Source organism: Streptomyces sp. NBC_01446 (genome assembly GCF_026340095.1).
GTDB lineage: Bacteria > Actinomycetota > Actinomycetes > Streptomycetales > Streptomycetaceae > Streptomyces > Streptomyces aureus.
Genome location: NZ_JAPEPO010000001.1, coordinates 1,835,819 through 2,257,500, shown reverse-complemented (window position 1 = coordinate 2,257,500; position 421,682 = coordinate 1,835,819). Strand labels below are relative to the sequence as shown.

346 protein-coding genes, 1 tRNA gene, 2 rRNA genes, 8 pseudogenes and 1 riboswitch (2 of these 358 running past the window's edge) are annotated in these 421,682 nt (G+C 71.0%); of the genes and pseudogenes, 236 read left to right on the top strand and 121 right to left on the bottom strand.

Annotated elements, in window-relative coordinates; genetic code table 11:
• From OG456_RS09990 to OG456_RS09975, 4 genes are all read left to right on the top strand, one after another.
• Positions 1-1,206: ribosomal RNA gene (locus OG456_RS09990) — 23S ribosomal RNA — on the top strand; it begins 1,917 nt to the left of the window's first position.
• A gap of 89 nt (positions 1,207-1,295) precedes the next feature.
• Positions 1,296-1,412 (top strand): 5S ribosomal RNA (gene rrf / locus OG456_RS09985).
• Positions 1,413-1,526: 114 nt separating this feature from the next.
• A complete protein-coding gene (locus OG456_RS09980; protein WP_266569136.1) occupies positions 1,527-2,189 on the top strand; it encodes a DegT/DnrJ/EryC1/StrS family aminotransferase in 663 nt (220 codons plus the stop codon).
• An 85-nt stretch (positions 2,190-2,274) separates the two neighbouring features.
• Positions 2,275-2,347 (top strand) — tRNA-Thr (locus OG456_RS09975).
• Between the two features lie 52 nt (positions 2,348-2,399).
• Here OG456_RS09975 and OG456_RS09970 read toward each other — a convergent pair.
• Positions 2,400-5,078: a SpoIIE family protein phosphatase gene (locus OG456_RS09970; RefSeq protein ID WP_266559336.1), complete on the bottom strand. Its 2,679-nt coding sequence runs from the start codon at positions 5,076-5,078 to the stop codon at positions 2,400-2,402.
• 271 nt (positions 5,079-5,349) lie between these two features.
• On the opposite strand from OG456_RS09970, the gene OG456_RS09965 reads away from it, so the two are divergent.
• The 9 genes from OG456_RS09965 to OG456_RS09925 all read left to right on the top strand — a co-directional run bounded on the left by OG456_RS09965 (position 5,350) and on the right by OG456_RS09925 (position 20,000).
• The gene (locus tag OG456_RS09965) at positions 5,350-10,860 is read left to right on the top strand and encodes a HAMP domain-containing protein (protein ID WP_266559334.1); all 5,511 of its coding nucleotides are present in this window, start codon (positions 5,350-5,352) and stop codon (positions 10,858-10,860) included.
• 274 nt (positions 10,861-11,134) lie between these two features.
• A complete protein-coding gene (locus tag OG456_RS09960) occupies positions 11,135-11,818 on the top strand; it encodes a two-component system response regulator (RefSeq protein ID WP_266559332.1) in 684 nt (227 codons plus the stop codon).
• Between the two features lie 124 nt (positions 11,819-11,942).
• Positions 11,943-14,705, top strand: a complete 2,763-nt coding sequence (locus OG456_RS09955) for a DNA translocase FtsK (RefSeq protein WP_266559330.1) — start codon at positions 11,943-11,945, stop codon at positions 14,703-14,705.
• 278 nt (positions 14,706-14,983) lie between these two features.
• The gene (locus OG456_RS09950) at positions 14,984-15,877 is read left to right on the top strand and encodes a helix-turn-helix domain-containing protein (RefSeq protein ID WP_266559328.1); all 894 of its coding nucleotides are present in this window, start codon (positions 14,984-14,986) and stop codon (positions 15,875-15,877) included.
• Positions 15,878-15,955: 78 nt separating this feature from the next.
• A complete protein-coding gene (gene rimO, locus OG456_RS09945; RefSeq protein WP_266559326.1) occupies positions 15,956-17,416 on the top strand; it encodes a 30S ribosomal protein S12 methylthiotransferase RimO in 1,461 nt (486 codons plus the stop codon).
• Complete coding sequence (pgsA, locus tag OG456_RS09940) at positions 17,413-18,093, top strand: CDP-diacylglycerol--glycerol-3-phosphate 3-phosphatidyltransferase (protein ID WP_266559324.1); 681 nt, start codon at positions 17,413-17,415, stop codon at positions 18,091-18,093. The genes rimO and pgsA overlap by 4 nt, the downstream gene beginning before the upstream one ends.
• A 53-nt stretch (positions 18,094-18,146) precedes the next feature.
• On the top strand, positions 18,147-18,743 hold the full coding sequence (locus OG456_RS09935; RefSeq protein WP_323136398.1) for a CinA family protein: 597 nt from the start codon (positions 18,147-18,149) through the stop codon (positions 18,741-18,743).
• A 109-nt stretch (positions 18,744-18,852) separates the two neighbouring features.
• Complete coding sequence (locus OG456_RS09930) at positions 18,853-19,227, top strand: helix-turn-helix domain-containing protein (RefSeq protein ID WP_100591071.1); 375 nt, start codon at positions 18,853-18,855, stop codon at positions 19,225-19,227.
• 380 nt (positions 19,228-19,607) lie between these two features.
• The gene (locus OG456_RS09925) at positions 19,608-20,000 is read left to right on the top strand and encodes a hypothetical protein (protein ID WP_323136397.1); all 393 of its coding nucleotides are present in this window, start codon (positions 19,608-19,610) and stop codon (positions 19,998-20,000) included.
• On the opposite strand, the gene OG456_RS09920 is transcribed toward OG456_RS09925, so the two are convergent.
• From OG456_RS09920 to OG456_RS09910, 3 genes are all read right to left on the bottom strand, one after another.
• Positions 19,948-20,724 (bottom strand): SDR family NAD(P)-dependent oxidoreductase, encoded by a 777-nt coding sequence (locus tag OG456_RS09920; RefSeq protein ID WP_266559320.1) that lies wholly within the window; start codon positions 20,722-20,724, stop codon positions 19,948-19,950. The two genes, OG456_RS09925 and OG456_RS09920, sit on opposite strands and share 53 nt — an antisense overlap.
• Positions 20,725-20,792: 68 nt before the next feature.
• Positions 20,793-21,626, bottom strand: coding sequence for an Fpg/Nei family DNA glycosylase (locus OG456_RS09915; RefSeq protein WP_266559318.1), 834 nt, complete (start codon positions 21,624-21,626; stop codon positions 20,793-20,795).
• A gap of 169 nt (positions 21,627-21,795) precedes the next feature.
• The gene (locus OG456_RS09910; protein ID WP_266559316.1) at positions 21,796-26,703 is read right to left on the bottom strand and encodes an ATP-dependent helicase; all 4,908 of its coding nucleotides are present in this window, start codon (positions 26,701-26,703) and stop codon (positions 21,796-21,798) included.
• Positions 26,704-26,804: 101 nt separating this feature from the next.
• Between OG456_RS09910 and OG456_RS09905 the strand changes: the two are divergent.
• From OG456_RS09905 to OG456_RS09895, 3 genes and pseudogenes are all read left to right on the top strand, one after another.
• A pseudogene (locus OG456_RS09905) lies at positions 26,805-27,569 on the top strand (AraC family ligand binding domain-containing protein); the annotation flags it as partial.
• 140 nt (positions 27,570-27,709) lie between these two features.
• Positions 27,710-28,504 (top strand): AzlC family ABC transporter permease, encoded by a 795-nt coding sequence (locus OG456_RS09900; RefSeq protein WP_266569133.1) that lies wholly within the window; start codon positions 27,710-27,712, stop codon positions 28,502-28,504.
• Positions 28,501-28,809: an AzlD domain-containing protein gene (locus tag OG456_RS09895; protein ID WP_227297675.1), complete on the top strand. Its 309-nt coding sequence runs from the start codon at positions 28,501-28,503 to the stop codon at positions 28,807-28,809. The genes OG456_RS09900 and OG456_RS09895 overlap by 4 nt, the downstream gene beginning before the upstream one ends.
• Positions 28,810-28,853: 44 nt before the next feature.
• Here OG456_RS09895 and OG456_RS09890 read toward each other — a convergent pair whose 3' ends face one another.
• Positions 28,854-30,155 carry an MFS transporter gene (locus OG456_RS09890; protein WP_266559312.1) on the bottom strand — a complete coding sequence of 434 codons (1,302 nt, stop codon included), beginning with the start codon at positions 30,153-30,155 and terminating at the stop codon, positions 28,854-28,856.
• Positions 30,155-31,558 (bottom strand): alkyl sulfatase dimerization domain-containing protein, encoded by a 1,404-nt coding sequence (locus OG456_RS09885; RefSeq protein ID WP_266559310.1) that lies wholly within the window; start codon positions 31,556-31,558, stop codon positions 30,155-30,157. The genes OG456_RS09890 and OG456_RS09885 overlap by 1 nt, the downstream gene beginning before the upstream one ends.
• 164 nt (positions 31,559-31,722) lie before the next feature.
• Here OG456_RS09885 and OG456_RS09880 point away from each other — a divergent pair, with 164 nt between their 5' ends.
• Positions 31,723-32,907 carry a CdaR family transcriptional regulator gene (locus OG456_RS09880; protein WP_266559308.1) on the top strand — a complete coding sequence of 395 codons (1,185 nt, stop codon included), beginning with the start codon at positions 31,723-31,725 and terminating at the stop codon, positions 32,905-32,907.
• A gap of 19 nt (positions 32,908-32,926) precedes the next feature.
• Here the strand turns inward: OG456_RS09880 and OG456_RS09875 are convergent, their stop codons facing one another.
• Positions 32,927-33,880: a hypothetical protein gene (locus OG456_RS09875; RefSeq protein ID WP_266559306.1), complete on the bottom strand. Its 954-nt coding sequence runs from the start codon at positions 33,878-33,880 to the stop codon at positions 32,927-32,929.
• A gap of 79 nt (positions 33,881-33,959) precedes the next feature.
• Between OG456_RS09875 and OG456_RS09870 the strand changes: the two genes are divergently transcribed.
• Together OG456_RS09870 and OG456_RS09865 are read left to right on the top strand one after the other, a co-directional pair.
• Positions 33,960-34,154 carry a DUF3046 domain-containing protein gene (locus OG456_RS09870; protein ID WP_116509123.1) on the top strand — a complete coding sequence of 65 codons (195 nt, stop codon included), beginning with the start codon at positions 33,960-33,962 and terminating at the stop codon, positions 34,152-34,154.
• 59 nt (positions 34,155-34,213) lie between these two features.
• Positions 34,214-35,488 carry an AI-2E family transporter gene (locus OG456_RS09865; RefSeq protein ID WP_266559303.1) on the top strand — a complete coding sequence of 425 codons (1,275 nt, stop codon included), beginning with the start codon at positions 34,214-34,216 and terminating at the stop codon, positions 35,486-35,488.
• Between the two features lie 21 nt (positions 35,489-35,509).
• On the opposite strand, the gene OG456_RS09860 is transcribed toward OG456_RS09865, so the two are convergent.
• On the bottom strand, positions 35,510-36,352 hold the full coding sequence (locus tag OG456_RS09860) for a hypothetical protein (RefSeq protein ID WP_266559302.1): 843 nt from the start codon (positions 36,350-36,352) through the stop codon (positions 35,510-35,512).
• Positions 36,353-37,315: 963 nt separating this feature from the next.
• Here OG456_RS09860 and recA point away from each other — a divergent pair.
• The 4 genes from recA (at position 37,316) to OG456_RS09840 (ending at position 43,073) form a co-directional block, all read left to right on the top strand.
• Positions 37,316-38,440, top strand: a complete 1,125-nt coding sequence (recA, locus tag OG456_RS09855) for a recombinase RecA (protein WP_266559301.1) — start codon at positions 37,316-37,318, stop codon at positions 38,438-38,440.
• 3 nt (positions 38,441-38,443) lie between these two features.
• The gene (recX, locus tag OG456_RS09850) at positions 38,444-39,208 is read left to right on the top strand and encodes a recombination regulator RecX (protein ID WP_266559272.1); all 765 of its coding nucleotides are present in this window, start codon (positions 38,444-38,446) and stop codon (positions 39,206-39,208) included.
• A gap of 365 nt (positions 39,209-39,573) precedes the next feature.
• Positions 39,574-40,536: a helix-turn-helix transcriptional regulator gene (locus OG456_RS09845; RefSeq protein ID WP_266559270.1), complete on the top strand. Its 963-nt coding sequence runs from the start codon at positions 39,574-39,576 to the stop codon at positions 40,534-40,536.
• Entirely contained in the window at positions 40,533-43,073 is a 2,541-nt protein-coding gene (locus OG456_RS09840) for an ABC transporter permease (RefSeq protein ID WP_266559268.1), read from the top strand. Before OG456_RS09845 ends, OG456_RS09840 begins: the two co-directional genes overlap by 4 nt.
• 89 nt (positions 43,074-43,162) lie before the next feature.
• On the opposite strand, the gene OG456_RS09835 is transcribed toward OG456_RS09840, so the two are convergent.
• The 7 genes from OG456_RS09835 to OG456_RS09805 all read right to left on the bottom strand — a co-directional run bounded on the left by OG456_RS09835 (position 43,163) and on the right by OG456_RS09805 (position 49,584).
• Positions 43,163-43,567: a rhodanese-like domain-containing protein gene (locus OG456_RS09835; protein ID WP_266559266.1), complete on the bottom strand. Its 405-nt coding sequence runs from the start codon at positions 43,565-43,567 to the stop codon at positions 43,163-43,165.
• 44 nt (positions 43,568-43,611) lie between these two features.
• Positions 43,612-44,139 carry a cysteine dioxygenase gene (locus OG456_RS09830; RefSeq protein ID WP_266559264.1) on the bottom strand — a complete coding sequence of 176 codons (528 nt, stop codon included), beginning with the start codon at positions 44,137-44,139 and terminating at the stop codon, positions 43,612-43,614.
• 214 nt (positions 44,140-44,353) lie between these two features.
• A complete protein-coding gene (locus OG456_RS09825) occupies positions 44,354-45,961 on the bottom strand; it encodes an FAD-dependent monooxygenase (protein ID WP_266559262.1) in 1,608 nt (535 codons plus the stop codon).
• 185 nt (positions 45,962-46,146) lie between these two features.
• Entirely contained in the window at positions 46,147-47,034 is an 888-nt protein-coding gene (locus OG456_RS09820) for an amino acid ABC transporter permease (RefSeq protein ID WP_266559260.1), read from the bottom strand.
• Entirely contained in the window at positions 47,031-47,678 is a 648-nt protein-coding gene (locus OG456_RS09815; protein ID WP_116509108.1) for an amino acid ABC transporter permease, read from the bottom strand. Before OG456_RS09815 ends, OG456_RS09820 begins: the two co-directional genes overlap by 4 nt.
• Positions 47,679-47,813: 135 nt before the next feature.
• Positions 47,814-48,734, bottom strand: a complete 921-nt coding sequence (locus tag OG456_RS09810; RefSeq protein ID WP_266559257.1) for a glutamate ABC transporter substrate-binding protein — start codon at positions 48,732-48,734, stop codon at positions 47,814-47,816.
• 73 nt (positions 48,735-48,807) lie between these two features.
• Positions 48,808-49,584, bottom strand: coding sequence for an amino acid ABC transporter ATP-binding protein (locus OG456_RS09805; RefSeq protein ID WP_266559255.1), 777 nt, complete (start codon positions 49,582-49,584; stop codon positions 48,808-48,810).
• A gap of 293 nt (positions 49,585-49,877) precedes the next feature.
• On the opposite strand from OG456_RS09805, the gene OG456_RS09800 reads away from it, so the two are divergent.
• Together OG456_RS09800 and OG456_RS09795 are read left to right on the top strand one after the other, a co-directional pair.
• Complete coding sequence (locus tag OG456_RS09800; protein ID WP_266559253.1) at positions 49,878-50,564, top strand: response regulator transcription factor; 687 nt, start codon at positions 49,878-49,880, stop codon at positions 50,562-50,564.
• Between the two features lie 9 nt (positions 50,565-50,573).
• Positions 50,574-51,980: a HAMP domain-containing sensor histidine kinase gene (locus OG456_RS09795; protein ID WP_266559251.1), complete on the top strand. Its 1,407-nt coding sequence runs from the start codon at positions 50,574-50,576 to the stop codon at positions 51,978-51,980.
• Positions 51,981-51,997: 17 nt separating this feature from the next.
• Here the strand turns inward: OG456_RS09795 and OG456_RS09790 are convergent, their stop codons facing one another.
• A complete protein-coding gene (locus tag OG456_RS09790; protein ID WP_266559249.1) occupies positions 51,998-52,993 on the bottom strand; it encodes a TAXI family TRAP transporter solute-binding subunit in 996 nt (331 codons plus the stop codon).
• Between the two features lie 147 nt (positions 52,994-53,140).
• Between OG456_RS09790 and OG456_RS09785 the strand changes: the two genes are divergently transcribed.
• On the top strand, positions 53,141-53,599 hold the full coding sequence (locus OG456_RS09785) for a nuclear transport factor 2 family protein (protein WP_266559247.1): 459 nt from the start codon (positions 53,141-53,143) through the stop codon (positions 53,597-53,599).
• 113 nt (positions 53,600-53,712) lie between these two features.
• Here the strand turns inward: OG456_RS09785 and OG456_RS09780 are convergent, their stop codons facing one another.
• The 4 genes from OG456_RS09780 to OG456_RS09765 all read right to left on the bottom strand — a co-directional run bounded on the left by OG456_RS09780 (position 53,713) and on the right by OG456_RS09765 (position 56,341).
• The gene (locus OG456_RS09780; RefSeq protein ID WP_266559245.1) at positions 53,713-53,862 is read right to left on the bottom strand and encodes a hypothetical protein; all 150 of its coding nucleotides are present in this window, start codon (positions 53,860-53,862) and stop codon (positions 53,713-53,715) included.
• Positions 53,863-53,982: 120 nt separating this feature from the next.
• Positions 53,983-54,915 (bottom strand): MBL fold metallo-hydrolase, encoded by a 933-nt coding sequence (locus OG456_RS09775; RefSeq protein ID WP_266559243.1) that lies wholly within the window; start codon positions 54,913-54,915, stop codon positions 53,983-53,985.
• A complete protein-coding gene (locus tag OG456_RS09770; protein ID WP_266559241.1) occupies positions 54,912-55,484 on the bottom strand; it encodes a flavin reductase family protein in 573 nt (190 codons plus the stop codon). Before OG456_RS09770 ends, OG456_RS09775 begins: the two co-directional genes overlap by 4 nt.
• Positions 55,485-55,555: 71 nt before the next feature.
• Positions 55,556-56,341, bottom strand: a complete 786-nt coding sequence (locus OG456_RS09765) for an SDR family NAD(P)-dependent oxidoreductase (RefSeq protein ID WP_266559239.1) — start codon at positions 56,339-56,341, stop codon at positions 55,556-55,558.
• Between the two features lie 206 nt (positions 56,342-56,547).
• Here OG456_RS09765 and OG456_RS09760 point away from each other — a divergent pair, with 206 nt between their 5' ends.
• From OG456_RS09760 to OG456_RS09750, 3 genes are all read left to right on the top strand, one after another.
• Entirely contained in the window at positions 56,548-57,039 is a 492-nt protein-coding gene (locus OG456_RS09760; RefSeq protein ID WP_266559237.1) for an SRPBCC family protein, read from the top strand.
• Positions 57,036-58,184: a hydrolase gene (locus tag OG456_RS09755; protein WP_266559235.1), complete on the top strand. Its 1,149-nt coding sequence runs from the start codon at positions 57,036-57,038 to the stop codon at positions 58,182-58,184. The genes OG456_RS09760 and OG456_RS09755 overlap by 4 nt, the downstream gene beginning before the upstream one ends.
• Positions 58,185-58,342: 158 nt before the next feature.
• Complete coding sequence (locus OG456_RS09750) at positions 58,343-59,608, top strand: cytochrome P450 (RefSeq protein WP_266559233.1); 1,266 nt, start codon at positions 58,343-58,345, stop codon at positions 59,606-59,608.
• Positions 59,609-59,698: 90 nt separating this feature from the next.
• Here OG456_RS09750 and OG456_RS09745 read toward each other — a convergent pair whose 3' ends face one another.
• Genes OG456_RS09745 through OG456_RS09735 form a run of 3 tightly spaced genes read right to left on the bottom strand, consistent with a single transcriptional unit; the run spans position 59,699 to position 61,906 of the window.
• Complete coding sequence (locus OG456_RS09745) at positions 59,699-60,274, bottom strand: hypothetical protein (RefSeq protein ID WP_266559232.1); 576 nt, start codon at positions 60,272-60,274, stop codon at positions 59,699-59,701.
• A complete protein-coding gene (locus OG456_RS09740) occupies positions 60,267-61,583 on the bottom strand; it encodes an NAD(P)/FAD-dependent oxidoreductase (RefSeq protein WP_266559230.1) in 1,317 nt (438 codons plus the stop codon). The genes OG456_RS09745 and OG456_RS09740 overlap by 8 nt, the downstream gene beginning before the upstream one ends.
• Complete coding sequence (locus tag OG456_RS09735) at positions 61,583-61,906, bottom strand: 2Fe-2S iron-sulfur cluster-binding protein (protein ID WP_266559229.1); 324 nt, start codon at positions 61,904-61,906, stop codon at positions 61,583-61,585. The genes OG456_RS09740 and OG456_RS09735 overlap by 1 nt, the downstream gene beginning before the upstream one ends.
• A gap of 158 nt (positions 61,907-62,064) precedes the next feature.
• Here OG456_RS09735 and OG456_RS09730 point away from each other — a divergent pair, with 158 nt between their 5' ends.
• Genes OG456_RS09730 through OG456_RS09720 form a run of 3 tightly spaced genes read left to right on the top strand, consistent with a single transcriptional unit; the run spans position 62,065 to position 66,285 of the window.
• Positions 62,065-63,558 carry an MFS transporter gene (locus tag OG456_RS09730; protein ID WP_266559228.1) on the top strand — a complete coding sequence of 498 codons (1,494 nt, stop codon included), beginning with the start codon at positions 62,065-62,067 and terminating at the stop codon, positions 63,556-63,558.
• 22 nt (positions 63,559-63,580) lie between these two features.
• Positions 63,581-65,008 carry an alpha/beta fold hydrolase gene (locus OG456_RS09725; protein WP_266559226.1) on the top strand — a complete coding sequence of 476 codons (1,428 nt, stop codon included), beginning with the start codon at positions 63,581-63,583 and terminating at the stop codon, positions 65,006-65,008.
• 47 nt (positions 65,009-65,055) lie between these two features.
• Positions 65,056-66,285: a cytochrome P450 gene (locus tag OG456_RS09720; RefSeq protein ID WP_266569132.1), complete on the top strand. Its 1,230-nt coding sequence runs from the start codon at positions 65,056-65,058 to the stop codon at positions 66,283-66,285.
• A gap of 68 nt (positions 66,286-66,353) precedes the next feature.
• Here OG456_RS09720 and OG456_RS09715 read toward each other — a convergent pair whose 3' ends face one another.
• Genes OG456_RS09715 through OG456_RS09705 form a run of 3 tightly spaced genes read right to left on the bottom strand, consistent with a single transcriptional unit; the run spans position 66,354 to position 69,272 of the window.
• Entirely contained in the window at positions 66,354-66,899 is a 546-nt protein-coding gene (locus OG456_RS09715; RefSeq protein ID WP_266559224.1) for a VOC family protein, read from the bottom strand.
• Positions 66,900-66,937: 38 nt separating this feature from the next.
• Positions 66,938-67,711, bottom strand: a complete 774-nt coding sequence (locus OG456_RS09710; RefSeq protein ID WP_266559222.1) for an SDR family NAD(P)-dependent oxidoreductase — start codon at positions 67,709-67,711, stop codon at positions 66,938-66,940.
• Between the two features lie 46 nt (positions 67,712-67,757).
• Positions 67,758-69,272 (bottom strand): amino acid adenylation domain-containing protein, encoded by a 1,515-nt coding sequence (locus OG456_RS09705; protein WP_266559220.1) that lies wholly within the window; start codon positions 69,270-69,272, stop codon positions 67,758-67,760.
• 205 nt (positions 69,273-69,477) lie between these two features.
• On the opposite strand from OG456_RS09705, the gene OG456_RS09700 reads away from it, so the two are divergent.
• From OG456_RS09700 to OG456_RS09685, 4 genes are all read left to right on the top strand, one after another.
• Complete coding sequence (locus tag OG456_RS09700; RefSeq protein ID WP_266559218.1) at positions 69,478-70,326, top strand: SDR family oxidoreductase; 849 nt, start codon at positions 69,478-69,480, stop codon at positions 70,324-70,326.
• Positions 70,327-70,477: 151 nt separating this feature from the next.
• Positions 70,478-71,680 carry an NAD(P)/FAD-dependent oxidoreductase gene (locus OG456_RS09695; protein WP_266559216.1) on the top strand — a complete coding sequence of 401 codons (1,203 nt, stop codon included), beginning with the start codon at positions 70,478-70,480 and terminating at the stop codon, positions 71,678-71,680.
• 65 nt (positions 71,681-71,745) lie between these two features.
• Entirely contained in the window at positions 71,746-71,973 is a 228-nt protein-coding gene (locus OG456_RS09690) for an acyl carrier protein (RefSeq protein ID WP_266559214.1), read from the top strand.
• 13 nt (positions 71,974-71,986) lie between these two features.
• Positions 71,987-73,030 carry a ketoacyl-ACP synthase III family protein gene (locus tag OG456_RS09685; protein ID WP_266559212.1) on the top strand — a complete coding sequence of 348 codons (1,044 nt, stop codon included), beginning with the start codon at positions 71,987-71,989 and terminating at the stop codon, positions 73,028-73,030.
• A gap of 80 nt (positions 73,031-73,110) precedes the next feature.
• On the opposite strand, the gene OG456_RS09680 is transcribed toward OG456_RS09685, so the two are convergent.
• From OG456_RS09680 to OG456_RS09660, 5 genes are all read right to left on the bottom strand, one after another.
• Positions 73,111-74,217: a winged helix DNA-binding domain-containing protein gene (locus tag OG456_RS09680; protein ID WP_266559210.1), complete on the bottom strand. Its 1,107-nt coding sequence runs from the start codon at positions 74,215-74,217 to the stop codon at positions 73,111-73,113.
• Positions 74,218-74,323: 106 nt separating this feature from the next.
• Positions 74,324-75,346: an NADP-dependent oxidoreductase gene (locus OG456_RS09675; protein WP_266559208.1), complete on the bottom strand. Its 1,023-nt coding sequence runs from the start codon at positions 75,344-75,346 to the stop codon at positions 74,324-74,326.
• On the bottom strand, positions 75,343-76,602 hold the full coding sequence (locus OG456_RS09670; RefSeq protein WP_266559206.1) for a cytochrome P450: 1,260 nt from the start codon (positions 76,600-76,602) through the stop codon (positions 75,343-75,345). The genes OG456_RS09675 and OG456_RS09670 overlap by 4 nt, the downstream gene beginning before the upstream one ends.
• An 89-nt stretch (positions 76,603-76,691) precedes the next feature.
• The gene (locus tag OG456_RS09665; protein ID WP_266559204.1) at positions 76,692-77,813 is read right to left on the bottom strand and encodes an epoxide hydrolase family protein; all 1,122 of its coding nucleotides are present in this window, start codon (positions 77,811-77,813) and stop codon (positions 76,692-76,694) included.
• Between the two features lie 82 nt (positions 77,814-77,895).
• Positions 77,896-79,125, bottom strand: a complete 1,230-nt coding sequence (locus tag OG456_RS09660) for a cytochrome P450 (protein WP_266559202.1) — start codon at positions 79,123-79,125, stop codon at positions 77,896-77,898.
• 240 nt (positions 79,126-79,365) lie between these two features.
• On the opposite strand from OG456_RS09660, the gene OG456_RS09655 reads away from it, so the two are divergent.
• The 11 genes and pseudogenes from OG456_RS09655 to OG456_RS50455 all read left to right on the top strand — a co-directional run.
• Positions 79,366-80,367: a CaiB/BaiF CoA-transferase family protein gene (locus OG456_RS09655; protein ID WP_266559200.1), complete on the top strand. Its 1,002-nt coding sequence runs from the start codon at positions 79,366-79,368 to the stop codon at positions 80,365-80,367.
• Positions 80,368-80,464: 97 nt separating this feature from the next.
• A complete protein-coding gene (locus OG456_RS09650) occupies positions 80,465-82,270 on the top strand; it encodes an MFS transporter (protein WP_266559198.1) in 1,806 nt (601 codons plus the stop codon).
• Between the two features lie 223 nt (positions 82,271-82,493).
• On the top strand, positions 82,494-84,140 hold the full coding sequence (gene cimA / locus OG456_RS09645) for a citramalate synthase (protein ID WP_266559196.1): 1,647 nt from the start codon (positions 82,494-82,496) through the stop codon (positions 84,138-84,140).
• A 43-nt stretch (positions 84,141-84,183) separates the two neighbouring features.
• Positions 84,184-85,215, top strand: coding sequence for a ketoacyl-ACP synthase III family protein (locus tag OG456_RS09640; protein WP_266559194.1), 1,032 nt, complete (start codon positions 84,184-84,186; stop codon positions 85,213-85,215).
• A gap of 125 nt (positions 85,216-85,340) precedes the next feature.
• Positions 85,341-86,330 carry an aromatase/cyclase gene (locus tag OG456_RS09635; protein WP_266559192.1) on the top strand — a complete coding sequence of 330 codons (990 nt, stop codon included), beginning with the start codon at positions 85,341-85,343 and terminating at the stop codon, positions 86,328-86,330.
• Complete coding sequence (locus tag OG456_RS09630; protein ID WP_266559190.1) at positions 86,317-86,949, top strand: antibiotic biosynthesis monooxygenase; 633 nt, start codon at positions 86,317-86,319, stop codon at positions 86,947-86,949. The genes OG456_RS09635 and OG456_RS09630 overlap by 14 nt, the downstream gene beginning before the upstream one ends.
• Before the next feature lie 120 nt (positions 86,950-87,069).
• The gene (locus OG456_RS09625; RefSeq protein WP_266559188.1) at positions 87,070-87,249 is read left to right on the top strand and encodes an acyl-CoA carboxylase subunit epsilon; all 180 of its coding nucleotides are present in this window, start codon (positions 87,070-87,072) and stop codon (positions 87,247-87,249) included.
• A 127-nt stretch (positions 87,250-87,376) separates the two neighbouring features.
• A complete protein-coding gene (locus tag OG456_RS09620) occupies positions 87,377-89,122 on the top strand; it encodes a fatty acyl-AMP ligase (protein WP_266559186.1) in 1,746 nt (581 codons plus the stop codon).
• Positions 89,119-90,855 carry an acyl-CoA dehydrogenase family protein gene (locus tag OG456_RS09615; RefSeq protein ID WP_266559184.1) on the top strand — a complete coding sequence of 579 codons (1,737 nt, stop codon included), beginning with the start codon at positions 89,119-89,121 and terminating at the stop codon, positions 90,853-90,855. Before OG456_RS09620 ends, OG456_RS09615 begins: the two co-directional genes overlap by 4 nt.
• Positions 90,856-90,901: 46 nt before the next feature.
• The gene (locus tag OG456_RS09610) at positions 90,902-92,152 is read left to right on the top strand and encodes an acyltransferase domain-containing protein (protein ID WP_266559182.1); all 1,251 of its coding nucleotides are present in this window, start codon (positions 90,902-90,904) and stop codon (positions 92,150-92,152) included.
• 109 nt (positions 92,153-92,261) lie between these two features.
• Positions 92,262-92,861: pseudogene (locus tag OG456_RS50455) on the top strand (4'-phosphopantetheinyl transferase superfamily protein); the annotation flags it as partial.
• A gap of 126 nt (positions 92,862-92,987) precedes the next feature.
• Here the strand turns inward: OG456_RS50455 and OG456_RS09600 are convergent.
• The 4 genes from OG456_RS09600 to OG456_RS09585 all read right to left on the bottom strand — a co-directional run bounded on the left by OG456_RS09600 (position 92,988) and on the right by OG456_RS09585 (position 97,609).
• Positions 92,988-93,602, bottom strand: coding sequence for a DNA-binding response regulator (locus tag OG456_RS09600; RefSeq protein WP_266559180.1), 615 nt, complete (start codon positions 93,600-93,602; stop codon positions 92,988-92,990).
• 21 nt (positions 93,603-93,623) lie between these two features.
• Entirely contained in the window at positions 93,624-94,838 is a 1,215-nt protein-coding gene (locus tag OG456_RS09595) for a sensor histidine kinase (RefSeq protein WP_266559178.1), read from the bottom strand.
• A gap of 90 nt (positions 94,839-94,928) precedes the next feature.
• Positions 94,929-97,205: a TOMM precursor leader peptide-binding protein gene (locus OG456_RS09590; RefSeq protein WP_266559176.1), complete on the bottom strand. Its 2,277-nt coding sequence runs from the start codon at positions 97,203-97,205 to the stop codon at positions 94,929-94,931.
• Entirely contained in the window at positions 97,202-97,609 is a 408-nt protein-coding gene (locus OG456_RS09585) for a hypothetical protein (RefSeq protein WP_266559174.1), read from the bottom strand. The genes OG456_RS09590 and OG456_RS09585 overlap by 4 nt, the downstream gene beginning before the upstream one ends.
• Before the next feature lie 250 nt (positions 97,610-97,859).
• Between OG456_RS09585 and OG456_RS09580 the strand changes: the two genes are divergently transcribed.
• The 11 genes and pseudogenes from OG456_RS09580 (at position 97,860) to OG456_RS09530 (ending at position 110,814) form a co-directional block, all read left to right on the top strand.
• A complete protein-coding gene (locus OG456_RS09580) occupies positions 97,860-98,654 on the top strand; it encodes an AfsR/SARP family transcriptional regulator (protein WP_266559172.1) in 795 nt (264 codons plus the stop codon).
• A gap of 63 nt (positions 98,655-98,717) precedes the next feature.
• Entirely contained in the window at positions 98,718-100,343 is a 1,626-nt protein-coding gene (locus tag OG456_RS09575; protein WP_266559170.1) for an acyl-CoA carboxylase subunit beta, read from the top strand.
• A gap of 261 nt (positions 100,344-100,604) precedes the next feature.
• Positions 100,605-101,870 (top strand): beta-ketoacyl synthase, encoded by a 1,266-nt coding sequence (locus tag OG456_RS09570; protein ID WP_266559169.1) that lies wholly within the window; start codon positions 100,605-100,607, stop codon positions 101,868-101,870.
• The gene (locus OG456_RS09565; protein ID WP_266559167.1) at positions 101,867-103,081 is read left to right on the top strand and encodes a ketosynthase chain-length factor; all 1,215 of its coding nucleotides are present in this window, start codon (positions 101,867-101,869) and stop codon (positions 103,079-103,081) included. The genes OG456_RS09570 and OG456_RS09565 overlap by 4 nt, the downstream gene beginning before the upstream one ends.
• A 99-nt stretch (positions 103,082-103,180) precedes the next feature.
• Positions 103,181-103,450, top strand: coding sequence for an acyl carrier protein (locus tag OG456_RS09560; protein ID WP_266559164.1), 270 nt, complete (start codon positions 103,181-103,183; stop codon positions 103,448-103,450).
• A gap of 123 nt (positions 103,451-103,573) precedes the next feature.
• Complete coding sequence (locus OG456_RS09555; RefSeq protein ID WP_266559159.1) at positions 103,574-105,352, top strand: acyltransferase domain-containing protein; 1,779 nt, start codon at positions 103,574-103,576, stop codon at positions 105,350-105,352.
• Entirely contained in the window at positions 105,349-105,576 is a 228-nt protein-coding gene (locus OG456_RS09550; RefSeq protein ID WP_266559157.1) for a DUF6059 family protein, read from the top strand. The genes OG456_RS09555 and OG456_RS09550 overlap by 4 nt, the downstream gene beginning before the upstream one ends.
• 5 nt (positions 105,577-105,581) lie before the next feature.
• Positions 105,582-107,435: pseudogene (locus tag OG456_RS09545) on the top strand (2-oxoacid:acceptor oxidoreductase subunit alpha); the annotation flags it as partial.
• Positions 107,428-108,477: a 2-oxoacid:ferredoxin oxidoreductase subunit beta gene (locus OG456_RS09540; RefSeq protein WP_266559155.1), complete on the top strand. Its 1,050-nt coding sequence runs from the start codon at positions 107,428-107,430 to the stop codon at positions 108,475-108,477. The pseudogene OG456_RS09545 and the gene OG456_RS09540, both read left to right, overlap by 8 nt.
• Before the next feature lie 58 nt (positions 108,478-108,535).
• Complete coding sequence (gene miaB, locus OG456_RS09535) at positions 108,536-110,056, top strand: tRNA (N6-isopentenyl adenosine(37)-C2)-methylthiotransferase MiaB (RefSeq protein WP_266559153.1); 1,521 nt, start codon at positions 108,536-108,538, stop codon at positions 110,054-110,056.
• Between the two features lie 47 nt (positions 110,057-110,103).
• Positions 110,104-110,814 carry a class III extradiol dioxygenase subunit B-like domain-containing protein gene (locus OG456_RS09530; protein WP_266559151.1) on the top strand — a complete coding sequence of 237 codons (711 nt, stop codon included), beginning with the start codon at positions 110,104-110,106 and terminating at the stop codon, positions 110,812-110,814.
• An 83-nt stretch (positions 110,815-110,897) separates the two neighbouring features.
• On the opposite strand, the gene OG456_RS09525 is transcribed toward OG456_RS09530, so the two are convergent.
• Complete coding sequence (locus OG456_RS09525) at positions 110,898-111,152, bottom strand: antitoxin (RefSeq protein WP_266559150.1); 255 nt, start codon at positions 111,150-111,152, stop codon at positions 110,898-110,900.
• Between the two features lie 23 nt (positions 111,153-111,175).
• Entirely contained in the window at positions 111,176-111,481 is a 306-nt protein-coding gene (locus OG456_RS09520; protein WP_266559149.1) for a hypothetical protein, read from the bottom strand.
• A gap of 182 nt (positions 111,482-111,663) precedes the next feature.
• Here OG456_RS09520 and miaA point away from each other — a divergent pair, with 182 nt between their 5' ends.
• From miaA to hflX, 6 genes are all read left to right on the top strand, one after another.
• Entirely contained in the window at positions 111,664-112,602 is a 939-nt protein-coding gene (miaA, locus tag OG456_RS09515; protein ID WP_266559145.1) for a tRNA (adenosine(37)-N6)-dimethylallyltransferase MiaA, read from the top strand.
• A 107-nt stretch (positions 112,603-112,709) separates the two neighbouring features.
• The gene (locus OG456_RS09510; protein ID WP_266569131.1) at positions 112,710-113,177 is read left to right on the top strand and encodes a hypothetical protein; all 468 of its coding nucleotides are present in this window, start codon (positions 112,710-112,712) and stop codon (positions 113,175-113,177) included.
• A gap of 55 nt (positions 113,178-113,232) precedes the next feature.
• The gene (dapF, locus tag OG456_RS09505) at positions 113,233-114,111 is read left to right on the top strand and encodes a diaminopimelate epimerase (protein ID WP_266559143.1); all 879 of its coding nucleotides are present in this window, start codon (positions 113,233-113,235) and stop codon (positions 114,109-114,111) included.
• Between the two features lie 137 nt (positions 114,112-114,248).
• A complete protein-coding gene (locus tag OG456_RS09500; RefSeq protein WP_266559141.1) occupies positions 114,249-116,384 on the top strand; it encodes a bifunctional (p)ppGpp synthetase/guanosine-3',5'-bis(diphosphate) 3'-pyrophosphohydrolase in 2,136 nt (711 codons plus the stop codon).
• A gap of 66 nt (positions 116,385-116,450) precedes the next feature.
• Positions 116,451-117,929: a M1 family metallopeptidase gene (locus OG456_RS09495; RefSeq protein WP_266559139.1), complete on the top strand. Its 1,479-nt coding sequence runs from the start codon at positions 116,451-116,453 to the stop codon at positions 117,927-117,929.
• Positions 117,930-118,153: 224 nt separating this feature from the next.
• Positions 118,154-119,650 (top strand): GTPase HflX, encoded by a 1,497-nt coding sequence (gene hflX, locus OG456_RS09490; RefSeq protein ID WP_266559137.1) that lies wholly within the window; start codon positions 118,154-118,156, stop codon positions 119,648-119,650.
• A gap of 94 nt (positions 119,651-119,744) precedes the next feature.
• Here the strand turns inward: hflX and OG456_RS09485 are convergent, their stop codons facing one another.
• The gene (locus tag OG456_RS09485; RefSeq protein ID WP_266559135.1) at positions 119,745-120,947 is read right to left on the bottom strand and encodes a serine protease; all 1,203 of its coding nucleotides are present in this window, start codon (positions 120,945-120,947) and stop codon (positions 119,745-119,747) included.
• A gap of 182 nt (positions 120,948-121,129) precedes the next feature.
• On the bottom strand, positions 121,130-122,356 hold the full coding sequence (locus OG456_RS09480) for a serine protease (protein ID WP_266559133.1): 1,227 nt from the start codon (positions 122,354-122,356) through the stop codon (positions 121,130-121,132).
• 414 nt (positions 122,357-122,770) lie between these two features.
• On the opposite strand from OG456_RS09480, the gene OG456_RS09475 reads away from it, so the two are divergent.
• The 5 genes from OG456_RS09475 to OG456_RS09455 all read left to right on the top strand — a co-directional run bounded on the left by OG456_RS09475 (position 122,771) and on the right by OG456_RS09455 (position 131,832).
• The gene (locus tag OG456_RS09475) at positions 122,771-124,147 is read left to right on the top strand and encodes a diaminobutyrate--2-oxoglutarate transaminase family protein (protein WP_266569130.1); all 1,377 of its coding nucleotides are present in this window, start codon (positions 122,771-122,773) and stop codon (positions 124,145-124,147) included.
• Between the two features lie 304 nt (positions 124,148-124,451).
• Entirely contained in the window at positions 124,452-126,746 is a 2,295-nt protein-coding gene (locus tag OG456_RS09470) for an IucA/IucC family siderophore biosynthesis protein (RefSeq protein WP_266569129.1), read from the top strand.
• A gap of 39 nt (positions 126,747-126,785) precedes the next feature.
• Positions 126,786-127,685 (top strand): GNAT family N-acetyltransferase, encoded by a 900-nt coding sequence (locus OG456_RS09465; RefSeq protein WP_266559131.1) that lies wholly within the window; start codon positions 126,786-126,788, stop codon positions 127,683-127,685.
• 57 nt (positions 127,686-127,742) lie between these two features.
• Positions 127,743-129,809: an IucA/IucC family siderophore biosynthesis protein gene (locus OG456_RS09460; protein ID WP_266559129.1), complete on the top strand. Its 2,067-nt coding sequence runs from the start codon at positions 127,743-127,745 to the stop codon at positions 129,807-129,809.
• A gap of 40 nt (positions 129,810-129,849) precedes the next feature.
• Positions 129,850-131,832, top strand: coding sequence for an ATP-dependent DNA helicase (locus OG456_RS09455; protein WP_266559127.1), 1,983 nt, complete (start codon positions 129,850-129,852; stop codon positions 131,830-131,832).
• Between the two features lie 180 nt (positions 131,833-132,012).
• Here the strand turns inward: OG456_RS09455 and lexA are convergent, their stop codons facing one another.
• On the bottom strand, positions 132,013-132,798 hold the full coding sequence (gene lexA / locus OG456_RS09450) for a transcriptional repressor LexA (protein WP_100591111.1): 786 nt from the start codon (positions 132,796-132,798) through the stop codon (positions 132,013-132,015).
• 516 nt (positions 132,799-133,314) lie between these two features.
• On the opposite strand from lexA, the gene nrdR reads away from it, so the two are divergent.
• Together nrdR and OG456_RS09440 are read left to right on the top strand one after the other, a co-directional pair.
• Positions 133,315-133,860, top strand: coding sequence for a transcriptional regulator NrdR (gene nrdR, locus OG456_RS09445; RefSeq protein WP_227297763.1), 546 nt, complete (start codon positions 133,315-133,317; stop codon positions 133,858-133,860).
• Between the two features lie 136 nt (positions 133,861-133,996).
• The gene (locus OG456_RS09440; protein ID WP_266559122.1) at positions 133,997-136,897 is read left to right on the top strand and encodes a vitamin B12-dependent ribonucleotide reductase; all 2,901 of its coding nucleotides are present in this window, start codon (positions 133,997-133,999) and stop codon (positions 136,895-136,897) included.
• Between the two features lie 76 nt (positions 136,898-136,973).
• On the opposite strand, the gene OG456_RS09435 is transcribed toward OG456_RS09440, so the two are convergent.
• Positions 136,974-137,501 carry a TerD family protein gene (locus OG456_RS09435; protein WP_266559120.1) on the bottom strand — a complete coding sequence of 176 codons (528 nt, stop codon included), beginning with the start codon at positions 137,499-137,501 and terminating at the stop codon, positions 136,974-136,976.
• A gap of 100 nt (positions 137,502-137,601) precedes the next feature.
• Between OG456_RS09435 and OG456_RS09430 the strand changes: the two genes are divergently transcribed.
• The 4 genes from OG456_RS09430 to OG456_RS09415 all read left to right on the top strand — a co-directional run bounded on the left by OG456_RS09430 (position 137,602) and on the right by OG456_RS09415 (position 140,749).
• Positions 137,602-138,426 (top strand): arylamine N-acetyltransferase, encoded by an 825-nt coding sequence (locus OG456_RS09430; RefSeq protein WP_266559118.1) that lies wholly within the window; start codon positions 137,602-137,604, stop codon positions 138,424-138,426.
• Positions 138,427-138,459: 33 nt separating this feature from the next.
• Complete coding sequence (locus tag OG456_RS09425) at positions 138,460-139,065, top strand: YdbC family protein (RefSeq protein WP_266559116.1); 606 nt, start codon at positions 138,460-138,462, stop codon at positions 139,063-139,065.
• Between the two features lie 103 nt (positions 139,066-139,168).
• Positions 139,169-139,828 carry a histidine phosphatase family protein gene (locus OG456_RS09420; RefSeq protein WP_266559114.1) on the top strand — a complete coding sequence of 220 codons (660 nt, stop codon included), beginning with the start codon at positions 139,169-139,171 and terminating at the stop codon, positions 139,826-139,828.
• A gap of 12 nt (positions 139,829-139,840) precedes the next feature.
• On the top strand, positions 139,841-140,749 hold the full coding sequence (locus OG456_RS09415; RefSeq protein ID WP_266559112.1) for an ADP-ribosylglycohydrolase family protein: 909 nt from the start codon (positions 139,841-139,843) through the stop codon (positions 140,747-140,749).
• Between the two features lie 122 nt (positions 140,750-140,871).
• Here the strand turns inward: OG456_RS09415 and OG456_RS09410 are convergent, their stop codons facing one another.
• Positions 140,872-142,446 carry an MFS transporter gene (locus tag OG456_RS09410; RefSeq protein WP_266559110.1) on the bottom strand — a complete coding sequence of 525 codons (1,575 nt, stop codon included), beginning with the start codon at positions 142,444-142,446 and terminating at the stop codon, positions 140,872-140,874.
• 137 nt (positions 142,447-142,583) lie between these two features.
• Here OG456_RS09410 and OG456_RS09405 point away from each other — a divergent pair, with 137 nt between their 5' ends.
• From OG456_RS09405 to OG456_RS09395, 3 genes are all read left to right on the top strand, one after another.
• Complete coding sequence (locus OG456_RS09405; protein ID WP_266559108.1) at positions 142,584-143,207, top strand: TetR/AcrR family transcriptional regulator; 624 nt, start codon at positions 142,584-142,586, stop codon at positions 143,205-143,207.
• A gap of 176 nt (positions 143,208-143,383) precedes the next feature.
• On the top strand, positions 143,384-144,085 hold the full coding sequence (locus tag OG456_RS09400; RefSeq protein WP_266559106.1) for a ribonuclease HII: 702 nt from the start codon (positions 143,384-143,386) through the stop codon (positions 144,083-144,085).
• A gap of 67 nt (positions 144,086-144,152) precedes the next feature.
• The gene (locus OG456_RS09395; protein ID WP_266559104.1) at positions 144,153-144,818 is read left to right on the top strand and encodes a hypothetical protein; all 666 of its coding nucleotides are present in this window, start codon (positions 144,153-144,155) and stop codon (positions 144,816-144,818) included.
• 121 nt (positions 144,819-144,939) lie between these two features.
• Here the strand turns inward: OG456_RS09395 and OG456_RS09390 are convergent, their stop codons facing one another.
• The gene (locus tag OG456_RS09390) at positions 144,940-145,581 is read right to left on the bottom strand and encodes a hypothetical protein (RefSeq protein WP_266559102.1); all 642 of its coding nucleotides are present in this window, start codon (positions 145,579-145,581) and stop codon (positions 144,940-144,942) included.
• Positions 145,582-145,987: 406 nt separating this feature from the next.
• On the opposite strand from OG456_RS09390, the gene OG456_RS09385 reads away from it, so the two are divergent.
• From OG456_RS09385 to OG456_RS09345, 9 genes are all read left to right on the top strand, one after another.
• Positions 145,988-148,147, top strand: coding sequence for a RecQ family ATP-dependent DNA helicase (locus tag OG456_RS09385; protein WP_266559100.1), 2,160 nt, complete (start codon positions 145,988-145,990; stop codon positions 148,145-148,147).
• Positions 148,148-148,537: 390 nt separating this feature from the next.
• Positions 148,538-149,992 carry a DUF4192 domain-containing protein gene (locus OG456_RS09380; RefSeq protein WP_266559098.1) on the top strand — a complete coding sequence of 485 codons (1,455 nt, stop codon included), beginning with the start codon at positions 148,538-148,540 and terminating at the stop codon, positions 149,990-149,992.
• Between the two features lie 250 nt (positions 149,993-150,242).
• Positions 150,243-150,392 (top strand): hypothetical protein, encoded by a 150-nt coding sequence (locus OG456_RS09375; RefSeq protein ID WP_266559096.1) that lies wholly within the window; start codon positions 150,243-150,245, stop codon positions 150,390-150,392.
• A gap of 452 nt (positions 150,393-150,844) precedes the next feature.
• Positions 150,845-152,755 carry a glycogen debranching N-terminal domain-containing protein gene (locus tag OG456_RS09370; RefSeq protein ID WP_266559094.1) on the top strand — a complete coding sequence of 637 codons (1,911 nt, stop codon included), beginning with the start codon at positions 150,845-150,847 and terminating at the stop codon, positions 152,753-152,755.
• A gap of 118 nt (positions 152,756-152,873) precedes the next feature.
• Positions 152,874-153,635: an NUDIX domain-containing protein gene (locus tag OG456_RS09365; protein ID WP_116508987.1), complete on the top strand. Its 762-nt coding sequence runs from the start codon at positions 152,874-152,876 to the stop codon at positions 153,633-153,635.
• 191 nt (positions 153,636-153,826) lie between these two features.
• On the top strand, positions 153,827-155,851 hold the full coding sequence (locus tag OG456_RS09360) for an ATP-binding cassette domain-containing protein (RefSeq protein ID WP_266559090.1): 2,025 nt from the start codon (positions 153,827-153,829) through the stop codon (positions 155,849-155,851).
• Between the two features lie 162 nt (positions 155,852-156,013).
• On the top strand, positions 156,014-156,901 hold the full coding sequence (locus OG456_RS09355) for a FadR/GntR family transcriptional regulator (protein WP_266559088.1): 888 nt from the start codon (positions 156,014-156,016) through the stop codon (positions 156,899-156,901).
• A 455-nt stretch (positions 156,902-157,356) separates the two neighbouring features.
• Positions 157,357-158,892, top strand: coding sequence for an RNA polymerase sigma factor (locus tag OG456_RS09350; RefSeq protein ID WP_266559086.1), 1,536 nt, complete (start codon positions 157,357-157,359; stop codon positions 158,890-158,892).
• Between the two features lie 155 nt (positions 158,893-159,047).
• Entirely contained in the window at positions 159,048-159,878 is an 831-nt protein-coding gene (locus tag OG456_RS09345; RefSeq protein ID WP_266559084.1) for a serine protease, read from the top strand.
• Between the two features lie 124 nt (positions 159,879-160,002).
• On the opposite strand, the gene OG456_RS09340 is transcribed toward OG456_RS09345, so the two are convergent.
• On the bottom strand, positions 160,003-160,233 hold the full coding sequence (locus OG456_RS09340; protein WP_100591128.1) for a hypothetical protein: 231 nt from the start codon (positions 160,231-160,233) through the stop codon (positions 160,003-160,005).
• 441 nt (positions 160,234-160,674) lie between these two features.
• On the opposite strand from OG456_RS09340, the gene OG456_RS09335 reads away from it, so the two are divergent.
• The 6 genes from OG456_RS09335 (at position 160,675) to OG456_RS09310 (ending at position 167,667) form a co-directional block, all read left to right on the top strand.
• Positions 160,675-162,810, top strand: a complete 2,136-nt coding sequence (locus tag OG456_RS09335) for a type IIA DNA topoisomerase subunit B (protein WP_266559081.1) — start codon at positions 160,675-160,677, stop codon at positions 162,808-162,810.
• 190 nt (positions 162,811-163,000) lie between these two features.
• Positions 163,001-163,525 carry a CcdC protein domain-containing protein gene (locus OG456_RS09330; protein ID WP_266559079.1) on the top strand — a complete coding sequence of 175 codons (525 nt, stop codon included), beginning with the start codon at positions 163,001-163,003 and terminating at the stop codon, positions 163,523-163,525.
• Positions 163,522-164,676 carry a sensor histidine kinase gene (locus OG456_RS09325; protein WP_266559077.1) on the top strand — a complete coding sequence of 385 codons (1,155 nt, stop codon included), beginning with the start codon at positions 163,522-163,524 and terminating at the stop codon, positions 164,674-164,676. The genes OG456_RS09330 and OG456_RS09325 overlap by 4 nt, the downstream gene beginning before the upstream one ends.
• A 197-nt stretch (positions 164,677-164,873) precedes the next feature.
• The gene (locus tag OG456_RS09320; RefSeq protein WP_266569128.1) at positions 164,874-165,485 is read left to right on the top strand and encodes a response regulator transcription factor; all 612 of its coding nucleotides are present in this window, start codon (positions 164,874-164,876) and stop codon (positions 165,483-165,485) included.
• Between the two features lie 95 nt (positions 165,486-165,580).
• Complete coding sequence (locus OG456_RS09315) at positions 165,581-166,078, top strand: DUF485 domain-containing protein (RefSeq protein WP_266559075.1); 498 nt, start codon at positions 165,581-165,583, stop codon at positions 166,076-166,078.
• A complete protein-coding gene (locus OG456_RS09310; RefSeq protein WP_266559073.1) occupies positions 166,075-167,667 on the top strand; it encodes a cation acetate symporter in 1,593 nt (530 codons plus the stop codon). The genes OG456_RS09315 and OG456_RS09310 overlap by 4 nt, the downstream gene beginning before the upstream one ends.
• A gap of 81 nt (positions 167,668-167,748) precedes the next feature.
• On the opposite strand, the gene OG456_RS09305 is transcribed toward OG456_RS09310, so the two are convergent.
• Positions 167,749-168,441, bottom strand: a complete 693-nt coding sequence (locus OG456_RS09305) for a response regulator (protein ID WP_266559072.1) — start codon at positions 168,439-168,441, stop codon at positions 167,749-167,751.
• Positions 168,442-168,601: 160 nt separating this feature from the next.
• On the opposite strand from OG456_RS09305, the gene OG456_RS09300 reads away from it, so the two are divergent.
• The 3 genes from OG456_RS09300 (at position 168,602) to OG456_RS09290 (ending at position 171,422) form a co-directional block, all read left to right on the top strand.
• Positions 168,602-169,417 carry an ABC transporter ATP-binding protein gene (locus OG456_RS09300; RefSeq protein WP_266559070.1) on the top strand — a complete coding sequence of 272 codons (816 nt, stop codon included), beginning with the start codon at positions 168,602-168,604 and terminating at the stop codon, positions 169,415-169,417.
• Positions 169,407-170,270, top strand: coding sequence for an ABC transporter permease (locus tag OG456_RS09295; protein WP_266559068.1), 864 nt, complete (start codon positions 169,407-169,409; stop codon positions 170,268-170,270). The genes OG456_RS09300 and OG456_RS09295 overlap by 11 nt, the downstream gene beginning before the upstream one ends.
• A gap of 93 nt (positions 170,271-170,363) precedes the next feature.
• Entirely contained in the window at positions 170,364-171,422 is a 1,059-nt protein-coding gene (locus OG456_RS09290) for an ABC transporter substrate-binding protein (RefSeq protein ID WP_266559066.1), read from the top strand.
• 24 nt (positions 171,423-171,446) lie between these two features.
• On the opposite strand, the gene OG456_RS09285 is transcribed toward OG456_RS09290, so the two are convergent.
• The 4 genes from OG456_RS09285 to OG456_RS09270 all read right to left on the bottom strand — a co-directional run bounded on the left by OG456_RS09285 (position 171,447) and on the right by OG456_RS09270 (position 176,212).
• Positions 171,447-172,127 carry a response regulator gene (locus OG456_RS09285; RefSeq protein ID WP_266559064.1) on the bottom strand — a complete coding sequence of 227 codons (681 nt, stop codon included), beginning with the start codon at positions 172,125-172,127 and terminating at the stop codon, positions 171,447-171,449.
• The gene (locus OG456_RS09280) at positions 172,124-173,833 is read right to left on the bottom strand and encodes a sensor histidine kinase (RefSeq protein WP_266559062.1); all 1,710 of its coding nucleotides are present in this window, start codon (positions 173,831-173,833) and stop codon (positions 172,124-172,126) included. The genes OG456_RS09285 and OG456_RS09280 overlap by 4 nt, the downstream gene beginning before the upstream one ends.
• A gap of 131 nt (positions 173,834-173,964) precedes the next feature.
• Positions 173,965-174,915, bottom strand: coding sequence for a sucrase ferredoxin (locus OG456_RS09275; protein ID WP_266559060.1), 951 nt, complete (start codon positions 174,913-174,915; stop codon positions 173,965-173,967).
• Positions 174,916-174,931: 16 nt separating this feature from the next.
• Entirely contained in the window at positions 174,932-176,212 is a 1,281-nt protein-coding gene (locus OG456_RS09270) for a citrate synthase (protein ID WP_266559058.1), read from the bottom strand.
• A gap of 98 nt (positions 176,213-176,310) precedes the next feature.
• Between OG456_RS09270 and OG456_RS09265 the strand changes: the two genes are divergently transcribed.
• Complete coding sequence (locus OG456_RS09265; protein WP_266559056.1) at positions 176,311-177,477, top strand: citrate synthase/methylcitrate synthase; 1,167 nt, start codon at positions 176,311-176,313, stop codon at positions 177,475-177,477.
• A 51-nt stretch (positions 177,478-177,528) separates the two neighbouring features.
• Here OG456_RS09265 and OG456_RS09260 read toward each other — a convergent pair whose 3' ends face one another.
• Complete coding sequence (locus OG456_RS09260; RefSeq protein WP_266559054.1) at positions 177,529-177,765, bottom strand: hypothetical protein; 237 nt, start codon at positions 177,763-177,765, stop codon at positions 177,529-177,531.
• Positions 177,766-177,934: 169 nt separating this feature from the next.
• Positions 177,935-178,489 (bottom strand): DUF6082 family protein, encoded by a 555-nt coding sequence (locus OG456_RS09255; RefSeq protein WP_266559052.1) that lies wholly within the window; start codon positions 178,487-178,489, stop codon positions 177,935-177,937.
• A gap of 323 nt (positions 178,490-178,812) precedes the next feature.
• Between OG456_RS09255 and OG456_RS09250 the strand changes: the two genes are divergently transcribed.
• Positions 178,813-179,913, top strand: a complete 1,101-nt coding sequence (locus OG456_RS09250; protein WP_266559050.1) for a GTP-binding protein — start codon at positions 178,813-178,815, stop codon at positions 179,911-179,913.
• On the opposite strand, the gene OG456_RS09245 is transcribed toward OG456_RS09250, so the two are convergent.
• Positions 179,910-182,366, bottom strand: a complete 2,457-nt coding sequence (locus OG456_RS09245; protein ID WP_266559048.1) for a DNA topoisomerase (ATP-hydrolyzing) subunit A — start codon at positions 182,364-182,366, stop codon at positions 179,910-179,912. The two genes, OG456_RS09250 and OG456_RS09245, sit on opposite strands and share 4 nt — an antisense overlap.
• A 241-nt stretch (positions 182,367-182,607) precedes the next feature.
• Between OG456_RS09245 and OG456_RS09240 the strand changes: the two genes are divergently transcribed.
• The 4 genes from OG456_RS09240 to OG456_RS09225 all read left to right on the top strand — a co-directional run bounded on the left by OG456_RS09240 (position 182,608) and on the right by OG456_RS09225 (position 187,472).
• Positions 182,608-183,984 carry a pitrilysin family protein gene (locus tag OG456_RS09240; protein ID WP_266559046.1) on the top strand — a complete coding sequence of 459 codons (1,377 nt, stop codon included), beginning with the start codon at positions 182,608-182,610 and terminating at the stop codon, positions 183,982-183,984.
• Positions 183,981-185,366 carry a pitrilysin family protein gene (locus tag OG456_RS09235; protein ID WP_266559044.1) on the top strand — a complete coding sequence of 462 codons (1,386 nt, stop codon included), beginning with the start codon at positions 183,981-183,983 and terminating at the stop codon, positions 185,364-185,366. The genes OG456_RS09240 and OG456_RS09235 overlap by 4 nt, the downstream gene beginning before the upstream one ends.
• A gap of 196 nt (positions 185,367-185,562) precedes the next feature.
• Positions 185,563-185,719, top strand: a riboswitch (cyclic di-AMP (ydaO/yuaA leader).
• Between the two features lie 12 nt (positions 185,720-185,731).
• Positions 185,732-186,520 (top strand): M23 family metallopeptidase, encoded by a 789-nt coding sequence (locus tag OG456_RS09230; RefSeq protein WP_266559042.1) that lies wholly within the window; start codon positions 185,732-185,734, stop codon positions 186,518-186,520.
• Between the two features lie 265 nt (positions 186,521-186,785).
• The gene (locus OG456_RS09225; RefSeq protein ID WP_266559040.1) at positions 186,786-187,472 is read left to right on the top strand and encodes a GntR family transcriptional regulator; all 687 of its coding nucleotides are present in this window, start codon (positions 186,786-186,788) and stop codon (positions 187,470-187,472) included.
• Between the two features lie 216 nt (positions 187,473-187,688).
• On the opposite strand, the gene OG456_RS09220 is transcribed toward OG456_RS09225, so the two are convergent.
• The gene (locus OG456_RS09220; protein WP_266559038.1) at positions 187,689-187,970 is read right to left on the bottom strand and encodes an HPr family phosphocarrier protein; all 282 of its coding nucleotides are present in this window, start codon (positions 187,968-187,970) and stop codon (positions 187,689-187,691) included.
• A gap of 177 nt (positions 187,971-188,147) precedes the next feature.
• Between OG456_RS09220 and OG456_RS09215 the strand changes: the two genes are divergently transcribed.
• From OG456_RS09215 to OG456_RS09200, 4 genes are all read left to right on the top strand, one after another.
• Complete coding sequence (locus OG456_RS09215) at positions 188,148-190,970, top strand: bifunctional GNAT family N-acetyltransferase/acetate--CoA ligase family protein (protein WP_266559036.1); 2,823 nt, start codon at positions 188,148-188,150, stop codon at positions 190,968-190,970.
• A 94-nt stretch (positions 190,971-191,064) separates the two neighbouring features.
• Positions 191,065-191,652: a DUF5998 family protein gene (locus OG456_RS09210; RefSeq protein WP_116513360.1), complete on the top strand. Its 588-nt coding sequence runs from the start codon at positions 191,065-191,067 to the stop codon at positions 191,650-191,652.
• Positions 191,652-192,839, top strand: a complete 1,188-nt coding sequence (locus OG456_RS09205; protein WP_266559033.1) for an alkaline phosphatase family protein — start codon at positions 191,652-191,654, stop codon at positions 192,837-192,839. Before OG456_RS09210 ends, OG456_RS09205 begins: the two co-directional genes overlap by 1 nt.
• 36 nt (positions 192,840-192,875) lie before the next feature.
• Positions 192,876-193,526: a thymidine kinase gene (locus OG456_RS09200; protein WP_227297807.1), complete on the top strand. Its 651-nt coding sequence runs from the start codon at positions 192,876-192,878 to the stop codon at positions 193,524-193,526.
• A gap of 27 nt (positions 193,527-193,553) precedes the next feature.
• On the opposite strand, the gene OG456_RS09195 is transcribed toward OG456_RS09200, so the two are convergent.
• Positions 193,554-194,348 carry a VOC family protein gene (locus tag OG456_RS09195; protein WP_266559029.1) on the bottom strand — a complete coding sequence of 265 codons (795 nt, stop codon included), beginning with the start codon at positions 194,346-194,348 and terminating at the stop codon, positions 193,554-193,556.
• Between the two features lie 252 nt (positions 194,349-194,600).
• Here OG456_RS09195 and OG456_RS09190 point away from each other — a divergent pair, with 252 nt between their 5' ends.
• Complete coding sequence (locus tag OG456_RS09190) at positions 194,601-195,455, top strand: sulfurtransferase (protein WP_266559027.1); 855 nt, start codon at positions 194,601-194,603, stop codon at positions 195,453-195,455.
• 110 nt (positions 195,456-195,565) lie between these two features.
• Here OG456_RS09190 and sepH read toward each other — a convergent pair whose 3' ends face one another.
• The gene (gene sepH, locus OG456_RS09185; protein WP_266559025.1) at positions 195,566-196,636 is read right to left on the bottom strand and encodes a septation protein SepH; all 1,071 of its coding nucleotides are present in this window, start codon (positions 196,634-196,636) and stop codon (positions 195,566-195,568) included.
• Between the two features lie 462 nt (positions 196,637-197,098).
• Between sepH and OG456_RS09180 the strand changes: the two genes are divergently transcribed.
• A complete protein-coding gene (locus OG456_RS09180) occupies positions 197,099-198,301 on the top strand; it encodes a hypothetical protein (protein ID WP_266559023.1) in 1,203 nt (400 codons plus the stop codon).
• 6 nt (positions 198,302-198,307) lie between these two features.
• Here the strand turns inward: OG456_RS09180 and OG456_RS09175 are convergent, their stop codons facing one another.
• Entirely contained in the window at positions 198,308-199,669 is a 1,362-nt protein-coding gene (locus OG456_RS09175) for a D-arabinono-1,4-lactone oxidase (RefSeq protein WP_266559022.1), read from the bottom strand.
• Positions 199,596-200,867 carry an MFS transporter gene (locus tag OG456_RS09170; protein ID WP_266559020.1) on the bottom strand — a complete coding sequence of 424 codons (1,272 nt, stop codon included), beginning with the start codon at positions 200,865-200,867 and terminating at the stop codon, positions 199,596-199,598. The genes OG456_RS09175 and OG456_RS09170 overlap by 74 nt, the downstream gene beginning before the upstream one ends.
• Before the next feature lie 106 nt (positions 200,868-200,973).
• On the opposite strand from OG456_RS09170, the gene OG456_RS09165 reads away from it, so the two are divergent.
• Together OG456_RS09165 and OG456_RS09160 are read left to right on the top strand one after the other, a co-directional pair.
• Positions 200,974-202,110, top strand: a complete 1,137-nt coding sequence (locus OG456_RS09165) for a ferrochelatase (protein WP_266559018.1) — start codon at positions 200,974-200,976, stop codon at positions 202,108-202,110.
• Positions 202,111-202,120: 10 nt separating this feature from the next.
• Positions 202,121-202,918 carry an inositol monophosphatase family protein gene (locus tag OG456_RS09160; protein WP_266559016.1) on the top strand — a complete coding sequence of 266 codons (798 nt, stop codon included), beginning with the start codon at positions 202,121-202,123 and terminating at the stop codon, positions 202,916-202,918.
• A gap of 103 nt (positions 202,919-203,021) precedes the next feature.
• Here the strand turns inward: OG456_RS09160 and OG456_RS09155 are convergent, their stop codons facing one another.
• A complete protein-coding gene (locus OG456_RS09155; RefSeq protein ID WP_165914605.1) occupies positions 203,022-203,195 on the bottom strand; it encodes a hypothetical protein in 174 nt (57 codons plus the stop codon).
• Positions 203,196-203,517: 322 nt separating this feature from the next.
• Between OG456_RS09155 and OG456_RS09150 the strand changes: the two genes are divergently transcribed.
• The 4 genes from OG456_RS09150 (at position 203,518) to OG456_RS09135 (ending at position 207,159) form a co-directional block, all read left to right on the top strand.
• Positions 203,518-204,171 (top strand): response regulator transcription factor, encoded by a 654-nt coding sequence (locus tag OG456_RS09150; RefSeq protein WP_055544891.1) that lies wholly within the window; start codon positions 203,518-203,520, stop codon positions 204,169-204,171.
• A 6-nt stretch (positions 204,172-204,177) separates the two neighbouring features.
• Complete coding sequence (locus OG456_RS09145) at positions 204,178-205,422, top strand: HAMP domain-containing sensor histidine kinase (RefSeq protein WP_266559009.1); 1,245 nt, start codon at positions 204,178-204,180, stop codon at positions 205,420-205,422.
• A gap of 461 nt (positions 205,423-205,883) precedes the next feature.
• Positions 205,884-206,180, top strand: a complete 297-nt coding sequence (locus tag OG456_RS09140) for a DUF4193 domain-containing protein (protein WP_030357326.1) — start codon at positions 205,884-205,886, stop codon at positions 206,178-206,180.
• Between the two features lie 13 nt (positions 206,181-206,193).
• Positions 206,194-207,159, top strand: a complete 966-nt coding sequence (locus tag OG456_RS09135; RefSeq protein WP_266559005.1) for a hypothetical protein — start codon at positions 206,194-206,196, stop codon at positions 207,157-207,159.
• 6 nt (positions 207,160-207,165) lie between these two features.
• On the opposite strand, the gene OG456_RS09130 is transcribed toward OG456_RS09135, so the two are convergent.
• On the bottom strand, positions 207,166-207,612 hold the full coding sequence (locus OG456_RS09130) for a DUF3093 domain-containing protein (protein WP_266559003.1): 447 nt from the start codon (positions 207,610-207,612) through the stop codon (positions 207,166-207,168).
• 58 nt (positions 207,613-207,670) lie between these two features.
• Here OG456_RS09130 and OG456_RS09125 point away from each other — a divergent pair, with 58 nt between their 5' ends.
• The 10 genes from OG456_RS09125 to OG456_RS09080 all read left to right on the top strand — a co-directional run bounded on the left by OG456_RS09125 (position 207,671) and on the right by OG456_RS09080 (position 216,857).
• Positions 207,671-208,255 (top strand): PaaI family thioesterase, encoded by a 585-nt coding sequence (locus OG456_RS09125; RefSeq protein ID WP_266559001.1) that lies wholly within the window; start codon positions 207,671-207,673, stop codon positions 208,253-208,255.
• Positions 208,252-208,779: a dUTP diphosphatase gene (gene dut, locus OG456_RS09120; protein WP_266558999.1), complete on the top strand. Its 528-nt coding sequence runs from the start codon at positions 208,252-208,254 to the stop codon at positions 208,777-208,779. The genes OG456_RS09125 and dut overlap by 4 nt, the downstream gene beginning before the upstream one ends.
• A gap of 1 nt (position 208,780) precedes the next feature.
• Entirely contained in the window at positions 208,781-209,548 is a 768-nt protein-coding gene (locus OG456_RS09115) for a DUF3710 domain-containing protein (RefSeq protein ID WP_266558997.1), read from the top strand.
• Between the two features lie 388 nt (positions 209,549-209,936).
• Positions 209,937-210,110 carry a hypothetical protein gene (locus tag OG456_RS09110; RefSeq protein WP_266558995.1) on the top strand — a complete coding sequence of 58 codons (174 nt, stop codon included), beginning with the start codon at positions 209,937-209,939 and terminating at the stop codon, positions 210,108-210,110.
• 117 nt (positions 210,111-210,227) lie between these two features.
• On the top strand, positions 210,228-211,454 hold the full coding sequence (locus OG456_RS09105; RefSeq protein ID WP_266558993.1) for an alginate lyase family protein: 1,227 nt from the start codon (positions 210,228-210,230) through the stop codon (positions 211,452-211,454).
• Between the two features lie 72 nt (positions 211,455-211,526).
• Positions 211,527-212,282: an ABC transporter ATP-binding protein gene (locus OG456_RS09100; protein WP_266558991.1), complete on the top strand. Its 756-nt coding sequence runs from the start codon at positions 211,527-211,529 to the stop codon at positions 212,280-212,282.
• A 143-nt stretch (positions 212,283-212,425) separates the two neighbouring features.
• On the top strand, positions 212,426-214,981 hold the full coding sequence (locus OG456_RS09095) for a sensor histidine kinase KdpD (RefSeq protein WP_266558989.1): 2,556 nt from the start codon (positions 212,426-212,428) through the stop codon (positions 214,979-214,981).
• Complete coding sequence (locus OG456_RS09090; protein ID WP_266558987.1) at positions 214,978-215,661, top strand: response regulator; 684 nt, start codon at positions 214,978-214,980, stop codon at positions 215,659-215,661. The genes OG456_RS09095 and OG456_RS09090 overlap by 4 nt, the downstream gene beginning before the upstream one ends.
• Positions 215,662-215,702: 41 nt before the next feature.
• Complete coding sequence (locus tag OG456_RS09085) at positions 215,703-216,113, top strand: OB-fold nucleic acid binding domain-containing protein (RefSeq protein WP_266558985.1); 411 nt, start codon at positions 215,703-215,705, stop codon at positions 216,111-216,113.
• Positions 216,114-216,116: 3 nt separating this feature from the next.
• Positions 216,117-216,857 carry a DUF3159 domain-containing protein gene (locus OG456_RS09080; RefSeq protein WP_266558983.1) on the top strand — a complete coding sequence of 247 codons (741 nt, stop codon included), beginning with the start codon at positions 216,117-216,119 and terminating at the stop codon, positions 216,855-216,857.
• 119 nt (positions 216,858-216,976) lie between these two features.
• On the opposite strand, the gene OG456_RS09075 is transcribed toward OG456_RS09080, so the two are convergent.
• The 3 genes and pseudogenes from OG456_RS09075 to OG456_RS09065 all read right to left on the bottom strand — a co-directional run bounded on the left by OG456_RS09075 (position 216,977) and on the right by OG456_RS09065 (position 219,586).
• The gene (locus OG456_RS09075; protein ID WP_116508876.1) at positions 216,977-217,654 is read right to left on the bottom strand and encodes a TrkA family potassium uptake protein; all 678 of its coding nucleotides are present in this window, start codon (positions 217,652-217,654) and stop codon (positions 216,977-216,979) included.
• Complete coding sequence (locus OG456_RS09070) at positions 217,654-218,325, bottom strand: TrkA family potassium uptake protein (protein WP_116508874.1); 672 nt, start codon at positions 218,323-218,325, stop codon at positions 217,654-217,656. Before OG456_RS09070 ends, OG456_RS09075 begins: the two co-directional genes overlap by 1 nt.
• 169 nt (positions 218,326-218,494) lie before the next feature.
• Positions 218,495-219,586: pseudogene (locus tag OG456_RS09065) on the bottom strand (acyltransferase family protein).
• Between the two features lie 301 nt (positions 219,587-219,887).
• On the opposite strand from OG456_RS09065, the gene OG456_RS09060 reads away from it, so the two are divergent.
• The 4 genes from OG456_RS09060 to OG456_RS09045 all read left to right on the top strand — a co-directional run bounded on the left by OG456_RS09060 (position 219,888) and on the right by OG456_RS09045 (position 224,636).
• Complete coding sequence (locus OG456_RS09060) at positions 219,888-220,259, top strand: metalloregulator ArsR/SmtB family transcription factor (protein ID WP_227300612.1); 372 nt, start codon at positions 219,888-219,890, stop codon at positions 220,257-220,259.
• Positions 220,260-220,285: 26 nt separating this feature from the next.
• A complete protein-coding gene (locus OG456_RS09055) occupies positions 220,286-221,020 on the top strand; it encodes a transglycosylase SLT domain-containing protein (RefSeq protein ID WP_266558979.1) in 735 nt (244 codons plus the stop codon).
• Positions 221,021-221,143: 123 nt separating this feature from the next.
• Positions 221,144-223,192: an APC family permease gene (locus OG456_RS09050; protein WP_266558977.1), complete on the top strand. Its 2,049-nt coding sequence runs from the start codon at positions 221,144-221,146 to the stop codon at positions 223,190-223,192.
• Between the two features lie 112 nt (positions 223,193-223,304).
• On the top strand, positions 223,305-224,636 hold the full coding sequence (locus OG456_RS09045; RefSeq protein WP_266558975.1) for a class I SAM-dependent RNA methyltransferase: 1,332 nt from the start codon (positions 223,305-223,307) through the stop codon (positions 224,634-224,636).
• Between the two features lie 65 nt (positions 224,637-224,701).
• On the opposite strand, the gene OG456_RS09040 is transcribed toward OG456_RS09045, so the two are convergent.
• Both OG456_RS09040 and OG456_RS09035 read right to left on the bottom strand, forming a co-directional pair.
• The gene (locus OG456_RS09040; RefSeq protein WP_266558973.1) at positions 224,702-224,911 is read right to left on the bottom strand and encodes a DUF397 domain-containing protein; all 210 of its coding nucleotides are present in this window, start codon (positions 224,909-224,911) and stop codon (positions 224,702-224,704) included.
• Positions 224,893-225,735 carry a helix-turn-helix transcriptional regulator gene (locus OG456_RS09035; protein ID WP_266558971.1) on the bottom strand — a complete coding sequence of 281 codons (843 nt, stop codon included), beginning with the start codon at positions 225,733-225,735 and terminating at the stop codon, positions 224,893-224,895. The genes OG456_RS09040 and OG456_RS09035 overlap by 19 nt, the downstream gene beginning before the upstream one ends.
• 225 nt (positions 225,736-225,960) lie before the next feature.
• Between OG456_RS09035 and OG456_RS09030 the strand changes: the two genes are divergently transcribed.
• The 5 genes from OG456_RS09030 to OG456_RS09010 all read left to right on the top strand — a co-directional run bounded on the left by OG456_RS09030 (position 225,961) and on the right by OG456_RS09010 (position 230,688).
• Complete coding sequence (locus tag OG456_RS09030; protein WP_266558969.1) at positions 225,961-226,260, top strand: hypothetical protein; 300 nt, start codon at positions 225,961-225,963, stop codon at positions 226,258-226,260.
• 74 nt (positions 226,261-226,334) lie between these two features.
• The gene (locus OG456_RS09025) at positions 226,335-226,562 is read left to right on the top strand and encodes a hypothetical protein (RefSeq protein ID WP_266569127.1); all 228 of its coding nucleotides are present in this window, start codon (positions 226,335-226,337) and stop codon (positions 226,560-226,562) included.
• Between the two features lie 221 nt (positions 226,563-226,783).
• Positions 226,784-229,471 carry a LuxR C-terminal-related transcriptional regulator gene (locus OG456_RS09020; RefSeq protein ID WP_266569126.1) on the top strand — a complete coding sequence of 896 codons (2,688 nt, stop codon included), beginning with the start codon at positions 226,784-226,786 and terminating at the stop codon, positions 229,469-229,471.
• 355 nt (positions 229,472-229,826) lie between these two features.
• The gene (locus OG456_RS09015) at positions 229,827-230,351 is read left to right on the top strand and encodes a hypothetical protein (RefSeq protein ID WP_266558967.1); all 525 of its coding nucleotides are present in this window, start codon (positions 229,827-229,829) and stop codon (positions 230,349-230,351) included.
• Positions 230,352-230,478: 127 nt separating this feature from the next.
• Positions 230,479-230,688 (top strand): hypothetical protein, encoded by a 210-nt coding sequence (locus OG456_RS09010; RefSeq protein ID WP_266558965.1) that lies wholly within the window; start codon positions 230,479-230,481, stop codon positions 230,686-230,688.
• On the opposite strand, the pseudogene OG456_RS09005 reads toward OG456_RS09010, so the two are convergent.
• Positions 230,689-230,862, bottom strand: a pseudogene (locus tag OG456_RS09005) (DUF2252 family protein); the annotation flags it as partial.
• A gap of 166 nt (positions 230,863-231,028) precedes the next feature.
• Between OG456_RS09005 and OG456_RS09000 the strand changes: the two are divergent.
• The 13 genes and pseudogenes from OG456_RS09000 to OG456_RS08940 all read left to right on the top strand — a co-directional run bounded on the left by OG456_RS09000 (position 231,029) and on the right by OG456_RS08940 (position 238,207).
• Entirely contained in the window at positions 231,029-231,691 is a 663-nt protein-coding gene (locus OG456_RS09000; protein ID WP_266558963.1) for an HdeD family acid-resistance protein, read from the top strand.
• A gap of 112 nt (positions 231,692-231,803) precedes the next feature.
• Positions 231,804-232,283, top strand: a complete 480-nt coding sequence (locus OG456_RS08995) for an SHOCT domain-containing protein (RefSeq protein ID WP_266558961.1) — start codon at positions 231,804-231,806, stop codon at positions 232,281-232,283.
• A gap of 35 nt (positions 232,284-232,318) precedes the next feature.
• Positions 232,319-232,741, top strand: a complete 423-nt coding sequence (locus tag OG456_RS08990; protein WP_266558959.1) for a hypothetical protein — start codon at positions 232,319-232,321, stop codon at positions 232,739-232,741.
• A 169-nt stretch (positions 232,742-232,910) separates the two neighbouring features.
• Positions 232,911-233,179: pseudogene (locus tag OG456_RS08985) on the top strand (hypothetical protein); the annotation flags it as partial.
• Positions 233,180-233,281: pseudogene (locus OG456_RS08980) on the top strand (aminopeptidase); the annotation flags it as partial. It lies immediately after the preceding pseudogene.
• A gap of 169 nt (positions 233,282-233,450) precedes the next feature.
• On the top strand, positions 233,451-233,876 hold the full coding sequence (locus OG456_RS08975) for a cupredoxin family copper-binding protein (protein WP_266558957.1): 426 nt from the start codon (positions 233,451-233,453) through the stop codon (positions 233,874-233,876).
• 44 nt (positions 233,877-233,920) lie between these two features.
• On the top strand, positions 233,921-234,388 hold the full coding sequence (locus OG456_RS08970; protein WP_266558955.1) for a hypothetical protein: 468 nt from the start codon (positions 233,921-233,923) through the stop codon (positions 234,386-234,388).
• 284 nt (positions 234,389-234,672) lie between these two features.
• Positions 234,673-234,876 (top strand): cold-shock protein, encoded by a 204-nt coding sequence (locus OG456_RS08965; RefSeq protein WP_266558953.1) that lies wholly within the window; start codon positions 234,673-234,675, stop codon positions 234,874-234,876.
• Positions 234,877-235,081: 205 nt separating this feature from the next.
• Entirely contained in the window at positions 235,082-236,545 is a 1,464-nt protein-coding gene (locus tag OG456_RS08960; protein ID WP_266558951.1) for a DEAD/DEAH box helicase, read from the top strand.
• Positions 236,546-236,694: 149 nt separating this feature from the next.
• Positions 236,695-236,889 carry a hypothetical protein gene (locus OG456_RS08955; RefSeq protein WP_266558949.1) on the top strand — a complete coding sequence of 65 codons (195 nt, stop codon included), beginning with the start codon at positions 236,695-236,697 and terminating at the stop codon, positions 236,887-236,889.
• Between the two features lie 7 nt (positions 236,890-236,896).
• Positions 236,897-237,208, top strand: a complete 312-nt coding sequence (locus OG456_RS08950) for an SCO5918 family protein (protein WP_266558947.1) — start codon at positions 236,897-236,899, stop codon at positions 237,206-237,208.
• Between the two features lie 187 nt (positions 237,209-237,395).
• A complete protein-coding gene (locus OG456_RS08945; protein WP_266558945.1) occupies positions 237,396-237,737 on the top strand; it encodes a MerR family transcriptional regulator in 342 nt (113 codons plus the stop codon).
• A 191-nt stretch (positions 237,738-237,928) separates the two neighbouring features.
• The gene (locus tag OG456_RS08940; protein ID WP_266558943.1) at positions 237,929-238,207 is read left to right on the top strand and encodes a hypothetical protein; all 279 of its coding nucleotides are present in this window, start codon (positions 237,929-237,931) and stop codon (positions 238,205-238,207) included.
• 25 nt (positions 238,208-238,232) lie between these two features.
• Here the strand turns inward: OG456_RS08940 and OG456_RS08935 are convergent, their stop codons facing one another.
• The gene (locus tag OG456_RS08935) at positions 238,233-239,216 is read right to left on the bottom strand and encodes a helix-turn-helix transcriptional regulator (protein WP_266558941.1); all 984 of its coding nucleotides are present in this window, start codon (positions 239,214-239,216) and stop codon (positions 238,233-238,235) included.
• 169 nt (positions 239,217-239,385) lie between these two features.
• Here OG456_RS08935 and OG456_RS08930 point away from each other — a divergent pair, with 169 nt between their 5' ends.
• Positions 239,386-239,907 carry a hypothetical protein gene (locus OG456_RS08930; RefSeq protein ID WP_266558939.1) on the top strand — a complete coding sequence of 174 codons (522 nt, stop codon included), beginning with the start codon at positions 239,386-239,388 and terminating at the stop codon, positions 239,905-239,907.
• Between the two features lie 4 nt (positions 239,908-239,911).
• Positions 239,912-240,517 carry a response regulator transcription factor gene (locus tag OG456_RS08925; RefSeq protein WP_266558937.1) on the top strand — a complete coding sequence of 202 codons (606 nt, stop codon included), beginning with the start codon at positions 239,912-239,914 and terminating at the stop codon, positions 240,515-240,517.
• Between the two features lie 110 nt (positions 240,518-240,627).
• On the opposite strand, the gene OG456_RS08920 is transcribed toward OG456_RS08925, so the two are convergent.
• Genes OG456_RS08920 through OG456_RS08905 form a run of 4 tightly spaced genes read right to left on the bottom strand, consistent with a single transcriptional unit; the run spans position 240,628 to position 245,811 of the window.
• Positions 240,628-241,743, bottom strand: coding sequence for a 3-dehydroquinate synthase II (locus OG456_RS08920; protein ID WP_100591197.1), 1,116 nt, complete (start codon positions 241,741-241,743; stop codon positions 240,628-240,630).
• The gene (locus OG456_RS08915) at positions 241,715-242,650 is read right to left on the bottom strand and encodes a 2-amino-3,7-dideoxy-D-threo-hept-6-ulosonate synthase (protein WP_266558933.1); all 936 of its coding nucleotides are present in this window, start codon (positions 242,648-242,650) and stop codon (positions 241,715-241,717) included. The genes OG456_RS08920 and OG456_RS08915 overlap by 29 nt, the downstream gene beginning before the upstream one ends.
• A complete protein-coding gene (locus OG456_RS08910) occupies positions 242,647-244,311 on the bottom strand; it encodes a class I adenylate-forming enzyme family protein (RefSeq protein ID WP_266558931.1) in 1,665 nt (554 codons plus the stop codon). Before OG456_RS08910 ends, OG456_RS08915 begins: the two co-directional genes overlap by 4 nt.
• A 42-nt stretch (positions 244,312-244,353) precedes the next feature.
• Positions 244,354-245,811, bottom strand: coding sequence for a multicopper oxidase family protein (locus OG456_RS08905; RefSeq protein ID WP_266558929.1), 1,458 nt, complete (start codon positions 245,809-245,811; stop codon positions 244,354-244,356).
• 263 nt (positions 245,812-246,074) lie between these two features.
• On the opposite strand from OG456_RS08905, the gene OG456_RS08900 reads away from it, so the two are divergent.
• The 3 genes from OG456_RS08900 (at position 246,075) to OG456_RS08890 (ending at position 248,171) form a co-directional block, all read left to right on the top strand.
• Positions 246,075-247,631 (top strand): SagB family peptide dehydrogenase, encoded by a 1,557-nt coding sequence (locus tag OG456_RS08900; RefSeq protein WP_266558927.1) that lies wholly within the window; start codon positions 246,075-246,077, stop codon positions 247,629-247,631.
• A gap of 119 nt (positions 247,632-247,750) precedes the next feature.
• Entirely contained in the window at positions 247,751-247,927 is a 177-nt protein-coding gene (locus OG456_RS08895) for a thiazolylpeptide-type bacteriocin (RefSeq protein ID WP_100591202.1), read from the top strand.
• A 67-nt stretch (positions 247,928-247,994) separates the two neighbouring features.
• Positions 247,995-248,171 (top strand): thiazolylpeptide-type bacteriocin, encoded by a 177-nt coding sequence (locus OG456_RS08890; protein WP_100591202.1) that lies wholly within the window; start codon positions 247,995-247,997, stop codon positions 248,169-248,171.
• A 104-nt stretch (positions 248,172-248,275) separates the two neighbouring features.
• On the opposite strand, the gene OG456_RS08885 is transcribed toward OG456_RS08890, so the two are convergent.
• On the bottom strand, positions 248,276-248,830 hold the full coding sequence (locus OG456_RS08885; protein WP_266558924.1) for a hypothetical protein: 555 nt from the start codon (positions 248,828-248,830) through the stop codon (positions 248,276-248,278).
• A 205-nt stretch (positions 248,831-249,035) separates the two neighbouring features.
• Here OG456_RS08885 and OG456_RS08880 point away from each other — a divergent pair, with 205 nt between their 5' ends.
• The 6 genes from OG456_RS08880 to OG456_RS08855 are packed head-to-tail and all read left to right on the top strand — an operon-like array spanning position 249,036 to position 258,752.
• A complete protein-coding gene (locus tag OG456_RS08880) occupies positions 249,036-250,199 on the top strand; it encodes a hypothetical protein (protein ID WP_266558922.1) in 1,164 nt (387 codons plus the stop codon).
• Positions 250,196-252,757: a hypothetical protein gene (locus OG456_RS08875; RefSeq protein WP_266558920.1), complete on the top strand. Its 2,562-nt coding sequence runs from the start codon at positions 250,196-250,198 to the stop codon at positions 252,755-252,757. Before OG456_RS08880 ends, OG456_RS08875 begins: the two co-directional genes overlap by 4 nt.
• On the top strand, positions 252,754-254,403 hold the full coding sequence (locus OG456_RS08870) for a hypothetical protein (RefSeq protein ID WP_266558918.1): 1,650 nt from the start codon (positions 252,754-252,756) through the stop codon (positions 254,401-254,403). Before OG456_RS08875 ends, OG456_RS08870 begins: the two co-directional genes overlap by 4 nt.
• Positions 254,393-256,330, top strand: coding sequence for a TOMM precursor leader peptide-binding protein (locus OG456_RS08865; protein WP_266558916.1), 1,938 nt, complete (start codon positions 254,393-254,395; stop codon positions 256,328-256,330). The genes OG456_RS08870 and OG456_RS08865 overlap by 11 nt, the downstream gene beginning before the upstream one ends.
• Positions 256,327-257,829: a nitroreductase family protein gene (locus OG456_RS08860; protein ID WP_266558914.1), complete on the top strand. Its 1,503-nt coding sequence runs from the start codon at positions 256,327-256,329 to the stop codon at positions 257,827-257,829. Before OG456_RS08865 ends, OG456_RS08860 begins: the two co-directional genes overlap by 4 nt.
• 32 nt (positions 257,830-257,861) lie before the next feature.
• Positions 257,862-258,752 (top strand): thiopeptide-type bacteriocin biosynthesis protein, encoded by an 891-nt coding sequence (locus tag OG456_RS08855; protein WP_266558912.1) that lies wholly within the window; start codon positions 257,862-257,864, stop codon positions 258,750-258,752.
• Between the two features lie 71 nt (positions 258,753-258,823).
• Here the strand turns inward: OG456_RS08855 and OG456_RS08850 are convergent, their stop codons facing one another.
• The 3 genes from OG456_RS08850 to OG456_RS08840 form a co-directional block, all read right to left on the bottom strand.
• Positions 258,824-259,351, bottom strand: coding sequence for a YceI family protein (locus OG456_RS08850; RefSeq protein ID WP_266558910.1), 528 nt, complete (start codon positions 259,349-259,351; stop codon positions 258,824-258,826).
• Between the two features lie 96 nt (positions 259,352-259,447).
• Complete coding sequence (locus OG456_RS08845) at positions 259,448-260,260, bottom strand: ABC transporter permease (protein ID WP_266558908.1); 813 nt, start codon at positions 260,258-260,260, stop codon at positions 259,448-259,450.
• On the bottom strand, positions 260,257-261,243 hold the full coding sequence (locus OG456_RS08840) for an ABC transporter ATP-binding protein (RefSeq protein ID WP_266558906.1): 987 nt from the start codon (positions 261,241-261,243) through the stop codon (positions 260,257-260,259). The genes OG456_RS08845 and OG456_RS08840 overlap by 4 nt, the downstream gene beginning before the upstream one ends.
• 287 nt (positions 261,244-261,530) lie before the next feature.
• Here OG456_RS08840 and OG456_RS08835 point away from each other — a divergent pair, with 287 nt between their 5' ends.
• The 8 genes from OG456_RS08835 to OG456_RS08800 all read left to right on the top strand — a co-directional run bounded on the left by OG456_RS08835 (position 261,531) and on the right by OG456_RS08800 (position 268,363).
• Positions 261,531-262,742 (top strand): FAD-dependent monooxygenase, encoded by a 1,212-nt coding sequence (locus OG456_RS08835; RefSeq protein WP_266558904.1) that lies wholly within the window; start codon positions 261,531-261,533, stop codon positions 262,740-262,742.
• 124 nt (positions 262,743-262,866) lie between these two features.
• The gene (locus tag OG456_RS08830) at positions 262,867-263,262 is read left to right on the top strand and encodes a molybdopterin-binding protein (RefSeq protein ID WP_266558902.1); all 396 of its coding nucleotides are present in this window, start codon (positions 262,867-262,869) and stop codon (positions 263,260-263,262) included.
• 151 nt (positions 263,263-263,413) lie between these two features.
• Positions 263,414-264,214, top strand: coding sequence for an ABC transporter ATP-binding protein (locus OG456_RS08825; RefSeq protein WP_266558895.1), 801 nt, complete (start codon positions 263,414-263,416; stop codon positions 264,212-264,214).
• A gap of 3 nt (positions 264,215-264,217) precedes the next feature.
• Positions 264,218-265,555, top strand: a complete 1,338-nt coding sequence (locus tag OG456_RS08820) for an ABC transporter permease (RefSeq protein ID WP_266558893.1) — start codon at positions 264,218-264,220, stop codon at positions 265,553-265,555.
• A 139-nt stretch (positions 265,556-265,694) separates the two neighbouring features.
• The gene (locus OG456_RS08815) at positions 265,695-266,081 is read left to right on the top strand and encodes a cell division protein SepF (RefSeq protein ID WP_266558891.1); all 387 of its coding nucleotides are present in this window, start codon (positions 265,695-265,697) and stop codon (positions 266,079-266,081) included.
• A gap of 159 nt (positions 266,082-266,240) precedes the next feature.
• Complete coding sequence (locus OG456_RS08810) at positions 266,241-267,392, top strand: AAA family ATPase (RefSeq protein ID WP_266558889.1); 1,152 nt, start codon at positions 266,241-266,243, stop codon at positions 267,390-267,392.
• Positions 267,389-267,712 carry a nucleotide pyrophosphohydrolase gene (locus tag OG456_RS08805; RefSeq protein WP_266558887.1) on the top strand — a complete coding sequence of 108 codons (324 nt, stop codon included), beginning with the start codon at positions 267,389-267,391 and terminating at the stop codon, positions 267,710-267,712. Before OG456_RS08810 ends, OG456_RS08805 begins: the two co-directional genes overlap by 4 nt.
• A gap of 171 nt (positions 267,713-267,883) precedes the next feature.
• Positions 267,884-268,363 carry a DUF6099 family protein gene (locus tag OG456_RS08800; RefSeq protein WP_266558885.1) on the top strand — a complete coding sequence of 160 codons (480 nt, stop codon included), beginning with the start codon at positions 267,884-267,886 and terminating at the stop codon, positions 268,361-268,363.
• 76 nt (positions 268,364-268,439) lie between these two features.
• On the opposite strand, the gene OG456_RS08795 is transcribed toward OG456_RS08800, so the two are convergent.
• Both OG456_RS08795 and OG456_RS08790 read right to left on the bottom strand, forming a co-directional pair.
• Positions 268,440-268,637, bottom strand: coding sequence for a hypothetical protein (locus tag OG456_RS08795; protein ID WP_266558883.1), 198 nt, complete (start codon positions 268,635-268,637; stop codon positions 268,440-268,442).
• A 285-nt stretch (positions 268,638-268,922) separates the two neighbouring features.
• Positions 268,923-269,846 (bottom strand): LLM class F420-dependent oxidoreductase, encoded by a 924-nt coding sequence (locus OG456_RS08790; protein ID WP_266558881.1) that lies wholly within the window; start codon positions 269,844-269,846, stop codon positions 268,923-268,925.
• Between the two features lie 104 nt (positions 269,847-269,950).
• Here OG456_RS08790 and OG456_RS08785 point away from each other — a divergent pair, with 104 nt between their 5' ends.
• The 4 genes from OG456_RS08785 (at position 269,951) to argF (ending at position 276,454) form a co-directional block, all read left to right on the top strand.
• Positions 269,951-271,435, top strand: coding sequence for a 3' terminal RNA ribose 2'-O-methyltransferase Hen1 (locus tag OG456_RS08785; protein WP_266558879.1), 1,485 nt, complete (start codon positions 269,951-269,953; stop codon positions 271,433-271,435).
• The gene (locus OG456_RS08780; protein ID WP_266558877.1) at positions 271,432-274,002 is read left to right on the top strand and encodes a polynucleotide kinase-phosphatase; all 2,571 of its coding nucleotides are present in this window, start codon (positions 271,432-271,434) and stop codon (positions 274,000-274,002) included. The genes OG456_RS08785 and OG456_RS08780 overlap by 4 nt, the downstream gene beginning before the upstream one ends.
• A gap of 75 nt (positions 274,003-274,077) precedes the next feature.
• Complete coding sequence (locus tag OG456_RS08775) at positions 274,078-275,301, top strand: arginine deiminase (RefSeq protein WP_266558875.1); 1,224 nt, start codon at positions 274,078-274,080, stop codon at positions 275,299-275,301.
• A gap of 145 nt (positions 275,302-275,446) precedes the next feature.
• Positions 275,447-276,454, top strand: a complete 1,008-nt coding sequence (gene argF, locus OG456_RS08770; protein WP_266558873.1) for an ornithine carbamoyltransferase — start codon at positions 275,447-275,449, stop codon at positions 276,452-276,454.
• A 22-nt stretch (positions 276,455-276,476) separates the two neighbouring features.
• On the opposite strand, the gene OG456_RS08765 is transcribed toward argF, so the two are convergent.
• Positions 276,477-277,001, bottom strand: coding sequence for an ATP-binding protein (locus OG456_RS08765; protein ID WP_266558871.1), 525 nt, complete (start codon positions 276,999-277,001; stop codon positions 276,477-276,479).
• Between the two features lie 226 nt (positions 277,002-277,227).
• Between OG456_RS08765 and OG456_RS08760 the strand changes: the two genes are divergently transcribed.
• Both OG456_RS08760 and OG456_RS08755 read left to right on the top strand, forming a co-directional pair.
• A complete protein-coding gene (locus tag OG456_RS08760; RefSeq protein WP_266558869.1) occupies positions 277,228-278,055 on the top strand; it encodes an enoyl-CoA hydratase family protein in 828 nt (275 codons plus the stop codon).
• A gap of 2 nt (positions 278,056-278,057) precedes the next feature.
• Positions 278,058-280,334, top strand: a complete 2,277-nt coding sequence (locus OG456_RS08755) for a bifunctional salicylyl-CoA 5-hydroxylase/oxidoreductase (RefSeq protein ID WP_266558867.1) — start codon at positions 278,058-278,060, stop codon at positions 280,332-280,334.
• Here OG456_RS08755 and OG456_RS08750 read toward each other — a convergent pair.
• Together OG456_RS08750 and OG456_RS08745 are read right to left on the bottom strand one after the other, a co-directional pair.
• Entirely contained in the window at positions 280,318-281,139 is an 822-nt protein-coding gene (locus tag OG456_RS08750) for a PaaX family transcriptional regulator C-terminal domain-containing protein (RefSeq protein WP_266558865.1), read from the bottom strand. The two genes, OG456_RS08755 and OG456_RS08750, sit on opposite strands and share 17 nt — an antisense overlap.
• Before the next feature lie 4 nt (positions 281,140-281,143).
• On the bottom strand, positions 281,144-282,772 hold the full coding sequence (locus tag OG456_RS08745; protein ID WP_323136310.1) for an AMP-binding protein: 1,629 nt from the start codon (positions 282,770-282,772) through the stop codon (positions 281,144-281,146).
• 143 nt (positions 282,773-282,915) lie between these two features.
• Between OG456_RS08745 and OG456_RS08740 the strand changes: the two genes are divergently transcribed.
• Together OG456_RS08740 and OG456_RS08735 are read left to right on the top strand one after the other, a co-directional pair.
• Positions 282,916-284,046 carry an acyl-CoA dehydrogenase family protein gene (locus tag OG456_RS08740; protein ID WP_266558863.1) on the top strand — a complete coding sequence of 377 codons (1,131 nt, stop codon included), beginning with the start codon at positions 282,916-282,918 and terminating at the stop codon, positions 284,044-284,046.
• On the top strand, positions 284,043-284,447 hold the full coding sequence (locus tag OG456_RS08735; RefSeq protein ID WP_266558861.1) for a RidA family protein: 405 nt from the start codon (positions 284,043-284,045) through the stop codon (positions 284,445-284,447). Before OG456_RS08740 ends, OG456_RS08735 begins: the two co-directional genes overlap by 4 nt.
• 83 nt (positions 284,448-284,530) lie before the next feature.
• Here the strand turns inward: OG456_RS08735 and OG456_RS08730 are convergent, their stop codons facing one another.
• The 3 genes from OG456_RS08730 to OG456_RS08720 all read right to left on the bottom strand — a co-directional run bounded on the left by OG456_RS08730 (position 284,531) and on the right by OG456_RS08720 (position 287,822).
• On the bottom strand, positions 284,531-285,571 hold the full coding sequence (locus OG456_RS08730) for an NAD(P)-dependent alcohol dehydrogenase (protein WP_266569124.1): 1,041 nt from the start codon (positions 285,569-285,571) through the stop codon (positions 284,531-284,533).
• A gap of 106 nt (positions 285,572-285,677) precedes the next feature.
• Entirely contained in the window at positions 285,678-286,439 is a 762-nt protein-coding gene (locus OG456_RS08725; protein ID WP_266558858.1) for an IclR family transcriptional regulator, read from the bottom strand.
• Between the two features lie 54 nt (positions 286,440-286,493).
• Entirely contained in the window at positions 286,494-287,822 is a 1,329-nt protein-coding gene (locus tag OG456_RS08720) for an MFS transporter (RefSeq protein WP_266558856.1), read from the bottom strand.
• A gap of 130 nt (positions 287,823-287,952) precedes the next feature.
• On the opposite strand from OG456_RS08720, the gene OG456_RS08715 reads away from it, so the two are divergent.
• Complete coding sequence (locus OG456_RS08715) at positions 287,953-288,885, top strand: 2-hydroxyacid dehydrogenase (protein WP_266558854.1); 933 nt, start codon at positions 287,953-287,955, stop codon at positions 288,883-288,885.
• A gap of 15 nt (positions 288,886-288,900) precedes the next feature.
• Here OG456_RS08715 and OG456_RS08710 read toward each other — a convergent pair whose 3' ends face one another.
• Complete coding sequence (locus tag OG456_RS08710) at positions 288,901-290,430, bottom strand: UDP-N-acetylglucosamine 1-carboxyvinyltransferase (RefSeq protein ID WP_266558852.1); 1,530 nt, start codon at positions 290,428-290,430, stop codon at positions 288,901-288,903.
• A 333-nt stretch (positions 290,431-290,763) separates the two neighbouring features.
• On the opposite strand from OG456_RS08710, the gene acnA reads away from it, so the two are divergent.
• Together acnA and OG456_RS08700 are read left to right on the top strand one after the other, a co-directional pair.
• The gene (acnA, locus tag OG456_RS08705) at positions 290,764-293,481 is read left to right on the top strand and encodes an aconitate hydratase AcnA (RefSeq protein ID WP_323136309.1); all 2,718 of its coding nucleotides are present in this window, start codon (positions 290,764-290,766) and stop codon (positions 293,479-293,481) included.
• Positions 293,482-293,623: 142 nt separating this feature from the next.
• Positions 293,624-294,271 (top strand): dihydrofolate reductase family protein, encoded by a 648-nt coding sequence (locus tag OG456_RS08700; RefSeq protein ID WP_266558848.1) that lies wholly within the window; start codon positions 293,624-293,626, stop codon positions 294,269-294,271.
• Positions 294,272-294,347: 76 nt separating this feature from the next.
• Here the strand turns inward: OG456_RS08700 and infA are convergent, their stop codons facing one another.
• The 3 genes from infA to OG456_RS08685 all read right to left on the bottom strand — a co-directional run bounded on the left by infA (position 294,348) and on the right by OG456_RS08685 (position 299,389).
• Positions 294,348-294,572 (bottom strand): translation initiation factor IF-1, encoded by a 225-nt coding sequence (gene infA / locus OG456_RS08695; RefSeq protein WP_116508753.1) that lies wholly within the window; start codon positions 294,570-294,572, stop codon positions 294,348-294,350.
• Positions 294,569-295,342: an N-acetyltransferase gene (locus OG456_RS08690; RefSeq protein WP_266558844.1), complete on the bottom strand. Its 774-nt coding sequence runs from the start codon at positions 295,340-295,342 to the stop codon at positions 294,569-294,571. Before OG456_RS08690 ends, infA begins: the two co-directional genes overlap by 4 nt.
• 237 nt (positions 295,343-295,579) lie before the next feature.
• Entirely contained in the window at positions 295,580-299,389 is a 3,810-nt protein-coding gene (locus OG456_RS08685; protein WP_266558842.1) for a GH92 family glycosyl hydrolase, read from the bottom strand.
• A 788-nt stretch (positions 299,390-300,177) separates the two neighbouring features.
• Between OG456_RS08685 and ngcE the strand changes: the two genes are divergently transcribed.
• The 10 genes from ngcE (at position 300,178) to OG456_RS08635 (ending at position 313,642) form a co-directional block, all read left to right on the top strand.
• Positions 300,178-301,584 (top strand): N-acetylglucosamine/diacetylchitobiose ABC transporter substrate-binding protein, encoded by a 1,407-nt coding sequence (gene ngcE / locus OG456_RS08680; protein WP_266558840.1) that lies wholly within the window; start codon positions 300,178-300,180, stop codon positions 301,582-301,584.
• A 7-nt stretch (positions 301,585-301,591) separates the two neighbouring features.
• The gene (locus tag OG456_RS08675) at positions 301,592-302,650 is read left to right on the top strand and encodes a carbohydrate ABC transporter permease (protein ID WP_266558838.1); all 1,059 of its coding nucleotides are present in this window, start codon (positions 301,592-301,594) and stop codon (positions 302,648-302,650) included.
• Complete coding sequence (locus OG456_RS08670) at positions 302,647-303,555, top strand: carbohydrate ABC transporter permease (RefSeq protein WP_266558836.1); 909 nt, start codon at positions 302,647-302,649, stop codon at positions 303,553-303,555. The genes OG456_RS08675 and OG456_RS08670 overlap by 4 nt, the downstream gene beginning before the upstream one ends.
• 270 nt (positions 303,556-303,825) lie before the next feature.
• The gene (locus tag OG456_RS08665; RefSeq protein ID WP_116508740.1) at positions 303,826-305,025 is read left to right on the top strand and encodes an ROK family transcriptional regulator; all 1,200 of its coding nucleotides are present in this window, start codon (positions 303,826-303,828) and stop codon (positions 305,023-305,025) included.
• Positions 305,026-305,146: 121 nt separating this feature from the next.
• The gene (locus OG456_RS08660; protein ID WP_116508738.1) at positions 305,147-306,271 is read left to right on the top strand and encodes a substrate-binding domain-containing protein; all 1,125 of its coding nucleotides are present in this window, start codon (positions 305,147-305,149) and stop codon (positions 306,269-306,271) included.
• A gap of 234 nt (positions 306,272-306,505) precedes the next feature.
• The gene (locus OG456_RS08655) at positions 306,506-307,297 is read left to right on the top strand and encodes an ATP-binding cassette domain-containing protein (RefSeq protein WP_266558831.1); all 792 of its coding nucleotides are present in this window, start codon (positions 306,506-306,508) and stop codon (positions 307,295-307,297) included.
• Positions 307,294-308,580 carry a sugar ABC transporter permease gene (locus tag OG456_RS08650; protein WP_266558829.1) on the top strand — a complete coding sequence of 429 codons (1,287 nt, stop codon included), beginning with the start codon at positions 307,294-307,296 and terminating at the stop codon, positions 308,578-308,580. The genes OG456_RS08655 and OG456_RS08650 overlap by 4 nt, the downstream gene beginning before the upstream one ends.
• Before the next feature lie 225 nt (positions 308,581-308,805).
• Positions 308,806-310,731, top strand: coding sequence for a 1-deoxy-D-xylulose-5-phosphate synthase (gene dxs, locus OG456_RS08645; RefSeq protein WP_266558827.1), 1,926 nt, complete (start codon positions 308,806-308,808; stop codon positions 310,729-310,731).
• Between the two features lie 147 nt (positions 310,732-310,878).
• Entirely contained in the window at positions 310,879-312,378 is a 1,500-nt protein-coding gene (locus OG456_RS08640; RefSeq protein ID WP_266558825.1) for an amino acid permease, read from the top strand.
• A gap of 160 nt (positions 312,379-312,538) precedes the next feature.
• Complete coding sequence (locus OG456_RS08635; RefSeq protein ID WP_266558824.1) at positions 312,539-313,642, top strand: hypothetical protein; 1,104 nt, start codon at positions 312,539-312,541, stop codon at positions 313,640-313,642.
• An 89-nt stretch (positions 313,643-313,731) separates the two neighbouring features.
• Here the strand turns inward: OG456_RS08635 and OG456_RS08630 are convergent, their stop codons facing one another.
• On the bottom strand, positions 313,732-314,823 hold the full coding sequence (locus OG456_RS08630) for an LCP family protein (protein ID WP_266558823.1): 1,092 nt from the start codon (positions 314,821-314,823) through the stop codon (positions 313,732-313,734).
• Between the two features lie 484 nt (positions 314,824-315,307).
• Here OG456_RS08630 and OG456_RS08625 point away from each other — a divergent pair, with 484 nt between their 5' ends.
• The 7 genes from OG456_RS08625 (at position 315,308) to OG456_RS08595 (ending at position 326,470) form a co-directional block, all read left to right on the top strand.
• Positions 315,308-316,936 carry a stealth family protein gene (locus OG456_RS08625; protein ID WP_266558821.1) on the top strand — a complete coding sequence of 543 codons (1,629 nt, stop codon included), beginning with the start codon at positions 315,308-315,310 and terminating at the stop codon, positions 316,934-316,936.
• Positions 316,937-316,951: 15 nt separating this feature from the next.
• Positions 316,952-318,568, top strand: coding sequence for a sugar phosphotransferase (locus tag OG456_RS08620; RefSeq protein WP_266558819.1), 1,617 nt, complete (start codon positions 316,952-316,954; stop codon positions 318,566-318,568).
• On the top strand, positions 318,565-320,373 hold the full coding sequence (locus OG456_RS08615; RefSeq protein WP_266558817.1) for a stealth family protein: 1,809 nt from the start codon (positions 318,565-318,567) through the stop codon (positions 320,371-320,373). Before OG456_RS08620 ends, OG456_RS08615 begins: the two co-directional genes overlap by 4 nt.
• A complete protein-coding gene (locus OG456_RS08610; protein WP_266558815.1) occupies positions 320,370-322,466 on the top strand; it encodes a glycosyltransferase family 4 protein in 2,097 nt (698 codons plus the stop codon). The genes OG456_RS08615 and OG456_RS08610 overlap by 4 nt, the downstream gene beginning before the upstream one ends.
• Positions 322,467-322,506: 40 nt before the next feature.
• Positions 322,507-323,901, top strand: a complete 1,395-nt coding sequence (locus OG456_RS08605; protein WP_266558813.1) for a GDSL-type esterase/lipase family protein — start codon at positions 322,507-322,509, stop codon at positions 323,899-323,901.
• A 26-nt stretch (positions 323,902-323,927) separates the two neighbouring features.
• Positions 323,928-324,785 carry an endonuclease/exonuclease/phosphatase family protein gene (locus OG456_RS08600; RefSeq protein WP_266558807.1) on the top strand — a complete coding sequence of 286 codons (858 nt, stop codon included), beginning with the start codon at positions 323,928-323,930 and terminating at the stop codon, positions 324,783-324,785.
• A gap of 116 nt (positions 324,786-324,901) precedes the next feature.
• Positions 324,902-326,470, top strand: coding sequence for a hypothetical protein (locus OG456_RS08595; protein WP_266558805.1), 1,569 nt, complete (start codon positions 324,902-324,904; stop codon positions 326,468-326,470).
• A gap of 66 nt (positions 326,471-326,536) precedes the next feature.
• Here the strand turns inward: OG456_RS08595 and OG456_RS08590 are convergent, their stop codons facing one another.
• Both OG456_RS08590 and OG456_RS08585 read right to left on the bottom strand, forming a co-directional pair.
• Positions 326,537-326,893, bottom strand: a complete 357-nt coding sequence (locus OG456_RS08590) for an NYN domain-containing protein (RefSeq protein ID WP_266558803.1) — start codon at positions 326,891-326,893, stop codon at positions 326,537-326,539.
• A complete protein-coding gene (locus OG456_RS08585) occupies positions 326,890-327,843 on the bottom strand; it encodes a hypothetical protein (protein WP_266558801.1) in 954 nt (317 codons plus the stop codon). Before OG456_RS08585 ends, OG456_RS08590 begins: the two co-directional genes overlap by 4 nt.
• Positions 327,844-327,884: 41 nt before the next feature.
• Here OG456_RS08585 and OG456_RS08580 point away from each other — a divergent pair, with 41 nt between their 5' ends.
• The 5 genes from OG456_RS08580 (at position 327,885) to OG456_RS08560 (ending at position 334,723) form a co-directional block, all read left to right on the top strand.
• On the top strand, positions 327,885-329,099 hold the full coding sequence (locus OG456_RS08580) for a CapA family protein (protein ID WP_266558799.1): 1,215 nt from the start codon (positions 327,885-327,887) through the stop codon (positions 329,097-329,099).
• A gap of 232 nt (positions 329,100-329,331) precedes the next feature.
• Positions 329,332-331,566 (top strand): HAMP domain-containing protein, encoded by a 2,235-nt coding sequence (locus tag OG456_RS08575; protein ID WP_266558797.1) that lies wholly within the window; start codon positions 329,332-329,334, stop codon positions 331,564-331,566.
• Positions 331,567-331,573: 7 nt separating this feature from the next.
• Positions 331,574-333,151, top strand: coding sequence for a poly-gamma-glutamate synthase PgsB (gene pgsB / locus OG456_RS08570; protein ID WP_266558795.1), 1,578 nt, complete (start codon positions 331,574-331,576; stop codon positions 333,149-333,151).
• Positions 333,148-333,630, top strand: coding sequence for a poly-gamma-glutamate biosynthesis protein PgsC/CapC (locus OG456_RS08565; RefSeq protein ID WP_100591255.1), 483 nt, complete (start codon positions 333,148-333,150; stop codon positions 333,628-333,630). Before pgsB ends, OG456_RS08565 begins: the two co-directional genes overlap by 4 nt.
• 22 nt (positions 333,631-333,652) lie before the next feature.
• Positions 333,653-334,723, top strand: coding sequence for a C40 family peptidase (locus tag OG456_RS08560; protein WP_266558792.1), 1,071 nt, complete (start codon positions 333,653-333,655; stop codon positions 334,721-334,723).
• 67 nt (positions 334,724-334,790) lie between these two features.
• Here the strand turns inward: OG456_RS08560 and OG456_RS08555 are convergent, their stop codons facing one another.
• The 6 genes from OG456_RS08555 to OG456_RS08530 form a co-directional block, all read right to left on the bottom strand.
• A complete protein-coding gene (locus tag OG456_RS08555; protein WP_266558790.1) occupies positions 334,791-336,923 on the bottom strand; it encodes a 3-hydroxyacyl-CoA dehydrogenase NAD-binding domain-containing protein in 2,133 nt (710 codons plus the stop codon).
• Positions 336,920-338,146, bottom strand: a complete 1,227-nt coding sequence (locus OG456_RS08550) for an acetyl-CoA C-acyltransferase (RefSeq protein ID WP_266558788.1) — start codon at positions 338,144-338,146, stop codon at positions 336,920-336,922. The genes OG456_RS08555 and OG456_RS08550 overlap by 4 nt, the downstream gene beginning before the upstream one ends.
• Positions 338,147-338,280: 134 nt before the next feature.
• Positions 338,281-338,991 (bottom strand): ferritin-like domain-containing protein, encoded by a 711-nt coding sequence (locus OG456_RS08545; RefSeq protein ID WP_266558786.1) that lies wholly within the window; start codon positions 338,989-338,991, stop codon positions 338,281-338,283.
• A gap of 99 nt (positions 338,992-339,090) precedes the next feature.
• Positions 339,091-340,374 (bottom strand): ribonuclease D, encoded by a 1,284-nt coding sequence (locus OG456_RS08540; RefSeq protein WP_266558784.1) that lies wholly within the window; start codon positions 340,372-340,374, stop codon positions 339,091-339,093.
• 274 nt (positions 340,375-340,648) lie between these two features.
• Complete coding sequence (locus OG456_RS08535) at positions 340,649-341,677, bottom strand: hypothetical protein (RefSeq protein WP_266558782.1); 1,029 nt, start codon at positions 341,675-341,677, stop codon at positions 340,649-340,651.
• A gap of 111 nt (positions 341,678-341,788) precedes the next feature.
• Positions 341,789-343,156: a hypothetical protein gene (locus OG456_RS08530; RefSeq protein WP_266558780.1), complete on the bottom strand. Its 1,368-nt coding sequence runs from the start codon at positions 343,154-343,156 to the stop codon at positions 341,789-341,791.
• A 227-nt stretch (positions 343,157-343,383) separates the two neighbouring features.
• Here OG456_RS08530 and OG456_RS08525 point away from each other — a divergent pair, with 227 nt between their 5' ends.
• The gene (locus OG456_RS08525; RefSeq protein ID WP_266558778.1) at positions 343,384-343,509 is read left to right on the top strand and encodes a hypothetical protein; all 126 of its coding nucleotides are present in this window, start codon (positions 343,384-343,386) and stop codon (positions 343,507-343,509) included.
• Between the two features lie 472 nt (positions 343,510-343,981).
• Here the strand turns inward: OG456_RS08525 and OG456_RS08520 are convergent, their stop codons facing one another.
• On the bottom strand, positions 343,982-344,644 hold the full coding sequence (locus OG456_RS08520; RefSeq protein ID WP_100591261.1) for a response regulator transcription factor: 663 nt from the start codon (positions 344,642-344,644) through the stop codon (positions 343,982-343,984).
• 357 nt (positions 344,645-345,001) lie between these two features.
• Positions 345,002-345,637 (bottom strand): DUF3000 domain-containing protein, encoded by a 636-nt coding sequence (locus tag OG456_RS08515; RefSeq protein WP_266558776.1) that lies wholly within the window; start codon positions 345,635-345,637, stop codon positions 345,002-345,004.
• 152 nt (positions 345,638-345,789) lie between these two features.
• Here OG456_RS08515 and hemE point away from each other — a divergent pair, with 152 nt between their 5' ends.
• Both hemE and OG456_RS08505 read left to right on the top strand, forming a co-directional pair.
• Positions 345,790-346,857: a uroporphyrinogen decarboxylase gene (gene hemE, locus OG456_RS08510; RefSeq protein ID WP_266558774.1), complete on the top strand. Its 1,068-nt coding sequence runs from the start codon at positions 345,790-345,792 to the stop codon at positions 346,855-346,857.
• Positions 346,858-346,986: 129 nt separating this feature from the next.
• The gene (locus tag OG456_RS08505) at positions 346,987-347,340 is read left to right on the top strand and encodes a hypothetical protein (RefSeq protein ID WP_266558772.1); all 354 of its coding nucleotides are present in this window, start codon (positions 346,987-346,989) and stop codon (positions 347,338-347,340) included.
• A gap of 12 nt (positions 347,341-347,352) precedes the next feature.
• Here OG456_RS08505 and OG456_RS08500 read toward each other — a convergent pair whose 3' ends face one another.
• Complete coding sequence (locus tag OG456_RS08500) at positions 347,353-348,732, bottom strand: FAD-dependent oxidoreductase (RefSeq protein WP_266558770.1); 1,380 nt, start codon at positions 348,730-348,732, stop codon at positions 347,353-347,355.
• A gap of 27 nt (positions 348,733-348,759) precedes the next feature.
• Positions 348,760-349,746, bottom strand: coding sequence for a DUF4349 domain-containing protein (locus OG456_RS08495; protein WP_266558768.1), 987 nt, complete (start codon positions 349,744-349,746; stop codon positions 348,760-348,762).
• Positions 349,747-349,900: 154 nt separating this feature from the next.
• Here OG456_RS08495 and hemG point away from each other — a divergent pair, with 154 nt between their 5' ends.
• Positions 349,901-351,367, top strand: coding sequence for a protoporphyrinogen oxidase (gene hemG / locus OG456_RS08490; protein WP_266558766.1), 1,467 nt, complete (start codon positions 349,901-349,903; stop codon positions 351,365-351,367).
• A 4-nt stretch (positions 351,368-351,371) separates the two neighbouring features.
• A complete protein-coding gene (hemQ, locus tag OG456_RS08485) occupies positions 351,372-352,091 on the top strand; it encodes a hydrogen peroxide-dependent heme synthase (RefSeq protein ID WP_116508688.1) in 720 nt (239 codons plus the stop codon).
• Positions 352,092-352,172: 81 nt separating this feature from the next.
• Here hemQ and OG456_RS08480 read toward each other — a convergent pair whose 3' ends face one another.
• From OG456_RS08480 to OG456_RS08465, 4 genes are all read right to left on the bottom strand, one after another.
• Positions 352,173-353,765, bottom strand: coding sequence for an alpha/beta hydrolase (locus OG456_RS08480; protein WP_266558765.1), 1,593 nt, complete (start codon positions 353,763-353,765; stop codon positions 352,173-352,175).
• Between the two features lie 150 nt (positions 353,766-353,915).
• Positions 353,916-354,686 carry a TIGR04222 domain-containing membrane protein gene (locus tag OG456_RS08475; RefSeq protein WP_266558763.1) on the bottom strand — a complete coding sequence of 257 codons (771 nt, stop codon included), beginning with the start codon at positions 354,684-354,686 and terminating at the stop codon, positions 353,916-353,918.
• Between the two features lie 112 nt (positions 354,687-354,798).
• Positions 354,799-355,542: a DUF4142 domain-containing protein gene (locus OG456_RS08470; RefSeq protein ID WP_266558761.1), complete on the bottom strand. Its 744-nt coding sequence runs from the start codon at positions 355,540-355,542 to the stop codon at positions 354,799-354,801.
• A 103-nt stretch (positions 355,543-355,645) separates the two neighbouring features.
• Positions 355,646-356,989: a DUF692 domain-containing protein gene (locus OG456_RS08465; protein WP_266558759.1), complete on the bottom strand. Its 1,344-nt coding sequence runs from the start codon at positions 356,987-356,989 to the stop codon at positions 355,646-355,648.
• 644 nt (positions 356,990-357,633) lie between these two features.
• On the opposite strand from OG456_RS08465, the gene OG456_RS08460 reads away from it, so the two are divergent.
• The 20 genes from OG456_RS08460 (at position 357,634) to OG456_RS08365 (ending at position 387,282) form a co-directional block, all read left to right on the top strand.
• The gene (locus OG456_RS08460; RefSeq protein WP_266558757.1) at positions 357,634-359,499 is read left to right on the top strand and encodes a phage tail sheath subtilisin-like domain-containing protein; all 1,866 of its coding nucleotides are present in this window, start codon (positions 357,634-357,636) and stop codon (positions 359,497-359,499) included.
• Positions 359,500-359,533: 34 nt separating this feature from the next.
• Complete coding sequence (locus OG456_RS08455; RefSeq protein ID WP_100591276.1) at positions 359,534-360,058, top strand: phage tail protein; 525 nt, start codon at positions 359,534-359,536, stop codon at positions 360,056-360,058.
• Positions 360,059-360,191: 133 nt separating this feature from the next.
• A complete protein-coding gene (locus OG456_RS08450; RefSeq protein ID WP_266558754.1) occupies positions 360,192-360,920 on the top strand; it encodes a hypothetical protein in 729 nt (242 codons plus the stop codon).
• Positions 360,913-361,635 (top strand): hypothetical protein, encoded by a 723-nt coding sequence (locus OG456_RS08445; protein ID WP_266558750.1) that lies wholly within the window; start codon positions 360,913-360,915, stop codon positions 361,633-361,635. Before OG456_RS08450 ends, OG456_RS08445 begins: the two co-directional genes overlap by 8 nt.
• A gap of 60 nt (positions 361,636-361,695) precedes the next feature.
• Complete coding sequence (locus tag OG456_RS08440) at positions 361,696-362,526, top strand: DUF4255 domain-containing protein (RefSeq protein WP_266558747.1); 831 nt, start codon at positions 361,696-361,698, stop codon at positions 362,524-362,526.
• A gap of 33 nt (positions 362,527-362,559) precedes the next feature.
• Entirely contained in the window at positions 362,560-364,521 is a 1,962-nt protein-coding gene (locus tag OG456_RS08435) for an ATP-binding protein (protein ID WP_266569123.1), read from the top strand.
• Positions 364,512-364,832: a hypothetical protein gene (locus OG456_RS08430; protein ID WP_266558745.1), complete on the top strand. Its 321-nt coding sequence runs from the start codon at positions 364,512-364,514 to the stop codon at positions 364,830-364,832. Before OG456_RS08435 ends, OG456_RS08430 begins: the two co-directional genes overlap by 10 nt.
• A complete protein-coding gene (locus OG456_RS08425; protein ID WP_266558743.1) occupies positions 364,829-371,470 on the top strand; it encodes a DUF4157 domain-containing protein in 6,642 nt (2,213 codons plus the stop codon). Before OG456_RS08430 ends, OG456_RS08425 begins: the two co-directional genes overlap by 4 nt.
• A gap of 88 nt (positions 371,471-371,558) precedes the next feature.
• Positions 371,559-372,113 (top strand): HEAT repeat domain-containing protein, encoded by a 555-nt coding sequence (locus OG456_RS08420; RefSeq protein ID WP_266558741.1) that lies wholly within the window; start codon positions 371,559-371,561, stop codon positions 372,111-372,113.
• On the top strand, positions 372,110-372,796 hold the full coding sequence (locus tag OG456_RS08415) for a hypothetical protein (protein WP_266558739.1): 687 nt from the start codon (positions 372,110-372,112) through the stop codon (positions 372,794-372,796). The genes OG456_RS08420 and OG456_RS08415 overlap by 4 nt, the downstream gene beginning before the upstream one ends.
• Before the next feature lie 12 nt (positions 372,797-372,808).
• Positions 372,809-373,168 carry a hypothetical protein gene (locus OG456_RS08410; RefSeq protein WP_266558737.1) on the top strand — a complete coding sequence of 120 codons (360 nt, stop codon included), beginning with the start codon at positions 372,809-372,811 and terminating at the stop codon, positions 373,166-373,168.
• On the top strand, positions 373,161-374,300 hold the full coding sequence (locus tag OG456_RS08405) for a hypothetical protein (protein WP_266558735.1): 1,140 nt from the start codon (positions 373,161-373,163) through the stop codon (positions 374,298-374,300). The genes OG456_RS08410 and OG456_RS08405 overlap by 8 nt, the downstream gene beginning before the upstream one ends.
• Before the next feature lie 36 nt (positions 374,301-374,336).
• Positions 374,337-374,873: a phage baseplate assembly protein V gene (locus tag OG456_RS08400; protein ID WP_266558733.1), complete on the top strand. Its 537-nt coding sequence runs from the start codon at positions 374,337-374,339 to the stop codon at positions 374,871-374,873.
• 19 nt (positions 374,874-374,892) lie between these two features.
• Complete coding sequence (locus OG456_RS08395) at positions 374,893-375,228, top strand: hypothetical protein (RefSeq protein WP_266558731.1); 336 nt, start codon at positions 374,893-374,895, stop codon at positions 375,226-375,228.
• On the top strand, positions 375,225-375,617 hold the full coding sequence (locus OG456_RS08390) for a GPW/gp25 family protein (protein ID WP_116508651.1): 393 nt from the start codon (positions 375,225-375,227) through the stop codon (positions 375,615-375,617). Before OG456_RS08395 ends, OG456_RS08390 begins: the two co-directional genes overlap by 4 nt.
• Positions 375,614-378,778, top strand: coding sequence for a putative baseplate assembly protein (locus OG456_RS08385; RefSeq protein WP_266558728.1), 3,165 nt, complete (start codon positions 375,614-375,616; stop codon positions 378,776-378,778). Before OG456_RS08390 ends, OG456_RS08385 begins: the two co-directional genes overlap by 4 nt.
• Positions 378,765-382,607, top strand: coding sequence for a putative baseplate assembly protein (locus OG456_RS08380; protein ID WP_266558726.1), 3,843 nt, complete (start codon positions 378,765-378,767; stop codon positions 382,605-382,607). Before OG456_RS08385 ends, OG456_RS08380 begins: the two co-directional genes overlap by 14 nt.
• A complete protein-coding gene (locus OG456_RS08375) occupies positions 382,607-384,775 on the top strand; it encodes a hypothetical protein (RefSeq protein WP_266558724.1) in 2,169 nt (722 codons plus the stop codon). The genes OG456_RS08380 and OG456_RS08375 overlap by 1 nt, the downstream gene beginning before the upstream one ends.
• Positions 384,776-384,829: 54 nt before the next feature.
• Complete coding sequence (locus OG456_RS08370) at positions 384,830-386,389, top strand: DUF6519 domain-containing protein (RefSeq protein WP_266558722.1); 1,560 nt, start codon at positions 384,830-384,832, stop codon at positions 386,387-386,389.
• A complete protein-coding gene (locus tag OG456_RS08365) occupies positions 386,389-387,282 on the top strand; it encodes a peptidoglycan-binding protein (protein ID WP_266558720.1) in 894 nt (297 codons plus the stop codon). The genes OG456_RS08370 and OG456_RS08365 overlap by 1 nt, the downstream gene beginning before the upstream one ends.
• A 49-nt stretch (positions 387,283-387,331) precedes the next feature.
• Here the strand turns inward: OG456_RS08365 and OG456_RS08360 are convergent, their stop codons facing one another.
• The 7 genes from OG456_RS08360 to zapE form a co-directional block, all read right to left on the bottom strand.
• A complete protein-coding gene (locus OG456_RS08360; protein ID WP_266569122.1) occupies positions 387,332-388,054 on the bottom strand; it encodes an aminoacyl-tRNA hydrolase in 723 nt (240 codons plus the stop codon).
• A 111-nt stretch (positions 388,055-388,165) separates the two neighbouring features.
• Positions 388,166-388,360 carry a hypothetical protein gene (locus OG456_RS08355; RefSeq protein ID WP_266558718.1) on the bottom strand — a complete coding sequence of 65 codons (195 nt, stop codon included), beginning with the start codon at positions 388,358-388,360 and terminating at the stop codon, positions 388,166-388,168.
• A 33-nt stretch (positions 388,361-388,393) separates the two neighbouring features.
• Positions 388,394-389,245, bottom strand: a complete 852-nt coding sequence (locus OG456_RS08350) for a polysaccharide deacetylase family protein (RefSeq protein WP_266558716.1) — start codon at positions 389,243-389,245, stop codon at positions 388,394-388,396.
• Positions 389,246-389,342: 97 nt separating this feature from the next.
• On the bottom strand, positions 389,343-390,206 hold the full coding sequence (locus OG456_RS08345; protein WP_266558715.1) for an ABC transporter substrate-binding protein: 864 nt from the start codon (positions 390,204-390,206) through the stop codon (positions 389,343-389,345).
• A 148-nt stretch (positions 390,207-390,354) separates the two neighbouring features.
• Positions 390,355-391,188 carry a polyphosphate kinase 2 family protein gene (locus tag OG456_RS08340; RefSeq protein ID WP_266569121.1) on the bottom strand — a complete coding sequence of 278 codons (834 nt, stop codon included), beginning with the start codon at positions 391,186-391,188 and terminating at the stop codon, positions 390,355-390,357.
• A 192-nt stretch (positions 391,189-391,380) separates the two neighbouring features.
• The gene (locus tag OG456_RS08335) at positions 391,381-392,781 is read right to left on the bottom strand and encodes an alkaline phosphatase PhoX (protein WP_266558714.1); all 1,401 of its coding nucleotides are present in this window, start codon (positions 392,779-392,781) and stop codon (positions 391,381-391,383) included.
• 147 nt (positions 392,782-392,928) lie between these two features.
• Positions 392,929-394,020, bottom strand: a complete 1,092-nt coding sequence (gene zapE, locus OG456_RS08330; RefSeq protein WP_266558713.1) for a cell division protein ZapE — start codon at positions 394,018-394,020, stop codon at positions 392,929-392,931.
• Between the two features lie 37 nt (positions 394,021-394,057).
• Between zapE and OG456_RS08325 the strand changes: the two genes are divergently transcribed.
• The 4 genes from OG456_RS08325 to msrB all read left to right on the top strand — a co-directional run bounded on the left by OG456_RS08325 (position 394,058) and on the right by msrB (position 397,370).
• Positions 394,058-394,831: a pyrimidine reductase family protein gene (locus OG456_RS08325; protein WP_266558712.1), complete on the top strand. Its 774-nt coding sequence runs from the start codon at positions 394,058-394,060 to the stop codon at positions 394,829-394,831.
• A 144-nt stretch (positions 394,832-394,975) separates the two neighbouring features.
• Positions 394,976-395,449 carry an indole-3-glycerol phosphate synthase gene (locus OG456_RS08320; protein WP_266558711.1) on the top strand — a complete coding sequence of 158 codons (474 nt, stop codon included), beginning with the start codon at positions 394,976-394,978 and terminating at the stop codon, positions 395,447-395,449.
• A gap of 105 nt (positions 395,450-395,554) precedes the next feature.
• On the top strand, positions 395,555-396,949 hold the full coding sequence (gene murC, locus OG456_RS08315; RefSeq protein WP_266558710.1) for a UDP-N-acetylmuramate--L-alanine ligase: 1,395 nt from the start codon (positions 395,555-395,557) through the stop codon (positions 396,947-396,949).
• Between the two features lie 13 nt (positions 396,950-396,962).
• The gene (gene msrB / locus OG456_RS08310; protein ID WP_266558709.1) at positions 396,963-397,370 is read left to right on the top strand and encodes a peptide-methionine (R)-S-oxide reductase MsrB; all 408 of its coding nucleotides are present in this window, start codon (positions 396,963-396,965) and stop codon (positions 397,368-397,370) included.
• A 26-nt stretch (positions 397,371-397,396) separates the two neighbouring features.
• On the opposite strand, the gene OG456_RS08305 is transcribed toward msrB, so the two are convergent.
• The 3 genes and pseudogenes from OG456_RS08305 to OG456_RS08295 all read right to left on the bottom strand — a co-directional run bounded on the left by OG456_RS08305 (position 397,397) and on the right by OG456_RS08295 (position 399,947).
• Positions 397,397-397,858 (bottom strand): hypothetical protein, encoded by a 462-nt coding sequence (locus tag OG456_RS08305; protein ID WP_266558708.1) that lies wholly within the window; start codon positions 397,856-397,858, stop codon positions 397,397-397,399.
• 109 nt (positions 397,859-397,967) lie between these two features.
• Positions 397,968-398,675 (bottom strand): annotated as a pseudogene (locus tag OG456_RS08300) (cytochrome P450); the annotation flags it as partial.
• Positions 398,676-398,744: 69 nt separating this feature from the next.
• A complete protein-coding gene (locus OG456_RS08295) occupies positions 398,745-399,947 on the bottom strand; it encodes an RNA-guided endonuclease TnpB family protein (protein WP_266558707.1) in 1,203 nt (400 codons plus the stop codon).
• Between the two features lie 291 nt (positions 399,948-400,238).
• Here OG456_RS08295 and OG456_RS08290 point away from each other — a divergent pair, with 291 nt between their 5' ends.
• Positions 400,239-401,084, top strand: coding sequence for a pentapeptide repeat-containing protein (locus OG456_RS08290; RefSeq protein ID WP_266558706.1), 846 nt, complete (start codon positions 400,239-400,241; stop codon positions 401,082-401,084).
• A 14-nt stretch (positions 401,085-401,098) separates the two neighbouring features.
• Here OG456_RS08290 and OG456_RS08285 read toward each other — a convergent pair whose 3' ends face one another.
• A complete protein-coding gene (locus OG456_RS08285; RefSeq protein WP_266558705.1) occupies positions 401,099-403,165 on the bottom strand; it encodes a prolyl oligopeptidase family serine peptidase in 2,067 nt (688 codons plus the stop codon).
• Positions 403,166-403,231: 66 nt separating this feature from the next.
• On the bottom strand, positions 403,232-403,690 hold the full coding sequence (locus OG456_RS08280) for a universal stress protein (RefSeq protein WP_266558704.1): 459 nt from the start codon (positions 403,688-403,690) through the stop codon (positions 403,232-403,234).
• A gap of 144 nt (positions 403,691-403,834) precedes the next feature.
• Here OG456_RS08280 and cyc2 point away from each other — a divergent pair, with 144 nt between their 5' ends.
• The 3 genes from cyc2 (at position 403,835) to OG456_RS08265 (ending at position 407,032) form a co-directional block, all read left to right on the top strand.
• Complete coding sequence (gene cyc2, locus OG456_RS08275) at positions 403,835-406,036, top strand: germacradienol/geosmin synthase Cyc2 (protein ID WP_266558703.1); 2,202 nt, start codon at positions 403,835-403,837, stop codon at positions 406,034-406,036.
• Positions 406,037-406,060: 24 nt separating this feature from the next.
• Positions 406,061-406,345, top strand: a complete 285-nt coding sequence (locus OG456_RS08270; RefSeq protein WP_266558702.1) for a hypothetical protein — start codon at positions 406,061-406,063, stop codon at positions 406,343-406,345.
• Positions 406,346-406,435: 90 nt separating this feature from the next.
• Positions 406,436-407,032: a PDZ domain-containing protein gene (locus OG456_RS08265; RefSeq protein ID WP_266558701.1), complete on the top strand. Its 597-nt coding sequence runs from the start codon at positions 406,436-406,438 to the stop codon at positions 407,030-407,032.
• Positions 407,033-407,090: 58 nt separating this feature from the next.
• On the opposite strand, the gene OG456_RS08260 is transcribed toward OG456_RS08265, so the two are convergent.
• Positions 407,091-407,903 (bottom strand): metallophosphoesterase, encoded by an 813-nt coding sequence (locus tag OG456_RS08260; protein ID WP_266558700.1) that lies wholly within the window; start codon positions 407,901-407,903, stop codon positions 407,091-407,093.
• Positions 407,904-408,118: 215 nt separating this feature from the next.
• Between OG456_RS08260 and OG456_RS08255 the strand changes: the two genes are divergently transcribed.
• The gene (locus tag OG456_RS08255; RefSeq protein WP_266569120.1) at positions 408,119-409,243 is read left to right on the top strand and encodes a Xaa-Pro peptidase family protein; all 1,125 of its coding nucleotides are present in this window, start codon (positions 408,119-408,121) and stop codon (positions 409,241-409,243) included.
• A 5-nt stretch (positions 409,244-409,248) separates the two neighbouring features.
• Positions 409,249-410,175, top strand: coding sequence for an aminoglycoside phosphotransferase family protein (locus OG456_RS08250; RefSeq protein ID WP_266558699.1), 927 nt, complete (start codon positions 409,249-409,251; stop codon positions 410,173-410,175).
• A gap of 5 nt (positions 410,176-410,180) precedes the next feature.
• Here the strand turns inward: OG456_RS08250 and treZ are convergent, their stop codons facing one another.
• Positions 410,181-411,929 carry a malto-oligosyltrehalose trehalohydrolase gene (gene treZ, locus OG456_RS08245; protein WP_266558698.1) on the bottom strand — a complete coding sequence of 583 codons (1,749 nt, stop codon included), beginning with the start codon at positions 411,927-411,929 and terminating at the stop codon, positions 410,181-410,183.
• 136 nt (positions 411,930-412,065) lie between these two features.
• Positions 412,066-413,016 (bottom strand): GNAT family N-acetyltransferase, encoded by a 951-nt coding sequence (locus OG456_RS08240; RefSeq protein WP_266558697.1) that lies wholly within the window; start codon positions 413,014-413,016, stop codon positions 412,066-412,068.
• A 195-nt stretch (positions 413,017-413,211) separates the two neighbouring features.
• On the opposite strand from OG456_RS08240, the gene OG456_RS08235 reads away from it, so the two are divergent.
• Positions 413,212-413,769, top strand: a complete 558-nt coding sequence (locus OG456_RS08235; RefSeq protein ID WP_266558696.1) for a DUF1707 and FHA domain-containing protein — start codon at positions 413,212-413,214, stop codon at positions 413,767-413,769.
• Between the two features lie 44 nt (positions 413,770-413,813).
• On the opposite strand, the gene OG456_RS08230 is transcribed toward OG456_RS08235, so the two are convergent.
• Positions 413,814-415,064, bottom strand: a complete 1,251-nt coding sequence (locus tag OG456_RS08230) for a M14 family zinc carboxypeptidase (protein ID WP_266558695.1) — start codon at positions 415,062-415,064, stop codon at positions 413,814-413,816.
• A gap of 475 nt (positions 415,065-415,539) precedes the next feature.
• Between OG456_RS08230 and OG456_RS08225 the strand changes: the two genes are divergently transcribed.
• On the top strand, positions 415,540-416,793 hold the full coding sequence (locus OG456_RS08225) for a cytochrome P450 (RefSeq protein WP_266558694.1): 1,254 nt from the start codon (positions 415,540-415,542) through the stop codon (positions 416,791-416,793).
• Here OG456_RS08225 and treY read toward each other — a convergent pair.
• Complete coding sequence (gene treY, locus OG456_RS08220) at positions 416,786-419,209, bottom strand: malto-oligosyltrehalose synthase (RefSeq protein ID WP_266569119.1); 2,424 nt, start codon at positions 419,207-419,209, stop codon at positions 416,786-416,788. The genes OG456_RS08225 and treY overlap by 8 nt on opposite strands.
• A gap of 90 nt (positions 419,210-419,299) precedes the next feature.
• Here treY and OG456_RS08215 point away from each other — a divergent pair, with 90 nt between their 5' ends.
• Positions 419,300-420,568, top strand: a complete 1,269-nt coding sequence (locus tag OG456_RS08215) for an MFS transporter (RefSeq protein ID WP_266558693.1) — start codon at positions 419,300-419,302, stop codon at positions 420,566-420,568.
• Here the strand turns inward: OG456_RS08215 and glgX are convergent.
• Positions 420,528-421,682 carry the 3' portion of a glycogen debranching protein GlgX gene (glgX, locus tag OG456_RS08210; protein WP_266558692.1) on the bottom strand. 969 nt of this gene lie beyond the right edge of the window, so the window shows 1,155 of its 2,124 coding nt (coding positions 970-2,124); the start codon falls outside the window, past its right edge — the gene reads right to left on this strand; its stop codon occupies positions 420,528-420,530. The genes OG456_RS08215 and glgX overlap by 41 nt on opposite strands.

The window sequence follows — 421,682 nt, the reverse complement described above, 5'->3', positions numbered from 1 at the left end:
GGGGGGCCATCACTGGTGAGAGGACTTGCTCCTCGAGCTGGGGGTGGCCGCAGAGACCAGCGAGAAGCGACTGTTTACTAAAAACACAGGTCCGTGCGAAGCCGTAAGGCGATGTATACGGACTGACGCCTGCCCGGTGCTGGAACGTTAAGGGGACCGGTTAGTGCACTTTCGGGTGTGCGAAGCTGAGAACTTAAGCGCCAGTAAACGGCGGTGGTAACTATAACCATCCTAAGGTAGCGAAATTCCTTGTCGGGTAAGTTCCGACCTGCACGAATGGCGTAACGACTTCTCGACTGTCTCAACCATAGGCCCGGTGAAATTGCACTACGAGTAAAGATGCTCGTTTCGCGCAGCAGGACGGAAAGACCCCGGGACCTTTACTACAGTTTGATATTGGTGTTCGGTTCGGCTTGTGTAGGATAGGTGGGAGACTTTGAACTCTGGACGCCAGTTCAGGGGGAGTCGTCGTTGAAATACCACTCTGGTCGTGCTGGATGTCTAACCTGGGTCCGTGATCCGGATCAGGGACAGTGTCTGATGGGTAGTTTAACTGGGGCGGTTGCCTCCTAAAGAGTAACGGAGGCGCCCAAAGGTTCCCTCAGCCTGGTTGGTAATCAGGTGTTGAGTGTAAGTGCACAAGGGAGCTTGACTGTGAGACCGACGGGTCGAGCAGGGACGAAAGTCGGGACTAGTGATCCGGCGGTGGCTTGTGGAAGCGCCGTCGCTCAACGGATAAAAGGTACCCCGGGGATAACAGGCTGATCTTCCCCAAGAGTCCATATCGACGGGATGGTTTGGCACCTCGATGTCGGCTCGTCGCATCCTGGGGCTGGAGTCGGTCCCAAGGGTTGGGCTGTTCGCCCATTAAAGCGGTACGCGAGCTGGGTTTAGAACGTCGTGAGACAGTTCGGTCCCTATCCGCTGCGCGCGCAGGAATATTGAGAAGGGCTGTCCCTAGTACGAGAGGACCGGGACGGACGAACCTCTGGTGTGCCAGTTGTCCTGCCAAGGGCATGGCTGGTTGGCTACGTTCGGAAAGGATAACCGCTGAAAGCATCTAAGCGGGAAGCCTGCTTCGAGATGAGTATTCCCACCCCCTTGAGGGGTTAAGGCTCCCAGTAGACGACTGGGTTGATAGGCCAGATCTGGAAGCCCGGTAACGGGTGGAGGTGACTGGTACTAATAGGCCGAGGGCTTGTCCTCAGTTGCTCGCGTCCACTGTGTTGGTTCTGAAACCACGAACAACCCCACGTTTGTCACAGAGCGTGGTGCGGTTGACAGTTTCATAGTGTTTCGGTGGTCATAGCGTGAGGGAAACGCCCGGTTACATTCCGAACCCGGAAGCTAAGCCTCACAGCGCCGATGGTACTGCAGGGGGGACCCTGTGGGAGAGTAGGACGCCGCCGAACTCCTTTTATAGAGCTGGTCCCTGAACTTCGGTTCAGGGACCAGCTCTTTTTTGTTTTGCGTCACTTGTCGTTCACGTTGTGCGGCCAACATCCCGTGCCATGGGGACAGTTGCAATGCTGAGGGCCGCCGGTATCGGAACCGGCGACGAGGTCATCGTGCCCGCCTACGGGAACGTCGAGGTCGCGGAGGCCGTCGAACTGGCCGGTGCCAGGCCGGTGTTCGCGGACATAGATCCGGACACGTACTGCCTCGCCCCCGCATCGGTCGAGGCCGGCGTCAGCGCGCACACCGCGGCGATCATCGCCGTACACCGCTTCGGGCAGCCGGCCGATGTGGCGCGGCTCCGGGAGATCGGTGGGCGGCGCGGGCTTCTCGTCCTGGAGCAGGGCGAGTCGGAGCAGGCGCACGACGGGCTCGCCAAGCGGCGGGCGCACGCCGGCTATCTGAACGCGCGGCTCAGTGGCGTACGGACGCCCGCCGGGAGCGAGCGGCACACCTATCAGCAGTACGTCGTCCGGGTGCCCGGCAACGGGCGGCCCGACCGGGACGCCTTCGCACATGCCATACGGGCCAGGGGAATTGACTGCCGCGTGCCGGTGAAGACGCCGGTGCACCGGTTGCCGCAATTCCGGCGTGACGTCGCGTTGCCGGAGACGGAGCGGGCCGCCGACGAGACGCTGGCGCTGCCCGTCAGTGCCACGCTGTCGCGGCGCGAGCTCCACAAGGTCGTCTCTGCGTGCAATGCTCTCGGTGGGCTGCTGCAGCCCGCTTTCTGACGCGAGGGCGGGGCGGTTCGAACCGAGCTGAAGTTCGGGTATGCTTAATTCCGTTGCTGCGGGGGAAACCCTGGGAAAGCAACAGGCCCCTATAGCTCAGTCGGTAGAGCGTCTCCATGGTAAGGAGAAGGTCAGCGGTTCGATTCCGCTTGGGGGCTCAGATATAAAGGCCTCCGCCCTTTCGGGCGGGGGCCTTTTGCGTTGGGGCTCTCAGTCCTTCTGGAGTTCCGGGACGCGCATGGTCAGGATCGCCATGTCGTCCGAAGGGGCGTCAGACGCGAAACGCTCGACCGCGCGCATGATGCGGGCCGCCACCGCGCCGGCCGTCAGACCCGTACAGGTCGTCAGGACGTCCGCCAGGCCGTCGTCGCCCAGCATGCGGGTGCCTTCCCGGCGTTCGGTGATGCCGTCCGTGACACAGAGGAGGACATCGCCCGGGTCGAGCGTCATCGTCTGCTCGTAGAGCTCCAGGTCCTCCATGACGCCGAGGAGCGGCTGCGGCTCCGCGTACGGCTCGACCGTGCCGTCCTGGCGCAGGCGCAGGGGAAGCGGGTGGCCGGCGCAGACCATCTTCAGGACCGCCGAGCCGTCCTCCTGCGGCCACAACTCGCCGTAGAGCAGCGTGAGGAAGCGGCTTCGGGCGCCCTCGTCGAGGATCGCGGCGTTCAGGCGCTCCAGGACCGCTGGGCCGCCGAAGCCTTCGCGGGCCAGGAGGCGCAGGGCGTGCCGGGCCAGGCCGGTGACCGCCGCGGCCTCCGGTCCCGTACCGCAGACGTCGCCGATGGCGAAGCCGTAGGCGCCGTCGCGGATCGGGAAGAGGTCGTAGAAGTCGCCGCCCACCTCGTTTCCCTCGCCGGCCGCGCGGTAGATGACCTCGACCTCGACGCCCGGGATGTGCGGGAGCTCCGGTGGGAGCAGGCTTCGCTGGAGGGACTGGCTGATGGCCATGCGCTCCGAGTAGAGGCGCGCGTTGTCCAGGGCGAGGGCGGCACGGCGGCTCAAGTCCTCGGCCAGTTCCAGGATTTCCTGGCGGAAGTGTTCGTCGGACGGCTTGCCGAGCGTGAGCATGCCGATGACGCGGTTTCGGGCGACCAGGGGGAGGACGACCGTCTCGCCGCCCACCGCGGAGGCCGTGGCGAGGGTCGTGCCGATGCCCGAGCTGACGCTCGACGGTGCGCCGAGGCCGAGGCTGCGCTTGGACGTCCGGAGAGCCGCCTGGTGGGCCGCGTCGGCGGGTGCCGCCCAGACGCGGGCTCCGGGGGTGGGGACCGGGTCGGGTGGGGCGATCTTTGAGAGGAGCGCCTTGAGGCCGTCGATGCGCTCCTCGTCCTCGTGCAGGACGTACGAGAGGTACGGCTCCGAGGACTGGTCGGCGATCGTGTAGACGGCGCACCAGGTGGCGAGCGTCGGGACCGTCATCTGGGCCATGAGCGCCAGGGTCTGGTCGCGGTCGAGGGTGCCGGCGAGGAGGTCGGATGCCTCGACGAGGAAGCTGAGGGAGCCGCGGCGGAGCTTTTCGAGCTCGCCGAGGCGGGCCGACTCGACGGCCAGGGCGATGCGGTCGGCCGCGAACTGGAGGCGCAGGGCCTCCTCGTTCGAGTAGCGGTCGGGTGCCTCGGCTGCGACGCCGAGGGAGCCGGTGAGGCGGCCCTCGACCTTGAGCGGGACCGTGACGACCGAGCGCATGCCCGTGCCGTTGAGGAGGGGGACGGCGCCGGGGACGACCGTGAGGTCCTCGTGGACGGCCGGCATGCGGGCCGAGCCGTAGCGGCCGGGGCCCACCTCCACGGGGACGCGGGCGAAGCGCTGACGGGCCGACGGAAGGCCCGTGGAAGCGCGGACCTCCAGCTCGGTCTCGTCATCGGTCGCGAGGAGCAGGAAGGCGGAGTCGCCGTCGAGCATGTCGCGGGCGCGTTCGACGGTGCGCTGGAGCAGTCCGTCGAGGTCGTCAGGGGCCGGTGAGCCGATGAAGACCTCGAACGGGTCGGACGCGTTGCCCTCGGACAGCGTGCCGGTCTCCGAGGTGGTCTGGCCGCGCAGCGGGGTCTGGAGGACGGCGCGCTCGTGGTCGCGTACGAGGAGGCAGACCGTGGAGGGATCGCCGCCGGCGTCGCGGACGCGCAGGTGGGAGGCGTAGACGGGTGTCACACGGCCGTTGGCGCCGCGGATGCCGTAGCTGCCCTCCCAGCGCGAGAACTGCAGCGCGTCGGCGATTCCCGTGCTCGTGCCGGGGGTGTGCGGCCAGGCCGCGAAGTCGGTGAGGGGTTTACCGATGACCTGTTCGGCGACGTATCCGAAGAGGTGTTCCGCGTCCTCGCTCCAGGCGGAGACGGCTCCGGTGCGGTCGATCTGGATGACGGCGACCCGCACTCTGCTGTCGGCCAGCGGGAGGAGGTCGGTGGGGAGGGCGGGGCCCGCGGTGCGGGTGCCCACCGAGCGCTGGGGAAGGGCGAGTTGGAACCAGACGAGTTTGTGCGTCGGCGTGTAGTCGACGCCCCAGCGGGTGGCGAGGGCCGCGCAGAGCTGGAGGCCGCGGCCGCCCTCGCGGTCGGGGTTGCCCATGTTGATCGCGGACTGCTGGAGCGGGATCTCGCGCTCCGGATAGCGGTCGGCGACCTCGACGCGTACGCCGTCGTCGGTGCGCAGGCACAGGACCTCGGCGGAGGTGCCGGCGTGCACGACGGCGTTCGTCACGAGTTCACTGGTGAGGACGACCGCGTCGTCGATGATGTCGGGGAAGCCCCACCCCTGGAGGGTGTCGCGCACAAAGGCGCGGGCGGTCGCGACGGACCGCCCGACGGGGTCGAAGGTGGCAGCCGCGCGCGCGGTGATCACAGAACTCCCTGTATCAGTCATACGAGTCTCGACGCCCATGTCTCCCGAACTCATGGCGCGGCCGCCCCCTCCGATGCCCGTGGTCCTCGTGCCACCACCCTGGCCGGGCGGACCGGGGTGGGTGGACAGCCGCATGCAAGGTTACTTACCTTCGCCGTCCATGCGGATGCCGGTCGCTTGTGTTTCCGCCCGGAGGGTGTGCGGACGGTGTGCGAAGCTGCCGAACTGTTATGGCCTGGTTCTGCCATGGTGAAACACTGGGCACGCTTCCGAAGAGAACCCGAGCAATCCGAGCAGTACGGCCGACCCTTGCGGGAGGGACACAGTGGAGTCTGGCGCAGCGTCGCGAGGCACGAATACGCGCGCAAAGGGCGGACAGTCCCTGGCGAAACAGCGTAAACCGCGCAATGGGACCACAGCGGTGGACACCGCTGCCCTGAACAGACTGCTCGCCGGTCTTGTGGCGATGCGGGACGGTAACTTCCGCAAGCGCCTCACGGTGTCGGGCGACGGCCTCATGGCCGAGATCGCGGCGGTCTTCAATGAGGTCGCGGACCGGAATCTGCACCTCACCGGCGAGCTGTCGCGGGTGCGGCGGATGGTCGGGCGTGAGGGAAAGCTCACCGAGCGGCTTGAGGCGGGCGCCTGCGAGGGCTCCTGGGCTGCGGCGATCAACGCCTCGAACGCCCTGGTCGACGACCTCGTACGCCCGGTCTCCGAGGTCGGACGGGTGCTCACGGCGGTCGCGGAGGGCGATCTGTCGCCGCGCATGGAGCTGCGTTCGCAGGTGCCGGACGGCAACGGTCATCCGCTGCGGGGCGAGTTCCTCAAGGTCGGGCGCACCGTCAACAACCTGGTGGACCAGCTGTCGACGTTCACCGACGAGGTCACGCGGGTGGCCAGTGAGGTGGGCACGGAGGGCAAGCTGGGCGGCCAGGCCCGGGTGCGCGGTATGTCCGGTTCGTGGAAGGACCTCACGGATTCGGTCAACACCATGGCGTACCGGTTGACGGCTCAGGTGCGTGATATTGCTCTCGTGACGACCGCGGTGGCCAAGGGTGATCTGTCCCGGAAGGTCACGGTTCACGTCGCGGGCGAGATGCTCGAACTGAAGAACACCGTCAACACGATGGTGGACCAGCTGTCGTCCTTCTCCTCCGAGGTGACCCGAGTGGCCCGCGAGGTGGGCACGGAGGGCGAGCTCGGCGGCCAGGCACAGGTGCCGGGTGTGGCGGGTGTGTGGAAGGACCTCACCGATTCCGTAAATCTTATGGCCGGCAACCTGACGGCCCAGGTGCGCGGGATCGCGCAGGTCACGACGGCGGTCGCCAACGGTGATCTGTCGCAGAAGGTGACAGTGTCGGCACGCGGCGAGGTCGCCCAACTCGCCGAGACGATCAACCAGATGACCGAGACGCTGCGCACGTTCGCCGACGAGGTCACGCGCGTGGCCAACGAGGTCGGTGCGGAAGGGCAGCTCGGCGGACAGGCGAATGTGCCGGGTGCGGCGGGGACGTGGAAGGACCTCACCGATTCGGTGAACACGGTCTTCCGGAACCTGACCACGCAGGTGCGCGACATCGCGACCGTCACGACGGCGGTGGCGAACGGTGATCTCTCGCAGAAGGTGACCGTCGACGTCGCCGGCGAGATGCTCGAGCTCAAGAACACCGTCAACACGATGGTGGACCAGCTGTCCGCGTTCGGCTCCGAAGTCACCCGTGTGGCGCGGGAGATCGGTGTCGAGGGTGAGCTGGGCGGCCAGGCGCATGTGCAGGGCGCGGCCGGTACGTGGAAGGACCTGACGGACTCCGTCAACACGGCCTTCCGCAACCTGACGGGCCAGGTCCGCAACATCGCGCAGGTGACGACGGCGGTGGCGAACGGCGACCTGTCGCAGAAGGTCACCGTCGACGTGTCCGGCGAGATGCTCCAGCTGAAGAACACCGTGAACACGATGGTGGACCAGCTGTCCTCGTTCGCCGACCAGGTGACGCGCATGGCGCGCGACGTGGGCACCGAGGGCCGGCTCGGTGGTCAGGCGCGGGTCGACGGCGTGTCCGGCACCTGGAAGGAACTCACCGACTCCGTCAACTTCATGGCGGGGAACCTGACTTCGCAGGTGCGCCAGATCGCACAGGTGACCACGGCGGTGGCGCGGGGTGACCTGTCGCAGAAGATCGACGTGGACGCGCGCGGCGAGATCCTCGAACTCAAGAACACCATCAACACGATGGTCGACCAGCTGTCCGCGTTCGCCGACCAGGTGACGCGGGTGGCCCGTGAGGTGGGTACGGAAGGCCGGCTCGGCGGTCAGGCGCAGGTGCCCGGCGTCGCCGGTGTGTGGCGCGACCTGACCGACTCCGTGAACGGCATGGCCGGCAACCTCACCGCCCAGGTGCGCAACATCGCGCAGGTCGCCACGGCGGTGGCGCGGGGTGACCTGTCGCAGAAGATCGACGTGGACGCGCGCGGCGAGATCCTGGAGCTGAAGAACACCCTCAACACGATGGTGGACCAGCTCTCGAACTTCGCCGAGCAGGTCACGCGGGTCTCCCGCGAGGTGGGTACGGAGGGCATCCTCGGCGGGCAGGCCGAGGTCCAGGGTGTCTCCGGCACCTGGAAGGACCTCACGCAGTCCGTGAACGGCATGGCCAACAACCTGACCCTTCAGGTGCGCAACATCGCCGAGGTCACCACGGCCGTCGCCCGCGGCGACCTGTCCAAGAAGATCACCGTCGACGCGAAGGGCGAGATCCTCGAACTCGTCACGACCGTCAACACGATGGTGGACCAGCTGTCGTCGTTCGCCGAGCAGGTGACCCGCGTGGCCCGCGAGGTGGGTACGGAGGGCCAGCTGGGCGGCCAGGCGCGCGTGCGGGGCGTCACGGGCATCTGGAAGGACCTCAGCGACAACGTCAACCTGATGGCCAACAACCTGACCAGCCAGGTGCGCAACATCTCGCAGGTCGCGGCGGCCGTCGCCAGCGGCGACCTCACCAAGAAGGTCACGGTCGAGGCGCGCGGCGAGGTCGCGCAGCTCGCCGACACGGTCAACACCATGGTGACGACGCTGAGTTCGTTCGCCGACCAGGTGACCCGCGTGGCCCGCGAGGTGGGCACCGACGGCATCCTCGGCGGGCAGGCCCGCGTACCGGGAGTCTCCGGTACGTGGAAGGACCTCACCGAGTCCGTGAACGGCATGGCGTCGAACCTGACCGGGCAGGTCCGCAACATCGCGATGGTCACGACCGCCATCGCCAAGGGCGATCTGACCAAGAAGATCGACATCGACGCCCGGGGCGAGATCCTCGAACTCAAGACGACCATCAACACGATGGTGGACCAGCTGTCCTCGTTCGCCGAGCAGGTGACCCGGGTCGCCCGTGAGGTGGGTACGGAGGGCCAGCTCGGCGGCCAGGCCCGCGTGCGTGACGTCGACGGCACCTGGCGCGACCTGACCGAGTCCGTGAACGAGATGGCAGGGAACCTGACCCGTCAGGTGCGCGCCATCGCGGCCGTCGCCACGGCGGTGACCCGCGGCGACCTGAACCTCAAGATCGACGTCGACGCGGCGGGTGAGATCCAGGTCCTCCAGGACAACATCAACAAGATGATCTCCAACCTGCGCGACACCACGATCGCCAACGAGGAGCAGGACTGGTTGAAGGGCAACCTCGCCCGTATCTCCGGCCTCATGCAGGGCCGCCGCGACCTGGAGGACGTGGCCTCGCTGATCATGAGCGAGCTGACACCGGTCGTCTCCGCCCAGCACGGCGCGTTCTTCCTGGCGCTGCCGACGGACGAGGCCGAGGCCGGTTCCGCACCCGAGGACGCGTACGAGCTGCGCATGCTCGGAAGCTACGGCTACTCGATGGGGTCCATGCCGACCTCGTTCCGGCCCGGTGAGACGCTCATCGGGACCGCGGCCCAGGAGAAGCGCGCGATCCTCGTGGAGAACGTGCCGCAGGGGTATCTGAAGATCGCTTCCGGGCTCGGGGAGGCGCCGCCCGCACACGTCATCGTGCTGCCGGTGCTCTTCGAGGGGACGGTCCTCGGTGTGATCGAACTGGCGACGTTCCAGCCGTTCACGCAGATCCAGAAGGACTTCCTGAACCAGATCGCCGAGATGATCGCGACGAGCGTGAACACCATCTCCGTGAACACGAAGACGGAGGTGCTGCTCAAGCAGTCGCAGGAGCTCACCGAGCAACTGCGGGAACGGTCCGCGGAGTTGGAGAACCGGCAGAAGGCGCTCCAGGAGTCCAACGCGGAGCTGGAGGAGAAGGCCGAGCTGCTCGCCCAGCAGAACCGCGACATCGAGGTCAAGAACACCGAGATCGAAGAGGCCCGGCAGGTCCTGGAGGAGCGCGCCGAGCAGCTGGCGGTCTCCATGCGGTACAAGTCCGAGTTCCTGGCGAACATGTCGCACGAGCTGCGTACGCCGCTCAACTCCCTGCTGATTCTGGCCAAGTTGCTTGCCGACAACGCGGACTCGAACCTGACCCCGAAGCAGGTCGAGTTCGCCGAGACGATCCATGGCGCCGGTTCCGACCTGCTCCAGCTGATCAACGACATCCTCGACCTGTCGAAGGTCGAGGCGGGCAAGATGGACGTGTCGCCGACCCGCATCGCTCTGGTGCAACTCGTCGACTACGTAGAGGCCACTTTCCGCCCGCTGACCGCAGAGAAGGGCCTCGATTTCTCCGTACGGGTCTCGCCCGAACTGCCCGCGACGCTCCACACGGACGAACAGCGCCTGCTCCAGGTGCTGCGCAACCTGCTGTCCAACGCCGTCAAGTTCACCGACTCCGGAGCCGTCGAACTGGTCATCAGGCCCGCGGGCGCGGACGTGCCCGACGCCATCCGTGAGCAACTCCTGGAGGCGGGCTCCCTGCGGGAGCCGGACGGCGACCTGATCGCCTTCTCCGTGACCGACACCGGTATCGGCATCGCGGCCGGCAAGATGCGGGTGATCTTCGAGGCGTTCAAGCAGGCCGACGGGACGACCAGCCGCAAGTACGGCGGTACGGGCCTCGGCCTGTCCATCAGCCGTGAGATCGCGCGGCTGCTCGGCGGTGAGATCCACGCGCAGAGCGAGCCCGGGCGCGGCTCCACGTTCACGCTGTACATGCCGCTGCACGCGAGCGAACTGCCGCCGCAGGGCTACCCGCAGCTCGCGCCCACCATCGAGCCGGGGGTGCACGCCGTGCCGATGGAGGTCATGCCGCCCGAGGCGTCGATGCCGCCGGAGGTCAGGTCGTACCAGGACACCCAGCACGGTCCCGCCGCGCTCTTCAGGCGGCGCCGCAGGCAGGTGGCCGCGCCCGAAAAGCGGCCGGCGCTGCCGGGACAGCCCGGGCAGCAGGGGCCGACGGCGCCTGCGCAGGAGCGAGCCCAGGAGCAGTGGGCGGGCACCGGTCAGGAAGGGGCGCCGCAGGAGCGACGCACGTTCCTCTTCGGTGGCGAGAAGGTGCTCATCGTCGACGACGACATCCGTAACGTCTTCGCGCTCACCAGCGTCCTGGAGCAGCACGGCCTGTCCGTGCTGTACGCCGAGAACGGCCGGGAGGGGATCGAGGTCCTCGAACAGCACGACGACGTGACGGTCGTCCTGATGGACATCATGATGCCGGAGATGGACGGCTACGCGACGACGACGGCGATCCGCAGGATGCCGCAGTTCGCCGGACTGCCGATCATCGCGCTCACGGCGAAGGCGATGAAGGGCGACCGGGAGAAGGCCATCGAGTCCGGGGCCTCCGACTACGTCACGAAGCCGGTCGATCCGGATCATCTGCTTACGGTGATGGAGCAGTGGATGCGCGGGGAGTGACCGGGTAGGTGTGTGTTGCTGAGCAGTTGTTGACCGAGTGTGGCCGAAGCCGTGTAGAACTGCGGTATTCGGGGAACCTTCTGGTCTCCCACTGCGTTTGTGCTATGTGCACAGTGACATCGCGGTGACAGGGTGTGGCGACAGGCGGGGTGCGGCTACCATGACCGGCACAAGGACGGGCGACGCAAGGGAGTCGCCCTCTGGGGCGGCTTCCGGAGCCGTCCCAAGTCCTGCGGACAGGGGCGGCCCCATGCCGGGGCGAGGAGGGCGGGCCATGGTGCAGAAGGCCAAGATCCTCCTGGTCGATGACCGGCCGGAGAATCTGCTGGCGCTGGAGGCCATCCTCTCCGCGCTCGATCAGACACTGGTGCGGGCATCGTCCGGGGAGGAAGCACTCAAAGCGCTGCTCACGGACGATTTCGCGGTCATTCTGCTGGATGTCCAGATGCCGGGAATGGACGGTTTCGAAACCGCGGCGCACATCAAGCGTCGGGAGCGGACACGCGACATCCCGATCATCTTCCTCACGGCCATCAACCACGGCCCGCACCACACGTTCCGTGGGTACGCGGCCGGTGCGGTGGACTACATCTCGAAGCCGTTCGACCCGTGGGTCCTGCGCGCGAAGGTCTCGGTCTTCGTCGAGCTGTACATGAAGAACTGTCAACTGCGGGAGCAGGCGGCCCTGCTGCGGCTCCAGCTCGAGGGCGGCGGGAAGTCCCACGTCGGCGACTCCAAGGAGCCGGCCGGGCTGCTGGCCGAACTCTCCGCGCGGCTCGCGGCCGTTGAGGAGCAGGCCGAGGCGCTCTCGAAGCAACTCGACGACGAGTCGGCGGACGCTGCCGCGGTCGCCACGGCCGCGCATCTCGAACGCAAACTCACGGGGCTGCGCCGCGCTCTTGACGCCCTGGAGCCCGGTACGGGAAGCGGCGCACCGTCACTTCCTTCGCAGAACTAAGCAACAGCCGCAGCGGCCCACGATTTGAGGAAGCGTCACTTCCGGGCACACCGATCCGCGACACGGACGGGTGAAGCAGTAGGCACACGTGTCCGCAGTGGTCTCCACCGGTAACCTCGCACTCATGGCCTCACGTCCCGCAGCCAAGAAGACGCCCGCGAAGAAGGCGGCCGCGCCGACCAAGGCTCCGGCGAAGAAGGCCCCTGCCAAGAAGACGGCCGCGAAGAAGCCCGCGGCCAAGAAGGCGCCCCCGAGGAAAGCCGCGGCGAAGAAGCCCGCGCCCAAGCCGGTGCCCAGCCCCACCGGGGGCGTGTACCGGCTCGCACGCGCGCTCTGGCTGGGCGTCGCGCACAGCGTGGGCGCGATGTTCCGCGGCATAGGCCGTGGCGCCAAAGGGCTCGACCCGGCGCACCGCAAGGACGGCCTCGCACTCCTCCTCCTCGGTCTGGCGCTGATCGTCGCGGCGGGCACCTGGTCGAATCTGCGCGGACCCGTCGGCGACCTCGTCGAAATGCTCGTCACGGGCGCGTTCGGCCGCCTCGACCTGCTCGTACCGCTGCTGCTCGGCGGCATCGCCGTACGCCTCATCCGGCACCCCGAGAAGCCCGAGGCCAACGGGCGCATCGTGATCGGTCTGTCCGCGCTCGTCATCGGCGTACTCGGCCAGGTCCACATCGCCTGCGGCTCGCCGGCCCGCACCGACGGCATGCAGGCCATAAGGGACGCCGGAGGGCTCATCGGCTGGGGCGCCTCCACCCCGTTGAGCTTCACCATGGGCGAGGTGCTCGCGGTACCGCTCCTCGTCCTGCTCACCCTCTTCGGACTGCTCGTGGTCACCGCGACGCCCGTGAACGCGATTCCGCAGCGACTGCGGCTGCTCGGCGTGAAGCTCGGCGTCGTCCATCCGGACCCCGCGGACGACGCGTTCGGCGCGGCGGACGACGACGAGCGCTACGACGAACAGTGGCGCGAGTCCCTGCCCGCGCGCTCCAGGCGGCGCCCGGCGGAGGCCGAGACGTACGACCCCGACCTGGCGGAGCACGAGGCGCTCTCCAAGCGGCGCAGGCCCCGGCGCACCCCAGTGCAGCCCGTCGTGACCCGGCCCATGGACGCGGTCGACGTGGCCGCGGCGGCCGCCGCGGCGCTCGACGGCGCCGTGCTGCACGGCATGCCCCCGTCGCCGCTGGTCGCCGACCTGACGCAGGGGGTCGGTACGGAGCGGGAGAGCGCTCCGGAACGCACGGCGCCGGTGCCCACCGCGCGGGCGAAGGCCCCGGCGAAGGAGGCCAAGGAGCCGGAACCTGAGCCCGCAGCCGCGGCGGCCAAGGCCGGCGTGCCCGACCTGACGAAGTCCGCCCCCGACGCCCCGCGCGACCTCCCGCCGCGTGCCGAGCAGCTCCAGCTGTCCGGCGACATCACCTACTCGCTGCCGTCGCTCGACCTCCTGGAGCGCGGCGGCCCCGGCAAGTCACGCAGCGCGGCCAACGACGCCGTCGTCGACTCACTGTCGAACGTCTTCTCCGAGTTCAAGGTCGACGCCAACGTCACCGGCTTCACTCGCGGCCCGACGGTCACCCGCTACGAGATCGAGCTCGGCCCCGCCGTGAAGGTCGAGAAGATCACGGCGCTGGCCAAGAACATCGCCTACGCCGTCGCGTCCCCGGACGTCCGGATCATCTCGCCCATCCCCGGCAAGTCCGCCGTGGGCATCGAGATCCCGAACACCGACCGCGAAATGGTCAACGTGGGCGACGTCCTGCGCCTCGCCGACGCGGCCGAGGACGACCACCCCATGCTCGTCGCGCTCGGCAAGGACGTCGAGGGCGGTTACGTGATGGCCAACATGGCCAAGATGCCGCACATCCTCGTCGCCGGAGCCACCGGCTCCGGAAAGTCCTCCTGCATCAACGGCCTGATCACCTCGATCATGTGCCGGGCGACCCCCGAGGACGTGCGCATGGTCCTCGTGGACCCCAAGCGCGTCGAGCTCACCGCGTACGAGGGCATCCCGCACCTGATCACACCGATCATCACCAACCCCAAGCGGGCCGCCGAGGCGCTGCAGTGGGTCGTGCGCGAGATGGACCTGCGCTACGACGACCTCGCGGCGTTCGGATACCGGCACATCGACGACTTCAACCAGGCGATCCGCGACGGCAAGCTCAAGACGCCCGAGGGCAGCGAGCGCGAGCTGAAGACGTACCCGTATCTGCTGGTCATCGTCGACGAGCTCGCGGACCTGATGATGGTCGCGCCGCGGGACGTCGAGGACTCGATCGTGCGTATCACGCAGCTCGCGCGCGCGGCCGGCATCCACCTGGTGCTCGCCACCCAGCGCCCGTCGGTCGACGTGGTCACTGGCCTCATCAAGGCCAACGTCCCCTCCCGGCTGGCCTTCGCCACCTCCTCGCTCGCCGACAGCCGCGTCATCCTCGACCAGCCCGGCGCAGAGAAGCTGATCGGCAAGGGCGATGGGCTGTACCTGCCGATGGGCCAGAACAAACCCACTCGTATGCAGGGCGCCTTCGTCACCGAGGACGAGATCCACGCCGTCGTCCAGCACTGCAAGGACCAGATGGCGCCCGTCTTCAGGGACGACGTCACCGGCGGGACCAAGCAGAAGAAGGAGATCGACGAGGACATCGGCGACGACCTCGACCTGCTGTGCCAGGCCGCTGAGCTGGTCGTTTCCACGCAGTTCGGCTCCACGTCGATGCTCCAGCGCAAGCTGCGCGTCGGCTTCGCGAAGGCCGGGCGGCTCATGGACCTCATGGAGTCGCGGAACATCGTGGGGCCGAGCGAGGGTTCCAAGGCGCGTGACGTTCTTGTGAAGGCTGACGAACTGGATGGAGTGCTCGCCGTGATCCGCGGGGAGGCTCAACCCTGAGGTACGCGTCCCAGGGACGGCGCGCACCCCGCACGTCGAACGGACGGCTCACACTCGCGATCGACGCTCACTCGTTAGGGAGTGTGAGGCAACCGTTTCCCCTCCGCGTACGTCAAGTTGAGGAAGGGGACAGGTAGGTGTTCCAACATCGGGGCGACCGGCCTTCGTGTCCGGCCATTCCGATGGCGTAAAGGTCTGACCGCCCAGTTGCCCCACCCTTTCGTACCCCCCCTAGACTGAACCTCCAGCAGGTGGTTACACGCTCGAAAGGCGCCCCCGTGTCCATCGGCAACTCCCCTGAAGACGACCGTCCTTCGGATGACGTTCGCGCGACGACCCCGCCGGCCGTCGAGCAGGCGCCCACGCCCTCGGACGACCGCCCCTCGGCCGACCGCCCCTCGATCGGACGCGTCCTCCGTCAGGCGCGCGACGACGCCGGGATGACCGTCGACGAAGTCAGTACGTCCACCCGGGTGCGCATCCCGATCGTGCACGCGATCGAAGAGGACGACTTCTCGCGGTGCGGCGGCGACGTCTACGCCCGCGGTCACATCCGGACCCTGGCGCGCGCCGTGGGCGTCGATCCCGAGCCGCTACTCGCCCAGTACGCCGACGAGCACGGTGGACGGCCCGCGCCGACTCCGGCCGCTCCGCTGTTCGAGGCCGAGCGGATCAGGTCCGAGCCGCGCCGGCCGAACTGGACGGCGGCCATGGTCGCCGCGATCGTCGCGGTGATCGGCTTCGTCGGGTTCACCGCGTTCGGCGGCAGCGACGACGGTGCCAAGCAGCAGGCCGCCGAGGGTGCGACACCGGCCACAGGCAAGCCCAAGCCCACGCACACCCCCAAGGCCACCAAGCCCACCGACCCCAAGCCCGACCCGACCGACAGCGCGATCGCGGCCGCGCCCCGTGACAAGGTCACTGTCAAGATCAACGCGTCGGACGGCCGCAGCTGGATCTCCGCGAAGGACCACAACGGGCGGATCATGTTCGACGGCCTGCTGGAACAGGGTGAGTCGAAGACCTTCCAGGACAACCAGAAGGTCGACCTCGTCCTCGGCGACGCAGGTGCCATCCAGCTGTACGTGAACGGCAAGCAGGTGGACAACGAGTTCGAGCCCGGACAGGTCGAGCGCCTCACCTACACCAAGGGTGATCCCGAGGTCGGATGATCGGGAGGTTGCCCGGCGATGATCTCCGGGTAACCCTCGCGGGCTGTGCTGTCGGTGGGACGAAGTAGTCTTGAGCCCATGCCCGAACGCCGTACCGTCGCCCTTGTCACTCTTGGCTGCGCCCGTAACGAGGTGGACTCGGAGGAGCTCGCAGGCCGCTTGGAGGCGGACGGCTGGGAGCTCGTCGAGGACGCCGAGGCCGCAGACGTCGCTGTCGTCAACACCTGTGGCTTCGTCGAAGCCGCCAAGAAGGACTCCGTCGACGCCCTTCTCGAAGCCAATGACCTCAAGGGCCATGGCAGAACCCAGGCCGTCGTGGCCGTCGGCTGCATGGCCGAGCGGTACGGCAAGGACCTGGCCGAAGCCCTCCCCGAGGCCGACGGCGTGCTCGGCTTCGACGACTACGCCGACATCTCCGACCGGCTCCAGACCATCCTCAACGGCGGCATCCACGCCTCCCACACCCCCCGCGACCGGCGCAAGCTGCTGCCGATCAGCCCTGCCGAGCGGCAGGACGCGGGCGCCGCGGTGGCGCTCCCCGGACACGCCCCCGTGGACCTGCCCGAGGGCCTCGCGCCCGCGTCCGGCCCCCGCGCCCCGCTGCGCCGTCGCCTCGGGACGAACCCCGTCGCCTCGGTGAAGCTGGCGTCCGGCTGCGACCGCCGCTGCTCGTTCTGCGCCATCCCGTCCTTCCGCGGCTCCTTCATCTCGCGCCGGCCCAGCGACGTCCTCGGTGAGACGCGCTGGCTCGCCGAGCAGGGCGTCAAGGAGGTCATGCTCGTCTCCGAGAACAACACCTCGTACGGCAAGGACCTCGGCGACATCCGACTCCTGGAGACGCTGCTGCCCGAGCTGGCCGCCGTCGACGGGATCGAGCGGGTACGCGTCAGCTACCTGCAGCCCGCCGAGATGCGCCCCGGCCTCATCGACGTCCTCACGGGCACCGACAAGGTCGTTCCTTACTTCGATCTCTCGTTCCAGCACTCGGCGCCCGCCGTGCTGCGTTCCATGCGGCGCTTCGGGGACACCGACCGCTTCCTCGACCTGCTCTCCACGATCCGTGACAGGGCGCCGCAGGCCGGTGTCCGGTCGAACTTCATCGTGGGCTTCCCCGGCGAGAGCGAGGCCGACCTGGCCGAGCTGGAGCGCTTCCTCACCGGCGCCCGCCTCGACGCGATCGGTGTCTTCGGCTACTCCGACGAGGAGGGCACGGAAGCGGCGACGTACGAGCACAAGCTCGACGAGGACGTCGTCGCCGAGCGCCTCGCGCGCGTGTCGCGGCTCGCCGAGGAGCTCGTCTCGCAGCGCGCGGACGAGCGCGTCGGCGAGGCGGTCCATGTACTCGTCGAGTCCATCGACGACGAGGACGGTGCCGTCGGGCGCGGAGAGCACCAGGCGCCCGAGACGGACGGCCAGGTGCTGCTCACCAGCAGCGAGGGCCTGAGCGTGGGTCGTATCGTCGAGGCAAAGGTGATCGGCACCCAGGGCGTTGACCTGGTCGCCGAGCCGCTCGAGTGTTCTGAGGAGGCGGGCAGATGACCGGAGTCCCGGCATCCGCTACGGGCGGTTCCGGTAGGCCGGCGCCCGGCGGCAAGCTGGGCGCTGCGGCCGTCAACCAGGCCAGCCTGTGGAACATCGCGAACCTCCTGACCATGCTCCGGCTCGTCCTCGTGCCGGGCTTCGTGGCGCTCATGCTCGCCGACGGCGGCTACGACCCCGTCTGGCGCGCCTGGGCCTGGGCGGCCTTCGCCGTCGCCATGATCACGGACGTCTTCGACGGACATCTGGCGCGCACGTACAACCTGGTCACGGACTTCGGGAAGATCGCCGACCCCATCGCTGACAAGGCGATCATGGGGGCGGCGCTCATCTGTCTCTCGAGCCTGGGCGACCTGCCCTGGTGGGTGACGGGAGTGATCCTCGGGCGTGAGCTCGGGATCACCTTGCTGCGCTTCTGGGTCATCCGGTACGGGGTGATCCCGGCCAGCCGCGGCGGCAAGATCAAGACCCTCGCCCAGGGCACGGCGGTCGGGATGTACGTCCTGGCGCTGACCGGACCGCTGGCCACCTTCCGGTTCTGGGTGATGGCGGTGGCGGTCGCGCTGACCGTGCTCACCGGCCTCGACTACGTGAAGCAAGCCGTGGTGCTGCGCCGGCAGGGCATGGCGGCCGAGCGTGCCGCCCGCGGCGAACGTGAGGCGGCGGCGGAGCAGTGACGTCCGGAGCGGTCGGCGGTGGCGGGGCGGACGGCCTCGCCACCGCCGCCGTGGTGCTCGGGCTGCTCGCCGAGCGCGGCGAGACCCTCGCGGTCGCCGAGTCGCTCACCGGCGGCCTCGTGGCGGCGGACATCACCTCGGTGCCGGGCGCCTCGCGCGTCTTCCGCGGGTCCGTGACCTCGTACGCGACCGAGCTGAAACGGGACGTCCTGGGCGTCGACGGCACTCTCCTGGCCGAGCGCGGGGCAGTGGATCCCGAGGTCGCCCTGCAGATGGCGACGGGGGTGCGCAGGGCCCTCGGCGCGGACTGGGGGATCGCGACCACAGGCGTCGCAGGGCCCGACGAGCAGGACGGGCAGCCGGTGGGGACGGTCTTCGTGGCCGTCGCCGGTCCGGGGAATTCCATGGCCTTCGATGCGGGTTCCGGAAGGGCTGACGCGGGGGCCGGCGCCGGGGTTGAGCGGTCCGGGGCTCAAGGCGGCAGTTTCGCTCGTAGCCGGAAAGTGGCCGCGTTGCGGTTGAACGGCGACCGTTCGGAAATCCGTATGGAGAGTGTACGGAGTGTGCTTGAGCTGCTCCTTGAGCAGGTCTTGAGCGAACGCGCAGAGAATGAGCGGGCACAGGATACGGAACAGAACGGGGGGTTTTGATGTTTACAGCCCTGAGTGAACACGACATCGCTCCCCGCACGGCCGCGGCGCAAGGCGGTACGGTGGGGCGTGAAGGATGCGGCTACGCGGTCCGAGGAGGGAGCCACCGATGATTCTGCTCCGTCGCCTGCTGGGTGACGTGCTGCGTCGGCAGCGCCAGCGCCAGGGCCGTACTCTGCGCGAAGTCTCCTCGTCCGCCCGAGTCTCGCTCGGCTATCTCTCCGAGGTGGAGCGGGGGCAGAAGGAGGCATCCTCCGAGCTGCTGTCCGCTATTTGCGACGCGCTTGACGTACGGATGTCCGAGCTCATGCGCGAGGTGAGCGACGAGCTCGCTCTCGCCGAGCTGGCCGAGTCGGCAGCGGCTACTGATCCGGTGCCCGCACCGGTTCGCCCGCGGCTCAATTCTGTCTCCGTGGCCGGTGTCCCACCGGAACGGGTGACCATCAAGGCGCCTGCGGAAGCGGTGGACGTCGTCGCTGCGTGATCCCACGCGGCGTGACGCCTCGTGCAGGTGTCACTCATAAGTGTGTGAAAGCCCCGGCCGGGAGATCGGCCGGGGCTTTTGCATGGGGAGGCTCTCGCATGTCGAGTGGCGCGCGGGCCGGGGCGGCTGGAGGGCGGGGCGCGGCGCCTGGAGTGGCGGGCCAGGGGCAGCGCCGGGCGGCGCTCGACATGCCCGCATCAGGGCATTCGTGCCATGGTGAAGGGGATTTCGACGTGCGCGGGAGCGCCTTCGGTGTGCGGGAACGCCACCCGGGGCGCCTTGCCGCCGGGTGGCGCCGGCGTTCGGGTTCGATCCGATCCGGCATCGGGCAGGAGGTGGCGGCCGTGGCGTGGCGGACCGTGCGCGGAATACCGGCCGGGGTGTGGCGGACCGCGCGCTGGATACCGGCTGTGGCCTTCGGGGCGCTGTGGTGGTGGGGCCTGCTGCGTCTGGCCTTCTCGCCGGATGCGGGGGCCTTCGAGGGGGCCGTGGCGGCCGGTGGGTGGGGGCTGAGCCTGCTGCCGGTGCACACTGTGCCCAAGTCGCGGGCGGCGGGGGCGGTGGGATCCGTGCGGCCGGGTGGGACTTCTGCGGGGTCGATCCGGCCCCCAGGAGCGTCTGCGGGAGCGGTGGGGGCCGATGGAGCGTCCGCGGGGGATGCGAGGCGGGGTTCTGCGGGGGAGATGCGGTCCGCAAGAGCCGGGGGCTCGGGCAGGGGGCTTACCAGGGCATGGCGACGCCGCCGTTCGGGCGGAGGATCTGGCCCGTCGTGAACGATGACGCGTCCGATGCCAGGTGCAGGACGGCGTGCGCGATGTCGTCCGCCTCGCCGACGCGGCCCAGCGGGGACATCCGGACCATCAGGGCCTCCGTGTGCGACTGCTCCGACGCGTCGTGCCGGCCGGTCATGGGCGTACGGATCCAGCCGGGCGCGACCGCGTTGACGCGGATGCCCTGCGGACCGACCTCGGTCGCCAGGGTCTTCGTCAGCTGGACGACGGCGGCCTTCGAGACGCCGTAGCAGAGCAGTCCGGGGCCGCCGGTGTCCACGGCCCCCGACGCCATCGTGACGATGCTGCCGCGTGTGCCCGTCGCGATCATGGCGCGGGCGGCCTCCTGGCAGGCGTACAGCACGCCCTTGAAATTGATACCGAGGACGCGGTCGAGGTCCTCGTCGCGGGTCTCCAGGACGGGGCTGCTGTGCATGATCCCGGCGATCGCGGCCATGATGTCGAGGCGGCTCGTCGCGTCGACGGCCGCCGCCACCGCCTCGGCGAGCTGGGCGCGGTCCGCTACGTCGAGGGGGTGCGTGCGGGCCGTGCCTCCCCTGGTCTTGATCAGCGTCGCCGTCTCGTGCAGGCCCTGCGCGTCGCGGTCGGCGCAGTGCACGGTGGCTCCGGCGTCGGCCAGGAGCAGGGCGGAGGCGCGTCCGATGCCGCTCGCGGCGCCGGTGACGAATGCGGTGCGTCCGGTGAGGTCGTACGCGGTGACGGGCATGAGGGGACCGTACGAGCATTTCTGACGGGGCGTCAATTAGCTTGTGCGGGCTATCTGGTGAGGCTGTGTCATCGAATGGTCGGAGGCTGCTTGGCGTACGGGCGCGGGGTCGGGCCGTGTTGGCAGGAGGGGCACCAGTAGGTGGGACGTTCGCGGGAACCGTCGCCCTGGTCTGCCACGCGGATCGGGGTGCGGCAGCGCAGGCAGGGGCGGGGTGCCCGGCCGTAGACGTAGAGCCGCTGGCCGGGGCGGCCGCTGCCGGTGGTGACGCGTGCGGGGCGGTCACGATTGGCTTCGAGGAGCTTTTTGGCGAGCTCGGGGAGGCGGGCGGCGATTTCGGCGGGGAGGTCGCCGACAGGCAGCCATGGGGTGACCTGGAGGAGGAAGCACAGCTCGGACTTGTAGACGTTGCCGATGCCCGCGAGATTGCGCTGGTCGAGGAGTGCCTCGCCGAGGGGGCGGGCCGGATCGCGCAGGAGATTACGGAGGGCTGTGCCGGCGTCCCAGTCCGGGCCGAGCAGGTCGGGGCCGAGGTGGCCGACCACCTTGTTCTCGTCGGCCGTGCGCAGGAGTTCGAGGACGGGGAGGCGGTAGCCCACTGCGGTGCGGGTGGCGTTGCCGAGGACCGCGCGGATCTGATGGCCGGGGCCACCGGTCCACCGCTCGCCCGGTGCGTACACCTTCCAGGAGCCGTCCATGCGGAGGTGCGAGTGAAGGGTGAGGCCGCCCTCGATGCGGGTGAGGAGGTGCTTGCCGCGCGGGGTGACGTCGAGGACGGTGCGGCCGGTCAGGTCGGCCGTGGCGAAGCGGGGGACGCGCAGGTCGGAGCGGATGAGCACCTGGCCCGCGAGGGCGGTGTGCAGACGCCGCGCGGTCTGCAGGACGGTGTCTCCTTCGGGCATGGGTCAAGGGTGGCACGGGTCTCTGAGGTGAAGTGGTCGGCGTGGGCCGGCGCGGCGGGCAGAGGCGGGCCGGTGCGGGCTCGGGGTGAAGTGGCGGGGAGGGGGCCCGGTGAGGGCTCGGAGCGATGTGGTGGGGGTTGGGGCGGGCGTGTTCGGTGACGGGTCGGGGCTACGCGCGCAGGCGTAGGCCTCGCGGGGTTGCGTGGAAGCCTGCGGCTTCCAGGAGGGACGAGAACGGGGAGGTCAGAGCGGCCGAGCCGTTGATCCGCTCCACGGTGATCGTGCCGAGGGAGCCCGCCTTGGCGGCGTCGGCCAGTACCTCCGCCGCGGCGGGCAGCCGGGAGTCCTCGGCCACGTCGGCGGCGGTGAGCGCGCCGGCGTCGCCTTCGGATGCGGGCCAGGCGAGCAGGGTCTTGCCGCCGCGCTCCATGTACAGGGTCAGCTCGCCGTCGACGAGTACGACCAGGGAGCCCGCCTTGCGGCCCGGCTTGTGTCCTGCGCCGGTGGGGGAGTCGGGCCAGGGCAGGGCCGCCCCATAGGCGTTCGCCGGGTCGGCGGCGGCGAGGACGACGGCTCTGGAAGCGGCCTTGCGGCGGCACGGGGCGCGACCGGGGCCGGGGCCGGGGCCGGGGTGGCCGGGTGCGGGCCAGACGTCGTGTTCCGCGAAGTCCGGGGGGAAATCAGGGACGGTGCCCGGGGGGAAGTCAGGGGGGAAGTCCGGGACGGCGTGTGGTCCGGTGGCCGTGGGCCATGAGGGGTCCCAGGCCGCCGACGCGTCGGTCGTGGGGTTCGCGGGCGGGCCGGGCGGGCCTGCGTAGGGGTCGGGCGGGGCGTCGCCGCGATCGCGGGCGTTCGCGGCCGCGCGCAGGCGGTCCACCGCGCCGTCCATCGCGAACTGCGCGGCGCCGAGGCCCTCGACGACGTACCCCCGCCGGGCCTGGCCGCTGTCCTCGAAGGCGGACAGGATGCGGTACACCGCGGAGAAGCCGCCCTCCACGCCTTCCGCGGCGACGGCGCCCCGGGTCACCACGCCGTGGCGGTCGAGGAGCGTGCGGGCCAGGGCGTGGGCGCGCACCGTCGGGTCTGGGTCGACTGCGGGCAGCAGCGACCAGCGGCCCGCGACGGTCGGTGGGCCCGATCGGGAGGCGGTCCGTGCGGCGGCGGTGAGGCCTCCGTAACGCCCGCGCGGGATCGCGCGGCGGGCGCGATGAGCCGTGGATCCAGCGGTGCGGCCCGACCCCAGGAGCGAGCGCATCGGGGCCAGCGTGTCGTTCGTGAGCCGCCCGGACCAGGCCAGATCCCAGAGCGTGTCCGCCAGTTGGGGATCGGTGGCATCTGGGTGCGTCGTCGCGCGGACCTGGTCGGCGATCTGACGGAAGAACAGACCGTAACCACCGGAGAGCGTGTCCAGGACGGACTGGTGGAGAGCGGTGAGCTCCAGGGGGTGCGGCGCGGGGAGCAGGAGGGGTGCCGTGTCGGCCAGATACAGGGAGACCCAGCCGTCCTTTCCGGGCAGGGAACCCGCACCCGCCCACACGACCTCGCCCGACGCCGTGAGTTCATCGAGCATCGCGGGCGCGTAACCCGAGACCCGGGACGGCAGGACGAGCTTCTCCAGGGCGGACGCCGGTACGGACGCGCCCTGCAACTGCTCGACCGCACGCACCAGACCGTCCACACCGCGCAGCCCGTGCCCGCCCAAGTGCTGCCACTGGGGCAGGAATTGGGCGAGCGCGGCGGGCGGGACCGGCTCCAGCTCGTGCCGCAGGGCCGCGAGCGAACGCCGGCGCAGACGTCGGAGCACCGTCGCGTCGCACCACTCCTGGCCGATGCCCGCCGGATGGAACTCGCCTTGCACCACCCGCCCGTTCGCCGCCAGGCGTTGCAGGGCGCCGTCCGTGACCGCCGCGCCGAGACCGAAGCGGGTGGCGGCCGCGGCGGAGGTGAACGGGCCGTGCGTGCGTGCGTACCGGGCGAGAAGGTCGCCCAGGGGATCCTTGACGGGCTCCGTGAAGGCCTCGGGTACGCCGACCGGCAGCGCTGTGCCGAGCGCGTCCCGCAGCCGGCCCGCGTCCTCGATCGCCGCCCAGTGGTCGGCTCCCGCGATACGGACCCGGATGGCGCGGCGGGCGGACGCCAGCTCCCGGGCCCATCCCGGCTCGGCGCCCCGATCCGCCAACTCGGTGTCCGTGAGCGGCCCGAGGACGCGCAACAGGTCAGCGACGCCCTCGACGTCCTTGATGCGGCGGTCGTCGGTGCGCCACTGGAGCTCCTGCTCCAGCTCGGCGAGCACGTCCGCGTCGAGGAGCTCGCGCAGCTCGGCCTGGCCGAGCAGTTCGGCGAGCAGCCGCGAGTCCAGCGACAGAGCCGCGGCACGCCGCTCGGCGAGCGGGGAGTCGCCCTCGTACAGGAACTGGGCGACGTAGCCGAACAGGAGGGAGCGGGCGAACGGGGAGGCCTCCGGGGTGGTCACCTCGACGAGGCGGACCTTGCGGGACTCGATGTCACCCATCAGCTCGGCGAGGCCGGGCACGTCGAAGACGTCCTGGAGGCACTCCCGTACGGCTTCGAGGACGATCGGGAACGAGCCGAACTCGCTGGCGACCTGGAGGAGTTGGGAGGCGCGCTGGCGCTGTTGCCACAAGGGGGTGCGCTTGCCGGGGTTGCGTCGGGGCAGCAGCAGGGCGCGGGCCGCGCACTCGCGGAAGCGGGCGGCGAACAGGGCCGAGCCGCCGACCTGGTCGGTGACGATCTGGCTGACGTCGCCCTTGTCGAAGGCGACGTCGGCGGCCCCTAGGGGGGCCTGGTCGGCGTCGTACTCCGAACCGGCCTTGGAGGGCTCCTGGTCCAGGAGGTCGAGGCTCATGAGATCGGCGTCGGGAAGGCGCAGCACGATGCCGTCGTCGGCGTGCATGACCTGGGCGTCCATGCCGTACTTCTCGCCGAGCCTGGCCCCGAGAGCGAGCGCCCAGGGAGCGTGCACCTGCGCGCCGAAGGGGGAGTGCACGACGACCCGCCAGTCGCCCAGCTCGTCACGGAACCGCTCGACCACGATGGTGCGGTCGTCCGGGATGTGGCCGCAGGCCTCGCGCTGCTCGGACAGATAGGCCAGCACATTGTCTGCGGCCCACGCGTCGAGGCCGGCCGTGAGCAGCCGGAGCCGTGCGTCCTCAGGGGACATGGAACCGACCTCGCGCAGGAACGCGCCCACCGCGCGCCCCAGTTCGAGCGGCCGGCCGAGCTGGTCGCCCTTCCAGAACGGGAGTCTGCCCGGGACACCGGGCGCGGGGGAGACCAGTACGCGGTCGCGCGTGATGTCCTCGATGCGCCAGGAACTTGTACCGAGGGTGAAGACGTCGCCCACCCGGGACTCGTAGACCATCTCCTCGTCGAGCTCGCCCACCCGGCCGCCGCCCTTCTTGGGGTCGGATCCGGCCAGGAACACCCCGAAGAGGCCGCGGTCCGGGATCGTGCCCCCGGAGGTGACGGCCAGGCGCTGGGCGCCGGGGCGTCCGGTGATCGTGCCGGCGATGCGGTCCCACACCACGCGTGGACGCAGCTCGGCGAACGCGTCGGAGGGATAGCGCCCGGCGAGCATGTCGAGGACGCCGGTGAACGCGGACTCCGGCAGCGATGCGAAGGGGGCCGCGCGGCGGACGAGCGCAAGCAGGTCGTCCACCTGCCAGGTGTCGAGCGCCGTGATCGCGACGAGCTGCTGCGCCAGCACGTCCAGGGGGTTGGCGGGAATGCGGAGGGACTCGATGGAGCCCGTGCGCATCCGCTCGGTGACCACGGCCGCCTGGACGAGGTCGCCCCGGTACTTCGGGAAGACGACGCCTGTGGAGACCGCGCCCACCTGGTGTCCCGCACGGCCCACGCGCTGGAGGCCGGATGCCACGGAGGGCGGGGACTCCACCTGGACGACGAGGTCCACCGCGCCCATGTCGATGCCCAGCTCGAGGCTGGACGTGGCGACCACGGCGGGCAGCCGGCCCGCCTTCAGGTCCTCCTCGACGAGGGCGCGCTGCTCCTTGGAGACCGATCCGTGGTGGGCGCGGGCGATGACCGCAGGTGCCCCGTTCGCCGCGCCCGAACCGCCCATCAGCTCGGCCGGTGCGTGGTCCTCGGGGAGGGCCTCGCCCGTCGCCCGCTCGTACGCGATCTCGTTCAGCCGGTTGCACAGGCGCTCGGCCAGGCGGCGGGAGTTGGCGAAGACGATCGTCGAGCGGTGCGACTGGACCAGGTCGGCGATGCGCTCCTCGACATGGGGCCAGATGGACGGCCGCTCCGCGGCCTGGTCGGAGTCGGCGACGGGCGAGCCGCCGAGCTCGCCCAGGTCCTCCACGGGCACGACCACCGAGAGGTCGAACTCCTTGCCCGAGCGCGGCTGGACGATCTCCACCTTGCGCTGCGGCGACAGATAACGCGCCACCTCGTCGACAGGACGGACCGTCGCGGACAGGCCGATCCGGCGGGCGGGCCGGGGCAGCAACTCGTCGAGCCGCTCCAGGGACAGCGCGAGATGGGCGCCGCGCTTGGTGCCCGCCACCGCGTGCACCTCGTCGAGAATCACCGTCTCGATGCCCGTGAGCGCGTCACGCGCGGCGGACGTGAGCATCAGGAACAGCGACTCGGGCGTCGTGATCAGAATGTCCGGCGGCCGGGTCGACAGGGCGCGGCGCTCGGCCGGGGGAGTGTCCCCGGAGCGGATGCCGACCTTCACCTCGGGCTCGGGCAGTCCCAGGCGCACCGACTCCTGCCGGATGCCGGTGAGCGGGCTGCGCAGATTGCGCTCCACGTCGACCGCGAGGGCTTTGAGGGGTGAGACGTACAGGACGCGGCAGCGCTTCTTCGGGTCGGCCGGTGGCGGCGTCGACGCCAGCTGGTCCAGGGCGGCCAGGAACGCGGCCAGGGTCTTGCCGGAACCCGTCGGCGCGACGACCAGCACGTCCGAGCCCTCGCCGATGGCCTGCCACGCCCCGGCCTGCGCGGGCGTGGGCGCGGAGAACGCCCCCGTGAACCAACTGCGGGTCGCGGGGGAGAAACCGTCGAGCGGGCTGCGTGCGGACCTGACCATGCACCCATCGTGCACCTCCCCACTGACAACGGCCCGGACCTGCGTAAACGCTCCGCGCCCGGACTCCCGCGCCGGGCAGCGCGGCCCGCTCGTGGCGCAGAATGGAACGCATGGCGGGGTCGGGAACGAAGGAATGGGCCAGGCACTGGCGCTACGCACAGCTGCCGGGCCTCGACCTGCTGCGGGCGCGCTACGTCCGCCACACCTTCCCCCGCCACAGCCACGACGGGTACGTCTTCGGCGCGGTCACCAGCGGCATCGAGGACGTGGGACTGCCGACCGGCACGGTGCACGCGGGACCCGGCACCGTCGTCATGATCAACCCGGAGGTGGCGCACACCGCGCGGGCAGGTGAGCCCGGCGGCTGGGCGTACCACACGCTCTATCCGTCGGCCGATGTCATAGCGGAGATCGCCGGCGAGACCACGTCGGTCCGCGGGACGGCCGCGTTCGCCGAACCGATCGTGGGTGACCCGCACGCGGCCCACCTCATCCGCGAGGTGCACCGCGCGGCGGAGGAGGGCAACGCACTCGCCGCCGACAGCCTGCTGCGCATCGTGGTCGCCCGGCTGCTGCGCGATCACGGGCAGCCCATGACCGCGCGCCCCATGCGATCCGCCGGTGCCACGATCGCGGCGCGCGCACGTGCCGTACTCACCGAGCGGATGGCACAGCCGCCGTCGCTGGAGGCCCTCGCCACCGAACTCGGCACCAGCCCGTTCGCCCTGCTGCGCGCCTTCAGAGACGCGTACGGGATGCCGCCGCACACCTGGCTCACCGACGCGCGCGTGCGGGCCGCCCGCCGCCTCCTGGACGGCGGCACGGCACCGGCCGACGCCGCCGTGACGGTCGGTTTCACGGACCAGCCGCACCTGAACCGGCACTTCACGCGGATCGTCGGCGTACCGCCCGGCGCCTACCAGCGGGAGCGCAAGAACGTACAAGACCCGGCCGCGCGCTCCCTCGTACCGTCACAGGCGTGGCAGAACAGACAACATCCGCGGCGATACGCGCCGGATCAGCACGGGACGGGCAAGCAGGACGGCCCGGCGACGGAAGGCCTGAGAAGGCCGATTCCGCCGTCGTCCGGGACGCGCTCGGCGTCGGCGTCGCCGTCGGGCTCTCCGGGTTCGCCTTCGGCGTGACCTCGGCCGGCAGCGGCCTCAGCGTGCTCCAGACCTGCGCGCTCAGCCTGCTCGTGTTCACCGGGGCCTCGCAGTTCGCCCTTGTGGGCGCGATCGCGGCCGGCGGCAACCCGCTCACCGCCGCTGCGGGCGCCTTCTTCCTCGGCGTGCGCAACTCGTTCTACGGGCTGCGCCTGTCCCAGCTCCTCGCCCTCCCGCGCGTGGTGCGCCCCTTCGCCGCGCACTGGGTCATCGACGAGACCACCGCCGTCTCGCTCGCCCAGCCCACGCGCCGCAGCGCCCGTATCGGCTTCACCGTCACGGGACTGACCCTGTACGTGCTGTGGAACCTCACGACCCTGCTCGGGGCGCTCGGTGCGGAGGCCATCGGGGACACCGACGCCTGGGGGCTCGACGCGGCCGGACCCGCGGTCTTCCTGGCGCTGCTCGCGCCGATGCTGCGGACATCCACGGAACGGGCCGTGGCCGGTATCGCCGTCATCCTCGGCCTCGGGCTGCTGCCTGTCCTGCCGGCCGGTGTCCCGGTCCTGGTGGCCGCGCTCGCCGCGCCGGCCGTGCTCTGCGCAGAGGGGCGCCGGGCGGCACGGCGGACAACCGGAAAGAACCCACAAGAGGACCCGCAGAAGGCCGACGGCCGACAGGGAGAGGGCCGATGAACATCTGGATCGCGGTCGCGGTGACCGCAGTCGGCTGCTACGCCGTCAAGCTCATCGGCCTCCTCGTGCCCGCCGGTGTTCTGGAACGGCCACTGGTCCGACGACTGGCGGCGCTGCTCCCCGTGGCCCTGCTGGCCGCGCTCACCGCCCAGCAGACCTTCGCCGACGGCACCACACTCGTTCTCGACGCGAAGGCGGCCGGGCTGGCCGCGGCAGCGGTCGCGCTGATCCTGCGTGCGCCGTTCCTGGTCGTCGTCGCGGCGGCCGTCGTGGTCACGGCCGGGTTGCGCGCCGTCACGGGATGAGCTCCCACGCGCGCGTGGACCCCTTGCACACCTGCCACCCGCACTCAGTGCGCCACCGGCACCTGCGGCACCGACCCCGCCGCGGGTTCCGGTAGGCCGAGTCGCCGGGCCGTTGTCTCCGGGCGGCAGAAGAGCGCCGCCAGGACCCCCGCTGTCACCAGCAGCCCGGCGGTGAGGAGCCAGCCCTCTTCGTAGCCGGCCGACACCGTCCTCGCGCGGTCCACCATGCTGCCGAGCACGAGGGGCGACAGGATGCCTCCCAGCGCGTAGACGAAGGTCAAAGTGCCGAGGGCGACACCGCGTTGGGCCGGAGGAGCGATGCGGGCACAGGCCGTGGACGCCACGGTCAGCATCACCATGGCGAGCGCCATGGGGCCGAGCATCAAGGGCACCTTGACCGCCAGGGAGTCCGTCGTGCCGTACACGGCGACGGCGCAGCCCGCGACGGTGACGAGAAGACCCGCACCGGACCCTGGGGGCAGGCGCCGAGGTGTGCCCTTGCGGGCGGAGCGCTGGGCGATCAGGCCGTGGGCGAGGATGACCGCCCCGTTGGCGAGGGCGCCCAGGCCCACCATCGTGCCTGCCTGGTGAAGGTCCCAGCCGACGACGCTCTCCAGGTAGTCGGGTGCCCACGTCAGCATGGTGCTCATCGACCAGTAGGCGGCGAACGAGCCGAACGCGGCGGTCAGGAACGTGCCGGAGAGCAGGATGGCGCGCAACGGCACCGTGTCCGTCGTGGACGTCTGCTCTGCGGCCTCGGACGGCTTCGTGGTGAGCGGCGGGGCCAGCGGCCCGTCCGCGCCCCACAGCCGCCAGAAGACGGCCCACAGAAGGCCCGCCAGACCGACGACACCGAACGACCAGCGCCAGCCCCAGTGTGTGATCACCCAGGTGAGCACCGGCGAGGCGACGGCCACTCCGGCCGCCGCGCCGACCAGCAGGACCGCGGTGGGCAGGGCCCGCTCACGCTGCGGGAACCAGCCGTGGACGTGGTGCATGGCGACGGGGGAGGCGGGCCCCTCCGCCGCACCGAGGAGCACGCGCGTGGTCAGTAGCGTGCCGAACCCCGCCGCTCCCCACAGCATCGGCAGTTGCGCCACCGACCACAGAAGCGCGAGCACCAGCAGAAGGGTCGTCGTCCGCACGCGCCGTGTGAGGGCCGAGACGCCGAGCGCGGCCAGCGAGAACAGTGCGAAGAACGCCGACTGCGCCGTGCCGAACTCCTGCCGCGTGATGCCGAAGTCCGCCCGGATCTCCGGGCCCGCGAGCCCGAGCACGGCCTTGTCCGCGAAGTTCACGAGCATGAAGGCGAGCAGCAGCCACGTGGTGCGCCACGCCCGGCTCATCAGCAGCAGCCGTCTTCGTCGTCGACCACACCGACGCTGATCGCCCCTTCGGCCCGCCTGCGTCCCTCCGGGGAACGCGTCAACTCCGTCTGCACGTCCGTGCCGGCGGCCACGGCTGCCGATTCGGCGGCGGCCCAGTGGAAGACACCGCGCGCCATGGTCGACGTCTCCTGGAGGGCACGTCGTGCGAACACATCGGCACGCACACGTGCCACCTCCTGGTCGGCGGGCGCCGCGAGGGCCGCGGTCTCCGCCAGATGCGAGGCGAGGCGCAGCTCCCCGGCGGCGAGCAGCTCGGAGGCGCGGAGCGCCAGCGCGGACGCGCCACCCGCGGCGCGTGCGAACTCGGCCGCGACGTCCGCCTCCGGGGCGGGCTTGAGGTGCGCGGGGTTCTGGTCGTACCAGCCGCCCCACAGGCGCCACAGGTTGCGTACGACGAACTCCGGCTCGTCGTAGGCCGGGTGGAGGTACGGCTTCGCCAGCAGCTCCTCGGGGACCTTCACCCCGTGGATGACCGCGTCGAGGCGGTGGCCCGCGTTCATCAGCTCCCTGGTCTGCTCGCACAGCGACTCCAGGAGGCGCGCGGTGTCGTCGAGGGCCTGGTACACGCGGCGGGAGCCGACGACGGGAACGCCGTGTCCAGGCAGCAGGAGTTCGGCGCCGAGCTCCTGCATCGCGCGCAGAGCGCGCGCCCAGTCCTCCGGATAGCGCTGCACCTTCTGGGGGTTGCCCGCGTTCGGCGTGTTCCAGATGAACAGGTCGCCCGTGCACAGCGTCCTGAGTTCGGGGATCCACACGTAGGTGTGGTCGTCGGTCTCCCCGCGCGCGTGCACGAGCTCGAACGTCAGCTCCCCGCGCCGCACGGTCAGACGGTCCCTGTAGACGACGTCGGGATAGCGGTACGTGGTGGGCCACTCCAGGGAGGGCACTCCGAACTGCCGACGATTGATCCAGGAGTTGTAACCCGCCGTCCTGATGTAGCGGTCGAACCGGGCGGGGACGGCCTCGTGGGCGATCACCTCGGGGCGCGGGCCGCCGCTCTTGTCGGCCTCTTGATCGAAGGGGGCCACTCCGAAGACGTGGTCCACGTGACCGTGCGTGTACACCACGGAGCGCACCGGCCCCGCACCGAACCCGGAAACCGCCTCGTGCAGGTGGGCCGCCGTACGGAAGTCGCCCGAGTCGACGAGGACCACGCCGTCGCCCGTGTCGAAGGCGGCCACGTTGGCGAACGCCGGGAAGAAGCCCACGCGGTCACGCAGGCGCACCAGTTCGCTCCCGGAGTACGTGCCCGTCAGATGGGGCAGCAGCGTCTCGGTGCCCTGCCAGACCCGGTCGATGTAGTCGCTGTACGGGCCGTACGCGGAGTGCTGGGCGTGGTCCTGCTCTTTGTGTCCGGTCATGTCCTCGGCTCCTCGTGTGCAGTGCGGTCGATCGCCACCGGCCACGAGTTTCGGCCCCCGATGTGAGATCGAACACCGCCTCGCGTCACACGTCCCGCCCGTAGGTAATGTGACGCGTCACAAACGCAGTGCCCCGTCCATGTCCATGGGGGAATGGAGGAACAGTGGCCCTGTCGCCCGAAGCCCGCTCCCTGGCCGCGCGCTGCGAACCGAGAGTCAACGAACTCGCCCGCCGCATGGCTCGCGAGGCGTTCGAGCAACTGCCCGGATACGCCGAACTCCCGGATGACGTGAAGGACTTGGAGGTCGCCGCGACCGTCCGGCACGGCGTACGGCTCTTCCTGCGACGTGTCAGCGAGCCGGACCTGGTACAGCCCGGCAGTAACCGGCTGTTCCGCGAGCGCGCCGCTCAGCGGGCCGAGGAGGGCATGCCGCTGCACCTCCTTCTGCGCACCTACGCGCATGGCCTGTACGCCCTGTGGCAGGCCTTGCGCGACGTCGCGGGCCCCGGAGAGGAAGGCGCGCTGGTCGAGCTCGTCGACGTCCTGCTGCAGTCGCACCCGGGGATCGTGGGCGCCGTGGCCGAGACGTATCTCGACGAGCGCTCCGCCCTGGAGGCCGAGCAGCGGGCCCAGGTCCGCTCCCTGGTGCGAGGCCTGCTCGACGGGATGGTCCCGCCGGGGCACGTCCTTTTGGACCAGCTCGGCCTCGAAGGGCCCGCTCTCGTACTGGCCCTCGGCCTCGACGCGGATCCCGCCGAGGGACCGGTCGCCGTGCGGCGCAGGCTGCGGCGGCTGCAGACCGCCCTGGACCACACCTTCGGAGTGGAGGTGCTCGCGCTCCTGGAGGCCGACGGCGGGCGGGTCATCGTGCCCAAGGACTGCCCGGCCCCGGACGACCTGGCCGGCCGTCTCGCCAAGGCCGGCGGGTTCGAGGTCCGGGTGGCCGCCGTGCGGACGGCCGGCCCCGAGGAGGTGACCGCAGCGGCCCGCACCGCCACCGAGATCCTGCGCATCACGCGCGCGTGCGGCATCCCGGCCGGGCTGCACCGCCTGGACGACGTGCTCCTGGAGTACCACCTGTCCCGCCCCAGCGAGACGAGTCACCGGATAGCGGCCCTCCTGGACCCCGTGGCCGGCCGGCCCGAACTCCTGGAGACCCTGCGCACCCATCTCGCTCACCAACAGGACCGCAGGGCGACAGCCGCCGCGCTCGGTCTGCACCCCAACACGGTCGACAACCGGCTCGCCCGCATCGGCGAGCAGACGGGCATCGACCTGGCGGCTCCGCGCGGGACGGCACTCGCCATCGCCGCACTTCTACTGAGGGACGCGGTCGACGCTTCCTGAGGCGCCGCCCACGAAGGCGTCAGACGATCGGCCGCCCATACGCCCGCAGCGTGCGCAGCGCCTCGACCGTCACCATGGGGCGCGCCTCCAGCTCGACCACCGGAGCCCACTGGCGCCAGCGGATCGGCCACCCGCCGTCGTCCTGCTGCTCGCCCGCGAGGAAGTCCAGCGAGCGTGCCATCTCCTCATCCGTGAACCACGCGCGCGCCAGCGACTCCGGAGCCTTCGCGTAGTCGTGCGGAAGGTGGTGCTCACCCGGCGCGTACCCGGGCGCTACGGGGTACGCCTCCGGCCGCCCGGGATCGAGCAGCGCAAGCCGCTGCTCGCGCACGAGCCGGCCGAGCCGGTCGGCGGCCGCCTCCGCGCGCGGGCGGTCGGGGGCGCCGTCCAGGAAGGCCACGGCCGCCTCGATCTCGTAGGGATGGGACTTCTTCAGGGTCTCGACCGCGGCCCAGCAGAAGTCGGTCGCCCGGAACAGCCACGCGTGCCACACCTGGTTGCGGTGCAGCAGGCCGACCACGGGGCCCGTGGCGAGCAGTTCGCTCGGCGGGTCGTCCACCACCGGCACGAAGGGCGCGCACGGGTAGCCACGCTGGCTGGGATGGATCGCCGGGAGAGCGCCCTCGGCGGTCGACACGGACGTCAGGTAGCGGCACACGCGCTCCACCCGCTGGCCGCTGCAGCGGCCGATCGAGTCGAGGACGCGCAGCGCCTGCCCGGTGTGCAGGGGCTGGCTCACCGGGCCGCGGAGATCGGGTTCGAGGGCGTGGCCGTAGCCCTCGTCCTCGTTGCGGTAGGCGGAGAGGGCGGTCTCGACGGCGTCTGCGCCCGCCCGGCCCGCGCCGAGGAAGTGGTAGGCGAAGCGTCGCTGTTCCAGGACGCGCGCGGTCAGCCAGACGAAGTGCTCGGCACGGGAGAGCGGGGAGGGCGCCGAGCTGGTCTGAGGGAGTGGGGATGCTCCGTTTTCGGCCATGCACCGACCGTAGGACGGAAAGCGTTCTCGGTGAGCCTTCCGTGCCGGGCTGCACTCTCAGGGGCGGGATACTGGTGTCATGCGGTTGACGGTCTTCTGGCAGCGGATGGCGGATCACTTCGGTCCTGGCTACGCCGACACATTCGCGCGTGATCATGTGATGACGGAACTCGGTGGGCGCACCGTGCACGAGGCGCTCGACGCCGGCTGGGAGGCGAAGGACGTGTGGCGTGCGGTGTGCGGCACGATGAATGTTCCGTCGGAGAACCGCTGACCTGCTCGAACGAGCGGGGGCGGTGACCGGCTGTCGTTGGTGTGGGCGAGACTGGTTCCGTGGCACCCACAGACGAGACCTTGCAGGCGGCATCCGACGCCTCTCCGCCCGGCCGGACGCCCCGTGGGGGTGGGGTCGCGAGTGCGCGTGCGCGGATGCCGGGCTGGCTGCCGCGTGCCATGGTGCTCGCCCTGGCCCTCATCGCCTGTTTCCAGCTGGGCAGTTGGGCGTTCCACCAGCTCACCGGGCTGTTGATCAACGTATTGATCGCGTTCTTCCTGGCGCTCGCCGTGGAGCCTGCCGTCAGCTGGATGGCCGGGCGTGGCATGCGCCGGGGGATGGCCACCGGGGTCGTCTTCCTGGGCGTCATGGTCGCCGGCGCGGGTTTCGTGGTCCTGCTCAGCTCGATGCTCGCGGGCCAGATCGTCAGCATGGTCGAGGACTTTCCCGAGTACCTCGACTCGGTGATCAACTGGATCAACCAGACGTTCCACACGGACCTCAGCAGGGTCGCCGTCCAGGACAGCCTGCTCCACTCCGACTGGCTCCAGAAGTACGTGCAGAACAGCGCGAGCGGCGTCCTTGACGTGTCGGGGCAGGTCCTCGGAGGCCTGTTCCGGCTGCTGACGATACTGCTGTTCTCGTTCTACTTCGCCGCCGACGGCCCCCGGCTCCGGCGCGCGCTGTGCTCGGTGCTGCCGCCCGCCAAGCAGGCGGAGGTGCTGCGCGCCTGGGAGATCGCGGTCGACAAGACCGGCGGCTATCTCTACTCGCGCGGGCTGATGGCACTGATCTCCGGGATCGCGCACTACGTCCTGCTCGAGGCCCTGGGCGTGCCCTATGCGCCCGTGCTCGCCGTCTGGGTCGGCCTGGTGTCCCAGTTCATCCCGACCATCGGCACGTATCTGGCGGGCGCCCTGCCGATGCTGATCGCCTTCACCGTCGACCCCTGGTACGCGCTGTGGGTACTGATCTTCGTGGTCGTCTACCAGCAGTTCGAGAACTATGTGCTCCAGCCCAAGCTGACGGCGAAGACCGTGGACATCCACCCAGCGGTCGCCTTCGGCTCCGTCATCGCGGGCACGGCGCTCCTCGGCGCGGTCGGCGCGCTGATCGCCATCCCCGCGGTGGCGACGCTGCAGGCCTTCCTCGGGGCGTACGTGAAGCGCTACGACGTCACGGACGACCCGCGGGTACACGGCCACCGCAGCAGATCCGGTTCGTCACTCCTCGGGCGCATGCGGGCCGCCCTGCGCAGGCCGGACGATCCGCGGGCCGAAGTGGTGCCGGGGCCGGAATCGGACGGGGACGATACGCGGGACGGCTCCCGGTAGACGGCTACCGACAGAGGGCGCTCAGTAGGTGATCGCCGCCCAGACCGCGGCGGCGGCGACCGCGGCCGCGTAGCAGGCGACCGCACCGCGCATCACGCCGTTCCTGGTCCTCTCGCTCCATGCCGTACGGGACATCAGCCAGGCCAGTGCGGGCAGGACGAGTACGGCGTGCAGGCTGACGCCGTGCAGCGGCTTGAGGGGCGCGGTCGAGTGGTAGGCCGCCTCCTGGCGGCCGGTCTTGGTGAGGATCACCCCGCGCGCGATCATCGCGGCGCCGGACGCCAGCGCGACGAGCAGAATCGCGAACCCGGACCGCAGTGCGAGCGGCATCCCCGTGGGCCCCGACGGCCGGCGCCGGAACGAGGCGACCGCGAACACGGAGAGCAGCACGACCAGGATCCCGCCGCCCACCGCGAGGGACATGGACACGGCGGTGTCGAAGCCGGACTCCATGTTGAGATGCGACGGCACCCGCCGCCATGCCTGGAGGGTGATCCCGCCGACTTCCAGGACACAGTCGGCGGCGAACACGACGAGCAGGACGTTCCTGGTGCGGGCGCCGATCCGCAGATACGACGTCACCCAGGTGAGCGCGATCAGCGTCAGGCCGAAGGAAACCCCGAACGTGACCGGCTTGCGCCACGAGACAGGTCCGTCCCACGGCCCTCCGTCGACCGCGAAGACCAGCAGATGGGCGAGGCCGGAGAAGGTCAGAACTGCGCCGGTGGCGTAGCAGAGGCGCTCGGAGGGGAGGGCGGCGCGCCACAGGTCGCGTACCGCGCCGGTCAGGGGGCGGCGGTCCCGCGGGTGCTCCGGGAGCCGGCCCTGCGGGATCACCGGGCGGTGGTTCTGCGCGTTCTCCATGGCGCAAGCCTCGCGATCGGGGGCCGTGCCGTCGTCCCCCGGCCGAAGGCACCGCTCGTACGCCGGGGGGAGTAGTCGCGGGCGGCAGGCAGGTATCCGCGGGGCTGCCGGTGATGGGCCGGGCTGCGTAGGGGTGCCGGGCCGGGCTCAAGAAGGCTGCCGGGTGGAGGCCGGGGAGGCCGGGCTCTCAGTGCGAGCCGAGTCGCCCGTCACACCGTGGAAGAAGTTCTCCGCGCCGGCCCCGCCCGCGCTGATGTTCCCGACGCCCCAGACCCGCCCGCGCTGATGTTCCCGACGCCCCAGACCCGCCCGCGCTGATGTTCCCGACGCCCCAGACCCGCCCGCGCTGATGTTCCCGACGCCCCAGACCCGCCCGCGCTGATGTTCCCGACGCCCCAGACCTGCCGAGTGCCGGGCACCCGCTCGAGCTCGTGCAGCACCGGTTCCTGTCGGCGGTCTGCCTCAGCGACCTCGCCTGTACTGCCCGGCAGGAAGGGCGGCCGCCCGATCCCGGTCACCTTGCCCCCGCTGTCCGCTGCGCCTCCCCGAAGACCAGCCCGTCCGCGAGGCCTTCCCGGAGCCGCTCGTATCCCGCCCGCACCCTGCCAGAGAGAGGATGAGGAGGAAGGACAGCACCGCGGTCCTTCGGCACAGGGGCAAGGGCATCTACGGACCTCCAGGCCTCGGGGAGCCCCGGGGTCGCCTCGGGGAACGTCAGAGTCCACGAGCCCCGCATCGCAGGGCGCGTGGTGTGCGTGGTGCGCTTGACACCAAAATCGAACATCCATTCTTATGGAGTGTCTGGCGGCTCTCTCCCCAGTGTTTTCGGGGATTTCGGTGAGAGTGGCAGGGCTGCGAGCCTCGAGTTATCCACAGGCGGACGGGCGTCGAGGCCGATTGTCAGTGGCAGGCGTTAGCGTCTTTGACGTGAAGCGATCGACTCAAGCAAATCGGGTGGAACCCATGGCAGGAACTGACCGCGAGAAGGCGCTCGACGCCGCGCTCGCACAGATTGAACGGCAATTCGGCAAGGGCGCAGTGATGCGCATGGGCGAGCGGCCGAATGAGCCCATCGAGGTCATCCCCACCGGGTCGACCGCACTCGACGTGGCCCTCGGTGTCGGCGGTCTGCCGCGCGGCCGTGTGGTGGAGGTGTACGGGCCGGAGTCCTCCGGTAAGACGACCCTGACGCTGCACGCCGTGGCCAACGCGCAGCGGGCCGGCGGCGCCGTGGCGTTCGTGGACGCCGAGCACGCCCTCGACCCGGAGTACGCGAAGAAGCTCGGCGTCGACATCGACAACCTCATCCTGTCCCAGCCGGACAACGGTGAGCAGGCGCTCGAGATCGTCGACATGCTGGTCCGCTCCGGCGCGCTCGACCTGATCGTCATCGACTCCGTCGCCGCCCTGGTGCCGCGAGCGGAGATCGAGGGCGAGATGGGCGACTCGCACGTGGGTCTGCAGGCCCGTCTGATGAGCCAGGCGCTCCGGAAGATCACCAGCGCGCTCAACCAGTCGAAGACCACCGCGATCTTCATCAACCAGCTGCGCGAGAAGATCGGCGTCATGTTCGGCTCGCCGGAGACGACGACCGGTGGCCGCGCGCTGAAGTTCTACGCCTCGGTGCGACTCGACATCCGCCGCATCGAGACGCTGAAGGACGGCACCGACGCGGTCGGTAACCGCACGCGCGTCAAGGTCGTCAAGAACAAGGTCGCGCCGCCCTTCAAGCAGGCCGAGTTCGACATCCTCTACGGCCACGGCATCAGCCGCGAGGGCGGCCTGATCGACATGGGTGTGGAGAACGGCTTCGTGCGCAAGGCCGGCGCCTGGTACACGTACGAGGGCGACCAGCTCGGCCAGGGCAAGGAGAACGCGCGCAACTTCCTGAAGGACAACCCCGACCTGGCCGACGAGATCGAGAAGAAGATCAAGGAGAAGCTGGGTGTCGGTGTGAAGCCGGAGGCGCCCACGGCCGAGCCCGGTGCCGACGCGGCGGGTGCCACCCCCGCCGAGGACGCGGCCAAGACGGTGCCCGCGCCCGCGAGCAAGGCCACCAAGTCCAAGACCGCGGCGGCCAAGAGCTAGTCCGTGACGCGACGAACCGACTGGGCCGATCACGCCTACCCCGCCTCCCCGACGGACCTGGGCGACGGGGGCCCGGGTGACCCGGACGGGCACGGGGCGCCGCGTGACGGCGACGGACCGAGTGACGGGGCACGGGGCGGTGGCGGTACCCGTGGCGGCGGGCGCAGCAGTGGCCGTCGGCGGCGCGGCGGCTTCGGCGAAGCTGCCGGAGGGCAACAGGACAGCGGCTCCCCGTCCTCGCCGAGGGCCGAGAAGGGGGAGCCGCCTGCGGACCCGGCGGAGCGGGCGCGCGGCATCTGCCTGCGCCTGCTCACCGGGCAACCGCGCACGCGAAAGCAGCTCGCCGACGCGCTGGCGAAGCGGGACATCCCCGATGAGGTGTCGGAGGAAGTGCTGTCCCGCTTCGAAGAGGTCGGTCTGATCAATGACGGCGCCTTCGCGGATGCCTGGGTGGAGTCTCGCCATCACGGCCGGGGGCTGGCCCGGCGGGCGCTCGCCCGGGAGCTGCGGACCAAGGGGGTGGACTCGGCGGTGATCGACGAGGCCGTCGGGCAGCTCGACTCCGAGCAGGAGGAGGAGACCGCCCGCGAGCTCGTGGCCCGCAAGCTCCGCTCCACACGTGGCCTCGACCGCGACAAGCGCCTGCGCCGCCTCGCGGGCATGCTCGCTCGCAAGGGATACCCGGAGGGCATGGCGCTCAGGGTGGTCCGCCAGGCCCTGGAGGAAGAGGGCGAGGAGACCGAGGATCTCGGGCTGGGAGATTTCTGAGCTCCGCCTGGGCGGGGGACTTCTGAGCCCCTGGTCGAGGGGATTTCTGGGCTCCGCCGGGTGAGGGCTTTCGAGCTCGGCCGGCGGAGGGGCTTCGAGCTCGGCCGGGTGAAGGGTATTCGAGCCGACGCGGCGATCGTGGCCGCGTTCGCCGGGTGGGGAGGCTTTCGAGTTCCGCCCGGGTGCGTGGGTTGCTGAGCTCCGACGGGTGAGGGGTTCCTGAGCTCCGCCTGGTGAGGGAGAGGGCGGCGTCGGTACGGGGGTCCGACGCCGAACTCGCCCTCGCTCAGGTGGGGTTAACCCCCGGGTCATGACGCCTGGTCGCCGCAGTGCACAGGGATGTGTGCACAGGCGAGTGTGTACGCATGACACCGGAACCCGGCTCCGCCACTCCCGCCGGCGGCCAGGAGCTGAGCGATCTCAGCGCTCTGAAGGCGCTGGCTCAGCCCCGCCGCCAGCAGATCCTCCAGCATCTCACCCTCCACGGCCCCGCGACCTCCGCGATGCTGGCCCGCGACCTCGGGCTCAACACCGGCGCCACCAGCTACCACCTGCGTGAGCTGGCCCGCTACGGATTCACCGAGGAGAGCTCGACCCAGGGCCGGAGCGTGGGTGGGCGTGAGCGCTGGTGGCGAGCCGTCCCGGGCGACCGCCGCTTCCCGCCCCGCCGCCGCCAGAACCCCGAAACCCGGCTCGTCATGGACGAGTTGAACCACCTCTCGTACGCCGCCGACCTCGAACTCTTCGAGCGGCTCCAGCGGCAGGGGCAGGACCTGGGGGAGTGGGCGGACGCCTTCCCCTACTCGCGCGGCACGATCCGGCTCACGCTGCCCGAACTCCGCGCGTTCTTCGAGGAGTTCATCGCAATCCTCAACCGCTACAAGCGCCCCGACGGCGAGACGCCGGACGGCGCGCGCACCGTCCTGACCCGCCTCCTCGCCTTCCCGGCGCCGGCCCGCCCCGATGGCACACGCGCCGATGGCACACGCGCCGACGGGATTCGCGGTGACGGCACCCGTGCCGGTGGCACCCGTGCCGGTGGCACCCGTGCCGGTGGCACCCGCGCCGACGGCACCCGCGGTGACGGCACCCGTGCCGACGGTGCCCCGGCGCACCAGGCCCCGGCGCACCAGGCCCCGGCGCGCCAGGCCCTGGCGCACCAGCCTCCCGCCGTCGGTGCCCTGGCGCACCATGCTCCCGCCGCCGCCCCGGCGCACCAGGCTCCCGCCGGCGACGCCCCGGCGTACCAGGTCCCCGTCGGCGGAAGTCAGGCCCCGGCCGAGGGAATCCCGGCCCCCCACGCCACCTCAGAGACGGACACGCCATGATGCTGCGCTACGCACTGCACACCGTCCGGGACCGCAAAGGGGGGTTTCTCGGTGCCTTCCTCGCCCTCATGTGCGCGGCCGCCCTCATCACGGCCTGCGGCACCCTCCTGGAGACCGGTCTGCGCGGCACCATCCGCACCGAGCGGTACGCGGCCGCTCCCGTAGTCGTCTCCGCCGACCAGAACGTCCACAAGACCACGGTCAAGCACAAGAAGGGCAAGACCAAGGTCAAGCACAAGGCCAAACCCATCGCCGAGCGAGCCTGGTTGCCCGAGGACACCGCGGGACGGCTCCGCGACCTCCCGGGCGTCGAGCGGGTCGTCCCCGAACTCACCTTCCTGGCACAGCCCTTGGCGCCGGGAGCCGCCGCTCTCGACAGGCCCGCGTACGGCCACGCCTGGGACTCCGCCGCGCTGACCCCCTACGCCCTGACAGCCGGGACCCCACCCGCCAAGCCCCAAGACCTCGTAGTGGACCGAGACCTGGCGGACCGCGCCCACCTGACGCCCGGAGACAGCCTCACCGTCCAGTCCACCCAAACTCCGCGCATCTACCGCGTCACCGGGATCGCCGCCCCCGCCGGGCATGCGTCAGTGACCCACCAGACCTCCCTGTTCTTCACCCCTTCGGAGGCCCGCCGCCTCGCCGACCACCCCGGCCAGGTCACCGCCCTCGGCGTCATCCCCGCCCCCGGCCAGAAGCCGGCAGAGCTGGCGCGTGCCGTCGCCAAGGCACTCGACGGCACGACCGCCCAGGTCACCACCGGCGACGCCCGTGGCCCCGTCGAGTTCCTCGACGCGGCGGGTGCCCGCATCAAGCTCGTCAGCATGGGTGGCGCGATGGGCGGCACCTCCCTCCTCGTCGCGGTCCTCGTCGTCGTCGGCACCTTCGCGCTGTCCGTTCAGCAACGCCATCGCGAACTCGCCCTGTTGCGCGCCATCGCGGCCACGCCCGGGCAGATCCGCAAGCTCCTGGGCCGTGAGGCGCTCATCGTCGGCGCCGCCGCGGGTGTCCTCGGCTCCCTCGCCGGGCTTCCGCTCGGAGGGTGGCTGTATCACCGCTTCGTCGAACTCGGAGCGGTGCCGCCGGCCCTCGAACGGACCATCAGCGTCTTCCCGTTGTTCGCGGCCGTCGGCGCCACGCTCTTCGGAGCCTGGGCCGCCGCCCGGATCTCCGCCCGCCGCATCGCCCGTATCCGCCCGGCCGAAGCACTCACGGAGGCCAGGGTCGAGCGTGCCCGGCCCGCCTGGGGTCGCGTCGCAGCCGGGATCGCGTTTCTCGCGGGCGGCGCTGTCCTCGTCGCCGTACTCGGCGTGCTGCGCACCGAACCGGCGTCAACCCCGGTGACCTTCCTGGCTGTTGTCGTCCTCGCTTCCTCCGTCGCACTGCTCGGCCCGCTCCTTGTGAAGGGTGCCGCGGTCCTCCTGGCCGGACCGCTGCGCCTCACCGGGCCCGGCGGCAAGCTGGCCACCGCCAACCTCCGTGGCAATGCCGCCCGGATGGCCGCCGCCGTCACCCCGCTCGCCCTCCTCATCGGCTTGACCTGCACCGTCCTCTTCACCCAGCCGACCCTGGGCAACGCGGCACGGGCTCAGGCGCGCGAAGGGATCCGGGCCGACTGGATCGTCGCGGCCCAGGGCCCCGGGGTCCCCGCCGAGGCCGCACGGAAGCTCCGTACCGTCAAGGGCACCGTCGCGACCGAGGTCGTCCGCACCACCGTGCGCGTAGGACTCGACAAGTACCCGGCTCAGGGCGTCACCCGTGACGGCCTCACGCGTACGTGGGACCCGGACGTCACCGCGGGATCGCTGAAGGACTTCCGGCGGGACGGCGTCGCCGTCAGCGAACTCGCCGCCGGTCAGCTCCACTTGGAGCCCGGCAGCAGACTGAAGCTGACACTCGGGGACGGCACGCCGGCCACCCTCGTCGTGGCGGCCGTCTACGCGAAGGGTCTCGGCTTCGGCGATCTGACCCTGGCCCATGACCTGGTGGCCCGGCACGTCGACAATCCCCTCGCCTCCTCCGTGCTCGTCAGGACCAGCCGTACACAGGAACAACTCGCGGGCGCCGTCCAGGAGTTCCCCGGCCTGCGCGTTCTCGCTCCCGGGGCGGCCGACGACCTGCAGGCCGAACGCCAGCAGGACAACGCCGAGGTCAACCTCCTCGCCATGGGCCTGATCCTCGCGTTCACCGCGATCGCCGTCGTCAACACCCTCGCGATGTCGGTCTCCGAACGCATCCGGGAGTTCGCGATGCTCCGCCTCGCCGGCGCCACCCGCCGTCAGGTCCTGAGGATGCTGCGCACCGAGGCCCTCGCCGTGCTCTTCATCGGCACGGTCCTGGGCAGCGGTATCGCACTGGCCGTCCTGACGGCGTTCAGTGTCGGCATGACCGGCAGCGCCGCCCCCGCCGTCACACCCCTCGTCTACGTGGCAGTGGTCGCCGCCGCCGGACTCCTCGCGCTCACCGCGACCGCGCTGCCCGGCCACGCCGCCCTGAGGCCCCGACCGGTAGAGGTGGCCACAGCCAAGGAGTAAGGGGCAGTACGCAATGGTGGGCGCCCCTTACCTCGGAGGCACCCACCATCACGTACTCCTGCAGCCGCACGCGCAGCCGCGCGCGACCGTCACTCGGCCACCGGCAGCCCCGCCGCCTTCCACGCCTGGAAACCGCCGACCAGATCCGTGGCCCGGTGCAGCCCCAACTGCCGCAGGGAGATCGCGGCGAGACTCGACGCGTAGCCCTCGTTGCAGACGACCACGACGCGCAGATCGTGGCTCGTGGCCTCGGCCGCGCGATGGCTGCCCTGCGGATCGAGCCGCCATTCCAGTTCGTTGCGCTCCACCACGAGTGCTCCGGGGATCAGCCCGTCCCGCTCGCGCAGCGCCGCGTAGCGGATGTCCACGAGGAGCGCGTCGCCCGCCGTGGCGGCCGTGTACGCCTCATCGGCGTCGACCCGGTCCAGGCCGAGGCGCACCCGGTCGAGCAACTCGTCGATGCCCTCGGGCCGTTCACTCCGCGGGCCGCTCACGTCACTCACCCCAGCAGTCACGTCACCCACCCTGCCCCCGCTCCTCACTGCCAGTCCTCCGGCCGCTCCACCGTCTCGAGCCGCAGCACCGCGCCCGTGCGGCTGTAGCGGCGGATCTGCGGGAGCGGCGGGTAGTAGGCGTGCACGGAGATCGCGTGCTCGCTCGTGTTCTCGTTGAGGACCTCGTGCACATGGTGCTGCCCGAAGGCCCTGCCCTTGCCCGCGGCCAACGTCCGTTCGCGGTCGACTCCTTCGGACAGCTCGAGAGTCTTCCAGCCGTCGGCGGGCAGTCGGGCCGCGAGTGAGTTCTCCCTGAGCTCGCCCGACGCCGTGAGGAAGGCACCGACGGATTCGGCGTGGTCGTGCCAGCCGGTGCCGGTGCCGGGCGGCCAGCCGATGAGCCAGGCCTCGCTGCCGCCGGGCCCTTCGAGCCGCACCCATGTGCGGCCCTCGGGGTCCAGCGGGAGCGAGGCGATGAGTTCGTGGTCCTCGGCGGTACGGCGTACGAAGTCGAGGAGGTCACGTTGCGTGGGCGCGGCGGTCACCAGGGAAGGGGAGGCTGAGGCAGACACGGATACCGTCCTGAAGGTTCGCGGAAAGCGCGCGAGAAGGCCCGGAAGAACCGGTGAACCCGGTGAAAGGGGGGCGCGCAGGGGGAGCGGCGAATTCAGCAGGACGGGCGACACACGCAGCCCACATAGCGGACGAGGTCCATATGGACCCTCCGCCACAGGCGCACGTCGGTGTCGGTCACGTTTCGGAGTACACCATGGCGGAGGGGGTCGGTCAACTCGTTCGGGCGGCGCTCCCGGCCTTCGCGCCGTCCTCCACGGGCCCCCCGAGCGCGGCTTGCGCGGCCGCGTACAGCTGAGCGGGATGCACCCCGCTCAGGGCCGTGACCAGGTGGCCGTCCGGGCGCACAAGCAGAACGGAGTGCGCCGGGGCGCCCGGGTAACTCTCCGCGACCAGCAGCTCCGACTCGTGCGGCAGGGCCGTGACGGCGGCCGCGAGCCGTGGCATGACCCCGGCCGAGACCCAGTGCCGCCGCTCCCACACACCCGTGCCGGGCGCGATCAGGACGACGAGCAGGTGCCCGAGGCCGAGCCGGTCGCGCAGCCGGACGAAGGACCCGTCGGGGGCCGTGACCCGCACGTCCCGGATCGGCGCGCCCGGAGCCGTACCCACGTCGACCGCCGCATCGGAGGGTTCCGGCGCGAGAGGCGAGTCGGCGTACGCCCCCGGAGCGCCCAGCGCCCCGTGCCCCAGATGACCGTCCGTGAGCAGCGCGTCATGGCCGCGCGTGGATCCGGCGACGTACGAGCGCAGCCCCTTGCCGCCCCGCAGTATCGGCAGTGCCTGGTCGGCGGCGCGCAGCCGGCCCGCGACGACGGCGCGGCGCTCGGCCTGGTAGCTGTCGAGGAGCGCCTCGTGCGGGCCGTCGTGCCAGGCGAGAGCCAGCTTCCAGGCGAGGTTGTCCGCGTCCCTCAGGCCCTCGTCGAGGCCCTGGGTGCCGAGCGCGCCCAGCAGGTGCGCCGCGTCCCCGGCGAGGAAGACCCGGCCGACCCGCCACCGCCGGGCCAGGCGGTGGTGAACCGTGTGCACTCCTGTGTCCAGCAGCTCGTACGGCGGTGTCGAGCCGGCGCACCAGCCGGCCAGCGTCTCCCGGATGCGGGTCACCAGGATGTCGGGCGTGATCAGCTCGCTGCGGGGCGGCAGCAGCCAGTCGAGGCGCCAGGCGCCCTCGGCGAGGGGGCGGCCGACGACCTCCCCGCCGGACGGGCCCGACGTCCGCCAGGGAAGGCTCCGATGAAGCAACGCCTCGCCGGGCCAGGGAAGTTCCGTGCGCAGCGCGGCGACGGCGTGTCGCTCGACGGACGTGCGGCCGGGGAAGCGGATGTCGAGCAGCTTGCGGACCGTGGAGCGCGGGCCGTCGCAGCCCACCAGGAAGCTCCCGCGCCACCAGGTGCCCTTCGCGCCGCGGGTGTGCGCGGTCAGTGCGCCGCTCTCCTGCTCGATCGAGTCGAGGCGGCTGTTCACGGCGATCTTGATGAGCCGCTCGCCGGCGGCGGCCTCCCGCAGGGCACCCGTCAGTTCGTGCTGGGCCAGATGCAGGGGCGAGGGCATCTGCTCACCGAAGGTGAGCTCCCGCATCACCTGTTTGCGCCGCAGGGAACGCCAGCCGGTCCAGCGTGAGCCGGTCGCGTCGAACGACGTCCGGGCGAGCCGCTCCACGAGGGCGGCGGTGTCCTCGCGGAGGATCACGGTCCGTGCGGGGCGCTGTTCGTCCTTGCCGGGGCCCTCGTCGAGCACGACGGAGGGCACGCCTTGGCGGGCGAGAGCGAGGGAGAGCGTGAGCCCGACGGGGCCGGCGCCGACGACGATCACCGGGTCCACGGCGCGGCTCCTCCTGCCCCGGGGAGTGCTGTGGGAGGCGTACAAGAAAGGGCAGTTGGAGCGGGGTGCGCGATCACAGAACGTATGCAACCCATTGCGGGTGCTTGCGTCAAGTGACGGAGGCAGTGGCGATCATGCCACTGCCTCCGTCTGCTCACATCTCGTCAGTTCTTCTGCAGAGCGCTTCAGTCGGTCCCGTCCACGACGGAGGGCTCGGTCGCGGCTGCCACCGCGATGCCCGTCTTCGCGCGACGGCCACGCCGCTCGATCCAGGTGGCGAGTCCGGCCAGGGCCAGACACAGTGCCACGTAGATCGCGCCGACGACGATGACCACCGCGGTGATGGGGTTCTCGCCGTTGACGATGATGTTGCTGGCCATCGTGCGGGCCGCGAACAGCAGCTCGCTGTAGGTGATGATGTAGCCGAGCGAGGTGTCCTTGAGGGTCACCACGAGCTGGCTGATCATGGTCGGCAGCATGGAGCGCACGGCCTGCGGCAGCAGCAGCATCGTCATGACCTGCGACTTGCGCAGCCCCAGTGCGTACGCGGCTTCCACCTGTCCGCGCGGCACGGCGTTGACGCCCGCCCGGATCACCTCGGCCTGCACACAGCCGTTGTAGACGGTCAGGCCGATGACGAGCGCCCAGAAGGCGGTGTTGTCGCCGACGACGCCGAGGCCGTTCTTGTAGGTCAGGAACAGGAACCACAGGGCGTAGATCGTGATCAGCAGCGGGATCGCGCGGAACAGTTCGATGAAGCCCGTGGCGGCCCAGCGCACCGTCTTGTGCTCGGACAGGCGCGCGACGGCCAGGAGCAGGCCGAGCACCAGGGAGAGCACGCCGGCGACGGCGAACACCTTCAGCGTGGTGACCACGCCGTCGCGGATGCTGGTCCGCACACCGGCGTTGTTGAAGATGTTCCAGACCTCGGGCTCCAGCTGCCCCTTGACGTTCATCCGGTAGAGGGTGAACGCGATCAGGCCGAGCACGGCGAGGGAGCCGAGGACCGTGTAGATGCGGTTGCGCACCCGGGCCTTGGGGCCCGGTGCGTCGTACAGGACGCTCGAACTCATCGTGCGACCCCCATGCGCCGCTCGAGCAGCCGGAAGAGACCGCTGATGGTGAAGGTGATGACCAGGTAGCCGAGAGCCACCCAGAGGAAGATCCAGGCGATGGCGAAGCCCTGGTCGCTGAGCAGCTTCTGCACGCCGAACAGCTCGGTGACACTGAACGCGCCCGCGATCGCCGAGTTCTTCGTCAGGGCGATGAAGATCGAGCTGAGCGGCGGCAGGACGGTGCGGGTGGCCTGCGGAAGGATGATCAGGCGCAGCGTCTGGAAGAAGGTCATTCCGATGGACCGGGCGGCCTCGGCCTGTCCCAGCGGCACCGTGCTGATGCCGGACCGGACGGCCTCGCACACGAACGCCGAAGTGTAGAAGCCCAGCGCCATGAGGGCCTTGGCCCACGGGCTGAGGCCCGGCATGAAGATGACCGGAACGACGAACCACGCCACAAGGAAGAGCAGGGTCAGCGGGGTGTTCCTGAAGAGCGTGACCCAGGCGGTGCCGAAGAAGCGCAGCGGGGGCACGGGTGAGACACGGAACCCGGCGATGATGACACCCAGGACCATCGCGAGGAGCCCGCTGGCCAGGGTCAGCAGGACGGTGCCTATGAACCCCTCGCGGAATTCCGCGAGATGGTCGAGCAATACGTTCACGGGGATGTCCTCGTGGGCGGCGGCGGACAGGCAGCGAGGGCCGTGCCACGGGCGCACTGTGCGGTTGCGCCCGTGGCGGGCCGGTCACTGCCGGGGGGTCGTACGGTGCGGGCCGGGGCCCGCACCGTCAGCGCGTCAGTAGCGCTCGAGCGCCGGCGGCGCGGTGTACGCGGACTTGGACAGGCCGAGCGTCGCGTCGTACGCCTTCTTGTAGTCGCCGTTCTTCTCGTGCGCCTCGATGGCCTTCGAGACCGCCTCGCGCAGCGCCTTGTCGTCCTTGTTCATGCCGACGCCGTACGGCTCCTCGGTGAACGGCTTGCCGACGACCTTCAGCTTGCCGGGGCGCTGGGCGGCGTAGCCCTTGAGGATCGCGTCGTCGGTGGTGACGGCGTCGACCTCGTTGTTGAGCAGCTGCTGCACGCACTCGGAGTACTTGGAAAGCTCGACGGTCTTGGCGCCGTACTTGGCCTTCTTGATCTCCTGGAGCGGGGTCGAGCCCTTGATGGAGCAGACCGTCTTGCCCTTGACGGACTCCGGACCCGTGATGCCCTTCTCGTCGCCGCGGACGAGGAGGTCGGCGCCGGCCATGAAGTACGGGCCGGCGAAACCGACCTGCTTCTTGCGCTCGTCGTTGATCGTGTAGGTGCCTACGTAGAGGTCGACCTCGCCCTTGGAGATGGTCGTCTCACGGACGTTCGAGTCGATCGTCTTGAACTCGATCTGCGACGGCTTGAAGCCGAGGTCGGCGGCGACCATCTTGGCGATCTCGATGTCGAAGCCGGAGCGCTTGCCGTCGGTGTCCTGGAAACCGAGGTACGGCTGGTCGTTCTTGGCGCCGATGACGATCTTTCCGGCCTTCTGCGCCCGCTTCAGCGTCGCGGAGTCCAGTTTCACGCCCGAGGCGACCGTGTACGTGGGCAGCTTCGGCTGGTCCTTGCCGCCGGCGCCGCCGGCGGGCTTGTCACCGGCGTTGCCGGAGTCGCCGCCGCACGCGGTGGCGGCGAGGGCGAGTACGGCGACAGTGGCCGCCGCGGCGGCGGACTTGCGGAGCTTCATGGTGAATATCCTTCGTTTCGGCAGAATTCGGCCGTGGGAAAGTCGGACGCCCGTGCGTCAGCCTCGGTGGGCGTCAGTGGTGCAGGATCTTCGACAGGAAGTCCTTGGCCCGGTCGCTGCGCGGGTTGCTGAAGAACTGGTCGGGGGTGGCCTCTTCGACGATCCGTCCGTCCGCCATGAAGACCACGCGGTTGGCCGCCGAGCGCGCGAAGCCCATCTCGTGGGTGACGACGATCATCGTCATGCCGTCACGGGCGAGCTGCTGCATGACCTCGAGGACCTCGTTGATCATCTCCGGGTCGAGGGCCGACGTCGGCTCGTCGAAGAGCATGATCTTGGGGTCCATCGCCAACGCCCGTGCGATCGCAACGCGTTGCTGCTGCCCGCCGGAGAGCTGCGCGGGGTACTTGTCCGCCTGCGTGCCGACGCCCACCCGGTCGAGCAGGGTGCGGGCCTTGGCCTCGGCCGCAGTCTTATCCGCCTTGCGGACCTTGATCTGCCCCAGCATCACGTTCTCGAGCACGGTCTTGTGCGCGAAGAGGTTGAAGGACTGGAAGACCATGCCCACGTCCGCGCGGAGGCGGGCCAGCTCCTTGCCCTCCTGGGGCAGCGGCTTGCCGTCGATCGTGATGGCACCCGTGTCGACGGTCTCCAGGCGGTTGATCGTGCGGCACAGCGTCGACTTGCCGGAGCCCGAGGGTCCGATGACGACGACGACCTCACCACGCGAGATGGTCAGGTCGATGTCCTGGAGCACGTGCAGCGCGCCGAAGTGCTTGTTGACTTGATTCAGCACGACCAGCTCGTCGGCCGCGGGAATGGCGTCCTTGGTCACCGATACATCGGTCATCGGGGTCTTGCTCCATCCTCCTCGGTTGGGAGGACAGTAATGACGCCGTACGACCAGCGTCATTACATCTGAGCGGAACTTGAGCATAACGATCCGGCCGCGACCGGACACGATGCGTGAAGAGGGTGGCCCGGCGCGTACCGGCTGGATAACGGAAGGCTTCGGTAACCGGAACGCTCTTGACGGCGTCCTTATGTTTCGGAGTGGATGCCCTGGTGTGCTTCTCGCGCGCGCAGGGTTAGCGCCCGTCGGCGTGCCACGACCGAACGACCGATGAACCGAAGGGGGCCGTGATGAGACTGCTTCTCGTCGAGGACGACGACCATGTCGCCGCCGCTCTGTCGGCGGTCCTCGCCCGGCACGGCTTCGAGGTGACGCACGCCCGCAGCGGCGAGGAAGCGCTCCGGAAGCTCGTCCCCGAGGCGGACGCCTTCGGTGTCGTACTCCTCGATCTCGGCCTGCCCGACCAGGACGGCTACGAGGTGTGCGGCAAGATCCGCAAGCGCACGGCGACACCGGTGATCATGGTGACCGCGCGCGCGGACGTACGCTCCCGCATCCACGGCCTCAACCTCGGCGCCGACGACTACGTGGTGAAGCCGTACGACACCGGGGAGCTGCTCGCCCGCATCCACGCGGTCAGCCGGCGCAGTGTGCCGGACGAGACCTCCGCGTCGGCCGAGGACGGTCTGCGGCTCGGGTCCGTGCGCATCGAACTGCCCACCCGCCAGGTCAGCGTGGACGGTTCGGTCGTCCAACTGACCCGCAAGGAGTTCGACCTCCTGGCGCTGCTCGCACAGCGCCCCGGGGTGGTGTTCCGCCGGGAACAGATCATCAGCGAGGTCTGGCGCACCAGTTGGGAGGGGACGGGCCGCACCCTGGAGGTGCATGTCGCGTCCCTGCGCTCCAAGCTGCGCATGCCCGCCCTCATCGAGACCGTGCGCGGCGTCGGGTACCGGCTCGTCGCGCCGGCCGCCTAGAGGCCGCGGGTGCGCGCTCGCCTCCTGCCGCTGCTCATCGTCCTCATGGCGGGCGTGCTGCTCGCGCTCGGCTTCCCGCTCGCCGTGAGCGTGGCGGCCGCCCAGCAGCAGAAGGTCGTCGTCGACCGCATCGACGACACGGCACGCTTTGCCGCGCTGGCCCAGTTCGTCACCAAGCGCTCGACGGGTTCCCGCGTACGCGTCACGGACGAGCGCCAGCAGACCCTGCAGAACGAACTCACCCGCTACTACGAGGTGTACGGGATCCGCGCGGGCGTCTTCTACCGCAACAGCGACCCCATGGGGCGCGCCCCGGACGGCTGGCAGCTGCCCCACGACGGAGCCGTGCGCGAGGCTTTCGACGAGGCCCTGTTCTCGCGCGGCAGCCACGACCCCCGGCAGGTGTGGCCCTGGCAGCGCGGCCGGCTCGTCGTCGCGTCACCGGTCATCAGCGACGGTGACGTCGTCGCGGTCGTCGTCACCGACTCGCCCACCGGCAAGATGCGTTCCAAGACGCTCCAGGGATGGCTGTTCATCGCGGCGGGCGAGGCGGCCGCGATGCTCCTGGCCGTCGGCGCCGCGCTGCGGCTGACGGGCTGGGTCCTGCGGCCCGTGCGCGTCCTCGACGCGACCACCCACGACATCGCCACCGGACGCCTGAAGTCCCGCGTCGCCTCGGCCGGCGGACCGCCGGAACTCCAGCGCCTGGCCCGGTCGTTCAACGAGATGGCCGACAACGTCGAGGACGTCCTGGAGCAGCAGCGCGCCTTCGTCGCCGACGCCTCGCACCAACTGCGCAATCCGCTCGCCGCCCTGCTCCTGCGCATCGAACTCCTGGCCTTCGAACTGCCCGAGGGGAACGAGGAGATCGCCTCGGTGCGCACGGAGGGCAAGCGGCTCGCCTCGGTCCTCGACGACCTCCTCGACCTGGCCCTCGCCGAACACACCGAGGCGGACCTGCGGCTCACGGACATCGGCGAGCTGGTGACCGAACGCGTGGGCGCCTGGCGGCCGGTCGCCGACGAGAAGGGCGTGACGCTGACCGAGGACTGCCCCGCGGTCACCGGCTGGGCGGACTCCGTGACGCTGTCGAGTGCCCTGGACGCGGTGATCGACAACGCCCTGAAGTTCACCCCCTCCGGCGAGGAGGTGAAGGTCTGCGTCGCCCGTAACGGAGAGTCCACGGAGATCGTGGTCGCGGACCGGGGTCCGGGCCTGCGCGAGGACGAACTCGCGCGGATCGGCGACCGGTTCTGGCGCAGCGCCGGACACCAGAACGTCAAGGGCTCGGGCCTCGGCCTGTCCATCTCGCGGGCGCTGCTCGCGGCGGGCGGCGGCTCCATCACGTACGCCCCTCACGAGCCGCACGGGCTGCGCGTGACGGTGGCGGTGCCCCGGACCCATCGGGAAGGCTGAGGCGGCGGGCCAGGGCCCTACGGCTTCACCGAGCGGTAGTAGCGGCGGGCGCCCTCGTGCAGCGCCAGCGGATCCGTGTAGAGCGCCGTCCGCAGGTCGACGAGCTGGGCCGCGTGCACCTGCGTGCCGATGTGGTCGCGGCTGTCTATCACCGTGCGCGTCAGCGCCTCCGTGAGGCGGGGGTCCGCACGGTCCGTGGTGACCAGCAGGTTCGCCACGGCCAGCGTGGGCACCGAGACGCCCTGCTGCGCGTCCGGATAGGCGTCCGCGGGCATCACGGCGGCCCGGTAGTAGCGGGACGCGCCGCCCTGCTTGTGCAGGGCGTCGACGAGGTTGCCGAGCTCGACGAGACGGATGGGGTAGTTCTCCGACAGCTTGCGCACATGGGTCGTCGGCAGGCCGCCCGACCAGAAGAAGGCGTCGATGTCGCCTTTCTTGAGCGCCTGGGGCATGCCGTCGATCCCCGTGGAGACCGGCTTCATGTCCTTCTCCAGGTCGAGGCCGGCGGCCTCGACCACGCGCTCCGCGATGAGCCGTACCCCGGAGCCCCTGCCGCCCACGGCGACCCGGAGGCCGCGCAGGTCCTGCACCGACCTGATCGACGACGAGCGGGGCACGACCAGCTGCACGTAGTCGTCGTACAGGCGGGCACAGCCGCGCAGCCGGTCCCCTCCGGCACCGCCCTGAAGCTTGTACTTCTCCACGGCGTCGGCGGCCGCGATCGTGAAATCGGCCTTCCCGGTGGCGACCCGCTCGACATTCTCCTGGGACCCCTCGCTGTTGGTCAGGCGCACGTCGAGGTCCGGCAGGTCGTGGCCGAGCGCGGTCTTGAGGAGGTTGCCGTAGCGCTCGTACACCCCGGTCCGCTGGCCCGTACTGATGGTCACGCTGCCCCCCGGCCTCCCGTCGTCCAGCGGCAGCAGCCACCACAGGAGCAGCCCGAGGAGCACGAGGGCGGCGGCCGAGCCCTCCAGGGCTCGGCGCCTGCTGATACGGGGGAGGGCCTTGGGCATGCGGGCGATCCTGCCATTCCACTCACCGTGCTGGCCAGGGGCGCCGGCCGGTCACCGCGAGCGCCTCTCCAGTGACGCTGCAGCCGCGCCCGGCAGGCTGATGCCGACGACGGGCGGCCGGAAGGGCCGCCGCGAAGGGAGTTCGCCATGTCTCAGTCCGTCGGGACCCTCCGCCAGCAGGTCACGGGTGACCTGTACGCCGAGGTGCAGACGTTCTACGCCCAGCAGATGCGACGGGTCGACGCCCTGGACATCGAGGGCTTCGCCGACACGTTCACCGACGACGGGGAGGTCGTCCACGCGGGCGGTCAGCGGCAGAGCGGCCGGGTGGAGATGATCGCCGGGATGCGCGCCAACCTGCCGCGCTACAAGGACATCGCCGTACGCCACTGGTTCGGCCACCTCCTCATAGAGGCCGACCCCCAGGACGGGGACACCATCCGGGTCTCTTACTACACGCTGGTCACCCAGACCGACCGCGAGGGGAAGGTCTCCTTCCAGCCGACGTTCACGGTCGACGACGTGCTCGTGCGCCGCGACGGCGGGCTGCTGACCCGCTCCCGCGTCATCCACCGCGACAGCCCCGCTGCTCCCGCGGCCTCCTGACCGGCCCGTACACGGAACCGGCCTGAACACGGAGATCCGGCACATGGCCGAGGGGCCCCTTCGAGGGGCCCCTCGGCCATGTGCCGGCCCGATGACACGTTCTGGGCGGCGGCTCAGTCGATGCTCCGGCAGATGTGGGGTTCACTCCCGTCGTCGTCGAGGTCCCCGGCCAGCAGTAGAGGTATCCGGCAGGGCACCCCGTGGAACTCCAGGTGCGTCGGGGGTGCCACATGCGTCTCGCGGTCCAGCAGAATCGTCTCCATCGACGACTCCTTTCAGTACGGCGGTTTCGTCGGTGCGGGGTCTCGGCCTCCGGTCTGTGAGTAACGGCTGTGAGGTTCCGGGCTGTGAGGTTCCGGTCTGTGAGGTTCCGGTCCGGGAGGTCAGGCGTGGCAGGTGGGCAGGGCGCCGTGGAAGGCGACCATCTCTTTGAAGGACGCCGCGACGTCGATACGGGCGCCGGGGGCCAGGCCCTCGAGTTCGGCGTACGCGCGGTGCAGGTTTCCGACCAGGCGCTCGGAGTCCAGGAGCCCGGCGAACGCGCCGAGGTCCGCGTCCCGGGCCGCCTGGAGCGGGCCCACGCCGCGCCGCAGGCCGTCCCGCGCGAGGTCCTGGAGCCAGTGGACGTAGGCCTCCGTCGCGTCGAGGAGCTCGGGGCCGCCGACCGGACCGTGCCCGGGGACGACCACGGAGGCACCGAGCGCGCGCATGCGCTCCAGGGCCCGCAGCGACCCGGTGACGGAGCCCATCAGGAGGTACGGGGTCACCCCCGACCACACCACGTCCCCGGTGAACAGCACGCCGCGCTCCGGCACCCACGCGATCACGTCGTTCGCGGTGTGGGCGGGGCCCACGTGGAGCAGCTCGGTGCGCAGGCCGCCCTCCGCGTGCAGGGTGAGCTCGTCCCGGAAGGTGAGTGTGGGCAGGGTCAGCGGGGTCTCGCCCCACTCGACGTCCGGCCACAGGTGGCGCAGGCCGAGGCCCGCCTCCTGCGTGTCGGACCGGGTGCCCGCGTGCGCAACGACGGCGGCACGCGGCGTGAACTGGCCGTTGCCGAACGTGTGGTCGCCGTGGAAGTGGGTGTTGACCACGTAGTCCGGGCCGCCCGGCACCACGCGCTCCACCTCCTCGCGCAGCCTGCGGGTGCGGGGCTCGGTCGCCGCCGTGTCGATCAGGACCGCCTGGCCGCCGCCGGCGACGAGGCCGGCGTTGTTCAGGCACCAGCCGCCTTCCGGCTGGACGAAGGCGTACACCCCGTCGGCGACCTGCCGCAGGCTGCCGGGCGCAGCCACCGAGGACGCAGTGGTCGCACTCACGCGGCCGCCTCCCTCTGCTCGGCGGACGAGGCGGACGAGCTGGACGAGGCGGGCGACAGCCGGCCGAACTTGCCCTGGTGGAACAGGAGCGGGTCCGGCTCGGACGACCCGCCGGACAGGGCGACGACCCGGCCGATCAGCAGCGTGTGGTCGCCGGCCGTGTACTCCGCGTCCAGCACGCACTCGACGTACGTCTCCGCAGCGGGCAGCACGGCGTTGCCGGTGACGCCCTCCTCGGCGGACAGACGCAGCATCGCGGCGCGGCCCTCCGGCCGGTCGGGCCGGCAGAACTCCAGCGCCAGATCCAGCTGCGCCTCGGTGAGCACGCTCACGGCGAAGCTGCCCGCCTGCGATATCCGCGGGCGCATCCGGCCGGACGCCTTGACGGAGACGAGGATCAGCATCGGGTCGAGCGAGACCGAGGTGAGGCTGTTCAGGGTCATCACGATGGTCTCGTCGCCGCTTCCCTGGGTGAGCAGGGTGACGCCCGTCGGGAATCGGCCCATCGCGGCCCGGAAGGCGGCCACGTCGGGTTCGGCGAGAGTTGCGCCGGCGGTCACAGCAGTCATGTCAGGTACTCCGTTTCTGCTCGTCGTCAGGGCCGTCGCAGGCGTCGCCGGGATCGGCGGCACCGGGGCCATCAGTAGTTGCCGAGCCCACCGCAGACGTTCATGGCCTGGGCGGTGATGGACCCGGCCGGGTCCGACGCGAGGTAGCCGACGAGCCCGGCGACCTCCTCGGGGGTGGAGTAACGGCCGAGCGGGATCTTGGCGTTGAACTTCTCCTGGATCTCCTGCTCGCTCACTCCGTAGTGGCCCGCGTAGCCCTGCCGCACGCGCTGGGCCATGGGGGTCTCGACGTAACCGGGGCAGACGGCGTTCACGGTGATGCCGGTCGCGGCGAGCTCCTTGCCGACGGCCTTGGTGAAGCCGATCACTCCGTGCTTGGAGGCGGAGTAGGGCGCGGCGAGCTCGACGCCCTGCTTGCCGCCGGTGGAGGCGATGTTGATGATCCGTCCCCAGGACCCCTCGCGCATCAGGCCCGTGCTGAGCACTTCCCGGGTGACTCGGAAGGTGCCGTTCAGGTTGGTCTCGATCACGTCGTCCCAGAGCGCGTCGGGCAGCTCCGCGGTCACCCCGCCACCGCCGCGGCCCGCGTTGTTGACGAGGATGTCGATGCGGCCGTACTCGGCCACGGCGGCGGCCACGGCCTCCTGGATCTGCGCCACGGACGTCACGTCGCACACCGTGCCGGCCACCTCGTGGCCCTGCTCGCGCTGCGCCTTGACCATGGTGCGGACGTTCTCCGCGTCCCGCGCCACACCGAACACCGCGACGCCCTGCCGGGCCAGCAGCTCGGTCACGGCCAGGCCGATCCCGCTGGTCGCCCCGGTGACGAAGGCCACTCGTCGTCCCGCGTCTGTCATCGTGCTCTCCCCATCGCTCGTGTCGATCCGGTCCACGTCGGCTCGACGGTGGGCCCGTGGCCTTGCGGGTTTCTCGCCCCCGGGTGGAGCCGCGGTGGAGGCCGGCTGTTCGAGCCGTACTCGACACGGGGCCTAGCGCGGGCCGTCAGCTTGGGTGCATTCGATGCCGTGGCCGGGCGGATACCTGGCCGGAGCGAGGAGGCCCCGTGCCCGAGCAGACGCAGACCCTGCCCGACGTCAGGAAGTCGGTGACCGTGGCGGCGACGCCCGACGAGTGCTTCAAGGTCTTCACCGAGCGCCCGGCGGACTGGTGGCCGCCGAGTCACATCCTGGTGCGCAAGGAGCGGGCCGGCCTCGCCTTCGAGGCGGGCGTCGGCGGGCGCTACTACGAGTGGGACGTGGAAGGCACCGAGATCGCCTGGGGCCGCGTGCTGGAGTGGGTGCCGGGCCGCCGCGTCGTCATGACCTGGCGGATCGACCCCAATTGGCAGTCCATTCCCACCGACGACGGCGCCAGCCAGATCGAGGTCGACTTCGAGGCCGTCGACGCGGGACACACCCGTGTCTCGCTCGCCCACGTCAAGCTGGACCGCCACGGACCCGGCGCCGAGCGGATCTTCAAGGCGCTCGACGGGCCGAGCCCCGGCGAGACGCTGGAGCGCTTCGCCCGCGCCCTCACGGACGGGTCAGGATCGTGAGCGTCGACCTCGGCGTCCTCGCCGCTCCCGACGCCGGCCCGGCGGTCCCCGCCACCGGGCTCGTCGCCGCCGCCGACGGGATACGCCTGCTCGCGACGCGCCACGCGGCGGACGCGGACACGGGCCGCAGCCTGTCCCGCGAGGTCACCGACGCGATACGGGAGGCCGGGTTCGCCCGGCACTTCGTGGCCGCGCGGTTCGGTGGCACGGAGGGCTCGTTCGCGGACCTGACGCGGGCCGTCATGTCCGTCGGCGAGGGCTGCGCCGCCTCGGCCTGGTGCGCCTCGCTCGCGGCGTACTCGGCCCGCTTCGCCTCGCACCTGCCCGAGCAGGGACACCAGGAGCTGTGGGGCGCGGGCCCCGACACGGTCGTGGCGACCGGTCTGATGCCCGCCGGGCGGGCCAGGCAGGCGGACGGCGGCTGGCGGGTCACCGGCGAGTGGGCCTACGTCAGCGCCGTCGACTTCGCCGACTGGGTGATGGTGTGTGCGGCCGTCGCGGGCGGTGAGGGACCACCGCAACTGCGCTTCTTCACCCTGCCGCGGGGCACGTACACCGTGCGCGAGACCTGGGACAGCATCGGGATGCGGGCCACCGGCAGCCACACGGTCGTCGTCGACGACGTGTTCGTACCGGAGCATCTGACCTTCGACCGCACCGACATGCTCACCGGCCGCAACGGCGCCTCGCGCGTGTCCGCGCACAACGTGCCCTTCCAGGCGGTGGGCGGCCTGACCTTCATCGCCCCCGTCGTCGGCGCCGCCACCGGCGCGCTGGCCGCCTGTACGGGATCGATCCAGGGGCGCCGGCGCAACCAGACCGCCGAACTGACGGTCGTACGTGCCTCCGGCCGGATCGACGCCGCACGCCACCTCGTCATGGAGAACGCCCAGGTCCTCGACCAGCGCCTCTTCACCCCCGAGCACATGGCGCGCAACGAGCGGAACGCCACCTTCGCCGCCGAGATCCTGCGCGAGGCCGTGGCCCTCCTCGTGGGCGCGGCCGGGACCGGCGGCCTCGGCGAGGGGCACACGCTCCAGCGCTTCTGGCGGGACATCACATCGGCGACGAGCCATGTGGCGCTGCAGTACGACACCGCCGCCCGCAAGAACTACTCCGCGGTGCTGCTCGGCCCGGAGGGCTGATCCGTACCGCACGGCGAGGGGGCGTCCGGCACCATGGACGCCCCCTTCGCCATGTGCGGCGGAGCATCTCAACTTGCTCTAGTTCAGGGCGACTTGGCCTCGATCGGCCCTCCGTACGGTGAGATCCGACCCGTAACGTCCCAAGCGGAGGATCTATCGTGACAGTCACCCAGGAGACACTCAGCCAGGAGACGGCGCCCCAGGGCGCCGGCTGCCCGGTGGCGGGCGTGTTCCCCTTCACCGGTTCCAGTTACCGTGGCCCCGCCCCGGCGTACGCCGCCCTGCGCGCCGAACAGCCGGTGGTGAAGGTGCCCACCGCGGGAGGTGTGGACGCCTGGCTGATCACCCGTTACGAGGATGTGCGGCGGCTCTCCGCCGACCCCCGGCTCAGCCGGGCCCAGGCCTGCGGCGAAGGGGCCCCCCGCGTGGGCGGCACGATGCACACGACGCCGGAGATGATCATCTCGCTCGACGCGCCGGAGCACTCCCGGCTGCGGAAGCTGGTGGCCGGCGCGTTCACCATGCGGCGGGTCGAGCGGATGCGGGACAACGTCCAGAAGGTCACCGACGAACTCCTCGACGACATGGCGGCCAAGGACGGGGTCGTGGACCTCGTGCAGCAGCTCGCGGTGCCGCTCCCGCTGACCGTCATCGGGGAGCTCCTGGGCGTACCGCCCCAGGACCTGCGGGAGTTCGAGCAGTGGGCGCGCGCCTTCGCCACGGTCGACGACCGGGCCGGCGGCGAGGAGTCGCTGCACGCGCTCGGCAAGCTCAGCGAGTACATCGTCGGGCTCGTCGCCGAGAAGCGCGCCAACCCCGCCGACGACATGCTGTCCGAGCTGATCGCGGCCCGCGACGACAACGACCGGCTCAGCGAGCCCGAGCTGGTCACCTTCGGCTTCACGCTGATCGGCGCCGGCTTCGACACCACCGCCAACCAGCTGGCCAACTCCGTCCTGGCCCTCCTCGTGGACCACCAGGACCAGTGGCGTCACCTCGTCGAGGACCGCTCCCGGATCCCGAGGGCCGTCGAGGAACTCCTGCGCCACGTCAACCTGTTCGCGACCGACACCTCCGGATTCCCGCGTATCGCGGCCGAGGACATCGAGGTCGGCGGCGTGACCATACCCAAGGGCGACGCCGTGCTCCTCTCGCTCGCGTCGGCCAACCGGGACGCGGACGTCTTCCCCGACCCGGACCGGCTCGACCTGGCCCGCGAGCGCAACCCGCACATCTCCTTCGGCCACGGCATGCACTACTGCCTCGGCAAGCACCTCGGCCGGATGGAGATGGAGATCGCCATCGACGGCCTCGTGCGGCGCTTCCCGGACCTGCGGCTCGCGGTCCCCGAGAGCGAACTGCCGTGGCACGAGGGCGAGATCAACCACACGCTCACCAGCCTGCCGGTCGTCCGCGGCGCCTGATCCCGTACGCGGGACGCACCTACGGGAAAGGTCCCGGTCCCCCTCGGGGGACCGGGACCTTTCCCGTGTGACGTGCTCGGCGGGCGTACGTCAGGCCGTCGGAGCCGAGGAGACCCACGTGGCCGTGGAGTCGACGTCGATCGGACCGATCGGGGCGGCGCCGGGCGTTTCGGTGACGAAGGCGTACGCGACCGTGTTGAACGTCTTCCCCGTTATCCGGCCCAGGTGCACGGCCTCGACGGTGCCGGGGATGGCGCCGCCCTCGGACGCGCCCTGGTGCGTGATGTAGAACGAGATGGTGCCGTCCGCCTTCTGGTTCCAGTAGCCCTTGGCGACGTACAGCGGCGCACCGGTCGAGTCCGGCGGGCCCTGGGCCGACAGCTTGTGGTCCGGGTTGAAGGTGAAGCGCGGAGTCGTCACCGAGGTGCCGCCGTCAGGGGTGTGGACCGTCACCGTGAGGTCCCACACGCCGACGAGCGAGACGTTCGCGCCGGGACGGGCGGCGTCGCCCTCCGCGGCCGCGGCCGAGGCGACACCGAAGCCGGCCAGCACGGCGAGCACGGCCAGCCAGACGCCGATGGTCCGCAGCGTGAACGGATGCTTCGACCGGGACGGCTCGGGAGCGGTGAGAGTCGTGCCCTCGGGCGCCGACGTGGTTTCAGGCATGGATGGACAGCCTTTCCTGAGTGGTTGAACGGGATGGTGACGGTGTGGGGGAGGTGGGGGAGTTCTGGGACCCGGCGGGCGTGCGGGGGAGCTTCTTGAGGTCGAAGCCCGGCTCCCGGGCCGCCGCCGGTGGTAGGTCGGTGCCGTGGGTGAGCAGCCGGCGCGCGATGCCGTGGTCCGCCGGACGGTTCACGGACTCGACGCCGATCAGCCGGCCGCCTCGGAAGCACAGGACGGAGAACCGCCCGTCCTCCGGATCGCCGACGGTCACGGTCTCGTCGTGCCCGGCCGTGAGCCCGGCCATCTGCAGCCGCATCGCGAACTGCTCGGACCAGAACCACGGCACGGCGGTGTACGCGTACGGCTCGCCGCATATCCCGGCGGCCGCGCAGCGCGCCTGGTCGGTGGCGTTCTGGACGGACTCCAGGCGGAGGTGGCGCCCCGCGTGCGGGCTCGGGAAACGGGCGCAGTCACCGACCGCGTAGATGTCCGGGTCCTCGGTCCGCAGCAGCTCGTCCACGACGATGCCGTCGCCGACGACCAGGTCGGCGGTGAGTGCGAGGTCCGTGTTGGGCAGGACCCCGACACCGACCACGACGAGGTCGGCGGCGATCCGCTCGCCGTCCCCGAGCTCCATGACCTGGACCCGGCCCTCCGCGTCGCCGTACAGCGCGGACACCTCGCGGCCGAGCAGCACCCGTACGCCCTGCGCGCGGTGGCCGTCGACGACGTGGGCCGACATCTGCGGGGTCAGCGCGCGGGCCAGTGCCCTCGGCTGCGCCTCGACGACGGTCACCTCGTGGCCGAGGCCGCGCGCGGTGGCCGCCACTTCGAGACCGATGAACCCGGCGCCGACCACGACGACACTCCGCGGCGGCCCGCTGAGCCGCAGCCGCAGGTCCTCCGCGTCGGCCAGGCCGCGCAGCGTCAGGACGCCGGTGAGCGAGGCGCCGGGCACGGGAAGCGTGCGCGGGCGGCAGCCGGTCGCGAGGACCAGCGCGCCGTACGGCAGCCGCAGGCCCGACTCGAGCAGGACGGTGCGGCGCTCCCGGTCGAGCGAGGCGACCTTGTCCCCGGACAGCAGCTCGATGTCCTGCGCGGCGTAGAACGACGCCGGGCGCAGCGCGATGTCACCGGCCGGCACGTTTCCGGCGAGATAGCCCTTGGACAGCGGCGGGCGGTCGCAGGGCCCGGCCGGTTCGTCGCCGATGAGCGTGATCCGGCCCTCGTAACCGCGGCCGCGCAGGGCCGCCGCCGTCTCCAGGCCCGCCTGGCCCGCGCCGACGACGACCACCGACTGCGACGCCATCAGCTCTGCGCCTCGGGCAGGTGGACGAGCAGCCCGTCGAGGGCGTCGGAGACCGGCAGCTGGCAGCTCAGCCTGCTGAACTCGGTGCGCTCGCACGCCGTGCCGTACAGCACGTCGTCCTCGACGGAGTCCATCTCGGGCAGCGGCGCCGTGTTCTCGGGGTCGACGTACACATGGCAGGTGCCGCACTGGGCGGAGCCGCCGCACTGGGCCTCGATGCCGTCGACGTTGTTCAGCTTCGCCGCGCGCATGACCGTGTTGGGCGCCTCGACGTCGAGGATGGTGACGGTGCCGTTCGGATGCTTGTAGGTGATCTTGGCCATGGCGAGCTCTCCTAGTGGAATATCGGCCATCCGTGCGGTGGTTCCGCACGGACTGTGGCGAGCGGCCCTGCAATCGCGGTGGAGGAACTCTCGATCGCCTGTGCGGACTCGACCGTGTCGCTACCGCTGGTCGATCGGTCCGGCGCAGCGTGCCCGCCATGACAGTCACCGATCGGACCCCCAACACGGCCGCCGGACGCGGCGGGGGCGGCGCGGGCCACCGGCTCTCCCTCGTCCTGGCCGCCTGCTGCCTGGGCCAGTTCATGAACGTGCTGGACGCGTCGGTGGTGAACGTGGCCCTGCCCGTCATCGCCGCCGACCTGCGTTTCACCCAGCACAACCTGCAACTCGTGAACAACGCCTACACGGTGGTCGTCTGCGGCTTCCTGCTGCTCGGCGGGCGCCTCGCGGACCTTTTCGGCCAGCGCCGCATCTTCCTGTGCGGCGTCGGCCTGTTCACCCTCGCCAGCCTCGTCGGAGGCGCCGCCGACGCCCCGGTGACCCTGGTCCTCGCCCGCGCCTTCCAGGGCCTCGGCGCCGCCGTCATGGCCCCCGCCACCCTGACCGTGCTCGGCACGACGTTCACCGAACCGGCCGCCCGCGCCCGGGCGTTCGGCTGGTGGAGCGCGGTCTCCGGGGCCGCGGGCGCCATCGGCGTACTGGCCGGCGGCGTCATCATCGAATGGTTCTCGTGGCGCTGGATCTTCCTCGTCAACGTGCCCATCGGGATCGTGCTGCTCGCCACCGTCCGCTGGGTCGTCCCCGAGACCCGCCCCCGCAGGGCCGGCGCCGGGGGCAGCGGTCTCGACGTGCCCGGCGCCGTCACCGTCACCCTCGGCCTGATGGCCGCCGTCTACGGCGTCTCCCAGTACGCCACGCACGGCTGGGGGTCGCCGCGCGTCTTCGGCCCGCTCCTCGCCGGGGCGCTGCTGCTCGCCGCGTTCCTGATGATCCAGGCCCGGTTCGCCCGGCACCCCCTGGTGCCGCTCGGCATCTTCCGCAACCGCTCGGTCGCCGCCGCGAACCTGGTGGCCTTCTTCGGCATCGCCGCCCTCTTCAGCACCTTCTACTTCTTCACCCTCGTCCTCCAACAGGTCCTCGGCTACAGCCCGTTGCGCACCGGCCTCAGCTACCTCCCGCTCTCGGTCGGCATGGCGCTCGGCGGCTGGGGGATCGCGCCGCTCGTGCCGAGGACGGGCCCGCGCCCGATCCTGCTCGGCGGCCTCACCCTCGCCGCCGGAGCCCTGTTCTGGCTGTCCGCCGCGGACGCGGGCTCGAGCTACCTGACCGACGTGCTCGGGCCCTGCGTCCTCCTCGGCTCGGGCATGGGCGCCGTCCTCAACGCCACGACGAACGCCGCCACCGCGGGCCTCGCCCCGCACCAGGCGGGCCTGGCCTCCGGGCTCCTCAACACCACCCGCCAACTCGGCAGCGCCGTCGGCCTGGTGACCCTCGCCGGCCTGTCGGCGGCCCGAATCGACGCACGCACCGGGGCAGGCGCGAGCCTCGCCGACGCGCGCGCCGCCGGGTACGGCCTGGCCCTCACCGGGGCCGCCGTGTTCGCCGTCGCGGGCCTCGTCGCCGCGCTCTTCGTCCCGGTCCGGAAGCAGTCCAGTACCCCTCGAGGCGACACCGAGAAGGTTGCCGCCTGACGAGAACGGAGGTTTCGCGGTGGTGAGCACGTTCCACACACAGCGGCCGGCCTGGTCGCCCGCACCCGACACGGACCACGTCGAACACGCGACGATCGAGGTCCCCCGCGACTACGCCGAACCCGACGGCGAGAAGATCACCCTCGCCCTGACCCGCCGCCGCGCCACCGACCCGGCCCGGCGGCGCGGCATCCTACTGGCCGTCAACGGCGGCCCCGGCGGCGACTGGGGACGCGGCCGCGACCTGCCCGCCGCCTATGCCGACACCCCCCTCCAGGAGGTGTACGACCTCATCGGCTTCGACCCGCGCGGCATCGGCGAGTCGACCAACCTGTACGCCGAAGTGACCGTCCCCAAGGCCCCCTTCGACTCCCGCCCCCCGGACGACGCCTTCGCGGCGCTCGCCGAGGACATGCGGCTGCGCGAGGAGGCCTGCGCCCGCGCCGGCGGCGACCTGCGCCCGCACATCAGCACCCGCAACACCGCCCGCGACATGGACGTGATCCGCGCGGTGCTCGGCGAGGAGAAGATCAACTTCGTCGGGTACGCGTACGGGGCCTACGTCGGCGCCGTCTACGGCAGCCTCTTCCCGGCCGCCCTCGACCGCCTCGTCCTCGACTCCTGCGTGGGCCCCGAGTGGACCTGGCGTGAACAGTTCCTCCAGCAGGGCGACGCCGTCCAGCGCAACGTCGACCTGTGGGCGCGCTGGGCCGGTGAGCGGCACGGCACCTTCGGCGCGGGCCGCACGCCCGACCAGGTGCTCAGCACCGTCGAGGAAGCGGTCACGGCCCTGGAGGCGCTTGAGGAGGACGGGGTGCGGCTGCGGACCCTGTTCGACGGGGCCGTCGGCAACCGCGCCGCCGACCGGGGCCAGTGGGAGACGCTGGGCACCCTGGTGTCCGTGCTGCACCGCGCCGCGGGTGCCGGCGACCGTGACGCCTGCCGTGAACTGCTCGCCGAACAGGGCACCTGGCGCCCCGCCGACAGCGAGGGCGACCTGCGCGTCGGCGTCCTCGAAGCCATCACCCTGGAACACGCCTGGCCCGCCGACCTGGAGGTCTACTACCAGGACATGCGGGAGTTCCGGAAGCGGTTCCCGTACGGCTACGGCGTCCTTCGCGCCCAGCCGTGGGTGGGCGCGTTCCGCGCGTTCGAGGCCCCGGAGGAGCCCGTCGACCTCACCCGCGACGGCTACCCGGTGGGCCTGATCGTGCAGGCCGACGGCGACCCCATGGACCACTACGACGGCGGCGTGGCCATGGCCGAACGCCTCGGCCACCACCTGCTGACCGTCGAGGACTCGGGCGAGCACGAGGTGTACGTCCTCGGCGGCAACCCGCACGTGGACACCGTCGTCCACGCCTACCTCGTCGACGGCACCCTGCCCCCCGCCCGCTCCGCCTGCCCGGGCCGCACCCCGCGCCCGGACGTACCCGCCGACGCCGCCTGAGACCGGCGTCGCCCAACCGCGCCCACTGTGGAGGTGCTGTCTTGAACGTGACCGAAGAGGTCCAGGAGACACAGGTGTTCCCCCTCGCCGGTTCGTCCTACCGCTGCCCCGCTCCGCAGTACGCGCGGCTGCGGGCCGAGGCGCCCGTCGTACGCGTGCGTACGGAAGGCGGCGTGGACGCCTGGCTGGTGACCGCGTACGACGAGGCCAGGGAAGCGCTCGCGGACCCCCGCCTCAGCCGTGCCGAGACCGTGAAGCCGGGGGCGCCCCGGATCGGCGGGGCGATGACCTCGACGCCCGACATGATCATCTCGATGGACGGTGACGAGCACGCGCGGCTGCGCAGGCTCGCCGCCGGGGCGTTCACCGCGCGCCGCATCGAGCAGATGCGGCCGGGCATCCAGCGGATCGCCGACGACCTGCTCGACCCGCTCGCCATGGCCACCTCGTCCGGTCCCGTCGACCTCGTCGAGCGGTTCACCGTGCCGATGCCGCTCACCGTCATCGGCAACCTGCTGGGCGTTCCTATGGAGGTGCTGTGGCTCTTCGCCGCGCACGCGCGGGACTTTGTCACGGTGGACGACCAGGGGGAGGACTCCGACTCGGTCAACGGCCTGGCGAAGCTGACCGAGTCCATGGTCGACGTCGTCGCGCAGAAGCGCGCCCACCCCGCCGAGGACCTGCTGTCCGACCTGATCGCTGCCCGCGACAGCGGTGACCGGCTCAGCGAGCAGGAGTTGGTGACGTTCGCCTTCACCCTCATCGGGGCCGGCTTCGACACCACGGCCAACCAGCTGGCCAGTTCGGTGCTCGCGCTCATCGCGCACCACCGCGACCAGTGGAACTGGCTCGCCGAGGACCGCACGCGCATCCCGCGCGCCGTCGAGGAACTGCTGCGCCACGTCAACCTGTTCTCCACCGACTCGGCCGGCAACCCGCGTATCGCCGCGGAGGACCTGGAGCTCGGCGGGGTCAGGATCGCCAAGGGGGACGCGGTCGTGATCGCGATCTCGGCGGCCAACCGGGACGGACGCGTGTTCCCCGACCCGGACCGCCTCGACCTCGCCCGCACCCCCAACCCGCACCTGTCCTTCGGTCACGGCATGCACCTGTGCCTGGGCAAGCAACTGACCCGCATGGAGCTGGAGGTCGCGATCGACGGCCTCGTCCGGCGCTTCCCCGACCTGTCCCTCGCGGTGCCGGAGAGCGAGATCCCCTGGCACCTGGGCGGCATCAACCACGCCCTTGAGACCCTGCCTGTGACCCTGCGCCCCTGACCGGCGGCCCGGACAGCGAAGTGCCCCCGCCTTCGGGCGGGGGCACTTCGCTGTCCGATGAGAGGGGGTCAGCCGATGGGCGCGTCCTGCTGCACCGCCGCCGGGTCCGCCCCCGCGATCCACGCGTCCATGGACGGCTTCATGAGCTTGTTCAGGAGCTCGATCCTGATGCCGCCGAGGCCGCGGTGGTAGACCCACATCAGCTTGCCGTCGGCCTCGAAGTCGTTGGAGGCCTCCACGGCGAACCCGAGCGCGTCGAGCGCCGCCGACATCTCCACGATGCGCTCGTCCTCGGCCCAATACCCGACGTGGTGCGCGCCGTTGCTGCCGTCGGACACCCACACCGTCCCCGGTATGGCCTCGACGAGTTCGAGCCGCGGCTCGTCGACGGACAGCGCGAAGCGCTGCGAGGCGTGCGTGAGGGCGCCGTCTGCCGCGCGCGCCGTGACCTCCAGCTCCATCACGGTCGTCCAGCGGTAGCCCGCCAGTTCGCTGAGCGTCTTCATCGCCAGGTCCAGGTCCTCCACCACCAGACCGGTGTGGAACAGGGCCTGAGGATCGAGGACCGGGGCCGCCGCCGGCCCGTCGTCGTGCCGGTCGGTGGTCTGCGGCATGGGTGTGCCGTCCTTTCTTCTGCGGTTCGGTACGGGGGTCAGACCTGGCGGGCCCGCACGAGGTCGGCGCCGCCGTCCATCGTGAGGATCTGGCCCGTCATCCACGCGCTGCTCGGCGCCGCGAGCAGCGTGATCCACTGCGAGACGTCCTCGGGTACTCCGGTCACGCCCAGGGGCACGGACTTGGCCGCCTGGGCGAAGAGTTCGTCGACCTGCTCCGTGGACATGCCGTGGCTCTCGTAGACCTCGGTACGCACCCAGCCCGGAGCCACCGCGTTGACGCGGATGCCCTTCGGGGCGAGTTCGAGGGCCCAGGAGCGCGTGAAGGTGTTCACGGCGGCCTTGCTGGCCGCGTAGACCGAGGCCATCGGCGTCGGGTTGTGCCCGGCGGGGCTCGTGACGAACACGATGCTGCCGCCCGGTGAACGCAGGCTCGGCAGCAGCCGGTTGGTGAGGATGACGGTGCCCAGGACGTTGATGTCGAAAAGGTCGCGTGCGGTGTCCGGGTCGATCTCACCGGCGGCGCCGATGGTGTGCACACCGGCGTTGTGCACCAGCACGTCGAGGGTGCCGCCCATCGCGTCGACCGCCTCGGCGACCGTGTCCGCACCCTCCCGGGTGCTGACGTCGGCCGTCACCGGGACGAGGGCGGGGTGCAGTTCCGCCGCCTGGGCGAGCCGGTCGGCGCGGCGCCCGGTGATGATCACGCCGGCGGCGCCCTGCTTGGCGAAGTCGAGGGCGGTGGCCAGGCCGATGCCAGTGGCACCGCCCGTGACCACGACGTACTGGTTTGTGAACGGCTGGATGGTCATGCTCCGTCCCTTCGGGGCGAGTTGGGCTTATCGGGATGGTTGGGCGTCAGACGTAGATGGACCTGGACGTCCAGTCGGGTGCGGGCAGCGCCTTGCGGTCGGTCTTGCCATTGCCGGTGATGGGCAGTTCGGCCAGGGATACGAAGGCGGCCGGGATCATGTGCTCGGGCACGCGCTCGCGCAGGTAGGACCGCAGGGCGCGCCGGTCGAGCGCGTCGCCGGCCGGCACCACCCACGCCACGAGACGGCGGTCCGCGAGATGGCTCTCGCGGACCCCGACGGCGGCGCTGCGCACCTGCGGATGGCCGGCGAGGGTGCTCTCCAGCTCACCGGGCTCGATGCGGAAGCCGCGCAGCTTGAACTGGTCGTCGCCCCGCCCCAGGAACTCGATGACGCCGTCCGGGCGCCGCCTGGCCAGGTCGCCGCTGCGGTAGAAGCGGCCCGCCGAACTGTCCCAGGGAGCCGTGACGAAGGCCTTCTCCGTGAGGTCCGGGCGCTGCCAGTAGCCCCGGGACACCCCGGCGCCGCCGATCCACAGCTCGCCCGCCTCGCCGTCGGGCAGGGGCCGCCCGTCGTCCCCGACGATGCGGATGTCGACGTTCTGCAGCGGGGTGCCGATCGGGACGGACTGGCCGAGGTCCTCGTGCGCGCCGATGCGGTGGCAGACGGCGAACGTGGTGGTCTCGGTGGGCCCGTAGCCGTTGACGACCGCGCAGCCGGGCACCGCCGCACGCAGCTCGTCGATGTGCGGCACGGACAGCACGTCACCCCCCGCGAGCACCGCGCGCAGCCCCGCGAACGCCTTCACGTCCACGTCGATCTGCCGGTGGAAGAGCGCGGCGGTCAGCCAGAGCACGGTGATGCCCTCGCCGTGCAGCAGCGCGCCGAGCTCCTCGGCCGGGACCTGCTGCGGTGGAGCGAGCACGAGCCGGGCGCCGTTGAGCAGCGCGCCCCAGATCTCGAACGTGGCGGCGTCGAAGGCGACGGGGGCCAGCTGCAGGATGCGGTCGTCCGGGCCGAGGTCGACGTAGTTGGGCTCCGTGACGAGGTTGGTGATGTTGCGGTGCTCGACCATCACGGCCTTCGGCCGGCCCGTGGACCCCGAGGTGTACATCAGGTACGCGAGGTCGTCCGGCCGGACGATGTACGTCTCCGGGGGCGCCGCGGCGTCCGGCGCGGGGCGGGCGGCGACGTGCAGCACCGGCACCCCGTACGGGGCGAAGCGGTCCGCGTCGTCCGGCTCGCACAGCACGGCGCGCACCCCGGAGTCGGCGAAGACCTCGGCGACCCGCTGCGCGGGATCCGTGAGGCCGATCGGCACGAACGCGGCGCCCGCGCCGAGGACGCCGAGCAGCGCGGCGATCAGCTCCGGCGAGCGGTCCAGGCAGACGGCGATCCGGTCGCCGGGCAACGCGCCTGCCCCGTCGGTGAGTTGGTGCGTCACCTGGCGGGCCCAGCGGTCGAGCCCGGCGTAGCTGAGGCGGTCGTCACCGGCGCAGACCGCCACGGTGTCGGGGGCGTCGGCGACCCGACGGCGAAACGCTGCGACTACCGATGTCATCGGCCTGTCTCCTCTCGAAGTCCCGGGGCGGCAGGGTGCTCCGGCGGGCTCGACTGCGAGTGGACCCGGACGTATGCGCACTCGGATCGAGTCAGGCACGAGTCCCGCACGGTTGACTGAACTGCCGGCTCCGCTTAGGGCCGACGGGTACCTCGTCGGCCTCCCCACCGTCCGGACCGGCACAGCACTCGACGGGAGTACTTTCGTGACCATCCTTGTAACCGGTGCACGCGGCAACATCGGACGCCGCGTCCTGGACCGCCTGCACAGCGCGGGACACCGACACCCCCTGCGCGCATCGAGCCGCACACCTGAGGAGTTGAGCGTTCCGGCCGGTGTGGGCGCCGTCCAGCTCGACCTGAACCGTCCCGCCACCTTCGACGCCGCGCTGAGCGGCGTGGACAAGGCGTTCCTCTACGCCGAGTCCGAGGGAGCCAAGGAACTGTTCGCGGCCGCCGCACGCGCCGGTGTCCGGCAGGTCGTCCTGCTGTCCTCCTCCACGGTCTCCGGCCCCCAGGCCGACTCCGACCCGCTGGCGGCCCACCACGCGGCGGTCGAGTCCGCCCTCGAGGCGTCCGGGGTGCCGGGCACCGTCCTGCGACCAGGCGCCTTCGCGAGCAACGCGTTCGGCTGGAGCCACGCCATCAGCGGCGGACAGCCCGTACGGATCCCCTTCCCCGGCGCCCACACCGCGCCGATCCACGAGGACGACATCGCCGACGTCGCCGTCGCCGTGCTCGAGGACGACGCGTACCTCGGCCGGACCGTCGAACTCACCGGCCCGCGCTCCCTCACGTTCCGCGAGCAGCTCGGCATCCTCGGCGGGCTCCTCGGACACGAGATCCCGGTCCACGAACTGACGCGGGACCAGGCCGTCGAGGAGATGGGGCGGTTCGTGCCCGCGCCCATCCTCACCTCGCTCCTCGACCAGTGGGCCGCCGCCGTGGACCGGCCCGCCACGGTCGCCGACGCCGAGCGGGTCACGGGCCGGCCCGCCCGGACCTTCGAGCAGTGGGCCAAGGAGAACCAGGGCGGATTCACCGCCCGGGACTGAGCGCACGGAAGCCGGGCCGGGACGGTCGAGCGGGTCTCAAGAACAGGCTGCCAAGGTGCCCTCAGATTGCCCCGAACCCCGGTGGGCCGGGCGGCACACCGCCCGGCCCACCGCCGAACCGAGGGGCATGTCCGTGACTTGGAGGTCCGGAATGTACGACGTCATCGTGGTGGGGGCTCGCGTCGCGGGTGCCGCCTCCGCACTGCTCCTGGCGCGGGCGGGCCATCGGGTGCTGCTCGTCGACCGGGCGCGGTTCCCCAGCGACACACTGTCCACGCACTACATCCATCAGCCCGGCATCGCGCGGCTCGACCGCTGGGGCATCCTCGACGCCGTCCGTGCGACCGGCTGCCCGGCGCTCGACCGGACGATCTACCAGGTCGGCGACGACGTCCGCCTCGACGGCGGCACGGTGCCCCACGAGGGCCAGTCCGCCGCCTACGCGCCGCGCCGCTACCTGCTCGACCAGATCCTGGTCGACGCCGCGGTGGCCGCCGGAGCCGAGTTCAGGGACGGCTGCTCGGTGTCCGGGCTCGTCTTCGACGGCGACCGCGTGGTGGGCGTTAAGTGCCGCTCCGCGGAAGGCAAGCCGGTCGAGGAGCGGGCCCGCCTCGTCGTCGGAGCCGACGGGATGCGCTCCGCCGTGGCGCGCGCCGTCGACGCCCCCTTCACCGTGCAGGACCCCCTGATGTCCTGCATCTACTTCACGTACTGGCAGGGCATCAAGTCGCAGTTCGAGCTCTACGAGCGGCCCGGGCGCTGGATCGGCGCGATCCCCACGAACGACGACGCCACCCTGATCGCCGCCTACTTCCCGCAGTCCGAGTTCGACCAGGTGCGCGGCGACGCCCTCGACAACTACCTGGGCAACATCCGCGACACCGCCCCCGACCTGTACGAGCGCGCCATGGACGGCGGCGAGCGCGTCGAGCGGCTGCGCGGCACCGGCGACCAGCAGAACTTCTTCCGGGCCCCGAGCGGCCCCGGCTGGGCCCTGGTCGGCGACGCCGCCCACCACAAGGACTCGATCACGGCGCGCGGCATCAGCGACGCCTTCCTCCAGGCCGACCTGCTGGCCGACTCGGTCGCCGGCGTCCTGGACGACCCGGACCGGCTCGCACAGGGACTGAGCCGGTACTCGGAACAGCTGCAGGACGACCTCTTCGAGGGCTACCGCAACACCCTGTTCGTGAGCCGCCTGGAGGTCACCCCCGACCGGCTCGCCATGCTCCGCATGATCCAGCACTCCCCGGACCTGACGGAGCGTTACTTCGCGGTGGCCGCCGGCGGCATGTCCGTCGACGAGCTGTACGACGAGGAGCTGCACGACCGGCTCGCGGCGGAGGCGGCATGACACCCGCCGAGTCCCCGGCGCACGACCGACCCGACACCCAGACGCGGAAGACCACGGAGGCCCCGATGACCGTAACCCAGTGGGAGAACGAGCTGTGCCTGCTGTTCGGCGAGGTGCTCGGCATGCCGGACGTGGCCGCGGACGACAGCTTCTTCGACCTGGGCGGGCACTCGCTGCTCGCGTCCAAGCTGACCCGGCGCGTGCAGGAGGCGTTCGGCGTCAAGGTCCCGGTGCGCCGCATCTACCAGGTGCCCACCCCCGCCACCCTCGCCGCGTACCTCCACGCGGCCTGAAGGAGACACTCACATGCGCTGGAACAACCTGTACGTCGCCGGAGTGGGCGGGTACCTGCCCGAGCGGATCGAGACCGCGCAGGAGGCGATCGCGGCCGGCCGGTACACGCAGCAGAAGCAGTCCCTGAACGGGTTCCGCTCCGTGCACATCGCCGCCGAGGACGAGACGGGCCCCACGATGGCGGCCGTCGCGGGACGCCAGGCGGTGGCCAGGTCGGGCCACGGGCACGACGAGTTCGGCCTCGTCCTGCACAGCTACATAGGCCACCAGGGCCTCGACTTCTGGACGCCCGCCAGCTTCGTGCAGCGCGAGACGGTCGGCGGCAGCGGCCCGGCGTTCGAGATCAAGCAGGGCTGCAACGGCATGCTGGCCTCCTTCGAGGTCGCCGCCTCGTACGTGACCTCGCGCCCCGACGTCACCGCCGCCCTCATCACCGGCGGCGACGCCTTCCGGATGCCGTACATCGACCGATGGGGCTCCGACGAGCAGAACGTCGACGGTGACGGCGCGGCTGCCCTCGTGCTGTCCGGCCGGGGCGGCTTCGCCCGCGTCCGCGCCACCTACTCGCACGCCGACCCGTCCCTGGAGCCGATGGGCCGCAGCGGCGCGAGCTGGACCGACGCCCCGTTCTCGGGCGGCGCGCCGGTCGGCGTCAGCGAGCGCAAGTCGGACTACCTCCTCGCCGAGGACATGGACTTCGACGACGCGATCGAGAAGATCTCCTCCAGCGTGCAGCTGTCCATGAAGCAGGCGCTGCACGAGGCGGAGATCGAGCTGTCCGACGTCCGGTTCTTCCTCCACCAGAACCTGGCCCTGTCCATCGTGACCCACGGCCTGTACGGCCTGCTCGGCGTCGACCGCGAGCGCACGACCCACGAGTGGGGCCTGTCGACGGGCATGGTCGGAACGGCCGACCCGGTCCTCGGCCTCAACCGGATCATGGAGACGGGCGACCCGAAGCCCGGCGACCTGGTGGTCCTCCAGGCGGCCGGCGCCGGCTACGTGTGGACGACGACCGTCCTGGAGATCCTGGACGTCCCGGACTGGGCGAACTGACCACGCACGCGGCGGGGGAGAGGCCGGAACGCGGTCTCTCCCCCGCCGCGTGCGTCGTCGTACGGACGCCGCGTCCGCCGTCACGCCACGCGGATGTCGCGCGCGGTGGCGGACGCCGCGGCGAACGCGAGCAGCGCGTTGCCCTCCTCCACGAGCGTGTCGTGGTCCTTGCCGCTCAGCGGGCCGAACGGCTCCAGAACGAGCGTCGCCGCCTTGCGCCTCTGCTCGATGCGCCACATGCCCCGCACGAAGCCGTCGACGAGGAAGGTCGGCTTGATCAGCCCGTTGCGGGTGAAGACGAGCTTGCGCTGCTCCTCGGTGATGATGCGGCTGCGGTCTGCGTGCGACAGCAGGATGTTGTCGAAGTCCGGCAGGAACCGCACCGGGACGGGGGTGTCCGCGTCGGGCCGGGGCGCGTCGGCCAGGTCGAACAGCTCCACCCCGTTCTCGTCGCGGAACCTGCGCACGCGCGACCCGAGCCGCTGCACGGACTCGGCGAGCCGCGTCATGCCCGACCAGGCCTGGACGTCCTTCACCGAGGCGGGCCCGAAAGCGGCCAGATAGCGCTCGACCATGGCGTCCGGCGACGTGCTGTCCGCGAGCGGCCGCCCGAGCCACGACTCCGCGCTCGTGTGCACGGCCTGTCCGCTCTCGCCCCACAGGCCGCGCGGCGGCACCTGCACGAGCGGCACCAGGGTCCGTACGACGTTGGCGAGGGCGAAGGGGTCCCGGTCGGGCCACCGCTCCGCGAGCGCGGTGCCGATCCCGCCCAGCGTCAGCGGCTCGCCCTCGACCAGGGCCCGGCCCTCCGCGGCCACCTTCGCGAGGTCGAGCCCTTCGAGCTTGCGGCCGAACGTGCCCTTGAGGCCCTGCCGCAGCGAGCCGTCGAGCACGGGGCGCAGCGCCAGGCAGTCGTCGGCCGTGACCAGATGGATCGTTCCCCTCATCAGCGCGATGCGGACGACCTCGCGCTCCCTGACGAGGCCGGCCAGGTCCTCGATACGGAAGCCGTCGATCCGCGTCCACAGGCCGATGTAGGGCGGGTTGGGCGCCTGGGCCTGCATGCCCACCAGGTGCCCGACGACCCCGGCCGCCGGCATCGACGTCCGTTCGAGCAGCAACTGCCGTGCCAGCAAAGCCCTGTTGAGCGCTCGCCGGTCCAGCACCGCCGCGTCTCCTGTCACCACGAAGGGATCCTCTCGCTGTGTCGTCGCACTGTCATGTGTCTCCACGAACAACGCGGTGGTGCCCCGGACAGCGTCCGGGGCACCACCGCGGGCTCACCGAATCCGGTCAGCTCATTCTCACCAGCACCGTGCCGCTGTACTTGCGGTCGAGCAGCGCGACGAACGCCGTCGGCAGCTCCGCGACCCCGCCCTCGACGACCGTGTGCGGGAACACGATGCGCTCCTCCCGCAGCCACGTGCCGAACTGGGTGTTCCACTCCTCGATCTGGTCCGGGGTGTGCAGCGTCGCGAACCCGCGCAGCGTCAGGTCCTTGGTGATCGCCGACATCAGCTGGAGGCGCGGCGCGCCACCGTCACCCGAGCCGTGCTGCCCCGACAGCGCGCCGCACAGCGCGAAGCGGGCCCCGCGCGAGGCGACCTGCACCGCGGCCTCGAACTGCTCGCCGCCGACGTTGTCGAAGACCACGTCGAGACCGTCGGGCGCGAGCTCCGCCAGCTGCTCGGCGACCGGCCCCTCGTGGTAGTCGAAGGCCGCGTCGAAGCCCAGCTCCTCGACGAGGAAGTCGATCTTCTCCTTGGAGCCGGTGCTGCCGATGACGCGCTTGGCGCCCCGCAGCCTGGCGATCTGCCCGGCGAGCGCGCCGACGCCGTTGGTCGCGCCCGACACGAACACCGTGTCGCCCTCGGAGACACCCGCCGTGCCGACCATGCCGTGCCAGGCCGTCGGCCCCTGGGACAGGAAGTACTCGGGACCCGGCAGCAGCGCGCGGTCGCGCTTGAAGAACCCGTGGGCGTCCCCGGTCGCGTACTCGCGCCAGCCCGAGAAGTGCTCCACGAGGTCGCCGACGGCGAGCGTGTCGCTGTTCGACGCGACGACCGTGCCGACGGTGCGGCCCCACATGGCGACGCCCGGCTGGAACACCGGGATCGGCAGCTTCGTGTCCGGGTTCATCTGGTCGCGGGCCACGGAGCCGAGCGTCATCCAGTCGTTGCGGACGACGACCTCGCCATTGCCGGGCGCCGTGAGCTCCGACTCGCCGAACTCGAAGTGGTCCAGGGTCACTTCGCCGTCGGGGTAGGCCGCGAGACGGACCTCCTTGCTGACGGCGGGAAGCTCGACGCTGCTCATACGGTGCTCCTACTCACGGTGCTCGTGCTCAGGTGGACGGGAAGGCTGACCAGGTTGTGGTTCACGTCGCCGGCCCGCCACAGCAGTTCGCCCTCCGGCACGGCGAGGCGCGCGTCCGGGAAGCGGCGAGTCAACTCCTCCAGGGCGACGGCGAGTTCGACGCGGGCCAGCGGTGCGCCCAGGCAGTGGTGGATGCCGTAGCCGAAGGCCAGGTGCGGGTTGTCCGTACGGCGGAAGTCCACGGTCTCCGGGTCGGCGAAGACGGCGGCGTCGCGGTTGGCGGAGGCGAAGGCGAGGAACACGGCGTCACCGGCCGGGATCGTGGTGTCCCCGATCGTCACGTCCTCGGTGGCGATGCGCGGCATCCCGGAGGTGTCGTTGCCGGTCAGGTTGACCGTCCGCAGCAGCTCCTCCAGGGCGGCGGGGACGTCCTCGGGGTGCTCGCCGAGCCGCCGCCACACGTCGGCGTGGCGGTCGAGGAGGGTCAGGACGAAGTTGGATATCTGCCCAGCGGCCGAGTCGAACCCGCCGCCGAGCAGCGTGTAGCCGAGCCCGACCAGCTCCTCGAAGCCGAGCCGGTCCTCGCCGTCACGGGCCGTGATCAGGTCGGACAGCACGTCGTCGGCGGGCTGCGCCTGCTTGCCCGCCACCAGGCCTGCGATGTACGCGCCGAGGTTCTCGCGTCCCTCGACGGCGAGCTCCTCGGGACCGGAGACGTCGGCGAACTGGCGTACCCAGACGAGGAACTGGTCCCGGTCCTTCTCGGGCACGCCGAGCAGTTCGCAGATGACGCCCATGGCCAGCGGGGCGGCGAAGCCCTCGACGAGGTCCACAGGCCCGTCCGCCGGCTGCTTCTCCAGGGCGTCGAGAAGGCGGCCCGCAAGCTCGCGCACCCGCGGCCGCATGCCCTCGATCCGCGCCGGGGAGAACGCCTGCTCCGCCAGGACCCGCAGCCGGGTGTGGTCCGGCGGGTCGAGCGAGACGATCATCCCGGGCGGCGCCTGGAACAGGCCGCTGAACTTCGGTGCCTCCGGCGCGTACGACGCCGCCCGGCTGAACCGGGTGTCGTCGAGCACCGCCTTGATGTCCTCGTGGCGAGTCACGATCCAGGCATGACCCCCGCCGCTCCACCGCACCCGTACGACGGGCCGTTCCGCACGCAGCCGGGTGAAGAGCGGGTCGGGGCCCCGGTAACTCGTCCCCGGGAACGGGAATTCGGGGAGTTCTTCACTCACCCCGGTTGTTCGGGCGGTCATGGGCAGGGCCTCCGGGTTCGGGAATCAGGAATCACGTGGACGGGCCGGGACGGCCGGCGGGGTTGAACGGCCGTGCTCACGAGCGGAGTTCAAGCCAGCGTGCCGAAGAACGAGCGCAGTTCGCCGACCAGCAGCTCGGGCTGTTCGAGCGCCGGGAAGTGACCGCCGCTCTCGTGGTCGGTCCAGCGGCGCAGATCGGTGAAGCGGTGCTCGCACCAGGCGCGCGGCATCCGCGCGTCCTTGGGGAAGACGGCGCACGCGGTCGGCACGTCGACACGGCCGAGCGCCATCTTGTTGTGGCTCTCCCAGTAGATCCGGGCCGACGACGCGCCCGTCCCGGCCAGCCACGCGAGCGTCACCGCGTCGAGCAGCCGGTCGCGCGGGATGACCTTCTCGACGTCACCGTCGTGGTCGCTCCAGGCCCAGTACTTCTCGATCATCCAGGCCAGCTGCCCGACGGGCGAGTCGGCGAGCCCGTACCCGAGGGTCTGCGGACGGGTGGCCTGGAGGACCGAGTACGCGCCCTCGTTCGCCTGGAAGTCCTTGAGCGCGGCGAGGCCGGCGAGATCCCGCTCGTCGAGCTCGACCTGCTCCTGCGGCGGCCGTGCGAACGGCATCGCCACATGAATGCCGATCAGCCGCTCCGGCACGGTCTCGCCCAGGATGCCGGTGAGGAAGGAGCCCCAGTCGGTGCCGTGGGCCGCGAACCGCTCGTAGCCGAGGCGGCCCATCAGCTCCGCCCAGGCCGCCGCGGTGCGTTCGATGGTCCAGCCCGTGGCGTCCGGCTTGTCGCTGAAGCCGAAGCCGGGCAGCGAAGGGCAGACCACGTGGAAGGCGTCGGCCGGGTCCTCGGGGTCCGTGAGCGGCCCGATGATGTCCAGGAACTCGACGACCGAGCCGGGCCAGCCGTGGCTGAGGAGCAGCGGCCTGGCCTGCGGGTGCGGGGACCTGACGTGCAAGAAGTGGATGCCGAGCCCGTCGATCTCGGTGCGGAACTGCGGCAGGGCGGCAAGGCGCGCCTCGGTCGCCCGCCAGTCGTACGAGGTCTGCCAGTACGTGGCGAGGTCCCGGAGGTAGCCCGCCGGCACCCCCTGCGACCAGTCGTCGACGGTCTCGTTCTCCGGCCAGCGGGTGCGGGACAGCCGCTCGCGCAGGTCGGCGAGATCCTCCTCGGGGAACTCGGCGCGGAACGGCGTCACTGCGGTGCTCATGCGTCTTCCTCCTGGGCTGCCGAGGCCGGGACTGCGGCGTCGGACGTCACGCTACGGACGGCGGCTCGAGCGCCGGTCGACCTCACCACTTCACGGGCAGCTCCCACAGCCCGTAGATCACGGCCCCCTCCTTCCGGGGTATCTCCAGGAAGGGCTTGGCGAGTTCGAGGGTCGGGATGCGCTGGAACAGCTTGCTCCAGACGATCTCCAGCTCCAGGCGCGCGAGGTCCGCGCCGATGCAGTGGTGCACGCCGTGCCCGAAGCCGAGGTGCTTGCGGCTGCCGCGCGTGATGTCGAGCTTCTCCGGCTCGGGGAAGACCTCCGGGTCGCGGTTGGCCGCGAGACCGAGGCAGAGGATGCCGTCGCCCTTGCGGATGACCTGCCCGCCGATCTCGATGTCCTCCAGGGCGACCCGGGGCACCGCCGTGTCACCGATCGTCGCGAAGCGCACCAGCTCCTCGACGGCCGGCTTGACCAACGACGGGTCCGAGAGCAGCAGTCGGAGCTGGTCGGGGTTCTCCAGGAGGCAGGCCGTGCCCAGCGAGATCTGGCTCGCGGTGGTCTCGTGGCCGCCGTTCATCAGCAGCCGCACCATGTTGAACAGGTCGCGGTCGGTGTACTCCTCGCCGGACGCCTCGTAGTCCGCCATCGCGCGGCTCAGCAGGTCCTCGCCCGGCTCGCGCTTCTTCAGCTGGATGAGGTCGTTGACGTACTCGTTCACCTCGACGATCGCCGCCTGCCGCTCCTCCGTGGAGCTGTGGCCGCCGAGCAGCGCCGTGCCGTGCTTGATGAAGAACTCGTGCCGGTCCTGCGGGATCCCGAGCAGTTCGCAGATCACCGTCATCGGCACGGCCAGCGAGAACGCGTGGTGGAAGTCCACCACCGGCGTCATCGCGAGCAGCTTGTCGAGGTGGTCGTCGACGATCTCCTCGATGCGCGGACGCAGCCGCCGCACCTGCCGTGCCGTGAACGTCAGCGCGGCCTTGCGGCGCGTGTCGCTGTGCGCCTTGCCATCGTACCCGATGAACGACGTCTCGGTGCGGTACTCCGGCGGCGCGATGAAGTAGAAGGGGAAGTTGTCGTGCTTGCGGGACGCGCTGACGCGCGGGTCGGTCAGCAGGGTGCGGATGGTCTCGTAACCGGCGACCGTCCAGATCCGCAGGCCGGAACCCTTCAGCGTGACCTGGGAGACGTCCTTCTCGACGATCTCCTCGTACTCCTTCGGGGGCGTGAACGGGCACTGCCGCGCGTAGGGAAAGGTCCTGGTCTCCGCCTCTGCGGCGGCGCCCTGCTCCGGGGCACTGGTGGTCACAGTGAATCCTTCCTCTCGGGAGAGCTGCGGGGAGTTACGGGAGTTGCACAAGCGGAGTCACGTCGTGAAGAACCGGACGCACAACAGTTCCCGGAGAACGCTGCCACCGCGCCCTCGGGCACAGGTGGAGCCACCGCCGCCCGCGCTCCAGCGGGACTCGATCCGGACTCCGCCGCCGCTCCCTAGCCTCCCGGGATGGGCATAGCGACGACAGAGGGCCGGCCTCACGGGGCCGGTCCGTTGAACGGGCTGCGGGTGGTCGAACTCGCGGCGATCGGGCCGGTTCCCTTCGCGTGCATGATCCTCGCGGACCTCGGCGCCGAGGTGATCCGCGTCGACCGGGCCGACGGCCGGCGCTCCTTCGAGGCGTGGCACCAGGAACTCGACCGCGGCCGCAGCCGCATCGCCCTCGACCTGAAGAACGCCGACGACGTCTCCGAGCTCCTCGGCCTCGTCGAGACGTCCGACGTCCTGGTCGAGGGCTTCCGGCCGGGCGTCGCCGAACGCCTCGGCATCGGACCCGAGGCGTGCCACGCCCGCAACCCGGCCCTCGTCTACGCCCGGATGACCGGCTGGGGCCAGGACGGGCCGCTCTCCGACACCCCAGGACACGACATCAACTACCTCGCCCTGACCGGCGCTCTGGACGCGATCGGCGAGGCCGGCGGCCCGCCCGTCGTTCCGGTGAACTTCCTCGGGGACTTCGGCGGCGGATCCATGTTCCTCATCGCCGGCGTCCTCGCGGCCCTGTACGAACGCGAGTCGACAGGGACGGGCCGGGTCGTCGACGCCGCGATCGTGGACGGGGTCGGCGCGATGCTCGGCATGCTCGTCGGCATGCGCTCCGCCGGACAGTGGCGCCACGAGCGCGGCACGAACCTGCTCGACGGCGGCGCCCCCTTCTACACCTGCTACGCGTGCGCCGACGGCGGGTACGTCGCGGTGGGTGCCCTGGAGGAACGGTTCTACGCGGCCCTCGTGCACGGACTCGGACTCGACGCGGCGGCGCTGCCCGACCGCGACGCACCGCGCAACTGGCCCGCCCTGCGACGGGAGTTCGCGAACCGCTTCGCCGGCCGGAGCCGCGACCACTGGGCCCAGCTGTTCGAGGGGACGGAGGCGTGCGTGACCCCGGTCCTCAGCGCCGCGGAGGCCGCGTCCCACCCGCACCACCAGGCACGCGGAAGCGGTCCCGCCGCAGTGGCCCCGCGCTTCAGCCGCACTCCAGCGGAACTCCACTGACGACGGGCATCCTGCGGTCCCGATGGTCCAAGGCCGTCCAGGCCTGAGCGGCGTTCTCCGAGGACTGTCCGGTCCCCCCAATTCTGAGAGGTACACCATGGCTATTTCCTCCGAGCAGGCTCCGCCCGAGGAGAGGGAGGTAGCAAGGGACGAAGCGGCCGCGGACAAGAACATCGCCGCGGACCACCACAACGACGCGGCAGCGCCCGACCCGAAGCGCTGGATGGCGCTCCTGGTGCTGCTCGTCGCCGCCTTCATGGACATGCTGGACGGCACCATCGCCAACGTGGCGTCGCCCGCGATCCAGCACGGCATCGGTGGCGGCTACTCCGTCATCCAGTGGGTGCTCGTCGGATACCAGCTGAGCTTCGCGCTCCTGCTGATCCTCGGCGGCCGCCTCGGCGACATCTACGGCCGCAAGCGGATGTTCCTGCTCGGCGTCGTCGGCTTCACGCTGGCCTCGCTCGGCGCGGGCGCCGCCCAGGAGCCCTGGCAGCTCGTCGCCTCCCGCATGGTGCAGGGCGCCTTCGCCGGCATCATGGTGCCGCAGATCCTGGCCATCATCCACGTCACCTTCTCCGCGAAGGAGCGGGCCGGTGCCTTCGCGATGTACGGCGGTGTGGCCGGACTCGCCGCCGCCATCGGCATGGGCGCGGGCGGACCGCTCGCCGAGTGGGACCTCTTCGGCCTCGACTGGCGCCTGATCTTCCTCATCAACATCCCGGTCGGCATCCTCGGCATGATCTACGCCCCGCGCGTCCTGCGGGAGTCCAAGGCGCCGCACGCCCTCAAGCTCGACGTCCGCGGCGTCTTCCTCGCCACCGCCGGACTGCTGCTGCTGATCTTCCCGCTGCTCCAGGGCCGCGAACTGGGCTGGCCGCTGTGGGGCTTCGTGTCGATGGTGGCCTCGGTGCCGGTCCTCGCCGCGTTCGTCCTGTGGCAGAAGCGCAAGACGGCCCTCGACCGTTCGCCGCTCATGGAGCTGGCCCTGTTCCGCATCCGCAGCTTCACCTCGGGCCTCGGCGTCAACCTCGCCTTCTACATCGGCATCGGCATGTTCAACATCGGCTGGACCGTCTACATGCAGGTCGGTCTCGGCTGGTCGCCGATGCGCGCGGGCCTCACCAGCATCTCGTTCTGCGTCGGTGCCTTCCTGACCTCGTCGGCGGCGATGATCGCCCTGGTGCCGAAGTTCGGCCGCAAGGTGCTCCAGGCCGGCGCCGTCGTCACCGTGGCCGGCACGCTGAGCTTCCTGTGGGCCGCGGGCCACTACGGCAGCGAGATCAGCTCCTGGCACCTCGTCGTGCCGATGCTCCTGGTCGGCCTCGGCTTCGGCCTGATCGCCGCTCCGCTGCCGCAGATCGTGATCTCCGAGGTGCCGCAGAAGGACGCGGGCTCCGCGTCCGGCATCGTCCACACCAACGCCCAGCTGGGCTTCGCCATCGGCGGCGCCCTCGTCAGCGTGGTCTTCTTCGCTGGGCTCGCCGGCAACACCGGCTCGGCGATCGACGACCAGGCCGCGCACCTGCGCAAGGACCTCGTCGCCACCGCCCAGCTGACCCCGGGTCAGGCCGACGCCACCGTCGCGGCCTACAAGAGCTGCGCCGTCGCCCGGGTGGACGAGAAGGACCCGGCCGTCGTACCGAAGAGCTGCACCGCCCCCGAGCTCCGGAACCAGCAGGCCGCGCCGGTCCTCGCCAAGTACGCCAAGGAGTCGACGGGCAACTCGTTCGCGCTCAGCCTGCAGACCACCCTGTGGGTCTTCGCCGGCGTCGTCGCCCTGGCCTTCCTGCTGATGCTCGCGATCCCGCGGCAGATGCGCCTTGAGGCCCCCGAGGACGAGGGTGCCGAGTCCGCAGCCGGCACGGACGGCACGGCTCCCGAGGCCGCCCCGGCGGTCTGAGTTCCCGCCCCGGCAGCACCTCTTCACCCTTCCCGCCCACGGCGCGGCGGGACCGCAGGACACCACGACGGTGCCTGAGGTCCCGCCGCGCCGTCGGTGTTGCGGCCGGGCCGTCGAGGGCACGGTCCATCACCGCTCCAGCGGTTCTCCGGGCCGCCGCCCGACGGTGGGGTCAGCATCCGGAGGCCGGTACCACCGGCGCACACAGGACAAGGGAGGGGCGATGGCCGAGCAGAGCTTCCAGCTCTACGACACGACCCTGCGCGACGGCGCCCAGCAGGAAGGCATGGTGCTGACGGTCGAGGACAAGCTCGCCGTCGCAATGGAGCTCGACGCACTCGGCGTCGGGTTCATCGAGGGCGGCTGGCCCGGGGCCGTACCGAGGGACACCGAGTTCTTCCGCCGGGCCCGCACCGAACTCGACCTGAAGCACGCCGTGCTCGCCGCGTTCGGCGCCACCCGCAGAGCCGGCGTCCCGGCCCCCGTCGACCCGCAGGTACGGGCGCTGCTCGCGGCCGAGACCCCCGTCATCACCCTCGTCGCGAAGAGCCACACCGGCCATGTGCGCGACGCCCTGCGCACCACCCTCGCCGAGAACCTGTCCATGATCGGCGGCACCGTACGCCACCTCGTGCACGCGGGACGGCGCGTCTTCGTCGACGCGGAACACTACTTCGACGGCTACCAGCTCAACCGCGAGTACGCCCTCGCCGTCGTCCGCACCGCCGCCGAGGCCGGCGCCGAGACCGTCGTCCTGTGCGACACCAACGGCGGCTCCCTGCCCGACGAGGTGGCCGCCGTCGTCGCCGAGACCCACGCCATGACCGGCGTCCAGCTCGGCATCCACTGCCACAACGACACCGGCTGCGCCGTCGCCAACACCATGGCGGCGATCGACGCCGGAGCCATCCAGGCCCAGGGCACCGCGCACGGCTACGGCGAACGGTGCGGGAACGCCGACCTGTTCACCGTCATCTCGAACCTCGTCCTCAAGCGCGGCCGTGAGGTCGTACCCCTGGAACGCCTCGCGGGGCTCGCCGCGACCGGCCGCGCCATCTCCGAACTGACCGAGCTGCCGGGCAGCGCCGCCGCGCCCTACATCGGCGAGTCCGCGTTCACGCACAAGGCCGGCCTGCACGCCTCCGCCCTGCGCGTCGACCCCGACCTCTACCAGCACACCCGCCCCGAGCTCGTCGGCAACGCGATGCGCACCCTCGTCTCCGACATGGGCGGCCGCTCCTCGATCGAACTCAAGGCGCGCGAGCTGGGCTACGACGTCGAGGCCGGCTCCGACGAGGTGGCCCGCGCCGCGACCCGCGTCAAGGAACTGGAGAGCGCCGGCTACAGCTTCGAGTCCGCCGACGCCTCCTTCGAGCTGCTGCTCCGCGAGGAACTCACCGGCGCCCCGCGCACCAGGCCGTTCGAGGTCGAGTCGTGGTCCGTGAGCGTCTTCGGCGCGCAGGCCGGCGACGCCGGAGAAACCGTCCGCACCGAGGCCACCGTGCGGCTGTCCGTCCAGGGCCGCTCCATCACCGCGACCGGCCACGGCAACGGCCCGGTCAACGCCCTCGACACCGCGCTGCACGCCGCCCTCGACCCCTGCTTCCCGGCGCTCGCCCGGCTCCAGCTGGTCGACTACCGCGTCCGCGTCCTCAGCGGCGAGACCGGCAGCAGCGCCGACGCCCGCGTGCTCATCTCCTACCAGGACGGCGACCGCCGCTGGGGCACCGTCGGCGTCGACGCCAACACGACCGCTGCCAGCTGGCACGCGCTCCTCGACGCCGTCCACTACGTCCTGCTCGACGAACGGCCCGGCCGGGCCACCGGCGCCCCGGCCCACCACGCCCTGGCCGAACCCCTCAGCCCCTGACCCGCCGGCCCGGCCCCGACCTACCCGGAGAGTTGGAGAGACAGTGCGTCTGGAAGACGTCTACATACGGGGAACCGCCACGCGGCTCCCCGCCCGCATCCCGATCGCCGACGCCGTCGCCGCCGGGGACTGCCCGCCGGGCACCGCCGCGGCCACCGGCATGGAGTCGGTGGCGTACTCACCCGACGAGTCGGCCGCCGAGATGGCGGCCGCCGCCGCGCGCACCGCGCTCGAGCGGGCCGGCACCGACGGCGGCGACGTGGACCTCCTGCTGCACGCCGACACCTACCACCAGGGCCAGGACCTGTGGCCCGTCGGCTCGTACATCCAGCGCGAGACGCTCGGCAACTCCTGCCAGGCCGTCGAGATCCGGCAGATGTCCAACGGCGGACTCGCCGCACTCGACCTGGCGACCGCCTACCTCTCCGCGGGCCACGGCCACAGCGACGCCCTCCTCACCACCGCCGACCGCTTCTGCGCCCCCGGCATCGACCGCTGGAACACCGACCCGGGCACGCCCTACGCGGACGGCGCCACCGCGCTCGTCCTCTCCCGGCGCGGCGGCCACGCCCGCCTCGTCTCGCTCGCCCTGCACGCGGACTCAGACCTCGAACCGCTGCACCGGGGCGACGACCCGTTCACCACGGCGCCGTTCGGCCACCGCATGCCCGTCGACTTCGAGGCCGCCAAACGCGCCTTCGTGGGCCGCGCCGGAATCTCGTACGCGATCTCCCGGGCCCACAACGGCCAGCAGACCGTGATCAAACAGGCCCTCGCCGACGCCGGGTCCGAACTCGGCGAGGCCGACTGGGTGGTGCTTCCGCACTTCGGCCGGCGGCGTCTGACGTCCATCTACTACAAGCCGTTCGGCATCGACCCGGCACGCACCACCTGGGACTACAGCCGCACGGTCGGACACCTGGGCGCCGGCGACCAGTTCGCCGGCCTCGACCACCTCACCGTCTCCGGGCGCGCGAAGCCCGGCGACCGGGTCGTCCTCGTCAGCGTCGGTGCCGGCTACAGCTGGGGCTGCGCCGTGCTCGACATCCTCGAACGGCCGGACTGGGCACGGTAGTTGAGCCCCGACGCAACCTGAACGTCACGCTCAGGACACCGGTCCACCATTTCTCCAGTGCCGCTTGAGCACCTCATGCCAACCTTGTGATCCGCCCTGCAGCGGACAGTCCGAAGGGAATTGCCGTGGCGCCGACCACCACCACGTCCGAGACCGCCGCACTCCACGTCACGGAGCACTCCATCACCGTGGCCGCGTCTCCCGCCGCCGTGTACGCCCTGGTGGCCGATGTCGCCGAGTGGCCGCAGGTGTTCGGACCCACCGTGCACGTCGAGGTGCTCGAAGAGGCCCCCGCCGAGGGCGGCGACCAGCTGCTGCGGATCTGGGCCGTCGCCGGCGACAAGGTGCGCACCTGGACCTCCCGCCGCGTCCTCGACCCGGCGGCCCGCTCCATCACCTTCCGCCAGGTCGTGACGGCCGCCCCGGTCGCGGAGATGGGCGGTGAGTGGAAGGTCCAGGAGCTGGAGGACGGCACCACCCGCGTCACGCTCCTGCACGACTACCGCGCCGTCGACGGCGACCCGGCCGCCGAGGAACTCATCGAGAAGGCCGTCGACACCAACAGCCGCGCCGAACTCCTCGCCCTGAAGAACACCGCCGAACTCGGAGACGCCCGCGAGGAACTCCACTTCACCTTCAGCGACTCCGAGACCGTCTTCGGCGCGGCCGGCGACGTCTTCGCCTTCCTGGACCGCGCCGACCTGTGGCCCGAGCGCCTTCCGCACGTGGCCCGCCTCGACCTCACCGAGGACGAGCCCGGCATCCAGCACATGGACATGGACACCGCGAGCCCGGACGGGTCGACGCACAACACGACCTCGGTCCGCGTCTGCTTCGAGGACCGCAAGGTCATCGTCTACAAGCAGCTCCGGGTTCCGGTCGCGATGAGCGGCCACACCGGACGCTGGGTCATCGAGTCGCTGGGCGACGGCACGGTACGGGCCACGTCGTGGCACACCGTGACCCTGGACCCGGGCGGTGTGCGGACCGCCCTCGGCCCCGAGGCCACACTCGCCGAGGCCCGCGCCCTGGTGCGCAAGGCCCTCGGGACCAACAGCTCCACCACGTTGCGTCATGCCAAGCAGTTCGCGGAGGAAGTGCGTGCACAGTCGTAGTCAGGACACACCGATCACGGTGGTCAACCGGTTCGAGGTCAAGGGTGACGCCGAAGGGTTCGAGCGCGAGTTCCGGGACCACTCCCAGTACCTGCGCACACGAGAGGGATTCGACTTCCTGGTCACCGTCCAGCTCGTCGAACGACCCGACGTCTACGTCCACCTCGGGCACTGGCGGACCATGCGGGGATTCCTCGACACCGTCCACGACGACACCTTCCAGGCGCACGTCAAAAAGCTCGGCCCCCTCGTCAACACCGAGGTGGACCAGGCCGTGAGCGTGGGGCGCGTGCTCAAGGAGAACGCCGTCGTGGGGGCGCGGAACGTCGTCCTGACCCAGGCCAGGACCTTCGGCGCCACCTCGTCCTCGTTCGAGCAGCTCTTCGCCGAGACGAGCGAGCACTTCGCCCGTCTCGGCGGGTTCGGCGGCAGCGACCTGCTGCGCTCGACGCTGCGCCCCGACACCTACACGGGCATCCAGTGGTGGCGCGACACCGAGGACTGCGAACGTGCGCTCGCCGACCGGGGTCACCGCGCCCAGGCCGAGCAGATGCGCCGCACCGCCGACGTCGAGGTGCTGAGAACCCGGCACGTGGCGTACGAACGCGTCGTCGTCTGACCCGGCGAACGCGTTCAGCCGCATCGGAGCCGAGGACCGCCAAGGTCCTCGGCTCCGGCGCTTGTGGCGCACGAGCACGCTTCGAGTGGGTGCGCGCAAGCTGTCTGCATGGTGAACCAGATGCGTATCACTGTGGTCCGCGGCAGGCCCGACGACGCCGAACTGGCGGCCGTCACCGCCGTGCTGCTCGCCCTCGTGCGCCGCGCGGGCGAACCCGACGACGAGACCAAGGCCGCGTACGCCGGCTGGACCGTCAAGGGCGGCGGGTTCGCGCCCCGGCCGGCCGGGACCACGCCGTGAGCGCGAGTTCGCCGTACATCCACCGGCGAGGCGGGCGTCCCAGCGGGACGCACCGCCGCAGCGCCGACAGCAGAGCCGGCCGTGGGCCGTCCCCCGAGGGCGGCGCCGCGGCAGGGGAGGGGGAGGCGTGAGCGGTCAGCAGACCTTTACGGAGCACATCCAAGGCCGGGCGGCGATGACGCCGGACCGGGAGGCGTTGATCCTCCTCAGCGAGCACGAGGGCACGCTGCGGCCCGAGACGGTCACGTACGCGGAACTCGACCGCGCGGCAAGGAACTTGGCGTCCGTGCTCGGCCGGCACGTCGGCCCGGGGGACCGGGTGCTGATCGCCCACCGCTCCCGCGCATTGTTCGTCACCAGCTTCCTGGCCTGCCTGTACGCGGGAGCCATCGCGGTCCCCGTCGCGCCGACCGGCGGGCGCGGCCACCACGACGAGCGCTTCGCCGGCATCGTCAAGGAAGCCGCCGTGGCGTGCGTGCTCACGTCCACCACGGAGGCGGCGGACGTCTCCCAGCTGCTCGCCCGCACCGGACACGGCGAGGTCGTCTGTCTGCCGGCCGACGGCCCCGCCGCGCTCGCCGACGCCGGGCCGTGGGAGCCGTTCGCGGCCGACGCCGACACGGTCGCCTACCTCCAGTACACGTCCGGCTCGACCCGCGACCCGCGCGGCGTGATCGTCACCCACCGCAGCCTGCTCGCCAATCAGCGCGCCATCCAGGAAGCGCTCGGCACACGGCCGGGCGCGCGGCTCGGCGGCTGGCTGCCCCTGCACCACGACATGGGCCTCGTCGGCCAGTTGCTGCACGCGCTGTGGCTCGGCGGCACCGCGGTCCTGCTGACCCCGACGGCGTTCGTCAAGCGCCCGGCGAACTGGCTGGAGACCATCTCCCGCTACGGCCTGACCGTCAGCGCCGCCCCCGACTTCGCGTACGAGATGTGCGTGCGCCGCGTCAACGACAGCCAGCTCGCGGGCCTCGACCTGTCCGGCTGGGAGACCGCCGTCAACGGCGGCGAGCCGATAGACGCCGCGACGCTCGACGCGTTCGCCGAGCGGTTCGCCCCCGCCGGGTTCCGCCCCGGGGCCCTGGCCCCCTGCTACGGCCTGGCCGAGGCCACCCTCATCGTCTCCGGCACCCACACCGCCCCGGCCGCGGCCGGGCGCGCCGTGGACGCCGCCGCCCTGGAGAGCGGCCGGCTCACCGACCCCGTCGGCCCCGGCCGCACCGTCGCCCACTGCGGCCCGCCCGCCTCCGTCGACGTACGGATCGTCGACCCGGACACGTGTGCCGAGGTGGCGGACGGAGTCGTCGGGGAGATCTGGGTGCGCGGCGAGAGCGTCGGGCCCGGCTACTGGGCGCGCCCCGCCGAGACCGCCGCCGCGTTCGGCTGCCGGATCACCGGCGGCGAGAACGGCTTCCTGCGCACCGGCGACCTCGGCGCGCTCCGAGGCGGCCTGCTCCATGTCACCGGCCGCCTCAAGGACATGATCGTGATCGCCGGCCGCAACCTCTATCCGCAGGACCTGGAGCGCACGGTCCAGCAGGTCAGCGGCCTCTTCGGCGCCGCCACCGCCTTCGCGCTCCCCGGCGTGCGGGAACGGATCGTGATCATCCAGGAACTGCGCTCCGGCAGCCGCTACGACATCGACCTGGCCTCGCTCGCCGCCGCCGTGCAGCAGCGCATCAGCGAGGAGTACGAGGTGCGCACCGCCGGAGTCGTCCTCGTCAGACCGGGCACGGTCCGGCGGACCACGAGCGGCAAGGTCGAGCGGGCGGCGATGCGCCGGCTCTTCCTGCGCGGCGAACTCGCCCCGCTGCACCAGCGGATGGAACCGGACTTGGAGCAGCTCATGGCGGCAGGGAGGCGGCGATGACGACGGCGGAGGACCGGATCGATGCCCTGGAGCTGGCGTTCGGCGCCCTCGACGACCCGGGCAACCCGCTCGGCGCCGACGCGCTGCTCGCCGCCGACGCGGCCGGCACCGTCCTGCCCGAGGCCGAACAGGTCCTCGACGCGTTCGGGCTCAACGCCGAGTTCGTGCCCGCCGACGTCGGCGGCCGGCTTGAGCGGATGGACCTCCTTGGCCGGCTGCTTCGCCCGGTGTTCCGCCGGGACGCCTCGCTCGGCTTCGGCTACGGACTCAACTGCTTCTTCGCCGCGACCCCGGTGTGGACCGCGGGCGACGACGCGCAGCGCCGCCTCGCCGCCGGGTTCCTGCTGAGCGGCCGGCGGCTCGCGGTGGCCCGGCACGAGGTCGCCCACGGAAACGACTTCGTCCGCGACGAGTTCACCGCGCGGGAGGTTCCGGACGGCCTCGTCATCGACGGCAGCAAGTCGGCCATCGCCAACGCCTCGCGCGCCACAGGGCTTGTCCTCTTCGCCCGCATGGAGGCGGCAGCGCGCGGCCGCAGCCACAGCGTGCTGCTGCTCGACCGCGACGAGCTGCCCGAGGGCGCCGTCGAGAACCTGGCCCGACGCACGACGACCGGGATGCGCAGCGCGGAGTTCGGCGGACTGCGGATCACCGACTGCCTCGTCCCGTACAGCGCCGTGCTCGGCGAGGTCGGCGACGGCTACGAGCTGTCGCTGCGCTCCTCGCTGCTCATCCGCGGGCTCATCCCGTCCATCGTGCTCGCGGGCGCCGACACCGCGCTGCGCACGGTGGCCCGGTTCGCGAACCGCACGCGCGCGGACGGCCGTTCGTCGCTCGACGTGCGCCATGTGCGGGACGTGCTCACCGGCGGCTTCCTCGACCTGCTGATCATCGACTGCCTCGCCCTGGTCGCGACCCGCGCCCTGCACCTGCTGCCCCGGCAGATGAGCGCCTACGCGGCGGCCGCCGCCTACCTCGCCCCGAAGCTCGTCGCCGAGAGCATGGACGAGATGTCGTCCGTGCTCGGCGAGGAGACGTTCGCCCAGGACGGCGCGTACGCGATGTTCCAGAAGCAGCGGCGCGACCTGCCCGTCACCTCGCTCGGGCACGCGGGCAGCGCGGGGCGGCAGGTCAGCATCCTGCCCCAACTGCCGTACTTCGCACGGCACGCGTGGTTCGCCGACCCCGAGCCGCCGCCGGAACTGTTCAGGCCGGACGGGGACCTGCCGCCCCTCGACCTGTCCCAGCCGGTGCTGCTCGGCGACGGCGACCCGCTCGCCGCGACCCTGGTCGCGTGCACGGACCTGCTGGAAGCGGACGGACCGCCGCACGGGGACGACAGCGTCGGCGGCCCGGCCCTGCGCTTCCTCGCCCGGGTCCTCACCGGTGAACTCGCCGAACTGAAGAAGGCGTTCGAGACCGTCGCGGAGGGCGACCGCGAGGCCCTGTCGAGCCCGCAGAGCTTCGGCCTCGCCGACCGGTACACCCTCGTCCTCGCGGCGGCGGCCTGCCTCGGCGTGTGGCGCGAACAGCGCTCCGCGCCGGCGGGCCGCACGGACGCGTTCCTCGCCGGCCCGGCCTGGATCACCGCCGTCCTGTACCGGCTCGTCGCCCGCCTCGGCCTGCCGCTGCCCGACCGGCCCGCCGAACCGGAGCGCCTCGTCCTCGACGAGGTCGTCGCCCGGCTGCGCAACCGGCGCAGCTACGACCTCTACGCCTCGCCGCTCGCCTGACTGTCGCCCCCACCCCCCACCCCAGAGCCCGACAGGGAGCACACCCATGCAGGAGCAACCACCGAACGCCCAGGAAGACTTCGCGGTCGCCCACCGCGAATGGCTGACCGAGCGGGTCGCCCACTACCTCGGTCACGGGGTCGCGGACGACGTGCCGCTGACCGAGGAGGGCCTCGACTCCGTGGCGGCCCTCAGCCTCTATGGGGACATCGAGGAAGAGTTCGGCTCGCTCATCGAACCGGAGGACGTCTGGGCGTTCCCCACCGTGCGGCAGCTCTCGAACCTGCTGGCGATGCGTGACGCGGGCCGGGGCGGCGGCCAGGTCAGGGCCGCGTTCGTCTTCACCGGCCAGGGCTCCCAGCACCCCGGCATGACCTCCGGCCTGTACCTGAACTCCACCGGGTACCGCACCTTCCTGGACGAGGCCGACGAGGCGGTCCGCCCGTGGACCAAGCAGTCCGTGGTGGAGCTGATCCTGTCCGACGACCCGCGCATCCACCGCACCGCGCTCACCCAGCCGGCCCTGTTCGCCGTCGAGTACGCCCTGGCCCGCACCCTGGAGGAGGCCGGAGTGCGCCCGGCCGCCGTACTGGGCCACGGGGTGGGGGAGTTCGCCGCCGCCACGATCGCCGGCGCGCTGACCCTCGCCGACGCCGCGAAGCTGGTGTCCATGCGCGGCGCCTTCATGCAGTACCTGCCGCCGGGCGGCGGCATGATGGCCGTCTGCATCACCCCGTACGAGGCCGCCGAACTCGTCGCGGCCGAACCGGCCGTGGGCATCAGCGCGATCAACGCGGCCAAGGCGATCGTGCTCTCCGGCGACCGGACCGCGCTCGACCGCATCGAGGCCCGCCTCGGCGAACGCGGCATCCGCTGCCGCCACCTGGCCGTCTCGCACGCCTTCCACTCGCCGCTGATGGCGCCCGTGGTCCCCAAGTTCGAGGCCGTCGTCCGCAAGATGCCCGGCGGCACCGCCCAGGTCCCGTTCTACTCGACGGTCTACGGCCGCCTCGCCACCGAACCGCTCTACGCCCCGTACTGGGCCGAGCAGATCACCGCGCCCGTGCGGTTCGCCGACGCCGCCCGCAGCCTGCTCGCCCAGCAGGCGCCCACCCACGTCGTGGAGATCGGCCCGCAGGCCGTCCTCACCCCGTATCTGCGGCGGATGGGCGGCGGCCTGCGCGGCCCGGCCTGCATCCCGGTGTGCCAGGGGCCGGCGAGCGACGCCGTCGACCTGGCCGGTGTGATCTCCGCCCTCGACGCCGGACCGCTGGCCGCGGCCCTGCCCGGAGCCTGAGGTGGGGGAACGGGTGGGACGCCCGTTGCCCGCGCCGGGGCCGGACGAGTCCTGGGGCGACATCCACGGCGAGCTGCGGCGCACCGGCAGCGTCGTGCTCCACGCCTCGATGCCCGACTGGCTGCCGGCCGGCGGGACGGAGAGCGAGCTGCGCCGCCGCCTCGGCCGCGACTGGCGGCGCTACGAGAGCCTGGCCCAGCCCCGCACCCGGGAGCGGTTCGTGGCCTCCCGGCTGCTGCTGCGCTACTCGGCGGCGGCCGTCCTGCGCACCGCCCCCGACCTGGTGGACCTGGCCTACCAGCCGGGCGGGCGCCCGTACGTCCGCGGCTGCGACCAGATCGACGTCAGCCTCAGCCACACCGAGGAGATGATGGTCGTCGGGATCACCCGGCGTGGCCGGATCGGCGTGGACGTGGAACGGGCGGACCGGCGCCTCGCGCACACCGGTTCGGAGCGTCAGGCCTGCACACCGTACGAGAAGGCGTGTCTCGACGCGGGCGGTGACGAGGTGCGCAACGACACGATGGTGCGCCTGTGGACGCTCAAGGAGGCGTACAGCAAGGCGCTCGGGCAGGGACTGCGGTTCCGCTTCACGGAGTTCGGGTTCGCGCTCGACGACGGGGAACCGCGGCTGACCCGGCCCGACGGTTCGCGGGTGCCGGGCGGCGAGTGGCAGTTCGGCACGTACCCCGCCGGGGCGGGATACGTCATCGCGGTCGCCGTGTGCGACGCGGGCTTCGGTGAGCTCGCGGACCTGTCGGTCCGGACGATGCTGGACGACGGCATGTTCGACGCGCTGCTCGGCGCGCCGGGGCAGGGCCGGAACCCGGGGCCGTCAGGGCAGCCAGCCGGCCTCCTCGGCGATCCGGATGGCGTCGATGCGGTTGCGCGCGCCGAACTTTCCGACGATGGCCGTCAGGTAGTTGCGGACCGTGCCCTTGGAAAGATAGAGGCATCCGGCGATCTCGGCGGCGTCGGCGCCCCGGGCGGCGAGGCGTAGGACCTCCAGTTCGCGCGGGGACAGCGGGTTCTCCGGTGAGTCCCACGCCGACAGCGCGAGCTGGGGGTCCACGACCCGGCGGCCCGTCGCCACCGACCGCACGGCCAGGGCGAGTTGGCTGGGCGGCGAGTCCTTGAGGAGGAAACCGGACACCTGGGCGGACAGGGCGCGCCGCAGGGTGCCGGGGCGGCCGAGCGAGGTGAGGATCAGCGTGCGGCAGCTGGGCAGCCGTTCGTGCAGCTCGGCCGCCGCCGTCAGCCCGTCGATGCCGGGCAGGTCGATGTCGATCACCGCCACGTCCGGTTTGGACTCGAGCGCGGCGGCGACGATCGTGTCGCCCCGGTCGACGGTGGACACGACATGGAGATCCGGCTCCAGCTGGAGCAGCGCGACGAGCGCGCCCTGGATCATGTGGACATCCTCGGCGAGGAGGATTCTGACGGACAACATCTGTACCCCCGGTTAGATGTGTCAGGCTACGGCGGTTCTCTCCGGGCGCGTTGGCTCGAACACCAGTAGCTCGTTCGCGTCGTGGCCCGTGGGTCTGAGCGGCGCCCAGACCTCCAGATGGAATCGGCCGTCCTCCCGCAGCCCCGCGGAGAGCCCGCCCCCGATGGCGGCGAACCTGCCCCGGAGGTTGTCCAGACCGGAGCCGCCGCCCGAGCGGGCGGACTCCAGTTCGCTCTGTTCGTGCGGATTGTCGTTGGTGAGGCCGAGCCGGACCGTTTCTTCTTCGATCTCCGCCTTGATGGTGCAGACCCGCACCTGGCTGTGCCGCAGGATGTTGGTGACCCCCTCCCGCAGCGCGGTGGCGAGCACGGTGTCGACGACGGGGTGCAGTCGGCCGCACTCCACCTCGACCTCCGCGCGGATGTCGGCGGCGGAGAGGACCGTCCCCGTCGACTCCGCCTCCTCGATGAGAGACATGTTGCGGTACCCGCTGGACACGAGCCGTACGTCGGCCAGGGCCTGCCGCGCCACCTGGAGCACCGCGAGGGTCTCCTGACGCGCCTTGTCCGGACGGGTGTTGATCAGCCGCTGGATCAGCTCCCCCTTGAGCGTGATGGCGGACAGGCTGTACCCGAGCAGGTCGTGCAGGTCCCGGGCGAACCTCAGGCGTTCCTGCGCGACGGCCATCCGGGCCAGTTCCTCGCGGTTCTCGTGCACTTCGGTGACCAGGTCGGTGAGCCGGGTCAGACCGTAGATCACGAGGCCGGTGAGCGTGCTGGCGATGGTGAAGTAGAGCACCAGGTCGACCGGCGCCCCGGCCAGCACGTTGTACACCGGGATGAAGACGATGAGCAGTCCGTAGCTCGGCCAGGCGAACCTGGCCGGCAGTGTCAGCAGCAGCGATGCGGCCAACGGACCTTCCATGCTGCCCCAGTTGATGCTGAACAGGGCGAGCGGCCCGAAGGTGAGCGCCGCCTGGAGCAGCAGGACGAGCACCTTGCGCCGGGTGGGCCACCGGCGGGCCTGCGGCGAGGAGACCGCCAACTGCGTGCCGAACAGGGCGAGTACGAGGGCCACGCACAGGGCGAGTTCTCCTGTGGTGGGGTGCGTCCGCACCACGTTCAGCACGGTCATCGTGGCGTAACAGACCAGCGCCGCGACGATGATCGCGTGAGCCAGTCGGGGGGCGGGAGCCTGGGACCGTGGTGAGAACGGAACGACGTCCCTCGTCGGCATTTGCCGCCTCCTCGCGAGGATCGGTAGTGGCGGACGCATGTTAAGTCCATTCGCTGGTCGCGAGCCAGCGAAACGGAGCAACAGCCGAACTCAGACGAAGAGAGGAATCGGGTTGATTTCCTCGTATGTAAGAGGGCGTGCGAGGCGTCCGAGCTCCACCGGCGTCTCGAAGAGGCGCCCCGGGGCGAAGCGGGCCCAGAAGTGCCGCATTCCCGGAATGATCACCTTCACAACAGGAAGTCCCACGTCGGGGCGGGTTTGGTCGAGTATCAGCATCTCCATGCCACGGTCACGTACGAGGGTTTCGGCCAACTTGATGTCATCAAGTAGATCGCCGTGTTCCGGAAAGGAATAGGACCCGGGGGTCCGTGGACCTTCGGCTGGATCCGCGCGAACGTATGGCTGATTTTCCACCGTCGCCCCCTGCCACCAGGCAGATAGATCGGGATCCGCTGACAGGAATTCGGCCGAGTCCGCTTCCGGGGGAAGGAGTTGTGCCATTTCCGTGACCGCCCGGCGCAGCGCAAGGCGGGGATCGAAATGAGCCCCGAAGCCGAAGGAGATGCCCTCGGCGGTTCCGCCGGTGCGGCGGGACATCGCCACCATGACCGGAATGCCGAAGTCCGACGTGAGATCGAGGACCCACACCTCCCGGCCGAGCCGTTCGTACGCCTGCCGGGTGCGGGCCAGCCACGGTTCGTCGAACGCGTCGAGGTCCACCGCCGGCTGGCGCGTGCGGTTGTACCACCACAGCGCCACCGCGTCCCGCTCCACCAGCTCCAGGAAGCCCTGGACGACGGCGTCCTCCGGGCTGCTGCCCGCCGCGTTCCCGTTGGAGTCGGCCCACGGCGCGGCCGTCACCCCGTCGGGACCCGGCCCGAAGTACAGCATCGACGTGGGCAGCAGCCGCTGCCGGCCCGAGGTGAGCGACCACACCGGCGTCCAGTCGGCCGGCGCCTTCGGGTCGAACGCGGGCGGGACCTGCTGGAAGCGCGAGTGCCGCGGATTCCATGTGTGCCGCTCCCGGAACTGCCGGTCGGAGAACAGCTGGCAGGCATTGGGGTGCAGGGCCGCCTCCCCGAGCCCGGCCAGCGTGCCGCGCACCGTGGGCTCGTCGCCCTGCCGGCTGCCGCAGTAACGCTCCAGGGCCTCGCACAGCGCCCCGACCTCGGCCTCCTGCGGCGTGGTTCCCTTGCCGCCGCTCTGACCGCGCAGCCCGCCGCGCAGGCCGGCCAGCGAACGGCTGTCACCCAGCGCGAGATTGCGCCCCGCGACATACCGGTTGAGTCCGTCGGGGGAGCCGGGCGCGGGGCGGAGCTCCGACACCACGCCCGTGACCGAGTCGGCCAGATGCCGGTAGCGGGACAGCACCGCCTCCGCGCTCAGCGACCGGTGATTGCCGCCCACCGTGCGGGACTTGGGGCTGGAGCGCGGCGTGAACGGCTCGGACACCTGCCGCGCGACGAGCTCCGGATCCCCGCACGTGGGGCACTGCGGACGCCGGGTCACCGGATGCCGGCGGGTGGCGAGGGTGCGGGTGTCGAGCGTGCAGACGGCGCGCTGCCCGTCGTACCGCATACCGGCCACCCACTTCGTCGCCTCGAGCACCGCCGTGTGCAGGCCCAGGGCCCGCACCGTGGCGAACGAGGCCTCGGGCACGGGCACCACACCCCCGAGTCCCAGGGCCTGGCGCACCGGAGCCGTGGACGACCGGTGGCCGCGCAGCCGGTGCGCCAGACACTCCCAGCACGCGTCCTCCGCGCCGCCGAACACCGGGCCCACCCATGTCTCCGCGCCGCTCGGCTTCGCCAGCAGCCAGGCCCGGCCCGACGCGCGGTGCACGGCGTCGACCTCGGCGAGGCGCGGGTCCAGATAGTCGTCGCACAGGACGAGGGAGACCTCGGCCGCGTCCTCTTCGCCGGGAGCGGCCATCCGCAGGCCGGCCGCCCGGCACTCGGCCCGCGCCGCCGCCGCATCGCCGTTCCCCAGGTGGACGAGCGCCACCCGCGTCTGGCGGAACGAGGCGGAGGCGCTGGGCCCGTGCACGCCGGCGATCTCCCAGTACGCCTCCGTCGAGGCATCGGTGGCCGGGTCGTGATAGCCCACCAGGTCGGCCCGGGCGAGCTCGGCGATCATGCGGGCCGCGGTGTTCGGCGGCAGCGTGGCCGCCGCCTCCCGCAGGACGTCCGCCAGGGTGCGGGTGCCGTCGAGCAGCGCCGCCAGCTGCTGGACCTCACGGCCCTGCAAGGCCGTCGTCCCCCGCTCCGACAGCAGGTAGACGGCGTCCCCCTCGATCGCCTCCACCCGCAGGTGTCTCTTGAAGCCCACCGGAAGTTCGGCGAGCGCTCTCCCCCCGGAAGTGTTCATGCACGCGCCGCCGCGGCCTCTTCGCCGGGCAGGGGCGCCATGCCGGTGGCGCAGCCGTAGAGAGTGATCGCGGACGGGCGGTCCAGGTTGTCGATGACCAGCTCGCGCTGTGACTCGCCGGGCAGCGGAGCCATGCCGGTGGCGCAGCCGTACAGGGTGATCCCGGACGGGCGGTCCAGGTAGTCGATGACCAGGCCGCGGCCGTCGGCGCTGTTCTTGTACACCTCCCCGAAGAGCTCGGCGAAGTCGTCGCCGTACACCGGCTCCATGGCGGGGAGGCCGAACTCGGTGAGTACGGAGACCGGGTCGCTCGTGTAGCGCTGGGCCAGGTCGGGCTCCAGGCCGGCCCGGGCGGTGAGCAGTGCGAACTGGTGATCCGAAGTCAGCTGAACGGTGGTGTCCATGATGATCCCCCTGGCGAGTTGATCCTGAGCGGCGTCGTTCGCTTGCCGATGGCCAGGATTCTGCGGTCCGCCCCGTCACACGGCACAGTGCCGGGCTCACCATCGGGGCATGACATTTTCACGCCCGGCCTCGTGACCACCTCACTGGGACTCGACCGCCGTGGGTGCGAGGCTCGGCCCAGACTCCGCAAACCTGTGCAGGCCCGCCGACGGACCTGCCGCACCAGCGCACGAAGGGGAGGGCGCCATCATGGAGATCAATGTCCTTGGGCCGTTGACGGCCCGTGAGAACGGGGTGTCCGTCGTACCGACCGCCGCCAAACCGCGTCAGATCCTCTCGCTGCTCGCTCTGCAGTCCGACCGGGTCGTGACCGTGGCGACGCTCATGGAGGAGATCTGGGGCGAGGACATCCCGCGCAGCGCGGCCACCACCCTGCAGACGTACATCCTGCAGCTGCGGCGCAAGATCGCCGCCGCCCTCGACGGCGACCCGTCACGCCAGGCCAAGGACGTCCTGGTCACCCAGCACGGCGGCTACCTGCTCCAGGTGCAGCCGGGACAGGTCGACGCGCACGAGTTCACCCGGATCACCGCGTCGGGCCGCGCCGCGCACGAGGCCGGCGACTACGCCGCCGCCTCCGAACTCCTCGGCCAGGCACTGAAGATGTGGCGCGGCTCCGCCCTTGTCGACGTCCGCGTGGGAACCGTCCTCGAACTCGAGGTGCTCCGCGTCGAAGAGGACCGGATGGCCGCCCTGGAGCGGCGCATCGACGCCGACCTGAAGCTCGGCCGGCACACCGAGATCGTGCCGGAACTGCGCGTCCTGGTCGCCCGGCACCCGATGCACGAGAACTTCTGCGCCCAGCTGATGACCGCACTGCACCGGTCGGGCAGCGCCTGGCGCGCGCTCGAGGCGTACCAGCGGCTTCGCGTGACGCTAGTCGACGAGCTGGGGCTCGAACCCTCGGCCCGGCTGCAGCAGCTCCACCAGGCGGTGCTGTCCGCCGACCCGGCCCTGGACGTGCAGGTGCCCGCTTCCGGCTGACCCTCCGGGCGCCGCCCACGGCTTCTCCAGCACGTCTCTAGCCGGCGTTCCTACGTTCGGCCGATGACGATCCTCGACGACCTCACCGTCACCCCGGCAGCCCCGGCAGCCCCGGTAATCCCGGCCGTCCCGGCAGCCCCCGACCTCCACCGCGCGACCGCCGAACTGCGGCGCCTCAAGGAGGAGGTGAGCCGCGGACCCGACCCGGCCGCTACCCGGCGCCAGCACGAGAAGAACAAGCTCACCGCGCACGAGCGCCTTGAACTCCTCTTCGACGAGGGCACGTTCACGGAGATAGAGCCGCTGCGCAGGCACCGCGCCTCCGGGTTCGGCCTGGAGCACCGCAAGCCGCACGGCGACGGCGTCGTGATCGGCTGGGGCCTCGTCCACGGCCGCACGGTCTTCGCCTACGCGCACGACTTCCGGATCTTCGCCGGCGCGCTCGGCGAGGCCCACGCCGAGAAGGTCCACAAGGTGATGGACCTCGCGGCGGACGCGGGCGCACCCCTCGTCAGCCTCAACGACGGGGCGGGAGCCCGTATCCAGGAGGGCGTCACCGCCCTCGCGGGCTACGGCGGCATCTTCCGCCGCAACGTCGCCTCATCGGGCGTCATCCCGCAGATCAGCGTGATGCTCGGCCCGTGCGCCGGAGGCGCCGCGTACTCGCCGGCCCTGACCGACTACGTGTTCATGGTCCGCGACACGGCACAGATGTTCATCACCGGACCCGACGTCGTACAGGCGGTCACCGGCGAGAAGATCACCCACAACGGTCTCGGCGGCGCCGACGTGCACGCCACGACCTCGGGCGTCTGCCACTTCGCCTACGACGATGAGAGCGACTGCCTGGAGGACGTGCGCTTCCTCATCGCGCTGCTGCCGTCCCACAACCGCGAGATGCCGCCCGCGGTGCCCTGCGACGACCCCGCCGACCGGCGCACCGACGGCCTCGTCGACCTCGTGCCGGCCGACCCGGGGCGCAGCTACGACATCCGCGCGGTGATCGAGGAGATCGTCGACGACGGCGAGACCTTCGAGGTCCATGAGGCGTGGGCGCCCAACATCGTGTGCGCCCTGGCGCGCCTCGACGGCCGCACGGTCGGCATCGTCGCCAACCAGCCCGCGGCCCTCGCCGGCGTCCTCGACATCCACGCCAGCGAGAAGGCCGCGCGCTTCGTCTCCACGTGCGACTCGTTCAACATCCCGCTCGTCACCCTGGTCGACGTCCCCGGCTTCCTGCCCGGCGTCGACCAGGAGCACAACGGCATCATCCGGCACGGCGCGAAGCTCCTGCACGCGTACTGCAACGCGACCGTGCCCCGGATCTCCCTCGTCCTGCGCAAGGCGTACGGCGGCGCGTACATCGTCATGGACTCCCGCTCCATCGGCGCCGACCTCGCCTTCGCCTGGCCCACCAACGAGATCGCCGTGATGGGCGCCGAGGGCGCCGCGAACGTCATCTTCCGGCGCGAGATCGCCGCGTCGGACGACCCCGAGGCCGTACGCGCCCGCCGGGTCGACGAGTACAAGACCGAGCTCATGCACCCCTACTTCGCGGCGGAACGCGGCCTGGTGGACGACGTGATCGACCCGGGGGAGACCCGCAGCGTCCTCATCCGCTCGCTCGCGATGCTGCGCTCCAAGAGGGCCGAAGTACCCGCCCGCAAGCACGGAAATGTCCCCACATAGGTGCGCCGTTCAACAGGTCCACGCGCACACGAGTCCGGTTCTAGGGCACGGACGTTCCATAGCTTCACCGGTCAGGGCAGCACGCCAAGAGCGCGTCGCAGACCGGCACAGGCCGGCCGAGGGGGTTCCCACCCCGAACCCCCTCCGGCCGCCGCCTCCGACTCTTGATCAGCACGGACGAAGGGATCGACAGTGACCCCCAGAGTGCCAACCGGCTGGTGCGCCTCGACGCACCCGGCCCCGTCGAAGGCCAGGTAGACCATGCGACGAGTCGCCATCACCGGCCTGGGCGTCGTGGCCCCGGGCGGGGTCGGTGTCAAGGAGTACTGGGAGCTGCTCACCGCGGGCCGCACCGCCACCCGCAGGATCTCCTTCTACGATCCCTCTCCGTTCCGCTCGCAGGTCGCCGCCGAGGTCGACTTCGACCCCTTCGCGGCAGGCCTCTCCCAGCAGGAGACCCGCAGGCTCGACCGGGCCGCGCAGTTCGCGGTCGTCTCGACCCGCGAGGCCCTGACCGACAGCGGCCTCGAAATATCCGCCGTCGACCCCGGCCGTATCGGCACGGCGGTCGGCAGCGCGGTCGGCTGCACCACCAGCCTGGAACGCGAGTACGCCGTCGTCAGCGACGGCGGCCGCAAGTGGAACGTCGACCACGAGTACGCGGTACCCGAGCTGTACCGGCACTTCGTGCCCAGCTCCCTTGCCGCCGAGGTCGGCAGGGCCGCCGGAGCCGAGGGCCCCGCGGCGGTCGTCTCCACCGGCTGCACCTCCGGACTCGACTCGCTCGGCCACGCCGTGGAACTCATCCGCGAGGGCACCGCCGACGTCATGATCGCCGGAGCCACCGAGGCGCCCATCTCGCCGATCACCTCGGCCTGCTTCGACGCCATCCTCGCCACCACACCCCGCAACGACACCCCGGAGAGCGCCTGCCGGCCCTTCGACAAGACCCGCAGCGGACTCGTCCTCGGTGAGGGCGCGGCCATCCTGGTCCTGGAGGAGCTGGAGAGCGCCAAGCGCCGCGGCGCGCACATCTACGCCGAGATCTCCGGCTTCGCGTCCCGCTGCAACGCGTACCACATGACCGGACTCAAGCCCGAGGGCCTGGAGATGGCGGAGGCCATCGACGCCGCGCTCGCCGAGTCCCACCTCGCCCCGGAGACCGTCGACTACGTCAACGCCCACGGCTCCGGCACCAAGATGAACGACCGCCACGAGACCGGCGCCTTCAAGCGCAGCCTCGGCGAGCACGCCTACCGCACCCCGGTGAGCTCCATCAAATCGATGATCGGCCACTCGCTCGGCGCGATCGGCTCCCTGGAGATCGCCGCCTGCGCCCTCGCGATGAAGCACGGCGTCCTGCCGCCCACCGCGAACCTCCACGAGCCCGACCCCGAGCTCGACCTCGACTACATCCCGCTCGTCGCCCGCGAGCAGCAGACCGACGTGGTGCTCAGCGTGGGCAGCGGGTTCGGCGGATTCCAGAGCGCCATGGTGCTGGCCCGCCCGGACAGGAGGACCGTATGACCGCCGCAGTGGTGACCGGCCTGGGCATCACCGCCCCCAACGGCCTCGGCACCGAGGAGTTCTGGAAGGCCACCCTGGCCGGCGAGTCCGGCCTCGGACCCGTCACCCGCTTCGACGCCACCCAGTACCCGTCCCGCATCGCGGGCGAGGTCCCCGGCTACGTCGCCGAGGAGCACATCCCCAGCCGCCTCATGCCGCAGACCGACCACATGACGCGCCTCGCGCTGACCGCGGCGGACTGGGCCCTGAAGGACGCCGGGATCGACACCGAGGAACTCCCCGAATACGGCATCGGCGTGGTCACCGCCGCGTCCGGCGGAGCCGTCGAGTTCGGCCAGCGCGAACTCCAGAACCTGTGGAGCAAGGGCAAGGAGTACGTCAGCGCGTACCAGTCCTTCGCCTGGTTCTACGCCGTCAACACCGGCCAGATCTCCATCCGGCACAAGCTGCGCGGCCCCAGCGGAGTCCTGCTCACCGAGCAGGCCGGCGGCATCGACGCCATCGGGCACGCCCGCCGCCACATCCGCAAGGGCTTCCCCGCCGTCATCGCGGGCGGCGTCGACGCGGCCATCTGCCCCTGGGGCTGGGTCCCGCAGATCGCCTCCGGCCTGATGAGCACCGTCGACGACCCCACCCGGGCCTACCTCCCGTTCGCCGCCGAGGCCGCCGGATACGTCCCCGGTGAGGGCGGCGCCATCCTCCTCGTCGAGGAAGCAGGCTCGGCCGGCGCCCGCAGCGCCGCCCACGTCTACGGCGAGATCGCCGGATACGCGGCGACCCTCGACCCGGCCCCCGGCACCGGCCGCCCGCCCGGCCTGCGCAGGGCCGCCGAGAACGCCCTCGCCGACGCGGGGATCACCGCCTCCGACGTCGACGTCGTCTTCGCGGACGCCGCCGGCGTACCAGACCTCGACCGGGCCGAAGCAGAGGCCCTGACCGGGCTGTTCGGGCCGAACGGTGTCCCCGTCACGGCCCCCAAGACGATGACCGGCCGCCTCCTCGCCGGCGGGGCCGCGCTCGACGCGGCGACGGCGCTGCTCGCCCTGCGCGACGGCGTCATCCCGCCCACCGTCCACGTGGGCGCGCCCGCCCCGCAGCACACCATCGACCTGGTCACCGAGGCACGCGAGGCCGACCTGCGCACCGCACTCGTCCTCGCCCGCGGCCACGGCGGCTTCAACGCCGCACTCGTGGTGCGCCGCACCACCTGAAACGGTTCGCGGCCCGCCGCATCCGTACGGATCGTCCCGCTCCACCAGTCGCTCCACCACCCAGCACCAGTGCGCCCAACCGAGAGGACGGCACCAACCATGACCACCTCCACCGCCACCGTGACCCTGGCCGACCTGACCCGCATGCTCCGCGAGAGCGCCGGCGAGGAAGAGGGCATCGACCTCGACGGCGACGTCATCGACACGCCGTTCATCGAGCTCGGCTACGACTCCCTCGCCCTGCTCCAGGTCATCGGCGAGATCCAGCGCGAGTTCGGCATCAGCATCCCGGACGACGCCGTCGTCGACGCGGAGACCCCGGGCGCGCTCCTCGCCCTCATCAACTCCGGCCGGACGCCCGCCGCCTGAGGCGCCGACCGGACATCCCGCGGCCGCCCTGCCTACGTTCCCCCGGCAGGCAGGGCGGCCGTTCCTCCGCCCTCATCCCTTGACATCCATGCGGCCGGAGCCACGGTCCACGAGGAGGGAACCATGTCACTCACGTCCCACAGTGCGGTGGTCCGCCGGCTGATCGTCAGCCCCGGCCCGGCTCCGCAGGAGCAGACGCCGGTCGTGGCATCGGCCACCGCCGTCTCGGCCGTACTGCGTGCCTTCGGCCGTTCCCCCGAGGAACTGCCGGCCCGCACCGTCGTCCTCATCGGCTCCGCCGTCGTCGGGCCCGGCCTGCGCGCCGAGCACGAGGGCTTCGCCGTCATGACCGCGGCCACCCCCGGCATCGCCCTGCGCCGCGCCCACCACGAACTCCACGAGGGCACCGCCGACCTAGCCCTCGTCGCCGGCTTCGGCGAACCCGACGCCCACACCATCACCGTGTACGCGGTGAAGCGCGCCGCCGAAGCGGTCGCCGACGGAGACGCCGTCCTGGGAGTCCTCGACGTGACGTCCCCGGCCGGCACACCGCCCCTGCGGCCCGTACCGCAGACCCCGCGCGGCACCGACCCCGACCGCCACCGCCTGATCCTCTGGTCGGGCCGCACCACCGACGACGAGGTCCGCGTACGCGGCGAACTCCTGCCCATGCTCAGCGGCCTCCACCGCGAGGCCTACCCCGCCCTGCCGACCGCCGTGCCCTGCGGCACCCCGCCGGGCCCGGTGCGCGCCGCCGCCGTCGCCGTGTCCGCGCTCGCCGCCCGCACCGTCCACCAGGCCCGCGCCGTCGACGTGTCCCGCAGTCGTCCCGTCGTCCTGCTCTTCCCCGGCCAGGGCTCGCAGCACGCCGGCATGGCGGCCGGCCTCTACCGCCGCGAGCCCGTCTTCACCGCGGCCGTCGACGCGGCCCTGGCCCACATGGGCGAGGAGGGCTCCCGGGTACGCGCGGACTGGCTGAACCCGCAGAGCGCCGCCATCGGCATCGACGACGTACGCCGCGCCCAGCCGCTGCTGTTCGCGATCGACTACGCGCTGGGCCGCATGATCCTCAGCTGGGGTGTACGCCCCACGGCGTTCCTCGGCCACAGCGCGGGCGAACTCGTGGCAGCCACCTTCGCCGGCGTGGTCTCCCTGCGCGACGCCGTCGCCATGGTCCAGGCCCGGGTCAGGGAGGCCGTGAAGATCCCGGCCGGCGGCATGCTCGCCGTGGCCGCGAGCGAGGAGCGGCTGCGCCCCTACCTGACGGACGGGGTGGGCATCGCGGCCGTCAACGCCAACCAGCAGGTGATGCTGGCCGGTTCGGACCGGCCCCTCGGCGAGGTCGCCGACCGCCTGCGCGCGGACGGACTCACGGTCGTCACGGTCCCGGCCACCAGCCCCTTCCACTCCCCGGCGATGGCACCCGCCTCCGACGCGATCGAGACCGACTACCGAGACATCCCGCTGCGCGAGCCGAAGCTGCCCCTCTACTCCGGCTACACCGGCACCCTGATGAGCCCCGAGGCCGCGCGCAGCCCCCGCTTCTGGGCCGACCAGATCACCGACACCGTCCACTTCCGCAACGCCCTGGACGAGCTCCTCGCGGCCGACGACGTCCTCCTCGTCGAGGCCGGCCCGCGCCAGACGCTCACCGCCTTCGCCCGCAGGCACCGCTCGGTCCGCCTCGGCGCCGGCGCGGTCTGCCCGCTCCTCCCGGCCCGCCCGGGCACCCAGGAGGCCGACCGGCAGTCCGTGCTCAACGCGGCCGCCCGCCTGTGGACCGAGGGCCACGACCTGGACCTGAACGCGGTCGCCCGTCTGTGGACGTGGAGCGACGACGACGCATCCGCAGCGGCCGGCACCAGGACGCCGCCCATACCGGCAAAGGCTCTGGTCGCATGAGAATCGTCTCCAAGGCCCTGCGCGAGATCTACCACTGGCTGACCGCCGCGGGATGGATCTGGCTGGGGATGTCCACGCTGGGCCCACCGCCGGTCGGGCCCGAGCCGAGCCTGGACGAGCCGCCCCAGGGGCACCCCGAGCGGCTCCGTCCGGACATCGCACTGACTTCGACCGAACTCGCGCTGCAGAGGCAGCTCATGGAGCCGATCAGGGAGCAGCGGTGAACGTGAAGGACGTACGGCGTCTGGACCGGGTGATCATCCGGTTCGCGGGTGACTCGGGCGATGGTATGCAGCTGACGGGTGACCGGTTCACTTCGGAGACGGCGTCGTTCGGGAACGATCTGTCGACGCTGCCGAATTTTCCGGCTGAGATTCGGGCGCCTGCGGGGACTCTGCCGGGCGTTTCTTCGTTCCAGTTGCATTTCGCGGACCATGACATCCTGACACCGGGGGATGCGCCGAATGTGCTGGTGGCGATGAACCCGGCGGCGCTGAAGGCGAATATCGCGGATGTGCCGCGTGGTGCGGAGATCATCGTCAACACGGACGAGTTCACCAAACGGGCGATGCAGAAGGTCGGTTACGCGACCTCCCCGCTGGAGGACGGTTCGCTGGACGGGTACAGCGTCCACCCGGTGCCTTTGACGGCCCTGACGGTGGAGGCGCTCAAGGAGTTCGAGCTGTCGCGTAAGGACGCGGGCCGTTCGAAGAACATGTTCGCGCTGGGTCTGCTGTCGTGGATGTATCACCGGCCCACCGAGGGCACGGAGAGGTTCCTGCGCTCGAAGTTCGCGAAGAAGCCGCAGATCGCGGCGGCGAACATCGCGGCTTTTCATGCGGGCTGGAACTTCGGTGAGACGACGGAGGATTTCGCGGTCTCCTACGAGGTCGCCCCGGCCTCCTCCGCGTTCCCGACCGGCACCTACCGCAATATTTCGGGGAATCTGGCTCTGTCCTACGGGTTGATCGCGGCGTCGAAGCAGGCGGATCTGCCGTTGTATCTGGGCTCGTATCCGATCACGCCGGCCTCGGACATCCTGCACGAGCTGTCGAAGCACAAGAACTTCGGTGTGCGCACGTTCCAGGCGGAGGACGAGATCGCGGGGATCGGTGCGGCGCTCGGCGCGGCGTTCGGCGGCAGCCTCGCCGTCACGACCACCTCCGGTCCGGGTGTGGCGCTGAAGTCGGAGACGATCGGCCTGGCCGTGAGTGTCGAACTGCCGCTGCTCGTCGTGGACATCCAGCGCGGCGGCCCGTCGACGGGGCTGCCGACGAAGACGGAGCAGGCGGATCTGCTGCAGGCGATGTACGGGCGCAATGGTGAGGCGCCGGTTCCTGTGGTCGCGCCGAAGACGCCGGCGGACTGTTTCGACGCGGCGATCGAGGCGGCCCGCATCGCGATCACCTACCGCACGCCGGTCTTCCTCCTCTCGGACGGTTATCTGGCGAACGGGTCGGAGCCGTGGCGCATCCCGGAGATCGATCAACTCCCCGACCTGCGTGCCCAGTTCGCCTCCGGCCCCAATCACACCGAGGCCGACGGCAGCGAGGTGTTCTGGCCCTACAAGCGCGATCCGCAGACTTTGGCCCGTCCGTGGGCGATCCCGGGCACGCCGGGTCTTGAGCACCGTATCGGCGGGATCGAGAAGCAGGACGGCACGGGCAACATTTCCTACGACCCGGCCAACCACGAGTTCATGGTCCGCACCCGCCAGGCCAAGATCGACGGTATCGAGGTCCCGGACCTTGAGGTCGACGACGCCTCGGGCGAGGCCAACACCCTGGTCCTCGGCTGGGGTTCGACCTACGGACCCATCACGGCCGCGGTGCGCCGGCTGCGCACCGCCGGCGAGCACATCGCGCAGGCCCATCTGCGCCACCTCAACCCGTTCCCGAAGAATCTGGGTGAGGTCCTGGGCCGTTACGACAAGGTGGTGATCCCCGAGATGAACCTCGGCCAGCTCGCCACCCTCATCCGGGCCAGGTATCTGGTGGACGCCCGCTCCTACAACCAGGTCAACGGCATGCCGTTCAAGGCTGAGCAGCTCGCCACCGCTCTCAAGGAGGCCATCCATGGCTGAGATGCTCAGCCTCGTGCCCAGGAGCGAAGTCGCCCTGGCGGCAAAGGACTTCAAGTCCGACCAGGAGGTGCGCTGGTGCCCGGGCTGTGGTGACTACGCGATCCTCGCGGCCGTGCAGGGCTTCATGCCCGAGCTCGGGCTGGCGAAGGAGAACATCGTCTTCGTCTCGGGCATCGGCTGCTCGTCCCGCTTCCCGTACTACATGAACACCTACGGGATGCACTCCATCCACGGCCGCGCCCCGGCCATCGCGACCGGCCTGGCCTCCAGCCGGCGTGACCTGTCGGTGTGGGTGGTCACCGGTGACGGCGACGCCCTGTCCATCGGCGGCAACCACCTCATCCACGCCCTGCGCCGCAACGTGAACCTGAAGATCCTCCTCTTCAACAACCGGATCTACGGGCTCACCAAGGGCCAGTACAGCCCCACCTCCGAGGTCGGCAAGATCACCAAGTCGACGCCTATGGGCTCCCTCGACGCACCGTTCAACCCGGTGTCCCTCGCGCTCGGCGCGGAGGCGTCGTTCGTGGCCCGCACCGTCGACTCCGACCGCAAACACCTCACCGACGTCCTGCGGCAGGCGGCCGCCCACCCCGGCACGGCCCTGGTGGAGATCTACCAGAACTGCAACATCTTCAACGACGGCGCCTTCGAAGTCCTCAAGGACAAGCAGCAGGCCGAGGAGGCGGTCATCCGCCTGGAACACGGGCAGCCGATCCGCTTCGGCACCGGCCTCGCCAAGGGCGTCGTGCGGGACTCCCAGACCGGTGACCTGGAGGTCGTCGACGTGAGCGAGGACAACCAGTCACAGATCCTCGTCCACGACGCGCACGCGGCCTCGCCCACCACCGCGTTCGCCCTGTCCCGCCTCGCCGATCCGCACACCCTGCACCGCACACCCATCGGCGTCTTCCGCTCCACCGAGCGGCCCGTCTACGACGCGCAGATGTCCGACCAGCTCGACGAAGCGATCGAACAGAACGGAAAGGGCGACCTGAGCGAGCTGCTGGCCGGGGGTGACACCTGGACCGTTGTGGGATGAATCCCGGGGGCCGACGGCAGGAGCAAAGGGGCTCCCGGCACCGCCTACCCTGGAGTGCATGACCAGCAGCGACCGGAGCCAGGCAGTGGACGTTCAACAATTCAAGACGTACGAGGTGCGCACCTACGGGTGCCAGATGAACGTCCACGACTCCGAGCGGCTCTCCGGCCTCCTTGAGGACGCCGGATACGTCCGTGCGCCCGAGGGCGCCGACGGTGACGCCGATGTCGTCGTCTTCAACACGTGCGCCGTCCGCGAGAACGCGGACAACAAGCTGTACGGCAATCTCGGCCGCCTGGCGCCGATGAAGACGAAGCGGCCCGGCATGCAGATCGCCGTCGGCGGCTGCCTCGCGCAGAAGGACCGCGACACCATCGTGCAGCGGGCCCCGTGGGTGGACGTCGTCTTCGGCACGCACAACATCGGCAAGCTGCCCGTCCTCCTGGAGCGCGCCCGCATCCAGGAGGAGGCGCAGGTCGAGATCGCCGAGTCCCTGGAGGCGTTCCCCTCCACGCTGCCGACCCGCCGCGAGAGCGCGTACGCGGCCTGGGTCTCCATCTCCGTCGGCTGCAACAACACCTGCACCTTCTGCATCGTGCCCGCCCTGCGCGGCAAGGAGAAGGACCGCAGGACCGGCGACATCCTCGCCGAGATCGAGGCGCTCGTCGGCGAGGGCGTCAGCGAGATCACGCTGCTCGGCCAGAACGTGAACGCGTACGGCTCGGACATCGGTGACCGCGAGGCCTTCAGCAAGCTGCTGCGCGCCTGCGGGAAGATCGAGGGCCTGGAGCGGGTGCGCTTCACGTCCCCGCACCCGCGCGACTTCACGGACGACGTGATCGCCGCCATGGCCGAGACGCCGAACGTGATGCCCCAGCTGCACATGCCGATGCAGTCCGGCTCGGACACCGTCCTGAAGGCGATGCGCCGGTCCTACCGGCAGGAGCGTTACCTCGGGATCATCGAGAAGGTGCGCGCCGCGATCCCGCACGCCGCCATCTCCACGGACATCATCGTGGGCTTCCCCGGCGAGACCGAGGAGGACTTCGAGCAGACGATGCACGCGGTCCGCGAGGCCCGCTTCGCGAACGCCTTCACGTTCCAGTACTCCAAGCGGCCCGGGACCCCGGCGGCGACCATGGAGGGCCAGATTCCCAAGGAGGTCGTCCAGGAGCGCTACATGCGCCTGGTCGAACTCCAGGAGGAGATCTCCTGGGACGAGAACAAGAAGCAGGTCGGCCGCACCCTGGAGCTGATGGTCGCCGAGGGCGAAGGCCGCAAGGACGGCGCCACGCACCGCCTGTCCGGCCGCGCCCCCGACAACCGCCTGGTGCACTTCACCAAGCCGGACACCGAGGTGCGCCCCGGTGACGTGGTCACCGTCGAGATCACCTACGCGGCCCCGCACCACCTGCTCGCCGAGGGCGACGTCCTCGAAGTGCGCCGCACGCGCGCGGGTGACGCCTGGGAGAAGCGGAACGCGGAGCCCGAGCAGAAGCAGGGCGTCATGCTCGGCCTGCCCTCGGTGGGCGTCCCGGCCCCGCTGCCGGCGGCCACGGGCGGCTGCGCCGTCAACTGACGGCACCACTCCCTGCGTGCCACATGAGGCGCAGTAGGCTGCCGATCATGCTTGTCGCCGCCGCCGTCTGCCCCTGTCCGCCCCTGCTCGTGCCCGAGGTCGCCGCGGGCGCGGCCCCCGAGCTGGACGCCGCGCGCGCGGCCTGTGACGAGGCCGTCCGCACGGTCCTGGCCGCCCGGCCCGACCTGATCGTGGTCGTCGGCGAAGGGCCGGTGACCCGTACGCACGAGCAGGGTGCCAGGGGCGGTTTCCAGCCGTTCGGTGTGGACCGCGAGGTCCGCCTCGGCGCGGCTCCCGAGGGCGCCGAGGTGTCAGAACACCGGCTGCCCCTGTCCCTCACGGTGGGCGCCTGGCTGCTCGACCGGGCCGGGTGGACCGGCCCTGTGGCGGGCTACGAGGTCGAGGGCGACAGGTCGTGGCCGACCAACGGCGAGGACGGCGTGCACCTCGCGGCGCGGGCCGACCGCGTGGGATTCCTGGTCATGGGCGACGGGTCGGCCTGCCGCAGCGTCAAGGCACCCGGCTATCTGGACGACCGCGCCGAGGGGGTCGACGCGTCTATCGCGCAGGCCCTGGGCGACGGCGACAGCGACGGCTTCTTCGCGAACCTCGACGAGGACCTCGCCCGCGAACTCAAGATCTCCGGCCGCTCCCCGTGGCAGATCCTCACGGCGGCCTTCGAAGAGGACGCCAACTGGCGCCTTCTGTACGAGGGCGCTCCCTACGGAGTGGGCTACTTCGTCGCCGACTGGTCGTAGGCGAGCGGCTGCCGCTGAACGGCGACGGCCGCGGAGCCGCACAAGGCTCCGCGGCCGTCCGCAGTGTGCTGGTACCGCGCGCCTCAGGAGGCGGGAGGCGGCGGCGGGGTCCCGCCGCCCGAGCTTCCGCCCTTGTCCTGACCCCCGAAGCGGTCCATAGCGTCCTTGGCCTTGCTCGTGCCTGTCTGGATCTGGTCGCTGTACTTGCCCTGGGTCTTCCCGTCGGCCGTCTTCCCGGCCTTGTCCAGACCCTGGTCGATCTTGTCCCCGTGCTGGCGCGCGAGGTCCGAGGCCTTGTCCTTGTTGAGCTTGGCTTTCAGCGTGTCCAGGATGCCCATGGGTCCACCTTTACTCGCGGGTACTACTTGCGGGCGCCGTCACCGGCCTCGTTGTCGGCGGCCTGCTCCGCGGACTGCTGCTTGGGAATCTCCACGGGCTCCGCCGCGGCGGGCTCGGGGGTCTCGGCAGCCTCCGCGGACTCCTCCGGCGCCGCAGCGTCGGCGGCAGCGGAGGTGTCGGCAGTCTCGGCAGTCTCGGAAGCCCCGGGGGTCTCGGGGGAGGGGCCCTCGGCCTCGGGCTCGGCCGTCAGAGTGGCAGCCTGCGCCTCGGCGGTTGACGCCGCCTCCGAGTCCTTGGACTTCCGGCGAAACCTGGCAAAAACACCCATTTCAACTCCATACGTTACTCGTGCGGGCGAAATCCCGCGTCGCCCGGTGCGTCCGATTGCGTCGCCCGGGTCTGAGGCACTCGAAACCGGCGGTCGGGACCTCGCAACAGGGAACGACCCCGGACCTGTGGCGTCACGTAGCTCGTTCGGGAACATGCCCCTAGGTTTGCGAGACTGGGGCGGTGAGTAGTGCAGCTCCCGCTCCGCGGGTCATCGCCGTCGTCGGACCCACTGCGGCCGGAAAGTCCGATCTGGGCGTTTTTCTCGCCAGGGAGCTCGGCGGCGAGGTCGTCAACGCCGACTCCATGCAGCTCTACCGGGGGATGGATATCGGCACCGCCAAACTGACGCCCGAGGAACGCGGCGGCATCCCGCACCACCTCCTGGACATCTGGGACGTCACCGAGGCGGCCAGCGTCGCGGAGTACCAGAAGCTCGCCCGCGCCGAGATCGACCGGCTGCTCGCCGAGGGGCGCTGGCCCGTCCTGGTCGGCGGCTCCGGCCTCTACGTCCGCGGAGCGGTGGACCACCTGGAGTTCCCGGGCACCGACCCCGAGGTGCGCGCCCGCCTGGAGGAGGAGCTCGCCCTGCGCGGCTCCGGCGCCCTGCACGCCCGCCTCGCCGTCTCCGACCCCGGGGCCGCCAAGGCGATCCTGCCGAGCAACGGCCGCCGCATCGTCCGCGCCCTCGAAGTCATCGAGATCACGGGCAAGCCCTTCACCGCCAACCTGCCGGGACACGAGTCCGTCTACGACACCGTCCAGATCGGCGTCGACGTGGCGCGCCCCGAACTCGACGAGCGCATCGCGAGCCGCGTCGACCGCATGTGGGACGCCGGGCTCGTGGACGAGGTGCGCACCCTGGAGGCGCGCGGCCTGCGGGAAGGGCGTACGGCGTCGCGTGCGCTCGGCTACCAGCAGGTGCTCACCGCGCTGGCGGGGGAGTGCACCGAGGACGAGGCGCGCGCCGAGACCGTCCGCGCCACCAAGCGCTTCGCGCGCCGTCAGGACTCCTGGTTCCGGCGCGATCCGCGCGTTCACTGGCTCAGCGGCGCGGCGGCCGCACGCGGGGAACTCCCGGCCCGGGCAATGACGTTGATCGAACGACCGGTCACAGCCTGATCACGTGATGGCATCGGGACGCTCCGGCCGGCATCGCGGCCCCTGGGAGCGTGCCATCATCGACCATCGATCGACCAGTGGAGTCCGAAGTGGGAGGGCGCGTGGCGATGGAGGCCGGCCCTCGTGACACCGCACCCGGCGGGGAACAGCTGAGCCCTGACGGACCGGACGCGACCCCGGACGGTGTGATCGCCGACGGCCCCACGGCCGAGGAGCTCGCATCGCAGGCCGGGGGCGCCGAGGTCGAGGTGGAGCTGCGCCCGCAGCGCCGCCTGCGTCTGTGGCAGCTCGCGCCCATCGTGATCCTCTCCGCGATCGGCTCCCTGATGTTCGCGTTCCCGCTCTTCTTCGAGTTCGGGGACGGCGGGGCCGTCGTGGCCATGCTGGGGCTGCTGATCAGCTCCTGCGCCGCCGGCTGGGGAATGATGGCGGCGCGTCGCGTCGGCTACACCTGGCCCGGCTTCCCGGCCCGCTCATCGGGCCGGCGCCCGGACTGGCGGGTCGTCGGCGCGTACGCGGTCGTGGTCGCCGCCGTCGCGGTCCTCGCCGTGTGGCGCGTCGCCCGCCTGCGCTAGTCCACGTACCGGGCCGTCCCGACGGGGTGTCGGCGCCACCCCGTACGATCGAGGAATGAGCACGCGGATCGCCTTCCTCAAGGGGCACGGGACCGAGAACGACTTCGTGATCGTCCCCGACCCGGAGAACGCCCTGGAGCTGCCCCCGGCGGCCGTCGCAGCACTGTGCGACCGCCGCGCCGGAATCGGCGGCGACGGCCTGCTGCACGTGGTGCGCTCCGCCGCCCACCCCGACGCGCGGCATCTGGCTTCCGAGGCCGAGTGGTTCATGGACTACCGCAACGGCGACGGCTCGATCGCCGAGATGTGCGGCAACGGCGTGCGGGTGTTCGCCCACTACCTCCAGCGCGCCGGTCATGTCGGCGAGGGCGACCTCGCGGTGGCCACGCGCGGAGGTGTGAAGAGCGTGCACATCGACAAGGAGGGCGACATCACGGTCGGCATGGGCAAGGCCCTCCTCCCCGAAGGGGATGTCACCGTCAGTGTCGCCGACCACAGTTGGCCCGCGCGCAACGTGAACATGGGGAACCCCCACGCCGTCGCCTTCGTGGACGACCTCGCCCAGGCCGGCAACCTCTTCACCGCCCCGCCCTTCACCCCGGCCACGGCCTACCCGGACGGGGTGAACGTCGAATTCGTCGTCGACCGCGGCCCCCGCCACGTCGCCATGAGGGTCCACGAGCGCGGCGTGGGCGAGACCCGCTCCTGCGGCACGGGCGCGTGCGCCGTGGCCGTCGCGGCGGCCCGCAGGGACGGCCTGGACCCCGCGGTCACCGGATCGCCGGTGACGTACGCCGTGGACCTGCCCGGCGGACAGCTCGTGATCACGGAGCGGGCCGACGGGGAGATCGAGATGACGGGACCCACGGTGATCGTCGCCGAGGGAGAGATCGACACGGACTGGCTGGCGGGTATCGAAACCGTAAACCCCTGAACGTTCGCTCGAATGGGTGATCCGTTTCACGCTGGGCGAGAGGGGGACTGCTCCACGTGATGGGCTCGGTAGCATCAAGCACCGGCCCGGGCGGGAACCCCGCAGACCGCCGCCGGTCGACGCAGCCGGAGGTGCTCATGAGTGCGGAGGCGACCAACCCCGCTACGCCGGGCCCGATCACACCGGGCGCGCACCGTCGGCGCGGCCGTCCCCGGATCGACCTGCGCCGCATCGGCTGGGCCGCGCTCCTCGGCCCCGCCGCGGGCAACCGGCTGCCCGACGCTATCGGCCACGTGGTCGAGGCCCACCGCGCCCACCACCCCGAAGCACCCCTGGAGCCGCTGCGCCGGGCGTACGTCCTGGCCGAGTCCTCCCACCGGGGACAGATGCGCAAGAGCGGCGAGCCCTACATCACACACCCGCTCGCCGTGACGCTGATCCTCGCCGAGCTGGGCGCCGAGACGACGACACTGACCGCGTCCCTCCTCCACGACACCGTCGAGGACACCGAGGTGACGCTCGATCAGGTGCGTACGGAGTTCGGCGAAGAGGTCGCCTATCTCGTCGACGGCGTGACCAAGCTCGAAAAGGTCGACTACGGAGCGGCCGCCGAACCCGAGACCTTCCGCAAGATGCTCGTCGCCACCGGCAACGACGTGCGGGTCATGTCGATCAAACTCGCCGACCGGCTGCACAACATGCGCACCCTCGGCGTGATGCGCCCCGAGAAACAGGCGCGTATCGCCAAGGTCACCCGGGACGTCCTCATCCCGCTCGCCGAACGCCTCGGTGTCCAGGCACTCAAGACCGAGCTCGAGGACCTGGTCTTCGCGATCCTGCACCCCGACGAGTACACGGAGACCCGCGAGCTCATCGCGGCCAACGACGCGCGGGGCACCGATCCCCTCGCGGAGATCGCCGAGGACGCCCGCGTGGTTCTGAAGGACGCCGGGATCGCGGCCGAAGTGCTGATCAGGCCACGCCACTTCGTCTCCGTGCACCGGGCGCGACGCAAGCGGGGAACGCTGCGCGGAGCGGACTTCGGGCGCCTGTTGGTACTCGTCGGTGAGGACGCCGACTGCTACGGGGTGCTCGGCGAGCTGCACACGTGCTTCACGCCCGTCGTCTCGGAGTTCAAGGACTTCATCGCCGTACCGAAGTTCAACCTGTACCAGTCGCTGCACACAGCCGTGTCGCGCGGTGACGGCGAGGTCGCCGAAGTCCTCATCCGCACCCACCAGATGCACAAGGTCGCCGAGGCCGGAGTCGTCGCGCTCGGCAATCCCTACGCTCCCCCCGCGGACGAGCAGACGGACAGCACGGGGGAGCGCGCCGACCCGACCAGGCCCGGCTGGCTCTCCCGCCTCCTCGACTGGCAGGAGGCCGCCCCGGACGCGGACACCTTCTGGTCGACGCTGCGCGAAGACCTCGCCCAGGACCGCGAGATCACCGTCTTCCGGCCCGACGGTGGCACGCTCGGCCTGCCCGCCGGCGCCAGTTGCGTCGACGCCGCGTACGCCCAGTACGGCGAGGACGCGCACGCCTGCATCGGAGCCCGGGTCAACGGCCGGCTGGCGACGCTCAGCACGGTCCTGAGCGACGGGGACACCGTCCAGCTCCTCATGGGCCAGGACCCCGCCTCCGAGCCCTCCCGGGACTGGCTCGACCACGCCCGCACACCCGCCGCGCGCATCGCCATCCGGCGCTGGCTCACGACCCACCCGGCCACGCCCCAGCCCGAGCCCGAGCCCGAGGGCAGGCGCGCCCCGGAGTCGGCTCCCAGGGCGCCTCAGGGCGCGCCCGCGGGCCGCCCCGCCGAGGCGAACGCCGTCGTGGACCAGCCCGGCGCCTCGGTCCGCCTCGCGGGCTGTTGCACGCCCGTGCCGCCCGACGCGGTGACTGCCTTCGCCGTACGCGGCGGTGTCGTGACCGTGCACCGCGCGGAGTGTCACGGCGTGGCGCGCATGAAGAGCACGGGACGCGCCGAGGTCGGCGTGCGCTGGGGCGACACCACGCAGTGCCGGGTCTCCCTGATCGCCGAATCGTTCAGCCGGCCGCATCTGCTGGCCGATCTCACCGAAGCCATCGCCCTGGAGAGCGTCGCCGTGATCTCGGCGACCGTGGAACCGCCGACCCAGGGCCGCGTACGCCACACCTACACGCTCCAACTCCCCGACGCGACAACGCTCCCCGGACTGATGCGCGCCATGCGCAACATCGCAGGGGTGTATGACGTCAGCCGCGCACAGCACCCCGCCCAGACCACCTCGTAGGTCTCGTTCGGGTGGGTGTGGCGCGTCCCGCCGGAGTCCGGCCGCGCACGCTGGTAGCCGTAGTTCATGCTGCTCACCCCCCGCACCATCCGCATGGGCACCGCGCTCGTCGCCGCGGCCGCCTCCACCGCACTTCTCGCCGCGAGCGCGCCGCCGCCCGCCGTCCCGCTGGGCATCGGCGACCGGCTCTTCCCGCACCTCGGCAATCCGGGCTACGACGTGGAGTCGTACGACATCGCGCTCACGTACCACGGCGACAACAAGAAGCCGCTCGACGCCGTCACCAAGATCGAGGCCACGGCGACCGCCCCCCTTGAGCAGGTGAATCTCGACTTCGCGCACGGAACCGTCCGCTCCGTGGAGGTCAACGGCAGGCCCGCGCGGTTCGACACCAGCGACGAGGACCTGGTCGTCACGCCCGAGACCGCCGTCCCGGAAGGTGCCCCGCTGGAGATCACGGTGCGGCACACCAGCAACCCGGCACCCGGCAAGGAGGAGGGCGGCTGGGTGCAGACCAAGGACGGTCTCGCCATGGCCAATCAGGCCGACGCCGGGCACCGCGTGTTCCCGAGCAACGACCACCCTTCGGACAAGGCCCTGTTCACGTTCCGGGTCACCGCCCCCAAGGCCCTCACGGTCGTCGCCAACGGGGTGCCCTTCCTGAAGATGCGCCACGGAGCGGACACCAGCTGGTCGTACCGCACTCTCCACCCCATGGCCACCGAGCTGGCGCAGGTCTCGATCGGTCGCTCCGCGGTGCTGCACCGCGAGGGGCCGCACGGGCTGCCCGTCCGTGACGTGGTGCCCGCCAAGGACCGCAAGGTCCTCGAACCGTGGCTCAAGAAGACGCCCGCCCAGCTCGCCTGGATGGAAGGGAAGGTCGGCCGCTACCCCTTCGAGAACTACGGCCTCCTGATCGCCCAGGCCCGGACCGGCTTCGAGCTGGAGACCCAGACGCTCTCCCTCTTCGAGAGGGACATCTTCACGGAGCCCGCGTACCCCGCCTGGTACATCGACTCGATCATGGTCCATGAGATGGCGCACCAGTGGTTCGGCGACAGCGTCAGCCCGCGCACCTGGTCCGACCTGTGGCTGAACGAGGGCCACGCCAGCTGGTACGAAGCCCTCTACGCCCAGGAGAAGGGGCACCAGTCCATGACCAAGCGCATGCGCGAGGCCTACCGCGCCTCGGACGGCTGGCGCGCCGCGGGCGGCCCGCCCGCCGCCCCCAACGGCCCGAAGCCGGGCCAGAAGATCAGCATCTTCCGGCCCGTGGTCTACGACGGCAGCTCCCTCGTGCTCTACGCGCTCCGCCAGGAGATCGGCACCCCCGCCTTCGAGCGGCTGGAGCGCGACTGGGTGCGCACGCACCGTTACGGCACGGCGAGCACGGCGGACTTCATCAGCCTCGCCTCGCAGACCTCCGGCCGCGATCTCCAGGGCTTCTTCCGGGCCTGGCTGTACGGAAAGAAGACGCCGCCGATGCCGGGGCACCCGGACTGGAAGTCGACGCCGGTGGGGAAGGCGAAGCCGGCCAAGGGATAGGCCGTCGACCGGCGGCGAACAGCCCAGGCAGGACACGCTTCGGGCCCCGCGCCGGCGGGCAATAAGTCGGGTGACGAGACGGGCCGTGCCGTGCGACCATCTTCAGGTCGGCGGCACGGCCGGCCCGGGAATCTACGGACGGCCCGGGACGTTGTGTCAGTCGAAGGACCACGCTGTCATGCGCGGACCGTCACACATTCCTAACACCTCGACGTAAGGATCCAATGACCTCCTCTTCTTCCCCTTCCCAGGACGCGCAGAGCTTCGCGCAGAACAACCCCGAAGGTCTTCGGGCCGATGCCCTGATGGAAGAGGACGTCGCCTGGAGCCACGAGATCGACGGAGAGCGGGACGGCGATCAGTTCGACCGCTCCGAGCGTGCGGCCCTGCGCCGTGTCGCGGGCCTGTCCACCGAGCTCGAGGACGTCACCGAAGTCGAGTACCGACAGCTCCGCCTGGAGCGGGTCGTGCTCGTCGGTGTGTGGACCTCGGGAACCGTCAGTGACGCGGAGAACTCCCTCGCGGAGCTGGCCGCTCTCGCCGAGACCGCCGGCGCCCAGGTGCTCGACGGCGTCATCCAGCGCCGGGACAAGCCCGACGCGGCGACGTACATCGGCTCGGGCAAGGCCCTGGAGCTGCGCGACATCGTCCTCGAGACCGGAGCCGACACCGTCGTGTGTGACGGTGAGCTCAGCCCCGGCCAGCTCATCCACCTCGAAGACGTCGTCAAGGTCAAGGTGGTCGACAGGACCGCCCTGATCCTCGACATCTTCGCCCAGCACGCCAAGTCCCGAGAGGGCAAGGCGCAGGTCGCCCTCGCGCAGATGCAGTACATGCTGCCGCGGCTGCGCGGCTGGGGTCAGTCGCTCTCCCGGCAGATGGGTGGCGGCGGCGGTGGCGGCATGGCCACCCGTGGTCCCGGTGAGACCAAGATCGAGACGGACCGGCGACGGATCCGCGAGAAGATGGCGAAGATGCGCCGGGAAATCGCGGACATGAAGACCGGCCGCGAGATCAAGCGCCAGGAGCGGCGCCGCAACAAGGTGCCTTCGGTCGCCATCGCCGGATACACCAACGCGGGCAAGTCGTCCCTGCTCAACCGCCTGACGGGTGCCGGCGTCCTGGTGGAGAACGCCCTGTTCGCCACCCTCGACCCGACCGTCCGCAGGGCCGAGACCCCCAGCGGCCGTCTCTACACACTGGCCGACACAGTCGGTTTTGTACGGCACCTGCCGCACCACCTCGTCGAGGCGTTCCGCTCCACGATGGAGGAGGTCGGTGAATCCGACCTGATCCTGCACGTGGTGGACGGATCGCACCCGGCGCCGGAGGAGCAGCTGGCCGCCGTGCGCGAGGTCATCCGCGACGTGGGCGCCACGAAGGTGCCCGAGATCGTGGTGATCAACAAGGCGGACGCGGCCGATCCGCTCATCCTCCAGCGGCTGCTGCGCGTCGAGAAGCGCGCCATCGCGGTGTCGGCCCGCACCGGGCTCGGCATGGACAAGCTGCTCGCGATCATCGACGACGAGCTGCCGCGTCCCGAGGTCGAGATCGAGGCGCTCGTGCCGTACACGCACGGTCAGCTGGTCGCGCGTGCGCACGCCGACGGCGAGGTGATCTCCGAGGAGCACACCGCGGACGGCACCCTGCTCAAGGGACGGGTGCACGAGGAACTCGCCGCCGAGTTCGCGCCGTACCTCCTGGCGGCGGCCGCGAGCTGACGCTCCGGCAGCAGCCGGGCATCCTGTGCCGACGGCGAGGGCCCGCCCCCAACTTCCTGGGGGCGGGCCCTCGTTCGTTCGGTGAAGCCGGCGGTTACCGGCTGCCGTACTTCTCGCTCATCGTGTCGAAGACCTGCTGGGCGCCCTTGCCCAGCTGCGGTCCGGCCAGCCAGGTGTTCTCGGCCGGGCCGATCGACGTGTTCGACACCAGCTGCGTCTTCCCGTCGACCATCCGGAACCAGCCGCCACCGGACGAACCGCCGGTCATGGTGCAGCCGATGCGGTACATCGTCGGCATGCCGGGGCTGAGGGACAGACGGCCCGGACGGTCGATGCACTTGTGCATCAGCTGGCCGTTGAACGGCGGCGCGGCCGGGTAGCCCCAGGCGCCCATGCTGCTGACCGACTGGACCGTGGGCTCGGAGAAGTCGACGGGCAGCGCGTTTCCGACGGTCTCCTCAAGGGACTTGGAACCCTGCTCCGGCTTCACGTGCAGCACCGCGTAGTCGTACGGAGCGCCCGCACCACCCGACTCGGCGCCCGTGTCGATCCACTCGTTGGAGGTGGAGGCCCAGTCGGCCCAGAAGGTGCCGTACGGGGCGATCTCCTGCGGGGTGGCGTTCTGCAGCCGCGCCTCGGACTTGCCCAGGTCGTTGTAGGCCGGGACGAAGGCGATGTTGCGGTACCAGCCGCCCGCCGCACCCGCGTGCACGCAGTGGCCCGCGGTCCAGACGAGGTTGGACTTGCCCGGGTTGCGCGGGTCCTTCACGACGGTGCCGGAGCAGACCATCGAACCCTCGGGCGAGTCGAAGAAGACCTTGCCGACCGGGGCGGCGTTCTCGTGGTACGGGGTCTTCTCGGGCACGGCCTTGACGGGCTGCGGCTCAGGGTCCGTGGCGCCCTGGTCGGCCGACGCGTCCTTCGCGGCGATCGTCTTGTCCGGGTCCTTGGCGGACTTCATCCGCTCGGGCTTCCAGTGGTCCTTGATGACCGGGTTGACGAAGTCCTTGGCCTCGCGCAGCCACTCGTCCTTGTCCCAGTTCTTCCAGGCGCCGTTCTTCCACTTGTCCGGGTCGATGCCGTGCTTCTTGAGCTGGTCGGCGATGCCCCCCGGCAGCTTGCCGTCGGATCCCTTGTCGGCTCCCTGCGAAGCCGTGGCACCCGACTTGTCACTCGCCTTGTCGTCGCTCGGGCCGCAGGCCGTGGCGGTGAGCACCAGGGCCGCGGCGAGCCCCGTAGCGGCGAGGACATTGCGACGGCCCCTGCTCCGCTTGGATGACGGACGTGTGGAACGCATGGTGCTGTTACCCCCGTTGAGCGAATGTGTCATGAGCTTGTCAGGTCTGAAGAGAGCTCCGTGCGGAGATCTCGGACGCAGCACCCCACTATGCCTGTGGAGTTGAGGACGAACAGCGGCGGGGTGGTGAAGGTGTCGTCACCCCGCCGCCGCCCGTTGCCTGCTCACCGGCGTTGCCGGCCCTACTGGCCGGCGTACTTCTTGCTGACCGCGTCGTAGATCCCCTTGGCTTCCTTGCCGAGGCGCGGGCCCGCGAGCCAGCCGGCCGTCACCGGGCCGATCGACGTGTTCGACACCAGCGACGGCTTGCCGCTGGAGCCCTGCGCGATCCAGCCGCCACCGGAGGAACCGCCGGTCATGGTGCACCCGATGCGGTACATCGTCGGCTCGGCCTTCGCGAGCGAGAGCCGGCCCGGCTTGTCGGCGCACTGGTAGAGCGTCTGGCCGTCGTACGGCGGTGCGGCCGGGTAGCCCTTCGCCGTCATCGTCGCGATCTTCGGCACCGCGGGCGCGTTGAAGTCGACCGGCACGGCCGTACCGACCGCCTCCTCAAGGGACTTGCCCTCGCTGCCCTTCTCTGGTGTGACCTGGATGACCGCGAAGTCGTACGGCGCGCCCTGCCCGCCCGTCGGACCGCCCTGCTCGATCCACTGGTCGGACGTCTGCGCCCACGCGCCCCACCAGACGCCGTACGGAGCGACCTCTTCCTTGGTGGCGGTCTTGAGCTGCTCGTCCGACAGGCCCGCGTTGTTGTACGAGGGCACGAAGGCGATGTTGCGGTACCAACCGCCGTTCTTGCCGGCGTGCACGCAGTGGCCCGCGGTCCACACCATGTTCGACTTGCCCGGGTGCGCGGGGTCCGTGACGACTGTCGCCGAGCAGACCATCGAGCCCTCGGGGCCGTCGAAGAAGAGTTTTCCGGCGTACGGCGCGCTGTCGTGGTACGGCGTGCCGACGGCCGCGGCCTTCACCGGCTGCGGCGTCGGGTCCGTCACACCCTGGTCGCCCGAGATGTCGTTGTCGTCGACCTCGTTGTCCGGGTTCTTGTCGGCGTCACGCATCCGGTCCGGGTCCCACAGACCGTCGATGATGGGGTTGACGTAGTCCTGCGCCTCACGCAGCCACTTGTCCTTGTCCCAGTTCTTCCACTCGCCGTTCTTCCACTTGTCCAGATCAATACCGTGCTCCTTGAGCCGGTCCTTGATGTCGTCCGGGATCTGGATCTTGTCGCTGCCGCCCTGCGCCGCGGACGCGGTCGGCTTCGAGTCCGCGTTGTCGTCGCCGGGACCGCACGCGGTGGCGGTGAGCGCGAGCGCCGCACCGATGGCGAGAGCGGCCGCCACGGGGGAGGTTCTGCGGCGCGCGCTCCTCCCGCGCTGAACGGTCGAGAGCGGACGTATGGGTCGCATGTCGTGAATCCCCCTGGGCTTCGAGAGCTGTGCAGTGCCGGCCGCCGGCGGTCGTGAACCCGTCGCGCCACACTCGGCACTTGGTGTGCCTCGCCCCGCGACCGAACCCTCGGCCCTCCGTCGAACGGCAACCCACCCTATGCGGGCGCTGTGGGGGACTACCCACGGAACGGCAACGGTTCCGTCACGGCATCGATCTTCCAAGAGACAAGGATTTTCCGCCGACCCGTGATCCCGCGCAGTCCCCGTCGTTGGTACGTACGGGGGATTCGCCGCCGTCGCTCGGTCCTTGGGGTTCCGCCCCGGACACCCGTACGTCAACCGATCCCCCCATACCGAGAATTCGACCGGATCCAGCGGGATCCAGGGGGAGGACCAACAGCAGTGGCCGTCACCGAGCCTGCGCCCGCGGCGGTGTCCGCGGGGTATGAGGGGGGCGCCGCCCGTGAGGGCGCTGCCCAAGAGGGAATCCTGCGACGGCAGTCCGCGCGGGAGTCGGCGGCCCGCACCTATGCGCGCGCCCTGCCGATCGTGCCCGTGCGGGCGCGCGGCCTGACGATCGAGGGCGCCGACGGACGCCGGTACCTCGACTGCCTCTCCGGCGCGGGCACGCTGGCCCTCGGCCACAATCACCCTGTCGTGCTCGAAGCGATCAGACGCGTACTCGACTCCGGCGCCCCCCTGCATGTGCTCGATCTGGCCACTCCCGTGAAGGACGCCTTCACGACGGAACTCTTCCGAACGCTGCCCGCCGGACTCGCCGAGCGGGCACGGATCCAGTTCTGCGGACCGGCCGGCACCGACGCGGTGGAGGCCGCCCTGAAACTCGTCCGCACGGCCACAGGCCGCAGCGGAATGCTCGCCTTCACCGGCGCCTATCACGGGATGACCGCGGGGGCGCTCGAAGCGTCCGGTGGGGCGCAGGACGTCAGGGTCGCGCGGCTGCCCTTTCCGCAGGACTACCGCTGTCCCTTCGGCGTCGGCGGTGAGCGCGGCGCCGAACTCTCCGCGCGCTGGACCGAATCCCTCATCGACGACCCCAAGTCGGGGGTGCCGCACCCCGCCGGCATGATCCTCGAACCCGTCCAGGGGGAAGGCGGGGTGATTCCCGCGCCCGACGCCTGGATGCGTCGGATGCGTGAACTCACCGCCGCACGTTCCATCCCACTGATCGCCGACGAGGTCCAGACCGGCGTCGGCAGGACCGGTGCCTTCTGGGCCGTCGAACACAGCGGCGTGGTGCCCGACGTCATGGTCCTGTCCAAGGCGATCGGCGGCAGCCTTCCCCTGGCCGTCGTCGTCTACCGGGACGACCTCGACGTGTGGCAACCCGGGGCCCACGCCGGCACGTTCCGTGGGAACCAACTCGCCATGGCCGCCGGCGCCGCGACCCTCGCCTATGTCCGGGAGAACCGTCTCGCCGAACGGGCCGCCCTCTTGGGCGCCCGCGTGGTGGGCCAGCTCCAGGGCCTCGCCGCCGAACACCCCTGCATCGGGGACGTGCGGGGCCGCGGCCTGATGATCGGCGTCGAACTGGTCGGCGTAGGCGCCGCCCAGGACGCGGACCGACCGGCCGCACCCGACGCGAGCCCGCATCCTCCCGCGCCCGAACTCGCCGCGTCCGTGCAGCGCGAATGCCTCCGCCGTGGACTCATCGTCGAGCTCGGCGGCCGCCACTCCAGCGTCGTACGCCTTCTGCCGCCCCTCACGATCACCGATGAACAGGCTGCCGCCGTCGTCGAGCGTCTCGCCGACGCCTTGGCCGAGGCGGCCCGCACTCATCGCGGATAGCCCAGCCGGGACCGGCCCGGTCCTGAAGCCCCACACCCACCGGCCAGGGCCACCGCGACACGGACCGTCACGACACGGACCGTCACGACACGGACCACCACGGCCAGCAGCGGAACACCGGACAGTCCGGACCACCGCATCACGGAGTCAACTACCCCACAAGGAAGCCCCGTTGAACGCCAATCCCGCACCCGACCACCGACACCGCCTCCAGGCGAGCGGAGCCTGCGACACGCAGCCCCAACTCGCCCCGGAACGCGGGACGGTCCCCCGGCAGAAGGTCGGCAGCCAGGAGGCCGAGCAACTGCACGGCTCCACCGCCGACCTGCTGGAGCATCCCGACCCCGGCACCGCGGCCCAGGCCGCGGCCGTCGAGAACCTGCTCCGCTGCTGGGTGCGGGAGAACGATCTGGCCGAACCCCCGCACGGCACTCTTCGCATTCCTCTGCCCGCAAGTGGCACCGCTCTCCTCATCCCTGTCCACTACTGGTCCGCGACCGGCTGGCACCGGTTCGGCATGCCCCATCTCCAGGACGGCCCGCTGGACGCCCCGCGAGGCGGCGCCGTCACGGTCGCCGCCCTCCTGAGCCGCGAGGCATCGGATCCGGGAAGCGCGGCCGAGGTCGGGGGTGGTGTCGGTGTCCGAGTGAGGGGCGGCAGCGGAAGCGGCGGTGATGCCCTCCCACGGGGGGGCGCCGTTCCGGGGTCGACGGGCACGCCGGACACCGCATCCGACGCCCCAGGCGGGCCGGGTTCGCCGACCGCCTCGGAGCCGACCCCAACCGTCTCGACGCCGATTCCGACCGCCTCGGCGCCGACCTCGACCGCCACGGCCTCGACCGCCTCGGCCCCGACCGCCTCGGTGCCGGCCCCGAGCGTCCTTGCGCCGCCTACGCCGACCGTCGCGGACACCGCCGAAGCCGTCGCCGCTGCCGCCGCACCCGAGGCCCCGCGTCCGCACGCCGACCCCGTCGCGCAGCCCGACGTCAGCGGCGAGATCTCTTACCCGGAGGCGCAGGCCCACCACCCCGAGTCTCCCCACCCCGAGGCCACACGCCCCGAGTCCTCCCACCCCGAGACCTCACCCCCCGAGCCGTCTCCCCCCGCCACCCCTCACTCCTCCCACCCCATCCCCTCAGGCGACGGAGCTGACCTGGTGGGGCGCGTCGCTGACTCGATTCGCCGCACCGCCGACTTCATCGCCCACCGTCGCAGCAACCCGCGCGACACGACCGACCTCTTCCTGGCCGCCGAACAGTCCCTCCTGCTCGGCCACCCCCTGCACCCGACTCCGAAGAGTCGCGAGGGCCTGTCCGAGGTCGAATCCCGTCTCTATTCACCCGAGTTGCAGGGATCCTTCCCCGTGCATTGGATGGCGGTGAACCGCTCGGTGTTCGCGATGGACTCGGCCTGGACCCGTCGGGGCCGCCCACTCCCGGCAGACCAGCTCACCCTCCAACTCGCCGGGGCGGAATTGCCCCTGCCCGACGGTCACGCCGCGCTGCCCGTGCACCCCTGGCAAGTTCGCGAACTCAAGCACCGCCCCCAGACGGCGGCCCTCCTTGACGCCGGCCTTCTGCGTGACCTCGGTCCGCACGGTCCCTCCTGGTACCCCACCTCCTCCGTCCGTACCCTCTACCGGCCCGATGCGTCGGCCATGCTGAAGCTCTCACTCGGCCTGCGCATCACCAACTCCCGTCGGGAGAACCTCCGTAAGGAACTCCACCGCGGCGTCGAGGTCCACCGACTTCTGCGCACAGGGCTCTTCGAGCAGTGGCAGGCCGCCCACCCCGGATTCGACATCGTCCGCGATCCGGCCTGGCTCGCCGTCAACGGCCCGGACGGCGAACCGGTGCCCGGCCTGGACGTGATGATCCGGAACAACCCGTTCGCACCCGGAGACGACGCAGCCTGCCTCGCCGGCTTCGTGTCGCCCAGACCCCCGGCCGCGCCCCACGGACAACGGGACCGCCAGCTCATGCGCTCCCGCCTAGCCGAGACGATCACCCGCCTCGCCGGCCACACAGGACGCCCCCGCGGCGCCGTCGCCGCCGAGTGGTTCCTGCGCTACCTCGAACACGTCGTACGTCCCGTGCTCTGGCTCGACAGCACCGCCGGCGTGGCCCTGGAGGCCCATCAGCAGAACACGCTGCTGCTGCTCGACCCCGAAGGCTGGCCCGTCGGCGGCCGCTACCGCGACAACCAGGGCTACTACTTCCGCGAGTCCCGGCGTGCCGAGCTGGACGGCCGGCTGCCCGGCATCGGCAGCCACAGCGACACCTTCGTCTCCGACGACGTCACCGACGAGAGGTTCGCGTACTACCTCGGGATCAACAACGTCTTCGGTCTCATCGGCGCCTTTGGCTCCCAACAGCTCGCGGACGAGCGGCTGTTGCTAGCTGCCTTCCGCGGGTTCCTCTCCGATGTCGCGTCGGGCCCGGACAAGCTCCGCACCCCACTGCCCGGATACCTCCTCGACTCCCCGGCCCTGCGCTGCAAGGCCAACCTCCTCACCCGCCTGCACGGACTCGACGAACTCGTCGGTCCCGTCGACACCCAGTCCGTCTACGTCACCATCGCCAACCCCCTTCATTCCTGAGGAACATGCCCCACCCCATCCCCTGAGAGGAACGTCGCCGTGTCATCCACCGACGCGCGCACCGACGCCGGAGCCACGCCCGTCACCGCCCTTACCGATGCCGTCACCGAAGAGATCGCCGACACGGGCCCCGGCGCCGACGAGCTCACAGGCTCCGAGCCCGGCGCCGGTACGGACGTCGCCGACACCCTGGACCTGCGTCTGCCCGACGAACTCATCGAACTGATCGCCGGGCAGGGTGGAACCGGCGGACAGGCCAACGGCGGCGCTGGCCAGGGGACCGGCGCAGGCTTTTCCGGGTGTGGGCAGGCAGCCGACGGAACGCGAGCACACGTACCGGGCGGCACCTCGACGGCCCTGGCGGACGACGACCTGCTCGACAACGTCGGAGCGTGGGGACCGGTCACCACACGTTCCGGCGTCTTCCAGCTGGTTCCCGTCCGTATCGAACGCGACCTGCCGCTGATCAGCCGCTGGATGAACGACCCAGCCGTAGCCGCCTTCTGGGAACTTGAAGGCCCGGAGAGCGTCACGGAGAATCATCTCCGCCCCCAACTGGACGGCGACGGGCGCAGCGTCCCCTGCCTCGGCGTACTGGACGGCACTCCGATGAGCTACTGGGAGATCTACCGCGCCGACCTCGACCCACTGGCCCGCTACTACCCCGCCCGCCCGCACGACACCGGTGTTCACCTCCTTATCGGTGGTGTCGCCAGCCGCGGCCGAGGACTCGGCACAGGCCTGCTCAAGGCCGTCGCCGACCTCGTACTCGACCACCGTCCGCCCTGCGCTCGTGTCGTCGCAGAGCCGGACCTCCGCAACACCCCCTCCGTATCTGCGTTCTTGAGTGCTGGTTTCCGTTTCTCCGCCGAGGTGGACCTCCCTGACAAACGGGCCGCACTGATGATCCGAGACCGGGCCCTGCGCGCTCTGCTGTGAGCCCGTCACTCTTAGTACACCGCTCACCCCGATCCGGTTCCCTCCCGAGGAGTCCCCGTGCCGAATCCGTCCGAGCCCCAGACTTCCGCAGCGTCCTCCGCTCTGTACGACCCAGCGGAACTGACCTCCGAGAACTGGGAGCGCGCCGCCTCCCGGCTGCTGGCGAAGATGATCGGCGAGTTCGCGTACGAGGAGATCATCGAACCGAAACGTGAGCCGGAGCCGGAGCCGGAGCCGGAGCGCGGGCCGGAGCAGGAGCATGGGTCGGGTCCGGGGCCAGGACGGACAGACCTCTACACCCTCACCGTCGGGGGCGCCCACATGTCGCCCGGCAGCGCGTTCCGGTTCCGGGCCCGCCGGGGCGCCTACGGCAGCTGGCTTGTAGATCCCGGCAGCATTCAGTGGGTCGCCGGCTGCCCAGACGAGACCGCGGGCCGCCCAGACGAGACCGTCGGTCGCCCAGACGAGACCGCGGGCCGCCCAGACGAGACCGTCGGTCGCCCAGACGAGACCGTCGGCCACGCCGCACAGACTGACAAGGACGCGGACGCCGCCGAGCCCAAGCCCTCGCTCCCCGCAACAAACCCGCCGGAACGCTTCACCGACCCCCTCGTCTTCCTCCTCCGTACCAAGCACGTCCTCGGCCTCGACGGCGCCACGCTCGGGCATCTCATCCGCGAGCTCACCGTCACCCTCGCCGCCGACGCCCGTCTCGACCACACCGCGCTCACCGCGGCCCAGCTCGCCGAGCTCGGATACGCCGAACTGGAAGGCCACCAGACCGGCCACCCTTGGCTTGTCCTCAACAAGGGCCGCCTGGGGTTCTCAGCCTCCGACACGGCCCGCTGGGCCCCCGAGGCCCGGCTCCCCGGGACGCTCCCCTGGATCGCCGTCAACACGAGGATCGCCGCCTACAGAGGCGTCGCGGACCTGGCGACAGCCGATCGCCTGTACGACCGTGAGCTCTCCCCGGCGGCGCGGGACTCCTTCGCCGAGGCCCTCCGGGAGCGCGGCCTGGACCCACAGGCCTACCTGTACCTACCCGTACACCCGTGGCAGTGGAACAACATCGTGCTGCCGCTCTACGCCGGCCCCGTCGCGACGGACGCCATCGTGCCGCTCCCCACCGACGGCGACGTGCGCCTGCCCCAGCAGTCGATCCGTACTTTCCTCAATGTCTCGCGCCCCGACCGCCACACGGTGAAGCTTCCACTGTCCGTCCTCAACACCCTTGTGTGGCGGGGCCTGCCCACAGAGCGCACGCTCGCCGCACCGTCGGTCACCGCGTGGATGCACTCGCTCCGCGAAACAGACCCCTTCTTGAAGGACGATTGCGGAGTCATCCTCCTGGGAGAGGTGGCTTCGGTCGCTGTCGAGCACCCCGCATACGACGGCCTCGAAGAGGTTCCGTATCAGTACAAGGAGTTGCTGGGCGCCATCTGGCGCGAACCGGTCTCCCGGTATCTCGCTCCTGGCGAGCGGGCCCGCACCCTGGCCTCTCTGCTCCACGTAGATCCGCACGGCCGGGCATTCACCGCGGAGCTCGTCGCCCGATCCGGGCTGACCCCCGAGGTGTGGCTGCGCCGGCTCTTCGCGGCTCTGCTGCCCCCGCTTCTGCACTTCCTCTACCACTACGGCACCGTGTTCTCCCCGCACGGGGAGAACGCCATCGTCGTCTTCGACGACCACGACGTGCCGGTGCGGCTCGCGGTGAAGGACTTCGTCGACGACGTGAACGTGAGCGCCGAGCCGCTGCCCGAACACGACCGGATGCCGCAGGACGTACGCGAGATCCTGCTCACCGAGCCGCCCGCCTTCCTGACCCAATTCATTCACTCAGGGCTCTTCGTCGGCGTCTTCCGGTATCTGGCGCCTCTGTGCGAGAAGCAAATTGGGGTCACGGAAGAGAAGTTCTGGTCCCTGGTGCGCGCAGAGATCGTGCGGCATCAGGCGCGCTTCCCCGAGCTCAAGGAGCGGTACGAGATGTTCGACCTCCTCACTCCCCGTATCGAACGGCTCTGCCTCAATCGCAACCGACTGCACCTGGATGGTTACCGCGACCGGTCGCAGCGCCCCCACGCGGCCGTGCACGGCACGGTGCCCAATCCACTGCACCAGCCTTGATCGCGGGATTGTCAGTGGTGCCCCGTAGGGTGGTCGAGCTATGACGAAGCCCTCCCTCCCCGAGCTCCTGCACGCCGCCGTCGCCGCCGTCGGCGGTACGGAACGACCTGGCCAGGTGACCATGGCCGAGACCGTCGCCGAGGCGATCGACGGCGGTTCCCACCTGCTCGCACAGGCAGGCACGGGTACCGGTAAGTCCCTCGGATACCTGGTCCCTGCCCTGGCGCACGGGGAGCGGGTCGTGGTCGCGACGGCCACGCTGGCCCTCCAGCGCCAGCTCGTCGAGCGGGATCTGCCGCGCACGGTCGACGCGCTGCACCCCCTGCTGCGCCGGCGCCCCCAGTTCGCCATGCTCAAGGGCCGGTCGAACTATCTGTGCCTGCACCGCCTCCATGAAGGAGCGCCGCAGGACGAGGAGGAGGGGCTCTTCGACCAGTTCGAAGCGGCCGCTCCGACCAGCAAGCTCGGCCAGGACCTGCTGCGGATGCGGGACTGGGCCCACGAGACGGAGACCGGCGACCGGGACGACCTGACCCCCGGAGTCTCCGACCGGGCCTGGTCCCAGGTGTCGGTCTCCTCCAGGGAATGTCTGGGCGCCACCAAGTGCGCGTACGGACAGGAGTGCTTCGCCGAGGCGGCCCGGGAGCGGGCCAAGCTCGCCGATGTGATCGTCACGAATCACGCGCTCCTGGCGATCGACGCCATCGAAGGGGCGCCTGTCCTGCCGTCCCACGAAGTACTGATCGTGGACGAGGCACACGAGCTGGTCTCCCGGGTCACGGGTGTGGCGACCGGCGAGCTCACCCCGGGGCAGGTGAACCGCGCGGTGCGCCGTTCCGCCAAGCTCGTCAACGAGAAGGCGGCCGATCAGCTCCAGACCGCAGCCGAGGGCTTCGAGCGGCTCATGGAGCTGGCGCTGCCCGGCCGTCTGGAGGAGGTCCCGGAGGACCTCGGCTATGCGCTGATGGCGCTGCGGGACGCCTCCCGGACCGTCATCTCGGCCCTGGGCACCACGCGCGACAAGTCCGTCCAGGACGAGGACGCGGTACGCAAGCAGGCCCTGGCCTCCGTGGAGAGCATCCACGACGTGGCCGAGCGCGTCACGAACGGCTCCGAATACGACGTCGTCTGGTACGAGCGTCACGACCGCTTCGGCGCGTCCCTCAGAGTGGCCCCCATGTCGGTGTCCGGCCTGCTGCGGGAGAAGCTCTTCGCGGAGCGGTCCGTCGTGCTGACCTCGGCGACACTCAAGCTGGGCGGCGACTTCAACGGGGTGGGTGCCTCTCTGGGCCTGGCCCCCGAGGGCCAGGAGGGCGAGGGCCTGCCGCAGTGGAAGGGCGTCGATGTCGGATCGCCGTTCGAGTACCGCAAGCAGGGCATTCTCTACGTCGCCAAGCACCTGGCACGCCCCGCGCGTGAGGGCACCCGCAGCGACATGATGGACGAGCTGGCCGAGCTGATGCAGGCCGCCGGTGGCCGGACGCTGGGACTCTTCTCGTCGATGCGCGCCGCCCAGGCCGCGGCGGAGGAGCTGCGGACCCGGCTCCCCGAGTACCCGATCCTGCTCCAGGGCGAGGAGACGCTCGGCGAGCTGATCAAGGGGTTCGCGGCCGACCCGAAGACGTGTCTGTTCGGCACGCTCTCCCTGTGGCAGGGCGTGGACGTTCCGGGCGCCAGCTGTCAGCTCGTCGTCATGGACAAGATCCCGTTCCCGCGGCCCGACGATCCGCTGATGAGCGCCCGGCAGAAGGCCGTCGAGGACGGCGGCGGCAATGGCTTCATGGCCGTGGCGGCGACGCACGCTGCCCTGCTGATGGCCCAGGGCGCGGGCCGCCTCGTACGGGCGACGGGAGACCGCGGCGTCGTGGCGGTCCTGGACCCGCGGCTGGCGACGGCCCGGTACGGCAGCTATCTGCGGGCCTCGATGCCGGACTTCTGGTACACGACGGACCCGAACCAGGTGCGGCGCTCGCTGGCCGCGATCGATGCGAAGGCGACCGCCGAAGCCGAAGAGACCGCGTAGCCGCACGGACCGTGCGGACGCGTGGGCGGAGCCCCGGACACCCGGAGCTCCGCCCACACATCTGGCTCCGCGAACGCCATGCATAGGAAACCGCGGGCAAAGGACGCTCGGCAGGCCCAGGACACAGCAGGGCCCCGGAACCGGCGCAGTTGGTTCCGGGGCCCGGTCAGGGGCGCGGTGTCACACCCGCCGCAGAACGGCCACCACCTTGCCGAGGATCGTCGCCTCGTCACCGGGGATCGGCTGGTACGCGGAGTTGTGCGGCAGCAGCCACACATGGCCGTCCTCGCGCTTGAAACGCTTGACGGTGGCCTCGCCCTCGAGCATCGCGGCGACGATGTCGCCGTTCTCCGCGACAGGCTGGCGGCGGACCGTGACCCAGTCGCCGTCACAGATCGCGGCCTCGATCATCGAGTCACCGACGACCTTCAGGACGAACAGCTCGCCGTCACCGACGAGCTGCCGGGGGAGGGGGAACACGTCCTCGACGGACTCTTCCGCGAGGATCGGGCCACCGGCGGCGATGCGGCCGACGAGCGGGACGTACGACGCGGCCGGCTTGCCTGCGGTGTCCGTGGGCTGCGCGCTCGGCTGGTCGGAGCCACGGACCTCGTAGGCGCGGGGGCGGTGCGGGTCCCGGCGCAGGAAGCCCTTGCGCTCGAGGGCCATCAGCTGGTGCGCGACCGACGATGTGCTCGACAGGCCCACCGCCTGGCCGATCTCCCGCATCGACGGTGGGTAACCGCGCCGCTGCACGGAGTCCCTGATCACCTCGATGACACGGCGCTGCCTGTCCGTGAGCCCCGAGCTGTCCGCCCGGATTCCGGGAGGTCGGCCCGGCAGGGAGCGCGCGGGCTTTGGCCCCTCCGCACTCATGGATGCGTCATTCATGGCATGCACCGGCTCGAGTCGGCCCTGGGAACGGTCCTGGGCAGTGATGGTGGCGCTGTCTGCGGTGGTGGTCACGTCGGTCGGCCCCTCTCGAGTTGTTCTCCCTAGCTAGCCAACGGTAGTTGCTTTCGAAAGGTTGCGCCAAACACACGTTCGAGTGAAAAATCGCAGATTGCTTGTCGTGATCATGTGCCTGGGTGTATGCCTTGCGCTTCGCCAGAGTGGCAATTCGGTTCATTACGGTACGCTTCACCGCCGAGGCCGTGACCCACTCTGTGGGGCTCCCAGTGTGCCATCCGGCGGTCCGTCAACCCGGAACCGGCCCCCTCTCCGTGTGCCGCCGCCCGTGATCCGTGCGCATCCGTCATGGGCGCGCTCCCGCCCCGGTGTTCGCGAGGTGAAAGCGACACGCGTGGGGGCGATTTTGCGACCAAACCCCAGATCTAGTGGTTGGATTGCATCAGCAGCCCAGAAGTTGTGGTCCCCGGTCCGTCGAGGTCTCCGTCATCGCCTATGCTTGGGGCTGCTTCGAGGGGCCTGAAGGGCCTCCCGAGGCCATTGAGTCGTGCTGTGAAGGAGGGTTGGAGTTCCATGCACTGCCCCTTCTGCAGGCACCCCGACAGTCGTGTCGTCGACAGTCGCACCACCGACGACGGCACGTCGATCCGCAGGCGCCGCCAGTGCCCCGACTGCTCCCGTCGTTTCACGACCGTGGAGACGTGCTCGCTCATGGTGGTCAAGCGGAGCGGGGTGACCGAACCCTTCAGTCGTACGAAGGTGATCAACGGCGTCCGCAAGGCATGCCAGGGTCGCCCCGTCACCGAGGACGCCCTCGCCCAGCTCGGCCAGCGGGTCGAAGAGGCGGTGCGTGCCACCGGCAGCGCGGAGCTGACCACTCATGACGTGGGCCTGGCCATACTCGGCCCGCTTCAGGAACTCGACCTCGTCGCCTACCTGCGCTTCGCGTCCGTGTACCGGGCGTTCAATTCGCTGGAGGACTTCGACTCGGCCATCGCGGAGCTGAGGGAACAGCTGCCCGGTGCGAGCCGGGGCGACGCGGGCGGAGAGCGCGAACCATGTGACTGCGGGCCCGGAGGGACTGTCGAAGTCCCCGTGCCCGCCACCGCTGCCGACTGACCGGCCCAGGGGTCGGTCGGCAGCCATTCAGACCTGTTGCGGGCGGCAAGAGCGGCGTCCGCAATACAAGACACACACCGTGCCACGGGAAGATCGAGGCACTTCGGGGCGTTTTAGCCCGGTATAGGGAGGCGGCATGACAGAGACGACGAGTGGCCCGGCACGAGGTTCCCGCGCCAAGGGAACCAAGGCCACCAAGGGGCTGCGTATCGAGCGCATCCACACGACTCCCGGCGTGCATCCGTACGACGAGGTGGAGTGGGAGCGCCGTGACGTCGTCATGACCAATTGGCGCGACGGCTCGATCAACTTCGAGCAGCGTGGCGTCGAGTTCCCCGGCTTCTGGTCGGTGAACGCGGTCAACATCGTCACCAGCAAGTACTTCCGCGGCGCGGTCGGCACCCCGCAGCGCGAGGTGAGCCTCAGGCAGCTCATCGACCGGATCGTGAAGACGTACCGGAAGGCCGGAGAGGACTACAAGTACTTCTCCTCGCCCGCCGACGCCGAGATCTTCGAGCACGAGCTGGCGTATGCCCTCCTGCACCAGATCTTCAGCTTCAACTCGCCGGTGTGGTTCAACGTCGGTACGCCGCAGCCCCAGCAGGTCTCCGCCTGCTTCATCCTGGCCGTCGACGACTCCATGGAGTCGATCCTCGACTGGTACAAGGAAGAGGGCATGATCTTCAAGGGCGGCTCCGGCGCCGGCCTGAACCTCTCGCGGATCCGTTCGTCCAAGGAACTGCTGTCCTCGGGCGGCAACGCCTCGGGTCCGGTCTCCTTCATGCGCGGTGCCGACGCCTCCGCAGGAACGATCAAGTCGGGTGGCGCCACGCGCCGCGCGGCCAAGATGGTCATCCTCGACGTCGACCACCCCGACATCGAGAACTTCATCGAGACCAAGGTGAAGGAAGAGGAGAAGATCCGCGCGCTGCGTGACGCGGGCTTCGACATGGACCTGGGCGGCGACGACATCACGTCCGTCCAGTACCAGAACGCCAACAACTCGGTCCGCGTGAACGACGAGTTCATGAAGGCCGTGGAGACCGGCGGCAAGTTCGGTCTGCGTGCCCGGATGACCGGTGACGTCATCGAGGAGGTCGACGCCAAGTCGCTCTTCCGCAAGATGGCCGAGGCCGCGTGGGCGTGTGCTGACCCCGGCATCCAGTACGACGACACCATCAACCAGTGGCACACCTGCCCGGAGTCCGGCCGGATCAACGGCTCGAACCCGTGCAGCGAGTACATGCACCTGGACAACACGTCCTGCAACCTCGCGTCGCTGAACCTGATGAAGTTCCTGAAGGACGACGGCAAGGGCCACCAGTCCTTCGACGTCGAGCGCTTCTCCAAGGTCGTCGAGCTGGTCATCACCGCGATGGACATCTCGATCTGCTTCGCGGACTTCCCGACGCAGAAGATCGGCGAGAACACCCGCGCCTTCCGCCAGCTGGGCATCGGCTACGCCAACCTCGGCGCCCTGCTGATGGCCACGGGCCACGCGTACGACTCCGAGGGCGGCCGCGCCCTGGCCGGTTCCATCACGTCGCTGATGACCGGTACCTCGTACAAGCGTTCCGCCGAGCTCGCCGCGGTCGTCGGCCCGTACGACGGCTACGCCCGTAACGCCGAGCCGCACCAGCGCGTCATGAAGCAGCACGCCGACGCGAACACCAAGGCCGTCCGCATGGACGACCTGGACTCGCCGATCTGGGCCGCCGCCACGGAGGCCTGGCAGGACGTCGTCCGCCTCGGCGAGAAGAACGGTTTCCGCAACGCGCAGGCCTCGGTCATCGCCCCGACCGGCACTATCGGTCTCGCGATGTCCTGCGACACCACCGGCCTCGAGCCCGACCTCGCCCTGGTCAAGTTCAAGAAGCTGGTCGGCGGCGGCTCGATGCAGATCGTCAACGGCACCGTCCCGCAGGCCCTGCGCCGCCTGGGTTACCAGGAGGAGCAGATCGAGGCGATCGTCGCCCACATCGCCGACAACGGCAACGTGATCGACGCCCCCGGCCTGAAGACCGAGCACTACGAGGTCTTCGACTGCGCGATGGGCGAGCGTTCCATCTCCGCGATGGGCCACGTCCGCATGATGGCCGCCATCCAGCCCTGGATCTCCGGCGCGCTGTCCAAGACGGTCAACCTGCCCGAGACCGCCTCGGTCGAGGACGTCGAAGAGGTCTACTTCGAGGCGTGGAAGATGGGCGTCAAGGCGCTCGCCATCTACCGCGACAACTGCAAGGTCGGCCAGCCCCTCTCCGCCAAGACCAAGGAGAAGGAGAAGGAGGCGGTCACCGCCAAGGCCGAGGAGACCATCCGTACCGCGGTCGAGAAGGTCGTCGAGTACCGTCCGGTCCGCAAGCGTCTGCCCAAGGGCCGCCCGGGGATCACCACTTCCTTCACCGTCGGTGGCGCCGAGGGCTACATGACCGCCAACTCCTACCCGGACGACGGTCTCGGCGAGGTCTTCCTGAAGATGTCGAAGCAGGGCTCCACCCTCGCCGGCATGATGGACGCCTTCTCGATCGCCGTCTCCGTAGGCCTGCAGTACGGCGTCCCGCTGGAGACGTACGTCTCGAAGTTCACGAACATGCGCTTCGAGCCGGCCGGCATGACGGACGACCCGGACGTGCGGATGGCGCAGTCGATCGTCGACTACATCTTCCGCCGCCTGGCGCTCGACTTCCTGCCCTTCGAGACGCGCTCCGCGCTCGGCATCCACTCGGCCGAGGAGCGTCAGCGTCACCTGGAGACGGGCTCGTACGAGCCGTCCATCGACGATGTCGAGGTCGACGTCGAGGGTCTGGCCCAGTCCGCCCCGCGGCAGACCGAGTCCCTGAAGGCCGTCGTCGAGGCCCCCAAGGCCGAGGCCGTGGCGCCGGCTCCGCAGCAGGCGCACACCAGCGCCGAGCTCGTGGAGATGCAGCTGGGCATCCAGGCGGACGCTCCGCTCTGCTTCTCCTGCGGTACGAAGATGCAGCGTGCCGGCTCCTGCTACATCTGCGAGGGCTGCGGCTCGACCAGCGGTTGCAGCTGATCCGCTGACGCAGTGAGGTGAGGGGCGGCGGGCCACCAGGCCCGCCGCCCCTCACCCGTTCCGCGTTCCGGGCTGCTCAGTGTGCGCGGCCCATCGCGGCGGCGAACGAGGTCGGGTCGCTGTCGAAGCCCTGGAGGACCTCGCGGAAGGCCCACTCCCCGGAGTCGTCCCTCGCGAACTCGGCGATCACGGCCGCCGTGGAATCGGCCACTTCGGAGAAGTCGTTCTGCGCGAGGTCGGTGTACCCCTCGCGGATCCGCACCGCCGTGTTCGCCACCGCTCCGAACACCGTTGCCCGCTCCCCCTGTTGTATGGCGATACCGACGACCACGCGCGCGTAGGAGGGCGACAGGCGCTCCAGCTCCAGTGTCATGACTTCGTCGAACCCGAAGCCCTGGCCGGTCGTGCTGTCGCGGTTGAGGGTGATGGTCCCGTCGGGGGAGCGGCTGTCGAAGTGCACGATGTAGGCCGGCGGCCCGCCCGGGTCGTCGTCTGTGTAGGTCGCCGCGATGATGTCGAGATCATGGGGCGGCGCGCCGATCGGGCTCGGGTCCCATTTCAGCGCGACCTCGACCTTCTTGAGCCCCTTCTTGAAGCTGCTCACCGAACTCCCCCTCCTCGGCTGCTGGTTACGGCTGTCGATGGCTGACTGCTCATGACTGTTCATGACTGCTACGGACACGCTACGTCCTACGATTGTGACCATGAACTGGAACGGGGAAGAGCTGGATCTCGACGCCTACTTGGCGCGAATCGGCTGCACAGGAGACGTGAAACCGGACCTGGAGACGCTGCGCGCGCTGCACCGGGCGCATATCGCGTCGCTCCCCTTCGAGAACCTGGAGATCATGCTCGGGCGGCCGGTGGACCTGGATCTCGCCGCCCTCCAGGCGAAGCTCGTGCGGCAGCGCCGCGGTGGCTACTGCTACGAGCAGAACCTGCTCTTCGCGGCGGCCCTGGAGCGAATCGGCTACTCCGTGAAGGGACTTGGGGCGCGCGTCCGGGTGGGCGCCACGGCGATTCGAGCCGTCACCCACATGCTGACCCGCGTCACCGTGGAGGACGGCCAGGAGTGGCTGTGCGACGTGGGCTTCGGCGCCCAGGGGCTGCGGGAACCGATCCCCCTGAGGGCCGGGATCGAGGTGCGCCAGGGGCCGTGGACCTTCGGCCTCGCGCCGGAGGACAGCGGCGTTCTGGTCCTGAGGAGCCTGCGCCCGGGCGGCTGGGAGGAGATCTACGCCTTCACCCTGGAGGAGCGCCATCCCGTCGACTACGTGGTGATGAACCACTACACGTCGACGCATCCGCGGTCCGCCTTCATCCACCGCCCCATAGTCCAGCGTGCCGCCGTCGACACCCAGCGCTCACTCATCGACATGCGAATGTCGGTCGAGTTTCCTGACGGTACTCGGGACGAACGGGACGTACAGGAAGGCGAGTTGATCGACCTGCTCGCCCATGAGTTCGGGATCGAACTGAGTGACGAGGACGCTGCACGACTGATCTGGATGCACGGCGCCGGAGCGTGACCGAACCCACGTCGTGGGCCGTACGATGGCGCGGTGCTGGTCAAGTGGATTCGTTGCACCGTGACCGACCGACGCGGGTTCGAGCGGGGGCAGCGAAAGTGGGCGGGGCTTCTGGGGGAGCCGGGGTTCCGGGGACAGGGCGGGGGCTGGAGCAGAAATCGGCCGGGGGTGGCCCATGTCCTCGGTTTCTGGGAGAGCCGCGCCTTCTACGACTCCTTCATGGCGCGCTCGCACGACCGGCTCGCCGCCGCCCAGTCGGGCACCTACAAAGACATCCAAGTGAAGCTCTTCGACCACCGGTTCGACGTGAAGACGGGCTTCGAGCCGCATTTCACGGACGCGGACACGGTGCGCCTGGCGCACTGCCGGGTGCACGCGGACCGAGGGGAGCACTTCGCGCTCATGCAGGAGAAGGTCTGGAACCCCGCGATGGCCGGCTCCCCGGGGATGGTGCGCGGACTGTTCGGTGAGGCGCCGGGCAACGAGTTCCTGATCCTTTCGATGTGGCACTCCGTGGCCGAGCACGGCAAGTACCAGGCCGAACGCGTGGAGCGGCTCTCGACCCGCGCCCAGACGGAGACCGACATCGCCGGGATCACGGGAGACATCGTTCAGCTGGAACCTTCCTGGACGGTGTGAGCCGGATCGCCCACGCACCGGGGCCGCGCGGTGTGAGATGAGATACGCCGGATGGAGCCCGTACGGGTGCTCGAACCGGGTCCTTCCGATCTAGGGTTTCCGCATGGCACGACCGCGGCGCATTGTCCTTGTCAGGCACGGCGAGTCGGAGGGCAACGCCGACGACACCGTCTACGAACGCGAGCCCGACCACGCCCTGGCCCTCACGGAGACGGGGCACCGGCAGGCGGACGAGACAGGGGAGTACCTGCGCGAGCTCTTCGGGCGTGAGCGGGTGAGCGTGTACGTGTCGCCCTACCGCCGCACGCACCAGACGTTCCGCGCCTTCCGGCTCGACCCCGAACTCGTACGGGTGCGCGAGGAACCTCGGCTGCGGGAGCAGGACTGGGGAAACTGGCAGGACCGGGACGACGTGCGTCTTCAAAAGGCGTACCGCGACGCCTACGGCCACTTCTTCTACCGCTTCGCCCAAGGCGAGTCCGGGGCCGACGTGTACGACCGTGTGGGTGCTTTTCTGGAGAGCCTGTACCGGAGCTTCGAGGCGCACGACCACCCGTCGAACGTCCTCCTCGTCACCCATGGCCTCACCATGCGGCTGTTCTGCATGCGCTGGTTCCACTGGACCGTCGCCGACTTCGAATGTCTGTCGAATCCCGGGAACGGTGAGACGCGGGCACTCGTTCTCGGGGAGGACGGCAAATACACCTTGGACCGGCCGTTCGAACGATGGCGTGATCCCGAGCCGTACGGAGTCACCGGTTAGAGTGGCAGGGCGATGACCGCTGATTCCTCTCCTCATGTGCGGCTTGGCCGCGCCCTGTCCAGCCTGCGCGGCCTGGCGGTGGGGGATGCGCTGGGCTCCCAGTTCTTCGTGCCCGCCACCTATCCGCTGCTCCAGCGCCGCGAACTGCCCGATGGCGTCTGGCAGTGGACCGACGACACCGAAATGGCGTGCTCCGTGGTGGCGGTCCTGGCCGCCGAGAACCGGATCGAGCAGGACGTGCTCGCCCGGTCCTTCGCGGAGCACCACGACTTCGACCGGGGCTACGGCCCCGCGGTGAACCGGCTGCTTCGGCAGATCCGCGAGGGCGGCGACTGGCGCGCTCTGTCCTCCGCGCTCTTCAAGGGCCAGGGCTCCTGGGGCAACGGTGCGGCGATGCGGATCGCCCCGCTCGGCGCCTGGTACGCGGACGATCCGGAGCAGGCGACGCATCAGGCCGAGATCTCCGCCTACCCGACGCATCAGCATCGCGAGGCGGTGGTCGGGGCCATGGCCGTGGCCGCAGCCGCCGCGATCGTGGCCGATCCGGCAGGACCGCCGACGCCGCAGGCGCTCCTCGACGGCGTGATCGCGCTCGTGCCGCGCAGTGCGGTGGGCGCGGGGCTCCGGCGGGCCAGGGACATGCTCGACTACGGCGACGCGGGGACGGTGGCCGCGGTCCTCGGCTGCGGCCGGCGCACCACGGCCCATGACACCGTGCCGTTCGCCCTCTGGTCGGCGGCGCGCGGGCTCGGCGACTTCGAGCGCGCGTTCTGGGACACGGCGCAGGTCGGCGGCGACATGGACACGACGTGCGCGATCGTGGGCGGAGTGGTCGCTGCCGGCCCGGGTGGCGCTCCGGCGGACCAGTGGTTGCGGCGGACCGAGCCGCTGCCGGAATGGGCGCCGGGCCTGCCGGTCTGACCTGCGGGGCTCGCTCGCTGCCTCACTTGGCGTGGCGGATGCCGGGCCGCCTTCGGCACCTGGGACGGCCCGGCACCTGAGACGGCCCGGCATCCACTTCACGTGGTGGGCGGCTCCCCCCGTCAGCCGCCCGCCGGCCCGGCCGCACCCGCGGTACCCGCGAGCGCTTCCAGGTCGCTCTTGCGCACCCGGATCACCAGAGTGGCGACGACCAGGGCCAGCAGTGCCATCGCCGCGGCCGGAATGAATGCGGTCGAGATCCCCTCGGCCAGGACCTGGTGACCCCAGGGAGCCGGGAGCTGATGGGTCCTGGCGAACTCCGCCTTCTGCTCGGGCGTGGCCTGCGCCATGAAGGACGGGATCTGGTCCTTGGCCTCGTTCCGGCTGGCCGTACCGAAGACCGTGGTCAGGATGGAGAGGCCGAGTGAACCTCCCACCTGTTGCGTCACGTTGAGCAGCCCAGACGCCGCGCCGGCCTCGTGCTGGGCGACTCCGGAGACGGCGGTCAGGGTGAGCGTCACGAAGTTGAGTCCCATGCCGAGGCCGAACAGCAGCATCGGGCCGAGCACCCCACCCACGTACGAGCTGTCGGGGGAGATGAACGTCTGCCAGCCGAGGCCGAGCAGGACGAGTGTCGCGCCGGTCATCATGAACGGCTTGGGGCCGAGCACCGGAAGCAGCCGCTGGGACAGGCCGGCGCCGATGATGATCGCGACCGTCACGGGGAGGAAGGCGAGGCCCGCCTCGATCGGCGTGTAGCCGAGTACGTTCTGTGCGAACAGGACGATGAAGAAGAACATGCCGAACATCGCCGCGGCCAGGCTCAGCATGATCACGTAGGTGCCCGAGCGGTTGCGGTCGGCGAACATCCTGAGCGGAGTGATGGGTTCCTTCGCCCGGCTCTCGATGAATGCGAAGGCGAGCAGAAGCACCACCGCGGCGGCGAACGAGCCCACGCTGACGCTGTCCCGCCAGCCCTCCTCCGACGCGCGGATGAAGCCGTACACGAGCGAGGCCATGCCCGCAGTGGAGGTGAGCGCGCCCGCGATGTCGAAGCGTCCCGGGTGCCGTTCGGACTCGTTGATGTACATCGGCGCGAGTACCGCGATGAGGATGCCGATGGGTACGTTCACGAACAGCACCCAGCGCCAGTCGAGCCATTCGGTGAGCATGCCGCCGGCGAGGAGGCCGACGGCGCCGCCGCCCGCGGAGACGGCCGCGAACACGCCGAACGCGCGGTTCCGCTCGGGGCCTTCGGGGAACGTCGTGGTGATGAGGGCGAGCGAGGTGGGCGACGCGATCGCGCCACCGACGCCCTGCAGGGCCCGGGCCGCCAGCAACTGCCAGGGTTCCTGGGCGAGTCCGCCGAGCAGGGAGGCCAGCGTGAAGAGCAGGATGCCGGACATGAAGACCCGGCGGCGACCGAGGATGTCTCCCGCGCGGCCACCGAGAAGCAGCAGGCCGCCGAAGGTGAGCGTGTACGCGCTGACCACCCAAGTGAGGTCTGTCGTACTGAACTTGAGCGCGTCCTGAATGTGCGGGAGCGCGATATTCACAATCGTCGCGTCCAGTACCACCATGAGTTGGCAGGCCGCGATGACCGCCAGGGCCATGCCGGGGTGCCCCGCCCGCCGTGCTGTTCCCGGCTTCCTTGCCTTGTCCGGCTTCTGATCTTGAGTTAACTGAGAGGTTGACACTATGGATCCCCCACAAGTGCGTTAGTGAACGTAACCGTTCACTGTCGAACTGAACGGTAGTGACTCCCCATCAGTGAACGCAACCGTTCACTGAAGAAACTGCCTTGAACACCCGGATCCCCAACGGAGAGAAGACGATGGATACTTCGCGCTGGACGGCCGCCCCCGCTCGGACGGCCACCCTGCGCCGGCGTGGCCCTGTCCTGGAGCGGGCCATCCTGGAAGCCGCGCTGGAGCAGCTCAGTACGGTCGGCTGGAACGCCCTCACGATGGAAGGCGTCGCCGCCGGGGCGCAGACGGGCAAGGCCGCCGTCTACCGCCGCTGGCCCTCCAAGGAGCAGCTCGTCGCGGACGCCCTCCAGGCGGCCCTGCCCAGGCTCGACGGAGCGCCGGACCGCGGCAGCGTCCGGGAGGACCTGCTCGAGCTGTGCCGCCTGATGCGTGAGGCGATGTACTCGCGCCCCGGCTTCGCTCTGCGGTCGGTGCTTCACGAATGCGACTCGGCGACGGCCCAGCGCTTCCATGAGGTGATCTTCGAGGGTGTCGTCGAGCCGAGCGTCGAGCTGATCAAGGAGGTCGTACGCCGTGGGATCGAGCGGGGGGAGGTGCGTCCCGGCGCCACGGACGCATACGTCTGCGATGTCATCCCGGCGATGATGATGTACCGGTCGAAGGTGTGCGCGAGCGAATGGGGCGAGCGTGATCTCACGGAGATGATCGATCAGGTGATGGTTCCGCTGCTGCGGCCGCTGGGGGCGTGACGCGGGGCGGCGCCGGCGGCTTGCGGGCTGTGGATTCAGGCCTGGCGTCAGGGGCCGCGCCTCCGTCCGGTCGGCCGTGAACCGCAGGTTCCTGCCTCACCGGTCTCACCTGTGGAGACCGGCTGGTCGTACCGGGTGTCGCTGAGGGGGTGAGGCGGCGTACGCTATCTGGCGCCATGCCGTACGAACCACCCACTCACAGCGTCGAGCGCTCACTGCGCGCCACCACCGGAGCCAAGATCGTCGCCGGTGTGGACGAGGTCGGTCGCGGTGCGTGGGCGGGACCGGTCACTGTGTGCGCCGCCGTCACCGGACTGCGCCGACCGCCCGAAGGTCTCACCGACTCCAAGCTGATCAGCCCGAAGCGGCGCGATGTGCTCGCCGAGACGCTGGAGAGCTGGGTGACGGCACATGCTCTCGGGCACGCCTCCCACGAGGAGATCGACGAGCTGGGGATGACGGCCGCGCTGCGGCTCGCCGCGGGGCGCGCTCTCGAGGCCCTCCCGGTCCGTCCGGACGCGGTCATCCTCGACGGCAAGCACAACTACCTCGGCGCTCCCTGGCAGGTCCGTACGGTGATCAAGGGCGACCGGTCCTGTGTGGCCGTCGCCGCGGCATCGGTGATCGCCAAGGTTCGGCGCGACAAAATGATGGCCGAACTGGGCATCGAACATGCAGACTTCGGTTTTGCGGACAACGCCGGTTATCCGTCGCCGGTCCACAAGGCCGCGCTGGAGGAGCGGGGACCCACCCCGTACCACCGGCTCACGTGGGCGTATCTTGATGCGCTGCCCCAGTGGCGGCACCTCAAGAAGGCCCGCACCTGGGCGGACGGAAACGTTCCGGAGATCGAAGGCCAGCTCGGCTTCGACTTCTGATCTTCCGTTCGCACTCATGTGCCACCCGCCGGGGCTACTCGCACCGGCGTTTGATAGATATCAGCTCATGCCTCTCCTTCCCGAGGAGTCTCAGATTCACGAGAGTGCCCAGGGTCCCTGCGCCACTTCGGCCCCCAGCGGCCGCAACGCGCCGACCCCCCGCCCCGTACCCGGCCCGCGTCCCGCGGCGCCGCCGCGACCCGGACGCCCGGGTCCCGCACGGCCGATGCCGCCCGCGCAGCGCACGTCGCGCGAGTCGGTGTCCGCCGCCAAGCCGGGGCCTTCGGCTCCGGCCGCCCCCGCAGCCGTGCCGGCCGCGCCCGCCTCGCCGGACGCGACCGAGCAGCCGCAGATCCAGCTGATCCCGGCTTCGGTCGAGGGCGCCCTGGACGCCGCGGAGGAAGCCGTCGACCTGCTCCTCGACTCGGGCCGCGCGCCCGGCGAGGTACTGGTGATCACCACCGGTGACCCGCACCCGTGGGCCACGCACGAGCTGTCCTTCGGCGACACCGCCTACTGGGCGCAGCACGACGCGGGTGACGACGTCTTCTACGCCGACGCCGGGGCCGCCGAGCGCGCTTCGAAGCGGCCTGTGGTCGTCGTCGCGCTGAACGGCGGTGCCGACGAGGCTGCCGCCACCGCTCTGCCTCTCGCCCTCGGCCGGGCGGGCGCCCTGCTGATCGTGTGCGGCGACCCGCAGCGGATCAACGCCCTGCTGGGTGCCGGAGTCTGACACGTCGCGCGCCGGCTGCCCGGACCGCTCGACGGTTCCGCGGGCGGCCGGCGGCGCCGTGTGTCTGCCGCTCGTGTCGGCAGGGGACTCGTGTCGGCAGGGCTCGTTTCCGCGGCAGCTCTCAGCGGGCAGCCGCGCGGCGCAGTACCTCCGACGCGGCTCCTCCTGCGCGCGGGAGTGGCAGCTCGCTGCCGCCCTCGTACGCTTCGGGCGTCGATCCAAGGCTCGGTCGCCTGCCACCGCGCCCTTCGCCGAGTACCTGCCAGCCGTCCCGCGTCATGGTGATGTACGCCCCGCAGCGCAGCCCATGAAGTGTGCACGCATCCCGCAGCCCCCACATCCACGCACCGTCCTCCTCCGTCCAATGCGCGTCGCCCTCACGGCAGTAGAGCAGCACGGCCGTTCGCACCGGGGTACGGCGTCGGAGGTCGTGCGGGATGACCCGGCGCAGGTGCGTGAGCAGCGAGTTGCGGAACACCCAGCCGTCCGCCGCGCTCGCGCGCCGGGTGAACGACGCGCTGGCCCTGAGCCGCTCCTCCGTATCGAGAACGGCCACGACGGCCGTCTGGGGCTTGGGGCGGTGCCGGGCGTGCAGGCCGCTGACGACCTCGCGCGGATTACGCAGCAGCGGGATCCCCGCCGCGGCCCATTCCGCGGGTTCGAGGATCCTGGCGAGTTGGTTGGCGGAGTCGGCGGACATGTCGGCACGCGTCGATGACGTCGACAACGATGCCGCCGAGGACGGAGCGAATCCGAAGGTCACGGTCCTCCCTTCGGCTACGCGCCCACACTGCGGGCGGGGTCGGACTGCGGGAGCGCACCGCGGCACAGCCCTACCGGACCACGATCGAGCCGCGCGGGAGCGATTCCAATTCTTCCCTTCGCACTGGCTTGCGGCAACGAGCAATTGAGGCCGGGGGCCGGTATCTGGGGAAGCGTCAGCTATATCCCTGCCCAATGCCGCCGCCTGCGACGCCAGGATCACGCCTTTACGGCCAGGACCAGCGGTAACACCGCCCGACCTCGTTGATCCGGGTGCCCGGGGAATGGAATCAGGAACGGCTCGTGCCTGGTGGGACCCCCTCCGGGCGGCCGGGTGGACAGGGCCGACGGTGATCATCACGGCGGGGGATTGGGCCGTTGTCAGTGGTGTGGGGTTGCATGGGGGCATGAGTAACCAGGAGCTGCGTGCCGAAGCCGACGCCATCCTCGCTGAGCTGGTCGGCGATCCGGGGGGTTCGGCACGCCTTCGGGAGGACCAGTGGCAGGCGGTGGCGGCCCTGGTCGAGGAGCGTCGCCGTGCTCTTGTCGTGCAGCGCACCGGTTGGGGCAAGTCAGCGGTGTACTTCGTGGCCACGGCCCTGCTGCGGCGGCGTGGCTCCGGTCCCACAGTGATCATCTCGCCGCTGCTCGCGCTCATGCGTAACCAGGTCGAGTCCGCGGCGCGGGCCGGCATCCAGGCGCGCACCATCAACTCGGCCAACCCGGAGGAATGGGACACGATCTACGAGGAGGTCGAGCGCGGCGAGACCGACGTCCTCCTCGTGAGCCCGGAACGCCTCAATTCCGTGGATTTCCGTGATCAGGTCCTGCCCAAGCTCGCGGCCACGACGGGACTGCTCGTCGTCGACGAGGCGCACTGCATCTCCGACTGGGGCCATGATTTCCGGCCGGACTACCGCCGGCTGCGGGCCATGCTGGCCGAGCTTCCCGCCGGTGTGCCGGTACTGGCCACCACCGCGACGGCGAACGCGCGGGTCACGGCGGACGTCGCAGATCAGCTGGGTACGGGAGCCGGCGAAGCGCTGGTGCTCCGCGGCCCCCTGGATCGGGAAAGCCTGCGCCTGGGCGTCGTCCGGTTGCCGGACGCTGCGCACCGTCTGGGCTGGCTCGCCGAGCACTTGGACGAGCTTCAGGGCTCCGGCATCATCTACACGCTGACGGTCGCCGCGGCCGAGGAGGCCACGGCCTTCCTGCGACAGCGCGGCTTCAATGTGGCCTCGTACACGGGCAAGACGGAGAACGCCGACCGGCTCCAGGCCGAGATCGACCTCCAGGAGAACCGGGTGAAGGCGCTGGTCGCGACCTCCGCGCTGGGGATGGGCTTCGACAAGCCGGACCTGGGATTCGTGATCCATCTCGGCTCGCCGTCCTCGCCGATCGCCTACTACCAGCAGGTGGGGCGTGCGGGCCGTGGTGTGGCCCACGCCGATGTGCTGCTGCTGCCGGGCAAGGAGGACGAGGCCATCTGGCGCTACTTCGCCGATACGGCCTTCCCGCCCGAGGCGCAGGTACGGCAGACCCTGTCGGCTCTCGAGGGTGCCGGACGTCCGCTGTCCGTGCCCACCCTGGAGGCGGCAGTCGATCTCCGGCGCAGCCGCCTGGAGTCGATGTTGAAGGTGCTGGACGTGGACGGCGCGGTCAAGCGCGTCAAGGGTGGCTGGACAGCCACGGGGGCCGACTGGGTGTATGACTCCGAGCGCTACGCGTGGGTGGCCAAGCAGCGGTCGACCGAGCAGCAGGCCATGCGCGACTACGCGAGCACGTCCCAGTGCCGGATGGAGTTCCTGCGTGAGCAGCTGGACGACGAGGGTGCGGTTCCGTGCGGCCGCTGCGACAACTGCGCCGGGGCCTGGGCCGATTCCTCGGTTTCGGCGGAGGTGCTGACGGGGGCGGCCAGGGAGCTGGACCGCCCGGGGGTGGAGGTCGAGCCGCGCCGCATGTGGCCGACGGGGATGCCCGCACTGGGCATCGACCTCAAGGGGCGCATCCCGGCCAAGGAACAGTGCTCCACCGGGCGCGCCCTGGGACGGCTCTCGGACATCGGCTGGGGCAACCGACTCCGCCCGCTGCTGGCCGAGAACGCGCCCGACGGGCCAGTCCCCGACGACGTCCTGAAGGCCGCGGTGGCGGTCATCGCCGACTGGGCACGCTCGCCCGGGGGCTGGGCGCCGACTGTTCCGGACGCCTCTGCCCGACCGGTGGGAGTCGTCGCCGTGCCGTCCCTGACCCGGCCGCAACTGGTCGGTTCGCTTGCCCAGGGAATCGCGACCATCGGCCGCCTCCCCTTCCTGGGCACGCTGGCGTACACGGGGCCGGGGGACGTACACCCGGTACGCCGCAGCAATTCCGCCCAGCGCCTCAGGGCGCTGTCAGGCACCTTCACCGTTCCTGACGACCTGGCCGCCGCCCTGGCCGGCGCTCCCGGTCCCGTCCTGCTCGTGGACGACTACACGGACTCCGGCTGGACCCTCGCGGTCGCTGCGCGGCTGCTCCGGAAGGCGGGGAGCGAGCAGGTCCTGCCATTGGTCCTGGCTGCGGCGGGCTGAGGCATTTGACCACTCAGGGCAGAGCCTCACCCGACCACGAGGACGGGGGGCTCGCCTGAGCTCGGCGTGTGCCTCACGCCCGAAGTCCCGCCTATGCCCTGCCGCTGACCTGACGTCAGCGTCGGCGCCCTTGGCCGAGGTGCCGTGGCCAACAGCGCCTGCTGCAATTGGCGTTGGGTGATTGGACCCCGAAGCCTGCCGGTCGCCCGACGCACCGGCGGGCGACCGGCCTTCCCGTCGGCAACAGCCAACTCGCCCGGGACAAGCATGACCTGATGGGTCGCTTCATGCTAGTGACCCTCCTTGCCTGTGGACAACTCCTGTCGTGTCCCTGATCCGGGTTATCCACAGGTCAAAACGGAATCTTGAGATTCGCGGCATGGTCGTCACATGACGAATCACAGCGAAGCGGCCGGCGCACCCGGCACGGAACAGATCACCCTGCGCAACCCGTCCGAACTGGCCGAAGTGCTCCCGTACTTGCTCGGGTTCAAGCCCGAGGACAGCATCGTGCTTGTCGCCCTGCACCGCGGACGCTTCGGTGGTCGCGTGCGACTCGGAATCCCCGAGCGCCCTGGCGACTGGCCATCCGTCGCGGAAGAGATGGCCAAGTGCCTGATCAGCGGATGCGAGCGCAAGGACGGAACGCCGGACGGCATCGTCGCGTTCCTGCGCCGGGACCCGAAGACCACCGAGACCGGGCGGCAGATCATGGAGCGCCTGCAACCGCTGGCACAGATGCTGCGTTTGGCGTGCGGCCGCCTGGATGTGCCTGTGGTCGAGGCCCTCTGCATCTCCGACGATCACTTCTGGTCGTACAGCTGTCCGGTCGAGGAGTGCTGCCCGCCCGACGGCACACCGTTGGCCGCGTCCGGTACGTCCGTCACAGCGGCCGCGATGACTTATGCGGGCATCCAAGTGCGGCGCCCGCTGAGGGAGATGAGGGCCCGGCTCACGCCCTGGCAGACGGCAGCCGTGCCACAACAGGAGCACGCGCTGGACGCCGCGGCTATGGCTCTCGTCCCCAGGATTCTCGCCGGAGTCCCGCGGGCCGAGGTCGCGGACGAGACGCTCGATCTCGCACGGCGGGTCTGGAGCCGTTTCGGGCACCTGCCGACCGGCGACGACACGCTGGAAACGGATCTCAGGGACGACGAGCAGCTCGCGCACGACGAGGCGGCCAGGTTGATCCTGGGCCTCCAGGACCGACTGACCCGGGATCATGCGGCCGAGTGGATGGAGGGCGACGAGGCGCCGCTGGCTCTGCGGCTTTGGCGAGCTCTGGCCCGGCGCTGCGTGGGCCCGTACGGCGAGCACGCTGCGGCGCCGCTGACGCTCGCCGGCTGGGTCGCGTGGTCCCTGGGCGACCGCGTGGAGGCCGGCGAGGCGTTGGACATGGCTCTGGCCGCGGATCCGCGGTACGTCTTCGCCCGGCTCTTCATGGAGGCGTGCAGCGCGGACCTGGATCCGGAGCCGGTGCGGCGCAGCCTGCGCAAGACAAGGGACGAGCGCGGCGTGACGCCGTCCGAGGCGAATTCGGAGAGGGCCTTCGACGGAGCCGGGGCAGGAGCGGCGGTAGGTGCGGGAACCGATGCGGGTGCCGGTGTCAACGGCGAACGCGCCGCCGGCCGTGAGGGCGCAGGATCCCCTGGGCGGCCGAGTGCCGACAACTCTCGGGAACCGGCCGAGGATCGGGTGATGCGGGCCCTGGAGGCCGCTCTGCGGCGGCGCGGATCGCGTCGTGCAGGTGCGGGCAAGGGACCTTCCCGGGCCGGGGCGCATGCGCCCCGGCGACCGCAGGGGCGTCGCCGCGTGGGTCGGCAGGGGACGAGGCGGGACGGATGAGTATCGATTCGTGGCACAGGCCCCGGGGGCCCTCCTCCGTGGCCGAGCGGGCACCGACTGGGGCGGGATTCGGGGACGGGCATGGGGCTTCGGCTGCTCGGCTTCCTGCGCCGCGGGCGTGACTTGGGGTGGGGCAGGCCCGTTCACCTCTGTGGCACAGCCTCTGACCGGGCCGCGCCGCCGTCTCCCCGCCGACCCTTCGGAGCGCCATCGGCGCCTCGCGCGCGCCCAGCACGGAAGGAGCCACCCCATGCCGCCCCCCGCGTCGTCGACCGTGTCCGCCGTATTGAACTGCGCCGTACTCGTGGTGCTCGCCCTGGAGAAGGACGCCCCACCCGGTGCCGGCGGCCTGCCCTGCGAGACCGGTACCGCTGGTCGTCCGGGGGCGAGGCGGTCGTGATGCCTTCAGCCGCACGAGCGCCGGAGCCCGAAGGCTCGTTCAAGGGCTCCTTCGAGAGCCCTTTGGAGGACTCGTTCGTCGACCGCATCATCGGAGGTGCGGGCCAGGCCCGTGGAATCGCCGTGGGGATCTCGCCTCCTCCACCGGCCGGGGTATCGACCGCGCCCGTCGGAGCGGCGTCGGCGGCGGTGGGTCTGGGAGCGCCATCCGAGACCGCGGGGCCGCCAACCGTCCTGCCGGAGCCGTCAACCGTCGTCGCGGGAGCGCCATCCGCTCAAGCAGTGACGTCGGCGATTTCCCCAGCGATCTCCCCAGCCCGCCGCAAAGATCCGGCTCCGGCTCCACCCGCTACCCGCAACGCTCCGCCGCCTCATGCGCACGCCGGTCGCGCGAACACCCCAGCTCCCCGGCGCTCCGCGGAGCTGCCGCCGGCACACACGACGCTGATCTGCGTGGCGCTGCCCTCGCTCGCGATCTCCTCGCAGCAAGGGCAGTTGACGGGCGACGGACTGGAAGGGTTCTACCGTGCGGGGCGCCGGCTGTTGTCGCGCTGCCTGCTTCGCGTGGCGGGGCGTGAGCCGATCGCGGTGCAGGCCCGCATGGTCGCCGCCGACCGGGCCCGGTTTGTGGCGACGCTGAGACCAGTCGTGGTCGGCGGACCCGACCCGGACATCATGGTCGAACGGATCCGGCATGCCGACGGCACCGAGCGGATCACGCTGCGCAGCTCGGCCACCCGACCGCTGCGACTGCCGGTCGAGGTCGCACTCGGTACGGATCTGGCCGAGCTGGGCGCGGTGGCGGCCGGACGGCCGGGGCGTGAACTGTCCGGCACCGTCCACGACTCCGGCATGCGGTGGTCGTCGTCGGCAGGCCACGCCGTCGTCACCGCCGACCCGCCGCCCCGCGACGCCCTCGCCTCCGCCGGGCTGCTGCGCTGGGAGTTCGATCTGCCTCCGGGCGGCACCTGGAGTGTCGAACTGCGGGTACGGGCCGACGGCGGGGCGGCGAGCAGGCCGGTCGGGCATGGCACCGTACGCCCGCTTGCCGCGGCGGAATCGGCTGGGGACGACGCACGAGTGGGCCCCCTGCTGAGAACCTGCGCAGAGGACCTGCGCGCACTGCTGCTGCGCGACCCGGCGTACCCCTCGGACCTCTACCTCGCCGCCGGCGCGCCCTGGCGCTGCGGTCTGGCTCCGGCCGAGGCGTTGGCGGCGGCGCGGATGGCGCTCCCTCTGGGGACGCGGTTGGCCGCGGGCACGCTCAGGGCCCTCGCTCGGACCCAACTCCCAGGGGTGGGAAGGGAGTCAGGGATGATTCCCGGCCCGCTGAGAGACGCCGGTCCGCATCTGCCGCCCGGCTGCACCGGAACCGAAGCGACACTCCTGTTTCCGGCGCTCCTCGCGGAGGCGAGACGCTGGGGCCTTCCCGAGCAGGAGGTCGCAGAGCTGCTGCCCACGGCGGAGCGCTGCCTGCAGTGGCTGCGGACCGCCGTCGGCGACGGGGCGTACCTGGCGGACCCCGGCCCCGGAGGGCCGTTGCGCTGCGAGACCCAGGCGCACGCCCACCGAGCCGCCCTGCTCGGCGCGGATCTCCTCGACGCCCATGGCCGACCCGGCGCCGTGGAACTGCGCCAGTGGGCTGAAGCGCTGCGGACGAGGTTCGGGGAGGACTTCTGGGCCGAGGACCGTGGGGGCGGCCGGCCCGCTGCCGCCCGCACGCCTGACGGGCGACTCCTACCTCACCTGGGCAGCGCCGCGGCCCACCTCCTCGACACGGGGCTGCTCGGCGGCGGTCTGATGGCGCCGGGCCTCCTCGACAAGGTGCGGACGGAACAGCTCGCGCGGCTCCTGGGCGGTCCGGCGCTCGACTCGGGGTGGGGTCTGCGCAGTCTGGGCGTACGAGAAGCGTCGTACAACCCGTTCGGGCACCGTGGCGGAGCCGTGCGGGTGCAGGAGACGGCGCTGGCCGTGGGCGGCTTGGCCGCTGCGGGCTACGAGAAGGAGTCGAGCTCGCTGCTGCGGGGCGTCCTGTCCGCGGCCGAGGCCTTCGGGTTCCGGCTGCCCGAGATGTACGCGGGGGAGCAGCGTTTCGAAGGGGGCGCCCCGCTTCCGCATCCGGCCGCCTGCAGACCCGCGGCCACCGCCGCGGCGTCAGGGGTGCAGCTCCTCACCGCCCTCGTCGGGATCCGGCCGGACGCGCCTGCCGGGACGGTGACGCTGAGACCGATGCGCAGCGCACCCCTGGGGGAGATCGGACTGGCCGGGCTGCGGGTCGCGGGCGCCCCGTTCTCGGTGCGGGTCAGCAGGCTCGGTCTCGCCATGGTCGAGGAGGCGGACGACGGGCTGCAGTTGGGGGTGTGACCGGCGCGGACGTGAGTTCGGAAGATCGGCGGGGTCCCACGCGGGAACTTCGAAGAAGGCCTTGATCAACGATCGCGAAGGGAGTGTTTATCGTCAGGAAGACGACTATGATCGCCGCATGTCGCCCTACGACCCGTCGGCCTTCCCGCCCTTCGCAGTCACCGTCGACCTGGTGGTGCTGACGGTGCGCCGTCACGCGCTCTGTGCGCTCGCGGTGCGGCGAGGCGAACCGCCGTTCCAGGGGCGTTGGGCACTCCCTGGCGGCTTCGTCCGGGACGACGAGGACCTGTCGTCGGCCGCGGCGCGCGAACTGATCGAGGAGACCGGGCTCTGTGCCCATGATCCCGCGGACCCGGACCAGGTCAACGGCGCGCACCTGGAGCAGCTGGCCACCTACGGTGACCCCAAGCGTGACCCTCGTATGCGCGTCGTCAGCGTCGCTCATCTGGCCCTGGCGCCGGATCTGCCGGCACCGCGTGCGGGCGGCGACGCGCACAGTGCGCGCTGGGCACCCGTGGAGGACCTGCTGAACCAGAGCGGGTACGGGCGTGAGGGTGAGCAGGCGGCACCCCTGGCCTTCGACCATGCGCAGATCCTCGCGGACGGCGTGGAGCGCGCCCGCTCGAAGATCGAGTACTCGTCACTCGCCACGGCCTTCTGCCCGCCCGAGTTCACGGTCGGTGAGCTGCGGCGCGTGTACGAGGCGGTGTGGGCCGTCGCGCTGGATCCGCGCAACTTCCACCGCAAGGTGACGGGCACCCCGGGCTTCCTCGTGCCCACCGGCGGGACCACGACCCGCCAGGGCGGCAGGCCGGCCCAGCTCTTCCGGGCGGGGGGCGCGACGCTGCTCAACCCGCCGATGCTGCGCCCCGAGGTATGACCCGGAGCTGACCGGGCCTGACCTCCGGGCTCTGGCCGTCCGCGCCGCGCAGGTGACACCCGAGGTCTTGCCCTGCCCGAAAAGTCGGAAATATCGGGTTATCTTGCTGTGGTACCCACGGGGTTCGTCCGTCCCCGCTCGGCGGACGGGTCCCAGGCCGCCGAGCGGTCGCACATCCTGCGAGAGAAGCCATGATCCAGGCCTTCGGACTGACCAGCAATCCCCGCCAGGAGCTCCCGCCCGCTGTCGACGACGTGTCCTTCGAGGCGCCGACTGGTCGCGTCACGGCGCTGCTAGGCGCCCGCGCGTCCGGCAAGACGACGGCGGTCCGGCTGATGCTCGAACTCCAACAAGGCCGTGGAATCACGCATTTCAGAGGCCGCCCCCTGCACCGCATCCCCCATCCCTCCCAAGAAGTCGGCGTGTTGCTCGGCGAGGTCCAGGGTCATCCGTCCCGCACCGTCCGCGGACAGCTGCGTATGTTGTGCGCGGCCGCAGGCGTGCCGGTGCAGCGCGCGGACGAGGTCCTCGAAGTCGTCGGCATCGTCAGCCTGCGTGAGCAGCGGCTCGGCACGCTCTCGCGAGGCATGGACCGGCGCCTCGGCCTCGCCTGCGCGCTTCTCGCGGATCCGCACACGCTCGTCCTCGACGGACCCGCAGACGGCCTCTCGGCGCGCGAGGGCAAGTGGCTGCACGGCATCCTGCGGGCCCACGCGTCGCTCGGCGGCACCGTGCTCTTCACCACCGACGATGCCAAGGAAGCGGCGCGGACGGCTGACCGCGTGGTCACTCTGGAGGAGGGGCGCGTCATCGCGGACCAGTGCGTCGCGGACTTCTCCCGCACGAGGCTGCGCCCCCGCGTCGCCGTCCGCAGCCCACATGCGGCCCGGCTCGGTGTCCTGCTGGCCAAGGAAGCGCGCGCGACGCAGCGTTCCGTCGAGGTCGTGAACGAGGGCGGCAATCGGCTCTCCGTGTACGGCAGTAACTGCGCGGACATCGGCGAAACCGCGTTCCGCCACAGCATCCTGGTCCACCAACTCGCGGACGAGGTCGGGGATGCGGGGCCTGCGGTGAGTGTTCCGGCGCGGACGCGCGCCGAAGAAGTCCGGGCGGCGGAGCCGACCGTGCCCCAGCCGGCGGTCGCGGATACGTCGTCCGCGACGGACGCGCCTCTTCCGGTCCTGGAGCCGTCGGAAGAAACCGCCGCACCGTCGGCGCTGGCGCGGGGACATGCTCGCTCCGCTCAGGAACCCCCGAAGTCCACGGGCACCTTCGTGTCGCTCCCTGTCGACGCGGACCTTGGCGGCGCCTCCTCCTCGGCCTCGGCCCCGGCGCCGCCGTCCGACGAACAGGGCACCCAGGCCTCCAGAACTCCGTCAGGTCGCGCCTCCGCCCCTCCCCCCGCCTCCCTCTCCCCCCTCCCACCCCCCATCACGATCCACCCCGCACCCAGCCCGCTCCGTCCGCTGCGGTACGAGGTCCGCCGGGCGACCGGTATCGCCACCGGTTACCTCACCGCGGCTGCCGTCCTCGTTGCCTCCGCGATCGTCGCCGTACTGCTCGCGCGGACCGGTCGCACGCCGCAGGCGCACCTGCTGGCCGCCTGGCCCCAGGAACTGCCGCTTCCGCCGGCTGCCCTGGGTGCGGGGCTGCTCGGGGCCTTCGCGTTCGGCGACGAGTTCCGTCATCCCGCGCTCGCCGCCGACCGTGGCACCGTCCCCCGTCGCCTGGGGCTTCTTTGCGCGAAACTCGTTGTCGCGGCGGCCATCGCCGTCTCGCTGGCCTTCCTCGTCGTCGCCTCCGACGCGGTGCTGCTCCACCTTGTATACGGAGAAGAGCTCACCAAGGTTCCCGCAGACTGGCTTTCGACGTTCGCGAGTTGGCTGGCGCTCGTCGTGGGCTGCGCCTGGGCCGGGGTGCTGGCCGCGGGTGTCTTCCGGTCCACGACGGCCGGGCTGGCCGCCGTACTCGCCGTTCCGATCCTCGTCGTGCCCCTAGTACAGAAGGCCTTGGAAGGACCATCTGTGCGAACGGCGGCGGGACTTCCGTCGAGGCTTCGTGATCTGGCGCTCGTGCACTGGCCGTTCGGGGCGGAGCGTGTTCTGGCCGCGGGACTGCGGATGATCGCCCAACCTGTGGGCAGTGCACTGATGTTGTCGTTGACCGCTCTGCTCTGCGCTTATCTGCTCACCGTGCTGCGCCCCAGGGCTCGATGACGACCGTCCGGCGCCTTCTGGTCCGGCCTCGCGCACAACTCCCCGAGGAGCGCTCATTTCCGTCCGATAAGGCGTCAATTGCGACGGGGTAAGCGATCACCCTTTCGTGTGCTTTTCACCAAAGACCTCAAGGGACTTGGGGACGGCGCCGACAACAGATCCGTGAGTACCCTTGCGCACACCATGATGACCGCCGCCCGCTCCGCCGACTCCGGCCTGTCCGGCCCGGGCGAACTCGACCGCTACCCCTATGGGGAGGCACACGGCGCCGACCGTGTGGGCGCCCCTGTTTGGGATGTCGCGGACCAGGATCTCGGCCGGATGGGGCGGCGCGCCGCCGGCAGCCGCGGACGCGGCCTGCACGGCCAACTCGTCCAGCAGCTGGGCCAGATGATCGTTTCCGGGGACCTCGGCGCGGACCGCCCGCTCGTGCCCGAGGAGATCGGCCAGCGATTCGAGGTGTCCCGCACCGTCGTCCGCGAGTCGCTCCGCGTCCTCGAGGCGAAGGGCCTGGTCAGCGCCCGCCCCAATGTCGGCACCCGCGTCCGCCCCGTCAGTGACTGGAACCTGCTCGACCCGGACATCATCGAATGGCGCGCCTTCGGTCCGCAGCGCGACGACCAGCGCCGCGAGCTGAACGAGCTGCGCTGGACGATCGAGCCCCTCGCCGCGCGGCTCGCGGCGGGACACGGCCGTGAGGACGTCCAGCAGCGGCTCACCGACATGGTCGAGATCATGGGGCACGCCCTGGGGCAGGGCGACCCGATCACGTTCGCCCGCGCCGACGCCGAGTTCCACTCCCTGCTCATCCAGCTCGCGGGCAACCGCATGCTCGAGCACCTGTCCGGCATCGTCTCCGCCGCCCTCCAGGTCTCCGGGGGACCCGTCACGGGCTGCGACCGCCCGAACGAGGTGGCTGTCGCGCACCACGGCCGGATCGCCGACGCCCTCGCCGCGGGCGACGGCACGGGCGCGGAGGCGGCCATGCGCCAGCTGCTCACCGTCCACCCCGATGTAGAACGTGTGGTCCCCGCGCCCCGCGAGCACTGACGCGTTTCTCGGCGATCTGGTGATCCGGCGCCTCGGTGCAGGCCCTCGGTGCTCGATGCACCTCACGGTCCGGATGCGCCCACCATCTGTTCCTCATGTGTCGCCGGATCGCGCCTGATCCCCCCCGGGACCCGGCGCGATCCGGCGACATATGCGTGGACCATGGGTTCCGCCGGGTCGAGCTGGGTACCAGAAGAGTGGCCATGTTTGACCGTATCCATTAGTTTTTGACCGCTTACGGGGTGTGACTCGGGCCACGCAGATTGGGCGTAACGCTCCTCGGAACAGCGCGATGACCTAAGAGGTGACAGCCGAGGAGGGAATACAGCCGCCGCGTTCGGCGCTGTGCATCTCCCCGGCTCCGCCCGCGCCGTCGGCCCATCCCCAAGCCGGCGGTCGTCGGCTCCGGTCCTCACAGGACGGGGCCGGAAGCCGTTTTCCAACGTTCCGAGAGGTTGTTCGTGTCGGCCAGCACATCCCGTACGCTCCCGCCGGAGATCGCCGAGTCCGTCTCTGTCATGGCGCTCATTGAGCGGGGAAAGGCTGATGGCCAGATCGCCGGCGACGACGTGCGCCGTGCCTTCGAGGCCGACCAGATTCCGGCCACTCAGTGGAAGAACGTTCTGCGCAGCCTCAACCAGATCCTCGAGGAAGAGGGTGTGACGCTGATGGTCAGTGCCGCGGAGCCGAAGCGCCCCCGCAAGAGCGTCGCAGCTAAGAGCCCGGTCAAGCGCACCGCCACCAAGACCGTCGCCGCCAAGACGGTCACGGCGAAGAAGGTCGCTGCCACGGCCACCCCCGAGTCCCCGGCCGTCGAGGCCGAGGCTGAGGACGCCGAACCCAAGAAGGTCGCAGCCAAGAAGACGACGGCCAAGAAGGCTGCCGTGAAGAAGACCGTCGCCAAGAAGGCGGCGGCGAAGAAGACCGGCAAGAAGGACGACGAGGTCGACGACGAGGCCACCGAGGAGACCCCCGGTACGGCCAAGGCCGAAGGCGAGCCCGGCGAGGAGGGCGCGCAGGGCTTCGTCCTGTCCGACGAGGACGAGGACGACGCGCCCGCGCAGCAGGTCGCCGCGGCCGGCGCCACCGCCGACCCCGTCAAGGACTACCTGAAGCAGATCGGTAAGGTCCCGCTGCTCAACGCCGAGCAGGAGGTCGAGCTCGCCAAGCGCATCGAGGCCGGCCTGTTCGCCGAGGACAAGCTCGCCAACGCCGACAAGCTCGCGCCGAAGCTCAAGCGCGAGCTGGAGATCATCGCCGAGGACGGCCGCCGCGCCAAGAACCACCTCCTGGAGGCCAACCTCCGTCTGGTGGTCTCCCTGGCCAAGCGTTACACCGGCCGCGGCATGCTCTTCCTGGACCTGATCCAGGAGGGCAACCTGGGTCTGATCCGCGCGGTCGAGAAGTTCGACTACACCAAGGGCTACAAGTTCTCCACGTATGCCACGTGGTGGATCCGTCAGGCCATCACCCGCGCCATGGCCGACCAGGCCCGCACCATCCGTATCCCGGTGCACATGGTCGAGGTCATCAACAAGCTCGCGCGCGTGCAGCGCCAGATGCTCCAGGACCTGGGCCGCGAGCCCACCCCGGAGGAGCTGGCCAAGGAACTCGACATGACCCCGGAGAAGGTCATCGAGGTCCAGAAGTACGGCCGCGAGCCGATCTCCCTCCACACCCCCCTGGGTGAGGACGGCGACAGTGAGTTCGGTGACCTCATCGAGGACTCCGAGGCGGTCGTGCCGGCCGACGCGGTCAGCTTCACGCTCCTCCAGGAGCAGCTGCACTCCGTCCTCGACACCCTTTCGGAGCGCGAGGCGGGCGTCGTCTCGATGCGTTTCGGTCTCACCGACGGTCAGCCGAAGACCCTCGACGAGATCGGCAAGGTCTACGGCGTCACGCGTGAGCGGATCCGTCAGATCGAGTCCAAGACGATGTCGAAGCTGCGCCACCCGTCGCGTTCGCAGGTCCTGCGCGACTACCTGGACTAGAAGCGCGACCGCCCGGACCGGATCCGGGCGGTGGGTGCGTCATCGAAGGGCCCGGTTCCCCTCAGGGGGCCGGGCCCTTCGATGTGCTCGTATGCATGAGGCACGAGGTTCACTCACTCTGGGTGTGTAGATACCACCCAGAGTAAGGACACCGAATGCGTCGTCCCTTCGCCCGAACGTTGTTCCGGGCGCCTGTCCTGCTGGCGGCGGCGGCCTTGCTGCCCCTGGCTTCCCCCGCCCCTTCGGCCGCGGACAGTATCGTCATCGGAGGCCGGTCGGTCCGGGTGGCCGACAGCCCGTGGATGGTGGCGCTCTCCAGTCGTGACCGGTTCGGGGGTACCCGATCCGGTCAGTTCTGCGGGGGTGTCGTGGTTGGGCGGTCGACCGTCATGACCGCCGCCCACTGCCTGAGCCGCGAGGTCCTGGGCACCGCGGTGCGCGCCGTGGGTGACCTCAAGGTCATTGCGGGGCGTGACGACCTGCGGACCGACTCGGGCGCTGAGATCCCGGTACGCCGGACCTGGGTCAACCCCGAATACGACCCCGAAACCAACTCCGGGGATGTGGCGGTCATCACGCTGAAAGCGCCGCTGCCCGAGAGGTACGTGATCCCGATGGCGGGGGCGGGGGACCCCGCGTACGCGGCCGGGACAGACGCCGCGGTCTACGGCTGGGGCGACACCACGGGGGCCGGTGACTACGAGAACACGCTGCGGGCAGGGGACATGCAGGTGCTCAGTGACTCCGCGTGCAAGGCGGCCTATCCGGGCACATCCGAGGGAACGTTCCTCGCTCGCACGATGCTGTGCGCGGGGGAGCCGCGGGGCGGGCGGGATGCCTGCCAGGGAGACAGTGGCGGCCCCCTCGTGGCGCACGGGCGTCTGATCGGGCTCGTGTCCTGGGGGAGCGGCTGTGGGCGCCCTGGGCGCCCCGGTGTCTACGCCCGGGTGTCGGAGGCCATGCGTGTCATGCCGAAGCCTGTCTGACGCCCTCAGGGCGCCTCATGGGCATATGTCGTGCTGATGCGAGGACGGGCGGCCACCCTGTGGTGCAGGGATGGCCGCCCGATCACCGGCCCGGGCCGGAGCTGGCTCGTCGTTGTGCGAGGCGTCAGCGTTCCTCGGTTTCGGCGCTTACCGGAGCGGCGGTCAGGCGCTCCGTCTCGTCCTGTATCTCAGCGGCGATCTTCTTGAGTTCCGGCTCGAACTTGCGACCATGGTGGGCGCAGAAGAGCAGTTCACCACCGCTGATGAGCACGACGCGCAGATATGCCTGGGCGCCGCAACGGTCACAGCGGTCAGCGGCCGTCAGTGGGCTCGCGGGGGTCAGAACAGTAGTCACGTCGCCTCTTCTCTAGCTCGACGAGCTGTCGTACCAGGGTCAACATCCAACCAGGCCGAAAACGTTCCCGCTCGTGGCTTTTCCTCGAAAAATCTTTCCGAGGGGCTGTCTGCTGCCGGTTGGCGGCGAATGGGCCGTATTGCGTCTCTTACGTGTCTTACGGGTTCGCGCGTTCCGTCAGGGTCGGTCCTCGCCGACTGGCTTGTCGGTTTGTTCATGAGGACGTGCCCGGAGCCTAAATGGTTCATGCGCCGAAGGGAACGTGATGTGTGCTTCACCCCATCGAGGGATCGAACATGCATACGATGCTGGACTAGTCTGGGCAGAGGCGAGGGTTGCGTTACAACGGCTCTACCAGGCCTCGGTACCCTCTGAGCGGCGACCGAAGCCGACCCCTTACCCAAAAGGGTTCCAACTGAAATTCAGCGAGGAGCGAACTGCGTGACCGCCGAAACGTCCGTGCCGTCCACAGCGCTGCTGACCGGAGCAGGCGGCATCGTGGACAAGGACAGTTCCAACTACACCGCGCGGCACCTGCTCGTCCTTGAGGGGCTCGAGGCCGTACGCAAGCGCCCTGGCATGTACATCGGGTCGACGGACAGTCGTGGCCTGATGCACTGCCTCTGGGAAATCATCGACAACTCCGTCGATGAGGCCCTCGGCGGCTATTGCGACTACATCGAGGTCATCCTCCACGACGACGCCTCCGTAGAGGTGCGGGACAACGGCCGGGGTATCCCCGTGGACGTCGAGCCCAAGACCGGACTCTCCGGAGTCGAGGTCGTCATGACCAAGCTGCACGCGGGCGGCAAGTTCGGCGGGGGCTCCTACGCGGCCTCCGGCGGCCTGCACGGCGTGGGTGCCTCCGTGGTGAACGCGCTCTCCGCGCGGCTCGACGTCGAGGTCGACCGTGGCGGGAACACGCACGCCATCAGCTTCCGCCGCGGCGTCCCCGGCGCCTTCGCCAAGTCGGGGCCCGACGCGACGTTCGACTCCTCCGCGCGGCTCAGCAAGGTCAAGCGGGTCCCGAAGAACCGCACCGGCACGCGCGTGCGCTACTGGGCCGACCGCCAGATCTTCCTCAAGGACGCCAAGCTGTCCTTGGAGAACCTGCACCAGCGCGCCCGCCAGACCGCGTTCCTCGTGCCGGGCCTGACCATCGTCGTTCGCGACGAGTACGGGCTCGGTGACGGCGGCAGCAAGGGCGAGGAATCATTCCGCTTCGACGGCGGCATCAGCGAGTTCTGCGAGTACCTCGCCGCCGACAAGCCGGTCTGCGACGTCGTCCGCTTCTCAGGGCAGGGCACCTTCAAGGAGACCGTCCCCGTCCTCGACGACCACGGTCAGATGACGCCGACCGAGGTCACCCGCGAGCTCGGCGTGGACATCGCGCTGCGCTGGGGCACCGGTTACGACACGACACTGAGGTCGTTCGTCAACATCATCGCCACCCCCAAGGGCGGCACCCACGTGAGCGGCTTCGAGCGCTCTCTCACCAAGACGATGAACGAGGTGCTGCGCGCCCAGAAGCTGTTGCGCGTCGCCGAGGACGACGTCGTCAAGGACGACGCCCTCGAGGGCCTGACGGCCGTCGTCACGGTGCGTCTCGCCGAGCCGCAGTTCGAGGGTCAGACCAAGGAGGTGCTGGGCACCTCGGCGGCCAACAGGATCGTCGCGAACGTCGTGGCCAAGGAGCTCAAGGCGTTCCTGACCTCCACCAAGCGCGACGCGAAGGCCCAGGCCCGCGCCGTCATGGAGAAGGCCGTCGCCGCGGCCCGTACGCGGATCGCGGCCCGCCAGCACAAGGACGCGCAGCGCAGGAAGACGGCCCTCGAGTCGTCGTCGCTGCCGGCCAAGCTCGCCGACTGCCGCAGCGACGACGTGGAGCGCAGCGAGCTCTTCATCGTCGAGGGGGACTCCGCGCTCGGCACCGCCAAGCTGGCCCGGAACTCCGAGTTCCAGGCGCTTCTGCCGATCCGCGGCAAGATCCTCAACGTTCAGAAGTCGTCTGTGTCGGACATGCTGAAGAACGCCGAGTGCGGCGCGATCATCCAGGTCATAGGAGCCGGGTCGGGGCGGACCTTCGACATCGACGCCGCGCGCTACGGGAAGATCATCCTGCTCGTCGACGCCGACGTCGACGGCGCACACATCCGCACCCTGCTCCTGACCCTCTTCCAGCGCTACATGCGGCCGATGATCGAGGCGGGCCGCGTGTTCGCCGCGGTGCCGCCGCTGCACCGCATCGAGCTCGTCCAGCCGAAGAAGGGCCAGGACAAGTACGTCTACACGTACTCGGACCGCGAGCTGCGCGAGACGCTCCTCGAGTACCAGCGCAAGGGCGTGCGTTACAAGGACTCGATCCAGCGCTACAAGGGTCTCGGAGAGATGGACGCCGACCAGCTGGCCGAGACCACGATGGATCCGCGTCACCGCACGCTGCGCCGGATCAACATCGGCGAGCTGGACGCCGCGGAGCAGGTCTTCGATCTGCTCATGGGCACGGACGTGGCGCCGCGCAAGGAGTTCATCAGCAGCTCGGCCGCGACGCTCGACCGCTCGCGCATCGACGCCTAGGACCGACCCGGACGCCGGCTCCACCCGTGGGTGGAGCCGGCTGATCCACCCACGATCCACCCCAGCTCCGATCCCGTGAGCTGGCCTTTTCCGTAACTTCGAAGACGTTGCTCGACGCGCCGCTCGGCGTCGTCCTGCGAAGTTCTCGAACCCTCGAAATCTTCGAAGTCACGGAAAGTCGGAGGCCGCCATGTCCGGGCTCACCAATGTGCTGGTGATCATCGCCGTCGTCGTGCTGGTGGTCGTCCGTCAGTTCAAGGCACAGCAGATCACCACGGACAAGCGCTGGTGGGTCGTGCCGGCTGTGCTCGTCTTCATGGCTCTGCGCAAGCCGGACCTCCTCGACCCCCACCACCAGGCACTCTCGGCCTCGCTCATGGGCCTTGAGCTGCTCGTCGGTCTCGCCATCGGCGCCGGCTGGGCCTGGACGACCCGTCTGTGGACCGCGCAGGACGGCACCGTATGGAGCAAGAGCACCAAGGCCAGCGGCGCCGTCTGGATCGTGGGTATGGCCCTACGGGCCGGCCTCTACGCCGCCGGCGCGGCCTTCGGCATCAAGCAGGGCAGCGCCGCCCTCATGCTCGCCCTGGCCGCCACACTGCTCGTCCGCTCCGGAGTCCTCATCTGGCGTGCGCAGTCCCTGCAGACTGCGCCCCAGGGGGCCGGGGCGTACGGTGACGGCGTGCCCGCACCGTCGTGGAAGGACCGTGTGTGACGCCCGGAGCATGGACCAGCTGGCCCTCGCGGGAGGCGCTCTCCCGCGAAGGGCTCACACGGGCACGGCGGCTCCTGGCCCGCGTCGTGCGAGTGGTCGCGCTCACGGCTCTTGTGTGGACTGCCGCAGCGGAGCGTGGCGTGCACGGCTGGGCCGTCGCCCTGGCGCCGGTCGCGCTCATCGCCTGCGGCGCCGCTGCCTGGGGATTCTTCCGGACCACGCTGGAACACCTGCTGTGGCCCTCCGTGGGACTGCTCGCCCTGCTGCTGGGCGCGGCGTTCGCCGCGGAGCAGGCCGGGTTCAGAGGGCCGGCACTCGTCCTCTGGTGCGGCTGTGCCGTCACCGCCCTTGAGCGGCTGCCCCTGGTCGCGGCCATTCCTCTCACGGCCGGCGCGCTCACCGGGTTCGCGGTCCTGAACAACGACGCATGGTTCACCACGGCGGTCACCACCATCGGGCTCTGCCTTGCGGGATACGTCCTGCGCCTTGACGCGGAGGCGAGAGGAAGCGCCCAGCGGCTGCTCCGCCAGGAGCGGGCAGCGAGGGCCGCGGAGGCGGAATCCGCCGCACTGGCCGAGCGGGCCCGGATCGCGCGGGAGATCCATGACGTGCTGGCGCACAGCCTCTCCGCCCAGCTCGTCCACCTCGAAGCGGCTCGCCTGCTCATCGAGCGGGGCGCGGATCTCGACCAGATCCACGAACGGGTCGTCGCCGCCCGGGGCATGGCACGTGACGGGCTCACCGAGACGCGCCAGGCACTCTCGGCGCTGCGCGGTGAGATGACGCCGCTGGAGGATTTCCTGCGCGAGCTCGTCGTCACGGACGGTGCGACGGTCTCGGTGGAGGGCGTGCGGCGCCCACTGTCCGTAGAGGCGTCACAGACCGTACGCAGAGTCGCCCAGGAGGCCCTGACGAACGTGCGCAAGCATGCGCCCGGCGCGACGGCCCAGGTGAGGCTGGAGTACGGCGCCGCCGAAGTGACCCTTGAGGTAAGGGATTCGGGCTCGGCCGCGCCGGCGGGAGAGCTCACTGTCAGTGGCTCCGGCTACGGTCTGTTGGGGATGAGGGAGCGTGCGGAGCTGCTCGGCGGCACGCTCGTGGCAGGGCCGTGCGAGGAGGGTTTCGCAGTGAAGCTGAAGGTACCCGCATGAGTGGGGCGGACCCTGGGGCGAAAGGGACCGATCGCGCAGCGGACTCGGCAGGTTCGCCGACAGGCGCGGCGGACGCGCCGACAGGTTTGCAGACAGGCGCCGCGGACTCGGCTGGATCGCCGACGGGTGGGGCGGCGCGCAGGGACGCCAGAGTCGTGGTCGCCGATGACCAGACGGTCGTGCGCGAGGGCATCGTGATGCTGCTCGGGCTGCTGCCGGGCATCGAGGTCGTCGGAGCGGCCGGTGACGGGGACGAGGCCGTCGCACTGGTCGCCCAACTCGCCCCGGACGTCGTCCTCATGGACCTGCGCATGCCGCGCTGCGACGGGGTGGAGGCCACGCGGCGTATCCGCTCGGAGTACCCCGGGACCCAGGTCGTCATCCTGACCACCTACGCGGACGACGAGTCGCTGTTCCCCGCGCTCAAGGCCGGAGCCCGCGGCTATCTCACCAAGGACGCGGGCGGCGACGAGATCGTGCGGGCCGTCGAGGACGTGCTCTCCGGTGACGCGGGCCTTTCCCCGAAGATCCAGCGCCGTCTCCTGGAACGTCTTTCGGAGCCCGCACCGACCCCCGCGCCGGTGGATCCGCCCGACGGGATCACCGCGCGAGAGGCCGAAGTTCTGAGGCTCATCGCCGAGGGGCTCACCAATCAGGAGATCGCCCGCGCCCTCCATGTCTCCACCGCGACGGTGAAGACACACATCAACAATCTCTTCGCCAAGACCGGCCTCAAGGACCGGGCGCAAGCGGTGCGGTACGCCTATCGGCACGGCCTTGTTCAGCCACCGGGGTCGGCCATCACCTAATGGGGTGAAGGGGGATGTGAGAAGAGTCCGGGATCTTCCCGTTCTGCCCATCCTTGGGCTCGCGGCCTAAGTGGCCCGCGGACAAGGAGAGTTCGGTGGAGAAGCACGACGGGCGCGAGGTGGCGCAGACCCGGGCCGGTGATCGCGGTGTTCTCGGCGATCCCTGGTACGACGCGCTGGCCTCCGGGTGGGGCGAGTTGGACGGCACGGGTGCCCCGGCCCCGGCCGTACCTCCCCAGGCCGCGCCCCCCGAGCGGAGAGCGGCCGCGATCTATCTGGAGGTGCAGCGCAGCGCCGCCTTCCAGGAAGTCCGCAGCCGCTACCGGAGGTTCGCCTTTCCGGCCGCCGCGGCCTTCTTCGCCTGGTACCTCGCGTACATCCTGGCGGCGACGACGGCCCCCGGCCTGATGGGCAGGCCCGTCGCGGGCGCGGTGAACGTGGCGATGCTGGCGGGGCTCGGGCAGTTCCTGAGCACCTTCCTGCTGACGTGGCTGTACTCGCGCCATGCGCGGCTGCGAAGGGACCGCGCGGCGCTCGAACTGCGCTGGGACACCCAGGAGATGACCCGAGTGATCGAGGGTGGCCAGCGGTGACCGGGAACCATCAGACCCTGGCGCTGCTGCTGTTCAGCGTGTTCGTCGCCGTCACGCTGGCGATCACCACCTGGGTGAGCCGCAACAGGCACGGCTCGGCGGAGGAGTTCTACGCGGGCGGCCGGCTCTTCTCGCCCATGGAGAACGGTTTCGCCATCGCGGGCGACTACATGTCGGCGGCCTCCTTCCTCGGCATCTCGGGCCTGATCGCGCTCTTCGGCTACGACGGCCTGCTCTACTCGGTCGGGTTCCTCGTCGCCTGGCTCGTCGTGCTGCTGCTGGTCGCCGAACTCGTGCGCAACTGCGGGCGGTTCACGCTCGCCGACGTCATCGCCGCCAGGATGCGGGAGCGTCCCGTGCGGATCGCGGCGGGAACCTCCTCGGTGACGGTGTCCGTTCTCTATCTGGTGGCGCAGATGGTGGGTGCGGGCAGCCTGGTCGCGCTGCTGCTCGGCAGCACCGGTGGAGCCGTACAGGAATGGACCGTCGTCGGCGTCGGCGGGCTCATGGTCATCTATGTGTCGCTGGGCGGGATGCGGGCCACCACCTGGATCCAGATCGTCAAGGCGGTCCTGCTCATGGGCGGGGCAATCACCCTGACCGTGCTCGTCCTGGTGCGTTTCCACGGGGACTTCGACCAGCTGCTGCGTACGGCGGCGCAGCGCAGCGGGCACGGAGCCGCGTTCCTCGCGCCCGGACTGAAGTACGGCGGCGACTGGACCGCGCGGCTCGACTTCATCAGCCTGGGGCTTGCGCTCGTGCTCGGCACCGCCGGGCTGCCGCACATCCTGTCGCGCTTCTACACCGTTCCGACGGCACGGGCCGCGCGCCGCTCGGTCGTCTGGTCCATCGGACTCATCGGCAGCTTCTACCTGATGACCATCGTGCTCGGCTTCGGTGCGGCGGCGATCGTGGGCTCCGACGCCGTGCGCGGTTCGAACGCGGCGGGGAACACGGCGGTTCCGCTGCTCGCACTCGACCTGGGCGGCGGTCCGGACTCCACAGGTGGAACGGTTCTGTTCGCGGTGGTCGCGGCCGTCGCCTTCGCCACGATCCTCGCCGTAGTCGCCGGGATCACGCTCGCCTCCTCGGCGTCCGTGGCCCACGACCTGTACGCGTCCTTGCGCCGCCCGCATGCCAAGCCGCGCAGCGAGGTCGCCGTGGCCCGCGTCGCCGCCGCCGGAATCGGCGTGGTCGCGATCGCTCTGGGCCTGCTCGCCCGCGACCTCAATGTGGCGTTCCTCGTGGGCCTCGCCTTCGCCGTGGCGGCCTCCGCGAACCTGCCCGTGCTGCTCTACTCCCTGTTCTGGCGGAACTTCACCACGCGCGGCGCCGTGTGGGCCGTCTACGGGGGGCTCGTGCCCGCGCTCATCCTGGTGGTCCTGTCACCGGTCGTGTCCGGCAGCGAGACCTCGCTGTTCCCCGGCGTGGACTTCCAGTTCTTCCCGCTGGAGAACCCCGGCCTCGTCTCCATCCCCCTCGGATTCCTGGCGGGCTGGCTCGGCACGGTCACCTCGCCCGAGCCACCGGACGAGGCCAAGCACGCGGAGACGGAGGTGCGTGCGCTGACCGGGGCGGGAGCCGTCTGAGGACCGCGCCCCACATATGTGGCCCGAGCCTTCGCGCGGCTGCCTCAGAGTGCTCAGGTCACCTCGGCCACCTCGGATACCTCAGGGCGCCACCCACACGTAACGGTGCTCCGGGCGCCCGGTGTCCCCGTACTTGAGCGAGAGGTGGAGCCGGCCCGACTGTTCCATGTGCCGCAGATACCGCTGCGCCGTGGAGCGGCTCAGGCCGGTCTCCTCCGCCACCTCGTGGGCGGACAGCGGATGGTCTGCGCGGTGCAGTACGCCGCAGATCAGATCCGTGGTCGGCTCCGACTGCCCGCTCGGCAGGCCGGGCGACGCGGGCATGGGAAGCGCCCGTAGCGCACCGAAGATCCGGTCGACCTGCTCCTGGCCCGTAGCGCCGCGGCCGCTGACCCGGTCCACGGTGCGGCGCAGCGCCGCGTACGAGTCGAGCCGCGAGCGCAGCGCGGCGAACGTGAACGGTTTGACCAGGTAGTGCAGTGCGCCCTGGCGCATCGCCGCCTGCACCGTCAGAACGTCGCTCGCCGCCGTGATCATGATGACGTCGGTGTTGTGGCCGTTCTCCCGCATCCGGTGGGCGAGTTCGAGGCCCGTCATGTCGGGCAGGTAGTGGTCGAGCAGCACGAGGTCGATGCGCTGGCGCTCCACGAAGGCCAGTGCCTGCGCGGCGTTGTGGGCACGGGCCACCACCCGGAAGCCGGGAACCTTTCCCACGTACTTCGCGTTGATCTCGGCGACACGGAAGTCGTCGTCCACGACCAGGACGTCAATCATCGGGCCTCTCTCCCTCAAGCCCAGGCGAGCTGTTAAGCCCGTGTTTCGGCTCAGCTGTTGTAGCGCGAGCAAAACGAGCACAACAGCCTCTTGCAAGCAGAAGTACACCTTGCGCCCAGAAGACTGATGCGGTGTCCCAGGTCACATCTACCTTCCGGCCATGAGCACAGACACCGGCCCCGCCATCGAACTGCGGGGCGCGAGCAAAATCTTCAGGACGCCTTCGGGCGGCCTGCACACCGCGGTCAGGGAGCTCGATCTGACCGTCGCACGCGGCGAGTTCGTGGCCGTCGTCGGCCCCACCGGCTGCGGGAAGTCGACCACCCTTACGCTCGTCAGCGGCCTGGAGGAACCCACCGACGGCGAGGTCCTGGTGGCCGGCCAGCCCGTCGAGGGCGTCGGCGACAAGGTCGGATTCGTGTTCCAGCAGGACGCGACGTTCCCCTGGCGAACGGTGCTGTCCAATGTCATGGCGGGCCCGCGCTTCCGCGGCGTCCCGAAGGCCGAGGCGAAGGCCAAGGCCCGCGAATGGCTGGCCCGCGTCGGCCTCGCGTCCTTCGAGGACCGCTACCCGCACCAGCTCTCCGGAGGCCAGCGCAAGCGTGTCGCGCTCGCCGCCACGTTCGTCAACGACCCCGAGATCCTGCTCATGGACGAGCCGTTCTCGGCGCTCGACGTGCAGACCAGGGCCCTGATGTCGGACGAGCTCCTGGAGCTGTGGGAGGGCACGGGCGCCTCGGTCGTCTTCGTCACCCACGACCTGGAGGAGTCGATCGCGCTGGCCGACAAGGTCGTCGTCATGACCGCGGGCCCGGCCACCGTGAAGCAGGTCTTCGACATCGACCTGCCGCGCCCCCGCAAGGTCGAATCGGTTCGCCTGCTGCCCGAGTTCATCGACATCTACCGAGAGATCTGGGAATCCCTCGGCGAAGAGGTCCGCATCACGCGCGAGAGAGGTGCCGCCGATGTCGCCTGACACCGTCACCGCCGCGCCCGCCACCGACACCACCAAGCCGGGACGCGCCGTCACCAAGGCCCGCGCCGCCCGCCGGCGCAAGGTGCTGATCGGCAGCGCCCGGGTCCTGCTCCTCGTCGCCGTCCTCGGCCTCTGGGAGGTGCTCGCGCGCGCCGCGATCATCGACCCGTTCAACTTCTCGATGCCGTCGAAGATCTGGGACCAGATCTGGACGTGGACCACCCACGGCACGGCGCTCGGCTCGCTGGGTGAACAGGTCTGGTACACGCTCTACGAAGCGCTCGTCGGCTGGATCATCGGCGTGATCGCCGGTGTCGTCTTCGGTATCGCGCTCGGGCGCATCACCTTCCTCGCCGACGTCCTCGGCCCGTACATCAAGGTCCTCAACTCCATCCCGAGGATCGTGCTCGCCCCGATCTTCGTCATCTGGTTCGGCCTCGGCCCGGCCTCCAAGGTCGCCTCCGCCGTCGTCCTGGTGTTCTTCCCGGTGTTCTTCAACGCCTTCCAGGGAGCCCGCGAGGTCGACCGGAACCTGGTCGCCAACGCGCGCATCCTCGGCGCCAGCGACCGCCGAGTGACGCTTCAGGTCGTCATCCCGTCCGCCACGTCATGGATCTTCACCAGCCTCCATGTGAGCTTCGGCTTCGCGCTGATCGGCGCCATCGTCGGCGAGTACATCGGCGCGACCAAGGGCGTCGGCCTGCTCGTCGCGCAGTCGCAGGGCACGTTCAACGCGGCGGGTGTGTACGCGGCGATGGTCATCCTCGCCGTCGTGGCCCTGCTGGCCGAGGGGCTGCTCACCTTCGCCGAGCGCCGCATCTTCCGCTGGAAGCCGACGGATTCGGACAGCTGACGACTGCCCCTCGGCGCCCCACCAGCGCTTCCCCGCCCCCTTCTCCCCACCCGCTTCAGTCTCTTCAGCCTCTTCACAAGGACGTGAACCACTATGCGCAAGACCGCGCGGCTCTGTGCCCTCGCAGCGACCGGCCTGCTCGCCGTCTCCTCCCTCACGGCGTGCGCCAACGACGCCGCCAGTACGAGTACCGGCTCGGGCAAGAAGGCGGACGGCAAGGGCGAGCACGTCAAGATCATGGTCGGCGGCCTGGACAAGGTCATCTACATGCCGGCGATGCTCACGGACCGGCTCGGCTACTTCAAGGATGAGGGTTTGAATGTCCAACTCCTGAGCGAGCCCGCGGGTGTCCAGGCCGAGACGGCGCTCGTCTCCGGTCAGGTCCAGGGGGCCGTCGGCTTCTACGACCACACGCTCGACCTGCAGGTCAAGGGCAAGGCCGTGGAGTCCGTGGTGCAGTTCTCGCGGGCCCCCGGAGAGGTGGAGATCGTCTCCAACAAGGCGTCCGGGGACATCTCCTCGCCCAAGGACTTCAAGGGCAAGAAGCTCGGCATCACGGGCCTCGGCTCCTCGACGGACTTCCTCACGAAGTACCTGGCGGTCAAGAACGGCGTCCAGGCGAGCCAGTTCTCGCCGGTGGCCGTCGGCGCGGGCCCGACGTTCGTCTCCGCGCTCCAGAAGGGCGCCATCGACGGCGGCATGACGACGGACCCCACGGTCGCCACGATCCTGGACAAGAAGCTCGGCAAGGTCCTCGTCGACATGCGGACGCCGGAGGGCTCCCAGGAGGCGCTCGGCGGCCCGTACCCGTCGTCGAGCCTCTACATGCAGACGGACTGGGTCAACAGCCACAAGCCGACGGTCCAGAAGCTCGCCAACGCCTTCGTGAAGACGCTCAAGTGGATGTCCACGCACAGCGCCGACGAGATCGCGGCCAAGATGCCGGCCGACTACTCCCAGGGCGACAAGAAGCTGTACGCCGAGGCGATCAAGGCCACCCTGCCGATGTTCACGACGGACGGCGTGATGCCCAAGAACGGCCCCGAGACTGTTGAGAGTGTGCTCAAGGCGTTCAACCCGAACATCAAGAACGCCAAGGTCGACCTGAGCAAGACGTACACCACCGAGTTCGTGGACAAGGCCGCCGGCTGACCACGTCAACTCCTCGTACGTCGCTCAGGTGCGGGTCGCCCAGACATAACGGTGTTCCGGGCGGCCCGCGTCGCCGTACTTGAGGGTCAGGCCGGCCCGGCCGGTGCGTTCCAGGAGCTTCAGATAGCGCTGGGCCGTCTGCCGGCTCAACCCCGTACGGTCCCCGACCTCCTGTGCCGAGAGCGGGCCCTCCGCGTCCACCAGAGCCCTGCGTACGAGCTCCGCCGTACTGAGGGAGTGTCCCTTCGGGAGGTCCGGCTCCGTGTCTGCAGAGAGGGCGCCGAAGATCCGGTCGACCTGGGCCTGCTCGGCCTCGCCACCGCCGTCCAGCGTGCGGCGCAGCCCCGCGTACGCCTCCAGCTTGGCGCGCAGCCCCGCGAACGCGAACGGCTTGACCAGATACTGCAGCGCCCCGAGCCGCATGGCGGCCTGCACCGTGGAGACGTCACGCGCCGCCGTCACCATGATCACGTCGGTCTGGTGGCCGCGGCGCCGGATCTCCTGAACGGTCGCCAGACCCGTCTCGTCCGGCAGGTAGTGGTCCATGAGGATCAGGTCGATCTGCGGCCGGTCCTCCACCTCACGCAGGGCCTCGGCCGAGCTGTGCGCCTCGGCCACCACGCGGAAGCCCGCCACCTTCTGCACGTAGGCCGCGTTCACGCGCGCGACGCGGATGTCGTCGTCCACGACCAGCACTTCGATCATCGCGGGTCCTCCTTCGTGGGGGTGGCCATGGCACCGGCGGCGGTGTTGGCCGTGGTGGTCATGGGTGCCTCGGTGGCCTCCTGCGCGAGGCCCGGATCCGTGATTGCCTCCGGCAGCAAGACGGTGAACTCTGCGCCTCCGCCGTCCGGTTCCCCCACGTGGACGCTGCCGCCCTGCCGTTCCGCGAGCCGGCGCACGAGGGGCAGGCCGATACCGCGCTTCCCGTGGGAAGGCAGCTTCTTGGTGGACCACCCTTCCGTGAAGATCAACTCCCGTCGGGCGGCGGGGATGCCGGGCCCTGTGTCGCGCACCCGCAACTCCACCGTGCGGTCGTCGGCCGCCCGTACATCGACCTCCACGCGCGCGTGGGGGGTGCCCGCGACCGCGTCCACCGCGTTGTCGACCAGATTCCCGACGATCGTGACGAGCCCTCGTGGGTCGATCAACCGGTCGGGGAGGAGCGTCCTGTCGGAGATCCACAGGGCGACTCCGCGCTCCGCCGCCACGGTCGCCTTGCCGACGAGGAGAGCAGCGAGCAGCGGATCGTGCACCTTCTCGGTCACCTGTTCCGCGGTCGCCCTGTGGTCGCCCACCACCTCGCCGACGAACTCGACGGCGTCGTCGAACATCTCCAGTTCGAGCAGGCCGAGCAGCGTGTGCATGCGGTTGGCGTGCTCGTGGTCCTGGGCGCGCAGGGCGTCGATCAGGCCGCGCGTCGAGTCGAGCTCGCGCCCCAGCTGCTCCAGTTCGGTGCGGTCCCGGAGGGTGGCGACGGCGCCGCCGTCGTCCGTGGGCATGCGGTTGGCGATCAGGACGCGCTGGCCGCGGACCGTCAGCAGATCCGTGCCCGTGGCCCGGCCCGCCAGCACATCGGTCGTACGACCCGGGCCCAGCGCGTCGTCGAGCGACTGCCCGATCACCTCGTCGCCGATGCCCAGGAGCCGGTGCGCCTCGTCGTTGAGCAGCCGGATCCGGCCGCTCCGGTCCAGCGCGACGACGCCTTCCCGAATGCCGTGCAACATGGCCTCGCGCTCCGAGAGCAGCCCCGAAATATCGGAGAACGCCAGGTCACGGGTCTGCCGCTGGACCCGGCGTGAGATCAGGTAGGCGGCCAGCGCTCCGACGGCGAGGGCGCCGCCCGCGTAGGCGAACAGGCCCGGAATGGCGTGGATGAGCCGCGCCCTGACGCTGTCGTACTCGATGCCCACGGAGACGGCCCCGACGATGTCGCCCTGTGCGTCGCGCAGGGGCACCTTCCCGCGCGCGGAGCGGCCCAGGGTGCCGCTGTCGATCCCCATGACCTCGTGGCCCGCGAGCGCCTCGCTGGGGTCCGTGGAGACGATCCTGCCGACCTCGCCCGGATCGGTGTGGGACCAGCGGACGCCTTCCTTGTTCATGATCACTACGTATTCGGCGCCACTGGCCCGGCGGATCCGCTCGGCCTCCCGCTGGACGGGGCCGTCGACCGTGGGACGTGAATGCCGCAGGTCCTCGGCGATGCTCGGCTGGGCCGCGGTGGTCTGCGCGATCGCCAGCGCGCGGCGCATCGCCTGGTCGTCGAGCTGGTCGCTGAGCGGCGCGAGGAACAGCCCCGTCGCGAGCACGGCCACCCCGGCGGCGATCGCCACCTGCATCAGCAGCACCTGCGCGAAGACGCGCCGCGGCAGGCCGAAGCGCAGCCGGCGTGTGGGGGGAGTGGGGCTCATACGAAGAACGGTAAGGGGGCGAGCGGGGTACTCCGTAGCGGATGTGGCGGGTATCTCGCGTGCTGGGATGCACCTCGTAATGGGGTGGTGGGGTGCCGTGTGTACACCGGTGGGGGCGCGAGCCCGTCGGCTCAGCCGCTCGCGCCGAGGGGGCCTGCGACGGCGGGCGCGATCTCGTCCACCGCGAGTACGTCCATGCGCGCCGGAGTACCCAGTGCGGCACCGCAGCTCTCGGGGCGGGGCGGCAGCGAAGCGCTCTGCGCGACCGTGACGTGCCAGCGGCGGCCGTTCGTGTGGGTGACGGTGACCTCCCAGAGCGCCCCATGCCCCGGCGCCGTGGCCTCCGTGCCGACGACGGTCAGCACTCCGGCGTCATCGATCCCGGCCGACGTGCGCACGGCGAGCTCGGCGGCCTGGCCGGGCCGCTCCCACGCGGAGTTCCCGCGGCACCCGTCGGTGGCGATCCGGCCGGCCCGCACCGCGTCGAGGGTGTCATTGACGTGGGCGGCGTCGGCACGGCCGTACGCATAGCCGTAGGGCAGTACGAGCAGCGTGGGGGAGAAGCGGTGGCCGCCGAGGTGGGTGACCTCCCAGACGCCGTCCTGTCCGGACGCGGCGAGGTCGGCGGCGAGCGGCCGGCCCAGGAGGGCGCAGCAGCGGTCCCGCTTGCCGTTGGTGCAGACGAGCGCGAGCGGCGCGCCCTTGTGCGGCGTGCCGAAGCCGCGGTGATCACCCGCTCCGAGGGCGGCGAAGTCGAGTGCGAGCAAGTCCTGTGGAGACTCGGTCATGGTGCCGCGCAGCCATGTGTTTCCCGGGATGGTGTGGGCCATATACACATGGCGCCGGGTGGTGGCCTGGAAGTCCGCGTGCCGGCCCGGGCGCCTGATGAGGGCGACGCGCACGCCGGTCCCCTCCGCGGCGGCCTCCAGGGCCCTGCCGAGCTCCGGGTCCATATGGCTGGACGTCAGCGCCTTCACGCCCCAGGGGCCCGGCTGCTCGATCAGCAGCCAGGTACTCGCGGTGGCGGCGGTCCCCGCGAGAGGCTCGGTCAGATCCTGCGAGGCGGTCGCACACGTACTCACGTAGGGGAGCCTAACCTCACTCGGTCGCCAGAGGGGCGTCGGGTGCGGGCAGCGGTTGAGGCGGGCGCAGTCCCACGTACTGTCCGCTCGGCCGCATCCGCAGCGGGCGCTCGCCGTACTCCTCCAGGGCGTGCGCGATCCAGCCCGCCGTCCGGGCCACCGCGAAGACGGTCTCGCCGGCCTCGACGGGCATGCCGCACGAGACGGTGAAGACCGCGAGGGCGAGGTCCACATTCGCGTGCAGGTCGGTGTGGCGGGCGGTCGTCGCCACGACGTCGCGGGCCGCGGCGAGCGCCGGGTGGACCTGCGGGATCTCTTCCAGGAGGGCGAACAGGGCCTGGGCGCGTGGGTCCTCGCCCTTGTACAGGCGGTGGCCGAGGCCCGGGACGCGGCGCCCGGCACGCAGTTCGTCCGCCACCACAGGGGCCGCGCTGCCGCGGTCGAGGACTTCGAGGAGCATGCGGTGCGCGAGACCGCTGGCGGCGCCGTGGAGCGGTCCCTCCAGGACGCCGAGGCCCGCGGACACCGCGGCGTACGCGTGCGCGCGCGCCGACGCGGCGACCCGGACGGCGAGCGTCGACGCGGCGAGGTCGTGGTCGACGAGGAGCCCAAGTGCCGTGTCCAGGACGTGCAGTGACGGATCGTCGGGTTCGCGTCCGGAGAGGCGGCCCCACAGGCGCTGGGCGAGCGGTCCGCCGTCGCGATGCGTGTGTTGTACGGGCGGCAGGGCGGCCACCAGCGTCGGGATGAGGGTGCGGGCCGTGCCGAGTACGGCCTCCTCGGAGAGGTCGAAGCGCAGCGGGTCGGCGACGGCGGCGGCGACCGCGGCGACTCGCAGGCGGTCGACAGGGCCGCTGTGTTCCGGCAGGGCACCCACGGCGCGCCGGGCCGAGGCGAGGGACTGCCGGGGGGCGGTGAACCGGACCTCCGGCCGCAGTGCCCCGGTCCACAGCCACTCGGCGACCTCTTCGTAGGAGTGACGCGCGGCGAGTTCGGCGGCGTCGACCCCGCGGAAGTAGTAGCGATCCTTTTCGATCAACGTGATGCGGGTGCGTACGGAGAGCTCGCCCGGGGCCGAACCGGCCGCGGGCTCCCGCTTGTTGCGCTGCGCGAGCGCCTCCACCTCGGCCGCGTCGAACGTGCTGCCGCGCGAGCCCGACGCCGCCCGGCGGCTGCTGAGCTGACCGCGGCTCACGTACGCGTACACGGTCTCGGGCTTCACACCCAGAAGTTCGGCCGTCTCCTTGGTGCTGAGCCTCCGGGCTTCCCGCGCGGGTGCGGGTTCGTGATCCGTCATGCGCGCCACCGTATATCCGCATCGTGTGTATTGATTCAATCAATATTGACAGGCATCGAGTCAAGCATGGACAGTCGAATCAAGTCCAGGGAGGAAACATGTCGATCAACGGGACCACGGCCACCCCTGTCGACGTACCGCGGGGACTCGCGGGCGTCGTCGTCACCGACACCGAATTGGGTGACGTCAGAGGGCGCGAGGGCTTCTACCACTACCGCCAGTACTCAGCCGTCGAGCTCGCGCAGACCCGCGGCTTCGAGGACGTATGGCACCTGATGATCCACGGTGAGCTGCCTGACGCCGCGCAGTCCGTGGCCTTCGCCGCGCGGACGGCCGCCCTGCGCCGACTGCCCGACGACGTGCGGGCCGCGCTGCCCGCGATCGCCCGCGCCGGAGCGCTCTCCGGCCCGCTCGCCGGGCTGCGCAGCGCCCTGTCGCTCTTCGGCGCCTCACAGGGCTTCCGCCCCGTGTACGACATCGACGACGAGCGGCGGCGCGACGACACCCTGGCCGCCGCGGCGGTCGTGCCGACGCTGCTCACGGCACTGCACCGGCTCGGTGACGGCCTCGAACCCGTCGAACCGCGCGACGACCTGTCGTACGCCGCGAACTACCTCTACATGCTGACGGGTTCGGAGCCGGAGCCCGCTCACGCCCGTGCCATCGAGCAGTACCTGATCTCAACCATTGATCACGGGTTCAATGCGTCAACGTTCACGGCGAGGGTCATCACGTCGACGGGTGCGGATGTCGCGGCCTGTCTGGTCGGCGCCGTGGGGGCGCTCTCAGGGCCACTGCACGGCGGCGCCCCGAGCCGCGCGCTCGACACCCTCGACGCGATCGGCACGCCGGACCGGATCGACGGGTGGATCCGCGAGCGGGTCCTCGCGGGCGACCGGATCATGGGCTTCGGCCACCCCGTCTACCGCACGGAGGACCCCCGTTCGCGGATGCTGCGGGGCATCGCCGAGGGGTTCGGCGGGCCGATGGTGGAGTTCGCCGTCGAGGTCGAGCGCCACGTGGAGTCGATCCTCGCGGAACTGAAGCCGGGCCGGGAACTTCACACGAACGTGGAGTTCTACGCGGGTGTGGTCATGGAGCTGTGCGGGTTGCCGCGCGCGATGTTCACCCCGACGTTCGCCGCTGCGCGGGTGGTGGGGTGGAGCGCCAACATCCTTGAGCAGGCCCGGGATTCGAAGATCATTCGCCCGGCGGCCCGGTATGTGGGCCCGGCGGCTCCGGCGCCGGTACCGGTCGTGTCCTGAACGCGCCGGAGCCCGGTCCTTCGTGGGGACCGGGCTCCGGGAGGCGGCGGGCTAGGAGTCCGGGATATCGGCCTTCGCGCGCACGAGCGTTTCGCGGCTGACGATCACGATGCGCTCGTAGTCGGCGCGCGCCGCGTCAGGCGGAAGCTCCTTGTCGAGCTCCGCGGTGGCCTCTGTCCCGATGACGGCGAAGTTCCCGTCGCTCAGCTCGAACAGGTCAGGGCAGGTCGCCCCTGACGCACTGCCACGCTCGCGCGGAGGCACACCGATGCGGCGCACGATCTTCAAGGGGTACCGGTCCTTAGGGAAGGCATAGCTCTGACACGTTCCGGGTCAGGCTAGTGCGCCCCCTGCGGCCTGTGGGCCGCATGCGAACGGAAGTTGAGGAATTTTGGGGCACATGGGCGTGCGAGTTCACCGGTGTGGGTGAAGGGGCTCGTTGGCGGCCGGCTGGGGCTCAGAATGTCGGAGGGTCCCCGACCACCCACCACTCGTCCGTGTCCGCCTCCTCCAGCTCTTCGTAGAGCCTGTCCGCCAGGCGTCCGAGCCGGGCTTCGTCGGACGAGTGATTGAGGGCGATTCGGTGGTTGCGGGTGGCTTCCCAGTACTCGCGAAAGACCGGGCTCTGGAAAAAGTCACGGAGGTGGCCGTACACCTGTTCCTGGTTGGCGAGGCCCGACTGCTCCAGGTGGAAGATGTTGACGTACCAGGCATTCGCATAGAAGTACTGGCGCAACTTCTCGAGCGGAACATCCGCGCCGTACGTGTTGATCACGACCGCGAGGGACGGGTCGTCGATGGCCTTGACCAGTAGTGCCCAGTGCATGCGTTGCTGATGGGCCCGGGCGCGGCGGCGCTCGGCCACCTCGTCCCGCTCCAGCTGCTCGGTACGCAGCCGCGCCTCCTCGCGGCGCTGCTGCTGCTTCGCGAAGGCCGACGTGGCCCCGCCGAGAGCGAACCCCGCCAGCGCGGCGGCACTCAACGCCCATATCCCATTACTCTGTGTGGCCATGTCAACCCCCGGTTCAGGCGACCGTCCGCCGGTCGTCGGGTGCGGGGCGACGGGAAAGGACCGGCGAGCGGTGGGCGGCGCGCTTGCCGCCCCCCGGGGTGCCGAGCGGCGCTGGTCGGCGGGGAGGCGGAGAGGAGGCACACGGAGGGAAGCAGGGGTCGCTCGTCCGGGCGCCATGCCTGTCGTGTGCCCAGCCCGCGACGCTAACAATCGTTCACTTCGCGGTGTTTCTACGCGCTCGTATCCTGGGGCGGCATTCATTCGTCGTAAGAACGCCGGTATGCGCGTCCCTGGACGCGTCGGTGTGTGAGAGAGGTCGCGCGTTGAGTCAGCCGAGGCAGGAGCTTCCGCAGCAGATCCCGGTCGTCGTCCTCGCCGGGTTCCTGGGCTCCGGCAAGACCACCCTGCTGAACCATCTGCTGCACCACGGCGGCGGCACGCGGATCGGCGCGATCGTCAATGACTTCGGCTCCATCGAGATCGACGCCATGGCCGTCGCCGGGCAGCTCGGCGACTCCACCGTCTCCCTCGGCAACGGGTGCCTGTGCTGCGCCGTCGACGCGAGCGAGCTCGACGAATACATGGACCGGCTCACCCGGCCCTCGGCCCGCAACGGCATCGATGTGATCGTGATCGAGGCCAGCGGGCTCGCCGAGCCGCAGGAGCTCGTGCGCATGGTGCTCGCCAGCGAGAATCAGCGGATCGTGTACGGCGGTCTGGTCGAGGTCGTCGACGCCGTCGAGTTCGACACGACGCGGGAGCAACACCCCGAGCTCGACCGGCATCTGGCCATCGCCGACCTCGTGGTGGTCAACAAGGCCGACCGGGTCCCGGAGAGGGAGCACCAGCGTGTCCTGGAGCGCGTGCGCGGGCTGGCCGGAGGCGCAGCAGTCGTTCCCGCGACGTACGCGCGCGTGGACCCCGAGTTCCTCTTCGACTGCCGGCCGACGCGCGAGCGGATCGGCCAGCTGTCGTTCGATGACCTCCACCGGTACGACGGCGACAGTACGGGCGGAGACGAACACGACGAGCATGAGGCGCACGACGGCCATCTGCACTCCGCGTACGACAGTCTCTCCGTCGAGTCCGAAGTGCCGCTCGATCCACGCCGGTTGATGGCGTTCCTCGACAGCAGGCCCGAGGGGCTCTACCGCATCAAGGGGTACGTCGACTTCGGCGCGGCCGACCGTCGCAACAAGTACACCGTGCACGCCGTCGGTCGGTTCCTGCGGTTCGCACCGGAGCTCTGGGCGCCCGGGGAGCCGCGCCTCAGCCGGCTCGTCCTCATCGGGGCCGGGATCGACGCCCCGCGACTGAGCAAGGAACTGACCGCCTGCGCCCAGGACGCCCCGCACACCTATGCCGACGAGCACAGCATGTGGGGCGTCCTGAGATACGTACAGGAACCGCAGGACGCGGACTAGATCGGCCCCGCCACCACCGAGACCGTCTTCGCGAGGGAGACGCCGGAGCCGTCGCGGCGCGGGTCGACCTCGGGCAGCTCGGCCGGGGTGCCGTTCTTCTGCGCCGCGCGGGCCGGTGTCGGGCCCGCCCAGCCCAGGCTCAGGCAGTCCTCGCCCTTCAGGAAGCGCTGGCAGCGCACACCGCCCGTGGCCCGACCCTTGCGCGGGTACTGGTCGAACGGGGTGAGCTTCGCCGTCGTCTGGACGGAGTCGTCGAGCGTGCCGCGCGATCCCGCCACCGTGAAGACGATCGCGTCCACAGCCGGATCGACGGCGGTGAACGAGATCACCTTGGCGCCGTCGGCCAGCTTGATGCCCGCCATACCGCCCGCGGCCCGGCCCTGCGGACGTACCTGCGAGGCCTGGTAGCGGAGCAACTGCGCGTCGTCCGTGATGAAGACCAGGTCCTCCTCGCCGGTACGCAGCTCCACTGCGCCGACGATGCGGTCACCGTCCTTGAGTCCGATGACCTCCAACTCGTCCTTGTTCGTCGGGTAGTCGGGCACGACGCGCTTGACCACGCCCTGCTCGGTACCGATCGCCAGGCCGGGGGACGACTCGTCGAGAGTGGTCAGACAGACCACCTTCTCGTCCGCCTCCAGCGACGACAGGAACTCCGTGACGGGCGCGCCGCCGGAGAGGTTCGGCGCCGAGGCCGTCTCCGGGAGCTGCGGCAGGTCGATGACATTGAGCCGCAACAGGCGCCCCGTGGACGTGATCGCGCCGATCTCGCCGCGCGCCGTCGCCGGGACCGCGGAGACGATCACGTCGTGCTTGGTGCGCCGGGCGTCCTCGTCGTCCCCGAACGGGTCGGCGGTCGCCGTGCGCGCCAGGAGGCCCGTGGACGACAGGAGCACGCGGCACGGGTCGTCGGCGACCTGGAGGGGCACCGCGGTGACCGCCGTGCCCGCCGACTCCAGAAGCACGGTGCGGCGCTCGGTGCCGAACTTCTTCGCCACCGAGGCCAGTTCGGCCGAGACGAGCTTGCGCAGCTCGGCGTCGGAGTCGAGGATCCCGGTCAGCTCGTCGATCTCGCCGTTGAGCCGGTCGCGCTCCGTCTCCAGCTCGATGCGGTCGAACTTGGTGAGGCGGCGCAGCGGCGTGTCCAGGATGTACTGCGTCTGGATCTCGCTCAGCGAGAAGCGCTCCATCAGGCGCTCCTTCGCCTGCGCGGAGTTGTCGCTGGAGCGGATGAGGCGGATGACCTCGTCGATGTCCACCAGCGCGACGAGGAGGCCCTCGACCAGATGCAGCCGGTCCCGCTTCTTCGTGCGGCGGAACTCGCTGCGGCGGCGTACGACCTCGAAGCGGTGGTCGAGATAGACCTCCAGGAGCTCCTTGAGGCCGAGCGTCAAGGGCTGACCGTCGACCAGCGCCACGTTGTTGATGCCGAAGGACTCCTCCATCGGCGTCAGCTTGTAGAGCTGCTCCAGGACGGCCTCCGGCACGAAGCCGTTCTTGATCTCGATGACCAGGCGCAGGCCGTGCTGGCGGTCGGTGAGGTCCTTGACGTCCGCGATGCCCTGGAGCTTCTTGGAGCCGACCAGGTCCTTGATCTTCGCGATGACCTTCTCGGGGCCCACCGCGAAGGGCAGTTCGGTGACGACGAGGCCCTTGCGGCGCGCCGTCACGTCCTCCACGGAGACCGTGGCGCGGATCTTGAAGGTGCCGCGGCCCGACTCGTAGGCGTCCTTGATGCCGGACAGGCCGACGATCCGGCCGCCGGTCGGCAGGTCGGGGCCCGGGACGAACTTCATGAGCGTCTCGAGGTCGGCGCCCGGGTGCCTGATCAGGTGACGGGCGGCGGCGATGACCTCGCCGAGATTGTGCGGCGGCATGTTCGTCGCCATGCCGACGGCGATGCCGGACGCGCCGTTGACCAGGAGGTTCGGGTAGGCGGCCGGCAGGACGGCGGGCTCCTGCTCCTGGCCGTCGTAGTTCGGCCCGAAGTCGACGGTGTTCTCGTCGATCGACTCCGTCATCAGCGACGTCGCGGGGGCCATCCGGCACTCGGTGTACCGCATGGCGGCCGGCGGGTCGTCGTTCCCCAGGGAGCCGAAGTTTCCGTGGCCGTCGACCAGGGGGAGGCGCATCGAGAAGGGCTGGGCGAGGCGCACCAGGGCGTCGTAGATCGACGCGTCTCCGTGCGGGTGCAACTTACCCATGACCTCGCCGACGACGCGGGCGCACTTCACATAGCCGCGGTCGGGGCGCAGGCCCATTTCGTTCATCTGGTAGACGATGCGCCGGTGCACGGGCTTCATGCCGTCACGGGCGTCCGGCAGGGCCCGGGAGTAGATCACCGAGTAGGCGTACTCGAGGAAGGAGCCCTGCATTTCGTCGACAACGTCAATGTCGAGGATCCGCTCCTCGAAGTCGTCGGGAGGCGGGGTCTTCGTGCTGCGGCGGGCCATCGCTGCTGCGGCTCCTTCACAGATGCTGCCGGGGCATGTACAAGAATCTGACGCGCACCATTGTGGACCGCCCCACTGACAACGCCGACCGCGACCCGTCCGTACGGCGTTCGGTGCTCGCTCTCGGCGTACCCAGTGCGGGAACTTCGCCAGGCGTCAGAACGCTTGCATACAGTGGCAGAACTGGCAGCACATCTGCAGTTTCCGCGATAGTTCCGCGATCGAAGGGACGTACATGCCCATGGGTCACACGGCCACCGCCGAGGCCGGCTCCGGCGGCCTGACAGCGACCGAGCACCGCCTCGACAACGGGCTGCGCGTGGTGCTCTCCGAGGACCACCTGACCCCGGTCGCAGCCGTCTGCCTCTGGTACGACGTCGGCTCGCGCCACGAGGTCAAGGGCCGCACCGGCCTGGCTCACCTCTTCGAGCACCTGATGTTCCAGGGCTCGAAGCAGGTCCACGGGAACGGGCATTTCGAGCTGGTGCAGGGCGCCGGCGGCTCGCTGAACGGGACGACGAGTTTCGAGCGCACCAACTACTTCGAGACCATGCCGACCCACCAGCTGGAGCTCGCGCTCTGGCTGGAGGCCGACCGGATGGGCTCCCTCCTCGCCGCGCTCGACGAGGAGTCGATGGAGAACCAGCGCGACGTCGTCAAGAACGAGCGCCGCCAGCGCTACGACAACGTTCCGTACGGGACCGCGTTCGAGAAGTTGACCGCCCTCGTGTACCCGGAGGGCCACCCGTACCACCACACGCCCATCGGCTCCATGGCCGACCTGGACGCGGCCACTCTGGAGGACGCGCGGAACTTCTTCCGTACGTACTACGCCCCGAACAACGCCGTCCTCTCGGTCGTCGGGGACATCGACCCCGAGCAGACGCTGGCCTGGGTCGAGAAGTACTTCGGCTCCATCCCGCGCCACGACGGGAAGCAGCCCCCGCGCGACGGCGCCCTGCCCGACCGGATCGGTGAGGGCGTGCGCGAGGTCGTCGAGGAGGAGGTCCCGGCCCGGGCGCTGATGGCCGCCTACCGGCTGCCGCAGGACGGCTCGCGCGCGTGCGACGCGGCCGACCTGGCCCTGACGGTCCTCGGCGGCGGCGAGTCGTCCCGGATCTACAACCGTCTCGTCCGCCGTGACCAGACCGCCGTCGCCGCCGGGTTCGGTCTCCTGAGGCTCGCGGGGGCGCCCTCCGTGGGGTGGCTGGACGTGAAGACGTCCGGCGACGTCGAGGTGCCGGTCATCGAGGAGGCCGTCGACGAGGAGCTCGCGCGGTTCGCCGCCGACGGTCCCACTCCGGAGGAAATGGAGCGCGCCCAGGCACAGTTGGAGCGCGAGTGGCTCGACCGGCTCGGCACGGTCTCGGGCCGCGCCGACGAACTGTGCAGGTTCGCCGTCCTGTTCGGCGACCCGCAGCTCGCCCTGACCGCCGTCCAGCGCGTCCTCGACATCACCGCGGAGGAGGTCCAGGAGGTGGCCGCGGCCCATCTGCGCCCCGACAACCGCGCGGTGCTCGTCTACGAGCCCACGGCCCCCGAAGAGGCCGACGAGACCGCCGCAGCGACCACGGACGAGACCGCAGGCGGGACCGCAGACGAGGAGGCCGGCAAGTGACCGAGCTCGCGACCATGGACTTCCACCCGCAGCCCCAGGCCGGCACGGCGCGGCCGTGGGCGTTCCCCGCGCCCGAGCGCGGCACCCTCGACAACGGCCTGACGGTGCTGCGCTGCCACCGCCCGGGCCAGCAGGTCGTCGCCATCGAGATCCACCTCGAAGCGCCCCTGGACGCCGAGCCCGCCGGGCTCGACGGCGTCGCCACCATCATGGCGAGGGCCTTCTCCGAAGGCACCGACAAGCTCGCGGCCGAGGAGTTCGCCGCCGAACTGGAGCGCTGCGGCGCCACCCTCGACGCGCACGCCGACCACCCCGGCGTACGGGTCTCTCTGGAGGTCCCCGTCTCCCGCCTGCCGAAGGCGCTCGGCCTGCTCGCCGACGCCCTCAGGGCACCCGCGTTCGCGGACAGTGAGATCGAACGTCTCGTGCGCAACCGGCTCGACGAGATCCCGCACGAGACGGCCAACCCCGGCCGCCGCGCCGCCAAGGAGCTCTCGAAGCAGCTCTTCCCGGCCACCGCGCGCATGTCCCGCCCGCGCCAGGGCTCCGAAGAGACCGTCGCGGCCATCGACGCGGCGGCCGTACGCGCCTTCTACGACCGGCACGTGCGCCCCGCCACGGCCACCGCGGTCGTCGTGGGCGACCTCGCGGGCATCGACCTCGACGTCCTGCTCGCCGACACGCTGGGCGCCTGGACGGGGAACACGGCCGAGCCGCGCCCCGTACCGCCCGTGACGGCCGACGACACCGGCCGGGTCGTGATCGTCGACCGGCCGGGCGCGGTGCAGACGCAGATCCTGATCGGCCGCGTCGGCGCGGACAGGCACGACCGGGTGTGGCCGGCGCAGGTGCTCGGCACGTACTGCCTGGGCGGCACCCTCACCTCCCGTCTGGACCGTGTCCTGCGCGAGGAGAAGGGATACACCTACGGCGTGCGGGCGTTCGGCCAGGTGCTGCGCTCGGCGCCGGACGGGACGGGCGCCGCGATGCTCGCCATCAGCGGCTCCGTGGACACACCGAACACGGGTCCGGCGCTCGACGACCTCTGGAAGGTGCTGCGCACGCTCGCCGCGGAGGGCCTGACCGACGCCGAACGGGACGTGGCCGTACAGAACTTGGTGGGGGTCGCCCCGCTCAAGTTCGAGACCGCCGCTGCCGTCGCGGGGACGCTCGCCGACCAGGTCGAGCAGCATCTGCCGGACGACTTCCAGGCGGAGTTGTACCGGCGGCTCGCCGCGACGGGCACCGTGGAGGCCACCGCGGCCGTCGTGAGCGCCTTCCCGATGGACCGTCTGGTGACGGTGCTCGTGGGTGACGCAGCCCAGATCGAGGAGCCTGTCAGGGCGCTCGGCATCGGAGAGGTGACCGTCGTCACGGGCTGACCGTGACCGGTGTGCAACGAGGGGCCCCGGTGGGCGAGATGACCACCGGGGCCCCTGTATGTCCGAATTGAACCAGTGGTTGCCTGTCTGCCCTGTGGCATGCGCTACAAAAGCCCGGTTCCGTTTGTTGATTGAAAGATGCCCCGCTTAGCGTCGGTCCGGCTGTCCGCCAGATGCACGCCGCGCCCGCGGCACCGGACAGTCATCGCCGAGTCCCCCAAGGCGCGAGCCGGGGGAGCCGGGGACCCACCGTCCCTGGGGTGAATCGGACGCCCTTCCTTGAAGGGGGTCCGTAGGAGACCTTCCTGCTCCGAACCCGTCAGCTAACCCGGTAGGCGAGAAGGAAGGAAAGGATCAGCCACTCCATGGCGTTCACCCGTGCCACCGGGAAGCACCGTCGCCCGAGCCGTCTCACGCGTACCACCGCGCAGGTCGCCGGCGTCGCCGCGCTCACCACGACCGGTGTCATCGGAGGCCTCGCCGCCCCCGCCCTCGCCGCTGACGACGCGTCTCTTGAGCAGACCGGCCTGACCAAGGCCATCTCCATCGGTGACTCCCTCGCGGCGCAGATCGACGCGCAGGCCGCCGCCCAGCAGCAGGCCGCCGACGAGGCCGCCGCGAAGGAGAAGGCCGAGGCCGCGGCCAAGAAGAAGGCCGAGGAGGACCGGCGCAAGGCCGCCGCCAAGGCCAAGGCCGAGCGTGAGGCCAAGGAGCGCGCCGCCCGTGCGGCCGAGCGCAAGCGCCTCAACGCCTTCGTCATGCCCGTCACCGGCTCGTACGTGTCGACCGCGTACAAGGCCAGCAGCGGCCTGTGGTCCTCCGGCAGCCACACCGGCATCGACTTCCACGCCGCCAGCGGCACCTCGGTCCACGCCGTGGGCGCGGGCACGGTCGTGGAGGCCGGCTGGGGCGGCGCCTACGGCAACAACATCGTCATCAAGATGAACGACGGCACGTACACGCAGTACGGCCACCTGTCGTCCATCGGCGTCTCCGTCGGCCAGACGGTCACCCCGGGCCAGCAGATAGGCCTTTCCGGGGCGACGGGCAACGTCACGGGCCCGCACCTCCACTTCGAGGCGCGCACGAGCCCCGAGTACGGCTCGGACGTCGACCCCGTCGCGTACCTGCGCTCGCACGGCATCAACGTCTGACCTTCGCCGCGTACTCGCGACAACGCACCGAAATCCCCGGCTCACCGAGCCGGGGATTTCGGCGTTACCGGCGGTGCTCGTCACCGGACCGGCTCGTTCGTTCCCGGCTGCGCTGTCCAAAAAATATCCATGGATTACGGCCTGCCGTCGGAAATTCGCGCACGCTGGAATAGAGTCGCTGGGCAAGCGCGCTGAACGAACTTCGATCGCGCTGTACGAGCGACTGTCTACCGCGTTTCGCGGGGATTAAGGCGGAGGTCGGTTCATGCGCATTCCGGCGCACTCGGTATGCACGGCGATCCGCGACGACATCGTCTCCGGTGTCTACGAGCGTGGCGGCAGACTCACCGAGGAGGTGCTCGCCCGCCGCTACGGCGTCTCCCGCGTCCCCGTACGCGAGGCGCTGCGCACCTTGGAGGCCGAGGGCTTCGTCGTCACCCGCAGGCACGCGGGCGCGTGCGTCGCCGAACCCACCACGCAGGAGGCGGCGGACCAGCTGGAGATCCGGATGCTCCTCGAACCGCTCGCCGCCGCCCGCGCCGCGCAGCGCCGCACCGAGGCGCACCTGAAGGTGCTGCGAGGCCTGGTCAGGCTGGGGCAGGAGCGCTCCCGGCGAGGTCAGAGCGAGGATCTGCGCTCGCTGGGCGGCTGGTTCCACGAGACGCTGGCACAGACGTCCGGCAGCCCGGGGCTGATCACGATGCTCACGCAGCTCCGCCACAAGATCGCGTGGATGTACACCGTCGAGCAGCCCGCGCAGCCCGCCGCCTCCTGGGCCGAGCACGGGGCGATCGTGGACGCCGTGGCGCGCGGTGACGTGGAGCGCGCGCGGGCGCTCACGGCGCAGCACACGGAGCGCGCAATGGCCGCTCACAGCCTGCGCGCCCCTCATAAGGGTGGCCGTGTGAGGACTTCGCAACATCCCGTCAACACGGCCGGGCTCCAGCATTAACAGAGGCGCCGTATACAAAGAGGGCGGCCCATTTCGAAGGGCTCTGTTTTCGCTGCCCCGGAATTATGAGAACAGGGCCGCAGAAAGCAAAAGGGTCTGCTCGGAAAATCCGAACAGACCCTTTATGCGGCGCGATCTTCTGCGAGCAGTAAACGGCGCCCCAGAATCCAGAGATCCCGTACGGGGCAGTGCTGAGCGACCCCGCACCGGCCCGTACTAGACGGTCTCGGGAAGCTCCTCGAGCCCCTCGGAGACCAGCTTGGCCAGACGGTCGAGCGCGATGTCCGCACCCTCGACGTCGGAGGCCAGGACGATCTCCTCGCCGCCGCCGGCGCCCAGGCCGAGCACCGCGAGCATGGAGGCGGCGTTGACAGGGGTGCCGTCGATCTTGGCGATCGTCACGGGGACGCCGGCCGCCGTGGCCGCGCGGACGAAGATGGAGGCGGGGCGGGCGTGAAGGCCCTCGGCCCAGCCGACGTTGACGCGGCGCTCAGCCATGTGATGCTGCCCTTCAGGATTCTCACGGTTGTCTAGACCAGTCTCCCACACCGGTGGACGTGCCCGATGTGGGTCCTACGTACCGTCCGCACACGCCCGTCGGCCCTCATAGCGTGCCCTCGGCCCGCTCGTGCCGCGACCCGTACGACTGTCACCGCCGCGCCGTACGCTGGGCCCATGCAGACCCCGTCGGACCGGCACGCATACCCCGCCCACTGGGAAGCAGACGTGGTGCTGCGCGACGGCGGCACCGCGCGCATCAGGCCCATCGCCATCGACGATGCCGAGCGGCTCACGAACTTCTACGAGCAGGTCTCCGACGAGTCGAAGTACTACCGCTTCTTCGCGCCGTACCCGCGCCTGTCCGCCAAGGACGTCCACCGCTTCACCCATCACGACTACGTGGACCGGGTGGGCCTCGCGGCCACCGTGGGCGGCGAGTTCATCGCGACCGTCCGCTACGACCGCATCAACGCCCAGGGAATGCCCGCTTCCGCCCCCGCCGACGAGGCCGAGGTCGCCTTCCTCGTGCAGGACGCCCACCAGGGCCGGGGCGTCGCGTCCGCGCTCCTGGAGCACATCGCCGCCGTCGCCCGCGAGCGCGGGATCCGCCGCTTCGCCGCCGAGGTGCTGCCCGCCAACACCAAGATGATCAAGGTGTTCACGGACGCCGGATACACCCAGAAGCGCCACTTCGAGGACGGCGTCGTCCGCCTGGAGTTCGACCTCGAACCCACCGAGGCCTCGCTCGCCGTGCAGCGCGCCCGCGAGCAGCGCGCCGAAGCGCGCTCGGTGCACCGGCTTCTCGCCCCCGGATCCGTTGCCGTCATCGGCGTGGGCCGCACACCCGGCGGAGTCGGCCGCAGCGTCCTCGACAACCTCCGCGACGCCGGCTTCACCGGCCGCCTCCACGCCGTGAACAGGGCGTTCCCCGACGACCTGCGCGACCTGGACGGCGTCCCCGCCCACCGCTCCGTCCACGACATCGACGCCGCCGAGCCCGTCGACCTCGCCGTCGTCGCCGTCCCCGCGCGGTACGTCCCCGAAGTCGTCACCGAGTGCGGAGAGCGCGGTGTGCAGGGGATCGTCGTGGTCTCCGCCGGATACGCCGAGTCCGGCAGCGAGGGTCGCGCCCGCCAGCGCGAACTGGTGCGTCAGGCCCGCTCGTACGGCATGCGCCTCATCGGGCCCAACGCCTTCGGCGTCATCAACACCTCGCCCGAGGTGCGGCTCAACGCGTCGCTCGCGCCCGAGATGCCGCGCGCCGGCCGCATGGGCCTGTTCGCCCAGTCCGGTGCCATCGGTATCGCGCTGCTCGCCCGCCTCCAGCGGCGCGGCGGCGGCGTGACCGGAGTGACAGGTGTGTCGACGTTCGTCTCCGCCGGCAACCGCGCGGACGTGTCGGGGAACGACGTACTCCAGTACTGGTACGACGACCCGGACACGGACGTCGCCCTGATGTACCTCGAATCCATCGGAAACCCGCGCAAGTTCACCCGCCTCGCCCGCCGCACGGCGGCCGCGAAGCCCCTCGTCGTGGTGCAGGGCGCCCGGCACAGCGGCGTCGCGCCCCTCGGCCACGCGGTCCGCGCCACGCGCCTGCCGTACGCCACGGTCTCCGCCCTGCTGCGCCAGGCGGGTGTCATCCGCGTGGAGACCATCACCGAACTCGTCGACACCGGCCTGCTGCTGGCTCGCCAGCCCCTCCCGCGGGGCCCCCGCGTCGCGATCCTCGGGAACTCGGAGTCGCTGGGCCTCCTGACGTACGACGTCTGCCTCTCCGAGGGCCTGCGGCCGAAGCCGCCGCGGGACCTGACGACCGCGGCGTCCGCCGAGGACTTCCACGCGGCGCTCACCGAGGCGCTCGCGGACGACAAGTGCGACGCGGTCGTCGTCACGGCGATGCCGGCGGTGGGGGAGTCGACCGCCGAGGACGCGGCGCTCGCCGAGGCCCTCAGTTCGGCCGCGGCCGGCACCCCCACCAAGCCCGTCCTGGTCGTCCACGTGGAGCTCGGCGGCCTCGCCGAAGCGCTCTCCGCGGCCACCAGCACCGGCCCCCGCGCGCTCGCCAGGACCCCCGGCGGCACCCCGGCCGAACGCCCGCCCACGGACGAGCCCGCCCCGACACCCGCGCTCATCCCCGCCTACCCCGCCGCGGAGCGCGCCGTCCGCGCCCTCTCCGAAGCCGTCAAGTACGCCCAGTGGCGGCGCGACGCGGCGGAGCCCGGCAAGGTCCCCGAGTACGAGGACACCGACGAGACGGGCGCCGTCGAGCTCATCACCGCGTTCCTCGCGAAGGACGACGACCCGCGCGGCGCCGAGCTCGCCCCCGAGGACGCCCGCGCCCTCCTTGCCCGCTACGGCATCGACGTACGGCAGACTCTGCCCGCCCCCGGACCCGACGAGGCGGCCGCCGCCGCGCACACCCTCGGCTACCCCGTCGCGCTCAAGACGACCGCCCCGCACCTGCGCCACCGAGCCGACCTCGGAGGAGTACGCCTCGACCTGGCCAACGAGGAGGAGCTGCGCCGCGCGTACGAAGAGCTGTCCGAGACGCTCGGCAAGCCCGAGGAGCTGCGGCCCGTGGTCCAGGCCATGGCACCCCGCGGCGTCGACACCGTCGTCCGCGCGGTCATCGATCCGGCCGCCGGCGCGGTGCTCTCCTTCGGGCTCGCGGGCGCCGCGTCCGAGCTGCTCGGCGACACAGCTCACCGGCTGATTCCGGTCACCGACCGGGACGCCCAGTCGATCGTCAGGGGCATCAAGACAGCGCCCCTGCTCTTCGGCTGGCGCGGCTCCGCGCCGGTCGACACGGCCGCGCTCGAAGAGGTGCTGCAACGGGTCTCGCGGCTCGTGGACGACCATCCCGAGGTCGTCGCCGTCTCCCTGGAGCCCGTCGTCGTCGCCCAGAGCGGCCTCTCGGTCCTCGGCGCCTCGATACGGCTCGCCCCGCCGCCCGCCCGCGACGACCTCGGCCCGCGCACCCTGCCCGCGTACTGAGCGGGCCGGGTGAGACGAGCCCCACATACGGGTGTTTTCCGCACCCGTCCACAGGCGCACCGCGAGCCCCCCGCCGGGCTTTAGGATGGACCTCATGGCCAAGACCAGTACGACGACCCAAGGGCTCCGCGCGGCGATCGAGCGCAGCGGCTACTACCCGGCCCTCGTGGCCGAGGCGGTGGAGGCCGCGGTCGGCGGCGAACCCATCGGGTCGTATCTGGTCCACCAGGAGACCACCTTCGACTCGAACGAGGTGCGCAGGCACGTCACCGTGCTCGTCCTCACCGGCACCCGCTTCATCGTCAGCCACACCGACGAGCAGGCCGCCGACACCACGTCGCCGACGCCGTACGCCACGACGTCCACCGAATCCGTGAAGCTCGGCCGCATCTCGTCGGTCGTGCTCAGCCGCGTCGTCGCCAACCCGGAGAAGTACGTCCCGGGCACCCTGCCCCGCGAGGTCGTCCTGACCATCGGCTGGGGCGCCGTCGCCCGCATCGACCTGGAGCCCGCGGCCTGCGGTGACCCCAACTGCGAGGCGGACCACGGGTACACGGGCAGCTCGACCGCCGACGACCTGAGCCTGCGCGTCAGCGAGACCGGGGACGGCCCCGACACCGTCCGTCAGACCCTCGCCTTCGCCCAGTCCCTGTCCGAGGCGACCGCGGCGACAGCGCGCTGATGGCCACGCCTGCCTGGGACGACGTAGAGCCTCTCGCCGTCCGGTCCGCCCCTGTGCCCGAGTACGGCGCCGGCTCCCTCGCCGACCTGCTGCCCACCCTCGGCTCCCACCTGGGCGTCCCCGGCTGCGCTCAGGCGATACCCGAGCTCGCGCCCGCCGACCGTGCGTGCGTGTTCCTGATCGACGGGCTCGGCTGGCAGCAGCTCCAGGCCCACCCGGACGAGGCCCCGTTCCTGACCTCGCTCCTCGCCTCCTCGCGCGGCGGCACCGGCCGCCCGATCACCGCGGGCTACCCGGCGACCACCGCGACCTCCCTCGCCTCGGTCGGCACGGGCCTGCCGCCCGGCGCGCACGGCCTGCCCGGCTACACGGTCCGCAACCCGGACACCGGCGAGCTGATGAACCAGCTCCGCTGGATCCCCTGGACCCAGCCGCACGCCTGGCAGCCGTACCCGACGATCTTCCAGCGCGCCCACGAGGCCGGGGTGCACACCGCGCAGGTCTCCGCCCCCGCGTTCGAGTCGACGCCTCTCACGAAGATCGCCCTCAGCGGCGGCACCTTCCGCGGGCGCCTCTCCGGCGAGGACCGCATGGACCTGGCCGCCGAGCAACTGGCGGCGGGCGACCGCTCGTTGGTCTACACGTACTACAGCGAGGTCGACGGAAAGGGCCACCGCTTCGGCGTCGACTCCGACCCGTGGCGCGGCCAGCTCATGTACGTGGACCGCCTCGCCCAGCGCCTCGCCGAGCAGCTCCCCCCGCGCAGCGCCCTCTACATCACGGCCGACCACGGCATGATCGATATCCCGTTCGACGAGCAGTCCCGCATCGACTTCGACGAGGACTGGGAGCTGCGCGCCGGCGTCGCCCTCCTCGGCGGCGAGGGCCGCGCCCGCCACGTCTACGCGGTGCCGGGCGCCGAGTCCGATGTCCTGGCCGTGTGGCGCGAGGTGCTCGGTGAGCAGTTCTGGATCGCGAGCCGGGACGAGGCGATTGAGGCCGGCTGGTTCGGCCCGCACATCGACGAGCGGGTCTACGCGCGCCTGGGCGACGTCATCGCGGCCGCCCACGACGACGTGGTGATCATCGCCTCGGAGCGGGAGCCCAAGGAGTCGGCCATGGTCGGCAACCACGGCTCGATGACCCCCGCCGAGCAGCTCGTACCGCTGCTCGAAGTACGCTCCTGATCGTCCCCACCACCGCGGAAAGGTCCTCAACTCCCCATGCCCGAGCTCGTGTTCTTCTCCGGAACGATGGACTGCGGAAAGAGCACCCTGGCTCTCCAGATAGAGCACAACCGCTCGTCGCGCGGCCTCAAGGGCATGATCCTCACGCGCGACGACCGGGCCGGTGAGGGCAAGCTCTCCTCGCGCCTCGGCCTCGTCACCGACGCCGTCGAGGTCGCCGACGAGCTCGACGTGTACGCGTACGTCGTCGACCAGCTGTCCCAGGGCGGCCGAGTGGACTACGTCATCGCGGACGAGGCGCAGTTCCTCGCCCCCGCCCAGATCGACCAGCTCGCCCGCGTCGTCGACGACCTGGGCCTCGACGTCTACGCCTTCGGCATCACGACCGACTTCCGGTCCAAGCTGTTCCCCGGTTCCCAGCGCCTGGTCGAACTCGCCGACCGCGTCGAGGTCCTCCAGGTCGAGGCCCTGTGCTGGTGCGGCGCCCGCGCCACGCACAACGCCCGCACGGTCGGCGGCCGGATGGTCGTCGAGGGCGCCCAGGTCGTCGTCGGGGACGTCGACCGGAGCGACGACGAGGTCGGCTACGAGGTCCTGTGCCGACGCCACCACCGCAAGCAGCTGACGAGCGCCACGGCACACGCGGCGGCCCTGTCTCCCGAAGTGCTGCCGGTCGCTTCGGCCTGAACCGCCGCTGACCTCCGCCAGGAGGCCCTAGGACCTTTCGTCCTCTTCGCGCGGCGCCGACCGTACGAGGGTGAACACCGCGCCCTCCGGGTCCGCGACCGTCGCCAGGCGGCCCTGGGAGCCGTCGCGCGCGGGCTTCAGGACGTGGCCGCCGAGCTCCTCGACCAGGGACACCGACTCATCGACGTCCGCCACCTCGAAGTACGTCATCCAGTGCGCGCCCCGGTCGCGCGGGAGCGCCTGGCCCACGCCGTGCACCGACGCCACCGGGCTGCCGTTCAGATGCAGCGTCAGATAGTCGAAGTCGGCGGAGACGACGGCCTCCTCCTCGTAGCCGAAGGTCACCTCGTAGAACTTGGCGACGCTCGCCGTCTCCTGAGTCACCAGCTCGTTCCACGCCGGCGCCCCCGGCACTCCGGTGAGCGCCATCCCCAGATGCTCGGCCGCCTGCCAGATGCCGAACACCGCGCCCGCAGGGTCCGACGCGATGGCCATCCGGCCCGCCTCCCCGGCGTCGATCGGGCCGACGCCGACCGTGCCGCCGCAGTGGCGGATGCTCTCGGACGTGGCGTCCACGTCGTCCGACGCGAGGTACGGGGTCCAGGCGACGGGCAGATGGCGGTCGGGCGGCATCTGCCCGATCCCGGCCACCTCGTGACCGTCGAGCAGGGCCCGCACGTAGGGGCCGAGCTGCTGCGGTCCCGGCCGGAACTCCCAGCCGAACAAAGCCGCGTAGAACTCCTGGGTCGCCGCCATGCCGTGCACCATGAGACTCACCCAGCACGGGGTGCCCGGCGCGCGCCTGGCTGCTGCCTCGGTCATCGTCACTCTCTCCTCGGAACAAAATCACGTGTCGCAACGCGCCCGAGCTGATGCTGGCACTCCACGCCGCGCGCCGCTCATCGGCCGCGCCGCCACGGACGGACTCCTCGCACGAGGATGCCCGGTGAGATGTCCGTATCCATTGCCGCGCCATTGCCTCGCGATGTCCGGTCGGTCAACGCTCGGTAGTCGATCGTGCACGCTAGCCGACCGACGGCGCTCGGGGCCAGAGCATGAGCAAGGATGGCCCTCATGAATGCCATCATCTCCGCAACCGAACTCGCGAGCGAGTCGGCGGGCGGGAACCCGCCGGTCATCCTCGACGTCCGCTGGCAGCTGAGCATGGCCAAGGCCGCGGGGGCCCCGGCCTTCGACGGGCGGGCCGCATACGAGGCCGGACACATCCCCGGCGCGGTCTACGTCGACCTCGACGCCGACCTCGCGGGACCGGCCGGAGCGGCCGGCCGGCATCCGCTGCCGGACGTCGCGTCCTTCGGCACCGTGATGCGGCGGGCCGGTGTGTCGGCCGACCGGGACGTGGTCGTGTACGACGGCGGGCAGGGCTGGGCCGCCGCGCGCACCTGGTGGATGCTGCGCTGGACGGGTCACCCGTCCGTGCGAGTGCTCGACGGCGGTCTCGGCGCGTGGGAGGGCCCGCTGGAGACCGAGGTGCCGTCGCCCGTGCCGGGCACCTTCGAGCCCGCGCCGGGCGCCGTGGGGCTCCTGGACGCCGACGGGGCGGCCGCGCTGGCCCGCTCGGGGGTCCTGCTCGACGCCCGCGCCGCCGAGCGCTACCGGGGCGACGTGGAGCCGATCGACCGCGTCGGCGGCCATATCCCGGGCGCGGTGTCCGCTCCGACGTCGGAGAACGTGGCACAGGACGGCCGTTTCCTGCCCGCCGAATCGCTCGCCTCCCGCTTCAAGTCCCTTGGCGCGTCAGGGGATTCGGGTGAGGTGGGCGTGTACTGCGGCTCCGGCGTCTCGGGTGCCCACGAGGTGCTCGCCCTCGCGGTGGCGGGCATCGACGCGGCGCTGTACGTCGGTTCGTGGTCCGAGTGGTCCTCGGACGAGTCGCGCCCGGTGGCGACCGGACCCGATCCTCAGTAGGGCATCGGCAGTTGAGAACGCGAGAGGAGGCCCGCACCGATGTGGCGCGGGCCTCCTCTGCGTGCGGTTCGTGTTCTGCGTACGCCGCGCGTTCTCCGTACGGCTTGTGGCTAGTCCTGCTTCTTGCGGCGGGTGCCGAAGACGATCTCGTCCCAACTCGGCACGGCCGCACGCCGTCCGGGACGGACCCCGTCGGCCTCGGCCTGGCGGTCGGTGGTGCCGGTGAGGCGGTCCCGGTGTCCCGCGACGCTGCGGGGCATGAGGACGTCCGCGTAGGCGGAACCCGCTCCCGCGGACGCGGCGGGAGCCGGGGGCTCCTCCGCCTCGGTGGGCTCCGGCTCGTCCGTGATGGGCTCGGGTGCGGGCACCGTGGGGCGCTCGGGGACCACGATGTCGCCGCGGTAGCTGGGTACGGCTTCCAGAAGGCTGGTCAGCGAGTCACGCTCGGCGGCGGAGACGGCCGTCGGGCTCTCGTCGGTGATCTCCGGCGCGGGGGTCGGCGGCGCGGGGCGCTCCAACTGCCGGTCGAGGGCCCGGTCGAGCGGGCGGTCGCGGGGCAGCCTCGCGATGCGTGGCACGAACGGAAAGCTGGGTTCCGGCGCGGCGATGTCGTCGGTCTCGCCGATGAGCGAGCGCGCCTCGTCGTCTACGGCCTGGACGAGCCGCCGGGGCGGGTCGTACGTCCAGCTCGCCGAGTGCGGCTCACCCGCGACCAGGTAGACGAGCAGGACTTCCCAGGTGCCGTCGTCGCGACGCCAGGAGTCCCACTGGATGGTCTCCCTGTCGGCGCCGCGCAGCACCAGACGCTCCTGCACCGCCTCGCCGAGCTGGGGGCCCGCGTTCTCGCCGGGGCGGCGTACGGGGGTCTTCCTGGCACGCTCGGCCATGAAGGCACGCTCGGCGAGGACGGGGCCCTCGAAGCGGCGGACGCGGTCGACGGGGATACCGGCGAGCTGGGCCACCTCCTCGGCGGAGGCGCCGGCACGTATACGCGCCTGGATGTCGCGGGGGCGGAGATGGCTCTCCACCTCGATCTCGATCTGGCCGAGGCGCGGACGGTCGCCGCGCACGGCGGCCCGGAGGCGCTCATCGATCGGAAGCGTGTACTCCGTGCTGTCCGCAGCCTTCAGCACCAGCCGTGTGCCGTCGTTAGAGACGGCCACGACACGCAGTTCGGGCATGGGGACCTCCCGGGTGGTGCCTGCCGACGTCACGTGCGTCGCTGCTTCCGCTAGTCGAGTGTGGCCTGCCCGGGTGCAGCCTGCCACAACCTTGCCGAGTTGCCCGGCGTGTCGGGCCTGGGCCCTGGATCGCCGTTATGGCACGGTTACCTGTTCGCAACGCTAAGTGACCGAGCTCGTCACCCTGTGCAACGAACCCCCTCCCGGCGGTCCTGGAAGGCCCCGGGCACCCTGACGGGAGACCGGACCCAGGGCTTGCAACGGTACTCCATTCGGGCCACTCGGGTGGACCGGCACGCCATCGAAGTTCTCATGGGGGACGGGAGTTGGGTACGGGGCATCACTCGTTCGGGGTTCATCGACGTGGCGTGCTTCACGGAATCCGCAGAAACGGAACTAATCACTTCGTGCATCCGTCCCTATCTCGTGAAGTAAGTCGAGAAAGGCAGGCAAGGGTCGGAGATGGGCGAGAAGCCGGAAACCTCCCAAGATGCACAAGAAAAGCCCAAGGGGAAGCGGCTCGACCTGAATCTGCCCCAGGTGGCGGGCAGCGCCGTGGCCGCCGTGGTGGCGGCCAAGCTGGCCGCCGGGCTCGGTGTGTACGGGACGATCGTGGGCGCGGGAGTCGTGAGCGTGCTGGCCACCTGCGGCGGTTCGCTCTTCCAGCACTTCTTCCGGCGCACGGGCGAGCAGATACGTGATGTCGCGGGCCAGGCGATACCGAAGGGCCGGCAGGTCCCGGTGACGGCGGACGGACGTCCGGTGCCGGAGACCTTCCGGTCCGACGCGGTCGCTGCTTCCGTGGTGCCGCCCGAGGCCACGACGGCGATGCGGACGGACGTGCTCCCGAGGACGACGACCTGGGGGATGGGCGGTGCGCCGGCACCGGATGCCGACGCGACGACTGTCCTGCCGGCGCTGGACGCCGAGCGGACGCGGTTCCTCAAGGCGGGTAGCGGTGATCCCGAACGGACGCAGCTCCTGACGGCCGACGGTGGCGATCCGGAGAAGACCCAGCTCCTGAACGCAGGCGTCGGCGGTGGCGACCCGGAGAAGACCCAGTTGCTCAGGGCCGGGGGCAGGGCCGGTGGTCCGGAACTGCCGCCTCCGTCGGGCGACTTGGGCGACGGGTTCACCGACGGGCTCATCATCGGACTCCCTGACGAGTTCACCGAAGGGACCACGCACCGCGCGCGCGTGCGGAGCTGGAAGCGGCCCCTCGTCGCCGCTGCCGTGGTCTTCGGAGTGACCATGGGCGGCATCACGACGTACGAGCTCGCCTCGGGGCAGAGTTTCAGCGGTGACGGCCAGCGGACCACGCTCCGCGAGGCCTTCACCGGCGGAGGCGCCCCCTCGCCCCGCAACGACGACACCCCCGTGCCGAGCACCTCGCAGGAGCCGTCGGACAGCAGCAGTTCCGGGACACGGAGCGGCACTCCGCAGGACGGCAGCGGGGCGCACGAGGGCGACACCGGGGAGCCCACGCCCACGCCCAGCGCGAGCGAGGACTCCCACACCGGTCACGACAACGGGTCGGGCAGCGGTTCCGGCACCGGCGGGGACAAGTCCACGCCCACGCCGACCCCGACGCCCACGCCGAGCGCCTCGCAGAGCAGCGACGGAGCCGACGTGCCGCCGCAGCAGGACGAGACCCCCGCGCAGTGAGCGCGGTCAGTCGCCGATGACCCGCCGCAGATAGTCGTTGGCGAACAGGCGGTCCGGGTCGAGGCGGTCGCGCAGCTTCGTGAACTCGCCGAAGCGCGGATAGACCGTCGAGAAGTAGTCCGCGTCGCGCGTGTGCACCTTGCCCCAGTGCGGCCGGCCCTCGTGCGCGGTGAAGATGCGCTCGGCCGCCGTGAAGTAGGCCTGGTACGGGGTGCCCTTGTACATGTGGACGGCGATGTACGCGCTCTCCCGGCCGGACGCCGTGGAGAGCGTGATGTCGTCCGCGGGGGCGGTGCGGACCTCTACGGGGAAGCTGATGCGCAGGTTCGAGCGATCGACCATGGACTTCAGCTCGCGCAGGGTCTCGACGAGGGCCGCGCGCGGAACCGCGTACTCCATCTCCACGAAGCGGACGCGGCGCGGGGACGTGAAGACCTTGTAAGGGATGTCCGTGTAGGTGCGGGCGGAGAGCGCGCGGCTGGAGATCTTCGCGATCGACGGGATCGTCGAAGGGACCGCGCGGCCGAGTGAATTGACCGCCTGGAAGAGGCCGTTCGACAGCAACTCGTCCTCGAGGAAGCTGCTGAACCTGCTGACGGGGGCTTCCGGCCCGGCACTGCGGTTGTTGCGCTTGGTGTTGCAGTTGCCGGTGTGCGGGAACCAGTAGAACTCGAAGTGCTCGTTCTCCGCGTACAGCGCGTCGAAGTCGCTCGTGACCCTGTCGAAGGTCATCGGCTCCTCGCGGGCGGTGAGCAGGAAGATCGGCTCCACGGCGAACGTGATCGCCGTGATGACGCCGAGGGCACCGAGTCCGATCCGTGCGGCCGCGAAGACCGCGCGTTCTTCTGCGGTCCCCTTGTCCGAGCACGTGAGGACCGAGCCGTCGGCGGTGACCAGTTCGAGGCCCTTGATCTGCGCGGATATCGACGCCGATTCGCGGCCCGTGCCGTGCGTGCCGGTGCTGGTGGCACCCGACACCGTCTGCTCCATGATGTCGCCCATGTTCGTGAGCGACAGGCCCTCGCGGGCCAGGGCGAGGTTGAGTCGCTTGAGCGGGGTGCCCGCCTCCACCGTGACGGTGCCGGCTTCGCGGTCGATGTTGCGGATGCCGGTCAAGAGTTGAGGGCGTATCAATACACCGTCGGTCGCCGCAGCCGCGGTGAACGAGTGCCCCGTACCGACGGCCTTCACCCTGAGGCCGTCGTCGGCGGCCGCGCGGACGGCCGCCGAGAGCTCCTCCACCGACGCGGGCGTCACCTCGCGGACCGGCCGGGCGGTGACGTTCCCCGCCCAGTTACGCCACGGTTCGTTCCGTGTCCTGGCCTGCCGGGCTTGCGTCGTTTCGCTGCCCGAGTTCCCCGTGCTCATTGGTTCCTCCCCGCTGCGGAACCGGCTGCTTCAGCCGGCGGTACCCCAGGAACCCGACCGCCACCGCGACGGCGCCGGCCACGGCCGGAACCCCGTACCCGGCCTTCGCGCCGGCGGCGTCGATCACCCAGCCGGCCGCGGAGGAGCCGAGCGCGACACCGACCGCGAGTCCGGTGCTCACCCAGGTCATGCCCTCGGTCAGTTTCGCGCGTGGTACGTGCTGCTCGACGAGAGCCATCGTCGTGATCATCGTCGGTGCGATGGACAGGCCCGCGACAAAGAGCGCCACGGCCAGAAACGGAAGGTTCCCGACCAGTAGGAGGGGGATCATACTCACGGCCGTCGTGCACACACCGACCAGCCACCGGCGTGCGGGCGCCCCCTTGAAGTGCAACAGCCCGAAGACCGCTCCCGCGGCGCAGGAGCCCGCCGCGTACACCGCGAGCACGAGACTGGCCGCCGCCTTGTGGCCCTCGTCCTCGGCGAACGCGACCGTCACCACGTCCACCGCGCCGAAGATCGTGCCCGTCGCCACGAACGTCGCCACCAGGACCTGAAGACCGCGCGACCTCAGGGCGGACCCCCCGGAGTGCTGTCCGCGCGGATGCGGCACCGGCTCGGTCGCGCGCTGCGCGGTCAGCCAGAAGACACCGGCCGCGAGGAAACAGCCCGCGAGAAGGGGCCCCGCCTCCGGGAACCAGGCGGTCGACAGACCGATCGAGATGATCGGCCCGAAGATGAAGCACACCTCGTCGATGACGGACTCGAAGGAGTACGCGGTGTGCAGCTGAGGGGTGTCCCTGTAGAGGGCCGCCCAGCGCGCCCGGACCATCGAGCCGACGCTGGGCACACAGCCGATCAGGGCGGCGAAGACGAACAGCGTCCAGTCCGGCGCCTCGAACTTCGAGCACAGCAGCAGACCGGCGACGGCGACGAGCGAGACCAGGGCGGCGGGCCGCAGCACACGGCGCTGCCCGTGCCGATCGACGAGGCGTGAGATCTGCGGGCCGATGGCCGCAGCCGAGAGCGCCACGGTGGCGGACAGGCCACCCGCGAGCCCGTATCGGCCGGTCAGCTGGGAGACCATCGTGACGATCCCGATGCCCATCATCGACAGGGGCATCCGGCCCAGGAACCCGGCGACCGAGAAGCTCTTGGTGCCGGGCAGGGCGAATATGGCGCGGTAGGGGCTGGGCAAGTCGACTCCGGTAAGGCGCGTAGGTGGCCAAGACAGCTTACGGGTCCCGGGGCTTACGGACATGGCCGTTTTCCGCCTGTCCGTGCCGGGTGGCAGGATCAAAGGCATGTCCGATGCGCTCGACCCCACGCCCTTCGACGGCTACGACGCCCTGCTGCTGCTCTCGTTCGGAGGCCCCGAAGGCCCGGAGGACGTGGTCCCGTTCCTGGAGAACGTGACGCGTGGCCGGGGAATCCCCAAGGAGCGGCTCAAGGAGGTGGGGCAGCACTACTTCCTGTTCGGCGGGGTCAGCCCTATCAACGAGCAGAACCGCGCCCTGCTGGACGCGCTCCGCAAGGACTTCGCGGACCACGGCCTCGACCTGCCCGTCCACTGGGGCAACCGGAACTGGGCGCCGTACCTGACGGACACCCTCCGCGAGATGGTCACCGACGGCCATCGGCGCATCCTCGTCCTCGCGACCAGCGCGTACGCGTCGTACTCGGGCTGCCGCCAGTACCGCGAGAATCTCGCGGAGTCCCTCGCCGCCCTGGAAGCGGACGGGCTCGAAGTGCCGCGCGTCGACAAGCTGCGGCACTACTTCAACCACCCCGGCTTCGTGCGCCCCATGATCGACGGTGTCCTGAGGTCGCTCGCCGACCTCCCCGACGACGTGCGGGACGGCGCCCACATCGCGTTCACGACGCACTCCATCCCGACCGCGGCCGCCGACGTCTCCGGGCCGGTCGCCGACCACGGCGACGGCGGTGCCTACGTGAAGGAACACCTGGACGTCGCGCGCGTGATCGCCGACGCGGTCCGTGAGGAGACCGGGGTCGACCACCCCTGGCAGCTCGTCTACCAGTCGCGGTCCGGCGCCCCGCACATCCCGTGGCTGGAGCCCGACATCTGCGACCACCTCGAGGAGCGGCACGGCGCCGGTGCGCCGGCCGTCGTGATGGCTCCCATCGGGTTCGTCTCCGACCACATGGAGGTCCTCTACGACCTCGACACCGAGGCCACGGCCAAGGCCGCCGAGCTCGCCCTCCCGGTGCGCCGCTCCGCCACGGTCGGCGCGGACCCCCGCTTCGCCGCCGCGGTCCGCGACCTCGTCCTCGAGCGGTCCGCCGCCGAGCGCGGCCGGGCCGTCACGCCGTGTGCCCTGGGCGCGCTCGGCGCGAGCCACAACCTCTGCCCGGTGGGCTGCTGCCCCTCCCGTGCCCCCAAGCCCGCAGCCGCGGGCGCCGACAGCCCGTACGCGTAAGGATCTCGACGTGACAGACCTGAAGGCCGAACTCCTCGAGGTCGCCCTGGAGGCCGCCGCCCGCGCCGGTGCCTTCCTGCGCGACGGCCGCCCCGCCGACCTCGGCGTCGCCGCCACCAAGACCAGTGCCGTGGACGTCGTCACGGAGATGGACATCGCCTCCGAGAAGCTGATCACCGGCTTCCTCGCCGAGCGCAGGCCGGACGACGGCGTCCTTGGCGAGGAGGGCGCGAGCATTGAGGGCAGCAGCGGGATCACCTGGGTGATCGACCCCATCGACGGAACGGTCAACTACCTGTACGGGCGCCCCGAATGGTCGGTCTCGATCGCCGCCCGCCAGGGCGACGAGACCCTCGTCGGGGTCGTCGCGGCGCCCCTGCGCGGCGAGACGTACCGCGCGGTCCTCGGCCAGGGCGCGTTCGTGAACGACCGCCCGGCACACGTGCGCGTGGCGCCCCCCTTCGAGCAGGCGCTCGTCGGCACGGGATTCGGCTACCTCGCCGCACGCCGGGCCCACCAGGCCGATGTCGTACGGGAGTTGGTGCCCCACGTGCGCGACATCCGGCGTGGCGGTTCGGCCGCAATCGACCTCTGTGACGTCGCCGTCGGACGCCTCGACGCGTACTACGAGCGCGGCCTGAACCCCTGGGACCTGGCGGCCGGGGACCTCATCGCCAGGGAGGCGGGCGCGCTTACCGGCGGCCGCCCCGGTGAGGTGCCGTCCGGCGAGCTGACGATCGCGGCGCCGCCCGGACTCTTCGAGCAGCTCCAGAGCCGCCTTGAGGAGCTCGGGGCCTGGCACGACTGACGGACAGCGGCCTGCCGAGCGCGCAGGAAGCACGGGAACGGCACAAGAAAGGGCCCCGGCGCCTGCCTGGATCGACCAGGCGCCGGGGCCCTTCCGTGCTGCGTCAGACGCGCGCGACGCCGAGCTCCACGCCGTGTTCGGCGGCGAGCCGATGCAGGTCGTCCAGCTCGTCCTGCTCGATCTCGACGAGGAATTCGTCGCCCGTCTCGCGAGCCCGGCTCAGATCGGACTCGGTCGCCTTGATGCGCTGCAGAAGTCCTGCGGTGAATGCGTCCATGGTTGCGCCCCCTCGTCCTGGGTCATGGGTCGGTGGCACGGGGGTGTGCCCTCGGAAGGGGCGATCACGTCTCACACCGCCCTGCGGAAAGCGGTCGTGGCACGCCACATACAAAGCGTGATCGCGGGTGTAAATCCGTCCTCCCCGCGCTCACTTACGCAGAAACCTCGACCGGCCAGAAAATCCCGTATTCCCCGGGCGCCCCATCGCCTTACAGCCGGTTTATGGCCGAAAGGGGCAGGATGGAGCCCACACTCCACGACCCGGACCTGCTCACAGGTGCTCAGAACCTGCCCGCAGGTCACACAGGAAGGACAGCGACGTGCGCGTACTCGTCGTCGAGGACGAGCAGCTGCTCGCCGATGCGGTGGCCACCGGACTGCGCCGGGAGGCCATGGCCGTCGACGTCGTGTACGACGGTGCGGCCGCCCTCGAGCGCATCGGCGTGAACGACTACGACGTGGTCGTCCTCGACCGGGACCTCCCGCTCGTGCACGGCGACGACGTCTGCCGCAAGATCGTCGAACTGGGCATGCCGACCCGCGTCCTGATGCTGACCGCCTCAGGCGACGTCAGCGACCGTGTCGAGGGCCTCGAGATCGGCGCTGACGACTACCTGCCCAAGCCGTTCGCGTTCAGCGAGCTGACCGCCCGTGTGCGGGCGCTCGGACGCCGTACGAGCGTGCCGCTGCCGCCCGTCCTCGAACGCGCGGGCATCAAGCTCGACCCGAACCGCCGCGAGGTCTTCCGCGACGGCAAGGAGATCCAGCTCGCACCCAAGGAGTTCGCCGTCCTCGAGGTGCTGCTGCGCAGCGAGGGCGCCGTCGTCTCGGCCGAGCAGCTCCTGGAGAAGGCCTGGGACGAGAACACGGACCCCTTCACGAACGTTGTCCGGGTCACCGTCATGACCCTGCGCCGCAAGCTCGGAGAGCCCGCCGTCATCGTGACCGTGCCCGGCTCCGGATACCGGATCTGATCCCCTGTGGCCTCGACACCGGCGCCACCGACCGCGCCCCCGAAACCCACATGGGACCCCAGAAAAGCCGAGCCGCCCTACCCGTGGCTGCGTCCGACCATCCGTATACGCCTCACCCTGCTGTACGGCGGCATGTTCCTGATCGCCGGCATCGTGCTGCTGTCGATCATCTATCTGCTCGCCGCGCAGGCGCTGAACGTCGGCAGTGACCTGCCGTTCACCGTCACGAACGGCTCGGTGAGCAGCGGTACCTGCCGTAACTTCTCGGGCCTCCCCGACCACCCCACGACGGGCCAGCTCAACTCCGCGCTGAACGAGTGCGTCAACGAGATGCGTCAGCACGCACTCGACAACCTCCTCAGCCGCTCGCTCCTCGCCCTGCTCGGCCTCGCCGTGATCGCGTTCGCCTTCGGGTACGCGATGGCGGGCCGCGTCCTGTCCCCGCTGGGCCGCATCACGCGCACCGCGCGCCGTGTGGCCGGCACGGACCTGTCGCGGCGCATCGAGCTGGACGGCCCGGACGACGAGCTGAAGGAGCTGGCCGACACCTTCGACGACATGCTCGACCGCCTGGAGAGAGCCTTCACCGCGCAGCAGCGGTTCGTCGGCAACGCGTCGCACGAGCTGCGCACCCCGCTCGCGATCAACCGCACGCTCCTGGAGGTCCACCTCTCCGATCCCGGGGCGCCGATGGAGCTCCAGCAGCTCGGCAAGACGCTGCTGGCCACGAACGAGCGCAGCGAGCAGCTCGTCGAGGGCCTGCTCCTGCTCGCCCGCAGCGACAACCAGATCGTGGAGCGCAAACCGGTCGACCTCGCCGAGGTCGCCTCGCAGGCCATCGACCAGGCCCGCTCGGAGGCCGACGCGAAGGGCGTCGACATCCGCGGCGAGCGCAAGGAAGCCGTCGTCCAGGGCAACGGCGTGCTCCTGGAGCGCATCGCCCTGAACCTCGTCCAGAACGCCGTCCGGTACAACGTCCCGGAGGGCGGCTGGGTCGAGGTCACCACCGAGGCCCAGCACGGCCAGGCGGTCCTCGTGGTGTCCAACACGGGGCCCGTGGTGCCCGCGTACGAGATCGACAACCTCTTCGAGCCGTTCCGGCGGCTGCGCACCGAACGCACCGGGAGTGACAAGGGAGTCGGGCTCGGCCTGTCGATCGCCCGCTCGGTGGCGCGCGCTCATGGGGGCCGTATCATCGCGGAGCCGCGTGAAGGGGGTGGGCTCGTCATGCGGGTCACCCTGCCGATCTGAGGCCTCCGAGACGCGGGTCACCCGCCGATCCGGGCCTTTCGAGATGCGGGTCGGCGACCGATCTGAGATGCTTCCGCCGACGTGCCGGAGGAGTTCGCTTTTAGCGGAATTTTCGGGACCTGATCCCGCGAAGACCGTGTGTGATCGATCACAAGGGCGATTTTCCGGCCATCTACTCTCCGTGATCGCAAAAGCCCTCGGAAAGCCTGGAAAATCCGGGTTTTCAGGGGTCCTGATCACGGGAAGTACACGGGGTGGCGCCCGTGGAGCACGACCTTTGGACCGTGTACGGTCCCGATCGCCATCCAACCCGATCACTCATGGGGGATCCGGTTGGGTGTCGATTGAGTAACAGACCTTGATGTGAGGCAAAATCTCCGCCTCAGGTCGGGCACAAAGTCCGGCCTCCCGCGCGTTGTGCGCTGGAGACACCGCATACACCCAGAGGGGGAGAGCGACACATGGCAACGGATTACGACACCCCACGCAAGACCGACGATGACGTCAACGAGGACAGCATCGAGGAGCTCAAGGCTCGTCGGAACGACAAGTCGACCTCGTCGGTCGACGTCGACGAGTTCGAGGCCGCCGAAGGCCTGGAGCTCCCGGGCGCCGACCTCTCGAACGAGGAGCTGGCCGTCCGGGTCCTGCCCAAGCAGCAGGACGAGTTCACCTGCATGAGCTGCTTCCTGGTGCACCACAGGAGCCAGCTGGCCCGCGAGAAGAACGGCCAGCCGATCTGCCGCGACTGCGACTGAGGCAGGGTCGGCCGTGACTGGCTCGACCCCGCCCTGGAAGCGCCGCTCCCGGAAGGACCGGGAAGCGGACGGTGGCCCGTCCGACGACGGCGTGCGTGACGACGAGCGAGGCTCTTCCCCCACAGGAGCAGCCTCGCTCGAGGACGCGGACGACCAAGAGGTGGCGGGCGACCTCGCGGCGGCGGGATACAGCGACGTACCCGCCGTCTCCACCGCGGGTGACCAAGTGCCGATCGGCGGCCGTGCACAGGTCGCCCGGCGACGTGTGGCCGCCGTCAGGGACGGCGTCCGCAAGAGCGGCACCGCCGCCAAAGCGGGACTCGGCTATCTCGCCGACCGGATCATCGAGAACGCGCCGCGCGTGCCGGTGCGCGATCTGGCGACCCTGCGCAGACAGTTCCCCGGCCTGAGCGCCGAACAGCTCGCCGACAAACTCGTCGCGGGCGCCGCCAACGCCACCTCCACGGTGGGTGCGGGGATCGGCGCCGCCGCGATGATGCCCGTACCTCCCGCGATGCCCGCCGAGCTGGCGGCCGAGATCACCGGCGTCGCAGCCATCGAGATGAAGCTCGTCGCCGAGCTGCACGAGGTCTACGGCGTGCGCCCGCCCGGCGCCCTCAAGGACCGCAGCGCCGCGTACCTGGCCTCGTGGACCGAGGAGCGCGGCATCGAGGTGACGAAGCCCGCGACGATCAATGCGGCGCTCGGCGGCCAGATGAAGCGCGAGCTGCGCCAGCAGATCATGAAGCGCATGGTGCGCAACCTGCCGAACCTGATGCCGTTCATGGTCGGCGCCGCGGTCGGGGCGGTCATGAACCGCCGCGACACCAAGAAACTCGCGGGGCGGATCCGCAAGGACCTGCGCAAGATCCAGGTCCCCTGGGACGCCCTGCCGGAGCTGCCGCCTCTGGAGCGCCCCAGCGACCCGCACCCGCTGATCCCGGGCGACGCACCCGGGCCCAAGGAGCTCGGAAGCTGACCGGCGCTACTTGCCGAGCGCCTTCGCCAGTCCCTTCGGGTCCCGCGTCGACAGATACACGTAAGGGGTCGGGTCCTGCGGGTCGATGACGTCCACGCGCAGGGCCGTCGGGACATAGCTGCGCAGCAGCATGAAGGCGCGCGGGTCGGCCTTGTGCGTGCGCCAGGCACGCGCCCCCTCGGCGTCCAGGACCTCCGCGTCACCCAGCGCCGACAGCGGGATCTTCGCGTCGCCCGCGACCAGCGAGTCCGCCACGACACGGATGCGCACGGAGCCGTACGAACTCGTCACCACCGCCGCCGCGGCCGTCCCGCCGACCAGCCCCCCGAGCAGCGGCAGCGTACCGAACGGCAGCAGGATCAGGGCGCAGGCGACGCCGAGCAGGAGTGAGACGAGCCACCACGAGCGGGGGGCGGTGAGGCGTTCTTCGAACGGTGCGGTGGAGAGCTCCATGCGGTCAAGCTTGGCACGGTGCGCTTTCTCCCAGGACGCGCGGGTAAGGTCTGCGCCTGTGAGTGGTACTTCTGCAGCTCTGACGCCCCCCGCCGACGCCATAGCGCCCGTGCGGCACCCCGATGCCCCCGCACCCGGCGAGCTCCTCGGCGCGCACTACGGACACTGTTTCGGATGCGGCGACGAACAGCCCCACGGGCTGCACCTGGCGGCTCGCGCGCAGGCCGGCGTCCGCGTCACCGCCGAGTTCACGGTGCGGCCCGCCCACCAGGGGGCCCCCGGTCTCGCACACGGCGGAATCCTGGCCACCGCCCTCGACGAGACGCTCGGCTCGCTGAACTGGCTGTTGCGCGTCATCGCGGTGACCGGCCGTCTCGAGACGGACTTCGTGCGGCCCGTGCCCGTGGACACCGTGCTGTATCTCGACGCCGAGGTCACCGCCGTCGCAGGCCGCAAGATCTACTCGACCGCCACCGGCCGGATCGGCGGCCCCGACGGGCCCGTCGCGGTCCGCGCCGACGCCCTCTTCATCGAGGTGAAGGTCGACCACTTCATCGACAACGGCCGCCCGGAGGAGATCCAGGCGGCCATGAGCGACCCGGACCAGGTCCGGCGCACCCGTGCCTTCGAGGTGAACCCGTGACCCGAGCCCCTCTCGACGTACTGATCAGGCGCATCGACCCCGACGTACCGCTGCCCTCGTACGAGCACCCCGGTGACGCGGGCGCGGACCTGCGGACCACCGAGGCGTGCGAGCTCGCGCCGGGCGAGCGGGCCGTACTTCCCACGGGGGTGTCGATCGCGCTGCCCGAGGGGTACGCCGCCTTCGTGCATCCGCGATCCGGACTCGCCGCCCGCTGCGGTGTCGCCCTGGTGAATGCCCCAGGGACGGTGGATGCCGGGTACCGTGGAGAGATCAAGGTGATCGTGGTGAATCTCGACCCGCGCGACAGCGTGCGGTTCGAGCGCTTCGACCGGATTGCCCAACTGGTCGTCCAGCAGGTCGAGAAGGTGCGCTTCCAGGAGGTGGCGGAGCTTCCCGACTCGGCGCGGGCCGAGGGGGGCTTCGGGTCCACCGGTGGTCATGCCGCCGTGGGACCGGGCCCGGGTGGGCATCAGGGTGGGAATCGATACGCATCGGTCGTATCCGACCGGGAAGGACAGTGACGTGTTCGGACGTCGCAAGAAGAACGGCGCCGCCGATGACGCGGCGGGCGAGGCCGAGCAGGTCGTCGACGGCGTAGCCGGCGACAGCGACGCGGGCGAGGGCGAGCCGCAGCGCGTGCGGCTCGAGCCCGAGCCGCGTCCCGACGGCCCCTGGGACGCCTCCGAGGTCCGCGAGCCCGGTGAGGGCCGCGTGGACCTGGGCGGACTCTTCGTCCCCGGAGTCGAGGGCATGGAGCTGCGGGTCGAGGTCGCGGGCGACGCGATCGTCGCGGCCACCGTCGTCCTCCAGGACAGCGCTGTGCAGCTCCAGGGCTTCGCCGCCCCCAAGAAGGAGGGCATCTGGGGCGAGGTCCGTGAGGAGATCGCCTCGGGCATCACTCAGCAGGGTGGCGTGATCGACGAGGTCGAGGGTCCGCTCGGCTGGGAGCTGCGGGCCCAGGTGCCGGTGCAGCTGCCGGACGGCACGGGCGGCTTCCAGGTCGTCCGGTTCATCGGCGTCGACGGCCCCCGCTGGTTCCTGCGTGGAGTGATCTCCGGGCAGGGCGCGGTGCAGCCGCAGGCCGCCGGGCTCCTCGAGCAGATCTTCCGGGACACCGTCGTGGTCCGCGGTGATGGCCCGATGGCTCCGCGGGACCCGATCGTCCTGAAGCTGCCGGACGACGCGCAGATGGTTGCCGAGGGCGTGCAGCAGGAGCCGCAGGAAGGCTCCCGGTTCGCCGGCGGCATGGGGCAGCTGGCGCGCGGCCCCGAGATCACCGAGGTGCGCTGAGCCGCACCCTTACGGCCATCGATGGGCCGCACACTCCACCGGAGTGTGCGGCCCATCGGCGTTGCGTGGCTCGGCAGTTCAAGGCTGCCCGGACCATTGCGAGGCCTTCGCGTAACCCCCTGATGAGCCGCAATGCGCCGCGCACCGGGGGAGGGCGGCTCGTGGATGTACGGCGGGTGCCTGCCGGGGTGCGGGGTCGCCGTTTCGCCGACCTGCACCGTTCGTGAGTCCAGTTCACGGCCGCGCGCCGCGCCGAAAGGGAGCTGGGCGCGACGGTTCTCGTCGTCGCCCACGAACCGCTCGTGTCCGGCCGGACGCGCCGCACGGTCCGTATCAGCGACGGCCGCACCTTGACGGAATCCGCGACGGCCGCACCTCGGCGGAGACCTTGCGCGAACGCGGGGGAGAGGGCGAGGAGTTCACGGTTCTGGACCGGGCGGGCCGGCTCCAGCTGCCGCGGGACCACGTGGAGCGGTACGGGCCGCGCGGCCGGGTTCGGTTCTCGGGTGAGGCGGGCCACGTGGGCGTATGGCCGGATCGCGACGACCGCTCCGGCGGCTGAACTGCGGCTCTTTCTTCACCTCTTGACGGAGGGCTGGTACGTACCTAGGGTCTGCGGCCAACACCCGTGTTCATAAAGGTACTTCGCGTTCACGTAGAAGAACGGATGGCCCCCCACATGCCGAACACACCGGCCCCCGCCCGTCACCGGCGCAGACGACGCGCCGCCCTCCTCGCCACCCTGGCGACGACCACCACGGCACTCGTCGCCACCCTCCTCGCCTGGCCCGGCGCCGACCGCGCCGACGCCGCGCCCGCCACCTTCGCCCACCCGGGCGTCACCGTCTCCAAGGGGCAGCTCGACTTCGCCCGCGACAAGGTCGACGCCGGTGCCCAGCCCTGGAAGGGCGCGTACGACCAGATGCTGGCGAGCAAGTACGCCTCCCTCACCCGCACCGCCAAACCCCGCGCCACCGTCGAGTGCGGCTCCTACTCCAACCCCAACTACGGCTGCACCGACGAGCGTGAGGACGCGATAGCCGCGTACACCGACGCCCTCGCCTGGTACATCTCGCGCGACGACCGCTACGCGAAGAAGTCCATCGAGCTGATGGACGCCTGGTCGGCCACCATCAAGGAGCACACCAACAGCAACGCGCCGCTCCAGACCGGCTGGGCCGGCTCCTCCTGGCCCAAGGCCGCCGAGATCATCAAGTACACGTACACCGGCGGCTGGGCGAACGAGGGCCGTTTCCGGACGATGCTGCGCGACGTGTACCTCCCCAAGGTCATCAACGGCTCCAACTCCAACGGCAATTGGGAGCTGTCGATGATGGAGGCCGCCGTCGGCATCTCCGTCTTCCTGGAGGACAGGACGTCGTACGACAAGGCCATGGCCAAGTTCCGTACGCGCACGGCCGCCTACGTCTACCTCGCCTCGGACGGCGACCTGCCGAAGACCGTGCCGAGCCAGAACCTCGACACCAAGGCCAAGATCGTCAGCTACTGGCAGGGACAGTCCACCTTCGTCACCGGCCTCACCCAGGAGACCTGCCGCGACTTCACGCACACCGGATACGGCATCTCCGCCATCTCCCACATCGCCGAGACCAGCCGCATCCAGGGCCAGGACCTGTACGGCACCGACGTCGGGCAGCGCCTCCAGCAGGCCCTCGGCTTCCATGCCAAGTACGAGCTGGGCGAGGCGCCGCCGAGCTGGCTGTGCGGCGGGTCCGTCACACGCGGGCTCGGGCCTGTCACCGAGGTCGGCTACAACGCGATGCACACCCGCCTCGGCAACGCCATGACGAACACCCAGAAACTCACCGAGCAGAACCGCCCGGCGGGCTCCAACAACCTGTTCGTCGCCTGGGAGACCCTGACCCACGCCGAGAACCCCAACTGATCCGGGCCATTGCCCGGCCGGGCGCCGCGTGACCATACTGGCGCCCGGCCGGGGAACGCAAGGGGAGCGCACATGAGTGAGAGCACGGAAGCGGGGACCGCCGTCCTCGACCAGGACGGCGGCGGCCCCATGGTCGTCATCGAGGACCTGCACCGCTCGTACGGCACCGGGGCCGCGGCCGTGCACGCCCTGCGCGGCGTCTCCTTCGAGGTACCGCGCGGCGAACTCGTCGCCCTCAAGGGCCGCTCGGGATCCGGCAAGACGACACTCCTCAACCTCGTCGGCGGGCTCGACGAACCCGACGGCGGGCGCATCACCGTCGACGGACAGGACCTCTCCGGACTCGGCGAGAACGGGCTCCTGGAGCTGCGCCGTGACCGCATCGGCTTCATCTTCCAGTCCTTCGGCCTGATCCCGATCCTGTCCGCCGCCGAGAACGTCGGGGTGCCGATGCGGCTGCGCAAGGCCGACCCCCGCGAACGCGAGGAGCGCGTCGAGCTGCTCCTCGCCCTCGTCGGCCTCGCCGACCACGCCAAGCAGCGCCCCGCCGAACTGTCCGGCGGCCAGCAGCAGCGCGTCGCCATCGCCCGCGCGCTCGCCAACCGGCCCGCCCTCCTCATCGCCGACGAACCCACCGGCCAGCTCGACGCCGAGACCGGACTCGCCGTCATGGAGCTGCTGCGCGCCGTCGTCCGCAGCGAACACGTCACCGCGCTCGTCGCCACCCACGACGCCGCGCTGCTCGACCTCGCCGACCGGGTCCTCGAACTGCGCGACGGCGAGATCACGGAAATCGCGGCGTCAGGGGAGACGTCGGGGCGGCGCTGACCGAAACGCCGCCGGTGCGGAGTGGCCCGCATCAGAGTTGCGTCAAAGACGCACGTCCGCGGCTCCCTCGCCCCATTTGCCGCAATTGGTGGCCGTAGGGTCGACGCTGCGTACAACACGTGCAGCGGGAAGACAATGGGGCCATGGGACGCGGCAAGCTTCGGATCTACCTCGGTGCGGCACCGGGCGTCGGCAAGACCTACGCGATGCTCTCCGAGGGCCACCGCCGTATCGAGCGGGGCACGGACTGCGCCGTCGGCTTCGTCGAGCACCACGGCAGGCCCCGTACGGAGGTGATGCTCCACGGGCTCGAACAGATCGCCCGCAAAGAGCTGACCTACCGCGGCGCCGTCTTCACCGAGATGGACGTCGACGCCGTACTCGCCCGCCGCCCCGAAGTCGCCCTGGTGGACGAACTCGCCCACACGAACGTGCCCGGCTCGCGCAACGCCAAGCGCTGGCAGGACGTCGAGGAACTCCTCGCGGCCGGCATCGACGTCGTGTCCACCGTCAACATCCAGCACCTGGAGTCACTCGGCGACGTCGTCGAATCGATCACCGGCGTGCGCCAGCGCGAGACCGTCCCCGACGAGGTCGTGCGCCGCGCCGACCAGATCGAACTGGTCGACATGTCGCCCGAGGCGCTGCGCCGCCGCATGGCCCACGGCAACATCTACAAGCCGGACCGCATCGACGCCTCCCTCTCCAACTACTTCCGCCCCGGCAATCTCACCGCCCTGCGCGAACTGGCCCTGCTCTGGGTGGCCGACCGCGTCGACGAATACCTCCAGCAGTACCGCGGCGAACACAACATCCGTTCCACCTGGCAGGCCCGCGAGCGCATCGTCGTCGGCCTGACCGGCGGACCCGAGGGCCGCACCCTCGTCAGGCGCGCGGCGCGGATGGCAGCCAAGGGCTCGGGCAGCGAGATCCTCGCCGTCTACATCGCCCGCAGCGACGGCCTCACCGCCGCCTCCCCCAAGGAGCTCGCGCTCCAGCGCACCCTCGTCGAGGACCTGGGCGGCACGTTCCACCACGTCATAGGGGACGACATACCGGCCGCGCTCCTCGAGTTCGCACGCGGCGTCAACGCGACACAGATCGTGCTGGGCTCCTCGCGCCGCAAGACGTGGCAGTACGTCTTCGGACCCGGCGTCGGCATGACCGTCGCCCGCGAGTCGGGCCCCGACCTCGACGTGCACATCGTCACCCACGAGGAAGTGGCCAAGGGGCGCGGCCTCCCCGTCACACGTGGCGCGCGCCTCGGCCGCTCCCGCATCATCTGGGGCTGGCTCATCGGCGTCGGCGGGCCCGCCCTGCTGTCCCTCGCGCTCACCCATGTCGCCACCGATCTCGGCCTCGCGAACGACATGCTCCTCTTCCTGTCCGTGACGGTGGCCGCCGCCCTCGTCGGCGGTCTCCTGCCGGCGCTGGCCTCGGCCGCCGTCGGCTCGCTCCTCCTGAACTACTACTTCACGCCGCCGCTGCACCTGTTCACCGTCGCCGACCCCAAGAACATCGTCGCCATCGTGATCTTCGTAGGGGTCGCGGTGTCGGTCGCCTCCGTCGTCGACCTCGCGGCCCGGCGTACCCACCAGGCCGCACGGCTGCGGGCCGAGTCCGAGATCCTCTCCTTCCTCGCCGGCAGCGTCCTGCGCGGCGAGAACAGCCTCGACGCGCTGCTCGACCGGGTCCGCGAGACCTTCGCCATGGACTCCGTCGCCCTTCTCGAACGCGCGAGCGACGTCGAGCCGTGGACCCGCGCAGCCAGCGTCGGCCCGCACCCCCTGGAACGCCCCGAGAACGCGGACGTCGACATGCCGGTCGGCGACCACATGGCGCTCGCCCTGTCCGGCCGGGTGCTGCCCGCCGAGGACCGCCGCGTCCTCGCCGCCTTCGCGGCCCAGGCCGCCGTCGTCCTCGACCGCCAGCGCCTCCAGTCCGAGGCGGACCAGGCCCGCACCCTCGCCGAGGGCAACCGCATCCGCACCGCCCTGCTCGCGGCCGTCAGCCACGACCTGCGGACCCCGCTCGCCGGTATCAAGGCCGCCGTCTCCTCCCTGCGCTCCGACGACGTCGCCTGGTCCGAGGAGGACCAGGCGGAACTCCTCGCCGGCATCGAGGAGGGCGCCGACCGCCTCGACCACCTGGTCGGCAACCTCCTCGACATGTCCCGCCTCCAGACCGGCACCGTCACCCCGCTGATGCGCGAGATCGATCTCGATGAGGTGGTCCCGATGGCGCTGGTGGGCGTCCCCGACGGCAGCGTCGACCTCGACATTCCGGAGAGCCTGCCCATGGTCACCGTGGACAAGGGACTCCTGGAGCGCGCCGTCGCCAATATCGTCGAGAACGCGGTCAAGTACAGCCCCGAGGACGAGACGGTCCTCGTGGCGGCCAGCACACTCGGCGACCGCGTCGAGGTACGCGTCGTGGACCGCGGTCCCGGTGTCCCCGACACCGCGAAGGACCGCATCTTCGCCCCGTTCCAGCGCTACGGTGACGCACCGCGCGGCGCCGGAGTGGGCCTCGGCCTCGCCGTCGCGCGCGGCTTCGTCGAGGCGATGAGCGGCACGCTCACGGCGGAGGACACCCCCGGCGGGGGCCTGACCATGGTCCTCACGCTCACCGCCGCGACCGGCCGCCCGCCGGCCGGCCCCACCAGCTCAGCCATTGCTCAGAGAGGCAGGTACGCATGACCCGGGTGCTCGTGGTCGACGACGAGCCGCAGATCGTGCGCGCCCTCGTCATCAACCTGAAGGCGCGCAAGTACGAGGTGGAGGCCGCGGCCGACGGCGCGGGCGCCCTCCAGCTCGCCGCCGCGTTCCACCCCGACGTGGTCGTGCTCGACCTGGGCCTGCCCGACATGGACGGCGTCGAGGTGATCAAGGGCCTGCGCGGCTGGACCCGCGTTCCGATCCTGGTGCTGTCCGCGCGTCACTCCTCCGACGAGAAGGTCGAGGCGCTCGACGCGGGCGCCGACGACTACGTCACCAAGCCGTTCGGCATGGACGAGCTCCTGGCCCGCCTGCGCGCCGCGGTCCGCCGGGCCGAGCCCACCGGCGGCGGCGAGGACGAGGGCATCGTCGACACCGACGACTTCACCGTCGACCTGGCCGCGAAGAAGGTCAACCGCGACGGCCGCGACGTACGCCTGACCCCCACCGAGTGGCACCTCCTGGAGGTCCTGGTCCGCAACACGGGCCGCCTGGTCAGCCAGAAGCAGCTCCTCCAGGAGGTCTGGGGCCCCTCCTACGGCACCGAGACGAACTATCTGCGCGTCTACATGGCCCAGCTCCGCCGCAAACTGGAGTCGGACCCCTCCCACCCGCGGCACTTCATCACGGAGCCCGGCATGGGGTATCGCTTCGAGCGCTGACCCGCTCATCCGTTGTCCCCGCCCCCCGGTACGCTTGATTTATGACTGCTGTCCCTCGTTCCGATACGCCGTCCGAGAAGCCGGCAGGCCGCTTCCGGCGCATGCTCGACCGGCTGTCCTCCTCCCAGCAGGATCTGGAGTCGGAAGAGCTGCGCGAGGACTCGCAGACCACGGGCTGTACCCGCATCGGGGACTGTCAGGACCGGCAGATAGTCACGGTTACTGGTACCTTGCGCACGGTCACCCTCCGACCACGCGCCGGAGTCCCGGCCCTGGAGGCGGAGCTGTTCGACGGCTCCGCGGCTCTGGACGTCGTATGGCTCGGCCGCCGGTCCATCGTCGGCATCGAACCGGGCCGCAAGCTGATCGCTTCCGGACGGGTCTCGATGAGCCGGGGCCGTAGGGTGCTCTTCAACCCGAAATATGAACTCAGACCGCTCGGACGGGAGTAGCCGGTGACGTCCCTCGACAAGCCGACCGCGGATCAGGAATCCGACTCGAAGGCGGTGACCGAGGCCGCCCTCTTCGAGGCCTTCGGTGGCGTGCGGGGCTTGGTGGAGACCGTCGTTCCCGGTCTCCTCTTCGTGACCATCTTCACGATCAACAAGGACCTGCACATGTCGGCCGTCGCGGCCCTCGCGGTGTCCCTGGTCCTGGTCGTGGTCCGCCTGGTCATGAAGGGCACTGTCAAGCACGCCTTCAGCGGCGTCTTCGGCGTGGCCTTCGGCGTCGTCTTCGCGATGATGACGGGCAATGCCAAGGACTTCTATCTGCCCGGCATGCTCTACACGCTGGGCCTGGCCGTCGCCTACATCGTCACCACGCTGTGCGGGGTGCCGCTGATCGGCCTGATACTGGGACCGGTCTTCAAGGAGAACCTCTCCTGGCGCACGCGCAACCCCGGCCGCAAGAAGGCCTACGCGAAGGCCAGTTGGGCCTGGGGCCTGATCCTGCTCGCCAAGTGCGCGATCCTCTTCCCGATGTACTGGTGGGCCGACACCACGAAGTTCGGCTGGGTCCTGATCGCCCTGAAGATCCCGCCCTTCCTGCTCGCCGTCTGGCTGACCTGGGTCTTCCTGGCGAAGGCGCCCGCGCCCATCGACGTGTTCGCGGAGATGGAGGCGGAGGAGAAGGCCGAGAAGGAAGCGAAGGCTGCCCGCAAGGAGGGCGCAGCGCGCCATCGCCGGGAGGTATGAGGCTCGTTCGCGCCTGCGGGCCTGTGAGGGCTTGTCGCGCAGTTCCCCGCGCATCTGGAAGCAAAAAGGGCCCCGGAGTTTCGACTCCGGGGCCCCTTCTCGTAGCTACGGAAGAACCGTCAGCCCGCGACGTCCTCGCGGCGGACGGACAGCAGGTCCTCGAGCTGTTCCTCGCGGGCCTGGGCGGCCACGAACAGCAGCTCGTCGCCCGCCTCCAGCGAGTCCTCCTGGGACGGGGCCAGGACACGGGTCCCGCGGATGATCGTCACCAGGGACGTGTCCTCGGGCCACTGGACGTCGCCCACGCGCGTGCCGGCCAGCGCCGACTCGGGCGGCAGCGTCAGCTCCACCAGGTTCGCGTCGCCGTGGCTGAAGCGCAGCAGGCGGACCAGGTCGCCCACGCTCACCGCCTCCTCGACGAGCGCGGACATGAGGCGCGGCGTGGAGACCGCGACATCGACGCCCCACGACTCATTGAAGAGCCACTCGTTCTTCGGGTTGTTCACGCGGGCGACGACCCGCGGGACCCCGTACTCGGTCTTCGCGAGCAGCGAGACGACGAGGTTGACCTTGTCGTCGCCGGTGGCCGCGATGACCACGTTGCAGCGCTGGAGCGCCGCCTCGTCCAGGGACGTGATCTCACAGGCGTCGGCGAGCAGCCACTCCGCCTGCGGGACGCGCTCGACCGAGATGGCGGTCGGCGCCTTGTCGATGAGAAGGACCTCGTGCCCGTTCTCCAGGAGCTCACCGGCGATGGACCGGCCCACCGCGCCCGCTCCGGCAATGGCGACCCTCATCAGTGACCGCCCTCCTCTTCAGGACCCTCGGCGAACGCCGCTTCGACCTTCTCGACGTCGTCGGTGCGCATCATCACGTGCACCAGGTCGCCTTCCTGCAGGACCGTCTGCGACGTGGGCAGGATCGCCTCGCCGAGCCGGGTGACGAACGCGACCCGGACGCCGGTCTCCTCCTGGAGCCGGCTGATCTTGTGGCCCACCCACGCGACCGAGGCGTGCACCTCGGCGAGCTGGACGCCCCCGGTGGGGTCGCGCCACAGCGGCTCGGCGCCGGACGGCAGGAGCCTGCGCAGCATCTGGTCCGCGGTCCACCGCACGGTCGCGACGGTCGGGATGCCCAGGCGCTGGTAGACCTCGGCGCGACGCGGGTCGTAGATACGGGCCGCGACGTTCTCGATGCCGAACATCTCGCGGGCCACGCGGGCGGCGATGATGTTCGAGTTGTCCCCGCTGGAGACGGCCGCGAACGCGCCGGCCTCCTCGATCCCCGCCTCGCGCAGGGTGTCCTGGTCGAAGCCGACCCCCGTGACGCGGCGGCCGCCGAAGCCGGAGCCCAGGCGGCGGAACGCCGTGGGGTCCTGGTCGATGACCGCTACCGTGTGCCCCTGTTGCTCAAGGTTCTGGGCCAGGGCTGAACCCACCCGGCCGCACCCCATGATGACGATGTGCACCGGCCGCTACCCCGCACTCCCGGTCGCCCCGATGACCTGCGAAAACATCTCGCTCACTCTTCTCTCTCAGTCTGCCGGGCAACTAGAGGCAATCGCGTGCCGCGTTGCCAGGAGACGAGCTTAAGCCGCATGGCCTCCGTTGCCTGCATCCGCGTAGCCGGAAGCTTGATCAGCTTGGCCGCGCGCCGCCCCTGCCCGCGATCTCGGCGGCGTCCCGCCTGAACGCCCACTTCATCTCCGGTTCCATCGCGAAGCGGAAGAGGCGTTGCACGGGCGGGGTGCACAGGCTGGTGATGAGAGCGGCGGCGGCCAGCGTGACGGTGATCTCGCCGAGCGGGGTGTGCAGCCACCGAAGGTCGTACCAGTCCCAGAAGCGGGAGCCCTTGGCGACGAACCCGTGCAGGAGATAGCCGTACAGGGTGCCTGCGCCGAGTGCCGTGAACCACGTCTTGCGGCGCGGGACCCAGGCGAAGAAGCACGCGACGAGGACGACGGAGCAGCCGAACATGGCGAGTGTCATGACGGCGCCCGACCAGCCGGGGGCGCCGAGTTCCTGGGCGCTGTCCCGGCGGTAGAACCAGGCGGCGTTCATGCGCGGGGCCGCCCAGTAGGCGAACAGCAGGGCGGCCGCGACGACGGGGACGGCCAGGATCCGCGCCTCGCGACGGCGTACGAGCTGGAAGTGCTCCGGCTTGAGGACGAGGCCGAGCACGAAGAAGGGGAGGAACTGCAGGACGCGCTGGAGGTCGAGGTCGTCGCCGATGTCGGGGGAGACGGCGGCGAGCACCGCGATGGCCAGCGCGAGCGGCACGGGCAGGCGGACGATCTTCCACAGCGGGGTGGTGAGCCGCCAGATGAACAGCGCGATCAGGAACCAGGTCAGGTACCAGGGGTCGAGGAGACTGATCGGGTAGGTCGGGTCGTCGTTCGCCCAGCGCTTGAAGAAGGTGTACGCGACCTCGAAGATCACGTACGGCACGGCGACCCCGGTCACCAGGCGCTTGAGGCGTCCCGGGCTCGCGTCGAAACTGCGCGAGAAGTAGCCGGAGATGACGATGAACGCCGGCATGTGGAAGGTGTAGACGGTGATGTAGAGGGCGGCCGCCGCCCGGCTGTCGCCGCGCAGGGGCTCCCAGGCGTGACCCATCGCGACGAGGACGATGGCCAGTTACTTGGCGTTGTCGAAGAACGCGTCGCGCGGCTTGGCGGGCTGCGTGTCCGGCTTCCCCGCTACCACCGGCAGCCTGTGCGGACTCTTCATGGCCGTGCGCTGCTCGTCCGGCTTGTCCGCGGCCGGCCCGTGCGCCGTCGGCGGCTTCTCCGGCGGGAGCGCGGCGGGTGCGGACGCGGGTTCCGGCAACGGCGCGGTGTGGTCACCCCGAGGTGCGACCGGCCGTTGCGCGGGGAGGTGGCTGCGGGACATCTCCCGCACCGTATCCACCCCTTCTCTCGCGCGTAAACCCGGACCACAGCGGCGTTACGGGCGTCACAGTGCCCACCTAGACTGGGGTCCTCCTTGGCCCGGTGAGCCGACGCGGATGTGGAAGAGGACGACGACGGTGGTGACGCGCGTACGCGACTTCGATGACCGGCCCGCCTTCGACGACCCGCCCGCCGAGGTCATCGCGGAGGCTGCCGGCGCGTTCGGACTGCTCGCCTCCTCGGCCCGGCTGCACATCGTGTGGGCCCTCGCGCAGGGTGAGAGCGATGTCACAGGCCTCGCCGACCGCGTCGGCGGCGCGCTGCCCGCCGTGAGCCAGCATCTGACCAAGCTGAAGCTCGCCGGGCTCGTCCGGTCCCGGCGCGAAGGGCGCCGCCAGGTCTACTTCGTGGACGACCCGGACATCGTGGCCGTGGTGCGGCTGCTGGTCGGCCGGCTCGCCGAACGGGCCGACCCGAACCCGGCCCGCCGGCTCCGCGGGGCCGGGGCCTAGGGTCTTTCGTCAGAGGAGGCCGGGGGATGGCGGAGCGGGGCGGGCAGACCAGGCGCAGGCCCTGGCTCTGGGGCGCGGTGCTGCTCGTCCTCCTGGTGTCCTGGGCGTGCGGGCGGTCGGGGGATACGAGCACGGACGGGACCGGTGGCGCCACGGGAGCTACGGGGGCCACGAGGAAGCCGGATGCGTCCGCCCACCCCTCGCGAACGCCCACGACCTCCACGCCGAAGCCCAGCCCCGGCAGCCCCACCACCCCCTCAGGCAAGTACGACCCGGCGGCCTACGCCCCGCAGGTCCGGGCCCGCGCCGCCGAGGCCGGCGTCAGCCCGCGGCTCCTCATGGCGATCCTCTACAACGAGTCGTACAAACCCCACGACCCCGCCCTGGAGCGCGCCTGGCAGCGCTACAAGCCGGGCGCCGCCTTCGGGATCGCCAACATGCACCGCGCCGCGTTCGACGAGACCAAGCGGGGCCGGGCCTTCGCGGGGCGCCGGTGGGAGGAGCTGCCCGACGACCGGGACCTTGCCGTGCGCGCGGCTGCCTGGTACCTCCACGACCTGGCGCGGCAACTGCCCGCGCACCCCTCGGGCCCGTACGACAAGGACGAGTTGCTCGCCCTCGGCTACAACGCGGGCGCGGGGAACATGCAGGCCTTCGCGCGCGGCGCGACGCCCGGCAGCCAGGCCGCCGACTATCTGTCCCGGCTGCGTTCGAACTGGGAAAAGGCGGGACGGGCCGTCGCCCGGACCGGCCGCGGCTGAGGCCGAAACCCCTCGCCAGGACCGCCCGGCGTGAGGCCCGGTGCGAGGCCTTGTGTGAGGTTCCGGTGCACTTGGGGGGTGGTGGGTGGGCGGCCCCCCGTTCGAACGCTTACGATCCTCTGCGTGTCCAAACTGACCGACGTGCCCAAACGGATCTTGATCGGGCGCGCTCTGCGCAGCGACCGGCTCGGAGAAACGCTCCTGCCGAAGCGCATCGCCCTCCCCGTTTTCGCCTCCGACCCGCTGTCCTCCGTGGCCTATGCGCCGGGAGAGGTGCTGCTGGTCCTCTCCATCGCGGGCGTGTCGGCGTACCACTTCAGCCCCTGGATCGCCGTCGCGGTCGTGGTGCTGATGTTCACCGTGGTCGCCTCCTACCGCCAGAACGTCCACGCGTACCCGAGCGGCGGCGGTGACTACGAGGTCGCGACCACGAACCTCGGCCCCAAGGCCGGACTCACCGTCGCGAGCGCCCTCCTCGTCGACTACGTCCTCACCGTCGCCGTGTCGATCGCCTCCGGCATCGAGAACCTCGGCTCGGCGATCCCGTTCGTCGTCGAGCACAAGGTCCTGTGCGCCGTCATCGTCATCGTGCTGCTCACGCTGATGAACCTGCGCGGCGTGAAGGAGTCCGGGAAGCTCTTCGCCATCCCGACCTACGTCTTCGTGGCCGGCGTCTTCATCATGATCGCGTGGGGCGCGTTCCGCGGGCTCGTCCTCGACGACACCATGAAGGCGCCCACCGCCGACTTCCACATCAAGGCCGAACACCAGGGTCTCGCGGGCTTCGCCCTCGTCTTCCTGCTGCTGCGCGCGTTCTCCTCCGGCTGTGCCGCGCTCACCGGTGTCGAGGCGATCAGCAACGGCGTACCGGCGTTCCGCAAGCCGAAGTCGAAGAACGCGGCGACCACGCTCGCGGCGATGGGCCTGCTGGCCGTCACCATGTTCTGCGGCATCATCGCCCTGGCCATGTCGACCAACGTCCGCATGGCCGAGAACCCGGCGACCGACCTGATCCACAACGGCGTCGCGGTCGGCGGGAGCTACGTCCAGAACCCGGTGATCTCCCAGGTCGCCGAGGCCGTCTTCGGTAAGGGCAGCTTCCTCTTCATCATCCTCGCCGCGGCCACCGCGCTGGTCCTCTTCCTCGCGGCCAACACCGCGTACAACGGCTTCCCGCTCCTCGGCTCGATCCTCGCCCAGGACCGCTACCTGCCGCGCCAGCTGCACACCCGCGGCGACCGCCTCGCGTTCTCGAACGGCATCGTGCTCCTCGCCGGCGCCGCGGCGCTCCTCGTCGTCATCTACGGCGCCGACTCGACGCGACTGATCCAGCTGTACATCGTCGGCGTGTTCGTCTCGTTCACGCTGAGCCAGACCGGCATGGTCCGGCACTGGAACCGCCATCTGCGCACCGAGAAGGACCAGGCCAAGCGCCGCCACATGGTCCGCTCGCGCGCCATCAACACCTTCGGCGCGTTCTTCACCGGCCTCGTGCTCGTCGTGGTCCTCGTCACGAAGTTCACGCACGGCGCCTGGGTCGCCCTCCTCGGCATGTGCATCTTCTACGCGACGATGACCGCGATCCGTAAGCACTACGACCGCGTGGCCGAGGAGATCCAGGCCCCCGAGACGCCGACCGACGACAGCGTCCGGCCGTCCCGCGTCCACTCGATCGTCCTCGTCTCCAAGATCCACCGCCCGACGCTGCGCGCCCTCGCCTACGCGAAGCTCATGCGCAGCGACACCCTCGAGGCGCTCAGCGTGAACGTCGATCCGGCCGAGACGAAGGCCCTGCGCGAGGAGTGGGAGCGGCGCGGCATCGACGTACCGCTCAAGGTCCTCGACTCGCCCTACCGCGAGATCACGCGCCCGATCATCGAGTACGTGAAGAGCCTGCGCCGCGACTCCCCGCGCGACGCGGTCAGCGTGATCATCCCCGAGTACGTGGTCGGCCACTGGTACGAGCACCTGCTCCACAACCAGTCCGCCCTGCGCCTCAAGGGCCGCCTCCTGTTCACCCCCGGCATCATGGTCACCTCCGTGCCCTACCAGCTGGAGTCCTCCGAGGCCGCCAAGAAGCGGGCCCGCAGGCGCTCCGAGTGGAACGCGCCGGGTGCGGTGCGCCGCGGCCCGGTCGAGAAGCGCCCGAAGGAGCCCTCGAACAAGGGCTGACCCCCTCGGCTGTCGTGTGGCGAGCGGCCGGACAACACCCACGTAGACTGGTGGGCTGTTGTCCGGCCGTTCGCCGTGTCCCTTGCTTTCTTACGTTGTGGAGTCCCCCGCCATGCAGGCAGAACCGAAGAAGTCGCTGGTCGGGGAGGAGTACGAGGTCGAGATCGGCCCCGTCGCCCATGGTGGCCACTGCATCGCCCGCACGAACGAGGGCCAGGTCCTGTTCGTCCGGCACGCGCTGCCCGGCGAGAAGGTCGTGGCCCGCGTCACGGACGGCGAGGAAGGCGCCCGCTTCCTGCGCGCCGACGCGGTCACCGTCATCGAGGCGTCCAAGGACCGCGTCGAGGCGCCCTGCCCGTACGCCGGCCCCGGCCGCTGCGGCGGCTGCGACTGGCAGCACGCCAAGCCGGGCGCGCAGCGCCGCCTCAAGGGCGAGGTCATCGCCGAGCAGCTCCAGCGCCTCGCGGGCCTCACGCCCGAGGAGGCCGGCTGGGACGGCACGGTCATGCCGGCCGAGGGCGACAAGCTCCCGGCGGGTGAGGTCCCGCAGTGGCGCACGCGCGTGCAGTACGCGGTCGACCCCGACACCGGGAAGGCCGGCCTGCGCCGCCACCGCTCGCACGAGGTCGAGCCGGTCGAGCACTGCATGATCGCGGCGCCGGGCGTCTCCGAACTCGGCATCGAGAAGCGCGACTGGACGGGCATGGAGTCCATCGAGGCGATCGCGGCGACGGGCTCCCAGGACCGCCAGGTCATCCTGACCCCGCGCCCCGGCGCACGCCTGCCCCTGGTCGAACTCGACAAGCCGGTCTCCGTGCTGCGCGTCGACGAGAAGGACGGCGGCATCCACCGGGTCCACGGCCGCGGGTTCGTCCGCGAGCGCGCCGACGGCCGCACGCACCGCGTCGGCAGCGGCGGTTTCTGGCAGGTGCACCCGCAGGCGGCGGACACGCTGGTCAAGGCCGTCATGCAGGGCCTGCTGCCCCGCAAGGGCGAGATGGCGCTCGACCTGTACTGCGGCGTCGGCCTCTTCGCCGGCGCGATCGCGGACCGCATCGGCGACCAGGGCGCGGTGCTGGGCATCGAGTCGGGCAAGCGCGCGGTCGAGGACGCCCGTCACAACCTGGCCGCGTTCGACCGCGTCCGCATCGAACAGGGCAAGGTCGAATCGGTCCTCCCGCGTACGGGCATCACCGAGGTCGACCTGATCGTCCTGGACCCGCCGCGTGCGGGGGCGGGCAAGAAGACGGTGGAGCACTTGGCGTCGCTCGGCGCCCGCCGCATCGCCTACGTGGCCTGCGACCCGGCAGCCCTGGCCCGCGACCTGGCGTACTTCCGCGACAGCGGCTACAAGGTCCGGATGCTGCGGGCGTTCGACCTGTTCCCGATGACGCACCACGTGGAGTGCGTGGCGATTCTGGAACCGGTGAAGAAGGACGCCTGACCTGGTTGTTTGGCGAGTGTGCGGCCCCGCGGATCGAACCGTCGCGGGGCCGTCGGCCTGCTCGTTCAGGCGCTCAGCTGTCCGCCCTTGACCGCTGAGACGAAGGAGGACCAGCCAGCGGCCGGGAACACGAGAACCGGCCCGTGCGACACCTTGCTGTCCCGTACCGGGACGATGACCGCGAAGTCATCGGAGACCTCGACGCACGCGCCACCGTCCTGGTTGCTGTAGCTGCTCTTCCGCCAAGAAGCGTCGCTCAGGTCGATGGTTCGCACGTTGCTTCCTCCAACATCCGCAGAATGAACTTGCGCGATTCCGCCGGGGTGAGCGCCAAGTCGCGCACCGCATCGTACGTCTTCTGCAAACGCACAACAGGTGCGGATTCCTCGATGAGTTCGCCCCGGTATCCGTTCTCGGTATACGCGACGGTCCTGCCCTCGGGAAGGAGCAGGTACCACATGTCTGCGCTCATGAGACCGTGCAGCCCTGCACTGTGCAGAAGCACGTGGACCGTCACATGGGGACGATCCGCAGCTTCCCTCAGGTACTCCAACTGCCCACGCCACTCCGCCACTTCCCGCAACGGCGTCCGCAGCACCGCCTCCGACAGGATCGTCCGGAACGGCGGCGCGTCCTCTCCCTCCAGCAACTCCCGCCGCCCCATCCGGGCCTCGACCTGCTGCTCCAGTTCCTTCCCCCGGAGTCCGCCCGCCCCCAGCACCTCGCGCGCATACCCCGGCGTCTGCAACAACCCCGGCAGCACGCTCACCGCGAAATGCCACAGACTCACCGCCTCGGCCTCCAGCGCCATGTACCGCCGGTACCGCTCGCGGAACTGCGTATGGTCCCCGGCGGCGAGCTCCCACAGCGCCAGTAACAGCCCCGGCGTCCCGTAGTGCTGGTCCAGGGCCTGGACGACCTCGGGGCTGCCGAGCGTCTCGCCCTTCTCCATCTTGCCGAACAGGGAGTAGTCCCAGCCCAGCCGTTCGCCGAGCTGCCGCAGACTCGTCCCGCTCCCGGCCCGCAGGGTCCGCAGCTCCTCGGCGAACCTCTGACGCGGCTCCTGGCTGCGGCCGGTGATGACCCGTCGCTGCGGCATACGGCCGACTCCCCTCCGAGCCGCCGGCTCGTGGTCGGTGTGGAAGGTGTGGAACCAGCGCCGTAGGACGGGGAAGCACCGCACGTCCACGGCGTGATCGGTCACATCCGGGCGCATCCTCGTAACACCCGGACTACGCAGCGTAATTCACGCAGCTTGCCGGGGTCATGGAATCCGTCGGACCGACGAACCCGACAGACCGACCGGCGAAGGACGAGGACACGTATGCCCCCCACGCACCGGCCCCCGCACCACTCGATCACCCCCGCTACCGGCCACACCGCCATCGTCACGGGCCCTTCGAAACCCCGTACGCCCCAGGTCCAGGAAGCGCTCGACGCACGCGACGCCCTGGCCGGCGCTCTCAGCCAGGCAGGAGTCCAGCTCCCCGCGATGGACGTCCGCACCCCATGGGCGGGCGACGGGGAGGGCGAGACCCGCTACGCGCTCGTCCACCTCGGGGTCTGCTCGGCGCCTGTGGCGCTGCAGCTGGCGGCTGTGATCGCCAAGGGGGTCGGTTCGTGACGCCGGAGCCGGTCCCGTTCCTGGAGGTGGGAGACGCTGTCCACGACACCGTGCGGCACCGGTTCGGGCGGGTCATGGGCCATGAGGGGCCTTACCTCCAGATCCGTCCGCTGGCCGGTGGCCGCGAATGGGACGCCGATCCGGGCCACCTCCGACTCCTGACCCAGGACGAGTTGCTGCGCGCCCTGGTTGCCGAGGCGAACGCCCGCAGCAGGCAGGGCATCTGGCGGCGCGGCGGTCCACCGAGCACGGAATCCCGCCGACGCCCTCCTCGTGATCCACGCGCTGACCACCCAGGATGACGAGAACCGTCTCGGCGGCCCGGTGGGCTTCCTGATCCGCCCGCGCGCGGAGAACCGGAGGGCATGCCTCGAGAGTGCGGTGACCACTGGTGTGCGGGTGCCGGCACGCCCTGCATTCCCCGTCGAGAAATCCGCCCCCGCGCGCGTGGCCGGAAAGGCTGGGACCCTGGGGGCGAGAGGGCCCATGACCCGACCCCTGACAGTCAGCGGTGGTGAGCGCTGTGGCGGAGATCCACGAGCATGCTCCTGGACGGGCTGATCCAAGCGTTCCGCGCGTGGATCCTCTGGGGGACTCGATTCTCCGCACGCGGATCGCCCTGCCGACGCGGCCCGCCGCCTACCTGCGGCGGCAGCGGCTCGACCGGCACCTCGACAAGGCTCTTCGGACGCGGCTGACCCTGATCAACGGAGCGGCGGGCGCGGGCAAGACCCTGCTGGCCGCCGACTGGGCCGCCGGCCTGCCACAGCCGGTCGCCTGGCTCACCGCTGAGGACGAGGACCGGCAGCCCGGTGTGTTCTGGGCGTACGTGCTGGAGGCTCTGCGCGCGTGCGGTGCGCCGGTCTCCGGCGCGGTCGGGGTCCCGATGGAGGCGGCGCGCGTGGACCGCAAGCTGCTGGCGGCCCTCGCCGCCGATCTGGACGCACGTCAGCAGCCCGTGACCCTCGTGGTCGACGAGTTCGACCGCGTGACCAACCCCGAGGTCGCCGAGCAGCTGGAATTCGTCCTGCACCACGCCGGGCAGGGCATGCGCCTGGTCCTGGTCACCCGCACCGAACCCCTGCTGCCGTTGCACCGCTATCGGGCGGCCGGCGAGCTGACGGAGCTGCGTGGCGCCGAGCTGGCCTTCACTCCCGAGGAGGCCGTCTCGCTGCTGGAACTGCACGGTCTGCGCCTGCCGGTCGACGCCGCGCGCGGCCTGGTGGACCGCACCCGGGGCTGGGCCGCCGGCCTGTGCCTGTGTGCCCTGGCCGCGCGAGAGAGCGCGGCCCCGGAGCTCTATCTGAAGGAGTTCGAGGCGGACCGGAGCGCGGTCGCGGACTTCCTGCTGGCCGAGGTGCTCAAGCGGCAGCCGGAGGCGACACAGGATCTCCTGCTGCGCGTCAGCGTCCTCCAGCGTTTCAGTCCTGATCTGGCGAACGCGCTGACCGGGCGGACCGACGCCGAGGCCCTGCTCGTCGAGCTGCACCGCGCGAACGCGTTCGTCGAGGATCTCGGGCACGCGTGGTACCGGCTCCACCCGCTGTTCGGGGAGATACTCCGGGCCCACCTGCGGGTCCGCCTGCCCGGCCTTGAGCCCGAGCTCCACCGACGTGCCGCGCTGTGGCTGCGCCGTTCCGGATCCCTCCCGGAGACACTCGCTCACGGCGCCGCCTCGGGCGACTGGGGTTTCACCGCCGGAGCCCTCGTCGACGACCTGGCGATCGGACAGCTCTTCACCGGCCTGCGCTCGGGAGACCTCGACCAGTTGTTCGCCGCGATGGACCCCGACGCCACCGGCCCCGCGACGGAGCTCGTCCGGGCGGCCCGCGACCTGTCCCGGTGCGACGTCGAGCGCGGTCTGTCCCATCTGCGCCGCGCCGAGGAGCGGCTTGCCGCCGACCCGCACGCCGGGGCGGCCGCACAACTGAGCTGTGCGCTGCTGGAGACGCTGGCCGCCCGGCTGACCGGTTCTCCCGAGCAGGCCGAGGAGGCCGCGGAGGCGGCCGCCCGGCTCCGGCGGGAGGTCCCGGAGCACCTCCTGGACAGGCATCCCGAACTCCATGCGCTCCTCATGACCCATCTCGGCTCCACCCGCCTGTGGGCCGGGCGCTTCGAGGACGCGCGCGCCGCCCTGACCACAGTGGCGGGCACGCATGGCGAGGCGTCCACCGTGCTGCCCCGTGAGGAGTCGCTGGGGCACCTGGCACTGATCGACTACCTGAACGGCTGGATCGGCAGGGCGGAGCGCAAGGCTCTCGCGGGTGCCTCCGAGGCGGAGAGGTTCCGCCCGCCCGAGCCGGGCGTCTCCGGTGCCGGCACGGGCATCGGGTTGCTGGTGCTGGCCGCCGTGGCCGTGGACCGCGACGAGCTGAGCCGGGCGCAGACCCTTCTCGACGAGACGGCCCCACTCCCCTCCGCGACGCACGATCCGGTGATCGCCGCGGGACGGGCCCTCACCAAGGCGCGTCTCCTGCTGGTCCAGGGCCACGCTCGGGCCGCCGTCGAGGCGGCGGACCCAGGCATCCGCGTCTCCGTCGCCTCGCCCTGGGCGGCGGGCCAGGAGGCGCTGGTCGTTTCGGCCGCGCACATGGCCGAAGGACGGCCTCGGATGGCCGCCGATGTGCTCCAGGACGTCTCCGGCGACCAGCCGGCCTGTGCTGTGGAAGCCGCGCGGATGCTGCTCGCCGCAGGTCGCCCGGAAGAGGCCGTCGGTCTGCTCGACAGCATCGACACCGGGGGCCGGATCGGGCCGGCGGTGACCGTTCGGGCAGTGCTGGTCAGGGCACAGGCCGCGCAGGCGGCGGGAGACGACGCCACAGCACACAGGCTCGTCGCGCAGGCACTCCTCAGCGCCCGGCGCGAGCAGCTTCGCAGACCCTTCCTCGACGCGCGGCCGTGGATCCGGCCTCTGCTGTCCACCGCCCCGCTCCAGGAGCTGGCCGCGGACTGGCTGACGCCCGCTCCGTCGCGTCCTGGTGAACCGGCCCCGGTCGACGGGCAGCCCTCTCCGCTCGTCGTGGAGTTGAGCGGACGCGAGCGGGATGTGCTGGAGCGGCTGGCCCGGATGATGTCGACCGAGGAGATCGCCGCAGACCTCTACGTGTCGGTGAACACGGTGAAGACCCACCTCAAGAGCGTCTACCGGAAGCTGGCGGTGAACCGGCGCAACGAAGCGGTGCGCCGCGCGCGCGAACTCGGACTGGTGTGATCGGACTGGTGTGAACGGTCCTCGGCGGCCGGACCGAACACGCCGGCCTGCCGCGAGCGCAGTCCCTCCCCCGTGGCGGGTGAGGCGCGGTGCGAGCTCCTCGGCTGCGATGGGAAGGGCGGCGGCGCCGGACCGCCGCCGTCCGGGGTCGAGGCCGTCACGGACTTGACTCCTGCGCCACGGCGCGGCTCGACGGTCTGACAGCGGCGATCCTCGCCACCGGCGGCATCACCCTCCTCAGCTTCCTGGTCACACCCCGGCTGCCGGCCGGCAGAGCCGTCCCCGCCCGCAGGACGCCGACGCTCCGGCCGGGGCGACCGGACCGACGCCCTGAGCCGAGCCCGAGGAGGCACCAGTGTCCCGAACCAGCGGACCCGTCACGGGCCGACCGGACAGAGCCGAGCGCCGAGCACGTGCCGACTACACGGGCGGCGTCTACGGCTCCCTCCTCGCGGCCTCCGTGGTCGTCGGCGCCGGCTCACTGGGCTCCTTTCCCCGCGCGGAACTGGTGCTGCTGCTGTTGCTCACCGGCGTGGTGTTCTGGATCGCGCACGTACACGCGCAGCTGTTCGGAGCGCGGCTGGCGCGGCGTAACGCACTGGACCGCGGGACCGTGCTGCGCGTGTGCCGCGACGAGTGGCCGATCGTCAATGCGGCCGTCCCGCCCGCCGCCGCGGTGGCCCTCAGCCCTCTCCTCGGGCTGGACGTGAAGGGCGCGCTCTGGCTGGCGCTGTCGGTCGCCGTGGCCGGGCAGGTGGGCTGGTCCGTGGCCGCTGCACGCCGGGCCGGTGCCCCCCGGCGTCTCATGGCCGGCACCGCCTTGGTCAACCTGGTGCTCGGCCTGCTGATCATCACCTTCAAGATCGTCCTGAAGCACTGAGCGGATCGTCGTGTGCCGGAGAAGGCAGGTCACCTGTACCGGGTGAGGCCCGGCCGGACGCAGAGGCGGACGCTCGCAGGTGAGGACGTCGCCCACCCGCCCCACGCTGCTCGCGGGAGAAAAGCCCATGCGTTACGAGATCCGCGTCGAGGGACACATGTCGGAAACGCTGACCAAGGCCTTCCCGGAGCTGGGCCACGTGAAGATGGCCGGCCAGACGGTCCTGTTCGGCCCCGTCGTGGACGATGCGCACTTGTACGGGCTGCTGGCCCGGTTCCAGTCGCTGGGACTGCGGGTGCTGGAGATGAGGCAGCTGCCGGAGGGCCGGGCCGACTGATCAGAGGCGCTCTGCCCTGATCCGCCCGGAGCGGCAGGCCGCTCCCAGCGCCTCGAAGTCCCGTTCGTTCTGGTCGGCGCAGGACTGGGCGAACCCGGTGGGGGCACGGTCGAATCGGCCGCTGGCGCCCAGGTACGCGGCGACAGCGATGCGGTCGGCAGGGCGTGCGAACGCCCCGGTTCCACCCCTTCGCCCTGGCGGCGCCGCCGCCGACGGATCACCCGCCAGGGGTGACCCGGCGGGCTGCGGCGCGCGGGACGCTGAGGCGGTCAGGTTCCCGCGTACCGCCGGCCCCTTCAGCGGTCCGGGAACGCCCCGCTCGATCATGCGAGGAGGAGCCATGACCATGCCGCATGGTCCGGCGCCGCACACCGGACCGGAACCCCCCGCCGGCGGGGCGGCCCCCCGGCCGGTCGACGATCCCGCCGACGCACTGGCACGACTGGGCCGCTCATGGACCTGGATCCTGGGCTCGGCGGTCGTCACGCTGGTGCCCGGCATCCTGATCCTGGTCTGGCCGGCGGAGACACTGCACGTTCTGGCGGTCCTCATCGGCCTGTACCTGCTGGTCATGGGGGTGTTGCGGTTCGTGGCGGTCTTCGCGCGGGACGAGCAGGGCGAACGGCTGTCGGGGCTGCTCATCGCCGTGCTGTTCCTGCTGGCCGGGGTGCTGTGCCTGCGGAACCCGCTGCAGACCATCACCGCGCTCTCCCTGATCGTCGGCGTCGTCTGGCTGGTGTCCGGCGTCCTCACCCTCTACACCGCCATCGCCGCCAAGGACCTGCCGCACCGCGGCGTGCTCGTGGGCGTCGCGGTGCTCGGCATCGTCGCGGGGATCGTCGTACTGGCCCTGCCCGCCGAGTCGGCGCAGGCCCTGACCCGGCTGCTCGGCCTGTGGCTCGTCCTGCTCGGTCTGGCCGAGGCGGCGGTCGCCTTCGCCTGGCGGTCCGCGCTTCGGAAGGCGGGCGTCACGGGCTCGTCCGGCCAGGCCCCGACGGCCTGACACCCCACCCGCCGAGTTCACCCCCGTCGGGTGAGGCCACCCGGCCCCCGTCGGCCCACGCTGAAGACGCAGGCAAAGGTGGCTGGGCGAGCGCCCGGGACGGAGAAGAGACATGAACGCGCAGACCTACCTGGCGTACGACTATCCCCTGATGAGCGTCTTCTGGAGCATGCTCTGGTTCTTCCTGTGGATCATGTGGTTCGTCCTGCTGTTCCGCGTCATCGGCGACATCTTCCGCGACGACGGCATGAGCGGCTGGGGGAAGGCCGGCTGGCTGGTGCTCACCGTCTTCCTGCCTTTCCTGGGCGTCTTCGTCTACATGATCGCCCGTGGCAAGAACATGGGCCGCCGGGAGATCGCGCAGGCCCGTGAGCAGCAGAAGGCCTTCGACAGCTACATCAAGAAGACCGCGGGCGTCACGGACCGGCCCAGCAGCGTCGACGAGCTGGCCAGGCTGTCCGAGATCCGCGCGCGCGGCGACATCACGGACGAGGAGTTCATCAAGGCGAAGCAGCTGGTGCTGGCCGGCCACGGTCCGGCCGAAGGCCCGGGTACCGACACCGCCTCCGGCTCCTCCGGCTCCGGACGCTGAGCGCGTGCCGGACGAACACGAAACGAGGCACCACCATGACCGCGACACACTCGCAGCCGGCCGACACGACGAAGCAGGCGTGGGCAGGCGGCCTGACGATCTTCGCCGGCATCATGCTCATGCTCGTCGGGGTGCTCGGTATCTGCCGGGGCATCATGGGGATCGCCAAGGACGACGTCTTCGTCACCACACGCAACTACGTCTTCCAGTTCGACCTGACCAGCTGGGGCTGGGTCCACCTCGTCCTGGGCGTACTCGCGGTGATCATCAGCTTCGGGCTGATCCAGACCGCGACGTGGGCACGCGTCGGCGGTGTGGTCATCGCCGGACTCGTCATCATCGCCAACTTTCTTTCCCTGCCCTACTACCCGATCTGGTCGGTCGTGCTGATCGCGTTCTCGGGCTTCGTCATCTGGGCGCTGTGTGTGGTCCGGAAAGACGAGTCCGACTGGTTCTAGGGCGCACCTCACGGCGTGTGAGCAGTCATCCCTCACAGCCCCCGGCCGGCCGGTGTGTGGCGGGCGTAACCGCCCGTGATCACTTGGGGTTGACGTCGGGGTAACGGGCATTTCGTACGGTCGGGTGGTCTCATCCGACCGTACGAATGTGGGCGCACGGTGGCCGCAGGTGCGGACCGTGTGCTCGTACTGCGGGGTGGGCTGCGGGACGGTGCTCGACGCCGCCACCGGGTCCGACGGGCGCCGGAAGGTTCTCAAGGCGTCGGGTGACAAGGTCCCGCCAATTTCGGGCGGCTGTTCACCAAGGGCGCGACCACGGCCGACATGCTGGCCGCCCCCGGGCGGCTGAGCTCCGCGCTGGTGCGGGCGTAGCGCGGGGCCGAGCCGGTGCCCGTCGCCGTGGACGAGGCGATCACGTCCACGGCGCGGCGCCTGCGTGACCGGGCCGGACGCGCCTGCCACTGGATCCTGGAGATCCACCTGATCGACCGCGAGCGCGGCTTCGGCGGCTTCCACGAGGAACTTCTCGACCTGGGATGACCGGATGCGGGCCGTTGTGTAGGCCGTTCAGGCGCTGTCGCTCGTGCGTCGGCCCCCTCCTGCCGACATCTCTCAGCGGTGCCCGTGTTCACCGTCGTACGGACGGATCCGTGCATGGGCCGGGCTCCTGCCGGACATCGGCGTGCCCCGCACACCACTTGGAGACACGATGTCCATGCGCCACCGCCGACCGCACACGGCCCTGATCGTCGCCGCCCTGTGTCTGGTCACCACCCTCACCGGATGCTCGGACTCGGGCGGCGGGACCCCCTCCAGCAGCACCCCGCCCGCCTCCGCCTCCGCCCCGGCCTCGGCGTCTCCCTCGTCCTCCGAGAGCGGTAAGGGCGAAGTGAAGGTCACCATCAAGGACTTCGCCTTCCACCCGGCCACGTTCGAGGTCAGCCCCGGCACGAAGATCACCGTCACGAACGAGGACTCGGCCACGCACACGCTGACCGCCGACGACCAGTCCTTCGACACCGGCAACCTCGCGCAGGGGAAGTCGGCCACCATCACCGCGCCGTCCAAGCCGGGCTCGTACTCCTACATCTGCTCCATCCACCCGAACATGAAGGGCACCCTCACGGTCCGCTGACGTCGGCGCACCCCGCACGCCCTCGTCACCGGGAGGCCCCCGCCATGTCCCACGAACCGACCGAGCCCCCGTCCGCCCGCCCCGCGCGCCGGCCATGGCGCGCGGCGGCCCGCATCCTCGCCGCCGCCGGACTCGCCGTCAACGCTTATGTGCACGCGGACCTCGCGTCCCGCTACGACCCCGTCAGCGCCGCGATCGGCCAGGGCTCCCTCTTCAGGATCGAGGCCGCCCTCGCCGCGCTCGCCGCCGTGCTCGTCCTGTTCTGGCGCCGGTCCCTCGGTGACGTCTTCGCCTGGCTCACCGCGGCCGGCGGGCTCGCCGCCCTGCTCGTCTACCGCTACGTCGACGTCGGCGCATTCGGGCCGCTGCCCAACATGGACGAACCCCTCTGGTACGCGGAGAAGGACCTCGCGGTGATCTCGCAGGTCGTGACCGTCGTGGCGATGACGCTCCTCCTGGCCGGCCGGGGGCGCGAACGCTTCCTGATCCGGCGGTCGGCCTCCGGACACTGAGTGATATCTGTTCCGGCGAGCGCAGAAATTGAGGGCGGAAGGCTGAAGTTTTTCCGGGCGGCGGGGCCAGGAAATTGGAGTTCCGTGGCGATTTCGGGGCGGCATGCTACTGTTGGATTTAGTTGCAGTTGTGGTTCCCAAAAACTTCGAGTGCCTCCGCCGGGATATTTGATCCGGCGGGAGCGCTTCTGTGTTTCCGGTGTCCTTTCCGGGCGGGGCGATGATCGCGGCGACAGGAGTTCGCACAGTGCGGGCTCCGGGCACTGCCCCGAAGGAGATATGACATGGCTGCTGGCACCGTGAAGTGGTTCAACGCGGAAAAGGGTTTCGGCTTCATCGAGCAGGACGGCGGCGGCCCCGACGTCTTCGCCCACTACTCGAACATCGCCGCCCAGGGCTTCCGTGAGCTGCAGGAAGGCCAGAAGGTGAACTTCGACATCGGTCAGGGCCAGAAGGGCCCGACGGCTGAGAACATCGTTCCCGCCTGACGTCGTCGCTGACGCGTAGACCGTAGCTGGGGCCCGCACCTTGGGGTGCGGGCCCCAGCTCGTTGCTTTTCCGGGTGCCGTTCATGTTTTTGGCATCCAATTATTCGGCTCGTTCCTGCGATTCCCTGCGCTGTTCAAATGTCGCGGGAATTCCCTGACGCGTGCCGTGCATTTTCGTGCAGCGTCCAGGAAGGTTTTGCCGATCATGAAACGTACGTATGGGACAGGTCGAGGGAGTCGAGCCGGGCGAACGAGCCGGAGCGTGGTTTCCGGGGAGTTCGCGTTGCCGAAGACCGTTCGGCCGGGCCTCCCCGCGGTCGCGTCCTTCGGGGAACTCGCCCTGCCGGACGAGCTCCTGCGGATGCTCACCAGCCTCGGCATGAACGAGCCGTTCCCCATCCAGGCCGCGACCCTGCCGAACTCCCTCGCCGGGCGAGACGTGCTCGGCCGCGGCCGTACCGGGTCCGGCAAGACCCTCGCGTTCGGGCTCGCCCTCCTCGCCCGTACCGCCGGGCGGCGCGCCGAGCCCCGCAGCCCGCTCGCCCTGGTCCTCGTCCCCACCCGCGAACTCGCCCAGCAGGTCACCGAGGCACTCACCCCGTACGCGCGGTCGCTGAAGCTGCGCCTGGCCACCGTCGTCGGCGGCATGTCCATCGGACGTCAGGCCGGAGCGCTGCGCGGCGGCGTCGAGATCGTCGTCGCCACCCCGGGCCGGCTCAAGGACCTCATCGACCGAGGCGACTGCCGGCTCGACGAGGTGGCCGTGACGGTGCTCGACGAGGCCGACCAGATGGCCGACATGGGCTTCATGCCCCAGGTCACCGCCCTGCTCGACCAGATGCGGCCGGAGGGGCAGCGCATGCTGTTCTCCGCCACGCTCGACCGCAACGTCGACCTCCTCGTGCGCCGCTATCTGCACGACCCCGTGGTCCACTCCGTCGACCCGTCGGCCGGCGCGGTGACCACGATGGAACACCACGTCCTGCACGTGCACCCCGTCGACAAGCACGCGGCCACGACCGAGATCGCCGCCCGCGACGGCCGGGTCATCATGTTCCTCGACACCAAGCACGCGGTCGACCGGCTGACCCGGGACCTGCTCGGCGTCGGTGTGCGCGCCGCCGCCCTGCACGGGGGCAAGTCCCAGCCGCAGCGCACCCGCACCCTCGCCCAGTTCAAGAGCGGCCACGTCACCGTCCTGGTCGCGACCAACGTCGCCGCCCGCGGCATCCACGTCGACAGCCTCGACCTCGTCGTCAACGTCGACCCGCCCGCCGACCACAAGGACTACCTGCACCGCGGCGGCCGTACGGCCCGCGCCGGGGAGTCCGGCAGTGTCGTCACCCTCGTCCTGCCCAGCCAGCGCCGCGACATGAGCCGGCTGATGCGCGACGCCGGGATCACCCCGCAGATCGCCCAAGTCCGGGCGGGCGAAGCCGAGTTGAGCCGCATCACCGGGGCGCGGGCGCCGTCCGGTGTGCCGGTCGTCATCACCGCGCCGGTGATGGAACGCCCTCGGCGCAGCGGGGCGAGCACCCGTGGCCGCCGCAGCCATTCCGCCGAGGCCCGGCGCGCCGCCGACCCGAGGCGCGCCGCCGACCAGCCGCGCACGGGGCAGGGCGCGGGAGCCTTCCGGCACTCCGCGCCCCCGGTCGCCGCGGCATCCTGACCTGTCACGCCACGGCCCGTGGCCCCGCCCCGTCCCGCCATCCCCTAGGAGGCACTTTGACACTGGTCGAGACACATCCGCGCAGGACGGCCCGCCCCCCTTCGGGGGCAGCGTCCCTGAGGCCGTCGGGACCTCACGTCTGGGCCGACATGACCGTCGAGGTCGCCCTGTCCGTCCTCGACAGCTCCCGTGCCGGCCAGCTCCTCCTCTGCGACGAGGACGGCCGCTGCACCGGTACGGTCAGCCGTGCCGAGCTGAGCGCCGCGCGCGGCAGCGCCCGCTACACCGATCGCACCCAGCTGCGGGACATCGTCCACAGCTCCGGACCGTCCCTCTCCCTGTGAGGCCCTCATGCGCTGTGTCATCGCCAGATTCCCCTTCGACCTGTTCAGCAGTGACGTACTGGACGCGATGAAGGGCGTCAAACCCGAACCCGTCACCGGCGACTCCGTGGTCATCGGGCGGCGCCGCTACCCCGTCAAGCAGGTCGGGGCCGTCATCACCCGGCAGGACCGGCGCGACTTCACCTCCGCCGAGGTGGTCAGGGCACTGACCGCGCTCGGCTTCACCTGTACCGAGGTCTCCGCGAGCGGCTCCGCCGGGGCTGAACTCACCCCGCTCCAGGCCGCGTCGGCGCTGATGGGCCTGCCGGCCTCCGCGTAGACACGCCACCGCCGGCCGTCGAGGCCGGGCGGTGCCGAGGGCCCCGACCGATGAACCGATCGGGGCCCTCGGCGTGTGCGCGGCCCGGCGGCGGCGTGGCCTCGCGGACGCATGGTGTTCAATTTGGCCGGGGCGCGGCGGCCGCGACGGCGCCGGGGCCCTTCCATGTGCCCCTCGACGAGGTGAGATGACAGCAGAAGAACCGCTCGGCCGTCTCGACGACGACGACCACCCCGCCTTCACGATGGGACGGGCCGCCGAGATGATCGGCACCACGCCCGCGTTCCTGCGGGCCCTCGGCGAAGCGCGCCTGATCACTCCGCTGCGGTCGGCCGGCGGACACCGCCGCTACTCCCGCTACCAGCTGCGTATCGCGGCACGTGCCCGCGAGCTCGTCGACCGGGGCACCCCCGTCGAGGCTGCCTGCCGCATCATCATCCTCGAGGACCAGCTCGAGGAGGCCCTGCGCATCAACGCGGAGTTCCGCCGCGCGGCGGCCGGACCGGACGCCGGGGCCGAGGGCCGATAGGCCCCACCCGAAGACCCAGCCCCTCAGGCAACTCCCTGCCATGCAGCTTCCTGGCGTGGCCGGATGCGGACAGTGGGGGTGGCGCGGTGATTATCTCTAGGCACGCAGTCGGAACGGCCGAGACGGACCGGACCGGCGCAGGTCAGCGCATCGAACGTACGCCGCACCGTACTCGCGAATGGAGACCTCTCATGTCCCGTGCCACCACCCGCTGTACCGTCCTCGCCGCCGCCGTACTCGGCGGGATCCTGTGGGCCGTGCCCGCGCAGGCCCTCCCCTCCGGGGCCACCGGGCACGGAGCCGACGCTCCGAAGGCGGCCCCCTCCTCCGCCGACGACTTCGTGTGGCCGACCCCGCCGGCCCGGCCCTTCGACTTCGTGTGGCCGAGCCTTCCGCAGAACCTGCCCGGCCTGCCCGGCATACCCGCCTCGCCCGACGACTTCGTCTGGCCCGTCACCCCTCAGCGGTGAGTGCGATGCGGACGACGACGCCCCGTCAGATCCACTCCCTGCGCGTGGCCTGCACGCCGGCCTCGAAGCGGCTCGACGCACCGAGGCGCTCCATCAGCTCGGCCATGATGCGGCGCTCGGTGCGCACCCCGATACCGAGGGCACGGGCCACGGCCTCGTCGGTGAGACCCGTCGCGAGGAGCTGGAGGAGCTTGCGCTCCTGCGGGGTCAGCCCACCGGGCAGGGCGTCGCCGGGCCGGTCGAGGGGGCAGGAGTGCTCCCAGTACGCCTCGAACAGGGCCCGCATCGCGAGGACCACCGGCTGGCTGCTGAACAGCAGCGCGGACGGCTGGGCCTGACCCGGCAGACCGGCCACGATCGCCGCGGTGTTGTCGACGACGAGCAGCCGCATCGGCAGCGTCGGCGAGGTCCGGATCTCGCTGTGCCGCTCCGCCATCCACTGCGCGTGCGCCTTGGTGACGCGGTCGTTGGCGACGCTGTCGAGGTAGATCGACCGGAAGCGCACCCCCCGCGCGAGCGCCCGCTCGTTGAGGGGGCGGCCGGCCTCGATCGACTCCTGGGTCAGCGCGTTGACCGGATGGAAGGCGAGGGACTCGCGCACGCAGGACTCGGCGAGCGCCTCCAGACGGATACGGATGTCGTCGACGTTGTCGAGGTGTTCCGTGCCGTCCAGGGTGTTCGACCAGCCGGACGCCGTGTACTCGGCGGCGAGCGCGGCCAGCGCGGCGCGGTTCTGCTCGATGCGCTGCTGGCGCCAGGCCAGTTCGTTCTGCTCCCGCTGGAGGAGGACCTTCAGGCCGAGCGACGGGTTCACCGCCCGCAGCCGGCCGGGGGAGTCCGTCGAAGGTGCGAGGAGGGAGAGTTCGGACAGCCGGTCCAGGGCCGCCTCCACCGCCTCCGGTGTGCAGTCGAGTAAAGCGGCGAGGCGCTTCGGATCGTGTTCCTTGTGGAACAGAATCGCGCGGTAGACGCCGAGCGTCTGCTGATCCAGTGACGAGACTTCGTCCACGTGGTGTTTCCCCCTTGAACCACGGTTGAACGTTTATTCAGCGCCAACTCAAGGCGCCTGAACTCCACTTCATCAGGGCGCGCCGCGTTCCCGGCGACGCGCACGTTTCAAGCCGTACACAGATTCCGCACGTTACCTGCTCATCGTATTCCGCGAACAGGGAGTCCTCGTGTCCCACGCAGCGTCCTACGCACCCCCGCCGCTCGACGGCTGCGTCGTCCTCGTCGTCGACGCCACCACCGGCACCGGACGGGTCGTCACCGCGCGGCTCTGTGCCGCCGGGGCCGCCGTCGCCGTCGTCGGCGCGGGCCATCGGGGCCGGGGGGACGACGCGGCCACCAACGCAGCCTTCCTGTGCAAGGAGCTGGCCGACATCGGTCTCGTGGCGCTGCCGTACCAGGTGGACGCCGAGGACACGGAGGCGGTGCTCGCGCTGCCGGCGCAGATCGCCGCCGACATCGGTCCGCTCACGGCCGCCGTCGTGATCGTCCCGGCCGAGAACGCCCCGTACGGCCTCGCGGACACGTTCCGCGCGGTGTCGGCCGCCGTCGTGGCGGGCCTGCCCGTCCACGCCGTGCACATCGAGATCGACCACGAGGCCCGGGCCGAGGAACTGGCCAGGTCGGTGGTCGACCGGCTGCTCGGCACGTCCGAGTCCGAGCCTGAGTCCAGTACATCGATACGGGGGTAGAGAGATGTCCGTACGCGTGGTCGTAGCAGGTGATCACCAGCTGGTCCTCGAAGCGTTCGCCGAGACGCTCAACGGCACCAACGGCCTCGACGTCGTGGGGCTCGCCACGACCTACGAGGCCGTGCTGCCCGCCGTCGAACGGCACCGGCCGACCGTGCTGCTCCTCGGGGAGCCCACCATGGGCGGCAAGGCGCTGCGGGCCGCGACCGATGTGCGCGCGCAGCATCCCAAGTGCGGCGTCGCCCTCATGGTCGGAGCGGCCACCCCCGCGGTGGTCGACCGGGCCGTCGCCGCGGGCGCGCTCGGCATCGTCCCCAAGAACGCGCGCCTGCCGCAGCTGATCACCACCCTCATGGGCGTCGCGGGCGGCTGTCTCACCGTCGACCCGGCGCTGATGCGGCCGCCCACAGCCGGTGAATCGGCGCTCAGCGTAAGGGAGATGGACGTGCTGCGCCTCACCGCCGGCGGCGCCACGGTGAAGGAGATCGCAGGCGAGCTGTATCTCGCCGCGGGGACCGTACGGAACCTCACCTCGGCGGCCATCAAGAAGCTCGGCGGCCGCAACCGGTTCGACGCGGCGCGCATCGCGAGCGAGCACGGATGGCTGTGAGACCGGGGCGGCCCGGGGCCGGACGCGCGCCGGCCCCGGCACGGGGTGTGCCGGGGCGGGGCGTCCTGGTGCGAGGCGTACGGGCGCTGCTCACGCGCGTACGGGCGCTGCTACTTCTCCAGGCAGAACTCGTTGATCGGGTAGCCGACATGGCGGTCGGCCGTGGGCAGATGGCCCAGGATCGTGTCGCCCGGCTTGAGTTCGGTGCTGTTGAGGACCGAGGCGCCGGGGCCGAGGACGCGGACGTGCCAGTCGTCCTGGAGGATCAGGTTGACCGTCTGGCCGTTGGGCGCGACCGCGTCGATGGAGATCAGCGGACGGGTCTCGATCTTCACCCGGCCGACGCTGACGGGACGCGTGCGGCCCTTCACGTCGACCGCAAGGACCGAGCTGCCTGCGTGCAGTTCGCTCAGGTAGTGGGTGCGCCCGTGCTGCGCCACGGTGTACGAGTGCAGCGCGCCGGCGTTGACCCGGAAGGGGCGCGTCGGCATGTACGGCAGCGGGTGGGTCTCGCTGACGCACAGCACCATGCCCTTGGAGTGCGAGCCGACGAGGATGCCCTCGTCCTTGCGGAAGTGGGTCGTCGTGTCGACGCAGGCACGCTCACCCATCCCGATGTGCGTGGCGCCCGTGACCGTCAGCTCCACCAGCGGGATCTCCCCGCCGCGCGAGGTGGCCGCGGTGCGCAGGGCGGTGGCGTCGCCCACGGTGCGGCCGCGCATCAGGACGCCGTCCGAGCCCAGTTCGAGCACGCCGTAGACGATCTCGGCCTCCTCGTTGTCGGCCGCGGTCGTGACGATGGAGCCCGGGGCACCGGTGGCCGCCGCGATGACGATCTCCAGCGGGATCTTCGTCGGGTCGCGGAAGTCGAGGACGCTCCACGCCTCCAGGCGCGCCGCCAGGCAGGCGTCCTCCAGGGTGTCGGCGTCGACGATCTCGACGTAGCGGCCGAACTCGACGTCGGGGTGTGCCGCGACGAGCGGGGCCCGCTCGTCCTTGCCGCCGGGCACGATCACCAGGTCGGCCTCGCCGAGGTCGGCGGGGACCGAGGCCGCCCCGTCCTCGAACAGCAGGATCTTGCGGACGGTCGGGGGCAGACCGGTGAAGGCGGCCGGGTCGGCGGCGACGACGCCGTCGATCCGCTGGTGGACGGCCTCTTCGAGGATGGCGGCGGTGGCGGTGCCGGCGTCGCGGATGTCAAGCCAGCACAGTTTTGCGTCCGTCATGATGCGGACCTCCTGTCAGTTCGTGGGAGAGCGGGGCGATGGTCGGTGCGTCGAGGTGGTCCGGGGTGAGCCGGGCGTCGCTGTCCGTGTCGGCGGACGCGGTGAAGGGGCCCGGCCCGAAGTGCTGTTCGGGGAAGTGGTGGACGAGCCGGGCGACCTTGGCGGCGAGCCTCCTGGGGTCGGCGGCCTGGAAGATGTTTCGGCCCATCGCCACGCCGCCGGCGCCGCCGGCCAGGGCGTCCCGCACGTACGCGAGGACGTCCTCCTCGTCGGCGAGGGCGGGGCCGCCCGCGACGAGCACCGGCACCGGGCACGCCGCCGTCAGGTCGAGCATCTCCGCGGTGGAGCCGAGGAAGACGGTCTTGACCAGGTCGGCGCCCAGGTCGGCGGCGATCGTCACGGCGTGCGCGACGAGCTCCGGGTCCCGGGGGTCGGTGATCCGCGGGCCACGCGGGTACACCATGGCGAGCAGCGGCAGGTTCCAGCGGTCGCAGGCGTCGGCGATCCGGCCGAGGTCGCCGATCTGCTGCCGCTCGTCGTCGGAGCCGAGGTTGACGTGGACGCTGACGGCGTCCGCGCCGAGGCGCAGGGCCTCCTCGACGCCGGCGACGACGTACTTGGCGTTGGGGTCGAGCGCCTGGCTGGTGCTCGCGTTGAGGTGGATGATCAGGGACATCGCGGCGAACCGCTCCGGACTGATGTGCCGCACACTGCCCTTGTGCACGACGACGGCGTCCGAACCGCCGGCCGCGAGGCGGCCCGCGAGATGGTCGAGTGACATGCCCTTGGACACCACGGGACCGTCACTGATCGAATGGTCGAGAGGGGTGATCATCAGGCCGGCCGTGCTGTGGCGGTAGAGCCGCCGCAGCCGCAGCGACCGGGCGAAGTGGCCGTATGCGGTCATGAGACGCCCTTTCTGGTTCGCGGGATGGCGTGATCGGGCGGGGCGCCCGTGCCGCGTACGCGGACGGGGCCGTCCCGCGCGGTGGCTCCGCGCGGGGAGCTGGTGACGGGCGCCGGCGCCGTCCCTGAGCGCTCGGGTGTGGACGACACCCGGCGCAGATACGCGCGGTCCGGCTTGCCCGACGGGGTCAGCGGCAGCTGCGGCCAGACGGAGATCCGGACCGGGGTGTGCTCCGGAGTCAGCGTCGCGGCCACGTATCCGCGCAGGTCGCACGAGGTGCGGGCGGCGCCCGAGTGCAGTTCGACGGCGGCGTGCACCTGCTCCACGTAGTCGTCGTCCCGCACGCCGAAGACCGTGGCCTGGCGTACCTGCGGATGCTTGAGGAGCGCGTCCTCGATCGCCGTGGGGTCCAGCTTCAGACCGCCGTGTTTGATCACGTCGCCGACGCGTCCGTCGAGCCGCAGATAGCCGTAGCGGTCCCAGTGCCCGAGGTCACCGGTGCGCAGCCAGCCGTCCCTGAGGGTGGCGCCGGTCAGCTCGTCGTCGTCCAGGTAACCGGCCGTCACCGTCGGGGAGTTGACCCACAGCTCGCCCGTGACGCCCCGTTCGACCTGTGGTCCGCCTCCGGGCGTCCTGATCTCCAGGCGCACCCAGGGGAAGGTCCGGCCGACCGAGCCGAGCAGTTCCGGCTCCCGGTGGTCGAGTGGGTTGAGGCTGCTGATGCCGCCCGCCTCCGTGGTGCCGTACACCTGGATGAGGACGTCCCCGAAGAGGCGGACGGCCCGCTCCACGCGGCCCGGGGCCGCCGGGGTGCCGCTGTAGGTGATGCGGCGCAGCGAGGACAGGTCGGCCGTGTCGATGCCCGGATGGTCGAGCAGCCGGTACAGGTGGGGGACGGCCAAGTACACGTCGGTGACGCGCTGCCGGGCGAAGGCACGCAGTACGTCGTCGGGGTCGAAGCCGTCGTGGAGCACCACCGTTCCGCCGCCCGACAGGACGGCGTCGGCCATCGGCGCCGTCGTGTGGCTGATCGGTGTGACGGACAGGAGCGTCGCGGGTCCCCGGGGATCGAGGCCATGGGCGAGGCGGTCGACGAGCTCCTCACGGGTGCCGAACTGCTGGGCGACCATCTTGGGCCGGCCCGTGCTGCCGCTGGTGAAGTCGACGACGGAGAGCGTGTCGGGCCGCGGCGGCGGCAGCCGAACCGGATCGAGGGCCCGGGCGGGAGCCCCGCGCGGGATCGGCAGCACGGTGAGCCCCGGCAGACGGTGGGACAGCCAGCGCCCCCGCTCGGCACTCTCCTCGTCCACCAGCAGGAGCAACGCGCCCAGATCGCGCAGGAGTCGGGTCTGCGTGCCGAGCGAGAACGTCTCCGTGTCGGTCCTCGGGTTCATCGACCGTACGTAGACGGAGGTGGCCCCCAGGAGGTGGACGGCGTACCGGGCGCTGAGCATCAGCGGATGGTTCGGCCCGGTCAGGACTGCCACGGTGTCGCCCCGTCCGACCCCGTGGCCGTACAGCAGGGCCGCGGTGCCGTGGACGGAGTCGCTCAGCTCACCGGCGGCGACGGTGCCGTCCGGCCGGTGCAGGACCGCGCGGGACGGATCCCGTTCGAGCGCGTCGAGAATGCGGCGGACGTACGGGCTTGATCGTGCGGCCATGTTCCCCCCTTTCTCCAGCAATTCGGTGTGCGAATGGGCAGTTCAAGAGATCTTCATTTGCGCCATCATTCCCATGGCGCTGTGGTCGATCATGTGGCAGTGGTAGGGATAGACGCCCTTGTGCGTGTCGAAGGTGAGCTGGAGTCTGGCCGTCTGCCCCGGAAAGAGCAGCACGGTGTCCTTGAGGCCGGCCTCCGCCGGATAGACCGGCTGCCCGTCGCGTTCGAGAATGCGGAACTGCACCAGGTGCGTATGGAAGTTGTGCGGAATCGTGGTGCTGGTGTTCGTGACCGTCCAGACCTCGGTGTCGCCCCATTTGACGTTCGTGTCGATGCGGCCGGCATCGAAGGTCTTTCCGTTGATGTAGGCCTTGTCGCCGGTGCCGGGCTCGTCCATCCGCAGCTCGAAGCTGCGCTCGACGGTCGGCTTCGGCAGGGCGGGCAGGGTGGTGAGAACGTCGGGCACGCGACTGGTGTCGGGCGTCTTCTCGCCGACGTCGAACCGCATGATCTGGCCGACGAGTTCGGTCGGTCCCGGGCCCAGCATGTTCTGGAGCGTGAGCTGGGTGCCGGGCGCGTACCTGGAGAAGTCGACGACGAAGTCGGCGCGTTCACCGGGGGACAGGACGAGGACCGGGGTGGCGGCGGGTGCCGGGAGCAGGCCGCCGTCCGAGCCGATCTGGGTGACCTGGCTGCCGTCGTTCAAGCAGAGGATGAAGATGCGCAGGTTGCATGAATTGAGCATCCGGAAGCGGTACTTGCGCGCCTCGACCTTCATGTACGGCCACGGGGCGCCGTTGACCAGGATGGTCGTCCGGTTCTCCGCGTCGTCCATCGTGTAGACCATCTGGCCCGCCGCGTCGAACTGGGCGTCGCGCAGGATCAGCGGTACCTCGTAGCGGCCGGACGGCAGGCCGAGCCGGTCCTCCGTCCGGTCGCCGAGCAGGTAGAGACCGGAAAGGCCCCGGTAGACGTGCTCGGACTCCATGTGGTGGGCGTGGTCATGGGTCCACAGCGTGGCCCCGACCTGGTCGTTGGCGTAGACGTACGTCCTGGAGCGGCCCGGCGCGATCGTGTCCATCATGCCGCCGTCGTGCTCCACGGGGTTGCTGCCGCCGTGCAGGTGGACGGAGGTCGGCATGTCCAGGGCGTTGATCTGCCGGACCACCGCGGTGCGGCCCTTGCGGGCCCGGATGGTGGGGCCCGGGAAGGTGCCGTTGTAGGTCAGCACGTCCGTGCGGGTGCCGGGCAGGATCTGGTGGCTGGTGCGGCTCATGGTGACCGCGTAGTAGTCGGCGGTGCTCGTTCTCCGGTACGGGGCCAGGACCTTGGGCACGGGCAGCGGGACCGCGAACGGCGTGACGGCCGGGGCGCCGGCCGCCGTTGCCGCGTTCGCGGATCCGCCCGACGTCAGTGTCTGGAAGAGCCCTCCCGCGGCGCCCACTGCGCCGACGGCACCGGTGGTGAGACCGAGGCGTATTGCATGACGACGTGTAAGCACGGCGGGGATTCCTTAACTGAGGTCGTTCGGCCGACTTGCCCGGCCGGATGGTGAATTCGTCTTCCGAGCATGCGGACAAGGGCGCGGAATTCCGAGGGATCGAAGCGCCTCGGTGACGGGTGTCATGGCCGCCGATGGTGTACGTCACCGATTTCACGCGAGACAGGGGGAGGGGTTCCCGTTCGGCGTGACAGTGATTTCCGGAGTACGCCCTCGACCGCACGCGGACTGGGCAAGTCGCCTCGAAGGAACCGGAGATCAGCATGCAGACCGAGAAGACGGCGAAATCACCGCCGCGTACCGCGCCCGCGTTCCGCGCCGACGTCCGGGTCCTCTTCGACGGGGAGTCGGCGACCCTCGCGGGCCCCGCCACCTCGCTCACCCTGCGCCCGGTGCGCGGCGGCATCCGCACCGCGCTCGGCCGGCTCGCCGAAGGGCCGCGCCCCATGGGCGAGTTGCTGGACGGGCTGCGGGCCGCCGAGGCCGTCCAGGTGGAACGGCTCCTCGACCGCGCGGGCCATCTCGTCGCGCGCAGCGTCCTCACCCGGGGCGGCCCCGCCGACCGCAGGGAGCTCCTGCGCATCGAGCCCACCGCGCGTGACGCCGAGCACCGGATCGCCGTGGTGGCGCCGGGCACGACCGTGCGCCTCTCCCGCTTCGCGTTCTGCCGTACCCGCGAGGGCGTACTGGTCCTGGAGTCACCGCTCGTGAAGTTCCGCGCGGTGCTCGTGGACCGAGCGGCCCGCGAACTGGTCGCCGCCCTGGGCGAACCCGCCGCGGCCGGCGCGCTCGGCACCGGCCTGCGCGAGGACGACGCCCTCGACGCGCTCGCCCACCTCGTGGGCGCCGGCTTCGTCGAACCCGCCGACGAGGACGGCACGTTCGCCTCCGACACGGAGCCGACGCTGCGTCAGTGGGACTTCCACGACCTGCTGTTCCACTCCCGCGTCCGCTCCGGGCGCTACGACGACGTGTTCGGCGCCGTCTACCCGTACCGCGGCGAGATCGACCCCCAGCCCGCCGTGAAGCCCGCCCCGGACGGACCGGCCGTGGACCTGTACAGGCCCACGCGCGAAGAGATCGCCGGGCGCGACCCGTCCCTCACCGCCGCCCTGGAGACGCGCCGCTCCATCCGCTCCTACGGAGAGGGGGAGTTGACGGCCGAGCAGCTGGGCGAGTTCCTCTACCGGGTCGCCCGCGTCCGCGCCCACTACACCCCCGAGGACGGCAGCGGCCGCGACGAGGTCGTCTCCCGCCCCTATCCCAGCGGCGGCCAGGGCTACGAACTGGAGCTGTACGTGACCGTGCGGCGCTGCGCGGGGCTCGACGCCGGCATCTACTACTACGACCCCGTCGCGCACCGCCTCGTCCTCGTCAACGACGCGGAGACGGACCGGGAGTCCCTCTTCCACGTGGCGTCGCGCGCCACCGGGATGGAGGCACGCCCCGACGTGCTCATCACCGTCACGGCGCGCTTCCAGCGCATGGCGTGGAAGTACCGCGCCATCGCCTACGCCACAACGCTGCGGCACACCGGTGTGCTCTACCAGACCATGTACCTGGTGGCGACGGCCCTCGGCCTCGCCCCGTGCGGCCTGGGCAACGGCGACGCCGACATGTCGGCCCGTGTCCTCGGCCTCGACTATCTGAAGGAGTCGTCCGTAGGCGACTTCCTGCTGGGCAGCCGCAGCCCGGACGACTCCGTGGCCGGCGATCCCGAGGCGGGCTGGGCCATGCTCAACAGCCCGGAATGGTCGCTGCCGGTTAATTCCCCCGTGATAAATGTCAGCGAGGGGGCGCAAAGGCTGGCCACCGAATGACCGGCCGAGCATTATTAATTGCGCAGCCACCGGTTGCGGAAAGAAAAAAAGACCCCCCGGAAATCTCCGGGAAGGTCCCGCCGGGGAATCCCCGGGAACTCCTGAAAGGAATGCATCACATGAGCATCAACGACATCAAGAACGGTGACGACGCGGAGAAGGCGTTCGACAGCTTCGACGTCGACGAGCTGGAGACCCTCGAGGTCGCGCAGGGCGTGGCCCTCCCGGAGATGGGTGCCTCCAGCGGTTCGATCGGCACCTCGTCGTCCTCTTCGTCGACCTGCTCCGCCTGCTGACTTCCCCTCACCCACCGCTCATCCACCCCGCGAAGCCACTTCGCGGAAACCGGAAGGAATGCATCACATGAGCATCAACGACATCAAGAACGGTGACGACGCGGAGAAGGCGTTCGACAGCTTCGACGTCGACGAGCTGGAGACCCTCGAGGTCGCGCAGGGTGTCGCTCTCCCCGAGATGGGCGCCTCCAGCGGTTCGATCGGCACCTCGTCGTCCTCGTCCAGCACCTGCTCCGCCTGCTGATCCACCGTTCCAAAGGATGCGCCCATCCAGCCGGGAGCTGGATGGGTACATCCTTTTGTGGGGACCTTTCGCGGGCCCCGGCCGGGGCCCGCCGCGTTCCTGCGTCAGCCCCGCACGGCGACGTGGAACGACGAGGCCCACAGCACCAGCGCGGCGCCCAGGCCGACCACGACACGCACGGTCTCCATCGTCGTGCCGGTCGCGGCGACCACCAGGCCGGCCACCGCGACCGCGGTCAGGAAGACGGCCGTCCACTTGTACTGCCACTGGTCGAAGAGGCGGGCGAGCGGGAAGAAGTGCAGGCCCACGACCAGGCAGATGCCGGGTGGGATCAGCTCCGGGTGGCCGCTCGCGTTCGATGCCGCGATCACCACGAAGATCGCCACCAGCTCGGCCATGTTCACCATGCCGACCCCGCGGTTCCACTTCTCCGGGAGCCGCACCATGCGCGAGGCCGGGCCGGCCCCGCCACGGAAGGCCAGGACCACCGCCACGACGGTCACCGCGGCGGCGAGCACGCCGACCGTCACCGAAACCCCCACGGCATTTATGCCGGAGCCGCCCGCAAAAGCCCACACCAGGGCAAAAACCGCGAGGACGATGGCCCCGCGGCGGCGCAGATTCTGCGTGAGTGCAAGGCACTCCGTGTCCGTAGTCATGGCCGGAGGGTACAGCGATCTTGGCGCCTGCCCGGCAGTTTTCGGCCAACCCGTCCGTGACTCGGCGGATGCCCGTGTCACGAAAGCGGTGACGTATGTAAGCGGCCGCCCCGCATTCCCTTTCCGGGCGCAAGTCGCCGCCACAGAATTCCAGTCAAAACATTCCGCAAGATCTGTTGAAGATTTCCTGGAAGGTGCGAAAAACATGGGGGTTGAAGCGCCGGAGCGCACTGCCGTGAAGCCGGACTCCGCCGGCCTGACGGGAGTGCGGCTCCACACACGGATGCCGGTGACACCGGCGTGGCTCGCCCGGCACGTCGTGCCGGTCGCCCGCGCCCTGAGCGAACGGGGCGCTCCCGCCGTCCAGTTGAGGCGCGGCTGGCTGCACGGCCCGCACGTCGACGTCCTCGCCCTCGCGGTGCCGGGCGGCCCCGACTGGACCGAGGTCGCGGACCTCCTCGACGCCGGTCCGCTCGACCCGCCGCGCGCCCTGACCGAGGAGGCGTACCTGGAGCAGGCCCGCGAGTTCGGCCGGCTCGAAGCGGTGCAGCCGCCCTACCTCCCGCTGCACGAGCACGGCGCCGTCTCACGGGTGAGCCCCGCCGACACGGCGTCCCGTGAGCCGCGCCTCGACCAGTTCCGCACCGTTGTGCTCGGCGCGCTCAACAAGCCCCTGCTGCGCATGATCGACGGCATCGCGGCCGAGCCCGCCACCGCCACCGTGCGGCTCGCCGAGGCGTTCGCCGCCCTCGTCGACACCCACTTCCTCGGCCCCGCCTACGGGGTGTTCTCGCCCCGCTCCCACGTGGAGGCGTTCCTCGCCTGGGCCGCGCCCACCAAGGACGTCAGGCCCGTCTTCCAGGAACGGCTCGCCAAGGACGCGCCCCGGCTGCGTACCGTCGTCGAACAGCGCCTGTCCGGCGAGGTGTCGGCCGGTGCCGCCGAGTGGCGGACCGCGTTCGCGTACAGCTCCGGCGCCCTGGAGAGCGCCGTCGCCGCCGGGACGCTCACCCTCGACCTGCTCGACTCCGTCACCGACGGCGTGGACCGCAGCGAGATGGGCCCGCCCGGAGCGACCCGCGTCGTCCCGCAGGGCGACCAGCCCGACAGCGACTTCCACCGCGCCGTCGGCGAGTCCGGAGTGGTCGCCGACCCCTCCCGCTGGTTCGCCGCCTTCCGCCTCCTGACGAACCTCTTCTACGAGCAGCTGCCGCTCCTGACCGTCTCGCCGATGCAGCGCTACTACATGTGCTTCGCCATCGCCGAGACCGTCGACGACGTCCTCGGCGTGTCCTGGCAGGACCGCCTCAACGACCGCCGGGACCGCATGACCGGCACGGCGGCCGACCCGACGGGAGTCACGCGATGACCGGCCCGACCACACCCGAGTCCCTCTGGTTCCTGCGGGTCAACCCGCTGCGCCGCACCCGCCTCGCCGACCCGGCCCAGCGCCGCACCCTCGCCGAACTCGCCGCCGCCGAAGAGGTGCTGAGGCAGGCTGCGGACGCGTGCTCCGACGAGCTGTACCACCGCATCGGCGCCGCCGCCGACGACGCCGAGCGCCGTGACCTGATCGCGCTGCGCCGCTCCATCCACAACGGCCGCGCACCCAAGAAGCCGCCGGCCCCCACGCCCGCCGTCACCGAGTGGCTGGCCGCGCGGGACGCCAGGGAGCGGCTGCGCGACGCCGTCGTCGAGGGCTACACCGAGGCCGCCGACCGCGAACGGGCGGGCCTGGCCGCCCTGTTGGGCGACGACGACCTGCTGCGCTCGCTCGCCCTGGTGGCACCCGAGGTCCACCAGGAGGCCGAGCGCTACCGCGCCGCCGTCCTCGGCCCCGGCAAGGTCTCCGCCCGCACCCGCAAGTCCGAGCGCGGCCTCATCCAGTACGTCACCCGGGCCATGGTCCGCACCAGCCCGCTGTCCCGGTTCACCGCCGTAGGCATCGCGGAGCCCGACCCGGCCGGGGTCGACCCCGGCGACGTCCCCTTCGGGGGCGCCACCGCCTTCCCCGGGCTCGACCGCGTCATGCTCGGCTACGTGCTCGGGGGGCTCTCCGTCGCCGACACCGCGGACCTCACGGACCTGTGGGTGGGCATCCCGCCCACCTCGGCGCCCGACCCCGAGGCCGGCAAGCTGTTCTTCCTGCGGCTCAGCGACGCGGGCATGCGCCGCCTCGCCGTACCCCTGGACGGGCCCGTCGGCGACCTGCTCGACGCGGTGTCCATGGGGCCGCGGCTCTTCCCCGCCGTCGTCGCCCACGTCGCCGAACGCGCCGGCATCCCGGCCGAGGCCGCCGACAAGCGCGTACGGCAGGCCGTGGGCCAGGGCCTGCTGTGCACCTTCCACGAGGCCGAGGACGGCTCCGCCGACTACGACGACCTCCTCGCCCCCGACGACCCGCGCGCCACCACCCTCGCCGCCGGGATCCGCGCCGGACTGCCCCGCCTCGCCGACGCCCCGGCGCCCGAACGGGGCGGTGTGCTGGCCGAGTTGCGCGGCGACCTCGGCAAGCTGAGCCACCTCGCCGGGCGGCCCGCCCAGATCACCGTCGAGGAGGACTACGTCATGCCGCCGCTTAAGGTGGCGACCCGGCAGTGGCACAAGCCGCTCGCCGACCTCGGCCCGGCCGTCGAGCTCCTGTCCGTCTTCGACTGGCTGCACGACGTACGCGTCCTGATGACGGCCGCGTTCGTCGAACGGTTCGGCGCCGGGGCCAACATCCCGCTCGCCGCGAACGCTGCGTTCGTCGTCGGCGAGGTGTCCCGGCGCGCCGCCGCCATGGACGCCGTGTACGGGCCGCACGGCACGGGCGACCCGTCCGCACTTGCCGGCATCGGCCCAGCCGACGGCTCCCTGGAGCGCATGTACCTGCTGCGCCGCGAGCTCACCGAGGCCGTCCACGCGCGCCTGTCCAAGACCGTCGACGCCGGCGACGACACCCTCGTCCTCACCCCCGACGACGTGGCGGGCCTGACCGCGTCCCTGCCCGACCGCTTCCGCCAGGACCCCCTCATCTACGGCGTCCTCCTCCAGGAGGGCGACGGCAGGCTCGTCCTCAACGACGGACTGCCGGGCCACGGCATGCTCTACGCCCGCTTCCTCGACGCCGACCGCCGCATGGGCGGCCGCGCCCTGCCCCGCCTCGCCGGACACCTCCAGCGGGAGTACGGCTTCGACGGCGCCCGCGTCACCGAGGACCTGGGCCTGCACCGCCTCAACGTCAACGCGCACGCGCCGATCCTGCCCGGCGGCCTCACCCCCGAGGACTGGTTCACGCTGCGCCTCGCGCACGACCCGGACACCGACACGCTGCGGGTCGAGGACGCCGACGGCGCGCCCCTGCGCGTCCTGCCGCTCGGCACGGGCCACCCCGGCCTGTTCCCGCCGCCCCTGTCCGTCGCCTCGGGCCTCGCCATCAGCGGGCGCCTCTTCAACAGCCTGCCCAACAGCTGGCACGCGGCGACGCCGTGGGACCGCGCCACCACCAGGACCGCGCCTCGCATGGCCGTCGGAGACGTCCTCATCGGGCGCCGCCGCTGGTACGGCGGCGACGAACTCACCACCGCGGTCGCCGCGGGACCCGACGAGCACGACCGGCTCCTCGCGCTCAACGCGTGGCGCGCCCGGCACGGCGTCGCCGAAGAGGTCGTCATCAAGAACGCGCCCGAGGACGAGGGGCCCCTCTCGGTGGGCGCCCCCGACGTGCAGTCCAAGCGGCTCCAGCAAAAACCGCAGTACGTCGACCTGACCAGCGCCCTGAGCGCCCGCGTCCTGCCGCGCATGCTCGACCGGCGCGGCGCCGACGGCTGCTACCTGGAGGAGGCGCTGCCGTCCGTCGTCGACGGCACGCACGCCACCGAGTGGGTCGTCGAGGTCGGCCGCGACGCCGGCGGACGCTTCACCTACCGAGGGGGACAGGCATGACGAACGCCAAACTCAAGGCCCGCCCGGACCTGCACTTCGCGCCCGTTCCCGGCGGCGTCTACCTCAGCGGCACGCGCGGCCAGGTCGTCCTGCGCGGCTCCGACGTCCTGCACGCCGTGGCCGAGGGCTGCGTCCCCCTCCTGGAGAACGGCGCGAGCGAGGACGAACTCGTCGCCGAACTCGGCACCGAGCGCTCGCGGTCCGCCGTACGCCACCTCGTCGGCAAGCTGCGCGACGCGGGGCTCCTGCTCGACCCCGACGCGTTCACCGCCCCCGAGCCGTCCGCCGAGGAGCGCGCGCCGCACGCCGAGTCCGTCGCCCGTCTCGAAGCCCGCCTCGACGACCCGTACGCCGCGTTCGCCCGACTGCGCGCCGCCCGGGTCCTCGTCACGGGCCCGCCCGAGGCGACGGGCCCGGCGGCGCGCGGGCTGCGCCGGGCCGGGGTGGGGGAGGTGACGGTCATCGAGGCGCGCGGTTCGTCCGACCACGTGGACGAAGGTGCTGACGCCGTACTGGAGATCCGGACCGCGGTCGATGATGCGGAGTCCGAACTCCCCTATGTGAAACACCACTTGACCGTCCTCCTCGGCGACACGGTGCATGTCGTGGGCCCCGTTCTCGTGGGTGGTCCCGAGGGCGCCGGGATCTTCCGTGAGCGGGTCCTGTCCTGGACGGACGAGGGCGACGGGTCCGTACCGCGCCCGGTCGCCGACGCCGTCGCCGGGGCCCTCGCGGGGCAGCTGCTCATCGACACGCTGACAGGGACGGCGGACGCGGGCGAGGCCCACGTCGTGCACGGGGCGGACCTGGTCTCCGACCGGGTGACCGTCGGGGGAGCCCGCATGGCGGCCGCGACCGGCCGGCCGGGCTCCCTCCTCACCGACGTCCCCTCGACACCGATGCCCGAACCCGAGGACGCGCGCGCGTCGGCCGTGGCCCTCGCCGGACGCTGGACCGGACTGTTCGCCTACACCGCCGACGAGGACCTGCCGCAGATGCCGCTCGCCCTGCGCGCCGTGGAACAGCGCGGGGAGCGGGCGGGCAGGGTCGTCGCCTGGGGACCGCACCAGGAGGCCGCGACCGTCGCCGCCGCGCTGCTCGCCCTGCGGGACCGCGTCGCGGGGGCGGCCGCCGGACTGACCGAGGAACACTGGCTGCTCGACGGCGCGCTGCGGCTGCTGGCCCCGCGCGCGGTGGAGCTTGCCGGGGCCGACGCGACGCCCGACGCCGAAGGGCGGCGCATCCTGTCCGTCCTCCGGCAGCTCGTGGACGGCGAGCCCCGGCTCGCGCTGCGTCACGTCCCCGGCGTCGACTGGCGTCTCGCCGAGGTCACCACGGCGGCCGGTGAACTCCTCGGCACAGGCTGGGGATCCACCCCCCAGGAGGCGCTGCGCACCGCCCTGTGCGAGGCCGTCGCCCACGCGCAGACGGACCGGCCGGGCCGACTCTCCACGGACGCCCTGCTGTTCGCCGACCCGGCCGCCATCGGCACTCTGCGCGCACAGCTCATCGCCCACGCCGACACCCTCGGCGTCGCCTTCGTCGGCCACGCCGTCGCGGCGGACCCGGTGCTCGGCGAGATCCCCTTCTGGTACGGGCCGGTCGAGGCCGCAGAACGCACGCGGGAGACCCACGATGCACAGTGACACGGCGGACACGACGGACACGATCACCGCGCGGCGCGCTCCCGACGCGTACGACGACGAGATCTGGCGTGACGTCTGCGCCGGGCTCAGCGCCCCGGCCGTCGCGGACGGCGTGAGCGTCTCCGTCCGGCGCGGCTGGGACCTCGGCTGGGAACGCCAACGCCTCGACTCGGCACGGGAGTCGGGCCGCCCGCATCTGTCCGTGCGCGTCCACGGCGACGAGGTTCTCGTCGGACCGCTGTGGGCTCCGGGCACCGATGCCGGGTGCGCGGGCTGCGCCGAGGTGCGCGAGCGCACCGTCGTCGACCATCCCCTGGTCGGCGACCTCACCCACGCGACCGCAGGCCCCGCGCCGTCCGAGGCGCTGCTGCCCGAACTGCTCCGGGCGTCCCTGGAGCATCTGGCGCGGCGGCCCCTCGGCCCCGGCGAGCTCTACGCCGTCTCGGCGCGCGGCCTGCGTCGCCACCGCGTCGCCCGCAGCTTCCACTGCCCGCTGTGCGGCCCGGAGAAGGGCGAACTCGGCGCAGCGGACGAGCCGTTGCCACTCGCGCTGCGCAGCCGGCCGGCCTCCCTGGGCGACCCGACCCGATCCGGCGACAGCCGTCTCGTCGAGCGCGGCCTGCTGCGCGAGCGCCTCGTCGACGACCGCTTCGGCCCGGTCCGCGCCATCCTGCGCGAGTCCCGCACCCCGTTCGCGATGAGCATGGCCGTCGTGCCGGACGCGCCGGCGATGGGCCACGGCCGCGCCAGGACGTTCGCCGAGACCGAGCCGGTCGCCGTCCTGGAGGCGTACGAGAGGCTCGGCGGATTCCCGTACGACATCCCGGTCCTCACGGACCGCGCGTACACGGACGTCGCCGAGCACGCCGTGGACCCGGCGACCCTCGGCCGGTACACGGACGAGCAGCTGGCCCACCCGACGAGCCGGGTGACCCCGCACACGGCCGACACCCCGATGGACTGGGTGTGGGGCCACGACCTCGACGACGGGCGGGCCCTGCTCGTTCCCGCCGACCACGCCTTCTACCAGTACGAGTACGCGTTCCGCAGGGACCGGCGCGCCGCGAGGGCCGTCGGGCCGCACGAGCGCAAGCACTACTTCTACGAGTCGTCCAGCGGCTGCGCCGTCGGCGCGAACCTCGAAGAGGCCGCGCTGCACTCGCTGTTCGAGCTGGCCGAGCGCGACGCGTTCCTGACCTCCTGGTACCGGGCCGCGCCGCTGCCGCACATCCCGCAGAGCTCGATCACCGACCCGACGAGCCGCGCCATGATCGAGCTGATCCAGGCGCGCGGCTTCGACATCCATCTCCTGGTCGCCACGCGGGACATCGCGCTGCCCGTGGTCTGGGTCCTCGCCGTCAACCGCCTCAACCCGTTCCCCGCGACGTTCTCCTCGGCCGGGTCCGGCGCGGACCCGCAGTCCGCGATCCGCGGCGCCCTGCGCGAGGTCGCCCAGCTCGTCACCAACCCGGTCGACTGGACCAGGGAACAGGTCGACGCCATGGCCGAAGACCCCTGGCTGGTCCAGGAGCTGGAGGACCACGTCCGGTTCTCCTCGATCCCCGAGACGCGCGAGCGGGCCACGGCCGCGCTCGGCGGCCCGAGCGTCACCCTGGACGAGGCGTTCCCCGACTGGCCGCGGCGACTCGCCGACGCGTCGGGCGGCGATGTGCGGGGCGCCCTGGACCTCGTGCGCTCCCTGTTCGCCGACGCGGGCCTCGACCGGATCGTGCTCGTCGACCAGACGAGCCGCGAGCACGCCGACGCGGGCATCCACGTCGCGCGCGCGGTCGTGCCCGGCATCCTGCCGATGTGCTTCGGCCACGCACAGCAGCGCCTGGCGGGCCTGCCCCGCCTGGAGGCGGCCCTGCGCGGCACGGCCCAGGAGCACCGGACGTCCCCCTACGACCCCCACCCGTTCCCGTGACCGCGCCCGCGCCGGCCCGGCGTTCCCCCGTGGAACTGCCGGGCCCCGAAGGCGACAACAGCATCGCGCGCGAACCCCTGTGGTACGCGTACGGCGCCGGAGCCGACCGGCCCGAGCCGCCCCCGTGGACCTGGACCCCGGAACCGCCCCCGGACACACACGTCCCGCCCGAGCCTCCGCGCGCGGGCGCCCCGCGCGAGACCCTCCCACTCGGCACGGTCGACCTGCTGGAGGCCATGCCCTACCCCGCGCTGCCGCCGCCGCGCGACGTGCCGGACCGCCTGGCCCGCGCGCTGATCACCGCGTTCGGCCCACAGCGCCGCGAGCCCGAGAACCCGTACAACGACCACCGCCCCTACGCCTCCCCGCGCTGCCTCTTCCCTGTGCACGCCTTCGTGGCCGGGGGCAGTGGCGGGGCGCCTTGGCGTGTCCTCGATCCCGGCCGGTACGCGCTGACCGGTGAGCCGGGAGGGGGCGCGCCGCGCCGGATCGCCCTCACCGGCCGCTACACGTCGATCCCGGCCGCCTACAAGTGGTTCAGGGGCTCGCTGGTCGCGCTCGAACTCGGCATCGTTCTACGGGCGTTGGGCGTGGGCTTCGAGCTGTTCGACGTACCCGTGCGGCTTTCGCTGCCCGGGCCCAACGGGCATGAACTCCTCGGGGACCTCGGGCTCGACCCGGCGTGGGAGTGGTCGCTGCCGCTCACCCTCGACGTCGGCGACCCGGCCCCGGTCCTTCCCGTACGGCGTCGCGCCGCCGTCCCCGACCTGCGCGACCCGTCCCTCGCCGACCTCGTGCGCGTCAACCGGCAGCAGACGTACGACAGTTCACCCGTCCCTGTCGGGCGCGCGATCCCGCGGGACCTGCCTGTCTCGCGCACCGTCCCGAACTGGGCGGAGCTTCTGTGGCAGCGGCACTCCGGGCGCATGCCCCGCGCCCTGCACGGCATGAGCGGCCGCCGCGCCCGGCTCCCCGCCGAGGCGTTCGACAGTGCCCTGCGGTGGCTCGCCGTCCCGCCCCCGGGGCCCGACCTCGCGGCGGCCTTCGACGCGGTGAACGTCACCGCCGTCGTCCAGGGCGTCGACGGCCATGAGGACGGGGTCCACCGCGCGGTCCCGGGCGGTGCCCGCCTGCTGCGCGCCGACCCGGAAGCGCCCGTCCGCCTGGAGGCGCACTACGGGTACGGCGTCTCGCCCGTCAACGGCTGCCGCATCCGGCACGCGCCCATGACCGTGTTCTTCTCCGTGCGCCCCCGCGACCTGTTCGCCCGTTCGGGCCCGGCCGGGTGGGGCGCCGCACAGCACGCCGTCGGCTGGGCCGCCCATGGCCTGTGCCTCTCGGCGGCGGCCTCCGGCCTCTTCGCCCGGCCCGTCCGCGCGTTCAAGGAGATCCCCACGCAGCGCGTCCTCGGCCTCGACCCGGACGAGACGATCGTCCTCTCCGTCGTCGTCGGCGCCCCGCAGGACTCGGGCGGCGCACTCCTGGACCTGCGGCTGTGACCGCCCACGCCCCGACCACTCAGGGAGATCTCATGACATGGAGCTCGTGGCACCTCCACCTCGCCACCACCGCCCGGTCCGCGCACGACCGCGTCCTGACGGACGTGATCGGCCCCACGATCGGCGAACTCGCCCCCGGCACCTCCTGGTTCTTCATCCGCTACTGGCAGGCAGGACCCCATCTGCGGCTGCGGATACGGGACTTGGAGCCGGATGCGTATGACCGCGTCGAGGAGGTGCTGCGCGTCCGGCTCGCCGACGCCGGCACGCTCGGGCCCGGCGAGGAGCCGCTCGACCCCGGCGCCTACCTGGAAGGCGCGGGAGCGCTCGCCTCCGCGGGCGAGCAGGGCGACGACCGGCACGTACGGGCCATGCTGGCGCCCGGCGTCCACCGCGCCGACTACGACCCCGAGTTCGACCGCTACGGCGGCCCCGCCCTGATGCCCGCCACCGAGGACCTGTTCCGGCTCTCCAGCGAGCTCGTCCTGCGCCTCGCGCAAAAGGCTCCCGCGCAGGCGCAGCGATCCCTGCTCGCCCTGCGCGGCACCATGGCCGCCGCCGCAGCCCTCGGTGACACCGCCGAACGCGGCTACTTCTACGCACACGGCCTCGGCGCCTGGCGGGCCTGGGCCGGGGAGGCCGGCTACCCGGACGAGCTCCTCGACTCGCTGACCACGATCACCCGGGACGCCGGGGCCAAGCCCGTGGACCCGCTCGCCCACGGCCCGTTCGCCCACTGGCACGACGGACTCGCCGCCCTCACCGGCGACATCCGGGAGAAGTCCCCGACCCACCCCGGAATGATCCTCTTCTCGCACGCCCACATGCTCCACAACCGCCTGGGCCTGAGCCTCCTGGAGGAGCTGCGCAACTACGCCTGGCTGGCGTATGTCTTCCCGGTCGCGGAGGGCGCCCTCGCCTGATCCGGGAGCACGCACGACGAGGCCCGGTCGGTGATTCACCGGCCGGGCCTTCGTGTGCTGCCGCACACGGATCAGGCGCGCACGAACACCGCCGTCACCCGCACCCGCAGCCGGGGACCCACCATCGCCCGCATCGCGCTCACGCCGCACGCGTGCCGGTCGACCGTCGCCGACGCGCGGACGACCGTGCGGGCGCCCTCCGGGACGACCTCGTCGACCGTCAGGACCAGCTGCACCGCACGGCCCTTGACGGACAGCAGGCCCGACACGGTCCAGGGCTCGCCCGCGGCGAGGGCCTCACCGTCGAAGCGCAGGAGCGGGTGGCGCTCCGTGTCGAGGAAGGCGGGGCCACGGACAGCGTCGTCCCGGCGCGGGTTCCCGGTCGTGAAGCCGGCCGCGTCGAGGGCGACGTCGAGGTGCCCGAGCCGGCCGTCCCCGTCGAGTTCCGCGGCGCCGGAGCGCACCGGCATCGACCCGGTCACCGGGAGGAGGAGAAAGTGCCGGCCGGTGAACTCGAAGGAGCTGGCGGAGGGTTCGAGGGTCCAGGCGCCGGCGAGGTCGGCCGGCACGGGGCGCGTGTGCGGTTCGGTGAGCGACATGCGAGGGGGGTTCCCTTCGGGAAGTGGGGGGTGGGGTGGGGTGCCGAGGGGGCCTCCGAGGAGGCCCCCAAGAAGTGCGCGGAGTACGGCGCGTGGCTACTCCGGCCGCGGGTCCCAGCGGAAGCTGCGCACCGCGATCAGGGCGCCGATGACACCCCAGGCCGCGAGGACGGCGAGGTCGCGCCACTGGTAGCCGGAGTCCTGCGCGAACGGCGCCAGCATCGCGTCGTTGAACGGCTTCACCGGGAGCAGTCCGGCGATGTTGTTGAGGACCTCGGAGTGGATCGGGAAGTAGCTGCCCGAGATGAACACCAGCGGGAACTGGATGAACTGCACCACGGCGGGCGCCGCTTCCGAGTTCTTGATGAGCGAGGCGACGCCCACGCCCAGCGCGCAGAAGCTCGCCGCGCCGAGCACGAGGGTGAGCATGATCGCGCCCCAGTGCGTCGGCAGCGGCACGTCGTACAGCGAGCCGATACCGATGACGAGCGCGACGTCGACGACGCTCACGACGATGCAGTGCACGAGCAGGCCCGTGAAGTAGACCCAGGCCGGCAGCGGCGTCGCGTGCAGCCGCTTGAGCACCCCGGTCTGCCGGCGCATCGCGAGGACGATCGCCAACTGTCCGTAACAGGCGCCCAGTACGGACACCGCGGCGATGGTCGGCGTGTAGTACTGCATGCCGGACAGGCCGAAGAAGAACTTGTCGTCCGCGCTGCCGCTGAACACCGCGCCGAAGATCGCGATGATGACGATCGGCAGTACGAACGTGAACACCATCGACTGCGGGTTGCGCCAGAACGACAGCTGCTCGTAACGGATCTGGTGGCCGAGCAGCGCCAGCGGGCTCCGCTCGGTGCGCGCGGTGCGCCCGGCGCCGGCGGCCGTGGTCGGGGTCAGGGTGGTCATGAGCGGCTCCGTCCGGGTCGGCGCCCTCGCCGCGAGGACGGCCCGCGCCCGCGTTCGGAGGACGGTGAGGATGCTTCCTGTTCCGCGTACTTGCTGGTCAGGCCCAGATAGATGTCCTCGAGCGTGGGCTGCTCCACGGTCAGGCGCTCCAGCGGGGTGCCGCGCCGCAGCGCCCACTCGGTGAGCCGGTGCAGCGCTGCCGTCGGCTCGTCCGACTCCGCCGTGACGAGGCCCTCCTGCACATCGCTCACCTGCAGCGGCACGTCGGTGAGGGTCGCGCCGTGCGGCAGCAGGAAGCGGATCCGGGCCAGCGCGCTGTCCCGGCCGCCCAGTGTGTCGGGCGTGCCCGCGGCGACGATCTCGCCGCCCGCGATCACGGCGACCGAGTCGGCGAGCGCCTGCGCCTCGTCCATGTAGTGCGTGGTCAGGACGATGGTGGTGCCTGCGTCCCGGAGGTTCTTGACGACCTCCCAGGCGCCGCGCCGCGCGTTCGGGTCGAAGCCCGTCGTCGGCTCGTCGAGGAAGAGGAGTTGCGGGTTGCCGACGACGCCGAGCGCCAGGTCGAGCCGCCGCTTCTGCCCGCCGGACAGGTCCTTCACCTTCGCGCCGCGCTTCTCGTCGAGCCCGACCAGGTCGATGACCTCGTCGATGCCGCGGGGCGCGGGGTAGTAGCCGGCGTTGCGCGCGATCGTCTCGCGCACCGACAGATACGGCTCGACGGCGATGTCCTGGAGCACGAGCCCGATCTGCCCGCGCAGCCACTTGCCGTCCGCCTTCTTGCCCGGGTCGCGCCCGAGCACCTCGACGCTCCCGCCGTCCCGGCCGCGGAAGCCCTCGAGGATCTCCAGTGTGGTGGTCTTGCCCGCGCCGTTCGGTCCGAGCAGGGCGAAGATCTCCCCGTCCGAGACGGTGAAGTCGACGCCGCGTACGGCCTCGTGGTCCCCGTAGCGCTTGCGCAGGCCCTCCACGGCCACCGCGGTCACCGCGGTCCCTCCGCTTCCGTCACTGTGTGCCTCCCGGCGTCGTCAGATCTCGCTGTCACCTGGAAGTTAGGCCCGGCCAGGGGCCCTTGAGCCGCCGCGGCCCGGTTCCCATGACGGACGTCACGCAAGCGGCGACAGTTGTCAGGTCAGGGGGTGACGGCCGTTGCCGCGCGGGCCGGGAGCCGCCGATGCTCTGGGGGCGGCGAAGGGCGGGACCCGGGCCACCGGGTTCCTCGCACCGAGGCGCACATGGCCGGTAGACAGCGACGCGGAAGGCGGTCCCAGACGTGCGGTTCGGGGAAGTGGGCGAAGGGGAACGGCCGCGGATCACTGTGGTCGGCGCGGGCATCGGAGGCCTGGCACTGGCCGGCGCGCTGGCCGCGCACGACATGCCGTACGTGGTCTTCGAGCAGACCCGGCGTCTCGCGGAGGTGGGGGCGGGCGTCCAGCTCTCGCCGAACGCGATCAGGCCGCTGCTGCGCCTCGGCCTCGGCCCGGCGCTGCGCGAGCACGCCGTGCGCATCGAGGCGATGGAGGTACGCGGCTGGACTGGCCGCCCGATCGCCCGTACACCGCTCGGCGAGGACTGCGAGCGGATGTTCGGGGCGCCGTACTACGCGATCCATCGCGCGCATCTGCACGAGGCGCTGCTGTCGCTGGTCGACCGGGACAGCCTCCGACTCGGCCAACGCCTGCGCAGCGCCGATGAGTTGGGCGACGACGGTGCCCGTCTCACCTTCGAGGACGGCACCGTCCGCGACGCGGAGGTCGTCGTCGGCGCCGACGGCATCCACTCGACCGTCCGCGAGACGTTCCTGCGCGACGAGCCGGTCTTCGCGGGGCTCGGCATCTACCGGGGACTTGTCCCCGTGGACCGGCTCCCCGACGAGGCGCGCGCCGCCCTCGTGCGCCTCTGGCTCGGCCCCGGCGGGCACTTCGTCTGCTACCCGGTGTCCGGCGGCCGCCACCTCAGCTTCGCCGCGACCGTCCCCATGACGGACGCGCCGCCCGAGTCGTGGTCGGCGCCCGGCGACCCGGAGGAGCTGCGCCGCGCGTTCGGCTCCTGGACGGGCCTCGTCTCCGACATCGTCGAGGCCGTCGAGGTGACCCATCAGTGGGCGCTCCACGACCGGCCGCCGCTGCGGCAGTGGTCGAGCCGCCACATCACGCTTCTCGGCGACGCGGCGCACCCGATGCTGCCGTTCATGGCACAGGGCGCCAACCAGGCCATCGAGGACGCGATGGACCTGGCGGCCTGCCTCGCCGCCCCGACCGACGAGCCCACCGGATCCCGCCTCGCCCGTTACGAGTCCCTGCGCATCCCGCGCACGGCCGAGATCCAGCGCGGTTCGCGCGGCAACGCCGGCGTGCTGCACCTGCCCGACGGCCCGGCCCAGCGCCGCCGCGACGCGCAGATGGCGGTGCACGCCGCCCTGCGCGACCGGACGACGCTGTACGCCCACGAGACGGGACGCAGCGTGGTGCCTTCGGGGGTGTGACTTCCGGGGCGTGCGTATGGGGGTGCCTATGGGGGGACTTCGGAGGCGTGACTTCGGAGGTGTGCCTTTTCGAGGTGCGACGGGCCATGTGACGGGGCTTCGGCCGCCGTCTACTGTTCGGCGCATGCAGTCCTACACCATCGGGCAGGCGGCGCGTCTGCTCGGCGTCAGCCCCGACACGGCACGCCGCTGGGCCGACGCGGGCCGCGTCGCCACCCACCGCGACGAGGGCGGCCGACGCCTGATCCGCGGGCAGGACCTGGCCGCCTTCTCCATCGAGGTCGGCCAGTCGGGACCCGACTCGGAGGACGCCTCGTACACCTCCGCGCGCAACGCCTTCCCCGGCATCGTCACCGGCGTGAAGCTCGGCGACGTGGCGGCCCAGGTCGAGATCCAGGCGGGCCCGCACCGGCTCGTCTCGCTCCTGACCCGCGAGGCCGTCGAGGAGCTCGGCCTGGAAGTGGGCATGCAGGCCATCGCCCGCGTGAAGTCGACCAACGTGCACATCGACCTCACCTGACCCGGCCCACCGGGCACCCGGATGCGGGGGGTGTACGTAGCAACACCCGAGGTCCGGGCTGTACGCCCCGTGTGCCGGAAAGCCGCCGTCCCTAACGTCGTGGTCATGGCGCAGACAGCGCCGTGACGACGACGGTGGACGGGGAGAGACCATGTTCCGACGTACGGGCCGGGCGGGCGGCAGCGGACCGGCAGGGCACGGCGGCGAGGCCCTGCGCCTCGTCAAGGTCAGCAAGACCTACGGCGCCGGGGAGGGCGCCGAGAACGCCGTGACCGCACTCGACGACGTGACCCTGAGCCTGCGGAGCGGGACGTTCACCGCCGTGATGGGTCCCTCCGGCTCCGGCAAGTCCACGCTCCTGCAGTGCGCGGCCGGACTGGACCGGCCCGACAGCGGCATCGTGATGGTCGACGGCGAGGAGATGTCGGGCGGCACCGAGGCGGCCCTCACCAAGTTCCGCCGCCGCCGGATCGGCTTCGTCTTCCAGCAGTACAACCTGCTGCCGACGCTGACCGTCGCCCAGAACACCACCCTGCCGCTCAGGCTCGCCGGGCGGCGCGTGAACCGGGCCCGCGCCCAGGAGATCCTCACCCAGGTCGGCCTCGGCGACCGGCTCGGCCACCGCCCCGAGCAGCTCTCCGGCGGCCAGCGCCAGCGCGTCGCCATCGCCCGCGCCCTCGTCACCGAACCGAGCGTGATCTTCGCGGACGAACCGACCGGCGCCCTCGACACCCGCAGCGCGCGCGACGTCCTGCGCCTCCTCCAGGAAGCAGTGCGCCTGCACGGCAGGACCGTCGTCATGGTGACGCACGACCCGGTCGCCGCCTCGTACGCGGACTCCGTGCTCTTCCTCGCGGACGGCCGCCTCACGGGCGAGATGACCGCGCCCACCGCCGACGCCGTGGCCGAACGCCTCGCGCACCTCGGCGACACCACGCCGGCGGGGGTGTGAGCCGTGTTCGCACTCGCCCTGCGCTCCGTCCGGCTGCGCCCCGGCCGCCTCCTCGCGACGCTGCTGTCCGCCTTCCTCGGCGCGGCGGTCATCATGACGTTCAACTCGCTGCACGACACGGCGGGCGCCCCCGGCGTCGACCACGTCAGCGCGGATACCCTCACCACCGCGGCGAGCGTCGTCGGCGGCTACGGCACCCTCCTCGTGTTCTTCGCCGTCGCCTCCACCCTGACCGTCAACGTCCGCCAACGCGCCGACGAGATCACCCTCCTGCGCCACACCGGCGCCACCCCCGCCCAGATCAAGCGCATGATCGTCGGCGAGTCCGGCATCGTCGCCCTCGCCGGTTCGGTGCTCGCCGTCGGGCCCGCGATGCTCGGCGGCCACGCCCTGCTCGACGTGTTCAAGGACGGCGGCCAGGTCGCCGACGGCGTCGATCACGTCTTCGGTCCCATCGCCCTCGTGTCCGGTGTCGCGGTCACCCTGCTCGCCTCCGCCGGCGCCGCGTTCCTCGCGGTGCGGCGCGCCACGAGGAACGCCGCCGGAATGCGTCAAGGACGGGGCAGGGCACGGACGTTCACGGCCTGGGGCGCGCTCGCCGTCGGCGCCGCCGGTGTCCTGAGCACCTTCGCGATGAAGGCCACCGACGCGGCCCTCATGGCGGCGCCCGCCTACGGCGCGATCCTGCTCTCCGTAGGCTTCGCGCTCCTGTCCCCGGCCCTGCTACGGGCCCTCCTGGGCCGCGCCGAACCCCTGCTCACCGCACTCGCCGGCGCGAGCGGCTATCTGACGGTACGGAACATGCGGCAGCGCGCCGAGCAGCTCTCCGGCGTCCTGATGCCGCTGATCCTCTTCACCGGCATGGCCACGGCCACCCTCTACATGCAGGCCGTCGAGAACGACGCGATCAAGGCGTCCGGTCTCGCCAGGTCGGTCCAGGACAAGAACCTGGAGACCCTCAACTTCGTGGTCGTCGGCATCATCGTCGTCTTCGCCTGCGTGATGCTCGTCAACACCCTGTACGCGGCGACCTCCTACCGGGTCCGCGAGTTCGGGCAGCAGCGCCTCGCCGGTGCCACTCCGGGGCAGGTCCTCGGGACGGTCGCGGTCGAGAGCCTCGTGCTCACGGTGACGGGTGTGTTCTTCGGCACGGTCGCGGGCCTCGCGGGAATCGTGCCCTTCACCACCGTCCGCACCGACTCGATCCTGCCCGGCCAGGGCCTCGGGATCTGGTTCACGGTCGTGGCGTTGGCGGCCACGGCGACGTTCGTGACCAGTCTGGGCACGGCCCGCAGGACCCTGCGCGTCAGGGCCGTGGACGCCGTCGCGATCGCCGCCTGACACCGGATCCGCCCGCCCGGCACGGTCCGCGCCCGCCACCACGGCGGATGCGGACCGTGTCGCTGTTGGGCTGAACGGGTGAGTTGGCGTAAGAATGGCGGGTGCAGACAAAAGTACGAGCCCGGACGGGGTGGGGGCAGTGAACAGCCACGACGTCACTGACGAACAGTGGGAAGGGCTCGCCCAGGTCGTACCTCTGCGCGGCCGTAACGCATGGCCGTCGGCGGTCGACCACAGGGCCGTTCCCGAAGCGGAGACCGAGGCGCGGCGACGGTTCGTCGTGCTGCGGGTCAACGTGTTCGCGGACGCCCGCGAGGTCGCCGAGACCGTGATGACGGGCATCCCCGTGCTGCTCGACCTGAGCGGCGCCGAGTCCGATGTCGCCAAGCGCGTCCTGGACTTCAGCAGCGGCGTGATCCTCGGCCTCGGCTGCGGCATGCACCGCGTCGACCGCAATGTCTTCCTGCTCGCCCCTCCCGGCACCGAGGTGCAGGACTTCGTGGCAGGGGCCGTTCCCCGGGCCTAGGGTCTGTGGTTGGATCCGGCCGGACCAGCCCCCGCGAGCCCAGCCTCGTCCAGACGAGAGGCCCTGGTCACCCGGCCCAGGTACTCAGGTCCCCCGATCGTAGGAAGGTCCGCCCGGAGGAACGGTTCTCCGGGCGGAGTGCCGCCTACCGTCCGGGACATGACCTTGCTCGCGCGGGGCGGCGCGCCCCCGGCTCCCCAGGACCGGCCGACCCTCACCGAACTGCGGCTCTCCGCCTTCGCCGCGCACCGAGGCGCCGGCTTCCCGCTCGGCCCGCTGACCCTCTTCGCCGGGCCGAGCGGCAGCGGCAAGTCCAGCGCCCTGAAGGCCTACGAGGGTCTGGCCCGGCTCGGCGGCGGCGCGGCCCTCGACGAGGTGTTCCCCGACCCGTCCGCCTACGTCCCCGACCGGGCCCGGCCCGACGCGCAGCGACGCCGCGGCTTCCGCATCGGCTGCACCGTCACCGGGCCCGTCGGCCCGGTCCGCCTCGACCTCGCGATCCAGGCGGAGCCCGAATTGTGCATCGTCGGCGAGCGGTTGACCTGCGACGGCCGCACTCTCCTGGAGACCGCCCTGCGCGACCCCGGACGCCGCGTCGTCCAGGCCGCCTGGCACACGGCGGGGGCGACCCCCGTGACCCGCGCACCCCTGCCGGACGACCTGCTCGGCACGGCGCTCCTGCCGCTGCGCGTCGCGGGCAAGACGGAAGGCCAGCGGCTCGTCGTCGCCGCCGCCGAACAGGTCGTGGTCGCCCTGCGCTCCGTCTTCTCCTGCGACCCCCGGCCCGACCGCATGCGCCGCCCCGCCCCGGCCACCGCCGACCGCCTCCTGAGCGGCTGCGACAACCTCGCCGCCGTCCTGTGGCGCACACGCTCCGAGTGCGGCACCCGGCACGCGCTGCTCGTCGCCGCAGCCCGCGCCGGCTGCGCGGGACCCGTCGTCGACGTCCTGTCGGAGGACCTCGGCAACGGCACGGTACGGGCCGTGCTCGACCGTGGCGACGGACTGCGCACCCCTGTCGACCGGCTCGGGGACGGAGAGTTGAGGTACCTGGCGCTCACCCTGGTCCTGCTCACCGGCCCCCGGGTGCTCGCGGTCGACCCGGCGGCGGAGGTCCCCGAGGCGTACCAGACGCTCACCGTCCTCGCCGACGGCCTCGACCGCAGCCTCGACCCGCGGCAGCTGCGGGAGTTGACGGCGCTCGCGGTGCGGATGTGCGGGCGCGGGCACATCAGGCTTGCGGGGGCGGTCGGCGACGGGACGTGGGCGGCGCGGGAGCACGGCGCGGCGGTGGTAGACCTGGGGCCGTGACAGAACTTGATGTGGCGGGGCTGCAGCGCCGGCTGGCCCGATTCGCGGCGGCCAGGAACTGGGAGCAGTACCACACGCCGAAGAACCTGGTGGCCGCGCTGAGCGTGGAGGCGTCCGAACTGGTCGAGATCTTCCAGTGGTTGACCCCGGAGGAGTCGGCCGGCGTGATGACGGACCCGGACACGGCGCACCGGGTGCGCGACGAGGTCGCGGACGTCCTCGCGTATCTGCTGCAACTGTGCGAGGTGCTCGGGATCGACGCGCTGGCGGCCCTGTCGGCGAAGATCGACCGCAACGAGGAGCGGTTTCCGGTCCCTTGAGAGGGCTGAGACCGGCTGGAGGGGCCGCATGACCGGTCTTGTCACTCTATGGAGTCACGGAATTATCAACATTGGACTCCGTGTCCACAGATTTCGGTCGTCCTCTGGCTTTTCACCTCTCTTGCCCTCACTCTGGGTAGTGGGCAAGGGAGTTCGGGACGGGGGCGGCGCATGGACGCGGTGCGACTCATCAGGGCGAGCCGACGGGCCCTGGCGGAGAGCCAGGACGCGCCGGCCATCACGCGGGAGGCATGGCAGGCCCAGGCCCTCGCACAGGCCATGGGGAACAGGCTGGCGAGAGAGGGCCCGCCGGAGCTGAGGGGCGAGGCGCTCGGACTGAGCGAGGCGGGCGGCAGAGGCTGCTCGGGCTCGGCGATCCCGGTCATCGGGTCGGGCGGCATACGGGCGGCGCAGCTCACGGAGCTGCCGGAGGCGCACAAGGCGCTGATCGGTCTGGCCGCGCTGCTCGGCGAAGTGGGGATCGCCCTGGTGGGCATAGCCAGCGAGGCGGAGGAGGAGGGGGCCTACTGGCACTGCATGGACGTCATCGACGCCGCCGACGAATCACGGGACAGGGTCCTCGAGATAATCCGCCGGCTCGGGCTGCGCCGCGACACCATGTCGGAGTCGGAGCCGGACTCGGCGGCGTAGGGGCCGCCAGTCGGGGCGGCTGCGGCTGCGGGCTTCGGGGGCGCACCGGCATCGGTGCGACGCGCCCCCGGCGGGGTCAGAGGCGGTGGCCCCCGTCGGCGGACGGGGCGCCGGGTCCGGTGGACTGCTCAAGGTCGGCGTCGAGTTGCGACAGATCCGCGTTGAGCGCGGCCATCAGCTCTTCCATCTGCTGGAGCAGACCCTTGGGTGCGCCCTTCTGATCCGGCCCGGCCGGTTCGTGCACGACCTGCTCGGACATGGCTTCCTGGGACATGACGGCCTCCTCGGCCCTCGCCCTCCCCCGCGGGGGAGGGCGAGGTGACGCAGGCGTCGCCCGGCAGCGGCGGCCGCCGCCGGTGCGGGTGCCGGGCGGTCCGGCTCCGCCCGAGCCAACGATCACTCGCGTGGACGGGTCACTGGCGCGCGCCCCGGCCACGTGCCCGGTTGACGGATATTCACCCGGCAGGGGCGAGGCCGGAGCGGCGGGACCGGCGGAGCTGACGCTCGGCCGTGAAGTCGTGAATCCGTGAAGCTGCTCAGGAGCCAGGAGGTGCGTGGTCTAGGAAAGCCGGGGCATCACCTCGGTGGCGATCAGTTCCAGGTGGTCCAGGTCGTCCAGGTCGAGCATCTGGAGATACATCCGCTGCGAGCCGACGGCCTGGTACGCGGCGATCCGCTCGACGACCTCGGCCGGCGAGCCGGCGAGCCCGTTCGCCTTCAGCTCGTCCACATCACGGCCGATGGTGGCGGCGCGGCGCCTCACGTCGGCGTCGGTCCTGCCGACGCACGCGACCAGGGCGTTGGAGTAGACGAGGCTGTCGGCGCTCCGGCCGTGTTCCTCCGCCACCGCACGGACCCGCTTGAACTGCTGCTCCGTGTCGGTGAGCGACGCGAACGGGATGTTGAACTCGTCGGCGTACTGCGCGGCGAGCGCCGGGGTCCGCTTGGCGCCGTGCCCGCCGATCAGGACCGGCACCTTGTTCTGCGCCGGCTTCGGCAGCGCGGGGGAGTCCTTCAGCTGGTAATACGTGCCGTTGAAGTTGAAGCGTTCGCCCACGGGCGTGCTCCACAGGCCCGTGACGATGGCGAGTTGCTCCTCGAGGCGGCCGAACTTCTCCTTCGGGAAGGGGATGCCGTAAGCCTCGTGCTCCGCTCCGTACCAGCCGGAGCCGAGGCCCAACTCCACGCGTCCGCCCGACATCTGGTCGACCTGCGCGACCTGGATCGCGAGGACGCCCGGGAGCCGGAAGGTGCCGGCGGTCATCAGTGTGCCCAGGCGGATCCGCTTGGTCTCGCGGGCGAGGCCGGCCAGGGTGATCCAGGCATCGGTGGGGCCGGGGAGCCCGTCGGCGGAGCCCATGTGCAAGTAGTGGTCGGACCGGAAAAACGCTCCATAACTGAGGTCCTCAGCGGCCTTCGCCACGCGGAGAAGCGTCTCGTAGGTGGCGCCTTGCTGTGGTTCTGTGAATACTCGAAGATCCATCCAGCCATCATGCACCGGTCACTTCTGGTGACCTTTTAGAACCGCAGCGTCCCCGGGGAGAAATGCGTGGTCGGGGGCGGTACTGGCGGACCATACTCGGACGCGTGTTCCTGACGATCAGCACGACCGGCACCCCTGAACGCCCCGCGACCGACCTCGGATTTCTGCTGCACAAGCATCCCGGCAACGCGCAGGCGTTCTCCACCTCGCACGGAACCGCGCACGTCCTCTACCCGGAGGCGTCCGCGGAGCGCTGCACCGCGGCGCTGCTCCTGGAGGTGGATCCGGTCGCGCTCGTGCGCCGCGGCAAGGGCAAGGGTCGTGGCGGCGCCCCCGACGCGGCGCTCGCGCAGTATGTGAACGACCGGCCGTATGCCGCATCGTCCCTGCTCGCCGTGGCGATCGGCAATGTGTTCTCCAGCGCCCTGCGCGGACAGTGCAAGGCCATGCCCGAGCGGGCCGAGCAGCCGATGCCGCTGCGTATCGAGGTGCCCGCGGTGCCCGCGCGCGGCGGGGCGGCGCTGGTGCGCCGGCTCTTCGGGCCGCTCGGCTGGGCCACGGTGACGGCTGACCCGGTGGCGCTCGACGAGCAGTTCCCCGAGTGGGGCGACTCGCGCTATGTGCGTCTCGTCCTGGAGGGCGAGCTGCGCCTCGCCGAAGCGCTGCGGCATCTGTATGTGCTGCTGCCCGTGCTCGACGACGCCAAGCACTACTGGGTCTCGGCCGACGAGGTCGACAAGCTGCTCCGGGCGGGTGAGGGCTGGCTGCCCACGCACCCCGAGCAGAAGCTGATCACCAGCCGCTACCTCTCGCGACGCTGGGCGCTCACCCGCACCGCCATGGAGCGCCTGGAGCTGGTGCGGCTCGCCGACGCGGACGACACCGACGTGGAGGACATCGACAACGCGGTCGACGAGGCGACGGACACCGAGGAGCAGCCCGTACCGCTGGCCGTTCAGCGGCGCGACGCGATCACCGCCGCGCTCAGGGCCGCCGGGGCCGGGCGCGTGCTCGACCTGGGCTGCGGACAGGGCCAGTTGGTGCACGAGCTGCTCAAGGACGCCCGGTTCACCGAGGTCGTGGGAGTCGACGTGTCGATGCGGGCCCTGACGATCGCCGCCCGGCGCCTCGAGATCGACCGGATGGGAGAGCGCCAGGCCTCCCGCGTCACGCTCCTCCAGGGCTCGCTCGCGTACACCGACAAGCGGCTCAAGGGATACGACGCGGCGGTGCTCAGTGAGGTCATCGAGCACCTCGACCTGCCGCGGCTGCCCGCACTGGAGTACGCGGTGTTCGGCTCCGCGCGGCCGGGGACGGTCCTCGTGACGACACCGAACGTCGAGTACAACGTCCGCTGGGAGACCCTGCCCGCCGGACACGTCCGGCACGGCGACCACCGCTTCGAGTGGACCCGCGAGGAGTTCCGTACCTGGGCGCGCGCGGTGGCCGAACGGCACGGCTACGGCGTGGAGTTCGAGCCCGTGGGGCCCGACGACCCGGAGGTCGGGCCGCCCACGCAGATGGCCGTCTTCACCCTCACCGACCGGACCCTGACCGACCCGAGCCCGAAGGAGGCGAAGGCCGCATGACCACCACCGGTTCCCCCGCTCGTACGCTCCCCGTCACCGACCTGTCCCTCGTCGTCCTCGTCGGCGCCTCGGGGTCCGGCAAGTCGACGTTCGCGCGGCGGCACTTCAAGCCCACCGAGATCATCTCCAGCGACTTCTGCCGAGGGCTCGTCGCCGACGACGAGAACGACCAGAGCGCCAGCCGCGACGCGTTCGACGTGCTCCACTACATCGCGGGCAAGCGCCTCGCGGCCGGGCGGCTCACTGTCGTCGACGCGACCAACGTCCAGCAGGAGAGCCGCAAGCAGCTGGTCGACCTGGCACGGCAGTACGACGTGCTGCCCATCGCCATCGTCCTCGACATTCCCGAGGAGGTCTGCGCCGCGCGCAACGCGGAGCGCGCCGACCGCGCCGGCATGGCGCGCCGCGTCATCTCCCGGCACACCCGCGAACTGCGGCGCTCCCTGCGCCACTTGGAGCGCGAGGGCTTCCGCAAGGTGCACATCCTGCGCGGCGTCGAGGAGGCCGACAGCGCCGAGGTCGTACGCGAGAAGCGCTACAACGACCTCACGCACCTCACGGGTCCCTTCGACATCATCGGCGACATCCACGGCTGCGCCTCGGAGCTGGAGACGCTGCTCACCCGGCTCGGCTACGTGGACGGTGTGCACCCCGAGGGCCGTACGGCGGTCTTCGTCGGCGACCTCGTCGACCGGGGGCCCGACTCCCCGGGCGTCCTGCGGCGCGTCATGGCGATGGTCAAGTCAGGTCACGCGCTATGCGTGCCCGGGAACCACGAGAACAAGTTCGGCCGTTACCTCAAGGGCAGGAAGGTCCAGCACACGCACGGCCTCGCCGAGACCGTCGAGCAGTTCGCGGGTGAGAGCGAGGAGTTCACACAGGAGGTCGCCGAGTTCGTCGACGGCCTCGTCAGCCACTACGTCCTCGACGGGGGCAAGCTCGTCGTGTGCCACGCGGGCCTGCCCGAGAAGTACCACGGGCGCACGTCCGGGCGGGTGCGCTCGCACGCGCTGTACGGGGACACGACCGGCGAGACCGACGAGTTCGGCCTGCCGGTGCGCTACCCGTGGGCCGAGGACTACCGCGGCAGCGCGGCCGTCGTCTACGGCCACACACCGGTCCCGCAGGCCACGTGGCTCAACAACACCATCTGCCTCGACACCGGCGCCGTGTTCGGCGGCAAGCTGACCGCGCTGCGCTGGCCGGAGCGCGAACTGGTCGACGTACCCGCCGAGAAGGTCTGGTACGAGCCGTCGAGGCCGCTGCGGACCGAGGCGCCCGGCGAGCACGACGGGCGGCCGCTCGACCTCGCCGACGTGCACGGACGACGGTCCGTGGAGACGCGGCACGCCGGACGTGTCGCCGTGCGCGAGGAGAACGCGGCGGCGGCTCTCGAGGTCATGAGCCGCTTCGCCGTCGACCCGCGCCTGGTCCCGTACCTGCCGCCGACCATGGCGCCCACGGCGACCTCCGGCGCGGGAGCCCGCGGCGGAACCGCCGACGAACACTTCCTGGAGCACCCCGCCGAGGCCTTCGCCCAGTACGCCGCCGACGGAGTCGGGCGCGTCGTGTGCGAGGAGAAGCACATGGGCTCGCGGGCCGTGGCCCTGGTGTGCCGGGACGCGGACGTGGCCCGCGAGCGCTTCGGCGTCCCGGAGGGGCCCACCGGCGCGCTCTACACCCGTACCGGACGGTCCTTCTTCGCCGACGAGCAGGTCACCGAGGAGATCCTCGGCCGGGTGCGCGCCGCCGTCACGGACGCGGGGCTGTGGGACGAGCTCGACACGGACTGGCTGCTGCTCGACACCGAGCTGATGCCCTGGTCGCTCAAGGCGTCGGGCCTGCTGCGCTCGCAGTACGCCGCCGTGGGTGCCGCGTCCGGTGCCGTGTTCCCGGACGCCATCGCGGGTCTGGAAGCGGCGGCGGCGCGCGGTGTCGACGTGGGCGAACTGCTCGGCAGGCAGCGTGAACGGGCCGCCGACGCGGCCGCGTTCACGGACGCCTACCGGCGCTACTGCTGGACGACGGACGGTCTCGACGGGGTGCGGCTCGCGCCGTTCCAGATCCTGGCCGTGCAGGGCAGGTCGCTGGCCGCGCTGCCGCACGACGAGCAGCTCGCCCTCATCGACCGGATGGTCGAGCACGACGGCTCGGGGCTCCTGCAGACCACTCGGCGGCTCTTCGTGGACACCGGAGACGAGGCGTCCGTGAGCGCCGGTGTCGACTGGTGGCTGGAGATGACCGGGCGCGGCGGCGAGGGCATGGTCGTCAAGCCGGTCGAGGCGCTCACGCGCGACGGCAAGGGCCGGCTCGTACAGCCCGGAATCAAGTGCCGTGGCCGCGAGTACCTGCGGATCATCTACGGTCCCGAGTACACGCGCCCCGATCACCTGGAACGCCTGCGCGGCCGCTTCCTCGGGCACAAGCGCTCGCTCGCGATCCGCGAGTACGCGCTCGGTCTCGAGGCGCTGGACCGGCTCGCGGACGGGGAGCCGCTGTGGCGGGTCCACGAGGCGGTGTTCGCGGTCCTCGCGCTCGAGTCGGAGCCGGTCGACCCGAGGCTGTGAGAGCGCTGATGTGAGCCGCCACCCAGCTCCTTGATTGCACGGGCGCGGGCCGTCCGGCCGGGGAAGGATGGATCCATGGGATTCCACGTCGACTCCGAGGCCGGGCGGCTGCGCCGCGTCATCCTGCACCGCCCCGATCTGGAGCTCAAGCGGCTCACGCCGAGCAACAAGGACGCGTTGCTCTTCGACGATGTGCTGTGGGTGCGCCGCGCGCGGCAGGAGCACGACGGGTTCGCCGACGTGCTGCGCGACCGCGGCGTGACCGTGCACCTCTTCGGCGACCTGCTCACCGAGGCGCTCGCCATCGGGGACGCCAGAACCCTCGTCCTCGACCGGGTCTTCGACGAGAAGGAGTACGGGCCGCTCGCCACCGACCACCTCAGGGCCGCCTTCGAGACGATGCCGGCCACGGACCTGGCCGAGGCGCTGGTCGGCGGCATGACCAAGCGGGAGTTCCTCGACCGGCACCCCGAGCCGACGTCGGTCCGCTTCCACGCGATGGACCTCGACGACTTCCTGCTCGGCCCGCTGCCCAACCACCTGTTCACCCGCGACACCTCGGCCTGGATCTACGACGGCGTCTCCATCAACGCGATGCGCTGGCCCGCCCGGCAGCGCGAGACGGTCCACTTCGAGGCGATCTACCGGCACCATCCGCTGTTCCGCGACACGGGCTTCCACCTGTGGTCGCAGGGGCAGGCCGACTACCCGTCGACGATCGAGGGCGGCGACGTCCTGGTGATCGGGCAGGGCGCCGTACTCATCGGGATGAGCGAGCGCACCACCCCGCAGGCCGTCGAGATGCTGGCGCACAAGCTGTTCGCGGCGGGCTCCGCCCAGACGATCGTGGCCCTCGACATGCCGAAGCGGCGGGCGTTCATGCACCTCGACACCGTGATGACGATGGTCGACGGCGACACGTTCACGCAGTACGCGGGGCTCGGCATGCTCCGCTCGTACACCATCGAACCGGGCGTGGGGGAGCGGGAGCTGAAGGTCACCGACCATCCGCCGGAGCACATGCACCGGGCCATCGCGGCCGCGCTCGGCCTCAGCGAGATCCGGGTCCTGACCGCCACGCAGGACGTGCACGCGGCCGAGCGGGAGCAGTGGGACGACGGGTGCAACGTGCTGGCCGTGGAGCCGGGCGTGGTCGTCGCCTACGAGCGCAACGCGACGACGAACACCTATCTGCGCAAGCAGGGCATCGAGGTCATAGAGATCCTGGGCAGTGAGCTGGGGCGTGGGAGGGGCGGCCCGCGCTGCATGAGCTGCCCGGTCGAGAGGGACCCTGTATAGAGCGGTGGTCCTCGGAACATGGTGGTCCCCGAAAGATGTGGAGCGGTGGTCTCCGGACCTGATTCTGTATAGAAATGTGGAGCATCGTATAGACTTCCAGCATCTCTGATGCCCTAGCCCTTTACGCGTACCCCAGGAGCGCCCCATGGCGACAGTCCGTCCCGACCTCACCGGCCGCCACTTCCTCAAAGAGGTGGACTTCACCGCCGAGGAGTTCCGCGGCCTGATCGACCTCGCCGCCGAGCTGAAGGCGGCCAAGAAGGCGGGGACGGAGACGCGGCACCTCGCGGGCCGGAACATCGCGCTGATCTTCGAGAAGACCTCCACCCGTACGCGCTGCGCCTTCGAGGTCGCCGCGGCCGACCAGGGCGCTTCCACGACCTACCTGGACCCGTCCGGCTCGCAGATCGGCCACAAGGAGTCCGTGCGGGACACCGCCCGGGTCCTCGGCCGGATGTTCGACGCCATCGAGTACCGCGGGGACAGCCAGTCCGGCGTCGAGGAGCTCGCCGCGTACGCGGGCGTGCCGGTCTACAACGGCCTGACCGACGACTGGCACCCCACGCAGATGCTCGCCGACGTGCTCACGATGGTCGAGCACTGCGACAGGCCGCTCGACCGGATCGCCTTCGCCTACCTCGGTGACGCCCGCTTCAACATGGGGAACTCGTACCTGGTGACCGGCGCGCTGCTCGGCATGGACGTCCGCATAGTGGCGCCGCGTGAGTACTGGCCGGCCGAGGAGATCGTCGCGCAGGCCCGCAAGCTCGCCGAGACGAGCGGCGCCCGCATCACGCTCACCGAGGACATCCCCGAGGGCGTCGCGGGGGCCGACTTCGTGGTCACCGACGTCTGGGTCTCCATGGGGGAGCCCAAGGAGGTGTGGGCCGAACGCATAGCCGCTCTCGCGCCGTACGCCGTGACGATGGACGTCCTGCGCGCCACGGGGAACGCGGACGTCAAGTTCCTGCACTGCCTGCCGGCCTTCCACGACCTGGGCACCAAGGTCGGGCGTGAGATCCACGAGACGTACGGCCTGGACTCGCTGGAGGTCACGGACGAGGTCTTCGAGTCGGAGCACTCGGTCGTCTTCGACGAGGCCGAGAACCGGCTGCACACCATCAAGGCGATCATGGTCGCCACGCTGGCCTGACGCCCGCCCCGGCAGGCGCGTACTACTCCGGGCTCGTCCGCTGCGTCGGCACCGCGGGAAGGGTGAACCAGACCGCCTTGCCGGACGCGGTGGGGCGGTGTCCGCAGGACGAGCTCAGGGTGCGGATGAGCAGCAGCCCGCGCCCGTGCTCCTGCCACGGGTCCGGCTCCTCGGCCGGACCGGGCAGGGTCAGATCGCCGGGCGGTGCCGGGTCCCCGTCGTGCACCTCGACCTGACAGCCCGACGCCAGCAGCTCCACCACCAGCTCGACGGGACCCGCCCCCGCCGTGTGCTCGACGGCGTTCGCCACCAGCTCGGCCGTGAGCAGCTCCGCCGTGTCGCTGTCGAGCGAGGGCGACTCGATCTCCGTCAGTGCCGTGCGCACCAGGGCACGCGCGACCGGCACCGCGGCCGCGGTGTGCGGCAGCGCGATACGCCATGAGGTGGGGGCGGGCGGTGTGGGCACGGCGGGTCCGTTCAGGGTGCAGGTGTCCTGACAGGGGGTGACAGAGGCTGACAGCGGGGGAGCTGTCCTGCTTTCAACCATACGAATGGTAAGGCGTCGCTGGACAGAGCCGCCCGACGCCCTTTCTTCGGGACGTTCGTCACTTGTCTCATACGCGCTCCCTACCTGGGCTGAACGCCTGCTACCAGCATCGCGTATCGCGTACTCGTGACGGAAGTCACGAAGCGGTGATAACTTCATGGGGCGACGTGCCTGACACGGGCGCGCCGAACCGTCCGCCGCCCCCGCCCGAGGAGGCCGCACCGCCATGAGTCCCTTCACCGGCTCCGCGCCCCGCACCGACGACTGGCGGCATCTGAGGTACGCCGTCGACGACGGGGTCGCCACCGTCACCCTGGCCCGCCCCGACAAGCTCAACGCGCTCACCTTCGGCGCCTACGCCGACCTGCGCGACCTGCTCGCCGAGCTGTCCCGCGAGCGCTCCGTGCGCGCCCTCGTCCTGGCCGGCGAGGGCCGCGGATTCTGCTCCGGCGGTGACGTGGACGAGATCATCGGCGCCACCCTCGCCATGGACACCGCCCAGCTCCTCGACTTCAACCGGATGACCGGCCAGGTCGTACGGGCCGTGCGCGAGTGCCCCTTCCCGGTGATCGCCGCCGTGCACGGGGTCGCCGCGGGCGCGGGTGCCGTCCTCGCCCTCGCCGCCGACTTCCGCGTCGCCGACCCGAGCGCCCGCTTCGCGTTCCTCTTCACCCGGGTCGGCCTGTCCGGCGGCGACATGGGCGCCGCGTATCTGCTGCCCCGCGTCGTCGGCCTCGGCCACGCGACGCGTCTGCTCATGCTGGGCGAGCCGGTGCGCGCCCCCGAGGCCGAGCGCATCGGCCTGATCAGTGAGCTGACCGACGAGGGCCGGGTCGACGAGGCCGCGCAGGCCCTGGCCCGCCGCCTCGCCGAGGGTCCCGCCCTCGCGTACGCCCAGACCAAGGCCCTGCTCACCGCCGAACTCGACATGCCGCTGGCCGCCGCCGTCGAAATGGACGCCGCGACCCAGGCCCTCCTCATGAACGGCGAGGACTACGCCGAGTTCCACGCGGCCTTCACGGAGAAACGCGCGCCCAAGTGGCAGGGGCGGTGACCATGGGACCCCTGCGAGTGGCGGTCGTCGGCGGCGGACCCGGCGGCCTGTACGCCGCCGTCCTCCTCAAGCGGCTCGACCCGCGCCGCGACATCACGGTCTGGGAGCGCAACGCCCCCGACGACACCTTCGGCTTCGGCGTCGTCCTCTCCGACGAGACGCTCGGCGGCATCGAGCACGCCGACCCCGTCGTCCACGCCGCGCTCCAGGCGGAGTTCGTGCGCTGGGACGACATCGACGTCGTGCACCGCGGTACCCGCCACACCTCGGGCGGCCACGGCTTCGCCGCGCTCGGCCGCCGCAGGCTCCTCGAAATCCTCCACGAGCGCTGCCGGCAGCTCGGCGTGAACCTCCGCTTCCGCTCGGAGGCGCCATCGGCGGCGGACCTGGCCCGCGACCACGACCTGGTCGTCGCCGCCGACGGAGTGCACAGCGCGACCCGCGAGGCGCACGCCGACGCGTTCCGGCCGCACGTCGAGGAGCACCGCTGCCGCTACATCTGGCTCGCCGCCGACTTCGCCTTCGACGCGTTCCGCTTCGAGACCGCCGAGACCGAGCACGGCGTCATGCAGCTGCACGGGTACCCCTACACGGGGGGCGACAGCACCGTCATCGTCGAGATGCGCGAGGAGGTCTGGCGGGCGGCCGGGTTCGACGCGCTCGACGTGAGCGAGTCCGTCGAACGCTGCGCCAAGATCTTCACCGAGGCCCTGGGCGGCCGTGGCCTCAGGTCGAACAACTCCGCCTGGACCGCCTTCCGCACGGTCGTGAACGAGAAGTGGTCGCACGGGAACGTCGTCCTCGTCGGCGACGCCGCGCACACCGCGCACTTCTCCATCGGCTCCGGCACCAAACTCGCCGTCGAGGACGCCCTCGCGCTCGCCGCCTGCCTCCAGGAGCAGCCCACCACGGCCGAGGCGCTCGCCGCGTACGAGACGGAGCGGCGGCCCGTCGTCGCCTCCACCCAGCGCGCGGCCCGCGCCAGCCTGGAGTGGTTCGAGAACCTCGGCCTCTATCTCGACCAGCCCGCACGCCAGTTCGCGTTCAACCTCCTCACCCGCAGCCGCCGCGTCACGCACGACAACCTGCGCCTGCGCGACCCCCACTTCACCGAGGCCGTCGAACGCGACTTCGGCTGCCCGCCCGGCACACCCCCCATGTTCACGCCGCTGCGCCTGCGCGATCTGACCCTGCGCAACCGCGTCGTCGTCTCACCCATGGACATGTACTCGGCCCAGGCCGGCGTCCCCGGCGACTTCCACCTCGTCCACCTCGGCGCGCGGGCCCTCGGCGGCCCCGGACTCGTCATGACCGAGATGGTGTGCGTCAGCCCCGAGGGCCGCATCACCCCGGGCTGCGCCGGTCTCTACACGCCGGAACAGGCCACGGCCTGGCGCCGCATCACCGAGTTCGCGCACACCCAGGCCCCCGGCACCGCGGTCGGCGTCCAGCTCGGGCACTCCGGACGCAAGGGCTCCACGAAGCTGATGTGGGAAGGCATCGACGAACCGCTCCCCGACGGGAACTGGCCACTGGTCGCCGCGTCCCCCCTCCCGTACAAGCCGGGCAGCCAGACTCCGCACGAGCTGACGACCGGCGAACTCGCCGATGTCCGGGAGCAGTTCACGTCCGCCGCCCTGCTCGCCGCCGACGCCGGCTTCGACCTCCTCGAACTGCACTGCGCCCACGGCTATCTGCTGTCCGGCTTCCTCTCGCCGCTGAGCAATCACCGGACGGACGCGTACGGCGGCTCGCTCACGAACCGGCTGCGCTTCCCCCTCGAAGTGTTCGACGCCGTACGGGACGTGTGGCCCGGCGACCGGCCCATGACCGTCCGGATCTCCGCCACCGACTGGGCGGAGGGCGGCACGGACGCGAACGACGCCGTGGAGATCGCCCGCGCGTTCGCCGCGCACGGCGCCGACGCGATCGACGTGTCGACCGGACAGGTCGTCGCCGACGAGAAACCCGCGTACGGACGCTCCTATCAAGTGCCGTTCGCCGACCGGATCCGCAACGAGACCGGCATCCCGGTGATCTCGGTCGGCGCGATCTCCTCGTGGGACGACGTCAACTCGCTGATCCTGGCCGGGCGCACCGACCTGTGCGCCCTGGCCCGCCCCCACCTCTACGACCCGCACTGGACCCTGCACGCGGCGGCCGAACAGGGCTACGCGGGTCCCGGTGTCGCCTGGCCGAAGCAGTACGAGGCGGGCAGCCGGCCGCCCCAGACGGGACGGCTGGACGCTCCCAAGCCCCGGCTCACGCTGGGTGGTTGAGGGTGGTGAACGCCGTCCCCGCGTCCCGCAGCCGCTCGTGCAGTGCCCGGAACACGCTCGCCGACCGCGTGCCCGGCCACCGCGCCGGCAGCAGCCCGGCGGGCAGCCCCGGGTCCGCGTACGGCAGATGGCGCCAGGAGTCGAGGGCGAGGAGGTAGTCCCGGTACGCCTCCTCCGGCGCCGCGTCGCCGGGGGAGCGGGCCTGCCAGGCGGCGAGCACCGGCGCGTGCTCGTCGAGGAACGCCTCGTGCAGCGCGGCGAGACGGTCCAGGTCCCACCAGCGCGCGACCGCGTCGGCCGTCGCCGCGAAGCCCAGGTGCTCGCCGCGGAACAGATCGACGTACGGGGAGAGCCCGAGGCGTTCCAGGGTGTGCCGGGTCTCCTCGTGCAGGCCCGCCGGGGCGATCCACACGCCGGGCGCCGCCGAGCCGAAGCCGAGCCCGGCCAGCCTTGAGCGGAGGACGTGCCGTTTGGCGCGCTCGGCCTCCGGCACGGAGAACACGGCGAGCACCCAGCCGTCCGCCTCGCCGGCCGGCGACCCGTAGATGCGCCGGTCGCCGTCGTCGAGGAGCTGCCGCGCGGCCCGCGACAGCGCGTACCCGGCGGCGCCCGACCCCGTGCGCTCCGGCAGGAGCAGCCCGCGCCGCTTGAGACGGGACACGCAGGACCGCACGGCGGGCGCGTCGACGCCGACCGCGCCGAGGAGACGGATCAGCTCGGCGACGGGCACGGGGCCGGGAAAGCCGCGCCCGTAGGCGCCGTAGAGGGTGACGATCAGGGACCGGGGAGTGTGCAGCTCGGACACGTGGTCACTCTAGATCGCCGGCGGAGCGCAGCCGGAACCGCTGGAGCTTCCCGGTCGCCGTGCGCGGCAGGGCGTCCAGGAAGACGATCTCGCGCGGGCACTTGTACGGCACCAGCTCGGCCTTCACGAACGCCCGCAGCGCGTCCGGGTCCCGGCGGGCGCCCTCGCGCAGTACGACGTAGGCGACCGCGATCTGCCCGCGCTCGTCGTCGGGGCGGCCCACCACCGCGGTCTCCGCGACGTCGGGGTGCCGCAGCAGCGCGTCCTCGACCTCGGGGCCCGCGATGTTGTACCCCGCCGAAATGATCATGTCGTCGGCGCGGGCGACATACCGGAAGTAGCCGTCGGGCTCGCGGACATAGGTGTCCCCGGTGACGTTCCAGCCGCCGCGGACGTACGTCGCCTGCCGCTCGTCGGCGAGATAGCGGCAGCCGACCGGGCCGCGCACGGCGAGCAACCCCGGGTCCCCGTCCGGTACTTCGGACCCCGCGGCGTCGATCACGCGCGCCTGCCATCCGGGCACGGGCACGCCCGTCGTCCCGGGGCGGATCGCGTCGTCGGCGGCGGAGATGAAGATGTGCAGAAGTTCCGTGGCGCCGATGCCGTTGATGATGCGGATCCCCGTCGCCTCGTGCCAGGCCCGCCAGGTCGCGGCCGGCAGGTTCTCGCCCGCGGAGACGCACCGCCGCAGCGACGAGAGAGCGCGCCCGTCGGTGCCGTCGAGGAGCGCTCGGTACGCGGTCGGCGCGGTGAACAGGACGGACACCCCGTGCTCGGCGATCGCGGGCAGCAGCTGCCTCGGCCCCGCCTGTTCGAGCAGCAGCGACGAGGCGCCGGCCCGCAGCGGGAAGATGACGAGCCCGCCCAGCCCGAACGTGAAACCGAGCGGCGGGCTCCCCGCGAACACGTCGTCCGGCGTCGGCCGCAGGACATGGAGCGCGAACGTGTCCGCGATGGCCAGGACGTCCCGGTGGAAGTGCATGCAGCCCTTGGGGCGCCCGGTCGTGCCCGACGTGAACGCGATCAGGGCGACGTCGTCGGCGGCGGTCGCCACGGCCTCGTACGTCTCGGGCAGTCCGGAGCCGCGCCTGAGGAGGTCGTCGGGCCCTTCGCCGCCGAACGGCGTGACGCGCAGCCCGGGGGCCTCGGCCTTCACCAGGTCGTCCATGGTCCTGGCATCGCACAGCGCGTGCGTGACCCGGGCTATGGAGCAGATCGTCGCCAGCTCCTGCGCCCGCGCCTGCGCGAGCACGGTGACGGCGACCGCGCCCGCCTTCATCACGGCCAGCCAACAGGCCGCGAGCCACGGCGTGGTGGGGCCGCGCAGCAGCACCCGGTTCCCCGGCCGCACGCCCAGCTCGCCGCTGAGCAGATGCGCGATCCGGTCGACGCGGCGCAGCAGCTCCCCGTATGTCCACACCTCCCCGTCGCCCGTGCGGAACGCGGGACGGTCGGGGCCGAACCGTTCGACGGTGCGGTCGAGCAGCTCGGCCCCGCAGTTCAGCTGCTGCGGATAGCGCAGTTCGGGGAGGTCGAAGACGAGGTCGGGCCAGAGTTCGGGCGGCGGGAGATGGTCGCGCGCGAAGGTGTCGACGTGGGCCGACGTGTGCTGCTGTGGCGGAGCGTCTGTCATGGCCGTGCGCCCCCTAGGAACGAAAGACCCTGCTTGTGGTGGGCTCGCGGAACGAGCGTATCGTGATGGTGACGACAGTCAACGGTCCGCGATACCGTGACGGGGCCGGCCCGAGCCGCCGGCGAACCGGGAGGCGCCGACAGATGACCGCAAAGTCCGCAGCTCCGTCATTCTCGCTCGACCCAGCGCAGACCGCCTGGTGTGCCGAGCTGCGCGCGCTCTCCGCCGAGCGGCTCGCGCCCCTCGCCGAGAAGGGTGAACCGGGGAAGGTGAACCGGCCGCTCGTCGCCGAGCTCGGCCGGCTCGGCCTCCTGGAGCGGCTGTTCCGCTCCGGGGCCCTCGACCTGTGCCTGATGCGCGAGTCCCTCGCCCGCGCCTGCACGGAGGCCGAGACCGCGCTAGCCCTCCAGGGGCTGGGCGCGCACCCCGTGCACGCGTACGGCACCGACGCCCAGCGCGCACACTGGCTGCCGCGCGTCAGTGACGGCACCGCCGTCGCGGCCTTCGCGCTCAGCGAGCCGGGCGCCGGCTCCGACGCCGCGGCCCTCGCGCTGCGCGCCGAGCCCGACGGCACCGGAGGCTGGTGCCTCGTCGGCGAGAAGACCTGGATCTCGAACGCCCCCGAGGCCGACTTCTACACCGTCTTCGCCCGTACGGCCCCGGACACCGGAGCGCGCGGAGTCACCGCGTTCCTGGTCCCCGCCGACCGCCCCGGACTCACCGGCACCCCCCTCGACATGCTGTCCCCGCACCCCATCGGCTCCCTCGACTTCGACGCGGTCCCGGTCACCGCCGACGACGTGCTCGGCGAACCGGACCGCGGCTTCCGCGTCGCCATGACCACCCTGAACCTCTTCCGCCCGAGCGTCGGCGCCTTCGCCGTCGGCATGGCGCAGGCCGCCCTCGACGCGACGCTCGCCCACACCGCCCGGCGCGACGCGTTCGGCGGCAAGCTGAAGGACCTCCAGACGGTCGCGCACCAGGTGGCCGATCTCGCCCTGCGCACCGAGGCGGCCCGCCTCATGGTCTACGCGGCCGCGGCGGCGTACGACGCGGGAGCCCCCGACGTGCCGCAGCGCGCCGCGATGGCGAAGCTCCTCGCCACCGAGACCGCCCAGCACGTCGTCGACACCGCCGTCCAGCTGCACGGCGCCCGCGCCCTGCAACGCGGCCACCTCCTCGAACACCTCTACCGCGAGGTGCGGGCCCCCCGCATCTACGAAGGGGCCAGCGAGGTCCAACGCGCCATCATCGCAAAGGAGTTGTACGCGTGAGCGGCATCGAGCGGATCAATCCACCCGAACTCTCCCCGCCCACCGGCTTCTCGCACGCCGTCACCGCCACCGGCGGCCGCCTCGTCTTCCTCGCCGGCCAGACCGCCCTCGACGCGGACGGCAAGATCACCGGAGACACGCTCCCGGAGCAGTTCGAGCGGGCCCTGACCAACCTCCTCACGGCCCTGCGCCACGCGGGAGGCACCCCCGACACCCTCGCCCGCGTCACCGTCTACGCCACCGACATCGCCGACTACCGCACCCACGCCCGCGAACTCGGGCGGATCTGGCGCGAGTCGGCGGGCCGCGACTACCCGGCGATGGCGGTGATCGGCACGACCCGGCTGTGGGACGAGCAGGCTCTGGTGGAACTGGACGGCCTGGCGGTCCTGCCCCACTAGGGCGGGGTCCGCCGGTGCCGGCCGGTGAGCCCCGGCACGGAGCCCGAGGAGCATGCCCGCACCCCGATGTGAGGGGCCGGCCGCTACTCCTGCGGCAGGATCACCGCGCGTCCGCGCACGGCCCCGTCGTGCAGCCGCTGGTAGGCGGTGGGCGCGTCGTCGATGCCGTACGTCTCCACGTGCACGGAGATGACCCCGGACCGCGCCAGGTCGAGCACCTCCATCAGCTCGCCGCGGCTGCCCCAGTACGGCGCCGTCACCGACGCCTCGTACGGCGTGGTGCCGAAGCCGACCGCGAGACTGCCGCCGCCGAGGCCGACGATGGTGACATCGCCCTCGGCCGCCACACAGCCGCCCGCCGTCGCCACCGTCGGCGTGGCCCCGACGAAGTCGAAGACCGCCTCGGCGCCCTTGCCGCCGGTCAACTCCCTGACGACAGCCACGGATTCGCCGTCCGACAGGATCGCCTCATGGGCGCCCACCTCGCGGGCGAGCGCCAGTTTCTCCTCGTTCACGTCGAGCGCGATCACCCAGGCCGGGGACAGCGCGCGCAGGAGCTGGATCGCGACGTGCCCGAGCCCGCCCGTGCCGATCACGACGGCCGTCGACCCCGGCACCAGCTTCGGCAACGACCGCTTGATCGCGTGGTACGGCGTCAGGCCGGCGTCGGTCAGCGGCACCGCCTGCACCGGGTCGAGGGCGCCGAGCGGCACGAGATGACGGGGGCTGTCCACGATCATGTACTCGGCCATGGCGCCGGGCGCGCCGAGGCCGGGCGGGTAGATGCCGAGTTCCTTGGCGCGCAGACAGTAATTCTCCTTGCCTTCCGCGCACTTGGCGCAGGTGCCGCAGCCCCACGGCCCGTAGACGGCGACCGCGTCGCCGACCTCGACGGCCACCACCCCGTCACCCACCGTCGCGACCGTGCCGACGCCCTCGTGGCCGAGCGTGAGCGGCAGCGGGAAGCCCAGCTGATCGGCGGGCCAGCTCATCACGGCGATGTCGGAGTGGCAGACACCGGCCGCCGTCATCCGCAGCAGCACCTGGCCGGGACCGGGGGCGGGCACGGGGATCTGCACGACTTCGGGAGCGGCACCCACCGTGCGGTACTGGACGGCCTTCATCAGCTCGGTCATCGTGCGTTCCTCCCGGGAGCGGTGCGGGGGCCCGGTGGCCGCCCTCCCCGGGATCCATGTCACCGGGCGGCGTCCGTCACACCCGGAGACCCGCTCAGTGGTCCATGTGCGCCGCGATGTCCTCCGCGCACGCGCGCAGGGCCGGGACGTGCGCGCGCAGTTCGTCGGCGCCGGTCAGGGCGACGGCCGCGCCGAGCGAGACGGCGAGGCGCGGCGCCTGTCCGTGCGGCGGGGGCACGGCGACGGCGATCGACCGGACGCCGACCTCGTTCTCCTCGTCGACCTCGGCCCAGCCGCGCTCGCGCACGGCGTCGAGCTCCTCGCGGACCGCCGCCGGGTCGGTCACCGTGCGGGCGGTGACCGCGCTCAGGCCGGCCGCGAGCAGCTCGTCGCGCTCGCGCTCGGGCAGGCCCGCGACGAGGACCTTGCCGAGCGAGGTCGCGTGCCAGGCGTTACGGGTGCCTTCCGCGCTGCGCAGCTGAAGGTGCTGCGTGCCCTGCGCGGTGAGGACGAGCAGCACGTCCGTGTCGTGGAGGATGCCCGCGATGGCGGGCAGGCCCGTGCGGTCGGCGAGCCTGCGCATCGGCGCCGCCGCCGCGGAGTAGCCGGCCGGTGAGCGCTGGAATCCCCGCGACAGTTCGAGCACCCGGGCCCCCAGCGCGTAGCGCCGGGTGTCCTCGTCGTACGCCACGAACCGTTCGGCGGCGAGCCGGCCGAGGAGCCGGTGGGCGCTGCTGACCGGGAGCGCCGCGGCGCGGGCCGCGGCGCTCACCCCGAGGCCCGCGGGATGGTCGGCCAGCACGGTGAGGAGTCGCAGGCCCCGGCCGAGCATGTCGTCGCCGGACGTCGTGGTCACGCTGCTCGTCTCCCGTGTGCTGCGTCCGAACGCCGGGACCGGTCCCCGGCGCACTCAGGTGGTGGTGGCAGTGGTGGGCTGCCGGTTCACCGTACCCGGGCGGGTACCGGACGGACGGGGCTCGTGCACCGCCAGCATCAGCGCGGCCGAGACCAGCGCGCCCGCCGCCATGAACGCGAAGGCCCCCGCGTCCCCGAGGGACGTGCCGCGTACCCAGCCCACGAGATACGTCCCGGCGAACGAGCCCAGCGCGCCGAACGAGTTGACCATCGCCACCGCCGCGCCCGAGACGCCCGCCGGGGCGAGCGTGGAGACGAGCGCGAAGTACGGGCCGTAGGGCGCGTACAGGCACAGGCCCGCCACCACGAGCAGCGCGAGAGCCACGGGGAAGTGGGGCCCGGCCGCGTACGAGCCGAACAGGGCGAGTCCGCCGGCGGCGAGCCAGGGCCACACGGCCGCCTTGCGCCGCCCGCTGCGGTCGGACAGGCGCGAGTTGAGCAGCATCGCGACGACCGCGAAGGCGTACGGCACGGCGGTCAGCAGACCGGTGGCGCCGATGCCCTCGCCCGAGCCCTTCTTCACGATCGACGGCAGCCAGAAGATGAAGCCGTACATGCCGAACGACCAGAAGAAGTACTGCACGGCCATCAGCAGCACGGGCCGCGAGCGCAGGACCTTGCCGTACTCCTCGCGGAGGTTCCCGGAGGCGGCGGGCACGGAGGCGCGGTCCCCGCGCAGGACTTCCAGTTCGGCCGGGGCGACCCACCTGGCGTCCTCGGGGCGGTCCTTGACGAGCCGCAGGCAGAGGAGGCCCCAGATGACCGAGGGCACTCCCTCGACGATGAACATCACGCGCCAGTCGGTGACCGACACCAGCCAGCCGGACAGGGCGGACAGCCACATCACGGTGACCGGATTGCCCAGGATGAGCAGGGTGTTGGCGCGGCCGCGCTCGCCGTGCGTGAACCAGCGGCTGAGCAGCATCACCATCGACGGCAGCACCGCGCCCTCGACGACACCGAGCGCGAACCGCACGGCGATCAGCTGCCCGGGGCTGCTCAGCAGGCCCTGCACCACGGCGAGAAGCCCCCACAGCACCGTCGACCAGGCGACGAGCCGGCGCGCGCTGCGCTGCTCGGCGTAGATCGTGCCGGGGATCTGGAAGAAGAAGTAGCCGAGGAAGAACGACGCGGCGATCAGCGAGTCGAGGCCCGCGGACAGATGCAGCTCGTCGGCCATGCCACCGGCGGAGGCGATCGCGTAGTTCGACTTGTCGAGATAGGCGAGCGAGTACGTGATGAACGCGACCGGTATCAGGTGCCGGGCGCGGGTCGAGCTCCAGAAGCCGCCGGTGGACGGCCGGGAGGGCGACGGCGTTGTCATCCCTTGACCCCCTGTTTTCCGTGAGATGGAAAGTGTTTCACTGGGCGGGAAGACGCTACGAGGGAGTGGCGGCCGGGTCAATGGGTCGCCCGCATACCGTGACGGCAAGCAGCCGAAGGAGAAACCCGCGATGACCGATACCGACGTGCTCGTCCCCTGGCCGCAGCTCGACCGGCGCCACGGCCCCTGGCCCGACGGCGTCCGCGTCCACGTGTGGGACGGCGTGACGCCCGCGTCAGAACTCCCGCAAGACGTCCTGGACGCCGTGGAGTTCTGGGTGATGCCCTACGCGGTCCCGGACGCGGACCGGCTGCTGCCGCGGCTCCCGCGCCTGCGCGCCGTCCAGTCCCTCAGTGCCGGAGTCGAGAAGCTCCAGCCGCAGCTGCCCGAGGGCGTCACCCTGCACAACGGCCGCGGCCTGCACGACGCCTCCACGGCGGAGCACGCCCTCGGCCTCATCCTCGCGGCCCAGCGCGAACTGCCCCGCTGGGCGGCCGACCAGGTGGCCGGCCGCTGGGACCCGCACTTCACGCGCTCGCTCGCCGACAGCCGCGTCGCGATCGTCGGCTACGGCTCGATCGGCTCGGCGCTGGAGGCCCGGCTCCTCGCCTGCGAGGCCGACGTCGTCCGCGTCGCCCGGCGCGCCCGCCCCGAGGAGCAGGTCCACGCGATCGCCGACCTGCCCGAACTGCTCCCCGGCCTCGACGTCGTGGTCCTCGTCCTGCCCGAGAACCCGGCCACGGTCGGCCTGTTCGGCCCGAAGGAAATGGCCGCACTGCCGGACGGCGCCCTCGTCGTCAACGTCGGTCGCGGCCGCACCCTCGACACCGAGGCCCTGCTCGCCGAGACCGTCACGGGCCGGCTGCGCGCCGCCCTCGACGTCACCGACCCGGAGCCCCTCCCGGCGGACCACGCCCTGCGCCACGCCCCCGGCGTCCTCATCACCCCGCACGTGGCCGGCGGCTCGGCGGCCTTCCGTCCGCGCGCCGAGCGCCTGATCGTGGAGCAGGTACGCCGATGGGCCGCGGAAGAGGAACTGCTCAACCTCTTCCCGCGGCCCTGAACGACGCCGATCGCGTCAGATGTCCCGGAACGTCTCGATCTGTGCGCCAACGGAGTTGAGCCGCTCGGCCAGGTCCTCGTAGCCGCGGTTGATCACGTAGACGTTGCGCAGTACGGACGTGCCCTCGGCGGCCATCATCGCGAGGAGCACGACGACGGCGGGGCGCAGTGCGGGCGGGCACATCATCTCGGCGGCGCGCCAGCGCGTCGGGCCCTCGACGAGGACGCGGTGCGGGTCGAGCAACTGGAGGCGCCCGCCGAGCCGGTTCAGGTCCGTGAGATAGATCGCGCGGTTGTCGTAGACCCAGTCGTGGATGAGGGTCTGGCCCTGGGCCGCCGCCGCGATGGCCGCGAAGAAGGGCACGTTGTCGATGTTGAGGCCGGGGAACGGCATCGGGTGGATCTTGTCGATCGGCGCCTCCAGTTTGGAGGGCCGGACGGTGAGGTCCACCAGGCGCGTACGGCCGTTGTCCGCGAAGTACTCGGCCGTGCGGTCGTGGTCGAGGCCCATCTCCTCCAGGACCGCGAGCTCGATCTCCAGGAACTCGATCGGCACCCGCTTCACCGTCAGTTCGGACTCCGTGACCACCGCGGCGGCCAGCAGGCTCATCGCCTCGACCGGGTCCTCGGACGGCGAGTAGTCGACGTCGACGTCGATCTGCGGCACGCCGTGCACGGTGAGGGTGGTCGTGCCGATGCCCTCGACGCGTATGCCCAGGGCCTCGAGGAAGAAGCAGAGGTCCTGGACCATGTAGTTCGAGGAGGCGTTGCGGATGACGGTGACGCCGTCGTGGCGGGCGGCCGCGAGCAGCGCGTTCTCGGTCACGGTGTCGCCGCGCTCGGTCAGCACGATCGGCCGGGTGGGGGCGACACCTGCCTCGACCTGCGCGTGGTAGAGCCCCTCGGTCGCCGTGATGTCCAGGCCGAACCGGCGCAGCGCGATCATGTGCGGCTCGATGGTGCGGGTGCCGAGGTCGCAGCCGCCCGCATACGGCAGCTTGAAGTGGTCGAGGCGGTGCAGGAGCGGGCCGAGGAACATGATGATCGAGCGCGTGCGGCGGGCGGCGGCGGCATCGATGGCGTCCATGTCGAGGGCGGCCGGCGGCACGATCTCCAGGTCCACGCCGTCGTTGATCCACCGGGTGCGGACACCGATGGAGTTCAGGACCTCGAGGAGGCGGTAGACCTCCTCGATGCGGGCGACGCGGCGCAGGACCGTGCGGCCCCTGTTGAGGAGCGAGGCGCACAGCAGCGCCACGCAGGCGTTCTTGCTCGTCTTCACGTCGATCGACCCGGACAGGCGGCGGCCGCCGACCACGCGCAGGTGCATCGGACCCGAGTAGCCCAGAGAGACGATTTCACTGTCGAGAGCCTCGCCTATTCGGGCGATCATCTCAAGGCTGATGTTTTGGTTGCCGCGCTCGATGCGGTTGACGGCGCTCTGGCTGGTACCGAGCGCCTCGGCGAGCTGCGACTGTGTCCAGCCCCGGTGCTGTCGGGCGTCACGGATGAGCTTGCCGATACGTACGAGGTAGTCGTCTGCCATGGCGGCAGGCTATCTCAGATATGAGATGCCGCATTCCGGTGGGTCCATTGGGGTGACGGGCCGTCAATCGGCCCTGGTGGCGCGCCGGCGCGCGTGCGGGACGATGGGGAGGGCGGTCCGCCGGTGGCGCGGCGGGACGGCTCGGCGAAACCCGGGCATGACCAGTCCGGCCTCATGTATTAGAGTTATCTCGACATCGAGATATCTATAGAGGCACACCGCAGCCGCCATGCTGAGTAAGGGTTACCTAACTTAGCTTTACCTTAGCGGATCGGCGAAATCGTCGTGGCGGCAGGATGCGGTGGAACGCGCACATATATGAAGGAGACTGTCGTGTCGGCGAACAGCTTCGACGCCCGCAGCACGCTGCGCGTGGGCGACGAGTCGTACGAGATCTTCAAGCTGGACAAGGTCGAGGGCTCCGCGCGCCTCCCTTACAGCCTGAAGGTTCTCCTTGAGAACCTGCTCCGCACCGAGGACGGCGCGAACATCACCGCCGACCACATCCGTGCGCTCGGCGGCTGGGACTCCCAGGCCCAGCCGTCCCAGGAGATCCAGTTCACGCCCGCCCGCGTGATCATGCAGGACTTCACCGGTGTGCCCTGTGTCGTGGACCTCGCCACCATGCGTGAGGCCGTGAAGGAGCTCGGCGGCGACCCGGCGAAGATCAACCCCCTCGCGCCCGCCGAGCTGGTCATCGACCACTCCGTCATCGCGGACAAGTTCGGCACCAACGACGCGTTCGCGCAGAACGTCGAGCTGGAGTACGGCCGCAACAAGGAGCGCTACCAGTTCCTGCGCTGGGGCCAGACCGCCTTCGACGAGTTCAAGGTCGTCCCCCCGGGCACCGGCATCGTGCACCAGGTGAACATCGAGCACCTCGCTCGCACGGTCATGGTCCGTAACGGTCAGGCCTACCCCGACACCCTCGTCGGCACCGACTCGCACACCACGATGGTCAACGGCCTGGGCGTCCTGGGCTGGGGCGTCGGCGGCATCGAGGCCGAGGCCGCGATGCTCGGCCAGCCGGTCTCGATGCTCATCCCGCGCGTCGTCGGCTTCAAGCTCACCGGTGAGCTCAAGCCCGGCACCACCGCCACGGACCTCGTGCTCACGATCACCGAGATGCTGCGCAAGCACGGCGTCGTCGGCAAGTTCGTCGAGTTCTACGGCGAGGGCGTCGCCGCCACCTCCCTGGCGAACCGCGCCACCATCGGCAACATGTCGCCGGAGTTCGGCTCCACCGCCGCGATCTTCCCGATCGACGACGAGACGCTGAAGTACCTGAAGCTGACGGGCCGTGACGCGCAGCAGGTCGCGCTCGTCGAGGCGTACGCCAAGGAGCAGGGCCTCTGGCTCGACCCGGCTGCCGAGCCCGACTTCTCCGAGAAGCTGGAGCTCGACCTCTCCACGGTCGTCCCCTCCATCGCCGGCCCGAAGCGCCCGCAGGACCGCATCGTCCTCGCGAACGCCGCGCAGCAGTTCGCCGTCGACGTGCGCAACTACGTCATCGACGACGACGAGGCGGGCAAGGAGTCCTTCCCGGCCTCCGACGCCCCGGCGAACCACCCGAACGGCGGCCCGTCGAAGCCGGTCCAGGTGACCGCCCCCGACGGCTCGACGTACGAGATCGACCACGGCGCCGTCACCGTCGCCGCGATCACGTCCTGCACCAACACGTCGAACCCGTACGTGATGGTCGCCGCCGCGCTCGTCGCGAAGAAGGCCGTCGAGAAGGGCCTGACCCGCAAGCCGTGGGTCAAGACCACGCTCGCCCCGGGCTCGAAGGTCGTCACCGACTACTTCGACAAGGCCGGTCTGACGCCGTACCTGGACAAGGTCGGCTTCAACCTCGTCGGCTACGGCTGCACCACCTGCATCGGCAACTCGGGCCCGCTGCCCGAGGAGGTCTCGAAGGCGGTCAACGAGCACGACCTGGCGGTCACGTCGGTCCTCTCCGGCAACCGCAACTTCGAGGGCCGCATCAACCCCGACGTCAAGATGAACTACCTGGCGTCCCCGCCGCTGGTCGTCGCGTACGCCATCGCCGGTTCGATGAAGGTCGACATCACCAAGGACGCCCTGGGCATCGACCAGGACGGCAAGCCGGTCTACCTCGCGGACATCTGGCCGACGGAGGCCGAGGTCAACGACGTCGTCGCCAACTCCATCGGCGAGGACATGTTCAACAAGTCCTACCAGGACGTCTTCGCGGGTGACGCCCAGTGGCAGGCCCTGTCGATCCCGACCGGCAACACCTTCGAGTGGGACTCCGAGTCCACCTACGTCCGCAAGCCCCCGTACTTCGAGGGCATGACGATGGAGACCACCCCGGTCTCCGACATCACGGGCGCGCGCGTCCTCGCCAAGCTGGGCGACTCGGTCACCACCGACCACATCTCCCCGGCCGGTGCGATCAAGGCCGACACCCCGGCCGGCCAGTACCTCACGGAGCACGGCGTCGAGCGCCGCGACTTCAACTCCTACGGCTCGCGCCGTGGCAACCACGAGGTCATGATCCGCGGCACGTTCGCCAACATCCGCCTGCGCAACCAGATCGCGCCGGGCACCGAGGGCGGCTACACCCGCGACTTCACGAAGGACGGCGCCCCCGTCTCCTTCATCTACGACGCCTCGCGCAACTACATCGAGCAGGGCACCCCGCTGGCCATCCTGGCCGGCAAGGAGTACGGCTCGGGTTCGTCCCGTGACTGGGCGGCCAAGGGCACCGCGCTCCTCGGCGTCAAGGCCGTCATCGCCGAGTCGTACGAGCGCATCCACCGCTCGAACCTCATCGGCATGGGCGTCCTGCCGCTCCAGTTCCCGGAGGGCGCCTCGGCCGAGTCCCTCGGCCTGACCGGCGAGGAGACCTTCTCCTTCACCGGCGTCGAGGAGCTCAACAACGGCACCACGCCGCGCACGGTCAAGGTCACCACCGACACCGGTGTGGAGTTCGACGCGGTCGTCCGCATCGACACCCCCGGTGAGGCGGACTACTACCGCAACGGCGGCATCATGCAGTACGTGCTGCGCTCGCTGATCCGCAAGTAAGCGGTCGGCAGGGCAGTTGAGGGCCGCATCCCCGGCGACGGGGATGCGGCCCTTTTGCGCGTCCGGCAGCCTGGCCTGACGGCGATGAGTTCTCCCGGCCGGGGGAGTCTCCTCACTGTCACCCGCAACCCAGGAGGAACACGTGACGCAGCTGCTGAGGGTCCAGAACTTCAACGTCTCCGGTGACGGGTTCGGTGCCGGGGAGGGGCAGAGTCTGGAGCGGCCGTTCGGGCATGCCGATCCGGGGGAGATGTTCTCGTGGTGCGGTGCCACGGCGAGCTGGCCGACCCGCACCGATCCCGGGGGCACCCGGGGCCTCGACGACTACCTCGTCCGCGATTACCACCGCAACATCGGCGCCGAGATCATGGGCCGCGGCAAGTTCGGGCCGCAGCGCGGGCCCTGGCAGGACCTGGAGTGGCAGGGCTGGTGGGGCGACGAACCGCCGTTCCACACGCCCGTGTTCGTCATGACCCACCACGCGCGGCCGTCGATCACCCTGTCCGACACCACGTTCCACTTCGTGGACGCCGACCCGGCCACCGTCCTCGAACAGGCGAAGGAGGCGGCCGAGGGCAAGGATGTCCGGCTCGGCGGCGGGGCGAACGTCATCCGCCAGTTCCTCGACGCCGACCTCGTCGACACCCTGCACGTGGCCGTCTCGCCGGTGAAGCTGGGATCCGGGTCGCGGCTGTGGGAGTCGCCCGACGAGCTGCGCGACCGCTTCCACGTGGACGTCGTGCCCAGCCCGGGCGGCAGGGTGACGCACCACCTGTTCTGGCGGAAGTGAGCGGAAGCAATGCGAGAGCAGGCGGGCGTGAACTCCTCACGCCCGCCTGCCACTTCACCCGTTCACCGGCCCGGCGTCAGTTCCGGTAGCGGAAGATGATCCGGCCGCGCGTCAGGTCGTAGGGGCTGACCTCCACGAGCACCCGGTCGAACGGCAGGATCTTGATGTAGTTCTTCCGGATCTTGCCGCTGATGTGCGCGAGCACCTTGTGCCCGCTCGCCAGTTCCACCTGGAACGTGGCGTTGCGCAAGCACTCGACGACGGTGCCCTCGATCTCGATTCCAGGGTTTGTCTTCGTCATGAGTGAAGTACGACCTCCAGGTTGGCGCCGACGCGCTCGGCGCCGATCTTGTCGAAGAGTTCCGAGGCGGCGACGTTCCGCTCGCCGACCTCGGCCGTCGCGGTCCGGACTCCGGACCGGTGCAGGGAGCCGAGGACTTCGGCGAGGAGCGACCGGGCGATGCCCGACCGCTGCCGGTCGGACCGGACCGCGACGAGGCCGATCCGTGGCTGACGTGGCACCGGCGCGATCCGGAGCAGTCCCACGTACTCGCCGGATTCCACGTCCATCGCGATCGTGTACTTCGTCGGGTCCACGACGGTGGCGTCGTCCAGGCGTGGCAGCACCTCGGCCGGCATCTCCTGCCAGCCGACGGAGGCCTCGACCTCGTCCCGGATCGCGCGGTCGAGGGCGCGCAGGGGATCCTTCTCCGACTCACCAGGGGGAAGGATCGTCACGCCCGACGGCGGCTGCGCCGAGCCGAGTCCCGTGACCTGCGGGTCGGTGGGTAGGCGGTACAGCCACTCGCGGCGCCGAACCGTGAAACCGGCGCGCTCCCAACGGGACCTCAGGTCCACGTCGGAGGCGTCGACGATCGTGTACAGCGGCCTCGGCAGGTCCGCGAGCATGGCATCGGCCAGCCGGCCGAACGCCGCGTCCTGCCAGGTGTCGATGCTGAGGAACAGCCGTCCGTCGTGCCGCGGCCAGGCTTCACCGCGACCGACCACCTGGTCGTCCTCGAGCGCGTGCCACTGCCTGTCGGCGACGCGCGTGATCAGTGTTGACTTCATAGGTCTCTGCCTTTCGGGATCACCTTGTCCAGGCGCTCCCGGGCGACCTATGTCAGCCGACCGACCGTGGGAAAGGGAGGAGCACCCACATACGTACTGCGGTCATGGGTCCCACCTCCTCGGTCTGCGTCACGGTTCGGATCAGACATTAGGCGGGCCGACGAGGCCCTGTCCACGTAATTGAATGCGTGATGGCGCCGCTTGGCTCAGCGGCGCCATCACATTTCAAGGCCGGGCCTAGCCCAGCAGCTCCACCTCCGCCAGCGTCGCGGCCCCACCGGTGAACACCAGCCGGTAGTGCTTGTACGTGCCCGGCTTGCTCACCGAGAACGCCCGCGTCTGCTTGTCCCAGGAGAAGGACTCGCCGGACCGCTGGTCCAGCGTCTGCCACGACGAGCCGTCGGCCGAGGCCTCCAGCTTCCAGCCCGCCGGGGCCTTCGCCCTGTCGTCCGACGTCAGCGTGTACTGCACGGCCTTCGCGCCGTCCGCGCCGACCGGCAGCTCCACCGACTCCGAACTCGCGCTCGTCGCCGAGGAGTTGTCGAACAGCGGACCCGAACCCGTGATGGCGTCCTTGCGCGGCGACGGCACCTTGTCGTCCTGCGTGATGGAGACCGGCGCCGCGTTCTTGCCGGTGCCCCACTTCGACGGCTTCGGGCCCATCGCGAACTCCAGGACCCCGCCCTTCGCGACGACGGAGTGCGGCAGCGACGTCGACGTCCAGTTCTTGCCGTTGACCTTCAGCCCCTGCACGTAGATGTTCTTCGCGCTGTTCTTGGGAGCCTTGACGACCAGGTCCTTGCCGTTCTCCAGATGCAGCGTCATCTTCGTGAACTGCGGGGAGCCGATGGCGTATTCGCCGCTGCCCATGACCAGCGGGTAGAAGCCGAGCGAGGAGAAGAGGTACCAGGCCGACTGCTCGCCGTTGTCCTCGTCGCCGTGGTAGCCCTGGCCGATCTCGCTGCCCGTGTAGAGCCGGGAGAGGACCTCGCGGACCTTCTCCTGCGTCTTGTACGGCTGGCCCGCCGCGTCGTACATGTACGTGATGTGGTGGCCCACCTGGTTCGAGTGGCCGTACATGCCCATCCGGACGTCACGCGCCTCCGTCATCTCGTGGATGACGCCGCCGTACGAGCCCGCGACGTCGTTCGTCGCCGTCTCCGGGGTGGCGAAGAACGTGTCGAGCTTCTTGGCGAGGCCGTCGCGTCCGCCGTAGAGGTTGGCGAGCCCGCGCGAGTCCTGCGGGGCGGTGAAGGCGTAGCCCCAGGCGTTGGTCTCCGTGTAGTCGTAGCCCCAGATGCGCGGGTCGAACTTCGACGACTCGACGCGCCAGTCGCCCTTCTCGCTCTTGCCCTGGAAGAAGCCCGCCTTCGGGTCGAACATGTTCACGTAGTCGCGGGCCCGGTTGAGGAAGTACTCCGACTCCTCCTTGTAGTGCTTCTCGCCGGTCTTCTTGTAGAGGGCCTGGCCCATCTGTGCGATGCCGTAGTCGTTGAGGTAGCCCTCGAGCGCCCAGGACAGACCCTCGTGGGTGTCCGTGCTCGTGTAGCCGAGGAACGGCGACGTCTGCATTCCCTTGCGGCCCACGCCGGCCGCGGGCGGCACGACGCTCGCGTTCTTCAGAGCCGCCTTGTACGCGGCCTCCGCGTCGAACTTGACGCCCTTGACGTACGCGTCGGCGAACGCCACGTCCGACGACGTGCCGGTCATCAGGTCCGCGTAACCCGGTGAGGACCAGCGCGAGATCCAGCCGCCGTCCTTGTACTGCTGCACGAACCCGTCGACGAGCTCGCCCGCCTTCTTCGGCGTCAGGAGCGAGTACGCGGGCCAGGTCGTGCGGTACGTGTCCCAGAAGCCGTTGTTGACGTACGGCTTGCCGTCGACGATCTTCGCGCCGGTGTGGGTCGGGGTGTCCGGACCTGGCATCGGCGAGAACGGCGAGGCGTACTGGTACTTCGAACCGACCTTCTCGAAGCCGGAGTTGGGGTACAGGTACAGCCGGTACAGGGACGAGTAGAGGGTGGTGCGCTGGTCGGCCGTGGCGCCCTCCACCTCGACCTTGCCGAGGAGCTTGTCCCACTGCGCGCGGGCGCTGTCCCGCACGGACGTGAACGACGACCCGGACGGCAGCTCCTGCGCGAGGTTCGCCTTGGCCTGGTCGATGCCGATCAGGGACGTCGCGAGGCGCAGGGTGACCGCCTTGTCGGCGCCCGGCTTGAAGCGGAGGTAGCCCTTGGGGCCGGTGGAGTCGCCGCCGGTGACCGGGGTGTCGAAGACGCCGTAGACGAAGAGCCGGGTCGCGCCTGCGGAGAGCCCGGACTTCACGTCCGAGTAGCCGGTGACGATGCCCTTGTCCTTGTCGAGCGTGAGGCCCGCCTGGTCGGAGACGTTGTCGAAGATCACGCTCGCGTCGTCACCGGGGTAGGTGAACCGCAGCATCGCCGCGTGGTCGGTCGGCGTCATCTCGGCCTTGAGGCCGTTCTCGAAGCGCACCCCGTAGTAATAGGGGCGGGCCGTCTCGTTCTCGTGCTTGAACGGCAGCGCGCGGCCGGTGCGGGAGGTGTCCGGGGTGCCGGACGCCGCCGACGGCATCATCTGGAACGTCTGCCGGTCGCCCATCCAGGGGCTGGGCTCATGGCTGGCGCTGAACGCCTCCATCGTCGGGAGGTTGTCCGCGTTGTTGTCGCGGCTGTAGTCGTAGAGCCAGCTGAGCGAGCCGGCGTTGGTCACCGGCGTCCAGAAGTTGAAGCCATGGGGGACCGCGGTGGCCGGGAACGTGTTGCCGCGCGAGAAGCCGCCGCTGGAGTTCGTGCCGCGCGTCGTGACCGCGTAGTCCGACAGATGCGCCTTCGGCGGCTCCGGCTTCGCGGCCTTCAGCGCGATGTCGTCGACCCAGCCGCGGAACTTCGCCGGGCCCTTCGGCGAGTCGTACGCCACCAGGATCCGGTCGACGGTCTTGCCGGCCGCGACCGAGCCGATGGAGGACGCGACGGCGTTCCACTGGTTGACGTAGAGCCGCTTGGCCGCGCCCTGGCCCTGCGGCGTCAGCAGCCCGCCGTTGCTGTCGGTGGCCTTCAGGTCGCTCAGATAGGTGCCGTCGGTGAAGGCGAGGTCCACGGAGACGTTCGTGGCGTCGTAGTCGCGGTCGCCGTCCGCCATCGACGGGAAGATCTTGTACGAGAGCTCCGTGTCACGGGCGACGGCCACGTCGACGTCGAAGACCTTGTTGTACGAGTAGGCGCGCGCGTCGGCCTTGTGTGTGCCCGCGTAGCGCAGGGCCTTCTTGCCGGTGAAGCCCGCGCCCGCCTTGGCGGTGGGGGAGCCGCTGGGGCCCTTGTCGACGAGGGAGAGCATGTCGTCGGGCGTGGGCGAGCCGGTGTCGGCGGTGGCCAGCTGGAGGTCGGCGAGCTGTGTGGCGTCGCCCGCGCCGTTGTTCTTGGTGAACTCGATCCGGAAGTGCTGGTACTCGGCCGGATTCTGGAGGTCGTACTTCTTGGTCTGGAAGCGGTCGGCGAAGCTCTCCCCGGTGCGGGTGTCGAGCGTCGTCCACTCCTTGCCGTCGGTGGAACCCTTGAGGGTCCAGTCCTTCGGGTCGCGCTCGGCGTGGTCGTTGGCCGACGTCAGGGCGTACGTCGTGATCTTGGCCGGCGCGTCCAGGTCGTACTCGACCCAGGCCGTGGGCTCGAACGAGAGCCACTTGGTGCTCGACTCGCCGTCGAGGAGGTTCTCCTTGGTCTCACCGCCGCCCGCGTTCTCGTCGCTGGCGCGGACCTCCGTGACATGGCTGTTGACATTGCCCGGAAGTCCGCCGCTGTCGCCGCCGTCGACCTCGGACGACCGCTTCGTCCCGTCCGCGGCGGTATCCACGGTGTTCAGCCAGGTCGGGGCGGGATCGCCCGTTTCGAACGAGGAGCTGAACTCGCGGTCGGCGTGCGGCCGTTGGCCGGGGGAGGCGGCGGACGCCCCCTGACCGGCGGCGACGAGCGCGAGTGAGGCCGCCCCCAGGGCGGCCGTGGACCTAAGTCTGTGTCTGGATATGCCATGCATTCGCGAGCACCCTCCCGGCGCGAGACAACGTTGTCAATTCGCAGCGCAAGGTCCAGTAGGGAGGTAAGTCGCCTGTGGTGTCAAGGGTGTTGAGATCGACGGTCGCGGCGCTCGGGACGAGAAGAGTGGCGCGACCATCCATTAAGCGAGGTTATCGGTCGTCCGGGGCACGCATGGGCCGCTCAAGGGCGCCTCATATATCCGAGAGGTCTCAACTCGGGAAAGAACGCCGTCCAAACCTGCATTCGATCTTGCCCAGTTTATGTGAAGTGGACTATACCTGTCGGCGTCTGCCCAGCCGTTTCCACCGGCCGCGGACAGCGCGGGGGGATGGGGGAAACGGTGAGGCGCGTATCCGAGCGCCGTCGGCCGTGTGTTTCCGACCGATCCCGGCGTGTAGACATCAGGCACGACCCCAGCTTCACATCACCGCGGTGCCGGGGAGGATCCGGTTCACCGCCTGAGTCCTGGAGAAGGCGAGGACTTGAGCATGGGATCCACCCCCGGCGTAGGCCATCGCGATCTGATCGAGCGGAGCGCGACTGTCGCTCCAACCACGGCCCCGGCGACCGCTTTTCCCACATCACTCAGCTGATCACCATCGGTGCCGCTGAGCGGCTCCGAGACGACGGCGAAACGCCCCGATGTGCATCTCCGCCGAACTTTCAGGCGGAGACCCACACCAGGACGCGCTCAAAGAGAAGTGCGGCAAGCACGGGGCCACCCCGGCCCGGCAGCCGAACACGCAGCAAACCGTACAGATCCAATCGATCAGTGAGGATGCAGAGATGACCATTCGTGCCGGCTCTCTTGACAGGCGGACGCTCCTGCGCGGGGCGATCGCAGCTGCAGCCATGGGTTCGTTCGCGGTTGCGTGTGGCTCTCCCTCCAGCAAGGACAACGGTGACGGCGGCCCGAAGGGCAAGAAGGGCGCCAAGAACCCGTTCGGTGTCGCCGCGAACTCCAAGGTCGACGCGGCCATTTTCGACGGCGGCTACGGCACCGACTACGTCGACTACACCAACAAGGTCGTCGGGGACCAGATCAAGGGTCTCAAGGTCCAGGTCAAGCCGGTCGTCGACATCGCCCCGGAGCTCCAGCCCCGGTTCGTCGGCGGCAACCCGCCGGACCTCATCGACAACTCCGGTGAGGACCAGATCGGCTTCCTCAGCATCCTCGACCAGCTCGAGGAACTCGACGACCTCTTCGAGGCCAACACGTACGAGGGCAAGAAGATCGCCGACATCGTCTACCCCGGCGTCAAGGCCCCCGGCACGTTCAAGGACAAGTTCGTCGCGCTCAACTACGTGATGACGGTGTACGGCGTCTGGTACTCGAAGACGCTGTTCGAGGAGAACAGCTGGACCCCGCCGAAGACGTGGGACGAGGCGCTCGACCTCGGCCAGAAGGCGAAGAAGAAGGGCAAGTACCTCTTCGTCCACGGCAAGGAAGCGGCGACCTACTACCGCACGCTCCTGATCGACTCGGCGATCAAGGAGGGCGGCGACGAGGTCCGGCTCGCGCTGGAGAACCTGGAGAAGGGCTGCTGGTCGCACCCGGCCATCCAGGGCGTCATCAAGGTCATGGAGACCATGGTCAAGCAGAAGATGTTCGTCCCCGGTGGCTCCGGCACCCAGTTCCAGAAGGCGCAGGCGATCTGGAGCAACGACCAGAAGGCGCTGCTCTACCCGTCCGGTGGCTGGATCGAGAACGAGATGAAGAAGGCCACCAAGGCCGACTTCCAGATGACCGGTTTCCCGTCGATGACGCTCACCGACAAGCCGAAGATGCCCTACGAGTCGCTGCGCGCGGCCGCGGGCGAGCCGTTCATCGTGCCCAAGCAGGGCAAGAACCCGGCCGGCGGCAAGGAAGTGCTGCGCGCGATGCTGTCCGAGAAGGCGGCGGCCAACTTCTCCAAGACGAAGCTGGCCCCGACGATCGTCAAGGGCACCGTGCCCGCCGACGGTTACGGATCGTCCGCCCTCGTCTCGCAGACGAAGATGCTGGAGGCCGCCGGCACCAACATCTTCACCTACAACTTCGTCGAGGCCTACGGCATGAACACCGACCAGCTGGTGCCGTGGAACTCGTTCCTCGCCGGTGACCTCGACGCCAAGGGCCTGACCTCGGCGCTGCAGAAGATCTCCGACAAGGTCCGGGAAGACGACTCCGTCGACAAGATCAAGGTCAGCTAGCACTGCGATGAAAGACACGATCACCACCTCCGACACCGCGAGCAGCCGGCCGACGCCGGCCGCTCGCGGCGGGCGTCCCCGACGCCGCAAGCTCACCTTCGACCGGGTGACGTTCTTCCTCGCGTTCCTCGGTGTACCGCTGGCCATCTTCGTACTCTTCGTCCTGTACCCCTTCGTTCAGGCGATCTTCTGGGCGATGACCAACTGGCGCGGCTTCAGCCCGGACTACGACTTCATCGGGCTGGACAACTTCACCAAGCTGCTCGAGGACGACATCTTCCTGAAGGCGTTGCGCAATGTCGCGTTGCTGGCGGCCTTCGTGCCCTTGGTGACGTTGACGCTCGCCCTGGGGGTAGCGGTGGCCGTCACCCTGGGCGGGCCCAGCATCGGCCCCGTCCGAGGGATCCGGGGCGCGTCGTTCTACCGCATCGTCTCGTTCTTCCCGTATGTCGTGCCGGCGATCATCGTCGGCCTGATCTGGGCGCAGATGTACGACCCGAACGCCGGCCTGCTCAACGGCATCCTCACCAAACTCGGTCTTGACTTCGAGGAGTTCTCCTGGCTGGGCCAGGAGTCGACCGCGATGCCGGCCCTGATGTTCGTCATCGTCTGGGGGCTCGTCGGGTTCTACGCGGTGCTCTTCATCGCCGCGATCAAGGGAGTCCCCGCCGAGCTGTACGAGGCGGCCAGGATCGACGGGGCAGGCCGGTTCCGGATGACGATCTCGGTCACCCTGCCGGCGATCCGGGACAGCGTGCAGACGGCGTACATCTACCTGGGCATCGCCGCGCTGGACGCGTTCGTCTACGTACAGGCGCTGTTGCCGGGCGGTGGGCCGGCCAACTCGACCCTTACGATCAGCCAGGATCTGTTCAACACCGCTTTCCGGAAGGGGCAGTTCGGATACGCCACCGCGATGGGGGTCGTCCTCGCCGTGGTCACCCTGGTGTTCGCGGCGCTGGTGTTCGCCGTCAACCGCCTGACGGGCGGCGGCGAGAGCGAGGGCAAGAAGAAAGCGTCTGGGTTCAAGGCTCGGCGTGCCGGAGCCAAGGGAGGTGCCCAGTGAGCGCCATAGCCGCCGACCGGAAGCAGGCGAGTGACCGCAAGCCGGCGCGAGACCGGAAGCTGACGAGAGCCGTCGTGAGCAGCGACCGCAGGTTCGCGGCGCTCTCGCACGGCTTGCTGATCCTGTGGTCCGTGATCGTGATCGTGCCCATGCTGTGGGTGCTGGTGTCGTCCTTCAAGTCGACCAGCGAGATCCTGTCGTCGCCGTTCACGCTGCCGGATCACTGGAGGATCGAGAACTACGAGCACGCGTGGACCGACGCGAACATCGGGAAGTACTTCCTGAATTCGGTGATCGTCGTTGTCTCCGCGCTGTTCCTGGTGATGCTGCTGGGCGCGATGTGCGCCTACATCCTGGCCCGGTTCGAATTCCCCGGCCGCCGGCTGATCTACTACGTGATGCTCGCCGGCCTGACCTTCCCCGTCTTTCTGGCGATCGTGCCGCTCTTCTTCCAGTTGCAGAACTTCGGGCTGCTGAACACGCGTCCGGGGCTTATCCTCACCTATGTCGCGTTCGCGCTGCCGTTCACGGTGTTCTTCCTCTACGCGTTCTTCCGGTCGCTGCCGCACGACGTGTACGAGGCCGCGCTGATCGACGGTGCCGGTGACTGGCGGGCGTTCTTCCAGGTGATGCTGCCGATGGCCAGTCCGGGCATGGCCGCGGTGGCGATCTTCAACTTCCTGGGGCTGTGGAACCAGTTCCTGCTCCCGGTGGCGCTCAACACCAACCAGGACAAGTGGGTCCTGACCCAGGGGATGTCCGCCTACGCGTCCTCGCAGGTCTACGACATCGACTACGGCGCGCTGTTCGCGGCGATCGTGGTCACGGTGGTGCCCGTACTGATCGTGTACATCATCTTCCAGCGCCGGATCGCCGGTTCGGTGTCGCAGGGCACCTTCCGCTGACGCCCACCGTCGCGCCGTACGGCCGGCCGGGTCGCTCTGCCGGTCCGGCGGCCGACGCCATCACGTAACCGCTGCTTCACCCGCTGCGCACGGGGGTCGGGCCCCGGAGAGTTGTCTCTCCGGGGCCCGACCCCTGTGTACGGCGGATGGAACCGATTTCTGTCAAGGGCTTGACGCCACGGGTGCATCCAGCGGAGTTTGGAGTTCATAACTTGTACAAGGCTCAGTCACCCGGTGTGACGCGAGCCAGGGGCTAAGGGTGGAGAGTCAATGGAGACTCCGGGGTCGCAGTCGTCGCTGCATCGGGCCAATCTGGAGCGGGTCGTACGCGCCGTGCGGCTCGCCGGATCGCTCACGCAGGCGGAGATCGCGAGGACGACCGGCCTGTCCGCGGCCACGGTCTCCAACATCGTCCGGGAGCTCAAGGACGGCGGGACCGTCGAGGTCACGCCCACCTCGGCCGGCGGCCGGCGGGCCCGCAGCGTCTCGCTCAGCGGTGACGCGGGCATCGTCATCGGCGTCGACTTCGGCCACACCCACCTGCGCGTGGCGATCGGCAACCTCGCCCACCAGGTGCTCGCCGAGGAGGCCGAGCCCCTCGATGTGGACGCCTCCGCGGCGCAGGGCTTCGACCGGGCCGAGGAGCTCGTCGAGCGGCTCGTGGCGGCCACCGGCGTGGACCGTACGAAGGTGGCGGGCGTCGGGCTCGGCGTGCCGGGCCCCATCGACGTGGAGAGCGGCACGCTGGGCTCCACGTCGATCCTGCCGGGCTGGACCGGCACCAAGCCCGCCGAGGAGATGAGCAGACGCCTCGGTGTGCCCGTGCACGTCGACAACGACGCCAACCTGGGTGCCCTCGGCGAGCTGGTCTGGGGCAGCGGGCGCGGCGTCAAGGACCTCGCGTACATCAAGGTCGCCAGCGGTGTCGGCGCCGGGCTCGTGATCGACGGGAAGATCTACCGGGGCCCCGGCGGGACCGCGGGCGAGATCGGGCACATCACCCTCGACGAGTCGGGTCCCGTCTGCCGGTGCGGCAACCGCGGCTGCCTGGAGACCTTCACCGCGGCGCGCTACGTGCTGCCGCTCCTGGAGTCCAGCCACGGCACCGGGCTGACCATGGAGTCCGTCGTGCGGCTCGCGCGGGACGGCGACCCGGGGTGCCGGCGGGTGATCGCCGACGTGGGCCGTCACATCGGCAGTGGTGTCGCGAATCTCTGCAACCTGCTCAACCCCAGCCGGGTCGTCCTCGGCGGCGATCTGGCGGAGGCCGGAGAGCTGGTCCTGGGGCCCATCAGGGAGTCCGTGGGGCGCTATGCGATCCCCAGTGCGGCGCGTCAACTGTCCGTCCTTCCAGGGGCGTTGGGCGGGCGCGCGGAGGTGCTCGGGGCGCTCGCCCTGGCGCTCAGCGAGATGGGCGATTCGACCCTTTTGGACGGATCTCTGGCTGTGGCGGCACCTGCCTTCACTTAGAGAACGCATGACACCGTTGCCATCTCGTTAAGGATTTACTCCTTGACGCCGGGGTTGCGGCCGAGTTGACTTCCCGCTACCTCGGCCGCAACGTCGCGGCCTCGTCAGGGAGGTTTCTGAAGTGAACACGCGTATGCGTCGTGCCGCCGTTGCGTTCTGTGCCACTGGTATGGCCGTCTCTCTCGCCGCTTGCGGCAGCGCCAAGGAGTCCGGCGACAAGGACAGCGGCGACAAGGCGAGCTCGAAGAAGGGCGACGCCATCACCGTCGGCCTGCTGCTGCCGGAGAACCAGACCGCGCGCTACGAGAAGTTCGACAAGCCGATCATTGAGAAGCAGATTTCGACGCTGACCAATGGCAAGGGCAAGGTCGAGTACCTGAACGCCAAGCAGGACGCGACCGTCCAGTCGCAGCAGATCGACACGATGATCACCAAGAAGGTCGACGTGCTGATCCTGGACGCGGTCGACTACAAGGCCGTCGCGGGCGGTGTGACGAAGGCCAAGGCCGCCGGCATCCCCGTCGTCGCGTACGACCGCCTGGCCGAGGGCCCGATCGCCGCCTACACCTCGTTCGACAACGAGGAGGTCGGCAAGACGCAGGGCGAGGCGCTCCTCAAGGCCATGGGCTCCAAGGCCACCAAGAGCAGCAAGATCGTCATGATGAACGGCGCGATCACCGACCCGAACGCCGCCTTCTTCAAGAAGGGCGCCCTCTCCGTGCTCAAGGACAAGGTGACCGTCGCCAAGTCCTACGACACCAAGGAGTGGAAGCCGGAGAACGCCAACCAGAACATGGAAGGCGCCATCTCCGCGATCGGCAAGGACAAGATCGCCGGCGTCTACTCCGCCAACGACGGCATGGCGGGCGGCATCATCACCGCCCTGAAGGCTGCGGGCCTCAGCAAGCTCCCGCCGGTCACCGGCCAGGACGCCGAGCTCGCCGGTGTGCAGCGCATCGTCACGGGCGACCAGTACATGAGCGTCTTCAAGTCGTACCCGGCGGAGGCCGAGACCGTCGCCAAGATGGCCGTCTCGATCGCCAAGACGGGCAAGCTCGACAGCTCCCTGAAGACCAGCACGGTCGACAGCGGCACCGAGAAGGCTGTCCCCTCCGTGATCGTCCCGGTGGTCTCCCTGACCCAGGACAACATCAAGGACACGGTCGTCAAGCAGGGCTACTACACCCTGGGCGAGATCTGCACGGCCAAGTACAAGGCCGCCTGCGACAAGCTCGGCCTGAAGTAACCAGGCCGGAGTCGCCGGTCGGCAACTCCCTGGTCCTGCACGGGACATGAGCGCACCCTGAAGGAGCGCCCCGTGTGAGCACGTCCGGCGCCCTGCCGCCGACAGCCCCGCAAGCTCAACGGCGGGGCGCCGGACGGAACGACGTACGACAGCACCATCCCTGCACGTACGCACCCCCCTCTCAGTCTTTTCTGTTCAACCTCCCGCCGGGTCAGGCCTTAGGCGGCGAAGGAGATGGTTCACGTGTCCGCTACGCCCGTGCTGGCGTTGCGCGGAGTCTCCAAGCGATTCGGTGCCGTCCAGGCGCTCACCGATGTAGAGCTTGAGGTCCACGCCGGTGAGGTGGTCGCCCTGGTCGGCGACAACGGTGCCGGAAAGTCCACCCTTGTCAAGACGATCGCCGGTGTGCACCCCATCGATGAAGGTGTCATCGAGTGGGACGGCAAGGCCGTCGCGGTCAACAAGCCGCACGACGCCCAGAACCTGGGCATCGCGACCGTCTACCAGGACCTCGCGCTGTGCGACAACATCGACGTCGTCGGCAACCTCTTCCTGGGCCGTGAGCTCAAGCGCCGCGGTGTCCTCGACGAGGTCGAGATGGAGCGCCGCTCCAGGGAGCTCCTCGAGACGCTCTCCATCCGCATCCCGAGCGTGCGCATCCCGATCGCCTCGCTCTCCGGCGGTCAGCGCCAGGTCGTGGCCATCGCCCGCTCCATGCTCGGCGAGCCCAAGCTGGTCATCCTCGACGAGCCGACGGCAGCCCTCGGTGTCGAGCAGACCGCTCAGGTCCTCGACCTCGTCGAGCGGCTGCGCGAGCGCGGGCACGCGGTCATCCTCATCAGCCACAACATGGCCGATGTGAAGGCCGTCGCCGACAAGGTCGCCGTCCTGCGGCTCGGCCGCAACAACGGTGTGTTCGAGGTCAAGACGACCTCGCAGGAAGAGATCATCTCCGCCATCACCGGCGCCACGGACAATGCCGTGACCCGTCGTGCGGCGCGCAGCAACGCGGAGGCTCAGAAGTGAGCATCGAAAAGACCGACAAGCCGCACGCCGCCGTGGACGCCCCGGCGGCCGCGGGCGACGCGAGCGTGGCCATCGACCCCCGCCTCCTCGTGCGTGAGCAGGGATTCGCGGGCTACATAAGCGAGTTCAAGCGCAAGATGCGCGCGGGTGACCTCGGCGCCACCCCGGTCGTCATAGGCCTGATCGTCATCTGCGCGATCTTCCAGAGCCTGAACTCGGCGTTCCTGGGCGCCGAGAACCTCAACAACATCTTCGTCGCCATGGTCGCGACGGGCATGATGTCGGTCGGCATCATCTTCGTGCTGCTGCTCGGCGAGATCGACCTGTCGGTGGGCTCCGTCTCGGGTGTCTCCGCGGCGATCACGGCAGTGATGAGCGTCACCCACGGCGTCAACGAGTGGGTCGCGGTCCTCGCCGCCCTCGCCGCCGGTGCCGTCATCGGCGCCCTGCACGGCTTCTTCTTCGCCCGGATCGGCGCCCCCGCGTTCGCCGTGACCCTGGCCGGCCTGCTGTTCTGGAACGGCTTCATGCTCCAGATCCTCGGCTCCAACGGCACGATCAACATCGACAGCGACGGCGTGGTCGGCAAGCTCACCACGTACTACTTCTCGGACGTCGCGGCCGCCTACGGGCTCGCGCTCGTCGCGGTTGCCGCGTACTTCCTGACGGCGTTCCTCGGCAACCGGCGCCGCGAGGCCGCCGGCATCCCGTCCCGCCCGATGAGCGAGCTCGTGCTGCGCACGGCGCTGCTCGCGGTCGCGGCCTTCGGCGTGGCGATCATGTTCAACCAGTACAAGGGCCTGCCGCTCGCCGTGCTGCTGTTCGCGATCGTCCTGGTCGGCAGCGACTTCGTGCTGCGTCGTACCTCGTACGGCCGCAAGATCTTCGCGCTCGGCGGCAGCGTCGAGGCGTCGCGCCGTGCCGGTATCAACGTCACGGCGGTCCGTGTCTCGGTCTTCGCCGTCGCGGGTCTGTTCGCGGCGGTCGGCGGTCTCTTCTGGGCCTCCAAGATCGCGGCGGCCAACCAGAGCGCCGGTTCCGGCGACCTCCTGATGAACGTCATCGCGGCGGCCGTCATCGGCGGCACCAGCCTCTTCGGCGGCCGGGGCCGCACCTGGAACGCCCTGCTCGGTGTCCTCGTGATCACGTCGATCCAGTACGGCCTGGCTCTCCAGGGCATCGCCACCCCGATCCAGTACATGATCACCGGCGGCGTGCTCCTCGCCACGGTCGTCATCGACTCGGTCACCCGCAAGACCCAGAAGTCGGCAGGCCGCGCCTAGGACCCTTCGCCCCAGCGGCCCCGTACCTCCCTGACCCTGTGCCCGGCGCCAATGACGACGCCGGGCACAGCCATGTCTTGAGAGCGCTACCGAACGTGCGTACCCCGCGGGTACGGCCGATCGCGTGATGTACAACGCACAGCCCTGGCGCAGCGCGCCAAGGCGGAACATTAGACTCGACAGGCCCGGCAAAAGCTCGAACAGCTCTATCGCAAGGAGGCACGGGTGCCGCTGCTGACCCGCATCACGGGACCGCGCGATCTGGACCGGCTCAGCCTGGAACAGCTGGACCAGCTGGCAGGCGAGATCCGGACCTTCCTGGTCGACGCGGTATCCAAGACCGGCGGCCACCTCGGCCCCAACCTCGGCGTCGTCGAGCTCACCATCGCGCTGCACCGCGTCTTCGACTCGCCGAAGGACCGGGTGCTCTTCGACACCGGGCACCAGTCCTACGTGCACAAACTGCTCACCGGCCGCCAGGACTTCGGCAAGCTGCGCACCAAGGGCGGCCTGTCCGGCTACCCCTCGCGCGCGGAGTCCGACCACGACGTGATCGAGAACTCGCACGCCTCCACGGTCCTCGGCTGGGCCGACGGCCTCGCCAAGGCGAACGAGGTGCGCGGCAAGGACGACCACGTCGTCGCCGTGATCGGCGACGGAGCCCTCACCGGCGGCATGGCCTGGGAGGCCCTGAACAACATCGCGGCCGCCAAGGACCGCCCCCTCGTGATCGTCGTCAACGACAACGAGCGCTCGTACGCCCCCACCATCGGCGGCCTCGCCAACCACCTGGCCACCCTGCGCACCACGGACGGCTACGAGCGGTTCCTGGCCCGCGGCAAGGACCTCCTGGAGCGCACGCCGGTCGTCGGCAGACCGCTCTACGAGACCCTGCACGGCGCCAAGAAGGGCCTCAAGGACTTCATCGCCCCGCAGGGCATGTTCGAGGACCTCGGCCTGAAGTACGTCGGCCCCATCGACGGCCACGACATCGAGGCCCTGGAGTCGGCCCTGGCCCGCGCCAAGCGGTTCGGTGGACCGGTCATCGTGCACTGCCTCACCGAGAAGGGCCGCGGCTACAAGCCCGCCGAGCAGGACGAGGCCGACCGCTTCCACGGCATCGGCCCGATCCACCCGGACACCGGCCTGGCCATCAAGGCCTCGGCCGCCAGCTGGACGTCCGTCTTCGGCGACGAGATGGTCAAGCTGGGCCACGACCGCGAGGACATCGTCGCGATCACCGCCGCGATGCTCCAGCCCGTCGGCCTGAAGAAGTTCGCCGACGCGTTCCCGGACCGCATCTACGACGTCGGCATCGCCGAGCAGCATGCCGCCACCTCGGCCGCGGGTCTCGCCACCGGAGGGGTGCACCCGGTCTTCGCGGTCTACGCGACGTTCCTCAACCGCGCCTTCGACCAGGTCCTCATGGACGTCGCGCTGCACAAGTGCGGTGTCACGTTCGTCCTGGACCGGGCCGGCGTCACGGGCGACGACGGCGCCTCGCACAACGGCATGTGGGACATGTCCATGCTCCAGGTCGTCCCCGGCCTGCGCCTGGCCGCCCCGCGCGACGCCGAGCAGCTGCGCGCCCAGCTGCGCGAGGCCGTCGAGGTCGACGACGCGCCGACCGTCGTCCGCTACTCGAAGGGCGTCGTCGGACCCGCGGTCCCGGCCGTCGGCAAGGTCGGCGCCATGGACGTGCTGCGCAGGCCGTCCGCGGCCAAGCCGGACGTGCTCCTCGTCTCCGTCGGGGCGCTCGCCCCGATGTGCCTGGAGATCGCCGGCCTCCTCGACAAGCAGGGCATCACCACGACCGTCGTCGACCCGCGCTGGGTCAAGCCGGTCGACGAGGCGCTCGCGCCGCTCGCCGAGCAGCACCGCGTCGTCGTCACCGTCGAGGACAACTCCCGTGTGGGAGGCGTGGGTTCAGCCGTCGCGCAGGCCCTGCGCGACGCGGGCGTCGACGTACCGCTGCGTGACTTCGGCATCCCGCCGCGCTTCCTCGACCACGCCTCGCGCAAAGAGGTCATGGCCGAGATCGGCCTGACGGCCCCCGACATCGCGCGTCAGGTCACCGGTCTGGTCGCCAAGCTGGACGGCCGCTTCGAGCGCGCGACGGCCGCCGACGCGGTGGAGCCCGCGCGCGACTGACCCCCACAGGCTGCTCCATGGGCCGGTCCTCCCACCCCGCAAGGGTGGTGGGACCGGCCCATTCGCGTGAACGCGCCCGCGCCGGGGCATACGGAGCGAAAGCCCCCTCGATCATGTCGAGGACGACAATGCGTGGGAGGTACGACCGTGAGCAGCACCCTCTTCAGGACGAAGAAGGTCGAACAGTCGATCTTGGACACTGAGGAGCCGGAGCACGCACTCAAGAAGTCGCTGTCCGCTCTGGACCTCACCGTGTTCGGTGTCGGTGTCATCATCGGCACCGGCATCTTCGTCCTCACGGGCAAGGTCGCCAAGGAGAACGCGGGCCCCGCGGTGGCCCTGGCCTTCATCGTGGCCGGCGTCGTCTGCGGCCTGGCCGCGCTGTGCTACGCGGAGTTCGCTTCCACCGTCCCGGTCGCCGGATCCGCCTACACCTTCTCGTACGCGTCGCTCGGTGAACTCCCCGCCTGGATCATCGGCTGGGACCTGGTCCTCGAGTTCGCGCTCGGCACGGCGGTGGTCGCCGTCGGCTGGTCGGGCTATGTGCGCTCACTGCTGGACAACGCCGGCTGGCATCTGCCCGAATCGCTGAGCGGGCGGGACGGGGCCACGGGGTTCGGCTTCGACATCCTCGCCGCCGCCCTGGTCCTGGCGCTCACCGTCATCCTCGTCCTCGGGATGAAGCTCTCCGCCCGCGTCACCACGGTCGTCGTCGCCATCAAGGTGGCCGTCGTCCTCATCGTGATCATCGCGGGGGCCTTCTTCATCACGGCCGACAACTACAAGCCCTTCATCCCGAAGGCGCAGCCGCAGGAGGCGGGCAGCAGCATCCAGTCCCCGCTCGTGCAGCTGATGTTCGGCTACACGCCCACCGACTTCGGCGTCATGGGCATCTTCACCGCCGCCTCCGTCGTCTTCTTCGCCTTCATCGGTTTCGACGTCGTGGCCACCGCCGCCGAGGAGACGAAGAACCCGCAGCGGGACATGCCGCGCGGCATCATCGGCTCCCTGATCATCTGCACCACGCTCTACGTGGCGGTGTCGATCGTCGTCACGGGCATGCAGAAGTACAGCGAGCTGTCCATCGACGCCCCGCTCGCGGATGCCTTCAAGGCGACCGGGCACCCCTGGTACGCGGGTGTCATCAGCTTCGGCGCCGCGGTCGGCCTGACGACGGTCTGCCTGATCCTCCTCCTGGGCCAGACCCGGGTGTTCTTCGCGATGAGCCGCGACGGGCTGCTGCCCCGCTTCTTCTCCGTCGTCCACCCGAAGTTCAAGACCCCGTACCGGCCGACCATCCTGCTCGGCGTGATCATCGCGATCCTGGCCGGGTTCACCAGCCTCAGCGAGCTCGCGGAACTGGTGAACATCGGCACGCTCTTCGCGTTCGTCGTCGTCGCGCTCGGCGTCGTCATCCTGCGCCGCACCCGCCCCGACCTGCCCCGTGCCTTCCGCACCCCCCTGGTGCCTTTCATCCCGATCCTGTCGGTGCTCGCGTCCCTGTGGCTGATGCTGAACCTGCCCGCGGAGACCTGGATCCGCTTCGCCGTCTGGATGGTGCTCGGCTTCATCGTGTACTTCGTGTACGGGCGCTCGCACAGTCGGCTGGGGCGGAGCGAGGAGGCGGGCGTGGGAGAAGCGGGGTAGCGGCGCCGTACGGCATGGGCAGGGTGGCGCTCCGCGGGCTGCGGACGTGACACCCGGTGACGCCGCGGGGACCGATTTCGCTGAGGCATATGATGTGGCGAATTCATGGTTTCCCTGCGTACATGCCGGGCGTGAGGTTGACGGAAGGTGACGGCGGGTCATGCGGGGAAGAGACGCTATCGATGAGCGAACCGATGACCGCGGCGCCGAGCGCCGCGCCGCCACAGGTTCCGCCGACGGACGTTGGCTGACGCGGGGCAAGGACGGCAGGCTCACCGCGTACGCCCTCACCCAGGGCGGCATGCTGCGCTGGACCGAGGTCACGCCCGGCGGGCCCCGGTGGTCGGGGCCCGACTTCGTCCCCGGCGCGCACCTCGGCAGTGTCACCGTCGTGCAGGGCGTCGACACGTACGTGCATTTCCTCGGCCGCCGGGCGAAGCCGCGGGCCGACGAGGGGGTGGACGTCGACATCGTGCACGCCATCCAGTACCAGACAGGCCGGCCCGTCACGGAGTGGCGCTCGCTCGGCAACCCGCACAAGGACCGCGCCAAGGCCACCCGGTTCGGCGTGCCCACCGGCGCGGTGAACTCGAACGGCACGGTCCACGTCTTCGCCCGCAACGCCGGTGGCGGCCTGATGATGCGCCGTGAGGACAAGAAGGGCAGCTGGGAGGCCTGGACGGACCTCAAGGGCAGCCGCCTCGCCGACGGCGTCGGCGCGGTCCCCACATCCGCGGGCCGCATCGAGGTCCTCGCTCCGTCCCGCAGCCCCCTCGCCCTGCACTGGTACCAGACGGAGACGGACGGCGAGTTCCACCAGGCCCAGGACGTCCCGCTCGCGGCGCCCGCTGACGGCATCGTCGGCCTGGAGACGGGCCCCGACCGGCTGACGTACTACTGGAACGACACCGGCGGCAACGGGATCGTCGCCTACCGGCCGGGCAGTTGGGCGATATCCCTGGGCGGCGCGCCCGCTCCCAGCCCGGTCGCGGCCCTGCGCACGAACCTCGACGGCTACGACTGCACGGTCCTCGCGCACCGCGCGGTCGACGACCAGATCATGCTGGCGGCCTGCGTCTCGGAGAACGAGAGCCAGGGCCTGTGGTGGTCTCCCACCGGCGAACAGGCCGTGGGCGCACCGGCATTGGCGGTCGATGCCCAGGGCCGCGTGGTCCTCGCGGTCATCGGCAAGGACGGGGCGCTGTACGTCGCGCGCCAGCGCCGCGAGCCGGGCCTCGCTCTGGAGACATCGGTCCGCGCCTGACACCCGACACCTTCCGTCAGGACACCCGAACGACGAAGCGTCCCGCCCGGAGAACCCTCCCGGCGGGACGCCCTGTCCATGACGGAGGGTCAACCGCCCGTGGCGGGCGACTTCTTCGCCGACTCCGGGACGGGCTCGCCGGTCCGCAGCGCCTTCCAGAGGTCGTGCGCCTGCGGCTCGGCCGCGACGACGCGGTTGGGGTCCTGCTTGTCGTACGCCACCGGGAGCATGATCGTCTCCATGGTGTTCGGGTCGACGCCCTGCATGCTGCGCCCGAAGTCCGCGAGTGAAGTCAGCGAGTCGAGACCCGAGTCGGTGGTGAGTGACGACGTCAGCTTGTCCGCGATCTTGTACGTCTTCGTGGGACTGCCGAGCAGGTCCTGCTGCTTGATCTCGCTCAGCAGCGCCAGCATGAACTGCTGCTGGAGGCCTATGCGTCCGAGGTCACTGCCGTCACCGACGCCGTGCCGGGTCCGGACGAAGGCGAGCGAGTCGGTGCCGTTCAGCTTGTGCGTGCCCGCTTCGAGGTCGAGGCCGCTCGACTTGTCGTGAATGGGCTTGTCGACGGTCACCGTCACGCCGCCGATGGCGTCGACGAGGCCCTTGAAGCCGGCGAAGTCGATCTCCATGTAGTGGTCCATGCGGATGCCGGAGATCTTCTCGACCGTCTTCACGACACAGGCCGGACCGCCCGTCGAATAAACGGAGTTGAACATCACGCGCTGTGCCTGGGGCAGAGACTTGCCCGAAGTCGTCGTGCACGCCGGGCGGGTCACCAGGGTGTCGCGGGGAATGCTCACCGCGGTCGCCCGGCTGCGGCCCTGCGGGATGTGCACCACGAGGGCGGTGTCGGAGCGGGCTCCGCTGACCTTGGCGCCGTCGAGCGCGGAGTTGGCGCCCGCGCGCGAGTCGGAGCCGAGGACCAGGATGTTCTGGCCGCTGGTCGGAAGCTTTTCGGGGCGGTCGTCGCCGAGGGCCTTGTCGATGTCGACGTTGTTCAGATTCGAGTTGAGGCGGTGGTACATCCACCAGGCGGTGCCGCCTGCGGCGAGCAGGACAATCACGAGGCCGAGCAAGATCCAACGCCCTGTCCTGCGCTTGCGCTTCGGCTTCTTCTTACGGCGGTCGGGCGCCGCTCGCCGTGCTGCGCGCGCGCCGGATTCCGTCATGGTGTGCGACATGCCAGGGTGCCTCTCTCCGCTTTCAATTCCGATACCCGACGTGCAAGTGGGGTCTGGGCTCGGGTGGGGGGAGGCGGCCGGCCCGGGGCTGTGCGTGGATGTCGATGCACTATAGACGCATTTTCGAATCCAGAGACTTGGCTCAAGTTCTCTTGCCGTTCACGCTGATTGTTATGTCCAGAAGTGGCGCCATAAGTCCGGATGATCCGTATATGTGGGTCGTGTTGACATCGGCTGAGTCGGCACCTGAAGATGTGCCCAGCCTGTGAATGTCGGTCATTTGTTCGCACATTTTGGCCTTGATCGGGCTTGATTCACGTTTTTTAGGCAAAAGGCATACGACTCGGGGGGGTCGCGCACGCCAGGACCTGAGGCTCGCCCCAGGTCCACGCCTGCGTTCCGTAATGGAGGAGTTGTTGTTGTCCGAGTGGGTGAGCGCATGCGGCGGGGGGATCCGGGCGCGATGTGCCGGAGGCCGAGCGACATGACGACCATCCCTGGGCCCATCACGTACTCGGACGCGTGGAACATCGCGTCGCAGTCCGCCGCGCCCCGCTCCGGAACGCCGGTGCAGACTCCTTCGTACCCGCCGGCGGAGACGCCGCACGAAGGCGCGTACATCGAGACCTCGGTGACGCCGCTCGGCGCGAGGGAGGCCAACCGGTCGACTGTCGCCGCGCTCCTCGACGCCGAAGGCATCCCGCACTTCGCCGTCCGCGGCACCTCCGACCACGGCACCGTCATCGCTGTCGCCGAACCCGACCGGGAGCGCGTACTCGGCGCCGTCTTCCGGGGTCTTGGCCGGTTCCCCGGCCACCTCAGCGTCATCGCGCCGGATCCGGTGCGCGCCCCGAAGCCGCTGGCATCGCAGGATCCCAGCGCCTGGCGAGGGGTGCGTGACGCCGCCGCGATCCAGGTCAGCTGGTACCGCACCGACCCCGGCGGCCACCTGCTGCTCGGTCACGAGTACGGGTGCGCCATCGAGTTCTGGCGCTGGCACGGCGGCCACCTCGTCGCACCCCGCGCCAACCGCGTGACCTGGTCCGTCTGGGGCGACCAGCCCAACGTGGCCGGACCCGCCCGCCTGTTCAGCCGCTTCGTCTCGGACGCGACGCCCGCGCACCTGGCACCCGCCCTGCCCACCCGGCAGGAGTTCCTGGTGCCCATGGCCGAGGACATCGACTTCCCCGTCGACGCGGTCTACACCTGGGTCGACGGCAACGACCCGGCCTGGCAGCGCCGCAAGGCCTCCGCGAAGGGCGAGGTCTACCACGCGGAGTCCGCCAGCGACGCGCGCTTCATCAGCCGCGACGAGCTGCGCTACTCGGTGCGCTCGCTGTACATGTTCGCGCCGTGGATCCGGAACATCTACATCGTCACCGACGACCAGGTGCCGGAGTGGATGCGCGAGGACCTGCCGGGCTGCCGCATCGCCACTCACCGCGAGATCTTCCGCAACCCCGCGGACCTGCCCACGTTCAACTCGCACTCCATCGAGAGCCAGCTGCACCACATCCAGGGCCTGTCCGAGCACTTCCTGTACTTCAACGACGACATGTTCATCGGCCGGCCCGTCGCACCCCACGCCTTCTTCACGCCGTCCGGCACGGCCCGGTACTTCCCCTCCCGCAACCGGATCCCGCAGGGCCCGGTCGTCGAGACCGACACCCCGGTCGACGCGGCCTGCAAGAACAATCGCGCCCTCCTGCGCGAGCGGTTCGGCAAGGTCATCACCCAGCCCATGGAGCACATCCCCTACGCCCTGCGGCGCAGCGCGATGGACGAGGCGGAGCTGGACTTCCCACAGGCCTGGGCCCGCACGTCGGCGAGCCGGTTCCGCGCGATGACGGACCTGTCACCCACGTCGTCGTTCGCCCTCTACTACGCGGCGATGACCGGCCGCGCCCAGACCGGCTCCATGCCGTTCACCTACCTCCAACTCGCGGTGCCGGACCTCGCGGACCGGCTGCAGCGCCTGCTGGACGGCCGCAGCCAGGACTCCTTCTGCCTCAACGACGCCTTCTCCACACCGGAGGACATCGAGGCGCAGCAGGAACTCCTCGACGGATTCCTGAACGCCTACTTCCCCACACCCAGCCCCTACGAGCGATGAAACGGAGTTCATGAAGTGTCCGACTCGACGTCCATGAGCTCCGCCGCACACGTCTACCAGCGGATCGTTCCCCAGCCGGTCCGCTCCGTCGCCGCTCACAGCGTGCCGCCCCGCGTACGGCGCAAGGTGAAGGGCGGGCTCGCCAGGACCCTCAACCGCCGTGAGGCCCGACTGCACCGGCGCGCGCTGCGCCGCGTCCGCAGGTCCGACGCCATCAGCGTCTCCGAGCGCCGCGTCGCCGCACCCGACGGCCGACTCGGCCACGTCCACACCGGGGTGACCGCCGACCTCGCGCGCCGCCTCGACCACGATCTCGTCACCTACGCCCTCGACGCGGCCGGCATCCCCTGGTTCACCGTGCCCGCGCTCGACGACCGCCGCGTCTGCATCGCCGTGGAACAGCGGGACAAGGGCCAGGTCCGGCGGGTACTACGCGCGTTGCTGGAGGAACACACCGGCTATGTCGTCTCGGTGTCGCCCTCCGCGAACGACACCGCGACTGTCCCCGGCAGCCACATCAAGGCGTGGAAGAACTACGGCAAGGCCAAGATCGTACGGCTCACCTGGCTGCGCACCGACCCCACCCAGAACCTGTGGGTGGGTGACGATCAGGGCGTCGAGATCGAGTTCTGGACCGTCAACGACGAGCTGGCCGACGAGCGCCTCGTCGGGCCGCGCCCCAACCGCGTCCAGCGCGTCGTTCCGCGCGACGCCCTGGGCATCGAGATCGCCTTCGACCGCCTCTGCGCGTACTCCGACATCGACGGCGACGCCGAACCCACCATCACCCTCGAGGACTTCGACATACCGCGGCTCGAGGAGATCACGTTCCCCGTCGACGCGGTGGTCCTGTGGCAGCACCCGACCCCCTGGGGCGAGGAACTGCTCCGCGCGACCCTGCGCTCCCTGCATCAGTACGCGCCCTGGATCGACCTCGTACACGTCGTCGCGCAGGCTCCGCCCCCGCACTGGCTGCGCGCGGACGAACGGCTCACCGTCGTCCCCGCGGGCGCCGGCGCCACCTCCCAGCTGCACCGGCTTCCCGACGTCGCCGAGACCTTCCTGCTGATGCGCCCCGGCGCCCTCCTCGGCCGTCCGGTGCGCCCCTTCGACTACTTCACGCCGCACCGCGAGACCCGCCCCCGCAAGGGGCTGTGGACCGCCGAGGAGTCCTTCCAGCAGTGGCCGCGGGCCGCCCTCGGCGCCACCGGGCGCGCCGTGTCGCACGGCTACGCCCCCGGTCCGCAGCCGCACTCGTGCCAGGCCCTCGGCCGGCTCGCGGGCGTCGGCATGCTGCTCGTTCCCGGCCCCGACGACCAGCGGGTGCCCACGCTCCCCGGCACCCACCCCGGCGACGGACTCGCGCACCACTTCGCCCACTGCTCCGGGCTCGCCGACCCCTCCGGCGAGGCCACCGTCGCGCTGCACGCCGCGCTGCCGCACATCGGCCGTCGCCTGGAACGGCTCCTGGTGCGGCGCGACACCCAGCAGATGCACTTCTTCGGACTCGGCAGCGACGACGCGCTGGCCCACGGCGGCACCGACGCCGTCATCCGCTTCCTCCACCGCTACTTCCCCGTGCCCAGCCCCTTCGAGCACGGCGGCCCAGACGACCCGGACGACCACACGTGAGCATTGGCAACCCCGAGGCATCGGCGGCGGTGGGCGTATACCGCTCCCTCGTCCCCGCCTCCCTCAGACGTCGCGTCGCACGCCGCGTGCCGGCGCGGCTGCGCATGGCCATCAAGCGCGTGCTGCGCCGCTTGACTACCCTGACCCTCGGTTTCCGTTTCGTCCGCGGGGTCCGGGCCCGGCGCGCCTGGCCGCATCTGTTCGGCGACGGCGAGAGGCTCGCTGTGCTCGCCGACCGGGGCGCGCAGATCGCCCTCGTACGCCCCACCACGTCGCCGCTCGGGCTGCGCGAGGCCAACCTCGAACTCGTCGTCTCGCTCCTGGAAGCGGCGGGCATCGACCACTTCGTGGTGCGCGGCACCTCCGAGTTCCGCTCCACGCTCGCCGTCGCCGCGACCGACCGGGCGCGGGTGGCCGACGTCCTCGTGGGTACCCGCGCCTCCGCGCCCGTGTACATCGTCGCCTGCTACGGCGCGGCCCAGCGGGGCAAGCCCGTCCTGTGCGCGTCACGCGGCGGACGGCGCATCGCCCGGACCGCGCCCGTCCTGCGCACCGGCATGGTGTGGAGCGACCCCGGCGCCTCTCTGGTCCTCGGCCTGGAGCACGGCTGCGACATCGAGTTCTGGCACGAGAGCGAGGGCCGCCTCGTCGCCCCCCGCCCCAACCGGGTCACCGAGGACATCGCCCTCGACGAGCCCCGGATCAGCGTCCCCATCAGCCGCCTCACCGGCTTCGCCGCCCTGCACACCCGGCGCACCCGGTCCGTGCGCACCGTCGCGGCCTGCGCCCAGCCGCTGCCCGAGGACGTGCGCTTTCCCATCGACGTCGTCTACACCTGGGTCGACGGTAACGACCCCGCCTGGCAGCGCAGGCGGGCCGGTATCGAGGACGGCGGCTACCACGCCGAGTCCGCCAACGCGGCCCGCTACATCAGCCGGGACGAGCTGCGCTACTCCCTGCGGGCGCTGGAGCAGAACGCGCCCTGGGTGCGGCACATCTACGTGGTGACGGACCAGCAGCGTCCGGCCTGGCTGAACGAGCGGGGCTCGCGCATCACCGTCGTCGACCACTCCCAGATCTTCGACGACCCCGCCGCCCTGCCCACCTTCAACTCACACGCCATCGAGAGCCAGCTCCACCACATCGACGGCCTGTCCGAGCACTTCCTCTACTTCAACGACGACATGTTCCTCGGCGCGCCCGTCACCCCCCAGGACTTCTTCCTCTCCAACGGCGTGACCCGCACCTTCTTCTCCCCCTCCCAGCTCCCCCGCTGGGACGACGCGTCGGGGGACAGGCCGGTGGACGCGGCGGGCAAGAACAACCGCCGCCTCATCCTGGAGAACTTCGGCTCCGCGATCGTCCAGAAGTTGCGCCACGCGCCGTACGCCCTGCGCCGCAGCGTCCTCTACGAGATCGAGAGCGAGTTCAGGGACGCGCACCTCGGCACGTCCCACAGCCGGTTCCGCAGCACGACCGACATCTCCATACCGTCGTCGCTGTACCACTACTACGCCTACTTCACCGGCCGAGCGATCCCCTCGGACATCGCGTTCGCGTATCTCGACCTGGCCAGGCCGGAGATCGCGCGCCGCCTGGGGATCCTGCTGGCCCGGCGGGACCGCCAGGCGTTCTGCATCAACGACACGGTCTCCGACACGTTCGACGTGGGGCGCCAGGGCGACATGGTGCGGGACTTCCTGGAGTCGTATTACCCCGTGCCGAGCCCGTTCGAGAAGCAGCACGCGCCGCTGATCCCCACGCAGCGTGTTCCCCAGCAGCGGAAGGAGAGCGAGATCCGATGAAGATCTCCTTCCTGATCAACAACATCTACGGCATCGGCGGCACCAACCGCACCGTCATCAACCTCGCCGAGGCCCTCGCCGTCCGCCACGACGTCGAGATCGTCTCCGTGTTCCGGCGCAGCACCGCCACGAAGTTCGAGATCTCTCCGCGCATCACCGTGCGCGCCCTCGTCGACCTGCGCCCCGGATCCTCCGACCGCGACGCGCCCGGCAGCGGCGAGCCGAGCGAAGTGGTGCCGCGTCAGGAGGAGTTCTACGCGCAGTACAGCAAGTTCAGCGACCAGCGCATCATCCAGGACCTGGAGCGCACGGGCGCCGACGTCGTCATCGGCACCCGCCCCAGTCTCAATCTCTTCGTCGCCGAGTTCACCCGTGACAGCACGCTGCGCGTGGCCCAGGAACACATGACACACCTGGCGATCCCGCCCGCCGTACGGGCCCGCATGGCGCAGGTCTATCCCCGCCTCGACGCCATCACCACGGTCACCGAGGCGGACGCCCGCTCCTTCATGGAGAACACCCCCATCCCGGGCATCCCCGTCGTCGGCATCCCCAACAGTGTTCCGCAGCCCGCCGTCGCGCCCTCGGACTGCGCGCACAAGGTCGTCGTCAGCGCGGGCCGCATGCACCACATCAAGCGCTACGACCTCCTGATCCGCGCCTTCGGTCTGCTCGCGGACGAGTTCCCCGACTGGCAGCTGCGCATCTACGGCGACGGCGGTGAAGCCGCCAAGCTGCGCGCCCTGGTCACCGAACTCGGCCTGGCGGGACGGGCGTTGCTCATGGGCGGTTTCTCGCCGATCGAGTCGGAGTGGGCCAAGGGCTCCATCGCCGCGGTCACCTCGAGCGCCGAGTCCTTCGGCATGACCCTGGTCGAGGCCATGCGCTGCGGCCTGCCCGTCGTCTCCACCGACTGCCCGGTGGGGCCGCGGGAGATCCTGCGCCACGGCGAGGACGGCTTCCTCGTACGGACCGGTGACGCCGAGGCCATCGCCCAGGGGCTGCGCCGGCTCATGGCCGACGACATGCTCCGGACCCACATGGGTGCGAACGCGCTGCGCAACTCGGCCCGTTACGATCCCGAGGCCGTCGCGGCCACCTACGTGGACCTCTTCGAGGATGCCGCGAGCCGCCGCGCCGCCGCCGAACGCGGCTACCGCAGGCCCGCCGCGCCGCGCGAGGCCACGCACGCCGAAGCGACCGTGCCGCCCGTGTCCATGGGAGCGGCGCGCGCCGACGTCACGAGCGACGACGCGGGATGGCTGCGGTTCTCCGTCGACGGGCCGGCCGACGGCAAGCGCCGCTGGCAGTTCGTGCTGCGCCACAGCCCCTCCGACGGGCAGCCCCTGCCCGACATGGAGCTGCGGACCGTCCGCAAGCCCCTCGCCAACGGCGGCACCCGCTACGGCGCCGCACTGACCCCCGCCGCGCTCGACGAACTCGGCGACGGCCGCTGGCGCGTGACCATGCGCTCCGCCAAGCACGAGAACGTCCACCTCAAGGCCGGGCTCCGCGACACCCGCGCGCTGATCGACGCCCGGGCCCGCCTGCTCTCGCATCCCGTGGCGGGCCAGGTCGGCTGGAACCTTCCCTACGCTCAGCCGAACGGCAAGCTCATGCTGCGCACCGTGGTGCGCGCGACCCACGTGGAGTGCACGTCCGTCGATGTCGGCGACCACGAGATCGTGCTCACCGGCGTGCTGTGCGGGGGACCCAGGATCCAGCCGGGCGCCCTCTTCGTGCTCAGCCGACGCGGCCCGCACCCACTCAACTTCACGGTGCCCGTACAGGTCCTCGGCACCCATTCCTTCCGCGCGCAGGCCCCGGTCCGCCGCGTCGTCGACCACCGGCTCGAGCGGTGGGAGGACTGGGACTGGTGGCTGCAGCCCGATCCGCACGACCGCGCGAAGGTGCGCATCTGCCATGTGCTCGAGGACTTCCCCGACGTCAAGAGCGCCTTCGCCTACCCGGGCGTCCCGCTGGTCGGCGACGAACCGTCGGAGTTCTCCGCCGTGCACCCGGCGAAGCCCGTGTGGGTGAGGCCGTACTGCTCGGCGTCCGGCGCCATGGCCATGAACGTCGTGGACCGCTGACGCCTTTCCGGCACCGACCGATCCGCGGACGGAGACGAAAATGAACCGCACGCTGTTTGTCCTCGGGGACTCCATACCGGCTCCCCGTACGGAGGAGGAAGCCCCGATGGCGGGGTGGGGCCAGAAGATCCAGGAACTTCTGGTGGGCCCGGTCGAAGTGGCCAACTACGCCCGCAGCGCGATGACGACGCGCAAATACTTCACGCAGCGACTGCCCGCGCTGCTCAACCGGATGAGCCGCGGTGACATCGTCCTCATCGGTTTCGGCTGCGTGGACCACATGATCCACAACGGCGCGCGGTACGTCCCGGTCCCCGAGTACCAGGAACTCCTGCGGCTCTTCGCCGCGTACGTGCACGAGCAGGGCGCAGTGCCGGTCCTGGTCACGCCGATGGCGCGCTACGCGTTCTCGGCGCAGGGCGAGGTGCTCAACACCCTGGGCGACCACCCCCGTGCCATGGCCGAGGTCGCCGCGCGGCTCGGCGTGCCGCTCGTGGACCTGACCACCCGCACCATGCAGCTGTGGTCCCAGCTCGGGCCGACGCGACTGCGCCAGTACTTCTGCTGGACGGACCCGGGCGAGCACCCGCTGCACCCCGACGGAACGATCGACTCGGCTCATCTCAACCACACGGGAGCGTTCGAGGTCGCCCGTCTGGTGCTGGCCGAACTGTGCAACCTCGGTGTCCTCGACAAGTCCGAGGTGAACGTCCCCGCGCTCATGGAGCCCCTGATGGTGCCGCCGGTCTCCGGCGAATTCACCGTCCAAGCACCGGAGTCGTCCCTTCGGTACGGCCAGGGGACCGGCCCGGCCCCGGTGATCACCAAGCCGGCTCAGGGAGGGCTTGCCGGAGCCATGGTGAAGTTCTCCGGGAACGCCGCGTCCGGCACGGACTATCTGCTCTTCTTCGAACAGGGCCGGTACATCGGCGGTACGAGCGTGGGCGGCGCGGGGCAGTGGAGCTGGCGCCGCTCGGTGAACTGGGAGGCGGGCGAGCGACTCGTCCAGTGCGTGGGACTCCGCGGCGACGGCGTCTCGGCGATCGCGGAGCACCGCTTCACGGTGCTGACCGACGTGCCGAGCCCACTGGTCACGGCCCCCGCCGAGGGGGCTTTCACCGGGCCCCGCCCCCGCTTCTCCGGCAGAGTGCAACCGGGCGTCACCAAGGTGGTGCTGAAGGAGCGGGGCGTCCTGATCGGTGCGACCGGCGTCGACGACCAGGGCGAGTGGGCGTTCAAGCACGCGCACGCCTGGCGGCCCGGAACCCACACGATCGAGGTGATCGCCCTCTTCGGCGCGGCCGAATCGGCGCCCGCGCCCCACACGTTCAGGGTCGTCGGCATCCCCGAGGACAGCCCGATTCGCAGCCTTGGGGTCACCCGCCACGCGTGTGGTGACGTATGTGAGCACAGGCCGTTCACCGGAGACTGGTAGACGGTTCGGCACCGGCAGGGAGAGCCTTGAGGAACGGACTCACCGCATGGGGCACGGCGGTCGTGGTCGGGATCGCGGTGCTGCTCGGCACGTTGTTCGTCCTGCCGCGCGAGAAGGCGAGCCGGGCTCAGGCATCGCGGACGGTCCGTGTGCTGCAGTACAACCTGTGCGGTGCGGCCGTGGGGTGCCCGTGGAACGCGGGCGGGTCCGGGCGCGGTACGTCGGTGGCGCGCCTCGTGAAGTCCGCGGTCCGGTCAGAGCCGGACATCGTCACCGTCAACGAGATCTGCCTGACGCAGTACGAGGCACTCAAGGAACAACTTGCCCGCGCCGGCTGGCGGATGGACGGCACGTACGCCTCGTCCCAGGACAACGTGCCGGCCTGCGGCAGGACGGGCCGGTTCGGCAGCGCGGTGCTCAGCCGGGGCGACGTCCCGGACGACCGGCAGGACTACCGCCCCTTCACACACACCGGCGGCGAGACCTACACCAACGGCGGGCGCACCGTCCTGGTTCACAGGGGACTGCTCTGTGCCCACACCCGCGTACACGGCAAGCGCCTCGTCGCCTGCACCGCGCATGCCTATTCCAAGGCCCCTGAGCAGCTGCGGGAGATCAAGGACTGGGCGGCCGCGTTCCCCAGGGGCGTGCCCGTCGTAGTCGCGGGCGACCTGAACCTGCCTCCTGACGCGCCCGCACTGTCCCAGCTCACCGGCCGGTTCACGGAGGCGGACCACGCGGACGACGAACCCACCGCCGGTGGACGGAAGATCGACTACGTCTTCGCCGAGCGGCGCTATGTCCGGTCCTCCAGCGCCGACGCGGTGAAGTATCCGGAGTCCGACCACGCTCTGCTGAGGGGAACGTTCAGGCTCACGCTCTGACCTGCGCAGGCCGGCCCGGGACGGATGGCGCGGGTGGCCACATGTGATCATTTTGTAATGAACTTATGTACAACAAGAGTTGATCGGCAAAAGTCTGATCAACCGTGAGACTTTCCTTGGCTAGAGGGGTCCTGTTCCCCCTCGCTCTGATCGCCGCGTCGGCGGGCGGCCTCGCCGGGCCCGCCGACGCGCAGGACAGGACCATGTCCGTAACCGGACTTCCGACGCAGATCGCCGTCACCCCCGTGCTGCAGGACGGTGTGAAGCAGCCTCGGCAGCTCACTCTGTCGGTCGCGGACAGCACGGACGGCCCGGCGCCGCGCGAGTACGTGCTCCGCCTCGACCTCGGCGTGCTCAAGGGCGTCGTGGACGTCGACGCCAAGCCCTGCGACGTGGCAGCCGGTCAGGCCACGTGCCGGATCAAGGTGACCGACCCCGACCGCGTCCCTGGTGTCGCCCTGACGCTGAGGGCCGCGACCGGCAGCCAGGCCGGGGACTCCGGCGTGCTCCATGTGACGGGCGAGGCGGACGGCCGGGCGCTGAAGGCCGTGGACGCCACGGTGCAGGTAGGGGGCGCGAACCTGGTGGTTGCCGGCGACAGGCTGCCGACGGGTCTGAAGGTGGGCGACACCGCGCCGATCCCCGTCAGCTTCCGCAACGTGGGAAGCGCGTCGGCCTCGGGTGTCCTGATGGCGTTCCGCTTCACCGAGGGGAGCAAGCCCGCCCGGCGCTTCGACAACTGCGAGTACAGCGAGCGCAGTTCCTTCGCGGAGAAGCGCTCCGCGCTGTGCGCCTTCGACGTCGACGTCCCGCCCCGGACCGAGTTCCGGCTGCCCGACGACGCGGCGGTCGAGGTCACGGCCGCCGCCCTCCACGAACTGGTGCAGGTCGACGTGTACCCCGACGCCCCGGGGATGCGCGAATACCTTCGCCGTGGATACCCCTACGAGCGAGGCAGCGGACCGCAGTTGAAGCTGCGCGGGACGGACGGCCCCCAGACCGGCGAGCGGTACGGGAACGCCACCTCCTGGGAGTCCACCTACTACATCACCAACACGGCGGATCTCTCCGTCACCGGGGCGGACATCAGCGGCAAGGTCGGTGACGAGGTCGTCGCCGACCTCGGGCTGCGCAACGACGGACCGGCCTGGCTCGGAGACGTGCAGGACCCGACGGAGTTCGCGTCGCTGCACGTCGAACTGCCGGACGGGGTGTCGGTCGTCGGCCTGCCGAAGGACTGCTTGCGGGGCGGGTCGGGCGAGTACGTCTGCCCCCTGGGACCGCTGGACTCCGATGCCCGGCTGTTCTTCCCCTTCAAGGTGAAGCTGGCGAAGCCGCTGAAGGACGCCCACGGAAAGATCCAGGTACGGCAGGCGGAGTGGTCCCGTTACGACACGAACCCGTCGAACGACTCCGCGCCGATCGGCTTCAGCACCACGTCCGCGTCCCCCAGTGCCGACCCCAGTACCGACCCGACCCCGGGGACGGGCGCCACCGGCGGCAACACAGGCGGTGAACCGTCGCCCAGCGCCACGTCCGGCGGAGCACACTCCGGTGACGAGCCGGGTGACGGTGACCTGGCGTCGACCGGCGCCGGCACGGTCACGTGGATCGCGGCCCTCGCCGTCCTGCTCATCGGCGGAGGCATCGCGGCCCGCGCGGTGGTGCGCAGGCGTCGGGCGTAGCCGGGAAACCACGAGGGCGCGCATCGACCACTGCGCGCCCTCACTCTCCGGTACGAGCTCCCCGCCTCACCCGGGCCGCACCGTCCGCGGCCCGACGCACGTCGCGCCCAACACGCCCACCCTGCACCGCAGTTCACGGTCGGCGGTGACCACGACCACCTCGTGGGGCAGCTCAGTCCGTTCCACCAGCTCCACGATGTGATCGTCCCCGCTCCCCGCCGCCGATTCGACCCGCACCCCCGGCACCGACTCCACGCCGCGCGCCGCGCCCTCGACGACGAGCACGATGTCGACGCCCTCGCGCTCGGCGTACGTCACCAGGCTGTCCCGCAGCCGCTCGGCGGCCCCGCGGCGGTCGCGCCACCAGCCGTCGGGCACGGAGCCGACGACGTTCGCGCCGTCGACGACCAGGAGTGTCGTCATGTGGTCCGGCCCTTCTCCCAGACGGCGGTGAGCCGCCCCACGGCATCGACGGCACGGGCGGTGCGCCGGTCGTCGGTACGCAGTGCGCTCGCGAACTCGACGTGCAGGAACGGCACGTGTTCGGCGGCGGCCTTTCCGCCCTGCACATTGGTGTGCCCCTCGAGCGGACAGGAGCGTACCCAGGCGCGGCACACGTCGAAGTCCCGCGCACGCAGTGCGTCGGCGAGCAGCCGGCCATCGGCGTGGCCTTCCCGGCCCCGCCCCGTCGACGCGATCACGTCGCGCCCCGGCGCCGAGTCGTCGGCGAAGCCGTGGAGCTGGAGACCGGGCATCCGGCGCTCCGCCAGCTCGTCGCAGAACGCGTCGAAGACGGTGTCCCGGCGGTGCGCGACGTCCGCCGCGTCGCCGCGCCCGGCTTTGCGGTGTGCACCAGCAATGACGAGGACTCCGCCGTGTCCGCCGCGCAGGACGCCCACGCCGAGCCGCTCCGTGTTCCGGTCGGCGACCGGGTGCGGGATCTGCACCGACCAGCGTGCGGGCGAGCCGGTCTCGACGTACACGCGACCCCAGCCGCGCGGCGCGGGTCCCACGTCGGTGCGGTCGGTGATCTCCGCGTACCGCCGCCCGGTGGCGCTGTCCGTGACGGGGGCGAGCGAGAGGTCGATGCTGGACAGGCGCTCCTCGGCCTGCTCGGGGCGGCCGTCGAGGAGGAGCTTCAGGCCGCTTGCGGCCGTGCGTCGCTCGGCGCGCGTCGGGGGGCGGTAGCCGGTGCCCGGGCCGAAGCGCGCGGTGTAGTCCGTGACCCGGGCGAGCAGGTCGACCCCGGTGCGGGCGTCCTGCCGGGTGTGGGGTCCGCGGCTGCCCGACGGCTCGTCCCGGCGCGTGAGACCGGCCACAAGGGCGGTCGTGACAACTGCTGCGATCAGCAGCGTTGTTGCAATCGTTACCATCTTCGTCCGGTTCGCCCTCATGGTTGTATAAAGATAGCCCGGTGAAGAGACGCCTCTCCCGCCGGTCGCTGTCCGGCATAGCCCTCACCGCGCTGCTCGCGGGAACCGCGGCCTGTGGCCCCTTCGGTTCGGACGACGACGGCAAGGCGGCCGCGGACGGCCCCTCGTTCACCGTCGCGGCCGCCGGCGACATCCTCATCCACCCGCAGCTCACCGAGCAGGCCCGCAAGGACGCCAAGGTGACCGGGCACGGCGAGAAGGGGCTCGACTTCGACCCGATGCTGACCGGCGTCAAGCCCGTCATCAGCAAGGCGGATCTGGCGATCTGCCACTTCGAGCCCGTCGCGGGCAAGCCCGAGGGGCCCTTCGAGAGCTACCCCGCGTTCCTGGTGCCGCCGCAGATCGCCACCACCATCAAGCACGTCGGTTACGACACCTGCTCCAGCGCCTCGAACCACACGCTCGACCACGGCGTCGGCGGCGTGCGGAACACCCTGAACGTCCTCGACCGGGCGGGCCTGAAGCACACCGGCTCCGCGCGCAGTGCCGCCGAGGCCGCCAAGCCGCTGATCATGGACGTCAAGGGTGTCAAGGTCGCCCAGCTCTCGTACGCCTTCGGGTTCAACGGCAACGAGATCCCCGCGGACAAGCCGTGGCTGGTCAACCAGATCGACTTCAAGAACATCGCCGCGGCCGAGAAGCGGGCCAGGGCCGCGGGTGCCGACGTGGTGATCCTCAGCATCCACTGGGGCCGCGAGAACCAGCCGAATCCCAGCCGCTCCCAGCTCCAGCTGGGCCGAAAGCTGGCCCGCGAGACCGGCATCGACCTGATCATCGGCCACCACGCGCACGTGGTGCAGCCCATGGAGAAGGTCGACGGCACCTGGATCGCCTACGGACTCGGCAACCAGATCGCCCGGCACGACGTGCCGACCGGACTGACCGAGGAAGGCGTCATCGGCTGGTTCGAGTTCACGAAGCGCGGCGGCAAGTGGGACGTGCAGGCCAAGTACGTCCCGACGTTCACCCAGATCCCACCGGACCCGGATGAGTCGGGCAATCTCCCGAAGGGTGCCGTGAAGGACCACCGGCTCGTGGACATCGCCGCGGCCCTGCGCGAGGACCGGGGCGCCGCGAAGCTGAGCGAGCAGCAGCGCGCCCGCTACCGCCTGGCCTTCGAGCGCACCGAGGGCACGATGCTCAACCGCGGCGCGGCCAAGGACGGACTCGCGCCGCTGGAGCCGCTGCCCGAGTGAGGGTCGCCGCGAAGCGACGCGTCTCACCTTTTTCTTAACTCGTACAACCCTTTGCCCGCGGCGTGGGTCAGATGTTTCTGGATCGCACGGCTGTGCGCTCCGGTGCGTGCAACCCCCACGGCCCGCGGAGTGACTTCCGTGCGCCCTGCGCGCACCACATGTTCCAGAGAGGAGCCCTCCGTTGGCCGCTTCGCCTCCGAAGCGGCGGCACAAGGTCCGCCGAAGAGCCGATATGTCCCTGCTGGGTGGCATTCGCCCGCCCATCGCCGTGCTGTCGGTTCTGCTCCTCGCCCTCGCGGGCATCACCGCCCTCACGCTCGGCCGGGTCGGACACGACCTCGTACCCGAAGCCGTCCGCACCTCCCAGCAGCACTTCGCCGAGGACGGCGCCATCGCGCTGCGCGCCTCCGTCGACGAGGGCGTCACCGACCTCACCCGGACGGCCGAGCTGTTCAGCGCCGGCGACCCGGTGCCCGCCGACGCGGTCCTCGACAAGATCGGCAACGTCTACCAGAAGTGGACGGGCACCGCCGTCGTCGAGATCCAGTCCGGCAAACTCCTCGCCGCACGCGGCGAGAACGTGCCGCTGACAGCGATCGACCGGTCCAAGCTCGCCGACGAGAACGGCCTCGCCCCGCGCATGGTGCGTCTCCAGAACGGCGAGACCCGGCTGCTCTCCTTCGCCCTGCTGAACTGGAAGGGCCGGCCGCAGCAGCTCCTCGTCGCCTCCAACAGCCTGAAGTTCCCGGGTATCAGCCTCGGCGAGTTCCGCTCCATCGCCGTCATCGACCAGTCCGGCACCCTCCTCAGCAGCGACGGCATCCCCGAGCCCGAGCAGGTCCTCACCGACCTGCAGCGCGATGAGGTCAAGGAGTCCAACCGGCAGCTGAAGGCCTTCGCGAAGGCCGCCGCCGGCAAGGCGAAGCAGCACCCCGTCAAGTCCAAGGAGCCCGGATCCGGCGGGTTCCTGGGCGTCAGCGGCAGCCTCAGCGGCGACCGCTACATGGGTGAGCGCTCCGTCGCCGGCTACGCCACTCTCGCCTCGCCGCAGCCCGGCGAGCCCACCGTCGCCACCGGCCTCGGCCTGACCGTCGTAGCCATGGTCAAGGTCGCCGAGGACCCGGCGGTCACCGCCAGCCCGATGTTCGGCCTGGCGGCCGCGGCGGCCCTGCTGCTCATCGGCGGACTCACCGTGGCGCTGCTGCTCGGCACCGTGCAACGGCCGCTGATCAGGCTGTTCCTGGAGAGCCGCCGCCTCACCCGCGGCGACCTCGCCCGGCCCATCACCGTGCCCCGGCGCGGCGAGGCCGCCCGGATCGGCGCGGCCCTGGAACGCCTGCGGCGCCAGCTGCTCGGCGAGCTCCCGCAGCCCGCCGCACCGGCGCGCCGCCGCTTCGGCGCCCGCGCGCTCCTCGCGGTCGCCGGGATCCTGCTGCTCGTCTGGGCGGGCCCTCTCCTGCTGCTGCTCAACCGGGCGGGCGACACCGTCGTCGTGCCCCAGCAGATGGTGAACGACCAGCGCGAACGCACCGACACCGTGTCCGACCGGGTACGCCGCGCCCTCAACGAGGGCCACGCCGACCTGATGTCGGTGGCCTCCCTCATCGGCGACCGCACCAAGCCCTCGCAGATGACCGAGGTGCTCGAAGCCACCATGAACGAGCACCTGCGCTACGAGTCCCTGTACGTCCTCGACGCCCGCGGCGACATCCTCGCCAGGTCAGGGCACGGCCCGCACAACGTCCAGGGCGAAGCCCCTTCCGCCGAGCCCATCCGGGTCCTGGACGACCAGGGCAAGAAGCCGGTCATCGTCGGCACCGCGGAACTGCCGGGCCGCGAGGGCGCGGCCGTGGTCGGCGAGTTCCGGATCGACTTCCTCAACTCGCTGCTCAAGCGCCCCGGGCTCGGCGACGTCCGTGTCGTCGACGCCGAGCGGCGCGTCATCGGCGGCAACACCGGCTATCTGGCCTTCCACAAACTGCCCGGCGAGCGGCTCGACGAACTGGTCGACGGGACCAACCAGAAGGTCGGCATGAGCCCGCGCCCCAGCGGCGTGCTGTTCCGCGACGGCGGCGACATCCAGATCGCCGCGGCCGCCCCCTTCGTCGGCGGCGGCGCCGCCAAGTCCCTCGGCTGGACCGTCGTCAGCTGGCAGCCCGCATCGAGCCTCGCCATCCCCGAGTACAGCCTCCAGAACCGCACGGTCCTGGCCGGACTTCTCGGCATCACCGCGGCGGCCGCCTGCCTCGGCTGGCTGCACATCGTCGTCGTACGGCCCCTGCGCGACCTGGCCCGGCAGGCCGAGTCGCTCGCGGACGGTGACCGCAAGACCGTCCTGTTCCCACGCCACCACGACGAGGTCGGCGCCGTCGCCCGCAGCCTGGAGCTGATCAGGCAGCAGGTCCAGAGCCAGCAGCGCAAACGCGACGGCGGTGCCCGCACGCCCGCCGGTGCCGGAAGGAACTAGAATCACCGTGCTCTTCCTCTACACCGTGCTCGTGGTGTGCGGAGCCGTCCTGCTGATCGCCGGAATCGTCGAACAGCGGCGGCACTTCGCCAACCTCGAACACATACCGACCCGCGTCCTCGTCAACGGCATCCGCGGCAAGTCGTCCATCACGCGCCTGTGCGCGGGCGCCCTGCGCGGCGGCGACCTGACGACGGTCGCCAAGACGACCGGCACGGCGGCCCGCTTCATCCACCCGGACGCCACCGAGGAACCGGTCTACCGCAAGTTCGGTATCGCCAATGTCGTCGAGCAGATCGGCATCGTGCGCCGCGCCGCCGCGTACAACCCGGACGCCCTCGTCATCGAGTGCATGGCCGTCATGCCGGCGCTCCAGGAGATCAACCAGTCCAAGCTGATCCGCTCCACGATCGGCGTCCTGTGCAACGTCCGTGAGGACCACCTCGCCGAGATGGGCCCCACCCTCGACGACGTGGCGCGCTCGCTGTGCCGCTCCATGCCGGAGGGCGGCATCTGCGTGACCGCGGAGCAGGAGCGCTTCCACATCCTCCAGGAGGAGGCGGACGCCAGGGACTGCAAGCTGATCTACGCCGACCCCGAGACGGTCAGCGACGAGGAGCTGCGCGGGTTCAGCTGGTTCACCTTCAAGGAGAACGTGGCGATCGCGCTGACCGTCGCCGAGCTGGTGGGCGTCGACCGGGACACAGCTCTTCAGGGCATGTACGACGCCCCGCCGGACCCCGGAGTCCTCTCCGTCGAGCGCTATCTCACGCACGACAACAAGAAGCTCCGCTTCGCGAACGTCTTCGCGGCCAACGACCCCGAGTCGACGCTGATGAACATCAACCAGCTCCTCGACCTCGGTGCCGTCCACCGCCCGCTGAACGTCGTCATCAACTGCCGCCCGGACCGCGTCGAACGCAACGGCCAGATGGGCGAGATCATCCCCGAGCTCGATCCGGACCAGGTCTTCGTCATCGGCCACCCGGCCAAGTCCGCCATCGACGCGATCCCCGCCGCGTACCGCGACCGGGCCGTGGACCTCGGCGGCGACCGGCGCGAGGCCGAGGAGTTCATGGGGAAGCTGCTCGGCAGCCTCGGCCCCGACTCCTCACTCGTCGCCATCGGCAACATCCACGGCCAGGGCGAGCACCTCCTGGAGCACCTCGCCGAACTCCCCGCGGACGAGTCCGAGGACAACACCGCCACCGCCGATCCGTACGGGACCGGGGCTCCGGCGCACGCGGCACCGGCCTCCCACGAGCCCGTCGAGACGATGCAGCTCTACGCGCCCCGCATCGACCCGTACCAGCAGTACCCGCAGGCGTACGAGACGCGGTACGCGCCCCAGCCGCACATCCCCGTGCAGCGCGACGCGGACCGGCCCCATCCCGAGTACGACGAGCCGCAGGCGCCCCGCGAGGTCTGGCCCACGGTGATCCAGGCCCAGCCCGTGCAGCCCGTGTATCCCGCTCAGCCGGCCGAACAGGAGCGCCCCCGCGGCCTGTTCGAGCCCCGCGTCCCGCCCGCACCCCTCACCGAAGACCCGCAGCAGTGGCACAGCAGCCCAGGAGAACCCCGTTGATCCCCACCGTCCTCACCCCCGAGATCGCCGCGATCGGCATCGCGATCGGGCTGCTGTTCTCCCTGGTCTGCTACCTCACGACGAACCTCTCACCGGGCGGAATGATCACCCCGGGCTGGATCGCGCTGACGCTCGTCGAAGACCTCCAGCGCGCGGCCATGGTCGTCGGCGTCACCGTCCTCACCTATGTGGGCACGCTCCTGATGCAGCGCTACGTGATCCTCTACGGCAAGCGCCTGTTCGCCGCCGTCGTGCTGCTCGGAGTGACGCTCCAGGCGACCGTGATGATCGTGCTCTCCCTCGAGTTCCCGCTGATGTACGCGAACCAGACCCTGGGATTCATCGTTCCCGGCCTCATCGCGTACCAACTGGTCCGCCAGCCCAAGGGCCCCACGATCCTCGCCACCGGCTCGGTGACGCTGATGGCGTACGTCGTCCTCACCGCCGGAATCCTTCTCGGCGTCATGCCGTCCGCCTGAACCAGCCACCGGAGCCGACCCCATGAGCGCCAAGAAGAAGCACCCTGTACTGCACACCGCGATCGTCCTCTCGCTGCTCGGCGGCAGCGCCTATCTGACGGTGGAACTGCGCAAGGACGAACAGGCGAAGGCCCCCGCCGTCCAGGCCGTCACCGACACCCCGCTCCTGGAGTCCAGCACGGGCCAGAAGGGCGGCGAGCAGAGCTGGGAGCGGCTGAAGAACCCGGAGCGCTCCGTCCTGCGCGGCGAGGGCGGCCAGGTCCTCGCGACCTTCACCGACAGCGCTCGCACGGCCACGCTCAAGGGCCCGAGCCGCACCTTCACCGAGCCCGCCAACACCAAGTCCCGCGTGGTCACCGAGGACTGGGTACGCCTCATGCCGGAACCCTGGCGCAAGGGCGCGGAGAAGGAGAAGTGGTTCAAGGACTGGTTCAAGGAGTTCTACGGCAGCGAGGAGGACGACATCTTCGCGTTCGCCTTCCAGTACCTGGAGGGCGCTCCCGTCAAGAAGGACGACGAGGGCATCGCCTACGCCGGTGACGCCAACTTCGGGCCGATCAACCCGAACGGAAGCGAGGGCAACGACCTGCGCGACGAACTCTCCGACTTCTACGACTACCTGGGCATCCCGTACACGTTCCGCGACGGCGTCTCGCAGCAGCCTGAGACGCGGCGCGCCAGGTCCGTGGACTGCTCGGGCTTCCAGCGCCTGGTCTGGGGCTACCGGGCCCGCTACCCCCTGATGTCCTCGGACAAGTCGGGCGACGGCCTGCCGCGCACCGCCAACGGCATAGCCCGCTCGGACGTCGGGACCGACATCATCCCGCTCAAGGGTGTCGGCGCCGCCGACCGGCCCAAGTCCATCGACGTGCTGCAGCCCGGCGACCTGGTGTTCTTCAAGCTCGACGCCCGTACGAAGCAGCGCCTCGACCACGTCGGCATGTACATGGGCCACGACACGGACGGCCACATGATCTTCGTGTCGAGCCGTGAAGAGGTCAACGGCCCGACGATCGGCGACAAGGGCGGCACGTCCCGCCTCGACGGCAACGGCTACTACGCGAGCACCCTGCGCAGCGCGAAGCGGCTCTGACCGGCCGCTCGATACGCCGGTGCCCGGCACACCAGTTGGTGTGCCGGGCACCGTTCGTGCGGGGGAGTTACGCCGGAACGCTCGCCACGCCCGCGTCCAGGAACCGCTTGCCGGTCACCCGCTCGCTGACGCCCTCACGGTCCAGGTACGGCGTGATGCCGCCCAGGTGGAAGGGCCAGCCGGCGCCGGTGATCAGGCACAGGTCGATGTCCTGGGCCTCGGCGACTACGCCCTCGTCGAGCATGAGGCCGATCTCCTGCGCCACCGCGTCCAGGACGCGGTCACGGACCTGCTCCTCCGTCAGGACGACATCGCCCTGCTTGAGGAGCGCGGCGACCTCGGGGTCCAGCTCCGGCTTACCGGAGTCGTACACGTAGAAGCCGCGCTTGCCCGCCTTGACGACGGCCGCGAGGTTCGGGGACACCGTGAAGCGCTCCGGGAAGGCGCGGTTCAGGGTCTCCGAGACGTGCAGGCCGATCGGGGGACCGACCAGCTCCAGGAGGACGAGAGGAGACATCGGCAGGCCCAGGGGCTCCACCGCCTTCTCGGCGACCTCGACCGGGGTGCCCTCGTCGATGACGTTCTGGATCTCGCCCATGAAGCGGGTGAGGATGCGGTTCACGACGAACGCCGGGGCGTCCTTCACCAGAACCGCGGTCTTCTTCAGCTTCTTGGCGACACCGAAGGCCGTGGCCAGCGAGGCGTCGTCGGTCTGCTCGCCGCGGACGATCTCCAGGAGCGGGAGGATCGCGACCGGGTTGAAGAAGTGGAAGCCGACGACCCGCTCGGGGTGCTTCAGCTTCGACGCCATCTCGGTGACCGAGAGGGACGAGGTGTTGGTGGCGAGGATCGCGTGCGCCGGGGCGACCGCCTCGACCTCCGCGAACACCTGCTGCTTGACGCCGATCTCCTCGAAGACGGCCTCGATGATGAAGTCCGCGTCGGAGAAGCCCTCGGCCTTGTCCAGCACACCGGTGACCAGGGCCTTGAGGCGGTTGGCCTTGTCCTGGTTGATGCGGCGCTTGCCGAGCAGCTTGTCGATCTCGGCGTGGACGTAGCCCACACCCTTGTCGACGCGCTCCTGGTCGATGTCGGTCAGGACGACCGGCACCTCGAGGCGGCGCAGGAAGAGCAGCGCGAGCTGCGAGGCCATCAGGCCCGCACCCACGACGCCGACCTTGGTGACCGGACGCGCGAGCGACTTGTCCGGGGCGCCCGCCGGGCGCTTGCCGCGCTTCTGGACGAGGTTGAACGAGTAGATACCCGCGCGCAGTTCGCCACCCATGATCAGGTCGGCGAGCGCCTTGTCCTCGGCGTCGAACCCGGCCTGCAGGTTCCCGTCCTTCGCCGCGGCGATGATGTCGAGGGCGCGGTACGCGGCCGGGGCGGCGCCGTGCACCTTGCTGTCGGCAATGGACTTGCCGCGTGCGACGGCCTCGTCCCACGCGTCACCGCGGTCGACCTCGGCGCGCTCGACGGCCACGTCGCCCTTGAGGACGTTCGCCGTCCAGATCAGCGACTGCTCCAGGAAGTCGGCGCCCTCGAAGATCGCGTCGGCGATGCCGAGTTCGAAGACCTGCTTGCCCTTGAGCTGGCGGTTCTGGTTGAGCGAGTTCTCGATGATGACCGAGACGGCCTTGTCGGCGCCGATCAGGTTCGGGAGCAGCGCGCAGCCGCCCCAGCCCGGGACCAGACCGAGGAAGACCTCGGGGAGCGAGAACGCGGGCAGCGCCTTGGAGACGGTGCGGTAGGTGCAGTGCAGACCGACCTCGACACCGCCGCCCATGGCCGCGCCGTTGTAGTACGCGAACGTCGGCACGGCGAGGCCCGAGAGGCGCTTGAAGACCTCGTGGCCGCCCTTGCCGATGGCCAGCGCGTCGTCGTGCTTCTTGAGGAGCTCGACGCCCTTGAGGTCGGCGCCGACGGCGAAGATGAACGGCTTGCCGGTGATGCCGGCGCCGACGATCGTGCCGTCGGCCGCCTCCTTCTCGACCTGGTCGATCGCGGCGTTCAGGTTCGCGAGCGAGGCCGGGCCGAAGGTGGTCGGCTTGGTGTGGTCGAAGCCGTTGTCGAGCGTGATCAGCGCGAACCGGCCCGCGCCGAACGGCAGGTCGAGGTGGCGTACGTTCGCCGACGTGACGACCTCGTCCGGGAACAGCTCGGCGGCGCCCTTCAGGAGTTCAGCGGTGGTGGTGCTCACTTGTCGCCTCCGGCGTCCTTGTGGTGCGGGTTCTCCCAGATGACCGTGGCGCCCATGCCGAAGCCGACGCACATCGTCGTCAGGCCGTAGCGGACCTCGGGCTGCTCCTCGAACTGGCGGGCAAGCTGCGTCATCAGGCGCACGCCGGAGGAGGCCAGCGGGTGACCGAACGCGATGGCGCCGCCGTACTGGTTCACGCGCGCGTCGTCGTCGGCGATGCCGTAGTGGTCCAGGAAGGCGAGGACCTGGACGGCGAAGGCCTCGTTGATCTCGAAGAGGTTGATGTCCTCGATCGACAGACCGGCCTTGGCGAGGGCCTTCTCCGTGGCCGGGATCGGGCCGTAGCCCATGACCTCCGGCTCGACGCCCACGAAGGCGTAGGAGACGAGGCGCATCTTCACCGGGAGGTTGTTCTCGCGGGCGAAGTCCTCGGACGCGATGATCGACGCGGTCGCACCGTCGTTCAGACCGGCGGCGTTGCCCGCGGTGACACGGCCGTGCACGCGGAACGGCGTCTTGAGGCCGGACAGGTTCTCCAGCGTGGTGCCCGGGCGCATCGGCTCGTCGGCGGTGACCAGGCCCCAGCCGGTCTCGCCGACGTCCGGGTTGGTGTTGCGCACGGAGATCGGGACCAGGTCCTGCTGGATCTTCCCGTTCGCGTACGCCTTCGCCGCCTTCTCCTGCGAGCGCACGGCGTACTCGTCGGCGCGCTGCTTGGTGATCTGCGGGTAGCGGTCGTGCAGGTTCTCGGCGGTCATGCCCATGAACAGGGCGGACTCGTCGACGAGCTTCTCCGACACGAAGCGCGGGTTCGGGTCGACGCCCTCGCCCATCGGGTGGCGGCCCATGTGCTCGACACCGCCGGCGATGACGGCGTCGTACGCGCCGAAGGCGATGGAGCCCGCGGTGGCGGTGACGGCGGTCAGCGCGCCGGCGCACATGCGGTCGATGGAGTAGCCGGGCACGGACTGCGGGAGGCCCGCGAGGATGCCGGCGGTGCGGCCGAGGGTCAGGCCCTGGTCGCCGATCTGCGTGGTCGCGGCGATGGCGACCTCGTCGATCTTCGCCGGGTCGAGGGCCGGGTTGCGGCGCAGCAGCTCCCTGATGGCCTTCACGACGAGATCGTCGGCGCGGGTCTCGTGGTAGATGCCCTTCGGGCCCGCCTTGCCGAACGGGGTGCGGACGCCGTCGACGAAGACGACGTCCCTGACGGTACGAGGCACGATGGCTCTCCTCCAGATGCGGGATGGCACTGCCGCGCGGCACGCACCCGGCATGCGGGAAGCGCGCTGCGAATACCGTCATGCTACTTGCGGGTAACCAAGACGTGTAGTCCCCCCGGCCGGAGCGGCGAAGGTCACACCGCGCGATCGAGGATCGAGCGCACCACGGGCCCCGCCGAAGCCACCACGTCACGCACGAACCGCACCCGTCCCAGCCCGAATCCGCGCAGCGCCGAGCCGTGGTCGCCGGCGACGACGAGCGCCGCGGAGAGGAGCAGCGCCCGCCACCCCACGAGCACCAGGCGCCCCACCGGGCGTGGCATCCGCGCGAAGGCCTCGCGCAGCCGCTCGCAGTGGAACGGCACATGCCGCTCCTCGTCGGCGAGGATCGCCCCGGCCACCCGCGTCGTGAGCGCATCGTCGGTGCCGTCGCGCAGCGCGCGGTAGTAACGCAGCGCCACGACCTCGGCGACCATCAGGACCAGGAGTTCGAGCCGCAGCCCGAGAAGCCGGCGCAGCCGGACGAAGACGGTGTCGCTCCAGTGGGAAGTGAGCGGCGGCACCCCGCCGGCGCCGAGCAGCAGCCCGAGCAGCCGGGCGTGGTTCTGCTCCTCGGCCACGAAGAGCCGCACGGCACGCGCGTACGGGGCGTCGCCCGCCCGGTCGGCCTTGGCGATCAGGTTCGCCCCGTCACCGCTCTCGCCGACCTGGAAGCGCCGCACGCTCCGCCAGATCGCGGGATGCACCCGCGCGCCCCGCTCCCAGGCGGGTTCCGGCGCCGCGGCCCGGCGCTCCCGCTCGTCCTCGAAGTCCCGCACCCATGCCTCGTACCCCCTGGTGATCATGGAGTGACCGTAGGCAGGCCCTCCCCGCCGCGACGAGCGAGGAGGGGCCACCGGTACGAAACCGCGACGAACGCGGGGCGCCGCGCGGCGCCCCGCGTGTCAGACGTTCTGCTTCAGTGCCTCGGTGAGCAGCGGCGTGACCTGCTCGATCTGCCAGGGCCGCGCCCCGTACCCGCGCAGCGCCTCGGCCACCGCCGCCTCGGAGCGGTCGCCCGGGGGCTCCCAGCACACCCGGCGGACCGTGTCCGGCGTGATCAGGTTCTCCTGCGGCATGTTCAGCGTCTCGGCCAGCGACGACACCGCTGCCCGCGCGGCGGAGAGGCGCGCCGCGGCGACCGGGTCCTTGTCGGCCCAGGCCCGCGGGGGAGGAGGCCCGGCGAGCGGGGCCCCGGGCTGCGGCAGCTCCGCGTCGGGCAGCTCCTTCGCCCGGTCCACGGCCGCCTGCCACTGTTCCAGCTGACGCCGGCCCGTACGGTGCCCGAAACCGGGCAGCGCGGACAGTGCGTGCACATTCACGGGAAGCGAGAGCGCCGCCTCGACGATCGCGCCGTCCCCGAGCACCTTGCCCGGCGACACGTCACGCCGCTGCGCGATCCGGTCCCGCGCGGTCCACAGCTCCCGTACGACGGCCATCTGACGGCGGCGCCGCACCTTGTGCATCCCGGACGTGCGCCGCCACGGGTCCTTGCGGGGCGGCGCGGGCGGGGCCGAGGCGATGGCGTCGAACTCCTGGTGCGCCCAGTCCAGCTTGCCCTGCCGGTCGAGCTCCTTCTCCAGCGCGTCCCGCAGGTCCACGAGGAGCTCCACGTCCAGCGCGGCGTAGCGCAGCCACGGGTCGGGCAGGGGCCGCGTCGACCAGTCGACGGCGGAGTGGCCCTTCTCCAGGACGTAGCCGAGGACGTTCTCCACCATCGCGCCGAGCCCCACGCGCGGGAAACCGGCCAGGCGCCCGGCGAGCTCGGTGTCGAAGAGGCGGCTGGGGACCATACCTATTTCGCGCAGACACGGCAGGTCCTGCGTCGCGGCGTGCAGTACCCACTCGGCGTCGGCGATCGCGTCGCCGAGGGCGGACAGGTCGGGGCACGCGACGGGGTCGACGAGCGCGGAGCCCGCGCCCTCGCGGCGCAGCTGCACCAGGTAGGCGCGCTGTCCGTAGCGGTAGCCGGAGGCGCGCTCGGCGTCCACGGCCACGGGCCCGGTGCCCGCGGCGAAGGCCGCGACCACCTCGGCCAGGGAGGCCTCGTCGGCGATCACCGGCGGGATGCCCTCGCGCGGCTCGAGCAGGGGGATCGGCACCTCCGCAACAAAGCCGCCGTCGTCCGGGGGTGCGCCCCCGGTGGTTCGCAGTGAAGTGTCTGCTGCGGTCTCTTGGGCGTCGGTCACCTGTCAAGGGTATCTGCCCGTACGTATGCCTGACCTGCGTGTTCTGGCCATTGGTCAACTGACCTGCGAAAACGCGTCTCGACCCGTCTCGGTGCGTCTGGGGGGTTCTCGCACCAGAGTGCCCGGAATATGGACTTTAGTCCCAATAATCCATGCTTGATCTACAGCCATGGGAAGGCCCTCTTGTCGAGGCTTGCACCGTGAGGCACACCACAAAGGGTCCGTCAGCAAGCTGACGGACCCTCATGGACGATCGAGATGCATGCGGTGAGCTCTAAGGCCGGGAGGCTATCTGAACGTCGGAGCAGCCACGCAGTTTCGCCTCATGGTCGGCGAAGGCCTTGAGTGCCGATGCGGCGAACTGGGCGGAGTAGTGAGCGACCGGGTATGTGTCGGTGTCCCTGTCGTACAGGTGGTACAGCACGAACACTGCGGGCTGTGCGGATCTGGGGCACCTGGCGGTGGCCCAGGCATATTCTTTGTCGCCGTAGGTGGGGCCGCGGCCCGCCTTGAGGTTGTCGCCCTCACTCGTGAGGAAGTCCTTGGCGGCGCGGCCGTAGTAGGCGTACAGGCCGTATCCGGGCTTTTTCTCCGGTGTCGCCAGGTAGCAGTTCACTTGCGGCGTCTGCGCATCCGCGGGGTACTCCATGACCTCGGGTACACCGTTCCCCGCGGCCGTCGGGGCAAGCCCCCGCAATGGGACGCAGGAACCGCGCGCCTGCTTCAAGGGTTTCGCCGTATCAGGCGTGCCGAGCCGGGAGGGGGGCACGCTGGTGAGCCGCTCGCCGGCCTTCACCTGGCACCCGTGCTTCTCAGCTGCCTTCTGGGCCGTCTCGGTGGTCACCCGGCCAAGCCCGGCCAATGTGGCGCTGTTCGGCTCCCCGTGCAGGTCACCGTATGCGACAAGAGCCTTGTTCTTCTGGTTCTGGCAGTCGAGCGCGACCATGACCTGCCAGCCGCCCTGGTACCTGGCGATGCCGGACCAGCCGTGGCCGAGGGGCACCGCCTGCCCCCTCACGCCGTTGTAGTCCTCGTTGTACCAGGAGAGGTCGGCTGAGGGGGGCGCCGCACTGCTCCAGCGCAGCTTCACCTCCAGCGAACTGCGCTGTGGTCCGGTCTCTGCGTTGCGGACACTGCAGGAAGCCAGGTATTCACTGTCACCCTCGGAGCCGGCGCTCAGGTGCGACGAGTGCAGAGCTGCGCGAAGTCCGCCCTGAGCGAGGGTGCTATCACAGGCGTGGTCGAGCGATCGGTCGTCCTTCCACTGGTCGAACGTGCCGGTGCTGTACAGCACGAAGGCCACGATCCCGAGAGTGAGAACGAGTGCCGGCGCGCACCACCTTGTGGGTATGCGTCCTAGCCTGGACTTGGTTTGCATCGTGCTCATTCTGTCGGGTGCCATTTTCTCCGAGCGTCAACGGTCGGCTCGAAGGGTGTCGAGCGTACGGTTGCGGCCCAAGTCGTACTGGTCCTGCCCCGCGTGGACGAAGGACTTCGTCCAGTCGCTGTCGATGCCGTGACCGCGGCTGTCGGCCCATGCCCTGACCATGTGATCCACGTCGTGAAGCCCGGCGTCGTAGGTCTTGGCGTTCTTCTCGGTGGCCTCGACGTTCGCCTCGGCGGTGTGTTCCTTGTTGGACTCGTAGGCCCACACGTCGATCGCCTTCGAGGTGAGGTCTCCCACCGGGGCGAGATCAGCTACGGGATTGAACATCAGTGCTGTGCTGAAACCCGTGCCGATCCCGTGGTTGAAGTCGGCGGCCCACTGCGTCTTGTTGAACCGTTCGTCGAAGATGACGTCCGACCGGATGCCGTCATAGGCGCCCATGGCGCGCGAGGACTCGACGACGCGGTTCTGGATCGTCTTGTCGCCGGCGTCCTGGGGGATATCCGCCAGGACATGGTGCGAATACTGCTGCTCAGCCCCGTAGAGGTGGCCGAAGGCTCCCCCGTCCTCGGCGATGCCCCTCATCACGGCGGCGAGGCGCTGGTGCCCCACAGCCATGTGCGCCCCGTCCTTGTCACTCCAGACCTCGCCCGTGCTGTCCCAGTCGATGTCGTACTTCGAGTCCGAGGCGGCGTAGATCTCGTGCGTGTCGGGTGTGTACGACGTCAGGACGTGCGCCAGCGGTGTGGACAGGTTCTTCGGCAGGTGGTCCGCCGCCTTGTCCGAGTACAGGGTGTTGATGGTGTCCTGCAGGATGCGGGCCTGCGGCTCGCTGTGCTGTCCGACCGCGTGGTACGCGCCCGGCGCTTCCCCGGTCGTGGCGGCCTCCAGAGCAGCGCCGAAGCCCTTGCGCACGTCGCCGTCCTCCGCCATGACGGGCAGGCCCGTCGTGGTGCCGCCGGGCGGCGTCGCGTAGTGGTCGACGACCGTGGCCCAATCACGCCCGTGCAGCAGGTACTTGAGGTTGTCGTTGTGCGCCGGGTCCAGGTATTCGGTGCTGGTCTTCGGGTCCTCGGACATGATGCCGAGGACGCCGTCGAGCGGGTCGTTGGCGAACCAACCCCGGTCCTTGCCGCTGAAATCGTCCCGCAGGGCCCAGACGGATTCCATGTTCCCCTTGGCGAAGTGCGACTCCTCGGCCTTGCGGACGTCGTCGGCGGTGTCCTCGAGGAACTGCCCGGAATAGCCGTGTCCCTGCTGCATCAGCGTGACCAGGCTCTGGTAGCCGCGGACCTTCTCGTTCGGAATCGGACTGAGGCCGTCCACCTTGAACTCCTCGACCCCCGCCTTCTGCATGTCGGCACGAAAGTGCTTGTAGAAGTCGGAGTTCGGCACGTGACGACGCCCTGATCGGACACCTTCATGTCCTTCGCCACGGCTTCGTCCCGGGCTGTCTCCAGCTTCTTGTGAAGGTCCACGAACTGCGTGTGCGCGTCACGGAGGAGTGAGGCGATCGACTTGGCCTCGACCTGGGCGTTCTGGAATTCCTTGAGCGTGGTGTCGAAGCGCCGATTGGCGGCGTCCGCACTCAGTCCTGTCCACGTCTGGCCCATGGATATACCGTGCACATCCCGCTGGTACGCGGTCTCCTGCTCGAAGTGGCTGATCAGGGAGTGAAGTTCATGTCCCGGCAGGACGTTGTGGGCGGCGCGGCGACCCTGCTGCGAGGCGGAGATCTCCTTCTCTGACTGCGCGGCCGTGGACGAGGGCAGCGGCAGGCCGCGTCGAGACGTCCGACCGGGATGTCTCGGCGTCAGGCGCAGAGTCGACCTTGGCCAAGGTCAGCGACGGCTGATCCGCTGCCGGAGTGGGGGTGGTGACTTCCTGTGCGAGGTGACCCGAGTCCTGGTGGCGCTGTCAGGTGGACGACGACGGCAAGTCTCACCTCGGGGGTAAAGCCGGCGCCTCCGCAGGCATCGGCGGCGGAAGTCATCGACTGGTTCACGGCACCGTCCGTCCACGGCGGCCAGGGTGTGTCGTGCGAACGCGGTTCTGGAAGCAGCCGGAGTTGCCCTCGGCGATGTGCCCTGAGCGGCGGGTTGGATGACATCTACCCACTTCAGGCCCATGCTGTGACAGATCAATGTATCTGTGTACGTACAGCGCCCGTCGACGGAACGTTCCGTCGACGGGCGCTGAAGGTACGTAAACCAGTCAGGGTCAGTGGATGATTCCGGTGCGCAGGGCCACGGCCACCATTCCGGCGCGGTCTCCCGTGCCGAGCTTGCGCGCGATGCGGGCGAGGTGGCTCTTGACGGTCAGCGCGGACAGTCCCATCGAGACTCCGATGGCCTTGTTCGACTGGCCCTCGGCGACGAGCCGGAGCACCTCGACCTCACGGCCTGACAGTTCGCGGTAGCCGCCCGGGTGGCTCGGAGCACCCGGGGGGCGACGGTGCATACGGGCCGCGGCTGACCCGATGGGGGCGGCGCCGGGCCGGGAGGGCAGCCCGACGTTGGTACGGGTGCCGGTGACGACGTAGCCCTTGACGCCGCCCGCGAGGGCGTTGCGTACGGCACCGATGTCGTCGGCTGCGGAGAGGGCGAGCCCGTTGGGCCAGCCCGCGGCACGGGTTTCGGACAGAAGGGTCAGGCCGGAGCCGTCGGGAAGGTGGACGTCGGCGACGCAGATGTCGCGGGGGTTGCCGATGCGGGGACGAGCCTCCGCGACGGACGAGGCCTCGATGACGTCACGTACACCGAGCGCCCACAGGTGGCGGGTGACGGTGGAACGGACGCGGGGGTCGGCCACGACCACCATGGCGGTCGGCTTGTTCGGGCGGTAGGCGACCAGGCTTGCGGGCTGCTCGAGGAGAACGGACACCAGGCCTCCTGGGGTGCGGGACGGGACCGGCTCGGGGATGAAGCCGGGGCGAACCGTGCTTTCAAGGTCACAGACCTCTTCGGCAGCAAACCCGCCCGCCTTTAGAGAAAGATCACGATTTAGTGAGTAACAATTCGTGCAATTCGGACACGCGATCGATCATCCGAAGATCGAACCGAATCACAACGGGACCGGAACTCTTCGAGGTCCGGTCCCGATCGGTGCTGTCACTGCCCCTCGTCACCGGCGGCGGAAGGCCGAAAATCGCCTGCCGATGGCTGTTCCCCATCCCCCGTCAGGACTTCGGCATGGCCGTTGAGGGCTCGCGCGTCGCCGTTCAGGACTTCCGCACCGCCGTCAGGACTTCTGCGGGCCCCGGCGCTGAGGCAGCGTCACCACGGACGCGTCCCCGGGACCGGCCGGCGGCAGGCCCGCGATCTGGCTGAGCAGATCGCACCAGGCGGCCAGGTGGGAGGACGTGTCCGGCACCCCGCCGAGCCCCTCGCGCGGCGTCCACGAGGCGCGGATCTCGATCTGCGACGCCGGCGCACGCTCACCGAGCCCGCCGAAGTAGTGCGAACTCGCCCGTGTCACCGTGCCGCTCGCCTCCCCGTACGACAGACCCCGCCCCTGGAGCGCGCCCGTCAGCCACGACCAGCAGACCTCGGGGAGCAGCGGGTCCGCCGCCATCTCCGGCTCCAGCTCCGCCCGCACCAGCGTCACCAGGCGGAACGTCCCGTGCCACGCGTCGTGCCCCGCCGGGTCGTGCAGCAGGACGAGGCGGCCGTCCGCGAGGTCGTCGTCGCCGTCGACCACCGCGGCCTCCAGCGCGTACGCGTAGGGCGCGAGGCGCTGCGGCGGCTTGGTCGGGTCCACCTCGATCTCCGGGCGCAGCCGCGTCCCCCGCAAGGCCTCGACCGCCGCGCGGAACGGCGGTGGAGCCGAGTCCACCGGATCCTTCGTGTTGCGCCCCTCCCGCTCCGATTCACTCATTCCCTCAGCGCCGTCCGACAGTCGTCCCTCAGCCGCAGCCATGCGGGGAAGATTAAGGGGAACGCGGCCTTCGCGCAGGGAGAGACACCCGGCACCCCCACCTCGATGTCCCCGCGCTCGGCGGGGTTCGCGCCCGTGCGAGACTTTCCGACGTGAGTGCCAACCTCCGCCCCACGGGCCAGCAGCCGACAGCTACGTACGAATCCGCCTTCCTCAAGGCGTGCCGGCGTGAGCCGGTGCCGCACACCCCGGTGTGGTTCATGCGGCAGGCCGGTCGCTCGCTGCCCGAGTACCTCAAGGCGCGCGAGGGCATTCCGATGCTCGAGTCCTGCATGATGCCCGAGCTCGTCGCCGAGATCACGATGCAGCCGGTGCGCCGCCACCACGTCGACGCGGCCATCTACTTCAGCGACATCGTCGTACCGCTCAAGGCCATCGGTATCGACCTCGACATCAAGCCGGGCGTCGGTCCGGTCGTCGAGCAGCCGATCCGCTCGCGCGCCGACCTCGCGCGGCTGCGCGACCTCACGCCCGAGGATGTCTGGTACGTCACCGAGGCGATCGGCCTCCTGACGGCCGAGCTCGGCTCCACCCCGCTCATCGGTTTCGCCGGCGCGCCCTTCACCCTCGCGAGCTACCTCGTGGAGGGCGGTCCGTCCAAGAACCACGAGCACACCAAGGCGCTCATGTACGGCGACCCGCAGCTGTGGGCCGACCTGCTCGACCGCCTCGCCGAGATCACCTCCGCGTTCCTCAAGGTGCAGATCGAGGCCGGCGCCTCCGCCGTCCAGCTCTTCGACTCGTGGGTCGGCGCCCTCGCCCCCGCCGACTACCGGCGCTCCGTGATGCCCGCGTCGTCCAAGGTGTTCAAGGCCGTCGAGGAGTACGGCGTGCCGCGCATCCACTTCGGCGTCGGCACCGGTGAGCTCCTCGGTCTGATGGGCGAGGCCGGCGCCGACGTGGTCGGCGTCGACTGGCGCGTCCCGCTCGACGAGGCCGCGCGCCGCGTCGGCCCCGGCAAGGCGCTCCAGGGCAACATCGACCCGGCGGTCCTCTTCTCCACGCCGGAGGCGGTGGAGGCCAAGGCCCGCGAGGTGCTCGACGCGGCGGCCGACCTGGAGGGCCACGTCTTCAACCTCGGTCACGGCGTGCCGCCCACCACCGACCCGGACTCCCTGACGCGTCTCGTCGAGTACGTCCACACGCAGACCGCCCGCTAGGGGTGGTGGGGGCGGGCTCGTGCCCGCCCCGTCCCGCTGAACGAACGGCGCCCGCCTGAACGAAAGCCGCCCGCTGCGCGTACGTCATGCCGAGCAGTGTCCCGCCGCCCCAAGCGAGGAGACCAGCCCATGACCGACCAACAGCCGGGTGCCCCCGTACCTCCCCTCACCGCCCTGCCGGACGGTGAGGCCCAGCTCGCCGTCGTGCTGCGCCTCACCTGGGAGGACCTGGCCGCGCTCGGTCAGGAGGCGGGCCGCATCGCCGCCCGCACGCACCGCCCGGTCACGCTCGACGAGGCCGTCAGCCACCGTCTGCGCAACCGCCTGCCCGCGGCCCACGCCAAACCTCCGCAGGCCACGACCGCTTCCGCCCTGAGCGCGGCCACGCTGCGCACCCCCGGCGACCAGGCGCGCCAGGCCATAGAGCAGATCAACGGCACGTCCACCCCGATGCCGCCCACCTCGGGCCCGGACACGCCCTAGGGGGCGGATCCCCTAGCCCCTGCGTACCGCCGCGCTCGACTTGCGGGCCGCCACCAGGATCGGGTCCCACACCGGTGAGAACGGCGGCGCGTAGCCGAGGTCGAGGGCCGTCATCTGGTCCACCGTCATGCCCGCGGTCAGCGCGACCGCCGCGATGTCGACCCGCTTCGCGGCGCCTTCGCGGCCGACGATCTGCACGCCGAGCAGGCGGCCCGTGCGGCGCTCGGCGATCATCTTCACCGTCATCGGGGCCGCGCCCGGGTAGTAGCCCGCACGGCTCGTCGACTCGATCGTGGCGGACACGTACTGCAGACCGGCCCGTCGCGCGTCCTTCTCGCGCAGGCCCGTGCGCGCGATCTCCAGGTCGCACACCTTGCTCACGGCCGTTCCGACGACGCCCGGGAACGTCGCGTAACCGCCGCCCGCGTTCGTGCCGATGACCTGCCCGTGCTTGTTGGCGTGCGTGCCGAGCGCGATGTGGCGCTCGCGTCCCGAGACCAGGTCGAGTACCTCCACGCAGTCGCCGCCCGCCCAGATGTTCTCGTGGCCGCGCACCCGCATGGCCAGATCGGTGAGGAGCCCGCCGTGCTCGCCCAGGGGGAGTCCCGCGGAGCGGGCCAGCGAGGTCTCCGGGCGGACGCCGATGCCGAGGACGACGACGTCCGCCGGATACTCGTCGGACGTCGTGGCGACCGCCCGCGCCCGCCCGTCGTCACCCGTGAGGATCTTGGTGACCTCGGCGTCGTCGACCATGGTGATGTCCATGCCGGTCATCGACTCGTGCACCAGGCGGCCCATGTCGGGGTCGAGCGTCGACATCGGCTCCGGCCCGCGGTTGACGACCGTGACCTCGTATCCGCGGCGGATCAGCGCCTCCGCCATCTCGACGCCGATGTAGCCCGCGCCGACGACGACGGCCCGCCGCCCCTGTGTCGCGGCGAGCGAGTCGAGCAGCGCCTGGCCGTCGTCGAGGGTCTGCACGCCGTGCACGCCCGGTGCGTCGATCCCGGGAATCCGCGGCCGCACCGGCCGGGCACCCGTAGCGATCACGAGTTTGTCGTACGAGGTCCAGACCTCCGTCCCCGTGTCGAGCTCACGTGACCTCACCCGCCCGCCCGCGACGTCGAGTTCGGTCACCTCCGTGCGCATACGCAGGTCGATGGACCGCTCCCGGTGCTCCTCGGGCGTGCGTGCGATCAGCTCGTCGCGCCCGGCCACCTCGCCGCCGACCCAGTAGGGGATGCCGCACGCCGAGTACGAGGAGAAGTGCCCCCGCTCGAAGGCCACGATCTCCAGCTCGTCGGGGCCGCGCATCCTGCGGGCCTGCGACGCGGCGGACATGCCCGCCGCGTCGCCGCCGATGACCACCAGTCGCTCACGTGTAGGGCTCATGCCCACCAAACTACGTCCGCGCCCCCGTCACTCGTCCTCCCCCCGCTCCCCGGCCGACGGATGCGCGGGCAGCGGGCCGAGCGCCGTCGTCAGCGGCTGTGCGGCGGCGGTGGTCCTGCGCGGCAGCCGCGGCCGCACGAGACGCAGCCACACGAAGATCAGCAGACCGCCCACCACGGCGAACGGCAGCACCGCGCCGACGGCCACCGCGACCCAGCGCAGCATCGTCACGAACGCGCCCCAGCCACCCGCGACCGCGTCGGTGAACCCCGGGTCCTCGTCCTTGTGCCCCGCCGGATTCACCGGGGTCTCGGTCAGCGACAGCGTGATCGTCGCCAGGCTCGTCCGGTCCTTGAGGGACGCCTGCTGCGCGAGCAGGGCTTCCAGATCGGACTCGCGGGTGCTCAGCTCCCCTTCCAGGGCGACGACATCACTCAGCTTCGTCGCCTTGTCCATCAGCTCGCGGACCCGCGCCACGCTTGCCCGCTGCGACTTGACGCGGCTGTCGACGTCGACGACCTGGTCGGTGACGTCCTGCGCCTTCTTGTTCCGCTCGATGAGTCTGCCCGTGCCCGCGAGATCGCCGAGGACCTGCTCGTAGCGCTCCTGCGGGACGCGCAGGACGACACGGGAGCGCTCATGTCCCCTGCCGTCGCGGTCGGTCGTCTCGTCGCCGACCATGCCGCCCGCGTCCTCGGCCGCCGTGCGCGCCTTGTCGAGCGCCTGCGGGACGTCCTTGACCTGCACGGTGAGCGTCGCCGTGCGGATGATGTGGACGCCGGTCAGCTTGGGCGGCTCGCGCCGGGACGACTTCGCGTCCGACTGTCCCCCGCCCGCCTCCTTCGCGGCGCCCCGGTCCGCGGCGGCCGCCTCCCCACCGTCGGCCTTGCTCGCCTCCCCGGTGTCCGAGGCGTTGGCGCTGCACCCCGTCAGCGCCAGCGCCGCCACGAGCAGGACGGCGCCGGCCGCCCGTATGCCGCGGCGCCCCGGCCGCTTTCCTGTGGTGCCTGACATCCGCATCTACGTACCCCCGGAGGTTGAGTGGGACGGCCGGCCCAAGGACAGGCCCTGGCCGCCTCCTTTGACGGTTCGGCCGCCCCTTTCGGTGGTTGCCGGGCGGTCCCGATGCGGTCACGGTCGGGACTCGGCGGTCTGAGACAGTGGGGGCATGCGCGAAGCGGACACAGGCACGGGAACGGGACAGGCACCCAGGGCGGTCGTCATCGGCGGTGGCATCGCGGGGCTCGCCGCGGCCCACCGGCTGCTCGCGGCCGGCGCGCAGGTCACCGTTCTGGAGGCGTCGGGCCGCCTCGGCGGCAAGCTGCGCGCCGGGGAGATCGCGGGTGTACGGGTCGACCTCGGCGCCGAGTCGATGCTCGCCCGGCGCCCCGAGGCGGTCGACCTCGCCCGTGAGGTGGGGCTCGCGGACCGGCTTCAGCCGCCGGGTACGGCCACGGCCTCGCTCTGGACCAGGGGCGCGCTGCGCCCGATGCCCAAGGGCCATGTGATGGGCGTCCCCGGTACGGCCGCCGCGCTTTCCGGAGTCCTGTCCGACAAGGGCCTGGCCCGCATCGAGCAGGACCGCGACCTGCCCGCCACCGAGTTCGGCGACGACGTCGCCGTCGGCGCGTACGTCGCCGAGCGCCTCGGCCGCGAGGTCGTCGACCGGCTCGTGGAGCCGCTGCTCGGCGGCGTCTACGCGGGCGACGCGTACCGCATCTCGATGCGCAGCGCCGTCCCCCAGCTCTTCGAGGAGGCCCGCGGCCACCGCTCCCTGACCGAGGCCGTACGCGCGATCCAGGAGCGTGCGGCGCGGAACCAGCAGACCGGGCCCGTCTTCATGGGCATCGAGGGCGGCGTCGGACAGCTCCCGCTCGCCGTCGCCGATTCGGTGCGCGCGCGGGGCGGCGAGATCCTCCTCGACAGCCCCGCCCACGGCCTGCGCCGCACCCTCGACGGCTGGGAGGTCCTGGTCGACGACCGCGTCATCGAGGCCGACGCCGTCGTCCTAGCCGTGCCCGCGCAGAAGGCCGCCGGGCTCCTCGACACCGAGTCGCCGGCTGCCGCGGCAGAGCTGCGCACCGTCGAGTACGCGTCGATGGCCCTGATCACCCTCGCGTTCCGGCGCGACGAGGCGAACCTGCCCGAGGGCTCCGGCTTCCTCGTGCCGCCGGTCGACGGCCACACGATCAAGGCGTCCACGTTCGCCTCGAACAAGTGGGGCTGGATCGCGGCCGAGGACCCCGGCCTGGTCGTCGTCCGCACTTCCGTGGGCCGGTACCAGGACGAGAAGGACCTCGCGCGCGACGACGACGGGCTCATCGAGGTGTCGCGCCACGACCTGCGGGAGGCCACCGGCCTGAGCGCCACGCCCGTCGCCACGCGCGTCACGCGCTGGCACGAGGGCCTGCCCCAGTACCCCGTCGGCCACCACGCGCGCGTGGCCCGCATCCGCGGCCACGTCGCCAAGATCCCCGGAATCGCCGTGTGCGGGGCGGCGTACGACGGCGTCGGCATCCCGGCCTGCATCGCGAGCGCCTACGCCGCCGTCGACCAGCTGGACGGCGACCTGACCGGGGTGGAGGAGCTCACCGCGCACCCGGTGCAGAGTCTGCACGGCGGCGCGGGAGAATAGCCTCATGAGTGACGACGCCCCCGCCAAGATCCCGAACGCAGGCAAGAAGGCCAAGGACCTCAACGAGGTCATCCGCTACACCCTGTGGTCCGTCTTCAAGCTCCGAGACGTCCTCCCCGAGGACCGGGCCGGCTACGCCGACGAGGTCCAGGAGCTCTTCGACCAGCTCGCCGCGAAGGACGTGACGGTCCGCGGTACGTACGACGTGTCCGGTCTGCGCGCCGACGCCGACGTCATGATCTGGTGGCACGCGGAGACCGCGGACCAGCTCCAGGAGGCGTACAACCTCTTCCGCCGTACGAAGCTGGGGCGCGCCCTCGAGCCGGTCTGGTCGAACATGGCGCTGCACCGGCCCGCCGAGTTCAACCGCTCGCACATCCCGGCGTTCCTCGCCGACGAGACGCCGCGCAACTACGTGAGCGTGTACCCGTTCGTGCGCTCCTACGACTGGTACCTGCTGCCCGACGAGGACCGCCGCCGCATGCTCGCGGACCACGGCAAGATGGCCCGCGGCTACCCGGACGTCCGCGCCAACACCGTCGCCTCGTTCTCGCTGGGCGACTACGAGTGGCTCCTCGCCTTCGAGGCCGACGAGCTGTACCGCATCGTCGACCTGATGCGTCACCTGCGCGCCTCCGAGGCCCGTATGCACGTCCGCGAGGAGGTCCCGTTCTACACGGGCCGCCGCAAGAGCGTCGCCGAACTCGTCGCGGGTCTCGCGTAGTTCAGGCAGTTCCCGGGTCCGTACGCGAAGGGGCCGACCGGTCGTCGAACCGGTCGGCCCCTTCGCGCGTCGTGCCCGCCGTCAGTCCACGGCGAGCGGCGCCGGTTCGGGGTGCGGGGCGCAGGCAGCGGCGCGGGTCACCGGGATCCGCCCCTCCATCAGATACGCGTCGAGGTGGCTGTTGACGCACTTGTTGGGGCCGGCGGCGATGCCGTGGGTGCCCGCGCCGCGCTCCGTGACCAGGACCGACCCCGGAAGCCTGCGCCACAGCTCACGGGCGCCCTCGTAGGGGGTGGCCGCGTCCCGTTCGGCGGCCAGGATCAGTGTCGGGGGCAGCGCGCCGGGCGCGGTCCGTACGTCGACGGGACGCCGGCGCGGGGCGGGCCAGTACGCGCAGGGCAGGTTCATCCAGGCGTTGTCCCACGTCTCGAACGGGGCGCGGCGCGCCAGCTGGGTGTTGTCGCGGTCCCAGACGCGGAAGTCGGTGGGCCACGCCGCGTCGTTGCACTCGACGGCCGTGTAGACGGCCGTGCTGTTCTCGTTCCCGGCGGCCGCCGCGGCCCGCGGCGCGGCCTGCTCGGCGAGCGGCTTCGGATTGCCCTTCAGATACTCCGACAGCGCGCTCGCCCGCATCGCCCAGTAGTCGTCGTAGTACCCGGCCTGGAGATACGCGGACTGGAGCTGGCCGGGGCCGACGGTGCCGCCCGCGGGTTCGCTCGCGAGCCGCGCCCGGACCTTCTCGTAGCTCTGCTGCACATCGGCGGCGGTGGCGCCCAGGTGGTAGGTCTTGTTGTGCTTGGCCACCCATTTCCGGAAGTCCGCCCAGCGCCGCTCGAAGGCCACCGACTGGACGAGGTTGTTGGTGTACCAGATCTGCTTCGGGTCCGGGTTCACCGCCGAGTCGAAGACCATGCGGCGCACATGCGTGGGGAAGAGCGTCGCGTACACGGCCCCGAAGTACGTGCCGTACGACGACCCCATGAAGTTCAGCTTCTGCTCCCCGAGCCCGGCGCGCAGCACGTCCAGGTCGCGGGCGTTGTTGAGCGTCGTGTAGTGCCGCAGCGCGTCCCCGGCGTTCTTCGCGCACCCCTGGGCGTACGCCTTGGCCTGCGCGATCCGCTCCAGCTTGTACGAGGCGGAGGGCTGGGTCGGCGCCTGCGTGGGGGCCTTCGCGAACCGCTTGGGGTTCTCGCAGGACAGCGGGGCCGAGCGGCCCACCCCGCGCGGGGCGTAGCCGACGAGGTCGTACGCGGAGGCGATGCGCCTCCACTCCGGCATCGGCCCGACGAGCGGGAAGTACATGCCGGACGCGCCGGGGCCGCCGGGGTTGAAGACGAGGGAGCCCTGCCTGCGGACCGGCCTGCCGCCCTTCGGCGCCGTCGTGCCGGTGGCCTTCACACGGCTGACGGTCAGTCTGATCTGCTTGCCGGCGGGGTGGGCGTAGTCGAGGGGGACGGAGACGGTGCCGCACTTGATGTAGGCCGGGAGGTGCTCCGCGGCGGCGCAGGCGCCGAAGGTGATTCCGGTGGCCGCGGCGCGGGCGGCGGCCACAGCCGTGCCGCGCAGTTCGGCCCTGTCGGGCGGGGCCTGGGTGTCGGCGCGGCCGGGGGCGGCGACGAGGGCGGTCAGGACCAGGGATCCGGCGGCCGCGTAGACGGCGGGGGCTGCTCTCATCGCTCTTGTGGGTCCCTTTCGTCCGGCCCTCGTACGGCCGTTTCGCGCGGCCTTTCGGGGCTGTCACCCGCCTGCCGGGAGCAGACGCGAACAAAGGGGATACTTCGTGCGGCAGTTGACGAAGTAAAGCACCGGCCTGCCGGTGTCGGCTCAATGACCCCGTTGCGCCGTCCCGAAGGCCTCGCGCAGGGCCGGGTCGGACACCGCGCGGACGCCGTGCACGGCGACGGCGGTCAGCAGCGCGGCCTCCCCGACCCCGTCACGTACGCCCTTCGGCAGGGCGCCGAGCAGCCGCTGTCCGGTGGGGGAGGCCCAGCGCGTGTAGGGGTGGACCTCGAAGCGGGCGATCGCCAGACACGACAGCGTCAGGACGAGGGGCAGCGCGAACCACGCGGCGACCAGCACGCCGTCGCCCGGTTCCCCGCCCGGCATCGTGAGCGACACTCCGGCCAGGACCACGACGGCGAGGGCTGCGGCCCGCACCTGGCGGACCGCGCCCGCGACGCCGCCGCGCGCGCCGTCCGGCACGGCGAGGCCCGCCGCGACGAGCCGGTCGGCCAGCGCCCGTACCGCGTCAGCGGCCGCCGTCGCCCGGCGCACCGCCCCTATCCGGGACTGCCCTTCCGGCCCGATGGCGCCGATCACCGAGCGCTCGATGTCGTCGCCGCCGACCGGGTCGACCACGGTGGCCCAGCCGGTGTGCGCGAGCAGCAGCCGCCGGCTGCGCGCCATCGAGACGAGGGTCAGATCGGCGACCCGGAACGGGCCGCCCGACAGGAACGCGGCCTCGTACAGCGTCAGCTCGTGCGCCCCGCCTCCGGCGGGCTCGCTGTGCGCGGCGTGCGCGGCGGCGAGGCAGAGACGCGCGCAGGACAGAAAGGCCGCGGCGCAGGCCATGAGCAGGAACAGAAGCCAGAACATGGCGTTTTTCTATGCCACCTCTTCGGGTGGCGCCACGGGTTGTTCACCATATGGACAGAGCGTTGTCCGTATGTGACGTTCCGTTTTCCTCACCTCACCTCCCCTTGTCGTGTCAGGGCTTGGGCCGGGAGGCCGCCGGGGGCAGCGGGAAGGAGGGGGACGGGGAGAGGGGCGTCGGGGGTACGGGCGACGCCACGGGGCCCGGCGGGGCGGGGGAGCGGGTCTCCGGTGGCGTACTCGCGCCGGCGGCGTCCCGAGCGAGGGCGTCGAAGTCGACCAGGCCCGTGGACTCCAGGACCTTGATGTGATCGAGGACGGTCTTGTTCGCGTCGTCCGCCAGGTCCCGTACGAGCGAGTTGCGTGTCGTCGCGCGGACCTGGGCGACCAGTGAGAAGACCTTCCCGTGGGCCCGGCGCAGGATGTTGGTGAACTTCCGCTCGTAGTCGTCGCCGCGCGCCGCGCTCAGCTCGGACAGCCAGTGCTGCTGCTGGCTGTTGGGCTGGTTAGGGAGTTCGAGGCCGAGCCGCGCGGCGACCTCGCGCACGCGCGCGTCCAGGAAGGTGTGCCCCTCGACGAGGTGCTCACCCGCGGTCCGCACCCCCGTGCTGGTCCCTCTCGCCTCGGCCTGCTGGCCCGCGGGCAGCTCCCACAGCCCCGCGAGCCGCACCTTCGTGACGAACTCGCGGTCCAGAGCCGACAGGGGGCCGAATCTGGTCGACACGGTCCCCTCGTCGAGCAGGTCCACGCCCGTGCCGGAGCGGTCGGCGTACGACCAGACCGGGAACACGAGAGCGGCGAGCGTGGTGACGAGCCCGGCGACGATGAGTCCGGTGCCGTTGACGAATCGGGTGCGCATGGTGCCTCCTGGTGCGGCACCGCACGCTAGTCCGCCTCGCGGACGCGGGCTCGGGTAACCCCGGGAATACGTCAACTGCGGTACGAGCGCGGGGTGGTGGCGCTCAGGCCGACCGGAGAGCCGGACGGCCCCGGTGCAGGGCGGACCGCGCCGCGCGCACCAAGCGTGCCCCCGGGTGTGCGGCCGGCGGGGTGGGCCCCGACCGCTCCCGCCACCACCGCTCCAGCTCCCGCCGTGCCCCGGCGTCCCCGGGTCCGCCGGAGTCGAGCAGATGCTCGGCGAAGTCGAGGGCGTCCCGGCGGTAGCCGCCCGTCATGGGCCGGCACTGCGCGTACGACAGGAACGCCGGGCGGTACGCGGCCGCGCCGAGGATCTCCGGCAGTTCGGGTGCCACCTTCGCCACGACGTCTGCCCGCTTGGCGCACAGTGCCCGGCTCTGGACCTTGAGCCGCACCCGGTCGAACCCCTCCGGTGCGGGGGTCCCCGCGACGAGGGCGGACAGGAGCGCGGCCTGCGCGAGCGCGAGCCGCTGACGGACGGGGTCGGTGTCCTGCGGAGCGCCGGTGTCCCGCGAGGCCGTGTCCGAGGAGGGCCGCACGGTGCGCCCCTCGGCGGGCGCGGTCGCCAACGTCCGCCTGATCTCGTCGAGTTCACGCTCCAGCTCCTGCGGGGCCGGGAAGTTCTCGTCGCGCTCCAGGAGGACTCCGGGGGGCGAGACCCGGGACGCCAGGTCGGCGAGGATGTCGAGGACGGGGCGCGGTACGGGGTGCGCGTGGCTGTCGTGCCACACGCCGTCGCGCTCGAAGCCGCCCGCCACATGCACGTACGCGATGGCCTCGACCGGCAGTTCACCGAGAGCCTTCGCCGGGTCCTCGCCGCGGTTGACGTGGTTCGTGTGCAGGTTCGCCACGTCGATCAGCAGGTGGACGCCGGTGCGCTCCACCAGTTCGTAAAGGAACTGGCCCTCCGTCATCTCCTCGCCGGGCCAAGAGAACAGGGCCGCGATGTTCTCCACGGCGAGAGGGACGGGCAGTGCGTCCTGGGCGATGCGGATGTTCTCGCAGAGCACGTCGAGGGCGTCCCTCGTGCGCGGGACCGGCAGCAGATGGCCGGCCTCCAGCGGCTGCGACGCGGTGAGCGCGCCGCCCGCCCGTACGAACGCGATGTGCTCGGTGACGAGCGGGGAACCGAGGGCCTCGGCGCGGGCCGCGAGGTCGGCGAGCCTGCCCTCGTCGGGCCGGTCGGCGCCGCCGAGGCCGAGCGAGACGCCGTGCGGCACGACGGTGACGCCGCGCTCGCGCAGCCGCAGCAGGGAGTCGGGGACGTGCCCGGTGCACACGTTCTCCGCGACGGCCTCGACCCAGTCGATGCCGGGCATCGCCTCCACGGCCTCCGCGATCTCCGGACGCCAGCCGATGCCCGTACCCAGACGCTCGATCCGCTGCATGGTTCCCCTCCTCCACCCCGGCCGTGTGCCGTGCGATGCCGGTGTCATGACCCCGGCGGACACCACCGAACCCAGGAGGGGGGACGTTCAGAGGTTCATTTGAGGTTCCGCTCGGCGCCGGCGCGCAGGGCCGGGCGCTCGGCGCCGCGGCCGCCCCGGTGGAATCGGCCACAGCGCTCTTCGTGCGTCTCCGTAAGGCGCAAGGGCAGGAGAGCCGTGCGAACTGGTGCGGAGCCACGTCGCCGCCAGAATTGTGAGGTACGTCAGGACATGGGCTCCCTTCCCCTGCACCATCCGCTGTGTGGGATTCGTGAACCACCTGCTCCGACACGTGCGCATCGTGTGTAGGTCGCACAGGCACCTCTTCATCGAACCGACTTTCGGGCTGGCGTAAACATGCCTTGCTCCCGCAACCCCCAACTCCCCAAGGTGGGTGAGCACTTGAGCATCAGGAGTCACAAGCATGCGTGCTTGACCCGGGCGGCCGCCCGTCCGGGGCATCGACGGGGGAAGCTGATACGAGGTGTGCGGACCGGCGCGGCATGACGCGTCCGGAGACCGCCGCGCGCCGCCCTTTGCCACACCTCCCCCTCTGCCGCCTCTTGGTGCCTTTCACCGGTGCCCGAGAAGGGATAGGAGGGGGAATGCCGACGAATGCCGTGAGCGCCGCGAGGCCGACTTACCCGGGCGTCTACGTCGAAGAACTTCCCAGCAGCACCCGCGCCGTCTCCGCCGTGACCACTTCGGTGACCGCGTTCGTGGGACACACCCGGCGCGGCCCGCTGAACGAGCCGGTGCGCGTCACCGGATTCACCGAGTTCGAGCGGCGCTTCGGAGGGCTGAGCGCGCAGAGCCCGCTCGCCTACGCGGTGCACCAGTTCTTCGGCAACGGCGGCTCCGTCGCCGTGATCGTCCGGGTCGCCAGGGCGGGCAGCGGAAAGACCGCCTGCGTCGTCCTGGAGTCCACCGACGGCCGCAGCGAGAGCCATGTCCTCGAGGTCCACGCCAAGGAACCCGGCGTGTGGGGCAACAGTCTGCGGGTCGCCGTCGACTACGACACGACGTGCCCCGACGAGACCTTCAACCTGCGGGTCCACGACGCCAGGGGCGACGCCCGCGAGAGCTTCACCGGCCTGTCCATGGACGCCGGCAGCGGAACCTACGCGCCCACCGTGATCAACGCCGGTTCGCGCCTCGTCCGCGTGGACGCCGTGGGCGAGGGACGCCCCGACCCGTCCGGCACCGTCTCCAAGCCGTTCGGTCGCGAACTGCCCGACCTGGCCGTCGACGTGACGGTGAAGATCGGTGACGTGGAGCGCGAGTTCAAGCTCTACGACGCCGACTGCGACGGCGAAGCCCCGTCCTCCGTGGCCGAGTTGGCGCTGCTTCTGGAACGCAAGCTGCGGGCACTGCCCGACGCGCCGGGCCGCCACGCCTTCGCCGGAGTCGAGGTCACCGCGTTCGGCCGGCGCGTCCAGGTCGTCGCGGGCTCCACCGACCCCGAGGACGTCGTCCGCTTCCTGGGTCAGTGCGCCAACGACCTGGGCCTGGAGGCCTCGGTCAACCCTCCGGTGTTCCCGCTGGAGGGCGGCGAGGACGGCGAGGCCCCCGGCCCGCGCGACCTCATCGGCTCCGAGGCCGACAAGACCGGCGTCCAGGCGCTGCGCGGGGTGGCCGACGTCAACCTGCTCTCGCTGCCGGAGCTGGCGTCGTACGAGAAGACCGAGGACGCGCTCACCGTCGTGTCCGCCGCTCAGCGGCTGTGCGAGGAGCGGCGGATCTTCCTGCTGGTCGACGCGCCCGCGACCTGGGTGAGCGTGGACTCGGCGCGGGCGGGCCTGTCGGCCTTCGACGCCGTGCGCGGCAACCACTCGGGCCTGTACTTCCCGCACCTGCAGCTCACCGACCCGCTCACCGGGCGGCTGCGCGCCTTCCCGCCGTCCGGCGCGGTCGCCGGCGTCATCGCGCGCACCGACTCCGAGCGCGGTGTCTGGAAGGCACCGGCCGGTACGGAGGCGCAGCTCGTCGGAGTGCGCTCCCTGACCGTCGATCTGACGGACCGCGAGACAGGGCTGCTCAACCCGCTCGGTGTGAACTGCCTGCGCACCTTCCCGCTGGCCGGCCCGCTGGTGTGGGGAGCGCGCACGCTGGAGGGCTCCGACGCCCTCGACAGCGCGTGGAAGTACGTGCCCGTGCGGCGGCTCGCGCTGCATGTGGAGGAGAGCCTCCAACGCGGGTTGCAGTGGGTCGTGTTCGAGCCCAACGACGAGAGCCTGTGGCAGCAGATCCGGCTGTCCGCCTCCTCGTACCTGCACACGCTCTTCCGCCAGGGCGCCTTCAAGGGCAGCACCCCGCGGGAGGCGTACTTCGTCAAGTGCGACAGCGAGACCACGACGGACGAGGACGTGGCGAACGGGATCGTCAACGTGCTCGTCGGCATCGCACCGGTCCGTCCGGCCGAGTTCGTGGTCGTCAAGATCCAGCAGACGTCCGGGCAGTTCGCTCTCTAGCGGCCCGGGATCCAGGGAGAGCTGAAGGAAATCGATGGCTGAGTTCACGGTCAACGCCCATCGCTTCGACCCGTACAAGAACTTCAAGTTCCTGGTCCTGTGGGACGGACGTACGGTCGCCGGCATCAGCAAGATCAGTCCGCTGAAGCGGACCACGGAGGTCGTCAAGCACCGCCACGGCGGCGACCCCTCCTCCCCGCGCAAGTCGCCGGGCCGCTCGGAGTTCGAGGGCATCACCCTCGAACGCGGGGTGACCCACGACCCCGAGTTCGACCGCTGGGCCAACAAGGTCTGGCAGGTCGGCGCGGGCCTCGGCTCGGAGGTGTCCCTCGCGGACTTCCGCAAGGACCTCGTCATCCAGGTCCTCAACGAGGCGGGCCAGGTCGCCGTCTCGCACAAGCTGTACCGGACCTGGCCCAGCGAGTACCAGGTCCTCGGCGAACTGGACGCCAACGCCAACGCGGTGGCCATCCAGTCGCTGAAGCTCGAGTGCGAGGGCTGGGAGCGGGACTACGAGGTGCCCGAGCCGGAGGAGCCCTCGTTCCTCAACCCGGCCTGAGCGCTCCGCCGGAAGTGCCGCGATGGGTCGTCGTTCGTCTGCGGCTTCGTCGTGGCTGGTCGCGCAGTTCTCCGCGCCCCAAGGGGGCTGCCGAACCGCCGCGACCTGCTTGGTCGAGGGAATCGGGGTGGGCATGGTGATCACCGGGGCGGCTGAACTGCTGGCTGCCTGGGAGGCGGGTCTCGGCGAGGCTCCGGTCGGGCGTGCGCTTCTGCTGCACCGCACGGCACGACCGGACGTCGGGGCGGAACGGCTGCCGGCACTGCCGGTGGGCGAGCGCGAGGCGGACCTGTTCGCGTTGCGCCGGGCGCTGTTCGGCGAGCGGATGCAGGTGCGCCTGGCGTGCGGGGCGTGCGGGGAGGACATGGAGTTCGACCTGGACGCCGGAGAGCTCGCCGGGTCCCTGGGCGGGCGCGGCGAGACGGCCGTGCGGGTGCAACAGGACGGCTGGGACGTCGAGTTCAGGCTGCCCGGCGTCGCCGACCTGACGGCGGCGACCCGGGCGGCGGACCCGCGTTCGGCACTGCTCGCGCGGTGCCTGGTCTCGGCGGTGCGCGACGGGACGGCGGTGACGGCGGGGGAGTTGCCCGCGCCGGTGCAGCGCCGGATCGTCGAGGCCGTCGAGGCGGCCGACCCCGGCGCCGACCTGGCGCTCAACGTGGCCTGCCCCGAGTGCGGGCAGGCCACCCGGGCCGAGCTCGACATCGCCACCTACCTGTGGACCGAACTGGACGCCTGGGCACGGGACGTGCTGCTCGACGTCCATCTGCTCGCCACCGCCTACGGCTGGAGCGAGCCGGAGATCCTGGCGCTCAGCCCGACGCGGCGCCGCTACTACCTGGAGCTGTGTGCGGATGTCTGACTCCGAGGCCCCTGGGGGTTCGCCGGACTTCCTCGACCGGCTGCTCGCGCGGCACACCGCCTCGCGACAGGCCGCGGCGCGGGTACGGCCCCGGCTGCCCGGCCCGTTCGAGCGGGTCGAGGCGGTACGGGCCGCCGCACCGGCACCGGGCGAGGACGCGCTGCTGTGGCCCGCGGCCACGCCGCCGACCGTCCCGCTGCCGGATGTGCCGCCGCCGACGGTTGTGGCGGCACGGACGCACACGGAACGGGAGCGGACCGTCGTACACGCGGAGCGGGAGGCTGAGCCGCAGGGGCCGCGTCCGGCCGCTCCGGCCCGCGCCGAGGCGCCGTTGCCGCGTCCCGCCACCTTCGTCGCGCCGGCGCCGCGACCGCTGCCCGACACCGGGCGGCGTGCGGCGGTGCGCGCGGAGCGGGATCCGGCACAGACCGCGGTGTCCGTGCCCCTCCCCCCGGGCAGGGACGCCGCTCCCCACGCCGTGTCGGCGGCGCTGCCCCCCAGCGCCGCCGGCCCGGCGGCAACGCGCGACGCCGTACGGCAGGCCGCGGCCCGGCGACCCGCGCGCGCCACCGAGCAGGTGGTGCAGGTACAGATCGGGCGGCTCGAAGTGACGGCGGGCGAGGCGCCCGGCGCCGGACGGCCCCGGACGCCCGCCGCGGGGAGGGCCGGAGCCACCTTGAGCCTCACGGAATACCTGGCGCGGGGGCGCGAGTGAACCGCGGACACGGATCAGTACGACGACCAGCAGGCCGAGAGGAACCGAGGAACTGACGCCATGAGCAACGCACTTGCCCTCGCGCACGTCACCCAGGCCCTCGCCCTGCTGATCGAGTCCAACCTGGGTCCCGAGATCGACATGGCCGTCAAGGTCGAGCCGCGCAAGCCGCCGGCCGACCCGCCGACCGAGCCCACCATCTCCGTGTTCCTCTACCAGGTCACGCCCGACACCTCGCGGCGCAACAACGACCTGCCGACGCGTGCGGCCGACGGCACGCTGGTCAAGCGGCCCGTCGCGGCACTCGACCTGCACTTCCTGATCACCGCGTACGGCGACGAGACGGAGCTGGTCGGGCAGCGGCTGATCGGTTCCGTGGTGCGCGCGCTGCACGAGATACCGGTCCTGCCGAAGGACATCATCGAACTCGCCGGAGAACGCCCGTACCTGGCGGGCAGCGATCTCGCCGAGTCGGCGCAGCGCGTGCGGTTCACGCCGACGGTGATGGACGTCGACGAGACGTCGAAGCTGTGGGGGATGCTCTACCAGACGCCCTACACCCTGTCGGTGGTCTACCAGGCGGCCCTCGTCCTCATCGACGGCCGGGAGACTCCGGTGGCGGGCAAGCCGGTGGAGCGGCCGGAGGTACGGGTGCTGCCGTTCGGGGCGCCGGGCGCGCCGGTCCCTCCGCGGGCGGAGCCGACTCCTGATGTGACATCAAATGAGCCTTCTTCAGGCGACGTCGTGAAGCAGGAGACGGAACCCCCGGCCCGCCCGAGCGCCAAGAAGGCAGCCAGGACCCCCGCGAAGGCCGCGGCGAAATCCCCGGCCAAGGCCCCGGCACGCACGCGCAAGACAGCGCCCCGGGCGGCCAAGCCCGCACAGGAGTGACACGGCATGGAGACGACGGGGGCAGGTGAGGACATGGGGACGTACGAACAGAACGCGGCGGACGCCGACCCGGGCGGTACGACGCTGACCGCGGAGATCCGGCGCGTCCTGGCCCGCGTCGACGCGCATGCGGCACGGGTCACGCAGGGGAGCGGCGGTGTCCCCGGGGCCGAACTCGCCACCGCGCCCGGCGGCCCCGGCACCGCCCCGCTCGACGCCCTCGTCTCCTGCTTCAGCATCACGCCCTTCGAGCGCGACCTCGTACTTCTCACCGCCGCCGCCGAGTTGGAGCCCACGACCGCCGCCCGATGTGCCGCCGCCAGCGGTGACCCCGAACGGACGTACCCCACCTTCTCGCTCGCGCTGGCCGCGCTGGCCGAGCCGCACTGGAGTGCCCTGACGCCCGTGGCGCCGCTCAGGCGCTGGCGGATCGTCGAGCTGGACGACGAGTCGCGGCTGACGACCTCCCGGCTGCGCCTCGACGAGCGCATCCTGCATTTCCTGCTGGGCTCGCCTTATCTGGACGCACGACTGCACGGCCAGTTGCGCCGCACGCCGGCGCCTCAGGAGCTGACGCCGTCGTACGACCTGGCCGCGAGCCGGCTCGCCGAGGGCTGGGCGACGGCGGCGGACTCCGACGCGCCGCTCGTCGAGGTGACCGGCGGGGACCTGCGCGGCCGGGCCGACCTCGCCGCCGCGGCGGCCGCACGCTCGGGACTGGGGCTCTACTCGATGAGCGCCGAGGACGTGCCGTCCGACCCGGTCGAGCGCGACCGGCTCGCCCGGCTGTGGCAGCGTGAGGCGGTTCTGCTGCCCTCGGCGCTGCTCGTCGAGGTGGGTGAACTGGACCGCGACCAACGGGCGGCGACCGAGTCGTTCCTGGCCGGGGCCGCTGTACCGGTGGTGGTGTCGAGCGAGGATCCACTGCGCTCGGAACGGTCGTACGGGGCCCGGGTGGTCGTGCCGCGACTGGACGACGAGGAGCAACTCGGACTGTGGGCCGCCGCGTTCGAGGGGGTGGATCTGGACGAGAGCGAACTGCGGTCCCTGGTCGCCCAGTTCCAGCTGCCGCCGCACGTCGTGCGCTCGGCGGCCGCCGCTGTACACCGCCGGCTGCCGCACGAGGACGAGCTGGACGCCGCCGAACTCGCCTGGCGCGCCGGGCTCGACGAGGCGCGGATCGGCATGGACGAGCTGGGGCGGCGGATCGCGCCGCAGGCCGGCTGGGACGACCTGGTGCTGCACGAGCGGCAGACGAGCGTGCTGCGCGAGATCGTGGCGCATGTGCGACAGCGGGCAACCGTGCACCAGGAGTGGGGGTTTGCGGCCACCCTGCGCCGCGGCCTCGGCGTGACCGCGATGTTCGCTGGAGGCTCCGGCACCGGCAAGACGCTGGCCGCCGAGGTCATGGCGAAGGAACTCGGCCTCGACCTGTTCGTCATCGATCTGTCGCAGGTGGTCAGCAAGTACATAGGCGAGACCGAGAAGAACCTCCGCCGGGTCTTCGACGCCGCCGAACGCGGCGGCGCGCTGCTCCTGTTCGACGAGGCCGACGCGCTGTTCGGCAAGCGCAGCGAGGTCAAGGACAGCCACGACCGGTACGCCAACCTCGAGGTCAGCTATCTGCTGATGCGGATGGAGGCCTACCGGGGTCTGGCCATCCTCACCACCAACATGAAGAACGCCCTCGACACGGCCTTCCTGCGGCGCATCCGCTTCGTCGTCGACTTCCCCTTCCCGGCCGAGCACGAGCGCGCCGAGATCTGGCGCCGCGTGCTGCCGCCGCAGGCCCCGGTGAAGGGCATCGACGCGTCGCTGCTCGCCCAGCTCACCGTCGCCGGCGGCTCGATCCGCAACATCGCCCTGTCCGGGGCCTTCCTGGCCGCCGAAGAGGGCGACCGGCTGCAGATGCGGCACATGCTCGCCGCCGCCCGCACCGAGTACCTGAAGCTGGAGCGCTCGCTGACGCCCACGGAGGTGCGCGGATGGGTGTGAATTTCCCACGCGACCACTCGCGCGACCACTCGCGGGACCGGGAGCCCTCGGCGATCCGTGTGGAGATCGGGGAGCTGGTACTCGACGGCTTCCGGGCGGATCCGGAGCGCGTCTCGGCCGCGTTCGAGAGCGAACTGACCCGGCTGGTACGGCTGCACGGCGTACCCCTGGCGGCGGACGGCCCCCTCGCGGTCGACGCGCTGTCCGGGCTGCCGCCCCTGCCCGCCGGACTGTCCGCGCGACGCCTCGGGCAGGAGCTGGCGCGGGCCGTGCACGAGGGGCTGAGCGGTCACGGGGAGGTGAGCCGGTGAGCTCCCGGACCCAGGACGCCCGTGCGGAGCAGGCCGCCGAGCAGCGGCGCCGTCAGCGCAAGGAGCGGGCCGCGAAGTCCCGCGCGCCCGAGCCGAAGAACATCGTCAGCGGCGCCGGACAACCCCTCGACCCGGGTCTGCGACGGGAGCTGGAGGAGCAGCTCGGTCACGATCTCGGTCGGATACGGCTGCACACCGGCCGGGACGCCGGGCAGCTGACCGAGCTGCTCGGGGCGGACGCGGTCGCGGTCGGCCAGGACGTCTTCTTCCGCGAGGGCGCCTACCGGCCCGGCACCGACGAGGGCCGCCGGCTGCTGACCCACGAGCTGCAGCACACGGTGCAGAACCCGCACGGCCTCGGCGCGCTGCGGGCCGGCCGCGAGCTCGGCGCCGTGAGCCTGCCGCAGCAGGCCATCGAGCGGGAGGCGGAGGCGGCTGCCCAGGCGGTCGTACAGCCGGGAGCCCTGGAGCAGACCCCGCAGGTCGAGGAGGGCCAGGCCACCCCGGGCTGGCTGCGCTACGCCACCGTCGACGCCGACCGGATGCGCGCCGAGGCCGTCGACCCGGCGACCCTCGTGGACCGGCTCGCGGGCAACGTGCTGCGCTCCCTGCGCGGCGACCCGACCGACGCCTCCGGCCGGGTACGGCTCCAACTGGCCCGCATGTCAGAGGAGTTGGAGGACGCGGTCGTCGACCGGCTGGAGAACCGGCTGCTCACCCCCGAGTACGACCGGCTCCTGGAGATCGCGGACCAGGCCCGCCCCGGTCCCGTCGAACTCCAGCCCGCCGAGACGCCGTTGCCCGAGACCGACCTCTTCGAGGCGCTCGGCGTCGAACGCACCCAGTGGCAAAAGAAGCAGGAGTCCGACCGCCGGTCCGGCGACCGGCGCGCCGATGACACCCGCGAGGAACAGCAGAACGCCAAGACCCGCGACGAGAAGAGCAGCAGTAACCGCAGCCGGGTCCGCTCGGACGCCGCCACCGAGGAGCAGGACTCCGACCGGCGCACGGAGCAGGAGGACGAGCGCAACGCCTCCCGGCAGCAGGCCAAGGAAGAGCAGCAGCAGACGGACGAGCAGGCGGCCGGCGACCGCGAGCGCACCGACCAGGCCGCCGACCAACATGCCCAGGGACAGCAGGCGGGCACGGAGCAGGCCAAGGAGGAGCGCAAGGAGCAGCGCGACCGCGAGGAGGCCGACCCGCGGCAGGCGAGCGCGCCGGGGACCGACAAGCGCAAGGAGCGGGACGACCAGACCCAGCCGGGCGCCGGGTCGAAGAGCGAGGAACCGGACCCGAAGCAGAAGGCCCAGCCCGGTCCCGTACGCCCGGAGAAGGCCGACGAGCGTGCCGAGCAGCCCGACTCCGCGCTGTCCGAGCACGGGCTCAACGAGAAGGACGAGGACGGCGGCCCCGAGGCCGAACCGCGGGAAGAGGAAAGGCCGCTGGGCCTCGAAGCGGGCGCCGACCAGGAGGTCGCGGGCGGCGAGGACGAGGGCGGCCGGGCGCCGGGTGCGGAGCAGGAACCCGCGATCAAGCCGGAGGACTACCTGCCGGAGGCCGACCTCGACCTGTCCGCCGTACCGACCGCGGACAAGCTCGCACCGGGCGCCGCCGAACCCTCGCTGCCCTCCTTCCCGGCCCCGCCGCCGACGAAGGCCGAGAAGATCGAGCAGGAGCGGGAGAAGCGGGACCAGGAGGCGGACGAGGACGCCGCCGGGCCGGAGCAGAGGGCGCCGGGCCAGGACGAGGGACCCGTCGAGGGCGAGGCCCCGCAGCCCGAGAACGGGCCCGCCGCGCAGGCCCAGGACCGCGGCACCAAGGACCTCCAGGAGACCGACAAGCCGCTCGACCAGGAGGTCGGCCAGGACCCCGCGACCCAGGACAAGGAACAGCCCGAGGCCGAGGCCGAGAAGCCCGACCCGGAGCAGCAGCAGGAGAAGGAGCAGAACAAGGAGCCGGAGTCCGCCGAGGGAGACCGGACCGACGACGACGAGAAGCCGGACGCCGAGGACGCGGAGGCGGAGAAGAGCGAGCAGCGGGAGCGTACGGCTGCGGAGTCCCGTACGACCGCGGGATCCCCGTCGGCCGCCGCGCCCACCGTGGTGAGCCCGGTGGCGGCGGCTGTGTCCAAGCCCGCGGGCGCGCAGACCCCCAAGACCCCGGTCGAGGACCGCGACCCCTCGCCCGCCGCCCGGCGCGGTGCCGAACCGCCCCGGTCCGAGCGCGAGGCGCCGCAGGCCAAGAGCCAGGTACCCAAGGAGAGCGGGCCCGGCGCCGCGCCGCGCGGACCCGTGGGTGCCGCCGAGAGGACCGGACCGACGACCGCTGCCGGACCCGGTGCCGCACCGTCCGTCACTCAGGCGGCGGTGAGCCCGGCCGCCGAGCAGAGCGACGGGCCCGGCCAGACCGCTTCCGACACGGACGCGCCCCGGCCCGAGGCGTCCCTGGAGAAGGACGGCGGTGGCTGCGCGCCGCCCGCACCCGCACCCGAGAAGGACGAGGGCGGGCAGGGCGGTTGCGGGGGCGGCGGTGGCGAGGCCGCGCCCGAACAGAAGCAGGAGGACCCGCCGGACGTCTCGGGGCAGGACCCCAAGGCCGCTGTGCAGACAGTGAGCAGGCTGGCGCCCGACCAGGCGGCCGCCGCCATGCCCGGAGTCGACAGGGCCGCGGACAGGAAGATCGGCGAGGAACAGCAGCGGCTCGACGCGGCCCCGCCGACGCGCGAACGTCCCTCTGGGGCGCCGCAGACGCGTTCGGCGCCGCCCGAGGCCGCACCCGAGGCGGCTCAGGTCACCGGCAAGGTGGAACGGATCGGCCCGGAGGACCAGGGCGACAAGCAGAAGGCCAAGGGCGGTGACAAGGCCGAGGGCAAGGAGGCCACCGCCGACGTTCCGCCGCCGGCGGCCCCCGCCGTGCCCGACAAGGGGCTCAGCGAGGCCGAGGCGAAGAACGTCGAGGCGGCGGCCGACGCGGTCCCGACGACCGACCCGGAGCTGGAGAACAAGACGGTGGGCCCGGCGCCCAAGATCCGTCTCGAAGGCGCCAGCGACCCCACCCGCACCGACGACCAGGCCAAGGCGCTCAAGGACAAGCAGTCCGACCTGCAGACGACGGGCCGCGAGGACGCGGCCAAGCCGCTCGGCGAGGACCAGATCTTCCCGAACGCCCCCGCGGAACAGCTCCGCGGCAAGGCCTCCGGCGGCGCGGGCGGCGGCAAGGCGGGCGCGCTGGAGGCCACTCCCGCGCCGAAGGCCGGCGTCGGCGCCGTCGCCAAGCAGGAGAAGGGCACCGAGATCACCGGTGGCGCCGGCAAGGCGCAGGGCGACCTCGATGCCAAGGACAAGGAGCACCAGCAGAGCGAGCAGCAGGCCAAGCAGGACAAACAGACCGAGATCAACAGCGAGGTCGAGCGCAACACCGCGCAGCAGACCGCGGAACGCGGCCGGGTCGCCCAGGAGACGCGGAAGCAGCGCGAGGACTGGCGGGGCGAGCAGGACAAGAAGGTCGAGGACGCGGACAAGCAGTCCGACGACGAGCACGGCAAGAAGAACAAGGAGATCGTCAAGGCCCGCGACGACAAGGACAAGGAGGTCGGCGAGCGCAAGGACAAGGACAACGCCTCGATCGACACCGAGCGCGAGAACGCCGAGAAGGAGGCCCAGAAGAAGAAGGAGGAGAAGAAGAAGCCCTCCGGAGGCCTGTTCGGCTGGATCGCCGACAAGGTCGCCGACTTCTTCAAGGGCCTGCTCGCCGCCGTCACCGCGGTCTTCGACGCCGCCCGCAAGGCCGTCAACGGGATCATCGACCAGTTCAAGGAGTGGGCCAACCAGGCCATCGAGTTCGTACGCGATCTGGCGATCAAGGCGATCAACGCACTCGCCGACGTCCTGATAGCGATAGGCGACAAGCTGCTGGCGGCCTTCCCCGAACTCCGGGACCGCTTCCGCAAGGCGATCGAGGGCCTGCGGGACGCGGCGATCGCGAAGGTCAACCAGCTGGCGGACAGCCTGAAGAAGGCGGTCAACGCGCTGCTGGACGCCCTTGCCGCCGGCCTGAACAAACTGCTTGACGTCCTGGAGGCGGGCGTAAAGGCGGTCATCAAGGCCTACCAGGCGATCATCGTGGGCGCGATCAAGTTCGCGCAGGCGGCGATCGAGGCGCTGGGGAAGTTCGCGGCGCTGGTCGCCGACATCGCGCCCGACCCGGGCGGCTGGATCTCCAAGGCGGGCAGCTCGGCCAAGACCGGCATCACCGACCACCTCTGGGGCGCCATCAAGGTGGCGGTGAAGGGCTGGTTCGACACGAAGGTCGAGGGCATCCTCGGCCTGGGTAAAGCGGTGATCGACGTCCTGGTAAAGGGCTGCGTGTCGATCAAACAGATCGGCAAGATGGCCTGGGACGCGATCATCGCCTCGCTCCCGATGATGATCGCGACGCTGGTCATCGAGAAGGTCGTGTCGATGATCGTCCCGGCGGCGGGCGCGATCCTCACGATCATCCAGGGCCTGATGGCGGCGTGGTCGACGGTCAGCTCGATCCTGTCGGCGTTCGGCAAGTTCTGGGCCTACCTGAAGGCGGTCAAGGCGGGCCCGGCGGCCTGCCTGTTCGCGGAGGCGGTCGCGGCGGGCGTCGTGGCCCTCCTGGACTTCATCACCAACTTCCTCCTACAGAAGCTGTCTTCAGCGACAAAGGGCGTCGGCAAGCGCCTCAAGGGCATGGCCCAGAAGATCATGGACGGCCTGAAGAAGGTCGGGGGCGGGGCGAAGAAGGCGGCGGGGGCGGCGGTCAATTCGGCTCGGGGGGCGATGCGGAGGGCGCGACAGCGGCTCGGCGAGCCGGGGATCGCCCGGAAGCCGAAGGGCGAGCCTTCGCCTGACCTGAAGTCTCCCGTGAAGTCCAAGGACGGAGCTTCGCCGAAGGCGCCCCCGAAGTCACCCCCGAAGACGGACCCTGCAGCCACCAAGCCGAAGGACACCAAGTCGGAGCCGGCGAACGGAAAGTCCTCGGCGGACAAGGACACCAAACCGCAGACGTCGACCAAGAAGGAGATCGAGGGCCCCAAGCCAACCAGGCCCAGGAAGCCCAAGTCTCCCGCTGCCAAGACCCTGGCGAAGGCCAAGGGGGCTGTGAAGTCAGCACTGAAGAAGGTCGGCAACGCGGCGAAGACACTCGGCCGGAAACTGAAGAAGTCGAAGGTCGGCAAGGCGCTCAAGAACGGCGCGTCGAAGCTGCGGAACCTCTTCAAGAAGAAGAAGGACCGACTGCGCGACCACAAGAGGGACAGGGCCAGTCAGAAGCGTCGGCAAGAGGACCAGAAGAAGCGGAAGAAGGAGCAGAACCACGACGAGCGGCTGGCCAAGGCGGTGGCGCGGATGCGCCCCATCCTCAAGGTCATGCTGCGCAAGGGAGTGCCACCGCGCATCCTCAACGCCACCCTCACGGCGATGCGGTCCTGGTACCGGCTGTCCCGCGTGGCGGCGAGTGCCGGACGGAAGTTCACCATTCAGGCGTGGGCGAGTCCGCCGCAGATCGTGGTTCCCGGAACGAGCGTCACGATCGAGCCCCGGGAAGCACTCGCGTTCATCCGAGAACTGTCGGCCGAGGTGCGGGGGAAGTCGGCCGCCAAGAAGGATCTCAGCAGTCCCGCGCAGGACACCCGCGACGAGGAGACCGGCAAGGTCACGAAGGTCACGGCCAACGAGGGATCGAGCTTCGGTGAGCTGACCTCGTACCTCGACGATCTGGAGACCGAAGGCGCGTTCCCTCGGTTCGGCGACGAGAAGGGAACCCGTGAGAAGCAGCGGAAGGATCCCGCCACCGGGAAGAAAGTGGGTACTGGGGAGCACGTGGAGTACGACATGCCCGGCAGTTGGGGGCTCGAGTTCGAGGGTGAGGGCGGCGGCGTCACCATGCATGAAATGGCCGGCGGCGTGAACACGGTGGCCCATATGCGCCAGGAAGGGCAAGTGCGCGGCGACGCTCCGCCTTACAGCAAGTTCGCGGCCCGGGAAGGCGTGCACGGATATGCCTACCTCGAGCAACTGGGCGGGGAGTACTTGAAGGCCTTCCGGGGGGACCGCCCTGGCCGTCAGGTGAGCGAGCTGGAGCGCAATAAGATGCGCACCTTGATGACCGTGACCGGATACAGCGAGAAGCGCAGGGATGAATCATCCAGGGTTTACTCTGCGATGCTCGCCAAGCTGCTGGCCCGGGGTGCCGCCAGGGGGGATTCAGCGCTGATCAAGAATGCGCTCGAAGCGTACCCCGTGGCTCCCCCAGGCGCTCAGAAGGCCATTCCGAGCAAGGATGCCTGGGTCGGTGGAAAGAGCAAGGAAGACCAGCTGAAGGAACTCGTCCAGCGCTACGAAGAGAAACTGGATGCCGCGAACACCAAGGACGAGCAGAAGGATCTCAGGAAGCAACGGGGTCAGGAAAAGCTGGGCATCGCAGGCGCGCCCAACCGCAAGAAACCTCTGATCGGAGGCGAGGACCTGGCTGAACGCGAGGCGAGGTACATCCAGATGTTCCTCAGCGGCTACACCTTCGACTTCAGCGACGACATGTCACCGGAGAAGGTCAAGCAAGACGTGTTCGAGAAGATCAGGCAGGAGATCCTGGACGCTCACGGACTGAACTAGAGCAAGAGGGCCGGCAAGGCCCTGGTCACCGGAAAGAGATAAGAGGGATCACATGCCGAATCATGCTCCGACACGCACCCGGCGCCTGGTGCTGAAGCAGCGTGACTGGGCAGCGGCCGAGGCCTTCGCCAAGCGGCACGGCTGGGCCGAGCAACCCACAGAGGACAGTGGCACCGGAAGAATGTCCAGAATCTGGGTGGTGGATGACGAAAACCACTTCCAGGTCACGCGAGATCGCGCCTCCGGGGAATTCACCTGCTTCTTCTACGGTACCGACCGTGAACGGCTGGGAGAATTGCTCGAGGAGGCGGAACGCGAGTTGGACATCTGGTCTTCGGCGGAACTCCTCGAGGGTCCCTACGAGGAGGCCGACCCGCGCCGCCTGGCCCAGTCCGTCTTCCGGCTCGGCCTGGGCGCTCCACCGATCCACTCGCCGGAATTCATGCCGCCGCTGGCTCACGCGATGGCACACGAACAGCCCATGGTGCGGGCCGCGGCCGCCCGAGCCACCGCGTACATGGAATGGCCCGAGCTTTTCCCCATCGTCAAGGTGATGGCCGAGAGCGACGCGGACGAACGCGTGCGGGCAGAAGCGGAGAAGATTGTGCACGTCTATCGTCGCGCGGGGCTGGGTGACGCATGACCCGCTACGCAGACATCCCCAAACCCATCCGCTCCGGCATAGTCGTCGTCGACCCCGACACCGGCACCCCCCAGCGCATCATCGTCCTCCAGTTCAACCCCGACACCCTGGAGCGCAGCATCGCCCCCCAGACCGCCGGCGACAGCGGGGACGGTGGCGGTGGAGGCAGCGGTGGGGGAGACAGAAACGAGGCCCTGCGCCTCAAGGGTCCCGCCGAGGAGACCTGGAAGTTCACCGCCGAGATCGATGCCACCGATCAGCTGGAGATCGCGGCGCCCGACGGGATTCACCCGCAGCTCGCGACCCTCGAAATGCTCGTGCAGCCCACCACCGCTCAGCTGCGCGCCGCCAGTCGGCTCGCGCAGAACGGGACCATTGAGATCAGTCCGATCGAGATGCCGTTGACGTTGTTCACGTGGGGCAGCAAGCGGGTCATGCCCGTGCGGCTCACCGAGCTTTCCGTCAATGAGTCCGCCTTCGACGTGAATCTCAATCCGATTCGGGCCTCGCTGAGCATCGGGATGAAGATCCTCACCGTAAGTGATCTGCCGGCCGGGCACCGCGGTGCCGATCTGTACATGGCCCACCTCGCGCAGAAGGAGCGGCTCGCCGCCGCCGCGCGCGGCGGGAGTCTCGGGGCCCTCGGGCTGCCGGGTGCCGACGTGCTGAGTGGAAGGGGTTGACGGGCCACCGTCATGGCTGACATCGAGTCCTACGAGAGTGCCCTGAGCGCGATACCCGGGGCCCATCCTTATCCGCGGAGCAGCCGGTACCACGACGCCGAGATCGGCATACACGTCCAGAAAGACGGGACCGAAGTCCGTTACGCCAAGCGCCGGTTACTGCCTCCGCTCGACGTGCAGGAGACGCAAGAGCATGTCGTGGGGTCAGGGGAGCGCCCTGATCTGCTCGCCCAGCAGTACTTCGGCGACCCCGGCCAGTGGTGGCGGATCGCCGACGCCAATCCCGTACTCGATCCACGGGAGCTGACGGACCAGGCCGGGGTCGGACGGGTCATCGACATCCCTGCGCCCGGAGGGCACCGGCGTGTCTGAGCAGCCCGTCGGGCAGGGTTCCGTCCACATCACGCTCCTCATGGGGCCGAAGCTCGCCCGGCCCGTGCCCGCCGAGGTGACCGAGGCCCTGCTGTCCGCCCAGATCACCGCCACCGCCGGCGAACGCAGCGGGTTCCAGCTGGCCTTCGATCTCACCAAGACCGGCGTCATCAACCAGCGGCTCCTGCCCGAGGGGTTCTTCGATCCCAAGACGCGGATCATCGTCACGGTCAGCGTCCGGGGTACCCCCGACGTGCTCTTCGACGGGCTCATCGTGCGGCAGGAGGTCGGTGCCAGCAACCAGCCCGGCCACTCCACCCTCACCGTCACCGGCGAGGATCTGACCCTGCTGATGGATCTGGAGGAGCGGACCGCCCGGTACCCCAACCTCCCGCCCTCCGAGCGGGTTCTGAGCATCCTGCGGCGCTACTCCGACTACGGCATCCGGCCCGACGTCTACGCCGAGAAGATCACCCAGCCCCCGCACCAGGACCTCCGCGTCCACTACCAGACCGGCACCGACCTCCAGTACGTCACCGATCTCGCCCGCGCCAACGGGTACACCTTCTACCTCGACCCCGGGCCCAACCCCGGCCAGTCCTCCGCCCGTTGGGGACCCGAGGTCCGCCTCGGCATCCGGCAGCACGCCCTCAACGTCAACATGGACGCCAATACCACCGTCGATCAGCTGACGTTCGCCTACGACGGGACCGCGCGGGAAGAGCCTCAGGCCCGGTGGCAGGATCCGGGGACCCGGCAGTCCACGCTCCTGCCCCAGCCGCCGATCAGCCCCTTGCGGCCGCCCCTCGGCCGCCGGCCCACCCCTGCCCTCAAGCGCAAGACCCTCTCCGGCACCGCCAAGCAGCAGCGCGAGCAGGCCGAGGCCGAACTCCTCGCCAGGGCTGCCGTGTCGGCGGATGTCGTCTCCGGGTCCGGGTCGCTCGACGTCAACCGGCACGGGTACATCCTGCAGCCCCGCCAACTGGTGGGCGTGCGCGGCTCCGGGCGGGCCTACGACGGCGACTACTACGTCAAGTCCGTCACGCACAACCTGCGGCCGGGGTCCTTCCAGCAGAACTTCACCCTCTCCAGGGAGGGGCTGGAGGCGCGCAGCGACTACGTCCGGCCGTAAGAGCACGAACGACCCACCGATCAGGAGTAGTTCAGCATGGCGGCACCCAACAACAGCTACCTCGGCAAGTTCCGCGGCCGGGTCGTGGACAACAACGATCCGCTGCGCATCGGCCGTATCACCGTCGAGGTCCCGGACGTCCTCGGTGACGAGGCGTCCACCTGGGCGCTTCCGTGCCTGCCGTTCACCGGGCCCGAGGCCGGGCAGTTCGTGGTGCCGCCGCCGGGCGCGGGCGTGTGGGTGGAGTTCGAGCAGGGGGACCCCAGCTTCCCCGTGTGGACCGGGTGTTGGTACGGCACGGCCGAGGAGCTGCCGCCCGACGCGCGGCGTGAACTGGCGGCGAACTCGCCCAGCAAGCCAGTCGTCGTACAGACACCGGCCGCGCACAAGCTCGTCATGAACGACACCGCCGGTGCCGAGCAGGGGATCCTGCTCCAGGCTCAGGGCGGCGCGTACATCCGCATCACCAGGGAGGCCGTGGTCATCGCGACCGGCGCAGGAGCCGAAGTCGTACTCCGCGGCAACGAAGTAACCATCAACGAGGGCCAGTTGACCGTGCTCTCGAAGCGATAGAAGACGGGGGAAGCACCAAGTGTCCGGGAGTCTGCTCGACGCCGGCGCCGTGATCGGCTGCCCGCACGGCGGCCGCGTCACCGCCGCCACCACACCTTCCGGCGGCGTACGCATCGAGGGTGCGGCCGTCGCCACGGCCGCGCACACGTACGTCGTCACCGGCTGCCCGCACACCCAGGACGGTGTGCACAAGCCCTGTGTCTCGGTCCGCTGGACCGCCGACGGCACCGGCGTCACCGTCGCCGGCGTCCCCGTGCTGCTCGACACCTCGGCGGCCCAGTGCTTCACCGCGGCGTTCGTGCCGCAGGGGCCGCCCGTCGTCCAGGCCACCCAGCGAAAGGTGACCGTCCGATGAGCCCGACGAGCCGGGGAACCCGCCCGCGCAGCGACATCGCGTTCCCCTTCCGTGCCGACCGCCGGGGACGCACCGCGCACGCCGCCCACGGTGAACACGTCCACGACCTGATCGAGCAACTGCTGTTCACCAGCCCCGGCGAGCGGGTGATGCGCCCCGACTTCGGCTGCGGGCTCCTCGATCTGGTCTTCGCCCCGAACAGCCCCGAACTCGTCAGCACGCTCGAACTGTCCGTGCAGGCGTCGCTCCAGCGCTGGCTCGGCGACCTCATCGACGTGGTGGCCCTCGACGTGGAGAGCGCCGACGACGCCGTTCGGGTCCACCTGTCGTACGTCCTGCGCGCCACCGGAACCCGCGCGGACGACGTCTTCGAAGGGAGGGCGGCGTGACCACCGGTACCACCACCTCCCGCCGCGCCAAGGTAAGAGCCGCTCGGCTCAACGGAGTTGACTCCGTCGAGGTCAGTGACGACGGGCTGCTGCTCACTGTCATGTTCCTCGGCAAGGCGCCGCACCGCCTCGGACCGGAGAACGTCCGGATCGACGGCGGCCGCCGGATCACCGGCATCACCGCCGTCGACGTCAGCATCGAGCGCGAGGAGGACCCGGAGCTCGACGACCGGCTCCACGTCACCCTCGACCGGGCCGGAGACACCTCGGAGTACGTGTTCTCGCTCGTCGAGACCGACCCGTACGGGCGCCCCGGCACCGAGCCCTTCCGCGGTTTCGACCAGCGCTACCACCGTGCGTCCTTCGCCTTCCGGCCGGACTGCCCGACCCCCTTCGACTGCAAGGAGGCCGAGCCTCAGGAGGCGGACTTCCCGGAGGCGCCCGTCGTCGACTACACGGTCCGCGACTACGAGACCATCCGTAAACTGCTCCTGGACCGGCTCGCGCTCACCACCCCCGACCGGGTCGAGCGAAACCCCGCCGACCTGGGCGTCACGCTCGTCGAGCTGCTCGCGTACACCGGCGATCAGATCAGCTACCAGCAGGACGCGGTGGCCACCGAGGCCTACCTGGACACCGCGCGCCGCCGGGTCTCCGTGCGGCGGCACGTCCGGCTCATCGACTACGCCATGAACGACGGCTGCACCGCGCGGGCGTATGTCACCGTGCAGACCGCGGGTGACACCACCCTCGCTCCGGGCACTTTCCGCTTCGCCTCCGTCGACGTGCGCACCCTCGATCCGCACGACCGGCCCGAACCGGGCACGGTGATCGACGAGAGCGACATCGGCGACCTGGACGAGCGCGGCTCGGTGGAGATCTTCGAACCGGTCGTCGCCGCCGACCCGCTGGAACTGAAGGTCGCGCACAACAGGATCCGCCTGTGGACCTGGGGCGGCGAGCTGTGCACTCTGCCCACGGGCGCCACCTCCGCCACCCTGCGCGACGAGTGGGACGACCCGGAGACCTGCCGGGAGCGCCGACTCGCCCTCCGCCCCGGAGACGTGCTGGTCCTGGAGGAGGTGAAGGGCCCGCGTACGGGCACCCCCGGCGACGCCGATCCCCGCCACCGCCAGGCCGTACGCCTCACCTCCGTCACCCCGGGCGTCGACCGCATCGAGGACCAGCCGGTCCTGGAGGTCACCTGGGCCGCCGAGGACGCTCTGCGCTTCCCGCTCCGCCTCACCACGCGCGCCGGCCGCGACTGCCTGCCCGTCGAGGACGTGAGCCTGGCCCGCGGCAACGTCGTCCTCGTCGACCACGGCCGAACCCTCACCGGACTCCCTCAGACGGTCACCGTGCCGCCCGGTCCGGCCGTCGTCGCGCCCTGCGACCCTCCCCCAGCCTCCGGCCGGGGGTACCCCCATCTCGCTTCGCTCACCTTCGGCTGCGGCGACCGGGACGAGGGCAACGCACCGGCCCGGCTCATCAACTCCCTCACGGACCGGACGGCGGACGGGCAGGCACTCGTACCCGACGACGTACGCGAGCTGTTCGAGGTGGTGGGTGAGGCGGCGACCGTCCGCGCCGGACTCGGTCTGGAGCGCGCCGGGCAGCGGCACGAGCGTGTGGTGCCCGGCACGGCGTACGCCCAGACGGCTGCCCTGCGCACCCTGCTCGCGCAATCCGTCTACCCGGGCATCACACCCCGCTTCCGCCCCGTTCTCGGCCGTTCCCCGGTCGTACAGGCGGTGCCGTTCCCCGACGCGCAGGTCGTGGCCGCCGGGCAGGCCGAGCGGATCGCCGCGATCGCGGGCCGGGTGCGGCAGCGGCTCGTCGAGCTGTGGCGCAGCGCCCGCGACCGCGACGGGCTCGGGGACGAGGAGATCGAAGAACTCGCCGTGATCTACGGCCTGAAGGTCCTGGAGCGGCTCGAACTGCGCACGCATCCCGTCCGCGCCCTGCGCGAACTCCTGCACAGAAACGACGAGTTGCTCGAAGCGAAGTTGCGCCGCGCGGAGATCCTCGCGTCCCGGGCCCGTGCGGGCGCGGTCCTCGACGGGCACATCGCCTGGGAGATCGCGCACAGCTGGGGCCCGGCGTACGCGGCAGGACTGCACCCCGACGAGCCCGTGCTGCGGGGGTCCGCGGCCGCCGCGCTCGGCCAGGACCCGCGCAGGGCACTGCCCGCCGTACACGTGGAGGACGGCGACCTGACCTGGATGCCCCGCCGCGACCTGCTCCACAGCGGGCCCCGCGACCGGCACTTCGTCGGGGAGCTGGAGGACGACGGCCGTGTCGCCCTGCGCTTCGGGGACGGCCGGCACGGCGCCAGGCCGACGCCGGGCAGCCGGCTCGCCCTGCGTCACCGGCTCGGCGGCGGCATCGCCGGCAACGTCGGCGCGGAGGCCATCAACCACCTGGTCGTCCAGAGTGGCTGTGAACAGCCGCGGGTCACCGTGGTCCGCAACCCGCTGCCCGCCACCGGCGGGGTCGAGCCCGAGCCCGTCGATCAGGCACGCCAGTTGGCCCCGCTCGACCTGCGCCGCACCCGCCTGCGCGCGGTCACCGCCGAGGACTACGCGGACCTCGCCCGCGCTCTGCCGGGTGTGCAGCGGGCCGCGGCGGAGATCCGCTGGACCGGCAGTGTCCAGGAGGCTCACGTCGCGATCGACGCGTACGGCAGCGCAGAGCCGCCGGCCGAGCTGCTCGCCCGGGTCGAGCAGTCCCTGGAGGCGTACCGGCGCATCGGCCACGACCTCGTGGTCGGCCCCGCCCGTCCGGTGCCGCTCGAGATCGCGCTGAGCGTGTGCGCCGCGCCCGGCCATCAGCAGGGGCAGGTGCTGGCCGAGCTGTACCGAGTCCTCGGCAGCGGCCGCCTCCCCGGCGGGCGGCTCGGGTTCTTCCACCCGGACGCGCTGACCTTCGGCGAGCCCGTCCGCCTGAGCCGTCTGGTCGCCGTCGCCGCGGCCGTGCCGGGCGTGCGGAACGTCCAAGTCGACCGTCTGCGGCGGCTGTTCGAGCAGGACCGAGGAGAGAGGGAGGACGGCGTGCTGCGGCTCGGCCCGCTGGAGATCGCCACGTGCGACAACGACCCGGACCGGCCGGAGAACGGCCACCTGGCGATATCCCTGGGAGGTGCCCCCGATGACCGCCTCTGAAGAGTGCGCCTGCGGCTGCCGCGGCGGCCACGACGAGCGTCTCGCGCCCGCCCCGCCGCACAACCCGCCCGGCCGCACCGCCCTCGACTACCGCGTCGGCGAGTACGGCTCGTTCCTCGCCGCCCTGCTCGACCGGCTCGCCTCACCGGCGTACCCGGCGCTCGGTGGCCTGACCGTCCGTACCCCCGACGACCCGGCGATCGGTCTCCTCGACGCCACCGCCGTCCTCGGCGACCTGCTCACGTTCCACTCGGAGCGGATCGCCGACGAGGCCTACCTCCGTACGGCGGGCGAGCACCGGTCGCTGGTCCTGCTGGGCCGGCTCGTCGGCCACCGCCCGCGGCCGGGTGTCGCCGCCACCACCCACCTCGCGTACACCCTCGAACGCGACCCGCGTGCCGAGGCGCTGCCCGTGCTGATCCCGCGCGGCGCGCGCACCCACGGCGTGCCCGCCTCCGCCGACGAGGAGTCCGTGACCTTCGAGACCAGCCGGGACCTCACGGCCCGCTGGGACTGGAACGAGCTGAAGGTGCGCAGGCGCCGGCCGTCCCTGGTCACCCCGGAGGATCTGGAGCGCCGCTCCGAACTCTTCGTCGAGGGCACCGCGAACTCCCTGCAGACCGGCGACCAGTTGCTCTTCGTCTTCGGTGAACAGGCCGCCGGTGAACGGGAGTTGCTGCCCGTAGCAGGCGTACGCACCGACCGGGACGACGACATCACGGCGATCTCCCTGCAGAAGTCGGCACCGCCCACGCTGAAGGAGCTGGTCGACGAGGTGCGGCGGTGGACCGCCGAGCCCGCGGCGCCCGGTGAGCCGGGGGAGGAGCCGCCCACGCCGGAGGTCCCGAACCCGCGGCCGGTGAGCCGGTTGATCGAGGACTTCGAGGACCAGGTGCTGGCCCCGCTCCGCGCGGCTCTGGACGACGTGAAGACACCCGAGAGCCTCGCGGCCTGCCTCGCGGAGCCCGTCGCCCGCCTCGGCGAGGCGCAGGTGCTCGCCGAACCGTGGGAGGACGTGGCGGCCTGGTTCGAGCAGCTGCAGGCGGTGCTGGCCGAACGTGCCGAGCGAGCACTCGAATTGGCGCCGGCGACAAGTGTCGAGGACGGTGCGGCGGGAAGTCGTCGGGCCGCGGCGCCGTCGGGGCTGGTCGCGCAGTTCCCCGCGCCCCCGAAGGGCGACCCACGCACCGCCGCCTACCAGGCGCTGTCTGCCGTACTTCCGGCCCTGCGTACCGCCGGGCCGGGCCCGGAAACCGGTGCTCCACGTGCCAGTGCCGACCCCGCCGCTGTCCTCGCGGTCCTCAACCCCGGCCTCGCCGGCCTCTACCCGGCCTGGCGCAGGGCGGCGGCCGCCGCCCCCGGCAGCGCGCGGCTCCTGCGCGACCTGCTCGCGATGCGGATCACCGCGGCCCCCTTCGGCGCCACGGCCCCGCTCAAGCCCGTCCAGGACGACAAGGGACGGGTCATCCGCAGCGCGGACTGGCCGCTCACCGGGGCCGTGCTGACCAGCCTGCGGGTCGTCCACGACACCGCGGGCAAGGCGCCGATCCGGGCGGAGTTCCAGTACGTCGAGGGCAACGGCTCCGACCAGCGGGCAGTGCCGCTGCCCGTCACCGGGCAGATCACTTTCGCGCTGGGCCCCGGCCAGGTCGACCTGTCGACGCGCTCCGCCCAGGACCGCGAGCTGAGCTGGCTCACCCTCCCCCACTCCCGAACCCGTGCGAGCGGGGGGACCCCCGTCCCCGCCGATTCCCAGGAGCCCGGCGTCACCGCGCGCCTGCGCAACGGTCTGCCCGAATGCACCCTGTTCGTGTCCCGTCCGGACGAGGACGGCCTGATCCACGTCGGCGTCAAGGACGGCACCACGCAGGAGATCTCCCTGCGTCCGGGCGCCACCGAGCAGTTCACCCACGGTGAGTACGAGGTGAGCCTGCGCTACGGGGTGGGCAGCAGCGAGCCCAAGGTCGAGATCGTCATCGCCGGCAAGCACGCGGCCGTCGACCGGCGCGTCCTGCAGCTCGACACCGTGCACACCGGCATCACGGTCGGCAGCTGGGTCGCGATCCAGCGCCCCGCCAAGGGCGCCGAGGACGGCATACCCGGCGACCCCGAGCTCGCGTTCGTCACGACCCAGGTCGTGGCCGTGCGCACGGCGGCGTACACCAACTACGGGATCACCGGCCGCGGCACCGAACTCACCCTCGCCGACACCTGGCTGGACGAGTTCGACGTCCTCCTGTCGCACATCCGCGACACCACCGTGCACGCGGCGGGCGCGCCGCTGCGCCTGGCCGACGAGCCGCTCGGCGAGGAGGTCCACGGCAACGGGATCGAACTCGCCGAGCTGTACGACGGTTTGGGCGCCGGACGCACCCTCATCGTGACCGGCGAGCGCAGCGACATCCCCGGGACGGCCGGCGTCACCGCCACCGAGGTCGTCACGATCGCCGCCGCCGACGCGACCGTGGACCCGCAGCTGCCGGGGGACCGCGTCCACACCCACCTCACCCTGACCACCGACCTCGCCCACCGCTACCGCCGCGAGACCGTCCGTATCCTCGGAAACGTCGTCGAGGCCACCCACGGCGAGAGCCGGGAGGAGGCCATCGGCAGCGGCGACTCGGACCGCGTCAACCAGGCGTTTGCGCTCTGGCAGTCCCCGCTCACCTGGCTTGCCGACGACAACCCCCTCGGCGCCACACCGGTGCTGGAGATCCGGGTCGACGGCGTCCTGTGGCACGAGGTCGACAGCCTTGCCGGACGCGGCCCGCGCGAGCGGATCTACATCACCGGCACCGCCTCCGACGGCCGGACGACGGTCACCTTCGGCGACGGCGTGCACGGGGCCCGGCTGCCCAGCGGTCACGAGAACGTCCACGCCCGCTACCGCTTCGGCACCGGCAAGGCCGCCAACGTCCCTGCCGACCGCCTCACCCAGCCCCTCACCCGCCCGCTCGGCGTCACCGCCGTCACGAACCCCCGCCCGGCGACGGGCGGCGCCGACGCGGACGGTCCGGGCCTCACCCGCCGGACGGTCCCGCTGGCCGTCTCCGCCCTCGACCGGCTCGTCTCGGCGGCCGACTACGAGGACTTCGCCCGCTCCCGTGCAGGCATCGGCCGGGCCGCCGCACGCGAACTCTTCGACGGACGGCGGCGCGTGCTGCACGTGACGGTCGCGGGCACCGACGACGTGCCCCTGGACGGAGACGGTGCGGGATCAGCCACCCTGCGCGCCCTGCGCGGGGCCCTCACCGAGTACGGCGACGTCAACCTGCCCGTCCGCGTGGACGTGCGTGAGCTGGTCCTGCTGCTCGTCGCCGCCAGGGTGAAGGTCGCTGCGGACCACGCCTGGGAATTCGTCGAACCACGGCTGCGGCAGGTGCTGCTGCGCCGACTCGGCTATGAGGGAAGCGAGTTGGGGCAGCCCGCCCGGCTCTCCGACCTTCTCGCGGCGGCCCACACCGTGCCGGGTGTCGACTACGTTGACGTCGACGTCTTCAACGGCGTCCCCGCGTCCGCCACCCCGGAAGAGCTCGCCGAGCTGCTCACCGACCCCGGCGCACCGCGGCCGAGTGTTCCCGCGCGCGAGGCGACGTACGACGAGAAGATCCACACCGTCCGCGACGCCGACGGCGAGACCCTGTCGGCGGTCTGCGCGCGCCACGGCATTCCGCTCGCCGAACTCCTGCGCCTCAACCCCGACATCACCGACACCCGGCGCCTGGCGAAGGGCCGGTCGGTGTTCGTCTTCCGCGGCATCCGCCCCGCCCAGCTCGCCCTGCTGTCCCCGCGAGCCGCGGGCACCCTGATTCTGACGGAGGTCAAGTGATGGCCGCGCATTCAGCGGATGTCCAGTTCGACCCGACAGCCCTCACCACGAACCGGGAACCTGACGGCCTCGCCGCCCTGCTGCCCCGCTGGCACCTCCTGCGCGACGCCGAGGAGGGCGAGCCGCTGCGCGCGCTGCTCGCGGTCGTCGCCGAGCAGCTCGACCGGGTCCGCGACGGCGTCGAGCAGGGCTACGAGGACCTGTTCGTGGAGACGGCGGCCCCCTGGGTGCTGCCGTACCTCGGCGACCTGGTCGGATACCGCACCCTGCCGGGCTACGAGCGCGTCCTCACCGCGGGCCTGCACGAGGGCGGGCGTGCCGCGCTGGCCGAGGCCGTCGCGCCGCGCGCGGACGTGGCGGCCACGGTCGCCGGCCGCCGCCGCAAGGGGACCCTGCACCTGCTGGAGGAGATCTCCGAGCAGGTCGCCGGCTGGCCCGCGCGGGCTGTCGAGCTGTCGCGGCTGGTCGCTCACCACCAGTCGGTGAAGCTGTACCGGGACACGGCCGCGGAGAGGGGGCGCCTCCTCGACCTCCGGGACGGCTCGGCGCTCGCGCTCGCCGGCGGCCCCTTTGACAGCACCTCCCGCACCGTCGACGTCCGCCGCGCCAACTCGTCCAAGAGGCAGGGTGGTTGGACCCCGGCGGGAGTCGGCCTCTTCGTCTGGCGGCTCAAGGCGTACTCGCTGACGTCCTCTCCGGCCTACTGCATCGACCGCGCCCGCAACCTCTACACGTTCTCGATCCTCGGCCATGACAGCCCCCTGGTCACCGAGCCGGTCCCGGAGCCGTCGCCGACCCACATCGCCACGGTCGACAACGTCCCCGCGTTCATCACCCGCCGCCTGCTCCACGACCGCCTCCTCGACTACTACGGCCCCGGCAAGAGCTTCGTCGTCCGGCGCGACGGCGAGGACAAGCCCGTACCGCCGTCCGACATCGTGGTCGCCGACCTGTCCGAGTGGCGCTACCGGCCGAAGCGCGGTCAGGTCGCCGTCGACCCGGAGCTCGGGCGGATCGCGTTCGGTGCGCGCTCGGCGCCCCGGCAGGGCGTGTGGGTGGACTACCACTACGCGTCCGGCGCCGACATGGGCGGCGGCGAGTACGAGCGGCACGACCGCGTGGACCGGCCCGACGCCGCCTTCTACCGGGTCGGCCCCGGACAGCCGTACCGGCAGATCATGGACGCGTACCGGGCCTGGCGGCACGACCGCCGTGCGGACCGTACCGGCCCCGACGGAATCATCGAGATCACGCACAGCGGCGCCTACCAGGAGCAGCTGGACTTCGACCTCGACCCCGGCGACCGGCTGGAGCTCCGGGCGGCCGAGGGCACGCGACCGGTGATGCGGCTGCTCGACTGGTACAGCAACCGGCCCGACGCCCTCAACATCCGTGCCGTGGCCGACGATTGCGCCCCGCACGAGCGACCGCGCATCGTCCTCGACGGGCTGCTGGTCGCCGGGCGCGGCATCAACGTCACCGGGCCGATGGGAGCCGTCGTCCTACGGCACACCACCCTCGTACCCGGCTGGTCACTGGAGCCCGAGTGCGAGCCGCACTCGCCCGACGAGCCCAGCCTCGTCCTGGAACGCACCACCGCCTGCCTCCAGATCGAGCACAGCATCCTCGGCACCATCGAGGTCATCGGCGACGAGGTCGGCGAGGACCCCCTCGACATCCACCTCCGCGACAGCATCCTGGACGCCACCGGCCACGACCGCGAGGCCCTGTCCGCACCGGACTGCCGCCTCGCCCACGCCGTGCTGCACGCGCACCGCACGACCGTCATCGGCGAAGTCCACACGCACGCGGTGGAGATCGCCGAGAACTCGGTCTTCACGGGCCAGCTGCGGGTGGCCCGGCGCGGCATCGGCTGCCTGCGGTACTCGTACGTCCCCACCGGCTCGCGCACGCCACGACGGCACCGCTGCCAGCCTGATCTCACGCCCGGCGTCCAGCCGTTGTTCGCCGCCATTCGCTACGGGACGCCCTGGTACGGGCAGTTGGCCGACCGCTGCCCCGAGGAGATCCGGCGCGGCGCGGACGACGGTGCCGAGATGGGCGCCTTCCACGACCTGTACCGGCCGCAGCGCGAGGACGGTCTGCGCGCACGGCTCGCGGAGTCCACGCCCGCGGGCACGGACGCCGGAATCCTCTTCGTGACATGAGCAGTGCCGCCGTACGACCCACCCGTACTTTCCTGAACCAGGGGGACCCCCTTCATGCACGCTGATCTCTCCCGTCTCACCTTCCACCCGGAGCGGCACTACTCCGCGGTCGTCGCCCAGCAGGGCCGCGTCCAGCTCGACGCCGACGCCAACGAGCAGACCGCGATCCAGCTCCATCGGGCCCGCACCCTCGCCGCGGACCTGATCGGCCGCTACGGCGGGCCGCGCGACGCGGCGGGCTTCCGCGTCGAGTACGTGGGCGGCAGGCACGACATCGACACCCTCCACATCCACGGCGGCCGTTACTACGTCGACGGCATCCTGCTCGACGCGGACCGCCCGGCGCCCGGAACGCCTGTGCCGGACGAGGACGCCGAGAACGCCGAGGACGCCGAGGACACGGCCGCCCCGCCGTCGTACTGGACCTACTGGGACCAGCCCGACGCCTTCCGCGACCCGGAGAAGCCCGGCGACCGGCTGCCCTCGCCCGCGCAGTCGCCTTTCGTGGTCTACCTGAACGTGTGGGAGCGGTCGGTGAACGCCGCCGAGGACCCGGCGCTGCGCGAGGTCGCCCTCGGCGCGGCGATGCCGGACACCGCGGCCCGCGTCAAGGTGGTCTGGCAGGTGCTGCCGCTGTCCCTCGCGGCGCTGGCGATCGAGGACGCCGATCCGTCGAAGGAGGTCGTCCGCGTTGCCTTCGACAAGTGGGCGCGGCGCCAGGCGGCAGCCACCGCCCGGCTGGCCGCCCGCAGCGAGCGGCCCGACCACGCCGACGAGGACCCGTGCCTGGTCAGGCCCGACGCCCGCTACCGCGGTCCGGAGAACCAGCTGTACCGGGTCGAGGTCCATGCCGGCGGCGGGGCGAAGGACGCCACCTTCAAGTGGTCCCGCGAGAACGGCTCCGTCGTCTTCCCGGTCGACGCACTCGACGGCACCTGGGTGCAGCTGGCGTCCCTCGGTCACGACGACAAGCTCGACCTGGACGTCGGCGACTTCGTCGAGTTCACGGACACCGCCTACGCCTCCCGCCTGGAAACCCTGCCCCTGCTGCGCGTCGAGGAACTCGACCTGCCGGGCCGCCGGGTCCGCCTGTCCGCCGAGCCCGAACCGGGCGTCGGCCGGCTTCCCCACCTGCACCCGTTCGTGCGCCGCTGGGACCACCGCGAGGGCCCGAGGCGCAGGGGCCGGACCGCAACCCTGAAGGGCGGCGCCGTCCCCGTCGCGGAGGGGGAGTGGCTGCCTCTGGAGGACGGTGTCGAGGTGTACTTCGCCAAGGACGGCACGTACCGGACCGGCGACCACTGGCTCGTCCCCGCGCGCACCGCCACGGGAAGCGTCGAATGGCCGACGGACCCGGCGCGCCGCCCGCTGCTCCAGGGGCCCGCCGGCATCGCCCGCCACTTCGCCCCGCTGGCCCTGGTCAAGGGTGAGGAGAGCGCCGTCGACCTGCGCCTCGCCTTCGGCCCGCTCGCGATCGGCATCCCGGCCGCGGACGAGGCGACCCTCGCGGCGGAGGAACAGGCACACCGTGAGGAACTCGCGGCCGAGGGCCCCTCGCACGGGCGGTCGCAGACCACCGCAGAAGCGGAGTCCGCCGTGGAAGGAGACGAGTGATGGCCACACCATTGAGCGCGTCGAAACTGGTGGAGATCCTGCGTAAGGAGGGTCTGACGGTCCACGAGGTGCGCAACTGGCGTACGCACAACCGCAATACGAAGGGTCCCTGGGGCCCGGTGAACGGCGTGATGATCCACCACACCGTCACCTCGGGCACGGACGCCTCCGTGAACATCTGCTACAACGGCTACTCGGGCCTGCCGGGGCCGCTGTGCCACGGCGTCATCGACAAGAAGGGCGAGATCCACCTCGTCGGCAACGGCCGTGCCAATCATGCGGGGTTGGGCGACAGCGACGTCCTGCGCGCCGTGGTCGACGAGTCGAGGCTGCCGCACGACAACGAGGCCGACACCGACGGCAACCGGCACTTCTACGGCTTCGAGTGCATCAACCTCGGCGACGGCAAGGACCCCTGGCCCGAGGCGCAGAAGGAGGCCATCGAGAAGGTGTCCGCCGCGATCTGCCGCCACTACGGCTGGAGCGAGCGGTCGGTCATCGGCCACAAGGAGTGGCAGCCGGGCAAGCAGGACCCGCGCGGTTTCACGATGGACGGCATGCGCAAGCGGATCGCCGACCGGCTCGCCGGGAAGTCCCAGGGTTCCGACCCCGGGCCCGACCCGAAGCCCACGCCGTCCAAGCCGTCGCACGCCCCGTTTCCGGGCAGCGGCTTCTTCCACAACGGCCAGAAGTCCGCGCTCATCACCGCCATGGGCCGCCGCCTGGTCGCCGAGGGCTGCGACCACTACGAGGAGGGGCCCAGCCCCGAGTGGACCGACGCCGACCGCAAGTCCTACAAGGCCTGGCAGCAGAAGCTCGGCTTCAAGGGCAAGGACGCGGACGGCATTCCGGGCAAGACCAGCTGGGACAAGCTGAAAGTCCCGGCGTCCTGAGAGCCGTCAGCGGGCGGGCTGCCCCGGACGCCGACGCGGAGCAGCCCGCCTACGGCCGTCGTGCGCGCCGGAGAGGACAGAAGTGGCTGCCCCCTTCGGCCACCACGGTGTTCCCGGGGGCGATCTCCGTGAATCCGGCGTCCCGGACCACCGGCAGGCCGCTCGTGGTCAGCTCGGCCCAGCGGTCCGTGTCCGCGGTGCGTGCGGAAAGCGGGAAACCGGCGTCGCGCCACTCCGCGCGCTGCTCGTCCGTCAGTTCCCACCAGGCCAGCTGCGCGGCGTGGCCCGCCTGGGCCATCGACTTGCCCGCCGTCATGTCGAGGTCGGGGCTCAGCCACAGGACGGGTGCCGTGAGGTCCGGGTCCGCCGGGGGCTCCGGGTCGTCCAGTTCCGTTCCCGACACCTGGAGCCGGGCGAGATCCTTGGGCCAGCCGTCGAGCGGGACCGGCGGGAAGACCCGTACCTCGGCCGACTTCCCCGTCACCGTGATCCCGTCGAGCGCCTCCGCCCTGCGCCACTCGGCGCCGCGCGCCCGTCGCACCACTTTGCGGATCCGGGCGTCCTGCCAGTCGCGCATGACCTGCGCCCACTCGCCGTCGCCGGTCGCGCGCGGATCGGAGAGGATCACGAGGACGGCGCGGGCAGCCGTCTCCAGGGCGTCGGTGCGGGCCGGGGGAGCGGCCCGCTCGATACGCACCACGAGAGGCAGCACGAACTGCTGAGCCTCGTCGCGTACGGTCCGCTCGGACCGGAAGGGGCTGTCTTGCGGCACGCCGGCGGAGGCGTCGGCGGCGTCTTTCTGGAGGGTCTGGTCGTCACTGCTCACCGGACCAGTCTGCCAGGCGGAAGATCGGTTCTTCGCGGCGTCGTGCGACAGCGACGGTCACCCCGAGCAGGACGTGCGCTGTGCCTCCTGCCATTCGCACACGGGGCACAGCGTCACGCCCTTGCGGGACTCCGGGTACTCGGTGGGCCTGCGGCACAGCACGCACTCGGCGAACGGTTCCGTGGTCGCGCCGGCCGGTTCGGACACGTCCGGGTCCGTACGCGGCCCCGGCCCGTCGCAGTAGTCAGCCATGACTCCCACCGTAGTGCGGGCCCCGGACGGGCCCTAGTGCTGGGCCGTCGACCTGATCAGCTCCGACACCCGCACGAACCGGTACCCGCGCTCCCGCAGCTTCGGCACGACGGCGCGCACCGCGGCTTCCGTGGCGGGCGCCGCGCTGCGGGTGCAGTGCATGACGACGACCGAACCGGGCCGCACCCCGTCGAGAACCTGCTGCGCCACCGCCGCCGAGTCCGTCGCGAACGCGTCACCGCTCACCACGTCCCACTGCACGGCCGTGACGCCCGCCGGGGTCAGCTTCCGGAGCACCTCCTTGTCGTAACACCCGCCCGGGAAGCGGAAGTACGGCACCGTGCGCTTCACCCCGGCCTTGCGGAACGCGGTGAAGGCGCGCTCCACGTCCGACCGCATCTGCGCGGGCGGCATGGTGGGCAGCCCGTAGCACTTACCGGTGAAGGCGTAGTGGCTGTACGAGTGGTTGGCGACCTCGAAGAGCGGATCGCTCCCGATCGACTTCGCTTCGGCCGGGTACTCCTCGGCCCACCGTCCCGTCATGAACACCGTCGCGGGGACCTTCAGCCGGCGCAGGGTCGCGATCAGGGCCGGGTTGTCGAAGTGCTCACCGGCCGCGGCGCGGGGGCCCTCGTCGGCGGTCATGTCGGCGTCGAAGGTGAGGGCGACGGTGCGGTCCCGGGGGTGGGGAGCGCTCTTGAACACGGGGGTGAGACCGGCGGGGCCCGGTGCGAGTGTAGGCGGGCGCGAGGGCGCGGTGGACGCGCTCACCTCCCCTCGCCCCGGGTGCCCGGTGGATCCGCCGCCCCCACTGCACGCGGCAGCTCCGACCCCCAGCGCGCCCAGGGCGCAGACCAGCGCAAATCTCCGTACATAGGTCATCACGCGGCGACAATAAACGTACTAATGGGATTAATTGCGCATCATGTCGCGTGTGCGGAGCGGCGTCGGGCCAGGTGGGCGAAGAGCGGGGTCGCGGGGCTCAGGTGTCCCGCAGCGCCCCGGCCACCTGAGCGAAGAACCGCGCGTGGGCGGACTCGCTCGCCGGGAGCTCCGGGTTCCAGGGGAGCAGGCGTGCCCCGGCCGCGACCTGCAGCCAGTGCGGGTCCGCCGCGTACTGCTCGCGCGCGGCCGCGTTCGCGCGGGAGTCGACGAGCACGATGTCGGGGGTGAGCGCGGCGGCCTGTGCCCACCCGGACGTGTTCCAGTTGGCGCCCGGCCCCTGCGGCGGTTCGACTGTGCGTACGCCGAGGGCCGTCAGTGCGCTCAGGTCGGGCCACTTGGCGGGGCGGGCCAGATGGACGCTGTCCGGGCCACCCGGCGACAGGGCCAGTACCCGCCCCGGATTGTCCTGCGCGACCTGCTCCAACTCCCGCATGGCGCGCTCCAGTTCGGTCCCGGCCCGGTCCCGCGCCCCGAGCGAGCGCGCCAGCCCGGCGAAGCGCTCCCTGACCGCGGTGAGCGAGCGGCCCTGCCCGACGTCGACCACGACGACCGGGACGTGCTCCTCCAGGTGCTTCGCCACGTCGGGATCGACGCCGTACACCTGGCTGCCGCCGTAGGTGACGGCGACGACGAGGTCGGGTTCGGCCGCGAGCACGGCCTCCAGGCCGAGCCCCGCGCCCGCGCCGAGGTAGCGGACCTCGCCGAGCGGCAGCGTCCCCGCCTTGGCCGGGTCGGCGGCGTCCCCGTCGTGGAACGAGCCGAAGATCCCCACCGGCCGTATCCCGTGGTCCCACAGGGTGGCGCCGGCCTGTATGTAGGCCACCACCCGTAACGGCACGTCCCCCGCGGCCGCCACATGCCCGCGGTCGTCGGTGAACTCCCAGACTGCGTGTCGTTCCATGTGTCCGTGTCCTTGTCCCTAGGGGGCGACGTCCTGAAGGGCTCATGGGCCCGGGAGGACCCCTAAGACCCTGCCCAGGGGGCGGGATCGGCACGCTCGGTGAATCAGCCGCAGTTGGGGGCGGCACTGGTGGGGCCGGAACCTCGCCTCACCCCTGCGCGAGCAACTGCTCCCTCGCCCCGGCCACGTCGAAGTCCGCCTTCGGGTACTTCGGGTCCAGCGCCTCCAGATGTTCCAGGAGCAGCTTGCTGACGGCCCAGTTGCGATACCACTTGCGGTCGGCCGGCACCACGTACCAGGGCGCGGCATCCGTCGAGCAGCGCTCCAGCGCGATCTCGTACGCCTCCTGGTACGCGGGCCACAGGGCGCGGTCCTCGATGTCCCCCATGGTGAACTTCCAGTGCTTGTCCGGGTTGTCGAGCCGTTTGAGGAGCCGCTCGCGCTGTTCCTCGTACGAGATGTGGAGGAAGCACTTGACGACCGTCACGCCGTCCTCCGCCAACGACTGCTCGAAGCGGTTGATCTGGCCGTAGCGGCCGCCCAGTCGGCGGCGCGGGACGAGGCCGCGGACGCGGGCGGCGAGGACGTCCTCGTACTGCGAGCGGTCGAAGATGCCGATCTCGCCGGGCTCGGGGAGCGCCCGCATGATGCGCCACAGGAACGGATGGCCGCGCTCCTCGGCGGTCGGCGCCTTGAAGGCCTTGATACGGCAGCCGGAGGGGTTGAAGAGGCCGATGACGTGCTTGACCGTGCCGCCTTTGCCGCTGGTGTCCATGCCCTGGAGAATCAGCAGGATCCGGCGCCGGTCGCCCGCCGTGCCGGAGGCCCACAGGCGCTCCTGGAGGTCCGCGAGGCGTTCACCCATACGGGCGGTCGCCTCCACGCCGGCGGCCTTGCCGGAGGGGCCCGCGGGCGTCGCCCGTGCGTCGCAGGAGGCGAGTTCCACGGGCTTGCCCGGGGGGATGCGCAGCAGCTCACGCAGCGCGACGGGCGACTTCGAGCCGGAGGACTTCCCGGACGGCTTTCCGGGGGCCTGACCGGCCTCGGCCCGGGACTTCCCGGGGCTCTTGGCCGGCTTGCCCTTGCCCTCCCGCTTCGTGTCCTTGTCGGCCTTGGCCACCGCGCACCCCTTCCCGTCAGGTCCCTCGATCGTGCGACGGACCGGGCACCTGCGCTACCGCTGCCAGGGCCCCGTCACGGCGAAGGTCGTCCCGGGCGTGTAGCAGTTGACGTACATCGTGTCGCCGTCCGGGGAGAACGTGACGCCCGCGAACTCGCCCCACGCCGGTTCCTGCGCCGTGCCGATGTTCTGGCGCCCGCGCGCCATCGCATACACGTCGCCGCGGCGGGTCACACCGAAGACGTGCTGCGCGCCCTCGCCGTCCTCACACACCATCAGGCCGCCGCTGGGCGCGAGGCAGATGTTGTCGGGCTCCTCGCCCGGCAGCTGGACGTCGGTGCTCGGACCGAAGACGATCACCAGCGTGAGCCGGCGCTTGGTCGGGTCGTAGCGCCAGATCTGCCCGAAGTGATCGGCCGCCGAGCCCTGCGCGCTGTGGGCGAAGGAGGAGACGAAATAGACGGACGAGCCGCCCCAGTAGCAGCCCTCCAGCTTCTGCGCGTGCGTGATGCCCTTCGGGCCGAAGTCCTGGAGACGGATGGGGGTCTGCGCGGCCAGCGGGTCGGGTACGTCGACCCACTCGATGCCGCCGAAGGTCGCGCCCGTCTCCTGGATCACGGACAGGTCGGGCACCCCGGGTACTCGCATCGCCTGGAGCGTTCCGCCCGCCCGCAGGGAACCGAGGCCGCCCTCGGGCTTCTCGGGCAGGAAGCGGTAGAACAGGCCGAACGGCTTCTCGAAGGCGTCCTCGGTCTCGTAGACGACGCCCCGCTTCGGGTCGATCGCGATCGCCTCGTGCTGGAAGCGGCCCATCGCGGTCAGCGGCACGGCACCCGAGCGGTGCGGGTCGGCCGGGTCGACCTCGAAGATGAAGCCGTGGTCCTTGGTGTAGCCGTTCGTGCCGGCCTTGTCCTCGGTCTCCTCGCAGGTCAGCCAGGTGCCCCAAGGCGTGTGCCCGCCCGCGCAGTTGACGGCCGTGCCGGCGATGGCGACGCGCTCCGACAGGACATTGCCCCGATGGTCGAGCGTGAGTGCCGTACAGCCGCCCTTGCCCATCGGGTCGTAGGTGAGCCCCTCGACGGTCGGCACGGCGATCTTCGCGGTGACGCGGTTCTCGTGGTTGCGGACCAGGTGGACCTGGCCGTGTCTGCCCTCCAGGGCCGTCATGCCGTCGTGGTTGCTGGGCACCTTGCCCTCGCCGGAGCGCAGCGGGTCGCCCTCGCGCGAGAGGACCTTGTAGCGGAACCCCGCGGGCAGGTCGAGCAGCCCGGCGGGGTCGGGCACCAGCGGGCCGTAGCCCTTGTTGCCGAGGCTCTGCGCGGCGGCCGTGCCCGCGAAGAGCTCGGAGAGGCTTCCGGCGAAGGCGATGGCGGCGACGGAAGCGCCGCCGCGCGCGAGGACCTGACGTCGTGTTGCGGGGGACTGAGCGGTACGTGCGGTACGTGCTTCAGACATGGGGCAACCTCCTGCTGGCGGACAGGAACTGTGACCCGGTCGTGTGTATCACGCGGCATGGTTCACGGGAACCACGCGTGTGACGGCCTGTCGCTCATGTCCCGGCCGTCACACGCCACCCCGCACGCGCGCGTGAGCCCCTGCCCCCTACGCCCTCACGAGCCCCTTCGCGTCCCGCGCGAGCGCGGTCAGGCGGGAGATCGCGCGGAAGTACTTCTTGCGGTAGCCGCCGTTCAGCATCTCTGCGCTGAACAGTTGGTCGAAGGGGAGTCCGGAGGCGAGCACGGGGATCTCGCGGTCGTAGAGCCGGTCGGCGAGCACGACGAGCCGCAGCGCCGTCGACTGGTCGGGGACGGGCTGCACATCCGTGAGGCAGACCGCCTTCAGGTCGTCCGTCAGGGCGCCGTAGCGGCTGGGGTGCACGCGCGCGAGGTGGTCGAGCAGATGCGGGAAGTCGTCGAGCGAGGCGCCCTGCGTCGCGTACGCAGCCTTCGTCACCTGTTCGTCGGAGAACGGGCCGGGCGCTTCGGGCAGGCCGCGGTGGCGGTAGTCCTCGCCGTCGATGCGCAGGGGGCGGAAGTGGGCGGACAGGCCCTGGATCTCGCGCAGGAAGTCGGCGGAGGCGAACCGGCCCTCGCCGAGCTTGCCCGGCAGCGTGTTCGAGGTTGCGGCGAGCGCGACGCCCGCGTCGACGAGCTTGCCCAGCAGGGTCGACACCAGGACCGTGTCGCCCGGGTCGTCCAGCTCGAACTCGTCGATGCACAGCAGCCGGTGCTCGCCGAGCGTGCGCACCGTCTGCTGGAAGCCGAGCGCGCCCACCAGGTTCGTCAGCTCGACGAAGGTGCCGAACGCCTTCTGCTCGGGGGCCGCGGGGGTGGCGTGCCAGAGCGAGGCGAGCAGGTGGGTCTTGCCGACGCCGTAGCCGCCGTCCAGATAGACGCCGCGGGGCCCGGTGGGTGCCGCGGGCTTCTTGGCGAACCACCGCCGCTTGCCCGAGCCGCTCGCGTGGGCGCCGCCGAGCCCGGCCGCGAAGTCGCTCAGGACCCGCACCGCCTCGGTCTGGCTGGGCTGTTTGGGGTCCGGGATGTACGTCTCGAAGCGGACCGAGTCGAAGCGCGGCGGGGGCACCATCTCGGCGACCAAGCGGTCCGCGGGGACGAGCGGCTCACGGGCGCACAGGGACAGCGGGGCCGCGTCGGCTATCGGACTCTGAGCCGGGGCAGTGGTGGAGGACGACACAGCACCCAACTCTAGACGCCGTGGGAGACTGCGTGACATGCGACGCCTGTTCCCTGTGACGTACGAAACAGCAGATCACGCGGCCCACGAACCCCGTGAATGGAGTCTCGACGAGCTCGCGGACGCCTATGCCTACCCCTTGGGGCAGGACGTATGGCTGCGGGCCAACATGGTCTCCACGCTCGACGGTGCCGCCCAGCACGACGGCCGCTCGCAGGGCATCTCGTGCGCCGCCGACATGCGGATCTTCGGCACCCTGCGCGGTCTCGCGGACGCCGTCCTGGTCGGTGCGGAAACGGTCCGTCTGGAGGGCTATCGCCCGGCACGCGCGCGTGAGGCCTTCGCCGCGCGCAGGGAGGCGGCCGGACAGGGCCCCGCCCCGGCCATCGCGGTGATCACCGCGAGCCTGGACCTCGACTTCTCCCTTCCGCTCTTCACGTCGCCCCTCGTCCCCACCTTCGTGGTCACCGGCGCCGGAGCCCCGCCCGACCGTATGGAGGCCGCCCGCAAGGCCGGCGCCGAGGTGCTGATCGCCGGCGAGGGCGCCACGGTCGAGCCGGAGCGCGCGGTCCGGGCGCTCGCGGAGCGCGGGCTCACCCGGCTGCTCACGGAGGGCGGACCCCGCCTGCTCGGCCAGTTCGTGGCCGCACAGGTGCTCGACGAACTCTGTCTGACACTGTCGCCGATGCTCACCGCCGGCGACGCCCAGCGCATTGCCGGGGGACCGTCCCTGACCGTCCCTGAGCGTTTCGAGATGGCTTCTGTACTGGAAGAGGCCGGGTTCCTGTTCACCCGATACCGTCGGAGCTGACAATCAGTGGAATATGCCGTTCCGTTTAGCTTCCGCTGGGCACACTAAATCTCGCAGACCCCGTACGGCCACGGGGCAGGATGGTTTCCGCAGGGACCGGTCGAGAGTCGACGGCCCACGGAGGAGAGAAGAAGGGCGCCTGTCGTGTTCACGAGCGTATTGATGATCGAGAAGGCCCTGACGTCCGCCGACGTGGAGTTCGTCACCACCTTGCACGGCGACGAGGAAGTCGCGTTCCATGTGCTGCTCCAGCCCCGAGGCGACCAGGCCGACCGCCTGCTGCGGGCCATCGACGACGTCGCCATGGGGGAGCTCGACGACGCGGCGAAGGAGAAGGACGTACCCGAGGGCGAGGACGCCACGGAACCCGGCGAACAAGCACTCCAGGTCTCCCTCACCGCACTCCACCAGGCCGGCTGCGAGGCGGAGGGCCGCCTCGTCGAGGACCACCCCCTGGACGCGCTGAAGTCCCTCGTCGACGAGATCGGCGCCGACGAGGTCATCGTCCTGACCGACCCGCACTACGTGGAGGAGTTCTTCCACCGCGACTGGGCCTCGCGCGCCCGGCACAAGGTGGGCGTCCCGGTCCTGAAGCTCTTCTCGTACAGCAAGGCGTAGCCGCCGGGGCGGTACGGGGTTGCGCGGGCGGGGTGCACGGAGAAAGTAGGCTGAGCCTGCCCGCACAGTGGGCACGCAGCAGCACACCGTCCCAGGGAGAAACCAATGGCACCCGGCCTGCCCACCGCCATGGACCGACCGCACTTCATCGGCATCGGCGGCGCCGGAATGTCGGGCATCGCGAAGATCCTCGCGCAGCGCGGCGCCCAGGTCGCCGGCAGCGACTCCAGGGAGTCCGCCACGGCCGGGGCGCTGCGCTCGCTCGGTGCCACGGTCCACATCGGCCACGACGCCGCGTACCTCGCCCCGGACGCCACCTGCGTCGTCGTCTCCTCCGCGATCCGCGCCGACAACCCCGAGCTGGCCCGCGCCGCCGAGCTCGGCATCCCGGTCGTCCACCGCTCCGACGCCCTCGCCTCGCTCATGGACGGCCTGCGCCCCATCGCGGTCGCCGGCACGCACGGCAAGACGACGACCACGTCGATGCTGGCGGTGTCCCTGTCCTCCCTGGGCCTCGACCCCTCGTACGCCATCGGCGGCGACCTCGACGCCCCCGGCTCGAACGCGCTGCACGGCGCGGGCGAGATCTTCGTCGCCGAGGCCGACGAGTCGGACCGCAGCTTCCACAAGTACGCGCCCGAGGTCGCCATCGTCCTCAACGTCGAGCTCGACCACCACGCCAACTACGCGTCGATGGACGAGATCTACGAGTCCTTCGAGACCTTCGCCTCCAAGATCGTCCCCGGTGGCACGCTCGTCATCGCCGCGGACCAGTCCGGCGCGGTCGAGCTGACCCGCCGGCTGCGGGACACGACGTCCCTGAAGGTCGTCACCTACGGAGAGTCGGAGGCGGCCGACGTCCGCATCCACAAAGTCACCCCGCGCGGTCTGACCAGCGAGGTCACCGTCCTCCTCGACGGCAAGCTGCTCACGTTCACGGTCTCGGTCCCCGGCCGCCACTACGCGCACAACGCGGTCGCGGCCCTCGCCGCCGGCGTCGCGCTCGGCATCCCCTCCCGCAACCTGGCCGCGGCGCTGAAGTCGTACACCGGCGTCAAGCGCCGCCTCCAGCTCAAGGGCGAGGAGAACGGCGTACAGGTCATCGACTCGTACGCGCACCACCCCACCGAGATGTCCGCCGACCTCGAGGCGATGCGCTCGGCCGCGGGGGACTCCCGGATTCTCGTCGTGTTCCAGCCCCACCTCTTCTCCCGCACCCAGGAGCTCGGCAAGGAGATGGGCGACGCCCTCGCCCTCGCCGACGCGTCCGTGGTCCTGGACATCTATCCGGCCCGCGAGGACCCGATCCCCGGCATCACCAGCGGCCTCATCATCGACGCGGCCCGCGCCGCGGGCGCCGACGTGGACGCCGTCCACGACAAGGCGACCGTGCCCGACGTGATCGCGGGAATGGCCAAGCCGGGCGACCTTGTTCTCACCATGGGCGCGGGTGACGTCACGGAGCTCGGCCCGCAGATCCTGGATCGCCTTGCCAAGTGAAGGACTGAGCTGAATGTCGTACGACGTCGAAAAGCCGGACGAGGAGTGGCGCGCGGAGCTGACCGCGGCGGAGTACGCGGTACTGCGCCAGGCCGGCACCGAGCCCGCCTTCGTCGGTGAGTACACGGACACCAAGACCGAGGGCGTCTACTCCTGTCGCGCGTGCGGCGCGGAGCTCTTCACCTCGGGAGAGAAGTTCGAGTCGCACTGCGGCTGGCCGTCCTTCTTCGACCCGAAGGAAACGGACGCCGTCGAGCTGATCGCGGACCGCTCGCACGGCATGGTCCGCACCGAGGTGCGCTGTGCCCGCTGCGGCTCCCACCTCGGACACGTCTTCGAGGGCGAGGGCTACCCCACCCCGACGGACCAGCGGTACTGCATCAACTCGATCTCGCTGCGGCTGGCGCCGGAAGCGGGCTGAGCCGGGCCCGGGGCTCCGGCGGAGGCTCAGTCCTCCGCCGGCGTCTCCGGGCGCATCATCGGGTGCACGACGCCCGGGAAGACGCGGGCCCGGACCACCGGCTCCGCGGAGCCGCCCTGCACGATCGTCTCGGCGATGCCCCACGGGCGGCCGGGCAGGACGACGGTCAGCGTGTACGAGGACGCGCAGCCCATGCAGTCGTACTTGTCCATCCACGTCTCGACGTCCGTGAGGCTGCCGGGGGCGCGGGCCACGTGGCGGTGGACGGCGTGGCAGCGGTCGCACTTCTCGCCGGGCTCGCACGTGCCACCGCAGGGGCAGGGGACGTCCAGGGAGTCCGCCGGCCGCCAGCGCTGGGTACGCACGGCCTCCGCGGTGGCGCCCATGTCCTTCATCGCCTTGAGGTTCTTGGCGGCGACGACGTACGACTCTCCGGTCGACGTCATCCGGTGCCGGATCACGTGCTTGCGTCCGCGGTTCGTCGTCATCTGGTTCCTCCTGGGTTCACGCAGCCCGCCAGGAGGCCCACGAGATCGTTCCTCCCCCACGGTACCGGGCCCGGCGGGTACACCGGGCCACGAGAGACCGGGGGAGACGTCAGCCGGGGGCCGTGGCGACCGGCAGCTCCTTCACACCGTTGATGAAGTTCGACAGCAGACGCCGTGGTGGGCCGGCCGGCTCGAGCACCGGCAGGGCCCGGCAGGTCTCCTCGTACAGCACCCGCAACTGCAGGCGCGCGAAGTGCGCGCCCAGGCAGACGTGCGGGCCGTCCCCGAACGAGACGTGCGGGTTGGGGCTGCGGGCGAGGTCGAGGCGGTGCGGGTCGCTGAAGACGCGTTCGTCGTGGTTGGCCGAGGCGTGGAAGACGACGACCTTGTCGCCCGCGCGGACACGGCGGCCCGCCAGGACCGCGTCGCGGACGGCGGTGCGGCGGAACGTGAGGACCGGCGGATGGCGGCGCAGGAGCTCGTCGACCGCCGTCGCCGGGTCGGCCTTCCCGTCGCGCAGCAGACCGTACGCCTCCGGCGCCCGGGCCAGCTCCAGAAGGCCGCCGGGGGCCGCGCTGCGCACCGTGTCGTTGCCGGCGACCGTGAGCAGGAAGAAGAACATCTCGAGCTCGGCCGCCGTCAGGTCGGGGTCGGTGGCCAGGACCGTCATGACGTCGTCCGCCGGGTGGGTCCGCTTGTGCGCGGCGAGCGAGCGCGCGTAGGCGAACATGTCGCGCAGCATCGCCGGTGAGCGCGGGTTGACCGGCCTGCCGTCGGCGTCGAGGACGGGCTCGTCCGCCTCGTCCGGGTCCTGGTGGTGGTGTCGGGTGTGGTGTTGAGCATCATGGAGCGGTTGACTTCTTCCCCTTCTGAAGGAGGGGGATTCCTACGGCTCGCGCCATGGGGTTTCCTGCTTCGTCGCCGACGGCCCGCCCGGAGTTCTCCGTTGAGGTCTTACACCAGCTCCACAGGCCGACACCGTCAGTCCGACGGCCAGCAGGTTCTTCGCCGCGTTCACGTCCCGGTCGTGGGTCGCACCACAGCTTCCGCACGTCCAGCTACGGACGTTGAGCGGCATCTTCTCCTGGAGAGTGCCGCAGGCGGAGCACAGCTTGGACGAGGGGAAGAAGCGGTCGACGACGATCACTTCTCGCCCGTACCAGGCGGCCTTGTACTCCAGCAGGGTCCGGAACTCGGCCCACGCCGCATCGCTGATGGCGCGGGCGAGGTGCCGGTTCTTGACCATGTTCCGCACGGTCAGTTCTTCGATCACGATCGTTTGGTTCTCACGAACGAGTCGGGTCGTCAGCTTGTGCAGGCCGTCCCGGCGCCGGTCGGCGATCCGGGCGTGGATCCTGGCGACTTTACGCCGGGCCTTGCGCCGGTTGGCTCCGGCCCCCTTGGCCTTCTTCGCCAGACGGCGCTGAGCCAGGGCGAGCTGGGCGCGGTCGCGGCGCTCGTGCCTCGGGTTGGCGATCTTTTCGCCGGTGGACAGGGTCAGAAGGTGGTCCAGGCCGACGTCAACGCCCACTGAGTTACCGGCGGCTGCGGGCAGCGGTTTGATGCTGGGGTCCTCGCACAGCATGGAGACGAACCAGCGCCCCGCCGCGTCCTGAGAGACGGTCACCGTAGACGGCTTCGCCTCCTCCGGGAGCGGACGGGACCACACGATGTCCAGCGGCTGAGCCATCTTCGCCAGCGTCAGCTTCCCGTCCCGGAAGCGGAAACCGGAGGCGGTGTACTCGGCGGACCTGCGCGACTTCTTCTTCGACTTGAAACGCGGATACCGCGCCCGCTTACCGAAGAAGCTGGTGAACGCCGCCTGCAAGTGCCGCAAACACTGCTGGAGCGGAACCGAAGAGACCTCGTTCAGGAACGCGAGTGCCTCGGTCTTTTTCCACGCCGTCAGCATCGCTGACGTCGCGTTGTAGTTCACCCGCTCCTGTCGCGCCCACGCTTCCGTCCGGGCGGCGAGCGCCAGGTTGTAGACCTTCCGCACGCAGCCGAACGTGCGCGACAGCTCGGCTGCCTGCTCGTCCGTGGGGTAGAAGCGGTACTTGAACGCCCGCTTCACATGCGCCTCGGTCACGTTTACAAACTAACGGTGCCACGGTTAAAGATCAACCTGAGGGTCGGAGTATCCTGCCCTTGGCGGCGAAACTCCGCTACGGCCCCGCGGGTGTACGCCACTTCTGCGCGCGCCGTCGCCGCCCCCGTGGCGCGGCGCCCCCGGGTCGCACAAGGGGCGGGCGGGGGCATCAGGGACAATGAACGTCCGAACCGGGCGCCGTCGCGAGTGGCCGCACCCGGCCCACCGTCACCACGCAGGAGACCAGGCCCGTTGTCCCAGAAGCGCGAAACCCGCCGACCCGTGGCCTCAGTGTCGGAAAGCTCGGGCCCCGACACGGTGCCGGAGGCGGGACACCGCCGTCGTCTCGACCTGCGCGCCGACTGCGGGAACTGCTTCGGGCTGTGCTGTGTCGCCCTGCCCTTCGCCAAGTCCTCCGACTTCGCCGCGAACAAGCCCGCGGGCAAGCCGTGCCGCAACCTCCAGGACGACTTCCGCTGCGGCACCCACGCCACGCTCCGGGACAAGGGCTACTCGGGCTGCACGGTCTTCGACTGCTTCGGAGCCGGCCAGCAGGTGTCACAGGGCACGTTCGGCGGCGAGGACTGGCGTACGTCGCGCGGGACCGCGCGCGTGATGTTCGACGTCTTCCCCGTCATGCGCCAACTGCACGAACTCCTCTGGTACTTGACCGAGGCGCTGGAGCTGGAGCGGGCCCGCCCGGCGCATCAGGAGGTGCGGCGCGCCCTCGACGGGATCGAGGAGCTCACCCGCGCCGACGCCGCCACCCTCGCCGCGGCCGACGTCCCCACCCTCCGCGGCGAGGTCAGCGAGACGCTCCTGAAGGTCAGCGAACTCGTACGGGCGGCCGTCCCCGGCCGCAGGAAGAACCACCGGGGCGCCGACCTGATGGGCGCCCGCCTCAAGGGCGCCGACCTGCGGGGCGCCAACCTGCGCGGCGCCTACCTGATCGCGGCCGACCTCACCGGCGCCGACCTGCGCGAGGCCGACCTCATCGGGGCCGACCTCCGCGACGCGCGTCTTCAGGGCGCCGATCTGACCGGCAGCATCTTCCTCACGCAGGCACAGGTCAACGCGGCCCGCGGGGACGGCTCGACGAAGATCCCGGCCTCCTTGAGCCGTCCCGCGCACTGGTAGGCACCTGCGAGTCGTCAGATCCCCAGGGACTTCCTCAGGAAGTCGAGCTGGAACAGCAGCAGGTTCTCCGCGACGTCCTCCTGCGTGACCATGTGCGTCGCGCCCGGCAGGGGAAGCACCTGGTGGCTGCGGCCCGCCGCGAGCAGCGCCGCCGACAGGCGCAGGGTGTGCGCGACCGCCACATTGTCGTCGGCGAGCCCGTGCACCAGCAGGAGCGGGCGGCGCAGCAGCGGCGCGTCGGCGATCAGGGAGCAGCGCTCGTAGTTCTCGGGCTCCTCGTCGGGATGTCCGAGATAGCGCTCCTTCCAGTGCGTGTCGTACAGCCGCTGGTCGGTGGGCGGCGCGCCCGCCACCGCCGCGTGGAAGACGTCGGGCCTGCGCAGCACGGCGCCCGCGGCCAGGAACCCGCCGAACGACCAGCCGCGGATCGCGACCCGCGTCAGGTCGAGGTCGGGGAACTCCGCCCCGGCCGCCTGCACGGCGGCGACCTGGTCGTCCAGGGCGTGGGTCAGGATGTCGCCGCGGATCTCCTTCTCCCACGCGGGACCGCGCCCCGGGGAGCCGCGCCCGTCCGTGACCAGGACCGCGAAGCCCTGCTCGGCGAACCACTGCGACAGATGCGCGGGCCAGCCGAGGCCGCGCGTGGCCACCAGCAGGTGCTGGCCCCCGTACGGGTTCACCAGGACGGGGAGCGTGGCACTGCCGGGTGTGTGCCACGACGGCAGGAACAGCTGGCTGCGCAACTCCCGCTCGCCGAGCCGCAGATGGACGGGGCGCGTGGGGACAACAGGGGGCTCGGCGAGCGAGGCGATCTCCCCGTCGGGGCTGCCCTTCTTCGTCACCTCTACGGTCACGGCGTCCTCCCGGCGGCTCACCAGGACCGTGGTGCCGCCCGCGGAGACCGCCGTGTGTACGCCCGGCGTGTCCGTGAGCCTGACGCAGCCCGCGTCGGGCGCCCAGGTCCAGACATGGGTCTCGGTGGGCTCGTCACCGCCCTCGAACAGCACCGACTCGCCCCGGACACCGAGCACTTGACGGACCTGGAGGCCCACCGGGGTCACCGGCTTCCCGGCCACGACGAGGCGGCGGGTGTCCTGCTCGTCGCGGGTCGTCACCAGCGCGCCGGACGCCGTGCGGCACGGGGCGCCGGGGACCAGCTCGACCCAGGCCGCGTCGTGCTGCTCGTCCAGGAGGCGGGTGGCGCCCGTCGCCGGGTCGACGGCCAGCGTGCGCAGCGTCCGCTGGTCGCGGCTCTGCACCGCGGCGTACGGGCCGTGCGCGTCCCACCCGACCACGGGCACGTACTCGAACGCCCCACGGTCCCAGTCCACTTCGGCCCGCGAGCCGTCCAGGTGCAGCACATGGAGCGACACGTCGGCGTTGGCCGTGCCCGCCGCCGGGTAGCGCACGGCGCGCGGCGGCGCCGAAGGGTCGGCCGGGTCGGAGAGGTACCAGCGCTGCACGCGCGACGTGTCCACGCGCGCGGCGAGCAGCGCGCCGCCGTCGGGCGCCCACCAGTGACCGCGCGGCCGGCCCATCGACTCCGAGGACGCGTGGTCGGTCAACCCGTAGGTGATGTCGGGGCCTTCGGGCGCCGCGAGGCGCCGGTCCTCGCCGTCGAGTGTGACGACGTGCAACGCGCCGCCGGTGACGTACGCGACGAACCGGCCGTCGGGGGACAGGCGCGGGTCCACGACCGGGCCCGCCGCCGACACGGGGAACGGGACTCCGTCCGCGACACGGACCGCCCAGAGCGCTCCCGACAGGGCGTACACGACAGTGCGGCACTCGGCGTCGGCCGAGTACGAGACGAGTCCCACCGCGCTCTCACGCGCCCGCTCCCTGCGCACCCGCTCGGCGGCCGGCACGTCTCCCGCGCGCGCGGTGCGCGAGACGTTCACCAGGACGCGCTCCGCACCGTCCTCGTGGAGCCACAGGGCGCTCACGGGGTCGGCGCCGCCGCCCGTGCGCAGGAACAGGACGCGCCCGCCGTCCGCCGAGACCGTGAACCGGCTCGGGGCGCCCAGGGCGAAGCGGCGGGTGCGGGCGTACTGGCGCGGGAACTCTCGGGCATCGTCCATGGGGGCACTCTGGCATGCCCCGCTGACACCCCGTCGGGTGGGCGACAGGGCGGGCCGCCGCTCGCGTCAGCCGGCGGATTTTTCCCGCACCACCACGACCGAGCAGTGCGCGTGCTGCGTCACCTGCTGGCTCACCGAGCCGAGCAGCGCCCCCTTGAAGCCGCCGTAGCCGCGGGTGCCCACGACCAGGAGGTCCGCGGCCCCGGACGCCTCGACGAGGACCTTCGCCGCGGGCCCCTGCACCATGCGGCTGTGCACCGGGACGGGCGGGCTCTCGCCGATCGTCTCCGTGACGACGTCGATGAGCTTCACGCGCGAGGTCTCCTCGGGGGAGAGCGGCTGGCGACCGCCCACCACCGTGTCCCCGCCGAGGCTGAAGGGGTTCGTGGACCACTCCCAGCTCATGACGGCGTGCACCCGGCCGCCGACGAGCGTGGCCTGCCGCACGGCCCAGCGGAGGGCTTCCTTCGAGTGGTTCGAACCGTCGACACCTACGACGATCAACGGCTCCGTGGCCTGGCTCACCGAGGACTCCTCAGATGGGGATCGGGTGGACTTGGGTACCGCCCTTTTCCCCCTCCGGGCGCCCCTCAGTCGCGGGTTCACGCGATGGTGCGATCATGTGCCGCCGTCGGGATGCCCGCCGGGAGCCACGGGTAGGGCCGGGCCATGACGCAGCCGTTCGAACTGCCGCACTTCTACATGCCGTACCAGGCGCGGCTCAATCCACACCTCGACGAGGCGCGGGCGCACTCCACTCGGTGGGCCTGCGAGATGGGCATGCTGGAGGGGTCGGGCATCTGGGGGCAGAGCGACCTCGACGCGCACGACTACGGACTGCTGTGCGCGTACACCCATCCCGACTGCGACGGGCCCGCCCTGTCGCTCGTCACCGACTGGTACGTGTGGGTCTTCTTCTTCGACGACCACTTCCTGGAGACGTTCAAGCGGACCATGGACCGCGAGGGCGGCAAGGCCTATCTGGACCGCCTGCCCCTGTTCATGCCGATGGACCTGTCGACCCCAGTGCCCGAGCCGCAGAACGCGGTCGAGGCGGGCCTCGCCGACCTCTGGGCGCGCACCGTGCCCGCCATGTCGGTGGACTGGCGCCGAAGGTTCGCCGAGTCGACCGAACACCTCCTCAACGAGTCGATGTGGGAACTGTCCAACATCAACGAGGGGCGGATCTCCAACCCCGTCGAGTACATCGAGATGCGCCGCAAGGTCGGCGGCGCGCCCTGGTCGGCGGGGCTCGTCGAGTACGCGACCTCCGAGGTGCCCGCGTCCGTCGCCGGGTCGAGGCCGTTGCGTGTGCTGATGGAGACGTTCTCCGACGCCGTGCACCTGCGCAACGACCTCTTCTCGTACCAGCGGGAGGTCGAGGACGAGGGCGAGCTGAGCAACGGCGTGCTCGTCCTGGAGACCTTCTTCGGCTGTACGACGCAGGAGGCGGCGCAGACCGTCAACGACATCCTCACCTCACGCCTCCACCAGTTCGAGCACACCGCGCTCACCGAAGTGCCCGCCCTCGCCGTCGAGAAGGGGCTCACGCCGCCCGAGGTCGCCGCGGTCGCCGCGTACACGCGGGGCCTCCAGGACTGGCAGTCCGGGGGGCACGAATGGCATCTGCGCTCCAGCCGGTACATGAACGAGGGGGCGACCGGGAGCGACCCCCTGGCGGGGCCCACCGGGATCGGCACGTCCGGTGCGGACGTCGGCGCACTGCTCGCGGCGGCCGGCGCCGAGCGGCTGCGCGCCTACGCGCATGTGCCGTACCAGAAGGTGGGCCCGTCCCTGCTCCCCGACTTCCCCATGCCGTTCCGACTCCGGCTGAATCCCGGCCTGGCGGAGGCCCGCCGGCGCATCACCCCGTGGGCGCACGCCATGGGCATCCTGGGGGAGGGCGTATGGGACGAGGACAAGCTCGCCGCCTACGACCTGCCCCTGTGTTCGGCCGGTCTCGACCCCGACGGGGACCAGGACGCCGTGGACCTGAGCGCGCACTGGCTGGCCTGGGGGACGTACGGGGACGACTACTACCCGCTCGTCTTCGGGCGCCGGCGCGACCTCGCCGCGGCGAAGCTGTGCACCGAGCGGCTCTCCGCGTGCATGCCCGTCGACGGCGGCGAGATCCCGCCGCCCGTGAACGCGATGGAGCGCGGCCTCGCCGACCTCTGGACCCGCACCGCCGCCGGGATGACGACCGCGCAGCGGCGCACCCTGAAGGCGTCCGTCGACGTCATGACGGAGAGCTGGGTGTGGGAGCTGTCCAACCAGCTCCAGAACCGTATCCCGGACCCCGTCGACTACCTGGAGATGCGCCGCGCCACGTTCGGCGCCGACCTCACCATGAGCCTGTGCCGCCTCGGCCACGGCCCCGCCGTGCCCCCCGAGGTCTACCGCAGCGGCCCCGTCCGCTCCCTGGAGAACGCGGCCGTGGACTACGCGATGCTCCTGAACGACGTGTTCTCGTACCAGAAGGAGATCGAGTACGAGGGCGAGATCCACAACGGCATCCTCGTCGTGCAGAACTTCTTCGGCTGCGACTACCCGACCGCGCTCGGTGTCGTGCACGACCTGATGACGCAGCGCATGCAGCAGTTCGAGCATGTCTCCACCCATGAATTCCCCGTCCTCTACGACGACTTCAAGCTGTCGCGGGAGGCCCGGGCGACCCTGGACGGCTACGTGCTGGAGCTCCAGAACTGGATGGCCGGAATCCTCAACTGGCACCGCGACTGCCGCCGTTACGCAGCCCCCGACCTGGCCCGGCGCGCGCATGGCTTCGTACCGGGGCGGTTGCCGAACCTTGTAAGCCGGAATGAGGGATTCATGGAACCCTCGTGGGGTGTGGTGAGTCCTGTGGGGTGAGGCGGCCACCCCGAGATCTGGGAGATGGCCGAGGCTGAGGCCACGGAAGACGCCGAGGAGCCTGAGCTCTCCGCGGACGGTGTCATCCGACTCCGCCGCGCCGACGGTACGTTGAAGACGTACCGCCGTACTTCGCGCACCGTCGACGACGGCCTGGGCTTCACCGTCGCGGAGGGCAGTTACGAGCAGTGGAGCTTCCTGAATCTCGCGGTGAACCCGCCCGTCGTGCACCCCATGCACATCCATCTCGCCGTTTCCGGATCCTCGGCCGTGACACCGGACATGGGGCACGGAGGACACAGTGGCTGACCGGATGCCAGAAATGCCCGGTTCAGTCTCACTCGTTCGGGAATCGTCGCGCCGGACGCGGACGGGTAGAGCTTTGGCCGGAGGTGGGCCATGGAACAGACCGCGTTGCGCCCCAAGTCGATGCCCGGAGCTCCGCGTCGTGAGGCGGCGGCCGCCCGGGGGAACGGTTCGGGCGGCCGCCGCCCGCACGCGGCGCGGCGCCGCGGAAAACGCCTCGTCACCCTGCTGCTCGGCCTGCTGTTCGGGGCCGTGCTCGTGCTGTCGGGCGTCGGCCTCGGCACGGTCGGCGCTGCCGTCATAGGCATGAGCAAACTGGCCGAGATGCAGCAGCAGGCGGGGGCGGCGCCGCGGCCTCCCGCGCTCGCGCCGTCCCGTCCGCCGACCGCGTCCCCCTCCCCGTCGCCCTCCGTCCGCCCCGTGCGGGCGGCGCTCGGCGTCGAGGCGGTGGACGCGCCCAAGGGGGCGGGGGCGCTGCTCGTGGGCGTGCACGTGCCCGGCCCCGGCTACACGGCCGGCCTCGTCCGGGGCGATGTGCTGATCGCCTTCGGCGGGACCCGGGTCGGCTCGGCGGGCGCGCTCGCCCAGGCGGTGGCGGCCGCGCGCCCGGGACAGCAGGTCACTTTGACGGTCCGGCACGAGTCGGGCGCGCACCAGGTGCTGGCGGTGACTCCTGGGGTGGTGACCTAGGGATCGCCAGGGGATCGCCAGGGGATCGCCCGGGGATCGCTCTCGCTCCGAGGGGGGATCACACGACCCGGAAGTGCGTCGTCAGCCGCCGCTCGTCGTCGAGGATGTGGAAGGCCAGGCCCACCGGAGCCTCCCGGTCGGCCACACCCTCGCCCTCCCAGGGCAGTCGCAGCGTCCACGTCACACCCGGGCCGATCACCAGGGGGCGGCCCGCGAACACCGTGGCGGCCGGGGTGTGCGCGTGCCCCGCGATGATCCCGGCGATCTCCGGTCGCCGCTCCAACAGGGCGGCCAGGGCCAGCGGTTGGTCCAGCTGGTAAGCGTCGGGCAGCGGGTGGTGCAGCGCCACCGGCGGGTGGTGGAACGCGAGCAGGACGGGCGTCTCGCCGTCGAGCCCGTCGAGGGTGTCCTCCAGCCAGCCGTACGTCTCCTCGTCGAGCCGGCCCTCGTCGGCGCCCGGAATGCTGGAGTCGCACATGAGGACAACGGCGCCGCCCACGCGGTGGGCGCGGTTCACCGGCCCCTCGGCGGCGGGTTCGCGCAGCAGCGCCTTGCGGTAGGGCGCCCGGCTGTCGTGGTTGCCGGGACAGGTCAGGACGGGGAAAGGCAGGACGGGGAAAGGCGGGACGGGCGACGGTGGGCCGGGGAAGGGTGGGCCACCGTCGTTCGGCCCGCCCGTGCGCAGCCCGAGCAGCCCCGCCGCCTCCTCGTACTCGGCCTCCGCGCCGTGGTCGGCGATGTCGCCGGTGACGAGGAGGGCGTCCACAGGGCCCGGCAGCGCCCGGAGGTGGTCGATCACGCGCCGGGCCCGCTCCGTGGCGCGCGGGGTCCCGTCGAGGTGCAGGTCGCTGATCTGGGCCAGAACAAGCATGGTCTTACGTCCTCCGGGGAAGGGGCTTAACGGATGAGATGGATCTAACCATTAGTCATAATGGTTGTTCAATGGGTCGGCATTAGATGGAGGTTCGGCCGGGTGGCGCGCGCATGCGGGAACGGACTCGCGTCAGGCCCGGCGGGCGGGCAGGATGCTGCCCGTACGTCCTTTTTGCAGAAGCGATGTTCAGCTCGGAGTACCCGGAGGACCGGATGACCGCCACGCCCGCGCCGTTCACGGCCGACGACTACAAGGCCCGCATGGAGCGTGCCGCCCGGTCCGCGGCCGACGCGGGACTCGCCGGCGTCCTCGTCGCCCCCGGCCCCGACATGGTCTGGCTCACCGGCTACTCGCCCACGGCCGACACCGAGCGCCTCACGATGCTCGTCCTCGCCCCGGGCCAGGACCCCGTCCTCGTCGTGCCGACCCTGGAGGCGCCGGACGCCGCGAAGGCGGTGGGGGCGGACGCCCTCACCCTGCGGGACTGGACCGACGGCAAGGACCCGTACGCGGTGACCGCGCCCCTCCTCGACGTCTCCGGGCGCTTCGGCATCAGCGACAACGCTTGGGCGATGCACCTCATCGGGCTGCAGAAGGCGCTGCCCGACACCTCGTACGCCTCCCTCACGGAGGTCCTGCCGATGCTGCGCGCCGTCAAGGACGCGGCCGAACTCGAACGGCTCACGGCGGCCGGAGAGGCGGCCGACGCCACGTACGAGGAGATCAAGAAGGTGCCCTTCGCGGGCCGCAGGGAGACCGACGTCGCGGGCGATCTCGCCGATCTGCTGCGGCAGTTCGGGCATTCGCAGGTCGACTTCACCGTCGTCGGATCGGGCCCGAACGGCGCCAACCCGCACCACGAGGCGGGCGAGCGCGTCATCGAGAACGGCGACATGGTCGTCCTCGACTTCGGCGGCCTCAAGCACGGCTACGGCTCCGACACCTCCCGCACCGTGCACGTCGGCGAGCCGACCGCCGAGGAGCGGCGCGTCCACGACGTCGTGCGCGAGGCGCAGGCGGCGGGTTGCGCGGCGGTCGAGCCGGGCGCCGCCTGCCAGGACGTCGACCGCGCCGCCCGCGCCGTGATCACCGAGTTCGGCTACGGCCAGTACTTCATCCACCGCACCGGCCACGGCATCGGCGTCACCACGCACGAGCCGCCCTACATGATCGAGGGTGAGGAACAGCCCCTCGTCCCCGGGATGTGCTTCTCCGTGGAGCCGGGCATCTACCTTCCGGGCCGCTTCGGGGTGCGCATCGAGGACATCGTGACGGTCACCGAGGACGGCGTACGACGGCTGAACAGCACGTCGCGGGACATGGCGATCGTGAGCTAGACGCCATGTCCGACGCCCCGCGGCCCACCCAGGACACCGTACGAAGTCTGCTGGGCGCCCTCCTCCCGGACAGCGGGCAGCTCGACGTCAGTGCCGTGAGCGAGGGCGGTGAGCACTCCACCTGGTGGGTCGGTACCCGCTATGTGCTGCGCCTCGCCCTAGACGCGCCGGCGTCCGTGCGCCAGCGCCGCGAGATCAGGCTCCGTGACCTCGTGCGCCAGCACGTCGGCATCGCCGTGCCCGCCTCGCTCGCGTCCGGCGAGTGGGCGAGCGGGCGCACGTACACCCTCGACACGCGGCTGCAGGGCGCGTCGGGCGAGGCCGTCGACGTGACCGCGGCCGGCGAGGAGGATCTCGCGGGGCTGCTCGGAGGGCTGCGGGAGGTGCCCGCGGCGCGGGCCGAGACGCTCGGGCTCGCGAGGACGGCGCCGCGCTCGCTCGACGTGCTGCGCCGGGAGGCGGCGCAGGCCGCCGAACTCCTCGGCGGCGACGCCGAGTTCGAACCCGCGCGGCTCGCGCAGCTGACCGAGCAGGCCGCCGCTCAGCTCGCCCCCCAGCCCGGCGCCGTCGTCGTCCACCACGACCTCAAGGGCGAGCACCTCACCGTGACCCCCGACGGCCGGGTGCGCGGCGTCCTCGACTGGTCCGACGCCGTCATCGGCGACCCGGCGGAGGACATCGCGGGCCTGAGCATCGCGGTCGGCGCCCGCGCGGCCGTCCGCGCGGCGACCCTCGCCGGATACGGCGCCCGCGCCAGCCTGCGCGGCCTGTGGCTGGCCCGCTGCGACACGCTCGTACGCCTCGGCGAGCGCCTCCACGGCACGGACGACAGCCCCGTGCCGCTGCTGCGCACCCAGCTGGAGCGCGCGTGGGAGGCGATCCTCCTCGAACTCGTGACGGAGCTCGCCGACAAGGACCCGGAGACCGGCTGAACCCCCTACGGGCTGAGGAGCACCGCGCACGACTGCGGCGGGACGGTGAGCAGACCGTCCTCGCCCGGCAGCCCCACCGGCTCCCACGCGGCGAGCACCCGGTAACCGTTCCGCCCGACCGGCACCGCCGCCGGCTCGTCCGACAGGTTCACCGCCACCCGCAGATCACCTCGCCGGTACGCGATCCAGCGGGCCTCCTCGTCGTACGCCACCCGCACCGCCGCGAGGTCGGAATCCGTCAGGTCGGCCCGGGCATGGCGCAGCGCGATCAGCTCGCGGTACCAGGCCAGCACGCGCGCGTGAGGACCGCTGTCCGGCTCCGACCAGTCCAGGCAGGAACGCTCCCGGGTCGCCGGGTCCTGCGGGTCGGGGATGTCCTCCTCGGCCCACCCGTGCGACGCGAACTCCCGCCGCCTGCCCTTGCGTACGGCCTCCGCGAGCGCCGGGTCGGTGTGGTCGGTGAAGAACTGCCACGGGGTGCGGGCGGCCCACTCCTCGCCCATGAACAGCATCGGAGTGAAGGGCCCGGTCAGCACGAGGGTGGCCGCGCACGCGAGGAGCCCGGGGGACAGGCTCGCGGAGAGGCGGTCGCCCTGCGCGCGGTTGCCGATCTGGTCGTGGGTCTGGGCGTAGCCGAGCAGGCGGTGCGCGGGGGTGCGGGTACGGTCGATGGGGCGCCCGTGATGCCGGCCCCGGAACGTCGAGTACGTGCCGTCGTGGAAGTAGCCCCGGGTCAGGGTCTTGGCGAGCGCGGCCATCGGCGCCTTCGCGAAGTCCTCGTAGTAGCCCTGGGACTCGCCCGACACCGCCGTGTGCACGGCGTGGTGGAAGTCGTCGCTCCACTGCGCCTGGAGCCCGAGGCCGCCGTGGTTGCGCGGGGTGATCACGCGGGGGTCGCCGAGGTCGGACTCGCCGACCAGGAACAGGGGCCTGTCCTGCTCTTCGGCCAGGGCGTCGACGGCCGTGGACAGCTCCTCCAGGAAGTGGACCGCGCGCGTGTCGCACAGCGCGTGCACCGCGTCGAGGCGCAGCCCGTCGATCCGGTAGTCGCGCAGCCAGGCGAGCGCGCTGCCGACGAGGTACGCGCGCACCTCGTCGGAGCCGGGGGCGTCGAGGTTGACCGCGGCGCCCCAGGGCGTGTGGTGGGTGTCGGTGAAGTACGGCCCGAACGAGGGCAGATGGTTGCCAGAAGGTCCCAGGTGGTTGTGGACCACGTCGAGGACGACGCCGAGCCCCAGCCCGTGCGCCATGTCGACAAAACGCTTCAGCGCCTCAGGGCCCCCGTACGGCTCGTGCACCGCCCAGGGGCTGACGCCCTCGTAGCCCCAGCCGTGCTGCCCGGGGAACGGGCACACCGGCATCAGCTCGACATGGGTGATGCCCAACTCGACGAGATGCGGCAGGTGTTCGGCTGCGGCGTCGAGCGTGCCCTCGTGCGTGAAGGTCCCCACGTGCAGCTCGTACAGGACCGCGCCGGGGAGGCCGCGTCCCGGTCCCGACTCCGAGCGCCACGTGTACCGCGCGTGGTCGACGACCGCGCTCAGGCCGTCGGGCCCGTCCGGCTGGCGGCGTGAGCGGGGGTCGGGCAGCACCGGCCCGTCGTCGAGCGCGAATCCGTAGCGCGCGCCGTCCTGCGCGTCCGCCTCGCCCGTCCACCACCCCTCGCGGTCCGGGTCGCGCTCCAACGCGCGCGTGGTGCCCTCGCAGTGGAGCGCGACCCGCTCTGCCTGTGGTGCCCACACCTCGAACTGCACGGACGGTTCCCCCTTGTCTGCCGACAGTGACGACCCGTCCATCCTGCGTCAGCGGAGATCGATCCGCTGGGATTCGCGGCGGGTTCCGCGCATTCCTCGCCGGATCGGACCCGCCGGCCGAACCGGCCGGTGAACCTCAGACGAAATTGATGCGCTTCTCCGTGACCGGGTAACCGGCCTTCGTGAAGTTCGCCGCCATCGGGAAGTTCCCGTCGTCCGTCGCCCCGGCGATGAACTCGGCGCCGTGCTCCACCAGGAAGTGCGTCGACTCGACCAGCAGGTCGTACGCGTATCCGTGGCCGCGTTGCTCCGGCACCACGCCGATGAACCCGATGCACGGCCCGCCGGGGTTGTGGGCGGGGATGTGCAGGCCGACCAGCTCGCCCTGCGGCGTGTACGCCAGCTGCCACCACTCGCGCGGCGACGGGCACCAGTGGAAGAAGTCCAGCTCCTCCTGCGCGGCCGTGTCGAGGCCCGACTCCTCGATGGCGTGCCGTGCGTGCGCGTCGAGCGTCGCCGAGTGGACCCGGCGCAGCACGTCGAGGATCACCTCGTCGTCGGGCTCGGCCCGGAACTCCAGGCGGCCGGGTCGTTCCGGCAGGCCGTTGTCCGGCGTCCACCGGTAGCGCAGCCGCTCCACGAGGAGCTTCTTGCCGGTCCGAGTGACCGCCTCCATCCGCGCCTCGGCGGCCGCCCGCGTCCGCGGGTCCTCACTCCAGCCCGCGGGCAGGATCAGTTCGTACTCGACGTCGAACGGGGCCTGCCGCAGCAGTTCGGCACCCGCTTCGATGTCGTCCTCCAGGACGTCGAACCAGTTCAGGTTCACCGGTTCAGTGTCGTCCTTGCCGCCCCACCAGGCGGCCCGCGCGACCACGCGCCCCTCGCGCAGGGCGACCCAGGTCCATTCGGGGCGGTAGTCGCCGCCCTCGGCGACGGTGCGATAACCGACGCCGGTGATGACGCGGCCCACCAGGCCCGGATCCTCGAACGTACGGAAAAGCGGAACGTCTTCCTCGGTCAGTGCGCGGACGACGGGACGGGCGTCGTCGTGCGTCGGGTGCGGGTTTCCATGCGGTGCAGCAGTCAAGAAGTCTCCTGGTTCACGCGAACGCGCCCGACGGCGGTCCGGGCAGACGAACGTAGCAGCGGGCCCGTGCGGGGCGCGCCCGGTTTTCCGCACACCGCGTCGAGCCACTGTCCTTGCTGGTCAAGGCCGTACGGGGGCGGGCTGAAGTTCGCCGTTTTCTGGACACCTCGGCCGCGCTGCCGGACAATCACGCACGTGACCTCCTCGTTCGAGCACCATACGTACCCGGCGCGGCTGTCCGACGCCGAGCGCGACAGGGCGTTGCGGGAGCTCCGCGAGGGCGCCGCACTCGGCAGGCTGTCGCACGACACGTTCGTACGGCGCATGGAGCTGGCACTCGCCGCCCGCCGGTCCGACGAACTCGCCGCGCTCACCGCCGACCTGCACACCGAGGGCCGCTGGTCCCGCGTGGTCTTCGGCACCGTGGCGGCGGTCTCCGGCTTCACGGTGCGGCTGCGCGGGGCATGGCAGCGCGAGCGCCTCCCGAAGCTGCAGCTGCCGTCGCCGAACAACCCCTACCCGCTGCGCATCGGGCGCGACCCGGCGAACGGACTGCGGCTCAGCCACGAGACCGTCTCCCGGGTGCACGCCGAACTGAGCAGGCAGGGCGGCATGTGGGTGCTGCGTGACCTCGGCTCCACCAACGGCACGTCCGTCAACGGGCGGCGGGTGGTCGGCGCGGCGGTCGTGCAGGACGGCGACCAGGTCGGCTTCGGACGGATGTCGTTCCGGCTCTCCGCCGACTCCGTCTGACTCAAGGGCGTTGCAACTCCGGTCGTTGCAGGCGGCGTTCGCCGTCAGTCGCCCGCCGCGAGCGTGTGCCGCACGGCCGCGACGGTCGTCCGCGACTGGTGCTCGACCTGATGCTCCAGCGGCACCCAGCGTGCCCTGAACCGCTCGGCGAACGCGTCGCACCAGTGCGTCACCAACTGCTCAAGACGCTCCGCGTCCGGGTCGTCCGCCTCCTTCAGGACGCGCAGGAGCATCGCGGCGGCCCGCAACGGCAGCCGTCTGGAGAACGCGTCGATGCTCCCCACGTACGCCATCGTGGCGTCCGGTGGCGGAGGTTGCAGCCAGTCGCCCGCGAGGCCCGGCACCAGCGCGACGGCCCAGCGCGTCGCCCGCATCAGCGGCCCGTCCACCTCGGGAAGCCGCGGCAGCGCCGACTGGAGGATCTCCTCCACCAGGAGCGTGTCCCGGCTCAGTCGCTGCGCCAGGCGCCGCAGCGCCCGGTCGGGGGCGGGGTGGGGCGCCGGGTCGTCCACGAGATCGCTCGCCCACATCGGGACCTCGACGATCGCCGTGCGGCCCCCGTAGCGGTGGGCGTGGTGCCAGGTGCTGTGCCGGGCGTCGTCCGGCAGGCTCGGGAACGCGGCCTCCGCGCCGGGCTCCGGCATCACATGGACGCCGGGGCCCGTCGCGGGCCAGCCCGCCGCGTCCGAGGCGCCCGTCTCCACCGGGATGTGCAGCTCCGCCGCCGACTTGGCGAACGGTTCCGCGAGCCCCGGTATGTCTCGCGTCAACTGCACCCAGCTGCCGCCCAGATCGGTGCCGTGCAGCGACACCTGGAGAAAGGGGCGCAGCTCGTCGATGACCCCGGTCAGGGTCCGCGTCTCGGGCGGCAGCCGGTCAGGCGGCAGCACGGAAGGTGACCACTCGGGCTGCTCGGGGCCCGCGGGGCGGAAGAAGTGCCGGTGGTAGTCGAGCAGGGTGCGCGGCGCGGGGGTGCGGTGCAGATCCGCGCCGTCCGGATCGGCGCACAACAAGAAGTGCCAGGAGCAGTCGGTGCGCAACTCCCGCTCCATCAGGGCGCGTTCGGCAAGGCGCAGCAAAGTGGAGCCACCGGCCGGCTCGTTCGCATGGGCTCCCGCGACCACGAGCACCGCGCGGTGGCCGTGCCCCACCGACAACAGGTGCAGCGGCCGGCCCGCGCGTGAGGTCCCGACCTGGCGTAGAACGCACAGGTCGGGTCGGTGAGTCGCCAGCTCCCGTGCTGACTGGACCAGTTCGGCCACATTCGGGTAGCGCTGCTCCGTCAGGTGACTCACCCCCGTTGGTGCTCCACGCGTCGCATCCCGCAGTACCCCACGCCCCGCGGCACCTGTCAAGAAGGCCGCCTCCGGCGCCGTACTGCTGGTGCGGCCCGTGGCCCCGCCGGACCGAGGAATCTCGCCGACGGCCTCGGAGAGCGTGGGGTGGGCGTGGAGGTGACGGGCCAGGTCATGCCCTTCGCGCCGGTCGAACGGCGGCCGGTGCCGAGGGCGGCCGGAGCGGTCGGCGAGGACTGTGTGGTCCTCTCGGCGGAACCACCGGGGAAGCGCGCCCTGAAGTGTTCTCCAGGGTCCCTCCGACGGGCGCCGCGGCGGACTTCGTGGAGCTGCCGTGCAGGTCATGGGCCGGACGCCCAGGCGTCCGCCTCACCCGTACGGTCGTACGGGGACTGCGCAGGGGAGCCCGCGGTGGTCCGCTGAGAAGACTCGCGCGTCTCCCGGCGCGCACCGGCACAAGGCTGGGGGCTCGGCGATGCGCGCAGTTCCGGGAGCCCAGGACCCGGCCGGGATCCCCGGCCCTTCGGCGGAAGGCCCCGCCACGTGCCCCTTCGTGCCGTCCGGCGTCGCGGAGGCGCCCGGCGCCGGTGGGCTCCGCCCCGCACCCGGCCACAGCGATCCCGACGACCCGCCCCCGCCCAGCCTCCGCGCACCGGGGACCGACCGCGACCCCTACCCCCTGTACCGGACGCTCAGGACGTCGTACCCGCTCGTGCACGACGAGGCCTTCGGGGCGTGGCTCGTCAGCCGCTACCGAGACGTGCGCGCCGCGCTCACCGATCCGCGGCTCGTCGCCCCGCCGCCGGGACGGGCCCTGGCGCACCTGGAGGACCGCACGCACGCCGTGCACCGCGCGCTGCTCCAGCCGGCGCTGCGCGGCCGGGCCCTTGCCGCTCTGCGGGCCGGGGTGGAACGCGCCGCGTACGTGCTCGCCCATCGCCTGTCGGAGCGTCAGGAGGCCGATCTCGTCGCGGAGTTCTGCCAGTGGCTGCCGGCCGTGGCGGCGGTGACCGCGCTCGGGCTGCCCCACGAGGACACCGCGCGCGTGCGCGACTGGTGCCGTGAGGGCCTCACGCACCTCGGCGACGGCCACGGGGACCTGGACGCCTTTCTGCGCCCCCATGTCGCACGCCGCCGCGCGCGTCCCGGCGACGACCTGCTGTCCGTCCTCAGCACCGCACGGGCGGACGGCAGCCGTCTCCCCGACGAGACCGTCGTCGGCCTCGCCGGGACGCTGCTCGGCGCCGGAGGCGAGGCCACGCATCTCGCGCTCGCCTCGTTCCTCGCCAACCTGCTCGACCACCCGGCTCAGTTGAGGCTCGTACGGGAGCGTCCCGTGCTGATACCGGCGGCCTGGGTGGAGTCCCTGCGCCGCGACCCCGCCGTGCACATCGTGCTGCGGCGCGCCCTCGTGCCCGTCGTCACCGGCGCCGGGACGATACCCGCGGGCGCCGACGTGGCCTGTCTCGTGGGCGCCGCGGGCCGCGACCCGACGCGCTTCGCCGTCCCCGACCGCTACGACATCCTGCGCCCGGCGCCCGGACAGCTGGCCTTCGGCGCGGGCCGTCACCGCTGCCTCGGCGTGCAGCTGGCCCGCCTCACCGCCGAGTGCGCGCTGCGCGCCCTCCTGGAGGCCCTCCCGCACCTGCGCTGGACCCCCGGCGGCCGGCCCGCCTCCGCCGGCCTCATCACGCGCGGCCCGAAGACCCTCCCGGTACTCCTCAGCTGACGGTCGCGCGTACGAGGAGCGCCACGGGATGCCGGTCGAACAGCTTCTCCACGCGCGCGTGGCCGGTGAACTCGTTCCCCGGGGCGAGCAGGTCGACCCACTGGCCCTCAGGGAGCGACAGCTCGGTGTCGCGCCAGCCGCCCGCCTCCGTGAGGCGCAGCGACAGTCGGGTCGCGGCGGCGACGACCTCCCCGGAGCGGGCGAACGCCACGCAGTGAGCGGCGCCCGCCCCCCGCGCGGCGACCGGTTCGTACGTCGATCCGCCACCGAACCACTCCGGATGTGCCCGGCGCAGTCGCAGCGCGGCGACGGTGAGCGCCAGTTTCTCGTCGGACAGATCGCCGGGGACGGACCCCTCATCGGAGTCGAGCCGCTCCAGCAGATCAGAGTCGAAGCGGGCCGGCGCACGGTTGTCCGGGTCCACCAGCGCCCGGTACTCGCGCTCCGTGCCCTGGTAGACGTCCGGCACCCCCGGCATCGTCAGATGGGCGAGAGCGGCCCCCAGGACGTTCGCCCGGACATGGGGCCGCAACGAGTCCGCGAACGCGGCGACGGCCTCCCTGGGCGGCCCGCACGGGCCCGCGGCCACGAAGTCGCGCACCGCCTTCTCGTAGTCCGCGTCCGGCTCGGTCCAGCTCGTGTGCAGCCCCGCCTCGCGCACGTGCTTGAGCATCGCGCCCTGGAGCCGCTCGCCGTCCTGGTCGCCGAACCCGACCGCCGTCTGCCAGGCCGCCCAGGCCAGTTGGGGATCGGGCGCGCTCGCACCGCCCTCGCGCGCGGTCCGCGCGGTGACGTCCGCGAGCAGATCGGCCCAGCGCCCGGGACACTGCGTGAGCACGGAGAACCCCGCCCGCACATCGGCGCTGCGTTTGGTGTCGTGCGTCGAGAGGACGGTTCCCGTGTACGGCCGGTCGTGCTGCACGCGTGCGCAGTACGCGTGGAACGACTCCGGGTCCACCGCCGGGCTCTGCGGCGTCCCGCCGACCTCCGTCGCCGACAGGAGGGGCGCGTGCCGGTAGAATGCCGTGTCCTCGACCGCCTTGGCGCGCAGCGCGGACGCCGTCTGCGCGAACCGCGCCCGGAACGCCTCGTGTTCGGACCCCGACCCGCGCTTCCCGAGCGCCAGGTCCCGCACGGTGTCCACTGCCTCGGCCTCCTCGGCGACGGTGAACACCCCCTTGGCGTCCGCGGCGTCACTGGGCGTGAGCACGGTCTCGGGGTCCGCGCCCCCGGTCACGTACGGCCGGTACACGTCCAGGCGCACCAGGAGTTCGCGTACGGCGGCGCGCAGCGCCCACGGGGCGTGGTCGCGCAGGGCGGCGTCGGCGGCGCACAGCCGCCCCGCCTCGCGCGTGAGGCGGTCCACCTCGGCCGCCAGCTCGTGCGTGACGACCTCGTACGCGGCGCGCCGCGCCGTGGCGTCCCAGTCGCCGCCCAGGTCGGCGGGGGCCGCCGTGAAGCGGCGGAACAGGCCGAGCAGTTCGTCCGCGCCCGACGGATCGGTGAACAGGCCGTCGATCCGGCGCAGCGCGTCGTACCCCGTCGTACCGGCCACCGGCCAGGCGGCGGGCAGCTGTTCGTCCTCGCCGAGGATCTTCTCGACGACGGTCCAGCGCCCGGCGGCCGCGTCGGCGAGGTCCTTCAGATACGCGCCGGGGTCCGCGAGGCCGTCGGGGTGGTCGACGCGCAGCCCGTCGAGTACGCCCTCGCGCAGCAACTGGACGATCTTCCCGTGGGTGGCGTCGAACACCTGCCGGTTCTCCACGCGGACCCCGATCAGGTCCGAAATGGTGAAGAAACGCCGGTAGTTGAGCTCGGTGCGGGCCAGGCGCCACCAGCCGAGCCGGTACCACTGGGCGTCGAGCAGCTCGGGAAGGGGCAGCGTCTCCGTGCCCTCGCGCAGCGGGAACGCGTGCTCGTAGTAGCGCAGCACACGCCCGTCCACCTCCAGGTGGTCCAGCTCGTGGCTCAGCCGGTGGCCGAGCACGGGCAGCAGGACCCGCCCGCCCTGCGCCTCCCAGTCGATGTCGAACCAGTGCGCGTAAGGGGAGTGCGGCCCGTCCCGCAGGACCTCCTGGAGGGGCCGGTTGAGCCCGGCCGCCGACGCCATGTGGTTGGGCACGATGTCGGCGATCAGGCCGAGCCCGAGCTCCCGCGCCGTCCGCGCGAGCGCCCGCAGCCCGGCCTCACCGCCCAGCTCGTCCCGCACGCGCGCGTGGTCCACGACGTCGTACCCGTGCGTGGAACCGGGTACGGCCTCCAGGACCGGCGACAGATGCAGGTGCGAGACACCCAGCGAGGCCAGATACGGGACGGCTCCGGCGGCCGCGGCGAACGGGAACGCCGGCTGGAGCTGTATCCGGTACGTGGCCGTGGGCGGGGCGGGGACCTCGCCCTCCTGATGGTCCGGTGTCATGCGCGTCATGCGAACCTACGTACCCGCCCCGGCGTCTTTCGTGTCATCGCCGCATGCAGATGTCACCGGCGCCGTCGATAGCTTCGAACGATGGCACAGGCAGCGGGGGGAACGTCGGCGACATACCGCGAGGTGCTCGGGGCGACCGGGGCACTGCTCCCGGTGATCTCGTTCTTCGGGCGGCTGCCCGTGGCGGTGATCCAGTTCGGCAGCGTCCTGCTGATCACCAGGACGAGCGGTTCCCTCGCGACCGGAGGGACCGTGGCCTGCGCGCTCGCGCTCGGACAGGTGGCCATGGGGCCTGTCGTCGGCCGGCTCGCAGACCGGCGCGGGCAGGGGAGCGTCGTCCTGTGCTGCTCGCTGCTGAACGCCCTCGCGATCGCCTGCTACACGCTCGGCGCCCTCGCGGGACTCCCCACGCCGCTCCTGGTGGCACTCGGCGTGCTCGCCGGGGCCACGGTGCCGGGGATCGGCCCGCTGGCCAGGGCCCGGGGCGTCGCACTCGTCCGCCGCGGGGGTGCGGACGAGCGCGTCGTGAACACGGTGCTGTCACTGGAGAGCACGATGGACGAGCTGTCGTTCGTCCTCGGGCCCGCGCTGATCGGCGTCGCGGCCTTCGTCGGCCACCCCGCCTACGCGTTCGGGGCCGCCGCTCTCCTGGTCGCCGGCTGCGGCACGGCGTTCGCGCTGCACCCGACGGCGACGGCGACGGCGGTCCGGCCCGCGACGGCGCGCGCCCCCAAGGAACCGCGGGCCCGGCGCCCCCGTATGCCGCGCGAGGTCCGGCTCGTGCGCCTCGGCCTCGTCCTCCTCGGCGTCCTCCTGGGCGGCTGCGGGGCCGGGATCACGGCGCTCACCCAAAAGCTCGGCCAGGAGGACCAGGCGGGCCTCGTCTACGCCGCCATGGGCGTCATGAGCGCCGCCGTCGGCCTGTCCATGGCCGCCGTGCCGGAGCGCTTCGGGCTCGCGCTGCGCTGGCGGGTCGCCACGGCCGCCGCCGCGCTCCTGTCCCTCCTGCTGATCGGCACGCAGAGCATGCCGGGCCTCTATGTGGCGGTGACCGTGTTCGGCGCCGTCTTCGCCCCGAACCTGATCACCGGCTTCGGACTCACCGAACGCGCCGTGCCGGGCGAACGTCTCGCCGAGGGCATGACGTTCGCCGCGAGCGCCTTCGTCGGCGGGCAGGCGGTCACGCTCGCCGTGGCGGGACGCCTCGCCGAGTCCCACGGCCCCGCCGCGGCGTTCACCGTCGGCAGCGTGGCCGCGGCCCTCGCGTTCGGCGTCGCACTCCTCGTCAAGGCCCCGGCGGCACCAGGGGTCACGCCGGTCGCTGCAACACCGTCAGGCTCCTGTCGATGAGTGTGAGGCGGTCACCGGCCTGTACCTTCGCGCCGGTCCCCAGGGGCACGCCTTCGGGCAGCGCCGTGTCCACCACGACCTCCCACTGCCGGCCGTGGTTGACCGGCACGAGGAACTCCAACGCGTCGGGCGACGCGTTGAACAGCAGCAGGAACGAGTCGTCCGAGATGCGCTCGCCCCGGGGGCCCGGCTCCGAGATCGCGTGCCCGTTGAGGAACACCGACAGGGCCCGCGCCTGCGCCGCGCCCCAGTCGTCCCGCGTCATCTCCTCGCCCTCCGGAGTGAACCAGGCGATGTCGCTCAGCTCGTCGTGGGTGCCCTCGACCGGCCGCCCGTGGAAGAAGCGGCGCCTGCGGAACACCGGGTGGTCACGCCGGAGCCGCGCCATCGCGCGCGTGAAGGCCAGCAGGGCGTCCTGCTCCGTGTTCTCGGCGGTCTCGGGCCAGCGGACCCAGGCCAGTTTGCTGTCCAGGCAGTAGGCGTTGTTGTTGCCGTTCTGCGTGCGTCCCAGCTCGTCCCCGTGGCTGAGCATCGGCACGCCCTGGGAGAGCATCAGCGTCGCGATGAAGTTGCGGATCTGACGGTTCCGCAGACCGAGCACCTCGGGGTCGTCGCTGTCGCCCTCCGCACCGCAGTTCCACGACCGGTTGTGGCTCTCCCCGTCGCGGTTGCCCTCGCCGTTCGCCTCGTTGTGCTTCTCGTTGTACGAGACCAGGTCGCGCAGGGTGAAACCGTCGTGACACGTGACGAAGTTGATGGAGGCGAGCGGACGTCGGCCGTCGTCCTGGTAGAGGTCGGACGAGCCGGTCAGCCGTCCGGCGAACTCGGCGAGGGTGCGCGGCTCGCCCCGCCACAGGTCCCGGACGGTGTCCCGGTACTTGCCGTTCCACTCTGTCCACAGCGGCGGGAAGTTGCCCACCTGGTAGCCGCCCTCGCCGACGTCCCACGGCTCGGCGATCAGCTTCACCTGGGAGACCACCGGGTCCTGCTGCACGAGGTCGAAGAACGACGACAGCCGGTCCACCTCGTGGAACTGCCTCGCCAGCGTGGCCGCCAGGTCGAAGCGGAACCCGTCGACGTGCATCTCGGTGACCCAGTAGCGCAGCGAGTCCAT

What these genes read in the sequence shown, in the direction of transcription:
- OG456_RS09540 (WP_266559155.1), top strand. Translation starts at nt 107,428, where the DNA reads ATGGCTGAGATGCTCAGCCTCGTGCCCAGGAGCGAAGTCGCCCTGGCG.
- OG456_RS09415 (WP_266559112.1), top strand. Translation starts at nt 139,841, where the DNA reads ATGACCGCTGATTCCTCTCCTCATGTGCGGCTTGGCCGCGCCCTGTCC.
- OG456_RS08870 (WP_266558918.1), top strand. Translation starts at nt 252,754, where the DNA reads ATGACGAACGCCAAACTCAAGGCCCGCCCGGACCTGCACTTCGCGCCC.
- OG456_RS09765 (WP_266559239.1), bottom strand. Translation starts at nt 56,341, where the DNA reads ATGACAGACGCGGGACGACGAGTGGCCTTCGTCACCGGGGCGACCAGC.
- OG456_RS08250 (WP_266558699.1), top strand. Translation starts at nt 409,249, where the DNA reads ATGTCCGACGCCCCGCGGCCCACCCAGGACACCGTACGAAGTCTGCTG.
- OG456_RS08710 (WP_266558852.1), bottom strand. Translation starts at nt 290,430, where the DNA reads ATGGCAGACGACTACCTCGTACGTATCGGCAAGCTCATCCGTGACGCC.
- OG456_RS09280 (WP_266559062.1), bottom strand. Translation starts at nt 173,833, where the DNA reads ATGAGCCCCACTCCCCCCACACGCCGGCTGCGCTTCGGCCTGCCGCGG.
- OG456_RS09955 (WP_266559330.1), top strand. Translation starts at nt 11,943, where the DNA reads ATGGCCTCACGTCCCGCAGCCAAGAAGACGCCCGCGAAGAAGGCGGCC.
- msrB (WP_266558709.1), top strand. Translation starts at nt 396,963, where the DNA reads ATGTCGTACGACGTCGAAAAGCCGGACGAGGAGTGGCGCGCGGAGCTG.
- OG456_RS09650 (WP_266559198.1), top strand. Translation starts at nt 80,465, where the DNA reads ATGGCTATTTCCTCCGAGCAGGCTCCGCCCGAGGAGAGGGAGGTAGCA.
- OG456_RS08475 (WP_266558763.1), bottom strand. Translation starts at nt 354,686, where the DNA reads ATGTTCTGGCTTCTGTTCCTGCTCATGGCCTGCGCCGCGGCCTTTCTG.
- OG456_RS08845 (WP_266558908.1), bottom strand. Translation starts at nt 260,260, where the DNA reads ATGACCACCCTGACCCCGACCACGGCCGCCGGCGCCGGGCGCACCGCG.
- OG456_RS08920 (WP_100591197.1), bottom strand. Translation starts at nt 241,743, where the DNA reads ATGACGGACGCAAAACTGTGCTGGCTTGACATCCGCGACGCCGGCACC.
- OG456_RS09895 (WP_227297675.1), top strand. Translation starts at nt 28,501, where the DNA reads ATGAACATCTGGATCGCGGTCGCGGTGACCGCAGTCGGCTGCTACGCC.
- OG456_RS09215 (WP_266559036.1), top strand. Translation starts at nt 188,148, where the DNA reads ATGCAGACCCCGTCGGACCGGCACGCATACCCCGCCCACTGGGAAGCA.
- cyc2 (WP_266558703.1), top strand. Translation starts at nt 403,835, where the DNA reads ATGACGCAGCCGTTCGAACTGCCGCACTTCTACATGCCGTACCAGGCG.
- OG456_RS08855 (WP_266558912.1), top strand. Translation starts at nt 257,862, where the DNA reads ATGACATGGAGCTCGTGGCACCTCCACCTCGCCACCACCGCCCGGTCC.
- OG456_RS08440 (WP_266558747.1), top strand. Translation starts at nt 361,696, where the DNA reads ATGAGCAACGCACTTGCCCTCGCGCACGTCACCCAGGCCCTCGCCCTG.
- OG456_RS08800 (WP_266558885.1), top strand. Translation starts at nt 267,884, where the DNA reads ATGGACGCGGTGCGACTCATCAGGGCGAGCCGACGGGCCCTGGCGGAG.
- OG456_RS08790 (WP_266558881.1), bottom strand. Translation starts at nt 269,846, where the DNA reads ATGGATCTTCGAGTATTCACAGAACCACAGCAAGGCGCCACCTACGAG.
- hflX (WP_266559137.1), top strand. Translation starts at nt 118,154, where the DNA reads ATGACCTCCTCTTCTTCCCCTTCCCAGGACGCGCAGAGCTTCGCGCAG.
- OG456_RS09840 (WP_266559268.1), top strand. Translation starts at nt 40,533, where the DNA reads ATGATGCTGCGCTACGCACTGCACACCGTCCGGGACCGCAAAGGGGGG.
- OG456_RS08690 (WP_266558844.1), bottom strand. Translation starts at nt 295,342, where the DNA reads ATGAAGTCAACACTGATCACGCGCGTCGCCGACAGGCAGTGGCACGCG.
- OG456_RS09845 (WP_266559270.1), top strand. Translation starts at nt 39,574, where the DNA reads ATGACACCGGAACCCGGCTCCGCCACTCCCGCCGGCGGCCAGGAGCTG.
- OG456_RS08955 (WP_266558949.1), top strand. Translation starts at nt 236,695, where the DNA reads ATGACCGTCGAGGTCGCCCTGTCCGTCCTCGACAGCTCCCGTGCCGGC.
- OG456_RS08960 (WP_266558951.1), top strand. Translation starts at nt 235,082, where the DNA reads ATGAAACGTACGTATGGGACAGGTCGAGGGAGTCGAGCCGGGCGAACG.
- OG456_RS09930 (WP_100591071.1), top strand. Translation starts at nt 18,853, where the DNA reads ATGATTCTGCTCCGTCGCCTGCTGGGTGACGTGCTGCGTCGGCAGCGC.
- OG456_RS09565 (WP_266559167.1), top strand. Translation starts at nt 101,867, where the DNA reads ATGACCGCCGCAGTGGTGACCGGCCTGGGCATCACCGCCCCCAACGGC.
- OG456_RS08775 (WP_266558875.1), top strand. Translation starts at nt 274,078, where the DNA reads ATGGGATTCCACGTCGACTCCGAGGCCGGGCGGCTGCGCCGCGTCATC.
- OG456_RS08560 (WP_266558792.1), top strand. Translation starts at nt 333,653, where the DNA reads ATGAGCGCCAAGAAGAAGCACCCTGTACTGCACACCGCGATCGTCCTC.
- OG456_RS09960 (WP_266559332.1), top strand. Translation starts at nt 11,135, where the DNA reads ATGGTGCAGAAGGCCAAGATCCTCCTGGTCGATGACCGGCCGGAGAAT.
- OG456_RS09035 (WP_266558971.1), bottom strand. Translation starts at nt 225,735, where the DNA reads ATGCCGCAGCGACGGGTCATCACCGGCCGCAGCCAGGAGCCGCGTCAG.
- OG456_RS09010 (WP_266558965.1), top strand. Translation starts at nt 230,479, where the DNA reads ATGCGTTACGAGATCCGCGTCGAGGGACACATGTCGGAAACGCTGACC.
- OG456_RS08390 (WP_116508651.1), top strand. Translation starts at nt 375,225, where the DNA reads ATGAGCCCGACGAGCCGGGGAACCCGCCCGCGCAGCGACATCGCGTTC.
- OG456_RS09175 (WP_266559022.1), bottom strand. Translation starts at nt 199,669, where the DNA reads ATGAGCACGGGGAACTCGGGCAGCGAAACGACGCAAGCCCGGCAGGCC.
- OG456_RS09715 (WP_266559224.1), bottom strand. Translation starts at nt 66,899, where the DNA reads ATGCCGCAGACCACCGACCGGCACGACGACGGGCCGGCGGCGGCCCCG.
- OG456_RS09025 (WP_266569127.1), top strand. Translation starts at nt 226,335, where the DNA reads ATGGGCCATGAGGGGCCTTACCTCCAGATCCGTCCGCTGGCCGGTGGC.
- treY (WP_266569119.1), bottom strand. Translation starts at nt 419,209, where the DNA reads ATGACACCGGACCATCAGGAGGGCGAGGTCCCCGCCCCGCCCACGGCC.
- OG456_RS08925 (WP_266558937.1), top strand. Translation starts at nt 239,912, where the DNA reads ATGTCCGTACGCGTGGTCGTAGCAGGTGATCACCAGCTGGTCCTCGAA.
- OG456_RS08505 (WP_266558772.1), top strand. Translation starts at nt 346,987, where the DNA reads ATGACCGACCAACAGCCGGGTGCCCCCGTACCTCCCCTCACCGCCCTG.
- OG456_RS09890 (WP_266559312.1), bottom strand. Translation starts at nt 30,155, where the DNA reads ATGAGCCGGGCGTGGCGCACCACGTGGCTGCTGCTCGCCTTCATGCTC.
- OG456_RS09305 (WP_266559072.1), bottom strand. Translation starts at nt 168,441, where the DNA reads ATGATTGACGTCCTGGTCGTGGACGACGACTTCCGTGTCGCCGAGATC.
- OG456_RS09140 (WP_030357326.1), top strand. Translation starts at nt 205,884, where the DNA reads ATGGCAACGGATTACGACACCCCACGCAAGACCGACGATGACGTCAAC.
- OG456_RS08990 (WP_266558959.1), top strand. Translation starts at nt 232,319, where the DNA reads ATGACCGCGACACACTCGCAGCCGGCCGACACGACGAAGCAGGCGTGG.
- OG456_RS08305 (WP_266558708.1), bottom strand. Translation starts at nt 397,858, where the DNA reads ATGACGACGAACCGCGGACGCAAGCACGTGATCCGGCACCGGATGACG.
- OG456_RS08435 (WP_266569123.1), top strand. Translation starts at nt 362,560, where the DNA reads ATGGGGACGTACGAACAGAACGCGGCGGACGCCGACCCGGGCGGTACG.
- OG456_RS08625 (WP_266558821.1), top strand. Translation starts at nt 315,308, where the DNA reads ATGACGACCATCCCTGGGCCCATCACGTACTCGGACGCGTGGAACATC.
- OG456_RS09180 (WP_266559023.1), top strand. Translation starts at nt 197,099, where the DNA reads ATGGGCGAGAAGCCGGAAACCTCCCAAGATGCACAAGAAAAGCCCAAG.
- OG456_RS08265 (WP_266558701.1), top strand. Translation starts at nt 406,436, where the DNA reads ATGGAACAGACCGCGTTGCGCCCCAAGTCGATGCCCGGAGCTCCGCGT.
- OG456_RS08755 (WP_266558867.1), top strand. Translation starts at nt 278,058, where the DNA reads ATGGGACCCCTGCGAGTGGCGGTCGTCGGCGGCGGACCCGGCGGCCTG.
- OG456_RS09615 (WP_266559184.1), top strand. Translation starts at nt 89,119, where the DNA reads ATGACGACGGCGGAGGACCGGATCGATGCCCTGGAGCTGGCGTTCGGC.
- ngcE (WP_266558840.1), top strand. Translation starts at nt 300,178, where the DNA reads ATGACCATTCGTGCCGGCTCTCTTGACAGGCGGACGCTCCTGCGCGGG.
- nrdR (WP_227297763.1), top strand. Translation starts at nt 133,315, where the DNA reads ATGCACTGCCCCTTCTGCAGGCACCCCGACAGTCGTGTCGTCGACAGT.
- OG456_RS09220 (WP_266559038.1), bottom strand. Translation starts at nt 187,970, where the DNA reads ATGGCTGAGCGCCGCGTCAACGTCGGCTGGGCCGAGGGCCTTCACGCC.
- OG456_RS09455 (WP_266559127.1), top strand. Translation starts at nt 129,850, where the DNA reads ATGACGAAGCCCTCCCTCCCCGAGCTCCTGCACGCCGCCGTCGCCGCC.
- OG456_RS09690 (WP_266559214.1), top strand. Translation starts at nt 71,746, where the DNA reads ATGACCGTAACCCAGTGGGAGAACGAGCTGTGCCTGCTGTTCGGCGAG.
- OG456_RS09030 (WP_266558969.1), top strand. Translation starts at nt 225,961, where the DNA reads ATGCCCCCCACGCACCGGCCCCCGCACCACTCGATCACCCCCGCTACC.
- OG456_RS09095 (WP_266558989.1), top strand. Translation starts at nt 212,426, where the DNA reads ATGGGACGCGGCAAGCTTCGGATCTACCTCGGTGCGGCACCGGGCGTC.
- OG456_RS08760 (WP_266558869.1), top strand. Translation starts at nt 277,228, where the DNA reads ATGAGTCCCTTCACCGGCTCCGCGCCCCGCACCGACGACTGGCGGCAT.
- rimO (WP_266559326.1), top strand. Translation starts at nt 15,956, where the DNA reads ATGCCCGAACGCCGTACCGTCGCCCTTGTCACTCTTGGCTGCGCCCGT.
- OG456_RS08260 (WP_266558700.1), bottom strand. Translation starts at nt 407,903, where the DNA reads ATGCTTGTTCTGGCCCAGATCAGCGACCTGCACCTCGACGGGACCCCG.
- OG456_RS08830 (WP_266558902.1), top strand. Translation starts at nt 262,867, where the DNA reads ATGCAGTCCTACACCATCGGGCAGGCGGCGCGTCTGCTCGGCGTCAGC.
- OG456_RS09085 (WP_266558985.1), top strand. Translation starts at nt 215,703, where the DNA reads ATGACTGCTGTCCCTCGTTCCGATACGCCGTCCGAGAAGCCGGCAGGC.
- OG456_RS08585 (WP_266558801.1), bottom strand. Translation starts at nt 327,843, where the DNA reads ATGGTAACGATTGCAACAACGCTGCTGATCGCAGCAGTTGTCACGACC.
- OG456_RS08745 (WP_323136310.1), bottom strand. Translation starts at nt 282,772, where the DNA reads ATGACAGACGCTCCGCCACAGCAGCACACGTCGGCCCACGTCGACACC.
- OG456_RS09530 (WP_266559151.1), top strand. Translation starts at nt 110,104, where the DNA reads ATGCTTGTCGCCGCCGCCGTCTGCCCCTGTCCGCCCCTGCTCGTGCCC.
- OG456_RS08765 (WP_266558871.1), bottom strand. Translation starts at nt 277,001, where the DNA reads ATGGTTGAAAGCAGGACAGCTCCCCCGCTGTCAGCCTCTGTCACCCCC.
- OG456_RS08500 (WP_266558770.1), bottom strand. Translation starts at nt 348,732, where the DNA reads ATGAGCCCTACACGTGAGCGACTGGTGGTCATCGGCGGCGACGCGGCG.
- OG456_RS09980 (WP_266569136.1), top strand. Translation starts at nt 1,527, where the DNA reads ATGCTGAGGGCCGCCGGTATCGGAACCGGCGACGAGGTCATCGTGCCC.
- OG456_RS09405 (WP_266559108.1), top strand. Translation starts at nt 142,584, where the DNA reads ATGGATACTTCGCGCTGGACGGCCGCCCCCGCTCGGACGGCCACCCTG.
- OG456_RS08940 (WP_266558943.1), top strand. Translation starts at nt 237,929, where the DNA reads ATGTCCCGTGCCACCACCCGCTGTACCGTCCTCGCCGCCGCCGTACTC.
- OG456_RS09770 (WP_266559241.1), bottom strand. Translation starts at nt 55,484, where the DNA reads ATGACTGCTGTGACCGCCGGCGCAACTCTCGCCGAACCCGACGTGGCC.
- OG456_RS08610 (WP_266558815.1), top strand. Translation starts at nt 320,370, where the DNA reads ATGAAGATCTCCTTCCTGATCAACAACATCTACGGCATCGGCGGCACC.
- OG456_RS09075 (WP_116508876.1), bottom strand. Translation starts at nt 217,654, where the DNA reads ATGAGGGTCGCCATTGCCGGAGCGGGCGCGGTGGGCCGGTCCATCGCC.
- OG456_RS09245 (WP_266559048.1), bottom strand. Translation starts at nt 182,366, where the DNA reads ATGGCCCGCCGCAGCACGAAGACCCCGCCTCCCGACGACTTCGAGGAG.
- OG456_RS09520 (WP_266559149.1), bottom strand. Translation starts at nt 111,481, where the DNA reads ATGGGTGTTTTTGCCAGGTTTCGCCGGAAGTCCAAGGACTCGGAGGCG.
- murC (WP_266558710.1), top strand. Translation starts at nt 395,555, where the DNA reads ATGGCACCCGGCCTGCCCACCGCCATGGACCGACCGCACTTCATCGGC.
- OG456_RS09670 (WP_266559206.1), bottom strand. Translation starts at nt 76,602, where the DNA reads ATGACCGCCCGAACAACCGGGGTGAGTGAAGAACTCCCCGAATTCCCG.
- OG456_RS08345 (WP_266558715.1), bottom strand. Translation starts at nt 390,206, where the DNA reads ATGGAACGACACGCAGTCTGGGAGTTCACCGACGACCGCGGGCATGTG.
- OG456_RS09055 (WP_266558979.1), top strand. Translation starts at nt 220,286, where the DNA reads ATGGCGGAGCGGGGCGGGCAGACCAGGCGCAGGCCCTGGCTCTGGGGC.
- OG456_RS08885 (WP_266558924.1), bottom strand. Translation starts at nt 248,830, where the DNA reads ATGACTACGGACACGGAGTGCCTTGCACTCACGCAGAATCTGCGCCGC.
- OG456_RS09345 (WP_266559084.1), top strand. Translation starts at nt 159,048, where the DNA reads ATGCGTCGTCCCTTCGCCCGAACGTTGTTCCGGGCGCCTGTCCTGCTG.
- OG456_RS09330 (WP_266559079.1), top strand. Translation starts at nt 163,001, where the DNA reads ATGTCCGGGCTCACCAATGTGCTGGTGATCATCGCCGTCGTCGTGCTG.
- OG456_RS09675 (WP_266559208.1), bottom strand. Translation starts at nt 75,346, where the DNA reads ATGAGCAGCGTCGAGCTTCCCGCCGTCAGCAAGGAGGTCCGTCTCGCG.
- OG456_RS08225 (WP_266558694.1), top strand. Translation starts at nt 415,540, where the DNA reads ATGCGCGCAGTTCCGGGAGCCCAGGACCCGGCCGGGATCCCCGGCCCT.
- OG456_RS08465 (WP_266558759.1), bottom strand. Translation starts at nt 356,989, where the DNA reads ATGCAGCGGATCGAGCGTCTGGGTACGGGCATCGGCTGGCGTCCGGAG.
- OG456_RS08995 (WP_266558961.1), top strand. Translation starts at nt 231,804, where the DNA reads ATGAACGCGCAGACCTACCTGGCGTACGACTATCCCCTGATGAGCGTC.
- OG456_RS09590 (WP_266559176.1), bottom strand. Translation starts at nt 97,205, where the DNA reads ATGAACACTTCCGGGGGGAGAGCGCTCGCCGAACTTCCGGTGGGCTTC.
- pgsA (WP_266559324.1), top strand. Translation starts at nt 17,413, where the DNA reads ATGACCGGAGTCCCGGCATCCGCTACGGGCGGTTCCGGTAGGCCGGCG.
- OG456_RS09440 (WP_266559122.1), top strand. Translation starts at nt 133,997, where the DNA reads ATGACAGAGACGACGAGTGGCCCGGCACGAGGTTCCCGCGCCAAGGGA.
- cimA (WP_266559196.1), top strand. Translation starts at nt 82,494, where the DNA reads ATGGCCGAGCAGAGCTTCCAGCTCTACGACACGACCCTGCGCGACGGC.
- OG456_RS08850 (WP_266558910.1), bottom strand. Translation starts at nt 259,351, where the DNA reads ATGTCGCTCACCGAACCGCACACGCGCCCCGTGCCGGCCGACCTCGCC.
- OG456_RS08430 (WP_266558745.1), top strand. Translation starts at nt 364,512, where the DNA reads ATGGGTGTGAATTTCCCACGCGACCACTCGCGCGACCACTCGCGGGAC.
- OG456_RS08365 (WP_266558720.1), top strand. Translation starts at nt 386,389, where the DNA reads ATGGCCACACCATTGAGCGCGTCGAAACTGGTGGAGATCCTGCGTAAG.
- OG456_RS08865 (WP_266558916.1), top strand. Translation starts at nt 254,393, where the DNA reads ATGCACAGTGACACGGCGGACACGACGGACACGATCACCGCGCGGCGC.
- OG456_RS09510 (WP_266569131.1), top strand. Translation starts at nt 112,710, where the DNA reads ATGGAGGCCGGCCCTCGTGACACCGCACCCGGCGGGGAACAGCTGAGC.
- OG456_RS09625 (WP_266559188.1), top strand. Translation starts at nt 87,070, where the DNA reads ATGCGTATCACTGTGGTCCGCGGCAGGCCCGACGACGCCGAACTGGCG.
- OG456_RS09295 (WP_266559068.1), top strand. Translation starts at nt 169,407, where the DNA reads ATGTCGCCTGACACCGTCACCGCCGCGCCCGCCACCGACACCACCAAG.
- OG456_RS08470 (WP_266558761.1), bottom strand. Translation starts at nt 355,542, where the DNA reads ATGCGCACCCGATTCGTCAACGGCACCGGACTCATCGTCGCCGGGCTC.
- OG456_RS08415 (WP_266558739.1), top strand. Translation starts at nt 372,110, where the DNA reads ATGACCCGCTACGCAGACATCCCCAAACCCATCCGCTCCGGCATAGTC.
- OG456_RS09500 (WP_266559141.1), top strand. Translation starts at nt 114,249, where the DNA reads ATGAGTGCGGAGGCGACCAACCCCGCTACGCCGGGCCCGATCACACCG.
- OG456_RS08370 (WP_266558722.1), top strand. Translation starts at nt 384,830, where the DNA reads ATGCACGCTGATCTCTCCCGTCTCACCTTCCACCCGGAGCGGCACTAC.
- OG456_RS08400 (WP_266558733.1), top strand. Translation starts at nt 374,337, where the DNA reads ATGGCGGCACCCAACAACAGCTACCTCGGCAAGTTCCGCGGCCGGGTC.
- OG456_RS08445 (WP_266558750.1), top strand. Translation starts at nt 360,913, where the DNA reads ATGTCTGACTCCGAGGCCCCTGGGGGTTCGCCGGACTTCCTCGACCGG.
- OG456_RS09420 (WP_266559114.1), top strand. Translation starts at nt 139,169, where the DNA reads ATGGCACGACCGCGGCGCATTGTCCTTGTCAGGCACGGCGAGTCGGAG.
- OG456_RS09300 (WP_266559070.1), top strand. Translation starts at nt 168,602, where the DNA reads ATGAGCACAGACACCGGCCCCGCCATCGAACTGCGGGGCGCGAGCAAA.
- OG456_RS08720 (WP_266558856.1), bottom strand. Translation starts at nt 287,822, where the DNA reads ATGACAACGCCGTCGCCCTCCCGGCCGTCCACCGGCGGCTTCTGGAGC.
- OG456_RS08325 (WP_266558712.1), top strand. Translation starts at nt 394,058, where the DNA reads ATGCGACGCCTGTTCCCTGTGACGTACGAAACAGCAGATCACGCGGCC.
- OG456_RS09805 (WP_266559255.1), bottom strand. Translation starts at nt 49,584, where the DNA reads ATGACCGATGTATCGGTGACCAAGGACGCCATTCCCGCGGCCGACGAG.
- OG456_RS09695 (WP_266559216.1), top strand. Translation starts at nt 70,478, where the DNA reads ATGTACGACGTCATCGTGGTGGGGGCTCGCGTCGCGGGTGCCGCCTCC.
- OG456_RS09165 (WP_266559018.1), top strand. Translation starts at nt 200,974, where the DNA reads ATGTCCGATGCGCTCGACCCCACGCCCTTCGACGGCTACGACGCCCTG.
- OG456_RS08635 (WP_266558824.1), top strand. Translation starts at nt 312,539, where the DNA reads ATGCGGGGAAGAGACGCTATCGATGAGCGAACCGATGACCGCGGCGCC.
- OG456_RS09285 (WP_266559064.1), bottom strand. Translation starts at nt 172,127, where the DNA reads ATGATCGAAGTGCTGGTCGTGGACGACGACATCCGCGTCGCGCGCGTG.
- OG456_RS08410 (WP_266558737.1), top strand. Translation starts at nt 372,809, where the DNA reads ATGGCTGACATCGAGTCCTACGAGAGTGCCCTGAGCGCGATACCCGGG.
- infA (WP_116508753.1), bottom strand. Translation starts at nt 294,572, where the DNA reads ATGACGAAGACAAACCCTGGAATCGAGATCGAGGGCACCGTCGTCGAG.
- OG456_RS08630 (WP_266558823.1), bottom strand. Translation starts at nt 314,823, where the DNA reads ATGTCGCACACCATGACGGAATCCGGCGCGCGCGCAGCACGGCGAGCG.
- OG456_RS08685 (WP_266558842.1), bottom strand. Translation starts at nt 299,389, where the DNA reads ATGCATGGCATATCCAGACACAGACTTAGGTCCACGGCCGCCCTGGGG.
- OG456_RS08915 (WP_266558933.1), bottom strand. Translation starts at nt 242,650, where the DNA reads ATGACCGCATACGGCCACTTCGCCCGGTCGCTGCGGCTGCGGCGGCTC.
- OG456_RS09265 (WP_266559056.1), top strand. Translation starts at nt 176,311, where the DNA reads ATGTCGATCAACGGGACCACGGCCACCCCTGTCGACGTACCGCGGGGA.
- OG456_RS08375 (WP_266558724.1), top strand. Translation starts at nt 382,607, where the DNA reads ATGGCCGCGCATTCAGCGGATGTCCAGTTCGACCCGACAGCCCTCACC.
- OG456_RS09045 (WP_266558975.1), top strand. Translation starts at nt 223,305, where the DNA reads ATGCAGGCAGAACCGAAGAAGTCGCTGGTCGGGGAGGAGTACGAGGTC.
- OG456_RS09270 (WP_266559058.1), bottom strand. Translation starts at nt 176,212, where the DNA reads ATGACGGATCACGAACCCGCACCCGCGCGGGAAGCCCGGAGGCTCAGC.
- OG456_RS08795 (WP_266558883.1), bottom strand. Translation starts at nt 268,637, where the DNA reads ATGTCCCAGGAAGCCATGTCCGAGCAGGTCGTGCACGAACCGGCCGGG.
- OG456_RS09885 (WP_266559310.1), bottom strand. Translation starts at nt 31,558, where the DNA reads ATGACCGGACACAAAGAGCAGGACCACGCCCAGCACTCCGCGTACGGC.
- OG456_RS08355 (WP_266558718.1), bottom strand. Translation starts at nt 388,360, where the DNA reads ATGGCTGACTACTGCGACGGGCCGGGGCCGCGTACGGACCCGGACGTG.
- OG456_RS09870 (WP_116509123.1), top strand. Translation starts at nt 33,960, where the DNA reads ATGCGGTTGACGGTCTTCTGGCAGCGGATGGCGGATCACTTCGGTCCT.
- OG456_RS09210 (WP_116513360.1), top strand. Translation starts at nt 191,065, where the DNA reads ATGGCCAAGACCAGTACGACGACCCAAGGGCTCCGCGCGGCGATCGAG.
- OG456_RS09365 (WP_116508987.1), top strand. Translation starts at nt 152,874, where the DNA reads ATGTCGCCCTACGACCCGTCGGCCTTCCCGCCCTTCGCAGTCACCGTC.
- OG456_RS08515 (WP_266558776.1), bottom strand. Translation starts at nt 345,637, where the DNA reads ATGAGTGAATCGGAGCGGGAGGGGCGCAACACGAAGGATCCGGTGGAC.
- OG456_RS09740 (WP_266559230.1), bottom strand. Translation starts at nt 61,583, where the DNA reads ATGGCGTCGCAGTCGGTGGTCGTCGTCGGCGCGGGCCAGGCGGGCCTG.
- OG456_RS09090 (WP_266558987.1), top strand. Translation starts at nt 214,978, where the DNA reads ATGACCCGGGTGCTCGTGGTCGACGACGAGCCGCAGATCGTGCGCGCC.
- OG456_RS08880 (WP_266558922.1), top strand. Translation starts at nt 249,036, where the DNA reads ATGGGGGTTGAAGCGCCGGAGCGCACTGCCGTGAAGCCGGACTCCGCC.
- OG456_RS08215 (WP_266558693.1), top strand. Translation starts at nt 419,300, where the DNA reads ATGGCACAGGCAGCGGGGGGAACGTCGGCGACATACCGCGAGGTGCTC.
- OG456_RS09555 (WP_266559159.1), top strand. Translation starts at nt 103,574, where the DNA reads ATGTCACTCACGTCCCACAGTGCGGTGGTCCGCCGGCTGATCGTCAGC.
- hemQ (WP_116508688.1), top strand. Translation starts at nt 351,372, where the DNA reads ATGAGTGACGACGCCCCCGCCAAGATCCCGAACGCAGGCAAGAAGGCC.
- OG456_RS09610 (WP_266559182.1), top strand. Translation starts at nt 90,902, where the DNA reads ATGCAGGAGCAACCACCGAACGCCCAGGAAGACTTCGCGGTCGCCCAC.
- dapF (WP_266559143.1), top strand. Translation starts at nt 113,233, where the DNA reads ATGAGCACGCGGATCGCCTTCCTCAAGGGGCACGGGACCGAGAACGAC.
- OG456_RS09550 (WP_266559157.1), top strand. Translation starts at nt 105,349, where the DNA reads ATGAGAATCGTCTCCAAGGCCCTGCGCGAGATCTACCACTGGCTGACC.
- OG456_RS08495 (WP_266558768.1), bottom strand. Translation starts at nt 349,746, where the DNA reads ATGTCAGGCACCACAGGAAAGCGGCCGGGGCGCCGCGGCATACGGGCG.
- OG456_RS08480 (WP_266558765.1), bottom strand. Translation starts at nt 353,765, where the DNA reads ATGAGAGCAGCCCCCGCCGTCTACGCGGCCGCCGGATCCCTGGTCCTG.
- OG456_RS08715 (WP_266558854.1), top strand. Translation starts at nt 287,953, where the DNA reads ATGACCGATACCGACGTGCTCGTCCCCTGGCCGCAGCTCGACCGGCGC.
- OG456_RS08545 (WP_266558786.1), bottom strand. Translation starts at nt 338,991, where the DNA reads ATGATCACCAGGGGGTACGAGGCATGGGTGCGGGACTTCGAGGACGAG.
- OG456_RS09360 (WP_266559090.1), top strand. Translation starts at nt 153,827, where the DNA reads ATGATCCAGGCCTTCGGACTGACCAGCAATCCCCGCCAGGAGCTCCCG.
- OG456_RS09735 (WP_266559229.1), bottom strand. Translation starts at nt 61,906, where the DNA reads ATGGCCAAGATCACCTACAAGCATCCGAACGGCACCGTCACCATCCTC.
- OG456_RS09105 (WP_266558993.1), top strand. Translation starts at nt 210,228, where the DNA reads ATGCCGAACACACCGGCCCCCGCCCGTCACCGGCGCAGACGACGCGCC.
- OG456_RS09970 (WP_266559336.1), bottom strand. Translation starts at nt 5,078, where the DNA reads ATGAGTTCGGGAGACATGGGCGTCGAGACTCGTATGACTGATACAGGG.
- OG456_RS08460 (WP_266558757.1), top strand. Translation starts at nt 357,634, where the DNA reads ATGCCGACGAATGCCGTGAGCGCCGCGAGGCCGACTTACCCGGGCGTC.
- OG456_RS08655 (WP_266558831.1), top strand. Translation starts at nt 306,506, where the DNA reads ATGGTTCACGTGTCCGCTACGCCCGTGCTGGCGTTGCGCGGAGTCTCC.
- OG456_RS09665 (WP_266559204.1), bottom strand. Translation starts at nt 77,813, where the DNA reads ATGAGCACCGCAGTGACGCCGTTCCGCGCCGAGTTCCCCGAGGAGGAT.
- OG456_RS09710 (WP_266559222.1), bottom strand. Translation starts at nt 67,711, where the DNA reads ATGACCATCCAGCCGTTCACAAACCAGTACGTCGTGGTCACGGGCGGT.
- OG456_RS09200 (WP_227297807.1), top strand. Translation starts at nt 192,876, where the DNA reads ATGCCCGAGCTCGTGTTCTTCTCCGGAACGATGGACTGCGGAAAGAGC.
- OG456_RS08895 (WP_100591202.1), top strand. Translation starts at nt 247,751, where the DNA reads ATGAGCATCAACGACATCAAGAACGGTGACGACGCGGAGAAGGCGTTC.
- OG456_RS08335 (WP_266558714.1), bottom strand. Translation starts at nt 392,781, where the DNA reads ATGTCTGAAGCACGTACCGCACGTACCGCTCAGTCCCCCGCAACACGA.
- OG456_RS09820 (WP_266559260.1), bottom strand. Translation starts at nt 47,034, where the DNA reads ATGAGTTCGAGCGTCCTGTACGACGCACCGGGCCCCAAGGCCCGGGTG.
- OG456_RS09860 (WP_266559302.1), bottom strand. Translation starts at nt 36,352, where the DNA reads ATGGAGAACGCGCAGAACCACCGCCCGGTGATCCCGCAGGGCCGGCTC.
- OG456_RS08780 (WP_266558877.1), top strand. Translation starts at nt 271,432, where the DNA reads ATGACCACCACCGGTTCCCCCGCTCGTACGCTCCCCGTCACCGACCTG.
- OG456_RS09320 (WP_266569128.1), top strand. Translation starts at nt 164,874, where the DNA reads ATGCTGCTCGGGCTGCTGCCGGGCATCGAGGTCGTCGGAGCGGCCGGT.
- OG456_RS08970 (WP_266558955.1), top strand. Translation starts at nt 233,921, where the DNA reads ATGTCCCACGAACCGACCGAGCCCCCGTCCGCCCGCCCCGCGCGCCGG.
- OG456_RS08270 (WP_266558702.1), top strand. Translation starts at nt 406,061, where the DNA reads ATGGCCGAGGCTGAGGCCACGGAAGACGCCGAGGAGCCTGAGCTCTCC.
- OG456_RS09585 (WP_266559174.1), bottom strand. Translation starts at nt 97,609, where the DNA reads ATGGACACCACCGTTCAGCTGACTTCGGATCACCAGTTCGCACTGCTC.
- OG456_RS09400 (WP_266559106.1), top strand. Translation starts at nt 143,384, where the DNA reads ATGCCGTACGAACCACCCACTCACAGCGTCGAGCGCTCACTGCGCGCC.
- OG456_RS09745 (WP_266559232.1), bottom strand. Translation starts at nt 60,274, where the DNA reads ATGCCTGAAACCACGTCGGCGCCCGAGGGCACGACTCTCACCGCTCCC.
- OG456_RS09875 (WP_266559306.1), bottom strand. Translation starts at nt 33,880, where the DNA reads ATGGCCGAAAACGGAGCATCCCCACTCCCTCAGACCAGCTCGGCGCCC.
- OG456_RS08950 (WP_266558947.1), top strand. Translation starts at nt 236,897, where the DNA reads ATGCGCTGTGTCATCGCCAGATTCCCCTTCGACCTGTTCAGCAGTGAC.
- OG456_RS09800 (WP_266559253.1), top strand. Translation starts at nt 49,878, where the DNA reads ATGAGACTGCTTCTCGTCGAGGACGACGACCATGTCGCCGCCGCTCTG.
- miaB (WP_266559153.1), top strand. Translation starts at nt 108,536, where the DNA reads ATGACCAGCAGCGACCGGAGCCAGGCAGTGGACGTTCAACAATTCAAG.
- OG456_RS08255 (WP_266569120.1), top strand. Translation starts at nt 408,119, where the DNA reads ATGACCGCCACGCCCGCGCCGTTCACGGCCGACGACTACAAGGCCCGC.
- OG456_RS09915 (WP_266559318.1), bottom strand. Translation starts at nt 21,626, where the DNA reads ATGCCCGAAGGAGACACCGTCCTGCAGACCGCGCGGCGTCTGCACACC.
- OG456_RS09240 (WP_266559046.1), top strand. Translation starts at nt 182,608, where the DNA reads ATGGGTCACACGGCCACCGCCGAGGCCGGCTCCGGCGGCCTGACAGCG.
- OG456_RS09230 (WP_266559042.1), top strand. Translation starts at nt 185,732, where the DNA reads ATGGCGTTCACCCGTGCCACCGGGAAGCACCGTCGCCCGAGCCGTCTC.
- OG456_RS08605 (WP_266558813.1), top strand. Translation starts at nt 322,507, where the DNA reads ATGAACCGCACGCTGTTTGTCCTCGGGGACTCCATACCGGCTCCCCGT.
- OG456_RS09495 (WP_266559139.1), top strand. Translation starts at nt 116,451, where the DNA reads ATGCTGCTCACCCCCCGCACCATCCGCATGGGCACCGCGCTCGTCGCC.
- OG456_RS08455 (WP_100591276.1), top strand. Translation starts at nt 359,534, where the DNA reads ATGGCTGAGTTCACGGTCAACGCCCATCGCTTCGACCCGTACAAGAAC.
- OG456_RS08730 (WP_266569124.1), bottom strand. Translation starts at nt 285,571, where the DNA reads ATGAAGGCCGTCCAGTACCGCACGGTGGGTGCCGCTCCCGAAGTCGTG.
- OG456_RS08875 (WP_266558920.1), top strand. Translation starts at nt 250,196, where the DNA reads ATGACCGGCCCGACCACACCCGAGTCCCTCTGGTTCCTGCGGGTCAAC.
- OG456_RS09810 (WP_266559257.1), bottom strand. Translation starts at nt 48,734, where the DNA reads ATGAAGCTCCGCAAGTCCGCCGCCGCGGCGGCCACTGTCGCCGTACTC.
- OG456_RS09910 (WP_266559316.1), bottom strand. Translation starts at nt 26,703, where the DNA reads ATGGTCAGGTCCGCACGCAGCCCGCTCGACGGTTTCTCCCCCGCGACC.
- OG456_RS09430 (WP_266559118.1), top strand. Translation starts at nt 137,602, where the DNA reads ATGAACTGGAACGGGGAAGAGCTGGATCTCGACGCCTACTTGGCGCGA.
- OG456_RS09395 (WP_266559104.1), top strand. Translation starts at nt 144,153, where the DNA reads ATGCCTCTCCTTCCCGAGGAGTCTCAGATTCACGAGAGTGCCCAGGGT.
- OG456_RS08825 (WP_266558895.1), top strand. Translation starts at nt 263,414, where the DNA reads ATGTTCCGACGTACGGGCCGGGCGGGCGGCAGCGGACCGGCAGGGCAC.
- OG456_RS09780 (WP_266559245.1), bottom strand. Translation starts at nt 53,862, where the DNA reads ATGGAGACGATTCTGCTGGACCGCGAGACGCATGTGGCACCCCCGACG.
- OG456_RS08575 (WP_266558797.1), top strand. Translation starts at nt 329,332, where the DNA reads ATGTCCCTGCTGGGTGGCATTCGCCCGCCCATCGCCGTGCTGTCGGTT.
- OG456_RS08675 (WP_266558838.1), top strand. Translation starts at nt 301,592, where the DNA reads ATGAAAGACACGATCACCACCTCCGACACCGCGAGCAGCCGGCCGACG.
- OG456_RS09785 (WP_266559247.1), top strand. Translation starts at nt 53,141, where the DNA reads ATGTCTCAGTCCGTCGGGACCCTCCGCCAGCAGGTCACGGGTGACCTG.
- OG456_RS08665 (WP_116508740.1), top strand. Translation starts at nt 303,826, where the DNA reads ATGGAGACTCCGGGGTCGCAGTCGTCGCTGCATCGGGCCAATCTGGAG.
- OG456_RS09385 (WP_266559100.1), top strand. Translation starts at nt 145,988, where the DNA reads ATGAGTAACCAGGAGCTGCGTGCCGAAGCCGACGCCATCCTCGCTGAG.
- recA (WP_266559301.1), top strand. Translation starts at nt 37,316, where the DNA reads ATGGCAGGAACTGACCGCGAGAAGGCGCTCGACGCCGCGCTCGCACAG.
- OG456_RS08810 (WP_266558889.1), top strand. Translation starts at nt 266,241, where the DNA reads ATGACCTTGCTCGCGCGGGGCGGCGCGCCCCCGGCTCCCCAGGACCGG.
- OG456_RS09790 (WP_266559249.1), bottom strand. Translation starts at nt 52,993, where the DNA reads ATGCCCAAGGCCCTCCCCCGTATCAGCAGGCGCCGAGCCCTGGAGGGC.
- OG456_RS09195 (WP_266559029.1), bottom strand. Translation starts at nt 194,348, where the DNA reads ATGACCGAGGCAGCAGCCAGGCGCGCGCCGGGCACCCCGTGCTGGGTG.
- OG456_RS09920 (WP_266559320.1), bottom strand. Translation starts at nt 20,724, where the DNA reads ATGCCCGTCACCGCGTACGACCTCACCGGACGCACCGCATTCGTCACC.
- OG456_RS08945 (WP_266558945.1), top strand. Translation starts at nt 237,396, where the DNA reads ATGACAGCAGAAGAACCGCTCGGCCGTCTCGACGACGACGACCACCCC.
- OG456_RS09100 (WP_266558991.1), top strand. Translation starts at nt 211,527, where the DNA reads ATGAGTGAGAGCACGGAAGCGGGGACCGCCGTCCTCGACCAGGACGGC.
- OG456_RS08740 (WP_266558863.1), top strand. Translation starts at nt 282,916, where the DNA reads ATGACCGCAAAGTCCGCAGCTCCGTCATTCTCGCTCGACCCAGCGCAG.
- OG456_RS09130 (WP_266559003.1), bottom strand. Translation starts at nt 207,612, where the DNA reads ATGGAGCTCTCCACCGCACCGTTCGAAGAACGCCTCACCGCCCCCCGC.
- OG456_RS09000 (WP_266558963.1), top strand. Translation starts at nt 231,029, where the DNA reads ATGACCATGCCGCATGGTCCGGCGCCGCACACCGGACCGGAACCCCCC.
- OG456_RS08380 (WP_266558726.1), top strand. Translation starts at nt 378,765, where the DNA reads ATGACCGCCTCTGAAGAGTGCGCCTGCGGCTGCCGCGGCGGCCACGAC.
- OG456_RS09380 (WP_266559098.1), top strand. Translation starts at nt 148,538, where the DNA reads ATGACGAATCACAGCGAAGCGGCCGGCGCACCCGGCACGGAACAGATC.
- OG456_RS09225 (WP_266559040.1), top strand. Translation starts at nt 186,786, where the DNA reads ATGCGCATTCCGGCGCACTCGGTATGCACGGCGATCCGCGACGACATC.
- hemG (WP_266558766.1), top strand. Translation starts at nt 349,901, where the DNA reads ATGCGCGAAGCGGACACAGGCACGGGAACGGGACAGGCACCCAGGGCG.
- OG456_RS08285 (WP_266558705.1), bottom strand. Translation starts at nt 403,165, where the DNA reads ATGGACGATGCCCGAGAGTTCCCGCGCCAGTACGCCCGCACCCGCCGC.
- OG456_RS09155 (WP_165914605.1), bottom strand. Translation starts at nt 203,195, where the DNA reads ATGGACGCATTCACCGCAGGACTTCTGCAGCGCATCAAGGCGACCGAG.
- OG456_RS09190 (WP_266559027.1), top strand. Translation starts at nt 194,601, where the DNA reads ATGAATGCCATCATCTCCGCAACCGAACTCGCGAGCGAGTCGGCGGGC.
- OG456_RS09290 (WP_266559066.1), top strand. Translation starts at nt 170,364, where the DNA reads ATGCGCAAGACCGCGCGGCTCTGTGCCCTCGCAGCGACCGGCCTGCTC.
- OG456_RS09485 (WP_266559135.1), bottom strand. Translation starts at nt 120,947, where the DNA reads ATGCGTTCCACACGTCCGTCATCCAAGCGGAGCAGGGGCCGTCGCAAT.
- OG456_RS08590 (WP_266558803.1), bottom strand. Translation starts at nt 326,893, where the DNA reads ATGACGACACTCCTGGTCGTCGACGGCGCGAACGTCGTCGGCTCCGTG.
- OG456_RS08910 (WP_266558931.1), bottom strand. Translation starts at nt 244,311, where the DNA reads ATGGCCGCACGATCAAGCCCGTACGTCCGCCGCATTCTCGACGCGCTC.
- OG456_RS08965 (WP_266558953.1), top strand. Translation starts at nt 234,673, where the DNA reads ATGGCTGCTGGCACCGTGAAGTGGTTCAACGCGGAAAAGGGTTTCGGC.
- OG456_RS08890 (WP_100591202.1), top strand. Translation starts at nt 247,995, where the DNA reads ATGAGCATCAACGACATCAAGAACGGTGACGACGCGGAGAAGGCGTTC.
- OG456_RS09525 (WP_266559150.1), bottom strand. Translation starts at nt 111,152, where the DNA reads ATGGGCATCCTGGACACGCTGAAAGCCAAGCTCAACAAGGACAAGGCC.
- OG456_RS09575 (WP_266559170.1), top strand. Translation starts at nt 98,718, where the DNA reads ATGACGATCCTCGACGACCTCACCGTCACCCCGGCAGCCCCGGCAGCC.
- OG456_RS09600 (WP_266559180.1), bottom strand. Translation starts at nt 93,602, where the DNA reads ATGTTGTCCGTCAGAATCCTCCTCGCCGAGGATGTCCACATGATCCAG.
- OG456_RS09595 (WP_266559178.1), bottom strand. Translation starts at nt 94,838, where the DNA reads ATGCCGACGAGGGACGTCGTTCCGTTCTCACCACGGTCCCAGGCTCCC.
- OG456_RS09685 (WP_266559212.1), top strand. Translation starts at nt 71,987, where the DNA reads ATGCGCTGGAACAACCTGTACGTCGCCGGAGTGGGCGGGTACCTGCCC.
- OG456_RS09375 (WP_266559096.1), top strand. Translation starts at nt 150,243, where the DNA reads ATGCCGCCCCCCGCGTCGTCGACCGTGTCCGCCGTATTGAACTGCGCC.
- OG456_RS08975 (WP_266558957.1), top strand. Translation starts at nt 233,451, where the DNA reads ATGTCCATGCGCCACCGCCGACCGCACACGGCCCTGATCGTCGCCGCC.
- OG456_RS09570 (WP_266559169.1), top strand. Translation starts at nt 100,605, where the DNA reads ATGCGACGAGTCGCCATCACCGGCCTGGGCGTCGTGGCCCCGGGCGGG.
- OG456_RS09730 (WP_266559228.1), top strand. Translation starts at nt 62,065, where the DNA reads ATGACAGTCACCGATCGGACCCCCAACACGGCCGCCGGACGCGGCGGG.
- OG456_RS08900 (WP_266558927.1), top strand. Translation starts at nt 246,075, where the DNA reads ATGCAGACCGAGAAGACGGCGAAATCACCGCCGCGTACCGCGCCCGCG.
- OG456_RS09560 (WP_266559164.1), top strand. Translation starts at nt 103,181, where the DNA reads ATGACCACCTCCACCGCCACCGTGACCCTGGCCGACCTGACCCGCATG.
- OG456_RS08450 (WP_266558754.1), top strand. Translation starts at nt 360,192, where the DNA reads ATGGTGATCACCGGGGCGGCTGAACTGCTGGCTGCCTGGGAGGCGGGT.
- OG456_RS09205 (WP_266559033.1), top strand. Translation starts at nt 191,652, where the DNA reads ATGGCCACGCCTGCCTGGGACGACGTAGAGCCTCTCGCCGTCCGGTCC.
- OG456_RS09580 (WP_266559172.1), top strand. Translation starts at nt 97,860, where the DNA reads ATGGAGATCAATGTCCTTGGGCCGTTGACGGCCCGTGAGAACGGGGTG.
- sepH (WP_266559025.1), bottom strand. Translation starts at nt 196,636, where the DNA reads ATGCCCGAACTGCGTGTCGTGGCCGTCTCTAACGACGGCACACGGCTG.
- OG456_RS09255 (WP_266559052.1), bottom strand. Translation starts at nt 178,489, where the DNA reads ATGGCCACACAGAGTAATGGGATATGGGCGTTGAGTGCCGCCGCGCTG.
- OG456_RS09705 (WP_266559220.1), bottom strand. Translation starts at nt 69,272, where the DNA reads ATGACATCGGTAGTCGCAGCGTTTCGCCGTCGGGTCGCCGACGCCCCC.
- OG456_RS09480 (WP_266559133.1), bottom strand. Translation starts at nt 122,356, where the DNA reads ATGCGACCCATACGTCCGCTCTCGACCGTTCAGCGCGGGAGGAGCGCG.
- argF (WP_266558873.1), top strand. Translation starts at nt 275,447, where the DNA reads ATGGCGACAGTCCGTCCCGACCTCACCGGCCGCCACTTCCTCAAAGAG.